Genomic DNA, 461,373 nt, shown 5'->3' on the forward strand with positions numbered 1-461,373 from the left:
CATCGTCACCGATCACGTCATTACCATCGATCTTGTCAATCCCGACTCGCAGTTTAACGAATTTAAACCGGGGTTTAAGTATCCGGATATTGATTTGAGTATCAAATAGCAGCCATTCTACAATTTAACACAACACTATTACCTATGAAAAAGCGACTGTGCCTTTTGCTGGTCATTGTCATCCCTTGGTTTGGAAAGCCGTTGTATTCTCAGGTCTTGAACAATTCAACAAATGTTGACCGGACTGCGATGAGCTTTTTTGATGGCTCTCAAACTTTTAGAGCGCTCGAATACACTATAAATGCTGACCCCAAAAGTGATAAGGTTTATCGCTTGCAGACAAAGCCCGAGAATGGGTTTCCAGCAATAGAATTGCAAGGTATCCACGGTATACAAAGTGTCTATTTTGAAGACAAAGTACCTTACGACAACCAGTTTATAGACAATCAAACACCGCATCTGAGCACGGAGGCAATTCAAACCTTCTATTCATTTCAAAGGGTAATGGCCCTGTTGAACCAACGGTTTGGTTGGAAGGGTATTGATGGTATTGGTCAGAAACCCATCAAAATATATTTGGAGGACTCTGATAAATTTGATCCTAAACCAGCCCACCCATTTGGGCATTACTATTCTGATGCAACCGACGAATATTTTGAATTTTTTAGAAGTCTTACGGATACTGAGCCTTTCAATAATGTCTTAGAGGTCGTAGGACATGAATATGCTCACGCAATATTCCATCAAAAGACCGGCATTAGCTTTCAACTAACAAATCTGTGTAAAGAGGTTCAAGCACTAGACGAGGGAATTGCGGATATACATGGCATTTATCTCAAAAATAAGATTCTGCAAACCCCTCCCCAGAATTTTAATTGGCTATTTCAGGAGCAGATAGAGAACCCAGCGGAGGATTTGAGTAATCCTAAAAGCTTTGGATATCCTGACACTTATCTAGGTCAATTTTATCCCAATACGTGTTATGAAGGTTTCGACACGCACCCCGCTTCATCAGTTGTTGTAAAATGGTTTCAGTTGCTTGCCGAAGGCTTCCAGGGAAATGCGTATAACGACCTCGGTTACGGCTATTCAAACCTAACCGGCATTGGTGTCGAAAAAGCGATTCAGATCGTTTGGGATGCTATTCCCTCCATCAAAATCTACTCGGACTATCCGGCATTCAAGGCATTTACGTTACAAGCCGCCGAGAAACTCTACGGCCTGCATTCCACCGAATACCTGGCCGTCCAAAATGCGTGGTGCGCCGTCGGGGTTTGTGATAATAATCCGGCAGCCTTTTCGATGTACCCGGCTAACGCAACCGGCAATGTCAATCCATGGCCGGCTGTTAAAATTAACCTCACATGGAAAAATAGTGGGGTTACCAAGTGGCTGGTACAAACATCGACCCAATACGACTTTTCCGAAAACGTTCAGGAAACCGACGCAGACAATTTCACGATGGTGGTCGATCCGAACGGTTTGCTAACCTATTCTGCTTCCGTCGACGCATACTATCATCCCGGCGAAAAAGTTTGCGCACGGGCTAAGATCATAGAAGCTGACCCCAATTTTTGCAAAGGGCTTAACCCGCTTTGCGCATTCTACCAGCAATTCGGCCCTACGCACGCATTTACGTTAAAAGATTTACAAGTCAAGTTCTGGCCCTACAATAGTTTATCGATGGTGGTTAACCCGTGGGATAAACCTGAACTCAGATGGAGGTCGATCGATGGTGCCGACCGTTACAGGATTCAGGTCGCTACGGACAACGTCTTTAATAACCTGGTCTACGACGAAGTCGTCGTGCACACAGGTAATTTCACCGAATCCACGGAGATCAATGCGACACTCGAAATGGGCAAGGACTTTTTTGTCCGTGTCAGAGCTGAAAGGCTCGATTTTGTCAAAATCAATAAGAATTACGGCAAATGGTCTGATACCTTCAAGCTTCACACAGCCATTCCGCAAACTTCCATATTACAGGCTTTAAATCAGAAGGCCAATGATCCGCCTCAAACCGTTAGCAGCCTGGGATTTGTGATTGGTTGGTATGTTTATCCGGGAGCAACCAGCTACGTTGTGCAGGTCGCCACTGATGATGCGTTTCTTAACGTTATCCGCTCACAAACCGTGGCAGGCAACTTAAATGGTATTAATTTTTCACTTCCAACCGTCGCCAACCTCACAAACCTCTTTGTGCGTGTATTACCGCAAAGAGGAAATGCATTTGGCTTCGGCAATAATACTTGGCGGGTTAAAACGAATGAAAACTATGGCGTCCCCGCAATGGAAAACCCGGCGAACGGGACTAATTTCCCATTCAGAAACTTTCTTTCTGTGTTTCAATGGAAGGGCGGCACGCTCAATGCAAACCTGGTTGACCATTTTGAAGTGTGGGTAACCGAAAAAACTTTCGGCCTGACTTCCATTTTCAAAACCCAGGGAAAGGCTTTCGATTTTCCTATACAAGATCCTTTCATGTTTGACGACAAAGCGGGAATCCAGGTTAGGGTAGTAGCAGTAGGTGCTCTCGGAGCCAAATCAGGGTTCTCGGCACCGTTCGATTACAATATATGCCCGGATAACCCTGAGATTATTTTCCCAGCTGATTTGATCAGCAAAGTCGACGCCTTCCAGGATTTCCATGTAGAATGGCATGATAGCTTCTGGTTCGATCCGGGAAGCGAATACATGGTCACGATTAGAGACGCGATGACGGATGCGCCGGTCGCCGGATTCAATAATAAGCTCACAACAGCGACATCAATGCTCGTGCCAGCTGGCACGCTCACCAATGGTAAAAACTATACAGTATCGGTAAAAAACTCGTCCACATGTGCGGGGATCATTTTGCCAGCAAATATTTTCTCCGCAGTCGGTGTCGGCGGTTCCAATCAGCCTCAGCCGACTAAGCTTGTCAATTTCACGATCGACCTGCAAGGCTTCCGAAATAATCAGAATGGTCTTGCATGGGAAACTTCCGATTATATACTTGGGTTCGAGTTCATCGATCCGGATGGAAATCTGCTAGCTCTCGTTGATCCCAATGGGAATCAGATCACACAACTACTGGTGGATTCTGAAAACTCCGGGGTGATTTTGAGCGCCAGCAACAAACCCGAGGGGCAATACAAGCTACGATTAAAAATGCTCAACATTTTCAATCCTCTCCTTTACTACCCTTTTGACCAACCGCGGTTTTCCGTATTTCTCAATGGTGATCCGGTAGTCAATCCGCATGTCATCACGGTAAATTTCGCAGATCCCAATTCCCTTTTCAACGAGTGGAAAGTTGGGTTTCAGTTTGCGGATATCATACTGAATGTGAAATAGAATTGGCAAAACAACACTATTAATCATGAAAAAAACACTGCTTACGCTTCTGGGAATTTTTGTGGTAACGCTCCGGCCTGCGGCGTTTTCACAAACTTTGAATAATGCCAAAAATGTCGACCGCACGGCGATGAGTCACTACAACGGGTTAAAAACTTTTCGAGCGCTTGAATATACGATCAGTCCTGACCCTCTGAGCGAGAAAATTTATCGCCTGCAAACATTACCCGAAAACGGTTTCCCTGCCATCCAAATCTACGGAACTGACAACGCCTCCACTGTTTTTTTCGAAGATAAAACCCCATACGACAATGCATTTACCGATAATCCTACTCCGTATCTAAGTACGGAAGCCGTTCAATTGTATTTTGGATTCCAGACTGCGATGAAAATATTCGACCAACGGTTTGGGTGGAAAGGCATGGACGGCACAGACGCAAATTCAGTCAAAATATCCATTGAAAATTCGGATGGCACGTCGAATGATTACAGCTATGCACGCTTTTCGGGCGATATCAGCACCCCCCTCTTCCGTTTTGGCAAAAGTTTCGTTCATAGTACGCCCCTTCCTGCGTCAATCGATATTGTGTCACATGAACTTAGCCACGCGATTATGAAATACAGGAGTAACATTGCCTACCTAAATAGCATATGTTCGGAATACCGGTCCATAGACGAAGGCCTGGCAGATGTATTCGGAATATATGCGAAGAATAAATTTCTGCAATCGACTCCCCAAAATTATAATTGGCTAGTGGCAGAAGAGATTCTATCAAAACCAAAAGATATGTCAAACCCCAAATCGTATGATAGAGCGGATACTTACAAGGGAGAGCATTTCGATAATGGCTGTTCCGATAACTATAATTACGATGCGGGGGCTGGTGTCGTTACCAAATGGTTCTACCTCCTTTCCTCTGGCTTTGCAGGCTCGGCCACTAACGATTTGGGATACCAATACAGTAACCTGACCGGCATTGGCGTAGAAAAAGCAATTCAAATTGTCTGGGACGCCATACCCAAACTAAAAGCCTATTCCGATTATCCTGCATTTAAGGCATTCACACTTGATGCAGTAACACAATTATACGGCTTAAATTCAATGGAATACCAGGCAGTAGAAAAAGCCTGGTGTGCGGTAGGCGTTTGCGACAATAACCTGCCATTCTTTTCTATTTATCCTGCCAATGCATCTTCCAACATCGAGCCATGGCCTGCTGTGAAAGTTAATTTTTCCTGGGACAACGATCCACGCGTTAAGGAAGTGGAAGTCCAAATGGCTTCCGATTACAATTTCACCAATCCGCAGGTATATAAGGTGAGTACCTTCGACACTTTTTTCAAGCCTGGCGGAGGCGTATTTTACAAAGGTAGCGCCAGCGGCTATTTTCGTCCCGATGAGACCGTATACGTGAGGGCAAAAATAACACAAGCCGACGCCAATTTTTGCAAAGGCCTAAACCCGCTTTGCAAATTGTATCAACAATTCGGTCCAACACATGCCGTCAGACTAGATAATAAGAAGGCCGAGTTTTGGCCTGCAAACATCTCTACTACCGTTAAACCCTGGTACGCCGAACTAACCTGGAAATCAGTGAAAGATGCTGAACTTTACCTGATGCAGGTTGCCAGCGACCCTTCCTTTAATTCCATAATCTATGAAGGATTTGCACCGCATACCGGCAACTTCACGGAAACCGGGCTGGTTAATGCGACGCTGGTCATCGGACAAACCTATTATGCACGCGTTGCGGCGAAGAGACTCGATAAGCCAAAGCTGCAGGGAAATTATGGAAGATGGTCCAAACCACTGATAATTAAGACATCTACACCCTCCACATCCGTCATACAAGCCAAAACACAAAAGCTGAACGATCCTCCAACTCCCGTCGGGAGCCTGGGGCGATTAATCAGTTGGGATCCGGTACCGGGAGCAACCGGCTTTGTGGTGGAGGTCGCGAAGGACAACGCTTTCACCAACATCGTTTCGTCCACCGCATTATCCGGAAATTCAGCCAGCACGATTGTACTTTTTCCGCCCTTGCCCAATCTGACCAGTTTGTTTGTTCGGGTACTTCCCAAAAACAACCTCGTCTTCGGCATTTGCAGCAATATCTGGCGGATTATAGTAAATGAAACAGCCGCGCTGCCAGTAATGACAGGTCCGGCCAACGGAACGACCTTTCCATTTAAAGACTTCGCAGGAAAAGTTTTCGAATGGAATAAAGGGACACTTAACTTGAATACAGTCGACCACTTCGAGCTTCATCTCACGAAACCGTCAGGCCCTACCTCTATTTTCTCTACCCAGGGAAAGACTTTCAATTTCTTTGTTCAGGACCCTCTGTTGTTTGACGGCACCGGCTTGCAGGCGAGCGTATTGGCTGTCAATGCGCTGGGTGCTAAAACGGGGTTGTCGCTGCCATTCAATTATCCTATATGCCCCGATCATCCGGCTGTATTCTTCCCAGGTGATTTGGGCAAAGTCGATCCAACCAAGGACTTTAAGGTCGAGTGGTTTCCAAGCCAGTCGTTTCCACCAGGCAGCCAGTTTTTGGTGACCATTAAGGAGAATGGTATAAACGCGGTGCCGGGATTTACCGATAAACCGACCACGGCCAATTTCATGCTTGTCCCCGCGGGTACGCTTGCAAACGGCAAAAACTATACGGTGACTGTTCGGAATTCCTCTTCCTGTCCCGCCTTGCCTGTGCCGGCACCTTTCTTTTCCGCGGTCGGCTCCGGTGGTTCCAATCAACCTCAGCCACCCAAACTTGTCGACTTCACTATTGAGTTAAAAGGTTTTCGAAACGATCTGGACGGCCTCGCCTGGGAAACATCTGACTATACATTCGCCTTTGAGCTTATAGATGAGGGTGGCAACATACTGGCCCTGCTGGATCCCAATATGATGCCGGTCACGCAATTACTTGTCGACTCCGAAAACTCAGGCGTAATCATGGAAGCCAAACAGAAGCCGGAAGGCAAATATAAACTCAGGCTTAAAATGTTCGATATTGTCAATCCACTCGATTATTACCCTTTCGATCAGCCACGCTTCTCCGTTTTGCTTAACGGGCAGCCCGTCGTCAGCAATCATGTGATTACCGTGGATTTCGTAAACCCCAATTCACCTTTCCATGAATGGAAAGTTGGGTTCGAGTGGGAAATAATTCTGGATATAAAATAAGTTTCAAATTTAAACAAACACGCTATGAAGATTCTCCAATTAATGCTCACTACCGGTATCCTTTCGACGTTTGCATTGTCGGCCCATGCGCAGCAGCTCCGGTATAATACGAAAGGATTGACGATAAACCGTAACGGTGATTTTCTCACGGCCATCGATGCTTCCGGCAAGCATGTGGCGAATGTAGACCTTACCAAGCCCGCATGCAAAGGGAAAGTTATTGCGTTTGTCTATTCCAGTAAGAAAAGAGAAGTAAGCAATGAAGTGGCGGAGCCCGTCACGAGTCTCACGATTTTTCCAAACCCTGCATCCAAACAGGTGCAACTCGATTTGAAGGGGGCATGGAAATATCCGGTTGATGTGCAGATATTCGACCGCAGCGGCAACACAATGCAAACCGATCGTTTAGAATCGTCGAAACACACTTTGGATATTGCCTCGCTCCGACAAGGTATTTACATTCTGAAAGCGGAGTCGGGTGAATCCAAAGCCGTGCAGAAATTGGTCGTGGAGTAGCTATATAAATGCGGGATAGATTTTGCTTATATTTAGTTATTAACAACGCTATCCTACCATGAAATATACTGCTTCCGTTGATAGAACCATCACAATCATCACGATTGGATTGACTGCCTTGTTCGTCGGCATCATCGCATTTGAGTTTCTTACCTTTTCCGATGATGCGAAAATTGGGGCATTTGTTTCAACCGCAATTTTGGTGGTTACTTACGGATTTGCCTATGTATACCGTCCCATGAGTTACACGCTGACAGACCAGGATCTCATCATCCATCGGCCTGTCAGCGACGTAACTTATCCGCGAGAAACGCTTGAATCGGTTCAACGGATTCCAAAGGAAACCTTAAAGTTCACGATCCGAACATTCGGCGTGGGCGGGCTCTGGGGCTACTACGGCCAGTTTTACAACTCGGTTTACGGAAAAATGACCTGGTATCTTACCCGTAGAGACCAGCTTGTACTGATCAAGACAACAAATAAAAAGACCATCCTGCTATCCCCTGACGAAATAGACTCATTTCTGAAAGAACTCCAAAGTGCCCAGCCTGCATTGGGGTAACTCGCCGGTCGATTATTTGTTTACCAGGTTTTTCGAAAAAAACGGCAGCATCTTCGTCTCGATCCGCTCGCCTATCTTGTTGATATGGTCGCCCTGGTATTCTTCGTATGCGTGCTCGATTTTATAATTGTCGAGTATCTGGTGCAGGATTTTGATATTGGAAGCAATAGGCTGGTCGCGGTCGCCGGCATCGAAACCAATGCCTCTCATTTGTTTCAGGTTGGTGATGTATTGATCGATGCTGGGAAGCGGCATATTGGCATTCCATTTGACTTCTACGGCGGGGTTCAGCTTTCCATTTTCAACGATCGCATCGGTGAAGAATGGCGGGCGCAAAGGATCAGGCGACCAGGCTGCTGCATAAGCCAGAGCTGCTTTGGTCATAAAATCGGCTTTGGCGATATCCTCCGGCGTTTTCACCGCCTCTATTTTGGCCAGTGCTTCCGACGAACGCGCGTTGCCTGGCGCCAGACAGCAAGGGCTCAGCAAGTAAATGCTTGAAAAGATTTCGGGGTGCCGTTCGCCGATACGGATGGTGCCATAGCCACCCATCGAATGTCCTGCCAGACCGCGGCTTGCCGCTTTGGCAATTGTCCGGTAATGCTGGTCAACGTATGCAACGAGTTCTTTGGAAACAAAATCCTCCCAGTTGCCTGTCGTAATGGAATTGGAATAATAACTGCCGCCGCTACGCGTGAGCGCGTTCGGTGTGACGATGATCATTTCGTGCGCCTGACCGGATGTAAATACCTTATCGACAATCACCGGCAGGTTGATCCAATGCTTTACAAACCCATACCACTGCGCGTCGGTATCGGTGAAGCCATGCAGCAGATATACCACCGAGAACCGACGTTTCGGCTCTTTTTTGTAGCTCGGCGGCAAGTATACCGAAACATCGGGGTCGGCAGGATTACCTTCCAGGTTGCCCTCCAGTGATTTGCCGTGTACTTTAATGCGCTCTACCGATCCTTTCAGCGGCGATTGCCCGAATGCAAAAACGGGTACGAACAGAATTACCAGCAAAAAGGCGGCCAATCTTTCTCTTTTCATTGCAGCTCAGGTTTGAATGAGCCCCAAATTAAGAAAGATTAGCCGCCCGTTAAAGCGTAAGGAATTTTGATTAATAGTTAAAGCGCTGCTCCTCAGGCAAAGTGGAAACATGCCTCATTTTCCCATGGCGGAAATCACTGTAAAGCGCCTTGATTTCCTCCTGATGGTCCGAGATGAACGGACCGTACGACACGATCTGGTCGTACTGCGGCTCGCCCGCGTACAACACCACACGCGCACCCTCGCTGCCCGCGACGACGACCAACTCGCTTGCCTCTCCAATCACACCGCGGCTCAGCCATCCTATCTGATTGACGTCCAAATCACTTCGCTCATCCCCTACCTCTACATTGCCTTCAATGACATACAAAAATGCATTATAGGTGGCTGGCAACGATTCCGCAAGCTTTGCGCCTGGTTTCAGCCGGATGTCGGCTACAATGAGCGGAACATAATTCTTTACTGGTGAGTCCAGGCCTGCAAACGATCCGCTGTATAAAACAGTTTTCACCCCATTCCGTTCAATCGCCGGTGCATTCGCCAATGCGATATCCTGCACCCTCGGTGCTGTCCAACGATCCGCTTTTGGCAAATTCAACCACATCTGCAGCAAACGCATTCTCGATTTTCCTTCGATCGTCTCCGTATGTACAATGCCGCTGCCGGCAGTCATCATCTGAAAATCGCCTTGCTTCATCGTATGCGCTTCGTCGCCGATTTCGCCTTCCAGCAGCAATGAAACGGTTTCAAAGCCCGCGTGCGGATGTGGCCCTCCTACGGGCTCGTCGTCTTTCTTGTCCAGAAAATCGTCCATCAACAGGATAAACGGATCGCTATGCCTGAACTCGTTATAAATCACCGCCCTCGCCGTATGGTCGGGTCCCAGAAACCCAGGTTGGGCAGGCGGTGTTTTGATGCTGATTATATTTCTGACAATGCCTCGGTTTTCCATGATCTGTTTTGCTTTTTGAATTCATGAAGCCACTAGTAAACCTCATTTAGTAAACAAAAACAACGCTCCTACCATCCATCCAACTCGCTATACATTTGGTTAGCGCTACGGCAGCGTGCTCAATTATGGAGTCCTCAAAGACCAGTAAATGACAAAAAAAATTGTCAACAAATGTAAAAATCCCGCAAGTGATCAAATTCTTTCTGTCAACTTTTTGTTAAAATAGGTGACAGGGCTACGACACCCAACTCGTCAGCCCCACGCCATGTACCCATTAAAAATACCTTTCTACGCTTCACAATGCAGTTTTATTCAGAACGTTTACGCTACGAAAAATTCACCCGCGACCATTTCGAAGACTATTTCCGACTTGTCTCGCAGCAAGATGTAATGCTATACATCAGTGGCACTGCGCTCGACGCAGAAGGCGCCCGCAATAGGTTTGAAAGATCACTTCGTGCCGACGGCCAGCAAAGCGACATGGGTTTTGTCGCTGTTTACGAACAAGCCAGCGATTTGTATATTGGTTTAGGCAAAATAGTCCCCTTCGAGGACGGTTTCACGGAGATTGGCTACGCATTGCTACCCGAATTCTGGGGGAAAGGCTACGCATCTGAAATCACCGGTCGGCTCATCGCCTATGCACGCGAATGCGGCAATATCGAATCACTCCTCGCGCTGGTAGAACCGGAAAATCAAGCTTCCATTAACGTGCTCACCAAGCAGCAATTCCGCTTTTTCCGGGAAATAGCCGAAGGTGATGTCGTGCGGCATGATTACATTCTGGATTTGTAGCAAAGCACATGAGTCCCGCACAAAAACCATTCTGCCGGTTGGTAAATAAGAGACGAACGTGCGATAATCAGCCCGCCGCCGGTTGAAAAGTCATGCGCTTTCTGACTTGTGCGAGCACTTAATTCTCGCGAATATGCGTGTACCTTTTAAAAACGCATATGATTAATTATGAAAAAGCTTGCAAGAAATGCCCTGTTATGGTGCGGGAACGACGAAAGTCCCCGGATGCGGATTGCGTGCATAAAGGCGCCTAAGACAGGGCTTTTATCAACACCTTTAAACGCAATAAGTATGAACACACTACTAACCCCTGCCGGCTCGGAAGATCCGGTTTGTATGGCCTACGGCCGCGAAGTGAAAGCGTTGTTGAATGTTAGCGATCCGGTATCGTGGACACAGGACCTTTGGACGATTTATACTGGTTTTATGTTAGCGCAAAAGGAACTCGGCTATGATCCGCACATTGCCGATACCTTTTGCTCATTCAAAGAGCTACTGTTTTTCTTTGAAAGAGTCAAAGAAATCTCCTGACGGTAATTGGAAATGAATTGGTACGGAAAGACGATCATGGAGAGGCAAATACCTCTCCTTTTTTATTCTAATTGGCATAGTTGTTTCTGGTTGCTAATTCAAGTCCAAACCACACTTACCACACATGCGGAGAAATTGACACCAAGCGATTGGACTAGTTTTCTCCCAAAAACTCCTGCACGAGTGTCGCTGTGATCTCAGGCTGCCTGCTACCGGCTTTCGCGGTGCAAATCTCGCCGAGCAATGCACCATGCACTCCCGGCAGTACTACCAGTTCCGCCTTCGGAATCAGCTTGGAGATTTCAACAATGTGCTCGGTTTTAATCACATCTTTGTCGCCAGTCATGATCAACGCGGGTGCTTGTATGCGCTTGAGGTCGCTTTGGGGCCAATCGGCAAAGGTTCGGCGGCGTTCGCGGTCTTTGTTGAACATCGTTTGCAAACCCTTGGGATCCGGATTGACTTTGAGGTAATACTCTTTCAACGGCCCAGGCATATTATCGAGCGAAGCATTGTCCATCATTTCAAAAAAACCGTCGATCATTCCGGCGCGGGTGTAGTTGGAAGCTACGACGATGATCTTGCCAATCAGTTCCGGATGGCGGCCGGCGAGCTGCATGGTGGTACAGCCCCCGTCGCTGAAACCAAGGACATTGGCCTTCTCCACTTTCAAATGCCGGAGCAATGCGGCCACGTCGTCGGCATCCTGTTGAAACGACTCGGGCGCGTCGCGGTCGCTGGTGCGGCCATGCGCTTGCAATTCCACGGCGATGATTTTGCTGAAAGCCGCCAGCTTGGGCAGGATGTTGCCAAAAGTCGTTTCGATCGTCGAACCGCCGCCATGAATGAGTACCAGCGGGATATTACCTTCCCCATAGATCTCATAATACATTTTCAGCCCGTTCACGGGCGCATAACCGGTTGTTTTAGCTTGTTCCATACGAGTTTGCTGTGCTTGAACGGATAAATTCAGCATTGCGCCGAGCAATGCAACGACCAGCGCTTTCATGACTGCCTGACGGCCTTCCTGCCTTCCAGATACACCGAGAGCTTTTCGACATTCTGTTTCAAACCTTCGGCCGCATTGTTCGATTTCACGATGCGGATCAACTGCTCTGCCGATTCAAAAAGCATGTGCCAGCGCAGAAACGTTTCATCGCCCTGTGCTTCAAACTCTACCGTGGTTACGAAGTTGGGTGCAAAATGCTGGTATACAATCCTTTTTAAGGGGATAACTTCCTTGAATATACTCCTGTTCTGGTAATCTTTTCCATCGGGACCGTGCATCACTAGTTCCCAAACACCGCCCGGCACGAGGTCCATTGTCGTGATCGTGTTCGTGAAACCATTTGGCCCCCACCATTTGGCAATATGCTCCGGCTGGGTCCACACCTCCCACACCAGTTCTACCGGTGCATTCAGTTTACGGGTAATGATCAGTTCACGGTCGTGCGTGCTGCTTTTTTCATTTTCCATATCGCTCTTTTTTTAGTTGTTCCAAATAGCTTTCCAATGAATCCAGTTTACTTTCCCAATGCTTTTTGTACTGATCCAGCCAGACAGACACCTCGCTCAGGCTGTCGAGCCGTGCTTCGCAAATGTGGTCCCGGCCTTCTTTCCGGATAAAGATCAGCCCGCAATCGCTCAGGATTTTGACATGCAGCGAAATCGCCTGACGCGTCACATCAAACTGCTCGGCAATGGCATTTACATTCTGGGGTTGCTCGGCCAGCATACCGATAATCGCTCTGCGCGTCGGATCGGCAATGGCCTGGTATACATCTCTTCGTGCTCTCATAACATGCAAGTATTTGCTTGCAAATATATATGCAAGTATTTACTTGCGCAATATTTATTTGTTAATTTTGAAGTCTCGAAAAAAGGGCTTCAATTTGTCGCACCCGCCCCCTGCGAATGTCCTTTTTAGGGAGCATGCATGACGGTGCAAGTCCATACTTTTGCATCAGTCAACAATCTAAAATCAAGTCCAATCACCTTTTAAATCTTTTAGCTATGCCCAAAATCAATCCTTACCTCAACTTCGACGGAACTGCGGAAGAGGCATTCAATTTTTACAAATCCGTTTTCGGCGGCGAATTCCAGGGTGTTCACAGAATGGACGGCGCCCCGGGAACTGAAAATCTGCCAGAAAATGAGCGAAACCGGATCATGCATATCGCATTGCCAGTGGGTGATGAGTTGCTGATGGCGTCCGACATCATGCCTTCCATGGGCCATACCCTTGCCGTAGGTAATAACAACTATGTTTCTATCTTCACCGACAGCCGCGCGCAGGCCGATGAGTACTTCAATGGCCTGTCGGCAGGCGGTACCATCGAAATGCCGATGGAAGACCAGTTCTGGGGCGATTATTTCGGTGCTTTCCGGGATAAGTACGGCGTAAACTGGATGATCAACTTCCCTGCGCAACAAGGCGCATAATGTACAGTTGTAATGACGAAAGGCCGGTCCGAATGTTCGGATCGGCCTTTTTCTATTGAAATCCCCTCCGCTACTTCCCTGGTTTCCCTTTTGGTGTAGTACCGTTGTACAAAAACGATCCAATCGTTCTCGCACGCGGGAATGCGCACGTCAGGCGCGAGGCCTACATTATCGATGCGAAATTAATCCACGCGCTCGCCTGACTATTCTTTGTGCTGTGCAAACATCCATTCCATGATTCCCTCCTTACGCACATTATCCCAGATCCCATGGCCGGCAAACTCGTATTCCGTGTACTTCGGGTTACCGCCGGCTTTGCGGATCGCAGCGATCATATCGCGTGAATGCGATACCGGCGCCAGCTTGTCGCGGGCGCCGTGAAAGGCCCAAATCGGCACATTCACAAGCTTCGGAGCATATTTCGGTTCGCCTCCTCCACAAATAGGCACTGCCGCTGCGAACATTTCGGGATGAGCGCTGATAAAGTGCCACGACCCATAACCACCTCCGGAAACACCGAGGACGCAAATGCGTTTATTGTCAATCGGCAGGCGGCCTTGCAGCTGCCTGATCGTCCGGAAGACCAGCGAATCCACACTTGCGTTACCATAAGCGCCACTGAAACCCATTCCCTGAGGGCATTGCGGCATAAAAATGAAGGCAGGATACCGGGTTCTGTTACCCTCTTCCATCAGAAAAGGGGCAGGATCCGCCGACAGTTGCCGGATGTTGTCCCTGCCATGCGCACCACCGTGATGCAGGCACACGATCAGCGGATATCGCTTGGCCGAATCATAATCGAGCGGTTTGAGTAGGCGATACCCGAGCGAGTCCCCGCTTTTATCTACAAAATGATAGGATTCCATGGCCTTCGAGTGGCGCAATTCGGTAGCCGAAGGTTTGTACGGCATACTATACCTAAATGCTTCCACCGAAAAGTTAAACCCCAAAAACAGCAGCCCGAGGAATGCCGCCAGCTTTATCAATGCGGGAAGGGTTTGGGCGGGCTTGTTATCGCTAACCGTCAATCGCTTGTCTTCCTGGCGAAAATGGACAACAAAGCAAACCGGCGCGAGAATGCCGAAAAGCGCAACCCACCTGCTAGCCTTGTCGAGCAGTAATTTGGTACTACCTTCACCTACCTGAAAGTAGAGAAAGAATATAACCGCCTGCAAAAGCGAGACGAATACCGTCAGGATACCGCCCAGCCGCAACCATCGCTTCTCGCCTGCTTTTGTAAATATCAGGCTTAACCCCCAAAGCGCAGCCGTTCCGAAAAGAGTGAAAGCCACGGCATGGTAATGTTCCTGATAGAACACCCGCAGTTCGCGGTTCAGGATCAATGCATAATGGAAAAACACAGCCAGAACCGAAACCAGGCACGCGACCGCAGCCAGCCGGTAACCATTATGCCGAAGGTAGCGAATCGCCGCCCCATTGGTTACCGCGATCACCCCAAGGGCCAGCCAAATCCAGGTATTGAATGATTCCAGGCCCATCAACGCAGACCCAATAACCAGCAACGCCACGGACTGGATCACCGAAATAATGATCAGAATTGACAGAAAGAAAATAATAAAGGAATAAAAATCCTTACTGAGCGGCTTGGTATTCATCGGAGCAGTCGTTAGGGTGAAGGATTAATTTTAGGTATACCAATAAAGAAAATCTCCTTAAGGATTTCTTACCCTGTTACACAACCGGCCGCGCCTGCTTGTGGATGGCAGTTCGATTAATACAAATAATTAATGGAACGACAACAATTCGCCAATCAATAGCGTAACTTGATTAAATGCTTGTTCTCAAGAAATCCTACATTTAAAACTTGCTGGCGCTATGAAAAACTCCGGTGTTAAAATATTTACATTGATTTTAATAACCACCTATTTCCTGGCTCCGAAAGTCATGTCGCAAGCGGCACCTTCCCGTACACCCATTGATTACTTTACCAATTTCAACAAGTTTACCCAAATCGACCTGAATGAAGACTCAGCGTTATTCTGCATTCAGAAATTAGCCTCGAATAAAAAAGCGATCCAGTCGATGCAAAGTCTGATGCACAATTTCTACGCTCAAATCGTGGTAGACCGCTCGTTTCTTCCGGAAACCGACAGTGCGGTAGTCAAAGAACACCAACGGAAACACGATTTTAATAAAAACCTACTGATCAAGATCATGGAGGATAGCAGCAAGGTGCTGACTCAAACATTTAACACGCTTTATCTGTATTCAAAAATTGAAGATGCCGCAGGAAACAATGCCCAGTTGGCCCGTCTCACGAACCAATTCATTCAAGAAGAATTGTCGGATTCCGATATCTATTCCAACCGCGCCGGGCGATATGGATTGATGATTTATGGAAAGATCAATTCCATACCCGAATTGAAACCGTTATCCGAAAAGCTTTTCCGGGTTTTATACAATTATCTTGAAAAAGGGCAGATACCAGCCTTAGAAAATCCTGACCGGTTTAAGTCAGAGGAGCGGGCATGGTACAGATACCTTTATGCCTATTCCAATTATATCCAGTCGGAAAAGGAAACTGATTTTAACAGCAAGAAAGAATATCTCAAAAAAGCATTCGATTACAGTCCCGACCTGGCCGATGTTAATCATATGTCAGCGTATTTCTATGATATGCATTTTATACTGGAAAAAGAAAAAGGCTCATTCCGCGAGGAATATCTTACATTTCTGACCGACCAGGCTACAAATCAGAATGACGTGCTTTCCATTTTGCTGCAAATCACATTACAGCAGCCGGAATATAAAGAACGACTTAAAACAGCTTATGTTAAAGTAAAAGGCAGCGAAGCAAATTTTGGAAAATACTGGATGCAAAACGTAAATCAGCATGCCAAAGCGGCCCCTCCTATTTCGTTATCGATGCTTGACAAATCGAAATTTTCGAGCAAAGCCGGAGCAGGCAAATGGCTGTTAGTCGATTTTTGGGGAACATGGTGCGGACCGTGCCGGGCAGAGCACCCCGATATGCAGAAATTCTTTGATTCGACCGTCAAAACCAACGCCGATAAAATCACTTTTCTGACCATCGCCTGCCGAGATACCGAGGAAAAAGTAACGGATTACATGGCCGAAAAAAAATTTTCGTTCCCCGTTGCCATGTCGGACAATCAAATCGAAAAAACTTACAAAGTGGCCGGTTACCCGACCAAGCTCCTCGTGACGCCGGAAGGGAACTACCTTATCGTTCCTTTCGGGGCGGATTGGATCAGCTTTGTGAAGCACTACACCGATCTCTGACGGCTCCATAGCCTTATTTCCCAACCTGCTTCTTCGCCTGGGCTTCCAGAATCAGTTGCAGGTCGGCGCTGGCGTCGGTTACGTGGGCGTAGGAGCCCATACCTAGTTCACTCAATTTTTTGAGTTTCTGGCCGGTATGCTCGTTACGCCCGAAGGTAAAAACGCTGAAATACACATCCTGGCGGGCATTTTGGCGGATCATATCCACGACCTCCTCGCTGATGGGAAACTCGCCATCCGTAGCAAGTACAATGCGGTTATTACCTGCCCGGATATATTGTTTGTTGGCCGTTTTGTAGGCAAGTTTAATGCCCTCGTTCCCGTCTGTATCGCCGTCGGATTGCAGCAGGTCGATCATCCTCGAAATTTCGGAAGCTTTGGCACCCGAAGTCGGTTTCAACACCACCCTCGCCTTGCCGGAGTAAAGCACGATGGAAATCATATCCTCGGGCCGCACGAGCGTCAGCAGCGACTTAATGGAGCGTTTCAGCAACGGCAATTTGTAAGGCGAGTTCATCGACGACGATACGTCCAGCAGCAGTACCATATTGTTCGGCGCAAAGCCGTCGAGCGAGCGGGTGATGTTTTGCAGCTGCACATTACGGTCCACGTACACCGTATCCACACGTAGGCGCTCCACGTATACGGTATCACGCTTCTCCGGCGCAGCGGGTGCGCCCTCGTTCGCGAGCGGGCGCGTGTCCTTGCGCGCAGGAGGCTTAGGCGCAGTGGATATCTCGCCATTGTTCGTTTGAACCTGCGCTGTGGTCTCAACCGGCTTCTCCACTTGGGGCTTTTCGACTTTCGGCTCTTCCGGTTTCGCCGGTGGAGCAACCGGTTTCCGGGTAGTAGCTCGCCGGAATGCAAAAACATCCGGCTGATTAATCGTCTTCAATAACCCGGCTTTCGACAGTTCAATGAAGTTATTGTATTCGTAAACCAGCTCATTGTTATAGAAGTAGTAAAACGACTCATACGGATGCGCCGCATAAGCTGATGTGGCCGGCTTGTATTTCCGCACACTCTCGGCAAACTTTCCCGCATTGGCTCCCAGATCCTCGTAGGGTGTGTAGGGACACAAACCGTTGCTGCGACCGTACCGTTGCAATCCCTTCATATTTTTGTACTCATCGGCTATTAACTGACGACTGTCGGCTTCCAGCCGATCGGTTGCCGGGAGCTCAGAAGCCTTGCCTTTCAGATAGTCCCGCATTCCGAACATGACGTCGTGGCCATTGTCCATGGTTTTCAGCATGGCGCTGCCAGCGATGTACCACGAGCTGGTCGGTGTAGCATTAGGATAACTTTCGTGAATGCGGCGGATGTCGTTGTAGAGTTGCTCTTTCTTTTGATCCAGAATATCGAAAAGGACCAGATAACGGTCGAGAATGGCGTCGGAGCGTTTGAGCTGATCTTGCAGGTATTGTTTTTCCGAAGTATAACGGATCAGTTCGATGCTCAGGCCGTCCATTTCCTGTAAAACATGCATCAAAACCTCAGCCTGGCCTGTCACCGATTTTTGGTAAGGCTCCGGAATGGCCGAACTGGCGTTCAGCAGCAAGGAATATTCGGAAGATGGCAGCTTAAAATCTTCGTGCGAATAGCTGAGATTGGCGCGTTTCTGTGCCTTTGCCGGGTCACGATAGTATTCCGCCGAGCTCTGGTAGTTGCGGACGATCATTTGCAGCAAATGCATTTGCCGCAGCGACTCGTTGATCCAGTCCACATATTGATTTAAAGCCTTAACAACCGTCGCACTCGCCGGAGTAGTCGCCTTTTTTACATTCAATGGCTGGAAAGCTTTGTCCTGGAACGGCGGGGTACTTTTGCCGGCAGAAGCTACATCACCCGAGCCTTCCGCCTTCATGACCGGGCTGAAAAACGGACAATTCAGTAACAAATGCCCCGGCTTGCTATACCCGACAAACGCCTTGTAAAATTCCAGCATATCGTGGTTAAACTGCTCCACCAACGACAGATACACCGCATTCCCGTGCTGCGCCGACTGCTGCGCCGCGAAATTATGGTCGTCCAGTGCCCTCCGTTTAATGTCCTGCATCGAAGCCAATGCCGATTTGAAAGTCCCGACCATATCCGACGCCGGATACTCCAACTGCGAAGCTGTATTACCAATCGTCGACAGCGCCTTTTCATCGTCCAGCATACTCTGCCGCACGAGCGCTACCGGCCATTCGGCTTTGCTTTCTTCATTCAAATAATAGGGCAATGCATCCAGCAGGCGCTGCTGAGCGGCAATTACCTCGCCCATGGCTTTCTCTGTTATAATATAGGGATCGGTGGCCGGCCGATTCTGAGTACTTGTATAAACCTGCCTGATTTGCGTGTACAATGCATTTTTATCGTGTGCATAGCGTTCAAAAAGGGACTGTATTTCCGCAATCAGTGCATCGGATTTTTTCAGGTTATCGCGTTCGTAATCTTTCAGCCGCACATAAGTTTCCAGCGTCTTGCAGGTTTCATCCAGCTTGTTAAGCACTTTCCATACGTTTTCCATGCCCGCATTCAGTTGCTCCCGCTTACCGGCGTTGATACCCAAACCATGTATTGCCTTTTTGTAATAATACTCTTCCAATGGCCCCGAGGACGGCAAACGCAAGCCATAATCAGGCTTTTTACGATAACGGGTCACGTCGTCCTGATAGTCACGGAGCATTTTGAACCGGCGAATAACCTGTTCCGACGACTGGCTCAAAAATTCAATATAATGGTTCAATGAGGTCTGCGGCGCTTCCGGCTGCGCGGCAACTGGTCTGGTAACGAGTGCAAAAAGAATAAGCAGGATGGAGAATCGCCTCATACGTAAACTTCTGGAAGTATGTGTGTTATCGAACGCACGAAGGTCGGGATTTTTACCCGAAAATCGACGGGACATATACTTCCGTAAAATAAGTCATTGGTACAAGGCCTCCCGTTTACCGTTGCGAACGAGGCTTTAAATGGACAAATGCGGCGCTTGCTGGCCACCCGATTGCAAATAGCCGGTGAGTTCCGAAATGTCAATTTTGAGCATCCTGCTTTTGAAGAGATCGGCCTTGTATTTAAAAATGAAGTTGCGCAACGACATGCCTGTCTGATTGAGTACACAAAGATTGGCTACATCCTCCGATATATTGAAGCGCATGAGCAACTCGGGCACGCGGATGTTCTTGTTCTGATGTAATTCCTGCCGCAGGTAATCGATAATAGCCCCTGCCATTCGTTGCCGCGAAGTAGCTTCCTCCACCTTTTTACTTTCAAAATTATTCCGTGCGAGAATGGTGACAATCAGGTCGATGCTTCCGCGAATGAGCTTGTTGTGCGACGTGGGTTGTTGAGTGATTTCGAAAAGGATCTGGTTGATCAGGTAGGTGATGGTCTGGGCGTCGCGCTCGTTTTGCAGAGGTCTGCCCTGGGTAAGGCGCACGCCGTCACAAAGGTGCTCGGCTTGTTTGTAAATGTCGGCAAAATCAGGACTGAACTCCTTTTTCTGCAAAAAATCCTCGGAAAGCCAGGTATCGAATGCGATGATGAAAATCTCTGCACTGCTGTCTTCCTGAAAGATCGGATGCTGTCCGGGACAGAGCAAAATGACGCCGCGCTCGGCATAATCATGTAATTTCCCGTCGAGACTGAAATGCCCCTCCCCGCTGCGGATAAATAGGATGCGATAATGCGGGGTCAGATCATTGTGGGTTTCCCAAACACGGGTTTTACTTTGAAGCACATGGTACTTCTTGTGGGCATTAAATTGAATTACTGACATAACACAAACCTCCTGCTGTTTGTACCCAATTTGGTCAAGCCGTACCTGGAATGAAAATGCAAATCGCGGAACGCCCGTTTTCCAGCGCTGAAACGGCAATTTTAAGTGCGGAAGTAAACGCCAGGTTATTTCCCCAGCCAATTTTTGAACTCGGTCATGCGCTCGGAACTCACATAAGTTTCCTGTGCAGCTGCCGGATTTAAATCGATTTTCAGCTTTCCGGCCGACATTGCGTGCATTTCACGGATTGCATGGAGCGATAACAGCATAGTACGGTTAATGCGAAAAAACTCGGCGGGGTCGAGCATTTGTGAAAGCTTCTCCAAACTGTATTCCACCGCAAAATGCCGTCCATCGTACAGCCTGAGAAATGTAGCCCGTTCCTCGATCGTGAAATAGGCGATTTCAGAGGTTTTGAATGTAAACATCCGCGTACCGGCACTGACCAGGAAACGGTCCTTGTATTTCTCCTGCGCATGCATAATCTCTTCCACAGACTGGCCGCCATTGGACCTGATCTTCCTGAACTTGTTCAGTGAGGCCTGCAATTCAAGCGGATTAATGGGTTTCAGCAGGTAATCGATGCTATGCACCTTGAATGCGCGGAGAAGGTAATCGTCGAATGCCGTTGTGAAAATAACCGGGATCATAAGCCCCTGGCTTTCGAGGATTTTGAAACCGTTGTCGTCTTCGAGGTGAATGTCGAGAAATATGAGATCGGGCTGCGTATTAGCCTTGTTTTGTAAATAAGCAATAGTTTCAAAAACCGACGGAATGATGCCCAGCACGCGGATGGATGGATCGATATTGCGGATCAGATTTTGCAGGCGTTCGGCACTCAGTTCCTCGTCCTCGACAATCAGTACGTTCATGATAGCAATGGTATTTTGACGGTAAAATGAGTGGCCGTTTTGTCGATCACCACATCCTTATCCTGCAACAGTTTATAGCGGCTGATAATGTTTTTTAACCCAAGACGCGTAGTAGGCTGGTCTTGTTGCCTCAGTTGCAAAGGATTGCTAACAATCAGCATTTGGTCCACAATTTTTATACTGATTACCAATGGATTAGCCAGCGACATGGTATTATGCTTCACCGCGTTCTCTACCAGTAACTGCAAGGTCAGCGGAATAATGGAATACCGCTCCTCGTCGGCAGGCGTAAGGGCGGAGTCGAGCACGACTTTCTCTTTGAAACGCGTCCGCAGCAGGTACATATAGGTATCCAGAAACTTCATTTCCTCCTTTAAACTAATCTTGTCCAGCTCCGATTGTTCCAGAATGTAGCGGTACGCCGACGACAGCTCCTGTATAAACTCCCCCGATTGCTCCGGCCGCGACTCCACCAACGACGACAACACACTGAGGTTATTGAACAAAAAATGCGGACTAACCTGGTTTTTCAATGCCAGAAAACGCGCGTGCATATTCTCCTTTTCAAGCCGCTCGGAATCGACCAGCAACTTCTTCATCTTTTCCTGCACCTGATTACTCACGCAGAGATAATAGGCGGCGATAAGTGCCAGGATCGTGAGCGCCTGCCCCGCACGCCAGCGCGTATGCATGAGGTCACGCACGCGGAAGTCCGACAACGAGGGCCGGGGCAGCGGGTTCCACAGTTGGCTCATCAGCCCCCAGGTACGCACCAGGATCATATTGAACAAAAATGCCAGCAATACGGCGGGAATGAGGGTAACAAGCTGGTCGCGGATACTGAATGCAGGCGACTTGTCGGTACCGGTGAGCGAGGCCTGTTTTCTCAGGAACCAATCCATCAGGTAAATCCAGGCTGTGTAGAAAATCGTGCTGATCACGATTTCCAACCCGAACAGCGGTAGGTTGCGCGGGATGGTGTGCCAATATTGCTGAGGGACGTTGATGTATGTTCGGAGGGGAATGTAAACCAGTGCAAGGGCGAAACCCAGCAGCCATTTTTGTCCGAAAAGATAAGGCCGCATAGTTAAGAGGTCGGTTAGGATGCTCAAAAATAAGGTAATTTCATGAAAATTTATCAGTATTTTGCAAGACTCAAATCAATCAAAAACACTTAAATCTGCCCCTATGACCCGTTTTTTCGTTACCGCATTCGCTGCGTTGCTTTCCCTTAATACCTACTCCCAGGCACTCAACACCCTCACGGCCTCCGAGAAAAAAGAAGGCTGGAAATTGCTGTTTGACGGCAAAGACCTGAAAGGCTGGCACGCTTACAATGGCAAGGCCCCGGGCTCTGCATGGTTGATCGAGGATGGTGCCATTAAACTGAATGTCCCCGAAAGGGCAGGCAACAAGGCCAAAAACGGCGGCGACATCGTGATCGATGAAGTCGTAAATGGCGATTTCGAATTTAAAGCCGAATGGAAAGTGAGTAAATACGCCAACAGCGGCATTTTCTTTTTTGTGCAGGAATCTCCCACCTATAAAAACATGCACGATACCGGGCTGGAATTACAGGTGATCGACGATAAAATTTATGAAGGAGCCAAAGAAAACACGCACCGCGCGAGTGACTTTTTCGGCGTCGCAAATGCCCGCCTGCGCGAAGGAAATCCGCAGGGAGAATGGAACAAGATCCATTTCATTGTCAAAAAAGGCAAACTGACCGTGTACCAAAACGAATTTATGGTACAGGAGCACGATCTCAACGGCACCGACTGGAAACAGCGCATCGCCAACAGCGGGCTGAAAGCCGCGCCCATCTCCAAGGGCAATTACAACGGTCGTATTGGCTTGCAGGATTGGGGTAGTACGGTTTGGTACCGCAATATCAAGTTAAGAAAACTGTAAGATCCGGGTCATGTCGCATTGTCCCCCTTTCATTGTCCTGTTGGCACCCGCAATCATTGTCAGGGGTCAATTAATTTTGTGATTGTTACACTGATACAACCACCATAATTACTAAGCACAATGGAAAAAGCCGTTTTACACCCGTATCTGATGTTCGAAGGCAACTGCCGCGAAGCGATGGAGTTTTATAAAGGCATTTTCGGCGGCGAGCTGAATATGATGACTTTCGGACAAGTAGATAACAGCTGCCCGGTCGCTATTCGCGACCATATCATGCACGCGTCGCTCATGGGCGGGGAGGTCGATTTCATGGCCAGCGACAGTCCGCAACCAGGTCCGTTGGCCGGCGACAAGATCCAGCTCTCACTCAGCGGTTTTGATGAGGCCAATCTCCGCAAAAAGTTTGAACAGCTCAGCGAAGGCGCCATTACCATCACCGTACCGATGGAGAAGCAGGTATGGGGCGACATTTTCGGCGCATTCAAAGACAAGTACGGGATCGACTGGATGATCGACGTGCGGGCGCAATAGGCCATGCAAAGCATTTCGAAAGCCGGGGTCAACTACGATGCCCGGCTTTTTTATTAACCGTCCTTCAAGAAGCGCTCCTGCAAATACCAGCGTATGCACGAATCGCCGTCCGTCCTGCGGACAAAGCTGAAATACATATCCGACGGGCATCCGTAAGCCCCCACAAACATGACCCCTATTTTCGGGTATTTCCGCACAATACTATCTGGCACCACCAGCTGATTCGACGTCGTGCTCGCATAATAAGGCACGTACGTCTGCGCCCCCGACGTATCCTTCAACGGCGCCAATACCCAATCGAGGGCTATGGAAGAAGGCGTATCGGCTGTCAGCAAAAGCCCGGTGGTACCCGCATAACAATCCGGCGAAACCGTCACCTGCTCCACCGGTACACAGTCGTTACGTTTATCAACCTTCTTTTCGGAACAAGCCAATGCAATAGCCGCCAGGGCAAGGAATTTCTTCATGGGAAACGGGATTTTCAATGTGTGACACAAGGACGTAAGATGTGGTTGCAGGAGTGTACACGGGTTGCTAATTTCGATATTTATCCCTAATTTCGATGAATATGAAACAGGTCAAAACAAAATATCTGAGCTACATCGAGGAAACTCCCAAGCATTATAACGAATTGCGTGACCTGGCTAAAATAGCTACATCAAAGGCAATCACCAATGCTAAGGCCCATAATTTGTCTGTAACTTTTGTTAAAGACGGCTGGATCGTACGTGAAGATCCGAAAGGCAATCAAATCAAGGTGTCCAAAATCGAGAAGCTACCTCGAAAAATCCAACCCGGTGTCAAATTCCAGCTATCTTAAAGGACGACGGCTGCGAGTTTTTGCCGGCCCAAATGGCTCTGGTAAAACTACCATTTTCAGACAAATAGCGGAGAAGTTCGACATTGGCTATTATGTTAATGCGGATGATCTGGAAGTTCAACTGATTAATACTAAAAAGATTGAGCTGACGCCCTTTGGGCTAACAGATTTACAGGAGTACGAATTTGCACACTTTCAAAACAACCACTCCATTCTGCAAACAGCGCGGCAAAGCGGCTTCGAACTGAACCTGACTTATTCAGGTGCTGATAATTCGATAATCGATTCAAACACACAAGGACGTACTTATTCCTATGAAGCCGCGCTGATCGCCGACTTCCTTCGTATTAAGCTGATCGAAAGAGGCAAGAAACTGACTTTTGAAACGGTCATGTCCCATCCATCAAAACTGGACATGTTACAATACGCAATCAGAAACGGATACAAGGTATACTTATACTTTGTCTGTACACAATCGGCGGATATCAATGTTGCCAGGGTTTTGCAACGTGTTGGGCAAGGCGGGCACGATGTATTGGAAGAAAAAATACGCAAACGGTACAAGGCCTCACTGCAACTCCTGAAACCTGCTGTCAAAACCACATTTCGAGCTTTTGTCTGGGATAATTCACAGCAATCTCCGGAGTTGATCCTCGAAGTCGAAAGCGGACAAACTGTTACACAAATAAGCGAAACGCTACCCAACTGGGTCGAAGAGTTTTTGCTCAAATAACGCCCTTCATTCCGCTATTTCTCTTGTGCTTTTCGCCCATATAAGTTATTTTTGAAATCAAATTATTGATATTCAAAATATCAATAAGTAACTCAAACGTTCCTTATGGCTCTCCCGCTCCTGAAAAACGGTATGTTTAACAGGTTGCAAGAAGATATTCTTGCATTACAGGGATTTCGCACGCCCGCCGGGGCCAGGAAGATCGATTTCGGGTTAGGAGTGATGGATACCTCCTTCCCCAATCATACGTTTCCAACCGGGGCTGTGCATGAATTTATCAGTAACAACCCCGAAAGTGCCGCAGCTACGACCGGTTTTATGGCAGCGTTGCTGGGGAAACTGATGGGCGAATATGGCATATGCCTGTGGATCGGTATACGTCCTATTGTATTCGCGACAGCATTGAAAGCATTTGGCGTGGAACCGCACCGCGTGATTTTCATTGACCTCAGCAAAGAGAAAGATGTAATCTGGGCAGTAGAGGAAGCTTTGAAATGTGAATCGCTAGCGGCGGTCGTCGGGGAACTTCGCGAAATTACCTTTACGGAATCGCGGCGGCTGCAACTGGCTGTCGAGCAAAGCCGGGTTACCGGATTTCTGCACCGCTGTAATCCGCGTGCTGTAAATACCCTTGCTTGTGTGTCACGCTGGCAGATAACCCCTATGGCGAGCCAGCTGGAAGAAGGAATGCCCGGTGTCGGCTATCCGTGCTGGCGTGTGCAGTTGCAAAAAATCCGGAATGGCGAGCCGGGAGAATGGGAAATGCAATGGGCAAGCGGGAAATTCGAATACCTCCCCAAAGAGGCTGCAGAAACCCCGCCGGCTTACTTGCGGCAAACCGGCTAACCGGAAACCATAAGCTTTATTTCAATTATTTAATTTTATATATAATTTTATTTTATATTTATGAATTAAAAATTGAATACTAGCCATGACGAGTTATTTATTGCTTCCGCTTGCCTTCGTTTTTCACGCAGCATTGCTGACTTGCGAGAAACCGGCCCCCAATGTTGCCAAAAACAAAGCAATTGACTCAACCGACATCATCATCGAAGAACAATCCATCCCCAAAGGCGAGTTCTATGACGATATGCCCAATGCTTTTGACGGAGAATTGATTATGGTCCCCGAAGACTTCGTGCCTATCGATGTGGATACGCAGCCCCAGTTCCCCGGCGGGCAAGTCGCACTTCAACGATACATTGACAAATACCTCGAAATTCCCCCGGCAGTCCGGCGCCTGAAAGTGAACGGCAAAGTACACACGTCATTCATTATTTCAGAAACGGGTGAAATAAAGGAGGCCTCGGTAATTAAAAGCCTTCAACACAATTGCGACCAGGCTGCATTGACGTTGATCCAATACATGCCTAAATGGAAGCCAGCTATTAAGGACGGCGTACCAGTAAGTGTCCGGCATTATCTCGAAATACCTTTCGATTACCGCGAACATTAGTATTACCACTTATCATTTTATCGCAGCCTTCATACCGAACGATTCGCATTATTGTGCCCACAAGTCTTATCTTAGGACACATTCGATCGCTAATCAATAATCGCCGGTATGAAAGCATCATTACGCCTCCTGATTCCCGCTTTGCTGTTTACTATGAGCATTCAATCGGCTCAATGTCAATCGTCCCGGATTGCCGCAAAAACGGATTCATTATTTACAGAATGGAACAAGCCCGGAATGCCGGGGGCGGCTGTGGGTGTAGTGCATGGCGGCAAGCTGATCTACGCCAAAGGATTCGGCGAGTCGGATGTGGAAACCGGGGCTAAAATAGGCCCTGAAACGATTTTTCACGTAGCGTCAGTCTCCAAACAATTCACTGCCTATGCCATTGTACTCCTGGCCGAACAAGGCAAGCTTTCGCTCGACGATGATATTCGCAAACACATTCCGGAAGTACCTGATTTCGGCAAAACCATCACCATCCGGCACCTGCTCAACCACACCAGCGGCCTCCGCGACCAATGGAACCTGCTGGCCATGGCAGGCTGGCAGCTCGACGATGTCATCACCAAACAGCACGTGATGAACCTCGTTACCCGCCAGAAAGAACTGAATTTCGAACCCGGAAGTACTTTTACCTACTGCAATACCGGCTATACTTTACTAGCCGAAGTCGCCAGCCGCATTACCAAACAGCCTTTTGCTCATTGGATGGAAAGCAATGTATTCAAGCCGCTGGGAATGAAGAACACGCAGTTCTTTGACAATCAGGAAGGTATCGTGAAAGGTCGCGCATACTCGTTTCACCACACGCCGGGCGCCGTCGGACCGACTATGTTCAGCAAAAGCATATTGAGTTACGGCAATGTCGGCGCCACGAGCCTTTTCACGACCATAAACGACCTCGCACTGTGGATCAACAACTTCCGTACCCCGCAAGTAGGCAGCCCGGCGATCATGAAACAAATGCTTGAACGCGGCCGCCTTACCAAAGGCGACACGCTCCCCTATGCATCAGGACTAATTCACGGCAACTACAAAGGCCTCGCCTACTATGGCCACGACGGCGCCGATGCCGGTTTCCGCTCTTCGCTGGTCTATTTTCCAAAAGAAGATTATGGTTTCATTGTCCTGAGCAACCAGGCGGAATTCAACCCGGCCAAAAAGAACCTGGACATGGCCGATTTGTATTTATCCTCTTTCATTAAAGAAAACAAATCCGCCACGGAAACTCCCAAACCAGCCGCATCCGGCGATTACCCTTTTGATTCAACCCTCTTCCGCGCCTATGCCGGCTCCTATTCGTTGGATGAAGCCCCCGGATTTGTACTAAAATTCTGGCGCGACGGCAGCAGCTACTACACCCAGGGTACAGGCCAGCCATCGGCAGCGATATTTCCGTCGTCAGACTCGACGTTCTTCCTCAAAGTCGTGGAGGCATCCGTGGTATTTCACAAAGGAAAAGATGGCAAAGTGAACCGCATTACCCTGAAACAAAACGGAGAGCATCCTGGTACAAGAGTCAATACACAGGAACCCGGTGCCATTGATCCCGCCCAATTCATTGGTCAGTATTACAGCCCCGAGCTCGAAACCATTTACACCATTGCCAAAAAGGACGACGCATTGAAACTCATCCACGTACATCATGGGGAGGCCAATCTGAAAATCGTGGGCAAAGACAAGCTTAATGCGCCCTGGTGGTTTGTGCAAAATATCGAGGTTGTCCGCAATGCTTCTGGCGCTATCACCGGCATCAAAATGTCGAATGGCCGGGTGGTAAATCTATGGTTCAAAAAGCTCCCGGACGACTTTGCAGCAAGCGGCAAATAGTGGCCTCGAGACTACTATTTGGCTATTTGTCGTTTAAAAAATTTCCACGACTCCTCGAACATATCAAAATCCGTCACGAACTCGTGTTTGCCGTTGATTACTTTTAGCAAAGTCACCTCCGGCTTGCCTTTCTTTTGGTAAGTGTACTTCTCCACCGTGATGTTGTTGGAAGTATCGCCATCCGGCATGATGGATTTCACCGGCTCACCAGAATATCCGTCCAGCTTTGCCCAGTACCGGAATGACTGGTCCGTGGACCGCACCGTTCCCAGCGTCACACCCGGCGTTGTTACCTCTCCTCCATTGTAAGGATTGGTCTGGTCCGCCGTTCCATTGGTGATCATCACCGGCAGAGGCACATTCATCGGCGCACAATCCATATTCTCATCGGTAGGCAAGTTGGCTACGATCGCCGAAACCGCCCGAATTTTCCCTGGCATTGTGAGTGCGAGTTTGTATGACATATGCCCGCCACCCGAAAAGCCGGTCGCAAAAACCTGCTTCTTATTGATTTTATATTTTGAAGCAAAAAGATCGATCAATGCATCAAAAAATGCTTCCTCGTTCAGATTCTGCACATTCGCGACCGCCGTAGAGGCCTTGCGGCACTCGTTCCAATACCTTTTATAACCGCCCGGATAAACGACCAACACATTCTCCGACTCCGAAAGCGATTCCAGCTTCGCGCCCCGACGCGCAAAACCCAACGGCTCCCCGCCAGATCCATGCATGACAAACACCAGACTGGCCCCAGGCTTCACCGTAACGGACGGATTATAAGCGTATACCCGGTAATGTCCGTCTACTAACAGTGAATCCAGCACATGCTGGGCGTTAGCGGAAAATGCAAAAAGGATCAGGAATGCGACAAAAAGCTGCTTGAACATGGACGATAAGATTGGATTTTGCCTATGCAAGTTACACAGCGGGCAGGAGATTTCGGGTTAAAAATCTCTCAAATCCTGCTTTCAAACATCCACACATGCCCAAACGGATCAACTACATCGCCCTGCCGGTAGCCGTAGTCATAATCCTGCGCAGGCGAGGTCACTTTTGCACCTGCGGCGACCGCCCTGGTCATGTAGGCATCCACATCGTCCACGAACAACCCGATCGTTACTGTTGATCCCTGGTGACGCTTGGGGCTGAACAATGCCGGGTTTCGTGTTTCCTCATGCAAATGAAAAATAGCGCCGTTAATCGAAAGCTCCGACACATGGATCGTTCCATCGTCGTTACTGAAACGCCGAAGTTCCACGGCACCAAGGCCATTGATATAAAAATCGACGTCTCTCACACCATTCGGAATATAAAGCTCAGGTGCAAAAATTGGCGTAGCTGTGTCCATAGCGATGATTTTACATGGTTATCTCCTACTTATTACTTCTTCAACATTCGATCAATGGCTTTCAAAACTGCCTCCCGGTTTTTGCCAGCTTTGACAAATTGCGGAAGCTTTTCTACCATGGTCGTAACCCGCATAGTCTGCCTTTCGCGCAGCCGTGCAGTCACATAGTTACGGATTTCAAGCAAATGCTCCTTGTTGCTCGCCCAAAGCGTATCGCCTTTTACATTTTCCCGAAACCAAAGCGGCAAGCCAAAGACCGGATCCGTAAGCCTTTCAGAACTATACTTCAACCGATAAGGTACATTATTGGGTTTATACACTTCGGGGACATGACAATGCGGACAAGAATATTTCAACTCTGCCACTTTCTCCCTGTTATTCGGAATACTCACCTCGATCGACTCCCCGCAATGGCCGCAAGCACGACTTACGGTTGCCGTGTACCGCAAACGCTCGTCTGCGGTTTCCGAATGATTGCAATGATGGCACACCAACTTATCGTCGCCAATTCCGACCAGGTCCTTCTTAATCACCCGCGCTACTTTGGCGCATTTCGGGCATTCAACCCAAAATTCCTTCGCATACGCATAGCGCGTCGTGGCCGGGCCAACGTAACGGTCAGTCCCTGTTTCCATATCGCCTATCAGGTTTATTGGTTATCGATACAATGATCATTTTCATGCATGTGTGGATGATGTGCAAAACAAGAATGCAACGTCCGGCTCACTGTCCGAACCGGACTGCAAACTTAGAATGTCATACAGTCAAACGCAATGCACAGCGGGGCACAACTACGCCTCAAAGCCATTGGTTTACAATAATTTGAGTTAACGGCACACTCAAAACACATTACCTCTGCACCTTGGCGAGGTAAGTATCCAATTGACCCCAGGTGCCTTCATAACCCTGGTTCATACTAGCATTAAGGTCTACGAAAGTTTTCTCCTGTTCGGGTGTCGCATTTACCGGCTCGGCGTAAAGCGTGAGCGTAGTAATGTTATTGCTTTCACTCAAAGTAATGCGGTTATGCACTTCCAATGGAAAATCGATCGGGAATGGCGACGAAGTGATATTGCCCTCCGGGTCGGTGAAAGCGCTCAGAAATTCGATGAAGTCCGGCTGTTGGATTTTCTGATAGCGGAAAAGCGCCCACATGAGCAGGCCATTACTATCGAGTTTGTAATGGGTCCTTCCGCCTTCACGAAAGTCAAAACTCAGCACGGTGAGTGTAGATCCCGCCGGCCCCCACCACTCCGCAAAGGCTTCCCTGGAAGCGAAAGCATGGTAAACTAGTGACTTCGGCGCTTTGAACTGACGTACGATTTTTAGTTCCGCTTTTTGATTTACCTGGTTTTCCATATTACTGCTCGGATTGATTGTTGTTTTGAATTCGGTTCAGATAATGATCAAGAGAATCGAACTGCGTATTCCAGAATTGCCGGTACTGCTCGACCCAGGTAGAAACTTCTTTCAAAGCATCCAGCCTTGCTTCGCAATACCGTTCCCGCCCTTCCTGCCTCACCATCACCATCCCACATTCCATTAAAATCTTAATGTGCTGTGAAACGGCCGGTCTGCTGATCGAAAAATTCTCAGCAATGGCATTCAGGTTCATGGATTGATAGGCGATCAGGTTAATGATCTGGCGCCTGGTAGGATCTGCAATCGCCTGAAAAACATCTCTTCTTGCTTCAACGGACATATATGTAAGTATTTGCTTACGTAATATTATATGTAAGCAAATACTTACGCAAATTTTTGAAGCAGAATTTGATCCGGAACTTTCAAAATGATTAAACCGGGCTATTTGAGCCGTTTTCTGGATGACTTATCGAGCTTTCTGATGTTTTCCGCGACCGGAAGATTTTCAGGCATCGTACCGCCCAGCTCCTGAATCGTCTGTCGCACCTTGGCGCCTACTTCGAAATGCGTTTGATTCGCTTTTTCCTTACCAACAATGTTTTCCCGCCTCAGTTTATCGTCGGTCTGTGTGGCTCGGAATACATTGGCAGCTAATTCCGAACTACCCATGTGATCGGGCAGGTTCTGACTCTTTTGCAGACCTTTTTTCTCTCGGATCGCTTTGGCGTCGAGTCCACCATACAATCCCATGTAGCCATGATTCTGGAATATCGCATAGTCGATCGGTTCAATAACGCCGGCGGCCTTTGCAGCATCCGCCAGCAGAAGGTTATTTCTGGTTAACTCCCCTCGGAGGAAAATGCGCTTTTCGTTCTCAGTATTCAACTGATTGTACTCCTCCATTTGCCTGATTTCCTGCAAACGGGTTTGTACAGCGAAGTAAGTCTGTCCCAGAGCGACCACTTCTTTTGCCGGATCAGCATTCTGAACAATCAGGTAGCACGCGTAGCGGGAAAGCTTGGCATCCTCGACAGTACGTTTACCTCCCTTTCCAAGTTCGATCATTCCGAGCATATCCTCGAAATGATCCCTAACATTCTGCCCGCTGTTTGCGCACGCCTCCCTCGCACGCTCAATGGCTGGTTTGAAATGGCGATACTCCGTGTATTCCAGCACTTTGGCCAAATCTCTGGCACTCCAGAACTCGTTACCGTTGTCGTCGGATTTCCTGATTTGCTCGAAGAGCGAAGGAGCTTGTTGTGAAGTCATATGATTCAATTTTTATGTGTGTAAATGATTTTAACAAAGCAAAAAAATTGTTGGCAATTTTCAAAGCATTTTGATATTATTGTAATCTATTTTAAGGTATTGAAAATATCAAAATTACATAATAACTTAATTAACAGCACATTTAAATGCCTACCCGGTTCATTTCCATATGGCTCCCCAACCTGGCCACGGAACAGCAGATCCGCATCAGGCCGGAACTTTATGGGCTCGAATTTGTATTGGCGGCACCCGAACGGGGACGAATGGTTGTTACGGCGGTAAGCGCCGAAGCGGGAGCATTGGGAATTGAAACCAGCATGGTTGTAGCGGACGCACGGGCTATATTACCTTCGCTCGTAGTGCTCGACGATGAGCCGGAAGTTACCCGGCAGGCATTGCAGGCCCTGGCCGAATGGTGCCTCCGTTACACCCCGACGGTCGCACTGAATGCGCCTGACGGCCTTATCCTGGACGTGACCGGGTGCGCGTATCTGTGGGGCGGCGAGCACGCATATATGTATGACCTTACCACAAAACTCGCCCAGGCAGGTTACACGGTACGTTCCGCCATGGCCGAAACAATCGGCGCAGCATGGGCGCATGCGCATTTCGGTAGACAGGACGCCATTATCCCGCCCGGTGAACAGCGTCATGCATTATTGAAACTACCTCCTGCCTCCCTTCGCCTTCCTGTCGAAACCCTGGAAAAAATGCAGAAATTGGGCTTTTATCATATCAACAATTTTATCCAGATACCCGCAAGAATGCTGCGGCGGCGTTTCGGGGAAGAGTTGCTGGAAAAACTGAATAAGGCACTGGGTTATTCTCAGGAATTTATCGAACCAATCCGACAGGCTGTCCCCTACCAGGAGCGGCTCCCATGCCTGGAACCCATTGTAACGGCCACAGGTATTGAAATAGCCTTGCAGAAACTACTGGAAATGCTTTGCGGCCGATTGGCGAAGGAAGGTAAGGGGCTTCGCAAAAGTGTTTTGAGCTGCTTTCGCGTCGATGGTCAAACGCAGCAAATCGATATTGTGACCAACAGGGCTTCCCATCACGTCAAACATCTTTTCAGGCTTTTTGAATTAAAAATCAAAACCATTGCACCAGGTTTTGGTATCGAGCTGTTCCTGCTCGAAGCGCCCGAGGTAGAGGATATGGATGTCACACAGGAAACAATGTGGGACACGACGGGCGGTTTTGAAAATGCAGCCATCACCGAATTACTCGACGCCGTTATAGGCCGAACGGGCGCCGACACCGTTCACCGGTATTTGCCCGACGAGCACCACTGGCCGGAAAGGTCCGTCAAAACAGTGACCTCCCTGCGCGAAAAACCGAAAACAAGCTGGCGTACAGACCGGCAAAGGCCTGTTTTCCTGCTCCCGAAACCAGAAAGTATTGAAGTAACCGCACCGGTCCCCGATTACCCTCCTACGCTTTTCATATACAAGGGTAAGGTACATTATATAGATAAATCGGAAGGGCCCGAGCGCATCGAGCAGGAATGGTGGCTGCAACAGGGCCTTCACCGCGACTATTATACCCTGGAAGACCGGCAAGGACAGCGCTATTGGGTTTTCAGGCTCGGCCCCTACTCCGAAGAAGAGGAGGAAGAACGCCCCGAATGGTTTATTCACGGTTTTTTTGCCTGAGTGACAAGTATTTGCCCGAATTACACTTCATCATCATGAATTATACTGAATTACAGGTCACCACCAATTTCAGCTTCCTCCGGGGCGGGTCGCATCCCGAGGAACTGGTGGCGCATGCGATTGAACTGGGCTACAAAGCCATTGCCATTACCGATCGCAACACGCTCGCGGGCATCGTACGTGCGCATGCGGCCGCGAAGGGAAAGGATTTCCGCGTTATCCCCGCCTGCCGCCTGGACCTGCTCGACGGCCCCAGCCTGCTTGCCTACCCTACCGACCGGGAGGCTTACAGCCGCCTTTCCGCATTGCTCACCGAAGGAAATCTCCGCACCGAAAAAGGCAAATGTGACCTCTACAAGGCCGACGTTTTCCGCAATGCAGCAGGCATCAGGTTTATCGCCGTACCGCCACCCGCGTTAAACGAATCTTTTGCTTTTGCCCCTTCTTTTGCCCGAAACCTGCAAGAATATCGCGCAGCACTTGGCACCAGCCTCTACCTCGGCGCGGTACGCTCCTACCAGGGTGATGATATGAAAAAGCTCTACCGCCTCGACCAGCTTTCCCAGCGATTCAACATTCCCCTGGTAGCCACCAACGACGTGCATTATCACAACCTGCAAAGGCGTGAATTACAGGACGTACTCACGTGCGTTCGCGAAAAATGCACCATTTACAATGCCGGTTTCCGCTTGCATGAAAATGCCGAAAGGTATCTGAAACCGGCGGCCGAAATGCAGCGGCTATTTCTAAAATTCCCGGAGGCCATCGAACGCACACAAGAAATCGCGGACGCCTGCCAGTTTTCGCTGAATAGTTTGAAATATGTGTATCCGGAGGAGTTGACTAGCGAAGGGAGGACGCCCATAGAAGAACTAAAACATTTGACATGGATCGGCGCAAAAAAGCGGTTTCCAAAAGGAATTCGCCCCGATATACATGAGAAGATTCTACACGAATTTAAATTCATTGAAGAAATGAACTACGCCGCCTATTTTTTGACGGTGTACGACATTGTTCGCTTTGCAAATGAACAAAAAATTCTTTGCCAAGGACGCGGTTCAGCGGCCAACTCTGTGATTTGCTATTGCCTCGGCATTACCTCCGTTGACCCTGTTGAAATTGACCTGCTTTTCGAACGCTTTATTTCTTCCTCCCGAAATGAACCACCTGATATCGATGTCGATTTCGAGCATGAACGGCGGGAAGAGGTAATGCAATACATTTATCATAAATACGGCCGTGACCGTGCCGGCATTGTAGCAACTGTTACGCAGGTACATCAAAAAGGTGCCGTTCGCGATGTTGCAAAGGCTATGGGCATGTCTATGGACGCTATAAACCGTCTTTCCAGCTCACTATGGGAATTTACGGATGAATGGTTTGACGGGAAGCTAATTACCGAGCATGGTTTCAATCCTAATGATCCTCACCTCATTAAAATCCTCGACCTGACAAAACAGTACATGGGTTTCCCTCGTCAACTAGGCCAGCACACTGGAGGTTTTGTGATCACACAAGGCAAATTATCCGATCTCTGCCCTATTCTTAATGCGCGGATGGAAGACCGCACCTGCATTGAATGGAATAAGGACGATATTGATACATTGGGCTTCCTCAAAATAGATGTACTGGCATTGGGCATGCTTACGTGCATACGCAAGGCATTTGATTTACTGCAACAACATTATGGTATTGTTCATGATCTTGCAAGCATTCCACCCGATGATAAGGCAGTGTACGATATGATTTGTAAGGCGGACACAATTGGAGTTTTTCAAATCGAAAGTCGTGCGCAACAATCTATGTTACCAAGATTGAAACCGATATGCTTTTATGATCTAGTCATCGAAGTGGCAATTGTACGCCCAGGCCCGATTCAAGGCGACATGGTACATCCATATCTACGCCGGAGAAACGGAGAAGAGGATGTTGAATATCCTAAAAAGGAACTGAAAGACATTCTGAGAAAAACCTTGGGTGTTCCTCTTTTCCAGGAACATGCGATGAAAATTGCAATTGTGGCGGCAGGGTTTACGCCCACCGAAGCGGATGAATTGCGAAGAAGCATGGCCACTTTCAAATCAAAAGGCATTGTTACAAAATTAAAGGACAAGCTGGTCAACGGCATGGTCGGAAACGGCTACGAAAAAGACTTCGCCGAGCGCATCTTCAAACAGCTTGAAGGTTTCGGAAGTTATGGTTTCCCCGAAAGCCATGCGGCCAGTTTTGCATTGCTGGTGTATGTTTCTTCGTGGATCAAATGCCACCATCCCGATGTATTTGCGGCCGCATTGCTCAATAGCCAGCCCATGGGCTTTTACCGCCCGGCTCAGATCGTGATCGATGCGCGGAACCATCAGGTGGAGGTGAGGGAGATCGATATTAACCACTCTTTTTGGGATAATACCCTTGAAAATATCCCCGGTAAACGATGCGCTTTAAGGCTCGGCTTCCGGCAGGTGAAAGGATTAAAGGAAGAAGAAATGCAAATCCTGATCGCAGCACGTACCAAACCATTCACCCACATCCATCAATTGCTTGAAGCTGGCATTTCCCATACCGCATTGGAAAAACTGGCCGATGCCGACGCATTCCGATCCATCGGCTTCGACCGGCGCCAGGCATTCTGGGAAGCCTCCGCATTAGCCGACCGGCCGATTGGTCTCTTCAAAGGCCACCCGACAGCCAGCGAAGCGAATGTTCGGTTACCACAAATGACACTCTCCGAGCACGTTATCCACGATTATGCAGCGACGTCGCTTTCGTTGAAGCAACACCCTGTTAGCTTTGTACGGGATCAACTGAATGCACTGGGTGCGGTAACCAGCAAGGAGCTCGAAAATATCAACGACGGAAAAATAGTGAAAGTGGCCGGACTGGTACTCGTACGGCAACGACCGGGGACGGCCAGCGGCATTTGTTTTATCACCATTGAAGACGAAACGGGTACAGCAAACCTGGTCGTTTTTCAAAACATGTTTGACACCTACCGCAAGGAAGTGCTGCGCTCCAAATTGCTGATGGTCGAGGGTAAAGTGCAAAAGGAGAGCTCCGTTATACATGTGGTAGTGAGCAAATGCATCAATGCATCCGGATTACTGCGAAGTCTTGCAGCGAATGAAGAGCAGGAGCCCGATGTCCTCACATTATCACGCGCCGATGAAAAGGATGAGTACGAGTCACAGGCCAAGGTGCGGAAGTTACAACCCCGGAAGAATGTCCAGGCGGAAATTTTCCCGGCATCCCGGGATTTCAGGTGATCAATGTACCGCCATATCGAGGTCAATAACCTGCATTTTGTAGTTTTCCGGCAGTAGCATATCCCTGAGAAAAGTCCCGACACCCAGTAGCCGGCTGAATTTGTAAACGGGAAGCAACAAATCCACTAGCCAGCCTTGCCCCAGGCCGAGCAATGCTTTCACACGGTTAGGTACGAGCTGCATTTGTACATTTCTTAGCAAATGATACCGGTACCAGCCCAGGTGTTTCCTGTATTGTTTGTAAAGATCAACGGTGAAATGGCTTTTGACCAGGTTTTCCTGCAAATGCTCCACGCGCATCCGCTCCCATGCGCGCAGGTTCGCGGGTAACCCGGGCACGCCCATCCCCTCGCCTACCGCGCGGAAAACGTTGAAAAGCTCCTCTTTTTCTGCAATTGTGAGTTTTCTTTCGAGCAATTCAAATGATCGAATGGAGTAATCGATGAGCATGAAAAGCACGTCGCGATAGGCGCTGTCGGGAATGCGGGCATTGCGGCTTCGCTCTACGCCCTGGTGGATTGAAGCGATTTGCCGGATGGCACGCATCGCATCGTCATACTCCGAGAAAACTATCTGACGCGCATAACCGACGGTCGAAAAAAGCCTTCCAAGCGGATCAGCAGGCAATTTCCCTGTATAATAGAGCCAATCGACGGATTTGTTCAGCGCAAATTCGGCCGAAGCCCCTGCAAAAATGAACAGAATTGTATCAGCCTTTCCCCAAATCTCCCGCACAATCGAACCTTCATCCACAAACCATTTCATACCGCAAACCTTTTGCTAATCACCACTTCCACTGCCGTTACAAACCCAATGCCTAATGTATAAGCAACGATATCCGACCATGAAAAGGTCGTTCCAATGATCGTCCGGGCGACTGCATTACCTTCCAAGCCAAGTATTCTGACGATTTGCAGGTATTGCAGCGTCTCTATTAACCAGGAAAACACCAAAACTGCCAAGGCTGCCGACTGTACATTCAACCGGGTAACGCCTCTTACCAAACAGTAGAGCAACACAACCACCAGCACATCGCCGCCCCACGGCCGGAGGATATCGTCGTGTACATACATCGCAATCAATACTTCTATCACAAAGATCACCATCGCGGCGATCAGATAATTCATTCTGCTCATTTCAATTCAGGATTAACGGTTTAGTCGCGGTCAGTGCTGGGCGGTTGGGTTGTCTTTCATGCCCATTCCGCGTTTTCACCTTCGATAATATGGATTCCAATAACGGAAGCATTGTATTCAAGCCTTCGGTTTTAATGATAAAATTCCAAAGCGGCTCAAACTTCTTCCAGCCGCCCGTATACAAAAAATGCTTGGCAATATGCTTCACCGAGTCGTGCTGAAAGCTTGATTTAAATATATTTTTCCAACTATAAAATGCATCATAAGCCCACCAATAACCCTTTTCCAATGCTTCGGCGCTCAGTCCCATTGTCTGGTACACCACATGCCGGGTGTCGTACCGATCCCAGTTGCGGGTCATGATCCGTCCGGCAGTTTCCATGTTTTTGTACAATTCAGTACCGGGGTAAGGGGTCAATATGTGGTAGGTGGAAGTGGTAATGCCGTGGTTCACGCCCCAGTCGACGGTCCGTTTGAATACGTCATTATCATCCTCATCCAAACCAAATACAAAGCTGCCATTGATCATGATCCCCAGGGAATGCAGCCGGTTTACCGCCTTCGCATAATCCTTTTCCAGGTTTTGCTTTTTGTTACTCTGTTTCAGGTTTTCGGGGGAGAATGTTTCAAAACCCACAAAAAGGCTCCTCAAACCCGCATCGGCAGCTTTTTCGATCAGGTTACCCCTTAATATGGCGTCCACGGTGGAAGCTCCCTGGAATACACGGTTCATTCCCCGCATTCCCTCGAAAAGTGATTCCGCGAACTTCGCATTACCGAGCAGGTGATCATCCAGGAAATACAAATGCCGCCCCGGTAACCGGTCAATTTCCGCGAGCGCATCATCTACGAGCTGTGTGTAAAAAGTCTTCCCTCCTTCAAAAAACGCGTCTTTGTAACAAAAGCTGCAATGGTGCGGGCATCCCCTGGTGACAACAATGGAGTTGGGCACAAGGTACAGGTTGCGTTTGATAAGGTCCCGACGAATAGGCGGTATTCCCGCAAGTGTCCTGACGGTCGATGTGTAAACTTGTTTTGGGACACGATTTTTGAAATCCAGCAAAAACTGCGGAAACGTATCCTCCCCCGGACCAATGAAAATGCTGTCGGCATGTGCCATAGCCTCGTGCGGGAGCGACGTCACGTGCAAGCCGCCCAAAATGACATAACTCCCCTTTTTCCGGTACGCATCCGCGATATCGTACGCCCTGAAAGCATTGGTAATGTAAACCTGAATGACGACCAGGTCCGGCGCATCGTCCAGCCGAAGTTTCTCCACGTGCTGGTCTTGCAGGTCTATTTCATCTTCTGGCGAAAGGTAAGCCGCCAGCGTGGCCAGCCCCAGCGGCGGAAACAGCGAATACTTGATGGGCCTCCACAACGGACTCTCCGCTTCTGTCAGTGCCGGCAGGATCATTTTTACTTTCATAGCGCATGTTTAAAAAGTACTTTGTATTACAAAGTAAATTAATGCTTTTGAATTAAGCAATACGCGCCGGCCCAATCAGGCTAAATAAAAACAGCCTCCGGAAAACCGGAGGCCGTTTTGCGATTCACAAATCTGACTACAACATCATTTTAAATCTTCAAGCCGGTAACCCAGAAAATCGTCAACGACCAGCTTGTAATTCAATTTCTTCCGCGGACTGGCAATATGCACGCTGTAAATCCCTGCGCCGAGTTTCGAAACATCGAACCAACGTCCGTAGCTGGGTTCTTTTACCTGCTCGTGGTAAATCGTCCGCAGTTCGCTGTCGACGATGCGGATATCATACTTTTCCTGCGCCGGATTTTTGAGAATGACTTTCATTTTTCCCTTCTGCACCACGTACACATTCGATGTGGCCGTTTTCAGGTTCACGCTCGGTGCCGACCATTCAGGCTCCGACATACTCCGGTAGTCTGTCCGGCTGTCGGCCACAATATCGTAGGATTTCACTTTTTCGGACAGTAATTCGCGGGCCATCAATTTGGCCAGCAAATCGTCAAACAATTTCACATTCCGCTTTGTGAGCTTCACATACTTGCGTGCCATCGACTCCTGGTACAACAATTGATTGTCGCCATCGAAGAACTGCACCACGGTATTGCGGGAGTTCGGGTCGGTGTGGACCTGCCAGTAACCCTTGTCGGATTCTACATACGGCTGCGTGTTGGCGACCTGAGAGACGGCGGTCTGTGCGGCCGTCGGCGCGAAACTGGCAAGCCAGAGGGCTGGCGCCAGCATAAGGGCAAGGTGGATTCTTTTGGTTTTCATGGCTATCTAAGGGGTGGAATATTTTGAACAACACACAAAATCTGCTCAATGGGAAGTGTTTCCCCATTCTATTCATTCCTTTATTGATGGCCATCAATTTGTTTCAAAGAGGACGTTTTAAATATGAAAGTTGCAGCTAATGTAAATTCTTTTCGAGATTGGGTAACAAAACATAAAAAAGCTATGGTAACGATCACACAATTCGTGTATGTGAAGGCCGGCAAGGAGGAAACTTTCCAGCAGTTCGAATCGCTGGTGCTGCCTTTGATATCCCAATACAACGGAAAACTGCTCCTGAGGCTGCGCACGAGCCAGGAGCAGTTGATCGAAGGCGAACTGGAAGCGCCTTACGAAGTACATTTGGTGAGTTTCGAATCGGAGGCGGACCTGGCTGCCTACATGGGCGACCAGACCCGCGAACAATACCTCTACCTGAAAGAGGAATCCATTCTGAAAGTAATGACCGTAAAACAGTCGTGACGCAACTCAGGGGGCCGGCGGAATGTACGAAGGCACCACGTTTGAAACCGGTTTAATGGATTTCAGATAGGCGAAAATGGCGCGCATATCTTCGTCGGCTATATTAATGTAGTTGAACCACGGCATAGGCGGCATCAGCGGACGGCTATTTTCCAACCCCTTGAACTTCCCTTTGCGCATGGCTGTATTGAACTGCTCGAACGACCAGTTACCGATTCCCGTTTCATCGGGCGTCAGGTTAGCCGCGAACGACATACCCCATGGCCCGGCGAAAGCTGTGCTCTGCCCGTTGAATACCACCCATTCGCCGGTTTTAAGAATGTTTTTGTCGAACGTACCCAACGGCTGGGCACTGTTATGCCCCGACAAAAAGCGGTCCATATCCGGTGCCGGGCCTTGCGCTGTCATTTTCTTGGGTGCGTGACAGTCTGCACAACCCATGATGGTAACCAGGTACTGTCCTCTTTTCACGGCGTCGTCTTTCGACGTCATAACCGCTTTTTCGGACACAGAAACAGCTTCCAAAGGGGTAAGCACAGAATTTGTGGGCGCTTCGGACCGTTTTGTAAAGGCACAAACAGACCATACGGCCGCCGCAGCAGCCAGATAAACAATTTTCATGGTAAATAGATTTAAAGTTAAAACTGATTCAGGCGAACCGCACCTGCTTATCGGGCAACCTGAAATACTGGTATTGATCCTGGAATATATTTGTTGGCACTTCCTGAGTAAATTCTTTAAAATCACGGATAAAATGCGCCTGGTCAGAATAGCCGTAATTGTACGAAATCTCGGCCCAGTTTGGCGCGGACGACATGCCGCAAAACGATTCATAAGCGCTTCTGAACCGTATAATGCGCTGATACATCTTCGGTGTGATGCCGTAATGGTCTTTGAAAATCCTTTCCAGCTGCCGTTTGCCGATGTACAAATTTTCACTCAGCGCGTCGATCGATAACCGGCCTTGGGTTTGGCGGATCAGCCGTGTGGCTTGTGAAATAGGGTGTTCTTTCGAACGGGTGTTTTTCAGCAGTCCCAGCAGGAAGGTCTCCGTAATACGCACCACCTTATCTATGTCCTGTATTCCATATACGTCGTCCACAAGCCGGTTTATTTCGCTTCCAAAAAAGCTTTCGACATCGGTAAACTGGTTAAACAGTGGCGCTATTGGTACCCTGAACAGCTCCATCGCACTTTCAGGCCGCAGCCTTATCCCGAATTTCCGGCACGACCCGACCGTTTTCCATTGTACAGCGTCACGATACAACCCGACCAAAAATGCCGGCGGCAGCATCTTCCACTGCCCGTCGAAAAACGCGTCACATCGGTTATTGTCCAGGTGAAGGATCAATTCCAGCGTACCAAACGGCATGCAGCGCTGCACAGGCGACTCGCGCTCGCCCACCGTTTCGAACCGGTGAAGCCAGTAGCACTCGACATATGGCTGCAATTCGGCAGATGGCTTAAATTCCTGATAACCTGAACTCATCGTTTCTGAAAGAGGCTTTTCGTATTGACGTCACAAAACTACGGTTATTACAAAAGCGTGTATTGTAAAAAAGCGACATCCGGATGCGAAATACCTAAAAACCAACGCATTATTGGGTATTGCAGTTAGTAAGCGGTACCGATATCAACAGGATTCGAGTAATGCAAAGGCAAATTGCACGCGAGGAGATACCCTAAATGCAATAAGTGCCGGAGGCACGGCCGCTTTTTTAACCCGGGCCTTCAGTCCCGGGGCACCGACAAAGCTCATCAAACGCCCCTCACGCCCCCGAAATGCCTGAGTGTAAAACGCGCTTGCACTAACCTACCCGTCGCAGGCTCATTAGTACCAGCCATTTGATATGTTATGGCATTTTAGGCGTGTAGAACAGTTGCAAGCGGCATTTAATGCACATAAGTTTGTGACGCTCAAATCATCATACTGGACTTAGAATTTTATGACATACTGTCTCAGGCATTTTAAATGGCTGCCAGCTTTTTTATCGCACCAAAGAACGGTGTCGTAGTCGTAATGGTTCTGGTCCATTCCTTATGATGAGGTGAGCAACGGCAGGTGCGGCACCGTTCTTTGCTGCGCATAACGATCTTTAACAATCATTATGCAGTATCAACAAACAAAGTCAGCGCAGAGCGCACAGGAAATTATCCATGATTTGTTAAGTAACGATATCGACATGGAGGAAGTGGAAATGCTTTACATCGATATGCTACACCACTACCTCCGACCGACAAGCGACTGGAATCTGGGTTTACAAAATACGACCAACGCGCTTGACAACAGTTTTCTGATGGTACGTTTCCTGCGTATGCTGAAACGCTATCAACGCCAATCTTTACGTCCCAATAAGTGAGCAATACAAACCTGGATGCTTGTAAAGGCCACGGTTTCACGATCGTGGTCCTTTACTTTAATCAACCACATCAAAACCTTTCCCGTGATTCAGTACCACATGCGTACTGACCACTCTCCCTTCCAATTCTATAATGCGGTAACCATAGTACCGGCTGTGGATGATGATTTCCAGCGGATTCTTTTCCATCTGCACCGACGCCGCGGGGGTTACGTATTGGGTAATGTTCTCTTCTTTGGTAAAATCGTCGGTATGATAATGCCCGCAAAAAACCGTGATCTCGCGCCCGCTACGCACGAGCACGCCCTTCACCGCATCGCGGTTCAGCAACGGATATTTGAAATCCACAGCGGTAATAACCTGCAAAACCGGATGGTGAATGAAGATCAGCACGTGTTTGGCGGTAACCAATTCATTTTCCAGCCATTGCAACTGAATTTCACTGATTGAATCGGACGAAGAATCCAGGAAAATATATTTAAAATACTGATCGTCCGTGGAATGGAACATTTCGGCTTTCGTTTTCAGGTACTCCGGAAAATAATGTGGTTTAATGTCCGCAAACCTGTCATGATTGCCCGGGATAACGGTAAAATCGAAATCTTTGAGCAATGCAAAAAAGCGCTGATATGCATCCGAATGCCCGATATCACCCGTAAAAATTACTTTCCTGATCCCGCGTGCGCCTACGTCCTGCAAGATCAGTTTCATATTCGTGTCGGTATCGGCCCCATGCTTCGCCGACCATTCTTCCATCAAATGAATGTCCGTTATCTGCGCAATCCGTTTCATAGCTGTCGGTTTATTTAATTCAAATTTCGTCAGAAATCGCTGCAATAACTGGTCCAATTGAACGATTTGAAATGTGCCAATGCCGGGTGTAGATGTCATGCGGTCAGAAATAGCCAGGTATTGTCAGTTTGTAGTCAAGCCTGTTTCACCATTGTGCAGTTGATGTAATGGTTTTGAGCCGAATATTTGCATTATTCGGCTCAAATTTTAATTATATTTGAGCCGAATAGCATTCCTAATCGGCTCATGGCTTACATCTGGCAACATCCTGAATGGCCTGAATTCCGGTATGAACTTACGGGTATCGAGGACATTTTGTTTTCTTTTGCGGAAGAAACGGGGCATATCAGCGGCATTTTAAAGGGCACTCCCAATGCGTTACAAATTGAAACGCTCATCAATACCCTCGTGGCCGAAGCCATCAAGACGTCGGAAATCGAGGGAGAGTTTCTGAGTCGGCAGGATGTCGTTTCTTCTATCAGGAACAATCTCGGTATTGCCCAGAAACCGGAACCCATCAAAGACCGGAAGGCACAGGGAGCGGCAGAGCTCATAGTAACCGCCCGCAATTCCTACGCGGAGCCGCTTACGGAAGCAATGCTTTTTTCGTGGCACCGGACATTACTTAAAGATAGCAAGGCTGTCAACGCCGGCGCATGGCGGAAGGATTCGGCGCCAATGCAGGTCGTTTCCGGCTCGATCGGCAAGGAAAAAGTCCATTTCGAAGCACCTCCCTCCGAGCGCGTACCTACGGAAATGGCACGATTTATCGAATGGTTCAATGCAACCGCGCCGGGAGGCCCGGAAGAAATTACCAAAGCGCCCGTGCGGTCCGCTATTGCGCATTTGTATTTCGAAACGGTTCACCCTTTCGACGATGGCAATGGGCGGATCGGTCGCGTGATTGCAGAAAAAGCATTGTCGCAAACACTCGGCCGACCAGTGATGTTAAGCCTTTCGCGCAAAATTGAAGCCGAACGCAAAAAGTATTACCAGGCGCTGGAAACTGCCCAAAAGGACAATGATATCACTGCCTGGATCCGCTATTTCGCGCAAACTATTGTGGACGCGCAAATCGAGACGCGGAAAATCCTGGATTTTACTTTGCAAAAAACCCGTTTTCTCGATCGTTTCAAGGAATTGCTGAATGAGCGGGAAACGAAAGTCGTCCGGAAAATGCTCGAACCCGGCCCGGATGGTTTCGAAGGCGGCATGACCGCAAAGAAATACATGTCGATCACCAAAACTTCCAAAGCCACCGCTACCCGCGATTTACAGCATCTGGCAGAAATCCAATGCCTTGTCCCTTCCGGCGGTGGCCGCAGCACCAGTTATCGGCTAAGTATTCCTGAAAATTGATTTTTATCTCTAACTTTCCCACCCTTTAATACCTAAAAAATTTATGAAGAAAGTATTCCAAACCAACCTGTACCGGATCTCCCGGAACTTGATGCTTTCGGCGGGCGCCCTGCTGATGGCAACCTTTTCGACCAAAGCCGACAATGCCCCGCTCGCCTCGCCGCTCGAAGGGCGCTGGGACATTTCCGTAGATGCGAATGGCAAAGTATTACCATCGTGGCTGGAAGTACGTCACTCGGGCACTAAGACACTCGTAGGCCAGTTTACCGGCTTCTCAGGCAGCGCACGGCCTATTTCCGTGGTTAATTTCAAGGATGGCAAATTCGATTTCGCGATCCCGCCACAATGGGAACGCGGAGAAACCGACCTGAAAGTAGAAGGAACCGTTTCAGGCGATGCCATCACCGGATCATTAACCACCCCCGACGGTAAGACTTACAGCTACAAAGGCGTGCGCGCACCGGCGCTGCGCGGAAAAGCCGCACCCGCATGGGGAGCGCCTATCAAATTAACGGCAGGCAATGAAATCAAAGGATGGCACGCGACGGGCGAAAACCAGTGGATTGCTGAAAACGGCATTCTCCGCAGCCCAAAATCCGGTGCTAACCTGGTTACTGACCAGAAATTCAACGATTTCAAACTGCATATCGAGTTCCGCATTCCGAAAGGCAGCAACAGCGGCGTGTACCTCCGTGGCCGCTACGAAGTGCAAATCACCGACGGCAAAGGCATGGAACCTGCGCTCGACCAGATGGGCGCGATCTACGGTTTCATTACACCCAGCGAAATGGTAGCCAAGGAAGCCGGCGAATGGAACACATTTGACATTACATTGATAGGCCGCATGCTTACGCTCGTAGCGAACGGAAAAACCGTAATCAGCAACCAGGAAATCCCCGGCATTACCGGCGGTGCATTGGATAGCAACGAAGGCGAAGCCGGCCCGCTCTACATCCAGGGCGACCACGGCCCGGTTGAATACCGCAATATCGTGATCACACCAGCGAAGTAATCGCCTAGAAAGCCGCTACCCTGCCCTTTTCAAACCCATATAATAGCTGCGCAAAGGTTTATCGAAATGCTCGATCGAATACCGCAGCAGGGTCCGGGGCATGGTAGCGGCATATTTATCCAGAAACTTCTGCAACTGAGGCCGGTTCACTTGGCCGGCGCTTCTGAGCATCCAGCCGGTGGCTTTGTGAATCAGGTCCTCCCGGTCATTCAAAAGCAGTTCTGCAATCCGGAACGTATCTTCAATATCGCCTTTTCGGATAAAATAACCTGTGGCAACAATGGCCGTCCGGCGTTCCCAGATGTTTTCCGAACCAGCCAGTTTGTAAAGCACATCCCTCGGCTCGCCGGAAATGTACAAATACCCACCTACCACATGCGGTGCGCAGATATCCACAAGGTCCCAGTTATTGATCCTGTGCGTATTACGCAAATACAGCTCATATAGTAGCTTCCGCTGATCAAGCGTAGTTTTCCTGCTTCTGGCTTGTTTGTCAATGATACTGAGCGCCCCGGTACGGATTTCGTGCATCGGGTTTTGCAATAGCAGTTCGATTTCTTCCAATCGCATATGCACGTAAGCCTTGGCCATTTCGAAAACTTGCCCCATTCGAATGCCCATAAAAATATCTCCCTCGCCGTATTGCCCTTCGCCCGTTTTAAAATAGCGCATAAGCTTCATCGCCTCCTCTGGTGAACGGAATTTTTCGATGTGCTCCGCAAATTGCAGAGCCGTCGGGTTCTGCGGTTTTTCCCTAATTATTTCAATGGCCGCCATAGAATGGTTACAGAATGCGCTTTTCTCAAATATAGCGATATAAAAATGATCAAATCATAACCCTCGGATAACAACCGGTAGCAATACCGCAGATAATTTTGAAATCCTAAACTCACAGATATTAATGGATTCGAGAAGAGATTTTCTAAAAAAAGCGGCCCTGCTCGCAGGCACGGGCGCGATGGCGAATACACTCCCGCCCGTGATACAAAAAGCCCTGGCGATAGATCCGGCGCCGGGCAGCACGTTTTATGATGCCGAACACATTGTGTTCCTGATGCAGGAAAACCGCTCGTTCGATCATCAGCTAGGCATGTTGCAAGGCGTACGGGGTTTCAACGACCCGCGGGCTATCGACCTGGCCGATAAAAATAAAGTGTGGTTTCAAACCAACAAGGCCGGCGAAACCTACGGGCCTTTCCGTCTCAATGTGAAAGATACCAAAGTGGCCTGGATGGGTTCTATCCCCCACGGCTGGACCGACCAGACCGACGCCATGAACAACGGCAAATACGACCGCTGGCTCGACGTGAAAGCGCCCCGCAACAAGCAATATGCGCACATTCCACTCACGATGGGCTATTGCGACCGCTCGGATTTCCCGTTCTATTACTCTCTGGCCGATGCATTCACCGTTTGCGACCACAATTTCTGTTCGAGTATTACCGGTACCCATCCGAACCGCTATTACTGGATGACGGGTACCGTACGCGAGAAAAATGAACCCGGAGGCATCGCGCATTTGTGGAACATCAGCAACTACGAATACCCCGAACTCGAATGGAAGACCTATCCTGAACGCCTCGAAGAAAACGGTATCAACTGGAAAGTGTACCAAAATGAACTGACTATGGGCTATGGCCTCAAAGGCGAAGAAAGCGCATGGCTTAGCAACTTCGGGACCAATGTTTTGGAATATTTCAAAGCTTACAATGTGCGGTTCCATGAAGGCGGGATTGCCAATCTGGAAAGTAAGCGACAAGCAATCGTTCAGACGATCGCCGATCTCGAAAAAGAATCTGCCACGGATTCACGCGCGGCTACCAGGCTTGCCGCTGCCAAAAGGTTGTTGAAAAACATTGAAACCGCGCAGACCAAATTCAACAAAGACACTTACGCCAGTCTTTCGGATAAGGATAAGGAACTAAACGACAAGGCATTCAGCACCAATATCAAAGATCCGCATTTCCACGAACTGACGTCGATGCAGTACTCCGACAACGGCACCGAAAGGACATTGAACGTACCGAAAGGCGACGTGTTCCATCAGTTCAGGGAGGATGTAAAGAATGGCACCTTGCCAACCGTTTCATGGCTGATGCCACCTGCCCATTTCTCCGACCATCCGGGTGAACCCTGGTTCGGCCCATGGTATGTGAGCGAAGCGATGGAGATTTTACTCCAAAATCCGGAGGTCTGGAAAAAAACCATTTTCATCGTGACTTATGATGAAAACGATGGTTATTTCGATCATTTGCCGCCATTTACAGTCCCAAATCCTTACAAGGAAAATACGGGCAAAGTCTCCGCGGGTATCGATCCGAAAATGGACTTCGCATTAGCCGATCAGCAAACCAATCCTTCGGCCAACCCTGCGAGCATTCGCGAAGGCGCTATCGGCCTCGGTTACCGCGTGCCGATGATCATCGCGTCGCCCTGGTCAAGAGGTGGTTATGTCAATTCCGAAGTATTCGATCATACCTCTTCGCTGCAATTCCTGGAAAACTTCCTGGAAAAGAAATTCAACAAAAAGGTACACGAAGAGAATATCACCCAATGGCGCCGGACTATCTGTGGCGACCTGACATCGGTGTTCCGGCCTTACAATGGCGAGAAAATCGAGAAACCGGCTTTTCTCGAGCAAAAGCAGTTTATAGAGAGCATTCACCAGGCACAATTCAAAGAGGCTCCCAAAAATTTCAAAAAACTAGATACTTCCGAGTTGGCCGAACTGAATAAAGACTCGAAGAAATCGGCGCTCTTTCCGGTTCAGGAAAAAGGCGTGCGCCCCGCTTGCGCGTTGCCGTACGAGCCGTTCGTGAATGCGCAGCTCGGCAAGGCCGCAGATACGTTGCAACTGTCGTTCAAGGCTGGTAACCAGCTTTTAGGCAACAAGGCCAGTGGTATTCCTTATCGGGTATATGCAATGAGCCCTTACCGCAACGAAGAGCTGCGTTCCTGGGATTACAGCGTCGCAGCCGGCGACAAACTTACCGACGACTGGAAACTCAGCGATTTTGAAAACAATGCATACCACCTCCGCGTGTACGGCCCGAATGGTTTCTACCGTGAATTCACTGGTAATGCCGCTAGCCCGAAGTTGAAGGTAAACTGTGAATATGAGGTAAAAACATCCAAGCCTACCGGCAATGTGGTGGTAACCATTGAGAATCTGGATTCGAAACAGCACGCCGTTAGCATTGCAGATAACAGCTATAAAACCGGCGTCAAAAATAAGATATTCGCCGTTGGCGGCAAGGCATCGCTTGTACTGGATTTGGGCAAGTCATTCCATTGGTATGATTTCAGCGTGAAAGTGCAAGGCTATGACGGTTACGAAGAACGTTTCGCAGGACACGTTGAAACCGGCGCCGTCACGAAAACCGATCCTTTGATGGGTGGCATGATATAGTGTATTTGGATTTGTTGTTACATGCCTACGGCATTTTGAAATCGTGTGCCAAATATCTTTGCTACCAATATTGCGTGCCTAACGGCACTGGCGGTTGCCGACTTACACCCAACCGAGCAACTATCTGCCGGATAACCTGTACGATGACAGGATCGGACCGCAAAATCGCGTTAGCGATGGAACATTGGTAGAAAACAAAATGCAAATGCATGTCGCCGAAATGCCATAGGCATGTAACAACAAAACGACCGGAAGCCACTAATGCTCCCGGCCCGATAATTTTTTGTCGATGAAGTGTAATATGACTGCTATTTCTTAAAGGGAATCAACGCCCGTACCCGCTCGTCGCGCAGGTACAAGCCCGCCCATACGAGCACCCCAAACACGGCCGCGAAATACAACGGCTGGCCAGCACGCACCATAACCGCGATCGCGCCGCCGAGGTAACCGGTGATCAGAATAGCACCCATAATGGCTGTACGCGGAATAATGTAAAGGACAGTTGAGATCAGCAACGCGATCCCGATGCTCTGCACCTGGTCGGCAGGCCAGCCGAGCGCCACAGAACCTTCCATATGATGCGACTCCTTGAATACTTTACCCAATGCATCGAAAAGGAGGAACAAAATGCATAATGCACTGATAATCTTGCCGGCGAGTGCGGCTTTGTCGGTGCGACCTTTTACGACCGGGGGAACAAATGCAGCTTCCATGATTTCTTTTGGTTTATACAGGTTTTGTTTGATTGATTGGTTGATACAAAACTAATAGGTACCAAAAGGCCGGGCGCTGTGTAAAAACGGCAGTATTAGGGGGCGTTTGCGCCATGCTCAGAACGTTATAGGCAAAATCCGATACAATGGATATGTTTCTACTGCGTTCTAGGTTACAAAAAGTAGAAATTATTAGTAACTTGCTTATATCTGAAATTCAAACGTAGCCCGCAAAACCTGAAATATGAAAGAACCGATCATGCAGGATCATATCCTCGCAGCAAGCATCCGCAATGGCGACATACCCTCTTTCACAAGGGTTTATGAAACCTACCACGCCTACTTGTTCCGCTTTGCATTACGGTTTTTAAAATCCACGGAACATGCCGAAGAAGCTGTACACGATGTATTCCTGAAACTATGGGAGAATCGCGATGGATTGAGCAACGAGTCCTCGTTAAAATGTTACCTGCTTAAAATTTGCAAAAGCCACATTTTCCACACGCTTACGCGCGCGGGCAAAGAACAGGCTGTACTGCAACTTTGACCATTCCGAACCGGGCCAGATACATGGATAAAGAAATTCATATCAGGAACCTCGTTTACAAATACATCTCAAACCAATGCGATGGCCGCGAGCAGGACGAACTGCTTCGACACCTGCAAACGCCGGCGGGCAAGTGGGTTTTTGATGAAGTAATGACTTCGGAGGCTGGTAAAATCTTTACAAAAAGCGAAGAAATCGAACCGGCCGTATCCAGCCGGCTTTTAGGACGATTGCGGCAAAGTATGGTCGCAGAAGAAACCCTGAACGAACAGCCGCTCCCTTTCTACCGTAAAAGTAGTTTTATTCAAATTGTCATGGCTGCATTGGTACTCCTGGCGGCACTTGCAGTTTACTGGCTTACGGCGTAAGCGAAATCACCGCTACTTTTTGAGATACTCATCCGTAAAATGCGTCCTCGCCTTGGGTTGGGCGAATTTCTCGCTATTGTAGCTCTTTGATTTGCCGCGCGGAATCGAAAGCGACGACCATTTTTCATCCATTGCCATTTTTCCGATAAATACGATCTGCCCGACATGGTAGGGATAATGCGCCAGTTGCCGGTTAATGGCTTCCATAACCGAATGTCCCTGATTTCTAATGTAAACAACAGTATTCCAATTCGACGAATTCAACGAATCCAGCGTATTGAAAAGGCACCCCCAGCCCTCATTCCATTTCGCAAGAAGATCGTCCCGGTCACTGATATCATTCTCGAACTCGGCTTCGCGGTCGCGCCATTCTTTTTCGCCGTCAGTTGTCAGGAAATCAGTCCAGCGGGAGCGCATATTACCCCACAAATGCTTCACAATGCTGGCAATGCTGTTACTTTCTTCATTGTATTTCCAGAAAAGCTGCTCGTCGCCCAGCTGCGCGATCGTCTTTTCACCGAGCATTTTGTAGTATTCAAACTGCTTTCTGACGCTCTCGATATACTCCTGGTTCATGGCTCTGCGATCTGGTTTGATTTGTATTACCTAAATTACAAATTGTTACCCATTCACACGAACCCGAATTACTTCTCCGTAGGCTACTTTAATATCGAAAATATCGGTCAGCGCTATCTTATTAACGATTGAAAGAACGAGCCGGATCACGCCTGCATGCGTCACGATGGCGACTTTCTCATAACCCGATTCCTGTAATTCCTCCCAAAACTCACACACGCGCCCGTACATCTGCATCATGCTCTCGCCCCCGGGGGTATGCACATTTACATAGTCGTCCATCCAAGTCTGCAAAGCCTGCTGATCGACGGTGTCCCAGGTTTTGCCTTCCCAGTCTCCGAAATCGAGCTCCTGTAAACGGTTATCAACCACAAATGCGGCTGAAAGTGATCGCGCTAATTCGGCACATCGAAATGCGGGGCTGGAATAGATTATTTCAAAATCTGTATCCAGTTGTGATCGTACAGCGGCCAGCTCGGATTCAAAATCGGCATGCAGCGAAAGCTCCTTCCGGCCATAAATTAGTCCTGGCTCGAAAACCGGTGTCGTGTGGCGGATCAGGCAAATTTCCATAGCACGACCAGGAAAAAGTAGAATGCGACCTCGCACACCTGCTGGATGGCTCCCAGACAATCTCCCGTGTAGCCGCCGATCCATTTTTTGAAGTAACGTGCCAGCAGGATCGTGATCAGTCCCAAAACCAGGATTACTGCCAAAAGTAGCGGCTGCCCCAGACAAACGACCAATCCAAACAAAGGCAAAATCCCAAAAATGATGGCCGTTACAAGCACTGAAAAAGATGGTTTTTCAGCGACCTGCTTGGCCTTGCTGTCGGTATCGCGCGCGTACGGGAGCATATAAATGACGAAAACCGGCATGAGCCTGCTCAATGCGTGCCCGCTAACCAGCACGCCAATAATGCCGCAGTCCTGACTTGCAACGGATTGCAGCAGCGCGAATTTCAATGCAAGGATCAATATCAAGCCCACGGAAGCATAAGTACCTACGCGGCTGTCCTTCATAATTTCCAGGATCTTTTCGCGCGTCCAACCACCTCCGAATCCGTCGCATACGTCGGCAAAACCGTCTTCATGAAACGCACCCGTTAGCAGAATAGAAACCACCATAGAGCATAGAATGGCTATCGAAGGATTTGTAAGGTAATCCGCCGCGAACCAGACAGCGCCGGCGGTCAGGCCGACGATCCAGCCGACAAATGGCAGGTAGGCTGTCGCCAGACTGAGATTTTCGGCCCGGTAAACCAGCCATTTCGGCGCAGGCAACCGCGTGTAGAATTGCAATGCTGTGAAAAACAGGTCCAGTTGGCGACGAACGTAGGACATCAATTATCGGCTTTCAGTAGGACCATCCGTTTTCTGGCTCACGCCCGCACTTTCAAAACTCGCCATTTCGTTCAGAAACGCGACGGCACTTTGCAACAGCGGATAAGCAAGCGCACAACCGGTCCCCTCGCCCAGGCGCATATCCAGTTTCAGCAATGCGTCGGCTCCCAGCGATTGAAGCAGTAATCGATGGCCTTTTTCATTCGATTGATGACAAAAAACAGCATATCGCTGCACCGACGGATCCATTTTCCAGGCTGACAAATAACTGACGGACGCGATGAAGCCGTCGATCAGCACAAGCATTCCCAATCGCGCCGCTTCCAGCATTGCACCGCACATCATGGCAATTTCAAACCCGCCAAACGCAGCCAGCACCGATTCTGCATCATTGGGTACATTCTGATGATATTCCAATGCGCCGGCAAGTATCGCGATTTTTCTATCCAGCTGCACTTTGTCGAGTCCGGTACCTCTCCCTACGCATTCGGATATCGGTATATCCAACAAGCGGCTCATGATAGCCGACGCCGACGAAGTGTTCCCAATGCCCATTTCACCAAAACCGATCACATTACAACCTGTCTGCTGCACTTTCCGAACCAGTTCGGCCCCGTTTTCCAGGCATTGGCAGCATTCTGCTGCCGTCATTGCAGGTTGCTGTGCAAAGCTTTTGGTACCAAAATTGACCTTCGCATCGATCAACTTGGGATTGGCGCCAAAGTCATAGTCCACGCCTGCATCGACCAGCAGCAAGTTGATATGATGCTGCCGCGTAAAAACATTAATCGCCGCACCACCGCCGATGAAGTTGAGCACCATCTGCGGCGTCACTTCCGACGGATAGGCGCTCACGCCCTCCGACGCTATCCCATGACTCGCCGCAAAAACAATGATATGAGGGTTTACCAGCTCCGGCGACAAGGTGTCCTGCACAGAGGCTATCTGAAATGCCAGTTTTTCAAGGCTTCCCAATGCGCCTATTGGCTTGGTTTTCAAATCAATTTTTGCCTGGATTTCCTGGCTGGTAATAGTTGCGGTATGCATTGTTATTTGATTGATTTTAAGATTAAGGGAAGTCCCGACACCATCATAATTGCCTCCTGCGCCGCACCGGCCACGTACTGATTGGCCCAGCCTTGCAAATCGGTAAATTTCCGGCCTGCTTCCGTTTCCGCATGGACACCCATGCCTATTTCATTGGAAATGATGATTAAAGTGGCGTCAATGGCCGCCAGTGCATCAATTTCTTCCTTAAATGCCGCCAGTGCCTTTTCAATATCATATTCAAATGCGACGAAAAGATTGGTAAGCCATAATGTGACGCAGTCGATCACCACCACTCTTCCGGCTAGCGGAAGCAGATGAATATCCCGTTCGCTTTCCACTGACGTCCATTCCGGTCCCCGCTCGTCCCGGTGCCGTTTCACGCGGCGTGCAAAATCCTCATCCCAGATCCGGGAAGTCGCCACGTACACCGGATTCGCACTTTTTTGCAATGCCAGATCCATTGCAAATCTGCTTTTTCCGCTGCGCACGCCCCCGGTCACATAGATGATCATGACGGCTCAGCGTTTTTGAATCTCTTATACAGAAAAAGCTGCCATTTCTCTTCTGCTACACCCGCCTTGTCCATTTCGGCTCGCGCGAGTGTGAAAAACAGGTCCGAAAGACGGTTGATATACGCCGGAATAGCCTCATGCACCTGATCGGTTTTAGTCAAGGACACCAACCGGCGCTCGCCCCGGCGCATCTGCGTGCGCGCAACGTGGCAAAGGGCCGACACTTCATTCCCCCCCGGCAGCAGAAAATAGTCCGATGGAGAAGTCATAGCCGCTTCCAGCGCATCGATCCACTCCTCACAAAAAGTGGCACCATCCACCGGCATCGGGTTTTTGTTCTCCTTCTTGGCATCCGATGGCCGCGCCAGGTGCGACATCATATCCATCAGGTCCTTTTGGATTTTATGCAAATTAGGCTGCCATTCATGTTCGGTCCCCAGCTTTACGCGCAGCAGGCCAATCGTTGAATTCGCTTCATCGAGCGTTCCAATGCATTCGATCCGGACATCGTCCTTGCTTACCCTGCTTCCGCCAAACAGTCCCGTAGTGCCCTTGTCGCCCTTTTTGGTATATATTTTCATTTAATTAATTGATTTATAATAGATCAACTCGTGATTCGGCAACAACTCGGGATGAATGATATGGATCAGGTCGGCCAGGACGACATGCGGATTTACCGCACCGGATTCCCAGTAATCGTTCGCCCCCTGCGCATTCATCCGGTTGTTATAGCTATAAATGTGATTGGTTTTGAATGACTTGAAATCGGCATGGCGGACGTCACGCGCGAGAACATCCTTCTTTGTCCGCACGTTTCCAATGCTCACATTCAGCCAAAAATCGGCCTGCAATGCGATCGGGTAAACGGTCTCAAAACTCAGCGGCAGGCTTCCAGTTGCCTTCGTACCCGACCAGTGATACGAAGCTCCCGCGTCCTGGAAAAAACGGTTCAAGTAGCTATCTCCATTCGGCACATTCCATGCATCCTTGGAATTCATTCCGGTAATCAGGCTTGGGCGTACTGTAACCTTGCTGGTCAGACGGGCCAGTCGTCTATACTCCTGCTCCACCTTAGCGAACTTCCGGTTTACCTCTCCTTCTTTATTGATCAGCGCAGCCAGCAACTTCACCCATTCGGCCCTGCCTAATGGCGTCGTTTCCACCCATTCCGAATTGACCATAACCGGTATACCCGCCTGATGCAGCGATTCGTACCGGCTGACCTTGGAAACCGGACTGCCGGTAGCCATGATGAGGTCGGGGTGCATGCTCACAAGCAGTTCCTCATTAAGCCCCTGATCCTTCCCAACTTCGGCAATTTTGCCCGCTTTGATCCGGTTCAGCACTTTGGCCGAAGAAACATATTTGAGATTACCCATGCCGGTGAGAATATCCTCACAGCCCAGAAAACCAACCAAGCCGATGTGCAGCGACGACATCGCCACCATGCTCCGCACCGGAATTTCGATTACCTGGCTGTCTTTGTACCCGATTGGTCGCGGCTTACCGCGCTGCACCAGCACATATGTGAGCGTGTCCGTCGATTTTTCGAACGGACTCATGATCTTTACGACCTTGAAATACTTATGATAGGCAATTTTAAAGCCCCTGGCATGAGCCACTTGGGCCTTTTCAGGAAACAGATCGGGACCTGTGTAGTGGGAATCGCCCTTTTCGTAAAGCGACGAAGAAGTGCTGCAACCGGCCAGCAAGCCGCACAGCAGCAGTGCTGCGAGTATTTTTCTGATAATCATGTAGTCACCGGCCTTTCTTCCGAAAGCCATATTAACAATGTTTGCAGGCAGGTCTTCTGACTCGTCCAACCCTTGCGCCTTCCCGGAATAATGAGTGAATTTTGAATGAGTGAATGAGTGAATATTTTCTAGCAACAAAACATTGACTCATTCACTCATTGACTCATCCACTCATTAAAACCAGTGACATCTTACAAGAGCCTCATTATGAACTCACAGCAGCGGAGACTGTTCCGGATTTTCACCGGATTCCCTTTTAATCACGCGTGACACGTGTACCTGGATGACCGCAAAACTAGCAATATTTTATTGCTTATCATTGCAGAGCTTCATTTACACACACCCTTCATGCATCGCGACGACACCCTTTGGAAATCGATCCTGGAAGATATTTTCGAAGATTTCCTGCTGTTCTTCTATCCCGACGCCGGTTCCCTTTTCGATTTTTCCAAAAATTTCGAATACCTGGACAAGGAGCTGGAACAATTATTCCCGCCGGAGGATAATTTGTACCAGACCCGCTTTGTAGACAAACTTGTAAAAGTGTACTGCCAAAACGGCGACAACGAATGGATACTCGTACACATCGAGGTGCAAGGCTACCACGATCCCGATTTCAGCCGGCGAATGTTCACTTATTATTCGCGGATATTGGATAAATATGATAAACCTATTACGGCATTTGCCATTTTCACGGAGCACAATGCGGCATTCAAACCATGCGAGTACCATCGCGAATTCATGGGAACGAGTGTTTTGTATAAGTTCAATACATTCAAAATCCTGGAACAGGAGGAGCAAATGCTGAGGGAGAGTGATAATCCGTTCGCCATCGTGGTTCTCACGGCGTTGGTTGCCCTAAAACGCAAACGCATATCTGAGAATGAATTACTTAAACTAAAAATCGAATTAACCAGAAACCTGATCCATAGAAACTTACCAAAATCGAAAATTAATCGATTACTAGTTTTTTTACGTTGCTACATTCGCTTTGACAATCGCGAAACCGATGTTAAATTTGAGAATGAACTAAGTGAAATCAGACAAACACCAAAAAGTATGGGCATCTTAGAGTTGATGAAAGACGAATTGGAACAGGATGGTTTTTTGGAGCTAGTAAATCAGATTCTGGAAATGCGAGACGCTATGGGCATCGAGGCGTTTATGGCACATTGGGATAGGCAGTTGGAATTAAGAACCGAAGCAAAGACTGCAATTGCCCAAAATCTATTGCGAGAAACCTCGTTTTCAACCGAAGAGATTGCCAGGCTGGTAGAACTGTCACCCGAGCTTGTCCAAAAACTCAAAAACAGCGGGCAACGCCCCAGCACATTAGACTGATAATCAATACCATCACCAAACAGGTCCGCTGATTGATATTTGCCACCGTTGTTATTTCCCGGGATTCAATAGCCCGGTCATTCTCCCCGATATACGGCTTCTCCACCACCTTGCCATGATATACATTCGCCCCGCCGAAACGACAATCTAAAATTCCCGCGAGTGCTGCCTCGGGATATCCCGCGTTCGGGCTCTTATGTTTGTTTCCAAAATGGAAGATAAATAGCAATCCACGCTTGCTTCCAGTCACCAAAACCATCAGCAACGCCGTCAGTCGTGAAGGGACGAAGTTAGCGACATCATCCATCCTCGCCGCAAACTTCCCAAACCATTCATAGCGTTCGGTCCGATAACCCAGCATGGAATCCATGGTATTGATCATCTTATAGGCCATCATTCCGGGGACGCCTGCTATGGCATAGTAAAACAGCGGTGCTATCACTCCATCACTCAGGTTTTCCGACATCGTTTCCAACACGGCGATCCGTATTTGCTGCGTATTCAGCTTCGAGGTATCCCTTCCTACGATCCTCGAAAGCTGCTTCCTGCCCGCTTCCAGACCTTCTTTTTCCAGAACTGAAAATACTGCCGTGCCTTCCGCTATGAGCGAATGGTTGGCCAGACCATAGTAAACCCAAATGCTATTGATTACCAGATACAATGCAGGTGCTTGCAGAAGTAGCGCATTAAGCCCCCTAAAAAAGGAGAACCCCAATACCACAAGAATTATGCTCATCGTGGCTCCTTTCAAAAACCGAAGCCGGCCGCGATTCAACCATTTTTCACCCAGTGCAATGGCGTTACCAAATACCCGAACAGGGTGCGGCCAGTTATCGGGATCGCCAAACCAGAGATCAAGCAGATAACCTGCAACCAATGGACAGATTAATAGTACAGCGTCTGCCATTCTCTCAATGCGTTGATCATCTTGTAATTATCGCCCGAACGCTGGGTAGCGAGCCGGAAATGTTGCCGCGTAAGGCCGCGGAAGTTGCTCGCGTCACGGATGAGCAAGCCGTATCTTTCCATCAGAAAATCTTTCAGCTGAGCGGCATTCCTCACCAAAGTTCTGGCCAAAAAGAAATGCGTTTCGCTTTCCAGCACTTCAATGCATTCCAGCTTCTGTAATTCTTGAACGAACGTTCTTTTATGATCCAGAAGTCCTGAAACCGGCGGCTGAATCCCGTCGAAATGATCGAAAATGTAATGTCCAGCTGCTATGGCCAGCGTATTCACCGTCCAGGGTTGCTTGATATTCATCAACGGTTCTACCACCTCTTCCCGTGCGAGCAAATAACCCAGTCGCAGCCCGGGAATCGCGTAAGTTTTGGTAAGCGAGCGCATAATCAGCAGGTTTGGAAAGCGGGCCATCAGTGTAACAGCGGAAATCGCCCCTTCCGTGAAATCAATAAATGCCTCGTCGACCACAAACAGGCATTGCGGATTTAGTTTAAGCCAATATTGCAAATCATGGAAAATAAGCCCGGTAGGGTTATTCGGACTACAAATGAATACCAGATCGGTTTTCAATCTGGGCAGCTCCAATGCACCCTGCCAACTCAAACTATTCACTTCATGATCGAACGACAGGCAGGCATCTTCATACTCCGCGAATGAGGGAGTGATAATTGTCGTTCGTTTTCCGGAATACAATTGCGCGATCAGGTAGATACTTTCGGTTGTACCGCTGCACACCAGTACTTGCTCCACCGACATTTGATGGTGTTTCGCAATCTTTTCCCGCAAACTCTCTGCAAGAACCTCGGGATAACGGTTTACTTCACTCCACCTTTCAAAGACGTACGCTTTCAGGCCACCCGGTTCCCCTCCGTACCAGACGTTCGTACTGAAATCTGCAATGATCTTACTGCCATACCGGTAGCCATCGTCGCCGTGCCCGTGTAACATATCCTATTCAGCTATGCTTTTGTAAATCAACTCCATATCGATGTGCGCGCGCAGTAAATCCGCCAGTTTATCGTACTGCTGTTCCTTAAAATCCTGATAATCATACTGTACACTTTCCGCATTGGTATAAGGGCTTAAAATATGATCGATGACGACCTGATTGTCCAGAATACCATGCAGATAAGTCCCCCACGTGCGTGCGTTAAGGAAGTAGCCGTCACGACGACCGTCGGAGAATGCTGCAACGGGCTCCCCGGGCTGCAATGCAAAGGTTTCGCCCATGTGGATCTCATAGCCGGAACACTGTTCCTCACTTTGGCGGAAGCGGAAGGTGCATTGCAATGTCGTCTTTTCAGATTGCAGGATAGTTTTCACCGGTAACAACCCCAGCCCGGGCAATTCTTCAATTTCACTTTCTACATGATGCGGATCGAGAATGCTTTCGCCGAGCATCTGATATCCCCCGCAAATGCCAATCACCGTCTTGCCCGCCCTATGTGCGTCATAAATGGCTTTCGCGACGCCGCTATTTTTAACAGCCAGCATATCCCCGATCGTATTCTTGCTGCCCGGAATGATCACCACCGAAGCTTTGGCAATCTCAGAGGGTTCATTGGTATAATACAAATTTACCCTGGGGTCCCTTTCAAGACGGTCCAAGTCCGTAAAATTTGATAACCTTTTCAGCAGGATCACCGCCACATTGACTTTCCCCGCCACTGCCGACCGGTATTTGAGCTCTAACGAAACTGAATCTTCCTGCTCGATGTGAATATCCCTGAAATAAGGCAAAATACCCACAACAGGTAGCCTCGTTAGCTCTTCAAGCATTCTTTTGCCTTCTTCAAACAGCCTCCCATCTCCCCGGAATTTGTTGATAATGATTCCCTTCATACATGCGCGCTCTTCGGGTGTCAGCAAGGCGATGGTGCCATAAACGCTGCCAAAAACTCCTCCTTTATCGATATCCGCAATCAGGTAGGTAGCCGCTCCGGCATGGGCAGCCATTCTTAGATTCGTGATATCCCGGTGTTTCAAATTAAGCTCCGAAATACTCCCCGCGCCCTCCATTACAATCGGAGAATACTTCGCAGCAAGGCGATCGAATGCGTCCTTGACGGCTGAAAATAACTCTTGCCGGTCATTAGCCATGAAATACTCGTAAGCCGACTGATTCCCGACGGGTTTGCCATTCAACACTACCTGCGAAGTCTTGTCATTCGTGGGTTTGAGCAACACGGGATTCATATCCGATTCGCAGGGAATGCGTGCCGCTTCTGCCTGTACAGCCTGCGCACGCCCAAGTTCGAGACCATCCGCTGTCACGAAGCTATTCAGCGACATGTTCTGCGCCTTGAACGGCGCGGGCTGGTAGCCATCCTGTCTGAAAATCCGGCAAAAGCCGGCGGTGATTACACTTTTGCCCACGTCCGAGCCGGTCCCGACAAACATTATCGGGCGCAATTTCCTAGTATTCATTGCATTCAAATATCAATGTGCCCCGCAATAGAGCCTGTGATTTCATTGGCCGAAAGTTCCTGTAAAGACAAATATTCTCCACCCAGTGCCACCGCGAGTTCTTTCGCTTTCCCATAACGGACGTAGCCGCTTTCAGTATCCAGTACCAATGCCGGATACTTCATACGCTCAGCCAGTTGTACTGACTGTCGCCAGGCATCTCCGCCCGCACCCGGCAACGGCACATTAGCCTTTCCGTCACTCAATATCACCAAAAACGGTTCCATACGATCACTTTTCGCCAAAGAGATGAGCATTTTCTCCGCCAGCTGCAATGCGTGCGGCAATGGCGTACGCCCTCCGGTCGGCAACTTTTCCAAGGCCAGCTCGGCGAGTTCCGTACTCCGGGTTGGTTCGAGCAGTACTGTCGCTTCCACACCGCGAAAGGCTATTACCGCCACCATATTCCGTTTCTGGTAAGCATCTTGCAGCAAATTCATCACACTGCCTTTCACCGCCTCCATTCGCTTACCCGCTGCCATTGAGCCCGAGGCATCTACCACGAAAACAACGAGGTGCCCCGTCCTGCCATTCCTGACTTTCTGATGCAGGTCCTGCCTGCCGATATGCAGTTGGTCAGGATCTCGTACCAGGGCATGTATAACGGTATCAGTCAGCGCAATATCGGTGGCAGCCTCATTCTTAACCGCCCTTACCTGCATGCCTTTCTCACTTTGCCTGGCCTTCGCAGACCGACCAGTAACCGAATCGGGTAAGGTAACAGCCTCCATATTCGGCAATTCTGGAATATCCATTCTAAAATCAACACCGGCGACAGTTTCGTTGTCTTTGGATTCACAATTTCCTTCCCCGCATTCACCTTTTTTTTGGTCGTTCGCCGCGGTTTTCGAGTAACCGGAACGCTGTTCATTGCGCTGTTCGGCGCTGCCTTCCCCTGAGTTATCCTGCCCATCGTCCACTGACTGACCGGTTTGCGGCGGCAATACCTTTTTGCCCTTTCGATGGGGCAAAACCAATTCCACTCCCTCCCGTATGTCCTGCGGGGTTACCACTGTCCGCCCGTTCAATGCGGCGATGGTAATCGCTGTTTTGTACAAAACAATGTCGGCCCGCAGGCTGCTTACGTTCCATTCAATGCATAGCTGGCTGATCATTTGAAGCAATCCGTCCGGCATTTGCACAAGCGGGAGCAGATTTCTCGCCCTGCCTATTTCCAGTCTGACCATTTCCTGGCTACCGGTCCAATCACTCACAAACGCAGTCGGATCGCTCTCATACGCGATCCTTCTTCGCACCACTTCTGTCCTCGCCTGCACGTCGGTTTGGGCTCCTACTTCCACCATCAAACCGAAACGGTCCAAAAACTGCGGGCGCAGATTTCCTTCCTCGGGGTTCATCGTACCGATCAGCACAAACCGCGCCGGATGGCTCACCGACAATCCTTCCCGCTGAACCGTATTAACCCCCGACGCCGCAACATCCAGCAGCACATCCACCAGGTGATCGGCAAGGAGATTTACCTCGTCTATATACAAAATCCCCTCGTGCGCGCTCGCGAGCAGGCCGGGGAGCAACTTTTTAGTCTTATTGGAAAGAATCGCTTCGATATCCAGGCTACCCAGTACCCGATCCTCCGAAGCGCCCAATGGCAAATCGACAAACGGTACCGGTTCACCTGTGTGTGCCAACGCGGGCATCACCTCCGCCAGTCCGCGTACGGCGGTACTTTTGGCAGTGCCTTTTTCACCTTTGATCAGCACCCCGCCGATGCCCGGATTAATCGCACACAGCAGCAATGCCTTTTTCAGTTTCTCTTGCCCGACGATCGCGGAAAACGGGTATAAATTCATTTCAGTATTCATTTAACAGGGCATTATTCGCTTCTGGATTCCAGCTGCGCTTCGCTTTTGAGATACAAATCCTTCAACCCTTCCAGCGCTTCGGCCGATGGCTTTTCCCAAAGCCCCCGTTGCGCAGCTTCCAATAGCCGCTCGGCAATAGCGTGAAGTGCCCACGGGCTGTTTTCTTCGAAAAACTGCTGCATGGCAGCATCCAGTGCGTAAGTTTCCGCGACTTTCTCGTACATCCAGTCATCGACGACCCCGGCTGTGGCATCGTAGCCAAAGAGGTAATCGACGGTGGCGGTGAGCTCCAGCGCCCCTTTATAGCCATGCTTTTGAATGCTCTCGATCCACTTTGGATTCACGACGCGCGAGCGGAAAACGCGTAAAGTCTCTTCCTTTAAGTCCCTGACCACCGGCCGCGCAGGGTCCTGGGAATCTCCAAAATAATGCTTGGGCTGCTGGCCCGTCAGGTTACGGATCGTGGCAATCATCCCGCCGTGAAATTGCAGATAATCGTCGCTATCGAACAGGTCGTGCTCGCGGTTGTCCTGGTTATGCAATGCCACTTCCACGCCCGCCAGCCGTCGGGTGAACTCTTTCCGGGCGTCAGTACCCTGCGCATTGCGCGAATAGGCGTAACCTCCCCAATTGATATACGCCTGTGCAAAGTCATCATCGGTTTGCCAGTTCTTTTCATTGATCAAAGGCAATATCCCGGCCCCGTAACTGCCCGGTGCGGCTCCGAAAATACGGTAGGCGGCCCGCTCCTCGGCCTGTTCAATGGATAGTGTATCGTCCTTTTGCAGTTCGGCCAGCTCTTTTAAATAATGTTTTTTTACAAAATTCTCCTCCAATGGCTCATCCGCGGCAATCACCATCTGTACCGCCTCGTCCATCAGTTCGATCAGATGCGGAAATGCGTCCCTGAAAAAGCCGCTGATGCGTGTCGTCACATCGATCCGGGGGCGACCAAGTTCCGCCAACGCAATGATTTCCAACCCATTGATCCGTCTGCTTTCGGCCTGCCAAACGGGCCGTACCCCCAGCAATGCCAGTACTTCGGCCACATCATCGCCGTGCGTACGCATGGCACTCGTGCCCCAGATACTGATGCCGACGCTTTCAGGATACCTCCCGGTTTCTTTCCAATGGCGGTCCAAAACCTCTTTGGCTAACTGCTGCCCCACTTCCCAGGCCGCTTTGGAAGGCAATACCCGTGGGTCGACGGCATAAAAATTCCTTCCCGTGGGCAGGATATGCGCCATCCCGCGTGTGGGCGCACCGCTCGGGCCCGCAGGCACATAACCACCCGAAAGACCATGCAAAAGATTAGTGATTTCCTCATCCGTGCGGGCCAGATTCGCGACCAGCTCTTCCGATATGAAAGTCAATATCTTACGAAGCCCAGCCAACTCCGGCAAATGCGGATTACGCTCGATGGACTCAAATATGACCCGGTCAATCGCCTCACCGTCGAAGCTGTAATGTTCAAACAGCCTCACAATATGCCCCGCCATTTCATCGAGTGCTTCCAGCGCATCGGCCGCAGTTACAATCGGCCGGCCGGCCCATGCCGCCAGGTTATCGGCCGGCACGGGTAATTTTTGTCCTTTTTGTTGATGAAGTGTCTCAATATTAAAACCATATGCATTTGCCAAAACTGCCTGCATTCCCGGCACGGGCCCATTCGGAAGCCGCGTAAGCGCTTGCAGCATATCCAGCAATGCATCGCCTTCGGGCATTTCACCCAGCGTATGCAATCCATTGCGGATTTGCGCGGCACCGAGCTCACATAAATAGCCGTCGATATCCTCGATCAAATGCGCGATATCTTTCCCATCCATTTCTGCGAGGCTAACCGGTACCCCTTCCGGCGTCATATCATCGTCCCAGTCATGTTTGTGGTCACCGTGATCGCGACTGAGCATGGCCGAAAGATCGGCATCAAGATTGGTTTGCTTGATCAGGTCCCAGATTTGCCGCTGCAACAATGGCAATTTGGAAGGATCCAGGCTTTCAACCTGGTAATACTCATCCACCAGCTGCGTGAGCTGCGCCAATTCACCGTAAGTGTCCGCCGAAGTCATCGGGGGTGTCAAATGATCGACGATCACCGCATGTGCGCGTCGTTTCGCCTGCGAACCTTCGCCGGGATCGTTGATAATAAATGGGTAAAACAATGGCAAATCGGCCAGAAATGCATCAGGAAAACAGTTTTCCGACAGCCCTATCCCCTTTCCGGGCAACCATTCCAATGTCCCGTGCTTGCCCACGTGCACAATGGCATCGGCGCCCCACCCGTCCCGCAGCCAGCGGTACAACGCGTAATAATGATGCGTAGGCGCCAAATCAGGCTGGTGATAAATCGCGTCGGGGTCCATACCATAACCACGCGGGGGCTGCAATGCCACAAATGCATTACCCAAATCGAGCCCGGCCAATGCAATATGGCCGTCATGCACGTAGGTTTCGCCGGGTGCCGCCCCCCATTGTTTCAGCATTTTCCGCCGGGCAGCTTCGGGCAACTCTTCAAACCAGCCCGCATATTGCGCAGCAGGAACGCTTGCCGCAGCCCTTGTAAGCTGGCCCGGTGTCAGGAAATCCTCGTCGTACGCGCACAGGTCAATCAACGCGTGAATCAGCCCCGTTCCGGTTTCAGGCAAGTCGGCAATCCGGTAACCTTCGGCCTGCATTGCCCGCAGAATATTCAATAGCGACGCAGGGGCGTCCAAGCCTACCGCATTGCCGATCTGGGAAGCTTTTGTATTGGAATTGGTAAAAATGAATGCGACTTTTTTATCTGCATTCTTCAAATGTCTTAAACGTGCAAAGCGGATAGCCAAACCAGCAACACGATCGATCCGGTTATCCAAAGGTTCATACCCGCGTGCATCTTTCCCTTTTTCCTTAAATGAAACAGGCACAGTAATAATACGCCCGTCGAACTCCGGGATAGCGACATTCATCGCCGTATCGAGCGGATTAAGCCCTCGCGCCGAAGATTCCCACGGCCCGCGGCCCATGCCGCTGGTGATCGCCTGCAAAACCGGCACATTCAAATCCAGCAATGCCCTGGAGGGACCGCTCCCCTGCCCCACCGGCTGAATATCCGTCATGGCGAACGAAATCGTATTAACCAGCACATCGATGCCGATTCCTGCATCCGTTTCAAAAAATTCGAATGCCAGCGGCTTTCCGGTGCCCGTATCGACCGATTTCAGCGACGAAGTAAAGACAGGCAGCACATTCACGCCTCGCTCTTCGAGTGCACGGATCATCGCATCCACGAAGTGGGTATTCCCGCTCAGCCAATGTGCCCTGTAAAAGGTAATGCCCACGGTCGCCAGGGCCGTATTATAGTGTTTCAACCAGTCCGATTTGTCCGCAAACTCGGGCAGATCGGGATGATAAATACCTTGTTCCGGCAAGTTTATTGGCGCTTCGGCCCCGAAACCGGTCATCAGCAGGTGATCCGAAAGGTAGCTTAGAAGTGAAATCAGGTTACTATAACCACCAGCCTGCAAATAGGCCAGCGTCTCATGCAAAATGGCAGGGGAAACCGTCGATACCGCGGCGAATTCAGGGTTCAGCTCTCCTGTACCGCTCACTACAATCAGGTGCTGGCCCCGCTGCCCTGCCAGTTTTACCAACTCATTAAATCCGGGGATACTACTCAGCCGCCCGTGAATGCGGATGATGATCACTTTTGCCTCCGCGATTTCGCGCTGCAACAACTGCTGCATCTGCTCCTCGCTTTTGATCGCCATCAGGCTGATACCCGTCGTTTTGGGAAAGTCATCCGGCAGGAACTGCATCGCACGGTCGAGTGTGAGCAGGTCAGTATCCGCATGCGTGAGGAAAACAATGCCGTCGGTTGGAACGGCTGTCTGCCCTGGTTCTGTCGAAGCCTCAGAGCCTTTCCAGGTATAAAATTGAAATACATATTCGGCCAGGTCCGAAGGCGGCACCAGATACCGGTCGGCTTTGACCATACTTTCGATATAATCAAAAATCGCGATGATCTGCCATTCATAATTGATGGAATGGAACCACACCGAATGCCCGTCGAACAGTAGCGTCACCACATTCGCCAGCGTGCACGGGCCCAGGCAACCGCCTTTGGTCATATGCACCACGTTCCGCAGTTTCCGCCTCAGCCATTCGCTTTTATACAATTCCACGGGAATAGGCGCATACCCGCGATCGACGCGCCCGCAACAGCAAGCATTGTAACAATAGGAAAGATGCCCGCGCCGCTGCACGAGGTTAATGGCCTTCCCGTCGGACCGGGTAACTCGCTGCCGTTTCATGGTTGGTTATCGGCTTTCGGCACTCGGCTTTCGGCCCATTTTAGGGTTTTGTTGATGAGGTGTTGAATGAATTCGGGCTTATCGGCCCAATAGAAATGAGCGTATGTCGCGAAGGTATTTTGTATTCTAAAAAGCTGCGTATCCACCGGAACACCTTTCGCATTGGCCATTTGTGCAAGCGGCGCTTGCACAAATGGCTCCTTCAATGATGAGTAGTGGAATTCATGCCCTTTGACTTCCAATCCATCCCAATGCATAACCCGGTAACCAAGTGTCATTTTCGAATGCCGGATGGTTGTCGACACATCGAGTCCACCAACCATTTTAAATGCATTGCCTTCTCCGTCCGTGAGCTCCTTTCCCAGGTACATCAGCCCGCCGCATTCCGCGTAAGTCAGTCCGCCATTCGCGCAATAGTTCCGGATGCTTTCCAGCATCGAGTGATTGTCCGACAGTTGCTTCGCGAACAACTCGGGATAACCGCCCGGCAGGTACAGCATATCGGTCTCGGGCAATGCCGGATCATGCAAAGGACTGAACCATTGAATTTCTCCGAACGCACGTAAGCATTCTATATTCTGGTAGTACATGAAGGTAAATGCCTCGTCTTTCGCAATCGTAATGCGCAGATTCCGGGAATTATTCGTCAGATATGGCTGATTTTGCCGATTAAAAGCGCTCCCATTTTCGCCGTTGCAATGCACAGCAGTAAGTTTCAGTAACCTGTCCACATTCACCGTTCGCGGGATTATCTCCGCCAGCCTTTGGATAATCTGTTCATAATCGGTCTCGGCTGAAATATGCAGGCCCAGATGCCGGGATGGAATATGCAGCTCTTCATTTTTGGGCAAATACCCCAATGCTTCCACGCCTGCATCCTCACACGCATCCTGCAAAAACCGGTAGTGCGACTCAGTACTCACAAAATTGAATATGGCGCCCACCACGCGGATTCCCGGATAGAAATTCTTCAATCCGTAAATCAACGGCGCAGCCGAATACGCCATCGAGCGCGCATTGATCACCAGCACCACCGGGATATCCAGCAATGCAGCAATCTCCGCGCTACTGCCCTTCATTTTATCGGCCCCGTCGAAAAGCCCCATCACGCCCTCTGTCACGCTCACATCCGCGCACGACGCGTAATGTTCGTACACCTCGCACATATGCTCGGGCGAAGCCATGAAAGTATCCAGGTTCAGCCCCGGTCGACCGGCGGCCGTGGCATGGTGAATCGTATCGATATAATCCGGCCCGCATTTGAACGCCTGCACCCCAAGCCCCCGGTTCCGCAACGCACGCAGCAACCCCAGGGTCAAAGTAGTCTTGCCCGAATTGCTCGATGGAGCGGATATTAGGAAACTGGATTTTTGAACAGACATCTTCAAACCGTCGGTGAATTGGAAATCCTGACAACTTCAAATGCGTCCGACAGTAAAGAGAAATATAGAAAGGCAACACCCGGCAGCGATGCTACCAGGCGATCGTCGGACGCCGATGTGGCGAGAAACCGACGAATATCCAAACCAGACCCTGCTTCATACCGCGAAAGCATTGTCAACAAGGAAAGGACGGGTGCTCTGGCTCAGTTCAATGATTGAATGACTGAATGATTGAATAGTAGATATTCAGTCATTCAGTCATTCGGTCATTCAATCATTAACCTTTACAGTTGCGCGACAGCTCGTGATTCTCACACGATTCCCCCTGGAATGCGTTGATACGCAATCCCTTTTCCTGTTGGAGAAGTATGTTAAAGAACTTTTAATGGCGTAAAGTTAGCGGTATTCGGCTATTTTTCTGGCTTATCTCCAACAAAAACACCTAGCTTTGCATATTCATTGGTTCGCGCCCCTGGCGTGATTAAAAGGGAATCCGGTGTAAATCCGGAGCAGTTCCCGCTGCTGTAAGTTCACAAAACGATGTCCTGGCATTATGTCACTGGGATTGTAATGAGTGAATGTGCGAATGAGTGAATGAGTGAATGCTTTTTCTAATGACAAACATTCACTCATTCACTCATTGACGCATTCTCTCATTCCTCCGGGAAGGCGCCAGCGACTTGAACGAGCCAGAAGACCTGCCGTTGAATAATCCGGTTTTGCTTTCGGGAAGAAAGGCAAGAGGAAATGGCAGGTTGCGTTGCAGCCGCGCTACTCTCTGCATTCTCCCATAAGTTAGGTCTTAATTTATGCGGAAAACCAATGATTCAGTATTTGCTTATCGACTCCCTGCTCCTGGGGGTACAACATTCCTTCGAACCCGATCATATGGCCGCGGTTTCGGTTCTTGCTACGGAAGAAAACAAAAGCCCTGCGCACCGATGGAAGCTCATCTGGCGATCGTCGCATTGGGCCCTGGGGCATTCATTAACGCTGATTTTATTCGCGGTGCTGGTGCTTTTGCTCAAATCTACGATGTCGCTGCATATTGCCGACCGGGTCGAACTGCTGGTCGGTCCGCTGATGGTCTGGCTGGGCATTCTGGCGATCCGGCGGAATTTCAAAACCCAGGCGCTAACGCCGCCGCCCGTTGAACGCAAGGTAAGCCGCTCATTCTGGGTGGGCATGGTGCATGGGCTCGCAGGCACAGGCGGGGCGTGTGCGGTAGCGCTTACGCTTGCCGCACGCGATGCGATGACGGCCGTCTGGATCATTGTACTGCAAAGCATCGGCATTATCCTCTCCATGTCGGCCTACGGCTATTTTTTCGCCTTTTCTGTCGGGCGTTTTGCGGAAAAGCGCGAACGTTTTCTGATGATCGTCAACTACCTGGTCGGTGCATTCTCGATCCTGATCGGGACGATAACACTCTTTGAATCACTTCAATTTTAACAATGCATATTCCATTCTACCTCCCCGTCCGCATTTCCGTCGGCGGACTGATGCTTTCAATCTTAGCCATTACAGCCGCCTCCACCTCGACGGCGTCGGCCCAGGAAAGCAGCACAGATTCATCCGCCAAAAAACTGCTGGATCCAGTCGTGGTAACCGCCACCCGCTTCGAAACCAAAAAAGAAAAAATCGCGCAGAAACTGGATATTATTTCCAAAGAGGACATTCAAATGACGCCGTCCAACGACCTGACTGACATTGTCCGGAAGACGGCGGCGGTGGATGTGATCCAGTACCCCAATTTATCTTCAGGGATTGGTATCAGGGGCTTTCGTCCGCAGTTTTCAGGGTTAAATCAAAGGACCTTGCTGCTCATCGATGGCCGTCCGGCGGGTGCGACCAACCTTTCGCAGATCAATTTGAATGGGGTTGAAAGGATTGAAGTTCTGAAAGGTCCTGCGTCATCGCTGTATGGCTCGCAGGCCATGGGTGGTGTCATCAACGTCATTACCCAACGATCCAAAGGTACGCCCGGTGGCAATGCTTTCCTGGAATATGGTAGTTTCAAAACATTGCAGGCGGGGCTCAATACCGGCGGCAATATCTCCTCCAAACTGGACTACGACCTGTCTTTCAGCTATCTGGAAAGATCAAAAGACTACAAGATCGGTGAAGACAACTGGCTTCGCAATGCATTCGGCTACAAACATGCGCAGAAGAACTACACTGATCGCCCGGTGGCCGAAACCGACGAAACGACCAGCGACGGCAGCAGGCGACCTTTCACCAAACTGCGTTATTTCTCGGGCGCATTGAGACTGGGCTATCAGATCAACGATCGCTGGCGTGTGGATGTACGCGGGGAGCAATTCCAGGCAAGGGATGTGGAATCGCCTGGCGAACTATCCTCAGGAAGCACAGAAGCCAGCACGAAGGACGTCGATCGCCAGGCCCTCGATGTCTCATTGACCGGACAAATCGGGCAACACAGCCCGAGCATGAAAGTGTATACCTCGGAAGAAAACACCAAAAATTACACGCAGAATGTGTCCGGCAAGCCGGTAGTACCGTTCCGTTCCGCGCAGGGGCATAATGCATGGAAAGGCATTCAGGTGAAAGACGTCTGGAAACTAGGCCGCCATTCGGTGATACTGGGCTATGATTATCTCAATGCATCCACCAACAGCCGTCGCTGGACCAACGACACCACCGAACGCGCGCCTACGCAACCTGAATATGCATTGATTTCCAGCGCATTCTTCGGGCAGGCATTATTGAATATTGGAAAACTCACACTGCAACCGGGTATCCGCCTCGACCACATCACCTTCGATGTACGCGAAACGCCGCTATTGCCTACCTACAAGTCCGGCAAAAAATCAACGCCGTTCACCAGCCCCAGCCTGGGTATCACCTACGCGTTGTTGCCGTCGCTCCGCGCGAAAGCCAACATCGGCCGGGCGTTCGTCACGACCGATGCGTACAGCGTCGCCGGATACAATGAAGTCCGTGATTCCAAAGGCCGCATTGCCGTCACCGCGGGCAACCCCGACCTGAAAAACGAAAGCAGCCTGAGTTGGGACCTGGGCCTGGATTTCAACAAACCGCAATCCGGCTTTGCAGCTAATGTGACCTTTTATAGCACAAAAGTCGAAAACCGAATTGCCAAGATCATCAAAGTAGTGAACGAGCCATTGGAAAACGGTGACGTGATCACTTCGCGTGCCACATTTGTCAACGCTGCCGATGCCGAAATCACCGGTCTTGAAACCGAGCTATCTTATGACTTCGGAGCAAAAAGCGACTATCGATACTCATTGAAAGCATTTTGGAACGGCAATTCCATAATCAAGGCTAAGGAACTCATCGTAGGCACCGATGCCTCCGAAATACGCCGCGACATTCAGAATGTAGCCCGGAACACATTCAATTTCGGATTGGCTTATGATAATTTGAAATGGCTGCAATTGAGGCTTACGGGAAGGGCCATCGGAACTAGAAAAGACATCGATTACACCGACCCCATCAATCCGGAAATCGAATACCCGCAATACATGGTACTGGACCTTGCCGCACAATTCAAAATCCCCGGCGGGCACACCATCGCTTTGAAACTAAATAACATTACCGACGAAAACTACTACGAGAAGCGCGGCTACAACCTACCCGGACGGGCGTTATCGGTGCAGTATTTGAAGAGTTTTTAATGTTGTTGCAAAGCCTATTCGGCATTACCGGCTGAATGGGCTTTTTCCTTTTCGATCTCTGCTTTACGAGCAAGAAACCAATTACTCATCCATTGAATGTCCTCCTCTGTCCTGTCGCCTTCCCAATGCATCATGGGTCCTTTGGGATCCTCTCCTTCCCATAAGTCGACCTCCTTCTTTTTTCCCTTTGATATAGATTCCATAACTAAATTTAAACAAATTAGAAGTATAAATCAATAAGTCGTTTTGCGTTGACGGAGTCTATAATCATGCGCAATCCGAATAAATGCCTTGCTCCGAAACGTTCATAGTAAGGGATCAGCCTGTTTTTGGCATCGAAATAAATACACCCGTCCAAACCTTCATCTAGCGAAGCTTTACAGCATAACGCCACCATTGCTTTACCAACTCCGTGGCAGACCGGCTTTCCATGCTTATTGGTATCGCATGTTTCCATATTGGTACATTCGAGCGCACCGGTACTCGGCCTAAAAGCTACCAGCCCCTGGATCGCCCTGTCGTCACCAGCTTGCAACTTATAAATTGTATATTTTTTCGCGAGCGTCAGGAAATTGAACTGAAAGTGGTTTCTTGACCCAACCAATTCGCTTTGCGTCGCAGGTGACGCCACGGCATCTACCTTTTCACCCGTGGCATTGAAAGTAAAAGCTGATGATAGTGTGTATATTTTTGTCATGCGGTAAAAATACTGAAACCGGTCGCAACGAACGGTACTCGTTACGACCGGCTGACCATTAGTATTTATCCCACCAATTCTTCGCTCCCTTACTATTTCTACCTCCCAATTTTTCCAAGGCCGTCCGGTAATGTGCCCCGTTGAGCGAGGCTTCCACGACCGGATAACTCATGCGTTTGGAGACGTCGGTAACATCCGGGTCGAGGGAGCCGTCGGCGGGCAGGGCAAAAATGGCCTTGCCGGTGATCGGGTCCTTGAAATCCAGACGGAGACGTTCAAGCCAGCCCTGAATGCCCTGGGTGTACATGGCAATCCATTTCTGGGAACCGATACTGTCTTTCCATTTGGCAGCATTATAAGGCACTTTTTTAAGATAAGCGGTAATGTTTTCCTCCCGTATACCTGCGAAGCGCATGGATGCCGTGACCCCTTCCTGGTAGTATTGGGCCGCCGTCCCTGTGAGGCCCACTTTCAGCTCCCTTGCCTGAATTTCTGCCAGCATGAATTTCACTTCTGCCAAATCCAGCCAGATCGTCGGGGCAGTGGCGCCTACCGCGTAATTGGATGGCAAACTCACCCGCGTCGGGTCACCGTTGGAACTTGCGTTGCTGCTTCTTAGACCATACACTTCACCCACATAATCATTGGTATTCAAACGAGGTTGGGCGAAAACAGGCAACCGGGGATCGTTGTACAGTTTGAGGTAGTCAATAAACGGCTTGGACATTGAGAAGTCGACGCGCACTTTGAACGACTGGTTCATCGGGTTGTTGTTGGGCGGCGAAGGCAGCCAGCGAAACAACGCACTTTGCTCCTGCGTACTGATAATGCCGCCATTGGCCGGATCGAGCGCTTTTTTAATCGCTTCGGTTGCTTCGGCAGGTTTCACGTCGATCATCCGCAAGGCAATTCGGAGACGAAGCGAGTTGGCGAAACGCTTCCAGGCATGCACATCGCCTCCGTACAAGACATCGCCGGTAGCATAACTCGGCTGGGCAGTGTCCAGGATTTTCACCTGCTCATCAAGAGAGGTCAGCAGGCCAACATAAACCTCCTCGCCGGTATTGTAGACAGGCGTAACATTATCTGCATTCAATGCTTCGGCGTATGGGATGGGACCGCCGTAAATGTCCGTCAGGAAATGGTAGGTATAAGCCTTCACGATTTCGGAAATCGCAATACGGTTTTTGAAACCCGGCCACTGCGATTCCTGCTCCACCTTTTGCGATTCATGTAGCTCATTCAACACGTCGGTGTAAAAAGTGTTCCACATGATCTGGTTGGTGTTCTCGCGGATCTGGTAGCGACTCTCACCGGAATAGTAGGTCGACGACCAGTATTGTGCATAGTACATTCCGAAACGACCGTTGTTCCACTCGTCCGTAATATTGGTGGAAAAATTGTATTGGGCGTTGGTCAGCAGTTGCGCCGAAGTGGCTCGCTCCGCGCGGTTCGGGTCCTTATTCATTTCCTCAAAACCATCGGTGCATGCGAGCACCGAGGTTAGCAGCAAAGCGGTAGTTATTTTCCTGATGTTTTTCATAGCTGTTTTCATTAAAATCCGAAAGAAACGTTCACGCCCATCGAGCGGACAGAGGGCAATGCGCCGCCTTCCAGTCCTTGCCAATTGGAGATCGAGTTGGTGATCGCAGTGGGATCGACATGTTTGGAATTTGATTTGATCAGCCACAGGTTACGACCTGTGAGCGATACGCGCACCTTGCTGAACGGCGTTTTGGATACCCATTCCTTCGGCAGACTGTAACCGAGATTGATCTCACGCAGATAAATGTAGCTGGCGTCGATGACGTCTACCGAATTGATATTATCTCCTCCGTTGCTGAGGAAATGATCCTGTGCCGAGATAACCACGTCGTTGGGCGTGCCATCCTCTTTCACACCTTCGGCAATAATACCGTCCTCACGAATGCTTCCGATTGCGGTTTCTTCGAGGATACCGGTCTCACGGCCAAACATTTGGGTTGTCGAAAAGAAGCTTCCCCCTTTCTGAAAATCGATCAATGCCGAAAGGTTAAAGCCCTTATAACGGAATGCGTTGATTACCCCTCCCGTGAAAGAAGGCAGTACGGAGCCAAGCACTTTCTGGTCGTCGGAGCGCACGTACACACCCTCCTCGTCCACGATCTTCTGGCCTTTTTCATTATATACAAAATCATAGCCTACAATGGAGCCGAACGACTCGCCTTCACGGGCTTCCAGTTGTACCGCGAACGGCGCATTGGCCAGTACCATCGTTTTCTGGTCGGTAGTAAGTCGCACGATCTTATTGTTATTCTTCGCCCAATTGAGGGTAACATCCCATTTGAAATTTTCCGTCGAAACCGGCGAAGCGTTCAGGCTTAACTCGATGCCTTTGTTTTGAAGCAAACCTGCATTCACATATTTATAAGTAGCACCGGTGGCGGCAGACCGGCTCAGCGGAATGATCTGGTTACGGGTGCGGCGGTTGTAGTACGACAAGTTCAGTCCTACCCGATTGTTCAGTACCTTCAATTCAGTCCCAAATTCATATTCCGAGGTGATCTCCGGTTTCAAGTCCGGATTCGGTAATGTATTCGGCACCGAAACGCGCGAATCCGTACCAAATGGCTGATAGAGCAGGTATGCGAGGGTCACATTGTAAGGATCGGTGTCGTTGCCTACCTGCGCGAGCGCCGCACGGAGTTTCAGGAAATTCAACCAGTTGGCATCGATCAGCCCCGACGCGATCCACGACACCGAACCGGAAGGATAGAAATACGAATTGTGCTTCACCGGCAAAGTCGAGGACCAGTCGTTCCGCGCGCCAAGGTCGAGGAACAGCATTTCTTTGTACCCCAGAGAAGAGCTCGCAAATACCGAGTTGATGCGCTTTTTAGTTTTCAGGTCGGTAATGTCCGGTCGTCCCATCGACGCTTCGAGACTGAATACGTCCGAGCTCAGGCCGTCCACGGTTTTGGAAATGAGTGTCGAGCCGGTACGCGTCATGCGGTTCACGCCGACATTCGCATTCCAGGAAAAATCACTGGTAAACAGTTTATTATAAGACAGCAAACCCTGAATGTTGTTTTCCAAATGGCCATATTTGCTCAACCAGTATTGCGGGGTGTACTGCGAACCGATGGCTACCCGCTCTTCCTGTGTTTCAAAATAGGTATCGGTCATGTATTTCAATTCCGCGGTGAGCCCTTCAGCCAGCTTGTAGTTGGCGGCGAGGTTACCAAAAAAGCGTGTACGCCCGTCAGTTTCGTAGTTTTTGTGCCTTACCCAGTACGGGTTGTTCGAATACCGCGGTGTGGGATTGAACCACGACGAACGATTCCATGTGAGTTGCGTGCCATCGGGAAGTTCATATTCCTTCATTTTATTAAAATCGATCTGCCGCTGGCCCCACTGGGTAAACTGCACCATTACATTCGCACCGTCATCGCCGTAACCGGTACCGGGCCTTCCTTTGGCCGAATGCGTCACAAAATTCGCGGCACCCGAAATCGTCAGATTTTTGATGGCTTCGTAACTGGCATTAATGCTCGCGTTATGTCGCACGAGTTTGGAATTGGGCAGAATAAACTTCTGGTCGAAATTGGAATATGAAATCCGGTAGGAACCTTTTTCCGTAGCTCCGTCGAGTGAAATATTGTGGTTGAAGGTGCTTCCCGTTTCAAAAAAGCTTCTGATGTTGTTTGGCTGCGCCTCCCAGGGTACTACTTTTCCGAAGTCCGGGTTCTTGCTATCCTTGTCCCAGCTCCAATATGGCCGGTAAAGCTGCCCCTCAAATTTCGGCCCCCACGATTCGTCGGTCGCATATTGCGGCAGTAAATCATAGCGCCCGCGCCCGTCGTTGTCGTCATAGCTCCCCTTCCGGTCGTCTGGGAATGCCTCGGGGTGCTCATTATAATACAACTTCTGAAAGTCATAGCCCCCGCCGTACTTGTTCTGGTAACGCGGCAGTTTATACACTTTGTCGATATTATAGCCAAACGTATAGCTCAGATTAGGTTTCCGCGACTTGCCGCCCTTTTTCGTTGTGATCACAATTACACCGTTCGAGCCGCGGCTGCCATATAATGCGGTGGCCGCCGCTCCTTTAAGCACGGTCACATTCTCGACGTCGTTCGGGTTCAAATCCTGAATAGAGTTTCCGAAATCGTAGCCGCCCGCACCGCGTTGTTGTTCGAGCGAGTTGGTGTTCCGGTTTTCCATCGGCATTCCATCGACCACAAACAGCGGATTGTTGTTACCATAAATCGAATTGATACCCCGGATATTAATTTTCGCCGAGCCGCCCATCGAGCCTGTATTGCCCGCCACCTGCACACCCGCAAGCTTACCCGAAAGCGAATGTACGAGGTTCGCCTCCCGCACGTTGCTCAGTTCGCCGCCGTCGAGCTTCTGCGCCCCGAAACCAATCGATTTTTCCTCCCGTTTGATCCCCAGTGCGGTTACCACCACTTCGCCCAGCTGCCGCGTGTCCTGCGCCAGTTTGATATCCAGCTTCGAGCGGCTACCTACCTTGACTTCCTGCGTTTCAAATCCAATGTAACTGAAAACGAGCACGGTAGTATCGCTACCTATCTTGATTGCATACTCGCCGTTCCCGTTTGTTTGCGTGCCGACATTCGCATTCCTGATCTTGATATTAACGCCCGCAAGCGCGGTCCCGTCGTCCTGGGCGGTCACCGAGCCGGTCACCGTCCTCTCCTGTGCGATCGCATGCATTGCCGGGAGCAAAAGCATGCACCATAATGAATAGATATTTTTCATGGTATATATGGATTGGTAGAAAATACGCACGTGTTGCCTGCGCGTAGGACGCGGCAAAGGAATGAAGCCATGCGCCAGGCATAATGCTCCTCCGCACCGGCCGAAACGCCGGTGTGAAAATGAATGCGTTAGTTTTTAACGAAACAGGCTAACCTGCTCGGCAACGATCTTCCAGCCCTCCGGCCGGCGCCGCCACACGCGGGTAAAGACCCCCTCCACAGTTTTGTCTCCCTTCACGGCTTTTGCTTTGCCGAAACAATAAGCGAGATCACCTGCTTTGGAAATACCTTGTCCTGACCTGACAAATTGGTATGATTGAATTGGCTGCCGTGCTAATGTACCAAGCGCTTCGGACCTGGTTTTTCCGAATGGCTGGTCGCTTCTCAGCACCACGACTTCCTCCGCCAAAAATTGCCGGTAGGCTTTGTCAGCATCCTTTCCCGCTACCGCCGAAAATGCCTCCTCCGCTTTCCATGGCTGCGGATCGCTGTCATTGACCTTTGGAATGGGTGAAATATAAGCATATGCCGTGTTGCTCTGCGGTTCGGGATCGCGCTGAAATGCTTCCGTGGCGTTGCCGGAGTGGATCACACCGCCGTCGAGCATGACCTTGAATTGTCCCGCCGCATTCTTCTTCCAGACAGAAAAGAAGTAACCCGAACCAACCGCATCCTGCGTCCGATCTGCAAAAAATTGAAACGGACCGGATGTGAAACCCATATCCCCTCCCTGTGAAACGTGGGCTATGATCGGGTACCATTTCAAGAGTTCTTTTCCGCCTTTCGGCACTTTACTGTATCGGGCAACGCCGCTAACTGCCCCTTCCCCATTGAATATCATTCCCGCACTGTCCAGATACGCCAGAAAGGCCGTCGGGACATCGGTTTCCGTCGCTTTCGCTGCGAATGCGCGCTCTTCCCGGATAAGCAAGTCCAGATCCGGGTCTATCTGCTGTGACTGTGCACTATATACGCAATTCAAAAATAAAAAGGCACACATTCCCCAGCGCTGGTAAAAATGCCGGGTATGCAAATGCGGAACATGTACAAGTCGGAACATTTGGAACGATCAGGTTAGGAGTTATAACGCAATGATACAGCATCTTACGGAATAGTAAAAGCAGTGAAAGATCCTGTCGACGAACGACCCCAAGTATCGGCCAAATGCATTTGTAGAATAAAATTGTCGTACAAATACCTCGATATGCCGTTCGTCGGCTTTTTGGTCTATTTAAATAAACAATCCCGCCCCAAGGATCAGGGACGGGACTGCATGTTATAGCCTTGAAAGGATCAGAATACAATCTGTCCGCGGATTTCTCCGCCCGGGTGGAGCACATTGTGGATGTTGAAATAGTATAGCCCGTTGAGCAGCTCCGTTTCCTTGATTTTCACACCGTCCACCAGCACCGAATTGGAATATTCACCCGACAAATCCTTGGGAAAATTCGCGAAAAAGTCGTGTTGAATAGGCGCGTTCGCACCCGGGGTGGCCGTTCCGTGGATATGAGAGCCTGTCGGCGTGGCTTCGAGGTCTTTCCATTTGATGAAATAACTCAGCAACTTAGTCGATTTGTTGTACATCACATCCACCGTTCCCGTTCCGGCTGAAACGACAGGCGGCACCTGCTGCGCCCCTTGAAGCGGCAAACCTTTGGCGATCACGATATTCGGTTGATCGTAAAACTCGATTTGCCCGCGAATCTCACCGCCCGGGTTAGCGGGTGTATGAATGTTGAAATAATAGAGCCCGTTCAGCAGGTCGCTTTCGTTGATACTCGTTCCGTCCACAGTCACAGTAGCCGAGTAGGAGCCGGTTGTGGTCTTTGGAATAGCCGAGAAGAAATCGAATTTGATACTTGCATTTGTTCCCCGCGCCGCTGTACCGTGTATGTGCGCGCCAGTGGGAATTCCCGTCAAATTGACCCAATTGAGCGTAAAAGAGAGCAAGTGAGTCGATTTGTTATACGAAACATCGGCCCAGCCGGTAGCTGCGGTCTTCTTGGCCGGCAGCTCCTGCGAGCCGCTCAACGGCAAGCCGTTCTGCCTGACAACATCCTGAGGGGTATCGTGGTCGTCACATGCCGCAAACAGCGCGACGAGCAGCCATACCAGTCCAAACTTACATAGAACTTTCATCATTTGGTTTTGTTGGGTTGAGTTGAGTTGAAAGATTCATATAAAGTATTCCTTTAAAATTACAATTAAACACCCACAGTTGCAGGCAACCGGGATGAATAAAACGTTAAGAAATAATTTATCAAGCCACAACTACTCAGGCCATTATCCGTGGTATTACCCGAGATAAGGCTTCCCGAAACGGCGCCACCAAAGCAAAGACAGAATGATGGGAAAACAATAGGCCACCCAGAAGAAGCGCCCGTCGGTGTGGGCGGAAAAAAGCGTGTAAAACCATAACAAATACCCTCCTAGCGTACCTACCCATAATGGCAGTTCAACTTTCCAGTCACTTTTTATAGCCCCGCCGAACCTGAATACATAGTAGCAACACAAAGCCCCCGGAATGCCAAAACTCAGGATAGAGCTCAGGTAGGCATGCGAGCGGGTAAAGTTATCGACAATACGCCAGGTAATTGGTTGCCAGAAAAGCATCGGCGTGTTGCCGTGACCGTTGGGAATATATTTTTTCACAAGGCCCCATACCAACAGGTAAAGCAACAACCCGGCAGCCGCAGAATAATACCATCGGGTATTCTTTTGGATAAATGCATATGCCATGGCAACGGGGATCAGCAGTACGATTCCTTCCTTGGCAATAGTTCCCAAAGCTACGGCAAGCAGAAACAGGACATGGTTTTCTTTATAAATGGCATATGTTCCGGCAAATATCATCAACAAAACACCCGAATCGACGTAGCCGATCGTACTGTAATAAAATGTCGGAAAGGAAATGACGAATAAATATAAACCAGCCCAAACAAGCTTGTCGTCCAGCCCGAAATGTTCCAGTAATTTATAAAGGAACCAGATGGCCGTAAGCAGGAAGATAACATTAATGATATTGATAGATGTCATCGGATCGAACGGTAATTGTGAGGCCGCGATCGTCACGAGCAAGCGTTCATTAAATGGGGCCTGCAAGTGAAAGGCAACAGGCGCACCTCGCAGAAACTCCACATTTCCGATATAAAAAGCGGCATCTCCCAACGAGCGTTTTACCAGCAGATCGTTCCGGTTGAATCGCACCGCGACAATAAGAAAAAAGCAAATAAGCAACACGGAAGGGTTTCGCCAGAAATTGGAAGGCATGTGTGTACGTTAAAAAGTAAATACAGGAAAATTAGCGGGTTCTAAATTAGTAAAATTTAAGAAACGCGGTCACCATTACTTTCCTCTACTTTTTTGAGCGTTGGTCGATATAATTTCATCCGCAGCATTCTTTTCCATTCATTTACCACATCATTTCAACACGCGCCTATGGAAACGCACTTCCTGGAAAAGCAAATCCGGTTTCCGCTCTCGAACCGCACAGTAACAGTCAAGTACGCGCTGGTGCATGCCTGTTACTGGGTGCTGGTGACGGGTTTTTTCCTCTACGAAAAGCGCTATCTGATCCACAAGGCAAGCCTCAATTATTTCGCGATCTGCGTGGTCGCCCGTGTAGTCCTTCTGATCGTCATTGCGTATTTGAATCTCCATTACTTTTTGCCTAAATACCTGTTAAGGAAAAGGTATGGTGCATATTTCGGGATGGTACTGCTGTCGATTCTCGGTTACCTGTTCATCCAGTCCTTCTTCGACTATTACCTGTACGGCTATGTCATCGGTCCGATGCGGAACAGTAATATCATGGAAGCGCTTTCCTACAATTTTTTCAGCACACTCTGGTACCTCATGCTGATGGTAGCATTAAAACTGAGCATCGATTGGTATGAGCAACAACGTATCCTGCAAAAGATCGCAGTTGAAAAGCTCAATGCGGAAGTTAATTTCCTCCGCTCACAGGTGAACCCTCATTTTCTTTTCAATATCCTCAACAACCTGTATGCATTGACCTTAAAGAAATCGGACCTGGCGCCGGAAGTGGTATTGAAATTGTCGGAAATGATGGAATACATGCTTTACGACAGTGACGACAGCACGGTTTCGCTCGACAAGGAAATCAGCTATTTGCACAATTACATCGAACTCGAAAGGATCCGCTACGACAACAACCCGGACATTTCGCTGGAAGTAGCCGGTAACCCCGACGGAAAAGAAATCGCCCCGCTACTGCTATTACCATTGGTCGAAAATGCATTCAAGCACGGTGTGAGCCGCAAATCGGATAAGGGCTGGTTGCACGGAAGGATACGCGTCGGAGCCTCTGCGCTCGAAGTGACAATCGAGAATAGCAAGTCTAACACGACGGCGAAAGATAGCAAAGGCGGGATCGGCCTGGCTAACCTCCGCAAACGGCTGGAACTGCTCTATCCGTCGCGCCACAGTCTGCGGATTGATGATCAAAAAGATCGTTTCAGTGTTTTTATGGAAATCAATTTGGTCCACACATAATCAGAACCAGTCATGAAAAAATCCGTTTGGCTTCCGCTTTTCCTGCTCGCTGGCTTGGTTGCTGCGGGCTGGGTCATGCCCGAAAACGTTGTCTCTCCCGAGCCCGAAATATTCGTCGCCGCCACCCCCTGCGACGCTGTTCCGAGGCACCTGCTTGACATCCCCGGCCACCTCGATTGCGAAATGATCAAATGGCGCCTCACCCTGCGCCGTGATCCGCGTAACCTTGGCCGCGACGATTTCAAATTGCAATACACCTACGGCATGACAAAGCCCGGCACGCAAGGCTTCATGGACGATGGGTTCAGCAAGGAAATTTCGGGTAAATGGGTTATCTCGAAGAACCCAGGCAAAACACCGGGCAGGCAGATTCTCACCCTGCTACCTGTTGCGTCCCAAAGTACCATTACCCTGTTGCAAATGAGCGACCGAATGCTGCATTTGATGGATATGCAGGGGAATCTGATGATCGGTAATGCGGGTTTCAGTTATACTTTCAACAAACAGAGCTCCAATCTGTAACAAAATGATCTATTGGCCATGAAAACGTTATTCTTCATTGCTGCCTGCCTCATTACGCTGCAAAATGCGGTCGCGCAATCTGCTTCGCCGGCTAATATCCCTTCCAAAACGACAACCAGGCAGCCCATTGCCGAAGGCGCAAACGTTTGGGGCGTATTTCATGGGCGCGTCCCCTGCCAGACCATGGCGCCGGTCATGCACATCTCCGTCCAGGCCAATTGCGAAAAACTGAAATGGGGATTTACATTCTTTCACGACCCGCAAACCAAACAGCCGACCACCTATGAATGGGGCGGCTCGCTTTTCCGCGACAAACCACGCACAGGCAAATGGGCGCTCATCCGCGGTACCGCCGAAAACCCCGATGCTACCGTCATCCAGCTCGACCCCGACCAGCCCGCAAAATCGATCTTTCTGCTAAAAGGTGATGAAAATGTGTTATTTGTACTCGACGGTTCGAAAAAGCTCATGGTCGGCGGTGATTACCTGAGCTACACTTTCAACCGGGTTACCAACTGATTATTCCGACCAAAAACGCGACGTATGCTGCAATGCGTGATCATCGACGATGAACCTCTTGCGAGGGAAATACTGGAAGAATACCTGCAAAAATCGGGCGTTGCGAGTGCCGTTCAGTTCGGCAACGCCCGCGACGCCCTCGCATACCTGCAAGCGCACGAGCCCGACGTCCTGTTTCTGGACATCGAAATGCCCGAAATGAATGGCATCGACTTTCTGAAATCGCTCCCGCAACCGCCTGTAACCGTTTTCACCACCGCCTACCGCGACTATGCTTTCGAAGGCTACGAGCTCGGCGTGATCGATTTCCTGCTCAAACCTATTTCCTACACCCGCTTCCGGCACGCCTTAGAAAAAGTGGGTGATTTCCTGCAACTCAAAGAACAAAATACCAACCTGGAACAGAACCTCTCGGAGGAAAAGCCCGACTTTATATTCGTCAAAAGCGGTGTCCAGCGCGTCCGTCTGGCCTTCGACGATGTTTCCCATATCCAGGGCCTGAAAGACTACGCCATTATTCACACCGGCTCCGGCAAAGTCGTCATCAAAGGCTCGGTGAAAGCCATGCTGGACATTTTCCCACCGGCCCGCTTCCTGCGCGTGCACAAGTCATTCATCGTGGCCATCGATAAAATCCGGCGTATCGAACGAAACCGGATCATCTGGGGAAGTTACCAGATTCCGATTGGCAGGAATTATAAGGAGGAGGTGATGCGGGTGGTTGGCCGTTAGTGCTATTCTCCGGCGAGGAATAGTATTTGATCGAATACCTTTTGGGAATATCGGAAATTTGTCTGTTGAATCTTTTCCAAAAGCGGCCTTACCGATCCGATCATATTTAATCTTTTGGCCCTAAGAACTACACCAAGCGTTCCGGAGATAGCCAATCCGATTCTTTGCGCAACTTTTCTAGCCTTATAATCATCCAGAATGACAAGAACCGAATCCAGCTCCAAAGCCAATGCGATTGCACTCGCTTCACCTGGATCCAAATCGAAATCATGTCGGAGATTTGAGTTGCTTACCGATCGGACGGTAAACCATTCGGGCAAATCAGATCCGAATTCGCGAACGATTTCATTAGTAATCGTAACGTTACCAAAAATTGATTTCAGAAGGTCGAGCTCACCAATTTTCTCCAAGAGGATAAGGCAGCTGGTGTCGGCGATGATTACTTCATATTCTCTCTGCATCGGCTATCATATCGGAGACTGGATAATTTAGTAATGATACCCCATAGTCTCCCAATAGTTCTGCAAAGGTTCGCTTGGTAAGTCCGGCCATTTCAGCCGCCTGACCCAACGAAAGCTTTCCCGATTCATACAGTTTTGCTGCGATAAACCGAACTGTGTCATTCTGATGTTCCCCGAGGCTGTCGGGTACTTGTAGTGTGATTGTTGTCATAATAGTAAAAATACAAAATCTTTCAAGCTTTGGCAATCGCTTGGTAATTACCGGACGAACTTGGCAGATCACCCATAAATCCTTGGCGATTGCGCAAGGCTTGTGGTCCGTTCTGATGACTTACTGTGGCCTTGTAAGGGAGCTTACCAACTGCAACGCAGTCTCATCATGCGCATTCAGATGCAACACCTTCCTCGCATACAACAACGCTCCATCCCGGTTGTCCATTTTGTAATAGGCCGAAGCAATGCGGTTGAGTACGGAAACGTCCGACGAATCGGCTGGTAATCGCGACCGGAGCGAGACCACTTCGTGTACGAGCGCTCGTACAGGCGTGAGATTTAAACCCGATGTGTTGTTCCCAATCGCGTAGTCGAGATAAGGAATGGCTTTTTCCGGCTCGTCCTGTTTGAGGAACAATACAAAAAGATAGCGGGCTGTTTCGAATGATGGCGCGAGGCCGAATGCCTTTTTAAAACTAAACATTGCACTTCGTTCATCGCCCAGCTGACCGCTCAGCATGGCGGATTTGGAATATAATGCGGCGCCTGTCGGTTGTTCCAGAATCAATGCTTCTACGATTTCCCGCGCGTCGCGATAATTTTGGCCTTCCAAATAATGATTATAGGCCTGATCCATCGCATTTTCCCACGAAATGCGCCGGTAAGCCAGATCGAATGCGACCCGTTCTTCGAAGGTTTCAGTTTTTACGGAATCCCGGTCCAGGACCGCATTAAACGGCCAGCTACTTTTCAGATTGGCCACTTTGTAAACGCCCGCAAGTGAATCGATGGCCGGTACCGGCATGGCCCTTCTGAGTTGGGCGAAAGACATTTCCCTACCAGCCGCCGGATTGAAAAATTTCGCCCTTTTCAACGCCTCGTAAAATACATCCGAAAGCAATGCATACCCTTTCAGATCCGGATGGACATGTTCCAGTACCAGGTCTTTTCCAATGACTCCACCCGGCGACGCTGCTTCGAAAATATGCTTTGCGTCTACCAAATGCGCGTTGGAATGCCTGCCGACGAGGTCACGGAGAATCCTGTTAAACTCTTCCGGCGCCCTGAAACGCAGTCCGTCCAGATCCCGTGCATTACCAAAGTAGGTCCGCGCCTCTTCCATGTTGCCTCGCGCAACTTCGAGCTGCCCCAGATAATAGTTGCAAAGCGCATGCGAGCGGTAGTTTTCAGCAGCTTTTTTGAAGTGACGATATGCCTGCGCACTATCCGCTTTTTGCAGAAAATCCAGCGCCGCCTGATAGTTCTGTGAAAACGATGGAAAACGCGTGTTATCTACCGGAAAACTTACGAAAGGTTTAAGATCACGCTCATTGCTGACGAGATTGCTCACAAAAACAGGCACATTTTGATTGGCGAAAATATCCAGCACTTCGCTCATATTCGCCCGAAACTGCTCCACCCCTCGCTTGTACAACTCCGACTGATACGGAATCTGCTGGTCCGCCACCATGCGTTGCATACGCGTGCCATCATTTTCTATCCTGCGAGTTGAACCCCATGCCAGTACCTTTTGATACAAATCAGCACCCAGCTGCATGATTTTGAAGGAACGCAGTCGCAACACGGCATTCACCAACGCAGGATTGCCTCCAAATTGCTCGGTGGAGCCCACGCCCATAGCACCATAATACTCATTGTGCCCGGTGTAAATCAAAACTGCATCAGGCTGGTAGTCGACCAGCTCGCGCGCAAAGCCCAGCACAGTATAGGAGTTCACGGCCGTCAGGGCCAGATTCACGATTTCAAAATGCTGGTCAGGGAACGTGTGTGCAAGGCGATATTGCAGCCAGCGGTGGAACGAGCCATTGTGAAAATAAGGATAACCAATGGTCGTCGACTCGCCCAAAACGAAAATGCGACGGGTACCGGAAGGTTTTGCCTTCAGAAAAGGTTCCACGTTACCAGTCGTCGCATTCTTCTGATGAACGAAGTATCGTTTGGACGCGTCAGGGTTTAGGTATAGGTAATTTTTGTTGTTTGGATATTCGATAAAAAGGCTCAGGTCGTGGCCGTAATGCAATAGCCTCAGACCGCATTCGAGCAATGCCAAAAGGCAAAAAGGAACCGTAACACTGATGATTTTAAACATCAGTGCGCGGCTTTTGAATAATTTCCCGTCTTTAAATACCATGTGTCGTGCTTGTCACCCTGAGCGGAGTCGAAGGGTATTTGTACGACGTCCTCCACCTATCGGTAAGGACTGTCTTCGACTCCGCTCCTGACTGACATTAATCAATACCCGTCATTCTGTTTCCACTTCGGATTCCGCGCCATTTCATTCACCGGAATCGGTGCCAGGTATTTTTGCGCAAAATTGGTATTGGCCGGGATCGGGTTCTCTTCTGCGCTGCGCTCGGCTACGATCTTGGGCAAAAGCTGCAAACGCACAATATCGAACCAGCGCACGCCAAACTCGCCCGCGAACTCGTACGCACGCTCGTACACGACCGAATCGCGGAATGCATTGGCCGAAAGCCCGGGCGTGAGATTGGGCAGACCGGCACGCTTCCTTACCTCGTTGACCGCCGCATAACTTGCCGCCGTAGGGCCGCCTCCCGACATCGCTGATGCTTCTGCATAAGCCAACAGCACGAGCGGATAGCGGATAATGTCGTATACCTTGTTGGTACTCGGGTTAATCGAATTAATGGCCGTCTCCGTTTCTGAAACCCCGTCGCCATTCAATCCGGCGCGGAATTTCTTGTAGTAAGGGTGCCGCGCATGCGTTTCAGGCGAGTCCCATGATACGAGTTTGAATGTCTTGCCGTCGGGCTGGCGTAGTTTCAAAGTCGTGTAGAAAGTGTCGTCGGTGCGCTTGCATTTCGGGGCCTTTTTGTAAAAATTGATTTCAGGATAATAATCATCCCAGCCGCTCGAACCGTTTGTAGCCACTTCGTCCAAAGGCACGCTGGAAGAACCCGAGCTACGCAATGGCAGCCCGCCATTGACATTGTACTGCAACCCGAAAATAGACTCAGGCCCATTGTTAGTGGTAAATACCTGCGCATAAGGTGTGCTCAAATTAAACTGGCCCGATTTAATCACCGCATCGGCCTCCGCAGCTGCCTGTGCATAGTTGCTGGTTTGGTTCAATGGCCAGCCGGTCATGGTGAGGTACACATCAGCCAGCAGCGAGCGGGCCGCCATTTGATCAGCCTTACCGGGCGCGTTGTCAAATTTGACAGGGAGCAGCTCCTTCGCCTTCTGCAAATCCGCGATAATGGCCTCGTACACTTTCTCGATCGGGTCGCGGTCGGGACGGTCGTCGACGTCGATCGGCGTCAGGATCACCGGCACCGGCCCGAATGTACGTACGAGGTAATAGTAACCTAAGGCACGCAGGAAATAGGCTTGCCCTGCCGACTGGTTTTTCTGCTCTTCGGTCGAATTTACCTTGGCGTAATTCGCAATTACGTTGTTGGCCTGGTAAATACCCTGCCACGGTCCCTGCCATTGCGCAACCATACTCCCGTTACCGCTGCCACCGCTGAGCCGGTCGAAAAGGCGGAAATCCTCTTTGTTCAAACCCGGGTCGGTGGTAAAATCGTCGGAACCGAAATAGGAAGTACTGCGGTTGGTAAAACCCCACGCACCATCACGGGCAAACTGAATGTAAATCGCCGACACCGCGCCATCCAGATCCGACTGCGTTTTGAAATAGGTACCCGGTGTCAAGTTGGCTTTGGGATCCTCGGTCAGGTTCTGGCACCCCGAGTATGCCATCGCGCCCAGCAAAATCGATAGTATTGAATATTTGATTTTCATAATGCTCTTTTTAAATGTCATGAAACCCTTACAATCCCAGCCGCAGCCCCACTGTGTAGGTCTTCGCATTCGGAATCACACCCATTTCCAGACCCTGCGTAATGGCATTGAAACCATTCGAAACTTCCGGATCATAACCTGGGTACTTCGTGATCATAAACAGGTTCTGACCACTCAGGTACACTTCCAGGCTGCGGGTTTTGATTTTATTCAAAACCACTGCCGGCACTTTGTAGGTCAGCGACACGTTTTTCAGCTTGATATAGCTCGCATTGTAAACGTACCGGCTACTGTTGTTGAAATTCTTGCTGGTATTGCTGAATGCGGGGTTATCTGTCTCATTTTGCGGCGTCCAGATGTTGAGTGCGTCCTGCGTGGTAGCATTGCGCTGATCACCCAGACCACCCCAGAGATATGCCAGGGTTTGCGAATAAATCTGATTCCCGTGCGTGCCCTGGAACATGAAACTCAGCGAGAAATCGCCATAACTCACGTCGTTGATAAACCCGAATGAATACTTGGGCGTACCGTTCCCGATCGACATACGGTCGGCAGCGGTGTAGGCATGGTCGCCGTCCACGTCAGTGTATTTGGCATCACCGGGCTTCATACCGTATTTGGTCGCCTCTTCGGCCTCGCTGGTTTTCCAGGTCCCAAGGAACTGGTAGCCGTAGAACTCGCCCAATGGCCGTCCCACGCGCAGGATCGAAGCGCTGTTACCTGCAGAGCCGATCCCGTTCACAATCACATTGTCAAGTCCGCCGAGATCGGTCACTTTGTTGCGGTTGAACGAAATGTTGAAATTGGTTGTCCAGCGCAGTTTTCCGCTGCTCACCGGCGTTCCGCCTACTGAAAACTCGATACCCCGGTTCTCCACGCTGCCAATGTTGCGCAGGTAATCGCCACCGCCCATGTAGAATGGTGCCTGATAGTTATATAGCAGGTCGGAAATGTTCTTTTTGTAGGCATCCGCTGTGAATGTCAGGCGTCCACGCAGGAAAGAAGCATCCAAACCGACGTCGAACTGCTCGGTACGTTCCCATTTGAGGTTTTTGGAAACCGGAGCGCCCAACGGCGTCGACACGCTTGGTGTCGAACCATCATAGTAATACGCCGGTTGCGGGCCGCCGGTGGAGATCTGCGCAATCGTTGCGTAGGCACCCACGGCCTGGTTACCAGTCTGTCCGTAGCTCGCACGCAGTTTCAGATCGGAAAACACACGCGATTCCTTCATGAAATTCTCATTGGCCACATTCCAGCCCAACGCCAACGAAGGGAAAGTGCTGTATTTCTGGGTCAGGTGGGAAGAACCGTCCGTCCGGACCGCTGCGGTGAGCAAATACTTGTCTTTGTACGAATAGTTGACCCGTCCCATGTACGATTGCAATGCATCTTGAGAATAGCCAGAGCTGGTTAGCTGCGTAGCGCCCAGGCTCAGGTTATAATATCCCAAAGCATAGGACGACAGATTGTTGGCACGCGCATTCAGCGAAGTATTATTTCCATTCTGCTGCTCATACAAAGCCGTAAGCGTGATCGAGTGGTCGCCGAAGGTGTTTTTGTAGGTCAAAAAATTACTGTTTTGGAAAAATCCGCCGCGTGACGCATTGCCCTCTGCATACAAAACCCCATTGCTGGTACCCGGCCCGAACAGGTTCTGGGTGAAGCCCGTACGGATTTCGTAGGTATTAATCGTCGTAAACGAAAGCCCTTTCAGAATGCGGTAGGTCAGGATCGCCGTTCCGGTCACATTCGCCTGGCGGTTGTCGAACTGCTGATTGGTAGCTCTCGAAATAGGATTGTATTGGATGGAACCGTAAGGCGCTGTGTAAATAAACTGGCCGGTAGCCGGGTCACGCACGGGCGAGGTCGGGTCCCATTCGGTCGCCTGGGTGAACGGATCCACGAGATCACCGGAATAGCCATTGTTACGGCTTTTCGGCAACATGGCAGCGACGTTGAATTTCAAATCAATTTTGTCGTTCAGTTTCGCATCAATGTTCGCTCGGAGAGTAGTCCTTTTGTAATATTGGTTCAAAATCAAACCCGGCTGGTCGAGATAATTAGCCGAAAACAAGTAGCGGACATTCGAAGAACCACCCGATACATCAAGCTGGTAATTCTGGATCCAGGGCTCCTGGTGCAGCTCGTCCTGCCAGTCGGTACCACCGCTCGCTTTCAATTCAGCCAGCCGCTGGTCGGAGAATGCGGGCGCATTACCGGTAGACGCAAACTGCGCATTTACAGTTCTTGCAAAATCATAGGCATTCATCAGATCCAGCTTTCTGGGGATGCTTGCCTTACTGAACCACGTGCTGAAATTGACGCGCGCCTTCCCTTCCTTGCCCGTTTTGGTCGTGATCAAAACCACCCCGTTCGAACCTCTCGAACCATAAATAGCAGCCGATGAAGCATCTTTCAGAATTTCCAGCGACTCAATATCGTTCGGGTTGATGGATTCGATATTGCCCCCCACAAAACCATCGATCACATACAACGGCTCATTGGAGCCGGTAATGGAGTTGGCTCCGCGGATCCGGACGTTCAGGCCACGGCCGGGCTGCCCGCTCGAACTCGAAACCGTTACACCGGAGGTAGTCCCCTGCAACGCCTGCTCCACACGCACCAGCGGACGCTTGGCGATTTCCCGTGCCGAAACGCTGCTCGATGCCCCTGTAACGTCGCTTTTGCGCTGCTCGCCATACCCCACGACCACGATTTCATCCAACCCGCGCTCGCTTACCTGCATACCTACGTCAATGCTCGTGCGCCCGCCTACGACCACCTCCTGGCTCGCGTAACCCACAAAGCTGTACACGAGCACCGCTCCGGATATCGATTCGTCAGGGATTTCAATCTCATACTGCCCTTCGGCGTTGGTGGTGGTGCCACGTTGCGTGCCTTTGAGCACAATGCTCACGCCTGGCAAAGCGTCGTTCTTCTCGTCGGTCACTCTTCCGCGGACGTTGAGCACCTTCGGAGCATTTTCCGCGCCGATCGTATTTGCACCGGGCTGGGTATGCAGCGACGACTCTGCTCCGGCAGGTACGGTGTTCGCTGGCGGCAGCTGGGTTTGCCTCAGGCTCTGTTTCAGCTCCCGCATCGAATTCGCGTCGGCATCTTTCGGGAAAATGGCGTAAATCTTGCCATGTTTTTTGTATTCCAAACCGTTCGCTTTAAGGATACGGTCGAGGGTTTCCTCTATGCCTTCGCCATTACGGCTCTGGTACTGCACCTGCAATGACTTAATTTTATCATTGTGGTACATAAAATATACGGAATGCCGCTTTTCGAGGTCGCGCAGGACCTGATCGAGGCTTCGGTAGGATGGTTGCTCGCTGCGTTGGGGTTGTGGGACCTGTCCGCGGGCGAAAGTCTGGGCATTGGCCACAGAACCGCCCACGCATAGCATTCCCATCATGAGTAAGTTGATCTTTTTCATGAGCATTGGTTGAAGGTTTCGAAAAAATTTTAGCTGTTAGTTAGGCCGCCCACGGATCGTCACCCGTTGCTCCTGATGTGTAATAGTAATAGGGAGAATGGTTTCCAACGCGCTAAGCAGGTCGCCCATGTTGTCGGTCGGGACCACGCCATTCACGGTTTGTTTTTTCAATGAATCATTTTCAATGATAACGGTCACTCCATACGTCTCCCGGATCAGCACGGCGATTTCGGCTAGTGAGGCGTCATTCAAAGTCCAGCGGTTATTCTTCCAGGAGTACATCGGGCTCGCATCCGGCAGGTGGCGGATATGCAGCCGTTGTTTACTCCTCGAAAAATCGACCAGATCACCCGGCTTCATCTGAATTTCCTTTCCCGGACGGTCGTTCAGGCGCAAGTGCACGAGGCCTTCGCTAAGCACGACCTGCGTCTGGTCCTGGCGGGTATTGACATTGAACTCCGTTCCGCGTACCTCCACATTCAAGTCGTGGGTATGCACGGTAAATTTGACCGCCTGGCCTGCCTTTTTTAGTTTACTTACACTAAAAAAAGCCTCCCCGTCCAGCCAAACTTCCCGCTCGGTACGCCGGCCCCAGCGGTCAGCCACGCGCAGGCTTGAATTCGCATTCAATGTTACCAAGGTACCATCGGGCAGCAACACCCGCCGCGACTCGCCAAATGCCGTGTGAAAAGTGTGGCTCTGACCCTGCCGGTAGAAATAGCCTCCGAATGCGACCAGCAGCAGTATGACCGCCGCCGCTACTTTCAGCCAGATCATCCGGTTTCCGAAAACGATGACTTTACTGTTTTTCCCCTCTTCAATTCCCTGCCAGATGCGATCGACGGTTTCAGAGCTTGGCGTTACCTCTTCATCCGACGAGGCCAGCAGCACCATTTGGCGTGCCAGCTCGATATCCCGGGCTTTGGAAGGATTGTTACGCAGCCAGTCGAGCCAGAAGAGCTCCGTTTCGGGAGTAGGATGAAGCACCCAGCTGCAAAAAAACGCATCGGTTGCAAAATCCTCCGGCTCAAATGACAAATAATTCATGGAAAAATCTGGTTTTTCATCCTCTGATGAACAAATGGGGGAATGCAGTGCAGATTACCCTCTGAGGAGAGATTTTTTTTATAGAAATTCAAAATAGCCCAAACAAAGCTTTCAAATAGCCAGAAACAGAGCCTTCAAATAGCCATAAACAGAGCTCATGATACTTCCTTCCGTCATTTAAAAATGACGGCAATGGATTACAATGGATTAGTCTTTTGCTACTGTTTTCAAACCATGCAATAGACAGATCCTTTGCTATCATTTCAAATCATACATGAGCAAAGAGTAGGATTAATAGGGACAGGATAATTTCAGAATAGCCTGACAACAGCTCTCTTAGTCCCTTCATCGATTTTTGCAGCGTGTTGTGCACCGATTGCAGCGAGATGTTCATAATCTCGGCGATTTGCTGGTGGTTGAACTCGTGGTAATAGCGCAGGTTGACGGCCTCCTGCTGGCGCGGGGGCAGAAGGGTCAGCGCACGCCCAAGCGCACGGGAGCGGCCCAGTTCACTCTCGGTATCGATGAGCTCGCTTTCTGTCGAAACAGAAAAAAACCGGTGCTCGAAGGCGGAAATCTCCGCCCCGGCACCGGCCACGTTTCGGTTTAGCGGGTGCTGCGTGATCTTGCGGCGCAACACCCGGAAAAGATAGTATTTAATGCTGTCGGTCTCCGAAAGCCGTTTACGGCTGTTCCAAAGCTCGATAAACATGTCCTGGATCGAGTCTTCGACCAGCTGCGTGTCGACGGTCAGTTTATGCCCATAACGGTAAAGCATGTCGATATGGGACTTGTAAAGCATTGAAAAGGCCGTTTCATCCCCGTTTCGGAAACTTCTCCACAAGTCTGAATCATTCATAGGAAATGGTGCCGGAAAATTGGTCGATAAGTCCGGCAAACCTAAAATCCCACCCTTAAAAAAAGCTTAACAAAGCATTAACAGGCGCCGTTTTCGGCCATTTTTTTTAACAATTTCAATAAAAAATAGGCCGTTAATACTTAAATACTGGCTATCAGGGCTTTAAAAGTGTCCCATCGTTCTTCCTCACGGTCCACCGAGACTTGGTACCGATCGGATATTTAGCCGCTTCTTTCTCATTAATGTCGATGCCAAGGCCGGGCGTTTCATTCACATAGTAATAACCGTTCTTGATCGTCGGGCAGCCCGGGAAAACTTCCTGTACTTTTTCGCTAAACCGCTGCGACTCCTGAATACCAAAGTTCCATACCGCAATATCGATGTTATTGTTTGCAGCGTGCCCTACCGGCGAGGTATCGCCCGGCCCGTGCCATGCAGTTTTCACATTGAACCACTCGCCCAGGCGCGCCACTTTCATAGCCGGTGTAATGCCGCCCAGCTGCGAGATGTGACAGCGGATATAATCGAAAAGCTGGTGGGCCATCGGTTCGCGGAACTCGTTGATGTTGTTGAAAAGTTCTCCCATTGCAATCGGCACAGTAGTGCTTTGGCGCAGCTGTTTAAACCAACCCATATTCTCGGGCGAGAATGGATCTTCGATGAAATAAGGACGGTATTCTTCCAGTCCCTTGATCATATTGATCGCGTCCATCGGCTCCACCAGCTCGTGCATATCGTGCAGCAACTCAATATCCTCTCCGCATTTCTTCCGAACCATTTCGAACATTTTCGGCACACGTTTGAGGTAGGTACGCTGGTCGGAGAAGTCGTCGGACGCCCGGCCGAAGCCCGCGGTTTTGAAATCAGGCTTGATTTCGTCCATTGCTCCTACCCCGCCGTAGCCGCCCTGCTGAATGCGAATGTGCCGGAAACCTTCCGACATGTATTGCTGCACCTTGTCGGCAATGGCCTCGGGTGTGGGCCCGCTCGCGTGCGTGTAGGTATCCACCGCTATGCGCGCTTTGCCTCCGAGCAACTGGTACACAGGCATTTTGGCACGCTTGCCCTTGATATCCCAAAGCGCCTGGTCGAGGCCCGACAATGCATTGTTCAGCACCGGCCCATTGCGCCAGTAGGAGCTCACATAAGCCGATTGCCACATGTCCTCTATATTATCGACATCCTTGCCTACGCAAAATTCATTCAGGTAAATATTCACGGCAGGGATCACCACCATGGCGCGTTGTGTAAAAGTCGCACAGCCCAGGCCATACAGTCCCGGCTCGGATGTTTCGACCTTCACAATCACCAGGTTAGAACCTCCGGGAGCTGTGGTAATGGCTTTTACGTTGGTGATCGTCACCGGCGCCATTCCCTTGGCATATTGCGGCGTCTCGTAGCGCTCGGCGCGGGCTTTGGGGCTGTCGAACAGAGACAGCAGCCCGGCAGTGGACCCGGCCGCAAGCATTTTCATCGCGTTCCGGCGACTGTTTTCCGTGGGGTTTTCTTTCTTACTCATGATGTACAGGTTTAGTGTTATTTCAATGCAAAAGCGATGTAATTCCCGCCTATTTTCTGCCCGCGGCCGCCACCGGCTGCGATCACGATATATTGCTTGCCATCGATCTGATAGCTGATCGGCGTAGCGAAGCCTCCGGCAGGGAGTTGATATTCCCAAATGGTTTTACCCGTCTTCTTATCGAATGCCCGGATTTTCTCGTCTTTGGTACCGGCGATGAACACCAGCCCACCGGCTGTCACGAGCGGACCGCCATAACTGTCGGTGCCGGTTATCGGAACGCCCTTTTTGGTTAGTTCGGGATATTCACCAAGCGGTACGCGCCAGAGGTATTCGCCCGTGTTCAAATCAATCGCATTCAATGTGCCCCAGGGAGGCTTCACACCCGGATAGCCGTTCTGGTCGGTGAAGCGCTGCCAGGTTTTGCTCACGTACGCGGGCATGTACGGGAAACCATCTTTACTGGCCGGTTTGGCGGCATTAGTCGTTTTGGTCGGCGCTGCATTCTCTTTTTCACGATTCAAAAGAAAATCAATCAATGCATCCTGCTCTTTGTCGGATAAATGCCCGAAAGAAGGCATCCGTCCGCTACCCGTTTTGAGAATGCTTTTGATCTGAACCGGAGTCAGTTTTTTACCAATATCCACCAATGCAGGTAGTTCCGGTCCGCTCCCCTTGCGGTCCTGACCGTGGCAAGCCGCACAATTGGCCAGATACAGCGAGTTACCCAATGTCCTCGGCGCTTCTGATTTCTTCTGTGCAGCATCGACCATAATGAGCTCCCACGGCTCCTCATTCACATTCTGGTAAAAAACGCCCTCCGGATCGACCGCATTACCGCCCCATTCGGCCCCGCCGCTATAACCGAACAACAATGTACCCGTGGTGCTGGGCGGAGCAAATTTGTGGTCTGTTTTAATTTTGAGGTAACGCTCCTTCACATAAGCATGTGCCTCGGGGGAAATATCTGTAATGTCTGCCTCGGTAAATACCTGCCGGGAAAGCGGTGCAGGTTTCAAAGGAAATTTCTGGGTTGGATAAGGATGTTCTCCGGGCAATCCGTTCACCGGTACTTTTCGCTCTTCGACCGGGAAAACGGACGTACCCTTATCCCGGTCGAGGACGTAAACCAGCCCGTCTTTGGTGCTTTGGACTACCACATCTATACGCTTACCGTTGTGCGTAATCGTCGTCAGGTTCGGGGGACTTGGGTGATCGCGGTCCCAGAGGTCGTGATGAATGGTCTGGTAATGCCATTTCCGCTTGCCGGTTTCGGCGTCGAGGGCCATAATGCAATTGGCAAACAGGTTACTTCCTTCACGGGCGCCTCCATAAAAGTCCGACGCCGGTGACCCGGTGCCAAAATACACCACGCCCCGTTTTTCATCGAGACTCATGCCGCTCCAATTGTTGGTAGCGCCGATCATCTTGTAAGCCTCCTTCGGCCACGTATCGTAACCGTACTCGCCGGGTTGTGGTATTGTATGAAAAACCCATTTCAAATCACCCGTCATCACATCGAATGCGCGGATATGCCCGGGAGCGGCATCGCCTGACTCTGAAACTGCGGAGCCTAATATGAACGTATTTTTATAGACAATCCCCGGGCTTGTGGCGTTCACCGAAAGTTTGCTTACATCGTGGTCCAGGCCGGTCTGCAAGCCCGCGTGAATATCCACCCGGCCTTCCTTTCCAAAACTCCTGATGATCTCTCCCGTAACCGCATTGACCGCATACAAACTCGACCCGACCGTGTAAAGTATACGCTTATCATCGCCATGCTCCCAATACACCACACCCCGGTTAGAGTTGAGGCGATCATCCTTGAACGGCTCGAATTTCCAGATTTGCTCACCGGTGCCGGCTTTCAATGCGAAAAGTTTCAGTTCCGGCGTCGTGCCGTATAAGATACCGTTCACCACAATCGGCTGACATTGAATGGCCCGGTTGCGCTGCCTGCCCGGATTAGCCGGATCGGGCTTTTCGGAAGCATCATACATCCAGGCCACCTGCAAGTTTTGAACATTTTCAACATTGACCTGATCCAACGGTGAATAGCGGTTTCCGGCTTTGTTCCCGCCATAGTTGGGCCAATCGGTACCTGGACCCGTCGGTATCTCCCCTGGCAAACCAGTCCCCAGCATCATGGCCACGCACAATGCGCCCACCGACAAGCCCATACCCTGTTTCCAAAGCGCCGATCGCAAAAACTGCTCGCTTCCCATTAATTTCAAAGTTTCGGTTAAAGTTTCAGCTACTGGATCGACAGTTCGTCCAGGGTATATGCCTTATCACGTGATACAGTCTGTTCCCGGATCGTTTTCACGTCAACCGGTCGCACAGGTGGTGAATTGGTAAATTCGTGGCGCACATAACTGAGCACAGAAGCGATCCATTCGTCGTCGTTATCCTTCATGGAAGGCATTTCTGTCGGATAAGTATTACCCTCTATCGGTCCCGACAAGCCGTGCAGCAGGATCCGTACCGATGCCTGGGTATTATTGCGGTTCAACCTCCTCGAACCGGCGAGCGGAGGTGCGGTTTTGCTCGTCAGTCCTTTCCCATCCGCGCCGTGGCAGGTAGCGCACAGCGATTTGTAGATCACCGAGCCATTCATGACCAACGTACGGTCCGGCGCATCGAGCCGCCCGAGTTTCATCCCGAATTTTTTGGCATCCTCATTCTTTTCCACACTTCGCTGGGCCCGCGCAAGCACTTCCGCGCCATTTGCATTCCTGACAATTTCGCCCGCTAATGCCTTGGCTTTCGGCGATTCGCTGTAAGCCAATGAGAATATGAGCTGCATGCGTACATCGGCGACAGGATCGGATTTCAATGCTGCGAGGGTTTCCACCATCGCATCGCTCTTTTTCAGATAAGGCTCCGTCATGCGCACAGCTGCTTTCCGGATTTCGAAGTCGCTGTCTTTCAGTGCGCGTGCAATGCTGTTCTGGTCCAACGCGTTCAGCCCTTCAAGCGTCCACAATGCGTGCAAACGGGCGAGCGCCGACGGCGATTTGATCGCCTCATTGCTTTCACCGGCGGCAATCGCTTTCAGCAACGGTACCACCGACTGGTCGTTGCGCACGACCAGCTCCTTCTGCGCGTTATCGCGCCACCAACCATTGGGATGACCGAGGTAGCCTACCAGTGTTTTCGAACTTTCGTCCAGCATTTTAGGCTTGGGGCGCGGCGCCATACCGTCATGTACGAGGCGGTAAATACGGCCGTGCTGGATGTTTTTGTCCAAACCTAACCGCTTGATCTGTGGACGCAGATAGCTTTTCGGTCCAGTCCAGTTGCCTTCCTGAATGATCCCGCGGTTCATGTCGACAATGTAAAGGCATCCGTCGGGCCCGGTGTACATATTCACTGCGCGGAAATTCATGTCCGTAGAAGCGATGAATTCCTCCTTATCGTAAGCGTTTTCAAGCATGATCTTGCCGTTCCTGTTGATCACTTTTGCTCTGCGAATGAGCCTTCCAACCGGCTCACTGATCAACAGATCACCTTGCAGATCGGCGGGCAACTTGTCGCCACGGAATATCACCTGCCCGCAACTGGCCGTGAAATGGTTCAGCGTTGTGTCGGCTCGCAAGCGTTTCAGACCACCTTCCACATCCGGCGTTTTGATAATCGGCCATACTTCGTTGAATTCCTCCTTGTATTGGTCCGCAAACTCCATCCGGCCATAAACCGGGTTGATCTGAAAGCCCAATGCGGGAGTTTCGCCGCCGGCCGACGAGAAGTACAGTCGTCCGTAGTTGTCATGTGTAAGTCCCCACTGCCCGCTCGAACCGCTGGGAATGGAGTCGGGCTTCAAAACACCTTTTGTATACCGGAAACGTACCGCATCCACAGCCATGTAAATCCAGTTGTCGACGTTCCAGTCGAGGCCGCTGCGCTGGTGTTCGAGGTTGCCGGGCGCCTTTTTATCGGGCGTATAAACCGGACGCTTTTCATCGGCAACACCATCCTTATTATTGTCTTTGTAGCTATAAACATTATAGGTATCTGTCTCATTAACAAGCAATTCGTTACCCACACAGAGCAACATCCTGGGCAGAAGCATTTTATCGATGAACACCGAGCTCTTGTCCATCTTGCCATCGTTGTCCGTGTCTTCGAGGAGCATCACACGGCTCGTAGGCGCATGCTCGTCCGTCCCCTCCACATCCTGCATGTAAGTGTTGAGCTCAGCCACGTACATACGCGCATTACCGTCCCAGGCCACCGCCACCGGCTCATGGATCATCGGCTCGCTGGCCACCAGTTCGAGGTGGTAGCCCTTAGGTAATTTGAATGTCTTGATACTCTGCTCGGGCGTGAGATGCGCAGGTGAAGGGTTGTCCGTGAATGCGGGAACAGCGCTGACCGATGCGTCCGTCGTGCGCAGCATGTCGCTTTGAGCGCTTTTTTGCCTCGATACCTGGCAGGTAACCAGGGTAGCCGCCAGCACTCCGGCGATCCAGATTTTCTTGTTCATGGTGATAGTTTAATAAGGGTTAGGTCAGCGGGTAAATGTGTAAGTCTTTCCTTTCTCGGTTTTGAAATCGTACAACGCCGTTTCCGGTAATTTCGAAGGCGCCATTTTTGCCGCTGGGGAAACTATGGGCTTGGGAATATCCAGTATTTGGTAAAAGGGATTGCTATTAGGGTTGCCATCGGAGGCGAGCGACAGCGCATTGCCTTTCAGTATATTGGGGAGCCTTAAGCGGCAGTTTCCGCCGAGATTTGACTTGATCACCAGTTTGGAGACTTTTCCATCTTTCCATTCCAATGCCACTATTTCAAACCCGCCACGTGCCCGCAAGCCGCTGATCGATCCGTTTTTCCAGCTGTCGGGAATCGCCGGGAGCAAATGAATGGCCCCGTCGTGGCTTTGCATGAGCATTTCGGCGATGCCCGCCGTGCAGCCGAAGTTACCGTCGATCTGGAATGGCGGGTGGGCGTCGAAGAGGTTGGTATAGGTACCTCCGCCGCCCTTCTTACCGGGCGTGGCACCCCCCGGCGCATCGACTGGCGAAAGCTGGTCGGTAATGAGCTTGTAGGCGCGGTTTCCGTCGAGCAAACGCGCCCACCAATTCACTTTCCAACCCATCGACCAACCCGTTGAGACGTCGCCACGGTGTTCGAGCGAGGTCCTGGCGGCGCTGAAAAGCTCAGGCGTGCGGTAGGCCGAAAGCTGGTGCGACGGGTACAGTCCATACAAATGCGAGATGTGGCGGTGCTTGTCCTCCGGACTGTCGAGGTCTTCGAGCCATTCCTGCAACTGTCCAAACTTCCCGACCTGCATTGGAGGCAGCTGTGCGCGTTTGGCCTTTAATATTTTGACAAAATCTGCATCCGTTCCCAGCGCCTCTGCCGCGCGGATCGTAGCCGTAAAAATGTCGTACACGATCTGGTTATCCATGGTATTCCCCGCACCGATCGTCGTTTTCGGACGGATCGACGGGGCATTTTCAGGTGACATACCCGGTACTACTACCAGCCATTTGTGCGTCGGCTCGGAGACCAGGAAATCGACAAAGAACTGCGCGGAACCTTTTATGGCAGGATACACCGACCTGAGGTATTCCCTATCTCCCGAATAGCAATATTTTTCCCACAAATGCGTGCTCAGCCACGCCCCGCCCATCGGCCACATGGCGTAAAAAATCGGGTCTACCGGACCGGTAATGCGCCACAAATCGGTATTATGATGCGCCAGCCAGCCCTCCGCCCCGTACATTACGCGCGCCGTTTCCTGCCCTGTCACCGAAAGCTCCTTCACCATTTGTACCAGCGGCTCGTGCATTTCGGTAAGGTTGGCCACCTCGGCCGGCCAGTAGTTCATTTCGGTATTGATATTGATGGTATACTTGCTGCCCCACGGCGGGTTCATTTCCTGGTTCCAGATGCCTTGCAGGTTGGCAGGCTGTCCCACCGGCATTCCACTACCGCCGGGTTGCGAAGAAGAAATCAGCAAATACCGCCCAAACTGGAAGTACAACGCCACCAGTTGCGGATCATAGCCGGAAGCAAATTTAACAATGCGCTCGTCGGTCGGCCATTTAGCAGCCTCCGACGTTCCCAAATCGAGTTTGACACGGTTGAAATAATGCTGATAGGCAGTAATGTGGCTTTTCAGAATAGTGGTAAAAGGCTTTGCCGCCGCCTTACTCAGGTATTGTTCCGCCTTGGCTTTCGGATCGGCGGTCAGGGTTTTGTAATCCACAAAATTCGTGGCGATGGAGATGTAAATCGTTGCCGCATTCGCCTTGCTGACCGTCAGCGAAGTATCCCCCGCGCTCAGTTGCCCGCCCTCGGGTGCCACCAGCACGTGTGTACGAAACGCAACCTGCCCTTTAATACCTTCCTTGTCCCCACTGACACCGGCAAAAATCAGCCTCCCTCCCTTCTCTATCCTCCTTTCTCCTTTCTGAGGGCTGTTCAGGAACGAAGTGAATGTAAGTTTACCGGGTTTATCGGCCGTTAAACGAATCGCAATCACCTGATCCGGCACCGATGCAATGACTTGCCGGGTGTATTTCACGCCGTCTACGGTGTAGGAAGTGGTTGTTACAGCTTTCTCGATATCCAGCTCGCGATAGTAATCCTTAAAATGCCCGTGGCCGGGGAAATCGAGATTCAGGTTGCCTACGGGTTGGTACATCATCCCGTTTGTCGTTTTCGACTCTATTTTTTCGGCTGCAAGCCTGGCGGCTTCATCATTTTGGCCTTCGAAAATCAGCTTGCGCACTTCGGGTAACGCGGCAAGGGCATTGGGATTGTCGTTACGGTTGGGGCCACCAGCCCACACCGTCGATTCGTTGAGTTTCAGAATTTCTCTTTCAGGGTTGCCATACACCATTGCGCCCAGCCGGCCATTCCCCACGGGCAATGCATCCGTCCAGGTATTTCCTGCGGGCTTTTTGTACCAGAGCTTCCAGGCTCCGGGCGTTTGTGCAAAAATTGGGTTGGTAAAGGCGAAAAGAGTCAGGCTCAGGAATAGGTGTTTCATGCAAAATGTGTTCGTGTCCTTCGCGTTAAGAGGACACAAACGAGAATTTTTAATGCTTTGGATTATTAAAGTTTGGTTAACCAGGCAAATGGATGGGCAAATTAGGTGCGCGGGATTAACAGGGGTATTAATAAAAACTTAATGGGGCGCGGAAATGTGAAAAAGGTTGTCTGAGTAACCAAAAATTGAAGGTCAACAGTGAAATGCAGGAGTTATCTCTTGGAAGTGCTAGCCGCTTTGCCGAAAATATAGCCGAGCGCAGTGCCCGCAAAAGCCAATGCCTTCGAGCCACTTTCAGACCAGAAATGCACCGCATCCGGATTCGCCTTTGCCGTAATAAGGCAGGCCACATAAATTCCTAATCCAAGCAGCACCGACAGGAGCGCGATAAACGTCTGAGTATTCTTTCCATCACCAAAGAATTTACCCAAAACTCCCATCTCCTTCTCCTTCATAACCTGCTCATGATGGTTTCTTTCCCGCGTTAGTTCGAGCTGTAAATTGTGGGCGCTTTTTAAAGTATCGTCAAATTCCGGGTCATCCATCTCCCTTTCGACTATCCCGTCCCGTTTTGCTTTGCGTCGGTCAAGCGCCATATTCGAACGATATGCGATACCGGATCACAGGAACTGAAACGGCGAAAAGTGCCGACAAATGTTCGGGCGAGAGCTCTTTCCAATATTTATCAAGCATGAAACGAGGTACAAGCAAATTAGCAGCAAAAGAGTTAGCTTCCATTTCAATAGGATCATCGCCATTGGCGTCACCTCTTAAAAGAACCTTGTAATCCGAAGATTTTGCCCATTCGGTATGTAGCAGCTTGTGACCAAGTTCATGAGCAATCGTAAAAGTTTGCCGGAGCGGAAACTCGTACTTGTTCACATAAATTGTTTCATCATCAAAATCATAAAATCCGGAAATGGAGTCATACTCTGGTGTAAAGCCTACAAACACTACCCTTACCCCAAGTTGCTGTGCAATGTCAGCCGGATTTACCGGTGGCTCCAATAACCCGAAGTCGTTCAGGATACGGGCAGCTTCGGCCTTCGCCTTGAAATAATCGGGCCTTGATACGGTATTACAGGTTGAAGTTGCCATGGTCGAAAATAATTTGGTGCGTGCAATTCCTTTACCACAACTAAGTTATCACATTTCAAACCAGATATTACATTCAAAACGGCATCAATTTTCAAACGGTAGCCCACTTATCACAACACGCTGATTTGTACTATCAACCAACGATTCGCTCCAAAGTCCTAGCACAGCTTCTTAATCTTTTCCAACAATAATTGTTTGTCCGCGCGCGACTTCGCCAACCCGAGCGCTGTATTGAAATATCCCAGCGCCTTCCCCTCATCAACTCCCAAATACAATTCCCCCAACAGCGAGTGGTATAAATGATTGTCTGCCAGATTAAGTTTTTCGGCTTCGCGTATGGCCTCGGCTTTGGAACGGGCTTTCGCCAGAGCGTAGGTGCGGTTCAGGGCGGCGATGGGGGAATATTCGAGGATAAGCAACTGGTTGTAGTATTGCAGAATGCGCTCCCATTTCTCGGGGGTGTCGGCTTTGATCGTATGCCAATAGCCGATCGCGGCTTCCAGGTGGTAGCGCGAAAGCTGCTCACCAGTCGACGAGCGATTGAGATAATACTCCCCACGACTGATCAGCGCCGAATCCCAGAGGCTATCGTCCTGGTCCTGATACAATACAGTTTCCCCTTCCGGGTTGGTGCGCGCCTCGAAGCGAGACGCGTGGAAGCACATCAGCGCAAGCAATGCATTGACCGGCGGCCTGTCGGTGCCCGGATTTTCAATGAGCATTTTAGTAAGCCACATCGCTTCAATGCAAACCTCTTTTCGCAATGTAATGTCCTTTCCGGCCGAATAGAACCCTTCATTGAATAGCAGGTACAATGTCTTCAAAACTGCATCCAGCCGGGATTCGATGTCGGCTTCGTCGGGAAACTCCATTTTTACCTGCTCGGCACGCAGTTTTTCCCTGGCGCGGTAAAGCCGTTTGTTAATCGTCTCTTTGTTGGTCAGAAATGCGCTGGCAATCTCGTTAATGCCAAACCCACACAAAACATTAAGTGCCAGGCCTATTTGCGATTCGAGCGGCAGGGAAGGATGGCAAATAGCGAACATCATCTGCAACTGACTGTCGGTAATGTTCCGGGCCGATAAATCGATATCGATTTCATCTCCAACCGGACTGTTCCGCACCACCTGGCCGCTGACTTTCTCCTTAAAAAGCTTGTCGCGTCGAAGGTAATCCAGCGTTTTATTCCGCGCTACGGTGTAGAGCCACGCCACCGGATTGTCGGGTGCGCCCTTGATCCCCCACATTTCGGAAGCGAGCAAAAAGGTATCGCTGGCAATGTCCTGCGCGATTTCGATATGTTCCAAACCGAAGGTCTTACCCAATACCGCGGTGATCTTGCGGTATTCGGTCCTGAACAAATGGGGTATCAGTTCCTGGTTTTCCATGGCTTCAAATTAAAAAAGCCTTTGCTGGTTACAAAGGCTTAGGGAACATTTGGGCTACCCGCTACATGCGGTCTATTTCTCGCACTTCGACATTGCCCCCGAATAGCAGGATCGGGCACCCCTTGGCCATTTCGGTCGCTTCGTCCAGCGACTCCGCCCGCACCATCGTATAGCCGCCTACCGACTCTTTCGTTTCGATGTACGGTCCGTCCGTGATCGCCAGCGAGGGTTTTACCACCCTGCCCGCCGGATTCAGCCGGTTGCCGCGGTCGATCAGCTTGCCTTGGGCAGCAATACCACCGATCCAATCCATCCATTTTTGCATGCTCGATTGCATTTCTTCGGGTGAGCGATTGGCCGTAGCTGCGGGATCATTTCTGAAAACAAACATGAAATCTTTCATTGCGATATTAGTTTTAAGTTTTAAAATCTGTTGACGAACGACAGGCACCGGACTGGACAAAAAGCTTAGATTTTTTTAAAAATTCGACGCTTGTAAAATGCCTTTACTGGTTCCTTGTATACAAAAACTAAACGCGGACGATAGGTCTTACTTCGACATTACCGCCCGCTGAGAGAATAGGGCAACCTTTCGCTATTTCTGTCGCCTCGGCCAATGATTCCGTCCGCACCATAATGAAGCCACCGATGGATTCCTTGGTTTCAATGTAAGGACCATCCGTTACCATTCTGGCTGATCTTACAACATTTCCTTCATCGGCCAGCCGGCTTCCGCGGTCCACGAGCTTGCCTTGCGCCGCAATCCCTCCTATCCAGTCCATCCACTTTTGCATACTGGTTTGTAAAACCTCCGGCGACATCCCAGCCATTACCGCAGGATCATTTCTGAAAACGAACATGAAGTCTTTCATTTTGATATAAGGTTTAAGTTTTGAAGCCTGTTGACGAATAGCGGGTAAGAGACTGGACAAAAGTTTAGATTTTTCAAGAAAAAATTCCTGGGCCTGCAAAAGCGTGCTTCTGTGTTGGTACGATTGTTTAAATAAGCGGCATGAAAATTTTTACTGATACCACTATAAAATTGCCCCGAAATGGCCACCACAGGCATGCATTCAAAAAGAAGATGGACCGCCAAAATCCTGATCGGGATATTGATCGCAATTATTGTGATCCGGCTGGTACTGCCTTATGTTGTTCTCCATTTCGCAAATAAAAGCCTGGCTAATATGGACGGCTATTACGGGCATATCCGGGATATCGACCTCGCGATCATCCGCGGGGCCTACAAGATCGACAGCATTTACATTAACAAACAAGACTCCGCCACTCAAAAACAGACCCCCTTTTTTGCTTCGAAGGAAATCGACCTTTCCGTGGAATGGAAAGCACTGTTCAAGGGCTCTGTCGTGGGCGAACTGGTTTTCCGGCGGCCTTACCTGCGCTTTACCAAAGATAAAGTAGAGCCGAAGGAGGTGGTGAAAGACTCCGCCGATTTCCGCAAGATTCTCGACAAGTTTATGCCTCTGAATATCAACCGCTGCGAGTTGCTTGGCGGGGTAATCCAATATCAGGATTTCAGTTCCAAACCGAATGTCGACATTGCTCTGACCGACCTGAATTTACTCGCTCAAAATCTTCGTAACAGTTACGACTCCTCGGCCCTCCTGCCTGCCAGCATTCATGCAACCGCGGATGTGTACGAGGGGAAACTGCGCTTCGACGCCAGGCTCAACCCGCTGGCCAACGCCCCTACTTTCGATATGAGCGCCGAGCTGAATAACACCAATCTGGTGAAAATGAACGACTTCTTCCAGGCGTATGCCAAAGTAGATGTCAACGACGGCCGTTTCGGATTGTATACGGAAGTAGCCGCGAAGGACGCGGAATTTAAGGGATATGTGAAACCGGTGATCAAAAACCTGGACGTTTTGGGTAGGGAAGATCGGAAAGACAACCTGCTGCGTAAACTTTGGGAGGCTATCGCGGGCGGGGCAGGAAAACTGTTTGAAAACAAAAATAAGGACCAGGTCGCTACCAAAGTGCCGTTCCAGGGCCGGATCGACAATCCCAAAACGAATGTCTGGGTGGCCATTACCAACATCCTGCAAAATGCATTCATTCACGCGATTCAGCCATCCATTGACAATGAAATCAGCATCGCGTCGGTGAAAGGAGACAAACAAGAGAAGAAGACCTTTTTCCAAAAGATCTTCTCCAAGGATGACGGCAAAGACAAGAAAAAAAGCAAATAGCTATTCCTGGGAGCCCGTGTCACCCTGTGTCAATCCCGGAAACCCTCCCTTCTTATCCTTATGCAGGCGCTGCGCCGCATCGATCGAATGCGACGTGTGAATATCTCCTTCCGCTTCCTGCATCTCCGCCAGCTTCTGATAAAATTTACGCAATACATCGAGTTCGGATTCACTCAGGTCCTCAATGTCGACCATGCGGTTGCTTGCGAAGCGGCTGGCGGCGATCAGTTCATTCAATTTCAGTTGAATGGCTTTCGAATCTTTGTTCTGTGATTTCTGGATCAGGAAAACCATCAGAAAAGTAACGACCGTCGTACCCGTGTTGATCACCAGCTGCCACGTGTCGGAATATTTGAAGATCGGCCCGGTAATACCCCAAACCAGTATGATGCCAAATGCTACGCCGAATGCCATTGAACTCCCTGTCCAGGCGGTAATGCGGGTAGCCATTTTCTCAAAAAAATTGATTTTCCCTCTTTCCATACATAAACGTTATTGAAAAAAAGCAATCTCCGACCTTTGGAACTGAAAAACTACTTCCTTATCTGATTTTCAAATAAAAAAACACCATTCTTATTGGCGATAACGATGTCCGGCCTGCGATCACCGTTCATATCGTGTACGGTGATGTTCAACCCAGCGCCAGAATCGTTATCGATCATGTGTTCCCTGAAATAAGGCTCCTTCCCGGGGGTGATCTCGAAATACAGCAGAATGGCCGGGTCGCTATCACCCGGGTCGCGCCCGTGATGCGCGAGGAAACGCTTACCGGTAATATATTCTTTCTTACCATCGCCATCGAGGTCGGCCATGATGGACGAATGGGTTTGTGCGGTGGTATTGCTGATCAAATGCGTTTTGAAGTCGATTTTGCTATCCGCTGTTTTGAACTGCTCATGCCACCAAATGCCCAATGCGTGAGCGGACGCACTGATGACGTCATTTTTGCCATCCGCATTGACATCCAGCACCTGCATATGCGAGCAAGGTTCGCCCAGGTTGGCCGGGAAAAAATCCCAGTTGCCCGATTTGTTATCCTTTCTCCCTTTGAACCAGCCCTCCCGCATGACAACATCACCGATGTCGTCGTTGTCGACATCCCCGTAGCCAATGCCGTGGGAAAAGTTCTCGGTACCGGGCACATTCTCTTTGCTCAGCGGAAAGCGCTGCCAGCGGGTTTCACCTTTCTGAACAGGAGCTTTGAGCCAGATAATCTGCTTTTTGGCAGGGTCCCCGCAAAGGATATCGAGCCGTCCATCGCCATCCATATCCACAAAGCCCGGCGATTCGTTGGAAACACCCACGAAATCGGCGATATAATGTTTTTGCCAGGCTCCGGGTTTGTTATGCGGATTCTCGAACCAGAATGCTGCTTTACCCGGAAAATCAATAATTACGACATCGTCCCAGCCGTCAAGATTAACGTCCATGCCCAGATTCAGGAATGAATTGCTGTATTCTTTCCTGGGATCGAATACGCGCGACGGTGCGAGTTCGTGTTTCGTCCAGCCGGGCGCCGCAAACCAGTAATATCCGGCGACGATGTCGGTTTTCCCGTCCTTATTCAGGTCAGCTACCGCGACTCCTTCGGAAATAAAGTCTCCGGTCAGCTTAGTTTTTCTGAAACTATTCTCGGGCTGCGCTGAAACGGATACGCTTCTGAAAACCAGAATCAGCACTATCCAAATATTTATATTTTTCAACAACATGATTATATACTATTTAAAAGTAAAGCACCCATGTTTGACAGAAATACAACTAAAATCAGAAATATGACTTTTGTCATGTTTTTGATTTAATTTATTCGCATATATTTGTAGAAGTACTTCAATATCTTACTCAACGTTATTAAAAAAAGGGCTTCTTCGTGAAGCCCTTTTTATTTTCAGTGGTTCATAGCGGTTCCGGTTGCATGGTCGCCGTGGTTGTGCGGATTTTCGGTTTTACCCACCTTTTGATAATCCTTAAGCACCTTCTTAGATTCCTCATTACCAATAGCCTCCACACGCTGAATCATATAGGGTAGCATCTTTGGAAACTTTGATTTTTCGGCCAGCTGCAATGCCCTTTTCGCGTCGATCGGTGCCAAAGGTTCGGCTGCATACCACTCCATAAGCGGCAGGTTGTGATCGTCCTTGTCTTCGGCCTTCTGCACCAATGCATCCAGCACATCCCAACGTTGCGAAGGGTCGAGGCGCAGCATTCCGGAGGTCAGGTATAGCCTTACCAGCTTGGAGTTATCTTTTTGCGCCATTTCCACAAATTTTTTCAACGTCTCAGGCGAAACCGATTTCCCTTCGGTCAGCAACTGTATCGACCAGCCGCGAATGTATTCACTGTTATTTGAAAGCAAATCGGCGAGCTCTTTTTCCGAGAGCCCTTTCGTTACATGGAGCGTCCATAATGCACGGAGTTTCCTGGTTTCGTCCGGATTCTTCGCAAGTATCTCTTTCAAGGCCTTGTGCACTTTTTTGTTCGGACCTCGTTCCTGCAAAATGGTGCGCGCCTGGCGAACGTACCATTCATTAGAGTTCAGCTGGTGGTTGACGAGCTCCATATCGGACGCTTTGGATAAATCCACTTGTACCCATTTGTCGTTGTCATGGGTTATTTTAAATATGCGGCCCATGGTTTTGTTATGCACGTCAGGATTCGGACTGTGGCACTGGTTTTTGTCATACCAGTCTATCGCCCAAACGGACCCGCTGGCGTCATACTTAAAGTTCAGCCACTGAGACCAGGAATCATTCATGGCCATAAAGTCATTCTTGTGGGTTGCTTCATAACCAGATCCCGACCGGGTGAGATGATCCATATTAAGGCGCGCACCATTGATATTATTCATGAAAATATCGTTGCGGTACTCCTTCGGCCAACTGTTACCGAGGTAAATCATCGCCCCTGCGTGCGCGTGTCCGCCGCCCGCAGATGCCGAGCGAAAGTTGCCGGCGTGCGGCCCGCGCTCACCTACCCAGTGCACATGGTCGGCAATGGTCTTAATGTCGTCGTAAGTGTAGGGGTTGAAATGCTTTCCTGCCTGGCGCTGGTAACGCGCTCCCTGGATCACGTGGTACATGTGCGGGATCACACAAACGGTAATGAACGGATGTCCGTAATCATTAAAATCGATCCCCCACGGATTACTCGACCCTTCTGCAAAAACTTCAAACTTGTGCGAAGTCGGATGATAGCGCCATACACCGGCATTGATTTTGGTCCGTTCCGAATCCGGGGCACCCGGCTTGCCCACATTGGAATGCGTGAACACACCATGTGTGCCGTACAGCCAGCCGTCAGGCCCCCAGCGAAGGTTGTTGAGAACTTCGTGGGTATCTTCCAATCCCCAGCCGTCGAGCAATATCTGCGGTGGCCCGGCGGGTTTGTCATTTTTAAAATCAGCAGGGATAAACAGCAGGTTAGGCGCCGAGCCCAGCCAGACTCCCCCCATTCCAACTTCGATGCCGCTAATGAGGTTCAGGTTTTCTGCAAATACCTTACGCTTATCGAGCGTACCGTCGCCATTGGTGTCTTCAAAAATCAGGATCTTGTCCCTACCCTGCCCTTCCGGGGCGCGTACCGGGTAAGTATGGCCCTCTACGACCCAAAGTCTTCCGCGATAATCGACCGTGAAGCTGATGGGCCTGATAATATCCGGCTCCGCGGCCGCCAGTGTGATTTTGAAGCCCGGCGGCGGGGTCATGGCCTTCGCTGCATCTTTACCTGATAGACCTGCATTCAATACAGGATCCAATGGTGGAAGAATGATAATATCTTTCTGTTTCAGCTCATTTGGAAAATCAGGCCGACTGGGGTAAAACCGAAAATCATCGAAATTGATGTGCGCCCATTTATCGTTGGGAATGTAAGGGATCTGCGAAATGCCCGTCTCATTATCGACGATCCGGATAAATATTTCCTTGTTCAGGTAGGGTTGCAGGTCCACTACCGCGGGCTGCAACGTAGCCCTGCCCTGGCCGGTGATGTGGTATATGACCTTGTTATCTGCCGCTGTCACGATTTCCACGCGCGTATCCTGTAAGGCTCCTCCCGACACCCTGAATGCCGCGAATGGCTGCGTAACCTGAAACGGCACGGAGGTCAGCGTACCGGTTTGCTTGTAATTGAGCGTCCCGCCGCTGCTGAGGAAATATTTCCCTTCATACCCTATATTCATTTCCTTTTCATGAACGGGAGAAGGATCCGAGCTGAAAAGTGCGTTCGTAAATGCGTCGCCCGTCGCCGTCCAGTTTTTCAGGTCACCCGTTTCAAAACCCAGGTTCAGCGGCAGCCCGTCTTTTACAGGGAGCTGACCGGCCACCGTTTCGTTGGAGATAACGCCCTCGACAACCTCGAAGCTGCCCACCATTCCAGCAGCACGGTGCCCGGGCACGGAACAGAAATAGGTGTCGCTCTGCTCGGCTTTGAATGTAAGGCTGGTACTGGTGCCTTTTTCAATAATCACTTTGCTTTTGATACCCAGCTTTTCGAGCGCGATATCGTGCGTCATAAGTTCGCCATTCGTGATGGTGATCCTCACGCGGTCACCTTTGTTGGCCTTCAATGTCGGATTACGAGAGCCGTCCTTGGCGAAAAAGCCAAGCATAGTCGCTTCCAGGGCATAATCCCGATCGAATTTTTCAGTGGGTTGTGTGGTAGTCGGTTTTTGCGCGAGGATGTCCTGCGCGGGGACAGTCACCATGGCCAATGCCAGCGGGACGAGCATGTGTGTCAACCTGATCATACTTAACTGTTTAGGAATTTCGGTTTTAAAAGTTGAGGAATAAAGGAAGGCGACACTATGTTTATACTTATCAGCACAAAATCGAAAAAATTCATTTTTAATTTTGAAAAAATTCCTATTTTTGAGTACTCAATCTCCTTTGTTATGAAAACCGTTGCTCAACCGGGGTCAAATTTGAAATCCAGATTCAAACACATCGACATGGACAGCAATTTTTCGATTGTGCTTTCTGCCCGAAAAGGCCTGCACACCAAAGTTTTCTATGATTTTGCGGAGGCAATCAAAATGCCCGAACGGAGATTGGCGGCCATCATGAACGTTTCTGCTCGCACCATCAGCAACTACAAAGAGGCTCAAAAGCCATTGGAACCACTTTATGGCGAGCATCTTTTGAAGTTGATCGCGCTTTTTGAAAAAGGGGAAGAATTTTTCGGGACCATCGACGAGTTCAACTACTGGCTGCAAAAACCGTTCTGGAACTCGACCGAAAAACCTGCTGACTGGCTGACAACGGGCGGTGGTGTGGATTTTTTGAGCGGGGAGCTCGATAAAATGGCGGAAGGCTATCCGGCGTAAAAGATGCTGACATTCCGGATTGTCCACAAGCTTTATGCCACCTCTTTGTACGCTTCCGGCATGCGCGGCAGGTGGAACAGCGCGGGCAACAAGGTGATTTACACATCTGAAACAGTCACCTTGGCTTTGCTTGAAAACATGGTAAGAAGGCAGGGCGTCGGGTTCAACAGCGATTTCAAAATTATGTTTATTGAAATACCCGACGATGCTGTGATCGAATCAATCAGCGAAAGCGACCTTGAAGCCGGATGGCGCGACCCGAACGATTACTCGCAATGCCAGCCTTTGGGAGACCGGTGGTTCAATGCAGGCCATGCGCTGGCGCTCAAAGTACCATCGGCGGTAATGCCGCTTTCCTACAATTTTGTGATCAACACCGTCCATCCCGACTATGCGCGCGTCACACTCGTCGAGGTGACTGACCTGATGCCGGATCCAAGGATTGAAGATATCCTAAAAAAATACGGCTTAGCAACAGGCACCTAAACCGCCGCCTATTTCTTTGCAAGCGCTTGATTTTCGGCAACCCGCAATTCAGCAATTTTTCTGATCAGGTCGAGCGGCACAGGCTTGTCCAATGGGAAGTGTACCGAGCCTTTTGTTCCCTTATAGCCCGAAAGCTCAGTCGCGAGCGTCGCGGCGATCTTTCCTGTTACAGGGTAAAGTGCCACATGTTTTTTCCATCCGGCAAAATAGAGCAGATATGTCCCGTTTAAATTGAATGTAGGCATATCGTATGAGATGGTCTCCACCGCCTCAGGCGCAACGCTCCTGATCACCCCTCGAATTTCCTGTAATACCCTCTGCACGTCCTCCGGAAAGGCGGCAATGTATTCGTCTATGGAGCTGTGTTTCTTGGCCATGTTCCCGGGTAGTTAGCGATTCGAGAAGATAGCAAATAGGAGATTTTTATCCAACAAATTCCCTTCTGCCGAAAGCGACGTGACAGCCTGATCCAGGATATTAGTTACAAAAGCTGCGATCGACATAAGTTTTGTTGCCATTTGAATTTATATAATAACAACCTCCCCGCGGGCCGCGAATGTATTGCTTGCTCACATGATAGTTTTGTTTGCGTTCGGAAGCTATGTGATCGATAAGTTTTACAGTTCGTTCATCCGATTGGCCAGTCCAGTTGTTTTGAGCGGCATTATTTTGCGGATTGGTATGCTGTTTCAAATTGACGAGTGCTTTGATCAGATCATTAGCCTGCTCTCTCGAACGTTTGATTTCCTGGTCCTTTGCATTCAGTAATTCGTACAAGCGGTTCATATTTTCTTCGCAGTCGGTCATTCTGAAATCTGCGGTGACTTTCACAGGATTATTTTGCTCACGTGTCGATTGTCCGTTTGAAATAAATTGAACGAAAGCGAAGACAACTGCAAGGGCGGAGGCGAGTTTCATATTCATCGGATTTACGTTTTAAGTTTCCTGTTAATACCCCTGCTCGCAGCAGCATTATCACCCAACTGCGAAAAAATTTCTATTTTCGAAAATGACTAAAACCAAACTATTCTTTCTCTTTCTCGCAGTCATGTCGGGTCTGGGCCTTGTTGCCCTTAAAAGCAAGACCAAGTCCGAAGAACTGAAAGAGGCCAAACGCCCCAACATTATTGTGATACTGGCCGATGACATGGGTTATTCGGATATGGGCTGCTACGGCGGCGAAGTGCATACACCTAATCTTGACTACCTCGCCCAGAACGGCCTGCGTTACCGGCAATTTTATAATACTTCGCGCTGCTGCCCTACGCGCGCGTCGCTGCTCACCGGCCTGTATAACCAGCAGGCAGGGATCGGAAAAATGACCGAAGCCGAAAATCAGCCGGGGTACCAGGGGCATATCACGGAAAATACCGTAACGCTGGCAGAAGTCCTGAAAACAGCCGGATACCAGACGGGTATGACCGGTAAATGGCACGTTTCCAACACTTTCACACAAAAGACCCCACAGGAACAGCTCGCCTGGCTGAATCATCAGAAGGAATCGGGCCCATTTTCGCCCATAGAGCAATACCCTACGAGCCGCGGTTTCGATAAGTACTTCGGGACCATCTGGGGTGTCATCGATTTTTTTGATCCATTTAGTCTGGTGAATGGCAAGGAGCCGGTCAAAAGTGTTCCAAAAGATTACTACCATACCGACGCCATCAACGATACGACAGTCGCTTACATTCACGAATTTGCAAAGTCAGACAAGCCATTCTTTCTCTATGTGGCACAAAACGCCCCGCATTGGCCCTTACAGGCTAAGCCGCGGGATATAGAAAAGTACAAGGATACTTACCGGGGCGGCTGGGAGGCAGTCCGCAAGGCGCGATATGAAAGGATGGTCAAAATGGGCCTGATTGACCCGAAAGTAACCCCATTACCGGAAACGCCGGCCGGCGCCATGAAATGGGAAGACAATCCCGACCGCGAATGGGATGCGAGGGCGATGGCGGTCCACGCAGCGATGATTGACCGCATGGACCAGGGAATCGGCCGCATTGTTCAGGCATTGAAACAAACCGGCGAGTTGGATAATACACTGATCCTGTTTTTGACCGACAATGGCGCGAGTCCGGAAAACTGCGCCAAGTACGGCCCGGGTTTCGACCGCCCGAGCGAAACACGCGACGGCCGCAAGATTGTCTACGCTACCGAAAAACAGGTGATGCCGGGGCCTCAAACCTGCTACGCGTCCATCGGAGCGCGCTGGGCGAGCGTAGCCAATACCCCTTTCCGGTATGCAAAAGCCGAATCGTTTGAAGGCGGGGTCAATACGCCGGTGATCGCGTTCTGGCCCAGGGGTATTACAGCCAAAAAAGGAAGTTACAGCGATCATAGAGGCCACGTAATGGACCTGATGGCCACATTCTGTGAACTTTCGGGCGCGAAATACCCCAGGCATTTCAAAAACAACGATATCAAGCCCACTACCGGAATAAGTCTCGTTGGCTCGTTTTCAGGCAAACCTTCCAAAGGCCACTCCGAACTTTTTAACGAGCATTTCGGTGCCCGCTACGCCCGGCAGGGCGACTGGAAACTCGTATCGACCGCCGCCGATTCGACCTGGCAGCTTTACGACCTTTCCACCGATCGCTCGGAAACTAAAAACCTGGCCACCGCGCATCCAGAAAAGGTGAAACACCTGGCCGGTCTTTGGCGCAAATGGGCCGATACCCACCAGGTGTTTCCAAAACCGGGCAAATAAGGCTTCTTAAAATAACGGAGTACCTCCCTCAGAGTCGCGTGCGGCAGACCCGACACGAAAAGTCACTCAAAGCACCAGCTTATACCCTCTCCCCCGGATATTGATAATCTGGATCTTGGGGTCCTCGCGGAGGTGGCGGCGCAGTTTGGTGATGAAGACATCGAGGCTGCGGCCGTTGAAAAACGAGTCATCGCCCCAGAGTTCGGTGAGTACTTCGCTGCGGCCGAGGACTTCGTTGCGTTGCTGGTAAAGGCGGCGAAGGAGTTCGGCCTCCCGGTGGGATAGCGTTACTTCCCGATCGTCGACAGCAAGTTTCTGTTTGGCGGGGTCGAAAATGTAGCGCCCTATGTTGAGCGTTCCGTTCGCGTTCGTGCGCGACGCTCCCGTGCGCAGCAGCGCATTAATGCGCGCGACGAGTTCATCGAGGCTGAATGGCTTTTTGAGATAGTCATTCCCGCCCAATTCAAAGCCGCGGACGACATCCGACGTCTGAGAGCGGGCCGTCAGAAACATGATCGGTGTGTGCGGATCGTCGCGACGAATTTGCTCGGCCATGGTGAAACCATCCATGTCGGGCATCATGATGTCGGCAACCACGATATCGGGCCGGTGCTGGCGGTATTGTTCAAGCCCCTCGGTTCCGTTCGCAGCATACAACACATGGAAACCCCTGTAAACCAGGCTATCTTTTACAATCATTCCCAGCGCGGGCTCGTCCTCGATGAATAGTACCGTAGCCATTTTTCAGAATTTTAAAACAAATGCACTACCCTTTCCCGGTTCACTGGCCAGGCTAATGCTTCCGCCGTGCTTCTCGACGACCTGCCGAACGTAAGCGAGGCCGAGACCGAAGCCTTTCACCTGATGCAGGTCGCCCGTCGGGACCCGGAAAAAGCGATCGAAGACCGAGGCCTGGTAAGCCTTCGGTATACCGATACCGTTGTCGGCGACCGTGAGTTGCCAGCCGTGCGGCTCTTGTTCGTAGTTGAAGGATATGGTCACCCGGTCGTAGGAGTACTTGATCGCATTGTCGATAAGGTTGTTAATCACATTCCCGAAATGCATTCTGTCCACCTGTACCATCGTCCCGAATGGAATATGCATATTAAAAACCACCGTTTTCGCCGCTTTGATGCGATGGCTGGCCGCCAGTTCACACAGGATCTCGGCTAGGCTCACCGGCTCCGTCCGAAATTCGAACTCCTGTTTATCTTCCACAGCCAGGTTCAATACTTTTTCCACCAGATCCGACAGCCTTTGGAGGTTACTCTGTGAAATATGGAGGTACTCTTCCGTTTTACGCGGATCGTTCAATACCCCGAAATTCAATAGTGCATCCACAGCTGCATTGACAGTCGCAATGGGCGTTTTGAGCTCATGGGTCATATTGTTGATAAAGTCGTTCTTGATATCGGAGAGCTTCTTCTGGCGCAGGATCGTCCGCAGCATAAATACGAAACATCCCGTTGTGAGCAGCAAGAGCATCAGGGAGCAGCCCAGCAGCCAGGCCATTCGTCGCAAAAGATATGGAACGGGGGTTTCAAAAGTGGCCTGCACAAACAGATGCCGCACCGGGTTGATGGGTAAAGGCAAAGTACTGAACCGGTGGTTAGTTTGTTTTCTCAACCCATTGAAAATAATCACGTTATTAGCCCCGGCTTTCGGAAGAATATACAACGTATCGAGCAGAAACGAAGCATGAATATCCCTTCTTGCCAATTCGGCCTGATAAGCTGCATAAATCTTCTTCATGTCTACCCGACCGCCTTCCTTCCATTCCTGCATGACAAACCTGGAAATACGTCGCGCCAGCGTGTCGGCCGGTGCGACGATCATGCTGTCGTTGTTGAACTGGTAGTAAAAACGGGACGCTTCGCCGCTGCGGATGCCCAATCGCCGAACCACAACGCGCGCATCGCGGGTTGTACCACCGGGCGCTATTTTAATGCTATTGCCGCGGGAAGGCTCATTGGGAATATCACCGCCTGGGGGCTTTGAGGGCACATTTTGCTCCCGCATCAGAACACGCGCATGGTCAAGCTGCTGCCCCTCGACCACCTGGAACAATGCGTCCTGGACGACATTGGCGAATTGCTGCCGGTTGAGCCGGTAGGTAGTGAAAAGCCAATACCCCTGGAATGCATTGATCGCGACAATGCAGGCGGTCATGAGCCAGAAAATCGATCGGATACGGCGGTTCGTCATACCGCAAAGCTACGCTTTCCGGGCGGATGATTTCCGGCACCTTAACACTATTTAACACAAAATAGCATTGATTAATAAGCTATTTTAACGTAGCAGCGAAATGGCTGGTGTCTCTTTGCGGTGAAAAATCCGAACCCCGTTCAACTCCCTTACCAGTCGGTAATGCCGCCGCACATACTCCCGCACGACCGGCACCTGATCGTGGGGTAAAAAGAGATCTCCACGCTCGGAATAGTCGCGAACCATTGCTTCAATGAAGATTTTTGGCTTGTTTTCTTCCATATCTTCCACAAAATCACGCGTCCAGTTTGGAACGAGCGGAGATTTCATCGAAAAATGGAAGGTATGTACATCCCGGTAACCCATGGGGCGTTGAGCGCTCACCAGCAACCCGTCGCGCCAGCCCCATACCACCACCGGATCCGATGAAAGGCTGTTTCGAACGATATGCCCCACCACCTGCTTATCAATATCGTCCCGCTTGTCGTAAGAAATGTCCCTATCGAGGTACTTGAGGCTCACAGCCGTCTGTACCATGCCGCCGAGCAACAACAAGCCCACCGCGTATTTTCGAACCTCCGGCCGGGTTACTGACAGAAATAATGCATTGAAAATCAACAACGGCACAAACAGAAAGAGTTTGTAATGCTCAAAATTGTTACCCGATTGCAGCACGGCATAAATGCTCAGCAGCAAAAACAAAAAAGTAAAAACGAACGGTATCCAGTTGGTTTTAAACTCCGAACTCCATTTTTTGAACGACAAAACAGGTAGTGCAACAGCCAACGTCGCAAGCGTGAGTACGTAGATGCCCGAGCTTGTGGCATAGAAAATAAACCGCACAATACGGCCCGGACTGAATCGCTCGGCAATGGGCATGGACGAAAACTGCGTCGTAAAGGAATAGTAAAAGTAATTCCAGAAATAGTTGTTCCAGAAAACGTCCAGCTTACCCCGCAGGCCATAAAATACGTTGATCAGAATGGTTGGCAGGAGACAGCCCGCTAATAATGCCGCCATATTCCGCCAATCCTTACGTTGCGCCATGGTGAGCAATAAAAATGCCCCGGTGAGCAATCCCATCGGGGCATTTTGAAATTTGGCATACACAAGACTTCCCAGTAATATGCCTGCAAAAGTGGCCACCGCCGGGCTGTTCCATCGGTGGTATACGTACAGAAAGAACAACGCGACGCCCGCAGTTACCATGAAAATGCTGCTATGCTCTGAATTATAGGCGGCGAAAATATGGCAGATCGTACCTAAAAAAAGCGCGAGGCTCCAGGTCATGACCAAACTAAGGCTTTTTCCCGCAAACAGTTTACATATCTGATACAGAAGCAGTACCGTCCCTGTCCAGAGAAGTAAACCGATGATTTCGGCACTGCTGTAATTGACCGGCATTCCCGCCCATGAACCGGCAAGCAACGGAAATACCGTCAACGGCCGTGCGTCGGTGTAGTTAAGCAATGTCCAGAGCTTATCGGGATAGTGATTGATGGCTATGACCGCGCTGAGCCAGGTACTCGTGTCGATATCATATTCTTTATCACGCAAAAACGGCACTCTCACTGCCCATATCAACAGCAGGATGATAACGATGATCGCCGTAGCGCCTTTTCCGGAAACTTTGCGCTTGGGATCATAGATATATACCTTATAAATCCACAAAGTCGATAGAAAAAAGACAACAAACAGAAACAGTTTGAAGTAGAGGTTGTAAATCATTAGTATACAGAGGGTTGCTTAGGTTGAGTTCGTAAAACCAATATAAGGGCAGTCCCCATATAATACACCATGAAATGTGATTTTTTTTAGTTTTCGGTTGAGAACTAGTATCATGAGCGTTTTTTATTGAACTCTTTCGGGATTCTATCTTAACACTACTTAACATTAAATAGCAGAACCTTACAAACCGTCGCCTGACCTTTGATCCATCCAATCCAAAACAAGGTGACATTATGAAAAAGCTTCTTTCAATCATCGCGCTGCTATTTGCGGCGGCCCCGGACATGCTCGCGCAAACCTCCGGGCAGATCAATTACGAAGTCGTGCGGAAAATCGACCAATCGCGGTTACGCTTCATGGTAAACGGCGAGGAGGTGAAACAAGGCGACCCCAACTTCCCGACAGACGTTCCCGACACCCGGACCATCGGACAAAAAGTGCTTTTCGCCGGAAATTTCGTGCGCGAAAACCGCGACGAGGAAAATATGATGAAGCGGGTGATACAGGAACCCGGTGGCATGCCGCAAGTGACCAACGCAGGGCGCCCATTTGAAGAATATGCGGTGATTGACATTGCAGGGCAGAAAGTACTGACGTTCGTGACCGTTGGCAAAGACAACGAGGCCCGTACTTACAAAACCGAAGCGCCGATCGAAGCGACGGGCGGGTGGCAGCTCACGCAGCAAACCAGGAAAATCGCAGGTTATCTATGCCAGAAAGCGGTGGTCAACTACCACAAAGAGCCATACGCTGTTTGGTTTACCACCGAATTGCCGTTCCGGTACTCACCCGTTCCCAGCCTGACGCCCGAAAAAGGGGTAGTACTGCTGGTCGAAGGAAGCCGCGAGCAGTTCAGGGCCACGAAGGTGAGCCTGGGTAAGGTTGACGACAAAGCCGTGATGCCCGACGCCCAGGCCGAAAATGTCAGCGCGGAACAAATGACAGATATCCGCCAGAAGGCAATAGCTGATTTTCACCAAAAAATGGGACCCGGCGGTGGAGGCATTTAAACTGTTTTGCTGCCTGCTGTTGCTTTCGCTGTCGCCGCTGCTTGCACAAAAAGTCCCGGCGGCAGGCGAAATCAGCGGTACCGTGCTCGACTCGGTTTCGCGTAAACCGCTGAGGATCGCGTCCGTGTCCCTGCTGCACGCACGTGACTCCGCATACGTAACCGCGACGACCACCGGTGGCGACGGCGACTTCCTCTTCCGGAAAGTCGCGCCAGGCCCTTATCGCCTGCTCATCACCTTTATGGGCTACAAAAACATTTCATTACCTGTTACCGTCGTGCGCGACACCCCTTTGAACGTGGGGACGTTACTCATGACCGAACAAGGCACGCAACTGAATGAGGTGGTGATCAAGCAGGAACGTGCCCCCGTGACGATCAAGCAGGATACGATCGAATTCAATGCGGGATCATTTAAGACACAGCCTAATGCACAGGTAGAGGAATTGCTGCGCAAGTTGCCTGGCGTGGAAGTGGCGCGCGACGGCTCCATTAAAGCCAATGGCCAGGCCGTCAACAAAGTGCTTGTAGACGGTAAACCTTTTTTTGGAAATGACCCTAAAATGGCGACCCGAAACCTGCCCGCGGACATTGTCGACAAGGTGCAGATGTACGATCAGTCATCGGATCAATCGCAGTTTTCAGGCGTCGACGACGGCGACCGCGAGCGGACGATCAACATCACTATTAAAAAGGATAAAGGAAAGGGCTATTTCGGGCAAAATGCATTAGGCGCGGGCCCCAAAAGCGGTGAACAGTCGGCCCGGTACGAGGCTAAACTCAATGTGAACCGTTTTAACAACCATAATGGCGGGCCCAACAGGCAGATTTCGGTCATCGGGCAGGCCAACAACCTGAACCAGCAGAACTTCACGATCTCAGAGGGAGGAGGCGGTCCGCAATTTATCGGGCAGCCGGGCAGTGGCGGAGGCGATGGACCGACTGCGCCTTCCAATATCACCAAAGTAGCCGCTTTGGGTGCCAACTACCGGACCGAAAGCAGTGCAGTGAAATGGGGCAAGCGCGCGGAAATGGCCGCCAGCTATTTCGCAAACCGCGCAGTCACGACCACCGACCAGCAAAGCCACCGCGAAAGCATTTTACCCGGACAGTCGTTCCTCACCGACCAAGGCAATTATTCCAAAAACACCCTGCTTACACACCGGATCAACGGCCGCTTCGAACTGCCGATCGACTCGCTGACCAGCCTGCGGCTCACGCCCAATATTAACTTCCAGACGAAAGACTTGCTTAGCAAAAGCAACAGCTATTCCTACCGGTCGTTAACCGATTCCCTGAACAGGGGCCTCACCCATTACGACCTCCACGGAACCGGATTGAATGGTTACAACAACCTGTTGTTGATGCGAAAGTTTGGAAAGGAAGGCCGGTCGCTATCCGCGAACCTGAACACAGTATTGACTACCGGCAATACAACGGCTTACAACCAGTCGGTGAACACTTTCTTCGACACGCTGGCAACCGAGCCGCGACAAAACATCGACCAGCGTAATGCACAAAAGCAATCGGCATTGCAGAACACCATGACCGTTTCTTTTACCGAACCCCTTTCATTTACCAAAAAACTGGAATTCAGGTATGCGTACAGCAACAATTTTGGAAAGCTGTTCCGAAATGTGGCCAGCAAAAGCGGAGAAACCGGCCAATACGATCAACCTGACCCTTCTTTGAGCAGAAATTTTGTAAATACCTTCGAAACCAACCGGCTGGGTGCCACTTTTCAGACACGCCGCTTGCGCTACACGATCGCGCTGGGCGCTGACGCACAGCTGGCGTCCCTCCGGCCCGTCGACCGATCCAGTGATGCTGGCTACCGCTCGCGTTATGGGTACTTCATGCCCAATGCATTATTTTCATACACATTCAGAGGAAACAAAAGCCTCCGGCTACAATACCGGACGCGCGTCGTCTCCCCCGGCATCGCGCAGCTGATCCCGGTTGCAGATAATTCCAATCCACTCAACATCAGTATCGGAAACCCGGCATTAAAACCCGAGTATTACCATAACGTAACGCTCACATTCAGCACTTCATCAAGAGGCGGAACGGATAATTTCTTTGTTTTCAGCAGTTTTAACCAAAGTAACAACCGCATCGGGGTGTCTACCGTTACCAACGAATCGGGCGTACAAGTCACGACGCCGATCAACACGAGAGGGTTTATGTCTGGAAATGGATTTGTTGCATTAAGTAAAAAAATAGAACCGCTGCGGCTATCTGTCAATCTGAGCACGCAGGGAAGCATCGCCCGCAATACCAACATCATCAATGAATCGGACAACGTAACAACTTCGACGTCCATCGGACAGGGTATCCGGTTACAATCTGATTACAACGGCCGGATCGACTATGGTGTGAGCGCCCGCATTACCTATCAGCAAGCGCGGTATTCGCTCTTGTCCCAGCAAAATATGCAATACTGGTCGCAATACGCGACGGGGGATGTGCATTGGCAGCTTCCCGGGAACGTGGCCATTACCTCCGACCTTACCTACACCGGCAACACCGGCCGTGCCGAGGGATACAACCAGCGTTTCCTGCTATGGAACGCATCGGTTTCCAAGCAGTTTTTACGCACCCGGCAGGCCGAGATACGGTTGCAGGTATTCGATCTGCTCAATCAAAACCGCAGCCTCGTGCGGAACGCCGGCGACGCGTACATCGAAGACGTCCGCAGCCGCGTGTTGAAGCGTTACTTTCTGATCAGTCTGGTGTACAATCTCCGGAAATTCGGGGTGTGAGACTATGGTTTCTCCACCACCAGCCGTCCTTTGCGCTCCCCTGCCCCACTACCTGTTAGTGTGTAATAATAGGTACCGGGTGCCAGCCTGGAAATATCCAGCGGCTGGCTGTCGGAGGTAATCCGGCCCGACAACGTAACTTTCCCGTTACAGTCGCTCAGCCGGAATTCGCCACCACCGGCAGCCAGCCCATTCGCCAGCGTCACGTGCCCGATTGACGGATTAGGATATACGAAGAAATCTTTTGGCAGGATCTTCTGCCGGGGAACCTCTATGGACGGGCCGGTTGAGGTGCTGATAAGCCCTTTCTGCGTAGCCACATACAGGCGCCCGTTGGCGTATGCGAGACCGTAAGTGTAATAGCCAGCCAGGGTATCAACTGTCGTCCATGCCTCCGAAAGTGGTGCGGCAATGCGCCGGTTGTAAAGGATGGTATGGTTATCCCCAAAATTCACCGCCGCATAAATGTGCGTGGCAGTGGTCGTAGCCCGTGAAGCGCTTCCGTGCCGCATGCCCGCGGGCACGTATACCCAGGTGACGCCGTTATCTCCGCTCGCGTAGGCCCTGGAATTGGTAAATGCCCAAATATGCTTCCCCGCTTGCACAAAATCGAAGGTAGTCAACCCGGGAAGAATGCGGCCGCCGTGGTAGCGGATATCCCATTGCGCAGTTTTGTCGTCCAAAACGGCGAGCGTACCGTTGGCACCCATTCCGCCGATGAGACAACTGTCGGTGTTAATTATCGCATTGAAACTGTAACTGCTCCTGAAATCAAGACCTTTGTTGCATGTGGCCCATACATTACCAGCCGCATTGAGCTGTTGTATGCCCTGATCGTCGGTGGCAACGTACAATGTACCCTTTCTTTCGGCAAACCGAACAGGCGCTACGCCTGAAAATCCTTGCGAGGCAAATCGCCAGTTTTTTCCATTGTCAGTGCTTTCATAAATGCCTTTTCCATAACCAGTGGCGTACAGCTTGCCTTTGAAACTGATAATGTCATCGATTCCAGCGGGCGCCGGGTTAAATTCGCCGGATGCCGTCCACGAGGTACCCCATCGGTCGGCGACATATACCTGGCTCGTGCCAGCTGCATAGAGCTTTCCGCCCATATTGCGTATCGCGTAAATATCGTCGTTTGGCACCCGCTTCTCCACGCGCCACACGACGCGGCGGGAAGCCGTCACGTCACTCGGTGTCGGCTCTGATTGTGCAAATGCGTATTGAAAAGAAAATAAACTGAGAATAGAGCATATAATTTTCATGGCTGACAAATGTTATTGAAAACATCATGTCGTAAATACCACGAAAATGGTTTGCAAGGATTGAGTGAACGGTCCGGATTACCCTGATAAAAGACAAAAAGCGTGCTATGGCAGCTCCATGACACGCTTCTACACTACTGTTCGTTTATCGGCTTATTATTCTTTCTTGGATCTGGGAAATTAATGCTGTCAGGAGCCCGTTTTTGTCCATTAGATTGATCGTCAGATCACTAACAACTTTCACGTTTTCACACAATGTAAAATTAGTTCTATAATGGAAATAACAAATAATTCCAGCCTATTTTTTTGGAAAAACAGAGGAACCCTCACTTGCAGGCATCGCGGGGGAGGCTCGTCGATTTCGCAGCTATTCGGGGCAGTATCGAGCAGGCAATATTTTTGATGAGCCGCCAAACTAACCAGAAAATTCCGCGCAGCGCCGGTGAGAACACCAACGCTCGCTCCTTTCAATGCACCAATCTGCATCGGCGGCCCGAACGACTCCCTATTAATTCACTGAATGTGAGACCTTTTCTGCTGGAAAATAAATTAAAGAACTTGTTTGGGGCGCAAAGCTACTATTTAATGATAGTTTGCGGCACTAAAACAGGAAAGTTAGTCACTTTAAAAATGGCCAATATGGAAAGACAAGTCGAGATACGGCTCCGGCACTGGGTGTTTGTGGATGAGGTTAAATTTTTCGGTCCCGGGCGTTACGAGCTACTCGAACGTATCGCCGAAACCGGCTCGATCGCGCAGGCCGCCAAAGAGATGGGATTGTCATACAAAAAAGCATGGGCGATGGTCGACGCGCTCAATACGCTCGGCAAAGGAGCTTATGTCGTTACACAGAAAGGCGGTACCAAAGGCGGCGGCACGGTGCTCACCGACACAGCGCGGGATGTGATGGCCGCCTACAAACGCCTCAACGATAAGCTGCTCGCCGCGCTGGCGGAAGAACAGGAGCTTTTGTCACTCATCTGACGCAACTCGTCAATTTTTTCCCGCCCATTGGCAGGGACTCGTTATATTTGCGATATATCCATTCATACATATCGCTTTTCGAATGAGAAAACTGTTACTATCCCTACTCACTCCTCTTACCTTCGCCGCTCTGGCACAGGAAGCCCCCTCTTCAACCGACCGTACTTTTCAGCTGGGTGAAGTCCGCGTATCGGGCATCAGCAACCGCGACAGCATTGGCTCCCGCCTCTCCTACCGGACCATCGAGCAATTCAATCGTAACGACCTTTCCAATGCATTGAATATCCTGCCTGGCGTGAGCATTGCCAACGTAGGGCCCCGGAACGAATCGGTCGTGTACGTGCGCGGCTTCGACCTGCGGCAGGTACCTGTGTACATCGACGGCGTGCCTGTATACGTGCCTTACGACGGCTACGTGGACATGGGCCGCTTCACTACTTTCGATCTGGCCGAAGTAAATGTTTCCAAAGGTTTCGCCTCTATTCTGTACGGTGCCAACACCATGGGCGGGGCGATCAACCTTGTATCACGGAAGCCCGTAAGCAAATTTGAGATCAATGGCCGGGCCGGTATTTTCAGCGGCGATGGCTACCGCTGGAACGTGAATGCAGGTTCGAGACTGGGCAAATTCTTTTACCAGATCGGTGCTTCGCAACTCAAACAAGACACCTACCCGCTTTCCGACGATTTCAAACCCCGCAAATACCAGCAAACACCGGATCGCGAAAATGCTTACCGCGACGATCTGAAATTCAGTGTAAAAGCCGGGTTCACACCCAATGCGACGGACGAATATGTGATTGGATATGTCAACCAGCATGGCGAAAAAGGAACGCCGCCCTATGTCGGGGACGATTCCAAAATTACCACACGCTTCTGGAAATGGCCTAAATGGAACAAGCAAAGCTTGTATTTCATTTCCAATACGGCGGTCGGCGAGAAAAACAAAGTCAAAACGCGGCTGTACTACGATACTTTCGTGAACTCGTTGTTCAGCTACGACGACACTACCTACACGGCCCAGACCAAAGGCTACGCGTTCCAAAGCTTCTACGACGATTACACCCTGGGCGGCAATGCCGAGTTCGAATCGCGTGCATGGGATCATAATGTGTTCAAATTCAATGTCCAGTATAAACGCGATGTCCACCGGGAGCACGACAAGGGCGAGCCGGTGCAGTCGTACATTGACAATACCGTTTCCGCTGGTATCGAAAATACCTATCAGATCATCCCCTCGCTCGCCGTAGTGCCGGGCATCAGTTTCAATGCCCGTAATGCCGGCAAAGCACAGGAATATAATGCTACTACCAAAGAGCTGAGCGATTTTGGCGACAGCAAAAACAATGCGGTGAATGCCCAAATCGGTCTTTTCTGGGACATTACTGCCAGCCATTCACTCCGTGGGACCGTTGCACGCAAAACCCGCTTCGCTACCATCAAGGACCGCTATTCCTACCGCATGGGCCAGGCCATTCCCAACCCCGACCTGCATGCCGAAGTAGCGTTAAATTACGACCTGAGCTATTCCGGAAAAGTAGCCGAAAAACTCGCATTGCAAGCCAGTATTTTCCAAAGCAATATCGACGATATCATCCAGCAAGTGGACAATGTACAGCCCAACCGCTTCCAGTTGCAGAACGCCGGTAAGGCCCGTTTCTATGGCGCAGAAGCAGGTTTTGACTATCAGGTCATCAACGGACTGAAACTCGGTTCGAACTATTCATTTATCAAACGAAAGAACAAGACAAACCCCGCCATCCTGTTCACCAACGTGCCGGAGCACAAAGTATTCACCTACGCCGATTTCTCGTTCCTGAAAGTAGCCAATCTCCTCGCGAGCGTGGAGAATAACAGCAGCCGTTACAGCACCAGTTATGGTACAAAAGCAGGCGCCTACACGCTGGTGAATGCGAAGGCCTCGGTAAAGTTGTACAAATTCATTTCGGCCGAAGCCGGCATCAATAACATTTTCGACAAGAATTACAGTCTCGTGGAAGGCTTTCCCGAAGCAGGGAGGAATTTCTTTGTAAACCTGGTTTTCAATTATTTTTAAACAATGTCGGGACGTCGCAAGATAGTAGCGGGACGCAAATTGGGGGACTCGAGGTCGATTGTTACCATCCTGGCCACTACTTTCTGCGCCTTTGCCGGTATGGTTTCCGTCACACGTCAGGCACCGGTACCCTATGCGCTGAAATACCCGGCCAATTTCGGGTCGCGCTTCACGATACCCACCGACAATCCCACCACCCTGGAAGGTGTCTACCTCGGCAGAATGCTGTTCTACGAGAAAAGGCTTTCGGCCAACGGCAAACTGTCTTGTGAAAGCTGCCACGAGCAAAACCGGGCATTCACCGACGGCCGGCCGGTAAGCATGGGCGTCGACGGCAGTTTCACGCCCCGCAGCTCGATGTCGCTTGCCAATCTGCTTTGGGTACGCAATTTCTTCTGGGATGGCCGCTCACAGAGCCTCGAAGCACAAGCCGCTTTCCCGCTCACCGACCCGCATGAAATGGGGCAAACGCTGGCGGAATCGGTAATAAAGTTGCAAAAAACCGCTCCGTATCCTGTAATTTTCCAAAGCGCGTTCGGAGAGACAGGCATTACCGAGCAAAACATCCTGAAAGCGCTCGCGCAATTTGAAAGGACATTAATTTCTGCCGATGCTCCTTACGACCGCTACCTCGCGGGCCGCTATCAGCCCACAGAAGCAGAATTACGGGGCATGCAGCTTTTCGAAAACGGCCCGGATCCCAAACGCGGCATCCGCGGCGCCAACTGCGGCCACTGCCACGGTGGCCCGAAAATGTTTAAAGAGCTGTTTCACAACAATGGCCTCGACCGCGCATTTGCGGACCCCGGCCGCGAAAAAGTTACCGCTCAATCTATGGACAAGGGCCGTTTCCGCGTACCTACACTGCGCAACATCCTGCTCACCGCGCCGTACATGCACGATGGGCGATTTAAAACGATCGAAGCGGTGCTCGACCATTACAGCGAGCATATTCAGCAAAGCGAAACGCTGAGCAGCTTTTTGCAGGATGTTTCCAATGAAGAAGGTGGGAAAAATCTCAGCCTCGCCCCGCAGGAAAAGAAGGACATCATCGCATTCTTCGGCATGCTTACCGACTCGACATTTGTTACCAATCCCGCATTCTCCAATCCACATTCCATTTCAAAAAACCGATAACATGCAAGGAATCAAGAAATTCAGCAGCAAATTCTTCGTATGCGCGGCGCTCCTGTCCGCGCTCGTCACGCACGGCTACGCGCAAAGCACGGCTACACTCATCGTTTCGGGCGAAGTAGCTACCCCGCTCGAACTCAAAGCGCAGGACCTGGCATCCATGAAGCAGATTAGCCACAAGGTAAAAGACCGCGACGGCAAGGAACACGAGTTTAAAGGCGTAGCGCTCATCGAAATCCTCGAAAAAGCCGGGGTGACAACAGGCGCAAAACTACGGGGCGAAAATCTGGCTAAATATGCATTAATCACCGCTGCCGACGGCTATGAAGTACTTTACGCCCTGGCAGAAATCGATCCGGAGTTTACCGATCAGATGATTTTGCTGGCTACTGAAAAGGATGGTCAACCGCTGCCCTCCGGCGAAGGGCCATTCCGCATAATCAAACCGGGAGACAAAAAGCCCGCGCGCTGGATCCGCGAGGTAAGGAGCATTAAAATCGCTTTTGCCAAAAACTGATTTTCAGGCAAACTTATCAGGAACGCCCGGTCCGGTCAGCGGGCTGGCGTTCTTTCAGTTTTGGCGTAGTTGAAATAGAAATAGTCACCCAGAACAGACATCTCGGCCGACAACTTGTAGGTACCCCATGGATAGACTGCCTCCGTTTTGATGAGTTGCTTTTGGGATGTAGCATTAGTTCTCCGGGACTTTTTCAAAAGCTCGTCAACTGCCCTTCCATCCATTCCGGCCGGCTTAGGCAAGTCATAAAGAGCGAGAACTGTGGGAACGATATCAGCGTTGGAAGTCGGTAACTCAGAGGCCACGCCATTCTTAAAATCCGGCCCGGCAGCGAGTAATGCAATATCGATTTCATACGTGCTCGCGCCACCATGCCCTGCGACACCGCTTGCAAAATCGGTACCCGCATAACCCTTGTCATTTTTTGCGTCATTCCAGTCGGGGGCTACAAGAATGTCGCCCGACCGTTTCGCGTGATTGTAATGAATCAGATCGAAGGAGAGTGTCCCCTTTACTTTCCCGAGTGGGTCTCCCTTTTTCAATCCTTTTGTAAAGACTGCCCCAGCCCACTTTTGCTTGTGCAGAGCAGCTACGATTTCATTAATGGTCTTTTCATCATGATTCTTAACATAAATCGCCCCCTCGGCCACCACAACGTCGTCCGATCCCTTATCCTTTTTGAAACCTTCCCCGATCAAAAAATCAGCCAGCCCCTGCCGGGCAACGTGCGTCACAAAACCGTGATCTGTTGAAATGATGACGTTGTAGCGTTCGTCGACTCCTTTCGTTCGCAGTGCTTCCATGATACGTCCGAATTGTCCGTCGACATATTGAATCGCCTCCACGGCTTGTTCGGAACCGATACCATGTTCGTGCGCCGCGCCATCGGGATCAGAAAACCAGATCGCACTCACCAGTGGGCCGTTTTTTATCAATCCATATTTCAACAATGCATCCGTGATCCATTTGTGGCGTCCCATTTTCTCATCCGTACCCTGACTAACCGCGCCGAGTTCGTCCAGAACCTGCTTTCTGAAAGACTCGGGCAAAATCAAATCCGGATTGACCACCGCTCCATTCACCGTATGGTTCTGTAAAAAAGCCTGCCCGGTCGTTCCCGAACTAAAAACCATCATTTTCTGGCCTGCGTCCGCCAGTACTTCGCCCAGCGATTTCGCGGTGAGTAGCTGCCCGGACGTAGCCGCAGGAATCTGAATCAGCTCATCATAGGTTGTCCCAATGGGCTTGTTGCTAACGACTTCGGGAATGTAAATCGAATTACCCAACAACCCGTGCGTTCCCGGATAGGAGCCTGTCGCATAGGAAGCCGAGTTCACCCTCGTTACCGTCGGGAATACGCTGTGATGCTGCTTGCCCCATGCGGCAGCGTTTTTGAACGCAAACAGGTTGGGCATCTGCGCTTCCGTGATGTAATCCGGACGCAAGCCGTCGAAAAACACGATCAGCGTTTTGACTTCGAAACGACTACCTGCCGTATCCTTTGCGTGTGCCAATGGCAGGAAAATTGTCAGAAAAAAGCAGAACAGATAGCGAAAATGGGGCTTCATGCAGGCATCAGGTTATCGGATTTCAGAAACGGTCACGGTATGCTTGCTGCGTTGAATGCCGTACAGCGAGGTTTTTCCTGCTACCGAGCGGTCAATGGCAATTCCCTGCCCTTCAATCGGCGCTGGCAAAGTGCTGACATGTTGCAAAGTATAGCCCGATTTCGGAAGTTTCAGCACATACACCTCCGCACGGTCGTGGCCGGTGCAGTACAGCAGACCGTCCGCACCCCAAGCGCCTCCGGAGTTGCTTTTTGGCGTAAACAAATCGACCAGATTCTTCGGAAAAACCCATGCCTCTACCTGCCGCCATTCCAGGTCATATTTCACCAGCGACGTCCACCGCACATCCCGCCCTTCGCTCGATTCCTTACCCGCATAATGTGCGAAGCCGATAAACCAGTAACCGTCTTTCTGGTCCAGCCAGGTAAGCGACCCGTGCTGCGCGATCCCGAAACTGTGGGTATCGACGTGCGTCAAGGTTTTTACATCGAATATTTCAACCGAACTCGTCATCGGGATTTCGGGGTAATTGGAATTCGCACAATACAGTTTGCCCCTGATTACGACCCCGCTATTTAAATGGACTATCCCTTCCTTCGTACCGTCCCAGGTCGCAATGAGGCTCCCGTCGGTTTTGGAATGCTTGGTAATGGTGCTGTTATTGATCACATAAAAATACTTTGCGTCGACCGCCACCGCCTGTTTGGCTTCCTTCACGTCAAAGGTCTTAGCCGGGTCCAGCGTCTGCGAAAATGCCGGTTGAAGCATCAGCCAAAACAAAGAAAACATGCAGAATAACAGCGATTTGAAAAGAGTCATAAGGGTACAAATGTTTTCAAATCTTAAAAATAGCGAAAGAGCCCGTTTTCTACTTTACCGGAATATGATCAATGGTTGTTACCGTTTGAACATCGGTAGATGATTTGCTTGGAGTGAGGTTTTAAGGGATTAGTATATTTGTAAAAATCAAAACGTTACTCAAAAATGGAAACGATATCGGCAAGCAAATCGAAGAAGCCTGATAGCAGGGAAGCTCAAAGGATACTTTATCACAGACTCGTGGAAGACCAGCGCCTCGCTGAAAAGTATTTCCGCGGCGAATACACACTACAACAGCTTCATGCAAAAGGAATCAGATTTTTTAAACCCATATGAAGTAGTCACAGACGATCAGGACTGTTATTGGTTCCTGACCGAATCGGGCGTTTGTTATCGCGCCGCATTTATCAAATCGTATGGCTACTTCTATCGCTACCCTCAGTTTGACCATCAAGTAGTCACTTTTTCCTTCAGGCCTTACAAAGAAGATCAACAACCTTTTGAAGGCATTCCCAAAAGCACCAGCTATTCCAGTCAAACAAGAATCAGAGATACAATTATCTGGTTACTTCTTGAATCTTTCCGCCTACACCCTGAAAAATCGATTGTCTTCATTTGCGAATCCTGCGATAAACTTGCCGCATGCCGGCAGCGACTATTCGATAGATGGTTCCGACAAGCCCATCGACTTTTACCTGCACCACACTGTATCTCCAAATATGACACCGACTTCGCCGGTGAAGGATATGGCTCAATTTTCATCTACGACTATAATCCAAACCACGATTTGATCCGTGACGCCTTTCTGGATATTTCCGGCTCCGACAAATAGCCAAACCAATTAGCCTAAAACAGGAAGAAGCGAGTAATGCAAATACAACAACATCGATTCCCATTTGTTATGCTTTCCCCAACCCGCTTCAAGGCGTTTATCACAGCCCTGCTTTTCCTGGCAACTTATTACCATTGCATCGCACAGTCCATCGACCTGAAAAACGCGACGTGGATCATTTCCCCGGGTATTCCCTCCCCCATGAAAGAAACAGCGCCGGCGGTGCTGACGGAGGAAGTAGCGAAACGGACGGGGATAACCCTGAAAAACGCCGTGTCGTGGCCCAAGGGTAATGCGCCCGTCATCGTATGGGCATTGGCGTCGGACAAAACTTTGCTCTCGCGTAATGTGCCCGCGACCAACGGAAACGGTCCCGAATACAAGCCGGAAGGTTACCGCATCGTGACCGAAACAACGGGAGGAAGCAAAACCATCTGGATCATCGGTGCCGATGCGCGGGGCGTACTATTCGGCACAGGATACTTGTTGCGGCATCTGAAAATGAGCAACGCTTCTATGGGTAAACCGCTTCTGGAACTCGCGGGCCCCCTAAACCTGGCCTCCTCTCCCGCCTACCCGATCCGCGGGCACCAGCTCGGCTACCGATCTACCGCCAATACTTACGACGCCTGGACAGTGGCGCAGTTTGACCAATATATTCGTGAACTGGCTATTTTCGGAAGCAATGCCGTGGAAGGCATCCCGTTTCATGAAGACGATAAGCCTAGCCCTCATTTCAAGATTCCAGCCAGGGAAATGCGTATCAAAATGAGCGAAATCTGCCAGAAATACGACATGGATTACTGGGTCTGGACACCTGCGACGTTTGAATTGACCGATAAAACCAAGCGCCAGGCGGAACTGGATTTGCATGAGCAATTCTACAAGGAATGCCCTCGCCTCGACCATATATTCTTCCCCGGCGGCGACCCGGGCGATAACCATCCTTCGGAAGTACTTCCATTCCTGAAAGAGTTGCAAGTAAGGCTCGTGAAGTATCATCCCAAAGCCAAAATGTGGATTTCCCTGCAAGGCTTCGACACCGAGCAAATCGACTATTTTTACAAATACCTGGAAACAGAAAAACCGACCTGGCTACAAGGCGTAGTGTCCGGCCCCGGCAGCCCGCCGATGGCTGAAACCCGCTACCGGCTGCCCAGGCAATACCAGCACCGCCAATACCCCGACATTACGCATTCTGTACGTTGCGAATTCCCGGTCGAGAAGTTCGATCAGGCATTCGCACTGACCCTCGGCAGGGAGTCTGTCAATCCGCGGCCGTTTGCATTTGCCAAAATCCATGCGAAATACGCCCCTTTCACGGATGGCTTTGTTTCCTACTCCGACGGCAGCCACGACGATGTGAACAAGGTATTGTGGAGCATGCGCGCCTGGGACCCGCAGGCGGATGTGCACGGGATTATGGAGGAATATGCTGCTTTCTTCTTCGACCACGCCGTAGCATCAACGATCGCCAGCGGCATAGAAGCGCTGGAACATAATTGGCAGGGACCGTTGGCCGAAAATGGTGGTGTGGAATTGGCTTACCTAAATTGGAGGATTTTCGAAAAGACCAAGGAAAATCTTTCAAACAACTGGCGGTGGCAAATGCTTTTATTGCGCGCGTACTATGATCAATACATCCGCCTGCGTCTTATCCGCGAACAAGAACTTGAAAAGCGAGCCAATGCAATCCTGGCCGTCGCCGATCGAAATACGATTGAGAAATCAATGGACGAGGCACTGGCAATGGTTAATAGCGCAGATCGGGAGCCTATTGCCCGCGATATTTACAAGCATATCGTTGATTTAAGTGATGCCCTCTATGCCTCTATCGGACTCCAAACCAGTACCGAAAAACACAAGCCCCGCAACCCCGAGCGCGGCGTGGTAATGGATTTTGTGAATTATCCCCTTAACAACCGCTGGTGGCTGGCCGATGAGTTTGATAAAATCAAAAAAATGACCAATCCCGACGAGCAATTAGCGAGGCTAAAAACCATCGCATCCTGGGAAAATCCCGGGCCAGGAAGTTACTACGACGACATTTCCAGCGTAGCGAAGGGCCCGCGCGTCAAAACGGTTTCCGAGGATGCGACCGACGTGGCCTGGTGGGATAATGGCATGAGCCGCAAACGACTCTCCACCCAGCTTTTCCAGCGTGAACCGGAACTCGATTACGAAAACCTCGACCCTCGTGCACGCTACATCATACGTGTTGCGGGCGAAGGCGACGCGCTCCTGCGGGTAGACGGGAGAAGACTATCTCCGATCGTTTACAACAAAGAATCCGAAACATTCAAGGAATGGATCGTGCCGCTAAGCCTCACCCAGGACGGCAAAATTTCCGTCACTTTCGACGGCCCGGAGGAATCGCAGCTGAACTGGCGCAAGCAGTCGAAAATTTCGGATGTATGGTTGTTGAAACAGCCTTAATGCGATCAATTATAAACTTTTAAAAAAGCGCTCGCTCGCGCAAATCTCCGGATTTGCACACACTATTCGCAGGCCTCCGGCCGGTCCATACAACAAAAGCGACATCGCGGTATCGACCGGCCGGAGGCCTGCGAATAACAGTCACGAAGGAAAACCTTCGCGCCATTTCGTTGCTACAAACAGAAAGCCACTCCTCCGGCTTAATCATGAATGCCGAGAAAGCGATTCCTGACGAGCAGACAGGCTCCCAGTAAGCCCGCGTCTTCACCCAATTTTGAATGCACAAGCCGTGTATCATTATTAACCAGGCTTAGGGAGTATTTATTAATGGCTGTTTTGATGGGCAGACCAATATAATCGCCCGTCGCAAGCAGGCCGCCTCCAAGAATTACCAGTTCGGGGTTGAAAACGTTGATCAGGGAAGCGATACCGCGGCCAATGTTATCGCCTAATTGCGCAATGAGCTCGATGGCGAGCACATCATCCGCCATGGCTGCTTCGATGATATCATCCATGCCAATGCGGTCCGGGTCGGCTATTTTAGTGGTGATGAGTGATGATGAGCCTTCCCGGATTTTATCGCGGAACATTCTTTCCAATGCCCAGCCAGCCGCTTCGGTTTCCAGACAGCCTTTTTTGCCGCAGCGGCATATGTATTCATTATTGAAAACAGGCATATGCCCGAACTCCCCGGCGTAACCCGATTTGCCATAGTACAACTCTCCACCCATCAGGATTCCGACCGCTATGCCGTAATCCAGGTTCAGGAAAAGCACATCCTTCTCATTTTCAACGGCCCCGAGGCAAAATTCTCCGTAAGCCATTGCCCGTGAATCGTTTTCCAGAAATACGGGAAAGCCTATTTTTTCTTCGACAATCTCGCTCAATGGGCGATCGTCGAAATGGAAATAGCTGTAACTGTGCCCTGTACGATAATTAACCCGTCCCGAGAGGTTGATCCCTACACCTTTAATCCGATCCTTGGGAACGGATAACCCGTTGATAAAATCCAGGATATAACCACACAAGGTATCCCGCGATTCGACCGTATTGGTCAGTTCGTAGTCCATTTTTCCCGAATTCCTGACCAACCTCTTATCCAGATCAAGCAAACCGACCGTGATATGGCTTTGTTTCACATCCACCCCGATAAAATAGGCCGCCTCTGCTGCGACACCGTACAAACTGGGCTTGCGTCCGCCGGAAGAATCTACCTTTCCGTAATCGCTTACCAAGCCCTCGTTCCGCAATTCATTCACCAACACCGTCACCTTTGGGACACTGATATTCAGTCTCTTCCCAAGCTCTGGCAGGGTCATGCTGCCATGATTGGCCAGATACCCAAGGATAATACCAGCGGGGTCTTTGGTTTTGTAGTTGGCCGCAACGCGAAGGGGTCTGCTCATAAAGTGTCGAAAACGAAATGGGGCGGCTAAATTAAGGACATATTTACTTTGTTTTATATCCGTTCAAGCCAAAAAAGAGAATGAAAACATAGCACAGCAGCGGCAGCATGAAAGAGACCTGCCAGTTGAAATGGTCAATCAACACGCCCTGCAAATAGGATACAACCGCCCCGCCGACAATAGCGGTGGACAACCAGCCGGAAGCTCTCGTCGCATGTTCTTCAAGACCGGCTACCGATAACGAAAAGATCGTCGCGAACATAATGGAATTGCACAAACCAACGGCCACTATGGTCCAGGCAGCCAGCATACCCGTGCTCGTTACGGATACGACGATCAATACGACGGCAGCAATGGCACAAATGCTCAGTACCAGCGGCGCCCGTACGATTTTCAGCACACCGGCTCCTATAAAGCGCCCTACCAGCATACTTCCCCAGTATAGCGCTACATAAAAAACCGCCTTATTTTCCACAATGCCGGCCGTATCGGCAATGTAGTTGGTCAGAAAAGAGCCGATGGAAACCTCCGCTCCCACATAGCAGAACAATGCCGCCAATCCGAACCGCAGGTTCCGGAAACCGAAGATTCCTGATGGGCCTTCCCGGCTGCCAGCTGTTTGCGAAACCGGAGAAGGTAATTTTAACTGGCTGATCACAAACGCAATCACGATCACAAGGGCGGTGATGCAAAGATATGGGAGCCGCACGGCCTCACTGGATTGCATTCCATCGCGCATCCCTGAAAGAATATACGATGCACCCAGCAGCGGTGCAACGGTAGTCCCTAACGAACCCAGCGCCTGAATGAGATTGAACCGCGAAGAGGCGGTTTCCGGCGGTCCCAGTAAGGTAATGTAAGGGTTAGCAGCTACCTGCAAGAGCACAATGCCGATTGCTAATATAAAAAGTGCTGCCAGAAACAGGTAATACTGGTGCATCAGCGAGGCCGGAAAAAACAGGAATGTCCCCACCGCTGCGATCGCAAAACCCGCCACCATGCTCTGTTTGAATCCGAATTTACCGACGATGATCCCGGCGGGAATGGACATCACTCCGTAGGTAACAAAGAAGTAAAACTGCACCAGCGCCGATTGGGTGTAGTTCAGTTGGAAACTGCTTTTGAAAAACGGCACAAGGGTATCATTGAGGCAGGTAATGAGCCCCATCATAAAATACAAAACCGCGAGCGTCACCAGCGCCGGCCGGTAACTCTGTCCGCCGGCAATGCCCGCAGGCTGGGTGGTAGCAACTGGAACCTGGGCCATAATCAGACGTTTAAGGACACTTTCGATTGAATCGCTTCCAGCGTTTTCCAGCATTGGTACAATCCGCGGGGCACATGGAAGCAGCCCTTCCATTTACCGCCCTTCAAAGTCAGCAGTGGCTCGCCCTGACGGTTGAGATAGCCGAACCACTCTCCGTATTGAGGGTCAGGGAAATGGCTCCACGTATACGCATGCACGCGCTCGAACCAGTGTGCACAGCGCTCGTCGCCTGTATGCAGGTAGCCTTTCAGAAGCGTAATAAGCGTTTCCATATGCACCCACCAGAGCTTTTGGTCCCATTCCAGCTGTTGTGGAGGGTTACCCTTCACATCCATAAAATAGAAGATCCCGCCATGCTCATGGTCCCAGCCGTACTCAACGAGCTGAATCGCAATATCGACAGCTCGCTGCGCCAGCGGTTCGTCCGATGTGCGGGCAGCCAGATCCATCATAAACCACATCGATTCCAGCCCATGCCCGGGATTCACCAGCCTCCCCTCGAACGAATCCGAGAAAGAACCATCGGGACTTACATTTTCCAGGATCACACCCAGCTCGGGTTTGTAAAACTTGTTCATCACCGTGTCGATACCGCGTTCGATCACTTCATTCACCAATGCCGGTTCCAACAGCGATTCGATTTCCAGTACCAGGTTACACAGGATCATCGGCAGGGCAAAGCTTTCCAGTGGCCGCGCACCGGGTACGGCCTTGCTGTAAATGCCTTTCGGGTTCTCCTGCCTTTTCAAAATGTTGTAAAAAGTATCCGTGGCAATGGTTTTGAACATCTCATTGCCCGTAGCCTTGTACAATTGCCCGAACGCCATGGTAGCAAAGCAATCCGAAAAAATGCTGTGCGGCTGCATGAGCGGATTTCCGTGGCGGTCCAGCGAAAAGTACCAGGCGCCGCCGGCATCCCGCCCATGCTCCCGCAAAAATTTTGCCCCCGAAAGCGCCATGTCCAGCCACTCCTGCCGCTGCTCCACCCGGTTATACAGCATCGCAAAGCACCATACCTGCCGGCATTGGAGCCACAGGAATTTATCGGTGTCGAATACATTCCCCTCACGGTCGAGACAGGTAAAAAAACCTCCCGATTCATGATCGGGGGAGTTTTTCATCCAGAAAGGGATCACATCGTTCAGCAGTGCGTGTCGGTACTGGTCAATATACTTTTCGGGTTGCATGAAAGGTTAGGTTAGGGTTCAGGAATAGTCCTGCATTTTAAAAGGTTAGGGATTAAAATCGTTTTCGAAATACATCCAGTCGATATGGAATAGCGGGCCTTTGGCCTTTTCATTCCTGAAAACCAGGTACAGGTCATGGACGCCCTTGCCGCCGCTTACAGGCAAAAGCACTTCTTTCCAACCCGCTTTGAGATCGTCCAGCCGTCCGCCGGGAACTTCGGTTTTACCCAGCAGCTGGCCCTCGCGGCTCCCCTGCCGTAACTCGATCGTACCCCCGGCACCATGTTCCTGAATGCGCAGACGAATGTTTTTGATATGCGTAAGGTCAATCTGGTTGAACCGCGTATATTTTCCGTTGGTAATGTTCGCGATGTAGGAAACGTAGCCGGTGTTCTGCGTCGCGATCACCACGCCCACGTTTCCTTCCTGGTAATCCTCCATTTGTACCAGCGGATTGCGCAGCACAATGTGGCTGGCCGTCTTCTGCGGGCCGATGCCGTTCGCACCCTTATCGGTATAGGAAGCCTGCAAAACGTAAGCCCCTTCATTGCCCTTGCCGATATGCTCGGTCAGTTTCAGTTGGGCCGAAAGCAGGGTTTGCTCCGCATTTTTACCCAATGAAAGAATATAACCCGCTATTTCTTTCGCATCCTTCTCGGGCAGGTCCGCGTGAGGCGGCATCGGGTAAGAGCCCCAGTTTCCACTGCCGCCGGTGATGATCTTGCGTGCGAGCATATCCGCCGCGCCTGCGTTGCCCGTGTATTTTTTTGAAATATCCTTCAATGCAGGCCCTATCGACTTGGTTTCCAGCGTATGGCAAGCCTTGCAATCCAGCGAAGTGTAGAGCTTTGCCGTCGCCGCATACCGGATATTCTCCCCTTCCGAACCCGACAATGCGCCTGCAAGGTCTTTTCCGAAAGTGAGGTAATTGAAACCTGCATGGATCTTGGCACGCTGGATGTTACCATCTTCCTTATCCGTTACCCGGATATTGTAATCAAACGGGGCATTATCCCAATAAAAACTACGATTCGCTTTCGTTTCGATCTTCACATCGGGCGGTGTGTTCCCGATCTTGAATTCAGTAGTGGCCGTACCCTTTCCACCATGCTGATCGGAGACCGTCAATACGACATTGTACGTACCGGGTTTGGTAAAAGTGTACTTGATTTCCTCTCCCGCCAGCTTTTTCGTCCCGATCTTCCATTCGTAGGTCAGCTTGTCGGTGGCATCGTAATCCTTCGATCCTTTGGCCGAAAGTGTGGCTGTAAATGGGGCCGCTGCGATGGTCTTACCCGTCGTAACGGCGGCTATCGGGTTGCGGTTACCCTCGGCATACTCCACCCGGATGATGCCCGAGTCGGTATTTCGCGCAAACCAGTTGGTACCGTAAGCGAGCAGGTAAATGGCCCCGTCGGGCGCAATCTGCATGTTAATCGGCGCAACGACCTTCAATTGAGGAAGGAAGGGCTCCATACTCACGTAGTTGCCATTCGCATCCATGGTCACGGCCATGATCCATTTCCGTATCCATTCAAAAATGAACAACTTGCCATGGTAGTAGTCCGGAAGTTTGTAAGGCGCATCAGGATATAAATCGCTGTAATACACCGGACCGGCCATCGCGCTGGCACCGCCTTTGCCTACGAGCGGGTATTTCTTCGACGGGCCTTTCCCGTACCAGATGAATGCTGGCTGTGCAGGCGGCAAGTCACGGATTCCCGTGTTGTGAGGCGAATCGTTGACCGGCTTTTGCGGGTCCTTTCCGGGTCCTTCCTTTTTGGTTGCAAAATCATAGTCGGGAAACACCTCGTTGTCACCTAAAAAATAAGGATAGCCGAAAAAGCCGGGCTTGCGCGCCTGGTTGATCTCGTCGTAACTCATTTTGCCTTCGCTACCAGGCACCTCGGTATCAGGGCCTACATCGCCCCAATAGAGGTATTTGGTCTTCGGGTCGACGGAGATGCGGAACGGGTTCCGGACGCCCATCGCATAAATTTCAGGCTTGCCCTGCGAGCCGTCCTTTGGAAAAAGGTTTCCATCCGGAATGGTGTAAGTACCGTCCGGTTCCGGCTTGATTCGCAGGATTTTCCCCCGGTAATCGTTGCTGTTCGCCGTGGCGGCCTGATCGTCCGAAAGCTCGCGCCCGGGGCGCTCGTCGATGGGTGTATGCCCCTCGATTTCCTCCGCATTGGTATTATCACCGATCGAGAGATAGAGCATGTCGTCCGAAAAAGTAAGGTAACCGGCCGAATGGCAGCAGTATTTACGCTGCGTAGGAACTTCCAAAAGTACCTTTTTAGAATCCTGAACGAGGTTCTGTCCTTTCAGCTCGAAGCGCGCCAGGTGACTGACGCTCTTCTCCCCGCCTACGCCGTAATAGAAGTAAATCCAGTTGTTATGCTTGAAATCCGGGTCAACCGCCACACCAAGCAGCCCATCCTCGATACCGCTGAAAACATTGAACTGCGCGATCGTCGAAAGCTCTTTGGTTGCATTATTGAAATAGCGCACGGCTCCCTTCCGTTCGGCCACCACCATGTCGTAGTTCGGGAGGATCGCCATTTCCATCGGCTCGTCCAGGCCCGACACCAGTCGGGTATAAGTAAAACGACTCGAATCCGGCCCTTCCAAAATGCCTGCAATACGAATCGGGGGAGCATGTTCTACATCCCGGAACAACGGCTTATCATTCCGGCTCACCGAAGCCAGGCATAGCGCCCCGGCGAGCAAAAGACCAATGGAAGATTTCAATTTTTTCACCCAATAAACTTAATAAAATGATTTATGAAATAAAGCGATATGTGAAAATTAATTTTGAATGATTGAATGACTGAATGATTGAGTTTTACGCAGATTATTCAATCATTCAGTCATTCAATCATTCAGTCATTAGCACTAATAGTTCGGATTCTGCACAATGGAACCTCCCGAGCGGTCGATTTCAACCTGCGGAATAGGAAATACTTCATTTTTCCCTGCCGTAAAATTCCCGCCTTTGCCATTCGAGAATGGTTTCGCTGCATAGGCTTTCATAGTCGGCACGAGCGTATTCCAGCGCATCAGATCATACAGTCGGTGGTACTCCATCGCCAGTTCCACCCGGCGTTCGTGCCGCACGGCTTTGCGCAAATCATCGCCTGCCTTCACGTCAGACAGCTGCTTTTCAGCTACTTTCAAAACCCTTGATGCCGCTTCCGCATCTTTCCGTGACGAGGTCGAAGCACGTTTACGTACCTGATTAATGTAGTTTGCAGCCTCGGCTTTATCCCCGCCGCTTTCAATCAATGCCTCCGCATACATCAGCAGCACATCGGCATAGCGGATCGGATGATACGTCCACGCATCGTTCCCCCACCCTTGTCCGCGGCGCGATTCGGGCAAATACACTTTCCGGCTGTGGTAACCGGTATTCGGGTAGGTCGAAAAGTCCAGCACTTCTTTTGTACCATTCAACTTAGGGAACTGGTCGCCTGATTGCAGAATTGTGTACAGCAACCTCGGATCACCTTCTTCGAACTCATTAACAAGGTCCTGGGTAGGCAAATCAAAGCCCCAGCCGCCGGTAGCCCCACGCGGCGAGCAGTATACATTAATGGTACTACCATAAATCGGGATTGCAGGATCGTCGCCCATGATAACTGAAAACACGGCCTCTTTGGTCTTGTACCCATTTTCAAGGAATATCTCCTGAAACTGAGGATGCAAAGCGAACGCACCCGAGTCGATCACCTTTTTCGCCGCGTCGCGTGCTTTGGCGAAAAGCGCGGGATCATCTTTGGCAAAAAACAGGTAAGCCCTCGCCAGCAATGCCCAGGTCGCCTCTTTGGTAGCCCGCCCCACTTCCGAGGCCTGCAACTTGGCAGCAGAAAGCATGGCAGGGTCGTTCGCAGCAGCTGTGAGCTCTGCCTCAATAAATTGGAACATTTCCTTGACCGACGCGCGGTTTAGTTTCGTACGGTCGTCAACGGTGAGTGTTTTGGTCACCAGCGGTACCCCGCCAAAAACCTCCGCGAGTTCGAAGTAGAAAAATGCCCGTAGAAACCGGATTTCAGCCAGATAACGACTTTTTTGGACCGGATCAAGCAGTGCACCGCTTGCATCGATGAGATTCGCCTCCGGCAACCGTTCCAATGCCACATTACAGTTACCGATCGCACTGTAACGGGCAGACCAGTAACCCGCAAGCGTTTCATTGGACGAAAGTGCCCTGCCGAAACCGAGGTCGGTCACGAACGGGCGGTCACCGGCATCAGAACCGCCCTTGTCGGCGTCGTCGGTTGCCATATTACCCAGTTCGGCCCGGGCCGCTTCGTAGCCCCAGAAGTTACTCACAAAACCACGGTAACAGGTAACGAGCGATTTAAATCCGGCATCAGGCGATTTGTAAAATGTTTCGTCGGTAAGGTTGCCCGGCGGTGTGCGATCAAGGAACTCTTCGGAACAGGACGTCCCGCCCAGCACCAGGCACGACGCGAGCATTATGATTGATAACTTTTTCATAGTGAATATTTTAGAATTTTGCATTAATACCAAACATCCATGTGCGCGCCTGCGGGAAGTACCCCTGGTCGATCCCCGTTAGTTTGGGATCGGCCGAACCCATTTCAGGATCGAGGCCGCTGTATTTGGTGATCGTGAAGAGGTTTTGCGCGCCTACATACAACCTCACCTGCTTGATTTTCGCCTTTTGCAGCAAACTTCCCGGCAGACTGTACCCCACCTGGATATTCTTCATACGCAAGTACGAGCCGTCCTCTACGAAATATTGGGACACGTTGGTATTCAAACCCGCATTCTGCGAGATTTTGTAATACTGATTGGTGCTACCCGGACCATTCCATGCCTTTTCCAGAAACCCTTTTGGCGCATTGTACCAACCCGTACCCGATTCGGTATCGTAGCGCAGGATATTCATCACATCGTTCCCCTGCGAGCCCTGCACGAATGCGCTGACATCAAATCCTTTGTAGGCGGCATTCACAGTAAGCCCGTAAATGAAGTCCGGCCACGGGTTACCGATTTTCGTACGGTCGTCCGCATTAATCAGCTGATCGCCATTGATGTTTTTGAAACGGATATCCCCGGCAGTCGAGAGGCCTTTCTGGGCACTGGCATTAACCTCATCCGGCGTCTGAAAAATTCCATCCGTCTGCCATCCGAAATAGTAACCCACCGGCATCCCTTCTTCGGTTTTGGTAATGGTTTCACCCAAATGCGCCGTCGAATAGATCGGCTCACCGCCGCCAAGCGTGGTCACCTTGTTGGAGAATGTCGAGAGCGTGGCTTTGATACCATATTGAAAACCAGCCGCCTCATCGTCATACCCGATCGCAAAATCCCAGCCCTTGTTTACCATTTTACCCGCATTTGACCAAGGGAAGTTAGGATATCCCAACGTCGTCGGCAGAGGTACGATCAGCAGCATGTTGTCGACTGCTTTCTTGAAATAATCCGCCGTGAGTGTCAGTTTGTTATTCAAAAACGCGAGATCTACACCAATGTCAGTCTGATTGGAGGTCTCCCATTGCAGCATCGGATTTCCGATACTACCGCGCCCCGCGCCCATGTACCAGGTTTTGTTATCGCCGAAAAGGTAGCGGTTGTTGTTGCCATAGGTCGACAGGTAAGCACCATTTGCGATATTCTGATTGCCGATTTGCCCATAGCTGGCGCGCAGTTTACCTTCCGAAAGCCATTTCAGCCCTGCATCTTTGAAAAACGCCTCATTGGTAAAGTTCCAGGCCGCCGACACGGAAGGAAACGTACCCCAGCGGTAATCCTTGGCAAAGCGGGACGTACCATCACGGCGTACATTGGCCGTCAGCACATATTTCCCTCCGAATGAATAACTCACCCTTCCAAAATAGGAATTCAATGCATTGGAATAAGTATAGCCTGATGCCCCCGGATTGATCGTCGCCGCGTTGATAATCCGCATATCCTCCTCATTATTAACGGCCCCTTGCTTGGAAGCGCCGTATTCCAGTCCTTTGGTAAGCTCTGCCGAAGTTCCCGCAAGTACGTTCAGGCGATGCTGACCCCAGACCTGGTCAAATGCCAGCGTATTCTCCCAGACGAAATAGTTGGACCAATACGAGTAATTGCTGATCGTATTATAAGTCGCGTAATCATACCCGTTGAGGTAATATTGTGGTGTAAAACCCTTGGAAAGGCCCCGGTGAATGTCGAGACCAAAATTACTGCGGAATTTGAGCGGCTCGAAGATCTTAACTTCCAGGTTCGCACCGCCTTTCATGCTGATACCCTCCCAGATACTCTGACGCATCCGTTCGATCTGCCCCACCGGGTTCGGCTTATTGGAATACAACACTCCGGCATAACGCGAAAACGGGTTGCTGGCATCGTAGCCTTGCATGATAGTCTGGTAAAAAGAAGGAATATCGCGCAGGTTGTCGCGGTAAACGGGCGTGATCGGATCGGCAGTCATGGCGCTGAAAATCGTCCCGGAATAAGGGTTATTCTCATCGATATTGCGGCGGCTTTCGTAAACCACGGCAATATTGCTACCCAGGCGTACCCGCTCGTTGATGTCCGCGTTCACATTGTTACGCCATGAAATGCGGCGGTAGTCCGAACCGCGAACAATCCCTTTCTGGTCCATATAGCCCAATGCCGAAGCAAAATCGACTTTTTTGCTACCTCCCGAAACGGTGATATTGTAACTCTGCACCGGCGCATTTTCATGGATGATCTGCTTCCACCAGTCGGTACCATCGGGACCCGTGTTTGCACGCACGAAGTTGAGCGCCTGGGTTTTCATATCCGGAGATATGGGAGGAGTAACGCCCACCGCATTGGCCGCGCGGTTCTTATAATCGATAAACTCCTCCGCATTCAGCATATGCGGACGCTTCCATGGCGATTGCAAGCCGTAGTAACTATCAAACGAAACGCTCATCGCTTCCGATTTGGAGCCTTTTTTGGTCGTAATAATCACCAGACCGTTCGAGGCGCGCGAACCATAAATAGCCGCCGCGGACGCGTCCTTATGAATGTCCATCGTCTCAATATCGTTCGGGTTCAGCCATCCGATACCCGTCTGCGGCAGACCGTCGACGATGTAGAGCGGTTCATTGGAATTATTAATTGAACCGATACCGCGTATACGTACAATACCTCCCGAGCCCGGGCTCCCGCTCGACTGCGTTACCATGACACCCGCAGCCTTGCCTTGCAATGCATCCGTCGCCGAACGCACAGGCATATTCCGAAGTTCGTTACCTCCTACCGAGGCCACAGAGCCGGTCACATCCTTTTTGGAAACGGTACCGTACCCCACGACTACCACTTCCGAAAGCGATTTCGAGTCCGTGGAAAGCTTCATGTCAATCACCGAACGGTTATCCACCGGCGCTTCGGCCGACAGGTAGCCGATAAATGAAAAAACCAGTGTCGCATTCTCTGGCACATTAGGCAACTCATACCGCCCTTCTCCGTTGGTGGTTGTTCCTGTTCCCGAACCCTTTACGATCACACTGGCACCAGGCAACGGCTCACCCGAAACGGCGTCGACCACGACACCTGACACTGTCAGTGCGATATTCGCTACCTTCCGCTCCGCCGCGCCCTTAAGGAGAGAGGCGAGGGTATTCACCGGCTGCGTAGCTGGCAGCTGCCCGGTTGGCTGCGGCTCCAACGATGTTTTCCGCTCCGCATCGGGACGATCGTCTGCTTGTTCGGTAGACTCATCCTTGATGTAAATCACGTAGAAATTGTCGCGCAGTTTCTTGAAAGCCAAATTATTCGGTTCCAGGATTTTACGCAGCGAATGTTCCAGCGAACCGGCCTTCCCCGATTCCTTCACGGTTTTACCGTTGACATACCCCGAATTATACAGGAAGGACACATTGAACTGCTTTTCCAGCTCACGAAGTTTCGATTCCAGGGTTACGGCCTGGCGCGGGCGGGAGTCGCCGCTGCGATCGAGTTTCGGTGGGATCGCCCTGGACGGGGTCGCCCTAGACGGAGTCGCCCTAGACAGCGCGACGTCCTGCGCATGCACCGCAAAAACGGCGCAGCAGCAAATGGCGATCAGGTTAAGAGTAGTGATAAGTCGTTTCATAGGCGAAAGCACTTTAACAGGGTTTGTTTAAATGGCCAAAATCCGAACGCGTACCATATTATTTCGCGGTTCTAAACATAGAGTACCGTTTCATTTGGCTTACCGCCATGCAGGGGGAAACTTTTTTTGTAAAATTTTTAATGCCGGTTGTCAGAAGGCCAGAAAGTAGTCATTTGTTGTCAATTAAAATAATATAATTATATTTTTGATATATTTAATAAATTAAATTATTAATTATTCAAAAAAAATCACGCACGAAGATTTTCCTGATTTCTTGACTTTCCGACTTATTTACCTTTCGGTTCGATTGTTAACTGATCGCCGTCGCGTGTGATGGTTACGGATGATGCCTCGGCGACACCTTGAAGAAGCAGCTCCACGTTGTCCGTAGGAACCGAGCCTGAAATCTGGCGATCGAGTAGTTCGGGCCGGGTGGCTTCTGTTTCCAGCCCATAGGTATCCCGCAATATCCCCGCCACTTCCCGTAGTGAAGTATTTTTGAAAACAAGCTTATGGTCTTTCCATGCAGAGTAAAGACCTTTTTCTACGCGTTCGCGCTGGTAATCCGATGGATTTTTACGAAACTGAACCATCTCGCCGGGCCTTAGGACCAGTGTATCACCTTTTGAATCGCCCAGGTTGCACCGAACCTTTCCCTCGTCGAGGACGATCCGTGTACCGCTCGCGCGTTTGCTGATATTGAACTGGGTACCTAGCACGTCGAGGCTGAAATCAGCACCCGTACGCACGCGGAACTTGCGGTGATCCTTCGTATGGACCACTCTGAAATACCCCTCGCCTTCGAGTCGCACTTCGCGCAATTCCGGCCATTCGGCATCATAGGAAAGCACCGAATTACCATTCAAAGTCACCTCGGAACCGTCGGGAAGTATCAGTACGCGGGTTTCTCCAAAGCCGGTCCGTTCGGTAATGCGGCCGCTTTGCTGCTGAAACATATATATGCCTATTCCCGCGACAACCAGGAACAACACTGCTGCCGCAATTTTACCCCAGGCCAACCAGCTGCGTTTGCTATCCGGCTGCGCTTCCGCCCATTCCTGAGATTCCGCTGTCGCCGTTTGTATCCGCGCAAATATCTTATCTTCCAATGCCGATAAGCCAGCACCCGAAAGCCCATCCGAGAATGCCGGGTGCGCCTCCGCAGAGCGGTACCAGGCTTCCAGTTCCCCGGCCTCCGCGGGCGAGTTTCGTCCGCGCTTGTCATTTTCCAGTAAATACAGTAAGCGATCTTTGTCCATTCGTCGATATACTTCTCCGCTTTTGATATAGTAACATCCCGGCGCGGTTACCGCCACGGCCGGCCCATTTTTTTCTATTGGTACAAATCCCACATTTCCAGCATGATCCACGCCCAGGCAAATTCTTTCAGATTTTCGCGCAGGATTTTCAGCGCACGCCCCATTTGTTTTTCGACCGTGTCCACGGGAATTTGCTCCTGTTCCGCGATCTCCTTATAGGTAAGATGTTCCTTCCTGCTGAGCTGATACACTTTCCGCAATTTCTCCGGCAGGTTTTGAACGCTGGTTTCAAGCGCCCGGGCGAGCTCCTCGTAATGCAGGCGATCTTCGATATAGTTGCTCTGGTCGCCGGGTGCCTGCAGCAAGTGTTCGAGATAAGCCTCCCTGATCTTGCGGGAACGGATGAGGTTAAAAATGCTGTACCGAAGCGCACCGAACAGGTAAGCTTCCAGCGAAACCGATATCAGCAGGGTTTCGCGTTTGGCCCAGAGGTCGACAAAAATCTCCTGGATAATTTCCTCACTTTCTTCGCGTAACAGGATCCGCCGGTACGCCGCATCAAAGAGCCGGCGCCAATATTTACGGTACAGCACGGCAAAAGCCTCACTGTCGCCCGTTTGCATGCGGGCGAGCAAAATATCGTCGGTGCTATTTGGATTTTCGGAAGCGATGGTTGTCAGAAAGGGTTTGGAGCCCGCAAGTTCGCTTATCCGTCGGTTAAAACCGATGGTAGTTCATGAGAATTTTAACATTTTTTAAGACAACAGAATACTTATGTAACCGTTGTTGAAATATTGCAAACCTCAAACAAACCTTTCGAAATGAGAACATTACCTGTACTTTTTCTGATGGTACTGTGCTGCGCCGCGGCCAGTTTTGCGCAAACCTCCGACCAGAAGATCGGCTACGTCGACCAGCAGCACATTCTTGAAAGCATGCCTGAGTTCAAGAAACTCAATGAAGAGATCGTCGTCAAAAGCGATCAGTACGACAAGATTCTGAAAGGGAAATACGAGGAATTCAAACTAAAATCCGATGCGTTCGACAAGCTCGTGGCCAGCAAGGCCGACCAGGCCATCCTGCGCGACAAGGCTATCGAGCTCGAAAACCTGAAAAAATCCTATGAGGATTTCGAAACGAATTCCATGGCCCAGTTGCGCGATTATTATGCCAAAAAGTTTGAGCCCATCAAACAAAAAGTAAATGAGGCCATCATCTTCGCCGGCCGCCAAAAAGGTTATGCATTCCTTCTCCGCATGGACCTCAACCCGAACGGCGGCGACCTGTGGCCGGTAGTTCTCTACGCCCGCGACTCCACCTCCAACCTGACTTCCGACATTATGAAGAACCTTGGTATAAACGCCGCTGCCGCATCGACTCGAAAGATAGGGCTTCCGCAGGTTCTGAAGCGATGATGTCCAGCCTGCTAATATTTTAGAGTGATTACCTAGCCTTCTTTAACGGAAGGCTTTTTAATTGCCCTTTAAATAAATAATTCAACTTTATAGTTTTAATATATAGTAAAAATATATAAATTTGAAACTATAAAATTAAACACACAATACACCACTATGTCAAATCGTCACGAAGTTCAGCGCTTCCTGGACGACTTCTTTGTCAAATACAGGATATTCGATATTCTGTTTACAGAGAGGAAAAATCCCAAGAACGCTCAGGCATTGTTACTCCTCGAAATCTCACCTGCAAAACGGCGGCAACTCATTGAAGCCATAACTGTCGATGAGTACATTGAAGGACCGTTGGCGGACACATTATATCAAATTGGTGACATGTGGGTTTTCGGCAAGGCCTTTAAAGAGCATCAACTCTACATTAAAATTTCAATGGGTCGTCCAAATGCGAATGTACTATGCATATCATTTCACGTTGCCGAACGCCTCATACGCTATCCATTTAAAGAAACATTATGAAAAGTCCGATTACGGGGAAAGAAATGCAGGTACGGCACGAGGTGGCGAGCCTGGCATTCAGGAAAGAAGAATTTGAAGTCGTCACGCATTATTACGAATGTGAGGATTCCGGCGAGCGTTTCAGTGACGACCGGCTGGATGAGTTGAGTATTGTACAGGTACATAACCAATACCGGGAAAAATACGGCATTCCGTTTCCCGACGAGATCAGACGGATCAGGGAAGATTATGGCATTTCAGCAAGCAAGATGTCGGAAATTTTAGGGTTAGGTACCAATTCGTATCGCTTGTATGAAGCAGGTGAAGTGCCTTCCGTAGCTATCGGCAGGCTGATTATGGCCATTCGCAACCCGGCGTCGTTTATTCAGCAAATTACGGCAAGCGCGCATTTTCTTAGCGAAAAAGACGCAAAAAAACTGACACAGGTTGCTGAAAATCAAACCGCGCAGTTTGTTGCCGATAAGGTGTTTCCATCAAAGCATAATGGTTACCGACAACCGGACTTTGCGAAAATTGCAGCAATCATCGCATTCTTTCAGGAATTGAGAAAGATTACATTGTTCAAAACGAAGCTTAACAAACTGCTGTTCTACGCCGATTTCAATGCATACCGGCTCACCGGGTATTCCATCACCGGACTGGAATATAGGGCCATTCAATTCGGACCGGTTCCTTCACAGTTTCAGAAAATGTATGTCAGTCTTTCGGAACAAGGGCAGATCAGTATCGACGAACAATATTTTGGAAATGGCGCTTACGGAGATGAAATTACCGCCAGAGCAATTTTCGATAAGACCCTTTTCTCACAAGACGAATTGAAGGTACTCGAATTTGTTGCTAAGCGCTACGGGAAACTTCCAACCGACGACATTGTAAGGCTCAGCCATGAGGAACCCGGCTGGCACGACAATGCAGAGCAAAAAAACCTGATCGATTATCGGTATGCGTTCGAGCTCAGTCAGGGAATAGCCCACAATTCCTGACCAAAGTCAGTTTTCACCACTCCTTTTCGTCATCCGTTCGGCTGGTCGTATGCTCCAATTTTGGATAAGGTTTAATCCTGACCATGACTATGAGCATATTGACGGCCCCGGAGGCCATTTCCGATACACGGCATGCCTGCTACCATTGCGGCGAAGATTGCCGCGATGAAGTTCTGCACGCCGACGACCACGATTTTTGCTGCGACGGCTGCCTGACCGTTTACAGTGTTTTAAAAGAAAGTGACCTTTGTCAGTATTACGCCATCGAAGGCGCACAGGGCATTTCGCCGGACCCCACGTTTTACAAGGGCAAATACGACCACCTCGATCAGCCGGAAGTACACGACAAGATGATCGAGTTCACGGACGGGCGCCTGACCACTGTTTACTGGTACCTGCCGAAAATGCATTGCAGTTCGTGTATCTGGCTGCTCGAACACCTTTACCGCCTCAACCCGGCGGTGCGAAGCTCGGTGGTGAATTTCCCTGAGAAAAAGGTCAGAATTACATTCGATACGCCGGCATTGCGGTTGAGCGAACTGGCTGCGCTGCTCACGCGCATCGGGTATGAGCCTTACCTGAGCATGGAAGACCTCTCGGGTAAAAAAGCAGGTAAATGGAACCGCACCCGCCTTTATAAAATTGGAATCGCGGGTTTTGCATTCGGCAATATCATGATGCTGAGTTTTCCCGAATATTTCCATTTGGGGCAAAATACTTCGGATCAGAACCTTCGCACGCTTTTCGGTATCCTTAACCTCGCACTGAGCCTGCCGGTGCTGTTTTACTGCGCGGCGGATTTTTATAAATCGGCGTGGTCAGCGCTGAAAGGCCGTTATCTGAACATCGATGCGCCCATCGCCCTTGCATTGAGCTGCGTTTTCCTGATCAGCATTTACCAGCTCGCTACGCAAACCGGGCCCGGATACCTCGACTCATTCGCGGGGGCCGTGTTTTTTATGCTCGTAGGCCGCTATTTTCAGGACAAAACTTACGCCGGCGTTTCTTTTGACCGCGACTATAAATCGTATTTCCCGATTGCGATTTCCGTCGTGAGCGATGGCATTGAAACACGCAAGCCCATCACCGATCTCCAAAAAGGCGACCGGATGCTGGTCAGGAACGAGGAACTGATCCCGGCCGATGCGGTTCTCCAAAGCGCAGTAGCCATGGTCGATTACAGCTTCGTTTCCGGCGAATCACAGCCGGTTGAAAGGCGGAAAGGAGATACCATATACGCAGGCGGCAAGCAAAAAGGTGCAGCCATCGAACTGGAAGTGTTACGAGAAGTTTCCCAAAGCTACCTCACACAACTCTGGAATAATGAAGCGTTTGTCCGCGAGAAGGACGACGCCAACAAATCGCTGGCGGCGCGCATTAACCGCTATTTTTCGTTGGTCGTACTGGGTATTGCGACGATAACTTTTGCCTTCTGGTTTTTTGTTAATAAAAACTCCGAAACCGCGTTTCTTGCATTCACTACTACGCTGCTGGTGGCTTGCCCGTGTGCATTGCTGCTTTCCTCGACATTCACAAACGGGAACCTGCTGAGCGTTTTCAGCCGGAATCGTTTTTACCCTAAAAATGCACATAGTATCGAACGCCTCGCGCAAACTGACGCGGTTGTTTTTGATAAAACAGGTACGATTACCCTCCCGAACGACGCAGAAATCGACTTTACGGGTGACCCGTCAACGCGCGAAGAGCTGGTCATGATTAAGACGTTGGTGGGCCAATCTTCTCACCCGCTGAGCAGGCTCATCGCCAGGCATCTGACCGATGTCCCCGGCAGCCAGCGCGTACTGACTGGCTTTTCGGAGACCAGCGGCAAGGGAATGGCCGCGCAATGGGGCGCGCGAATGGTGAAGGTGGGATCTGCGGGCTGGGTTGGAGCGGTTGGCAATGAGGAAGGTACCGGGCAGTCGAGCCGGGTGTATGTGGCTATCGACGAGGTTGTAAAGGGTTATTTCACGATCCGCAGCAAATACCGGCCCGAACTCCCCGAAACGCTTTCGGCATTGCGCGGGGCGGGTATCCGCACCTATCTCCTCTCAGGTGACCGCCCTACCGACCGCGATTTACTCGCCCCGCTCTTCGGGGAGAATGCAGTGCTTCTGTTTAACCAGAAACCAGACCAGAAACTGGATTTCGTACGTGAATTGCAACGCGAAGGCCGTCATGTGCTCATGGTCGGCGACGGACTGAACGACGCCGGTGCATTGCGCCAGAGCGATGTGGGCTTGGCCGTTTCGGACGATATCAACAACTTCTCCCCTTCCTGCGACGCGATCGTGGAAGGCAACCGGCTCAGCTTACTGCCGGGATACATCTCCCTCGCCCGCAGCGGTCAGCGCATCATCCGTCAGAGCTTCGCTATTTCATTGATATACAATATAGTGGGACTATCCTTTGCGGTAACAGGCCATCTTTCGCCGGTCATCGCGGCGATACTGATGCCCGTCAGTTCCATTACCATCGTGGCTTTCACCACGCTTGCGAGTAATACCGCGGCACGACGGCATCTCAAAAAACTGATTAATGTCATAAACCAGACGTAGCGAGCGTCATCCTTTGCCAGGCGTGCCGCCGGTAGTTTTGACCTATCAAAAACATCTAACCAATCCTCATCATGAGCGCATTGTATCTGCTGATCATCGCCAGTTTGCTCGTGGCGCTGGGATTCCTGGGCGCATTCATCTGGTCGGTGCGGAAGGGCCACTACGACGACGATTATACGCCCTCCGTACGCATCCTGCTCGACGATTCCGAAAAGCCATAACCACCAGAACCTGAACTGATTTTTACCATTTATCACCTCCAAGTTATGTCAAACGTTCCCCATCCCGGCCTCGCCTCCGTTGAGTTGGATGAATTTCAATACGACAACCGCATTGTCCGGGACTTCGCCATCGCCACCATCCTGTTCGGACTCATCGGCATGCTCGTGGGTTTGCTGGCCGCGTTACAGCTGGTTTTCCCCAACCTGAATTTTGATCTGCCATTCCTGACATTCAGCCGCATCCGTCCACTGCACACCAATGCGGTAATTTTCGCATTCGTCGGAAACGGCTTTTTTACGGGACTTTATTATTCCGTTCCGCGCGTATTGCGGACGCCCATATGGAGTCCTGTATTGAGCCGTTTCCATTTCTGGGCGTGGCAGGCCATCATCCTTGGGGCGGCCATTTCGCTGCCCATGGGATTTACTACTTCCAAAGAATACGCTGAACTGGAATGGCCCTTCGACATCGCGATTGCCGTGGTGTGGGTTTCCGCATTGGTGAACATTATCATGACTACCATTAACCGCCGCGTGGAGCATATCTATGCCGCGGTATGGTTCTACATCGCATCCTTTGTAACCGTCGCGATGCTGCACGTGGTGAACAGCGTGGAGCTCCCGATCTCGTTCATGAAAAGCTACTCCGTATATGCAGGCGTTCAGGATGCGCTGGTACAATGGTGGTACGGGCATAATGCGGTCGCATTCTTCCTCACCACGCCTTACCTGGGTCTGATGTACTACTTCCTGCCCAAAGCGGCGAACCGGCCCATTTACTCCTACCGGCTCTCGATCGTACACTTCTGGGCACTGATATTCCTTTACATCTGGGCCGGGCCTCACCATTTGCTCTATACTGCATTGCCCGAATGGGCGCAAACGCTCGGTACGGTGTTCTCCGTAATGCTCATCGCGCCGTCGTGGGGTGGTATGATGAACGGATTGATGACCCTCCGAGGTGCCTGGGACAAAGTTCGTGAAGATGTGGTGCTGAAATTCATGGTAGTGGCGATTACCGCCTATGGCATGGCTACCTTCGAAGGTCCGATGCTGTCTTTGAAAAACGTGAACGCCATCGCCCATTACACCGACTGGATCGTGGCACACGTACACGTAGGTGCGCTCGGATGGAATGGTTTCCTTACTTTCGGTATCCTCTACTGGCTCTTCCCCCGCCTTTATAACCGCCCGTTGTATTCTGCCAAGGCCGCTAACTTCCACTTCTGGATCGGCACGCTGGGGATTATTTTCTATACCATTCCGATGTACTGGGCCGGATGGGTACAGAGCTCGATGTGGAAAGAGTTTACCCAGGAAGGGCTTTTGAAATATCCCAATTTCCTTGAAACGGTAACGGCCCTCAAACCGCTGTATTTCCTTCGCGGCGTAGGCGGCTCATTATACCTGGTAGGTTTTGTAGTGATGATCTATAACCTCTGGATGACCGCGCTGAAAGGCAAACTGGTTGCCACTGAAACCGCCAAAGCCATGCCGTTGAATGCGATCTGGCATGCCGAAAAGAGTGAATACTGGCACCGCCGCTTAATGGAGCGCAAGCCTTTGGCATTAACCATATTCTCCCTGATAGCCGTCGCGATCGGCGGGATGATCGAAATGATCCCAACGTTCCTGGTCGAATCCAACGTACCTACCATTGCGAGTGTAAAACCTTATACGCCACTGGAATTACAAGGCCGCGACATTTACGTCCGCGAGGGTTGCTATGTGTGCCATACGCAAATGATCCGTCCGTTCAGGTCCGAGATCGAACGGTTCGGGGAGTATTCCAAATCCGGAGAATTTGTATATGACCACCCGCACCAATGGGGCTCCAAACGCACCGGCCCGGATTTGCAACGCGTAGGCGGCAAATACCCCGATTCCTGGCATTACAACCACATGGAAGACCCCACATCGATGTCGCCGGGTTCGATTATGCCTCGCTACGGCTGGCTGCTAGAAAACGACCTGGATACGACCACAACCAAAGCCAAGATCAAAGCCATGCAGACGCTGGGTGTGCCTTATGAAAAAGGATACGAAAACCAGGCCAACACCGATCTCGTGAAGCAGGAACAGGCAATCCAGGAGCGCCTGAAACAGAGCGGCATCAAAACCGCAGCCAATAAAGAGATCGTGGCACTGATTGCTTACATGCAGCGGCTTGGAACCGATATTAAAAATGATTGAATGACTGAATGATTGAATGATTGAATAAATACAGCTCATCGATCCATTCAGCATCATCACGACTCACTCATTCGGTCATTCAATATTCATTCGGTCATTCAGTCATTCAATCATTCAAAATTGACTCTCATGAAATTCCGGAATTACCTCGAAACCATAGCGGGCGTGGGCATCTACCCGCTCATATCCCTGCTGATCTTCTTTGTTTTCTTCCTCGGCCTGCTCATTTATGTGTGGGGGCTGGATAAAAGGAAACTCGACAAAATGCGCAGTATTCCGCTAAACGACGGAGTTGCCAAAAAGACATTGCTATCGCTGCTTTTGCTTGTGTGTATTGCATTGCCCGCCTCCGCGCAGGATACGACCGAACCGGTACGTGCCATCACCGGACTCGACCTGATACTATGTGTGGTGCTTGCTGCATTGGTTTTCATCATGATCCAGCTGGCGATCCTGCTGGCATCGGCGATGCGGTTACTTAACAAAACCGCCCACGCGTCCGACAAGGAGCCTACCCACGTGTTCAGCGCGCATTGGTGGAAGAAGTTCAGAGGTATTGGCGTGGCGCTGCATGATGAAAAACAAATCCTGATCGACGGGCATGACTACGACGGCATCCAGGAGCTCGACAACCGGATGCCTCCCTGGCTGCAATTCCTGTTCTATACTACGGTCTTCTTCGCGGTGGTTTATTCTGCCTACTATTTCAGCGGCCTGGGTGACCTGCAAATCGCTGAGCTCGACAAAGAAATAGCCACTGCCGAGGCCGAGAAAAAGGCTTACATGGAAAAAGTAGGCGCCAGCATGGATGAAAACTCCGTTACGCTCCTGACCGACAAGGCCGGTGTGGATGCGGGGATGAAAATCTTCCAGGAAAAATGTACCGCCTGCCATGGAACCGAAGGTGGCGGAGCTGTTGGGCCGAACCTCACGGACGAATACTGGCTACATGGAGGTGGTATTCACAATGTGTTCAAAGTGATCAAATACGGCGTGCCTGAAAAAGGCATGATCTCCTGGGAGAAACAGCTCTCTCCTACCGATATCCAGAAGGTAGCGAGCTTCGTCCTGTCCCTCAAAGGCACCAAACCAGCCAACGCGAAGGAGCCGCAAGGCGAACTGGAAGCAGCTACGGCTGGCGGGGAAGCAACTTCGGCTGACGGCAATCGGCTGTCGGCTGTTGAGTAGTACTTCGGCTGTCGGCAATCAGCTGTCGGCTGTTGAGTAGTACTTGGGTTGTTGGCTGTCAATAAGAAGATTTGTAAAGAAAGTGATTGAAATGGAAAGGATGGAAATGTATAATGCTGGTGGGCAAGTCACGCGTGAAGGCCTACTGCCGAAAGCCGACAGCCGAGGTCTCAAAGCCGAAACACGCCCCCTTTACCCCCAACGCCCGGAAGGCAAATGGCACAACGGCCGTGTGGTGTTCAGTATAGTGATTATCGCATTGCTGTTCGTGACACCGTTCCTCCGGGTCGATGGACAGCCGCTGGTGCTGCTGAATGTGATTGAGCGGAAAATCATTCTCTTCGGCATATTCATCGGGCCGCAGGACTATTGGCTCTTCGGGCTTACGATGCTTTCGTTTTTTGTATTCATCGTATTGTTCACCACCGTTTTCGGGCGGTTGTGGTGTGGCTGGGCTTGTCCGCAGACCGTTTTTATGGAAATGGTTTTCCGTAAAATCGAATATGCTATCGAAGGCGACGCCGGGAAGCAAAAGCTGCTGGATAAGGCGCCCTGGACATCGGAGAAAATTCTGAAAAAGGGGTTGAAATACACCATTTTCCTGATCATCTCCTTTACCATCGCCAACCTGCTCCTGGCCTATGTGCTGGGTACCGACGAGCTGTACAAAATTATTTCCGAGCCCATCGAAGACCATATCGGCCTCTTTTCAGGCATCATCATTTTCACGGCGGTATTCTACTGGAACTTCGCATGGCTGCGCGAGCAGGCCTGCACCGTGGTGTGCCCGTATGGCCGCCTGCAAGGCGTGCTGCTCGACCGCAACTCCATCAACGTCGCTTACGACCACGAACGCGGTGAGCCGAGGGGAAAGTTGCACAAAGGCACCGACCGTACCGAGGGCGATTGTATCAATTGCTTCCAATGCGTTGCCGTGTGCCCGACCGGCATCGATATCCGGAACGGTACTCAAATGGAATGCGTGAACTGCACGGCTTGTATCGATGCCTGCGACGCGATCATGGACAAAGTGGGTTTCGACAGGGGACTTATCCGTTACACTTCCGAGAATGCCATCGCGAAGAAAACCGCCAGGGTGATCACGCCACGGACATGGGGCTATGCGGCAGTGTTGCTACTACTCTGGTCGGCGCTGGGATTCGTAGTCGCTACCCGCACCGACACACAAACCACCCTTTTCCGCGCGCCGGGGAGCCGTTACATCGAAAACAGCGACGGCACGATCAGCAACCTGTACACTTTCAAGATATTCAATAAAACGAACCATATCATCAAACCCTCCCTCCACCTCGACACCCCGCACGGCAAGCTTCTTTTCGCCGGATCACCCGATCTGACGCTCGAAGCTGCGGGGATGTCCGAGGGAACCGTGTTTGTGATTATTCCAAAATCTGAATTGAAGACCCGAAAAACAGTATTAAAACTCTCGGTTTCACAAGGTAACCAGCTGTTGGAAACCTTCGAAACCACATTCATCGCGCCGGAAGAATAATGTATTAACCTATTTTATAAATCACCATGAAAGTTAATTGGAAAGCACTTATTGCCTCGGTTTATATCGGCTTCGTATCGATGATACTGCTGCTGGTAGGCATGAGCGCCGGGCAAAAAATCGATCTCGTCACAGACCATTACTACGAGGAAGAATTGAAATTCCAGGGCAAGATCGACAAGCTGCAACGCGCGGCGGAACTGACCGAGCCCTTATCCTGGCAAATCAAGGATAATGCTTTGCAAATCCGGTACCCGGCAACCTTCGCCGATTCCAGCATTTCGGGCCATATCCGGATGTATTGCCCGTCCGACAACCGCAACGACCGCCAGTTCGCGATCGATTCGAATGGTAACGGGCAGACCCTCGCATTGTCACAAATCCCGGCAGGACGCTACAAAATCCAAGTCGACTGGAAAGGTGGAGACGAAACCTACTGGAGCGAGGGCGTAGTAGTGGTCGATCATCCTAACCATTGACCGATGATTACCGTCCTGCCATACCTCGCCATTTCGATGGGGCTCATCAGCAGCTTCCATTGCGTAGGCATGTGCGGGCCTATCGCGCTCGCATTGCCCGTGCATAAGGGCACGCGTGCGCGCCAGGTCGCGGGCGTGCTGGCGTACAATGCAGGGCGCGCCCTTACGTACGCGATGTTCGGGATTGTTATAGGCACATTAGGCGCTTCATTAGCCTGGCTGGGCGTGCTCCGGTACGCTTCCATTGCGGTCGGGGTAGCGATGCTGGTGTATGTGCTCTGGCCATCGGAGCTGGATCAGCATTTGCATATGCCGCTGTTATGGCAAAAAACAATCAATCGTTTAAAGCAAAAAATGGGCTTTTTTCTCAAAAGGGGCGATTTACCGGGCATGCTGCTACTCGGCATGCTCAACGGCACTATTCCTTGCGGCATGGTCTATATGGCGCTCGTCAGTTCTGTCGCTACGGGCAGCACCTGGGGAGGTGGCGCATTTATGGCACTATTCGGGCTGGGTACCATGCCTGCGATGCTCGCTTTGGGCATTGCCAGGCAACAATTCACACCCGCGCTGAGAACGCGCATCCGTAAACTTACACCGCTGCTGGTGGCCATTGCGGGCATCTGGCTCGTAGCGCGCGGGGTCATGACCTCCTACCCCGATCATTCCAAACCTGCCGCCGGAATCACAATCTGCCGCTGAACTGCTTGAACCAGCGCGCCGGATGACTTACCTTGCCGGCATGAAAACTTACAAGGCCATTATCCAGCTTACCTCGGACGATCCCAAAGTCCATCGCAGTATGATCCGGCAAGTCAGCAACCTGCTTGCGCATTTGGGCGTAACAGTGAATGTTCGTATTGTTTGCCACGGTTCTTCCATGCCGTTTTGCACCGTAGGAAATACATTTGCCGGCGATATTTCAGCATTACTTAATCAGCATGTTACCATCGCTGCCTGCCGCAATATGCTCGTCGCCAACGGGGTGGAAGCAACCGACCTGATAGAGGGCATTGAAGTGATCCCCTCCGGCATTGCCGAACTGGTAGTATTGCAACAGGAAGGTTGGAGCTATATAAAAGCCGGTTAGAAGTCTGTTTTTCGCATGATCAAAATCATGTTTTTCCTCTTCGGTCCTCGGTAGTTTTGATCAATGATCTACATCAAAACTTTGACCAATGGACAAGGACCTGCTCTTTAAATATAACATTCCGGGACCACGCTACACCAGCTACCCGACCGTTCCTTACTGGCAGAAAACACCTCCCTCCGTTAGCAAATGGAAAGAGCTGGTGCAGGATGCATTCTCGGTTTCGAACCGGAAGGAAGGTATCAGCCTGTACATTCACCTGCCATTCTGCGAGAGCCTTTGTACCTATTGCGGCTGCAACACGCGCATCACGATCAATCATGCGGTGGAAAGCAAATATATCCAGGCCGTTTTGAAGGAATGGAAAATGTACTGCGAACTGTTCGGAGCAGAAAAACCGGTGATCCGGGAGTTGCACCTGGGCGGGGGCACGCCTACATTTTTCAGTCCGGCTAACCTGGTGAAGCTGGTGAATGGCCTCCTTGCCAATGCGCTCGTACACGATGATGCCCGGTTTGGTTTCGAGGCGCATCCTGGGAATACTACCGATGCGCATCTGGAAGCTTTGTATTCGGTCGGATTCCGCCGCATCAGCATCGGTGTGCAGGACTTCAATCCGGTGGTACTGGCGATCATCAACCGGCACCAGACTTTTGAACAGGTCAAACACCTCACCCTGAAAGCCCGCGAAATCGGTTACACGTCCGTCAATTACGATATCGTGTACGGTCTGCCCCAGCAAAAAAACTGCTCGATGATGGAGACCATGCTGCGCGTGATCCGGTTAAAACCCGACCGCATTGCGTTTTACAGCTATGCCCACGTCCCCTGGATCAAGCCCGGCCAGCGGAGTTATACTGAAAAAGACCTGCCTGACGCGGACCACAAAATTGCGATTTACGAAACCGGCCGGAATGCGCTGGAATTGGCCGGCTACGAAGACATCGGCATGGACCATTTTGCACTCCGGTCCGACGAACTTTACAAGGCTGCCACCCAGGAACGGCTCCACCGGAACTTCATGGGTTATACCGACACTCGGACTCAATTATTAATCGGCCTCGGTGCGTCGTCTATTTCGGATTCGTGGTGGGGATATGCCCAGAACGAGAAAAAAGTCGAAGATTATTACAAAAAGCTCGCTGCAAACGAGCTGCCTGTATTCCGCGGCCACGAACTGAGCCGTGAAGACCTGATCCTGAGAAAACATATTCTACGGCTGATGACCAGCTTCGAAACTTCCTGGGGCAATACTTCGGAAGTTTGCATGGAGCTATACCAGGCGCTGGAAAGGCTTTCCGAAATGGAGTTCGACGGACTGGTTGAAGTTGAACCTTTCCGACTGAGGATCACTGAGAAAGGCAAGGCCTTCGTGCGTAATGTATGTATGGCTTTTGATGCGCGCCTCTGGGCCGATTTACCCCAAACGACTCTTTTTAGTCAAACAGTTTAATGATGAATTCTTGCGGTGTTCACTTGTGTCCTGTACTTTGGTATGTTTGATACGGATATTTTAATTCATACACAGGTGATGACACGGCACATCGAGATGCTGGATGCGCTGTTCAAACACGCGACCGAAGGGATCGTGGTGGTGGACAAGCAGGCGAATATTGTAATGCTTAATCCCAAGGCCAAAGAGCTTTTTGGCTACTCTGATCGTGAGCTGATCGGCAAGAAAGTCGAGACGCTGATCCCGCAACGGTTCAACAGAAATCATGTGGGCTATCGCGACGAGTACCTCGAAGCCCCTCGTGCCCGTGGTATGGGACATATGATGGATCTTTTCGCCCGGCGCAAGGATGGCAGTGAGTTTCCCGTGGAGGTCAGCCTCAGTCCATTCAAAACCAGCGACGGCGAGTTTGTCGTGAGCTTTGTGATTGACATTACCGAACGCAAAAAGCAGGAAAGCCGCATCATCGAAGCCAATCTTGAAATACAAAAACTGAACGCCGAACTGGAAATCCGCGTGCAGCAGCGCACGGAAGAACTGGCAGCGGCGATCAGGCGCATTGAGCAGTCACAGGAGGAAGTGGTGCGGGCATTGACCAAGGAACGTGAGCTGAATAATATGAAAAGCCAGTTCGTGACTATCGCATCCCACGAGTTCAGGACACCACTCGCGACCATTCTGTCGTCGGCCTCACTCATAGGCAGGTACTCGCGCACCGAGGACGAAGACAAGCGGCAGAAACACGTGCAGCGTATCAAATCGACCGTTACCAACCTGACCGAAATCCTTAACGACTTCCTCTCGATCGGCAAGCTCGAAGAAGGGCGCATTCATTGCATTCCGGTACTCACCGATCTGAGCGCATTTTGTAAAAACCTGATTGAAGAGATCCGGGGGCTCTGCAAGGATGGCCAGGAAATGTATGTGACTTACGACGGGGAAGCCCAGGCATGGCTCGACAAGCAGCTTTTACGCAATGTGCTTTTCAACCTGCTTTCGAATGCGATCAAATACTCTGATTCCGGCAAATCGATCTTTTTGAGGGTCAAAAATTGGAGCGGACTGATCCGCATTGAAGTACAGGATCAGGGAATTGGTATTCCTAAACAGGACCAGGGCCATATTTTTGACCGTTTTTTCCGTGCCAACAATGCCGGCAATGCGCAAGGAACGGGGCTGGGTCTCAACATTGTACAAAATTACATCGAACTCATGGGTGGCACAGTCCGGTTCCAGAGCGAGATCGGCGTAGGCACTACGTTTTTTGTAGAACTGCCTAACCGTGAACCGGCATCCGTTAAAATCGAATCCTGACACAAACAGTATCCAACTTGGAAGCGAGAAAAATACTTTTAATAGAAGATAACCCCGAAATGCGGGAAAATACGGCCGAGATCCTGGAACTCGCCAACTACGAGGTAATCACCGCCCAAAACGGCAAGGAAGGCGTGCAACAGGCAGGGCAGCATCTCCCCGACCTGATCATCTGCGACATTATGATGCCGGAACTCGACGGCTATGGCGTGCTGCACATGCTCGGCAAGGACGAGCGCACGGCGTCCATCCCGTTCATTTTCCTGACCGCCAAAGCCGAGAAGGAAGATTACCGTAAAGGCATGACCATGGGTGCCGACGATTATCTTACCAAACCTTATGACGACGTAGAACTCCTGAATGCGGTCGAAATGCGCCTCAGGAAGAGCGACCGGCTCAAAAAACAGTTCGAGCGCTCGGCCGAAGGTTTCGACCAGTTTATCCGCGAAGCGCAGGCCTTCGACCCGATCGTGAAGCTTGCGGAGGACAAGAAGGTGAAGGTGTTAAGGAAAAAAGAGACGATTTACACCGAAGGCAGCTTCCCATCGCATGTGTTCTTTCTGCAAAAAGGGAAGGTGAAGGCCTATAAGTCCAACGAAAACGGCAAGGAATACATTACCGATTTGCTGAAAGAGGGCGAGTTTTTCGGCTATCTCGATCTGCTGCAAGGTGCGCCTTACGAGGAAACAGCCATTGCTCTGGAGAAATCGGAAGTGGCGATGATCCCGAAGGACGATTTCTTCAACCTGCTTCAAGGTAACCGCGAAGTCGCTTCCAAGTTCATTCGAATGCTTTCCAATGAGATCAAAGAGCGGGAAGAACGCCTTTTGCAACTCGCCTACAATTCGGTGCGGAAGCGCGTGGCACAGGCGCTTGTTATGCTTGTACAACGTTACCAGGAAGATCGCTCGAAGCCATTCTCCATGGCTGTTACCCGGGAGGATATCGCTTCTATGGTAGGAACCGCTACTGAAACCGTCATCCGCACGCTTTCAGATTTCAAGGACGAACGCCTGGTGGATATGAAAGGCAGCCAGATTACAGTTTTGGAGTATGAGAAGCTGGCCCGGATGCGAAACTAGCATCTTTTTCCACCGTTGATAACTCATCGGTTCCGGTCGATCATTCCACCATTTAGGGGCAGAAATAGCTCATTTGCTTTTCCTAGTTTTGACAAGAACTTCATATCAATCTTTCAAACTATGGAACAAACAAAACCTGCGAACGCCCAGGCTTCTGAGGCGGCAACAGCTCACGAAAACCGTCCGGGGCTTGTACTTAATAATCTTGCTGCAAGAATGATGCAATCAAGGAGAGACATAGACGCCTACCGCCGGGGAGAAATGTCACAAGCCGAATTTGACGCACTTGGAATCAAATTTTACTGAAATTTACCCCTATCAGCGTTTGGGTAGCTACTTCCAGTTCACGACGGTGCAAAACATCGTCGTGAAAATAAATCTATCCCAGGATCCGCGATTTTTCCCCGATAATCCGGAAATAGAGGAAGCTTGCAACTTCTTTATCGAAACGGATAAGCACTCCATGGGCCAGGATATCCGGCTCAGGAATACTGTGCTGGATATCCTGGCCAATTTCCTGAAAGAGCATGACCCGATTATCATTTACTATTGTGATCCGCTCGACGGCAGGGGGCATTTGCGATATGCGAAATTCAACAGATGGTTTGGCTTGATCAATGATCCATCCATCGAAAAACATGACCGGGAATTCACCATCATCGATTTGAAGACTGACGAAAACGATAATCTTATCAGATCGGAATATGCAATGTATGCTTCTCTGCTGTTGCGAAAAACACATCTTGATTATGACGCTGTCATTCGTCTCTTCTATTCCGGTGATGCAGACAAGACCGGCAAGCTATGAAAGCCTTCCCTCTATCGCCTCCAACTGCGCCATCATCTCTTTCCGGTAATCCGCAGTTTGATTGGTAATTTCAGGGATCAGTTTTTTGTAGTAGTGAATCCCTTCGAGCAGGTTAGCGCGAAACTTTGAGAAATATTTAGCCTTCTTATCGTTCAGCGCAGCTGCATGCCGCTCGACGTCCTTTTTGAGGTAATCTACATACAGGTTCAGTTCATTGATGAACATATTCGGCCGGAGGTGCTTAGCGAGTAAGTCTATTTTTCCATAGATATGCCCCACCATCTCATCAAGCGAGTAAATTCCCGAGAACCACGCCAGGTTGGGGCCGGGACAAATGGCTACCGCACTGTTCTCGCGAGGTTTGATCAAATGGTTCTTCATGAGAGCGGCCGTACTCAATCCGTCGCAAAGACAGAGTTTCTCCGTCACAGCGTCTATTTGCTTCTGCAAATCTGCCGGTCGAGGCTCAATCGCTTGCAGCTGTTTGATTTTCAGATTTTGATACTCACGCGAAGCGGTGCAGATCGGCTCAGTGGTAAATTCGGTGTTTGAGACAAGGTACCGCTTGTTGCACGGACTACCGGGACGACCTTTCGCAATGCGTTCGAGGCGCTGCTTTTCGGCGGTGCTGTTCTTGAAATTATTAAAAAGTACCCCCAAAGGCGAAGAATCGCTCACATAATACGCATCGCTATCCGCATTGGCCAGCTCATTCAGCGTGGTTTTATCCACATTGGTAACTTCGGGAACCAGCAGGAACGGGCTCCCCCAGCCCGTGGCTTCGATGCCGTAATGTTCCAGCAAAAAGGCATTTTCAGCTGCGGTGCCAATGCCGCCCTGCACAGATATGCGCGTACGAGGCGCGTGTATGAGCGCAATGCCTTTGCTTTCGAGCGCGGGCCCGTACAGCGCAAATAGCTCGGTAAACATTTCATCACGCCGGTTTTTAAATTCTTCCAGGACCGGCCCGAGCAGGTTGCCTTCTGTCGCGAATGCATGTCCACCGCAGTTAAGCCCCGATTCAATCCGAAATTCGGAAACCCAGATACCCTTCTTGGCCAGGAATTTCGCCTGGATCAATGCGGAACGGTAGTCACTCACTTTAAGGATTACTTTTTTCCGAAAATCCCCTTCCTCATCCGGGAAGAAATCCGCAAAAGCTTCGAGATAGCTGTACAAATGCGGGTTCATTCCCGCAGAAAGAATGATCGACGACGACAACCTGCTTAATGCGAAGCCGCGTAATGCGGCCAGCGCGTCGGTGTAGATATCGTCGAGCAGATTCCCCTGGGAATCGGTGTTCATTTTATCCACCTTCGACATAATATTCACATCGATACTGCCCGGTACAATTTGCGCCCGGAGCTCGGATCCTTCCGTATCTTTCTCCACGCCGTCGGGCAAAGCCAACATTGCTTCATACCTGATTTTCAGCTCCGAATCCGCCGGTAGCAGACTAAAATAGCGGTCAATGTCACTACCTGAACCGAAGGGCTGGTTTTTCAGGTTTTCAAATTCCTCCGTCACAATGCGATGCATCAGATCGAGGTAGGTGGTGATCCGGCGGCTGCGGTAATCGGGTTCGGTTTTGGTGATGGGTGTATCATCTTCGCCGCGCTGGCGGGCATAATGCATGCGCATCCGCTCGATCAGTTCGTCGTCGACAATAGAGGCAACAGAGGAAATGCCGTATTTGGCAACCTTAATGGGGGTATCGATGGAGTATCCCAGCCCGAGGACCGGGATATGAAAAGTATGCGGCATCATATCTGGATGAGGTCTTGATAATTCATCCAAAAGTACGCGGCCCCCGCCACCGGAAAACTGACGTCGCTTAGCTGCGATACTGAGAAACGTCAAGCTGGTTCGGCTAGCGTTATTTCTTTTTGGCCTTCTGCGGCTTCGAAGCCTCCGCCAGCTCATTTTCCTTCATTCTATATGCTACAATACGCCTGATGAGGTCGAGCGGCAAAGGGTCCTTATCTGGCAGTTGAAGTGCCGACTTACTCATTTTATACTTCGACAGCTCCGTCTTGAATTCGTCCAGCAGTGCCTGACTGTAAGGATACGACAGCGAGATGTGATTGGTAGCAGCCGAATAATAGATCAGAAACCCGAAATGCTTATAAGCCGGAATCTGGTAACTGATCACTTCCTCGGCATCCGGTGCCGTTTCCCTGATGACTTTACGGATCGCCGCCAGCCGCTCCTTTTTCTCTCCCTGGAACGTGTCGTGGTATTCGTCGACGGATTTAAAATCTGTTTTTGCCATGCCGATTGAGTTTTTGATGAGTGATTCTGCTGGTAAAAAGCGCCAAAACACAGGGATTTAACCAGTGCCGCCATTTTATTCAAGTAACCGAATTAATATTAAAATATATTTTATAAATTTTCCAACAAAACAAGACAGCACGCAGCTATCTGTCAACAAGTTATATGCCATGAAAAAACACTGCCTTTGCCTGCTTGCCTCGGCTATCTGCTTTTTGGTAGCCTGTAAAAAAGAAAAGGATATCGCCCCTCAGGTGGCGTCGCTCGATGACTCCTATTTAAAATCGGTGACGGTGAGCGGTGCCAGGGAAGTACAACTCGACACAGGCAAGCAGATCATACAGGTAATATTACCGGAGACTTTCACGTCTAATGTACTCGATCTGAAATTCGATTTACCTGAAACCAGTGAGCTTGAAGTATCTGACAGTCTGCTGGTTCAGGCCGATCAAATCCGGTTCCCCTATGTCGGAAGCGGGCCATTGACTTTTAAGGTAAGCAAGAAGCAGCAGCAGTACCCAAATGAGAAACGATACACGGTTTTCGTCAAGCATGAAGGACGGCTTACGGCCAGGTTACTGATTGCACCGGTGTTTTATCCCGCGGAGGATGAAATCTCGGTTACCTCCGAGTTTAAATTCTTATCCGGTATTGGTACAATTCCCGAAACCCCCATTTCTCCCTCCAATCCCTCGGTAACCTTGTCCGATCCGGCCAAAGGGCTAAGTAAGGACGGGGAGGCTTCTGCCGAGCTCAACTACATCAGTATTCAGGAATGTGCCCAATTTTTAAGATCCGAAAATCTGAAGTTGAGCATTTCTTACGCCGACAAAAAATTCGACTTCCCCGAAATCAAGCAGATCAGGCGGGCGAGTGTTACCGGACTCCTGGATTGGAACAGAAAGCTTTTCAAAACATTCCCCAAGGGAAAAACCCTGCAAATTCAAGGAGGTCTTTTTCTTCCCGAAAACCGCTACCGGATCGAACTTTCCAATGATCGCATGCCTCAATCGCGAAAACTCGAAGCAACTTTCGTGAATTATAGTTTGCTGACCTTCGCGCTACCCGCCGACCTGCCCGATGACCAATACCTCGCCCAGATTTACGAAGACAACACATTGATTGGGAAATCGGCTGAACCCGTCGCATCAGATTCCATAAAAGCATCGGTTGGCAGCGTGTGGACCGAATCGACAGATTGCCCTACGTTCCAGATTCTCCTGGGCGGTTTTACGAGCAAGATCGTGCTGAGTAAAGGTCAGACATTTTATGCCATGCCTTTCCCTGCCATTATGGATGCGCAGTACGGCAAGCCAATGGACCCAAACAAGCCGCTGCCGACTTTGGAATTGAAATCGGGCAACGAAACGCTCCGTCTGCTGCCCGCTGCGAAAGCAGACTGGTGCTATGGCGATGGTGGCATTTACACCTACTATGGTGCTTTCAAAGTTCCCGCGAATGCTCCTTCCGGCAAATATGACGCACGATTTATTTCAAAGGATAATGCCGCATCTATGCCTTATTGGAACCAGATTGAAATCCGCTAACGCCTAGCTGCCCGGCTTGCTGGCACTGAAAACGCTTCCTAGTACCGACAGAAACTCTTTCTCGGAAAATGGTTTGCCCAATACACCGTTAATGCCCAGATCTGCATAGAAGTCTTTGTCACGGTCGGAGAGATCTCCGGTGAAGCCGATTACGGGTATCGAGGCTTTCAGCGGGTCAGGGTTGGCACGGATCTGGCGGGTAAGCTCTGAACCGTCCATCCCGGGCATATTGATGTCCGTAATTACCAGATCGTAGGGTTGCTTCTCGAACAGTTCGAGCGCATCGTCGCCCGAGCCGACAAGGTCATAGGCAAGTCCGTGTTTTTCGAGCAGCCTGCTCATGAGTACCAGATTTAGTTTGGTATCGTCGGCTACAAGCACTTTTTTGCCCCGCAACTCCGCCTGCGTAACCACCTGGGACCGGCTTTGGAGAGGCTTCTGTTTTGCGGCTACCTGCATCGGGATCGCTATTCTGAATTCCGACCCCTTCCCCAACACGCTTTCAACCGAAATTTTCCCACCATGCAGCTCCACAATCCGCTTACATATCGCCAGGCCGAGCCCGGTTCCCTGCTTGCCTACGGAAGCACCTTCTATCTGGCTGAAATCCTCGAAAATTTCCTTCAAATGCTCCTGTGCAATGCCAATACCCGAATCCTTAACCCTGATTTTGAGATACTTTTTCTGCCCGTCGACACTCTCCAAACCGGCTTCCACCAGTACTTTACCATGTGCCGGCGTAAACTTGACCGCATTGCTCAGCAAATTGATCAGCACCTGTTTGATCCGGAATTCGTCGCCTGAAAGGCATACCGGCTCCCCGATGTTGATTTTAGAGACAATTTCAATATCCTTTTCACCCGCCAGGACGCTCATCAGGGCCACTACCTCATTCACGAGCTCGGCTGGATTAAAGCCCTGATATTGCAGCGTCAGCTTGCCCCTTTCCAGTTTGGAAAAATCAAGCAGATCGTTCACCAGCGTCAACAAAATCCGCGAAGAACTCTGAATAGCATCGACACTCTCCTTCATCTGGCCTTCGAGGCGATCCGAATCCATCAGCTGGGAAAACCCGATGATCGCATTAAGCGGCGTCCTGATTTCATGCGTAACCTGCGCGAGGAACTCTCCTTTGTTTCTCGCCGACTCGGTAGCCAGCGCGGCATATTTAACGATCGTCAGATCATTGCGGTAGAGTTTTATGAGGTTGCGGATAATGATGATCGTCATCAACAACACCACGATAGCTCCGGCCCAGAAAAGGTGATTTACCTCTTCAAACTTGTCGGAAGTTTCGGTCAGCAATAACCCTCTGAATTTCCTGGCCTTTTCCTCTTCGGCTGCTTTCAGCGATTTGAGGGTCAATTGCAGGTTGGCAAACAGCTCCCCATTCAAGAATAATAACCGCTGCTCTGCCTCGTTCAGTTGGTTTTTGACCCGGTTGTACTCGTCGTAACGGCTCAGGTCAAGCTCAAGCGCCGTCGGGTATGGCATGACCAGTGAATCGCGCTGGGTGATCACCTTCGTTTTTTCCTGGACAACCTCATCGCCCCGCTTGTTTGTAATAGCGTCGGCCAATCTTTTAAAAAGCCCCCGTTTTTTCTTTTGCGGGTCAGTCAATACCACCGAGTCGACCTTGGAAGTCTTTTTTACGCGAATGGGCGCCGGTTTAGGCTTGGATTGTTCCTGCTGGATTTGCTCGCTGCGCCGTACCGAAAGTGCGAAAAGGCTATCGACCATAATCTTCATCCGGATAAACTCCTCATTGCTCGCCCGCTTGCTTTCCATCAGTCCCGATAGCGCCGATGGCTGGTGGGCACGCTCGGTTTCAAATTCGTTGAGGATCCGGGAGACCGTCCGAAGTTGCTCCGTAAATGCATGAAGATAGGCGGAGTCTTGTGTAATGATGAAGAGCCGGCTGTTGTTTTCGGCCACATACAGGAGCGAAATGCAGGTATCGACCTTTTGGTAGCCATTCATATCCTTACGGAGTTCCTGAATGTTCTCACGGATCGTCTGCGATTTGCCACGCGTGAGCAACAACATAAAAACGAAGGAGCCCAGTATGACAACCAGCAGGATGGTCCAGACAAAAAAAGCCCTGGATAAGGTGCGGAAAGGGATTTTCATCATGTGTAAGCCTGTCGATTCTTACCTGCTTCCCTGGAAAGCCGATATTTTGAGGGTTGTTTAGGACAAAGGTAAAAAAGCAGACACAAAACACTGCCATCACCCGCCACCTATTATTTAATCTACCAAACCCCTCGAATGAGTTACACCATGGCTATGTTTCAAGCCACGCTTTGAATGCCGGGGCCTTGTCCCGGCTAACGACCACTTCCTGCGCTGTCTGAGGCCGCAGCTCTATTTTCAGCTTGCCATTAAAATAGGTGTGGATTTTGTGGATTGCGTCGATACGGGCAATAAACTGGCGATTGAGCCGAAAAAAATTCAACGGATCTACCAGCGATTCCAGTTCCTCCAGCTTATAATCCACCAGATATTGCCGGCCGTCCGTGGCAACGAGGCATGCCATCTCATTGGTAGTGTAAAAATAGGCGACCTGCTCCTGGTTAATCGGGATCAACTGTTCTCCATTTTTAACCAGGAAACGTGTTTTGAAAGGCCTTTTGGTCATTTCGAGGCTGTCGAGGAGCGTTTCTACTTTTCTCGCATAGGCTTTCGGTGAAAAATCCTCGCGGATATTCTCGTATTTGCGGATCGCCTCCGCCAACTCGGGAGCTTTAATGGGTTTGAGAAGGTAGTCGATACTTTTTACACGAAATGCTTTAATCGCATACTCGTCGTAGGAAGTCGTGAAAATGATAGGGCTATGCGCGGGAAACTCTTCGAATAGCTGGAAACTCAGACCGTCGGCGAGCTGGATATCGGAAAATATAAGGTCCACCTGTTGCCCATTGGCGAACCATTTCCGGCCGGCTTCGACACTTTCCAGCACCGCGCACACCTCCATGCGCGGATCGAGCTTTTTGATCAGCTTCTCCAGCCTCTCCGCGGCCGGGTATTCGTCTTCAATAATCAGTATTTTCATAGCAATCGGGCGGCAGGCGCCCCCGTGTCATCTAATTTATTCCGTCAATTGGCCCAGTAGCGGGATTTTCACGACAAAGCGTGCTTCGTCACGGGTGACTTTCACTTCCCGGTCGGTCAGCAGGCTGTACCGGTTGATAATATTCTGTAACCCAACCCTCGTCGATTTTTCGAGGATGGTCTTCTCCGAAATATTATTCTCAACCACCAGATATTCGTCACCTTCCTCACGGACCACAATATGTAAAGGATTTTCGCGCGAGGCCGCATTGTGTTTAATCGCATTTTCTATCAGCATTTGCAGGCTCAGCGGGGTAATATGCCGTGCCAATGCCGCCGTGGACAGTCGCTTTTCCACCTGCAAATTCTCCCGGAAACGGATTTTATTTAAATACACATAAGCATCCACGAACGCTATTTCCTCGCTCAGCAACACGGTGTTCTTGTTTCGGCTCACGAGCACGTACCTGTACACGTCCGACAGCCTTTCGAGGTAATCCTGCGCGGCGGTGTTCTCATCATCGATCAACGCCGCCAGGGTGTTCATGCTGTTGAACAAAAAATGCGGGTCCAACTGGTTTTTAAGCACTTCCAACTGAGATTGCACGTTCTCGCGCATCAGTGCCTCCGTCTTCCGTACATTCATTTTCCAGGCATCAAAGAAATAAACAGCTTCATAAACCAGGTACACGATCACCGTGGGTATAATGCTGATCCGGAAACTTATGGCTAGCACGCTCACGTGATAAACCGGTTTGTAGTATAGTACATCCAGCACGAGCGATACCAGAAACACATAGCCGACCGCCAGCACAGCCTCCGCAGCGACCCGCCGGCCAGTTTGGCTGTATTCCGGAAAAATGCGGCGCATCCAGATGATAATGCAACGGTTGCCCTCCCAGAAAGTAAGCGTAAGCAACGTGGAAAAAAGCACGCTGAGGAAGAAATGCTGAGTCAGTTTCAGGAACTCTTCAAAGGCGATCATCATGGCAATCACCGTGCCCAAAAGCGGGATGCCTATGATGCGCCATTTCCGGTCATTGAGCGTGTAAGCCTTTTCCTTCATTCCGAGCTGATATTGGCGGGCAAACTACTCCTTTACCCGCCAATATTCAATTAAAATGTGTATCTGAAATACGGCACCGGAAAAAACGGCTGCTGATACTGGTTTACCAGCTCGTTGGTCCGCGGGTTATAGGTTTGCTGGAAGATATTTTTCCGGGCTGTCACATTCTGCAAATCCATCGAGAATTCCATAGTGCTTCGCCGCATTTCCCGACGGTAGGAAAATCGGATGTCGGTTCTGAAATAGGCACTCTGCCGGAGTGAATAAGCACGGTTCTCGTCGTAAACAGCCGCTCCCCGGGCCCGCGACGCCGCCAGGTTCAACGGTGTGACATACTTCCCACCTACAAGCGAGGTCTTGATGTTCGCACTCAGAATGTTGTTACGACCCAGCCGGAATTCTTTTCCGCCGAGCACATTCAACACATATTTGGTATTGAAAGCAGTATTATGCTCCACTTTATCACTGCCTTTGTATTTCGAATCGAACAATGAGGTCGTGAGCAGAAAGTAATAGCCTTTGCTGAAATACCTTTCCAAAGTAAGTTCCACACCCACATTATGGCCCGTGCCGCTATTTACCAGACTGTCACGATCCGACGGGCCGAACGCTGCGCCCATATTCAAAGCGGAATAAGTGGAAGCCCGCCGCTCGACCGACACGTCGAACAGCTGCTGGTAATAGGGCTCGATTTTCAATAACAGGTTTTCCGTCAACCGATTCTGATAGCTCAGCACAAAATGGTGGCTTTTAGTAAAGCCCAGGCCCTTGTTGGTGCGCACCGGCCCCGACTCGCCGGGCGTTTGTACAAAATAGGTGTAAATGTTTTGCGCCTGACTATTCAACCCATATCCAACACTCACCGACTGCCCTTTGCCGAATGCATATTGCAAGCCGGCCCTCGGCTCCACGGCAACATTATTATTTAAGTTATAATGCTGAAAATGGAGCCCTGCCGTAAAGATCAGCTCCTGCGAAATCCTGTATTTCCATTGTGTATAGGCCTGGGTGAGCACTGTTTTTTCTCCGCTCACGTTCGCCCGGACGGTGTCGATCTTCCCACCCTGGTAAATGGAACGGCTGTACAGATCAAAATCGAGCAAATCCACGGTGAACCCGCCATACAGACTACTTTTTGCATTCATTTTATGTCTTACATTCAACACAGCCGAATACTTGGAGGTCTTGTATTTTGCCTCGCCGCTCAGAAAGGCCTCGCGCGCCGGGTTGCTGATCGAATCCCCGCTGAACCGCTCACGCGTGGTGCTCATACCCAAAGTCAGTTTGGCAAAAGTTTTAGGAGTAAGATTGTGTTCATAGGCCAATCCGAAAATGTTGGTCCCATACTTCACACGGGTATTGGTGTTTTCAGTACCATACATGTTTGAAAGCGTCGTGTCCACCTCATTGCCCAAAAAATTCACATCACTGCTTCCTGTTATGCCAAAAAGCGTCAGCTTGCCCTTGTTACCGGTCGGAACGGCCACTTTGAAATTCAAATCCTGGTAATCGGGAATGGCAGTCCCGGTACCAAACTGCAAGCCGAGCGCCTTGAACAGGCCAAGTGTCGAATAGCGGTAGTTCAAAAGAAAGGATGCTTTGGAATTCTTTGCGAACGGCCCTTCGGCACCCAGTTCAAAACCATTGAAACCCACCTGGCCCATCAGTTCATGTTTCTGATTATTGCCTTCGCGAAGTTGCAGGTCAAACACCGCCGCGAGGGCGTTTCCGTATTGGGCGGGAAAAGCGCCGGTAAGAAAGTCGGATTTACCAAGGACATTATTGTTCAGCATACTCACCGGCCCTCCCGTAGCCGCGAAGGAACCAAAATGGTTGGGATTGGGAATATTAAGACCTTCCAATTGCCATAACGTACCTGACGGTGAGTTTCCGCGGACCACGATGTCATTGCGGGAATCATCTCCCGACACCACCCCGGCAAAGTTAGCCGCCATTCTCGACGGGTCGCCCAAAGCGCCCGCATAGCGCTTGGTATCATCCACATTGAATGACCGACCACTTACCAGCGACAGCTCGTTATTCGTTCTGGTTTTATCACTTTTGCGATCCGCAGTAACCACTACCTCGTCCAGATTCTGAACCGCCTCAGTCAGGGTTACATTCAAAACCACCTCTTTACCCGCCGTAACCACGATATTGGACAAGCGCTGCGATTCATACCCTACCATCGTAACCTGAAACGACTGGCGGCCCATCGGCACGCCCGCGATGGCAAAATCGCCCCGTATGTCGGTCACCGCCCCTACCGGACTTGTTCCTCCTTCCCGGATAAGTAATATCGACGCACCGATCACCGGCGATTTGGAGACTTCATCGCGGATTGTCCCGCGGATCGTCTGCATGCCTTCCTGTGCGTATAGGTTGGCAGCAAAAAGAAATGTCATGGCTAATAGTAATGTTTTCATTGGCTAAATTTTATGAATTGATGTGCCGAAATTGAGGATAACACCTTGTGTTTAAAATCCTATGGAAGGCCAACCGTACAGATACGGGGGTGAAGCGATGGCAGGGTTCGGGGAATCGTCGGGGCTATTCCGGCAGTTGGTAACCGCGAAAAAGTTGCGCTGAAAAAGGGACAAAACTGCATCGCGCTCAACTACGGCGACAATGCCCAAACCGGTGAAGTGATCGTCGTCGAAGAAGGGGCCATGGCCAACCTTCCGCCGCTCGTATTGAAGCAGCTCATGCATCAGTTCAATATCTGACCTCGCTCATGACACATTATTACCGGGGTGTTATCCGCTTCGTCATTTTCATGTTCTTTTCTGTTGCTCTGCTGCCCGGTTGTCGAAGGCAATATGACGAGCAAGAGCGTGATAGCCCCAAAAAGAAATACAGCATTTATGCCATGATGAAAGATGGCAGAGAGTATATCCTTCAAATAGATTCTATTTCTTCCGGTGAAACTAACCCTGAAAAATCGGGAGCGCGGGTCATGCAGGCGCCGCTTTATTATGACCTGATCGTCCATGAAGGCCGGTATTGCAGTGTCGATCGCCGGACGGGCTCGTTTGTACGGCACAAAATTGAGGATGGCGAATTTGTGAAGGATACCGCAATTGCCGTTACGGGTTTTTCATCTGTGAAAAACTACAATTGGCTATCACGCGATTCATTGATGATACTCGGTTATGACGACGGCGCCCCTAAAGTTCGTTATGGCAAAATCGATGTCCGGAATCTGAGCATCATCCAAGGGACAGTGCCCATTCCTGCGCCATTCGGCCCCTATAACTGGCTTTCCATCGGCTTTTCGCAGTTCCTGGAAAATAAATTGTATGTCGGCTATTGCTACCACACCTACACACTCGACAACTATACCACGGGCGACACCATTTACACAGCTATTCTGGATTATCCTAAAAAAACGATCACGCATTAAGAATCTCCTCCGGTGTGAGGCCGGTTATTTCAGCGATTGTTTCGATATCAAAGCCCTTGGCTTGCATACTACGCGCTATCGATATTTTACCCTCTTTCATTCCCTCTTTAATCCCCTCCTTCATTCCTTCCTTCATTCCCTCTTTCATTCCCTCTTTCATTCCTTCCTTTATTCCTTCCTTTATCCCCTCCTTCATCCCTTCCTTCATTCCCTCCTTCATCCCTTCCTCCATCCCAACTTTCCTCCCCTCTTTAATTGCTTGCTCCCTGGCATACGCCTCGCAATTCTCGTTGTCCCATTTGGCCTTTAAATATGCATCCCACGCCATTTTCTCTTCTTTGTTTAGATTACAAACTTCTGCGACTCTGAATACTTTTTCAAAAACAGGCTTCGTAAGAGCTTCCGGAATATGATTCAATTTAGTCAAATTTTTGATCAGGTACAGCCACTGGTCCAGCTCCGTAACGAGTTCCGGTTCCGTTTTCATGAAGCCTGGCATCTCGATAAACGTCAGTCCGAAGTTGTTGTAAAACATCTTGCCGTCACTTTTCTTCATAAGTCGGATTTCGTGCAAATAGGTATCGCTCTCCGAATCCTCAAAACAGAAATCCATCAGCCCCACCAGGTATACAGGTTTGAGATCGTATTTCCAATGGGCCGCGCCCGCTCCAACCTGGTCACGGATCAGCGACGCTGCGTAATAAAGACAACGATCCCTGAAATACTCCTGCCTGACGCGCTGCACCTCCACAATAAACTGCTCGCCTTCGGCTCCTGTGCAACATAGATCGAAGATCGCCTTACGAAACCGGGAAAGCTGCGCGTTATTCTCATTTTGATTAAACGTCAAATCTGTGACATGCCTTTCTCCTTCAAAAAGAACATTCAGAAAGTCGATTAATATGTCCTTGTTAGAGTCTGTGCCAAAAATCCTTTTGAAACCAAAATCAGTAAAAGGGTCGATAAATCGCCCGTACGACAGTTCATGCATTTCCATAGTGCGTTCTGAGGAGAGTTAATGCATTCGAATTTACACGAAAGCTCCGTCGCAGCGATGCGCCACCACCGTATATCTGGCTGTTTTTTACCAGGCGGCTTTCGGGAAATGAGCAATTGGGCTACTTATTTTCCAGAGAGACGTACATCGCAATCTCTGACATTGGTGAAATACGTACTGGTAGTAATGAACAACCTAAAAAAATCAACGCCTGGCTACTCCTCTGGCTCGGGCTGGTTTCCGGAATCGTGGTGATTATAGTGGGTTTCACAGGCATCCTGAATGTAGACGCGGCAGATAATGTGACCATGCGAGGAAACTCCAATTTGCGTATCCTCATCAATGGGAAATACTCCGGCCAAATGGCCCGTAATGCGGCAGACGCATTGAATATGATGCCCGCCGGATCGATCAAATCGGTGGAAGTGATCACTAGTCCTTCGGCCCGCTACGATGCGGAAGGAGCGGCCGGCGTAATCAATATCATCACAAAAAAGGAAATCAAAACCTACATGCGGGGGCACGCATGGAAGGCACTTTCCTGGAAGGCGACCAGCGGGATGCCGACGTACATTTTACCAGCAACTTCTGGAATTTCGTCCCCAGCGCGACCATTTTCAAGAAGCTCGATGCCAACAACAATCTTACATTAAGCTACACCAAACGCATTTCACGTCCGTCGATCTGGGACCTTAATCCCAACCGCGACAGTCAGGACCCGAAGAATATCTCGTGGGCGACCCGTCGCTGAAACCGGAGGAAGTGAACCAAATGGAATTCACTTACGCATTGCAAACCAACTCCGACCTGTTTCTGAACATCTCGGCATTTGGCAGAAGAACCAGCAATTCCATCGAAAGCATTGTCACCATGGATGCGGAAGGTGTAGCCACTACCAAGAAGCAAAACCTGGCTTCTAATGCACAATATGGTATCAACTCTTCGACTTCGTTTTCGCCCCTGCCCGACTGGAAAATCAACAGCAACGCCAACGTTCGTCAGGCACGATTCAAAAGTGCTACGCTGGGAATCCATAACAAGGGGGCAGCATGGGGAGTCAATGTCAATACGAGTTTGAAACTGCCCAAAAATTACAGCGTGCAGGCTTACGGAGACTACGATGCACGCAGCATCGAATTACAAGGTTTTGAAGGCGCCTGGTTGTACTACAGCTTTTCCGCCAAAAAGGAGATTCCTGCGCGCAAGCTCTCGATCACACTCACGACAGTAAGCCCCTTTGGCGCCTATCGTCCGCAGAAGGAAGTGGTGAGCTCTCCCGAATTTTATTCGATTACGCGTAACCAGTACCTGATGCGCTCCGTGAAACTCTCGCTCAACTGGGAATTCGGCGGACTGTTTAAGCAAGGTTCGGGGCGCAAGATCAGCAACGACGATCTCAAAAACGTGAAACAAGGCGGTTAATACCTAGGGATCGAGCGGCTCGTCGGCATCGATGTGCAATGCATCCAGCACCGGATAAAACTCGACATCCGTTTCGCTGAGCCGCTTACCCAGTTTATACGGCACATGGTTCATTTCACGCATACAGCGGCTCACAAATGCATCGCTCGAAATAGAATAGCTTTGCGAACGCATAGTCGAAACGAGGCAGGGTTTCTCCACAGGCATGCCATAACGAAATAATAGTCGTACGGCGTTGCGCATATTCGTAGTCGTATGACGTGCGTGCGGGTCCATAATGATGGCATTTTCCGGTACTTTCAAGGTTTCCATCAAATACTTCTTCATTTCAAACGCCTCGCTGTATTTCGTTTTAAAAGGGTGTACACGCCCCCCCGAAACCAGAATGTATGGCGCTAGTCCTTCGAAATACCGCAGCGCAGCCACACGGCAGCGTAATACCCCGCCCTCGCTCAATGCGCGGTCATAAGTATCCGGACCCGCACCAGGGACCAGGATCATTGTATATTGGAATTTGCCCCAGTCAATTTTCTTCACGCGGTCGACTGCCGCTTTATTAACCGTCGAAATCATCGGCTCGTAGTCCGCCGCTTCGTGCCGTTCGTTCACTTCCAGAAATTGGAGCGCATAATGCATGGACGGCCCAAAAAACAGGCTCGCGCCTTTCTTCTCCTGACGAACAACCTCCGTAACATCGTACACCAATACCGGGTAGCTCCTGGCGGTAGTTTTAAATTCGATGGAATCGATAGCCGGATAATTGGGCTTTTTGCCATCGGCATATACTTCTATGGTATGATTAACGCCATTGGCATCCTGCTCCCATGCCTTTCGCAGCAATACTTTGTCGCTTGCTTCCTTTATGAGAATGTAAGTCCCGGAGGGAATCAGGTGCTGCTTTACCAGCCTGCCTAATGCATTGTTCTCGCTGTAAAGCGCTTCCAATCTCGCCCCTATTGTATTGATCTCTTCGGTCGAAAACTTCATTTTGCCTGTGAAGCAAAGAAAATCGCTTTTACATTCCTTTACCGATGTTTCCAGGTTTTTGTATTTCAAATCTGCCATTGCGGCGAGCTCGCTGTCCTTTTCCAACAACGACTTTACTTCGGGAAGCGATTCGAACAGGGTCAGTAAATACCAGTTTTTGGATTGAATAAATGAGTTGCCTGTAATCAGTTGATAGTCCTGCTTCGGAGCGCGGATGGTTTGGGCGAAACCGGTCAGCGTGAGCAGCATGAAGAGCGAAAAGGTCAAAGGTTTAGTCATAGCTATAAAAGGAGTATGAAAAGGCCTGCAAACTAAGCAAATCCGTCTGACGGGATCGTTACCTGAAAGTTAAGAAACAAAAACAGGACGTGCACACGCCTCGGGACGTCAAGCCGTATCCAGGCTTCCCAACCTGGATTTTCCGCCGCTTGCTGGCATACACAAATGAACGTATATAAATATACGCAAATTGATGATCCGAGCCAGCCTAGTCGCCCACCCAACAAACCATTTTGTCGATATTCAGCTACAAAAACATTTCTACTTATTCATCAAAAATGAACCAATTAATTGATTTGACTTGGCGTAATTCCAAACAAAAAAGCCCCAGGCAAAATGCCAGGAGCTTTTCAATTTTTAAGCACCCATTTTACTTATAAAAGTTATCGTTTTCCAGTACAGGCCCGGATCGTTGTTTTCTTAGATAAAAATTGCGTTTTTCAAGTTTAAATCCAAATTAAACAACCTATTCAATGACCGGGAGTACCTGGAAGCAGGAAGTCACCTGTTTAATTCTGTCAAAATCAAACCGTGTAGGGCCGGAATGCCGGCAATCGTTGCAAATGAAGTGTAATAGTGTTTTGTATGAAACAGGGCAGGGTGTCCATTTAACCCTCCTTTAAATCCAATTCCAGTAAGTGTTTTTATCATGGCCAATAGCAACTTTAATTCTTTCACAAAGCGTTCATTCCTTAGCGAGTTTAAAGTAATCCTAAATAGCTGTTGAACTAAAATAATTTCGCCGAATTATGCATTTATTTCGACCAATACCTATATTATTGCAGACGAATGAAATTTAGTACAGTAGTTAAGGTCAGAGTATGTTGTCTCCCGGCAGGTTGCGGTGTATAATAGTAGACGATGAGGCTGATGCACGCCGATTGATTGAAAAATATGTGCAGAAAGTTCCTTTTCTGGAATTGGCCGGCATTGCCGAGACTGCCACAGATGCCCTTTTTCTGATCAGGGACATGAAGCCGGACATAGTGTTTCTGGATATTGAAATGCCCGAAATGACGGGATTTGAGCTATTAAAGCTCCTTCCTGCCACCCGCCCGGCGATGATCATGATTACGGCAGACCCTTCTTATGCACTGGAAGGCTATGAGCATGAGCTCACGGATTACCTTCTTAAACCTGTCTCATTCGAGCGCTTCCTGAAGGCCGTCAACAAGGTCGACGGTGCGCGCTCCCCGAAGCATTCAACGAGCCTGCCAGAGCCTCCTGGCAAAACTCATTCGTCGACGAAAGAACCACAGGAACAGGTGCTGGATACCGAATTCTCCGGTGCGCGAAATGACTTTCTTTTATTGAAAGAGAATAAAAAACTCATTAAGGTTGCCCCCAGTGAAATACACTTCATTGAAGGCATGCGCGATTACCTGAAATTGTATTGGTCGGATCGCGTTGCTGTTATTCATATGACGATGGCCAAAATCGAAGAAGCATTGCCTCCGGCACAATTTCTGAGGGTAAACCGTTCTTACATCGTCAATAAAAAAGTAATACGGGAAATTGAAGGTAACGAAATCACCACGAACAGTGGACGAAAAATTCCCATTGGTGTAACGTATCGCGCCAATGTGCTCGCTGCGTTACAAAGGAACAGAATCTGACAGGTTATGCGTTTCAATCCTATTTCATCTGAAAAAAGGGCAAAAATAACACGGATTATTTATCATATATTGGCATGGATCGCACTCTGGTGCGTCGCACATTATTACAGCATCCCGGCACTCACCAAGGATAACGTGTCGGTAGTATGGCATGCTTCCGCGGCAGTGTTCCTTCAATCCATATCAGTATTCTACCTGCTGGGATATGTGGTCTTTCCGCGGTTTCTATATACCCGAAGAATATTGCCGCTGATTATAAGTCTGGTTATTGTATTCCTCCTGGTACACATCACTAACTATTATGAGTTCAGGTACCTGGCATCCCTCACCAATGGCTCGCGGGAGAACTCTTTTTATGTTACCAAATTGTGGGATTTTTTCCAGGCCCGTGGTCGGTGGATGAGTTGCTTCACCGATTTTGACATTGCGTATACCGACTATGCGTGGAGCCTGTATTATATCACGCCATTGCTCGCGATCAAGGTAATGCGAGACATTATTAATTCCAGGACCAAGAATATGCAACTGGAAATGGAGCGGCTGCAACTCGAAAAAGCAAACCTTAATCTGCAAACACAAAGTTTACAATTACAAAAGAATAACCTGAATCTCGAACTCAGCTTTCTAAAATCGCAGATCAATCCTCATTTTCTATTTAATACCCTCAATGCTATTTACACCAAAACAGTAGATGTCGATGAACAAGCCGCGGACCTTGTTCTTAAATTGTCGGACCTGATGCGGTACAGCCTTTACGAATCCAGCAAAGAAAATGTAGTACTAACCAGCGAAATCAGTTACATTGAAAACTACCTGGATCTGGAACGCGCCCGTTTCTCCGATAAAGTGACTATTGACTACCAATTGACTGGTAATCCGGAAGAATATCTCATCGCCCCGCTCCTGCTGGTTTCATTTGTCGAAAATGCATTTAAACACGGCACCGCCAAGAGTAAATATGCCTCTTATGTGAACATTTCGATCGTGCTGGATCAGAATACATTGTATTTCAAAATCAAGAACAATATCCCTCAGCACGCCCGCCAGAGTCCGCCCAGGCCCAGTGAAGACAAGGTCGGCGGATTTGGGCTAAGCAATACCTCCAAACGACTTCAATTGCTTTACCCCGACAGGCACAAATTGTCGGTGCAGCAGACCGAGTCCGAGTTTAGTGTCGATCTTGAACTGGAACTGGACTCCGCGAACGTGATCCAATATTTCAGCTCCTGACACCTCGCCACTTCCCTCCGTATATATGCGAGCGTCAGGCTCCCCGGGGCCATCCATTTCTCCGAACAAGTTTCTTTTCAATTAGTTGACTGCCGCCGGAGGAATTGTACAAATCGACGACAGAACTACAATTCTTGTCAAATTAATTTATTAGAGATTATTTTACTTTTATTTTCAGATTTTCCTTTTGATATTGAAACATCCGTTGAAAATACGGAATGAAATTACCCCTCAGCTATCCAAAGATTTTTGAAAAGAGCATCGACCATGTTCATACTCAGCTATTCATTCATTCTCTGGACCTTCCGCAAAAAAGTAATTTTTTTGAATTTGAAAATGTCCGGATGAAAAACATTTTAATTGTCGAAGATTATCAGATTATCAGACTTGCAACCAAAATAATCGTTCAGGATTTGTACAAGACCGCGGTCATTCGCGAGGCTACGTCTTTTAGTGAAGCATTATCTGAGCTTTCTATGCAGCCCCAGGACCTTGTCATCCTGGATGTTCAGATTCCTGAGGGACAAGGATTTGAAATGATCGGGGCAATGCGTGCTGTGCAGAAGAATGTGAGTATCCTTATTTTCTCCGCCATTGAGGAAAGAATTTACGGGATCCACTACCTGCGTTCGGGAGCGAATGGCTTTGTGTCCAAAAACTCGGATACGGGGGATATTCGTACGGCAATTCTATCGGTTGCCGAGACAGGCAGATATGTGAGCCCGAGGATCAAGGTTGAGTTGCTGAACCAACTCGACAAACATAATTACCGGGCAGACAATCCCCTTCTGGATCTGTCGGCACGTGAAATAACGATCATGGACATGCTGATCGACGGGTTCTGGATCAAGGAAATAGCGTCGAAGCTGGACCTGACCGAAAGCTCCGTCAGCACTTATAAGGCTCGGCTGTTCGAAAAACTTCAGGTCACTACTCTGATCGAAATGTTCCAGAAAGTAAGCCACTACAAGGATATGGATTGAGGACTTCCCTCGGCTATGAGCTCCTTGTACTGTAATCCCCATTCGTTGATCCGATCGATAATGGGCATGATCGTGCGCCCCAGGTCGGTCAGCGTATATTCGGTATAGAGCGGAAAACCGGCCGACTGGCATTTCTCGACGATCCCGCTCGTTTCCAATTCGCGCAGTTGCATGTCGAGCACGCGTGGGGTTGCACCTTTAATCTCCCGGTGCATTTCGCTCGGCCGACGAAACCCGCGCTGGATGGCGTCGAGCAGGCAAGGCTTCCATTTTGCCCCGAAAACTTTCATGGCAATGGTAATGCCGCATTCGAGGTCTTCCGGTGTTTTCCGCTGGTACATGGTGTTGATGAATGAGTGGATCTGCTATCGTCGTATTCAGCCCAAGTTACTCAATACCGAATAATTTTTCGGTTACCGAATCTTTTTTCGGTAATTGATAGCCGCCCGCGAGCACCCGAATTTTGTGCCCATCAATTCAAAACGAACAGAAAATGGACACAAAACAAATCACCGTAATAGGCCTGGGCCAGATGGGTACGCGCCTTGCCGAGTTGCTGCTCGCACAAGGTTATTCAGTCTCGGTCTGGAACCGCACCCGTTCGAAAGCCGAGGCGATTGCCGGCGTAAAAATATTTGAAAACCTTGAAGAAGCTGTCCGTCAGAGTCCGCTGGTCGTGATATGCGTCCTCGACTACGAAGCTGTGCATCGTATCTTCGACGCTGTCAAGGACAAGTCTATCCTGACCGGCAAAACATTCATCAACTTCACAACCGCGGATCCTCAGGAGGCCGAACAACTGGAAGCAACGCTGGCCCGGCTGAATGCAGGGTATATCAATGGCGCTATTCAGGTTGCACCTGACCAGATGGGCCTGCCCGAAACCACCATCATCGTTTCCGGCAAGCGGGAGCATTTCGAACGTAGCCATGGCACATTGGCCGTCTTCGGAGGGAATATCAAATACCTCGGCGACCGTGCAGCGCTGGCTTCGGCAATGGACCTTGCTACGCTGACCTGGCTGTACGGGTCTTATACCGGCCTGATCCACGGCATAATCCTTTCACAAAAAAACGGCTTGTCGCTCAGTGCATTCAGCGAAATACTGGGGGAGATCACTCCCGGATTTACCGAGTTTTTTAAACATCAGATCGGTGTGGTGGAGAAGGGCGATTTTACGATCAGTCAAAGCCCTCTGTCGATCAGTGTGGCCGCTACGCAACGCATTCACCATGCATTCCGAAATGCGGGCACACAGCCTGCTTTTATAAAAACCATCAGCGACCTGCTGCAAAAAGCGGAATCCGTCGGCCTGGCAGATCAGGAACTTGCCGCATTGGTGAAAGTGGTGGAATAGCCTCGCACCTTGTAAGTTATCCTGCAATACTTCAATTTACCATGATTGATTTCGCACCGTTCGTTGTAAGAACCCGCCGCCGAATAATATCAGATAGCACCAGGCGTCTTTGTGTATGCAATTGGTTACTTTTACATCTGTTAATCAATTCACATGATACACTGCTATGAAATCTCTTTTCCTTGCCACGCTGGTCATCTTTCTTTCCGGAATCCTTTCAGGATCTGCTTGTGCCCAAACCATCCAACGCCTTTTCGGGATGACTTCCGAATCTGGTCGCTTTTACAAAGGTTCCGTTTTCAGTGCCAATTTCAACGGCAGAAATCTCGTCGAGGAATATGGCTTCGACTTGGCACGGCCGGGTGAAAATGGTTGTGATGAGCTGTTCGAATACAATGGTGAGTTCTATGCCACGGCATGGCAGGGAAACTGGGGAGCGATCATCAAATGGAACCCCACGACAAAAGTTTTTACGAAGCTGCACGATTTCGACGAATCATGCTATGGCCCCGAGGGCAACCTGTATTTTCATAACGGCAAACTTTACGGGCTTACGATGTACTCCGGTGATCAGGATGCCGGAATAATCTATGAGCTGGATCTGGCGACGGGCGTATTCACGAAGAAAAAAGAAACAGGAAGCTTACTTAAAGGAACGTTCCTGACAAGTCATGGGCTAAGTTTTATGAATGGGAAGTTTTACGGCGTCGTCATGAACGTCGTGTCGAACTCGGAGAAAACGATATTCTTTGAATGGGACCCCGTTACAAACAATTTTACAAAAACCCTTCAAATACCCGATGGTACCAAGCCCGGGACTTACAGAGCAATGGTCGCCTACAACAACAAGCTGTATGGCATTGGCACATCCCTGACGAATACCAATGGAGTTATCTTCGAATGGGATGTAGCTGCAAATACTTACACAATCAAAAAGCAGTTTGCGCCGGGAAGCGATGGCGCCAGCCCCTTTCACGAACTTGCTTTGAAAGCCAACAAGTTTTATGGCAGCACCTACAAGGGAGGGGCAAACAATTCGGGTGTGCTTTTCGAGTGGGATCCGGCGACAAACGTCTATACCAAGAAGATAGATTTGCCCGCTGACAGTCCCAAATACGGTCTGAATAGCCCGCGCATGACGTTGTTCAACGACAAATTTTTCTCCACGGGCATCGCGGGGCCGAACGGGGAAGGATATATTTATGAATGGGACCCGGCCAGCAACGCATTCAGTATCCGGTATAACTTCGATGCACAAATCGGTAGTCAGCCCAAAACAAGGCTTGTATTATGGAACAACAAATTTTACTCTTCGACCTACGCGGGCGGAAAGCTCTCGGGCGGTATCATGTTTGCCTGGGATCCGGTAACGGGCGCATTCGATAAGCAGTTCGACTTCAATGAAAGCAACGGCACCTCGGCACTGGGCAGCCTTGCGCTTAAGGGGGACAAGCTATACGGAATGACGTCCAAAGGTGGTTCCGAAGGCCAGGGGTTGATATTTGAATTCGATATCAATACGAAAACATACAAGCGTATGCAGGATCTCGATCTTGCTAAGGGCGGCAATCCCGAGAGCGGCCTTACGCTGAAAGACGGGAAGTTCTACGGCATGGCAAAAAACGGAGGCGCCAACAATATGGGCACGTTGTTCGAATGGGATCCCGACAACAATCTTTTTGTCAAAAAACACGACTTCTCGGGCGCCGACGGAGCCATGCCTACGGGTAACCTCACACTTGCAAACGGCAAACTCTACGGAATGACACAGTACGGAGGAGCCAACAATTATGGTGTCATTTTCGAATGGGATCCCGGACTTGACAGCTACACGAAACGCATCGATCTGTCCGAACCCGAAGGCGGCCTTCCCCACGGCGAACTGACAATGCAGAACGGCAAATTTTATGGCATGACGTCCACAGGAGGCGCCAGTCACGAAGGGGTGATCTTCGAATGGGATCCATCTACGAACATGTATACCAAAAAAATAGACTTTGACGCTAGTAGAGGTACCAAACCGATGGGAGGACTGGCCTGGTGGAAAAATAGCTTCCACGGATTTACCTCCAGCGGGGGTAGCAACACTACCGGGACGTTTTTTTCCTGGGACCCGGCTACGAATGTCTTTACTAAAAAGGCGAACATGGAGTTTTCACTCGGCCAGGTGCTCTCCACGCCGGTTGTGAACTACGGAAAGCTGTATTCCCTTGCTTCATTCGGCGGGATTGGAGGGGGCGGCGCCTTATTGGAATGGGAAGAGAGCGGTAACTATTATCAAGCTTCCAGCAGTTTTACGCCAGCTATCGGCCAGAAACCCATGTATACAACGCTTACGGTAGCGAAGGTGGCGGCCAGGATTTCGTCGAGCACACCCGGATGTCTTACCGGCGAGTCGCTTTCTGACGGCACCGATGTTCCGCACACCTGGCGACCAATCGTCGATCAGAATGGAGATATCGTAGCAGAATTGAATGGAAATGAAAATGCTATCCAGTATGCCTTCGCCTACGTTTATTCCTACAATACAAGCGGAGCTCCACTACAAGATCGCAACGGGCTGCTTTACCTGGGCCGGAATATGACCTTGGTTTGGACGGCAACCAACACGATCCCTGGCGCGCCTACCACTGCCAGGTTTTATATCAGAAAGGAGGAAGTCGACGCACTTATCGAAGCGCACAATGCAAAACCGGGCAATATCCCCATTACCGGCATAAACGACCTGAACGTATTCCGCAACAACGTAGGCGATTGTACCCCGCGGATTACAGCCACGGCTTCCCCGATTCCCTCGACCGTCGAGCCTTACCCGGGAGGATATGTATTTACTTTCACCGCGGAAAACCGTTCCACTTTTTATGTCGCCAGCAAAAACATCAGCGCGCTGCCCGTAAAGCTTGCGGATTTTACTGCACAGGAGCAGGAAGGCAATGCGGTCCTGTCATGGAAAACGGTCGAAGAAGTAAATTTCTCCCGCTTCGAAATTCAACGCAGCACCGACGCCAAGAACTTTGTTACGATCGGCAATGTGAAAAGCGAGACCAAAGGTACAGGCGGGAAATACAGGTTTACGGACAAAGATTTATCGATGCAGAGGGGGAGTAACGCCTACTATCGGCTGAAAATGATCGATCTGGATGAAAGTTTCGCCTATTCGAGCGTTGTACAGTTGCCGTTGAAGGGGTTGTCCGCGAGCGTATACCCGAATCCTGCCAACAAAAATGTACAGGTTGATCTTTCCTGGGAAACGCCCACTACGTGGCAAATCCTTGACACGAACGGAAGTACAGTTGCCTTCGGCAGGGCCGCATCCGGCAAATTCGAGGTGGATGTCCGGCAGCTCAATCCAGGCTTTTACATCCTGCAAGTCAATTCAGACCAGTTGCACAACAATTTTAAATTGATTAGAGAATAAGCTTTGACATAAAACAGCAACCCCTCGTCCGTACGTGTCGAATGTCCGTCGAGGGGCTGTGTGCCCCGCTGGCTACTCTACTGATGAAGTGCTTAATGAACTGCAAACTGGCCCGGCTCGTAGCTTCCGGCTTCGGTGCGGAATGCGATGTTGAAGCGGTTATAGGAGTTGATGGTGGTAATGGCGAGGGTCAGGTCGATGATCTCCTCATCGGTAAATTGCTCGGTGACAGCCCCGAATACTTCGTCGGTAACTTCGCGGTCTTTCAGCAAGGTCACCGCTTCCGCGTAGGCCAATGCGGCACGCTCGCGTGCGGAGTAGAAAGGTGCTTCCCGCCATGCGTTCAGCAGGTATAGCCGCTGCTCGGTTTCGCCTTCCACGCGCAAGTCTTTGGAATGCATATCCAGGCAGAATGCGCAGCCGTTGATCTGCGACACGCGGAAGTAGATCAGATTTAAAAGACGTCCCTCTACCTGCGATTTAGCCAGATAACCGCCTATTCCGTACATGGCTTTCAATGCTTTTTGTCCTTTCTCCTGAAAATTGATTCGTTGTTCCATGATACTAATTTAAATGGTTAATGATCGAATGACTGAATGGTCGGTTTTTTGTCAAGAGTTGTCAGGTTTTGTCAGATATTGTTTTGATTGGTAAGGATTTCAGGTACACCGATGACCATTCCTGACCATCAATGACCATACCTGACTAAAACCTGATCATTCGTTGATCGCACCAACGACCCGGTCAAAACTCATGTTAATGACGAACGTCCTTTCCCGGATTGGACAATGCGGTAAAAAAATCTGCGATTTTTTTGGGCGACGTGGCAAGGGTAGAATCGGTTGTTACCACGACTTTACAATTACATAACATTTCAATAATACCCTGGACAAGTAGATCCTCTTCTTTTGCGGCAAAATTTGTTTAACCAACAACATGCTCATGCATAAGAGATTTTTACTTCCTATTATCCTGACATTGCTTTGCTGCTTCGGCAACATCGTGGTGTTGAGGGCTCAAACAACGCAGGCGTCGATCTCCGGTACGGTAACCGACGACCAGAATGCATCACTGGCGGGCGCTACCGTTCAGGTGAAAAACGAATCAACAGGCTTTACGACAGGAACCGTAACCAACGCAAAGGGTGAATACGCCTTTAAAGAACTTCCGTTGGGTGGTCCTTACACAGTTACAGCTACTTACGTCGGTTTTGGAGAGCAAAAACTGACAGGTTATCTCTTGCACCAGGGCGATGCCGTGAAAGTCAGAATGAGTATGAAAGAAGCTGGCCAAACGCTTGAAGTAGTGAGCGTTGTGGCGTCGGGTATCAAGAACAAAATTGAAAACCTGGGTGCTTCCACTGCCATTTCAGCACGCGACATTACCAGGCTGCCGGTAAACGGACGGAACTTTACCTCGCTGATGGACCTCTCCCCATTGAGCCGCGGCGGTAACATTTCCGGTCAATTGGGTTCATCTACGGGCTATACGATCGATGGTATGAGCTCCAAAAACCCGACTTCTGCGGGCGCTACCACCAGCCGAAGCGGTGCCCCTTACTCGATTTCTATCGAAGCTGTACGTGAGTTTCAGGTGGTTACCAACCAATATGACGTTACTTACGGACGCAGCGGCGGTGGTACGATTAGCGCGGTAACTAAATCAGGAACCAACCAGCTGAGCGGTAGCGCATTCAACTATACGCGTGCCGATTGGTTGTCGAGCCCGTACGATATTCGTGGCAACAGAATCAATAACAAATTCGCTACGAACCAGTTTGGTTTCTCGCTGGGCGGACCGATCCTCAAAGACAAGCTGCATTTCTTTGTCGCATGGGATCACCAGCAGGACAGCCGTCCGTTGATCATCGCCGACATCCTCAGCCCGGTGGATGAAAACCGTTTTAATGTAACCCGTGCTACGCTCGACCAATTCGTCAATATCGCCCGCAGCAAGTACGGCATGTCCGATACTCCCCAGTTTGGAACATTCGATAAAAAACGTGGTTCTGACGCGGCTTTCTTACGTCTCGATTGGCAGTTGAACAACAGAAACCTTTTGACCATCCGCAACAACTACACCAACGACCGCAACAAGCTGGGTCTGGCGGATAATACGACGATCAACGCCTACGAATCTTACGGAAACGACTTCAACCAGGACAACAGTTTGCTTGCATCGCTCCGCTCGACTCTCAATTCGAAAGTGACCAATGAGTTGAAAGTGCAGCATTTGTTTGTCAAACAAAAAAGCGCCCCTGGCGACCAGCTTCCGGAAGCCAATATCCCGAGGGCAATCGTAGAGAACGTCAACTCGGTATTGAGCGACGGGAACTCCCGTTCGACCAACATTCAAATGGGTGGCCACCGTTTTGCACAGGAGCGTTTTACCAACCACGTGGTTCAATTGGTGGATAACCTGTATTACAACACCGATAAAGTGGAATATACTTTGGGTGTGGATATGATGATGACCCGTTCGCATTCAACCTACGGCTCTGAGGTAAACGGCCGTTTCCACTACAATGTGGACGCCGCGGCGGGTAAAACGTCCCTCGACCAGTTCAACGACCTGAAACCTTACCGCTACTACCGCGAAGTTCCTTTGATGGACGATTGGTCGGTAAAAGGCACCATCTGGAATGCGGGTATTTATGGCCAGTTAAAAACGAGCCTCGCTACCGGCCTGGACGTGGTTGCCGGTCTGCGTCTCGACTACGCACATTACCCAAGCTCGCCTTTGAACCAGACTTTGTATGACGCCCTGAAAATCCGTACCGACAACAAAATCAAGTCGTTTGTCGTGCAGCCGCGCGTACAGTTCACCTGGGACGTGAACGACAAGCATACCGACATTTTCCGCCTGGGCGCCGGTGTGTTCGCTTCGGATATCAACAACTACGTGGTAATCAACAACCTGACATTCGACGGAAAACACCTTGCGACCGTCGATGTACGCAGCCCGAATATCCCTACCCCCGATTTCGCGGCTTACCACGCCAACTATAACAGCATTCCGACTTTGTCGCAATTCCAGTTGCCGACGATCAATACCAATGCTAAAGATGCCCGCGTGCCTATCATTTACAAGGCCAACATTTCTTACAATAAGTACCTGACGGACAAACTGAAAGTGGGTATCGCGGGTTACATGAGCCTGGGCCGCAACAACTATATGTACGTGGACAGAAACATGGTCGACGAGCCGTTCTTCCGCCTGGCTAACGAAGGTAACCGTGGCGTATTTGTGCCGGGAGGCGACAAAATGCCGACCAACGGTGCCGGTGACTGGTTGCTGGGACGCAAATCGACCCAGTTCGGCCGCGTGCTGGAACTGAACAGCGAAGGCAAAGTGAATGCATTCTCAGTGGTAGCAGATGTGAAATATCAGTACTTCCGCGACGGAGAAATCACTTTGAGCTACACCTATAACGACGTAAAAGACAACACCTCTTTCAACGGTAACGTAGCGAACAGCGCCACCCTTTCACTCCCGGTAAGGGACGACCCGCGCAACCTGAGCCTGATGTCCTATTCTGACAATCAGTTCCGTCACAAAATCGTATTCTACGGCTCGCTGCCCAGCTTCTGGGGAATCAATGTAGGCGTTCGCTACTCAGGTATCGGCGGTACCCGCTACACCTTGCTCTCCGGTGGTAACACTAATGGCGACTTTGTAGGTACCAACGACCTCGCTTTTGTTTTCGACAGGAATGATCCGAGCGTACCTGAAAACGTGCGCACTGGTCTTCAAGCCATTCTCGACAACAAGGACGCAAGTCAGAGCATAAAAGACTACATCATCAAGAATTCAGGTAAAATCGCTGAAAGAAATGGTGGTATCAACGGCTTTTATGGTGTATTCGACGTTCGTGCATCGAAACGTATCAGAATCGCAGGCACGCACGCCATTGAAGTTTCTGCCGATGTCTTCAACTTTGCCAACTTCCTGAACAAGGATTGGGGCCGCAACAAGTCGCTGGGTACGCAAGCACTTTACGCATTGGGTATCCCTGCTGCCAACGGCAAGCCAGCGGTTGCGGCATTCGACAGATCGAAAAATCAGTTTGTATACCGCGTGAATACCGCAGGTGTAGTAACGCCATCTGGTAATCCGTACCAGGTGCAGATTGGCTTGCGGTACAGTTTCTGACATTACCATCTTTACATCGTAGATCCCCTCTTCCATTTGGAGGAGGGGATTTTTATTATTTCATAATTTACTGATAATCGCAGGATTACATATATCTATTAATGGATACTTGTAATTGCGCATACAATCATGGAGCACGAAATAAATTCTCCATTTTTTTAGTGAAAAAGTTACAAATTAGGTGTATCATTGGTAACAAAACGCTGTTTTTCAACACCATACGCTCACCATTTTTAACGTCGCAATGAAATGACTCTACGAAAAACCCTTGCAGGCCTCTCCATGCTGATCATGGCAGTTGCCTTCTCCTGCACGGACCACGTCAATCCAGGAGAGCCCGAACAATCGAATTGTTTACGAGTAAATGGAACTCCAAGGCTCTATCCGTGCGAATTTGAGATTACTCAGATCGATTTCATGAAAGTAAGCTCCAACACCGATGTTTACGCCACATTGACACCCGCCAATCACGATGTACATTTGCTAACCACCATGGCCTTCTCGTATGTCCGGAACAGCACGACTACTGCGACGCTGCAATATAAAATCAGGCTGCATGTAAAACGGATCGCCCCACCGGCCTTTCCTGCCCCAGGTGGTTACTGGATCAGCGAAACAGTCATCGGTGGTGAACCAGACGATCCCAGCTTGCTATGGCCAAACAAGTACTATAATCCCGGGCCTCTCTTGAACATAGCAGTGGGTGAGACAAGTCTCGTGTTTACTCGACTGACCTACTATACGTCGGACGGCTTATTGGATCCCGGACCACAGATGGTATCCATTCAAAATCCCGCTACCTACCAAAAACTTGCGGACCCACCGAACAACTACGCGCTTGTCAGAGACCGCTCGGAGGCTTTCTATTTGCCGATCAACGCTACTTACACCGACGATAGATAGCATGCGAAAATTGTAAACGAAGGCCCGGCCAATGCAGGTTCCCATGCGTTGGCCGGGCCTTCGTTTTTGTTGTAGTTTGTGCGCAGCCGAATTCATGTTTAAAGTATTTAAAATCAAATTTCCTGCAACTAATTGACAGATTTCTGCGAAATGGACGTTAACGGGGAAACAGACCACACCAAATTTGGACCGGTTTAGCCCCTGGTTTGGGCAGTTCATCACATTGGCGTTCTGTTTGTTGAATCTTCAACACTAATTTAGAGCATGTTTCAATCAGTTGGAGGGTACATCCTCCGGAACATTAACTTCATTTAGCCATGAGTACAATTGAAATTGAACAAGAGCAGGAAATCACTCCCATGAACATTATCCGGATCGGAACAGGGTTCTGGTCCGCGAAGCCATTGCTGACGGCTATCAGGCTGGGCCTCTTCACCGAGCTTGCTGCCGGCCCGTTGTTTGTATCCGAAATCCGTCAGAAATTGGGCCTCCAAAGCCACAGTTCCCTCGACTTCCTCGACGCACTCGTAACCTGGGGGCTCATCGAGCGCCACGGAAAAGGGTTCACCGCCATTTACCATAATTCACCCGAAGCCAACACTTTCCTCAACCGCCGTAAACCCGATTACCTTGGTAATTTGCTGGAAATGGTGCATGATGAAAAATCGTCGCTAGCCAACAATCTTAAAAAAGTGGTCAGCGAATCAGGTGCCCGTAACTCCTGGGACCTGAACAGATTGTTCACCATGGTTGCCTGATAATTGACTATACTTATTCTCAGGGAGCGGTTTTTCGCTCCCTGAGTTTACGCAATGCTGCCCTGAACTCCGGCGTCCAGGCTGCGACTAACCGGTCCACCTTCTCTTGTGCCGCTGCCTCAATAGCTGGACGAAACTCCTCCAATTTTTCCGGGGTAAACCAGTCAGGCACATTCCCCTTTTTGTCTCTGATTTTTGTTTCCATTTGAATTTGATTGGATATCTTTAATTAAAACTCTAACCTGTTTTCTTTCAGCGAAATGACAAATTTTTTGTAGTTTTTGTCACTCCGCAAAACTTCTGGATTTTCATTATCAAATCCATATATCACGAGGTAATTGCCAAGATCGGTCATTTCCTTTTTTATCGCGATCTGATAAAGACGTGCCCTGGAGTCACTGCTTGCTTCGATCACTACCTGTGCCTCAATGTGATCACTCAGAAAGAATAGCACTGCCTTGGCAACAGTAGATAAAACCTCCTCAGTATCACCATTATCACTTCTCGCATCTAAGTCGATCGAGCCATCCGGATTCAAGTCTCCCAATGCTATTTCATAAACATCGAATTCTTCGGTCGGCTTGAACAATATCACTTTAATAATCGATTCCTTTCCTGTACTGGTAAACCAAAACATCAGACACTCACTGTACCACTCTGTTTCATAAAATGCTGCATTCATATCGAGAAGAGTTATGTTCCTTCTCAATTTGCATTCATGTAGTTATTACAACAGCATCGGATGTCCAATCGGTAACAGCTGATTATCAAGAGCAATTTCGTGATACCAAATCCGCATTTAAGTTCCCCGTGCCCACCGACTTAATACCTGTAAATGAGTCATTATTCAACTTCCAATTTATCAGGTTGTAACGGCCCACTCGTAATTAAATGTCCAATCGGCGCCAACGAATTATCCAAAACCCGCATTTCATCCTTCCAAACCGGCACCTCGTCAATCCGATTTGTGGATCGCTAATGCCTGATTTACATTCGAGGCATCCAAAACTTCAATCCCACTGCCTATGTCATCCTACAAGCTTTCTGTGAACGGTGAAGCTTATACTGTCGACGCCGATGAGCAAATGCCGCTGCTCTGGGTTATCCGTGACCTGATCGGGCTTACAGGGACAAAATATGGCTGCGGAATTGCACAATGCGGGGCTTGCACGGTGCATTTAAGCGGCGCACCTGTTCGTTCTTGCTCTTTTCCTGTATCAGCGGTGGGCGAGCAACCGGTAATAACTATTGAAGGGCTTTCGGAGGACAATTCTCACCCCGTGCAGCGCGCCTGGATTGCCGAGCAGGTGCCGCAATGCGGCTATTGCCAAAGCGGGCAGATCATGTCCGCCGTAGCATTGCTCGCAAGTAACGCCGACCCTGACGACGAAGCCATTAATGCCGCCATGAATGGCAACATCTGCCGCTGCGGAACGTATCCACGCATTCGCAAGGCGATCAAAACAGCGGCCGGCTATTCGCATTGATCGACGTTATGAAACCGCAGGATATTTCCCGTCGCAATTTCCTTCGTCAGGCCGCCTGTTCGGGTGCGGCGCTGACGCTCGCTGCCTACCTGCCCGCGTACGGGCACACGACTTCGAGAATTATCAATCCCGTTACCGACGGAACCTTACCGGGCACCGAATTACTGTCCTGGATTTCGATCAATCCCGCTGGCAAAGTAACGCTAATGTGCAACCGTTCCGAAATGGGTCAGGGAACCTTTCAGGCATTTCCGCAAATGCTTGCCGAAGAACTGGAAGTATCGCTGGACGATGTCGAGATCGCTTTTGCCCCTGCTAATCCTGAAAAATATGGTCCACAGCCACAAGAGGGCAGTTTTTCTGTCCGCGGATGGGCACCCCGGCTCCTGCATACAGGCGCCTGCGCACGGGAGATGCTGATCGAAGCGGCTGCTGCCGAATGGCATGTTTCGAAAAATGAATGTTATGCCGAAAATGGAACGGTAATTAACCGAAAAACCGAAAAGAGACTGCCCTACGGAGCGCTGGTGGAGAAAGCCGCGAAACTTAAACCACCTGCCGAAGTCAACCTGAAAAAACGGGCCGACTATAAAATCATTGGAAAATCCGCACCACGAAAGGATATCCCGTTGAAAACAAACGGATCTGCGATATTCGGACTGGACAAAAAACTGCCGGGAATGAAATATGCCGTAATCGAGCGCAGCAAGCGGTTCAGGGAAACGGTAAAAAACTTCGATGACTCCGAAACACGAAAAGTGCCGGGTGTTTCGCATGTTTTCAAAGTGAACAGGCCCGTGTTTTCCCAATATTCTGAAGGCGTTGCGGTCGTCGCGGACTCGCTTTGGGCAGCTATGCAGGGCCGAAAGGTACTGAAAGTGGATTGGAATGATCCTGATTCTGACCTTCCTGCCACAGCATCGCTGGAAAAACAAATGCATGAAAACCTGCAAAAGATCGGCCGCCACTCCAAATTCGAAACCGAATACGAGCGTTGCGGGCAAAAACTGGAAGCATCCTATGAAACACCTTACCAGTCACACAGCTGCATGGAACCCCTCAATTGCACGGCCGACGTTCGCGCCGATGCCATCGAGATATGGGGACCGATACAGGAGGCAAACTGGATACAAGCCGATTTAAGCCAACGATTTAACGTCCCCATTGAGCGCGTTGCCGTGCATATGACCTTCCTCGGCGGCGGCTTTGGCAGGAAAGCTTTTCCCGATTACCCCTACGAGGCCGCATTCATTTCCAAAGAAATACAATCACCCGTGCAGGTAGTCTGGACGCGCGAAGACGATATGACCGCCGGTCCTTTCCGCCCCGGCGCGTTTTATACTTTGAAAGGAGGCCTGGATACCCAAGGTCGTATCCATGCTTTTCAGGCCAATACGGCAACCCAATGGATCGGCCAGGAATGGTCGGCGACGCCACCGGGCATTCCGGAAGCGGCAGGCTATAACACAGGCGATTTCGAAGGATTACTACACCCATACCGGAAGGGAATCCCGCATTACAGCTTCGGGGGCGCTGGTACACACTCGCCCATACCCGTAATGTGGTGGCGATCCGTATACGCGTCCACGCACGGGTTCGCATGCGAGAGTTTTATCGATGAATTGGCCCGCCTGGCCGGCAAAGATCCGCTGGCATTCCGACGGGAGCATTTGCCCGACCCACGCTACCAGGCACTGATCGACCGGATGTCGGAATTGACCAACTGGCAATCCCACGGGAAAAACCAGGGCTGGGGTGCCGCATTTACGGAATGCTTCACCGGCATCTGCGGCCACGCGGTGAAAATAACGCGAAATGCGGAAGGGAAAGTCAGGATTGAGAAAGTGATTGCATTGATGGACTGCGGGTGGTACGTCAACCCCGACATTATCCGGGCGCAGGTAGAAGGCAGTATTGTGATGGCGTTAGGTGCTGCTACGCTTCATGCAACAACGTTCGAGGACGGGAAGGCTGTTCAGCAGAATTTCGACACCTACCCTATGCCACGCATTGCCGACATCCCGCCTATTGAAGTACACATTATGGAAAACGACGAGAAACCCGGCGGTGTGGGTGAGCCGGGGCTGCCTCCGTTTGCCCCGGCCCTCGCCAATGCCATTTTCGACCTCACGGGCCGACGCATCCGCCGGCTTCCATTCAGTCTCGATGAAATTTCATAGCACCCGCTATTTCCCCGAAAGGGATTTGATAAACAAAATCACCGATTCGATATCATTATCCGAAAGCACGCCTACAAACGACGGCATTTCTTCATTATAACCTTTGATAATACGTTTCGAAGGCGTCAGGATCGATTCGCGCAAGTACGCCTCGTCGGCAATTACCTTCGTGCCATCGTCAAAAGTCCGCTCCGATTTATACAGGTTTTGGAACGGCGGGCCGTACATTCCCTTGGTGCGGGTACCCTCGGAATGGCATCCGGCGCAGGCCATCTTCTGGAATATCTCCTTACCTTTCTCTGCCGAAGCTGCCGTTTCGGCCACGGCTACCGTTGCTGTTTCGGGGCGTTTTGCATTCAGCAATGCGAGATCGACGCCGTCAAAACCTTTCAAATCCACATCTGTCGATTGGTTTACGGTAAACCAAAACTGGTCGTTCACTTTTTTGCCGTCGGCAGCCTGCAAATGGTAGGATACTTCCATTTGCATGATCTCGGTCATTTCGGGCACAAGTAGTAACACGCTTTTACGATCGGCCGACAGGTAAGAAGCCGCCACATGCATGATTTCCTGCCCTGTTGAGCCGTCGGGCTTGAAATGCCCCGAACCATATTCCTCGGTGCGCTTGTAATTCCACCTCTTAACTTCAAAATTCTTCGGATCGTCCGCAGCAGTTTTATCCAGCGGCGAATCAAAACGCAATACGATGCCTTGCTTACCCGCCCGGAAATGGTTGGGCAAATAGCTCGGCTTGCCGGTATACCGTAGCCGGAGCAACGCACTGATACCGTTTGAACTGGACCCCCAAAGGTTGAAACCAGCCACATACAGCTGCTCATCTACCGGGTTCATCGCCCCTTTCGAAGTAGGCGCCGGATAGTTGGCATTAATGACTGAAACACCGCCTTGAACCACACTGGTAGTACTATCGATCAACACACGGAACAAGCCCGGCCGACCGAACGAGAAGTGGATAAGATCGCCGTTCAACGGGCCCATTTTGGAACTCATAGCCCATACCTGGCTGATCGCCGAACGGTCGACGCTGTGAGGGATCCAGGTCAATGGCGGGGTCACCGCAGGGTTGTCTTTACGGTGCAATGTGGGTTCTACACCGAAATAGTCGCCCTGGTGGATAACGAAAATCGGGGTAGAAGGCACAAAATTCCCCTGCTGGTCGGAGGCGGTGAGGATGCCTTTGGTAGGGTGCATTCCCAAATAGGGGCCGCGTAAACCGGTCGCCACTACTTCGGCGCTGCGCCCGTCCAGCGAAATTCTCATAACAGTCCCGTTCTGGTCCGAACCTGCGCGGAAACCTTTGCCGGTAACTTTGGTCATACCAGGCCCATTGCTCAGACTGCCGCCTTTGGCAATATAAAAACTGCCATCGGGCGCAGTCACGAGGTCCCCCGCCCACTCGCGCGATTCGGCCGATTGTCCCATGACATTCGAAAAGTTCTCATAATAATCGGCTACACCGTCGTTGTTCAGGTCGTGGAAATGCACGATACCGTTTCTGTCAAAAACATAAACATTCTCCTTCACGATCTCGATGCTCATCGGCTCGTGGAGGCCTGAGGCGAAGCGCCGCCATTTCAGGTTCTGGAGGTTTTTATCAATGCCCTCAACCGTCCAGACATCCCCCTCGAAAGTAACAACAGCAGCTCTCCCATCCTTAAAAAAAGCCACATCAGCCACGCGCACATTTCTTTTCCACGGGTTATGCAATGGCAAGGTAAGCTGATCCGTCACGAATGCCGCGGTGTCGGGCGCGAGCTTTCCTTGCGTCACCACCGTTTCCTTCCATAATGCCGGTCCGCCTTTTTTGAAATCCGGCAGTGGTGTATGTTTGGTTTTGACAAACTTTTCAAATGCCTTTTTATCCTTGGATAGCCCTTTCCAGATAGCAACAGTCGCTTCACCGGATGCCGGCACATTCACAGTCAGATATTTTCCTTCTTCCACACCGGGCTGCCAGTTCGATTTGCCTTTGCCCAAAACCGCCACTGCGGTGACGGTATCCTTGCCTGCGCCCTGGTACACGTAAGCAATGCGGCCTTTTACCTCGCTTCCGGTAGCATTATCGATTTCAGCCGCAGTCAGAAACAGGTCAGCCGAAACATCGCTGGCCTGGATGGCGCGGGTAAACGCCACACCGCCCTCAAAATGGACACTTCCCGGCAGCTCGTAAATATGCGCCTTCCCTACCGAATAATCGAGGATGGAACGGTTGCCGTAAACATACACGCCATTATATCGTCCTTTCTCGGCGGGAAGCGGCTTCCAGGTAGGCGGCAGCGATTGGTCGGTGCGGTATTGCGGCTTGCCCGTCGACCAGCCCGCGTAGGCGCCCGTCGCAAGCACGGGCGAGCCGGGCACAGTAGCGATATTGTTATTCTTATTGAAAAAATCCTTGTACGAAACTTGCGCCATCAGCACCATCGGCAAAAACTTACCCGTCCAGGCTACCGACCAGCGTAGCAGATCGGTATCGAAGCAGGCATAGGCGCTGTCGCCGAGCTGCAATGCGAGTGTCCGCGCGGCCTGATTGTCTTTCGGAAAGCCGCCACCCAGTTTACGGGCGTCGACCGAGGTTGAAATGTAAGGGAACCCGGGTTCGACGAACGAAGCCAATTGCAGCGAATCGGGGCGGTCGGAAGCGGTATTGCGGGTATAGGTATAGCCCGTCATCAACACGGACGCCACGGCAATGCCGCTCAGCAGGGCGATGCCCCACCGTTTGCCCTGGTACTTTGGAAAGTTAAGCATGTATGGTTCAGGTGATAAAAGAACAATTTTTAAAGCAATGCAAAATAGCAACTTACTGGATTACTTATGACCAATTTTCGGCCCTGTATCCCTTACAGCCGATGAAAAAGCCTCCCCATTGAATTTAAATCAATATATTTGAAATAAACCTGAACGATATGACCTTATTCTCCGGGCTTCGCAAAGAGCAGATCTCCACCGAAATCCTGGCAGGGATTTCCTCATTCCTGGCAACGGCGTATATCATCGTCGTCAATCCGTCGATCCTCAGCCAAACGGGCATGCCGTTCCCGGCAGTACTCACGGCCACAATTCTGGTGTCATTTTTCAGCAGCCTGATGATGGGCCTGTATGCCAACAACCCTATCCTGGTCGCGCCGGGAATGGGCCTCAATGCATTTTTTACCTACACCGCTGTCCTTACCGACGGGCTCTCCTGGCAAGTGGCGCTCGGAACGGTATTCTGGTCCGGGGTATTCTTTCTGATTTTATCCGCATTCAATATCCGCTCCTACATTGTCAAGGCTATCCCAAAACCGTTGCGTTTCGGCATCGCGGCGGGGATCGGGCTGTTTATCACGCTCATTGGTTTCGCCAATGCCAAATTCATCGTACCTAATCCGGCGACGATGATCAGTCTGGGGAATCTCAATGCGCCGACGCTCACATTCATTGCGGGACTGCTCGTGACGGTCATATTGCTGATCCGCAATGTCAAAGGCAGCATTCTGATCGGCATCGTGGTCACGAGCCTGCTCGCCTGGCCGATCGGCCGGTGGTGGGGCGGACCGGAAACGGTCATTACCATCGATCACATTGCGTCGAAGCCCGATTTCAGCCTGCTTTTTCAGCTCGATTTCGTCAATTCACTGAAATGGAGCCTGGCGCCGATCATTCTTGCATTTGTATTTACCGACATGTTCGACAGCCTTTCCACGTTCGTCGGGCTGGCCGAAGCCTCCAACCTGCTCGATGAAAATGGCGAACCGCGCAATATCCGCCGCTCGCTGATGGTGGACGCCATTTCCACCACCATCGCAGGGCTCACGGGAAGCAGCCCGGGCACCGCCTACATCGAATCGGCCGTAGGCATCGAGCAGGGTGGCAAAACCGGTCTTACCGCCGTTACCGGTGCTATTTTGTTCCTGCCGTTTTTGTTTCTTTCGCCGCTGCTGAGCGCCGTACCTGCCATTGCCACGGCACCTGCATTGGTACTCGTGGGGGTTTTTATGATGAAACCCGTGATCCGCATCAGCTGGAACGACCTTTCGGAGGCCTTTCCGGCATTCCTGGCCATGGTGCTCATTCCATTTACCTACTCCATTACCCAGGGCATTATATGGGGATTTCTCAGTTGGACGGCCCTTAAGTTGCTTACAGGGCGGGCCCGTGACATTAGTTTAGCCCTTATTATCATTGATATTTTCGCCATTCTGGCGCTGATTTTTTAAACTCAACATGAAGAAAAATTCACTACTCACATTCCTCTTTCTACTCCTCGTTTCTTCTGTAAAATCCCAAAGTATTACCGGTATTCTCGGCGCATTTCCGCCTGAACTGGTATTGCTGGAAAGCGAGATGACGCAGAAAAAAGATACTATTATCAGCCAGATCCGGTTCATTACCGGCGAACTCCGCGGCAGACGCGTGGTACTCGCGGAAACGGGCGTCGGGAAGGTGAATGCCGCCATTACGACCGTGATGATGATCCAGCATTTCAAACCGCGCGAGATCGTGTTCTCAGGAATTGCAGGCGGTGTCGACCCCGCATTGGCGCCCGGCGACCTGGTGATCGGGACGCAGGTTGCTTACCACGATTTCGGGCAGGTCGACGATGCCGGAATGCACTACTGGGCTACGAAAAACCCCTTTACCCAAAAAGAGAACCCATTGAAATTCCACTGTGATTCCGCGCTGATCTCCAAAGCGCTTTCGGTTTCTAAAAACCTGAAACTGGCAAAGGTGGAACGCGACAACGGCAGCTTTGTACCGGCTGTAAAAAAAGGCATTATCGTCACGGGCGACCAGTTTGTTTCCTCCCAAAAAACCACGCAGCGGTTACTGAAAGACCTGAATGCGGCCGCTACCGAAATGGAAGGCGCCGCCATCGCACAAACCTGCTACCAGCGGAATACGCCGTTCCTGATCATCCGTAGCCTGAGTGACAAAGCCGACGGCAAAGCCAAAGCAGATATGGACCAGTTTTACAACGTCGCCGCACACAATGCCGCCACGCTGGTTATGGCCGTGATTGAGGAAAAGTAGCCGCGGGGGCAGTAGCACGTTTGACCTGATACGTATAAACCGAATATGGAAAAATCGCTGCGGCCACCCATTTGGAAACGAGGCTTGCGACCACAATCGGGATGAAGAGAATGTAGTTATCCGCCAACGCGCATACGAGAAAAATCGAGGTAAATGGCGCGTGGATACTTCCGCTGAGCACCGCTGCCATGCCTATCAGCACGAAATTGACGGGAATCAGGCCGAGGCCGAAGAAGTGGTTTAATACCACACAGACAATCAACCCCAGGAATGCGCCGATAAAGAGGCTCGGTGCAAAAACACCCCCATCGCCACCTGCGCCAAGTGTTACCGACGTTGCGACCGGCTTCAATAACAATACGGCCAGCAAAGGCAATACCACGGCTAATGTAGGTGCGTCGGCATGCCGGAAAACGTGCTTAATGCCTTCATACCCTTCTCCGTACAGATTGGGCACGAAGAAAATCATTGTGGAAATCAGCAGCGAGCCGCCAATAATACGGATGTAGTCGTTTTGCAGCGAACCAAAGAATTTTTTAAAAAACAGTACGCATTTGGTAAGATAAACCGAATTGAGCCCGGCCAGTACGCCCAGCAAAGCCATGTAAGGCAATGCTTCCGTGCGCCAGTTGGTCACGCTGAAATGGAATACCTGTTTATAAAAGAAGAACCGGGTAATCAGGTAAGATGAGAGAACCGCGGTAATCACGGCTGCTGTATGCAGTTTGCTTTTTCTTCTTGTAAATACTTCAAATGCAAATAGAAAACCTGCCACCGGCGCATTAAAAAGGGCCGTCACGCCCGCGGCCAGGCCCGCGCACACAAGGTCCGTGCGGTACTTGCGCAGGTAGCTCACTTTTCGGCTCGACAATGCGCCGATGGCCGCGGTCGACACGACGGTGGACACCTCTATCCCCGTAGAACCTCCGAAAATTACCGTTAACAGGCCATTGAAATAGTGCGAAGGAATCTTGTAAGCCGGCAAGGTATGGGCATTTTTATTAATCGTGTCCAGCACCTCCTTGATGCCCTTATTCGCTTTATTATGGAAGAGAAAATAGCGTAGTAAATGGATGGTCGTGAGGCCAATCAAGGGAATAATGAATATCAGGTAACGATTATGCCGCAGGTTTTCCAGGAATGCTTCCTCGTAATGCTCTGTGATAACTTTGAGCGTATCGGCCACTAATGCTGAAAAAACGCCGGTTGCCGCAGCCGCGAGTATTACCGCTACTACCCTTTGGGATTTTTTTACTTTATATGAACTCAATTCCATTGTATTACATTGATTCGGAGCACCTTCAACGCCACCTGCAAAGTTAACGCGGATCAAAAGTTTTTTGTCCCTTTTGATAGCAGGTTTTCTCGCACCGCTTCGGTGTGAGCTATCGGTTCTTATCCATTAACCTGCGGTTCACCACCTGCTCGATGACCTGCTCGCGGTAGTTACGGCTGATCGGAATGCGGTGGGTTTGAATAAAGATCTCATTCCCGTCGATCCCTTCAATTTTACCAATCGAGACAATGTAAGACTTGTGAATGCGGATGAAATGCCGGCTATCAAGGTTTTGTTCGAGGTGTTTGAGATTGAGCAGCGTAATGTACTTGCCTTTGCTTGTGTGAATCGTGACGTAGTTCTGCAGACCTTCGATATACAGAATATCGTCGAAGAAAATCTTCTCGTATTTGCTGCCGCATTTGATGAAAAAATAATCCTCACCGGTCTTCGAAGCTGAGGATTGGGTTAGCAGCTTGTGATAATCCCTGGCTTTGCCTGCCGACTTGAAAAATCGCTCGAAAGTGATCGGTTTCAGCAGATAATCCATCACATTGAGCTGAAAACCTTCGAGCGCATAACTTGGATAGGCGGTGGTAATAATGGCCATGGGCGGGTTCTGCACGCTTTTGAGGAAGTCGATACCGCTCATTTTAGGCATTTGAATATCCAGAAAAATCAGATCGACCGGCTCCCGGTCCATCAGGCTCAGAAGCTCGACCGGGTTTTCACAAACACCCGTCAGTTTCAGAAAATCCACTTCCTTCACATAATCCGCCAGTCCTTCCCGCGCCAGCGGCTCATCGTCGATTATCACGCAGTTAATCATCTATCCAACCTGATTTAAAGACATTTGAGACATTTCAGTCATTGCCAGCGTTTCAAGCTCCACCTCAAAACGAACGATAAACCGGTCCGTATCGCGCCAGGTATCCAGCCTGTATTTTCCTGGGTATATCAGGTCCAGCCGCCGCCGCACATTTTTCAAACCAATGCCGCCATAATTAACCACTTCGTCATTTTCCTCTTCGGAAATGCTGTTGCTGAGGTTAAATACCAGCCTCGCAGCATCGAACTGCAATTCGCCTCGGATCCAGTTGGGTGCTTCCCGGTGCCTGGAAACGTGCTTGAATGCGTTCTCCATAAAAGTCATAAGGATAAACGGCGCAATGCCCGGCTGGCCATCAATCTGTTCCTGCACGTCGAAAACGACTTCGAGGTTGTCGTTCTGGCGCAGCTTTTCCAACCCGATGAAATTCTCAAGATAGGCAATTTCCTTGCTCAACGGAATCTGGTGGTCGTTACATTCATATAACTGGTGCCGCAGCAATTCCGAAAACTTTGCCAGCGACGCCGACGCCATGTCGGGGTTTTTATGGATCAGAAAAAAGATCGAGTTGATACTGTTAAAAAGGAAATGCGGGTTAAACTGGTATTTCAAAAAGTTCAGCTCTGTTTCCAGTTTCTCCTTTTCCAGCATTTGCTGCCTCCGCTGCGTTTGGAGCCAGTTTTTGGCTAGTTTGATACTCATCGCAAATGTCATCGCCGCCACCGTCGACGACAACGGGCCGCCAAGCATCATGTGAAAAAACGCATAGTTACCTGGTCCGAAGAACTCCTCCACCGTCTTCCCGGAAGCCCACGCCACAATGTAATAGCCGGGCACGATCAAGGCTGCGGTTGCAAGGATCGTCAGCAACAAGAATACCAGAAATAATACATACCTGCCCTTTTCCAGATAGCGAGGAACGAGGACGTACAGGTTGAAATAAACGGCCAGCGCCTGCCATACCACGTAAAACAGGAATTTGATCACCGAGGCCGTAAACAGCGCTTCCACCACCTTGACGGGATTCCCCAACGCCACCACCCACCATATATAGTGGTAAACGATCCAGAAAGGAATATGATAGAGCTTATACCTGAAAAACCAATGCGCCCTCGCAGGCGAAGAAGCAAAATCCGGATCAGAATGAGGCTGGGCGATCATGCGGGCAACAGGCGATACAACCTACAATTTACGGGAATAAGCGCGAAATGAGAGCCAGATGTACCAAACACCGGAAATAATTGATGAACTGCCGGTACTATGATATGACAAGACCTGGCGGATTCGTCTCTTTCCGCCAGGTCTTTACTGAATGTTTTACCTCTGAATCTACGTCAATGTAACGCCACACGGGCATGCCGAGCTGGCTTTTGCATTGGTATTATACTCCAATTTCAGCTTCTTGCCTTTCTCGTCCGCCTCTTCGAGCAGCTCGAAAGTACGGCGCTCGCCAAGCATCAGAAGCGACTGGAAAAGAACGCCGGCATATTTACTTTCTTCGCTACCCGGGCCCTTTTCCTTGGCGAGATCATTGTAGTGTCCGAAAAGATCTTTTCCTTTTCCCATGATTATATATTTTGCTTTGAATTTCAGAACCTTAGTTTCAATGCACAAAAACACATTGAAATTTACCTTCGCCAATTTAGAAAAATAATCATAAAAAATCTCAAAAAATGTATGCCAAAGTGGGGCGGCTTGCGCCGCACTGACCGCCGACCATGGTCACTAATCGCCCTTCCGCTCCGCTAACACCTTCCGCATATTTTGAAACGTCTCGATCGGTGCCCGGCAAGCGAACATATTGACAACATGGGCAGGTATGTGACCGCCCGGGTCAACCTGCAGCGTGTATTCGACCCGTACCCTGGCATCCGGCAATGGGTGCAGCGTCCAACGATTTATGGAAGTGCTGATGCGCACAATGCCTCCCCGCACCGGCATAACACCCGGTACTGCCGGTGCTTCAATGGTAACGACAGGCGTGTTTTCACCCCTTATCACTCTCAAATGCGTCACAAAATCCCGGTTATCCAACGGCCAGGGTAAACTTACCTCGGTGTGATAAAACAACTCGGTGTCGGAAACTCTTTTGATGAGCCTGCACGATTTAGTGTGGCATACCCATCGCTCGGCGGCCCTGACGTCCAGCAGTAACCCTATTACCTCTTCTAGGCCCGCATCCAGCACACATTCCGCCTTCATCGCTTTGATCTTCGAATCGGGCACTGCTTTGGCGTACACTTTGATCCCGTCACGAGTAGCCACACGCCTCCATTCGGCTTGCGCTAACGAATGCGTAACACACAGTGAAAGAGCCATTAAAACGAGCAGCAAGTACCTCATAGCAGTACAAAATTCTCATTTCAACAGCCATCACCGAAGCCCATTCCTTCCCTGATGCCGGAAAGCATGTTTCAACTGACAGAATGCATGTTTGAACTGATGAAAGTTTGTTTCTGCCGCTCGGTCATTGGATTACGGCAAATCGACTTTCAAGAAATATTATTGAAAATGGAATTCGGCGGTGTGCTGCAAATGCTGGCCGGAAAAGTTGGTAAATTACCAACTTTTGTTTTATTTTGTAACACAAATTACGCGGGGGGTGCAGCTTCGAATAAACACATAGCTGCATCATGACAATTACGCGAAGATTGTTACTAAAACGCTTTGTCCGAAAGCACGCTGATGCAACCAGAAGCATGGCGGTTTGGAAACAAATAGTAAGGGATGCTGAATGGAAGCGAAACGCAGACATACTGTCTGATTTCCCGACAGCCAAATTAATTAAAGGGAACAGGGCCAGATTCAAGATCAGCGGGAATAAATACCGTTTGATAGTTGAAGTTGATTACGAAGATTCGACAGTTGAAGTACGATTCGTTGGAACACATTCAGAGTATGATCATATTAACGCAGAAACAATCTGAGCAATGGAAAAGATACAATGGTATTTGATTGAAACCGAAGAAGAATACGAGAAAGCACTGAGTCGCTACGATGAGGTAAAATATTCCGCAAAAGGCTCTGAGGAGCATAGAGAAAAAATGCTTCTTGTTCATCTAATCAGTCAGTATGAGTCTCTGCATGACTTTGATGTCGAAATCGATCCGGTTGAGGTCATCAAGATAAGAATGGAAGATTTCGGCTACAAGCCGGCCGACCTGGCCCAGGTATATGGTGATAAAGGGACTGTCAGTAAAGTTTTAAATTACAAACAGGCCCTCTCACTATCGATGATCCGGAAATTCAGCCAGTTGTTACGCATTCCCGCCGAATTGTTGATCCGGGAATATTCATTGAAAGGTGTGTAAAAACGTCGCTAAAAATCGACCGAAGCCGACACCTTGTACATATTCTTCATAGCGCTACCCGGATCGGTTGGGATCAGATAGGCGAAATCGAGCGAGTAGTGTTTCAGGAAGCGTACGCCGGCACCGGTCGTGAAGAACTTGCGGTTGCCTTTTTCCTTGTTTTCGGCATGGTAACCGCCCCGGAGCGCGAACCGGTTTCGGTACCAGTATTCCGCCCCCATCGAAACTACAATTTCCTGCATTTCTTCCTTAAAACCACCCGGCGCGTCCGAGAAGGATTGTAAAATGCCTTCCAGATAAGGTTTCTGGTTCACATTCCGGCCCGGCACAGGAGTGGGTACCAGCAGTTTCCCTGCTTCCGCGGTCACGTTCAGCTTGTGTTGCCCATTGGCCGTATACGATAAGCCTCCTCCCAGTCTCAACGTAGTCGGTAAAAAGTACTCATAACCTGCTCCGTAACTCATCTTCGGACCTATATTCACAAGTGTGGCACCCGCCGTCCAAGTCATGTTTTCATGCCCGTCCACATCCGATGAGTGGCTCTTGTAATAAAACCCGATGTCACCTGCCACAGCTCGGGCTGGTTTCAAGGTATTCCCCGATACAATAACATTTCCTCCTAGATTCGACGATACATATTTGAGCGTCACGCCCGCTGAGAAATGGCCTCCCAGTTGTTTGGCATACGATCCGCTGAGTGCGATATCTTCGCCGGAAGATAGTGTAGGCACCGAAATCATCACTGGTTCGTTGAAATATTGGACCGAAGCTCCCACCACCTGCCCCTTCCCCAGCTTCTTATAACCGGTCGCGTAACCCAACCAGACGTTGTTCATAATGTAAGGCATCCACGGCGAATAGGTCGCCGAGGCGCCAAAATTTCCGGGGGCGTCGGTGAGCTTGCCCACGTTCCAGAATGCCGAATTTGCATCGCCGCTGGTAGCTGTTCCCGCATGGCCCATCCCACCCGCCCGGGCATCCGGTGCCCTGACAAGAAACTCGCCGGCCGTCTCGGAAACGCGGTAAATTGTTTGGGTAAATCCATTCGTCATGGCGCACGACAAGCATGCAAGCGTGAGCAGAGTCGCTTTCATAGGGGTTCAGATTTACGTTAAGAAAGTTTGTTAGCGGTTACAAAATCAAAACGCACTCTATTTTAGATTATTACCCGGTTCAGCAACATTATTCCGAGGCTCAATCCCAACGTTTCAGTCCCAGCAGCTTTTGCCCCAGTTCGCTCAATTCTGCCGTTTGATAGCGCGTTTGCTCCCAATTCCTGGGATCGCCCGGAAAGGCATATCCTTGCGGCGCTTCCCGTTCCCGCCAGGATCGGATCCGCCATTGCCGCAATGCCTCGTCGTCTTCCTGAGCCGGCATCATCGCAATGTATTGGGCAAGGCGGACTTTGTCCTTGCTGCGGTTGGCCCGAATGCCGTGCGGCTGGGAGCTGTTGAATATCAGCAGATCGCCGGCATTCATTTTTACCTTCACAATTTCAAACCCGGTCACATCCGGCTGAAAATGGTTCCGATCCCCGGGCTGTGTCAGTTTCCATGTATCATAGGTCCTGAAGAGCTCCGGCACACATTGAAACCCGCCCATATTCTCATCGTCCTGATCGGCCAGGGCCAGCACGCCCTGCACATTCTGCGGTTTGGTTTCGGGGTCATAATCCCAGTGAATGAAACCTTTGTACTCAAATCCGGGCCGGAGCGGCAGGTTTAGGTTAGCACGATCGATGGTTACCCAGAGTTTTTCGGTGCCCCAAATGTCGGTAAATGCCTCATGCACCTTCGGGAACTGGCGGTTATCCCACAGGTACTGATGGTTATATACCTCCACCATCCCCGTATTGGTGAGTTCTTTCATCTTCATCTCGGCCCGGGGAGGCGCGTACCAGGTTTCGGGATCATTCGGGTCCTTTTCCTCAAATTCCCAGAGAAAATCCGCCAGTCTTTTGACCTGCTCTTTCGGAACGGCATCCTTGATGACGATATAGCCATTGGTTATCCAGAAATCCCAATCTTCCTCTGTCAGCAAACGAAGCGGTTTACCATTGCTCCGGTCATTAAGCCTGACATTGCTCGACTTTGCAGTCGAAGGATTTCCCGGAATATCGGTGTGCGCATTGGCAGGTGCCATGGTAGCCATTGTTTTCGTTTCCATATCAATAATATTTTTTCATGATTGAATAAAACAAAACTAATGCACCATCAATACTCTGACTACCGCTGCAATTACCTATTTTTGCTCTGCATTGATAAAATATAGCCTACCAAAGGCGAACCCGGGCAAATCAGGAACAACTATACCCTAGTCCAGATGAAAATCATCCGCGAAGCTATTCAGCCCGATCAGGGAAGTTCATTCAAGATCCTGCTTACACCCGGTCTGAACGACACCTTTCTCTGGCACCTGCACCCCGAATATGAAATTGTGTACGTAGAAGGTTCGGGTGGGACGCGTCACGTGGGGGCGCATACATCGGTGTACGAGGGGAGCGACCTCGTTTTTATCGGCCCGAATATTCCCCACCTCAATTTCGACTACGGCGTGCGTACCCGGTGCGAGCAGGTTATCATCCAAATGCGGGAAGATTTCCTGGGAAAAGACTTCCTGCTCGCGCCCGAGCTGCAAAGCATCCGGCAGCTGTTCGAACAGTCGCATCACGGTCTGTCATTCTCCGGTGACACCAAGCGTGTGGTGGGACAAAAACTGAAACAAATACCCGCGTTACCTCCTTTCGAACAGTTACTGGCTCTTCTAAGCATTCTGAAAATCATGGCAGAGTCGGCCGAAGCCATCGTATTGAATCCCAAACCCGTCGGCAGCAAATCTTTCCATAAGGAGCAAATGCGTATGCAACAGGTATATGCTTATGTGGAAGCCCGCTTCGACCGCACACCCGATGTGAATGAAGTTGCGGCGGCCGTCAACCTGACAACGCCTGCATTCTGCCGGTTTTTCAAAGCCAATGCACGCATGACGTTCACCGATTTCGTGAACCAATACCGGGTCAATCAGGCCAAGAACCTCTTACTGCAGGACCGCTCAGTTTCAGAAACATGCTTCGCTGTCGGGTTCGAAAGCCTCTCCTACTTCAATAAACTTTTCAGGAAAACTGTCGGCGAAAATCCGTCAGAATTCAAGAAACGGCATTTGTAATAAAAATGTTGATATTTTTAAAATCAATAGTTTGGTATTTAAAATATCTTTATTATTTTTACCAATGAAATTTTTAGTACAAAAATTTTATTACACTTCATCAACATGAAATCTATTCACTTCAACAACAACGATTTGAGTACGATCAGGAACATCCGGGAGCATCTCTATGAGTATCTCCTGGTTTTTTCCTGTGATCCGGTAACAGAAGCCGCGATCGGGAGCGTCAAACAGTATTTTCAAAAAGCCTATGGCTGCGAGCAGGCGGCTAATCTCCGCCCTCACCTGACGCTTTTCAACTGCATTATCCACGAATACAAACTCGAACGGGTTGTTCAGGGATTTGAAAAGGTAGCGCGGCACATGGCGCCATTCCGCATCGAACTGGATGGTTTTAATAAATACGAAGGCGGCACCTTTTATGTAGATCTGGAAGAGGACTCATCACAGCGTATCAACGGGCTGGTCAAAACACTTAAAAGCGAAACGTTGGACCACCTTTCCAAATGGGCTTCCGGCGAATTCAGGTTCTGTACGGATCCCCACGTCACAGTCGCCCGTAGAATGACCCCGATGCAGGTAAACAGCGCCGCGAGAGAATGGATGAACAAGAAGTTCCGTTCGTCATTCCGTGTTACCGAAATGATCCTGCTCAAACGATCCCTCATCAGCGGCTCCAAATGCCGGGAAATCGCACGGATGCCGTTACTGGGTTTGCCGGATCAGGCATTTGTACAGGCAACCTTGTTTTGATTGGGTTGAGACGTATAGGGATATCCGACTAACAAAATGATGAGGGGCTACTTTTAAGGTCTGTCTGACGTGGTTATTTCGTATCTTCGGGTATCGGGCTGCGGCATTTCGAAGGAAATGCGATTCGCGATGGACCGATAGCTTGAAATTCCTAACCACGTTTTATGAAACCAAAACTCCTTTTACGCTCAACGCTTGGACTGCTGTTTGGTAGCTTCGCGGCCTTTTCACAGTCTTTCAACAATTTTCCGGTAACCACCCAAAAACCGCCGCTGCATGGCAAGCATTGGATGGGAATTACCGGCAAACCGCTGGCTGCAACAGCGGGGACCATGATTTTCAGCAAAGGTGGTAACGCTGTCGATGCGTCCTGCGCCATGCTCGCGGCCACCTGCACGATGTGGGATGTATTAAGCTGGGGAGGTGAAACGCAGGCATTGATTTATAATCCCAAAACCAAAAAGGTGATCGCTATCAATGCGATGGGCGTCGCCCCGACTGGCGCCACGGCCGATTTTTTCAAGAAGAAGGCCATGAAATACCCGCCCGAATACGGACCGCTGGCTGCTACTACACCAGGAACGCCCGGAGGCCTGATGACCATGCTGGCCGAATACGGTACAATGAGCCTGAAAGAAGTCCTCGCTCCGGCGATGCAAATGGCCGAAGGTTACCCGATCGAAGCGCAAACGGCTAATTCCATCGAAAAGGGTAAAGACCAGATTAAAAAATGGCCTTACTCAACCAAGGTGTTCCTTCCCCACCTGGGCCGGAAACGGGAAGCGCCGGACGCAGGAGAGATATTCGTTCAGAAAGATCTGCTGGCGACATTGCAAAAACTGGTAGATACCGAGCAACTCGCATTGAAAAGCGGTAAAAACCGCAAGGAAGCCATTTATGCGGCCTACGACCGGTTCTACAAGGGGGATATTGCCGGGGAGATCGCCCGCGGCTGCCAGGAGCAGGGCGGCCTTATCACCGAACAGGACATGGCTAACTGGAAGGTCAAGATCGAGGAGCCGCTGATGACAAACTATAAGGGGATCGAAGTATATAAAATGCAGCAATGGACGCAGGGACCGGTTATGTTGCAAGCATTGAATATGCTGGAAAACCTCGATTTGAAAGGCATGGGATACAACTCTTCGCGCTATGTGCATACATTGTACCAGGTCATGAACCTGGCCTTTGCCGACCGCGACTTTTACTATGGTGATCCGGCATTTGCACCGGAAGAGCCGATGAAGGGCTTACTTTCTAAAGAATATGCGAAGGAAAGGTTAAAGCAGATCAATTGGGAACGTAACGATGCAAAAGTATTGCCAGGCGACCCGTATCCTTTTGAAGGCAAAAAGAATCCTTTTGTTGAACAGATCAGGAACTGGGGCAATTTCCAGGCGTCGCTGAACCGCAATGCGAACGGCCTCGACGAAAAATTTATGGAGGAATTTACAGCAGGTACCACGTCTGTTGAGGCGGCTGACGAAGAAGGCTGGGTGGTGAGTATTACGCCGAGCGGCGGTTGGGTGCCCGCATGCATTGCGGGGAACACCGGTGTGGGCCTGAGCCAGCGTATGCAGTCATTCGTGCTCGATCCGCGCGAGAACCCTTTCAATGTGGTAGAACCTGGCAAACGGCCGAGGGTTACCCTCACCCCCAGCCTCGCGATGAAAGACGGCAAACCATTCCTGTCGTTCGCCAAACAGGCCGGCGATGAACAGGACCAGTTACTTCTGCAATTCTTTTTGAATGTCGTAGAATTTGGAATGACGGTGCAGGAAGCAACCGAAGCTCCCAGTTTCAAGACTTTGCAGATGTATGCCAGCTTCGGCGAGCATGAAAAAGACCCGGGAGGACTGATACTCAATCAATCCATGCCTGACTGGACGCGAAAAGAACTCTCCCGGATGGGTTATAAACTCAGCTACCAACCCCGCACCAGCGGCCCGATCAACGCCATTTATTTCGACTGGCAGCACGGCAGCTTTTGGGGAGGATCGAGTAACCATGGGGAAGACTATGGCTTCGGATGGTAGTGACCTGAAATAGGCTTAACCTATCTGAAGGGGTAAGGTTGTTTCAACGCACAACCTTACCCCAATTGCGATCGGTCGATAATGCGGATCATACCGAAGGCCTCGCCAAAGCCTGTTTGCTGGTAAAACGGTGCCAGTCCGTGCCCGGTGAAAAGGCCAACCAAAGCTCCCTGAGGGGCATTTGCATCCAGCCAACGCTTCACCTCTCTCATAACTGCCGAACCGACCTGCTTTCGTTGCCAATCGCGATGGACCATCACGTCTTTGATGTAAAAAAAGCTAAGGCCATCACCCAACACCAGCGCGCAACCGATCGCTTCGCCCGTTTCCGGATTTTCGGCAACTGCTGTAAAAAGTGTAGCGTCGAGCTTCTGCTGAAGTACGTCGTCCGCTTGTGTACCCGACCACCCTACCGATTCGGCAAGTTTGCGGTATTCATCGGTTGTGAGCGCACGCCCCAGAGTCCTTACAGGAGCCGGTAACTGTTGCGACTTATGCTCGCCGGAAGTGGCGGGAGCAGCGAAGGTAATATAGCTGCCATTGAGGTCTTTGACTACATACTCATCAAACCCCCAGGGCTGCTTCTCCAAATGCATGACAATCTCAGCCTTCCGGTCCTGGTGCAATTGGTATAGTTCCCGGATATTTTTAACCCTGATCCACACACACTGTCCACGCATCCTTTCGGCAGCCTCCCTGTCCTGCGAGAATTGAATGAACGTACCGTGCCATGAAACACCCCCGTGATTGGGCGGAGTGCCCCAGGTCCAGTGGCCGGGAAAACCCAGTATTTCATGCCAGTATTTAACGGTCTCCGCTACATCTTTAACCGACAATACCGGTTCGGCATGGGATAGGAACGGCTCGGGCTTGTCATTTTCGGTTTGCATGGGGCGCACGTTATAGTTTTAGCAATTCAAGCGCCTCCTTATGCCCGCGCCTCTCCGCCCACGCATGAGGGCGCGCCCAGGATTTGTCAGTCGGTAAATGCGGATTAGCGCCCTTTTCGAGCAGGAACCGTACCATTTCGGTTTTGCCCGCTCTCGCGGCCCATCCAAGGGGCGTGGTGCAATGCTGCTCGTCGATCGCATCAATATCGGCACCGTGTTCGAGAAACAGCCCGGTGTTGTGGATATCGCCCCGTTCGGCAAACCGGTGCAGGGGCGTAATTCCAAGCCAGTTCCTGGCATTAGGGTTCATGCCGCGCTCAAAGAGGAACTCGGTAAGCTTGCGACTTTTGATCGCATCCTGCGGGCCCTGGCTCCGTACGCCCACGGCAATCTGTTTGGCCAGATCAGGTTGATAATGCAGCATCAGGTGAACAAAATCCTCGTTTCCCTGCCCGGCCGCCGTTTCCAGGGCCGACGCATCGTTCGCAAGCGCAGGGTTAGCCTTCAAAACTGCCGCAGCCGTATGGATATCACCATAATGCGCCAGCAAATCGAGCGACCGCGCTGCTCCATATGAACATAGCAAGTTGATCATCGCTTTATCATCCCGTTCCAAAGCCGCTGTGAGCGAATCCGCAGAACTTTCGACCGGCACATTAGGATATGCACCGTGTTCAAGGAGCAGTTTTACGATTTCGATATGGTTGTACACCACCGCCGAATGTAATGCATGACCCATTGGCGCTATGCCTTCCTCGGGCAAATTGGGATCAGCCCCCCTTTCGAGCAACAGTTTCACGATCGCCATCCGTCCGGCCATGGCAGCGTTTTTCAACGGTGTACCCGAGCCGGCGTAGTAAGTCACATATTCGGAAGGCTTGTTGGCAAGCGACGGATCCAATTCCAACAATGCCCTTACCCTCGCCTCATCGCCCTTCAATGCAGCCATGCAAATGTCCACATATGCCCCCTTGCCTACGAGGTGCTGGTATATATCATTCGGTTTCAATGGCCAATCCTCGGGAACATCACGCCAGCCGCGGTAAGAATAGTCCCCGTTGGTCAGCTGGATCGGGCGCGCACCGTCGGGCCGTTTGGCATTGATATCCGCCCCACGGTCCAGCAATGCGTCGATCATCTCCGGCTGGCGCGACATCGTAGCCCAATGAATGGGCTGGTTCCCTTCGTCATCCGTAGCGTGAATGTATTCTTCGGAGCTGTTCAGTAATGTATTGAAAGCAGTGAAATCGCGGCTTCTGATGACTGCCGCAATTTTTTTACCAGCTTCCGAGCCTTTGTGACGGTTCAACGCCCGTTCCAGCAATCCCTCCATTGCGCCGAACCCGCGGTCACGCGCCATTTGAATAAGCGGATCGCCCGTGCCGGAGTCCACCGGACTTGCACTGTGCCGCAACAGATATTCAGCCACTTTCAGCCGGTCGTTAGCCACTGCGAACGACATCGGTGTTCGGTAGTCGTAAGCGCCGCGCACGAGTGAGGCGTCTTTGGCCAGCAGCTTTTTCACCTTATCCAGGTCGCCGTCGCGGGCAGCACAGAACATTTGCCACACATCGGTTCCGAGTCCTGTCGACCAGAACAATCGTTCTTCTTTTTGCAATGCGGCCGGCTGCGTCATGTTGTTGCGGGTTGGATAAGGCGTATTTTTGTCGGAAGGGCTTGTGTAGTTAGTTATTTTTTGTATTAAATAAAAGAAATGGATTCAATTGAAATTCAAAAAGTTAATGCCGACGATCTGATGGAAATCCGGCATCGGGTACTCTGGCCGGACAAGCCGCGCGAGTTCGTAAAAGTTCCCGAGGATGAAAGCGGTACCCATTTCGGCTTGTATTTTGAGGGTAAACTGGTGTCTGTTATTTCATTGTTTGGGGATGACCAGGGTATCCGATTCCGCAAGTTTGCGACGTTGCCCGGCTTTCAGGGAAAAGGACTGGGTTCCAAACTCCTCCAACATGCGATCAGGTACGCGCAAACACAAGGATACACACGCATGTGGTGTGACGCCCGCACGGACGCGCTCGGCTTTTACGAACGCTTGGGCTTCAAAAAATTCTCTCAACCTTTTTTTAAAGAACACATCGAGTATTACAAAATCGAGCGAATGCTTTGATGGGAGTCTTATTGAAATACCGCATTCTTTTTGCCGATAAACCGTGCATACGCGGCACCAGCTGCTTCCAGAGAATTCTCGGCAGCCGTGGACATTTTGGCTAAACGGGACAGTTCAATATGAACAGCCTCCTTTTTCTCTGTCCGTCGCCAGGCTGCCACGACCTTCCCTTTCACCATGACTACCGGTTTAAAAATGCCGCCTCCCGATTCGGGATTTTGGGCAACCACCTCATCCACAGCCGCGCTACGGTCGGCATAGCTGATTGTAATCTCGTCGAAAGCGGGAATGAGTATTGCTTTCCCGTGTACTTTGGGTTGTTCAGCAATTGCTTTAAAGAGGTATTCACGTCCATCGACATGAGCTGTTTCAAACTCTGCACGGACGGCCTCAAAAGCAAGCCTCGAATCGGTCAATAACAGGCCGCTCCACCACGCGAAATCTTGTACCGTTGCCGGGCCGTGACTTGTGAAATACCGTTTGGCCAACGCCGCCAATGCCTCTTCCCGTTTCAATGGTGCCGAAGCTGGCACCTTTTGATCGAATAATGCATACGTAAACTTCTTCCCGCGCCGCGCGCCATTGCAGATGATCTTATCCAGCTCCGCCTGAAACATAATGTGCGTCGCACGAAGGTTGTCGGTTTCAATACCTGCCTTATTTACCTCCGCAATGACTTCTTCGCGCGTCAGCTCCGCACCGTCGGCCAGCAAATTACCGATCAGGTCGTTGGTAACCCTGAAAACAGCATCGTCCAGTTTCAGCTGACGATACATCGTGCCGGCGAGCTTGTAAACATGCGGCGCGGTCAGGTCCATTATCCAGCGAACGTCTTCTTTGGCCACAAAATGCCAGGTAGGCCTCATGATATGCGTCCGGATAATACTTCCGGTGTCGATCGCCTGCTCCACGCTGGCATCGGTGGCTTTTTTAAGCCGCATGCCCAACGCCCATTTCGCCATCGCAAAGTCCTGCGACTGCACCGCGCCCATCCAGGCGACCAATTCGGCGGGATCGGAGAAACGAGGATTCAAAACGTGTTGGTTAGCAAGGCGTAGTGCGGCGATATCGGCTAAATTCATGGCTGGGTAATGGGTTTCAGGCAAAGATTTGAGTCACCTAAAATGAGGATTTATATACAAAAAAGAAAACCCTGCCACGCGGAATGCGGCAGGGGATCATTTGAACCGGCTTTTATCAGGAAACCGAGATTTGTCTCAGGCCGGCAGATTGCAGGTAGGCCATCCCCGCAACCCAAACCGCTACCGCGCCGATAAACACATAGCCAAGCACGGAAATCGGGAACACCTGGAACGCCACGATGGCCGCGCTACCGATCACCCAAAGCGTGTCCAGCACAATAACCAGCCTTACAGCGCGGGCATTCACCGGATTACCACGGCTTACCGAAAAGACCAGCGCAGCAAATGCGATGAGGAAAATACCGACTTCGATAAAAGGCATAGTGGCCGTGGTCTCGAACAAACCGGCAACTACTTTCGGAAAAACAGCCAGCCCTAAACCTGTTGCACCTGAGCTGATTGCATTGACAAGCATTACATTTTTGAGCGTTTTCATATGTCGATTGTTTGGTTGTTTTTGGATGCAACAAAGGTATTGCACCCTCTCAACCCACGACTTACCCAAACGCGCCAACGCCTTATCATTTCATGACACATTCAAAATTAATTACCGTGTTAGGTATTGTCATGTGTAGTCAGGGTGTAGTCAAGTGTAGTCAGGTGTAGTCAGGTATAGCCAGGTGTAGTCAAGTGTAGTCAGGTGTAGCCAGGTGTAGTCAGGTGTAGTCAAGTGTAGTCAGGTGTAGTCAAGTGTAGTCAGGTGTAGTCAGGTATTGTTATATGCGGTGAGGTATTTGCAAACCAATCGCTGACAAATCCTGACTATACTTGACTACACCTGACAATACATGACTACACCTGACAATACCTGACTCACTGACTTCTAAGCGACAGCCTCATTACTGTGAACTGGTTGCCAGTCGCATTTCGGTGAGTATTTTCCTGAAACCAACCTTTTCATAAGCTGCCACGGCCGGTGCATTGTCGGAATAAACTTGTAAACGAACCTCGTCCAGGCCTTTTTTCCGCGCCCATTCGACCAGTGCATCGATGATCAGTTTATTGATTCCCCGGCCGCGCATATCGGGCTCGGTATACATAAAACCCAGGAATGCGTATCGGTTGAAACTGCTATACGGCTTCCCTTCCAGGATGCGCGCATGCCCGCTGGCGATCAACCGACCGTCCAAAGTGGCTACCAGGACCTCCGCTTCATCGCTGCGAATCATCTTTTCAAGATCGTAATAATGAAATTCCTCACTGATGAGGGTATCGTCAAGCGGACGTTCGGCGGCAATCAGATTCTGCTCGAATTGAAATAGTGTGGGAAGCTCGTCGAGCCGTGCCTGCCTGATCTGAATGTTTTCCATGAAAATGTTGATGTGGTGATTTTACAAATCTACCATTTCGAGGATTGGTACGCCGGATTTCAAGGAAATAAATGACACTAGCGCGTCAACAACCGCCTTTCTGCGGCATGTGGCAGCACATCTTCCAGGATTGCGGCTACCCGCTCCGCCGATCCCGGGACTGTAAACGCCGGCAATGCAACGCTATGAATAACCAATCCCGATTCGTTCAGTTCGGAATTGAGGTGTTCGGCGAAACGCTTGTTGAATGTAAGCAGCGCTTGCTCCCACGCCGGTACCGGGTGCGGGCAATGCCAGAGATCGATCACCTGTGCGTGTGCATGAAGCAGCAGGTTGGGCAACAACTGATGCAGATAGAGGATGCCGCTGGCGTGATTGGTTTTCAGCTTTCTGTCCAGCGTGCGGATATCGTAGTCTTCCAGCCGCTGGTGGAACCCGGTTTCAGCGTAATTAATTAAAAGATCTACTTCAAACCGGTCGTTGATTTTTTCACAGGCCGCGATAATGCTGCCTGTATCGGCGTCATCGGCGACGAGGTAATGCACCAGGATCCGGTGTTTTTGCACTATTTCACGGACCAGCGCTTCCAATGGCGCTTCTTTCGCACCGATCAGGACCAGATGCCGGTTATCGGTCGCCAAAGCTTTGGCAAAGGATTTTCCCCACAGAGTATCAGCCCCCCGGATTACTGAAAAATTCATAGTGTTGATGATTTTAACAAAATAATGACCTCTTACCTTAGGTGATATGCCTCCAAAGTTGTCCTTGCAATGTACCTGCAAAGAAAATCCGGATACTGATGAGAGGAAATACTGATTTATCATTACAAAACACCCCGGAGAAATCGGTGAGGATTGCGCCCGACTACCTGCCGTTGCTCAACAGATATTATGATTTTGATGGTTTTGAACCCGATCGGCTCGATAAGCAGCTGGCGCTCATCCGTGCTATGGCCCAGCTCAGTAGCAGCGGTGTGACCGTCTACGACCTGCAAAAACAGGCACATGTTTACGTTTCGAATAATTTTTACCAGCTGTATGGTTACGATTTCGACACCATGGATTCCTGCATCCCAAACGAATTGTTTGACAGGAAGATCCATCCCGACGACCGCCAGCTACTGGCGCGAAATGGTTACGAGGCGATGAAATTCATGATGGCGCAGCCTTCGCACACACGCAAGCAGTTTAAAATGGTGACAGAGTACCGGATCGTGCCCGATGAGCAGACCATCATCCGTGTCACGGAGCAGCACCAGGTGCTGGAACAGGATGCATCGGGAAATATTTGGCTTTCATTGGGCGTGATCGACATTTCGCCTAATCAATCGCTGACAGAGGTGAAGAGCCAGGTGATCAATTTACACACCGGCGAGCTTATCCAACTTGAAAACAGTGACCTGCCGGCAGGTATCAGGTTAACGTCCCGCGAAAAAGAGATCCTCGGCATGATAGGTAAGGGCAAATTGAGTAAAGAAATTTCCGCATTACTGGATATCAGCGTCCACACTGTCAACACGCACCGGCAACGTATACTTGAAAAACTGCAAGCCGACAATTCGATCGAGGCATTGCAAAGTGCAAAAATGATCGGTTTGATCGCCTGAAAATAAATAAAATAGCCCTCTTGCTAAATGCAATTCATTTTGTGAGATAATTCTACAATCAACTACAAGAAGTTGGTATAGTTTTAATAGTAACGTCGGTTACAATTTTCAACTTATCCGAAAAGTCAAAACTTGATAGCTATGGAAGGCGAAAATGAAAAACAGACGGTAATCACCCTGAACGACGAAAGTTTCAAGCATTACCTGATCGAACGCTACGGCGGCTATGCCAAAAACTCGAACTGGACACGACTTAAAAGCGCCTCACAAGACCTGATCTCGCCCGATACATGGGTGCAATTGTACAACCAGGCCAAACAGGACATCACCCAAAAGGGAGGATCGCTGATCGGCTACGAATTGGTAAACAATATACTGCTGAGCCACGACGGCATCAATTCCCACTGGCCGATGAACTGGATGTGGGTAATGAGGTTCGAACGTAACTAAATTCCCCTTAAAAAGGGAATTTAGTCCTTGGCTTGTCATTTTTTCGGGGCTAACTTTACAAATAGCTAAACTATTCATTGACCCCAGTACCCGAAACCGGCGCGCGGACTAATCCCTTTCTGATGAGCTACTCCAAGACGATTTACCTTGTTGACGACGATCAGGATGACCGATTTTTTATCCGGGAAGCAATTCAGGACTCGGGCATGAACGTCCGCATTACCGAAGTTGAAAATGGTTTCGACCTGCTTACGTTGATGAAGGAAGTGATAGACCCGGAGTCGTCGGTCATTATCATCGATATGAATATGCCCAAAATGAATGGGCTTGAAACGGTGGCGGCCATCCGGACAGACAACCGGTTGGCCGCAATGCCGATTGTCATGCTCTCTACTTCCTCCAACCCCACGCTGATCCGGACAGCCTATTTGTCGGGAGTGACCAGCTTTGTGACCAAACCGAGCACGTTCGACGAGTTCGCGCAACTTGCGCGGGAAATCGGGGAGCGTTTTTTATAGGCTGTCGCTTTTGTTCTATTTTTCGGACGGTGCCTCACCGAAATTTGAAAGAAAAAAAGTTATGACGACGATCAACCTGTTCCTGCTCGCAGCAGCCCTGGCCAGCGGCCTTATTGCCGGATTGTTTTACAGCTATTCGTGCTCGGTGAATCCCGGGCTCGGTGCACTTTCCGACAGCCATTATCTTGCTGCCATGCAATCCATTAATCGCGCTATCCTCAATCCGGTGTTCTTTGCCAGCTTTATGGGTACGCTTTTGCTCCTGCCGCTCAGCACCTATCAGCATTTCGGAACGGGTAACCGCTTTTATTTGCTACTGGGTGCCACGTTGGTCTATTCGATCGGGACATTCGGTGTTACCGTGGCCGGCAATGTGCCTTTGAATGAGGCGTTGGATAAAATTAACCTCACCGGAGCTTCCGCACAGGAGCTGGCCGCGCATCGCCTGCGATTCGAAATCCCATGGAATAGGCTGAACACGATCCGTACCTGTGCGTCCGTACTGTCGTTCGTGCTTGTGCTGCTTGCCTGCCTGACAACTATCGAGAAGCACTGAAAGTCACCGGGTTTATTCTACCCTACCCTTTTCGTCATCGGATGCATTGTTATTATGCCAACGTTTACGGGTGAAGGTTTCCTTGCCGAATTTATAGTTTAAAGCAATGCTGATGCGCTGTGTATCCGTTCTGTTCATCTGGTAGTAATCCGATTGACGAATGCTGAACGACCGGTTATGGTAAACCCAGGAATGGAAGATATCTTCGAAATTCATTGCGAGCGTGCCTTTGCCCTTCCAGATTTTCTTCTGAATACCACCATTTACGCGGAACATACCCGAGGTTTGCGCCTGCCCGTTTACGTCGCGGCTCGCATAATAGCCGCCCAGTTCGGCATTCCAGCCATTACCGAGATTGAAATAATTGCTCAGTTCCAGCCGTGCTACATTAGTTGCATAATTCAACGCTTCGGTGTACAGCGGACCTTTCATGGTAATGCGCGAGAGCCGTAAGGTAGTGTTGTTGTACCACCAGCTCGTGATCCGGCCCGATACGGTTGTATTCAGCAATACCATATAACCCCGCGCGATATTATCAGGGCGGCTGGTGAAACTATCGCCCTGTGCCTGGATGGTCGTAAAAATACCGTTGGTGAAGCGGTTATAGCTCAGGCCCATATTCAGGAAGTTCTTGTGCTGGTATTTCAGCTCGATACGGTCCTGGTACTGCGATATTAAATGGGGATTCCCGGCGCTGTATGTGTATTGATCTTTGTAAAAAACGAAGGGGTTCAACATCTGATAATTCGGGCGGTTGATCCTCCTAACCGCCATCAGTACAAATGCATGCTGGTCGTTTGGTTTGTAGTTAAGGAAAATGCTGGGGAAAAGTTTGGTGTAGTTCTTGGTAAAACGCATAGCCAAAACCGAGTCGTTGCCCAGCTGATTCCCCTTTGCAATGGTATTTTCCAAACGGAGCCCGAGCTGTACTCCAAACCGTTTCCACCGCTTTTCCCCGCTCGCATAGATTGCATTGATATTTTCCCGGTATTGAAAGTGATTTGACCGGCGGTTGTCGATCATCGCATGGCCATCATTGGTATTGAAGTGATTGAAAATAAAATCATTATCCACGTAACTCGATTTGAAACCGCCTTCCAGCCGGGCCTTGTTCTTCAATGGGTGCACATAATCGGCTTTCAAGGTGTAAATATTGATCTCGGAGGGAGTGCGATAGCGGAACAGCTCCCGGCTTTCCATAGCACCGTCCTGGTTAAACAAACGGTTTTCAAGGTCCTGTGTTCCCCGGGTCCGGTAGTTCAGATAGTTCACATCGATAGCCAGTTCACGACCTTTATCATCGAATTTGTGCAACATATTCGTGTTGATGCTGGTGTTGTGACGGGTATCGTTTGAAACCGTGCTACCGGTGCCGGTCCCCCAGCATCGCATTCAATTCATTTCGCTGAGCGCTTTCGTAGCTAAAATCGCCTTTTCGTGACGAGCCGTTCAGGTTAATAATTGCGCCGACAACGGTTTTGGGTGTAGCCGTCACATCCATTCCAAAATTGATATTGTAGCCATTTGAAGCGGCTTGCTGGTTGTTTTTCAGTTCAACCCTCGATTTTAATATTCCTGCCTCATCATAATATCTGCGGGTAAAATCGTCTTCGCTATAAGTCTTCTCGTAGCTGTAACCCAAATTGGCAAACAGGTTCAGTTTCCGCATGTTGTAATTCAGGTTTAGCGCGTCGTTGCTTCGTGCGTACCTGCCCTGGCTTCCGCCCAGCGCAACGCTACCGGTCAGACCGCCTGTGCGCGTCTTTTTTAAACGGATGTCGATCACCGCATTCCCGGCCGCGTCGTATCGGGCAGGTGGGTTATCCATCAGCTCGATCTTGTCGAGCACGCCACCCGGCAGCGACTTCAAATACGCAGCCAGGTCGGCCCCCGACATATACGTACTGCGCCCGTCTATCAGCACCATTACCCCACCTTTTCCATTCAAACTGATTTCCCCGTTCGCATTTACACTTACGCCCGGTGTTTTGCTCAGCACTTCGAGTGTATTGTTGGTTGCACTGCCGATCATCGAGCCCACGTTGACAATCGTGCGGTCTATTTCCTGTTCGATCAACGGCTTTTTGGCCTTTACCACCACCTCGTTGAGCTCTATGCTTTTAGCAGGAAGCATCACAATAACCGGCAGCGAGATAGTAGAATGTGCCGCATCAATCGTTAGAGGCATACTCCTGAAATCCTTCTGCCCCAGGGCGGTAATAGCCAACAGATAGGTATTGTTTTCCAAATTGGCAAAACGGAACATGCCGTTGATATCCGTCAGTTCGCCCGTAATGAGCGTCGAATCGGCAGCTTTAAGAAGCCGCACAGTTGCCCCGGGCAAATTTTCGTTTCCGGAATCTTTAACCTTTCCGGAAATCGTATTACCCGTTTGGCAGAATGTGTTCCAGCTGATCAGGCAGAGTGTAACAATGGTGTAAAACGTTTTCATGGCTGTTATTTCAAATGGTCGAATGATGAGGCAAATATTACCCGCTCCCATAACCCCTTGAAATAAATGTGTTGTAACTTCCCGGAACCGTGACGGAAACCGGTTTAACGCTGACAAACCATTTTGACACGTCCTAACGGCTTTCCATCACGAAATCGGGGCTTTATGACGTGTAAAATCGTATTCCGGAATTAGGAAATGCGTATTTGCGGACGCCATCGAGGCACTAACCGGATGAATCATGAGCAGCATTTTTAACGGCGATAATAAGGAAGCAACCCAAACGGGCATTTATGTGGTGCTTACCGCCGCTACCTCCGTGCCCGTTTTTCTCGGTATAGATACTCACCTTAACACCATAGGAGCCCCGCACGACGAAGCTCTGGCTACTGCGGCGACGCTCGTATTGTTCGGCTGCGTTTACACCGGCCGGCATTTGGCTACGGTATGGTCGGCCAGGCAGCGCGAGATCGCCAGAAACGTGCTCAACGGGCTGGCAATCGCCATTGCATTGTGTTCCGTCTGGCTTTTCATCCATGCCGATTTTCAGTTTCAAGGATTTCCGGGCATTAACCTGTTGTTGTATTGGATCCCTTTCCTAACTATCGGGCTATGTACGGGCGCGCTGATCAAATTATTCAGAATGAGCACCCGGAAAGAGCTCGAAGCCGCCAGGACACAGGCTGCGCAGAGCCAGAGTGAGCTGCATTTGCTGCAATCGCAACTGAGCCCGCATTTTTTGTTCAACACATTGAATAATATGTACGGTCTCTCGATCACGCAGCACGAAAAAATACCGGCGTTGATCCTGAAACTTTCAGACTTACTGAGGTATTCGGTATACGAGGCGAACGAAACTTATGTCCCCTTGAAAGACGAATTGGCTTACATTCACAACTACATCGACTTCGAGCAGCTCCGGATCGGTGACCGGCTGGAATTGAAAACCGATATTGAAAGCCAGGCAAGCAGCGATATCCGGATTGCCCCGATGCTGCTGATTGTGTTCATCGAGAATGCCTTCAAACATTCCAAAAACACTTCGGAACCCATGATATTCATCGAAATACAGCTGAAAGTCTGGGGAAACTCCATTCTTTTTTACCTCAGAAATTCACGCAATCGCACCGACGCCCATGCACAAACGGTTGAAAAACACAGCGGTTTCGGACTGGCGAATGTCAGGAAGCGGCTGCAACTGCTGTATCCGAACCAGCACGACCTTTCCATTGAAAACGAAGAAACCCATTACACCATTAACTTACGCCTGAATCTCCGATAGAATATGACGCCCATCGACTGCCTGATCGTTGACGACGAGCCCATTGCGCGGGACATTATACGTACCTATTGTGCGCACCTCCCCTACCTGCGCGTAGCGGGCATATGCGGGAGCGCGCTCGAGGCCAGAACGGCGCTGATGCAACAAAAGGTCGATATCGTTTTCCTGGACATCAATATGCCTGTCATGGACGGCGTTTCTTTCCTGAAAACGCTCAAAACGCCTCCGCAAATCATATTCACAACCGCCTACAAGGAATATGCCGTCGACGCATTCGACCTCGCCGCCTGCGACTATCTCCTCAAACCCTTTTCACTCGAACGGTTTATCGTCGCGGTGGACAAGGCCATGGAAAAATTACAACCAACCGGTAGAGCATTTGCGGAAGCCGGTGAATCAAAGGAAGACGACTTTCTTTTCCTGAAAGCCGACGGGAGGATTTACAAAGTGATGCACGACGACCTTTTGTACGCCGAAGCGAATGGGAATTACACCAAAGTGCGGACTACGCAGCATACATTACTGCCGGCAATGACTTTTTCGGGTTTTGAGGAGCTGGTCCCGAAATCAAAGTTCCTGCGCATCCACCGGTCGTTTATCATCAATAAATCCAAAATAGACCACATTGAGGGGAATCGCGTATTTATCCAAAATACCGAAATACCGATCGGCAGCAATTACCGCGAGCAGTTTTTAAAACAAATAGGGCTTTCCTCCTGAGAGCAATAAAAAAGCAGGGTTTCCCCTGCCTTCAAAATGCTTTTAAAGAAGTACCTCGCTATTTATGAGCGGGAATCGCGAAGAATAAACTCAGCTGGATCACGCTGTTTTTGAAATCGGGGTTCATCGCTGCATTCTTGTCGAAATCGCCCACTTTGGAAAATCCGGCAATGTAGCGCGCTCCGATACCCAGTCCGAAATTGGCCTGATAGCCCAATCCGACGGCTCCTGCCAGGTCAAGGTTCTTCGCAAAATGGTCGATCGTCTGGTCCGGCACATCCTCCCCCGTTTTAAACGACGCCTGCGGTCCGAGTTCGAAATAGAACCCGCCTTTGGCCCGGAATTTCAACATGACCGGCACTGTCACGTACGATGTTTTGAATTCCCTTTTGCCACCATTGTCGATTTTGGCGCCTTGCGTCGAAAACAACACTTCCGGCTGGATCGAAAATACCTGCCCGATCCCGAAGTTGAGGATCCCGCCCAAATGGAACCCCACCAGCGCATCCGATTCAATATTACTACCGGTGTAATTACTGATGTTGATCCCTGCCTTCGGACCGATAGAAAATGATTGTGCAAACGCCGCACTACTGAACACTGACAGAAGAACGAGCAAAGAGATTTTTCTCATGGTTTTTGAATTTGAAGTGGTTTGAAATGTGGTTTGACATCGAGCGAGCAAAAAGTGTGCCAGGAGTTACATAAGCCCCTGGCGTCTTCATTCTTCACGCATTTATCCAATCGGCCCACCTACTTATTCAAAATGAAACAGTTAGAAATAATCACAATAAAATATCTCAAAATTTCTTGCACTTATCGATATTAACCTTACCTTTGCACCATGAATCGCGCACGGCGAATCAGATAGAGAGATGGCAGAGTGGTCGATTGCGACGGTCTTGAAAACCGTTGACTGTAACAGGTCCGGGGGTTCGAATCCCTCTCTCTCTGCAGGACATGATGTCAAAACATTCAAAAACCCCGTTTAAACGCTTTAAACGGGGTTTTTGCGATTTTGGGACTTTCCAATATTCAAAATTCCCGATAAAAATGTAGCGTTTCGTGGAAGTGGTGAAGTTGAAATGCAGCGGTTTTATAGTAATCAGGATTAGATTCACCTTACGATTGCTGTGTCGCACGTCTAAGGACTCGCTTGGGCCATACTAGGGATAGTATTTACTGGTCAGAAACGATTCAACATTTTGGGATGCCATAATTTCCCAGGCATTATTGTCGCTAATGTTTTTTGGAAGTGCGTACTTTTTGAACGATGCGTAGTCGTCTTTTTCCGGAAGAATACGCTCAGTCATAAAGAAGTCGGTGCCAAACATAATTTTGTCTGTAAATGCGGGATTTTGGAGCTCCTTCCAAAATGCGGGATGCGTTTTGGAGTTTCCTACTGCATATGCAATGTCGGTGTACACGCTCTTAGGATATTTTAGCATGAGATCTTTGATTTGTGCACACCAGTTCGCCGGTATCATACCAAAAATATCGCCCGATGATCGCTCATGATATTCATCCAGAACATGGCTTTCACCTCCAAAATGCGCAAAGCATATTTTCAATGGGCGTTCTTTTTTCGAGTGGTAATCGAGTAGCGTTTTGAAACTGGCTGGTTCCATGAAGTAAGAACAAGTATTCAAATTCCGCATATTTTCCCGCTGGCCCAGAATCCATTTCAATAGTTTCCTGGATTTATCCGGGTGAGGCGGAGGTGTGCCCGCGCCGAAAGTTTCCGAATATTTGACACCCGCATATATATCCAGCGGATTTAAACTATCATTGACATGATTTGTGTCATTAGAATACAAGCCTCCCAGGTAGCTGCAATGCGTGAGCACCGGCACACTCATTTCCGCCGCCCATTCGAAAGTTTCTTTTAATTTCTCATCGAACGCGTAAAAGCCCATACTTGGGTATATTTTCAGTCCCGCAAATGGATATACCGAACGAGTGGCATTTACCTTTATCGGAGTGTTGAAATGGCGCTCTACGGTTTCTCTCAATTCCTGTCCCGAACGCTTCCAACGCGGATCTATCCCCAGGAATACCAGCAGATTGTCGGGATACTCCTTCTTCACTTCCAAAATACCTTCCAGCTGGCCTTCAAAACCCGTTTCAGTGGGTCCCGCTCCGCATTTCTCCATATACATTGTCAATGCCACGATCTTCAAATGCGGATCGTCGTACTGCGATTTCAGGTTCTCAAAAATTTCGCGCTGGTTCCTGCTCTTTCCAACCTGCAAAAAACTGGCATAGCGCTTCCCTCCATTTCCGCCGAGTTTGGAAAGCAAAAAAGCAAATGTAGAAGCACCGACCTCCGTATTAGTCAGCCGATCGATCAGGTTTGCAGCGAAATCGGGGAGATACATATGCAGGAAACGCTTCGGGGCGTTCCGCATATTAAAAATGTGGCTATGAACATTGAAGAACTGCATAATTTCTGATTTTAGATTTTAACAGATGTAGCCTTCCGCAACAAATCAAACCAAAATGGCGCTCCGAAGCTGGCCGCAAACCCCGAAATCAAAACCCCCAAAATCTTCATAAACAGGTTCGGCCTGCTCTCCGGCCATGTTGAAATCACATTGTATTTCCATCCTACCGGAAGCTCCTGGGCCTTTACCAGACTATCAAGTGATTTAACCAGCTGTCCATTCAACAAATTGGCGCTATCCGGCTTTGTCGCCTGTGCGGAAGCCCCTGAGCCCTGTTCGGTCAGGGCCCGCTCCGGATGCTTCTTATAGTATTCAATGACTGCCTCTTTTTTTACCGGATTTTGCGAGAATTGTGAAAAAAGCTGAATGCTGTCTACGTTAATAAACAATGCTATTACTACGCCCAGGTAAAACAGCATTTCTCTCGTCCGTTTCTTGTACCACAGGTTCAGCCTTTGGTTAAACTCGGTAAACCAATTTTCAAAATATCTTACCAGGTGATCGTACAATTCTGACTCATTTACAGCACCTGACAGGTTGCTAGCCGCATTCAGTTCGGCGTAACTCATAGCCTGTCTGAAAAGGGATACCACGTCACTTGAATTCAGAATGAGTGTCCCATACTTATAGTCTTGAAGCAACCTCGACTGGAAATTCGTAACAATCCCGTTTTGCTGAAATTGTGAAATCTGACTTTGCACGATGCGCGAGCTCCCCACCACTTCAATCAGTGTTTTCGCAAATAGCTCAGGGGAAATATCATTGGACGGCTTCTTGGGATCGCGGCTCAATAGATCGACAGCTCCATGTGAATAGACCAGTTCCGCCCAGTTAATGCCATTGACATTATCCATTAATTGTGTGTAAAGGTAGTTTTTCATAAACCGACCTCGTTCCGCCTTAATCTGAGCCCAGGCTTCCAATAGGTAGCTGCAAAACAATGCGAACAGTGCCCAGCTGATAACAATAGCCAGCGCAGTAGTAAGAACAGGGATATCATATATGCTCATCTGACAAATGGTTAAAATGAAACGAATTCAATCACAGTTATTCAGGCAGCTGCTTAAACAGCCATTCAAAATCTGTCTCTTCATAATAAATCCGGATATACTCCATCAATGCACCACATTCCTTTACCGACATTAAATGGAATTGGAAGTGGGCTTTCACCTCTCGTATCGTTATTATTTCGTTGCGGAGATAGTAAATTAACAGGCTGTAAAAATCCAGTAGCTCGTCGAATGAATCCCTGAAATATACTTCGCTGTCTGCGATTACGCTTGTTTTGTGATTCCTTAACAAATACGGCAGGCTAATAAAAGTAAACTCGTCTACCTTTGGCAAGGTTGCTCTAACGACACCTACTATACGACGATCGGCCCTTGGCGGCGTTTGCGATTTCAAACCATCACGTTTGAAGCTCCATGACCGCTTGCCCTTCCTCAGCATCTGCCATTCCGGGGTACTGAGTTTACTGTGGACAATCGTCACCGGCTTCGATAGACTTCGCGGCACCGGGGTATCAGGGGGTACGGATTCAACCCCCTCATAGTACACCACGAGAAAATCATCCAGCACCCTTTTAGCCACATAAAGCTTTTTATCCTTAAACTTATCGATAAGCTCTTCCAGCTTTTTCGCCCTTTGCAGCAGATTGGTTTTCCCAAATTCTGACAGTGCACGATAAATTGTGAGAATAGCAATCAGAAAACCACCAACTTGTAAAAATGAAGTGAGCCCTCCCATGATTATTCTTTTAAGAAGTAAGGTCTAAGACGGTCAAATGTGTGGTCGCTTTTTTTGAACCGATTTGCAACCAGGGTATCGATGTAGTTGAACGATGCTTCCGAAAAATACCAGCCCAGTGGCAGTCGATACCCCTGTTCGGTACTTCTATCCAGTTCGACCTGAATGAATTCACATGACAATGAGTCGCTCCCCTTTTCATCGTAGTATTTAAAAACATTCTCGGTAAGTGCGCTCAGCGTAGGGGTTTTCCGATCGGATGCTTTACTGGCCGCACCAAGCGGAAGAAGCGCTTCACTGAGTACAATGGAATGCGTATTCTTCATATCCATCGTCTTGGTTTCCAAGCTGTTTTTGATAAAAATCACAATTGGCTTGAAGCGAATATTCTCCTTTTGATGGATTTTATGGAGATCCTTAAATACCGGTCTTAGTCTTAATATAAGTTGCCATACTGTTTCCAAGCCCGTATTTTCCTTATAACCGCCATCCACTATTTTTCCTATTCGTCCGCCGCCTTCTCCGCATATTAATCCACCGGACGTGATGTAAGGAAACCGTGAACAAAGCGAAGCGACTGTCTTCACAGGAATGTCTTTATTTATTGCTTCAATTACATCCAGTTCATCTGCAAATACATCCGGTTTAGAAATGGATTTCAATGAATCATTTCTCAGCATTGGGAACGAAACGATTGTTTTCTGACCACTTTCCGCCAAAACACCATTAATAAATAATCTTGGTATCCGCATTTTAGCGTCCGCATACAGTCGCAGAAAACCGCGGTTCATCGTGAAACTGTTGGTGTTGGCAGAAAAGGATTTACTCCATGCGTCTTCCAGCTGCCGTGTGCGGTTAAAACCCTCAATTCCCACCGGGAGAATATTTTGCAAATTGTCCTGAAAAAGAAACCCAGCCAGTAAATCTGAAAGGAAATCGGCCTTCACAGCTTTATGAAAAGCCGCTTCATTGGCGTCAATTTTGCGGTCTCGCTTTAATTGGTCGTATAAGTATGAGATATAGAAGCTCGCGCCAACCCCACCTCCCGACACACCGCTGATACCATAAATGGACTTATACATACCGGGAAAACGTTTTTCCAAGTTTGCCAAAATCAAAGCCGTCCAGATGAGGGCTCTGATTCCTCCTCCCTCCGCAGCCACAAAAATGACCGGAATCTCCCGCACGAAAGACTCATTCACAACAGTTTTCCGGTGGACAAGAATACTATCCTCGCGCAACCGAATTCCCACAATTGCCGAATCCGTTAAATCTACCGGCACGCAGCACGGACGTCCCAGGCGTGGAAAGTAAATTGCCAGCGAGTCTGATTTTACGCTATCCTTCAATTCCAGTTTTTGAGCAGCACCTCGCAATGCGATAAGTTGCTCGGCCCAACTGCGAAAGTCACTTTCCAACGTTAACCTCGTCGATTTCATAGGGAGCGTTCTGATTTTGGTATTGTCGTTAACGATACCACAGACGACAATCAACGCAGCGAAGTAGAGAATGAATGGTCGCCGGCCCGGCAGGTTAAAGTACATTACCAAAGAGAAAATCAGACTCAGAAACGAAAGTCCGAAAATCATAACTGCAAAGGGCCCAACCGTGGTAGCGAAACCCGTCTCCACGGATGTAACCGAAAGAATGAACAACAAAAATATATACCCCAAAAAACCGTAGAACATCGCTCGAAACCCCCTGAAATACAGCAGAGAACCCAGTGTCTTTTTTTCCGGCGATATTTCGTCAAACCACCTGACGTTAATGACCTGTTTTTCAAGTACAACAACCAGTTCCTCCTGAATGATCGCCAAAATGAATACGGTAACAAACAGTATCAGCAAAAACCAGATGCTCGAACCCGAGTAAAGACTGGTTTTAAAAAGCAATGAAACAAATGGAACTATTCCCAGAATGCGGGGAATGGCAACAATCCAGAATTTCACCCCCTCTCTGTAATGTTTGAGAAAGCGCTGGTCGCTCGAAATTTCTTTCAACTGCAACACAAAAAATGAGCAAAACCACAGCGATACTCCGAAAGAAATTAAGGCAAATATTGTCCAGGCCCAGTACTTTTTATTGATCAATACCTCCTCGACAATATCTATCCCCTGCGGATTATTGAACAAAATAAAAAAGTACAACAGAAGAATAACCAGCAGCAGGGATACATGCCGGGCTACCGTCCAAAGCGTTGAAAGTATCTGATCAAGCAAATCAGCACTCACGTTGATCCGTACAGTTCCTAAAATCCTGATCAGGATTTTTTCAAAAAACCATGTCATAGTCGAACAGGGTTGAACAGATTGTACTATTTCCTATATACGTTAAGTTCATCAGAACCTGATTTCACTCCCAATGCTAATCCTGGGAATTATTTTATCGGAAGTATCATAAATCTTCTTCAATGAATGCCGCATAACTACACCACTGATGTCTATGAACAGATTAAGCGGCTTTTTACCGGGATCTGTTGCCAGAACGAACTTCGTCCCGATATTCAGAAAATTCGTAAATCCGTTGGATAATGAAGCTGCATGTTTAATCAGCGGCTCTCGGTTTGTGAGCCCGATCACGTGGTTCAGGTCAGCATAGAAACTGAGCAGATTTTTGAACGGGATAACCTGCACGCCATATTTCAAATGACCAAACGCCGAACTGAATTTGGTTGTATCAGCTACACCGTTGTCGATGGTAACACCATATAAGTTTTTACCCAGGTAATTGGCGCTCACGTAGGCACAAATCCAATGAGATTCTTCCTGCTCATCGCCATTGGCTCTTTTGAAGTTTCGAATCGCAAATTCTGGCAAGTAATTGAAACTCATTGATATTCCATAGGTACTTGTTTCTGTAAAAAACATTTTCGTATAGCTGGTCTGCTTCGCTGACACGCCGGACGTAAATAGTTTTACGTCGCCGTAAATACCGGTTTTTGAATTGAAATTCGTCACGCCGGTTATTTCCATTTTAGGCAGAACAACGTCATCACTTAGCAAGTCGGTAAAAGCAGGTAGGCCGTTAATCTCATTAATTGATGTCGGTTCCGATACATCTGCATTCGACTCAGCCTCCGCGTTGGCCCGCGCGTCCTCCAGTGGGGAAGAACTGGCAGGAGCCGGTACAACTGGAACTGCCGCGACTGCCGCGATTCCCGCCACCTTTAATTGGTTAAGCCTTTTATCAACCTTTTTCTTATACTCTTTTTCATAATACAATTGATTGAATTCCTGCATTTTTTGCCCAAGTACGTTTTTTAGCGAAAAGATCAGTAATGAGAGTAAGATTATAGTTTTCATTGGAGTTGTCGAATAAACTGTGAGTTAAAAATCAGGCAACAGAAGTCACCCGCACCGAACATTGTCCGGTGCTTACTGACAAACTTGGCGTGAAACTGAGGTTAGAGCTCGTCTATTTCCTGTAAAAACCGCATACTTGGAGCGAAGAAATATTCGCCGCCTTTCATTTGGACAAATTGACCGAACGTAGCCGGTCTCATGGAAGTAGGATCACCCCATTTTATCGGATATTCCTGCCCTCCCTGCCCGATAATGAGGTCAAGCCCGGTGTTGGGTTTAGAGAAATTGCTATTATTAGCCCAATTCTTTTGAATGAACTCGAACTGGTCGACAATGCTTGCCTGGTAACTCATAAAAAGCAAGCCAACATCCCCCTCTGGCTTGTTGTCGATCAAGCCATCTTCGGGGTCATCATTTCGGATACCAAACGGGATACCGCGTCTTGCCATTCTTCTTTTTGCCGCTTCTCCTTTTGGCAAATCAGATCGTGGGTTTGTTTTGCGAATATGCGCGTGAAAGGGGCATTTAGATGCATCTTCACTGTCATAGTCAAAATTGTTGAAAACGGCGCTATTGGGCATTTGCCCCTCCTCATGAACAACCTGCACGGGCGAGCCATCTTCAAAGCGTCCGATTACCTGTGCCCCAATTCTTTCCTCCTCCTCACCCTCCAAACCGAGTTGTACAGCCAATGCTGCTTCCGCCAGCTTAAACCCTTTCACATTTTGCTCCAACTTGCGAAAAACAAAGTAGCTTCCCATTGCATTAGGATCGCCGGTTATGAGCGGGTCGGGAACGAGTACCAGTTCCGGTTTGGCACGCGGATCGAAAACGATATCCTTCGATTCGTCAATTATGCTGTTGTTCAGCTTATATTTTTCCCATTCATCCTGAAAGAACAGGGGTTGCGAAACGCCATCCACGTAGCCAAAATGCTCGATACCGGCTCCTTTGCCGTTGAATACGGCATGCCCTTTGACAACGCTCGTAACCTTTGTACAAAACATAATCGACTTTTGAATTTCCACCGTTACAGAGCGTACTCTATCTTCCGAGGTATCAGCCAACAGCAGCATAAAATGCGGTTTTTGTAGTCCCTCATCCCACATAGCCAAAGGCGGATCATTCAAATTAGCGTTAGCCATTCCATCTTTAAATGAGTCATCGCCAAAAAGGTCGGCACGTTCCTGACCAAATAAGTACTTGTATCCCGCCGCACTGATATGAAAGCATCCGAAAGGGCCGCTATCTTCTCCTTCTTTTCTGAACTTTTCAATACTGAGAATTTGCTGTGCACCCGAGGATATAATCGGGTTCTTGCCCTCGGTAAGGCTCCTGATCCAGGCTTTAACTTCCGATTGCTTTTCAGGCTCACCGGTGATAAAAAGATTGGCTGTATGATGTCTTCCATGTGCTTTAAGAATATTTCCCTGAATACCTTTAAGCATCTCGTTTCTCATAGGGTGTTTACTACTAAGCATAGCGAATGTTCGGGTTTAATGATGAATCAAAATTCACTCTAATCATTGTACGGTAAAATCCTTGTTAATTAGGATTTTACATCCTAAAATTTTAGGATATTTACTTTATCAACCCTCTCTAAAGCCTTCTGCCATGCACCAAGTTTTACTGTTGCTATTGCTATCCGCTTTTCATAGCTCCGCCGGAGTAATGGATAAAGAACGCCTAAGCTCCAAATCCCTCCGAATCAAGCTACCTGCAAGTAATACAAGCGACAGCTTGAAATGCCTTGATTTAAAGAACAAAATGAGGCTTTACACGGATAAAAATATCGATTCTGCCTTTGTGTTCGCGGCAAAGTTGATTCAACTTTGTCAGCGCGCAGCTTTGAAAAAAGAATTAGCCTACGCACTACAATATACGGGATATCTGTATCAGGTTCGTGGCGACTATCATCAGAGCATCAGATATTATTTCAAGGCCCTCATTGCAGCCGAAAAGGAAATGCAGTTTGCCAAAATTGCGGGAGCACATCGCGGACTGGCCCACGCCTACACAAGTCTAAAGGAATATAAAAAAGCTGATACTCATTGCCGTTTGGGGCTAAGCGCATTACAGAAAGAACCGGATACGTATATTCACCTGGGTATTTTAAACGTACAAGGCTCTATTTTCAGAGAACAGAGAAAGCTAAAAGATGCATTGAAAGCAAATATTGCAATGTACACACTGGCAAAACAACAGAATGAAGGCTGGTATGAAGCTCAGGGTTTACACGCGGTGGGATGGGTTTACAATGAAATGGGTGACCGGCTAAAAGCACTTGATCATTACCAAAAAGCACTCGTGCGCTCCGAAAAAATCGGCAGTACAGATCTGCAATGCAGCATTCTTCTCAATATATCCGAAACGTACTTTCGGGCGAAGCAAACGCAGTTAGCTTTGGCGAACTGCATACTGGCAAAACAACGTGCGGAAAAAACTAACAACAGCAGCATTATCGCAGAGGCTAACGAAAAGCTTTCAAAAATCTATAAGTCAAATCACCAATATGCAAAGGCGCTTGATGCTTACGCTCGTTTTGTTACATTAAGGGATAGTCTGTCACAAGAGAAAACCGACCATCGTATCGAAAGCTTACAAGCACAATACGATAATGTGAATAAAACCATTGCATACCAACGTCAGCAAGTACGGCTACTCGATGAACAAAACAAGGGCCAGAAACTTGCTCAGGATCGCAATGTGCTGGCAGCCGGAATATTTTTCGTATTACTGGCCGCATTTCTGTTGTTCTGGAATAACAGGAAACTGCAAGCCAAAAACGTCCAGATTAATGCACAACGCCAGTTACTTGAGCATGCTCAGTCACAGCTTTCGGACATGAACAGGACTTTGGAAACCAAGGTTACGGAGCGAACGGAAGCACTATCAAAAGCAAACAAGGAGCTCGTACGGAAGAACAAGGAGATCAGATATGCAATGTTCAAGGGACAAACCATTGAAAGAAAAAGGGTAGCGCTGGAACTGCATGATAATTTAAGCGGCCTATTGAGCGCAGTCAATATGAGTATGCAGGCTATCAATCCAAAAAATCTCACTGATCCCGAACAGAACGTCTATAATAATGTTAGGCAAATGCTCCGAAGCGCCTATACCGAAGTCCGGAATATATCTCATAATATTTTACCTACTGAACTTGAACGAGATGGTTTGGTCATCACCGTTAGCAATCTGATGTCGAAAATAAACCAAAGCAGCAGTCTTCATTTGTCCATGACAGTTGAAAAGCTGGATGTGCGCTTACCCATCGAGATAGAATTCAATCTTTACAGCATTATCTTCGAACTGATCAATAACACGATAAGACACGCAAATGCAACCACTTTTTGCCTTGCTTTGATCAAGACCACATCTGGCGTAGAGCTTACGGTGACAGATGATGGGGTTGGTCTCGATATCGATACGCGGAAGCGTGGTCGAGGGCTCCAAAACATTCACACAAGATTGGAGTCCCTGGGAGGAGTATTTGAACTCGTTACTCCCACTGTCCGGGGCACCTGTATACTCATAAAAATTCCCGTTGATACGTCTATCAACGGGAATCTTGCGACTTAATCGTGCAATTACATTTTCGGTTTAGGAGGCCCCGACGGGTTCATATCTTTATCGGGTATAGTTAATGCTTCCATTTCCTCCCAAGGTTCCAACAGTGGGTCAACAGTTCTCAACGTATGTTCCACTCTCCTAAAACCCGTTTGGTTAAAAGCGGCAATAAGGTGCACGTATCTGAACTTAACAGGATCGGGATTCCCATTTTGATCATTGAGATAAAAGTACAATGGCTCCAAGCCAGGTCTAACTTCAAAGTTTTCGTCGAGGAATCTCATTACAAGGACTTCTTCATTGGGCTCACCAGTGATAGGACCGGTTGGAGAATCCGGCGTACCTTTTTGAAACTCAATTTGCATGCGGCCTTCTATCCGCACATACTTGATTACGTCTGCCATTTTGATTTTGAGGGATTAGAGTTATACATATGATTAAACTAGATTTTTCTGAATGGCATACTTCACCAAACCGACGGTAGTCTGCACAGCAAGTTTTTGCATCAGGTGCTTTCGATGTGTCTCCACAGTAGTTGAGCTGATGAATAGTTTTTCGGCGATCTGCGTTCCGGAATACTCCTGAACAATTAATCTGAGCACGTCAAGCTCTCGAGGAGTCAGTGTATTTTTACCTATGTTGTCAATTTCCGGCTTGAAGTCAATTGAATTATCCTTAGCTAACTGCAACAAGACCGGCTGCGTATAACCCTTATGCCCTCTGTAAATTAATCGAAGCGCCTTCTCCAATTCCTCCCGCTCTGCATTTTTTAAAACGTATCCGTCAGCTCCGGCCCTAATAGCTTCTTTAATTGACTCCGGCTCATCAGCTACCGTCAAGAGACAAATTTTGACATGCGGGAAAAGTCTGCGCACTTGCAACGTTAGTTCGATCCCCCCCATCACCTCCATTTGCAGATCAGACAATACAATATCAACCATCGGATCTAACTCCAGCGCTACTAATACCTCCTTTCCATCATGGTGTTTGGAAACGACTTCAATTCCATCGATACTTTCCAAAAGGAGAGATAAAGCGTCGACAACCATTTTATGATCGTCACATATTACGATGCGCATGTTACCGGATTAATCGTTGCTGAGATTTCGAAAACACGAATTTCAACCATATTTGCCTGGTACAAATTTGGCGCCTGAGGACGGGGATTGAAATACCAGACTTTTATGATTTTATATCCTAGAATTTAAGGATACAAAATCATTATTCGTCACTATTCCCATTCATGTTTTATAACTAAGTCAAAAACTTACTAATCGGTCGAAAACAATACCGATTATAAACGCAGAGAAAGCTATTCAAACTCCGGTCAAGCGATTCTTTTCAGTTCTTCCAATGATTTGTTCACGCGCCGACTTATGACCAATATCATTTTTCCAATCAAATTACCTCACGTTCTTGCACTCGATAGAACTAACCGAATATTAGGATAGAAATTCGTGGAAAATGGTCAGATTCTTAATCTGGCCATTTTTGATTCTTAGCTATTGAGAGAAATCACTAATATGTTTCCTGTGGTAGCAGTTATTTTGAACCGCTCGTCGGCGCGGATTCCTACCACCCAGATAATTTCGCCGTCACCATTGAGCAGCACGGTCGTTTTTTCCTTTTCAAAAAGATCGATTTTGCTGTCGATCAGTAAATCACTTACTTTTTTACGCTTCCCACCCATTCCAAATGGATGAAAGATGTCCCCTTGTTGCCACCTCCTTAGTGTCAGCGGAAAGGTGAGCAAATCCGGATCGACTGCGATCGTCGAGCTGTCGAAACGAATGGGACTTTCGGTCGGCAATAAACGCAGACTCAGCTCCGCCCCATACCAATCCAATGTTACGCCCGGCTTTTCGATGATCAGCATCTCGGAACCTGCACTTTGAATGGATACCTTCACTATGAGGTCCTCTCTGTCAACAAGCAACACGTGTGTTTGGGAAAAAAAACGCTTCCCCGGGGTTCCTTTGAGCGAGGCTACGATATGATGCAGCTGGCTGTATTGAAAACCGAAGTCCTGTAAAATGAACCACAGCCGATAAGTCGGCTCCGCATCGTCCAATATATCGGCAATCCGGATGCGAATAGTGCCGGCTTCATCGCGCACAACTTGCGTCTTCCATTGTTGTAAATGCCTTTCAAGTAGTGCATTCGCAGCCCGGAGCCGCTCGGAAGAAACATTGAAAGTACTTTCGAGCGAGGGGTTCAACTCGGATAGTACAGGGATTACGTGATGACGGATTTTATTCCTGTAATAATCGTCCGTTTCATTGGTCCGGTCTTCACGCCATTGAATGCCGTTTTCCGTTGCATACCGGTCGACTTCTGCACGGTTGGAGCGTATCAGAGGACGGATCAGATGACCATTGACCGGTGCAATGCCTGTCAATCCGGCCAGGCCGGTTCCCCGCACCAGATTAAGGAGCAAAGTTTCCAGTGAATCGTTCGCATGATGCGCGGTAGCGACCCATTGATATCCGGATTCTTTTCTGACTTTTTCGAACCATTCGTATCGCAATTCACGGGCTGCCATCTGGGTAGAAACAGCCGCACTTTTTACGAAACTTTTGACGTCGGGGCGCGTCACAAAAAAAGGAAAATTGTACCTGATGGCAAGTTCACGCACAAATGCCTCGTCGCCATCCGATTCTTCCCCTCTCAATCCGAAATTACAATGCGCAATGGCGGCCGGAAGTCCAAGATTATGAAATAAATGAGCCATTACGACAGAATCGATCCCCCCGCTCACGGCGAGCAAAGTCGGTTGCTGTTTCAGATCCGGCGTGTGTTGGTTAATAAAAGTTAAAAACGAATCCAACATGAACCTGCGAATCGTATTTGGTGTAATTTTGAATAAATGAGAATCGATTTATCTCTTCGTCCGGATGGTAACGGAACGTGATCCAGCCAAAGGTAAGAGAAAGAAAAGCAACATGAGCAAAAAAAATAGTGCAGTAATCTGCAACCCTTTTAAACTTTTCGGCGTCATCAATATCGAAAGAAATATATTTCAACTAACGTTCTTTGCCTTACTGATTTTTTCGCCTTATCTGTTCGCACAGAAAGCATTACCGCAACCACAGCCTCTTCCCAATGAGAACCTGGTCGAGATCCTGAAATCGGACGAGCTGGAAATTATCAATCTGCCTGGCGACGATTCGAGACGGGTCACCAACGGTGTTTTCAGACACAAGGGCGCACTTTTGTACAGCAACCTTGCTATCCAGCACATCAACTCCAATATGATCGAGGCATTTGGCAATGTCAGAATCGTGCAGGGGGACACTATTACCGTGACGGGAGATACGCTCTATTATTATGGCAATACCCGTCTGGCAATCGTGAGTGGAAAGAAAACCGTGCTGAAAGACACCAAAAAAACACTTACAACACGGAAGATTGAATACGACATGGCCAACGGAATGGCTTACTACAAGCTGCCGGGCCGGACTGTTGATGAAGAGAATGTGCTCACCAGCCAGGAGGGGGTCTACAATACGAGCACCAAGGAGTTCACATATTACAAAAACGTGAAGCTGGTGAACAAAAAATACACGCTCACGACCGACACGCTGCTCTACAACTCGCTCACGAAATGGTCATATTTTAATGGCAAGACCAAAATCGTGAACAAGGATGGTACCGTTGTCGGCACCAAGGGACAATACAATACGGAGTCAACCCAGTCAGCATTTCATACGCGTACGACTGTCGACAACGAAACGTATACGCTCACCGCCGATTCGCTGGTGGTCGATGGAAAATCCAATGACGGCAAGGGAAAAGGGAATGTGGTAATCGTCGCCAAAAAAGACAAAACGGTTTTGAATGGGGACGAGGGATATTACTGGAAAACAAAAGGTTATTCCAAAATTTTTGGTCATGCCTATGTAAGAAATGTAGTATCAAACGACACACTCTACATTCGCGCCGACACGCTCTACTCGTTCGAGAACTCACGTGACAGCACGCGAAAACTGATCGGAGACCGTAACGTATTCATCTACAAATCCGATTTCCAGGGAAAATGTGACTCGATCACCTATGACACAGCCGACTCGATCATCCGTTTTTTCCGCAAACCGATTCTCTGGAGTGACCAGCATTACCAGATGGAAGCCGATTCGATCACCGCATTCCTGGTCAGCAATGAGATCAACAGAATGCTCCTTAAGGGGAAGTCTTTCGTCATTACGGAAGACACGCTTGTGAAGCAATTCAACCAGGTGAAAGGACGCACGATCAATGCCTATTTTCAGACAGGGAACAAGTTGAAACAGGTGCTGGTAGACGGCAACGGGGAAAGTGCCTACTATGCGATAGATGATAAGCAGAAAAATATCGGTCTGAACAGGGTCGAATGCGGGAGAATGAACCTGCTTTTCGAGGACAATCGTATCCAGCGGATCGCGTTCATCGGAAAACCGGATGGGAAGTTAATTCCTCCTTCCAAAATAAAACCCGCTGAGAGGCAACTGGACGGCTTTAACTGGCGTATTGCCGAGAAGCCGACGAAAGCCAAGACGACCTGGCAGGAAAAATGAGTTTTATCAGAAATTGTGACGGTATTAGCTGTCGGCACGATTTTTTACCATACAAAAATAAAGTTACCCATTCGCACAATATATTTTGAATATACAATTATTTCTCTATATTTTTGTTGCGTACTTTTCAGCTAAAAACACATAACGCATTAGTAAAAAGTATCCGATTGCAGCTATGAAAAGAACTATACGTTTTATATATATGATTTTAGCCTTGGCCCTGAGTATTCACGGGTTACAGGCCCAAAGCGTGTCGGGGGGGAGCCGCCTGAATATGGTCGGCAAAAAGAAGGCCCCCGCATCCCAGAGCATCAATTTCTCAAACTTTTCAAACGGTGTCAGCTACAAACCGCTGACTTTGCAAAATCCAAAAGCGCTGAATAGATTCTACACTTCGTTTCTTTTTGCATCCACGAGCACTGCAGATAACAATACACTGGCTGTCGAAGTCGCCGAAAAGGGCAGTGAAAAGAAATCTCCCGCTTTGGAAGCGCAGCTAAGAGCAGAAGAACTACTGTTTGTCAATGACAAGATTTCGGTTTCCAATGTATACCCTAACCCTGCGAGCGAATACGCTGAGATAGATTTCACGATCAATCCGGGCCTGCGTGACGCGAAACTGACTTTTTATAACGTACTCGGTTCACAAATCCAGGAGTTCACACTCAACAAGAACGAACGCAAGTTGCGCGTAAATACGAGGGACATGGCTACCGGCCTCTACTTCTATCAGTTGTCGGTCGATGGCAAAAAAGTGGCAACCAAAAAAATGCTCGTTCGCCATCAGCAATAGGCTAATCTTTAACACTATATCAGCTACGCATTCGTTATGGATGGTGTAGCTTTTTTTATTACCTTTGCAGTTAATATGCGAAAAAACAGTCCGGCAAGCTATTTCTTGCTATTCATTGCAATCCTTGTTGTTACTTCCTGCAGTAAGTTCTCCAAGTTACAGAAGACAGGTACAGATCAGCAGAAATACGATGCTGCCATGGCCTATTACAAAAAGGCGGACTATTACCGCGCAGGACTGCTGTTTGAGGAGTTGATCCCTTTGCTCAAAGGAAGTACCGAATCCGAGCTCGCGCAGTTCTATTACGCTTACTCACAATACCACCAGGGCCAGTACAACACCAGCCAGTTTCTCTTTAAGAAATTTTACGATACCTACGCACGTAGCGACTATGCGCAGGAATCGTTGTATATGCATGCATTTTCGTTGTACAAGGATTCTTCGCCGTACAACCTCGATCAGACGAGCACTTTCACGGCCATCTCGGCTATGCAGGACTTCATCAACACCTATCCTGATAGCCCGTTCCGTGAAGAATGTACCCGTTATATCCTTGAACTAAGGTCCAAACTTGAACGAAAAGCTTACGAGCGCGCGAGGCTGTATCACAAGATCAGCGACTTTAACCCGATGTCGCTTAAATCGGCGGTTATTTCAATTGAAAACTTCCGCAAAGACTTCCCCGACTCGCAGTACAACGAAGAGCTGGCGTTCCTGAAAGTAGAATCCCAGTACAACCTGGCTTCTAACAGTTTCAGTGACAAGCAGAAAGAAAGATTCCAGGATGTTGTCAAGTTCTACCAGGAGCTTGTCGACAAATATCCGACCGGCAGGTATAACCGCGACGCCGAAAGGATGTACGATGACAGCCAGAAGCAGATCGAAACGATCGCCAAGGTAGAAGCGGAACGTCAGAAACTCAAAGAAGCTCAACCTGACCCGGCTACCAAACCGGCCAAGGTTACCACGCCGGCTGTTAATACACCGAACGGTCAATAGCAGGCACCATTTATATTGTTTTAAAAATTTAACTATATCAGACCATTATGGCAACGAATCCATCGATCATTACCCGTGATACAGACAAGATAGCGGCGGTAACAGGTAACCTGTATGAATCCGTATCGGTCATTTCCAAAAGGGCTCGCCAGATTTCCAGCAAAATGAAAGAAGAGCTGAACAACAAACTGGCTGAATTTGCTTCCGGCGTTGATAACCTCGAAGAAGTGTTTGAAAACAGAGAGCAAATCGAAATTTCGAAATTCTACGAGCGTATGCCTAAGGCAGGAAGCATTGCAATCGATGAGTTCATCGAAGGCAAAACTTACCACAGCTACCGCGACGCAAGCGAAGAATAATACAATTGCATTTCCCAAAGCCCGCCATGAATCTGATTGATGGCGGGCTTTTTTTTCTGAAAGTCTCTTCTAAACCCGCTTGGACAGAGTAATCCCATGATCTCAGATCGGTCTAAGCCACTTTCTCTTAGAGAAAAATTTTTTCTACGTGCTCCTGGCGACAGCTGTGGGTGCTTAGCGTCTGTTATCAGTTTTGTTAACGGGGTATAGTCCACCAAAAAAAGCCTCGACCTTTCATTGGGACGCTAATATTTTCAATTTCCTGACGCGGTTTTCCAGCCGTTGAATTTCGGCCTTCCGCCTTTCGATCAGGATTTCCGCTCTCATTGCTGGTTCCTTGTAAGGTAATTTATCCCGAAGGATATGGTATGATGCTGTCAGTATGTGGTGGGCAATCGCCATTGCCGCTTTCTTCTTTCCCCGTCTTTGGGTGAGCTTGTGGTATTTGAATGACAGATAGGTGTTCATCGTGTGACTGGCAGCCCAAGATGCTTCGATCAATGTGGTTTTCAAATAAGTGTTACCATGGGTTGTCCTTGCCGATCTTACCTTTCCTGCACTCTCGTTATTGCCCGGGCATACCCCGGCCCAGGAAGCCAGGTGTTTGTCGGAAGTAAACTGGGACATGTCAATACCGATCTCCGAAACGATACCAATAGCCGATTGCCTGGACACACCTGGAATGGTTTGCAATAATGCCAGCTCATCCTGCTTGCCGGTCAGGCAAAGTTCAATCTGCTGGTCGAGTTGGGCGATGAGCTTGTCCAAAGCCCCCATTGTTTCTGTGAGTAACTTTAACATAAAGCGGTGGCGATCAGTGAAGTGCCCATAAAGTGCCTGCTGCAAAGCCTGCTTTTTGTTTACCAGTGAACCTTTGGCCTGATTTGATAGCACGATAGGATCGGTAACACCGTCCAGCAGCAGGTCTATTATCCCCTGACCGGTTTTGGAAAAAACGTCGCTGACCACGCTGCCGAGCTTGATGTTGGCATCCGCTCGGCGGTCCGACTCTAAGATATTTTGTAACCGGTTCTTTTCCCTGCTGCGCTCATTGACCAGCTTTTTACGGTGTCGTAGTAACGTTCTTAACTCCCGTACCCATCCTTCCGGGATAAAACTGTGCCGTAAAAGACCGCTCAAAAGCAGCTTGGCAATCCATTCGGAATCCTTTTTGTCAGTTTTATGACCGGGAACGTTCTTGATGTGACGGGCATTGACCAGGATAATCTCGAAGCCGTTTTCCAAAACGTAATACACCGGCCGCCAATAAACACCTGTGCTCTCCATTGCGATATGCGTAATCTGAACAGATTTAAGCCAGTCAAATAAAGCTTCCAGGTCCTTGGTGAAAGTAGCAAAAGTGCGGGTCTCTTCCTGAATGCCTGTCCCTTTGATCGAAGCAACTACTGTATCTTTGTGTACGTCCAGGCCACAGCCTCGGGCTATGAGCTGGGGGAATTCTATTACTGCCATGTCGTTTGATAGATTGGTCTCTAATTAAAACGACTTTCATGCGCGTGGGTGAATTCCCCCAATTCATAATTGTTTTGTTTTAACTTTACAATCAAATCTTTGTAAAATTGAATCTGAAAGGTAAAAAAATACTGCTGGGCATTTCGGGTAGTATTGCCGCTTACAAATCTGCATTGCTCGTACGACTGCTTGTGAAAGCGGAGGCGGAGGTTCGCGTGGTAATGACCCAATCTGCGACGGCGTTTATCACGCCGCTGACGTTGTCGACCCTTTCCAAAAATCCCGTTCTTACGTCTTTTACCAAAAATGAAACGGGTGAATGGAATAACCACGTCGAACTTGGACTCTGGGCCGACCTGATTGTTATCGCTCCTGCCACAGCAAAAACGCTCTCCAAATGCGCCAGCGGCCATTGCGACGACCTGCTCACGACCATTTACCTTTCGGCCCGGTGCCCTGTGTTCTTTGCCCCTGCCATGGATGTGGACATGTTCAAGCATCCTTCCACCCAGCATAATATTGAAAGGCTGGTCAGTTATGGGAACATATTCATTTCTCCTGAACACGGGGAGCTGGCCAGCGGACTGGTCGGTGACGGACGATTGGCAGAGCCGGAAAATATCATCAAAGTCCTCGACGCGCATTTCTCACAACGGCCTGCTGCCCGCTCCAAACGCGTCCTGATTACCGCCGGCCCGACGGTCGAACCGCTCGATCCGGTACGGTTCATCAGCAACCGCTCGTCGGGCAAAATGGGATACGCCATCGCGGAAGCGTTTGCGGCCGCAGGCGCGTATGTAACGCTTGTAAGCGGGCCCACCCACCTGAAAGCGTCTAATTCCAATATCCGGACAATTCCTGTCGAAACTGCCAGCCAGATGTTCAATGCAGCAAAGGAGAACTTCGAAGCTCATGATCTGATTATTTTCGCCGCGGCAGTAGCCGATTATACACCACGCCATGTCGCAGATCAGAAAATCAAAAAGCAGGGTGATAGTATGACGCTGGACCTGGCCAAAACAACCGATATCGCAGGCACCTTGGGTGCAATGAAACGACCAGGGCAAACGATCATCGGCTTTGCGCTCGAAACAGAGAATGAACTAAACCATGCCGAGGATAAACTTGTGCGAAAAAATTTCGACTACATTGTTTTAAATTCGCTGAAAGATCCCGGGGCCGGTTTTGCACACGATACCAACAAAATAACCGTTATTGACAAGGACAAAAATGTGCAGCAGTTCGACCTTAAATCCAAAGAAGAGGTCGCACAGGACATTCTTAATATCGTACTAGCCAAATGGAGCGAAGCATAAAACTACTGATCCTGACTATCCCACTCCTTTTAGGGGCGCTCGTGCAACGTGCGTATGCGCAGGAATTTCAGTTTACCGTCAATCTCAACTACGAACAACTGGTAGCCCAGCAAAAGACCGACCCGCAATCGATGAGCCAGTTGCAGACCTACATGAATGATTTTCTGAACAACACACGTTGGACCAACGACCAGTTTGCGAAGGAAGAGAAGATCAAATGCAAGCTCAATGTGAACCTCACCCGCTCGCTGGCGCAGGGAAATTACGAGGGCAATGCACAACTGATAGTCTCCCGCCCGGTTTATGGCTCGACCTATGAAACCGTGCTGTTCACCTACGTGGATAAAAATTTCACATTTACCTACCTGCCCAGCACTCAGTTGTATTTTAACGAAAACAGCTATACAGAAGAGCTTCCGTACATTCTGGCATTTTATGCCAACATCGCGCTGATTTTCGACTACGATTCTTTCAGCAAAATGGGCGGGTCACCTTATGTACAGAAGGCCTTCAACCTGGTGAACCTGGCTAGAAACTCCTCCCCCAACAAACGTGGCTGGGACTCGAATGGTGATACTAAAAACCGCTATTGGTTGATCGAGAATCTTCAAAGTCAACAATTTACCCCCTTCCGAGAGGGAATGTACAAATACTATCGCCAGGGCCTCGACGTTGCCACTCAGAATCCGGCTGAGACTCGCGCGAAAGTGCTTGAATTCCTGAACACCATTAAAGAAGTGAACCAACTTCGCCCAGCGAGTGTGGTGGTCAATTCATTTTTTGATGCTAAATCAGACGAGTTGTATAAAATAATGATCGAAGGATTACCGGAACAACGCACACAGGCCTACTCTTTGCTGGTTAATCTCGACCCTTCGAAAACCCAGCTGTACCAGAAGCTATCTATGTAGCAGAACAATTCGATGAGTAAACGATTGATACGGGTTACGCCCGGTGAGATAAAAAGCAAACAGGGCATTTTAGAAAAACAGCCGCTCAATGCCATCCTTTTTAATGGCAATACCATTTTCGGCAGATTAGTATCCGTTGGCGCCTCAGAGCTCGTATTGAAAGATACCCGTGATCACCAGCATCGGATAGCACTTTCCGATTTATACGAGGTGGTTTATGATGACGACCAAGACATTGTACCACCCAGCAGGCACGCTACTTTATAAAATTCGGGCAACTTCCTCTTATATTTCCTAATTGGGAAGATCATGCCTATATTCGTATCGGAGACGACCTTGATCCCCTTCATCATTGCCAGATTGCATCATCTCCGGCAATCTGCTGCCTAAATTAGACATGCTTTCTAATTTACTGATCAAAAACTACGCGCTGATAAAGCACCTAGAAATGTCCCCCGATCCCGGCCTGAACATCATTACAGGCGAAACGGGTGCCGGTAAATCCATTATGCTTGGTGCAATAGGCTTGTTGCTCGGAAACAGGGCGGATGCAAAATCACTGTACGACAGCGCTGAGAAATGTGTGATCGAAGGCACGTTCAACCTGGCGGGTTATGATCTGGCGCCCAACTTCGAAGACGAAAATCTCGACTTTGCGGATGAATGCATCGTACGGCGTGAAATCTCGGCAGCTGGCAAGTCCAGGGCATTCATCAATGATACGCCTGTCAATCTGGAAACCCTGCGCAAAATCGGCATGCAACTGCTCGATGTCCATTCGCAGCATGATTCGATATTGCTTGGCAACAATGAGTTTCAATTGCGTGTGGTAGATTCCTACGCAGAAAATGCGGATCTACTCAAAACATATCAATCCGATTTTAATGCCTACCGCGAAGCTGTAAAAGCTTTTGACGAGCTGAAAAGGCAGGCACACCAGCTCCGCAAGGAATTCGATTATGATCAGTTTCTGTTTCAGGAATTGAATAATGCCGGTTTGAAGGCCGATGAGCAGGAAAAGCTAGAACAGGAGCTAACGATCCTGGAAAATGCCGTGGAGATCAAAGAAAAACTCCAATTGGCGCACGCTTACCTGGATAATCCCGAAAACTCGGCCCTTGATTTGTTGAAAAGTGCGGTGAGCTCGCTCACACAAGCGTCGCGACTTGTCAATGAATATGACATCCTGCGCCAACGTGCCCAAAGCGCACTCATTGAACTCCGCGATCTGGCCGAAGAAATTGATCAGGTGAATGGCAATATAGAGCTTGATTCGGCACGAACCGAGGTGGTTCAGGAACGTCTGGACCTCATTTACTCACTGCTCAAAAAGCACCAGGTATCGGCCATCTCGCAGTTGCTGGACATTGAAGCCGGCTTACAGGGCAAACTGAGCATAGTCATGAACCTGGATGAAGACATCGCTGCCGCTGAAAAGAAAGTCGCGCAGACGCACGACAAGATGCTCGCCGGCGCAAAAGTGCTCTCTGACAGACGTAAAAAAGTAACCAAAGCCATTGAAAAGCTCATCCTTGACAGGCTGTTCGAATTGGGGATCCCTAATGCATCTCTCAGTATTCAGATCAACGAAACCGCACCAACATCGAGCGGAATCGACTCTGCGACGTTCCTTTTCAGCGGTAACAAGGGCATTATTCCGCAAGAATTGAAATTAGTTGCCTCCGGTGGGGAATTTTCCCGGCTGATGATGGTTATTAAGTATATACTCGCCGACAAACGAAAGTTGCCGACCATTATTTTCGACGAAATCGATACCGGGGTTTCCGGCGAGATCGCCAAAAAGATGGGAAAAATGATGCAAAATATGGCTGTAAACCACCAGATTATCGCCATTACCCATTTGCATCAGATTGCCAGCAGCGGCGATGCGCACTATTTCGTCTATAAAGATCACTCCTCCGACAGAACAGTCAGCAGGATTAAAAAACTCACCATCGATGAACGTGTACAGGAGATCGCCCAGATGATCGGCGGGCACAATCCGTCGGAAGCCGTGCTGCATAATGCACGCGAAATGATCCTGAGGGATTGACATACACCTATTCGGTTAAATCCATTTACTATGAAAAACCTTATCCTTCTATCGTTCCTTATTATACTCTGCTTTGCGTGCGGGAAAGACAAAGACCAGGAAAAACTCGCAGGCCTTGAAACCGAAGTGCTGGCCATCCACGATGAAGTAATGCCTCAGCAGGAAGATATCATGAGCCTGAAATCGCAACTTTCTAAAAAAATCCAGGGAATCGACAGTCTTCAGAATGTGGGGGTTAGCAGCAATACCATGGCCGAACAACGCATCAAGGCAGTCGACCTGAATCAAAAACTGGCCGATGCCGACCAACTTATGATGGACTGGATGCATGCTTACCGCGGCGATTCGGCCAAGAAACTGGAACCCAAAGAAGCTCTCCTTTATTTTGAAAAAGAAAAGGAAAGGATATTGCTCGTCAAGCAAGCCACTTTGAAATCGATTCAAGAGGCAAAAACATTTTTAGAATAACCCGTTTATGAATTCGAAAATAAAATCAATCCTTTTCCATTCCCTGTTTATCTCCGGTTCGCTGACGGCCATTATCGGCTGCGGTGATTCGGATAATAAACTGCCGATCCTGGGAGAGCGCGACGTGGTGAAGAAGACTGTGGATGGAAAGGAGGTTATTGACACCATTTATAACAAGATCCCGAAATTCGCATTTGTTAACCAATACGGCGACACCATTACCGAGAAAATTGTCGAGAACAAGATTTACGTAACCGACTTTTTCTTCACTACGTGCCCTACCATTTGCCCGGTTATGAAAAAACAAATGGTAAAGGTTTATGAAGCCTACAAAGGTAATCCGGATGTGATGATCCTCTCCCACTCCATTGATCCCGAACACGACACGCCGGCGGTACTGAATCAGTTTGCCAAGGATTTGGGTGTGGAAGGCCAACAATGGCAGTTTCTGACCGGCGACAAAGCCCGGATTTATGAAATCGGCCAAAAGAACTATATGTCCACCGCCAAAGAAGATACCACCGTGCAGGGCGGGTATATCCACAGCGGCGCGTTCATCCTCGTCGACAAGGAGAAGCACGTGCGGGGTATGTACGACGGCACCACTGAGGAGGGGACAAAGAAACTGCTCAAGGACATGGAACGGTTACTGGCTGAATACAAGAAATGAGATTCCCACAATTGAATCGCGGCGCGACGGTCCACATGCTCACATTACTGATGCTCGGGCTGGCATCATGCCGCAGTTCGGAAGAACTGAAAAGCGAACAGTACTTTGTGACCGGGCAGCAATTGTACATGACGCATTGCGCTAACTGCCATCAAATGGAAGGTAATGGGATGTCGAACCTCTACCCTCCCATTGCCGGCTCTCCAATTCTTTCCGATAAGGCACGCGTAGCCTGCATTATCCAGTATGGTATGAGCGACACCATCGTCGTGAACGGCAAGAAATTCAGCAGGCCAATGCCGCCCAATCCTAAATTAACGGAAATTGAGATTGCGGAAATCGTCAGTTTTATGTCAATGAAATGGGGAAAGGACAGCGTTTACACGCCGATCGAAGTTGTGCACAAGGCATTGGCAGAATGCAAGGCTGATTAGAAGCCATTTGAAATGACTGTACCGGTCATTTTCCGCAGTTTAATCCGCGAAAAGTCCTGCTCCGCGTCCATTCCAACCGCATTGGTCACTTCGGGTGATTGGGTGTTTACGATTTTTAATGGCTTATCCGTAAAAACCTTGCGAGTCCCAGGGCTCCAATTGAGCTCGGTTGTGGTCAGAATTTGATGGTCTTGCAATTTTACGACGCGCACATGTCCCTTTACAATATACACGTCCGCGTTGCGGTCGTACCTGCCTGAATCCGAGCGTAGCGTAGTCACGACCGTTCCCAGCGAATCAAAAAAACTGATATTGACCGAGTCTGGAAAAACCCGGGTTTCATTCTGGTAGGTTAATGATCTGGGTGTTTTAACATACACTTTCATATTGCCCTGTTCGCTGTATTTCACCACCAGGTCGTTGACAATTTCAATCGGCCCATTGTAAACCGCCCCGATTTTATCCGTTTTGGGTTCACAGGCAACGAAAAACAATGCGCAAAGTGCCAGAATACAAAAAGGAGATAAGTAACTATCTCCTTTGGAAAAAAACTTTTGAATGCTTTTGCTAAGCATAGGACTGCCCGTTTAATCGATCCTTCTCTTCTCAAACCATCTTTCCAGGAGCGTCACACCCAGCACTACGCGCCCGTAACGCTCACGAATCGCTCCGCCCGAGTTGGTACCACGCTGCCCTCCTACGAATGCAATCGAAAGGAAGTTGGCAAAACCACGGCCCATCGGGAAAGTAAATCCGAGACTGACATTTGTATCGTTAACTTTCGTATTGCCCACCACATACGGCGTGTTGCCTGTGCTGAAACCGACACGATAACGAACGTTGTTAAAATAATTAAGTGAAGCAAAACGTGGAATATATTCCGCACCAACATGAAGGCGATTCACGTCTCTCAGCGCTTCATTTACATTTCCGAAACCTCTGTACTGAGACCAGGACTGGTGACTGTAATCCACAGAAACAGTCATTTTGAAAGGCCACTCAAGGCTTGCTCCTACCTGATATTGTTCAGGTACTTTCATAGAACCGCCCAGGTTGTTTTCCAGCGTATCCGGTGTTGCAACAGGGAATGAGCCTTGCGTAAGCTCAAATGAAGTCGTTTTGGTAGCATTCAAAGAAGTACTGAAACTATACGCACCGCCAAGGTTCAGGTTCAGCTTGTTCTCTTTTTTGATAGGAATCCTGACCGTACCTCCGGCACGGAAAGCAATATCGGAATAGGTATTGCGCTCATTTAGGCTTACAATATAGTCGGACGGCACACCATTAACATAAAGCATTACGTCCGACGCTCTCCGCACGTTGCCAAAAAAGTAGCTGCTTTCAAGACCCAGACTTACATACCGGCCAATCTGAAATGAGTTGACCAATGAAGCTTTGTTGACGCCTCCTTTCCCCGAAACTGTATATTGCGCAACGCCTGGCGAACCGGCAACAGGACGTGTAAACGTGTTCTCAAAATCGATGAAGCTGTAAGGCTTCAAATTGGCGCCGATTACCCATCTCGGTGTGATTGGAAACGACAACGACAGATATGCCAGGTTCCCCCCTGCATTCCGCTGACTCAGATTCCCGGAAGCAATGTCTTTATATTGCCCGATCAGGCCTACATCCAGGGTAGTGAACCTGTTACGCACCCAGAGTGCCGGGTTCAGGTTGTTGATCTGGAACCCGCTTCCCGTGGCGACGCCGGCTCCACCCATACCAGTATTATCGGAATATGCATCTCCGTAAAACTCCCCCATACCGAGCGATGAATACGGAGAATTGCCCAATCCTTGTGCTTTTGCAAGATTTGTACAACCCCAACCGAGTGTAATGGCAAGCGTGACTATTCCTATTCTACTGTAAAGAGACATTATATGTTAAAATTCTGTTCAATCCTATTAAAACCAGTTCCGGCACCGCAAAGATGGGTGGTTTCAAGCTACTTTCAAAAAAAGCAGCATCCCCACCGCATAATACTACGCGCAAAGTCGGGTAATTGTGTCGGTATCTTTCAATAATTCCTTCGATTTCAGCAAGGGTGCCATTCATCACACCGCTCTGCATGGCCTGACGGGTGCTTTTTCCGATCAAATCAGGCGCTTTTTCAGGCTCGAAAAGTGGAAGTCTTTTAGTAAACGTATGCATCGCATTGAATCGCATTCGCACACCGGGAGAAATTAACCCGCCCTGAAATGCGGCATGACGGTCAATGAGGTCATAGGTAATGCAGGTCCCCATATCGATCACCACGAGATCTTCGTCGGGAAAAAGATAATTCGCGCCCGCGGCGGCGGCGATCCGGTCGGCGCCCAGGGTCTGCGGGGTGTCATAATGCTTGGTAATCGGAAGGGGCGTATCGGGCGTTAATCCTATTACCTGAACCGAAGCCCCCAAAGCCTGCTGAAACTCTTCCTGCGTCCGACCTACCGACGAAAAAAAAAGGTACTCCGGCAGTTCTGCCCTGACGTTCCGGATCAATTCCGGGAATTCCAGGTGCGTCGTATATCGTATAAGTTTTTCCCCCTCGAACCATCCGATCTTCGAAAAGGTATTCCCGGAATCCACAACAATATTCATAGTCCGCAAAATTCCGATTTTCCCGTCACAAAAACTAAGGCTATAAAGAAGTTGCCGTCCGTTAAATCACTGATTTCGACATATTATCTGACATTTTTTGTCATACAAAAACAATAACAACCCGCTTGGCACGGTTTTTAAGCTAAACATTTGGAAATTAAACCATATATGTTTACCTTCGTCCATCCAAGTCAGTATCGACTCGTAAATCCAAATTCCATCTCGCAGTAACTTCGCACCTCAGCGTTATCGAGATTTAAAATCTTGCTGATTTATTGTCAATACTTCCTGTTTGTACCAGTTACAATTTTCAGATTTGATCCATCAAAGTTTTGCAGTTTGTAAAGCCTTTCGCGCGGGCTTTCGCAATAAATGCTTATCAACCTATCAATGACCATCACGTGACTTCAGGGCGCGCAGTCCTGTTTATATCCAATTATATTCACAACCTTATTGTCCAATTGGTAAAGTGACCCTTTACTTTCCATTTTCTGTATGCCTACAATTGATGATTTAAACATTAAGCTTTTATCAGAGCTACGAGAAATAGCGGGTGCTCTGGGAATACCCGATCATGCCAAACTCCCTAAAAAAGAACTGATTAACCGGATTATGTCGCAACAGGAAGCGCCTGCCCCTATTGCCGCGCCAGTTGCGGTGGAAATCCCTGAACTCGAAGCCGCCCCGGCCGAATCCGGTGAACCCAAGAAAAAACGTACGAGGAGGCCTATCGAGCCAACCCCTGTGCCCGTTCCCGTAAAAGGCGGAGGCAACCGTCCTGTGCGGAATAAAAAAGATAACGTTCCCAGCGGCCTTTCTGCTGCGCCATTGTTCGACACTCCTCGTCAGGAGTTCCCGAAACGCCAGGAAGAACGTCCGAAAAATATAGATACATCGCTCGAAATCGACGAGGATAATGATACCCTCAACGACCTTGGCAGAGAAGAAATCCCCGCGGAAATAGAGACAGCGACTGAACCCGAAGTGGCAGTTGCTGAAATTCAGGCTGATATTCAGGAAGAAAAACCCGCTGTAACTGCACAGGAGCCTGCGGCCCAACCACGTGAAGATCGCCAGCAACGCCCTCATCACGAAGGCCAGGAAAGGCATCAGCAACCACAGGCACAACGTGAAGACCCTTCTTCGAAAATCAAGCGCAATTACAATAACTATGTAAGAGAGTTTGATGGCCTGATCGTCAACGAAGGTGTGTTGGAAATCATGCAGGATGGCGGTTACGGCTTCCTTCGCTCTGCGGATTACAACTACCTGGCAAGCCCCGATGATATTTACGTATCGCCTTCGCAAATCAAATTGTTCGGTCTGAAAACCGGTGATACCGTGAAAGGTCAGATCCGTCCGCCGAAAGAAGGAGAAAAATACTTCGCGCTGCTGCGCGTGGAGACGGTTAACGGTAAAACCACCGAGGAAATCCGCGACCGTATACCATTTGAATACCTTACCCCATTGTTCCCGGATGAATGCCTGCGCCTGAGCTCGCGCCCGGAACAATACTCCACCCGTATTCTCGATCTTTTTGCACCGATCGGAAAAGGCCAGCGCGGTATGATCGTGGCGCAGCCGAAAACCGGTAAAACCGTGCTTTTGAAAGAAATCGCGAACGCTATCACCCGCAACCACCCTGAAGTGTTCCTGCTGATCCTCCTTATCGACGAGCGCCCGGAAGAGGTTACCGACATGCAGCGCAGCGTACGTGCGGAGGTAATTGCATCGACATTTGACGAGCAGGCCGACCGCCACGTGAAAGTAGCAAGCATTGTTTTGGAAAAAGCCAAAAGAATGGTGGAATGCGGTCACGACGTAGTGATCCTGCTTGATTCCATCACGCGTCTGGCGCGTGCGTACAACACGGTGGTACCATCGTCCGGTAAAATCCTTTCCGGTGGTGTGGACGCCAATGCATTGCACAAACCGAAACGTTTCTTCGGTGCGGCACGTAATGTTGAAAACGGTGGGTCACTGACCATCATCGCAACCGCCTTGATCGACACCGGTTCCAAAATGGACGAAGTTATCTTCGAGGAATTTAAAGGTACCGGTAACATGGAATTGCAACTCGACCGCAAGCTTTCCAACAAGCGCGTTTTCCCGGCTATCGACGTAATGGCATCCGGCACACGCCGCGAGGACCTGTTGCTCGACAAGGAAACCCTCAAGAAAGTATGGATCCTGCGCAAGCACATGGCCGATATGAATGCCATGGAATCGATGGATTTCCTTTTGGAACATATGAAAGGGACCCGGAACAACGAAGAGTTCTTAATCTCGATGAACCGATAAATAACAAAGCCCGGGCCAACGTCCGGGCTTTATTGTGTTATAGCGCCTCCTGTTGCATATTATTTGACGAAGCCCTATTTTTAGGTAAAACCATACATCCGTCAAACTTCCGTTCCTCATGTTCAATAGCAAGGCGCTCTGGTGGACGTTCCTGGGATTCTGGATAGCAGGTTCTATTTATTGGCATGTTTGCAGAATCAGGCAGTTTTGCGACATGATATTCGGTTCGCAGTCCCTTTTGCCGGAAATGTCCGCGCAGCGAGGGCAGCTCTATTTTTCTCTCCGCTCCCTAGGATTCCCTGCTTATCATGTAGAACTCACGCAGTTCTGGCAACATACCATTATGATCGGGGGCACATTCATTATCGGCTTTATATTGGGCAGGGCTTATGAAACGAAGAAAACAAGGGATTTGCGGTATAAACTGAACCGTATCCATCGCGAGTTGGCCTATTATCAATCGAAACAATGAACGTCCCCGCTATTTCTCTCGACCTGGACAGTCTTCCCGTAGCGGTTGCAGAAATCACCGTGCTGCTGATCGCTGCCACTCTCGCCGGTTGGTTTCTGGCAAAAGTGATTATCAGAAAGAGAATTGATAACTTGCAGCAATTAATAGAGGAAAAGAAATACGAACTTGCTCAATACCGGACTTTAACGAACACCACAGTGGATTACCCTATTGCAACCAACGCTCACAAGACCGTCTATCCCCCCATTAGTCCCGACCACGCGCCCGACGACCTCAAAGTCATTGAAGGAATAGGACCGAAAATCGAGGAGATCTTAAACAAAGAGGGCATTCATACCTATGAGCAACTCATGGAAACATCTCTGCTCCGCATTGCGAGTTTCCTCAAAAAAGCCGGCCCGCGTTACCAGCTCCACGACCCCTCGACCTGGCCGCAACAAGCCGGACTCGCAAAACAACAGAAATGGGAAGAATTGGAAAGATTGAAACTCAAACTGATTTCAGGAAGATCATAAAAACGAAAAGCCGCTTCTTACAGCGGCTTTTCTATTAACTATCGGCTCTCAACTACAAAGTACTGACAGTTCTTTGGATAAACTGGGTCAGATCATTGCCTGAAAGCATTCCTTGCGATAGCAATGCGAGGTCATAAACCTGCTTAGCCAACGATTTTTGCTCGTCTTCATTCTCCGAACCTGCAATTTTACCGATCAGCGGGTGATTAGAATTCAGTGAAACCGTATACATCAAAGGCATGTCACCAAACATTGAGCGCTGGCCCGACGAGGCTTGCATGTCGGTCATACGGCGCATAAATTCAGGGAATGTGATTACCACCGGCAGTTCGTCGACTGGCATCGCCTCTACCTGGATATGTGCCGTTTTGCTTTCCGAAACGCCTTCGAAAACTTTCTTCACTTTCTCCTGGTCGTCGGAAGAAAGAATGCTTTCCAGCTTCACTTCCTTCTCCACCAATTTATCCAATGTATCGGCATCCACACGTTTAATGCTGATCTTTTCCAGCTTCTGCTCCAACGCATTGATGAAATGTGAATCGATCATGCTGTTCAGCACGAGCACGTCATAGCTGCGCTTTTTCGCAGATTGGATAAATGCATCCTGCTTTTTCTCGTCGGTCGTATACAACCATACCAGCGAATCGTTCTTGTCAGTCTGGTTTTCCTTGATGTGCTCGCGGTATTCTTCGAAAGTGAAGTATTTTCCGTCGGTGTTTTTCAGCAGACAGAAATCTTTCGCTTTTTCATAGAACTTATCATCGCTGATAATGCCATATTTTACAAACAAACCAATATCATCGAATTTCTTCTCGAAGCCTTCGCGGTCGTTTTTAAAGATTTCGAGCAATTTATCGGCCACTTTACGGGTAATGTATCCGTTGATTTTCTTCACATTACCATCTGCTTGCAGGTAGCTGCGCGATACGTTCAAAGGAATATCCGGAGAGTCGATCACCCCGTGCAGCAATTGCAGGAAGTCCGGAACGATGTCCTTCACTTCGTCGGTAATGAATACCTGGCGGCTGTAAAGCTGGATTTTTTCACGCTGACCGGAGAAGTCGTTGCGCAGTTTCGGGAAGTACAACACGCCGGTCAGGTTGAACGGGTAATCCACATTCAAATGGATCCAGAAAAGCGGGTCTTCACCAAATGGGTAAAGTTCTTTATAAAATGCCAGGTAATCTTCGTCTTTCAGGTCCGACGGGCTTTTAGTCCAGATCGGGTTTGGGTTATTGATTACTTTGTCCTCGAACTCGATTTCGATTGGCAGGAATTTACCATATTTTTCCAGGATACCACGCAGGCGGTGCGCATCAAGGAACTCTTCCGAATCCTCGGCAACGTGCAGGATAATGTCGGTACCGCGTTCTTCTTTTTCTACAGATGAAATTTCAAACTCTGTCGACCCGTCGCATTCCCAACGAACAGGTTCAGATCCTTCCTTATAAGATTTGGTAATGATCTCCACATTCTGCGCCACCATGTATGCCGAGTAGAAACCCAGACCGAAGTGACCGATAATGCCTTTGTCGCCCTCGCCTTTGTCCTTATATTTTTCTACAAACTCGGTAGCGCCTGAGAATGCGATCTGGTTGATGTATTTTTTGATCTCATCGGCTGTCATACCGATACCGTTGTCACTGATCGTGATCGTTTTGGCATCTTTATCGAGCTTGACAACCACTTTCAGATCGCCCAGCTCCCCATTGTACTCGCCATAGGATGCGAGCTTTTTGATCTTTTGCGATGCGTCTACCGCATTGGAAACGAGTTCTCTAAGAAAGATTTCGTGGTCCGAATAAAGGAATTTCTTGATAATCGGAAAGATATTCTCGGTGTGAATGCTCAAATTCCCTTTTTCCTGAATCACTGATTCCATAGTTATGCTATCGTTTGTTTTATATTTTAAGAATGTAATTTCCCTTTGCAATACGCGCCAGAAATATGCGTTCCAATAACAATCAAAACCCATACCGGCTGACACATTGTCAGTACTCTCCCATCGAGTGGTACGAAAGCGCAATCGGCTGGTATGTGAAAGGCTTTTTTACTAATATTGCGAACGGTAAACAACTCAACTAAAATCACCAAACCAGTTCCGCCGAACACCAATTTCTGACATGAATCTGATTAAAAAACTTTTTGTAGGAGTATTCTTTATCAGCGGGTTCACTGCCTGCACCACAATGAACTCCGTTCCTCTTTCGAATTACACTGTTTTTACCGAAGACCTTCGTCGCGACCTGGAAGCTGCCAATATTTCCCTCACGAAAGTCCAGTTTTTCAATGACAAATCGATCAACATCCGTCGTGAAGTGACAGACCCGAACGATATCAAGGTAAATCCGGAAGGACAGATCACGATGAGCAACGGAAAAAGCATTCAGACGATCAACGTCCTGCCATTTACTCCGGGTGTAGCTTTGAGCACCGGCAATGGTACGATCAACGTTTCGTGGGATGATACCCAGCAGGATACCAAAGGGATGAAGTTCAACCTGAGCGGCCAGAATTACTTCCTCGACGTTCTTCCCAACAACAAATTTGATTACAAAGAGCGCACATTCGATCTGCAGAGCGGCAATGGTGCCCGTCTTTTTGTGAAGAAGGATTTGTTGAAACAGGTTAAAAACCAGAGAGAAACATTGAAAGGACGTAAGGTGAACCAGTAATGTACTGCCATCCATAAAAAATAAAAGGTCGGGAAGCCCCGACCTTTTATTTTTTGAGCGTTCCTTTATCAGTTTAGGTTAAAATATTGGCTTTTATTGCTATTCGTCCGGGGCTTCTGAATGATCTGCGAGTTACGGATCAATACAATGACCACCAGGCCGGTAATAATCGCAAGAGAAATTTGTAGAAAGGAGATAATCCCGAAACTAGCCACATTCACTTTCGAAGCTTTCACCAGATCCTTTCCAATCGTCGATTGAATGCCGGCCAGCTCATTCAGGTTCAAAATGGTACTTTCGAAAGTAGTGCTGCCGGGCGCTGAAAACAATTGCTTCGCCTCGGCAAACGATCCGGCCGCGCATAATGCGAGCACCTGGCTTTCCAATCCGGTGTATTGTACAATTTGATTTTTAAAGCCCTGCAGACTTTTTGCCTCTTCGTCTACCAGGTAGGTTTTTTCAAACAACCGGATCAGCGAATCGATGCTGCGATCGTGCGCGCGTAGCAGCGCCTTCACATGCGCGGGCGATTGCTGCGCTTCCGAGTATAGATAATTTTCAAGTGATAACCGCTTACGGTACAGATTTTCTGTGAGATACAAAATAGTAGTCGCCGGCACCAGCCGATCCTTGTAAATAGATGAAAACGACTCGTCGATTCCTTCCACGTTATAGCGGGAAATTAATGTTCCGCCAACGATCAATGCCATGATCCCTCCCAACAAAATCGCAGCTTTAATCTTCTGCTGAATAACAAATGACCATTTCATGAATTGAAGATTAACTTTCCCAAGGTATCGACGTATTTAGAAAATACAAAAATATCTTTCTATATTAACGAAAAAGTGCGCTGTGTAATATCTGTTTCGCAATGTACACACAAAAAAAGCGCAGAGGCAAAAGCCCCTGCGCTATGGCGACAGCATCGCAAACCTAGTTTTGCTGGCCACCGCCTCCTACAACATCCGTATTGTTAACCGACTTGGTCTTCTTCTTCGGTGCATTAAAGCTCATTTTTCCGATAGAATAGCTGAATGTCACCTTGAAGTTGCGGTTGTAAAGCTGTGTGGCTCCCGTCTGCACAAACTGCGGCGAAGTCAGGTCGGAAGTGAACCTTACGCCCTTGGTCAGGAAATTTTCCGCTCCGAAACCAATGCTGCCTTTCTTGTTGGCAAAATCCTTTTTGAACCCTAACGAATACATGTAGAAGCCGGTACGCGTTCCCTGCAACTGGATCTCTTTGCCCCGGTAAAAACCGAATGCCTGCAATCCCCAGCCATTTTGCAGAGAAATCTGAGACATCAGCCGTCCGCCGTAGTTGAAACCGGAATTACTGATTCCTACTGAAGTACCGTCCAGACCGGTCGTTTGGCCTTCGAGGTAAGAATGTAAAATATCGATGCTTCCGTTCAAAGTCCATTTTGGCGTGAGGTACACATTCGCGAAGATATTCGCGCCATAGGCTCTCTGCTTGCCGATGTTTTCATAAGTGGTAACGATTGCGCCTTGCAGGGTATCCACGGCCATACGCACCTGCGTGATCGAATTATTGGTTTGGCGCGCGAAAACCGATGCATTAATGTAAGTTTTCTTAATGTTGGTGCTTAATCCAAGCTCAAAGTTGTCTGTCAGTTCAGGACTCAATGCCGGATTACCGGTGCTGATGCTCTGCGGGTTCGACAGGTTCACGTTCGGGTTCAGCTGCTGGATACCCGGACGTTGAATGCGTCGGTTATAAGCCGCTTTCAAAGTTGTGCTGCCCGAAAGCGCCTTCGACACGTTGATGCTTGGCACAAGGTTGCCGTAAGCCGGAATGTCGATGGGCTTATTATCCCCCATGTCGGCAGTAATGCCGGTGTATTCGTAACGCGTGCCAAGTTTGAACGTGTATTTGTTTTTGGTTGAAAGCGTGTAGGAAAAGTACCCGGCTGCCACATTCTGTTTGTAGTTCAAAACACCTGACGGATTGGTTGTACTCAACACAAAATCACCCGACTCACCTGCCGTAAGGTATTTAAAATCGCTGTCCACAGTTCTGAAAATACCCTTTGCCCCGAATTCCAGCAACTGGTTTTTACCCAGCGGCGTCTGGTAATCGGTTTGGAGCGTCAGTTCCGAGTTCTGGTTTTTGTTTTCGTTTTTCAGTTTGCTGTCTACCGCACCGGACTCGTTCAGAATATCGGTATTGAAATTGTTGGTCAGGCCAGTGTGGCTGTACAATGTGGAAATGCTCCACTCCTGCTGCGGCTTGAAAGTCCGGATATAGTCAATATTGAAATCGACGGTTCCTGAAAGATCCTTGCGGTCGACCTTACGCAGCGAGCTGTTATTGAGAATGCTGTTTTCGTATTGATTGATGGTCAAATCCTGCTTCTGGATAAAATTCCGCGTTCCATAGCGCAAACCAGCCGATAATGCCTGATTTTTCCCCAAATCATAATCCCAGCCCAGTGAATACTGCCCGAACAAGCCGCGGTCTTTCGCGGTCGAGCTTTGGTTGGTCAGGAATGAATTGCTTCCTGAATACGTCGTCTGGTCGAGCACCGAAGTAGCCTTGTTATAGAATGCACGGCCGAAACCACCCAGCGTGAAACCCATTTTGCCTTTGCGGTAGCTACCGTTCAGGCCCAGGTTCGAACCGCGGTTACCCACACCCGAATCGATGTTCAGCGTCAGGCCTTGCAAGTTATTCTTCTTGGTAATGATGTTAATGATCCCGCCTGAACCTTCGGCGTCGTATTTGGCAGACGGGGAGGTAATCACTTCCACCGATTTGATCATGTCCGCCGGAATCTGCTTCAAGGCATCCGCCACGTTAGCCGCGATGATCGTCGAAGGCTTATTGTTGATCAAAACTTTAATACTCGTGCTGCCACGCAACGACACATTACCATCCAGATCCACCGAAAGCATCGGCACCTTCCGCAGCAGGTCCGAGGCATCGCCCCCTTTGGAGGTAATATCCTTCTCCGCATTGAAAACCATCCTGTCCACCTTCTCTTCTATCAGCGATTTTTCACCGGTAATGGTCACTTCCTGTAAATTCTGCACGCTCGAAGCAAGCTGGATCGACCCCAGCTCCACGTCCTTGCCTTTTTCTACTTTCACGTTCACAGCCTTGTCTTTATAGCCGATGAAGGAGATCATCAGCTTGTACGAACCCGGCGCCACTTTGGAAATGGAGAACTTGCCGCTTTCGTCGGCGGTCGTACCATCAATCGCCTTGTTATCAGCGACACTGAATAATGCAATACTGGCAAACTCCACGCCTTTTGCGGCAGCTGAATCGAGTACAATTCCAGAAATTTTAGAGTTACCCTGTGCAGGCGCCTGCGCGAAGGTCTGGTTGGCCGCAATGGCCAGGAACAAAGTCAAAACGACAAATCTGACGGCTGATAGTAAGGGATTCTTCATGGTTTCCATAAGTAAATCAATGAGGGTGCTTTCGCTGCTGTCCTACTTAAATACAATTCTCAATACAAAGGAAAAACATACTTCATATTTATTATTTGATAATAGATAGCCACCCCAATTTCATCTGCGAATCGGCACTTTCGGGATACCAAACTGAAAAACGTGTATAACTCGTCAGGCCGGTGTGGAGAAAGCCGGATGGTGGTACAATTTTGGTGGAGGAGGCATTCAGTACAACGATCATGCGGATTGCTGCCCCATTTGTGCGTACTTTTGAAACTCGAATGCAAACCGGCGAGGTTCGGTAGGCGCTAACTTACTCTTCTGTTCATGAATGATGTCGTCATAGATTTTAGCAAAGTCCACCAGATAAATCTATTCGGAATAACCATTATGGAGCCCTCGACGGTGCTGTCGAGCCTGATGATGACTGCTGTGTGCATCTACGCTTTCTTTCATCTCAACAAACTCGGGCGTGCGCACCGCATGTACAAGCAAATTCAGTATTTCTTCCTTTTTATGGCTATTGCGACGGCTATCGGCGGGATCCTCGGACATGGCTTTCTGTACCTCACCGGCAAAGTCGGGAAAATACCGGGCTGGTTCGCGAGCATGATCGCCGTTGCATTGTTTGAAAGAGCCGCCATTTGGCATATCAAACCTCTGCTGCATCAGCGCAACGGACTCATTCTGGGATGGTTGAATTACGTGGAACTCGTCATTTTTTTCGTATTGACATTCATCACTCTCGATTTCAGAGTGGTAGAAGTCCACGCATTTTACGGACTGTTCCTGATGCTTTTCATGATCGAGATATATGTTTACAGGAAGAAGCAAGACCCGGGAAGCAAAAACATATTCATAGCTACCTTAATGGGCGCCATTGCTGCCGGTTTCCATGCATTGAAGTTCAGTTTCGGCGATTGGTTCAATTACAACGACATTGCCCACATCCCGATGTCGCTCTCGATCTGGTTCTACTACCAGGGCGCACGGCATATGACGTTTTACGGAGAAGAGAAGATCGTGCCGGAAGAGGTAGTTGCGGGTGAGGGGGATGTTTAAGCGTTGGTCTTTTTGACCGCCGATGACCGCCGATTGATTGTTTTTGTTCGCTGACTCAGTTTAATAAAATACATACAAATAAAAATGGGATGCCTCGACGAGAGACGTCCCATTTTTTGCGATCGGCGGTCGGCCGTCTATGGTCGGCGGCCAAAACACGTTACTTATTCGGCTGCGGCGTGTAGCGCAAATAGGGCTTCACGATGTTCAAACCTTTTGTAAACTTCTTCTGCGCATCTTCGGTGCTTACTGCGGGCACCACGATCACATCTTCACCATCTTTCCAGTCTGCCGGTGTGGCTACGGAATAATTGGCTGTCAATTGGAGCGAATCCACCACGCGGAGGATTTCGTTGAAGTTGCGGCCTGTCGATGCTGGGTAAGTCAGCGTCAGTTTGATCTTCTTGTCCGGACCGATCACGAATACCGAGCGTACAGTTGCTTTTTCGCTTGCATTCGGGTGGATCATGTCGTACAGTTGAGCCACCTGACGACCTTCGTCGGCGATGATCGGGAAGTTTACTTCGGTATCGTTCACTTCATTGATATCCGGGATCCAGCGGTGGTGCGAATCCAGGTCGTCGACGCTCACGGCGAGTACTTTCACATTGCGTTTCTCAAACTCACCTTTCAAAAGGGCTGTTTTACCCAATTCGGTTGTACAAACGGGAGTAAAGTCAGCGGGGTGAGAGAACAACAATCCCCAGCTATCTCCCAGCCATTCGTGGAATTTAATGGGTCCTTGCGTGGTATTTGCTTCAAAGTCCGGTGCGATATCTCCTAATCGAAGTGACATAATGGTGAAGGTTTAAAGAATGAAACATTAATCTACTAACATTGTAGAGTAGAACACAAAATTAAAGAAATAGTTTCATTAAACGGCCCATTTCTTCCATTTATAAATCCTACGGCAAACCGCTTTTACCAAAAAGGGGTTACCGGCTGATAATCTTCGTTTTAACCAATTTTAACCGCATTTTAAGGCTTGTTTAATTGCGTTTTAATTGCTGTTTGGCTCCTTTGAGAAACGAAAACCGAAGATGGCTCCTGCTCTCGGCCGGTCGGTAAAAACACTTCGTAAAACGCGATCAGCCTCAGCACATGACAGCCCGGAACAACTCTTTCGACGAACACGCGGTACTGCATGCGTTGAAGCAGTTTCTGCCGGCATTGTCACCGGGAAGGACATTTACTTACCGGAATCCATTGGAGGCTTTTCAGTCGCTGAACTTTCACGACGCATTGCGGCACGCGTCTGAAATGCTGGGCTACCACACATCGCTTTCGATGGAAGAATACCGTTCGTATTACAATTCCAAAAAAGTAAAGCCCGGAGTCCTGGAAAGAGTGCTTGTGGAAAAGAAAGGCGCCTCAAACACCTTCGAATGGCAGGACAAAGTGCTGATGAAAAAGTTTACGGCAGACGCCGCGCCGCGGATCGGCCGGTTGAGAGCCAACTGGCAAAAGCAATACAATGTTGATCTGGATGCCCGTGTCCATCCGAGATTATTTCGGATTCTCGCCAGCTTCCTCGACCAGGACGTTGCGGACTGGAAATTTCCCGTACGCAGACAGAGTTTTCTCGATTCCATGCGCGAAGTGGAGTCGAACAGCTTTGTGAGCGCATTCAATACGCCCCGGGCACGTAAGCTGCTTTTACAGACCAATCCTTCGATCAATGACCTGCTAGCTATCATTGTCGGCGACGAATCACTTTTCGAACAATACCTGTTCGACCAGCAATTTGCACACCGCGGCTGGTCGGGGCTGGTAGCGACATTGGAAAACGGCGGTAACAGCCTGCCCGGTGGTAGCAGTATTACGCTCCGGGAGTTGATCGTGTTCGAGCTACTCCTGGAAATCGATGTACTGGACGATCGCCTTGGCAAATATTGGAAGCCGCTGGCTTACCGGCTTGCTGTCCGTCCCGGCGATTTATTTGCACCCGTTCCTGCCGATGAAAAGAGCGAGGTACTCGCTATTTGGCAAGACGCCGTAGAATGGAGCTACTTTGAGGAGATATTGGCCGGATTAAGCTGCAATCCGCAAGACTTCCCCAACCAGGCTGCCGGGCAAGGTCCGGAAGCGACTGTCACAAACGCGCCGGATTCCCTTTGCATTATAGGGAGGCTGTCGGCATTCCGGAACCTGCCGACCAGCCACCGCGCGTTTTTGAACAACTACGATTTCTCGCTGGATCCCGACGGCGAAGTGCTTGAAAAGTTGCTCGAAACGGTAATACCTTCTTTGGGTGCTGCCAATCTTGAACATTTCTTCTCCCGGACCGGCCTCGCGGATCCGGATGCCGGCGAAGTGCTGACCGAGCAGATGATCGGGCTTTTCGGGATGGCGGATCTCCGGGGAGATTTAAGAACGGGATTATCCGGGGAGCTTACGCAAAGTCTCGAACCACTGCGCCTGTTATGCGTCGTGGAGCAACTTCCTGAAATGGTCCTAAAAGTGATCGGCAAGCTCAAAGCCTCAAAGTCATGGATTGTGAATGGATGGGTACACCTGGTGGTAGCTGATGCCTTGTCAGGTGAAATGCGGGTCTATAAAAACGGCAAAATGGTTGCTTATAAATCCAACAGACGGACTGTCGAAGAGCCGGTCCATTAAAATATTCGCTATCGGTGGCCGGTGATTGGCGAAGCCGCATTGCTGATTGATATCGGTTGTCGATAGCTTTTTTTGAATGAGTGTATGTTTTGGAGTGATTTCCATTTTGACGGTTTGACGCTGACCTATCTGACGACCGGATTAGCCATAACGCTACTGGCCGTCCGGAATGGGCGCAGGACGTTGCGCGGGCACAAACATTGGACTCGTTTCGTTTGCACCACCGTCCTTTTTTGTACCGGTTACGGGCTAACCATTTTATCCGGTGGTTTGAAAACTTTACTGATGGGTTGGGAGATCATGGGCATTGCCTCATTTCTGCTCATTATCCACCACCGCGATTTTAAAAATCGTGTCGGCATTCCGGCGAAAGCCTTCTTTATATATCGCTTGGGTGATGTGGGCTTGCTCCTTGCCATGTGGGCAAGCCACCACCTCGGGCGGGAGAATGCGACGGTGATCTCGTTGCTATTGCTCGTAACAGCCTCCATGCAATCGTCGCAGTTACCGTTTTCCTCGTGGCTACCACAGGCGCTGCAAAACTCCACGACGGCAAGTGCGCTTCTGCTGGCCACGCTTACGGTACAGTTGGGGGTGTTCCTGTTGCTGCGTTCTTATCCGTTTTGGGAACATCAGCTTTCTGTTCGGGTACTGATTGCATTGCTTGGGTTGGTTGCGGCTGTGACAGCGGTGGGGGTTGCCAGGGTTCAATCATCTGTCAAACGGCGTATTGCCTATGTTTCAATGGCCCATACCGGACTCATTTTTATCGAAGTGGCCGCGGGATTTAAAAGCCTGGCACTCATACATGTCGCAGCAAATGCGTTCCTGGGCGCGTACCGGCTGCTGGTTCCGCCACAGCTTGTCCGTGCGAGCGCGGGAGAGGGAACTCATTATAGCAGGGAAAGGTGGGAAGACCGGCTACCCAAAAAACTGAAATATACCATTTACATGCTATACACAAAGGAATGGGGCTTTTACACTCGTCTTTCGAAGTACCTCAGGCCCTGACACCATTTATGTTAACCCACTAATCAAATCATCAAACTGAATACCGATTTTCATAATTATAGTTAACCTGTTCGTTTAAGTTTCGGAAACCATCTCATGTTTAAAATGAGATGGTTTTTTGTTTATTTTGAACTAACCCTGCCCGTTTTGCTTTTTTAAACAAAAACCAACCTATGCCCTTGAAATTGCCTGTTTACCTGGATCATAACGCGACCACCCCTGTGGACCCGAGGGTTCTGCAGGAGATGCTCCCCTATTTTTCGGACAGGTTCGGCAATGCTGCCAGTCGCACGCATTCCTATGGCTGGGAAGCAGAAGAATCGGTGGACATCGCGCGCGAGCAGATCGCGAACCTCATTGGCGCGCACCCGCAGGAGATCGTTTTCACATCCGGCGCGACGGAGGCGGTTAATCTGGCCATTAAAGGTGTTTTTGAAAATTCGGAACAGCCGGAAAAGCATATTATCACCGTGTGCACCGAGCACAAGGCCGTGCTCGACACTTGTAAACATATCGAACGCCTCGGCGGCAATGTTACCTACCTGCCTGTCGATGCCAATGGGCTGATCAGCCTCACAGATATTGAGAATGCCATCACTGCCCATACCATTCTCATTGCAGTCATGTATGCCAATAACGAGACGGGCGTGATCCAGCCCATTCGGGAAATAGCTGCTATTGCGAAAAAACACCATATTCCATTCCTGTCCGACGCCACGCAGGCTGTCGGTAAAGTACCTGTGAATGTCCAGAACGACGGGATAGACCTGCTGGCATTGAGTGCGCACAAGATCTACGGTCCGAAAGGCGTAGGCGCTTTGTACGTGCGCAAAAAGAACCCGGTCGTAACACTGACAGCCCAGATTGACGGCGGCGGCCATGAAAGGAACATGCGCAGCGGCACCCTGAATGTCCCCGGTATTGTAGGGCTCGGATGGGCCTGTGAGATTGCCGGTGCCGAAATGGCCCGTGAGAGCAAGCGCGTTGCTGCGCTCAGGAATGCATTTGAAGTGGAACTGCTTGTGCTGCAAGACATTGAAATCAACGCAGAGGACGTTCGCAGGCTCCCGCATTGTACCAATATCTCATTTGGGCAGATATATGGCGAAAAATTGATATTCGAAGCGGGCAGCGACCTGGCATTTTCGCGCAGCTCGGCATGCACCTCCGCCACTTTGGAACCCAGCTATGTACTGAAAGCGATGGGATTCTCCGATGAGCGCATTCATAACTCGTTCCGTTTCAGCTTCGGAAGATTCTCTACCGAAGAGCATGTAAACCATGCCGTTTCCGTTATTTCAAAGATTGTAAAACAACATCGCCATGAAAGAGATCACGGACATCATCCGGTCGTATGAGCAGGCATTGATCACCGGTAAGCGCATGGCGCTCGCGACGGTCGTGCACGTGGAGGGCTCCTCGTACAGGCGCCCGGGTGCGCGCATGCTCGTGACCGACGACGGCCAGCTTACCGGAGCGATCAGCGGTGGATGCCTTGAAGGCGACGCATTGCGAAAGGCATTACTGGCCATCTCCCAACAAAAAAACAAGCTGGTAACCTATGACACGACCGACGAAAACGACACAACGCTCGGTGTTCAGCTCGGTTGCAACGGGATTGTCCATATTCTCTTTGAACCCATTCAGACCGACGACGCCGATAATCCGGTGGAGCTGTTGAAAAAAGTGTCTGCCAAAAGACAAAACGCGGTCCTGGTAACCTTGTTCTCGCTGCATTCCCGCACGGGCGCGCAACCGGGTACCTGCTTCCTGCATTTGCAAACCGACAATCAGGTAACTTGCAACTCCACCGGACCGGGGATGCACGACCAGCTATTGTCCGAAACCCATACTGCCTACCAGCGGGGTGATTCGTTTTTCAAGGCATTCGACAGCAAACGGACCGGCTTCGTCGAATATTTCAATACCCCACCTTCCCTCATCATAGCCGGCGCAGGTAATGACACGATTCCGCTCACCGAAATGGCGAATGTGTTGGGATGGGATGTGACCGTCGTCGACGGACGCACCGGCCATGCTACCCGACAGCGGTTTCCCAAAGCCGGAAAAGTACTGGTATCGCGCGCTGAGGATGTTTTGAAGCACATTACCGTCGATGAACGTACATTTGTGCTGCTCATGACGCATAACTACAATTACGATCTCGCGTTATTGAAACAGCTGTTGACGGTTGATGCCTGCCAATATGTAGGCGCATTAGGCCCGAAAAAGAAGCTCGAACGCATGTATTCTGAGCTGGAAAACGAGGGGATGGTGATCACCAACGAGCAAAAGGCTAAGGTATATGGGCCGGTAGGACTTGATATCGGTGCCGAAACTTCCGAAGAAATCGCATTGTCGGTATTGGCAGAAATTAAAGCCGTGCTCGGCAGACGTGCAGGATTTTCCCTCCGCGAAAAACTCGAACCGATTCATAACCGCGCCAATCAACACGTGGACTATACCCGCGATGAAAAGGAAGATTTTCTTTGTGCGGTTCAAACCGCTTCAAACTAATCGCCCATGCCGCACGAAGAATATGGCATTGTCATTCTGGCCGCGGGCAATTCTTCACGGCTCGGCGAGCCCAAGCAGCTGCTGTCATTTCGAGGCAAGAGCCTGATCCGCCACGTTGCCGAAGCGGCGGTGGAAGTGGTGGGGAGCAACGCCATTGTTGTTACGGGTTCTAATCCGGAGTGGATTGAGCAGGCACTCGAAGGTCTGCCTTGTCAGTTCGCATTCAATGCAAATTGGCAGGAAGGTATGTCGGCCTCCATTAAGACGGGGATTAATGCACTGCAATCGCATGTTCCCCACGTTAAAGCCTCCATTCTCGCTGTAAGTGACCAGCCATTTGTCACCGTCGAAACCTTCCGCGCATTAATTCAAGTTTTCGAAGAAACCACAAAAGGTATTGTCGCCTCCCAATACAGCGATTCGCTCGGCACGCCGGCTCTTTTTGCCGCCTCCTACTTCCCTGCCCTACTCCAACTCACCGGCGCCGAAGGAGCGAAAAAGCTCTTCAAACGTTATCCTGACGAGGTTTCCGTCTATCCATTTCCACAAGGAAGCGTCGATATCGACACACAGGAAGACTATAAGCGGTTGATTTCCGGCATTTAGTGTTTTCACCTCCCCCAATACTTTCTCAAAATTATTTTGCGCGCCTTGTTGCGATTGTCAAACGATCAGTTACATTTGCAGTGTACTATTTAACTAATACACTAAAACAATTGAGCCATGATTCACCTTAACCAGGTTTCTTTTGGGTACGGAAAGCGTAAAAAATTGTTTGAAAACCTCGACCTGCATCTCGACGCCGGGCATATCTACGGTTTGCTAGGCAAAAACGGGGCCGGGAAATCGAGTTTGCTGCGCAATATGGTCGGGTTGCTCTTCCCCACCGGAGGACGCATCGAAGTGGGCGGCTACGAGCCGTGCAAACGTCAGCCCGCATTCTTGCAGGACATCTTTTTTCTTCCCGAAGAGATTTACCTTCCCTCCGTAACAGTCGATAAATACCTGAGTCTCATGGCACCTTTTTACCCAAAGTTCGACGAGCAGCTTTTTCGCGCATACATTTCAGAACTCGACATTCCCGAAGGCAACAAGCTCACGGGCATGTCGTACGGACAGAAGAAAAAAGTACTGATCGCATTCGCATTAGCGACCAATACCCGCATGCTCATCATGGACGAGCCGACCAACGGCCTTGATATCCCTTCGAAAAGTCAATTCCGCAGATTGGTATCGTCTGCACTCGATAAAGATCGCCTGATCCTGATTTCCACGCACCAGGTTCGCGACCTCGATAACTTGATCGATGCCATTATCATCCTCGAAGACAGTAAGATCCTTATCAAACACAGCCTCGATACCGTCGCCGAGCGACTCTGCTTCGGCGTGCTGCCGAGCATCGAGTATGACGAGCGCGTGCTGTATTCCGAACCCTCGTTACGCGGGTACAAAGCCGTTTTTGAAAATTCGACGCAGGAAGAAAGCCGCGTAGACCTGGAACATTTGTTCAATGCAGTTATTGAAAATCCCCAGCGGATCAGCCAGATTTTTGCCTGTTAGCCATGAAAATAATCCTTATCCTGTTGCTTGCATTAGCCGGGGCATTGCTCCGATACGTGCTGCCATTCCTCGTCCCAATCCCTTCATCCCCTATTATGATCCTATGAACCAGACATTTGATATTCATCGCTTCGCTTTAATGCTCCGGCTTGAAATCGCTGAAAGAGGGAGGAATTACCTGTTGATGGCCCTCCTGATGGCCTTTGCCATGGTAGTAATGATGACACCCGTAACCCTATCGCATGAATTCAGCGGCTTCCGCGAGGTGCTTCATTATTTTGCATTGTTCCTCATCGTCCTTTTTGGCGGCAGCCTTTTTACCAGCGGTGCGCTCGCCCAATACTCAACTTCCGCAACTGGCATTTCCGCACTGATGGTCCCGGCATCGACGATGGAAAAATTCCTTACTTCCCTGCTTTTCAACCTCATTTTCCTTGTTCCGCTGATCACCTTTTACTGGTGGTTGCACTATTACACGCTTGGATTTGCTAACGGAAACCTTACCAACCAGGCCTCTAAATACCATCCCATGCCAGCGGATATTGTAATCTATACGACATTCGGGTATTTTGGAATACATGCCTGTGTGTTTCTGGGATCTATTTTTTTCAAGAAAAGCGCCTATATCAAAACGGCGGTCGCAGCTGTAAGCATTGCTTTCATAGTGAGTGTTCTCAACACGATGATTGCCATTAAGTTCACAGACAACCCCACCAAGGTGACAGCCATGCCGCTGACCGGTTGGAAGTTATGGTATTACAATGAAGATGGGAGTACGAAATGGCGATTCGCCTCAACTCACTACTACCTTCCATTGTCCGACAATCTGTTACTGACGGCACAACTCGTTACCGGAGCGTTCATCATTCTCCTCTGGATGTGTGCATTTTATCAGTTGAAGGAACGGGAGATTTAACATTCAAATACAATGGAATTTAAAGATAAACAGGCCATTTACCTCCAAATCGCGGATTACATCTGTGAGCAGATCCTGCTGGGCAATTGGCCGCCGGGCGAGCGCATCCCGTCGGTTCGCGATCTCGCGGCAATGATAGAAGTTAACCCAAACACCGTTATGAGAACCTACGAGTTTCTGCAAAGCAAGGAGATCATTTTCAATAAAAGGGGCATCGGATACTCTGCCGACGAAAAGGCGGTGGAAAAGATCGTCGAATACAAAAAGGAGCGCTTCCTCGCGGCAGAACTGCCCGAGTTTTTCAAAAACATCTACCTGTTAGGAATCGATATCAGCGAGCTACGCACGCGATATGAGAAGTTTGTGGAAGAAATGTACCCTTTAACCAAATAGACCATGAAGACCAGCCATATACTTTTCCTCACGACGATAACACTTTTTATCGCATTTACACTGGGGATTAACTGGGTACTAAAAGGTGAGTTCGAAAAAATCGACAAAAACGACCCTTACGTCGGCTTTTCGAGCCATCCGCTGAAACCATTTAAATATGTTAAACTCTACGGCTCGGGCATCGGGCTCACTGAAATCCGGACAGACAGAGCGCCCGAGCTGAAAATGATCATCGAGCCGAGATTCATTGACTGGAAAGTAACCAACGACACATTGACCATCTTCTATAAGAACGACTGGAAACGTAATAACATGGTTATTGCCGGTGATTACGAGGCCAGGCCGTCCATTTACGTATTCACGCCGGAACTAGCCGGTATCACCTCCGACCAGATCAGGACGAGAGTAATGCGCGCTAAAACGCCTCACCTGGACATCCATCAAAACGGCGATGGTATGCTGATCATGCGTTCTGAAATATCAAAAATCAAGGTGGATATCAAACAGAACGGCTACCTGCGATTCCACGCCTCGAATAACCCGCTGGATGCCGACATTTCGGTAGCCGACAGTAGCTCTTTCCACAGCGATAAGAATATTTTCAAGCATCTCAATGTCTCCATCGATAGCATGGCTCATTTGGATGTTCCGGGAAGTGTCATTCAGAAGCTCAAATAGAAAAGGCCTGGAGTGAACTTGCATTGAAGCCGTAGCTTCGCTGGACTGTTCATTCCGGGACCTGTTCTTTCCTTACTTAGCTACACTATTTAATCCCCAACATCAAACTAGTGCTTCCACCCGCATTCGTCGTGGGCAGGATACCGTTCCATTTCGCCACCCACTCCTGCTGAATCAGTAATGGTGTCAGGGTCTTTTGGCGCAGCTGGTTGGCTTCTGCTTCGGCCCGGGCCTTGATCAGCGTTGCCTTCGCTTGCCCTTCCGCACGGGCGATGAGGACTTTCGCTTCGGCTTCCGCTTGTTTCGCCTGGTTTTCGGCCTTCAAGCGGGCTTGGATGGAGGCGTTCTTTTCGTCGATCATCTGGCGGAGCGATGGCGGTGGAGTAATGGCAGACGTGAGCTGGTCGTATACGAAGCCGTCTTTTCCGAGGGTTTTAGTCAGCACATTCTGCACACGGTCTTCAAAAACCTCGCGGTTGGACATCACGCTGTCGGAAGTGAACGAGTTCGCCACAATCCGGTAAGCGTCGTAAATGGTGTTTTTCATAAACCCTTGCTGGATCTCGGCTAACGGTCGTCTGTATTGGCGGTAGATCTGCGGTACTTTGTCGGGGTTGATGTGGTAGTTCAATTTCGGATCGACTTTGAATTCCGCCGCGTCTTTGGTCGTAATCACAAACGATTCGTAATCAACGCTCTGAGTATAAGTAGGAAACTCTACGATTTTGGTCGTCCATGAATTGTACCAGACGCGGCCGGTGACTAGCGTAATGTTATCGACACCCTTTTCGCTTCCATAGAGGTTAATACGTATGCCGACATTCCCCGCATCGATGTTTTCGAACGAAAAAGGTTGTATGGCCAGCGCCATGATCAATACAATAACTGTCAGAATTCCAATAATAATGTTTCGCTTCATATTCGATTACAGTTTAGATTTCAATTGGTTTACAATTTGTCCCAGGACAATATATAGGAAGTAGAGGGACAGCCCGATAATCGCCAGACCGGCAAATACGAGCCAATCGGACTGGGCATTAACCAGCCGCAACGCGTAGGTTACCACGATGACAACCGCCGCGATTTTCAGAATGTGTATCATGTGAGTGAGGTTTGTTCGACGTAAAATTAATACGCTATCGAACGAAGGGCCGTTAGATTTTATCTAATGGCGCTGCGGATTGTTGAGCGCATTAAAAACCCCATAAACAGCACGAAGCGCGCCGACGGATCGACGCGCTTCGCAGCATTTGGAATAGAACAATATACCTGTTAAAGCAGGGCGGCCGCAGCCTCGTCCACAAACCAGTGCAATTGCCCTTTTACAGGCTGAATGATCTGGGAAGGATAGAGGTCTACATTCTTCTCTCCTTTTAAAACCTGTCTTAAAACCTCGGCCTTGCCTGCACCGGCCGCCAGGAACGCCACGCACGCAGCATTGTTCACCACCGGGGCCGTGAGCGTAATGCGGTGCATATCCTGTGCTTTCAGGAAGAACGAAGTCGCGAGCACATGCTGCTCGTGAATCACTTCCGTACCAGGGAAAAGCGACAATGTGTGACCATCATCCCCCATGCCCAGCAATACGAAGTCGAATGTGGTTTCCGAACCTTCGAAATAGGTATTTACGATCTTTTCATATTCAGCAGCCGACTCCTCAGGCGTAATGTCCGTGCGCATGATGTGGATGTTTTCGGCCTTTACGGGCACTTTATCCAGCAATTCATCATAACACATTTTGGCATTATTCCGCGAGTCTTCAAATGGTACTGCACGCTCGTCACCCCAGAAAAAATGGAGCTTTTCCCAGGGAATAGACTCCTTGTAAGGCGATTCGGCCAGCAATGCGTACAATGCTTTCGGCGTGCTTCCTCCCGACAATACGAAAGTGAAACGGTCCTGCTTTGCAAGCACTTGCTGAATGTAATTGTTAATCCATTCAGCAAGGCTGGCACTTAATGCTTTGGTATCCTTCTCGATATGCAACTCCATAGCTTACGGGGTTGGAGGCAGGTTGAGCCACGTATGGCCATCGCGGGCGATGAGTGCATCGGCAGCGTCGGGGCCCCATGAGTCGGGTGCGTAATTCGGGAAGTCTTGTGGCGGGCGGTTTTCCCACGCTTCGAGGATCGGCATGATCACTCTCCACGCAGCGTCCACCTGGTCGTTACGCATGAACAACGTCGCGTCGCCTTCCATGACGTCCAGAAGCAATGTTTCGTATGCTTCCGGTGCGTGTTCGCCTGCTGCATCGTAATCAAAAGTCATATCCACCGGATCGAGCATCATAGTTTGTCCCGGACGTTTGGCCTGGAAGCGGATACTGATGTCCATATTCGGCTGAATGCTGATTGTCAGACGGTTGGAGCGCCATGTTTCAGCAGACTCAGGCGGGAATGCATAATGCGGCGCTTGTTTGAAATGCAATGTAATGTGGGTCGCTTTCTGATTCAGGTATTTACCGGTCCTTACATAGAACGGTACACCCTGCCAGCGCCAGTTGTCGATATAAAACTTCACAGCCGCGAATGTATCGATGTTCGACTGCGGATTCACCCCCTCTTCCTGACGGTAACCGACTACTTTCTCGCCTTTTTTCCAGCCACCCGAATACTGACCGCGAACGGCAAAATCGTGTACCTGTTCTTTACCGATGCGACGGATCGCATTCAGCACATCTACCTTTTTATTACGGATCTCGTTCGCATCGAACGACACCGGCGGTTCCATCGCAATCATACACAGGATTTGCAGAATGTGGTTCTGCACCATATCGCGCAATGCGCCCGCGTGCTCGAAATAGCCTCCACGGCCTTCCAGACCTACCGCCTCGGCAGCCGTGATCTGAATGTGATCGATGTAGTTGCGGTTCCAGAGCGGCTCGAACAATGCATTCGCGAAGCGCAACGCGAGGATATTCTGAACGGTTTCTTTACCCAGGTAGTGGTCGATACGGAAGATCTGCTCCTCGGCGAACATGCTCGAAAGCAGCAAGTTCAGTTCGTGAGCGCTTTCCAGGTCGTGACCGAAAGGTTTTTCAACAACAATACGAGTTGTGCCTTTATCGCCACAGATCTTCAATGCACCCAGTTTCTGGGCGATCGAAGGAACAAGCTGAGGTGCTACCGCGAGGTAGAATATCACATTGGGATGCACACCCCATTCCTCTTCTTTCTCTTTAACGAGGTCGGTGATCTTGTGGTAAGCTTCTGCGTCGTCGCCATCCATTTGCAGGTAGGAAACGTGCTGCGTAAAGTCCGTCCAGTGGCCATTTTGCTTACCCTTGCGGCGCGAGAACTTCGTCACGCCGTCGAGCAAATGCTCATGGTATTTTTCATTGGAATAAGCACTCCGGCCGATACCCGCGATCGCGAACTGATCGGGCATCCAATTGTCCAGAAACAGGTTATAGAGAGCGGGAGTGAGCTTCCGGTAGTTGAGGTCCCCGCTTCCTCCAAAGATGAAGAGTACCGAGGCAGGGGGACGTTTATTGCTTTGCATAAAATTTCTGATTTATTGTTGACCCCATTCTGTGTGGAATGTACCTGGGATATCGGTACGTTGGTACGTATGCGCGCCAAAGTAGTCACGTTGCGCCTGGATCAGGTTCGTCGGCATGTACGCTGTTTTGTATGCGTCGAAGTAAGCCAGCGACGACATCAACGCAGCGGCCGGTATGCCCGACTGGGCGGCAAATGCGATCAGCGAACGTGTGTTACCTTCCACAGACTTAACCAATGCAGCTACCTCTTGGTTCAACAGAATATTGGACAATTCCGGGGTTTGCTTGTAGGCGTTCGTAAACACACCGAGGAGCGATGAACGGATAATGCAACCGCCTCTCCAGACGCTTACCACATCCGTTAAAGGTATCTCCATTTGCAGGTCTTTCGATGCCTGGAACAGCATTGCAAGGCCTTGTGCGTATGCGAGGATGGTGGCAAAATACAATGCATCGTGTACTTGCTGGATCAGCACCTGGGTTTCTTCCGAAATCGCATTGCTTGCACCGTAAAGTTCGGCCGCAACCACTCGCTCATCCTTATAACCCGATAGCGTACGCATGGCCACGGCGGTATCGATCACCGGAACCGCCACGGGTAACTCCATAGAGTCTTGTGAAGTCCATTTACCGGTTCCTTTCGAACCTGCTTTGTCGGAAATCACATCTACCAGGTGCGCGTCGGTCTTGTCGTCTTTTTGCAGGAAAATATCGGCGGTAATTTCCACCAGGAACGATTGCAGGTCGCCCTCGTTCCAGCTTTTGAATACTTCGTGAAGTTGCTGGTTGCTCAAACCCGCCTTTTTCAGGATCGCGTACGATTCGCTGATGAGCTGCATGATCGCATATTCAATACCGTTGTGCACCATTTTCACGTAGTGCCCGGCGCCTTCTTTTCCGAGGTAGGCCACGCAAGGCTCACCGTTTACCTTTGCTGCAATCGCTTCCAGCATCGGTTGCACGTGTGCATAAGCCTCTTTGTCGCCGCCCGGCATAATGCTGGGGCCTGTACGGGCACCTTTTTCACCACCCGAAACGCCGATTCCCATGAAATGAATATCCTTTTCACGGAGGTATTTCACACGGCGAAGGGTATCTGTATAATGGGAGTTTCCTCCATCGATGATAACGTCGCCTTTTTCAAGAAGAGGTAACAGGGATGCAATCACATCGTCGACCGGCTGACCTGCTGGTACCAGCATCATCACTTTGCGGGGGCGTTGCAACAGCTGGATCATCTGGGCAAGTTCCGAAACGCCCTTAACAGTGGTGCCCGGGGTGGCACTGGATTCCAACGCAGAATTTTTGGTTTCGTCCTTATCGAAACCGATAACAGAGAAACCATGATCGGCCATGTTCAGTAACAGGTTTCTTCCCATTACACCGAGTCCGATCATTCCAAAATCGAATAAGTTCTGTGACATAGATTAAACGTCTTGAATTAAGAAGCTGCAATATCAGGGTTTTTCAAAGACCAGCTTACATCTTTGTTGACATTCTATTTAAAATTTAAATTCTTCTCGATATTTTATTAAATTTACCCTCACTATGGTTAATTCATAGTTAGTTAAATAGTTAATATTTACTATACACATTACTATGTACTACAAATTTATCCGGATTGCCCTGCTGGCGATCTTTGCCTCGTGCAATGCGTTTTCGCAAGACTCGCTTGTTATTAAAAACCGCTTCCTGGAAAGAAAATTCACTATCGGTGATAATTCTTTCCACACATCCCGTTTCCAGCATCTTCTGACGAACAAAGATTACAGTCGCCCTGGCTCGGAAGAGTTTTATTTTACAATTAACGGTAAGCCGGTGAGTAGCAACGGCTCGAACGGATTATTTAAATACATCAAACACACCTCCGCCAAAACCGGTGACGGCATTCAGAAAGTGGTGGTACAGCTGGCCGGGAAACCGGGTACCAATGCGGAAAATGTGCTGGTGGATTTAACATACGAAATATACGACGAGCTGCCAGTTGTGCGGAAGCAAATCAGCATTACCAACAACACTACAAAGGCCATTGCCATCGCCGACCTGGAAGTGGAAAGGCTGAACCTCGTTCCGGTTTCGTCCCAACAAAGTGAGTTGTATACCAATTATGGCTCCCGCTTCGCCTGGCGCCCCTACTCCGGCGATCATCACGATGCTGCCATTTTTGTCTATAATAATTATGTAAAAGAGGGATTTATACTGGGTAATGAGGCGCCCAGCATCCTCAAAAAGACGGAAGTATACACCGACCACAACCGTATTTCGATCGGTATGACGAGCCTCACGGATCACTATCCGTTTAAAAAATGGATTGAACCGGGAAAAAAGTTTAACAGCCCCAGAACTTTCATCTGCCTTGTCCAGTCCCAGAAATGGGAAGATGCGTTCGAAGGCCATTTCGCCGACTTCATACGTACACGCATGGGCGTGAAACTTTTCGAGCGTAAGGAAATACCGTTTACATTCTTCAACACCTGGCGACCTTTTTACACCAATATCAATGACACGCTTGTAACCCAGCTCGCCGACGGCCTGGAAGGCACCGGCACCGATCTCTTCATTATGGATGCGGGCTGGGAAAGCAACTACGGCGACTGGGAACCGCATCCGCAGCGTTTCCCTAACGGCCTCAAACCCATCACCGACCATATCCGCAAACGCGGAATGAAAGCCGGCCTCTGGATGAGCCTTGGATCGGTCGATAAAAGCAGCAAGCTATACAAGGAACATCCTGAATGGTCGGTGTACGACAAAAATGGCGAACCCGCGTACCTGCATGAGGAAATGAAAAACCGCGTCACGATGTCCCTGGCATCAGGATATTACGATTATATATTAGAAAAAATAAAACACCACGTGCGGGAGAACGACCTCGCTTACATTAAGCTCGACCTTGCCATCGCCAACTCAGCCTACGTACTCGATTATTCCAAAAAGGGAGATTACAAATCGGAAGGCAAAGGTTATAAAGACCGCGAAAGCTCTTACTATGCCATTTACGAAAAAGCATTGCAGCTCTTCGACGACTTGCACGAGGCATTTCCTGATCTGCTCGTCGACTGTACCTACGAAGTTTGGGGAGAATATTACATCAACGACTACGCATTAATAGAGCATGCCGACTACGACTGGCTCACCAACTACGACGACGATGCGCCCATTGGCCCGATCAATATCCGCCAAATGGCTTTCGATCGCAGCCGCGCCATCCCTACGGCGACCAATCTGATCGGGAATCAGTTTATGGATTCGCCCTATTCCAAATACACATTCCTGTCGTTAGCATCCGTCAAACCAATCCTTGTCGGCGACAGCCGCAAACTTCCCGCCGAGCTGAAACCGTGGTATTTGAAATGGAATACCTGGTTCAAAATGATGGACCAGAAATATCAATTCACACGCTTCTCCTACGTTTCGGACATCTTCCAGCGACCAACCATGAGTAACTGGGACGGCGTTTACAAATTCAATAAAGAAAAGCAAGGCGGCGTGTTGTTCTTTTTCAGAAACGGATCCGTGGAAAGTTCGCGGACATTTGCATTTCCACTTGCTGAGCCTGGCAACAGGTACCGACTCTTTTCTCCGGAAGATGGCGAGGACTTCGGTGTTTTCAGCGGGAAAGAACTTAGTGATAAAGGGATTGAAATTCGAATCGATAAGCAGTTTGACTCGGTGGTATTAGGGATTGAGAAGATCAATTGAACTAATAAGTCTGCATTGGCGCCGCATACTGGCACCAATGCAGCTGTGGGCACCTATTCAAAAAGGATCGCTGGATGGAATGATATAGGGATGAAACAACAATTTGGCTTCCGCTATATCCCGATATAAACTATAATTATATGGGGCCTGGCGTAAAAGCTTCGAAGTTTCTACATTTTGAATAGCGAGGTAGTCTCTGCCTCCATCAATATGATAATTCATATACTTACCGTCGAAAGATGCGCTTCCTGACCAGACGTATGACGTCAAGAAAGCATAAGTATCGCCCACCGGGACATCGATTTTCACTTGTCGGTGGGTATCATCTGCCGGAAGGTTGCCCGAGTATGTCGGAAATTCCACACCATTGGACGTGGCCCGAAAATCCTTGCGAAGAAAATAGGTAGCAGAGTTGGAAGGGGATGGCGCGATCCGTTTGATGGTCACCTTTACTGGAAGCTGGATAAAGTACAATCCGCTGCGAGAACCTACAATCCAGTTGGCAAAACGCGGCTCTTTGATCTGAACATTTGGATTGGCAGACGTCGCGGTAGCATATACCAGCGTATCATTGGGTTTCCAACCATATTCGGCAACCCGATAAAATTCTGCTTTTACAAATTCAAACTCGCAGTCAAATGCGCGAGGAGTACCATCGATCCGGTTGCAGTTCGTAACGGGTTCGGGAATGTGATGATCCTGGCACGAAAACGCCATTGCAGTGAAAAAGACAATTAAGAGTGTAATCAGTCGCAGAAAGGAAAAGTGTTTCATTGAATGTGTTTTAATAGTGCACAAGCAAGGTAATTAAGATACTTTAACGAAGCAACAACTGATACTCCAACGGTTACATTCGGCAATTTACAGGTGCTGCGCTTCCCATGAAGAGAAAGTGGAGTGGCTAAAACATAAAAAAGCCGCTTCCGATATTTCAGAAGCGGCTTTTTGTGGAGAATATCGGATTCGAACCGACGACCTCTTGCATGCCATGCAAGCGCTCTAGCCAACTGAGCTAATCCCCCATTTCAATCATTACCGGTGTCACTTTTGAACGCCCGGCCCTCGTTTGAGGAGTGCAAAGATGAAACGGAGAATTTTCAGATGCAAGCGCCTGCCAGCGTTTTTTTAAGTATTTCTAATATGCATGATACCTACGTGTTACTTCGAGCCACCGCTAAACGCCTTCGCGAGTAGCCAGATCACGATGCCAATAACTCCCACAACGAGAATTACGCCCGTCCAGACGCCCGTTTTAAAAATGTCGCCAATCACCTCGCAACTGGTGAGCGTGAAGGACAAAAGAAGGATTATCAAGAGATTGATGTAAGCTTTCATGAGAAGGAATTATTTAGGTTAGTGATGTTCACACAACCTTCAAAAACCATTCCATGAAAGATCGGGATCGGATTTACTACTGATACAAATCCATTGGGATAAGGTTCTGCTTGTCATTCAGCAGCAGCTTTTCGAAAAGGCGAACCGTCGCTTCGGCATCGCCATGAGCACGGTGGCGATTTTCGATCATGATTTCCAGGCTTTCGCACAGGTTCCCCAGGCTGTATGATTTAAGGCCCGGGAAGATTTTCCGGCTCAGCTGAACAGTGCAAAGCAAATCGCGCTGAAAGTACTCGTCCAACGCCCCAAACTCCCGCTTGATGAATCCATAATCAAATTTCGCGTTATGGGCTACGAACCACGCGTCGCGGGTCATGGCCCTCACGGCATCCTGAACTTCAAAAAAGGTAGGCGCATCTTTCACCATTTCGTTATCGATCCCGGTAAGGCGGGTGATAAATGGCGGAATATACATTTCGGGATTAATCAGCGAGTGAAAAAAATCGACGATCCGGGTACCATCGTGTCTAAAAACTGCAATCTCTGTAATGCGTGAAGTTCCTCCCCCGCCTGTGGTCTCAATATCAACTATCGCATACATTAATTACTCACACTGAAATGGTTGCTCACTAATACCGTCATCGTTCGGACCTGCCGTGGAAAAATTTGAATAGTACAAAAAAACGAAAAAATCCCCGCCGAAGCGAGGATTTTCTTCAATAACAGGGAGGCATCTACGCAAGTGGGCGATGATCAGTCCAGTTGAAATGCGATCGGTAGTGTAAATCTAACCCTTACCGGAACGCCTGCCTGCTTGCCAGGCATCCAGTCTTTCATCATTTTCACCACTCTTACCGCTTCTTCATCGCAACCAAAACCGATGCCCTTCACTGCGGCCGCATTCTCTATTTTTCCATCAGAACCTACTGTAAATTGTACGAATACCTTTCCCTGAATACCCGCTTGTGACGCCGGTCTGGGGTATTTAAGGTTTTTACGCAGGAAAGCCGCCATCGCCTCGTTTCCACCTGCATATTGCGGCGACTGTTCTACAAACGTAAATGTCTCTTCTTTCCTCGCTTCAATGCCGGCAGCTTCCGCTTTGGGAGCTACTGTATTTTCAACCGGCGGAACGATCACATCCAAATCCGCCACTCCATCCACTGTTTCCGTCGAAGGTTGCGCATTGGTAAGGTCCTCTACCACCGGCGGCAATTCTTCAATCTCCACTTTGTCGTCCGGAAGCACCTCCGGCGTTAGCGACTTCACTGTTTTCTGCACAGGAGCCATTTCTTCTTTCACTGGTGGTGGCTTAGGCGGCTCTTCCATTGTAACATTAACAGTCTCCGCTTCTACGAGCCACGCTACGTCGTCCGGTTTGGGATCCGGGATGAGCTTAGCATAAAGCTTCGGAAACATAACGAGCAACAAAAAGAACGCTACACCCATCACAACCGCCCGCTGGACAGTCTGCCCGTAACCTTTTCTCAGATCATACGCGCCGTACGACTTGTTACGGTTCTCGAAGACGATGTCATTGAGGGATTTTTCCATGGCTAATAGATTTTGATGATCAACACTCAGATTCAGGAGGGTTTGCGCATCAGCCGTTTTCACCATATCCTGGTAAATCTGCTCGAATGGCTTGCCATCCCAAAGACTTTCCTCTGCTTCACAAGCCAGGTGATCGAGAATCTCCGGAAGCAATTCCGGATCCAGCTTGCTTGCTTGCAAATACTTGCTTATTTCGTCAATGCGATTTTCCTGAAGGCGTTTCATAGATCGATCTGTTTAGAGATTAGCCATGTACCTATTCTTTATTCTGTTGCCAGGTTTTTAGGGGCCAGCAGCAACCTTACTGCCTCTATAAAACGCTCTAAGTCATTAGTTTTAGTACGAGCGGTTTCATTTCCGCGGTGTGTCAGGGAATAATATTTCCGAAGGCGCCCGTCTACTTCCACCGACTCGGTCAACAGCAACCCCTCCTGCTCCAGTTTATGGAGCACAGGATAGAGCGCACCGAATGTGAGAGCGATAGCTCCGCCTGTTCTGTCTTTTACCTCCTGGGTAATCTCATAACCATACATCCGGTCGTGCTCTGCCAGCAGATTCAAGACAATGGTCTTTAGTGTACCCCGTACATACTCGTTGCTCGTTGTGTTATTCTCCATGAGTGAAATTTTTATACAGCAAATATATATAAGTTTTTTATATATACAATACAAATCTACAAATTTCTTTTAATGAGGTCAAGAGAAATTTACAACTAACTCTCGGCCAATGGAATAGAACGATTGATACGCTCTTCCAGCGAAATAAAGGTCTCTGTTCGCTGGATGCCGTTTACTTTTTGAATCTTGTCATGGAGGATTTCACGGAGGTGCCCGGTGTCCCTGCAAACAATCTTAAGAAAGATACTATAAATTCCCGTGGTATAATGGATATTCACAACTTCAGGTATCCCTTCCAGCTCGGTGGCCACCTGCTCGTACAACGAACTTTTATCGAGGTAGATTCCCAGGAAGGCGCTGATATCCCACCCCAGTTTGGTAGGATCGATCACGAGCTGGGAGCCCTTTACGATGCCCATTTGTTCCAACTTTTTCATCCGCACATGGACAGTGCCACCCGACACAAACACACGCTTCCCGATTTCCGTGTACGGTAACGCCGCGTTCTCGATGAGCAGGGAAAGGATGCGGAGGTCGGTATTATCAATATCTGAATATTTTTGCATTTCGTGTTAAAAGTTTGAATTCTTCGCAACAATCAAGCTCAAATTATGAAAGAATTGTAAATTTTAACAATTTTAAATGAAAATATTTTATAATTCAGATCAGAAGTTTTAGTTTTGCAGAACCAAATTATAAAAAAGCCGGCAGCAACGCCGCTTTGGCTTAGTTTGAAATCACATTGTAGGGTGATGAAATTGGCAGCCATGCCCTCCTGTCTCGGGGGTGGTGAATAAGGGATAAACGCGGCATAATGCCGACGCAAGTCGACTGGGGTGGACCACCAACAGTATTTGTACCGTAGCTAACCGCACCGTGGGTGGTTCGAATCCCCCTCCTACAGCAAAAAAAACTTGACAAGCGATTTTTTTCGTATTAGTTTTATTTGGTTTTTAGTTTGTTGATGAAGTGTAATTTGACACGCGGGTTCATTTTGAAACCTGCGTGTTTTTTTTGCACCCATTTTAAACGGGCGTAGCCATCGTCTCGCAGGTAGCAGCGCATAGCCTGCATGCCTCCGCACAAACACGGCAATGATCCATTCCCATGGCCGCATGTTGCTCACACTCAGCGGCACACGCATTGCAAACATCCGCACACACCCGGCACAGGTGCGCACTGAAATCACTTTCGAGCGTCATTAATTCCACAGCAGCATGGCATATTGCAGCGCATTCCATGTCGAGCTGTATACATTTCCGAAGATGCTCAACATGCTCCTCGCGCAGGCATGCGGTCGCACAATAGGTACACGCCTGCGCGCATGACACACAGGCATCGATACATTCCTGAAATTGGTGACTGGCCATAATTCTCGTCGTTTGGTGAAAAGATTTAAAAAATCTTTCGCCGACATGAAAATCATACCAAAGAGAAGAGCCTAAAATGCAAAAAGCCCAGATCTCTCTGAGCTTTTGCGCGGTCTGGCTGGGCGGCATTCCGCTGGGCCGGCAATCCGGCAGGACTCGAACCGCCCGCGTATTCCCGAAAGTCTCAAAAATGCAAAAAGCCCAGATATCTCTGAGCTTTTGTGCGGTCTGGACGGGACTCGAACCCGCGACCCCATGCGTGACAGGCATGTATTCTAACCAACTGAACTACCAAACCGATTCGTTTCACAAGCGTTTTTGTAAAACGTGGTGCAAAACTACTACTAATATTTACGATTGCAACACCTTACACAGCAATTTAGTTATTTTATTTGTAAATCAATAACTCTTCAACTAAGAATATTCTGAAAATGAAATAGTTGAATCACTGGAAAAATTTATGACTTTCATCAAAGAAATTTTAACCGAACTCGAAAAGCTCGCCCCACTGCCCTACCAGGAAGATTATGACAACGCGGGACTGCTGGTCGGCACACCCGACACGGAAGTTACCGGTATCCTCTTCACGCTCGATATTACGGAGGATATTGTAGACGAGGCCGTCCGCAAGCAATGTAACCTCATCGTCGCTCACCATCCTATTATTTTCAAAGGCCTGAAAAAGCTCAATGGAAAAAACTACGTCGAACGTACCGTCATCAAGGCTATCAAAAACGACATCGCGCTGTATGCCACACATACCAATCTCGACCATGTTGTGGGAGGAGTAAACTGGCAAATCGCCAAAAGGCTCGGCCTTCAAAACATCAGGGTACTGGCCCCTAAAAGGCAAATCCTGTCGAAGCTGGCTTTTTTCTGCCCGGTTGAAAACACACAGCAAATATTGCAAGCGCTCTTTGAAGCCGGCGCCGGCGAAATCGGCGAATACCGGAATTGCAGCTTCCGCGGTGAGGGATTGGGCACATTTCTTCCCAGCAATAATGCCAACCCAGCTATTGGCACGCGTGGCGAGCTGGAAACAGTGAACGAGCATCGTGTGGAAATAATGTTGCCTTCGCATTTACAAGGGCAGGTACTCGGCGCACTCAAGCGCGCGCATCCGTACGAGGAAGTAGCGTATTATATGTCTGCCCTTGAAAACGAGAACCAGGAAGTAGGTGCAGGGGCGATCGGCGAGCTTCCGGAAGCGCTGGACACAATAGCATTCTTAACCCATTTAAAGCATAGTATGGAAGCTTCTGTCATCAAACATACCGACCCTACCGGCAAGGTCATCCGTCGCGTGGCGGTATGCGGAGGAGCGGGCAGCTTTTTGCTCCGTAATGCCATTTCAGCCCAAGCCGATGTGTATGTTACGGCCGATTACAAGTATCACGAATTTTTCGACGCCGAGGGACGCATTATGATCTGTGACTTAGGCCATTATGAAAGCGAAGTATTTACGAAAAATTTATTGCATGACTATATATCAGGAAAATTTAGTAATTTCGCACTCTGTTTGTCAGAAATCAGTACCAATCCGGTGCGGTATTTTTCCTGAAAACCGGTTTTGACAACGAATTCTGCTGATAATCTGTTTAAATTAGGGCTGACTACCTCACATTTCAAGCATTGAAACAAGTCCATAAAAGACATACATGGAAAACACAATCGCACAAAAACTAGATGCTCTCCTGAAACTTCAGGAAATCGATTCAAGCCTTGACGAAATACTAAAAACCCGCGGGGACCTGCCCGAAGAAGTAAGGGACCTCGAAGACGAGATTGCAGGATTCGAAACGCGTTTAGGAAAATTTAAATCTGAAATTGCCAATCTGAACACAGAAATCGACAATTTCAAAAATGCACAGAAAGAAGGGGAAAAGCTGATCAAGAAATACAAAGATCAGCAGATGAACGTCCGCAACAACCGCGAATACGACGCCATCACCAAGGAAATAGAATTGCAAGAACTCGATATGCAACTGGCCGACAAGAAGATCAACGAAGCCAGAGCACGTATCCGCCTCATCGAAGAAGATGCCAACCGCGCGGAATCGATCCTGAATGAAAGAAACGAAGACCTGAAAGTGAAGAAAAACGAACTTTCGGTGATTACCTCGGAAAGCCAGGCCGAAGAACAGGCATTGATTGCTGAAAGAGAGAAACACATTAAGAAAATCGAAGAACGCTTACTGAAATCTTACCAGAAAATCCGCGACAACTCGCTCAACGGTCTGGCCGTTGTGCACGTACAGCGTGGAGCCTGCGGTGGCTGTTTCAGCATCGTTCCTCCTCAGCGCCAGGCTGATATCCGCGAGCGGAAAAAACTGATCGTTTGTGAACACTGCGGACGTATCCTCGCCGACGTGGAAAGCGTTCAGCCTGTTCATCAGCGCCGCTAGGATTTTTAATATTAAATTGAAAGGTTGTCTTATCCGGGCAACCTTTTTTTATGTACATTAATATGAGCAGCAGTTATTCGGAAGGGCTATATCCGGTATTCAGGGGATTGCTGTGCCTGCTCTCACTATTTGTCCATCAGGCTGCATTAGCTACCGAAGAGCAAGCCGACGTCATCTTTTCGCCGAAGCTGCAAAAAGCCTATTTTGAAATACAAAAACTGAGACTACCCGCGGCTCGCGAGCTGATCGACGATGAAAGGGCCGGCAACCCCGACAACCCGTTCATCTCCTATCTCGACAGCTATGCCGACCTGCATTACCTGCTGATCGCCGAGGACCGTTCCCGCTACAAAGTCTTTACCCAGCAACAAGACAAACGGCTCGACCAGGTAGGGAAACTTTCTGAAAAATCTCCATACAAGCAACTTTTCCAGGCCGACATCCGCCTGCATTCCGCATTCGCCAAGCTCAAATTCGGGAATGAAGTGAGCGGCTCTTGGGAGATCATTAAGGCATACCGGCTGCTGGAAGACAACCGCAAGAAATTCCCGGCATTCACCCCCACGCTCAAATCGCTCGGACTGCTCCACGTATTAATTGGCTCCATTCCTGAAAACTTTACCTGGATTGCTAAAATCCTCGGATTAAGAGGCAACATTACTCAGGGGATTCGTGAACTGCGTGAGGTAGTCAAGGAGGAGCCGTTTTTCAGGCAGGAAGCCGAACTGATCGATTTACTATTGCATGCATACACCCTACAACTGAGCCCCGAGCAGCAAAACCGGATCCGACAATGGCCGAAGGAACAACCCGATAACCTGCTGCTGCATTTCTTTGCCACCACAGTTTTAATGAAAGAAAACCGGAGTGAAGAGGCTTCGCATTTCCTCGCAGAGGCCCCCAAAGGGAAGGAATACATGCCCTTTCCCTTCCTGCATTACCTGCGCGGTGAGATTGCGTTGCAAAACGGCGACTATGACGAATCATTTGCCTCATATACGAGGTTCCTGAAACAGTATGCGGGGTTCAATTACATCAAGGACAGTTATTTCAAGATGTTCATGTGCCGTTGGCTGGCCGGACGCGATCAGGAAGCGGCAGGCTACATCCTGAAAGTAGCTCAAACAGGAAGCACCATTGTAGAGGCCGATCAGTTTGCCGAAAGGATTGCGAAGGAATTCAGCGAAGGGAAAATCAATCCGCAACAAAAGATACTCTACAAAGCCAGGTACGCGACAGATGGCGGCTATTTCCAGAGGGCCTGGGAACTGATGAAAACTGTTTCGGAGAAAAGTTTTGCCACAACCTATGAAAAGGCTGAATTCAATTATCGAATGGCGCGAATTCTTCAAAAATCAGGTCGTACCAATGAATGTATGCCATTTTACGAGCGCTCGATCGCGCTCGGACAGGCAGATGCAGCTGCGGGAGGTTTCGCTGCGTCGTCTGCATTACAAATGGGTTATGTTCATCAAAAAAACACTGATAATCAGAAAGCTATATCGTATTTCAAAAAAGCCATGAGCTTCAAAAAACACGAGTATAAGAACAGCATTGATAACAAAGCACGGGCGGCGCTGACCGAGTTGGGACAATAGCATTTGTTACCAAAGCACATTTTCTGCGTATCAAGGATGCAAGTATTAATGCATCCCATTCATATGCCTAGAAAAAAGAGCGACAATCCGAAAGTGATCATCAATTGGCACGATGATGACAAGCCCCGCGAAAAATTCATGAACAAAGGCCGGGCCGCCTGCTCGGATTCCGAGCTAATGGCCATTCTGATCCGCTCCGGAACGAGGGAAATGACCGCCGTAGACCTGGCCAAAGCACTGATGACTTCCGTAGGCAACAATATCAACGAGCTTGCCAAGCTGAACGTCCGGGACCTCACTAAAATCAAAGGAATAGGCGAAGCGAAGGCACTCACCATTCTAGCCGCATTGGAGCTCGGCCGGCGGCGCAAAGACATTATTTCTGATAAAAAGCGTAAGATCATCGGCTCCCAGCCGGTGTATGAGGCTATGCGCCCCTACCTGATGGATAAAACCCATGAAGAGTTCTGGATTCTGCTGCTTAACCGCGGTAACTACGTCATGCGGGCCATACAGGTGAGCGTAGGCGGGATCTCCGGCACAGCTACCGATATTAAGATGATATTCAAAATCGCGCTGGACCATATGGCCAGTTCGCTGATCCTGGTGCACAACCATCCGTCGGGGCAACTCATACCGAGCTTTGCTGATAAGGTGCTCACCGAGCAAATAAAAGAGGCAGGCCGATTGCTCGACCTGCCCGTTCAGGATCATATCATTTTCACCGACGACGGTTATTATAGCTTTAAAGATTCCGGCGAAATGTAATCAGAACACCGCGTCCTTCCTGATAATGCCTTTCAACTCCTCGTAAGGGATCGTAAGTTCGATTGGTCCACGGGCGTAGGCTGCTATTTCATAGGGATTATAGAAGAACAGCACACCCTCCGGCGTAAATACATAATTGGCAGGAATGAAGAACTTGTGGTTCGCGAGAAAGTAACCGGCATCTTCCAGGTCAACCCCCGGAGCCAGCTTTTCCAATTCGCGAAACTTCTTTTCAACAATATTCAGCAAAGCCACCGAATCGGCCACAAAGTGCTTCATTTCGATTTCCTCGCCTGTTTTGCCGTCGAATGCATGATACGAGGTGAAACTGTTAGGATGTGCGCCGCCGGTGAATGCATAATGATCGAGTTGATAGAACATCACTTTCGGAGTCGTCATGACGGTGTCACCGTGCAATTCCACTTCCCAGCAGCCCGGTGAGTCGGGGAATTCCTTTTTGAAATCGTTGTAATTCTTTTCAAAATCCTCGAAGGCTGCTTTCGGGCTTTTAATGGCCTCCAGGCGTGCCAGCGCACTGGCCGGATCACCATAGGAGTTCAACCGCTTGATGGCCTTATCCGTCAGTATCTCCCTGATTTTGCTTGCAACCGCCCCGGAGTCAGTCGGCTCCCAGAGGTTGATCAGCACAGAAACGCCTTTGTTAGCAACCGTATCGCAACCTCCGAACTGCTCCTTTTTCACCTCCCCTGCCTGATAACCGGTTTCAGCGACTGCATTTTCTTTTTTAGACTGCTGGTTACATGCCCAGAACGACAAAGCGCCGAGCATCAGGGCAGCCATTTGCTTCAAACCCATAGTCTTAGATTTTTTACAGTTGGGAAAGCGATTAAAGGCTCATCAGTTCCTTGAAACGAATGGCCTGGCGACGTGAGATCTCGATTTTATCCCCGCCCTGCAAGGTTACCAGCAGCCCGCCGCTGAACCAAGGCTCGATTTTCTCGATCCAATGCAGGTTGATAATATGTTTGCGATTGGCACGGAAGTAAGTGTTCGGATCCAGGCGCTCTTCGAGGTTGTTCAAAGATTTCAGTACCAAAGGTTTCTGGTCGTCGAAATGCAGGCGAACATAGTTCCCCATTGATTCGAAGAGGCGGATTTTACCCAGTTTTACAAACCAGCATTTCTCACCGTCCTTCACAAACACCTGATCGTTTTCACCCAGTACCTTCTCGGCACGCTCATTCGCATGCGCGGGCGCTTCGGGCTGTGCCTGGTTCTCTTCTATGCGGTGAATGGTTTCTTTAAGTCGCTCGGTGTCGATGGGTTTCAGAAGGTAATCCAATGCATTGAACTCGAATGCCTTGATGGCATACTCGTCGAATGCGGTCGTAAAAATCACTTCCGGACTTTTACCTTCGATCGATGAAAGCAGTTCGAAACCGTTCTTACCGGGCATTTGGATATCCAGGAAAAGCAATTCCGGCTGCTGTTCCTCAATCAGCTTCAGCGCCTCCTCTGCATTGGCGGCTTCTCCTACTATTTCAATTTTAGTGTATGGTTCAAGCAATCTCTTCAACTCGTTGCGTGCTAGTCGCTCATCATCTACAATTAAGGTCCTCATGGCGGATGGATCAGTTAGGAATAATAAACAGATAGTATATTGATTTGGTCATTAGTTCTCTTTTTCGGATCCCTCTCCCACCATCATCACGCCCTCCGAAAGCATCGGGATTTTTATTTCCGAACAAACCACGTTCTCTTGCTCCTGGAAAATCCGGAATGTTGCCGCCTTACCGTACAAAATCGACAGGCGCTCGGCAGTATTTTTTAACCCAACCCCTCCGGACTCCGTATTGCCCAGGTTGCCTGCATTCACTTCCGTGTTTCCCAGATTACCCGAGTTATGGATGGTGATCACCAGCAGCTCATTTGCAATTTCCGATTTTAACCCGATAAATCCGCCTCCCATTTGCTTCGCCACGCCATGTTTGATGCCATTTTCGACGAGCGTTTGCAACATCATCGGCGGTACTTGCCAGTAAATGGCCTGAGGGTTGGTCGTAATGCTATAAGAAAGACGGTCTTCATAACGCACTTTTTCCAATTCGAGATAATCTTCTACCGTGCGAAGCTCCTCCTGCAAATCGACTGTTTTACGACGGTCGGCTAACAAAGAGTTCCTTAATATATTGGACAACTGTGTAATGCTTAGCTGCGCACGCTTAGGATCTTCGTACACCAGCGCGCGGATGCTGTTCAGGGCATTGAATGTAAAATGCGGGTTAAGCTGCGAGCGCAACACTTTCGCTTCCGCTTCGCGCATCGACATTTTCAGCATGATTTTTTCATAACTCGCCAGGCGGTTCTGCTCTACATAGTGGTAAACCGTGTAGGAAAGTATCCACGCCAGAAGGATTTTACACCAATTGGTATAATAACCCCAAAAAATCAACGGCTGGTTGAGCATGTTATGTTCCAGCACCTCACGGTCCATCGGCTGGTTAATCATCGTCATAATAAGTCCCAGCCACAATACCGACCCGATCACACGCAATGCGAGCCTGGGCAACGGAAGTGATGACCAGTTCCACCGCCTGATCACCAGGCGGTATACATGGGTAAGGCAAATGCCTAGCAGGATATTTGCCAGTGCAGAATAGAATTCCGTCAGCTTGAAACCGTATTCCAATAGATACGGAATGTATTCGAACATAATGATCAATGTCCAACCCAGTATCTGAAGAGTCCAATAGATGCGTTTTTTGGACATGAGCATACGAACGCTGATAATGTATTGAAAAGCCACAAATGTATTAATGACCCCTCAGGGGAGGTACATTAATACACCAATGGAAACGAATCTACACAAACGGCTGCTATATCGTTTGCGGGATTTCGATGGAAAGAAGGTGTGTGATGTCATTGGACACTTCCAGCTCGAACTGCTGGGTGTCGTAGGAGTAATTGATCTTGTAGAGGCAAAGATTGCTGTGCTCGTAGTCATCCATACGCACCAGCGGCTGGTTGAAAAGCGTAGTCAGCAAAACGCGCATGGCACGGCCGTGCATGGCAATGAGGATGTTTCTTTCATGCGGACGCGAGAGGATGGATTCGATCACCGGAATCTGGCGTTCGCGCACGTCAACGGGGCTTTCCCCGCCTTCCGCGGCAAGGTTTACCTCCCCTGCTTTCCAGGCATTTACCAGCTCACGGTAGTAGTTGTTATCACCCGTGTTCGGTTCGCGGCCTTCGCGGTCTCCCCAGGAGATTTCGTTCAACCCGGAATAGCTTTCATGCGGTATACCGAGCCTGATGAACCCGCGGACGGTTTGATGTGTTCGCTTTAAGTCAGAGGTATAAATTTTGTCAAACGGAACATGTTGGTAAGCATTAAAAAAAGCTTCGGCCTGAGCTTCTCCCCATTCATTCAGCAAGGAATCAACACCACTTCCCTGAACAACTCCCCTGCGGTTAAAATCAGTTTCACCGTGGCGAATGAGGTAAATCGATTTTCTTTTCAAAATAATAGGATAATTTAAATATAAAATTTACAAAAACCTTGTTTTTTATCCGCAAAGCCAATACAAATTTATACATTTTTTAGATATGTTTGCTAAAACCGTCACCGTCGATTCACTACAATCTTTTGGAAAGAACAGCATCGCCCACCACATCGGAATAGAGTTTACGGAAATCGGAAAAGATTATGTGTCAGCCAAAATGCCGGTCGACCAACGTACCCACCAGCCCTTCGGGATTTTGCACGGCGGGGCATCGGTGGTACTGGCCGAAACATTGGGAAGTATTGCTTCCTTTTTGACAATTCCCGAAAACGAGAACAAACACGCCGTGGGGCTGGAAATCAATGCCAACCACCTCAGACCGGTGAAAGAAGGTTATGTGTACGGGACCGTGCGACCGATCCATATCGGCCGTACCACACACATCTGGGACATTCGTATCACCAATGAAGAAAACAAGCTCGTTTGTATCAGCAGACTCACTGTCGCTATTGTGAATGCAGACCGCTAACATTATTTTGCAGAAAATTGACCTAACGGGACACGCCCATTCGTTATAAATGCTATCAGTACAGACCGACACCGGGATTTCGATATTTGAAGGATTACAGATTGAGGAGCTTTGGCGCGCTTCCAAAATGATGGGTTTCCCATCTGCATTATGGCGCCTGCCTCACACGAACGAAATCAAATTACTTATTTCCATTCAGGACGGGAGCCGCAAATGCCTTCCCGAACTTGAAAAAATGAGCCCGGGCTTCGTGATAAGCACATTTTACTGGGAAAACGATCAGGAAGTAATGTTCCTGGAAGGCGATATCATACTCACGTTCTCGGAGGACAACCGGATTACTAAAATTGAAAATCAGCCCGGCGAAGAACATCCCGAAGTAAAAAGACTGGTTCAACTGGCATTGACCGAAAGCAGCGAGGAAAATCAGCAACAGGTACCTGCCAGCCCGCTCCTTCCGCTAAGCGATCACCTCGATGCTAAATCCCGCTTTGAACGGACCGTAGAACTGGCAGTGGCAGCAATTCGTCAGAACCAGTTTAAAAAAGTGGTCCTCTCACGCACCAAAGACCTTCGGTACACCGATGCGTTCCAACCCGCCCAGGCATTTCAGCGACTCGTCAAAGCCTACCCGCACGCATTTGTTTCGCTGGTGAACCTTCCGGAAGAAAACGAAATGTGGCTGGGGGCCAGCCCCGAATTGCTGGTAGAACAAATGTCCGGCGGCACATTTAAAACCATGTCCCTCGCAGGCACACAGGGCGCACGCGACGCGTCGGGCACGCTCATTCCCAAGTACGACATCCGCTGGGGTGAGAAAGAGATTGAAGAGCAAGCGCTTGTGAGCCGCTATATTATTGAATGCTTTAAAAAAATACGCCTGCGCGAATACCTGGAAACGGGACCTAAAACTGTGCTGGCGGGTAACTTGTACCATCTCAGGACTGTTTTTGAGGTTGATACAGTAGCGCTTAACTTCCCTGAGCTCGCTTCGGTCATGCTCAAACTCCTGCATCCGACGTCCGCCATTTGTGGCGTACCAAAGGCGCCGAGCCTCCAATTCATCAATGATGTCGAAGGCTACAACCGCTCCTATTACAGCGGTTTCCTGGGGCCCGCGCAAGTGAGTGGCGATACCCACTTGTTCGTTAACCTCCGCACCGTCCGTTTCAAGGACGGCATTGCGACGTTTTTCGCCGGCGCAGGGATCACGGAAGACTCTGTACCTGAGCAGGAATGGTTTGAAACAGAGTTAAAATGCGATACATTGCTTAAAGTGATCGGGAGTTCCTTATAAAAAAATTAGCTGGCATTAAACTTTTATAGCGGCGAAAAGTCTAATCGGTTCGAGATTAATATCTAATTTTGAACAAACCTCTGAATAGGACGCATTTAGTCCGCCAGACTCCTAAACCAATTTAAGCCCAGGTAACCAACCCTATGAATGTTATCGCCAGATCTGCCCGTGCAGAAAGATTGCCAAACTTAACCAAACCTCTGTCTTCACTTTTCATTGCCGGTTCGCTCTTTATTACGCTTTCGTGCGGAGAAAAAAAGGATACTTTTCAACAAAAAGGCGGTGGAGGCCCCACCATCGTAGATGTGATTGTTGCGAAATCCGAGAAGGTAAGTGACAAGGTGGAGGTGAACGGCACCATCGTGGCCAACGAATTCGCAGAATTACGGCCGGAAGTAAGCGGATTGCTCACCTTCCTCGACGTGCCCGAAGGCAAAACGGTACAAAAAGGCACCGTGATCGCCCGAATCAACAATGCAGATCTCCTTGCCCAGCTCAACCGGTCGAAAATACAACTCGACCTTGCCGAAACAACCGAAAAAAGGCTCAAACAACTGCTCGCCGTCAACGGTATCAACCAGGCAGATTACGACCTGGCGCTGAACAATGTCAATACGCTCAGAGCAGATATGGCCTACACACAGGCCCTGATTGACAAAACGATCATCAAGGCGCCGTTCACAGGTGTGGTAGGTTTGCGCAAGGTGAGCGCAGGCGCGTACGTAACGCCTCAGAGCATTATCGCCACCATGCAGCAGCTCTCCAATCTTCGCATAGACTTCACGGTTCCCGAGAGCTATCAGCAATATGTAAGCAAAGGCGGTACCGTAGAAGTAATGCTCGACCAGGCTTCCGGCAAATATGAAACCGCCCGCATTCTGGCGATTGAACCGCAAGTGAACCAGACCACCCGCAACCTGACTGTCCGTGCGGTGCTCAGCTCAGGGAATACCAGCCCCGGCTCGTTTGCAAAAGTGTATATCACTGCCAGCAATAATAAGAATAGCATACTCATCCCCTCCAATAGCATTATCCCGGAAGCACGCAGCAAGAAAGTCGTGACCGTGAAAGGCGGCAAAGCTGTTTTCGCACAGATCGAAACCGGCGACCGCAGGGAAGATGTAGTGGAAGTGACCAAAGGCCTGAATGTCGGCGATACGGTGGTTGTTTCGGGCGTACTTTTTGCCCGTCCCGATGCTCCTGTGAAAGTGAGAAGTGTTAGAAACCTGAATGTAGCGAGTAAGTAGCAAATGCCTCCGCGGCGCTTGTTGCAGTGACCATTCCTTTGAAACCCGTGCTATGAATATTTCAGAACTATCCCTGAAACGGCCCGTTTTGGCGGTCGTGATGAACCTGCTCATCATCCTTTTTGGTGTGGTAGGATATAACTTTCTTTCCCTTAGGGACTACCCCGCCATTGACCCGCCGATCGTGAACGTGCGAACGAGTTACACCGGTGCCAATGCCGACATTATCGAGAGCCAGATTACCGAGCCCCTCGAAAAAAGTATCAACGGTATCCCCGGTATCAAGAGTATCAGTTCTTCGAGCCAGATCGGTTCCAGCAACATTACCGTCGAATTTAACCTGAAATCCGACCTCGAAGGCGCCGCCAACGACGTACGCGACAAGGTAAGCCAGGCTGTCCGCAACCTTCCGCAGGACATCGACGCGCCGCCCGTTGTAAGCAAGGCCGACGCCAACTCCGATTTCATTCTGCTGCTGGCGGTACAAAGTCCGTCGAAAGGTTTGCTCGAACTGAGTGAATATGCCGAAAACGTGCTTCAACAAAGTCTGCAGACGATCGACGGTGTGAGCGCGATCAACATTTTCGGGCAAAAGCGGTACGCGATGCGCATCTGGCTGGATCCCAACAAGATGGACTCGTATAACATCTCCTTCAACGATATTACCACCACCCTGGCTTCGGAGAATGTCGAATTGCCTGCCGGTAAAATTTACGGCGACAATACGGAATTGACGATCCGAACAATGGGCCGTTTGAAAAGCGAGAAGGAGTTCAACGACCTCGTCATCCGCAACGACAGTTCTGGGATCGTGAGGCTCGGTAATGTTGCCAAAGTCGAGCTGGGGCCAGAAAATGAAGAGCAAAGCTGGAAATACAACGGTATGTACGCGGTAGGTCTGGCGGTAATCCCCCAACCTGGCGCCAACTACGTGCAGATCTCCGACGAGTTCAACAAGCGCCTCGCAGAGATCCAGAAATCAAATAAATCGGACATTACTTTCAACGTCCTCATTGATAATACCCGCTTGGTGCGGCAATCGATCAAAGAGGTAGAAGAAACATTGATTATCGCATTCTCTCTCGTGGTAATCGTGATCCTCTTCTTCTTCCGGAACCTGCTGGTGGCCGTGCGCCCATTGATCGATATTCCGATATCGCTCGTGGCGACGTTCTTCATCATGTACATGTGCGGGTTTTCGATCAATATCCTCACCCTGCTCGGTATCGTGCTTGCGACGGGCCTGGTGGTCGACGATGGTATTGTCGTTACGGAAAACATCTTCCGGAAACTCGAAAGCGGCTTGCCCATCCGGCAGGCAGCCCTGGAAGGAAGCAGGGAAATCTTCTTTGCTGTTATTTCTACCTCGCTGACGCTTGCGGTGGTGTTCCTCCCGGTAATCTTCCTCGAAGGTTTTGTAGGAAGCCTTTTTCGGGAATTCGGGATTGTGGTCGCCTCCGCGGTATTGATATCCGCATTCGTTTCCCTCACAATAACGCCGGTACTGAACGTGGTCCTGAACCGCAAGGACGCAGGCCATGGTTGGTTTTACAATAAAACAGAACCATTCTTCACCGGAATGGAAAACGGCTATAACCGGATGCTCCGCGGATTTATGAAAGCCCGCTGGATTTCGTGGGTGCTGGTCGTTGCCTGCGGTGTGCTGATCTGGTTTACCTACACCCATTTGCAAAGCGAACTCGCGCCAATGGAAGACCGGAACAGTGTCCGATTCAGCCTTTCGGCACCCGAGGGTACCAGCTTTGATCAAATGCAGCAGGTATCCGACCAACTCAGCAATTTCCTGAATGATTCTATTCCGGAAAGAGCATTTACATTCTCGGCTACACCCGGTTTTGGCGGCGGTGGTGTGAACAGTGGAACGGCACGTATCGGTCTGGTTCCCGCCGACCAGCGCAAAAGAAGCCAGAATGATATCGCGCAGGACATCAATAAAAAACTATCGAGATTCAACGACGCCCGGATATTCGCGACGCAGGAACAGACGATTTCCGTGGGTATCGGTTCCAGAGGCTCCCTTCCGGTTCAGTTTGTATTGCAAAACCTCGATTTTGACAAGCTGAGCGAGGTCCTTCCAAAATTCCTCGACGAGGCACGGCAAGATCCAACCTTCCAGAACGTCGACGTTAACCTCAAATTCAACAAACCCGAGGTACGCCTGACCATCGATCGTCTCAAAGCGCGCGACCTGGGCTTATCGACCACCGATGTGGCTGCTACCATTCAGGCCGCATTCAGCGGGCGTCGCCTGGCCTACTTTATCATGAATGGCCAACAATACCAGGTAATCGGTCAGGTCGAACGCTCGGAGCGTAACAAACCTGCGGATATCGACAAGTTATATGTGCGGAACAATCGCGGCGAAAGCATTCCACTTACCGCTGTTGTGCATATGGAGGAGGAAAGCGGCCCACCGACCATTTACCATTATAACCGCTATAAAAGCGCCACTATTTCCGCTTCGCTCGTAGAGGGTAAAACCATCGGCGACGGGGTGGAAGCCATGCGCCGGATCGGGGCCAAATTGCTGGACGAATCCTTCCAGACATCGCTCACGGGTCCTTCCCGCGACTTTGAGGAAAGCTCCTCCAATACCAGCTTTGCATTCGGACTGGCACTTTTGCTGGTGTACCTGGTGCTTGCAGGCCAGTTTGAAAGTTTCACCGATCCGTTCATCATCATGATCACGGTGCCGCTTGCATTGGCAGGTGCATTGTTGAGCCTTTATTTATTTGGATTAACCATTAATATCTTCTCACAAATCGGGATGATCATGCTCATCGGGCTTGTGACGAAGAATGGTATTCTCATTGTGGAATTTGCCAACCAGAAACGGGAACAGGGCATGGGCAGGATGGCGGCAGCCGTCGAATCGGCGACGCAACGTTTGCGTCCGATTCTGATGACAAGTCTGGCCACCGCATTCGGTGCATTACCGATTGCATTGAGCCTCGGTGCGGCGGCCACCAGCCGGGTACCGCTTGGCGTGGTGATAGTAGGTGGTCTGATGTTCTCCCTGATCCTGACATTGTTTGTGATCCCGGCGATTTACACATTCATTTCACCCAAAAAACACAAGGTAACGGAAGAGCAAAAAATGGCAGAGGAGCTTGTGGCTTAATATTCTAGGTATCAATCCTTTTCGAAGGAGATTATTCATACAAAATCAATTATTGTTCTTTACATGGGCTCGCTCACCTTTCTTAAGAAACACAAAAACGCATTCATATTCCTACTGCTTTGCTCCGGTAACGTTTGGGCCGGTGTTCCCGGTGCTGGTCTCACGGGCGCTGGCGCACCCGCCGACACACTCGCGCTCACGCTGGAACAAGCCGTGGCTACCGCGCTCAAAAACAGCTACGAAATCGAGATTGCGAAGAATAACGTAGACGCGAATACCATCCTGAACAATTATGGCGTAGCAGGCGGCTTGCCGACCGTTGCCCTTAACGCTTCCAATACCGAGCAGATCACCCAGGTAAATCAGAAACTGAACACCGGTGTCGAGATCAATCGTAACGCCGCGGCCGGTAACAATACCCAGGCAAACCTTTCGGTGGGCATGCTTCTGTACAATGGAAAGCGTGTGGTAGCTACCAAAAAACGATTGGCTGAACTACAATACCAAAGCTCCGAGGTGCTCAATTCACAAATTCAGAACACGATCGCGCTGGTCATGACGAGCTATTACGATGTGGTGCGGCAGCTGAGCTATATCAATACGATCCGCACATCGATTGTAGCGTCTGAAAAACGCCTCGAAATCCTGCGGGTACGAAAAGAAGCAGGGATGGCCAACAATGCGGATATTTTCCAGGCCGAAATCGATTTGAATACACTCAACCAGATGCTGCTGAACCAGCAAATGGTAGCGCAAGTGGCCAAAACAGAGTTGCTTCGCACTCTCACGCTCGATCCCAAATCGGCGGTGACCATCAAAGATACCATTACGGTAGACAACAATATGCAACTGGCTGCTGTCATGGACAAGCTGGCTGCCAATGCCGACATCAAAGCGGCGGACCATCAGATCAAAATCAACGAATTGATTGTAAGAGAGACTGCTGCACTTCGTTACCCTACGGTCCGTTTCAATGCGGCTTATAATTTTTCGCGTAACCAAACCGCCGCCGGTCTTACCTTGCTCAACCGGGTGGTCGGTCCGCAGGCAGGCCTTACCCTCGCCGTCCCGATTTACAACGGCACGGCGTTCAAACGCCAGAAGCAAGCCGCTGAAATCGACACGAAAACAGCCGAATTGCAGAAAAACACGCTGCTCCGCGATTACAGTGCCAGCGCGGTGAAGATGTACCAGACCTATCAGAGCTCCATCGAGCAGCTCGAAAACCAGAAAAAAAACTACGCGCTCAGCAAACAACTGCTCGATCTGACCCTTCAACGTTTTGAGCTTATCCAGGCGACGATCATCGATGTGCGCGAAGCCCAACGCAGTTTTGAAGAAGCGGGTTACAGGCTAATCAACCTGAATTATGCCGCCAAATCTGCTGAAATTGAACTGAAAAGACTTAGCAATACGCTTCAATAAAGCCACCGCACGTCCCTGGTATCAAAATTTTTCCGGGGACGTGCATTGATTTCCATATCAGTCCTGTCCAAAGTGTAAGAGCCGGAAAGAGCTCTGCTTTGCAATACTGAAATCGGAAATCAATGAAGGTACTGGCTATCCATAATATACTCTGGTCGCACTACAAGGCCAGGATTTTCACCCAACTTCACCAACGATTGTGCGAAGAAGGTAACGACTTCTTTGTGCTGCAACTGGCTTTCAGCGAGCTAAGCCGGCTCGGGCTCAAAACCGATCTGAGCATTCATACTTACCCTTACGAAGTCCTGTTTCCCGACAAGGCTATCGAACACATCGGGCTTCTCCCTAAAACACAAAAGTTGCTCGCCGCGCTTCGTCAACACCAGCCAGCGATTGTGTACCTCAACGGCTACTACGACCCCTCCTATTGGTTTGTATTAGGTTACTGCAAAATCAACAAAATAAAAGTCGTGCTGGATTTCGAAAGCAGTGAAATCAGCAGGCAAAGGGTTTGGTGGAAAGAACAGTTGAAAAAGGTCTTTCTTGGTCAATGCCATGCACTGGTATGCCTCGGACAGAAAGCGGCCGAATACGCGCTGAAACTGGATGTGAGCCGCGAGCGTATTCACAGTACCAAAAATGTGGGGGTAGATAATGATGCCCTGCTTGAAATCTTCAAACGCGAACTCTCATTGCGCGCGCGCAGGAAAGCGGAAGCCGGCCTGCCGCGTTACAACTTCGTGTACGCCGGCCGGTTCGTAGAGCGCAAGAATCTCGATATGTTCATCAGGGCTTTTCATGAAGCCCGGCAACGCGCTGGAAACGGCAGCGAATGGGGGTTGATCTTGAGCGGGGAAGGAAGTCAGAAGCCGCGGCTTCTGGAACTGATACGCTCGCTGGGTTGCGAATCGGTGCATTGGATGGAACCTTGTGAGTGGTATGAGGTACCCATCCGCTATACACTTGCCGACGTTGCCGTACTACCGAGTACGTTCGAACCATTCGGATTTCTGACCAACGAGGCGATGGTATATTCCATGCCGGTGCTTGTATCGGAACGGTGCGGAAGCGCGGCCGACCTCGTCATCGACGGCCTCAATGGCTTCCGTTTCGATCCTTCCAACCAGGACGACTTTACAAACAAACTGCTATGGTTCATGGACCATCCCGAAAAATTCGGGCAGATGGGCGGCAACGGAAAGGCTATCATCGATCAATGGTCACCTGACATTATTACGGAAGAACTTATTCAATCATTTCACAAAGTATCTGCATATGATTAATCAACAAACCAAAACGGTTCTGGTAACAGGCGGCGCGGGTTATATCGGCTCCGAGCTGGTTCGTATATTGTTGGAGGAACAGTTTCGTGTGGTTGTACTTGACAACCTGTCTTTTGGCGGCGAATCGCTGCTGAGTTTCTGGGGCAACCCTGCATTCACCTTCATCAAAGGCGACCTCCGGAACGACGCCGACATCAAAGCAGCATTAAATGGAGTGCATTACGTGTGCCATCTTGCAGCGATCGTCGGTGAGCCTCCCTGCAAGAAATACCCCGACCTGGCATTGGAAGTAAACTGGCACGCGTCCGTGCGCCTGTACGAGCTTTGCGAAGAAGCAGGGGTCGAACGGTTTGTGTTTGCTTCCACTTGCAGTAATTATGGCAAGATGGCCGTCGCCGACGCGCTTCTCGACGAGACTGCCGAGCTGAACCCGATTTCCTTGTATTCCGAGACCAAGGTCAATTTCGAAAAATATCTGCTTAGCCGCGAAAACAGCACTATTACACGCACTATTCTTCGCTTTTCCACGGTTTACGGCATATCACCAAGGCCCCGCTTTGATCTGACTGTCAACGAATTCACACGAGATGCGGCATTGGGAAAACCATTGCTGATCTACGGCGAAAACTTCTGGCGCCCCTATTGCCATGTAAGCGACCTCGCCCGATCCGTGAAAATGGCGCTTACGGCCGATCAGAAAAAAGTAAACGGCGAAGCATTCAACGTAGGCGATACTTCTCAGAACTATACCAAGAAAATGCTGGCAGCCGAGATCAGCAAAGCGATCCCTTCGCTCGAAGTGAACTACCACCCGGTGATCACCGACCCGCGTGACTACAAAGTGAATTGCGACAAAATCAAAACCGTGCTCGGTTTTACGATTACCAAAACTGTCCCGAAAGGTATCCGGGAAATAGCCTCGCTATTTCAAGAACAGGTAATCAGCGAACCAATGCATGCACGCTATGGAAACGTATAAACCCTCCCCTATCCCACTTTGCGAACCCAACCTCGGCGGGCGCGAAAAACAATACATGGCCGAGGCCGTCGACTCGAACTGGCTCTCAGGCGGAAGTTTCCTGCGCCGGTTCGAGCAGCAGTTGGCCGACTACGCGGGCGCGGCGCATGTGATAGGCGTAAGCAACGGCACGAGCGCGTTGCAAGTAGCGCTCGCGCTCGCAGGTGTGGAAAAAGGAGACCTTGTACTGGTACCCAATCTCACATTTGTAGCAACGGCCAATGCGGTCAAATACCTCGGCGCTGATCCGGTAATGGTCGATATCGACGCCCGTACTTGGCTGATGGACCTCGACCTGTTGCAGGATTTCCTGGAAAATCAGACTTTCCGGAACAGCAACGGCTGTTTTCACCGCGAAAGCCACCGGCGTATTAAAGCGGTGGTACCCGTGCACTTACTGGGAAATGTCTGTGAAATGGAGCGGCTGAATGAAATGGCAGATCATTTCGCACTAGCCGTTGTGGAAGATGCCGCCTGTTCGCTGGGCTCGTTTCAGAACGGCTGGCATTCTGGTACGTCCGGCTTACTGGGAACCATGAGTTTTAACAGTAACAAAATCATTACCACCGCCGGCGGAGGAGCAATCCTGACGAACGATGAAGCATTGGCAAAACGTGCCCGCCACCTGATTACGCAATCCAAAAGCCATGCTACCGAATATATTCACGACGAACTGGGCTACAACTTCCGGCTGGTCAATCCGCTCGCGGCCATGGGCTGTGCGCAAATGGAACAACTACCGGGTTTTATCCAAAGAAAAAAGGAGGTCGCCGCCTGGTATCAACGCGAATTGGGGGAATACGATGTGGTATTCCAGCAGCTAACGCCCGGTACGGATTCCAACTATTGGCATTCCGCCGTGCTTGCGGAGGATAGCCGCAACCTTATCGCAGCATTGGCGGCGGACAATATCGAATCGAGACCGCTCTGGACGCCGATTCATGAGCTGCCCGTGTTCACAAACGATTTGTATGTGACGCGCGAAAACGTCTCCTCTGATGTGTCCCGGCAAGGGATCATGCTTCCCTGCTCTACGTCGATAACCGACGAACAATTGAAAAGGGTTACGCAAAGCATCGCAAAGTTTCTGGATGTAAGCATAAAAGTATAAGTCCTATGTACTGGAATTCGGAAATGGACCCGCGGTCCGTCAATGTCGTCATCATGGCCGGAGGCAAAGGTACACGCCTGAAACCGTTGACCGACAATACGCACAAATCCCTCATCCCCGTGGGCGGCAAACCCATCATCCGGCATCTCATTGACCATTTGAGGACATTCGGTTTCAGGGAAATCCACATTTCGGTCGGGCACATGGCCGAACAAATCACCAGTTACCTGGGCGACGGACGTGAAATGGGCGTTATCGTACGGTACTTGCAGGAACACATCCCAATGGGTAGCATCGGCGCCATGACGTTGAAGCGACACTGGCCCCACGAACATTTCCTGGTGATCAATGGGGATGTGTATTCCAATTTCGACATCGGAAATCTCTCCGAGCAATACTTTTCACGGAAGGCAGATATGGCTGTCCTGGCTGCGCCGAATATCGTAAAAGTGCCTTACGGCGTGCTGGAAATAACCTCTGACGGCTACGTCAACAGTCTGGCAGAAAAACCGGACTATGAATTTATGGTCAATGCAGGGGTTTACTTATTTAATAAAAAAGTCCTCAACCTGTTGCCAAAAGGCATTTCCTATGAAGGCTGGCAACTGGTACAATCCGCATTACATACGGGGCTGCATGTTGCCGGAGTAACTCAGACCACTGGATACTGGATCGACATTGGTAGTATGGAAACGTTAGGAAAGGCCCAGGAAATGAGCCAGACGGGTATTGAACAGGAGTAACAGTTCTATTCCAATGGCACCCGCAGCAGTTTCTGGTCGCGGTGTCATACCGGCTGAACTACTCGAAAGGGAGGCAAAATATGGATAAGCAGGTCGAAATGAACGATGAGGGAGTAATTCGGTGTGAAAGCGTTACCTTTGCATCCGAACCTCGTTATTTGAATAATGCTATTTATCGGAAAATACAATTACCTGACCATCGAGCGGGTTACCAGCGTAGGGATGTTCCTGAGCGATGTGGAAGGTGAAGAAGTGCTGCTTCCCAACCAATACATTACGGACGACATGCAAGTCGGCGATCAGATCAAGGTTTTCGTGTACCTCGACTCTGAAGATCGACCCGTAGCGACCACGCAGACGCCCAAGATCATCCGCAACGAATTCGCTTTTCTGGAAGTAACGGATGTCTCCGAATATGGTGCATTCCTCGATTGGGGCCTCATTAAGGACCTTTTCGTACCATTCCGCGAGCAGCCAAAGCCCATGGAGATCGGCGAATGGCACGTCGTGTTCTTGTACCTCGACCAGAAATCGCAACGACTGCTGGCCTCCGCCAAAATCGACAAATTCCTTGAAAGCGAGCGGCTCACCGTAGCGGAAGGCGATGAAGTGGATTTGCTCGTCTGGCAGAAAACCGATCTCGGCTATAATGTAGTCGTGAATCAATACCACAAGGGCCTCATTTACGCCAACGAAGTATTCCAGCCGCTGCAAATCGGTGATTCCCTGAAAGGTTATATCAAAAAAATACGCGAAGAGAATAAGCTGGACATCAGCTTGCAAAAGAGTGGCTATGAAGTAGTAGAGCCAGTAGCGCAGCAAATACTGGAAGAGGTAAAAAACGGCAAAGGCTTTCTGAACCTTTCCGACAGTTCGTCGCCCGAAGACATTTACAACCGGCTAAAAATTAGTAAAAAAGTCTTCAAAAAAGCCATCGGCGGGTTGTATAAGCAGGGGATTATCCGAATCGAAGACAACGGGATTTACTTGGCAGAGAAGCGTTGATTGATCAGATTTTTGTAAATTCAATTTTGAATAAACTGATCAGATATATGAAAACCATTGAAATAGAAATCACTGATGATAAGGCATTGAAGCTTCTATTGGATATGGAAGAAATGCATTTGATCAAAGTGATCCGTAACCAGCGACCGCTTTCTGACTTAAGAAAACAAATCAAGTCGCCAATGACTGATCAGGAAATTGATTCCCGGCTTAACACACTAAGGAATGAAGGAAGAGAGATATCTGATTGATACCAGCGCTGTTATAAAATACTTAAACGGAACACTGTCGCCATCAGGCCTGCTTTTACTGGACAGAATTGTTGATAGCGAAACAATTCTGTCTTTGAATTACAGAAATTGAATTGCGTAACAATTTAATGCTCATCGCCGACAATGATACGGATTTTGCGAAAGTTGAAAAGCTAAAATATCTCAATCCAAATCGTAAAAATTAAAAGGCATCCGTCAGTATTTGCCGGATGCCTTTTTCAATACAGATCTTTTGGCTACTTACTTCTTGCCATATTTCTCCTTATACTTCTCGTAAAGCCTTTTCTGCTTGTCGTCGAGATTAACTTTGCCGCCGCGTATGTATGCCGCCTGGACCATATTGCTGCGCATATCGAGGATATCGCCGTCAGAAACGAGCAATGAGGCCTGTTTCCCCTTTTCAAGCGTCCCGACCTGCTGTCCTGCACCGATAATATCGGCTGCATTCCGCGTAACAAATTGCAATGCTTCCTCGGATGTTACACCACTGAAACCGGATGCGGTACCGGCCAAAAAGCCGAGGTTTCTCGTGCGCCACCATTCATCTGCATAAGTAATGGCAACTTTCACGCCTGCTTTATGAAGTAGTCCGGGCAGTTCGTAGGGAAGGTAAACGTTTTCGTCCACACCATCCGGAAGCCGATGCGTGGTATTGATAATTACGGGAACTCCATTTTCCTTCAAAAACGAGGTCACTTTGTAGGATTCGTTACCGCCTGCAATGACGATCTTTTTTACACCTGCTTCCTGAGCAAAGCGAATGGATTCTATAATGTCCTTCGCGTAGTCCGCACGGATGTAAAGATTGGCCGTGCCTGTAAAAAGTGGCTTCATCGCTTCCAGACGAAGATTTACCGGAGTCGGGTTAGCGACTTCCGCGTAAGCCTTTGCCTCCGAGAATGTCTTTTTAAAGAGGTCTATTACCTCCTGACGCTTGTCGTTTCGTTTAATGGAGTAAGTAAAGGTCTCATTATCGAAATTTCCTGCCAGAAAAGGAGGCCAGCTTAGCCAAATACCGTCGTCCTTTTTCAGAACAGCGTCTTCCCAGTTCCATCCATCGCTGTAAAAAACAGATGATGAACCCGATATCGCACCACCTTGCGGAACAGCCTGCGACAACAGGATGCCATTACCACGCAAAGTCGGAATCACTTCCGAATCGGTGTTGTAGGCAACGAGCGCACGGACGTGAGGATTGATCTCTCCTACTTCCCGATAATCAAGCGTGGCCCTGACCGACGCAATTTCCTGCAATCCGACGGTCGTGTTCAAAGAAATCAAGCCCGGAAAAATATGCTTTCCCTTTACATCTACGGTTTCGGCACCCGAGGGGCTTGTTACCGAAGCTGCCGGTCCTACCTGCGTGATAATGCCTTTATCGAACGCTATGGCGCCATTCTGGATTATCTCGCCGTTGCCGATGTGGATCGTTGCCCCCGTGAGCACTACCGGCCTGGTTTGCGGCTTCGCGGGTGCCGGATTTTGCGCTTGCACTCCGACCGTCAGTCCCAGTAAGAGGCCGGCTATTAGTTTATAGCTTTTCATAAAAATCAATTTGAATGTCCTGAAACAGTTTATTTACCGGCGTGGATATCAACGTGCTCTGCGTGGATTCCCACAACATCTTCGCAATGCCACATATGCGGCTTCGTTGCTTCCGGTTTCTGCGTAGGTTTGCCTTCTGCTTTTTCACCCAGCATTTTCTGGATCAGCCTTTCGCGTTCCACTACGATGGATTTCCGTTTCTCTTCATCCTTTTTACGGTCAAAATAAATAGCGCCTTCAATCATTGTAAAATCAGGTCTTGCATATACCGAAAGCGGGCTCGCATTCCAGAGCACCAGGTCAGCATCCTTACCGGCTTTCACGCTTCCCATCCGGTCGTCCACATGCAACAATTTGGCAGGGTTCAAAGTCACCATTTTCCAGGCTTCCTCTTCCGGAACGCCACCATACTCCACCGTTTTGGCAGCTTCCTGATTCAGACGCCGCGCCATTTCAGCATCGTCGGAGTTGATCGCCACGGTCACGCCTTCGTGGTACATTAATGCCGCATTATAAGGGATCGCTTCTTTCACTTCCATTTTATAGGCCCACCAATCCGCGAACGTCGAGCCGCCGATGCCGCGTTTCTGCATACCATCGGCGAGTTTGTAACCTTCCAGAATATGGGTAAATGTGTTGATCCTGAATTTCAGTGAATCTGCGACGTGCATGAGCATATTGATCTCAGATTGCACATAGGAATGGCAGGTAATAAAGCGCTCGTTGCCTAGAATTTCTGCCAGTGCATCGAGCTCTATATCGCGACGAGGTGCTGCGATATTCGCCTTTTTGGCATTCGCATTGTAGCTCTTCCAACTCGCTGCATATTCTTTTGCACGCAGGAAATGGTCGAAATAGATTTGCTCCACCCCCATACGCGTCTGCGGGAAGCGCACGCGCTGCGTGTCGCCCCAGTTCGACTGTTTCACGTTTTCGCCCAGTGCGAACTTGATCGTTTTCACTTCCGGGATCAGCATTTCGGATTGGCTTGCACCCCATTTCAGCTTGATCATCGCACTTTGCCCGCCGATCGAGTTGGCCGAACCGTGCAGCAAATGCGAAGCCGTAACACCACCCGCCAACTGCCGGTAGATATTGATATCGTCGGGATTGATCACATCGCTCATACGCACCTCCGCCGAGCTGGACTGACCACCCTCATTGATGCTGAAAAGCGCGATATGCGAATGCTCATCGATAATGCCACTCGTAAGGTGCTTGCCGGTTCCATCGATCGTTCTCGCTCCCGACGGTGCTGAGAGGCCCTTCCCTACTTTGGTAATTTTGCCATTCTGAACAATCACATCGGCATTTTGCAGGATGCCCTCTTTTTCATTCGTCCAGATCGTTGCGTTTTTGATCAGGACTGTTTCTTTGGTTGGCAATGTCTCATTTCCATAACCCACAAATGGATACACAATCGGCCCCGTTTCCTTGCTTTTCGGCTTCGTGGTATCGGCGGTAGCGACCGCTGCATTCTTTTCCGTGAGTGCGGCGCTCCAGGGGATGACAGTCCCGTCGGGCAGCACACCTTCTCCGCTGAACCCATTTCCGCTCAACCAACCCGTAAGACGGGTTGTACCACCCACTTTTTTATCCTGCTGGTAACTTAGCGTAAGCAATGCATTCGCCAGGATTGCCTTTGGAGTAATCTTGATCGAATCCTGTACCGTGATCTTGTACTCCGGCTTTTCCGGCGAGCCGGTGATCTGCAACTTCCCGGCGGGCTGGTTGTTCAACGACAGCGAGTAAGTACCCCTGATATCCGGCGCATCCAATGCCGTCAGCACGAATTTCTTGCCCTGGATCCAGTTTTCGTAAATCACATTATCTTTCGAAAACAGGTCACCCGAAGTAATGATGAAGTTAGCGAGCATCCCCGCTTTCAAGCTTCCGATCTTATTATCGGCCTTGATCAGCGAGGCCGGAAGGGTTGTCAGCGCTGCGAGTGCTCTTTCTTTGGGCAGGCCATATTCGATGGCAGTCCGCAGATTTTTCCAGAAATCGGCTTTGTTCCGCAATCCCGAAGTAGTCAATGCAAAAGGGATCTCCGCTTTCGCAACTTCCGAGGCATTACGTGGCGCCAGTTCCCAGTGTTTGAGCTGGCTCATGGTTACCACTTCCGCATCCCATGGGTCGGTCACGTCGTAGGCGTCCGGAAATACCAGCGGTAACACCAGCGTTGCCTTACTGGCTTTAATCTCCTGAATACGCTGATATTCGTCTCCTCCTCCACGAATAATGTATTGTATACCAAATTCATCCCCGATTTTGTCTGCCCGCAGGATACTGTATTTGTCTCCCGTTTCAAAAAAAGAAGGCAGCGTTTTGATCTGGTTGAATGCTTCAAGCGACAGGTTCGTCTCCTTCTTGTTTCCGCCTTTCGCATACCAGTCGGCATCGTAATAATTTTGTCTCAGAAGCGCCACCACGCCCATTCCCGACGACGGGTAGGTCTGCGATGAGCTCCCTTTGCCAAAAGAGAAATGCGCCGACGCTTTTCCGTTAAGCATCGCCTTGTTGGCTGGTTCGTCGGTAAGCGTCACGAGCGCACCGCTTCCTCGCACAATGCCGTCGTGCGAATGCACCAATACCGTGCCGAAACCGATTTTCCGCAAGTCGCCCGCTTTTTTGGAATCGGGTGTGAAAAGAAGGCTGGCATCCGTTTCGGGCTGAATGGCTTGGTTCCAGCCGAATGCACCTTTCTTATTCGATTCCAGCTGCGGGCTTTGACGTCCGCCGCCACCTTGTGCTTTTCTGACTTCCGGCATTCCATAATCCGAATCCAGTTCGATGAGCGACGCGTAAATGAATTTGCCCTTCAGATCGACGGTTACCGTACCGGCGGGAATTTTCACTTGCTTGCCCGTTTCCCGGATAACACCGTCCTCGATCAGCATTGTAGCGTTCTCGATGGTTGTTTTCGGGTCAACAACAATCGTTGCGTTCGTAAAAGCGTAGCGCCCTGGCCTTTCATCATAGGCGCCGTTTCTTGGGAAAGTTTCCTGCGCATGGCAATACACTGCCAGCGTCATGCAGCCTAATATCGTTGATAATTGTTTAAACATATATTGTTGTCTTAATTACAATTGTGCCTTACAATATACAAGTAAAATCGGTAAATAAGGGCCCTGAGGCGTATCTTGCAGCTGTTTTCATCGTTGTTCACCATCTTTCCATCGATCATGACATTCGAACAATTCCAGGAATCGATTTCCGAGCCAGCTCCTCCCAAAGGTCTTTCTGTACTTCTGAAAGCACTTTGGCACGACGCTAACGGCGACTGGGAAGCAGCCCATAATATCGCCCAAAGCCGGGAGGGGACGCAGCCTTACGACCGTTTACACGCCTATCTGCACCGTGTTGAAGGCGATACTTTCAATGCAGGGTACTGGTACAGACGTGCTGGTTCAGAAGTATTTAGGGGAAGCTTGAAAGAAGAGTGGGCCTATCTGGCGAACCTTTTTCTCAAAAAAGCATAAGGTTTTTACCTTATATTCGACCAATATAAGGTTTTTGGCTTATATATTTAAAATATAAGGCTTTTACCTTATATTTGACTATTATAAGTAAAAAACCTTATACTCATGAAAGCGTTCCGGGCGGTCATAACTGCTGATATGGTGAATTCTACGCAGTTTTCGCGCGAAGAATCAACTGCATGGCTGGAAGAATTACTGGTTATTTTGCACCAAAATCAGGTTTTCAAATGGGCACTAAAACCTGAAATATACCGTGGTGATAGCTTCCAGGCTGTTTTGAAGAATCCCGATGAAGTCATGCGCATGGCCATACTCGCACGCGCATGTATGCGTAAGCACGCACCCAATGCCGATATGCGCGTAGCCATCGGCATTGGCCATACCGAGCAACTCACCGACCGCCCAGGCACCTCTGACGGCGAAGCATTCAGGCTTTCGGGGCACCTGGCTGATACAATCCGTCAGCAGAAAGCAAGGATCGGCATAGCGCTTCCCAGGCCATCCGAGCCATTGTCGGCCACACTGGATCTGCTGGAAACAGTCATCGAAAGCTGGACATCCGCTCAAAGCCAGGTAATTGAAGCGCTGCTACAAGGCAAAAATGTGACACAGATAGCCGAAAAGCTGTCCATCAGCCAGCCGGCAGCAAGCCAGCGGGTTGCCTCGGCGAAGTGGTGGGCTATTGATAGTTTTCTTGCTACCTTTCCAAAGCAATTATCACTATACACTAAACGCTAAGTTCCCATGACAGAATTTCTGCTGCTCCTTTTGGCACACGTTCTCGTAGATTTTTACTGGCAGCCTACCCGGTGGGTAACCGACAAAAAGGAGAAAAAATACAAATCCCGGTATTTGTATTTCCACATATTACTCGTCATAATCGTCTCCTACATCGCCCTGCATCAATGGACAAATCCGTTCCCGGCCATCGCATTGGGCTTGGTACACGGCGTGATCGACCTTGTTAAAATATCATTCGATAAAAAGGGGTCCCTTACCTGGTTTATCGCCGACCAGGCTGCACACCTGGTTACGATCGCAATCACCGCACTCATTCTCACCAGCCACATATCAGTTGGTTTTGAAGCGCTCACCGTATGGTTCAACACCCCTAAAACCCTGGCAACCTTATCCGGAGCGCTGCTTTCGCTATCTCCCATCTCGTTTCTGGTAGGCATTCTGACCAAACCGTGGCGCGAGGAACTCAGCAAACTCGCACCAGAGGCAGACGACAACCTCGCCAGCGCGGGCCGTTGGATAGGTATGTCCGAACGGTTGCTCATTTTTGTTTTTGTATTAGTCAATCAATATTCGGCCATTGGCTTCCTCATCGCCGCTAAATCGCTGCTGAGGTATAACGACAAATCAAACGAACCGGGCATTCCACCGGCTTATATCAGCAAGAAATCGGAATATGTACTGGTAGGCACATTAATGAGTTACACCTGTGCCATTGCCGTCGCATTGGCGGTTCAGGTACTCAGTCAAAAATTTAAATAGCCCATTAAACTTGCCGCTCCATTTTACATCTAACCTGGGTATCTAAACTTTTTTGACCATGAGGAAAACATTGTTGGCCATTTTACTGGCATTTGTAAGCTTCACAACCTTCGCGCAACGCGGCGGCAACGCAACGCCTGAGCAACGCGCCGAGAACCAGACTAAAACTCTGACCGAAAACCTCAAACTTTCGGAAGATCAGCAGAAAAAAGTATATGACCTTAGTCTCACCCGCGCCAAGAAAATGCAGGAACTAAGGGATTCTCAAAACATGGACCGCGAACAAATGCGGGCTTCGATGGAAACATTCAACACCGAACTTTCCAAAATCCTGACCGTAGAACAGCAGGAAAAATACAAAACTATGCTCGAAGACCGCCGCAATAACCGCGGTGGCGGAGGTGGCGGAGGCGGCCCCAGGAATTAACTCAATTAATACAAAACAGGCTGCCACATTCACATATGGCAGCCTGTTTTATTTATATAGTCTGGATTTTAAATCACTCCTTCCTCCTTCAAAAGATCATTCAGACAAAACTGATATTGATCAAAAACAGGAACCATTTCATCCCATTCATAAATAGACCATTCACGCGACTGATCCATTACCATGATCTTACGGTTTTCTGTCAAAATCCAAATCACCCGTTCCGTACTGAACTCGATCATCTTTTCGCTTTTACGAGAAAAGTAGTCCTCAGGGCTTGGGAACTGGCCTGCCTCGATTTTCACATCTATCTCGATCGCTATTTTTGGAGGGACATCAGGGTAGCTTTTTGAAAATTTATCCTTGATCAACGCCTTGTCAAAAACAGCAACATCGTTGGCTAAGTTATTTCCATGCGAGACATGCAATCCAGTTTCACCAGATACCACCCAGTACGGCATGCCCTTTAACATTCGGCTGATACAAGTACTAACAATTCTCATAATCAACCCTTGAATAAAACTACAACCCATAACATCCTCCGGAGACAAATTATTTTCCAGTACCTTCTTGTAGCCCTTGCGGTACAAGGGGCGTCCGTCGAGTTCTTCGAAGATCAAGCTAGCAGGAATCGTCTCGGTGAGTATCATGTTTTTTTCAATTGGCCTCTAAACAAATATAGCGAATTTCAACCTAACTCAAAGTCAGCCTCAAAGCGCCATTTCCGTTTTAAACTCCGATGTAAAATGGAAGTGAATGGCCGGATTGTTTTCGCGGTTCATGCGGATCATCCATTCGGATTCGGCGAGGAATACCGGGTTGCGATCCTTATCGTAGGCGATTTGGTTGCCTTTGAGGCGGACAAACTGGTCCATAGCCGGTTTCTCGTTGGCAGTAAGCCAGCAGGCGCGGGAAATGTTCATGGGCACCCAGCGGCATTTTGCGCCATATTCATGTTCGAGGCGATACTGGATTACATCGAATTGAAGTTCTCCAACGGTACCTACGACTTTTCTATTGCCGAGATCCAGCGTGAAGAGCTGCGCCACGCCTTCGTCGGTGAGCTGCTGGATACCCTTTTCCAATTGCTTGGATTTCATCGGGTCCATATTGATCAGCTCCTTAAAGATTTCGGGTGAGAAGCTTGGGATACCAGAGAATTGAAGGTTTTCGCCTTCTGTCAAAGTATCGCCAATTTTGAAGTTTCCGGTGTCATAAAGACCTACCACGTCGCCCGGGAAGCCTTCGTCCATTACACTTTTGTCTGAAGCCATGAAGGTGAATGGGCTCGAAAAACGCACCTCCTTGCCTAGACGTACGTGTTTGTAAAATTTGTTCCGCTCGAATTTCCCCGAACAAATCCGCAGGAACGCAATGCGGTCGCGGTGACGGGGGTCGAGGTTGGCGTGGATTTTAAATACAAAACCGGTGAATTTCGGTTCGGTAGGTTCCACTTCGCGCACGTCTGTAGGGCGCGGCTGCGGAATCGGCGAAATATCACAGAATGTGTCCAGCAATTCTTTGATACCGAAATTATTGATGGCACTTCCAAAGAACACCGGCGCGAGCTGCCCTTTCTGGTAAGCTTCTTCCGAAAATGCATCGTAAACACCTTCCACTAGCTCCACGTCCTCGGTCAACTGGTTAGCATCCCTTTCGCCGAGTAACTCCGTAAGCTTCTCGTCTTCCAGATTTACCTTCGCGACGTCATTCTCGATCTTGGTCTTATTGATTTTGAAGAAATACAGCATTTGCTCGTACAAACTGTAAACGCCCTTGAAATTGGCACCCATATTGATGGGCCATGTAAGCGGGCGAACGCGGATATTCAGCTTGCTTTCCAGCTCGTCGAGCAGTTCAAACGGATTCTGGCCTTCGCGGTCGAGTTTGTTGATGAACACGATCACCGGCGTGTTACGCATGCGGCAAACCTCCATCAAACGCTCGGTTTGCTCTTCGACACCTTTTACACAGTCCACCACCAGGATTACGCTATCCACGGCGGTCAATGTGCGGTAAGTATCTTCGGCAAAGTCCTTGTGACCAGGCGTATCGAGGATATTGATCAGCAGATCCTTATATTCGAAGGTCATTACCGACGTCGCCACCGAGATCCCACGCTGCTTCTCGATCTCCATAAAGTCGGAAGTCGCGGTCTTCTTGATTTTATTGGATTTTACCGCACCCGCTGTCTGGATCGCGCCCCCGAAAAGGAGCAGCTTTTCGGTCAAAGTGGTTTTCCCGGCATCGGGGTGGCTGATGATCGCAAACGTGCGGCGCTTCTTAATTTCTTGTAAATTACTCATATATGCCTGGCAGCGAGTGCCAATGGTTGGTCAAAATTTGCGCAAAGATACGAATTAAAAAAAGCCGCCCCTAGCGGGAGCGGCTCTAAATTCCGTCAGCAGACGTCATGTGCTGCGTCGGCTCAATAATAAGAATGCTTGTAGTCTTCTACCGAAGTAAGAATCACTTCATGCGCCTCATCCTTACCGTAAACATTGGTAATCTCGATATGCGCCTTCTCGCCCGGCAAGTTTTTATAAGTCAGGAAGTAGTGTTTCAAACGCTCCACGATACCGTCCGGCAGCTCGCTCAGGTCGTTGAACTGGCCGTAAACTTCGTCACCTTTCAGAACAGCAATGATTTTATCGTCGGCCTCGCCGCCATCGATCAGACGGATACCGCCGATGGGCTTCGCCTCGCACATAATGTTACCATGCGAAATGATTTTTTCGCACAATACGATGATATCCAGCGGGTCACCATCGCCCTCGGTCACATCGCGACCAGACCGCTCACGTGCCAGCGCCGCAATTTTATCCGCGCAATAAGTTTTGGGAATAAAACCGTACAATGCCGGAACGATGTTCGAGTACTTCTGAGGGCGGTCGATTTTGAGGTAACCGGTGGCCTTGTCAATTTCGTATTTTACGGTATCGGTAGGAACAATCTCAATAAATGCAGTAACTAATTCGGGTGCCTTGTCACCCATTGGAATTCCGTGCCACGGATGTGCTTTGTGTACGTTAGCGATCATTAGTTGTGTAATAGGTAATAACTTTAAACTTAAATTTCGTTGAATACTGATCTTGATTTCTTACAACCCTGCCTTTTCAGCAATAGTGTAATCCCCTGTCTTTGAAACAGATTGCTTCACAAACAATTCACCCAAAAATCCTGCGAGAAATAATTGAGAGCCTACCATAATCGCGACAAGCGCCAGAAAGAACAGCGGGTTCTCTGTAACATTCCGGTAGGGCAATAAATTGTAAATGTTATATATCTTTTTTCCGATAAGCCATACCGCTATAAGGCTTCCAAGAAAAAACATAAGGGTTCCCAGACTCCCAAACAAATGCATGGGCCTTCGTCCAAACTTATTCACAAAGGCGATCGAAAGCAAATCCAGGAAGCCAAAAATGAACCGCTCGAGACCGAATTTTGTGTGACCGTATTTACGCGCACGGTGCTGTACCACCTTCTCCCCGATCTTCGCGAAACCATTCCATTTGGCGATCACCGGAATGTAGCGGTGCATCTCTCCGTAGATAGTGATATTCTTCACAACCTCCCTGCGGTAAGCTTTCAGACCACAGTTAAAATCGTGCAAATAAACACCTGAGATACTGCGGGTAGCGGCATTAAACAGCTTTGTAGGGATCGTTTTGGTGATCGGGTCGTAACGCTTTTTCTTCCAGCCCGAGATCAGGTCATAGCGGTCGTTGACGATCATGCTGTACAACTCCGGGATTTCGTCCGGACTATCCTGCAAATCGGCATCCATAGTGATCACGACATCACCCTTTGCCGCCTGAAAGCCTGTTTGCAAGGCAGCTGTTTTGCCATAATTCCGCACAAAACTCATTCCGCGTATATTGGGATTTTCCTGCGAAAGCCGCTGGATCACCTCCCAGGACCGGTCCTTGCTGCCGTCGTCCATGAAAAGCACCTCGTACGTAAAATGATTTTCGTCCATGACCCTCGCAATCCACTCGCAGAGCTCGGGAAGCGACTCTTCTTCATTATAAAGCGGGATAACAACGGAAATCTGGATAGCTTGGTTGGTCATGTACGGTTTCAGTGACAATGCTTTGCCGGTAATTTGCGGCAAAGTTCGTGTTTTTCCTGATCAAAATTTCAAATAAAAAGCTTTTAGCAATTCCCTGAAACGCGGATCATGGGTAACCCCGTCTGTTTCATAAATGTGCAAATCAGGTTCAACGTGCACATTATGAGCAAATTCAACTCGCTGAAACAGCATCAGCAAACGAAATGCTTTTTTATCTTCCTGGTGAAACAATGTCAGTTTACGGGTGAGTTTCCAGCCGGCTTGTTCGGCTTTCTCCGCAAAACGCTCGCCCTCATCCACCGGGAAAAGAATGTTGAATTTCCCCTCCGGTTTTAAAAGTCGTTCGATGGCAACCAGTAGCTCCTCAAAATCAAGGGATTTGGCATGATGCGCAATATTTTTCTTATCGATCGGCGAAAGCAGGTCCGATTGGAAGAAAGGCGGATTGGTAATGATCACATCATACAAATGGTCCGACACAAATTCCTGGACCGCCGAATGGAACAGCGTAATGCGATCGTGAAAAGGGCTTTGCTCCACGTTTTCTCCGGCCTGGTAAAACGCCTCGGCGTCAATCTCCACCGCGTCGATCATCGCGTACGAGTTGCGCTGCGCCACCATGAGCGACAGCAGGCCCGTTCCGGCACCGATATCGAGGATGCGGTCGGCATCCTCCACATCAGCCCAGGCGCCCAATACACAGGCGTCGGTACATACTTTCATGGCACACTGATCCTGTCGGACAGTGAACTGTTTGAACCGGAAATGGGCGTTACGGGGCATATTATGGTCTATTTTCTTCCAAAATCAGCCGGATTCTCTCCCCAATATTCCGTCTCCCATTTCAATATCCTGTTGGGGTAAGTGTTCGTTGCGAGCCAGCGTTCAGCGCGTTGCAACATTTCAAAAAGGGGCTTGTTCCGTGGGGTCAAAACCAACTTGGTATTCGCATGCTTCTTTTTAATCCACGCCATCGCCGTTTTGGAATCGGTATAGATGGGCAAATCACTCTCCTTCTTTTGCAAGTAGGCCAAAGCGTGCACGATCGCCAGAAACTCGCCGATGTTATTGGTACCGTCTTTAAATGGTCCTTGCAGGAAAATACGGTCGCCTGTGGCGTAATACACGCCCTGGTACTCCATGTCGCCGGTAGCGGTATTCCACGCCGCATCCACGGCAATGCTGTTCTTAATAGGCCTTCCGACATTCGCAGGGGGCTCCTGAACGGCCGGTTTTGAATCCTTTTTGGCCACAAACTCCCAGTAATTCCGCTGAATAGCCGCTTCGGCTTCCTGTAAAGAGTCAAAAGACTTGTAGCGCGCGTCCTCGAAGCCCTTAATCTGCGCTTCGCATTCCTTCCAGTCGGTAAAAACGCCCGTCTTCCGGCCCTGCCACACTACGTAAAACTTGGACTTTTTTGACACGAATGTAATGTTCGATTTTATTAACTACTATGTTTTGTCAGGTGTAGTCAGGAGGTCATTTGTAGTCAATAGAGCAGGCAAGCTTACGACAATAATTGACTACGCCTGACAATAACTGACCATACTTGACTATACTGACCACACCTGACTATTTTTCCGCCCAGACGCCCACCAAATTGACGATTACCTCTACCGCCTTTTCCATATCCTGCACCGACACCCATTCCAGTTTGGAATGAAAAGCGTGTTCACCGGCGAAAATATTCGGACACGGCAGGCCCATGAACGAAAGCCGCGAGCCATCGGTACCGCCTCGGATACTGCGCTGGATTGGGTTCAAGCCCACCCGTTCCATGGCTTTCAATGCGTTTTGGATAACTTCCGGGTGCTGATCGAGTACCTCTTTCATGTTCCGGTATTGCTCGTGCACTTTGAACTCGGCGGAAGAATTGGGATAGTCTTTCAAAACCTCTTCCATAATGCTTTTCAGTAATGCCTCCTTTTCGTGCAGGCCTGCGACGGTAAAATCACGGATGATAAAGCTCAGAGCGGCCTTTTCCTGAATGCCTTCCATCTGCACCGGATGGATAAAACCCTCTTTATCCTGCGTGGTTTCGGGCGAAAGCTTATCCTTCGGCAGCCGCGCGAGTATTTCGGCAGCGATTTTCAGTGCATTTTCCAGCTTCCCGATGGCGTATCCGGGATGCGTGCTCACACCGTGAATGGTAATCCTGACACCGTCCGCTGAAAACGTCTCGTCTTCCAGCGTACCGATCGCCTCGCCGTCGACAGTGTAACCGAAATCAGCACCCAGTTTCTGTAAATCGACTTTTTCCGTACCTCTCCCTACTTCTTCGTCCGGCGTGAAAAGGATTTTGATATCGCCATGTTTAATCTGCGGATTAGCCAACAAATATTCAGCTGCGGCCATGATTTCGGCAACGCCGGCCTTGTTATCGGCTCCCAGCAGCGTGGTGCCGCTGGCAGTAACAATATCATTTCCAATCTGCTGATCGAGATCGTGCAGCTCCCCTATTCGCAAAACTTGCGAATGATCGTCCGGCAGGATAATATCCGAACCGTCCCAGTTCCTGTGAACGATCGGCTTTACATTTTCTCCCGTAACGTCCGGCGAAGTATCTACGTGTGAACAAAAACAAATTACGGGAATATCTTCTCTGTCGGAATTCGATGGGATCGTCGCGTACACATACCCGTGCTCATCCACGTGCGCATCCGCCACGCCCAGCGCGCGAAGCTCCTCGGCGAGCAAGTTGCTCAGGTTACGCTGCTTGGCAGTACTGGGAAAGGTCTCCGAGTTAGGGTCTGACTGCGTGTCGATTTGCACGTAACGCAGGAATCGTTCGAGAACAGAGCTCATAATGAGTCAGGTGAAATCCAAAAATATAAATTAACCGATAATCGACGCCAGGTCGGCAGGAGAGTAATTGATATTTTTCAGGGTTTTGTCGTCTGCGGTACGGTAAACCAGGTATTTGCCATTATCCTCCTTGAAATAACATTCGGTGCCTTTTGCCTGGTAATGCGCCACGGTTGCTTCGGCTTCTTCCACCGAATTGCACGCTTTCGACATATTGGAGCGCTGTACCTCATCGAATAAAGTGCGGAACTTCTCACCCAGACCAAATTCCAGCACGGCGCCGGACAATACATATTGCAAGTCGCAAAGCGCGTCGGCCACTTCTACAATGTCCTTTTCAAGAATCGCAACTTCCAGCTCCTTCAACTCTTCGGCCAGCAATGCCACGCGCAGGCGGCTTCTTTCTTCAGAGGGGATCGTCGGTGTTTCCAGGATCGGATGTTTAAAAGTTCTGTGAAAATCCGCGACTTGATTAAGGCTATCCAGTTGTTGCATTGTTATATGGTTTTAAAAATTTGTCTTGACATAAAAGACGACGCTCAGCACGCCACTTACATCGAAAGGTTGGTTTTGAACAATTTAATGGAAATGGCCAGCAGGATAATACCGAAAACCTTCCGGAGAATATCCGTACCGCCCTGCCCGAGCTTCCGTTCCAGCCAGTTCGACGATTTTAACACGAGGTAAATGAAAAAGAGGTTCAGCACAATACCCACCAGAATATTCTGAATCTGGTAGGTCGAACGAAGCGACAGCAACGTCGTCATGGTAGCTGCCCCGGCGATCATCGGGAATGCGATGGGGACAATGGATGCCACGCCCACGTCGATATTGCCGTGTTTGAAAATATCTCGCCCCAGGATCATTTCCAGCCCGAGCAGGAACAGGATAATGGCCCCGGCGATGGCGAACGATGCGATATCGACCCCAAACAAGCTTAGCAACCTTTCTCCCAAAAACAGGAATATCACCATGATCGCACCGGCCACGATGGTCGTTTTCTCAGACTCGATCTTGCCGAGCTTCCGCCGGAAATCAACGATAATCGGCAATGAACCAAGCACATCGATCACCGAAAAAAGGATCAGCGTGACGGAAATAATTTCCTTGAAATTGAACATGGGCTTACACTTTGGGGCGTTTTGATCCCGCAAAGTTGCTCAAAACCGACTGCTTACACAACCTCTAAAACCGATGATCGTGAAAATAACGGCGGTTACGAAGCACTTCCCGGCAGGAAGTTCAGGAATGTATTAAACTGCTTTTTATACTTCTCCTCGTCGATTTTGTAAAAGTATGCACCCTTTTTGGAATAGCCCTTCTGCTTTTCATCCAGTTTGATCAACAAATTGGTAGACAATAATTTACGGCTAAAATTCCGCTTATCGAGCTCTGTCCCGAAAATCGCCTCATACAATTTCTGCAACTGCGGGATTGTGAATTTTTCCGGTAGCAATTCAAAGCCGATCGGGTGCTGCGAGGCCTTGTAACGCAAATGCTGGATCGCCATATCGACCATCATACCATGGTCAAAAAGCAGTTTGGGCAGTTCCTGCATCGAGAACCATTGTGCTTCGTAATTTTTGGAAATCTTGTGGTCGTAATCTTCCACATTGATCAATGCGAAATAGGCCACCGACACCGTACGCTCAACCGGATCGCGGTGAGGGCTTCCGAAAGTGTATAGTTGTTCGAGGTAAATGTCTGTCAGATTGGTAAGCTCAAAAAGAATGCGGGACGAGGCGCCTTCGAGGCTTTCGTCGGGCTGTACCCAACCGCCCATCAGCGACCAGGTATGATGCTCATCTTCAATGCCCCTTTTGACCAGCAGCAGTTTCAGCTCTTCGCCGTCAAAACCAAAAATAATCGAATCCAGCGCGACCAGACATTTGGTCTGGGCCTGGTATTGCTTTAAAATATCTAATCGCACAATCTAGAAATCCGCGGGTGAGTAGATTTGTTTTTAGTTATAAATACAAGGAAGGCCATTTACTACTCATTTGTCAATTGAGGGCCATTTTCACCAAAAAAGCCTTCAATATCGCTATTTCCTCATCGCTTATTGCTGGGAAGTTGGCAATGCGGAAACTGGTGTCCTTCTCTTTGCCATAGCCGTTGCCGAGCGTAATACCTTCTTTTTGCGCCGCGTTTTTGAGGAATGCAATGCGTTCTTTTTCCGCGCGGACGGCGATGACCGTATCCGACCGGACCGCCGTATTTTCCACCACGAGCTCATACCCGTTTTCCAGCAGGAACGCGTACCAGTCGTGCGCCCGAGCGCGTGTCTGCGCGTCCACCTCCTCGATCGCCGGAACCTGTTGCATTACTTTTCCAAGCAGGTAAATGCCGAGAATATTCGGTGTAAAAGGGGTTTGAAATTTCAGAAAATTGTCGCGAATGAACAACAGGCTGTTGTAATGCTTCCGCTCGCCCACCTGTATCGCGCGCTCGATGGCTTTGGGCGAAACGATCATCACTGCCAGGCCCGCAGGCAGGCCAAAGCATTTCTGTACCGAAGCATACCAGATATCGGCATTCTCCCAGGGCAAAATCACGCCCGCCATCGCCGATGTCGCATCTACCGCAATAAGGTTATCAACCTTTTTACGAATATCGAGCAGGAAGCCTTCCGGGATTTTGGTACCGTTCGAGGTCTCATTATAAGTTACACAGATCAGCTCATTGCGGGAGAACACGGCCGATCGGTCCATCAGCAGCGTTTCGTTCAATCCGAAAGCCGCGTCGGTGGCACGGTGCGAGATGCGGTGGGTATATTCCATCCATTTCTCTCCGAATGCGCCGTTGTAAATATGCAGGCTCGAATCGATCAGCAGCGACTGGGCGATGATTTCCCAGCATTCCGTCGCCGACGATACGAAATAGACCTCATAACCGGCAGGAACATCCAGTTTCGCTTTCAGATCGGCGATCGTCTGTTCCAGCAAGTCCATAAAGCCTTTGCTACGGTGGTTGGAACTGATCAGTCCGCTAGCGAAAGCCTCCGAAATATATTGTTCGACCTGCGGATAAACCTTGCTAGGCCCTGGGTAAAACGTGATCATAGCATTTCGTTTTTGATTTAAAACAAAACATCACAGGCCGGAATTAAATCCCCAAACCTGTGATGCCTGAAATATAATTTTGAAGTCCGAATGTCAATTAAAAAACCTGACTACTCCTGACTACACCTGACCATTCGTGACTACTCCTGACTCATTTTGAATCACATAAATCCCTCGCGGATCATCGCTTTTTCGAGCTTCTCGCCCAGCTCTTTCGAGGCTTTAAGCAATGGCAAACGTACGTCCGAGCTGCAAATACCTTTGATTTCCAAGCATTTCTTGATTCCTACCGGATTCGACTCGATGTACAGCAACGTATCAAATTCCAGGAACGCAAGCTGCAATTTCGCGGCGTCTTTGAAACGGCCTTCCAATGCAGCCCAGGTAAGATCATGGAATTCTTTCGGGAATGCATTGGCAATCACTGAAATAACACCGTGCCAACCTACGCTTACCATGGTAGTGACCAGATTATCATCACCCGAAAGCAGCAAAAAGTCGTCGGGTACGCGTGCAGCGAGTTCCATGCTTTGCTCGATGCTGCCACCTGCGTCCTTGATACCAATGATATTCGGATGCGCAGCGAGCTTCACGATCGTATCCGCCTTCATATTGATTACCGTACGACCAGGTACATTGTACAAGAGGACCGGAACCGGTGAAGCGTCCGCGATAGCAGTGAAATGCGCGATAATGCCTTCCTGTGTTGGTTTATTGTAGTAAGGGCACACCGACAGGATCGCATCCACACCCGTGAAGTCGGTTTCCTTAATCGTATTCAGTACTTCCTGGGTATTATTGCTTCCGATGCCGTAGACGATCGGCAGCTTCTTGTAGTTGTTCTTTATTGTAAATGCCAGGATATCACGCTTTTCCTTGGAACTAACAGTCGGCGACTCGCCAGTTGTTCCTTGTACTACGAGGTAGTCCGTACCACCTTCCGTCACCAGGTCGATCAGTCTTTTCAGACCCGGATAATCAATCTCATTCTGTTCATCAAAAGGTGTGATCAGCGCGGCCCCTACCCCTTTGAAACGTTGGTCCAATGGCATTATTTACTTATATAATTGTTAGATTTTAAAACACAAAGTTAGCCTTCCGGGGCTATTTTCTTTACTTAATTTCCAATCATTGCTAAAAATTCTTCCTCAGAGATGATGGTAACGCCCAGTTTCCGCGCTTTTTCGAGTTTGGAAGGCCCCATATTCGCGCCGGCGAGCAGGTAATTGAGCTTTCCGGACACCCCGCTAAGCACCTTACCACCATTCGCCTCGATCTTCTCTTTCAGCTCGTCGCGTTCGAAATTTTCAAAAACGCCCGAGATCACGAAAGTCTTGCCATCCAGCAGGTCGCTTTCCACCTCAACGGGTTTTTCGTCACTTTCCATTTGCAGGCCTGCCTGTTCCAAACGCTCCACAAGCATTTGATTTTCAGGCACACTGAAAAATGATTCGATACTCAATGCAATGCGCCCGCCGATTTCCGGTACCGCCGTAAGCTGCTCATAACTCGCAGCCCGCAGAGCCCGCATCGATTTGAAATAGGCGGCTAATTTCTCTGCAACCGTTTGTCCTACGAAGCGGATTCCCAATGCAAAAAGCACATTTTTGAAGGGTACGGTTCGCGACAAATCAATGCCTTTGAGGATATTATCCACCGTTTTCTCCCTGAAACTGATCTTTTTAACTTTCCCGGTTTCTTCATTGAGCAGGTTCTTTTCGAGGCCCAGCAGCTTGTCGTAATTCAGGTCGTACAGGTCCGCAGGCGTGCGTACGAGGTCCAGATCGAAAAGAAGCTCAATTTTACCTTCACCCAAACTCTCGATATTCATCGCTTTGCGGTGAATGAAATGCTCAATGCGGCCTTTCAGCTGCGGCGGGCAATGGCTGTCGTTCGGGCAGAAGAATGCAACTTCTCCCTCATTCCGCTGCAATTCGGAATTACACTCCGGGCAATGCGTCGGGAAGACGATCTCCTCGGTCTCGTACTTTTCGCGCTGGGAAACATCCACCCCGGTGATCTTCGGGATAATCTCCCCGCTTTTTTCCACAAAAACAGTGTCCCCAATGCGGATACCAAGCCTTTCCAGTTCGTTCGCATTATGCAAAGTCGCCCGCTTCACGCGCGTACCCGACAAATGCACGCCTTTTACCTGATTGTAAGGCAATGCCCGTTCCGACAAATCGCAAAGGTTAGCAACGGGGGTCACGGCGCCGGTACGGCCTACCTGGTAGGTCACCATTCGCAGTACCGCGGGTTTGTTCTCTGCCTTATATTTATAGGAGATCGCCCAACGCGGGCTTTTGGCCGTGAAACCCAGTTCTTTTTGCTGCTCAAAAGAGTTGATTTTGATCACAATCCCGTCGGTAGCCAGCGGCAAATGCGCCCGCTTCTCTTCCCATTCGTGAATGTATTCGATCACTTCGTCGATATTCGATACTTTTTTCCATCCCGGCGACACATTAAAGCCCCACGATTTCAAGGCCAGCAAGCTTTCCTCGTGGCTTTTGAAAAACGTATCATCTGAAAGAAAAGAGTAAATGTAGCTATCGAGTCCCCGCCGCGCGGCCTCGCCGGAATCCTGCAATTTGAACGACCCGGAAGCCGCATTGCGCGGATTAGCATATTGGTTTTCACCCAAAGTCTCCATTTCTTCATTAAGTTTCTGGAAGGAAGAAATGGGCATAAAACCCTCTCCGCGGATTTCGAAAACAGGCGGAATACCTTCGGCTTTCACCCGTAACGGCAGTGAACGTATCGTTTTAACATTATTAGTGATCTCATCCCCGCGCGTACCATCGCCGCGCGTCACGCCGCGTACGAGGATGCCGTTTTCGTAGGTAAAACTGAGGGAAATCCCGTCGAATTTAAGCTCGCAAATGTATTCGTAAGGCTCCCCTTCGAGCCCGCGACGTACGCGATCATCGAAACTGCGGAGTTCGTCCTCATTGTAGGTGTTGTCCAGCGACAACATCGGATACCGGTGGTACACTGCATTGAACGTCTTGGTAACTGTCCCACCTACCCGCAGCGTAGGCGAATCCTCCTGTCTCAGCTCAGGATATTCACTTTCCAGGGCCTGCAACTCTTTGAGCAGCTGGTCAAATTCATAGTCCGATATTTCCGACACGCTGTCCTGATAATAGCGGTCATTGTAATAATGTAGCTTTTCGGAGAGCTCCTGGATTCGTTGTTCGGGATTCATAGTGGTCACGGCGGCTTGATGATTCGGCCCAAATTTAAGATTTAATTCAAATTTTGGGCATTGGATAATTAACAAGGTGCCGGTTGTACTGTCAAGCGCATATGCCTGTTAAGCATGCATTCAGAACGCCGCATGTTTTTGTAAATTCGTTCAAGGCGGAACGTCGATAAAAAACTGCTTAGCTACTCCATCGAAGTAATCCAAAAGCAGCACTTCCGAAATCAAGGACATTACAAGTAAATTGATAAAAAGCAATTGCGATGAGTTCAGAAGCTGTACAGGGAGCGATTGACAAACAATGTGGTCGTTATGAATGAGAGAACAGAAGCGTACATTCTTACGTGGTTGAATGAGGTAGAACAAATGCTTAAAAGCATTAGCTCAGACTTTTTAGGCTACAAGCCTACCGGGAATTGCATCAACCAGACACCCCAATTCCGCAATGTAACGGTGGGTAAACTTCCATCAGAAATGCAAGTTTTCTATGGCTTCTGCGATGGCGTTGATATGCCCGATGTTCATGTTGGATACTTTATTCACAGCCTAAGCTGGATTGAGAAATCGCATTTGAAGGGTGAACCATTCCGCATCGCCAGCTACCCACATGAGATTGTTGTTTTCGGCTCAGACGGCGGAGGCGGCAGATTCGCTTTGGGTGGTGAGACTAGTCAAGAAATTCTTTATTTGCCATCATCTGGTGGCATTCATAATGGTGTATTTCGTTACCTCTCAAAGAGTGAGGCGCCATATAGGGTAGCAAAAGATTGGATGCAGTTCATGGAGGTGTTACGAAGCGATCTGCGTGCGTTTTTGCTTAGAGATGAGACGTGGAAATTTATGATTGATTAAATCGAAAGTTTGAATGCGCTTATTCAAAAGACAGCCCAGTTTTATGAAAACAATCATCAACGGAAAGATTTACATTAATACCGAATACACGCAGATAATCAATGGCGAGGAGATCGACCTGCCAAGCCCGAAGACCATTCATCAATTAGCTATGGGTAAACTGTTGCTAGTACTTTGCGATCATGTAGACGCCCATCAGCCAGGCGAAATTTATCGTGTTCCTTTTGACGTAATCTTTGAAGAAAACTTCAATGTCCTGCAACCTGACTTCCTCTTTATATCGAGGCAAAATGAAAGTACCGTGCAGGATGTTGTCTGCGGCATACCAGACCTCGTCATCGAAGTCGTCTCACCCGAAATGCTCAATATTGATACGGTAATCAAAAAGGGCATCTACGAGCATTATGGTGTTCCGGAATGCTGGCTGGTATACCCCGAGAAGGTTTGCGTCGAAATTTATACACTTAATAACGGCAAATATTCATTGCAAGCTTCGTTTTCCGGCGACGAGCGCGTGCAATCACACGTACTTGATCAGCTCTCCTTTCCCGTGAATGTCATCGCACAATAACCCGCATTGCCCATAATTCACTAATTTCGGCCTCATTAATCATTACTAGCTTCTGATTTCATGGCTGAAATTGCCCCTTCCATACTGGCCGCGGATTTTGCAAACCTGCAACGCGACGTCGAAATGATCAACAGCAGTTCCGCAGGTTATATTCACGTAGATATTATGGACGGCATGTTCGTCCCCAATATTTCGTTTGGCCTTCCCGTTTGCGAAGCTATTCACAAGCATGCCCAAAAGCCGCTGGACGTACATTTGATGATCGAACAGCCCGACCGCTACCTCGAAGCCTTCCGTAAAGCGGGTGCATCCGGGCTTACCGTGCATTATGAGGCCTGCCCGCATCTGCACCGGACCATACAGCATATCAAGGAGCTTGGTGCGGAACCTGGCGTGGCGCTCAACCCCCATACCCCTGTGGAAGTTCTGAGCGAGATTATGGGCGATGTTTCGCTCATCCTGATCATGTCCGTGAACCCCGGTTTTGGAGGCCAGAAATTCATTGAAAACACCTATCGGAAAATTGCCACGCTCGATAGCTACCGCAAAAAATTCGGTTATAATTTCAAAATTGAGGTCGATGGCGGCGTTAACCTCGACAATGCGCCCCGGCTTGTGCAGGAAGGCGTGGATATCCTTGTAGCAGGTAGCTTTGTATTTAGCTCGCCGAACCCTGCGCAAACGATCGCCGAGCTGGGAAATAGCTAGCATTCATTGAGCTGACACCATGAATATTTCCAAATCGTTGGCCGCCAAACCGTTGGCCGTACTTCTGTTGGCGTGCATGTTTTCGCTGGGATTTGTTTTTCACAAAGAAGACCAGGCCCCGCCCAAATTCCCGTTGAAAATCAGCCCGAACGGCAGGCATATTACGGATAACCACGGAACGCCATTCCTGATGGTGGCCGACGTAGCCTGGCAAATGCTACGGAGGCTGAGCTACCCCGAGGCGGTGCAATATATGGATATCCGCAAGTCCCAGTCGTTTAACACCTTCCTGGTGCATTTACTGCCCGCATTGCCCAACCAGCGGAATTTCAACAAGGTCGCGCCGTTTCTTGACAACAATGATCTGACCAGACCTAACAAAGCCTATTTCGATTATCTGGAAAAAATTGTGATAGCAGCCCGGGAGCGAAATCTCGTGGTGGGGATTGTGGTGTCGCGGCAAAGCTGGAACACGGTTTTCGATGCGCAAAAGGAAGATGTGTGGAAAAGTTACGGAACTTATGTGGGAAAGTATTTTGCCAAATATTCCAATATCATCTGGATTGTCAGCGAAGAAGAGTATCAGAGTGCTTCGCAGTTTAAAGCCATTTCCGAAGGGATCCGGGCCGAATCCGACGGCCAAATCTTGGCGTCACTCAACACCTGTTCACCCACAAGCGTAAACGACAATTCCCCCAACCATTCGGACCTCAAATTCATTATTCCAGATTCCACCGTAACCCCGGCCGAATATGCCGCATTGGCTAATTGGCAGAAAACCTCGGCCGAAGCCGCATTGAGGCCGTTCCTGATTGCCAACTCGGAGTTTCCCAAAGAGATTACCGACCAGTCGACGCTGATCCGCAACCAGGCATATCAATCCATTCTGAGCTCGGCGGCGGGTTTCTGCCACATGAGTACGATTAAGAACTTTAACCCTACCTGGAAGGTCAACATTACCAAGGACGGCGCCGAGTACATTCACCAGTTGGTCAAAATCCTGAAAGGCATCCCATGGGAATATATGCAGCCGGATACGCCCGATTTGCTGGTGGATTCGCTCGATAAGGCCGAAATAGGTATCGTTTCGCTTTCAAACAAAAAGATGGCCATGCTTTACATTCCGACCTCTCGGCCCGTCCGACTGGACCTGAAACATCTGGAAGGCAGTCAATTCGGCGCGGTTTGGTACAGCCCCCGCACGGGTAAAAGGTGGAACGGAAAAGACCTGAAAGTGGACGAAGAAGCGGTCGTCCAGCCGCCGGAGCTGCAACCGGAATGGGACTGGATACTCCTCATTGGTGCCAAGCAGTAAGTTTGGCTTTTTTTTGTATTATTAATATATTACCAGATATAGAATAGCCCGGCCGGTTCCTGATCACCCCATGCGTTTGAGATTTAAGAACACCCTTTTCAGCATATTAATGGCAGTAATGCCGCTTTTCGCGTACTGCCAGGAGGTGTTATGGGCCAGTAAGGTTTTGGGGTATTCTTCCGAGTACAGGCCGTCGCAAATTGGCCATGCGTACCGCTCCAAACAGATCCTGGGTGTCCCCAATAAGCTCCCCGATTTTGGCGACAGCCCCTGTGCCTGGTCACCGGCCGACGCCGACGGACGTAACGAGGAATGGATCAAAGTGGGTTTTGACAAAACCATCCCATTGAAACAGATTGCGATTGCCGAGAATTTCAATCCGGGCTCGGTCGTGCGGGTGTATGCGTACGACGCGAGCGGCAAGGAATACCTCGTTTCGGAAACGCCCGCTGCACAGCAGGCCGTAAGAGGCAGGATGTTCCATATTTTTCCAAAGCAGAGTATTCAGGCCAATGCGGTGAAAATAGTTCTGCAACCGGGTAAGGTTTCGGGCTACAATCAGATCGACGCGATTGGCATTTCATCGGATGCGGCGCCTGTGGAAGCCAAAATCAATTTTGTAGCCTCTCAGCTGAAAGCGCAAAAGGAGAACATGGGTAAGGCGATCAACTCCCCCGGACAGGAAATTGCACCCATTATCGCGCCTGATGGCAAGACGCTTTATTTCACAAGGAATAATTTTGAAGGCAACATAGGCTCTCGTACCCGCCAGGACGTTTGGTATTCGACACTTAATGACCAGGGAAAATGGAGTGACGCAATTAATATCGGACCGCCGATCAACAATGCCGGTGAAAATGCAGCGACCAGTATTTCGGCCGATGGAAAAACACTTTACCTTATCAATGAATACCGTCCCGACGGCAGCATGTACTTTGGATTTTCACATTCATTTAAAACGAAATCAGGCTGGGGATTCCCGCGTCCGTCGCGGATCATGAACCTGATCAAGACTGCTAAGACACTCGAAGTAACGGTCTCTCCGTTTGAGAATGTGCTAATTATGGCGGTTGAGGGGCCAGAATCCGAGGGCGGCAAAGATCTCTACATTTCGTTTTTACAAAAAGACAAGTCATGGTCTGAGCCGCGAAACCTCGGCAATGTGATCAATACCGCGGACAACGAAGGAACGCCTTTCCTGGCATTGGATAACAAGACATTATACTTCTTTTCTTCCGGACACGCAGGTTTTGGACAGGGCGACATTTTCCTAAGCCGCCGCCTCGACGATACCTGGCTCAACTGGTCGACGCCCGAGAATCTGGGCCCGGCAATCAACTCGCCACTGTGGGACGCATTCATCAACATTCCGGCTACCGGAGACTACGCCTATTTCAGCGCCAGCGACAAGGTTGTGGGACAAGAAGACATTTTCCGTATCCGCATGACGCCCGAGATCAAGCCCGACCCTGTGGCCGTCGTAACCGGGAGTGTCCTGGAAGCGGAAACCAACAAACCGGTAAAGTCTGATATTGCAGCCGACATAAAAAGCACAAATGCCTCATTTGCGACGGCCAGCTTCGACCCCGAAACCGGCGAATACCGCCTGATACTTCCGCTGAAAGAAATATACCGCATCACCGCTTCCGGCGAGGGGTTTTTCCCTGTTTCCGAGGAAATGGACCTGAGCGCTGAAACCGGTTTCCGCTCGATCCGGAAGAACATTTACCTGCAACCTATTAAAGCAGGCCAGCAGATCCGGCTGAGCAATACAATGTTTTCCCAAAGTAGTGCGGAAGTGACCCCATCGTCATTCGCCGAGCTTGATAAGGTCGCCGAAACGATGAAAGCCTACCCGACCATGGAAATATTACTGGAAGGGCACACCGACAACCAGGGCGAGGTACAAAAGAATATCAAGCTTTCCTCCGATCGCGTGGAACAGGTCAAAAAATACCTTTTGTCCAAAGGCATCGACGGCAAGCGCATCCAAACCAAAGCCTGGGGGCCGACGCGGCCTATTGCCAGCAATCTTACCGAACAGACGCGCCAAAAGAACCGCAGAGTAGAGTTTACGATTCTTAAAATCTAAAAAATATCCTATAACGGGAAATTTCGTTATTTTCGCGGCGTCCATCAGCGAACGCACTAATGTCTCCCAACCAAACCAAAGAAACCCTGCGGTCAAGGCTCATACTCACCCTCATTCTCGTTGCAGGTCTTGCGTTGCGGCTTCACAACCTCGATCGTTACAGTATTTTCTTTGACGAAGTGAGCACATTGCTCGTCAGCCAGGGCATTGTGTTGGAAGGAGCCAATCAAAAAGAGGCTTTTGCGACTCGTGAGCTGTCCGATTCCCGTTTCTGGACAACACCGGCCCACCCGCAAAAACAGGTACTCCGCTCATTCACGGCCAACGAAATCTATACCCCAAAGGCATTCACGCCTGCCGAATTCTGGGCTCCGAAGTCCATCGAGGACTACTACGAGGCCATGACACGCAGCGATATCGGGAACAGCCCGTTCTACTACGCACTCTTACATCCGTGGATCGACATTTTCGGCTTCTCCGACTACTCGATCCGTCTTTTCTCAGTCATTTTCAGCGTATTGATCATTGGGCTAACCTACCTGTTTGCAAAACGTTTCTTCGGAATCAACACAGCGTTGATAGCAGCCGGTATTACAGCTATCGAACCATTTTTCATCGCATACAGCCACCAGGCGCGCAACTATTCGCTGACATTCTTCCTGACGCTGGCCGCGACGTATTTCTTTTTACAAATAGTAGAAAACAAGGCCAATAAAAACACATTCCGGCTTTACGTTGGCTATGTGCTCTCGGCCGGCCTCGGACTACTCAGTCACTTCCTGGTCATCGCCGTACTGCTTGCGCACGCCTTATATGCATTGTTTTTCCTGAGAACATTTAAAGGCTGGGTACGCATGGCCATTGCAGCAGTGTTTGCGCTCTCCGGTGTGGCCTGGTGGTTAATGTTCGGGGGTGGCGTTTACACATTATCCTCGCTGCAATATCAGGCTGCATTATATAAACGAATGGCAGATACCGGTGGACAAGCATTCGGGAATATCCTCCCGGCAACACCATTGAATGTGTTCAACAAGTCGCTGCCGATTTTCGCCGATCTTGTGATTTTCACCAATGGCCTTACTGATGCCCTGGGAGGTAAAAAGAATGTGGCTGTGGCACTGGCCGTGGCATTGATACTGATCTGCTGGTATCGTTTCAAAGACAAGATTAACACGCCCGCGTGGCTTGCGCCTCGTTTCCCATATTTGCTCGTCATCATCGTCGCGTTTTTTTACAATAATCACAAACTGCAATTCTGTATTCTAAGCGTCAGTTTGTTTGCATTGTCCTTCATTCCCGATCTGCACAAAAATGCAGATCGCCAGCAAAAGGCACGCCTCTGGATGCTTTACATGATGGCGCTTGTGCCGACATTGTTCCTCATCCTGATGTCGTTCAAGAATGGGCACACTTATGGTATTATGCAGCGGTACTCGGGATTTTCATTCCCTTACGTGATCATCTTGCTGAGCTTGTTGCTTCAATATTACACCACACTAAGGCATGAGTTCCGGGTGCTTATTTTCGTATTCCTCGCTGCCCAACTCTATTTTGTAGGATTAAGATTGAAAGAATTCTACGAGGACCGCTCGCCGAAATATGGCTACTTTGCTGTTCCGCGCGTGCCTAACCCATACTGGGAAGCTGCCAAAAAGATAGAAGCGAATTACCAGCCTGGCGACACCATTTTTTATCCCGCACCTCGCTACGAGGTTCTTTCGGAAATGGACCGGACATTCCTGCCCTATTCGATCCACGACGCGCAAATCACCAACCTGTATTTCCCGAAAGACGCCCAGTATGTGCAGGTCATGGATATGGATCAGTCGGAGCGGATCTGGATCAAAAAGCGGGGGCGCTCCGAGCCGCTGGAAATCATGAAACTGACCGGCAAGCGTTACGGTTTTGAGTAAGCGGCAAGGTTGTTTTGGCAGAGCCGTCCAATAACATTTTGTATATTGCGGCCTTAAAACCGGAGATCTGGCCGTTATTTTGCAGGCAATTCCTTACATCGACATACAACATCAGGCATGACAGCAGAAGAGATATTAAAAGACCCTAAACAGTTGAGCGGCGAGCTTCGCCTGAAAATACTGGGCCTTTACCACCAAGCCAATGCAGGCCATATTGGTTGCTCACTCAGCTGCATTGACCTGATGATCGCAGTCCTTTTCCTTCAAAAATCGGTCGATGACACCTTCATTCTTTCCAAGGGCCATGCGGCTGCGGCGCTTTACGCGTGCCTGAATACGCTGGGAGAAATCACCGACGAAGAACTGGATACATTCTACCTTGACGGCACCACGTTGCCCGCTCACCCTGCGCCGCGTCAATACAAAGGCATTCCTTTCGCTACCGGTTCGCTGGGGCACGGCCTACCCATTGCTACGGGCATTGCCCACGCGTCAAAGGTCGCTGACGATGCAACGTATTCTTTTACGCTGTTGTCTGATGGGGAAACCAATGAAGGCACAACCTGGGAAGCTGCCCACTACGCTATCCAGAATCAGCTCGACAACCTCATCATGCTCATCGACAAGAACGGTCTCCAGGGATTCGGATTTACCGATAAAGTTTTGGGAGAAACCGCTTCCGTCGAAAAGTGGAAAGCGATCGGTTTCGAAACGGTGGAAGTGGATGGACACGACATTATGGCCATCAGCGCGGCTATCAGCGAATTGAAAGAACACAAAAACGGGCTCCCGAAAGCGATCATCGCCAATACTGTAAAAGGAAAGGGAGTTTCTTATATGGAAAACAAATTGGAATGGCATTACCTGCCCATGAATAAAGACCAGTATGAGCAAGCTACACTGGAAGTAAAGGAACGTTATCTTAATGAATTGACGAATGCTTGACCATTTACCGGTTTACCGCGATAAAATAGAGAAATTAAAAGGGCCAGTTTTTGTTTTCGGTGCCAGCGGCTTCATTGGCGCCAATCTCTTCAATGATATATTCAAAATCCGGAAGGATTGCTACGCAGTAACGCACGACGCTACCAAAGCATGGCGCCTGAAATTGCTCAATGTCCCGTTTGAAAACATCATTCACTGCGACATTCTTTCCGACAATTCTATTAAGGAGGTATTTGAAAAATACAAACCGCAGACGATTTTCAACCTTGCGGCTTATGGTGCATACAGCAAGCAGAGCAATGTAAACCTGACCTATGAGACGAACGTGCTCGGAACGGTGAACATCCTGCAAAACTGCACGAAGGATATGGTTTACATCCATGCCGGAAGCAGTTCCGAATATGGTTTCAATTGCACGTCGCCGAAAGAAACAGACCGCGTGGAGCCAAACAGTCATTATGCGGTTTCCAAGGTTTCGGCTGCTTATTTGCTGGAATATTATGCCAAAGTTGCAGGGCTGAAAACACTCAACCTGCGCTTGTACTCGATTTACGGTTACTGGGAAGAGCCCGACCGGCTGATCCCGCGCCTGATCGAGAATGCACGGAAGAAAAGTCTGCCTTCGCTGGTATCTCCCGATATCAGCCGCGATTTCGTATTTGTGGAAGATTGCGTGGAGGCATTTCTGGATGCAGCTTTGAAGATCGATGATGAAAAGTCGGGACGCTCCTACAACATCGCCACCGGCCGTAAAACCACCATGGGCGACCTCGTGGACGTAACGCGGCGGGCGTTTTCCATTGCCAAGGAACCGGAATGGGGCAGCATGTCGAACCGCAAATGGGACCTCGCCGAATGGTTTGGCGACCCCTCTGCATTTGAAAACGATTTTGGCTGGAAGGCGAAGACGTCCCTCGAAGACGGGCTGGTCCGTTACAGCCAGTGGCAGGATGCCGTGCAATATGAGTCGAGACTGATCCCGGCTTTTGAAAATCCGAAGCTCAATCCTGTTATCACCGCGATTATCGCGTGCTACAAGGACGCACAGGCGATCCCGTTCATGTACGAAAGGTTGGTAAAGACTTTCAATGAACTGAAAGTCCGTTACGAGATCATTTTTGTCAATGACAACTCGCCGGACAACCAGGAAGAAGTCATCAACGCGATTTGCGACAAAGATCCTAATGTGGTCGGCATCAGCCACTCCCGTAACTTTGGTTCGCAATCGGCATTCCTGAGCGGGATGGAGATCGCAACCGGTGACTGTGTGGTGCTCATGGACGGCGACTTGCAGGACCCGCCTGAAATTATCCCGGCATTTTACGAAAAATGGATGGATGGCTACGATGTCGTGTACGGCGTACGCGTACAGCGCGAGATGAAACCCCATATTCATTTCTTCTATAAGACATTCTATAAGGTATTCCAGGGGCTGAGCTACATCCCGATCCCGCGCGACGCCGGCGATTTCTCGATGATCGACCGCAAGGTGGTGAAGGAGCTGGTAGATCTGCCCGAAACAGAGCAATTCCTGCGCGGCTTGCGTGCGTGGGTGGGTTTCAAACAAACCGGAGTGCCTTATGTACGTCCGGAAAGGATGTTCGGCGTATCGACCAACAACTGGACGAAGAATATCTGGTGGGCCAAAAAGGCGATCTTCTCATTCAGTTTTGCTCCTTTGGAACTGATGAGTTATGCAGGATTCGGACTTACCGCGTTATCCATTCTGGGGATCATCTGGCAGATACTGGCCAAATTCTTTTTCTTCCCGGATACGCCAAGAGGCCTCAGCACCGTCATTATCCTGATCGTGTTTTTCGGCGGGCTTACTATCCTGGGTATTTCTTTTTTGGGAGAATACATTACCAAGATATTCGAAGAGACTAAAAAACGTCCTAAGTATATCCGCACCAGAATACGCCGGGGACCGAAGGCTTACAAAACGGCCGATGAGATCCGGGCTTTGGTGAAACAATTGAGAAAGTAGCTAAATTGCGTGATATCAACCGATTAGGCAACTAATCCATTTAAGTTAAGCAATCAACCGGCCTAGCGCCCACTTAACGATGAGAAAAGAATTTTCAACGGCCATTGAAGAGCTTGCGGTAGAAGACGACTCCGTTATCTTCATCACAGGCGATCTTGGATATAATGCATTGGAAAATTTGCAGGCCAAAATGGGCAAGCGGTTTATCAATGCCGGTGTTGCGGAGCAGAATATGGTAGGTGTAGCCGCCGGCTTTGCGCACAAAGGTTATAAAGTGTTCTGTTACAGCATTGCGCCATTTATCGTGTACCGCTGCCTCGAACAGTTCCGTAACGACGTATGTTTCAACAACTTGCCGGTATTTCTGGTCGGTAACGGTGGCGGATATGGCTACGGCATCATGGGCAGCAGCCACCATACGATCGAAGACCTCGCGTGTTTGAGCGGCCAGCAGAATGCCCAGGTGTGGGTGCCTGCCTTTGCCGACGAAGTAGTTCCGGTTGTGCGGCAGATCGCCGCAGATGCCCGCCCTGCATACCTGCGCCTGGGAGCCGGGAAAACCACGCCGGCGAACAGCTACACTACAGGTTCATTTAAAGTAATTCACCAGCCAGCCCATGCCGAAACAACCGTTTTCGCATTGGGGCCGATTGCCAACAACGTGTTGTCGGCATTGGCATTAGCACCCGAGCTCTCGGAAAAGGTGAATGTAGTGACTGCCCTGCATTTCCCGCTGGAACTAACCGACGAGCTGATAACGCTGGTAAAAAAAGCACCGGCGATCCTCGTTGCGGAAGAACATATCAGCACGGGCGGACTCGCTCAGCAACTTTCCGTTCAGTTACTGGAAAAAGGTATCTTCCCCTCGGTCTTCAAAAGCCTCAAAGCGGAAGGTTATCCCAACAGCCGATACGGCAGCCAGAGCTATCACCAGAAGCTTTCCGGACTTGACGCAGATTCGATCTTGTCGAGCATCAGCCAACTAATGATCCCGGCATGACGAAAAAGGCTTTAACCATTATCCTGAGCCTGATCCTGTTATTACCCGTTGCCATTTATTTCACGGTTTGGGATTACTATGCCATCAATATTCCCAAGTGGGATGACCATGCGCTGAAAAATTTCATCGCCGAATACGCGCAGGCCGGTGACTGGAAGGGTAAAATCCAGGCGCTTTTCAAACAGCATAACGAACATCGCATCGCGCTCACCCGCCTTTTCGCATGGATCGACTACGCCATTTTCGGGCACCTCAACTTCCGGCATTTGATGACCGCGGGCAATTTATTGCTCCTCGCAGTGATCCCGCTCTGGTATGACCTGCTCAAAAAGAATAAAAAGCCGCTTTTTGCATTAGTACCCATTCCATTCCTGTGGATGACGCTGGCATTCTGGGAAAATATGTACTGGGGGATGTCGGCAGTGCAGAATTTCGGCGTGGTAACGCTGGTCCTCTGGACGTTGTATCTCGTCATCAATCCCAAGGTACTGCCCTTCTCCATTGCTATATTGCTCAGTGTAGTAACGGTGCTTACCAGCGGAAACGGCTTGATAGTGCTCCCGCTGGGTGCTGTACTGCTGTTCCTGGCACAGAACCGGAAGCGGTTTGCATTATGGACCATTATCAGCATTGGAGAGATTTTCTGCTATTTTTATTGGTATACCAAACCTGAATCCAATCCCGAATCGAAAGCCGGCATCATTCAGCTAGTGAAGGGCTACATGGCATTCCTGGGTTCATTTGCAGAATGTATTCCCGTATTGGATCACATCAAGGTTTGCATTTTCCTCGGCGTGGTGTTATTCCTTGTGGCTATTTCCATTGGCTCCACGACACTTTTCAGAATTATCCGGAACAAGTATACCAACAAATTTGAACGGACTACCGACCTGTTCTGTCTCGGAGCGATCCTTTTCATCCTGGGTACTGCTGCCATTGTTGTTCACGGCCGCGCCGGATTTGGTTTTGATGTGCTCATTACCAGCAGATATAAAATATACTCTGTCCTCCTGCTGATCGTCGCTTACATCTATGTCGTGGTTCCCATCCGTGGCAGCTTCTTGTCGCCTTACATCACCGCGATCATAGCATTGGCCGTTACTTTCAATGTATTCAGTTATCACTACCATTTGGTGGATGCTTACAATTTCAGAAAGCAAATGGTAACCTGGCAATTCAACTGGACATTCACAGACAAATCCCTAAAATATCCGACGGACACATCGTTCGTGGCGAATATCGTGGAAAAAACACCTGTCATTTACGACAAATGGCTCCCGCTCATCGCTGTTGCCGACCGTCAGAATTATTCGGGAAGTTCACGGGGTATGGTGGATTTATATGATAAAACCACCATTTCTACCGACACAGCGTCCATTAAGGTGAGCAATACCACATTCACCAGCCAGCGGTTGCAGGACAGCGGTGTGTATGTGCTACTGAGCTCGGACAAATGCTACTACATTTTCCCGGCACTGCGTACGCGCAACACGAGCCGCAAGCAGCTTTTCCTGAAACAATATTATTTCGCCCCCGGATTCTATGCCGATATCCCCTTCTCTGAAATGGACAAGGGAACCTATAAAGTGGCACTTATCCGCCAGCAGGGCGACGAGACCGGCATTCTGTTCAAAGACCAGCGTGTAACGGTGAAAGAATCGCATAAAAAAGAAGTGAAAGTTAACTGGTAACCATGCGCACCAATTCGGAAGGACACATTATTCAACTTGACGGCGTGCGCTTTATAGCAGTGGGGCTTGTTCTGCTCGATCACCTCATCGTGGAGATCAATATCATCCCGTTCGGTGCATTGGGGGTAACGATCTTCTTCGTACTCAGCGGCTTCCTGATTTCACGCATTCTCCTGAAAAGCAAGGAAAAAACCTACGGGACGCCGGGAGGCTTCAAGAAATACCTGCGTAAGTTTCTCATCCGCAGAACGATCCGCATTTTCCCGGTTTACTACCTCATTATTGCACTGCTGTTCATCTTCAACGTACCGCCGGTGCGCGATAAGCTGGCATGGCTCGCATTGTACGGAACGAATATTTACATTGCGCTTCATAAAACCTGGATGGGTTCGGTAGACCATTTGTGGTCGCTGGCGGTGGAAGAGCAGGTGTACCTATTTTTCCCATTCCTGATATTCTTCATTCCCAAAAACAAGCTGGTACCTGTTCTGGGCCTGATGGGCATTTTCAGCATTCTGCTGCGTGCCTACATTTTCTATTCGGGCAGAATACCTGGTACCAACTTCGTCACCATGGGCGAATGGACCGTCACCTACGTGTCGACACCCGCGTGTTTCGATTCTTTCGCCTTAGGTGGCCTCATGGCCTGGATGCAGCTCTACAAAAATGATTTGTTTGTTAAATTTTTTAACAAATCGTGGCCGGTATTGCTTGGACTCCTTGGATGGGTGCTGATCCAATGGTGGGCTAAATCGCTCGCCCAGCCGTTCAACTTCCCGTATGTGGTGCTCGATAGAACCTTGTCGTCCATTTTCGGGTTTATGCTCATAGGACGCGCTGTAATGGGCTTTAAGGGCTGGATGGCCGCGTTCCTCGAAAATCCGGTGTGTATTTATCTTGGCAAAATCAGCTATGGCCTGTACCTGTACCACAATTTTGTATACAACCATTTTCACAGTGGCCCTATGCACCCGACGGTCAGGCTTTTCCGGAAAATCTATCAATATATCCCCAGTTTAGAAGGCAACATTGCGTTCGAAGCAACGGTCGTAGTGACGCTCACTGTCTTAGTAGCGTCGGTTTCCTGGCACTTTTTCGAGAAACCGATTAACGCCCTGAAAGACAAGTACGCTTACTAAATAATGAAACCCCATAGCCCGGTTACAGGCTTTATTTATTAATTTCGCGCAACATACCAAATACGCTTTTGCATGTCATATCTTCTGAGTATAGTAATGCCCGCATACAATGAGCAGGATTGTATCGAAAAAGTAGTTTATAATTGGACCTCCTTCCTCAAAACTAAATTCCCCAACGATAACACTACCCTGATCGTCATCAACGACGGATCGAAAGACAATACGAAAGCGTTACTGGATGAGCTGGATAAAAAGGTCGACAACCTGACCGTTGTCCACCAGAAAAACGGAGGACATGGCAATGCCGTCGTAAACGGTTACCGCAAGGCGTTGGAACTGGGTTCGGAATATGTGTTCCAGACTGACAGCGACGACCAGTTCGTTTCCGAAGATTTTGACAAACTCTGGGACAAACGCTCCCAATCCCAATTCATACTCGGCTATCGCCAGGTTCGTCACGACGCCGGCGTACGCCTCTTTATCACGAAATTCCTCCGCGGTACGATCTCGGCTGTTTATGGTACATTCATCATGGACAGCAACATTCCGTTCCGTTTGATTAAAGGAACATTCCTGCAAAAACTGATGAACCAGCTCCCCAACCCGGAACCGTTCGCTCCGAACATCTTCCTGGCTGTGATGGCTAAAAAATCAGGACAGCAGCTGTTCGATATCCCTATCACCCATAAAGACCGGGAAACCGGCACCGTTTCCATCGTGAAATGGAACCTGTGGAAAGTTTGTATCCGAAGCTTTAAAGAACTCTTGCGGTTTCGCCTCGAACTGAATGATAAAGTGAAAGCGATCCGCGCTTAAAAAACAGGCTTGTGTCGAAAAAAAAACTGATTGCTATCCTGCTGATCGTGCTTATCGCATCAGCAGGATATTTCCTGTTCAAATGGTCGAGGGGTTCGTCGGCAGCCTGGCAATTTATCCCGTCCAATGCCGTGGTGGTAATCACCAGCGAGCATTTGCAAGATTCGGCTTACACGGCCACAGAAGCCGCACTCGATCTCAAACGGCTTCCCCTCCTCGATATCGCCAGCGATAACCTGACATTGCTCAACCTGCTGACGAAAGACGCCAAAAAGCTCAAAACATTCCTGAAAGGCAAGGCACTCTCCTACTCGTACCATCCGCGTACCAGCACGGAATGGGGGGTGATCATGTACATTCCCGTCACCGAGGAAGAAACCAAATGGCTCGCCAGCCCGCAACACGCCAACATCCGGCTGTTGCACCACAACTTCCAGGATCACCGCATTACCGACGCCATCGACGCCAACTCGCGGCCGTTGTTTTCGTACCTGGTGAAAGACCATTACCTGATCGTCAGCTATTACGGCGATCTGATCGAAGACGCTGTACGAGCTTCCTCGCTCAATATCAGCTCTTTCAGGCTCCGTTCGCGTTTTTCGAATATCAATGATTCCGATTACGGCACAAGCGTTTACCTCCGGACCGACGCCTGGAAATCGGTGATGTCGATGGAGAATGTGGCTACGCTTGCCGAGTTTGGCAAAAGTTTCCCGGCGCACCAGGATTTTCACATCGACAAAGCAGAGAACAAGGGAAACCTGATGATCAAATCGGATGGAGCGGATGCACCGGATTACTATCTGGCCGAAATTCTGAAAGATAACCCGGGTACGCCGTTTGCCGGGCACAAACATGTGTCGCAGCAGACCTCGTTTCTCTACCGCGCAGCAGCGTCCGACAAGGCGGCATTCAGGGAGGCCTTTGTCAAATGGCATAAAAAATACAAATCAGCGGCCTGGGACAAGCTCAACTATTACATTGCCGGCGAAAGCAATGTACTGATCGATCATCTCGGTTCCGAGCTGGTGCTGTGCCAATTGGAGGAAAATAACAGCATTACCGACGGCAAAATCCTGCTCGCGGAATTCTCCAATTACGACAAGGTGAGGCCCGTGCTGCAAAAGCTCGCGCACCTGGCCAACCAGGAAAGTAATGTTTCGAACGATCAATACCAGGGTTACGATATTTACTCGGTGCCCATTCCCGAACTTCCTACGGGCCTTTACGGGCCGATGTTCACCGGTTTTCCACGCAGCTACATTACTTACATCGCACCATATCTGGTGATCAGCAACAACTCGCAGGTTTTGCAGAACTACATTGTGGACTACGAAAACCAGATCACCTGGAAACAATCGCCGGAATATGACAGCGTGCTCACCAGTGTAAACAACGAGGCGCAGCTTTCGATGATCGTGAACCTGCGAAAAGCGCAGTCGGGCGAAGAGACGCAGGTCAGCAAAAAATACAGCGATCTCACGGCTAAAATAGAGTCCATCACGCTGCAATGCCGTTTCGAAGGCAGCGAGGCATTTCCCGAGCTGACATTCCATCCCAAAAAACGGCAGACTGCCAGCAAGGTACTCAACCGTACTTTCCTGAACATCGACATCGAATGGCCGGATATCTACGATTCGGAACTGGCCGCGTTGCAAAACCCGATCGACGGGAGCTCTGAAATATTGCTGACCGACAAGGAACACAACCTACTCAGAACGAACAACCTGCGCGAGGGAAAAACCGAAACGATCGCCAAACTGAACGGGCCGATCAGCACCGCGGCGTATAAAGTCGACTTCCTGAACATTGGCCGGCAGCAACGCATTTTCGCTACGGGCCGCACCGTGTATGCACTGGATGAAGACGATTCCACCAATGTTTCGACATTCCAGGCGCATTTGCCTACATCCGATGCTATTTCGGCGTTGTACCTCATCGATGGTGGTGAAGACGGCAGTAACCGGTTCATTGTTAAAAGTTCGGCAGAAGAGCTGTTCGTATGGGAGAGTGTGACCCGCCCGCTCAAAAGGCTGAACCATTCGGTACGGTTCGAAAAGATCGTGGGACCGGTGGTTGCGCTGAACCAGATCGGTAACAGGGGTTTTATCGTCACCCAGCAGAACGGAAAGATCTATTTATTGAAAGAAAACGGTACGGTACGCCCCGGCTTCCCAGTCGATATTCTGACAAGGACAGAAAGTCCCTTCACGTGGGCGCAGAACCCGCAGACCGGCCAGCCCGAGCTAGCGGGTGTGAGCGTATCCGGCGAGCTGATCCGCATTAACCTGGACGGGAAAATCACATCGCGGCGGCAACTCCTGCGCCCCGAACCGGGTTCGCGTTTCCGGATCCTTTTCGATCGCAATTCGCTCGATTGGATATTGGTACGCTCGGTTAACTCAAAAACTGCTATTATTACCAAAGATGGCCGTGAGCTGTTTGAAATCAAGGATATTTTACCAAATTCGGTGATCCAGTACCATTTCTTTGGGGTGGATAACCGGTTTATCACGATCAAATCGGGCAGTTATTCCACTGTTTTCGACATGAATGGAAGGCGTCTGGGCGATAAAGCGATCCCGTCCGAAATGCCGGTGCAGCTCACGTATCAGCCAGGTTATTACAAATTATTGATATTCAGCCGATCGGAAAAGAAAATACAGGTCTGGTCGATCAAGTTGAGATAATGCTATGAAAATTTTAAGATATATCGCGCTGGCTACCGGCTGCCTTATCTGGATTGTGGGGCTGAGTCCAACCATTTTACCCTGGCTATGGAAAGAGCAGGTTGTGGAAGATGGCTACCAATATGGTGATTTGTATAAACTCTCCACCTTGTCCGATTTCCGCGATCCGCGTCATCAATGCACCGGTTATGTGCCGCCCGTTCGGCCGCAATCGGCGAAAAAAGTGCATTTGTATATAATCGGAGATAGTTTTACGGAAGAAGGTCGCGTGGGGAAGCAGGATTTCCCGGTGGATGATTATACTTACGTGAAATGGTCGAACTTTCTACATATCAAACTCGATACTACCCAACATAATATCCTTTTGATGGAAAGCGTGGAAAGGCATTTCCGTCAGAAGTTTGCCTCATCAGCCATTACCGTACTCGTTCCCGATTCGGCGACGTTTGTCCAAAATGGCGCTTCGACCAAGTTCATGCATCAGCTCGATGAAGCGTTCAAAGGCTCGCATACCGCCGACAGGCTTGACGGCTTCCTGTTCCAGAACGACTTTGCGTTGCGCATTAAAGAATGGAAATCCGATTTCAACCAACGTTTTTTCAACAGGACCGCTTCGGGTGTGACGCTCGTGAACAACGATCGCGATATTGTGTACTATATGGATACCGACACGCCGGAAGTCACTTCGTCGTTTACGCCCGTGCGCCAGACGGAGCTCGATTCGATGATCGCCAACCTCAATGCGAGCCGCGATTTTGCAGATTCACTGGGTTTCGACAATGTGATTTTCACCATTATCCCCAATAAAACCTCTGTGCTCAGCCCCGACTACGGCGTTTACAATAACCTCATCGAGCGGGTATACAACCATCCAAAGCTCGGCGTTCCGTATATCGATGTGCTTCCCGATTTCCGCCGCATGGGCCGTTCTTCTTACATGAAAGGGGATTCGCACTGGACATGCGACGGACAAACGCTCTGGTTGAACAAAATCAATGCGTTGATCAACCAACTCGTCGCCGGGTCTGCTTCCTAAGTGGCAGCCTCCGCATCGTCGGGCAGACGGTCGGTTAACTTACCAACCGTGAGTCCTTGCACGATAATCGAGAACAACACCACAAAATAGGTAATCGCCAGCAGCAAATCTTTGTTAAGATGCTGATCGATTGACAATGCCAGCGCGATGGAAACACCTCCGCGCAAGCCGCCCCACACCAGTATCGTAATCGATTTCTTTCCGAAACGTGTCTTGAACGGAATAAGTCTGACAGGAATGTAGATCGAAATGAAGCGCGCCGAAAGTACGACCACGATCGCCACCAGTCCCGCCCAGCCATATTGCTTCATATCCGGGATCAACAGCAATTCGAAACCAATGATCAGGAACAGGATCGCATTCAGTATCTCATCGATGAGCTCCCAGAATTTGTCGATATAGTCACGCTCGGTATCAGAAACCGCACCAGGGTTTTTGCCATAATTCCCCACCACCAGCCCGGCCGCCACCATTGCCAGCGGCCCCGACATATGCAGTGCCTGCGCAGCCAGGTGCCCGCCCATCACGATCGCGAGCGTAATGAGCACGTGTACGTTGTAGCCATCTACCCGGTACATCATTTTGGAACCTAAAAAACCGAGCAGCAACCCTAGCAAGATACCGCCCAATGCTTCCTTCACAAAAAGACCGGCAATGCCCGCAAAGGAGGTATTTACTTCCTCTCCCCTCGCCAACGCGAGCATCAGTATGAACACCACAACCGCCATACCGTCGTTGAAAAGCGATTCGCCCGCGATCTTCGTTTCGAGCGACTTCGGAACGCCGGCCTGTTTAAGGATCCCGAGTACTGCAATGGGGTCGGTAGGTGAAATCAATGCGCCGAAAACGAGACATTGAATGAGCGGAATGGTGATGCCGATCAACGGCAGGATGTAGTAAATCAGAAAGCCGATCACAAATGTGGAAATCACAACGCTGACGGTTGAGAAGATAATAACCGGCAGGCGCTGCTCCCGGAGGTCTTCCAAATGCAAATGGATCGCTCCTGCAAATAGCAGAAAGTTGAGCATCGCCCCCATGAGTATTTCGGTGAGGTCGACACTCGCGATCAGCGTGGAAATACGGATGAATGTCCGCGGAAATATGCTATCGGTGGCGATAAGCCCCAACGAAACCATCAATGCGATCACCATGACGCCGATGGATGGAGGCAATTTCAGAAACCGGGAATTGAGGTAAGAAAATATCGCAGAGAGAACGATTAATGCAGAAAAAGAGTAATACAGCTCCATGAAAATATTTTTTAGACTAACCAAAAATAACAAACTTCCTGCTCGCATTCAAGGCGAAACCGGCCGGTTGGCCAAACTCTAATGGTATTCTAATTTGAAAGAACTGTCTGAAAACAGGGGCAAAAAACGATTTGAAAGTACGAAAATCCGGTTGCATCGATTGTTTTCCTACATTAGTAACCCAAAGGTTGCCTTGGTATTCGACGCTCGCTATCACTCATGCAAAAGTCTATGACAAGTTTCAAACCGTGCCTGCTCAGGCACTTTTACCCCGCTGTTGTCTTTATAGTGAGTATACTCGCCGTTCAGCCCGTATTGGCGCAGACCAGCAAGCTGAAACCCGGCTTTGACAAGGCCGAATACCAGGAACTGGTGTATATGCACGCCCTGCTGTACGATACCGCCATGACCAACCGGCAAAAGTTCAAAATACCGCGACCCACCAAGTTCGACTCCGTTTACACTTCTCCGGTGATGGGCCTCGACAACCGCTGGGGGCTTTGGAAAAACAAGGCTTCCGTAGGCGTGATCAATCTCCGGGGCACGACGATGAACGCCGTGGGCTGGCTCGAAAACTTCTATGCGGCCATGGTACCAGCGCACGGGGAGCTCCAAATCGCCAAAGATTATACATTTAAATACCATCTGGCCGACAACCCCAAGGCTGCCGTACACATTGGCTGGCTGGTAGGCACGGCCTATCTCGCGAGGGATATTGTGCCAAAAATCGACTCACTGTATAAAACCGGCGTCAGGGATTTCCTTATTATGGGCCACAGCCAGGGCGGCGCGCTCAGTTACCTGATCACAGCGCATTTGTGTTCGCTCCAAAAACAGGGAACATTGCCCAAAGATATTCGCTTCAAAACCTACGCCAGCGCTGCCCCCAAAGTGGGCAATACCTATTTCGCCTACGAGTACGAGCACCTGGTCGATGGCGGCTGGGGCTATAATGTGATCAACTCAGCCGACTGGGTGCCCGAAGTGCCGTTTTCTGCGCAAACCCTCAGCGATTTCAACAATACGAATCCTTTCAAGAATATAGACGGTATTATCAAAAAGCAAAAGCTCATTGCGCGCATCGGCATGCGGCATGCTTACAAGCGTTTGAAAAAACCAAGCGAGAAGGCGCAGCGCAATTACGAAAAATACCTCGGCAGGTATGCCGGCAAAATCGTCTCCAAAAACCTGCCGGAGTATCAGTCGCCGGCTTTCTATAAAAGCAGCAACTACGTACGCACCGGCCCGACGATCGTACTCTTGGCCACCGATGAGTATTACAGCCTATTTAAGGATTCGGGCCAGAATGTTTTCATCCACCACGGTCTTCACCCCTACCTTCACCTGATCGAACAATACAAATACTGACATTTCACTCCTTTCATGCGCTCTAAACTGACACTGTTACTACTCGGACTCCTTCCGGGTATCCTGCCCGGCCTTGCATTGAATGCATCGGCACAATACCAGACCCGTTTCGAAAAGAGCGGCGGTAAACAAACCCCCACTTATGAGGAAGGCATTGCCTATTACCGGCAGCTTGCGCAAAATTTCCCGCAGGTACGGATGCAGGAAAAAGGCCTTACGGATAGCGGCAGGCCTTTACATTTGATATTATATTCGAAAAACAAGGTATTCGATATCAAAAAGCTGAAAGCACAAGGCAAGGCTATTCTGTTGATCAACAACGCGATCCACCCCGGCGAGCCGGATGGTGTGGACGCTTCGATGATGCTCCTGCGCGACATGCTTGTTCATCCTGCACGGTTTCCCGAGCTGGACAGCATTGTGGTGGCCGTTATCCCTTTCTACAACATCGGCGGCGCATTGAACCGCAACAGTACCACACGTACCAATCAGGCCGGGCCCGAGGAATATGGCTTTCGGGGAAATGCACGGAATTATGACCTTAACCGGGATTTTATCAAAGCTGATACCCGCAATGCGCGGAGTTTCGCCGCTATTTTTCACGAGCTCGACCCCGACCTTTTCGCAGATACACACGTGAGCAACGGCGCCGATTATCAATATGTCATGACACTCGACTATGCCCAGAAAGATAAACTCGGCGGACCGCTCGGCGATTTCAACGACAAGGTTTTTCTGCCTTATATGTACAAGCATCTGAAAGAAGCCGGCTTCGAGGCGACGCCCTATGTGAATGCTTACGGGCAAACACCCGACAAAGGTTTCGTCCAATTCCCCGACTGGCCGCGCTATTCCACAGGGTATGCCGCTTTGTTTCATACCATCGGTGTGATGACCGAGACACATATGCTGAAACCGTACGATCAGCGCGTAAAATCGACCTATGCCTATTTACACGGTAATATCAAATTCCTGGCGGCACATCGTAAAGCTTTACTGAAACTGCGTGAAGAGACGAAAGAGGCCGTTAAAAACCAGGAGAAATTCGCTATTACCTGGCAGGTGGATAAATCCAGACAATCCACCATCGCATTTAAAGGTTATGAACCGGAGTACATTCCCAGTGAAGTGAGCGGACTACCCAGGCTGCACTACGACCGGTCGAAACCGTTTACGAAGAATATTCCTTTTTACGACAATTACGTCCCGCTGGACGAAGTAGTGCGGCCGGAAGCCTACATTATTCCGCAAGGCTGGCACAATGTCGTTAGCCTGCTGCGACTAAACGGTGTACAAATGCAGCCGCTGGAAAAAGACTCGGAAATGAATGTGGAAACGTATTACATCGAAGAGCTCGAAACGCCGAAGCAACCCTTCGAAGGGCATTACTGGCATACTTCGGTGAAGCTGAGGACTGAGAAACAAAAGTTATCTTTCAAAAAAGGAGACTGGTATGTTCCCGTCAATCAGTCCACGAACCGTTACATTGTCGAGACCCTCGAACCGAAAGGAGTGGATTCGTTTTTCAAATGGAATTTCTTTGACACGATTTTGCAGGCCAAGGAGCATTATTCTGGATATGTTTTTGAAGATCTGGCGGCAGATTTGCTCAAAAAATCCCCCGAGCTGAAAGTAAAGCTCGACGAGAAACGCAAAGCCGATCCAGAATTTGCCAAAAGCGGAAATGCCCAGCTGGATTTTATCTACCAAAATTCGGATTACGCGGAAAAGGAATACATGCGCTATCCCGTTTTCCGCGTCGTGAAATGATCAGAACCGGAAGCCGAGGCTGAAATTGAACTCACCGCTGATTCCCATATGTCTGTCGCGATAGATAGTCGACCGGTATTTCTCACGGTCGACGTACCGCGGGCCTACGCCGGCGTTCAAGCCGATCTGAAAATGCTGCGTAATCTGGAAATTGACGTAGTTGTTGATGATCAGCCCCATCCGCAAGCGCTTGCGCTCTTCTTCGTTACTGGTGGTTACGCCGGTCTTCGGATCGTAGTCGTAGGAGTATTCCCATCTGTTCCCGATTCCGGTAAAAAATGTAGGGCCAACCGCATAGGTAACCCGTTTCTGGCCGAATGGGTACACCTTCAGGCTTGGTGAAAAGTAGTACATCTGCTCATCGGAGTCCTCACCGATAATGGGAAGGTAGTAATCCTCAGGAATGGTCATCGTGAACGGCAAAAGCAACCCGAAATGTCCTCGTTTATCGAGAATCCTTTCATAACTGATCCCAAATCCCGGGCCACTGTCCAGTGCCTTGAATGGCGAAATATCTATTTTGTTCTTACCCAATGCTTCATCCTGAACTATCGGCGCATTCCGTTCCCGTGCACTGCCACGCTCCGCACGTTTGTCGAACCAGACCGTCTGACCGTTCCCGAACTCGATCCGCAGCAATTCGTTCTTCCGGACCGCGAAATTAGCCGCATTGGCTTCCTGACTGATCTTGTACAAAACCTTGTCGATACCTACTTCCACCACCTTTCCTTCAATGATAGAACCGTTTTTACGCACCATTACATCCTGTGCGTGAACGGTTGCGAAGATGATCGATAATAAGAAGGTGAGGGTAAAAATCCTGCTCATAGTGCTGCTGTGCTGATGAACGATGATCAAATTTATGCGATTAGTGACTATTTTTGCGAAGTATACTCACTGAACGTTTAAAAACATACTTCTGTTATACACCTGGCCCGTCAGGCCGATTCATATTATGCAGGCTGCGTTTAAAATGGATGATCAACAAGCAGCCATTAAAAAGACCAAATGACATTTCAGGATTTAAAACTCATAGAGCCAATCAAAAGGGCTCTCCAAGAAGAAGGATACACCACTCCCACTCCCATCCAGGCCAAAGCTATTCCGGTTATTCTAGAAAATAAAGATTTGCTGGGCTGTGCACAAACAGGCACCGGTAAAACAGCCGCTTTTGCGATTCCGATGCTGCAACTGCTGCACGAAAATCCGGTTGGGAAATTTGAAAGAAGTCGTATCCGTGCATTGATTTTGACACCTACGCGCGAGCTGGCGATCCAGATCGGCGAGAGCTTCGCTGCGTACGGGCGTCACACGCGTGTGAGACATACCGTTATTTTCGGGGGCGTAGGCCAGAAACCGCAAACCGACGCATTGGCGAAAGGCGTGGATGTACTCATTGCTACGCCGGGCCGCTTGCTGGATTTGATCAACCAGGGGTTCATTAAACTGAACCAGCTGGAATTTTTCGTACTCGACGAAGCCGACCGTATGCTCGACATGGGCTTTGTCCACGACGTGAAGAAAGTGATCAAGTTGTTGCCTAACAAGCGCCAGTCGCTGTTTTTCTCGGCTACCATGCCGCCCGCAATCGTGACTTTGGCCGGTACCATCCTTAGAAACCCGGTGAAAGTAGAAGTTACCCCGGTATCCTCTACGGCTGATACAATTCGCCAATCGGTATTTTTTGTAGATAAATCAGACAAAAACTCTCTGCTGCTTCATATTCTGAAAGACGAATCCATTGCAACGGCGCTGGTTTTCACCCGTACCAAACACGGGGCCGACAAAGTGGTGAAAGTATTGCGCAAGGCAGGTGTTACCTCCGAAGCCATTCACGGTAACAAGTCGCAAACAGCCCGTCAGAATGCGTTGAAGAATTTCAAAAGCCAGACTACGCGCGTCCTCGTTGCGACCGATATCGCCGCACGCGGTATCGATGTGGATGACCTGACGCACGTGATCAACTACGAAATCCCCAATATCCCGGAAACTTACGTTCACCGCATCGGTCGGACCGGCCGCGCGGGTGCGAAGGGCATTGCCATGTCGTTCTGCGACAAGGAAGAAAAGCCGTACCTCAAAGATATTCACAAGCTGATCGCCAAGAATATCCCGGTAGTGAACGACCATCCCTACGCCGTGAGCAGGTAATTGGTAGTATGTCAAAGAAAACCTACTCGGACATTGACCTTCCGCAAGCCCTTGCATTAACCCGGAGCAAGGATGCCGTGCTTGTGGATGTGCGTGAAACCTGGGAGTTTGAGGAGTTCAATGAAGGAGGGATCAATATCCCGCTGGCGGAGATCCGGGAAAAACGGCCGCTGGTGGCGCCTTATCATACTATCGTGGTAATCTGTACCAATGGCGTCCGCAGCAAAGTGGCCGCAATGGATTACTGCCGCGTCCCGGAATGGGCCGACAAGCAGATATTTCATGTGAAGGGCGGTATTATCGAGTCTGAGTAATAGAGTTTAAAGTAAAAAGTTTAAAGTTTAGAGTTAAAAGTAAAAAGCGAAGCCTTGCAACTTAATGATTTACAAGGCTTCGCTTTTCGCTTTTAACTTTTTACTCGCTACTTTAAACTCTCAGCGTACCTTCAAAAACGCGTACTGCGGGGCCTATCAGATAAACGTCCTTAAACTGCCCTTCGCCCGCATCCTGGTATTCGACCGCCAGCGTTCCGCCGATCGTTTCCACTTTTACGGGACCTTCCCAGCCTTCACGTATGTGCGCGGATAATGCGCATGCCGTCACTCCTGTGCCACAGGAATAAGTTTCATCCTCCACACCACGTTCGTAGGTACGCACGCTCAGGTGGTTATTCTCGATTACTTCTACAAAATTCACATTGGTACCTCCTTTGGGGCCGTAAACCGAACCATAGCGGATTTCGCTGCCGATATTCACGACATCGGCCTCGTTAATATCCTCCACGTAGGTTACGTAGTGCGGCGAACCGGTGTTCATGAAATCGTATTCCTCATATTGCTCCACGCCGTTCACATTGGACATTTTGAGGCGGATCGTGTCGCCGGAAACCGTGGCCTCGTGCTCCCCATCGACAGCGATGAATTTGGTACTATCCTTAAACAGGCCGAGATCGTTCGCAAACCGCACCACACACCGGCCACCATTGCCGCACATGCTGCCTTCGCCGCCGTCGGCATTGAAATACACCATGCGAAAGTCATAACCTTCTGCATTTTGGAGCAGGATTAAACCGTCGGACCCAACCCCGAAACGACGGTGGCAGATCGAAGCGATCAATTCTTTGGAAGCCGGGAATTGCAGGTTACGGTCGTCGATCATCACGAAGTCGTTGCCGGTACCCTGGTATTTATAAAATGGGATAGTCATAGTTGTGCCAATTTTGCATTCATTCAATCCAATTCCAGACTATTCAATCAATCTCAAACCTTTTCCGTCAGTTAAAACTGACGGCAAGCGATATATCTTTGTTGTACTGAACTCTTAGAGTCTTGAATTGTTTCATCTAGTTCCGTCAGTTTCAACTGACGGCGATGGCGGCTGCTTTTTGAAAAATCTGTTCTTCCGCCCTTCCAAAAAAACAAAACCCCGCAAGAAAAATTCGCTTGCAGGGTTTTAAAATTTGTTCCCGAAGGTCTTTTGGATTACTTCGTGGTTTTAAGCTCTTTAATACGAGCGGCTTTACCCTGACGGCCACGCAAGAAGAACAGACGTGAACGACGTACCTTACCACGACGAATCAATTCGATTTTCGCGATGCTTGGTGAAAGGATTGGGAAAACACGTTCAACACCGATACCGTTTGAAATTTTACGTACTGTAAAAGTTTCACCGCTTCCGTTTACGTTACGACGCTGCATAACGGTACCCTGGAACTGCTGGATACGCTCTTTGTTACCTTCACGGATTTTCACGTGAACGTTGATCGTGTCGCCTGATTTGAAATCAGGATACTCGGATTTACGATTTTCAATCGTAGCTTCTACGAGTTTAATAAGTTCGCTCATGACGAGTGATTTTATGGATTTAAAATGATAGCTTGCTCCCAGCGGACGGGGTGACGCCCCTTCATTCAAAACAGCTTTTGAGAAAACGAGTGCAAATCTAGCATTATTTGTCGGTAACAAAAAGCTTTTCGCGCGATTATCATGAAGATTTTCAATGTAGAACAGATCCGGGCAATGGACGCCTACACGATCGAACACGAGCCCATTGCATCCATCGATCTCATGGAGCGCGCCTCGCAGGCATTTGTACGCTGCTTTTGTAATCAATATGTCAATACCCGCCCTATTGCCGTCTTTTGTGGTAAGGGGAGCAATGGCGGCGACGGCCTGGCGATCGCGCGCATCCTGACCGGCTGCGGCTATGATGTGCAGGTGTTTATTGTGGAGTATACCCTGAATGCCACGGATGATTTCCGTCTGAACTTCTCCCGGCTGGATAACCACCTGACACCCCATCGCATTTACTCCGAAAATGACCTTCCGCAATTGGGAAGTAAAGTCGTCTGCATAGATGCATTGCTCGGCTCCGGGCTATCGCGACCGGTAGAGGGTTTATTAAGTATTGTGATAAAGTACTTAAATGAGCTGCCCAACAGGATTGTGTCCGTGGATATTGCCAGCGGACTTTACACCGACCGGCCCAATGGGCTCAACGACGTGATCGTCAAGCCGAAGTACACCATCACATTCCAGCTGCCCAAGCTAGCATTCCTGCTTCCGCAGAATGCGGAATACGTTGGCGAATGGCATGTAGTAGACATTGGCCTGAGCACCCGCTACATGGCCGATACCAGCACTCCCTATTATTTCACCGATAAGTTTGAAGCGGAAAAACGCATTAAACCCCGTCAGAAATTTTCACACAAAGGCACTTTTGGCCATGCAGTGATCATCGCCGGGAGCTTTGGGAAGATGGGCGCCGCAGTACTTTCCGGAAAAGCTTGCCTGCGCTCGGGCGTGGGGTTGCTCACGATGCACGTGCCTGCGTGCGGGTACGAGATCGCGCAAATCTCCGTTCCCGAAGCGATGGCAACTGTCGACGATGCAAATAAGTACATCAGCAAAGCTCCGAACCTCGCTTCCGCCACGGCCATAGGCATCGGCCCGGGTATCGGCCAGGATGCCGCAACGGTGAAAGCATTGGAAAAAGTACTGGAACAGGCCAAAGCCCCTGTTATCATTGATGCAGATGCATTGAATATCCTCTCGACCAACCGGCATTTGCTTTACAAACTACCCGCTAATACCATTCTGACACCGCATCCCAAGGAATTTCAGCGGCTTGCAGGGGAAAGTAGCAATGAGTTTGAACGATTAGAGAAGGCGTGTGCATTCGCTTCCAAATACAAAGTAATTATCTGCCTGAAAGGAGCCAATACAGCCGTCATTCTGCCCAATGGCGAGGTACATTTCAACTCGACCGGCAACCCGGGCATGGCCACCGGCGGTACCGGCGACGTGCTCACAGGCATTATCACCAGCCTGCTCGCCCAAAAATACGCACCGGCGGATGCCGCTATTTTGGGTGTTTACCAGCACGGCCTCGCCGGCGACCGTGCCGCCGAAGCCCGCGGACAAACCGCGCTCATCGCATCGGATGTCGTGGAGCATTTGGGTTGGTAACCAGCTTTATTTAAAGTAAATTTGGTTAAATCAATTTCTAAGAGCTATGGAATTCCTGGAAAGAATCACGATTGATCCTGGCATTTGCCACGGTAAACCTTGTATCAGAGGAATGCGCTGGCCGGCGGAAGTAGCCCTGCATTTGCCGGATGTTGGTTGTTGAGATTCTTGAAGATCAAGCATCAAAAAAAGACCTAATTCGGTTACAAAGACCAGAAACGACGAAAACATTAATTGAGCCCTTTGGATACGTTTTTGACTGATAACATTTTATGGAAGGTATAAACTACGTCACGGGCGACGCAACACAGCCCGTAGGTGATGGCAACAGGATCATCGCACACGTATGTAATGACGTTGGCGCCTGGGGAAAGGGTTTCGTTGTCGCCCTCTCCCGTCGGTGGCCAAAACCTGAAAAAGAATTTAAGCAATGGTATAAGTCAAAAGTAAATTTTGCTTTAGGCGAAACCCAATTGGTACAAGTAGAAGAAAACATATGGGTGGCTAATATGATCGGCCAGCGGGATATCAAAACAGGCAGCAGCGGCATACCTCCAATACGTTATGAGGCAATCGCAACTGCACTTTCGAAGGTAGCCGTTTTCGCGGCAGAGAAAAATGCCACTGTGCATATGCCGCGAATTGGATGCGGATTGGCTGGTGGTACGTGGGATAAGATGGAACCGATAATAAAAGCCGAACTTACAAGTAAGAGCATACTTGTAACAGTGTATGATTTTAAATCATAGCAAGAGATAATATTCAATTGAATGGTTAAAAAACAAACCAAGGTGGAGAGCCTTACTTCATCTGAGGACGTACGTTTAAAATAGTGAAAGATGACATTATGCCTAGCATCCCTTCCCTATCAACTCCACATAACCTTAACTCAAAACCTGATAAACCACAAACGCCGAGCCGTACGCCAGTACCATCAAATAGGCCAGCTGAATCATCGGCCATTTCCAGCCGTGGGTCTCACGGTAAACGACGGCGATCGTACTCATACACATCATCGCGAATACGTAGAACATCAGAAGCGAGTAGCAGACGGCCGGCGTGAACATCTGTCCACCTGTTTCGGGGTTCCTTTCCTGAATGAGGCGTTGCTTGACGGTAAGGACATCCTCGGTGTCCCCGCTGATGCTATAAATCGTAGCCATTGTGCCAACAAATACTTCGCGCGCTGCAAAAGATGCCAGTAATGCGATACCGATTTTCCAGTCATACCCCAATGGCCTGATCACCGGCTCGATGAAACGGCCAAACTGACCGGCATAAGAGCTTTCCAGACGGGCAGACGCAACGGCCGCATCAATTTGTTCCTGCGGAGCTGCATTCATCGAAGCGACCACCTGTTTTTCAGCCACATCCATGCTATCGCCCGGACCGTAGGAGGCCAGTACCCAGAGAATAATGGAAATCGCCATGATCACTTTACCGGCTTCGAGTACAAATGATTTGACACTTTCATACATCGTAAACCCGACGTGCCCCCAGCGCGGCAGCTTGTAGGAAGGCATTTCCAGCATAAAATAGCTCGGTTCTCTTCTTGGAATAAACAGAGACAGGAACCACGCCGAGCCCAATGCGCCGAGCAACCCAAGCAGGTACAACCCAAACAATGCAATTCCCTGCATATTGAATATCCCCAGCACCTTCGTTTCCGGGACTACCAGTGCAATTAATATCGTAAAAATGGGCAGACGTGCGGAACAGCTCATCAATGGCGTCACCATGATCGTCAGCAAACGCTCATAGCGGCTGCTGATACTGCGGGTCGTCATAATGGCTGGCACAGCGCAAGCAACACCCGAAATGAGCGGAACTACACTGCGGCCATTGAGCCCGAAACGGCGCATCAGCTTATCCATGATCACCATCACGCGGGCCATATACCCTGACTCTTCGAGGATGGCGACCAACGCGAACAGGATCGCGATTTGCGGGATGAATATGATAATACCGCCGATACCTGCCATGATGCCGTCGGTGATAAGGTCGTTCAGCACACCTGCCGGTAATGCACCTTTTACCCACTCGATGGCGGCGGCAGTGCCGGCGTCGATCATGTCCATCGGGTAGGATGCCCAGGCGAAGATGGCCTGAAACACAACCAGTAATACCAATGCAAATGTAACATACCCCCAAACCCGGTGCAGTAGAATGCTATCCAGCTTGCGCGTCCAGTAAGGCTGCTCGGTGGCGCCTTCGGATTTAACGGCTTTGGAAACGATCGGTTTGATTTTTTCGTAACGTGCTATGGTTTCGTTGGCGAGAAAGTTATTTTCGTCGAAACCATATTTCTCGATCAAAGCGTCGAGTTTGGCACGAACCGGCTGTTCGAGGAAAGAGAAATTGTCGTGCTGGCAAACATATTGAAGTGCCACATAATCATTATCCAGGTGATGAATCTCCTTCACCTCATTGATCAGCCCGATCTCACTGTCTTTCGGCTGGTAGAAATATTGCAGAACAGGTTTTTCCGTGCGCTCCACAACCTGTTTTATCGCCTCTTTCAATCCCTTCATCCCCTCACCCGTACGCGCATTAATGCGCACGACCGGCACATTCAATTGCATCGCAAGCTGTACTGCATTCACTATCATATTCATGCTTTCGGCTACGTCGAGCATATTCAATGCGAGTACCGATGGGATACCCAGATCATTGATTTCGGTAAAAAGCAACAAGTTCCGTTGCAGGTTAGAGGCATCGGCCACAATCACCACCACATCCGGGAAATCAGGGTGCCGGGGGTTGGCCAGGATGTCCATCACCACGGTTTCATCCTTTGATTTGGGATAAATACTATATGTACCCGGCAAATCGACCAACGTCACATGCGCGTCGTCGTGCCCATTGGTACCGGCAATGCGGAACGTCCCGGATTTCTTCTCGACCGTCACCCCCGGGAAATTACCCGTTTTCTGGCGCATTCCGGTGAGTGCATTAAATAGCGTAGACTTGCCGGCATTCGGGTTACCTACCAGCGCAACTTTAATATTTCCCTGTTTCAATGGAGAGACTGTATGCGGAACGTAATCCTTACTCTAATTCAATCACCGCGGCTTCGTTCAAGCGGAGCGACAGGCTGTAATTCCCGCCGACGTTGATGCAGATCGGGTCACCGAAGGGCGCAATCGCATCCAGCCGTACCTCGCAACCCGGCAAACAGCCCATTTCGAGCAGTTTGAGGGACATTGCACGGTCTGTGAATGATTTGATTATGCCTTTTTCACCCTTTTTAAGGTGGGAAACGGTACGAGCCGACATACGTTCCTTATTTAGATTCATTTTATTTAAAGTACAAATAAAGCACTCTCAGACGGTAAATCAAACTTTACTTCTTCTAATGTGCCTACCGTTCGCCAAATCATTCAAAATCCTGACCGTTTTATTATTTCCCTCGGGCTTTGTGTCGTACTTTTGCAGCGCGAAACGAAGTACCGAAGCCCGGAAAACGCGACGCTGGTCACATTGAAACAGCAAACCGAAAGCCGAAAGCCCAAAGCCGACGGCCTGCACCAATCACCTTGAACGAGATTAAGACCCTGATCTGGAAAGAAGTTACACTCGAATGGCGCCAGAAATACGCCCTGAGCGGGATGTTGCTTTATGTGGTCAGCACGGTGTTTGTCTGCTACCTCAGTTTTAATCTCCGCAGAAACCAACTCACGCCCATCGTCTGGAACACGTTGTTCTGGATTATCCTGCTTTTTACGGCCGTAAATGCTATTGCCAAAAGTTTTTCGCAGGAACGGCACGGGCGGTTGCTCTATTATTACAACCTGTGCAGCCCTCAGGCTATTATCATTTCCAAAATCATCTATAACTCGCTGGTCATGGCGGTGTTATCAGCCCTTGGCTTTGTATTCTACGCATTTGTCATGGGTAACCCGGTTCAGGACAACGGCCTGTTTTCGATCTGTATCCTGCTGGCGTCCACTGGTTTTGCTTCCGTTCTCACACTCATCGCGGGCATTGCGTCCAAGGCCGATAACAGCGCTACGCTCATGGCCGTGCTCAGTTTCCCGATCATCCTGCCAATGCTGCTGATGACGATCCGCCTGGCCAAAAACGCTTTGGATGGTCTCGACTGGTCGGTCAGCACGGATGAAATCACCACACTATTATCGATCGATCTGATAGTAATTACGCTCTCCTACCTGCTTTTTCCCTATTTATGGAGAAGCTGAAAAACAGCAGGTTACAGGGCACAACTTTTAAAGTATTAGTCTAAAATGAGAAAGATCTGGTGGAAAATCCTCTGCATTGTGATCATCTTCTATGTGATCATCTGGGGTTTTATCGGTCCCGTCCCACGCCTTCCAATTATTAATGAAAGTATTAGAAACACCTACTTTCACGTAGCGCTATGGTTCGCAATGACCATATTGCTTTTCACATCCATGATATACTCGATTCGCTACCTCAGCAAAGGAAGGATCGGAGATGACGATATTGCCAGCGAGATTGCCAAATCAGGTATCTTCTTCGGTGTGCTGGGGTGTCTTACAGGCTCGGTTTGGGCTAATTTTACCTGGGGGGATCCCTGGCCGAACGATCCAAAGCTGAACGGCGCCGCGGTAGGCATCCTTATTTATATGGCATATCTGTTATTAAGAAGTTCTTTCGAAGACGAGCAACGCCGCGCGCGGATCTCTTCGGTTTACAACATATTCGCCTTCGCAGTCTTCATTCCGATCATCTACATTCTCCCGCGTCTGACGGATTCTTTGCATCCCGGAAGCGGCGGTAACAGCACATTTGGTTCTTACGATATCGACAACGACATACGAAAGGTGTTATACCCTGCCGTAATCGGCTATATTCTCCTCGGCCTTTGGGTTGCCGAGCTGCGAATTCGCATCAAGCGCATCCGACGGTTCCACGAGGAAGAGTCGATCAAAGCAGGCAAATAGGAAGCATTTTGGCCTGATTTGGGCCATTTACAAACGTTTCAAAGTAAAATTTCGTTAAGGTTTAGTCCATTCATATATACAATGAAAAGAATTTCCCTCATCCTCCTGACGTTGCTGGCGATCTCCGGCAACCTGTTCGCGCAGGCGGGCGACACCTCCGTAGCAATGGCCGACAAGCTTCGTGAAGACGGCAAAATCTGGGTCGTAGTGGCCGTAGTAGCCGTTATTTTCTCGGGTATCGCGATCAACATGCTTCGCATTGACTTTAAGTTGAAAAAGATTGAAAAAGACCTCAATATCAAGTAAGCCCCTATGAAAAAGATACAGATATTCGGATTAGTGATCATCGCGGTTGCAATTGGTATTATCGTTTCAACTGCCGGCGATGCAAGTACTTATGTCGATTTTACCAAAGCCAAAGAAATGGCTGCGGATGGCGACAATGAGAGCATTCACGTAGTAGGCAAGCTCAAAAAAGATGCCGCAGGCCAGATCCTGGAAATGGAATACCGCCCGGAAATCGACCCTAACCTGTTCGTTTTCACATTGGTAGACAACAACAATGTGGAACAGAAAGTGGTCTACAAAAACACCAAACCGCAGGATTTCGACAAATCCGAACAAGTCGTAGTAGTCGGCAAAATGCATGACGGCTCGTTTTCGGCCGAAAAAATCCTCATGAAATGCCCGTCGAAATACGAAAACGGTAAAATGGAAACCACGGAACATACTGCAAAACAATCATGATTCACAGTACGATCGGAAGTGCAGGGCACCTGCTGGTTATAGTCGCGTTTGTAACGGCCATTCTGGCGACCTTCGCTTATTTTAAGGCGGGTATCGCGGGCGGTACCGTAGAAGAGACGCAAACCTGGAAACGGTTTGCGCGCGGCGTTTTCTGGGTCCACCTGGCCGCGGTGATCGGTGTGGTGTTCTCGCTTTACTGGATCATTGGTAACCACTATTTCGAATACCATTACGCGTGGAAAAACTCCTCGCTATCCCTCCCGACGGGGTACACGATTTCCAGCTTCTGGCAGGACCAGGAAGGTAGCTTCCTGCTCTGGATCTTCTGGAACGTGGTGCTCGGTGCGACGCTGATCTTCACCAACCGCTCGTGGGAAGCTCCCGTAATGACCGTTTTTGCATTGGTGCAGGCATTCCTCACCTCGATGATCCTCGGTGTGGTAATCCCAGGCCTCGATCTTAAAATCGGTTCAACGCCGTTCCTTTTGCTCAAAGAGGTCATGCCCGATCTGCCGGTGTACAAAATGGATCCGAATTTCATCCCGAAAGACGGTAACGGCCTTAACCCCTTGTTGCAGAACTACTGGATGGTAATCCACCCTCCTACCCTGTTCCTCGGCTTTGCGAGTACACTCATTCCGTTCTCATTTGCGATCGCAGGTCTTTGGACCAAACGCATTCAGGACTGGATACGGCCTGCATTGCCATGGTCGCTGTTCTCAGCGCTGGTTTTGGGTGTGGGTATTCTCATGGGTGCTTACTGGGCTTACGAAACGCTCAACTTCGGTAGCTACTGGAACTGGGACCCTGTTGAAAACTCGTCGTTTGTACCCTGGCTGGTATTAGTCGCGGCCGTGCACGTGATGATCATCGGCAGAAGGAATGCAACCGCATTGAAAACGTCGTTCATTCTCACGATTGCGACCTTCATACTCGTCCTTTATTCGACATTCATGACACGGTCCGGCGTACTGGGGAATGCATCCGTACACTCGTTCACCGACCTGGGCCTTTCCGGTCAGTTGCTGATTTACCTTTTCACTTTTATGATCGTTTCGATCGGCTTGCTGGTTTACCGCTGGAAATCGCTGCCGAGCGACGAAGAAGAGGTTTCGACCTACTCGCAGGAATTCTGGATTTTCATCGGTGCGACGGTACTCTGCCTTTCGGGCTTCCAGATCATCGCTACCACTTCCATTCCGGTTTATAACAAAATCGCCGAAGCATTCGGTACCGTGCTGAACATGGCACTACCTGCCGACCAGGTAGCGCATTACAACAAATTCCAGCTTTGGTTCTTTGCATTAATCATCATTCTAACCGGCGTTGGCCAGTATTTCTGGTGGAAAAAAACCGGCAAAGGCAAATTACAGGCATTGTACAATCCGCTATTGGTCGCATTGCTGATCAGCGCGGCGGTGATTACGTTCAAACAGGTCCGCGACATTCAATACATCGCATTGCTGACAACCTCGATATTCGCGATTGTTGCCAATGGCAATATCCTGTTGAACATTATCCGTGGTAACTACAACCTGTCGGGCGGTGCCATCACGCACATTGGCGTGGCACTGATGCTGATCGGTATTTTGTTCTCGTCGGCCTACACCAAAGTCGTTTCGATCAATAATTCCGGTCTGATGATTTCCCGTAGCGAGGAATTCACAGCTAACGACAATAAGGAGAACAAGGAAAACATTACCCTGTGGCTTAACAAGCCCGAAAAAATGGGCGATTACATGCTCACCTGGCGCGACGTGCGCGTGGAGCCACGCCATATCCCAGGTTACATTCCGAAGAGCTGGGTCGATATTGTGGAAGGTGACTTTCACGCCGTGGCTTTGCGCGATATCGAGGTAAACGGCCAGAAGTACAACAAAAAGGGTGATACTCTTGAAATTTTCCCTGAAAACTTCTATTACGAGATCGAATACCGCGAGCCTTCCGGCAAGATATTCACATTGTTCCCGCGCGTACAGATCAACCCGCGCATGGGCGGAATCGTGTCATCGCCGGACATTCAGCGTAAAGTCGACAAGGATTTGTACACCTACGTATCAATGGTGACCAACCCTACCGCCGAGCCAGTTTGGAGCCAGAGTGAGAATTTTACGATTAACCTCCGCGACACATTCTTCGTGAACGACTACGTGGCCATCCTCGACAACGTCGTGCGTACCGAAGAAGTGGAAGGTATCAAGCTCGGCCCGGGCGATGCGGCGGTGAAAGCGATCATCCGTGTGCTCGATAAAGACAAGGAATTTGTGGTGACGCCGTCCTTCGTGATCCGCGACCGCATGGTGGCACGCAAGCCGGAAGTAAGCGACGAGCTGGGCATGCGCATTCAATTCAACGAAATCAATCCGCAAACGGGCCAGTTCACATTCAGTGTAAACACTACCCAACGTGACTTCATCGTCATGAAAGCGACGGAAAAGCCGTTGATCAATATCCTATGGTTGGGTACGTTCGTGCTGGTAATTGGTTTTGTAATGGCTACTATTCGCCGGTTCAGGGATTTTGTAAAAATGAGAAACAAGGAAAACGCAGCGACGGAGCCTAAGGCGAAAGTGAAGCCCAAAGTACAAACCGCGTAAGCGATTCATTTGAAATACATTACAAACCGGTCCGGGCCATCAAAGCCGGACCGGTTTTCTTTTAATACCAGAAACTAAGTAAACCAGCCTCTCACTAAAGGTTTATTTGAGTTGCGTATATAGGTGAGTAATTTGAGGTACTCAATCGACCTCATTACATCATGGACAAGCCGCAACAGACCTCCCGGCGTGAATTTTTGCGCCAATCCGCCCTGCTCGCAGGTGCCTCTCTCATTTCAACCCGCTCTTTCGGAAACATTTACATTGGCAAACAAACCCGCGTGCTCGTGATCGGCGCCGGTTTTGCCGGCCTGGCCGCTGCTTACGCGCTGAAACAAAGGAATGTGGACGTCATCGTACTCGAAGCCCGCAACCGCATCGGCGGCAGAGTATTCTCCCACACCATTGATCCAAAGGAAAATCTCGTGGTAGAGCTCGGCGCTGAATGGGTAGGCAACTCGCACGAGCGCGTGCGTGCGTTGTGCGACCAGTTTAAAATACCACTGCTGAACAATCAGTTCGACACCCATCTGATTTACCAGAACCAATACACCAAGGCCAATGCGTGGGATTTCTCCGATAACTGGAAAGCCAAAATGAAGACCCTGCTCGAAGGCTATAAAAAACTGGACGAGAAGCAGAAAGTCCAACTCGACAGCATCGATTGGTGGCGCTACCTGGTCAACAATGGCTGTGAAGGCAAAGACCTTGTCTTCCGGGAACTGCTCGACAGCACGGATTTCGGCGAAAGTATCCGGCATGTATCGGCTTACATCGCGTTGGCCACATTCTCGGAAAGCAGCGAAAAGAATGAAATGGACTTGAAAATGCAGGGGGGAAATACCATGCTTGCCAGAAAATTTGCGGAAGGAATCGGCAGCGAACACGTGCTGACCGGCCATGCCGTGAAACGCATTGAACAGAAAGATACGGTGAAAGTAACCTGTGAAAACGGCCAGACTTTCGAAGCCGACAAGCTCATTTGCGCCATTCCGACATTTGCCATCCGGAACATTCAATGGGAACCAGGGTTGCCGTCCGAGAAAGTACAGGCCATAAACGAGCTGCAATATGCCCGGATCAACAAGAATGCGATTTTGTTCAAAAAGCGCTTCTGGAAAGATGAGAGCTTCGACCTCATTACCGACCAGACACCGCACTACTTTTACCACGCCACCAAAAACCAACCGTCGCAAAAGGGCGTACTCATATCCTACTCGATCGGGGAAAAGGCCGAACTGATTTCCGCACAAAACGACGAATGGAAGAAACAAATGCTGGGGCAAACGCTGAACCCGTATTTCCCCAAGGCTCAAAAACTCATCGAATCGCAAGCCAATTATTACTGGGGAACCGATAAGATCTCGCAAGGCGCATACGCAATGTACGGCCTCAACCAATGGTACACCACCCGTCCCGCACTGCAAAAGCCCTTCCTGCATACCTCTTTCGCCGGCGAACACCTCGCCGACTGGCAAGGGTTCATGGAAGGCGCGGTGGTCACCGGCGAAATGGCAGCAGCCGAGATACTGGCGGTTTAGAACCGTAACCCCAGCCGGGTAAAGAAAAACGCCCCGTTACTTCCCATCTGCACAGGGTCCCAGGCCCCGCCCGATTCGGTCAGGGCGGGCTGGAACTTGTTGGGGTAAATGTTCAGGATATTGCTGCCACCGACGGACAACGACACGTTTTTGGTGAATTTGTAATTCAAAGTAAGGTCTGTCTGGATCTTGGGACTGTATGTATCGATCTTATAGTCCCAATTCGCCAGCTTGATTTCTCCGAAACGGATAAACCGCAGCATTGCGCTGAACTTGCTCACGGAGTAGTCGAAGGTAAGATTGATTTTTGAGGGCGGCGCCGATGCGAGCACGAAATGGCGCTCGCGTTCGTCGAAATAAATATCCTCCTTACCGGCCAGTTTGGGCACAGTATTGACCGGCCCCAGTTTCATCCAGTTGAAGTTGGCCGCCACCGTTGTGCTAAGCCTTCCCGCGCCCAGCGCCGCCGAATGTGCCACGATCACGTCCAATCCCTTGGTTGTGGAGTATTCCAATGCATTGGTAAAGAATTGCGCCTTCCCTACCCTCAGCGCCTTCAGCAGATCGCCGATATCCTCATCATCATCGCTGAACTGGCCGGTAAGTACCACGCGGTCTTTAACCTTCACATAATATCCGTCGACAGTTAGCGAAAGCCCTGCTGCCGGCGTGAAGGTGATCCCGAGACTGCCGTTCAGGGATGTTTCCTGTTTCAACTTGGGAATGCCTAATGCCTGCGTTACAGCGCTGTTGTTATTTGCCAGCAGCACTTCCACCGGCTGACCGTTCACGAAATTGGTAAATGTCGAATTGAAATATTTCTGGGCCAGCGACGGCGCACGGAAACCGGTACTCACCGATCCACGCAGCGCAAATGCATCTGTTACTTTGTAGCGCAAGCCCAGCTTGCCATTTAAAGTACTCCCAAAATCACTATATCGTTCGAAACGGCCTGCGACATCCACGAGAAACTGCTTGGTAACATCTCCTTCCAGGTCGACGTACACGCCCACATTCGTACGGCTGCGGTTGGTCACATCGGCCGGGCTGTAACCAGGGAACCCCTGCGAGCCACCTGCGTATTGAGGATCGTAGTTGCGATAGGAAGCCTCTTCTCCCGCGAAGATTTTGTAACGTTCCTTGCGAAACTCCGCACCGAAAGCAACGTTCAGGCCTTGCATGAAGGTTTTATAATACCGGCTGACATTGAGGTTGACCACATTTTGCGCGAGCTGGAAACCGCCCGCGTCAAAAGAAGTCTGCGAGCGCTCTCCGATGGACCTGTTGAGTGAGTTTTTTACGCCAAAATGAAACTTGTTGAAACCATAGGTATTGCTCAAATCAATGTCCCACGATTTCCAGACTCCGCGAATACCCGCTGCTACCGAACGGTCCTTGATCTCGCTGGTAATGATCGGGTCAAAGCCATTCGGGTAAATGGAAGGGATATTCCGGTCGTCGTCCGCGAAACGCGTCCATGCGTACGCGTCGCCCTTGCGCTCGTTGAGCCCACCGAAGCTGTAAACCTGAAAGTTACTGCCCACCGGTATCTTCGCATTGTAGTACACCGCCGCATTGCGGATTTCCGGGTCGCCATACTGGCGCCTGGCGAGGTCCGATTCACTGGTTACGGTGTTGGCACGATTGGTATGGTCTCGGGAATTGTAGTCGGCTGTCACGTTGAGAAATCCCTTTTTCGCGATTTTCACCCCGTAGTTTGCATTGATATTGTAGTTCAACCCATCGAACTTTTTATCATCAAAACGATATTTCGCCTTGAACATCCCCGCATTCGCATTCACCGCCAGCTGGTTGGTCGTTTCCTTCAAAACAATGTTGATCACTCCCGCAATCGCATCCGAGCCGTATTGTGCCGCCGCACCGTCACGCAATATCTCAATACGCTCGATGGCGGCAGCCGGGATTGCATTCAGGTCGGTGCCGGTATTCCCTCTCCCGCGTGACCCGAAAAGGTTCACCAATGCGGATTGATGCCGGCGTTTGCCGTTAATCAGTACCAACGTCTGGTCTGGCCCCAGCCCGCGCAGCGAGGCTGGATCGACGTGGTCGGCTCCGTCGGAGCCCGTCTGGCGGTTGGAGTTAAAAGACGGTGCCGCGAACTGCAAAAGCTGGTTCACATCAAGCTGGCCTTGCTTGGTCGTTACCTCGCGGATGTCGATCACATCCACGGGCGCGGGCGTGTCGGCCGAAGAACGATTCAGGTTCCGTGATCCGACCACCGTCACCTGATTCAGTACCGTAGCGTCGGCAAGCGCAAAATCCTGGTTGGCAGTGCCGTTCAACTCCCTTTCTAATTTGTTGTAACCCACGTAGGTTACTACGAGCGTCGCATTATTATAGCCCACTGTAAGGCTGTATGCGCCGCTTCCGTCGGTAACCGTGCCATTTCCGGTGCCCTTTTCCAGAACGGAAGCGCCAATCAGCGGATCCCCTTTTTCATCGGTAACCTTCCCGGTCACTTTCAGGCCCTGCGCATAACAATAACAGGAGAGGAACACGAAAAGCCATGTTTGGTAGATTAGTTTCATAATATTGAAATAAGGTGCTTATATTAACAATAATGCAATTATTAGCCTTAAAACAAATATTATTCAGAATAAAATTTTATAAAAATATCTTTTTACAAAATTTATTGAAACTATCAGTTACATAAACCCAAAATGTAATATTTCCGGGCAAAAGCTTTTTCGAACTTCCTGCGTTTCAAGGAGCTTGATGTGTATCTTTGCCGATAAATTGTATTTCGCTATTCTGATTTCCTATGGTATCCGAACTGATCAAATCGGCATTAGGCCGCCTGCGCATCATTGCATTTCTTGAAGGCATTTCTTTTATCGTACTCCTGGGCGTCGCAATGCCCCTTAAATACTTTGCGGGAATTCCGCAGGCCGTGCGCGTCGCAGGCATGGCTCACGGTGTCCTCTTCATCCTTTTTGTGCTCCTGCTCATCCAGGTTGCCACAGAAAAAAGCTGGTCGTTCAAAAAGTCCGCTTTGTCGTTTCTTTCTTCGCTGGTACCATTCGGGACATTCTATGCAGACTCCCGCTGGTTCAGAAACTGAGTATCCATGAACCTTTTATATTCCTAAACATCCCTTGACCAAGTGCTACGTACCTTTATCCTAACCCCTTTCATTTTCTGTTTCATCATTTTCCAAAGTATTGCCCAGAAACCGAACGAAAACTACCAATACCACATCCATTCCGCCACTTCACCCATCAAAGTCGATGGTGTAGCGGACGATCCTGCGTGGTCGGCAGCCGAAACTGCCAAAGACTTTTTCATGATCACGCCCATGGACACGAGCTTCTCCAAGGCGCTGACGGACGTGAAACTGTGTTATGACAAACACAACCTCTACATCCTGGTCGTCAACTACAAGCCTGTTAATGGTTCGTTGATCGTCGAGTCGCTCAAACGCGATTTTGCATTCGGAAAGAATGACAACTTCCTGCTTTTCATGGACACGTTTGATGATAAGACCAACGGCTTTTCATTCGGTGCCAATGCGGCAGGCGCGCCCTGGGATGGCCAGCAGGGCGACGGCGGTACCGTCGATCTCAGCTGGGACAATAAGTGGGTCAGTTCGGTGAAGAACGAAGACGACAAATGGGTCTGGGAAGCAGCTATTCCGTTTAAAAGTATCCGTTACAAACCCGGCATTACGCGCTGGGGGATCAATTTCAGCCGCCAGGACCTGACGATCTCCGAAAAATCGTCCTGGGCGCCCGTTCCGCGCCAGTTTCCGTCGGCATCGCTCGCATACACGGGCGTACTCGTGTGGGACACGCCTCCACCTACGCCCGGCCCGAACATTTCGGTGATCCCCTACGCAGCGATGCGCATGACCAAGGACCACCAGAACGACCTCCCTACCAAATACAAGCCTACGATCGGAGGTGATGTGAAGATCGGGCTCACACCGTCGCTCAACCTGGATTTAACCGTTAACCCCGATTTCTCGCAGGTGGATGTGGACGTGCAGCAAACCAATCTCGACCGTTTCGAACTATTCTTCCCCGAGCGCCGGCAATTCTTCCTTGAAAACGCCGACCTTTTCGCCAATTTCGGGTACGCTACCATCCGGCCATTCTTCTCGCGGCGCATTGGTCTGGGCGTACCGATCCAGTTTGGCGCGAGAATGAGCGGGAAAATCAATAAAAACTGGCGTATCGGTGTGCTCGATGTGCAAACCGGCGCGAATGACACACTGACGCCCCACAACAATTATGCGGTGTTCGCATTGCAGCGCCAGTTGCTGGCGCGTTCTAATGTGCGGTTCATATTCGTCAACAAGGACGCTACGAATTACATGCTGGAAAGGCATTCGGCCACAAACCGTTACAATCGGAACATCGGTGCGGAATTTAACCTGGCGAGCGCCAAAAACCTCTGGACCGGAAAAGTAATGTTCCTGAAATCGTTCACGCCGGGTAAATCCTCCGACGATTTCACACATGCCGCCGACCTGAAATTCACCAAAGCGAACCTGATATGGCAGTGGCAGCATGAGTATGTAGGGAAGAATTACAATGCGGAAGTAGGTTATGTGCCCAATGCGGTGCGGATGGGTTATTACAAGATCAGCCCCAATGTCGCCTATTTGTTTTTTATCAAACACAACAAGATCATCAGCCACGGACCTAAACTTGTGGACAATACCTATTGGGACAAAAAGTTCGATATGAGCGACCGCGAGTTCATTTTGTCCTATAATATCAACTTCATCAACCGCGCGACAATCGCCCTGTGGGGTTCCAGCAACTACGTGCGACTGCTTCGCCCGTTCGATCCTACCAACCTGGGTGGCTCAACGCTCGCAACCGGTACCGAACACAACTGGAAAGCCGTTGGTTTTGACATTGTTTCGGGGCCGCAAAACCGCTTTACTTACCTCGCATCGGGTATCCTGGGCGGCTATTACCAGAACGGCAAGCGCAACAACCTCAAAGCCGAACTCGGCTATCGCGTACAGCCCTACGTAGCCATCACCATGGCCGGTAACTATAACGACATCCGGCTTCCGGAACCCTGGAAACGCACGCAGCTCTGGCTTGTGGGCCCGCGCGTAGATGTGACATTTACCAACAGCCTGTTTTTCACGACATTCATGCAATACAACAACCAGGCCGACAATATCAACCTGAATGCCCGTTTGCAGTGGCGCTACAAGCCAGCTTCCGATCTTTTTATCGTGTACACAGACAATTACCTGCCCGAGAATTTCAGGGTCAAGAACCGCGCGATCGTTTTGAAATTCACCTATTGGTGGAATCTTTAATAAAACACCTCGATATTCTTCTTTTTGAGCTGGCTCAACTGCTCGCTGTATTTACGCTCGGCATCCTGTCCTAAAAACGGGTTGCCGCGTAAATGCAGTTTGTCGAGCTTGCGGATTTGCAAAAGCTGTATAGGAAACTCCGGGAAGTTGTTCGCAGAAAGATCCAACTCCTCCAAGTTGGTAAATGATGCGAGTTCCGCCGGGAATGTCGTCAGCCAGTTATAACCCAAATCCACGATACGCAGCTTCTTCATACGCGTAATGCGCTCGGGAAGTTTGCTGAGATGATTATGATGGGCGTAAAGCGTATGCACGCTTTTCATCCTGTCGATGCGGCTCGGTAATGCGGTGATCTGATTATGTGAAACCGCCAGATGCGTTAGCTTTTTCAGCTTCGTAATCGATTTCGGCAGGGTTTCGAGTTTATTATAATACAAATCCAGGACTTCCAACCGGCGCATTTTGCGGATTCCCTTGGGCAGCGCTGCCACTTCACCCTTGTAAAAGTTAAGGTCCTTCACGCTTTTCAATTTACTGAAACTGGCATTTGTCAGATCTGTCAGCTGGTTGTTCCCCAGCCACAATGTTTCCAGTCCTTTGCAATTCCTGGCGGCCCGGGGGATGTCGCGGATCAGGTTCTTTTGCACGTTGAGCAGTTGCAGGGATTTGTTTTTACTAATGGTAATGCCGTTTTCACGCAGCACATTTTTGCTCAGGTCGAGGTGCCGGAGCTTCGGCAGCCGTGACATATCCAAATCGATGGTTTCAATATCATTATCCACCAAAAACAACTGTTCGAGATTTGGAAAGCGATATACCACCTCCGGTATCGCGGTGAGCAGACTCTGGCTTAGTCCCAACGATTTGACTCTCAAAGTATCCTTCGTCGCGAGCGCTTCCTCCATTCCATTCACTACGCTGTCCTTTTTTGCCTGCGGCTCTTTGGGCATTTTCGGTTGAAAACTTACAAAATCCGTAATAATGGCTTTGCTTCCGGCAGTCCTGCGAAAAACAATGCGGGTAAGGAGAGGTGCAATTCTGGATTTAATGATCGCAGAAACCGAATCGGCAAGGGCCGGATTAACCTGTTCACGATCCGCCATCCGGAAATTCACATTGCTCACCTCGAATACGAGATAGTCGATCTTGCCATCGGTGTTGAGGTAAAGGGTATTCCAAAAAGTAAGGTCCTTTAATTTCTCTTCGTCGAGAATCTCCTCGTAAATATCCTGAAAGGCCTTCTGAAGACTGTACGGCGTTTCGAACAGCGTACCATCGGGGCGTTTGTAATCCTCGTCGAGGTTATGCCAGAGCTGCTTTGCATTGGTGTCTTTGCGGCTGAGTACCACAGGCTGGGCCGACAGCCCAAGGCCGGCGGCAAGAAGAAAAATAGTGAGAAATATTTTCATGACAGAAAGCATTAAGTGAGCACACAAACATAACTAAAAAGCTAGTTATATTATTATACTTACTTATATATTTTCTGTCAGAAGTTAATGATTGAATGATTGAATGATTGAATGATTGAATGATTGAATGATTGAATGATTGAAATACAAATACCTGAATCAATAAACTATTCAATCATTCAATCATTCGGTCATTCAAAATTAATTCACTCATTACTTACTCCGCTCAATCGTGTATTGAACCAGCTGTTCCAGCGAACGGCGATGCGGCGAGTCGGCGAATTCGTTCAGTAACGTGAGCGCTTCTTTTACATACCGTTCCATCACTTCCTGCGCGTAACGCAATCCGCCCGATTCTTTCACAAATGCAATTACCTCGCTCACCTTGTTGGGCTTGTGGCTTTCGTTACGGATAATGTTGATAATGCGGCGTTTTTCGAGCCAGGATGCGTGGTTGAGGGCATAAATAAGCGGGAGTGTCATTTTCTTCTCCTTGATGTCGATGCCCAGTGGCTTGCCGATCTCGTCCTCGCCGTAGTCGAAAAGGTCGTCTTTGATCTGAAAAGCCATCCCTACTTTTTCGCCAAAAGCATGCATTTTTTCAACTACTTCCTTTGCTGCCCCTACCGAGCTGGCCCCTACCGCACAGCATGAAGCGATCAGCGAAGCGGTTTTCTGTCGGATAATTTCATAATAAACCTCCTCATTGATGTCCAGCCTGCGCGCCTTTTCGATTTGCAGCAGCTCGCCTTCGCTGAGCTCCCGAACGGCGGTAGAAACAATTTTCAGGATTTTGAACTCTTCGTGGTCGACCGAAAGCAATAACCCGCGTGACAGGAGGTAATCGCCTACCAGTACGGCGATCTTGTTTTTCCATAATGCATTGACAGAGAAGAATCCGCGACGGTAATTCGAATCGTCCACCACGTCATCGTGCACGAGGGTAGCGGTATGCAACAGCTCGATCATGGCACCGCCACGATACGTCGATTCGGCAATATCACCACAAACTCCCGCAGACAGGAACACGAACATCGGGCGCAGCTGTTTGCCCTTCCGCCTCACGATGTAGTTCATGATCTGGTCCAAAAGCATTACTTCGCTTTTCATAAACTGGCGAAACTTCTGCTCGAAAGCTTTCATTTCATCCGCAATAGGAGCCTGGATATCCTTTATTGAAAGGGTCATATTCATGTACGAGGGCTAAAAGGTCCCTCCTGATAATAAAAGGACGCGAACAGGGGCATGAGATTATGAATATGTTCGTTTAACCCTCTGAACTCTGATCTTCAAATTTGGAATAAAATCTTCTGTTTACATCAATTTTAAACCGAAAATGTTTAGAATTGGACAAAGGCAAAGCGGCCTGAAACGCCCGAAAGCCGACGGCGTAAGGCCGAAGTACAAACTAAACCACGTAAACCAGTCGATATGAAAGCACTCGTTCTCGGCGGCGGATCCATGAAAGGAGCATTTCAGGTAGGTGTAATCCAGGCAATCCTGGAAAACGGCTTCGAGCCTGAAATGGTCTACGGAATTTCCGTAGGCTCACTGAACGCCACCTTCCTGGCGAATGAAACCGGCAAGCAAATGGCCGAAAATAAGAAGATAGACTGGCCACTCGCAGGCCGCAAGCTGCTCGAATTCTGGATCAAGAATATCACCCAACCACAGGATATTTCTACGCTGCGCTCCCGGGTCATGCTGGGGATGAACACGCTCATGAGCCGCTTCGATGGCATTGTTGACCCATCGCCACTGCACCAGCTTATCCGTAAGCACCTCAACGACGATTACCTCCGCGATACACCCATTAAAGTAAAGGCCGGGGCCGTGAATATCGAAACCGGGGAAATGAAATACGTTTCTACCCAGGACCCGCATTATGTGGATTTTGTGTATGCCAGTTCGTCGATACCCATGCTGATGCCGGCTGTGGAGATCAACGGCCAGCTTTACCTCGACGGCGGCTTGCGGGAGGTCGCCCCCATACGCGAGGCCATCGAGGACGGCGCGACGGAGATTATCCTCATTGGCTGCCATTCTCCCCTGCTCTACCAGCCGGAAGGCATTAACACGCGCAACCTGATCACTTTGATCGAGCGCGTCAGGGATATTACCGTGAACCAGATCGTGAACAACAATATTCAATGGGCCGAGTCGTACGTCGACCGTTCAAACCTGCGGGGCAAGCCCATGAAACTGACGGTGGTAAGGCCGCTGACACCGCTCTTCCTAGACCTGCAGCACTTCAATTCGGAAGACATTTCCCGGCTGATCATCGAAGGCTACCGCGCAGGTGTGGAATCGATTTTGAAGGCTGAAAAAGGAGGAGATTCCGCCATCACGGATCCGGCTATCAACGGCTCGGCCATTCGCGACGCAGCCGTCCGCGATGCAGCCGTCCGCGACTCGTCCAGGCGGGGCCCCGTCCACACCTAATCAAACCATGTAAATCCATCATGAGAAACCACACACGACAGGTCTTTGCGGCATTGCTGCTGGCCGTACTTTCACAAACTACCTACGGCCAATCGGGAGAATGCCAGTTCAAAGACGCCGATGCGCTGAAAAGTTACCTGAAACCCGGCAAGCGTACCACGCCATTGATTATGGCACATCAGGGCGGCACGGAAGACGGCTACCCGGGCAACAGCATGGCCACCTTCGAGCGGACGTATTCCAAAGTCCCTTGCGTGCTGCTGGAAATCGACGTCCGTGCTACCGCCGACAGCCTGCTGGTGATCTCGCACGACGATGACCTCGCATTAAAAACCAATGGGAAAGGCTTGCTGAGCAAAAAGAAGTGGAAAGAAGTCAGCAAACTGAGGTTAAAAGATCCCTATGGTTCCATGACGGAACACCCCATCCCCACATTTCAGGAGGTATTGAACTGGTCGGCCGGCAAAAATTTCGTGCTGATTATCGATAAAAAGCCTGAAACGAGCATTACCCAAACCATTAAAATGCTGCAAGGAACCGGGAACCTCTACAAATCCGTATTGATCTGCTATTCATTAAAAGAAGCACAGTTGGCGCACCAACTGGCCCCTCAGCTTATGCTCGCGGTCGGATTCAATAGTCCTGACCACATCGATGCCGTCGAACAATCGGGACTACCATTGGAGCAGCTTGTTGCGCTCACCCCTCGGGAATTGCAGGAAGGGGCATTTTACCAACGCATTCACGACCTGAACGTCACCTCTTCGCTCGGCACCAATGGCAATATTGACACGCTGCAAGTCGCAGAATCGAGGCCATTGTATCAAAAGATCCGGGATTCAGGCGGGCCGGATATTATTTGTACTGACAATCCGATCCTTGTGCAGAGCATTTTTTATAAGAAGGATTGAGGATTGAAGGGAGGAAGAGTAAGATGTCAGTCTGAGCGGACGGGGCCGCCCGGCGGTCGAAGACAGTCAGTACGGAGCCGTCCCACATGCCCTTCGACTGCGCTCAGGGTGACATTCTACAAAAAAACGAGCCCGCATTACCGCGGGCTCGTTGCTGTCAGAAGGCTTGCTATTCTTAGTTAAAGATATAACGGATACCCAACTGCGCCTGCCACACGTCGTTAATCGTTCTCGATTTCACGAATGCATCACGCACCAGTATCGTTTCGCCATTCACCACCTGCGTACCCATGCGGTAGGTAGGCACACCTTCTTTGGTTACGCTGGCGAAGTTAAGCGGGTTAGACTGCGTACTGTTGGACGAAGCCGTCACCTGGTTAGCTACACCCCATTTGTCGTTGATCATGTTTCCTACGTTGAAGATATCGGCACGCAGACGGATAATGTTCTTCTTGTCTTTCTTGCCCACCTTCACGTAGAAGTCCTGCTCCACGGTGATATCAAAACGGGTCAACCAAGGATAAGCACCACCATTACGCTCTGCATATTTGCCTTTCCTTTCTTTCAGATAAGGATGGTTGTCGATGTATTTCTGGAATGCCTCTGTCTGCTGCTCTGGTGAGAATGTGTAAGTTTTGCCGTTCGCAGTAGTAGTCAAAGTCTGGAAAGTAATGTCGGTCGCTTTGTTCGGAACAAAGATCAGGTCGTTGTTCTGACCATCGCCATTCATATCCGTAGAGCTGATGTAAGAGATTTTAGTACCGCTTGAAGATACACCACCCAATGTTACCATCGTAGCACCACCGAATTTACCACCATACTCTTTACGGTAAGAAACATAACCTACAAAGCGGTGACGAACGTCGTTACCCGAGTAAGCCAGGTCGAGGTAGTTCAGACCATTAACCCCCGGAACGTTGCCTTCTACGGTAGAAGAAACCGACGCGATGTCCTTAGCCATACCGTAAGTATAACCTACCATTCCACCGAAGCCGCGAGTAGCAGGTTTTTCGAGTTTACCGGTCAAAGAGTAAGAGTAACCTTTGTTGGTGTTGGTCAACACGTACGTGTTTGAAACCTGACTTGAAATCAGACGCGCTGCCGTTGCCGCACCACCGCTAAGACCGGAAGCCGGGAAACGGTCGCGGGTATCAGGACCTGTAAACTGCGCATTCGGTGCTTTCAGGTTTACGTCGATGTAGCGGAGCGAGTTGTAATTTTTGTTAAAAATACCTTCAACAGTAGCTACTATACCCCAGCCCAATTGCTGGTCGATACCGATGTTGCTCTTCCAGATTTGCGGGAATTTCAGGTCTTCATCCGATGCGTTCACCTGGTAGCCACTAAGCGGCTTGGTGTCTTTAGGGTCGGGGTTGTAGCGCGATGGGTCGAGTGTAAAAGGATATGCGGTAGTATTGGCTCCCGCAACCGTTGCGGAGTTCACCCCGTTATTACCCAACTGATTCGAGATCAACACGTAAGGAATTCGGGAAAGGAACAAACCGGTTCCACCGCGTACCTGCGTGGTACGGTCGCCTTTTACATCCCAGTTGAAACCTACGCGTGGAGAAAGGTAAATGCGTGATTTTGGAACATTACCTGTATTCACATTGTAAGGGTCACCATTCGGCGATCTGAACACAATGGTATCCACAACAGGGTTATAATACTGCTTGGATGTATTTGGCATATTAATCAAATCAGCGCGGAGACCAGCGGTAAGCTTGAAGTTAGGCGTAGCCTGGAATTCATCCTGCGCGTACAAGCTGAAAGTCTGTGTTTTGAATGTCTGCCACGGAGCAGCACCGCCCGGAAGCAATGAATAACGGTAGTTGAAACGAACTACGGTATCAGGAGCGGTTGTCAGGTTAGGATTGGCAAGGTATGCATTAGCTGCATTCTTGAAATCCTGGATCGATTTGAACACCCAAACGCCGTTTGAAGTCGGGAAAAACAGGTTGTTCGACTTGAAGTGCTCGTATGACGCACCCACTGTGAAAGTGTGTTTTCCTGCGAAGTAAGTCAGGTTGTCGGTAATGTTGAAAGTCGCGTAATCCAGACGGTTGTTAGGCGTAAATGGATCGGAACCGATGGTAGTATAGGTAGATCCGTCTTTCTGGATTTCGATCGTCGGGAAGATCGGCGCTTTGTATTTACGGTCTTCGATCTGCTTGTTGTAAGTAGCGATCAGGTTGTTGGCAAATTTACCGCCGAAGTTCGAATTCAATTCCGCTACGAATGAACGGGTATTGTCCTGGATAATATAGCCTGTATTCTGGGGAGAGATTGCCAAAGACGAGTTGGTACGGTTACCGAAACCTGCGGTATTAGAGCTGCTGGACTGACTGATCAATACGTCCGAATCCGAATCGTGGTGCGAGTAACGCAATGTCAACTTATGCTTGTCGCTGATGTTGTAGTCGATACGGCCGAGGAATTTCTTGCTGGTGTTCTCGTTGTTGAAGCCGTCCAAGGCACCCACGTCATACTGGAATTTCTCTTTCATGAACGACGCGAGATCCTGCATATCCGCCAATGTAGTACGTGAAATGTTGCCACCGGATCCCTGGCCGCGGTTAAGCACGTAGTCGAGCGCCGGACTGGAACGTTTTACGAATTCACCATTCACAAAGAAGAACAATTTGTTCTTGATGATCGGGCCGCCCAGACGGAAACCAGTTGTTTTTTCATTGAACTTAGCAACTGTAATGTCGCTGCCATCGATTTTCTTTCCTGCCAGGCTCTTGTTTTTGAAGAAATGGAATGCCGAACCTGAGAATTCGTTGGTACCTGAGCGCGTTACCGCGTTGATACCCGCACCCGCGAAGCCCGACTGACGTACGTCGTAAGGGGCGATGTTGATCTGTACTTCTTCGATCGCATCGAGAGAAATCGCCGTAGAGCCCGTACGACCACCCGCTTGCGCCTCGTTACCGAGACCGAAACCGTTGTTGAACACCGAACCGTCGATCGTGAAGTTGTTGTAACGGCTATCCTGCCCGCCGAAAGAGCGGCCGTTGCTGTAAGCATTGTACTTGGTAATGTCGTTCAGCGTACGTCCGAGTGTAGGCAGGCTCGTGATCAGACCTTTGTTGAAAGTGGTAGCGGCACCGGTACGGTCGGAGCTGAAAATATCGCTTCCTGCACCGGTGACAATCACTTCCGCGAGGTCGGTGGAACCGTCTTTCAATTCGAAATTGACGTTGGCCGCCGTACCGAGGTTAGCAAAAATGTTTTCCTGAGATTGTTCATTAAAACCCACGAAAGAAACAGTCACTTTGTAAGGTCCACCGACGCGCACCGCGGGTATCGTGTAAAGCCCCTGCTCGTTGGTTACCGAGCCGTATTTTGTTCCCGATGGTTCGTGTATCGCGACGACCGTGGCGCCCGGAAGCACCTCGCCCTTGCCGTCTGCAACACGTCCCGTAATTGCTGATGAAGTAACCTGAGCTTGCGCCGTCGGTCCAAATAGAGAGAATAGAAATGCGGTAACCGCGAGGCACACCGCCCGGAAGAGTAAACTTTTCCCGTTCATAAATTTGGTGATTTGGTTTGTAAGAATACTAGCGGATTCATTCAAGGAGGATGAATAATTGATGCAAAATAATAGCTTTTTACATTCACAAACAAAAGGCTAAATCCTACTAAAATGCAATACTAGTCTTCGTAACTGACTGATCTATTGAAATAATGCAGATTCGTGCACCAATACTTCAATATTTTTTATTTTATCAAATCATTAACAAATTCCGAGAAGGGCCAAAGGCTTTTGAAGAGCAGATTGGAGGCAGAAAAAAAGATTTTTTATCTATCAGGCCAGCAATTATTGTACCAGGTCGTAACCGGTGTTTAACAAATTGTTAAATTTTAGAAAGCCGGGATTTTTTTCCTTCCCGGAAATACTTACAACCTTTGCGTGGTTATTGGCTTTCGGCAGTCGGCTTTCGGCTTTCGGCTTTCGGCTGGTTGAAATAAATAGCTGACAGCTGACTGCCGACAGCCGAAGTATTACATTGAACTAAACTATGCAACTCAATTTCAAACAAATAGGGGAAACAGGCGAGCCGCTGGTTATCCTTCACGGTGTTTTCGGTTTTCTCGACAACTGGCTTACCATTGGGAAAACGCTTTCGGAACAAGGTTACCGCGTTTACCTGGTCGACCAGCGCAACCACGGACGCTCTCCGCACGAAGGCCCATTGAACTTCCCGACGCTTGCGGCCGACTTGAAGGAGTTTCTGGAACAACAACATATCGAATCCCCGATCCTGATCGGCCATTCGATGGGTGGAAAAACAGTGATGGAGTATGCGGTGACCTATCCGGATACCTTCGAGGCCCTCGTGGTCGTCGACATCGGCCCCAAGGTCTACCCTATTCACCATACTAAAATCCTGAAAGGCCTGAATGCCATTCCCATTGATGAAATAGAAAACCGAAACCAGGCCGATGAACTACTGAGTGAATACGAGCCGCTGCTGGGCGTGCGGCAGTTTTTGCTGAAAAACCTTTACAGAAAGGAAGACGGCGGATTCGCATGGCGCTTCAACCTGCCATTGCTCACAACCGACATGGCCAATGTGGGCGCACAGATTAAATCCGACCATCCGGTCGAAACGCCGACGTTGTTTATGCGGGGAAGCAATTCTAATTATATACTGGATGAAGATCTGGAAGGCATTCTCGACCTATTTCCGAATGCACAACTGAAAACGATCGAGGGAGCAGGGCACTGGGTGCAGGCGGAACAGCCGAAAGCGTTTGTCAGCACCCTGCTGGAATTTCTGAATACGGCTATCTGACGTATTTCATCCTGGGCGAGTTGCACGTAGCTATAATAAGCTGATCATCGCTTATCGATATCTCCCAGGTGGGACAGGTAATGCAGTTCAGCAGTTCGCACTGTGGGTTATTGGGTAACGCAATTTGCGGTTTTACATCGACAAGGGTACCATTGATGATCATCGTGGCAGGTGCGCAGCACCGGGGCGTGCCGTCGGCATTGAGCACCACACCGTCGATACGAAATATCAACGAATCGGATTTGGCTGCGTCAATTGGCTCCCAGGTACTTTTGTTATCGAGCGAAGACCTTTCAACTTCGACAGAATGCCAAATACCTGACACCGTCGCGAATGAATAATTGGGCGAAAGGTCGTTGAAACTATCCTTTTTACAAGACAATAACCACACCAGGACCAAGGGTATGTATAATAGTCTTTTCATACTTATTAAATAATTTTATTTACTCCGTAGATTCACAATCAGGACTTTTGGTTGGAAAGCATTGAAAAAATGAGACACCTATGAACGATTCCGGGATTTCCCTGTACTTAATCCCCACAATACTGGCAGAAGGCACCCAAAACGACGTCCTCTCACCACAGATCAAAGAGGCCGTGCAGCATCTGGATGTTTTCTTCGTGGAGAATATCCGAACGGCCCGGCGCTTCATCAGCAGTCTGAAACTAGGCAAAGTGATCGATGAGCTAACGTTTATCGAGCTGAACAAGGATACGCCCGAAACGGAAACAGTTGCATCGCTGCGAAGCCTTTCAAAAAGTGCCGGCATCATATCGGAAGCGGGTTGCCCCGGCGTCGCCGACCCGGGTGCGGTGGCAGTGCGCATGGCACATGAACTGGGGATACGCGTGGTGCCATTGGTAGGACCATCGTCCATCCTGTTGGCTCTAATGGCCTCCGGAATGAGCGGGCAGTCGTTCGCGTTTCACGGTTACCTGCCGATCGATAAAGTGCAGCGTAAAAAAGCATTGCAAAACCTCGAGAGAAATGCAAGGCAATATCAGCAGACGCAGATATTCATGGAAACGCCTTTCCGTAACAACCAGTTGCTGGAAGCCGTGATAGAAGCATGCTCGCCTGACCTGACATTATGCATTGCCGCTAATGTCACTGCACCAGACGAGCTGATCAAGACCATGCCCGTCAGAAAATGGAAGGCACAAAAGCCTGATTTGCATAAAATTCCGGCTATTTTTCTCGTCGGATAGGCTTTTGGTGAACGCTGTCTTAATTTTACCAGTTACAACGCGGAAAGATATTTCCGGGTCTTTCGTTCTCTTTGCAAACTGTTATCCATTTTGAAAAAATATATTCTGATAACCGTCCTGGCCGCTGCCGGATTGTGGGGCTGTAATGAAGACAGTCTCGACGCGAGCATTACCGTCGACTCCAACTTTCAGACGGGAGATGCGGGCGAGGATGGTTGGATCCCGGGGTATGCAGGATACGCGGCAACCGCCGATTCGAGCCAGCTGGATACCGTCGCCGCTACCGCACTGCTCCCACGCGGCCTCGATACGACACAATATGGTTTCCGAATCCTGTCGAGGTATTCCAAAGGCAATATGTTCAGCTATCTCAAAAAGCGCGTCACCGGATTTAAGCCAGGCAAATCCTATCGAATGACGCTGCAAGTCGATCTGGCATCTAATTACACGGCGGAAGCGGTGGTCGGTAAGGTCGCATTCAAAGCAGGCGTATCCGTGGACGAGCCGTTGACGAAGCTGGTTTCGGGGACCTATACATTCAATCTGGATAAAGGTACCGTGGCGCAACCGGGCAAAGCCGTCCTGCTCAGTGGGAGCATTGCCAGCACCAATTCCAACGCACTATATTACACATTGATAAGCTATTCAAATGACAGCCAACCGATTACCGTAACCGCCAACAGCAACGGCGAGCTATGGTTTTATGCCGGAACCGACTCAGATTATAAGGATACCACCATATTTTACTTCGACCGCATTATAGCACGGTTCAAAGAACTGTAAAGTGTTTTGTAAATTCGCGCCCATTCAATAACCCACATATCCCTACCGGAATGGTACAGGTCCAAACATTTGTATTTAACCCATTTTCTGAAAATACTTATCTCCTATACGACGAGACGGGCGAGGCGATCATCATCGATCCCGGCTGCTACGACCGTTCGGAAGTAAACGAACTCACCGATTTTGTGCAACAACACGGCCTGAAACCTGTGCAGATCGTGAATACCCACGCACACATCGACCACGTATTAGGCGTGGCGGCTCTCAAAAGGAAATATAGCATCCCGTTTGTCCTGCACAAGCTGGATGAACCCCTGTTAAAGGCTGTCAAAACTTATGCCTCCAACTACGGCTTTTCAGCATTTGAAGAGCCCGAGATCGACGGCTTTATCAAAGAGGGCGAAACCATCGAATTTGGCAATACATCCCTGAAAATCATATTCGTGCCTGGCCACGCGCCCGGCCATGTTGCATTGGTCAACGATGCTGCAAAATTCGTCATTGGTGGCGACGTGCTGTTCCGCATGAGCATCGGGCGTACCGACCTCCCTGGTGGTGACCATGCTACATTACTACGGAGCATTCGCGAGCAAATGTTCACCTTGCCGGACGATTATACCGTGTACGCCGGCCATATGGAACCTACCACCATTGGTTTTGAGAAAAGAAACAATCCCTTCTTCCAATAGCTCTTATGATCCGTCGCAACATCCCCAATGCGCTCACCTGCGGCAATTTGCTTTGCGGCTGCATTGGCGTGGTGGAAGCATTCCACAACAACCTGCTGCTTTCCTGTGTGCTCATCGGCGTCGCATTGGTATTCGACTTTCTGGACGGCTTTGTCGCCCGCCTGCTTAAAGTAACCTCCCCTATCGGCCGCGATCTGGATTCACTGGCCGACGTGGTTACCTTCGGCGTACTGCCTTCGATTATCATGTACCAGTTGCTCATGCAAAGTATTCCCGATCTATTCGGCATCTGGAAAGCCTATCCTGCCTTCATCATTGCCATTTTCTCGGCAATCCGCCTGGCCAAGTTTAACAACGACCCGCGGCAATCCGATTCCTTCATAGGCGTACCCACACCCGCGAACGCAATGCTGATCGCATCGTTGCCATTGATTGTTCATACGGAGAGCGAAGTCTGGAAAAACATTATTATTAATACCAATAACTTACTCATCCTGAGCGTAGTAATGTCGTATGCGCTGGTCATGGAGCTCCCGTTGATTGCGCTGAAATTCAAGAATTTCGGATGGCAGGGCAATGAGGCTCGCTTCATCCTGATCGGTGTCACAATCGTTTTGCTTGCAACGTTGAAATTCCTGGCTATCCCGGCAATACTGATCGTTTACGTACTACTTTCCATCGCGGCTAACCTTAGGAAAAAGCAGGCCTAATTGGTACGGAAGACTTTTTTTTGCATTTTTGCAGTCTTTCCGGCAACGTATGTTGCTTATTATTATCATTTTAGCATTAAATACCGTTCTGTTCTGCCTTTAACCCTCAGCAGTTTTTGAACCGTCCCCACTAGCATGGCATTCTCCCGCATTACAGGCTTAGGCTTTTACGTTCCTGACAATATCATCACCAACGACGACCTCACCCAGTGGATGGAAACTTCCGATGAATGGATCCGCGAGCGGACCGGCATTCAGGAACGTCGTTATTTCGAGTACGGGAAAGACACCAATTACAGCATGGCTGCCGCGGCGTCACGGCAAGCGCTCGAAAGGGCCGGTCTTACGCCTGATGACATAGACGTGATCGTGTACGCTACCATTACCCCCGATTACTTTTTCCCGGGCTCCGCATTTCTGATGCAGCGCGAACTGGGCATGGACGGCAAACCGGTGATCGACATCCGCGAGCAATGTTCGGGATTTGTGTATGCGCTTTCCATTGCCGACCAGTTCATCAAATCCGGCATGTACAAGACGGCGCTCGTGGTAGGTTCGGAAATTCAGTCCTCGTGGATCGACAAGAGTACGGCGGGACGTAATACGGCGGTAATTTTTGGGGACGGGGCCGGAGCAGCGGTGGTTTCCGCCACGGACGATCCCCAACATTGTATATTATCTACACACCTCCATGCCGACGGCCGGTTTGCCGAGGAGCTCTTTGTAAAAGATCCGGGCAGCAGCCGCGAAGGTCGTCCGGTGAGCCAGGAGGTGATCGAAGGTGGTGGACACAACGTTTATATGAACGGTAATGCCGTTTTCAAACACGCGATCGTGCGCTTTGGCGAGGTAATCCAGGAGGCCTTGGAGGCTAATGGCTATACGGCAGGTGATATTGATCTGCTCGTTCCGCACCAGGCAAATATCCGGATCAGCGACTACGTCCGGCAGCAGCTCGGCCTCTCCGAATCACAGGTTATCAATAACTTACAACGTTTCGGAAATACCACGGCCGCCTCCATTCCTATCGCTCTGACGGAAGCCTGGGAGACCGGAAAAGTGAAAGAAGGCGACCTGGTTTGTCTTGCAGCGTTCGGAAGTGGATTTACCTGGGCATCAGCGCTGATCAGGTGGTAAGTCGCCAGACTAGAATTGTCCGGTCGACAGCATTACCAAAGTGCATCCCTCTATTGGTATGATATTTTTATCAATTAAAATATCCTTAAATTCAGGATTCTCTGTACCAGGGTTGAAGATAACGCGTTTAGGATTTAGAGAAACGATGTAATCGTAGTATTCAGGTTGGTGGCTCGGATTGATATACAGCGTGACGGTATCTACATCTTTCCAGTCAGTTTTGTCTGTGTTGATTTCCTCTCCTAATGCAAAACCTTTCCTGCGTCCGATGAGTAAAATGGGATGACCATGGTGCCTGAGTTTCTGTGCTGCCAGGTAAGCGTATCTGGAAGGATTGGAAGTCGCTCCTATAATGAGTGTACGTTTCATGCCAAATCAATTTAATAAACAAACAGGGCTGCAAAACGGCATTACCGTCGCGGCATTCGCAGCAGCCACACACACTTTCGAAACACCAAAAGATCGTTCCCGATTCCCGCAAGGGGTTAGGAGGCATGATCAACTGTACAACGTTAAGAAACTATAATAATAGCTTTTATCAAAATGAATGAATCAAATGTAAGCCGGAGCTTCTGGAACGAAAAGTGGGCAAAAATTATATTCGACGAGATCGAGAACGCTCCCCATTACGAAGTATCCAACTATGGCAGATTGAAAAGTTTTCAGAACAACCCTAAGGAAGGTGTTGTAATCAAAGGATCTGTCATTCAAGGATATAGATCATTAAACATCCGCGTAGCAGGCGGCAAGACGATCAACCGCTACGTACACAAGCTTGTAGCTGAGCATTTCGTGGAAAAACCGGACGCGGACCATAACTTCGTGATCCACCTGGATTTCGATAAGCAGAATAACCACTACGAAAATCTGAAATGGGTTACGAAGGCGGAAATGATCGACCATAATCGTGAAAACCCTGCGTTCATTAACCGGGTGATTCCGCGCCGCACCAAAAATTACAAGCTGACGGAAAGCAAAGTGCGAATCATCAAAAAGCTTTTGAAAAACGATAACAACCGTTTGAAAATGATCGCGAAGCAGTTTGGGATTACGCATACCCAGCTCAACCGTATCCGCTCAGGAGAGAACTGGAAGCATGTAACCGTTGAAGATTGATCAAAATACTTATTTGAGTTTTTCAGCGGCAGAAACCGTATAACCGCTGCCGTTCGCCCCCTCCTCAAAGTCGACCGATACGCCGATCACGTACATCAGATGGCGTCTGTCTATGAGTACCTTAATTCCCTCGATAAGGTATGTCTGGTCATGCTCTGTGGCTGTGTCGAACCCAAGCAGAAAAGATCCGCTGCACGCACCCCCTCTTAACCCTACCCGGAGTCCGTAGGTATCCGGAATTTTATTGGCTTCCAGTGTCGTCCTGATTTCCTGCCTTGCTGCTTCGGTTAGTTGAATCGGGTTATCCATTCCTGCTCATTATTCTTGATTGCGATAAACCAGTTAACGCAAACTGCCGCCGTTCCATTCGCGTTTTGAAATAAATATCTGCCAAATGCGGCTAATCCTTTAATTTTGTGCCTCATTTTGGCATAAAATTACAATTTCACAACATGGAATATATCTGGATATTGGCAATTCTGGCACTCGGCGTTATCGTGACATTTGGCATGTACCTCACCATTACGACTGTCGCCAACAAGATATTTGAGAAACAGCGCTGGGATATCCGCAGCAAAAACATCGAAGTCACATTGCCGCTGCGTTTGCAGGCGTATGAGCGTATGTGCCTGTTCCTGGAACGTATTACCCCTAATAACCTGTTACTTCGACTGGTACCTTCGGCGATCAGCGCGCTGGAACTCCAGCAGATCATCCTGCACGAAATCAGAGAGGAATACAACCACAATGTGGCCCAACAGCTCTACGTGAGTACCCATGCCTGGGAACAGATCGTGAACGCGATGAACGAAACTGTGGCGATTGTGAACCAGGCTGCGGCAGAAGTCAGCGCCGACGCCCCGGCCGCAGACCTGGCCAAGAAAGTTTTTTCACACGTAATCGAGAAGGAAGTCCAGCCGTCGACGCATGCGTTGAAGGTGCTTAAAGAGGAGATACGAAACGTGTTTTAGAACAGCAGTCGGCTATCGGCTATCGGCAGTCGGCTGCTTAGAGTTCAAAATTTACATCATTAACAATGCTGACGGCCGATTGCCGGTAGCAGATAACCATTTAATACAGTGCTGACGGCTGATTGCCGGTAGCAGATAACCATTTAATTACAGTGCTGACGGCCGATTGCCGACAGCCGATAGCCATTTAATTACAGTGCTGACGGCCGATTGCCGACAGCCGATAGCCATTAAAAATGCTTTACCCCAATACATTAGAACAAAAACTGGGATTCGACAAGCTGAGGGACCGGTTGAAAGAGCTTTGTATCAGCTCTCTAGGCCAGAACTATGTTGAAAAGATCCGGTTTTCTGAGAATTTCGGCATGGTCGAGAAGCTGGTAAGCCAGACAGCCGAAATGCAGCGCATACTCGAACTGGGCGAGAATTTCCCTTCCCAGAACTACATCGACGCGACCCCTTATTTGAAGCGTGCTGCCATTGAAGGGATGCTACTCACACAGCCCGAGTTTTCGGACTTGAAAGTGTCGTTGCTCACGATCCGGCTTTGCCTGCGCTTTTTCGAAAGCCAGGAGGCCGACGCATTCCCCATTCTGGGCGAGTATGCTAAAACGATCAAGGTAGAAAAGGCCGTTACAGACGCCATCGACCGAATTATCGACGATCGTGGACAGATCCGCGATTCCGCCTCACCGGAATTGTCGCGCATCCGCAAGCGACTGATCTCCGAGCAAGCCGGGATCCGTAAAAAGCTGGATACGATTTTGAAATCGGCCAGAAGCAATGGATGGATCGGCGACGATGTCTCTTTGACCGTCCGCAACGGCCGTATGGTAATTCCCGTTGCCGCCGAGCACAAACGGAAGCTACGCGGGTTTATCCACGACGAATCAGCGACAGGCCAGACCGTTTTTATCGAACCTACGGATGTTTTTGAATCCAATAATGAGATCCGTGAACTCGAATATGAAGAACGCCGCGAAATCAACCGCATTCTGCTTGAATTGACTGCCTATATCCGTCCGTTCGTACCCGATTTGCAGAAGGCCTATGGTTTCCTGGGGTTAATGGACTTTCTGCGTGCCAAAGCAAGATTAGCCGGCGAAATGGGGGCGATTAATCCTCCGTTCGAAAACCGCCAGTTTATCGACTGGCGCGAGGCGCGGCACCCGCTGCTGCATTTGTCGTTCCAGAAGCAGGGCAAGAAGGTAATTCCGCTCAATATCGAATTGCAGGAAAAACAACGCATCCTGATCGTTTCCGGGCCGAATGCGGGTGGTAAATCGGTCGCATTGAAAACTGTGGGATTGATTCAGTATATGTTCCAATGCGGGTTGCTCGTACCCATGCTCGAGGGTTCTTCGATGGGCTTTTTCCAGAATATCTTCATCGATATCGGTGACGAACAGTCGCTGGAAAATGACCTGAGTACGTATAGCTCGCACTTGACCAATATGCGGCATTTCCTTTCCATGGCCAACAAAAGGACGCTGTTCCTGATCGATGAGTTCGGTACTGGTACCGAGCCGGGCCTGGGCGGTGCGATTGCCGAAGCCATTCTAGAAAACCTGACCAAGTCGGGTGCATTCGGGATGATCAATACGCATTATACCAATCTGAAAGTGCTTGCCGACAAGACCGAAGGGTTGGTAAACGGCGCTATGCGTTTCGACGGCGAACACCTGGAACCGCTCTATCAACTGGAAATCGGCAGGCCGGGCAGTTCGTTTGCATTTGAAATTGCTTCGAAAATCGGATTACCGAAGGCGGTGGTCGCTCGTGCCAAGGAAAAGCTGGGAACGCAGCAGGTGAATTTTGAAAAGCTGCTGAAAGAGCTCGATATCGAACGACGCGTGTTTGCGGAAAAAAACATCGAGATCGGTATCAAGGAGCGGAAACTGACCAAGCAGGTCGCCGATTATACCGCATTGAAGGAGAAACTCGAAAACAACGAGAAGAAGATCGTCAATGAGGCTAAGCAGAAAGCCAAGAACCTACTTTCGGATGCGAACCAGTTGATTGAAAATACAATCCGCGAAATCAAGGAGAACAAGGCTGAAAAGGAAAAAACCAAAACGGTAAGGACTACCCTTGAAAACTTTGGTAAAAACAACCTGAAACTGGCCGAAATAACCGAAAAGCAGCCCGAGGAAGAAGAATACGAACCGGAAAGCGGCGACATTACGCCGGGCAGCTATGTACGTATCAGCGGGCAGACGGCCATTGGTGAAGTGCTTTCGATCAAAGGCAAGGACGCCGAAATCCGCATTGGCGATCTGAAATCGAATGTGAAGTTGAACCGTCTCGAAAAAGTCTCGCGTAAAGCCTACCGGGCCGCAACCGGTGAAAAAGGACTGAAAACGACTTCCAAAGGTGTGGACATGAACGAGCGGATGCTCAATTTCAGTTTCAACCTCGATATGCGTGGAAAACGCGGCGAGGAAGCATTGGGGATGGTAGACCAGTTTATGGACAATGCCATCATGCTCGGCTACGACGAGCTCCGCATTGTGCACGGCAAGGGCGACGGCATCCTGCGCACGCTCGTACGCAACCACCTGCGCGGGTACAAGCAGGTAGCGGGCATGTACGACGAGCATGCGGACCGCGGTGGCGCGGGCGTGACGATCGTGAAGCTGAAATAGCAATTTTAAAATACTCCATAATGCAAAAAGGGCGCCGATGAAGCGCCCTTTTTGTTTGATATACCACTTATCAGTGAACTGCTGCCGAAGAAGTAGCTACTGTTTTACGGCCTTTCATCCAGAAATACAGGATAGCGAATGCGACGATCAGCAATGCGGGGAACATCACCATGGTACTTAGCGTCGCCTGCCCGGCTGCCAACTCCATTTCATCGCCTGTAAGACCGGCCGCCAGTTTCTCAGCTTTGGCATCATCCAGCCATTTACCGATTACCGGCTGCCAGATGGCCGTCGAGAACATTCCGATACCACCGACGATCGACATCCCCAATGCACCGCTCAAAGGCACGTTCTGAGCCACGAAACCGATCATGGTTGGCCAGAACAACGCCACACCCATGGCGAAGATCACAGCCGCAGCATATGCCGCAGGGCCAGTTACTGTGCTGAACAGGTAAATACCGGCTGCGGCCAGGATCGAAGAACCCCAAAGAATCCCGGTTTGGCCTAATGCCGCCACGATCGGGTGCGCAAAGAAGCGCGTGATCGCCATCAAACCCGTCACCAACGCCAGGATCAGCATCGGGCTTGCACCGCTCTTACTCATGATCAAACCTGTCCATTGCTGTGGACCAAACTCGCTGATGGCGGTAAATGCCATACAAACGAAGATGAAAATAAACAGCGGCGAAGCCATTGCTTTCAGGTTCTCTCCAATTGAAGTTACACCATCCACGTGTGGTTTAGGGAATGCCTGTCCCCAGAAAAGGAATGCGTAAATAATGGTCGGGATAAGGATCACCCAGATTTGCGCCTGCCAGCCCAGGTTGGCATCGGTCATGAATTTCGAGATCAGGGACCCCACCACGATACCGCCTGGGAACCACATGTGGAAGCGGTTGAGCATTTTGCTCATTTGCAGACCTTCGTAAGAATCCGCAATCATAGGGTTACAAGCAGCCTCAGTACAGCCGTTACCCACGCCGATAAGGAATGTGGAAATCAAAAGACCGGTGTAGCCGCCCGAATAAATCGTCATGATGATACCAATCGCGTGACAAACGAATGCCACCTGCATGATTGTTTTCGGGCCGATGGTGTGGTAAACGAGCCCGCCGATGATCATCGCGAGCGGGAACCCGAAGAACCACATCGAGTTGATAAAGCCCAGTTGCTCGGCCGTGAGGTTAAACTCGGTGCCCAGCTGGGGCAGAATCCCTGCACGGATACTGAATGAGAATGCAGTGGTTATGAGCGCAAAACAACTTGCATTGAAGAGCCTTCCGCTGTTAACTGATTGGGACATGTGACTAAATGGGTTTGATTATTTGAATTAGATGATTGATTTCGGGATACTTTTTTATTCAAAGATTTTCACAAAAAAAACAAACTCCCGGGAATTCTACTGCTTTTCACTATTCCTAAGCAATGTTTTTTATGTCTTAAATTTATATTTGTGAGAAGTAAGAGTCTTCTACGCTACTCTTTCTTATCTGTATAATCTATTTCAAAAACCTTAAACCAACTGGAATGTCAAGAAAGATCAGAATGGGCATGGTAGGCGGGTCCCTGGATGCATTTATTGGTGGGGTCCATCGCCGTGCAGCGATCATGGATGGAGAAATTGAGCTGGTTTGCGGAGTTTTCAGCTCCGATCCTGCCAAGTCTAAGGAAACCGGGAAAGCGCTATATCTGCCTGAAAACAGGGTTTATAACGACTTTGAGGAGATGATCCTGAAAGAAAAGCAACTACCGGAAGGGGAACGCATGGATTTTGTTGCCATCGTTACGCCTAACCACGTACACGCCGCGCCTACCAAGCTTGCCCTGGAAAACGGCTTCCACGTCGTGTGTGATAAACCGATTACATTGAATACCGAAGAAGCTGAAGAAATCGTTTCGGTGGTGGAAAAAACCGGCCTTGTATTCTGCCTCACCCATAACTACACCGGCTACCCTATGGTAAAGGAGGCGCGCCAGATGATCGCCTCGGGCGCCATTGGAGAAGTTAGGAAGGTAATTGTGGAATATCCGCAAGGTTGGCTGGCTACATTGGTGGAGGTTACCGGCAACAAACAGGCCGCATGGCGCACCGATCCGAAGCGATCAGGAGCTGCCGGAGGTCTGGGCGACATCGGTACACACGCCGAAAACCTGGCCGAATACATCACCGGCCTCAAAATCACTCAGATTTGTGCCGACCTTACGATATTTGTAGAAGGCCGTTTGCTGGATGATGACGCCAATATTTTGCTTCGCTTCAACAATGGTGCGAAAGGTATCCTGCAAAACAGCCAGATCGCCAATGGAGAGGAAAACGACCTCAATATCCGCGTGTACGGGGAAACCGGCGGCCTTCAATGGAAGCAAATGGAGCCTAACACGCTGATCCACAAAACCAACCAGGGCACACGCATTATCCGCACAGGCGTGGGCAACCTTTCCAAAGCCGCGCAGGTGCATACCCGCATCCCCGCCGGCCACCCCGAGGGCTATTTCGAGGCCTTCGCCAATCTATACCGCAACTTCGCCATTCACGTGAGGGCTTACTGGGAAGGCAAAAAGGCCGATCCGGTATACGATTTCCCGACTGCACAGGATGGTCTGAGAGGTATGAAGTTCATCGACGCCGTCATTGCTTCCAACAAGACGGAGACGAAATGGACGGATTTCTGATCCTGAATACGCATTTCAATTTACTGTACATCTCAATTTAACCCGCGAAAGCGGACTGTTTTTCACTAATCATTCCATACCCATTTATGAACAAAATCAAAGTTGGCGTTGTCGGAACAGGCTTCATTGGTCCCGCACACATTGAAGCACTGAGACGTCTTCCTAATGTAGAAGTTGCCGCACTTTGCGAAGTGACCGCAGAACTGGCCAAGGAGAAAGCTGATGCGCTTGGCATTGCACGTTCCTACACGTTCGACGAACTGTTGAAACAAGACGACATTCAGGCTGTCCACATTTGTACACCTAACTTTTTGCACTACTCACAGTCGAAAGCGGCATTGCTCGCCGGCAAACACGTGATTTGTGAAAAACCACTAGCGAAAGACCTCGCAGAAGCAGAAGAGCTCGTGGAGCTGGCTGCGAAAACCGGGCTGGTGAATGCAGTTCACTTCAACCTGCGCTATTACCCACTGGCGCGTCAGATGAAATCGATGCGTGAAAAAGGCGAACTGGGCGAGATTTATTCTTTCATCGGTTCTTATCTGCAAGACTGGCTGTTCTACAACACCGACTATAACTGGCGCCTCGAACCGGACAAATCCGGCGATTCACGCGCAATCGCGGACATCGGCTCCCACCTGATGGACATTCTGGAATACATTACCGGCCTGAAAACCGTTGCCGTTCTAGCGGACTTCAACACCGTTCACAAAACCCGCAAAAAGCCTTTGAAAGCCGTTGAGACTTACTCGGGCAAACTGCTGCAACCGGAAGACTACGCCGATGTACCTATTAATACCGAGGACCACGCCAACGTATTGCTCCGTTTCGACAATGGAAACAAAGGGGTAATCACCGTATCGCAGGTTTCGGCTGGCCGTAAAAACCGCATGTCGCTGGAAATCTCCGGTTCTAAAAAGACATTCAGCTGGTGTTCCGAGGCTCCGAACGAAATGTGGATCGGTAACCGCGACAAGGCCAACGAAATCCTCATGCGCGACCCGTCGCTCGTGAATGAAGACGTGCGCTCGACGATCACCTTCCCAGGCGGCCACAATGAAGGCTTCCCGGATACCTCAAAACAAATGTTCAAGGAAGTTTACGCTGCTATTGCAGAAGGTAAGCAGCCCGAAAATCCGACATTCCCAACGTTTGCAGATGGGTACCGCGAATTGCTGATTTGCGAGAGAATCCTGGAAAGTAACAAGAAAGAGGCTTGGGTAACTATTTAATTTTGAATGATTGAATGACTGAATGATTGAATGGGGCGTCTGTGCTCTTTACCTAACACACTATGATATGGCTGTTGATGATAAGAAAGATTTTGTTTCTCTGTTGCAGGACCGCACTAAGCAGTTTGTGCTGAGGAGTATTAAAGTCTTTAAAGCATTACCACCGACGGAGGAGGCACGCGTTGTCGGAAAGCAATTTCTGCGATCGGCGTCGTCCGTAGGAGCCAATTATAGAGCTGTGTGTCGGGCAAGAAGTCAGAATGAGTTCTTTGCGAAGATGAGCATAACGGTTGAAGAAGCGGATGAATCACTCTTCTGGATGGAGATAATGTCCGAAGCAGGTATCCTACCTTCCGAAAAGCTGAAAGCTCTGATGGACGAAGCACAAGAACTCATCAAAATCCTATCCAAAGCCCGCAAAAACGCCAAATAACTACCCACAGTCATTCATTTTTCATTCAGTCATTCAATCATTCAGTCATTCAATCATTAGAAAAACATGAAAACAATAAAAGGCCCCGGTATCTTCCTCGCCCAATTCCTTGGCGACGAAGCGCCATTCAACTCACTGGATACCATTGCCGACTATATGGCCGGCCTCGGCTATAAAGGATTGCAACTCCCTACCTGGGACCCGCGTGTGATCGATGTGAAGCAAGCGGCTGAGTCACAAACTTATGCGGACGAGCTGAAAGGCAAATTGGCCGATAAGGGCCTCGAAATCACTGAACTCGCTTCGCACATCATCGGTCAGCTGGTGGCCTCGCACCCAGTTTATGACGATCTGTTCGATGGCTTTGCCGTACCGGAAGTTCGCAAGAACCCGAAAGCACGTGCAGAATGGGCTACGCAGCATTTGAAATATGTGGCGCAAGCCAGCCGCCGGTTAGGTTTGAAAGCTTCTGCGACCTTCTCAGGCGCATTGGCGTGGCCTTTCCTGTATCCCTGGCCGCAACGCCCCGCCGGATTGGTGGAAACTGCATTCAAAGAACTGGCTACCCGCTGGAAGCCTATTCTGGACGTATATGATGAAAACGGCGTTGACGTAGCCTACGAGCTGCACCCGGGCGAGGATTTGTTCGATGGTGCTACTTTCGAAATGTTTGTAGACTACCTTGATGGCCATACCCGTGCAAACATCAACTACGACCCGAGCCACTTCGTGTTGCAGCAGTTGGATTACCTCCAGTTCATCGACCTCTACCACGACCGTATCAAAGCATTCCACGTGAAAGACGCGGAATTCAATGCGACCGGTAAGCAGGGCGTCTACAGCGGCTTCGCAGGCTGGGCTGATCGCGCCGGACGTTTCCGCTCGCTGGGCGACGGCCAGGTTGATTTCGGCGGTATCTTCTCCAAACTGTCACAATACGACTACGACAGCTGGGCGGTTCTCGAATGGGAATGTTGCATTAAGTCGCCCGTACAAGGCGCGGCAGAGGGTGCGCCGTTCATCGAAAGCCACATCATCGAAGTGACTACCAAAGCATTCGATGATTTCGCGGGAACCGGTGCAGATGAGGCGTTTAACCGCAAGGTGCTGGGTCTATAATTGTCGATCCTACAAGTATATTGAAAACCTATCTTCCTTATGGGAAGGTAGGTTTTTTCTACGTTAACCAATACCCAATCAATCTAATGAATGAATCCCCTTTTCAAAAAGTTTTAAAACGTTTCAGGATCGCCGGCGTGACGGCCCTGGCATGTTGCAGTCTGGTAGCTACGGCCCAGACCGTGACGCCGGAGAAGCGCGTGCTGGTATTCTCGAAAACAGCCGGATTCCGGCACTCCTCGATCCCCGCAGGAAAAACTGCCATTTTAAAATTGGGTAAAGAGACCGGCTTCTCGGTGGATACTACCGAAAATGCAGCTGTTTTCACGAACAAAAATCTGCAAAAATACAGCGCCGTTATATTCCTGAACACCACCGGTAATGTACTGAACGACAATCAACAGGACGCATTCGAACGCTACATCCAGGCGGGCGGCGGCTACGTAGGTATCCACGCGGCAACCGACACCGAATATGACTGGCAATGGTACAACAAGCTGGCAGGCGCGCAGTTCCTCAGCCACCCGGGCAACCCGAATGTACAGGAAGGCGAAGTATTTGTTGTAAACGACCAGCATCCTTCGATGGACGGTTTTCCAAAAAAATGGAAGATCAAGGACGAGTTCTACGATTTCAAGAACTTCAATGAGAAGGTAAATGTCCTGGTAAAGATCGATGAGAAGACTTACAAGGATGGCAAAATGGGCGATAACCACCCGATGTCGTGGTACCACGAGTTCGATGGCGGTCGTGCATTCTATACCAACTTCGGGCATGAAGATGCGACCTATACCAATCCTGTTTTTGTAAAACACCTCACCGGGGGCCTCAACTGGGCAATGGCATCGAAACTGGATTACGCCAAATCCCGCCCCGAAGAAAACCGTTTCACCAAAAAAGTGCTGGCTTCCAAACTGGATGAGCCAACAGAATTGGTCGTTCTGGATGACCAACGTGTACTTTTCACCGAAAGAAAGGGCAAGGTGAAGCTTTATAATCCTAAAACCGGCCAGATTAAACTCGTTGGCGAAGTGCCCGTTTATACCAAACAGGAATACGGGCTCATGGGCTTGAACATCGACCCTAACTTCAAAACCAACAAACTGATTTACATGTACTATTCGCCGCCATCGACGGAAAAGGATACCGCACAGCATTTGTCGAGATTCAAATACGACGATGTGAAGGATACCGTGCTCCTCAGCACAGAAGAAGTACTGTTAACTGTACCCGTGAAGCGCACCGACTGCTGTCACACCGGTGGCTCTATCGCTTGGGATGCGAAAGGGAACCTCTATCTCTCGACTGGCGACGACGTGAATCCGTTCCAGTCCAATGGATACGGCCCTATCGACGAACGTCCGGGACGCGAGGGCTGGGACGGTCAGCATACCTCTTCCAACACCAATTCATTGCGTGGAAAAGTATTGCGCATTAAACCGCGCTACGGCGACCGCCGCGCGAATATGCCGGGCGGTACGAATCTATACGACATTCCCGAAGGCAATCTCTTCCCTCCCGGAACCGATAAGACGCGCCCGGAGATTTATGTCATGGGTACCCGTAACCCCTACCGGATTTCAGTAGACCAGCATACCGGCTATTTGTATTGGGGTGATGTAGGCCCGGATGCTTCCAACGACGATCCCAAACGTGGTCCGAGAGGATATGACGAAGTGAATCAGGCGAGAAAGGCAGGGTATTTCGGCTATCCCCTGTTCATTGGTAACAACCGGCCATATATTGATTTCAACTTCGCAGACAGCAGTTCCGGCAAGCCATTCGATCCGTTAAAACCGATCAATAACTCACCGCACAATACTGGTTTGCAGGAACTACCGCCTGCTCAGCCCGCATTCATTTACTACCCATATGCCGATTCACCGGAATTCGGGGCGATCGTTGGTAAGGGTGGACGAAATGCCATGGCCGGACCGGTATACTATGCCGCTGATTTTCAAGACAGCAAGGTTAAATTCCCTTCCTATTACAATGGGAAGTTTTTTGCCTACGACTGGATCCGCGATTATATCAACATCGTGACCATGAACGAGAAGGGCGATCTGCAAAGCATCGAGCGTTTTATGCCGGGCACGAAGTTCAGCCATCCGATCGACATGCAATTCGCGAAAGATGGTTCGCTGTACACATTGGAATACGGCCCTAACTGGTTTGCTCAAAACGATGAAGCCAGTCTTTCGCATATTACGTTTAATGCGGGTAATCGCGTGCCAGTGGCCGTCGCGAGCGCTACCAACACTACTGGCGCAACGCCTTTGAAAGTAAACTTCTCTTCCAAAGGCTCACTGGATTACGATGGTGACCCCATCAAGTATGAATGGTCTTTCGGAAAAGGTTTGCCAAAAAGTACGTTGGCTAACCCAAGTTTCACGTACGCTAAGCCAGGTGAATACACTGCCACTTTAAAAGTGACCGACAATGCCGGTAACTCAAACATCTCGGAGGTAATCGTGCGCGTGGGCAATGCCATTCCGAAAGTGGACGTCGCCATTAAAGGCAATAAGACTTTTTATTGGAATGATAAGCCTGTGAACTACGAAGTTTCTGTTTCGGACAAGGAAGATGGTAGCCTGGCTAACAAAAAGATCCCGGAAGACGAAGTCACACTGACCATTAACTACCTGGAAGGTTTTGACAAAACACAACTCGCGCAGGGCCATCAGGCTAACACCGGTTTCGAAACCGGCAAACGCATGATCGAACTGAGCGATTGCAAGGCCTGCCACTCGATCGATAAAAAGTCTATCGGTCCAGCCTACCGCGAAGTGGCGAAGAAATATGCCAGAGAACGCAACTCTTTGAAAACGTTGACCGATAAGGTTCTGAAAGGAGGAAGCGGTGTTTGGGGAGAGCAGGCAATGCCCGGCCACCCGCAGCACAAGCCAGAGGAAATCGAGGAAATGGTGAAGTATATTCTCGACCTCAACAATGTAAAAGCTGTGGAAAAGAAGCCATTGAAGAGCTCCTATGTAACTCAGGCCAAGAAAAAAGAGGGTTCATACATCTTCACAGCCAGCTACACTGACAAGGGTAACGGCAACATGGGCCCACTGACCGGTTCCAAAACCGTAGCATTGCGTCCTTCGACCGTAATGGCCAACATGGCGGACACCACCAAAAACACCTTCAAATACAAAGGCGACAATGGCAATGAAATGGTGATCGGCATGAAAGATGGCGGCTTCATCGCTTTCGACGACATCGACCTAACAGAGATTTCGAAACTGGCCGTTTCAGTTGGGAGCAGTGCAGGCCGCTCTGCTGGCGGAACGCTCGAAGTTCGTCTCGACGGCGTTGCAGGAGCCAAAATCGGCGAAGGCAAGGTCGATAAGACTGAAACCATCAGCGTTCCTGTGAAGGCACCAGCCGACGGCAAGTTGCACAAGGTGTATTTTGTATTTAAAAATGCAGAAGCAGGTAACAAGCCATTGTTCTCGATTGAATCGGTACGATTCGAGAACGCGGCATTGTAAAACTGATTTTCAATAAAAATGATAAAAGCGGGCTTCCTTACGGGGCCCGCTTTTGCATTGAAACAACTGACGATTTCTTACTTTTGAACCACCATTTTCTTCACGCCGTTGCTTTTTCCATCCGTTACCAGATCATACAAAAAAACGCCATTCTGAAAATCCCCTGCCGAAATCATCAGTTGCCCTTCTCCCCGCTCCTTCACCACATAGGTACTTACTTTCACGCCGTTTACGGCATATACATCCACTCGCGCCTCGTTAACAGACTGAGGAATGAAATATTTAATTACCGAACTTCCTGAAAATCCGTTCGGTATATTTTGTTCAAGTACCACTCCATTCGCATTCGGTTCAAAACGCGCGGCACTGCCAGTTAGCGGCTGTGCAGTACTGGAAGCCGCAATCCGCTCCAACTGTTCCAGTCGCTTTGACAAGTCAGCTACCTGTGCATTCACTTCTTTCAATTCCGCATCTTTCTGCTCAATAACCCTCTGCTGCTCTTTCACAGAGTTGATCAAAATGTAGGTCACCGCATTCGCATCATAGTCCAGGTATTCGGTTTTATTTCCCAATGAATCCTGGTGTGTAAATGTACCAATGGTGTACGGTGCTATTTTCTCCATTTCCTGCGCGACGATACCTACAAACTTCTTCTCACCGGTTTCAATGCCTGCCTGGCCATTGTATTGGAACCAAATCGGGCGGATTTGTTTGAGCAGGTCAAGGCCGTCCGTGAAGTCGGTGATGTCTTTTTTGAGGCGGGCGTCGGAAGCGACAGTCCAAGTTGGCGAGCCGGCTTTGGCAGCGGCATCGGTGCTCAATTGCAGCTGGAATGCAGGAGCGGAGACGCCTATACCGACATTAGCATTTTTTCCCAAGACAATACTGTTGCTTGCTGTGACCTTTGCTTCTGAACCTATTGCTGCTGCATTTTCCAGAGTTGGATTACCCGTAGCACCATAGCCGAGATAGGTGTTTCTCTGCCCGGTTGTATTATGATATCCGGCGCCATAACCCAGGAAAACATTCTGATGGCCATTCGTGTTGGAATAACCTGACTTATTTCCCAGGAATACGTTGCCGACCCCGGTTTGGCTTGAATAACCGGATTGAGCGCCCAGGAAAACGTTGAAGAACCCTTCCTTGTTGGAGTAACCAGCTTTAGAACCAAAAAACGAGTTTTCATTTCCTTTATTTGATTGACCCGTTTTCTCTCCGACAAAGACATTTAATCCTCCTACATTGCTTGTTCCAGATTCACTACCCACAAAAGTGTTATCCCCTCCCATATTGGAGAATCCCGTCTTATATCCTAAAAATGTATTTGAATTGCCTTCACTTTCCTTACCAGCTCTGGCGCCCACAAATGTACAGAAGTCACTAACCCAAGACTGAGACCCAGCTAGTATCCCTACGTATGTACACTCATCCCCGTACGTATTGTTTAACCCTGCTTGATGCCCCAGGAAGGTGTTGTCCGCGCCGTCATTCATGTGTCCAGCCTGTGTTCCAAAAAATGCATGGTTGTTTCCCACCGTCCCAACCGCAGCTCCATAATGCGTCTGCGCATTCACTTGTGTCATGGCGCATACGCCCAATAGCAACGCCCCCGTCGTTTTGTACCACTTGTTCATAATAATAATGTGTTTGAATGAAGAGGATTTACCTCGATTGATTTGTAACGGGTACAAATCTGACAAAGGACATCCGAATTGAGCGGAACTATTGAAGCAAAGAGCATCTCCGGTTATTTACCGGGGATGCATTATACGTTTCACCAAGAAGGGACTATTCAACCAACATCTTTCTGCTGCCGATGACCTTACCGTCGATGACTAAATCATAAATGTGTATACCACTTCCATAGTTTCCCGCCGATAGCTGTAATTCACCAGCACCGCACTCGGTAATCTTGTGGGTACTTACCTTTCCGCCACTGCTGTTGTAAATATTAATCGCAGCTTCTTTGGCCGGGGAAGGCACGAAATATTTAATGGTAGTTTGTCCGGTGAAGCCATTGGGTACATTTTGTTCGAGATACGGTAAGTCCCCATCCTGACCTGCTTTTCGAAAGTTTGCCGCTCCCGAGGATCGGTTTTCTTCGAGCGTTTCCAGGCGGGCTATCAACTCATGTTGGTTCTTTTCCAATGCAGTAATTCGAGCATCTTTTTCCTCAATCACCCTTTGCTGCTCCTTCACGGAATTGATCAGAATGTAAGTCACCGCATTCGCATCATAGTCCAGGTATTCGGTTTTATTTCCCAATGAATCCTGATGTATAAATGTACCGATGGTGTACGGCGCTATTTTCTCCATTTCCTGCGCGACGATGCCTACGAATTTCTTATCGCCTGTTTCGATGCCTGCCTGGCCGTTGTATTGGAACCAAACTGGACGGATTTGTTTGAGCAAGTCGAGGCCGTCGGTAAAGTTGGTGATGTTTCTTTTGAGGCGACTGTCGGAGGCTACCGTCCAGTCCGGCGAGCCAGCTTTGGCTGCTGCGTCGGTGCTGAGGTGGAGTTGGAAAGACGGTGCGGATACGCCGATGCCGACATTGGCCTTATGACCGAGGATAAGGCTATTACTTGAAGTTACTTTTGCATTCGCTCCAATTGCTGTGGAATTTTGGATATCCTCTGCTCCGTCGGTCTTGTATCCCACATAAGTGTTATTATTACCGGTATAGTTGGTTTTCCCGCTTTGCGATCCTAGAAAGATATTATAATTCCCAGGCCCGTTTTTAGCACCGGTGGTGTATCCGACAAACACATTTTCGCTTCCGGAATTAAATCCGGTAGCAGCTACCTGAGTACCCAGAAACGTATTGTAGTTTCCTCCCCAGTTCTGAAACCCTGTCTTGTAACCTGCAAATAAATTCCCGGTGCTGATGCTCGCTTCATATCCACATTCCGCACCCAGGAAAGTATTGTATCCGCCAATAAAGACGTTTTCACCGCACCCACTACCAACAAAAACATTTCCACTGGTGTTAGTACCGCTCCCTGCATATGCTCCAATAAAAACGTTATCAACCCCTGTAACGTTAGAAGATCCGGCCAGTTGTCCAAAAAAACTATTGCTATACGCATTGGCGGAATTCTTTTCGCCCGCTTGCTTGCCAAAGAAAGAATGACCGTCTCCCTGCGTCCCTGTCCCTATGCCATAGTGCGTCTGCGCATTCACCTGTGTCATCGCGCATAATCCTAATAATAGCGCTCCCGTTGTTTTATGCCATTTGTTCATAATAATAATGTGTTTAAATGAGAGGATTTACCTCGATTGATTTGTGACTGATACAAATCTGACAAGGATGCCAGTAATGGAGCAAAAGAACTGAAGCAAAGCGCCTCCCCGGTTATTTGCCGGGGAGGCGCTATACGTTTTACGAATGAGGAATTATTCAACTAACATCTTCCTACTACCGACAACCTTGCCATCAATAACCAGGTCGTAAACATGCAAGCCGCTTCGGTAACTTTCTGCCGATAGTTGTAATTCACCGGCTCCGCGTTCAATAAGCCGATGGCTACCGACCTTTCTGGCACTCTTGTCATAAATGTTTATCACGGCGTCCTTTGCCGAAGAGGGCACGAAGTATTTGATGGAAGTCTGCCCAGTAAAACCATTAGGTGCATTTTGTTCGAGATAGGGAGTCTCCTGACTTTCATCGGCTTTCTGAAAACCCACCGCCGAAGATCTATTTTGTTCAAGCGCTTCCAAACGGGCCATCAGTGCGTATTGACTCTTTTCCAAAGCAGCTACCTGCGCATTCATTTCTTTCAATTCCGCATCCTTCTGCTCAATGACCCGCTGCTGCTCCTTCACCGAGTTGATCAGAATGTAGGTTACCGCATTGGCATCATAATCCAGGTATTCGGTTTTGTTACCCAATGAATCCTGGTGTGTAAATGTACCAATGGTGTACGGCGCTATTTTCTCCATTTCCTGCGCGACGATGCCTACGAACTTCTTGTCGCCTGTTTCGATGCCTGCCTGGCCGTTGTACTGGAACCAAACTGGACGGATTTGTTTGAGCAAGTCGAGGCCGTCGGTAAAGTTGGTGATGTTTCTTTTGAGGCGACTGTCGGAGGCTACTGTCCAGTCCGGCGAGCCAGCTTTGGCTGCTGCGTCGGTGCTGAGGTGGAGTTGGAAAGACGGTGCGGATACGCCGATGCCGACATTGGCCTTGTAACCCAGGACGAGGCTGTTGTCCATAGTGACTTTTGCGTTTGCTCCGATAGCCGTAGCATTTTGTATGAACGTTGTCCCGTCAGCCTGATAACCAATGTACGTATTACTACTTCCACTGACGTTACTCTTTCCACTCTTTACCCCCAGGAATACATTAAAATTGCCGCTCGAGTTGTTATTTCCAGAGGTGTACCCGACAAACACATTCTCCTGCCCGGTTTTATTTTCAATAGCAGTTTGCGCCCCTAGGAAGGTATTGTAACTGCCGGTCGTATTCTGATATCCAGTTGAATAACCGCCAAAGAAGTTTGCGCCTCCATTGAGATTGTTTTGACCAGCATACCCACCCACGAACGTGTTAAACGGACCTGAAACACTTTGAAAACCAGACTTATAACCCACAAAGACATTTCCCACGCTATTATTAAAATAACCCGCCTGAGAACCTACAAAAACATTATGGACGCCATCCAGATTAGAGAATCCAGATTGATGACCAAAAAAACTGTTGTCCAGACCATTTGCGGTATTCGAAGCACCTGCCTGGGTACCAAAGAAAGCGTGTCCAGGCCCAAGAGTCCCTGCTCCTGCCCCATAATGGGTCTGTGCATTCACCTGTGTCATCGCGCATACTCCCAACAGCAGCGCCCCTGTAACTTTGTACCATTTGTTCATGATGATAATGTGTTTAGATGGAGGATTTACCTCGATTGATTTGTGACTGATACAAATCTGACAAAGATGCCAGTAATGGAGCAAAAGAACTGAAGCAAAGCGCCTCCCCGGTTATTTGCCGGGGAGGCACTATACGTTTTACGAATGAGGAATTATTCAACTAACATCTTCCTACTGCCCATGCTTTTCCCGTCGACTACGAGGTCATAGACATGCACACCATTCTTGTAGCGATCAGCCGATAGCAGCAACTCGCCCGGGCCTGGTTCGGTAATTCGGTGGGAGCTAACCTGGGTGCCGCTGCTATTGTAAATATTGATTACGGCCTCTTTCGCAGAGTGCGGAATGAAGTATTTGATGGAAGTTTGCTCCGAAAAGCCATTGGGAACATTCTGTTCCAATCCGGCATTTTCACCGTTTTTCTGGAAACTACCGGAAGCAGCGAGTGACCTCTCCAATTTTTCAAGACGGGCTGTCAGGTCAATTATTTTTTCTTCCGACAGTTGTGCCTGGTGTTCCAGGCTAACAATCTTCGCATCCTTCTCTTCGATTGTACGTTGCTGTTCTTTCACGGAATTGATCAGAATGTAAGTCACCGCATTCGCATCATAGTCCAGGTATTCGGTTTTATTTCCCAATGAATCCTGGTATGTAAACTTACCGATGGTGTAAGGTGCTATTTTCTCCATTTCCTGCGCGACGATGCCTACAAACTTCTTCTCACCGGTTTCAATGCCTGCCTGGCCATTGTATTGGAACCAGACGGGACGGATTTGTTTCAACAAATCGAGGCCGTCGGTGAAGTCGGAAATGTTCTTTTTGAGACGGCTATCGGAGGCGACGATCCAATCGGGCGAACCGGCTTTGGCGGCGGCATCGGTGCTGAGGTGGAGCTGAAATGCGGGTGCCGAAATGCCGATGCCTACATTTGCCTTATTACCCAAGACAATGCAGTTGTTTGCAGTGACTTTTGCTTCTGAACCTATTGCCGCCGCATTTTCCAGAGTTGGATTACCGGTAGCGCCGTAACCAAGATAGGTGTTTCTCTGCCCGGTTGTATTATGGAAACCGGCGCCGTAACCCAGGAAAACATTCTGATGGCCATTTATATTAGAGTAACCTGACTTATTTCCCAGGAATACGTTGCCGACACCGGTTTGGCTGGAATAACCGGATTGAGAGCCCAAGAATATATTGAAGAAACCTTCCTTGTTGGAATAGCCCGATTCACGTCCAACAAAAGTGTTTTCATTTCCCTTGTTTGACCTACCGGATTGCGTGCCTAGAAATACATTGGAATTTCCTGTGCTTTGCGAACCGGCATCTATACCTAAGATGCAATTATTATCCCCTTCACCAAAGTCAAAAGCTCCGGGGCCAAGTACTGCATTAAATGAGGCATTAACTGAATGTTCACCTGCATGTGCCCCAACAAATACATTGCTTTGCCCATTCATATTATCAAAGCCTGCATATGCTCCAAGGTAAGTATTATTAGAGGCTGAACTGGAAAAGCCGGCAGCAGCCCCTAAAAATGTATTATTCATACCTCCTTTGCTCTCCTTGCCAGCATGTTGGCCAACCATCGTGTGATTGATACCATTCGGATTTTCGTAACCGGCTTGTTTACCAACATATGTATTGGCGTTCCCTCCGATGTTCGAGAAGCCCGCTTCATGGCCTAAAAATGTGTTATCCGCTCCGATGTTAACTTTTCCGGCGTCAGTCCCGAAAAATGCATGGGCAATTCCGACTGTCCCGGCCCCTTGACCATAGTGCGTCTGTGCATGCACTTGGGTCAATGCGAAAACTCCTAGCAGCAGCGCCCTTGTTTTCTTGTACAATTTGTTCATCTTAACAATATGTCTGAATGAGAGGATTACTTCAATTGATTTTTTACAGCGGGTTCACGAAAATTATCGAAAGCCGCGAACTGCCTTTCCAGTTTTTCAAGCCGTGTGGCCAGGTCGCTTAGTTTCACTTCCGACCGTTCAGTCTGGCGTTCCAAGGCGACGATTTTTTCCTCGTTCTCTTCGATTCTCAGCTGCTGCTCTTTCACCGAGTTAATCAGGATATACGTCATTGCATTGGCATCATAACCCAGGTATTGAGCCTTGTTACCCAATAAATCCTGGTGCATGAATGTACCAATAGTGTAAGGCACGATCTTCTGCATTTCCTGCGCGATGATTCCTACAAACCTCCTGTCGCCAGTTTCAATGCCAGCCTGACCATTGTACTGAAACCACACCGGCTTGATTTGTTTGAGTAATGTCAAGCCATCGGTGAAGCTGGTGACGTTCTTTTTGAGGCGGCTGTCGGAGGCGACTGTCCAGGTCGGCGAGCCGGCTTTTGCTGCGGCGCCAGTGCTGAGATGGAGTTGGAACGATGGTGCGGATACGCCTATTCCGACGTTCGCATTATTTCCCAGGACAAAGCTATTGCTCACTGTGACCTTAGCCTCTGAACCAATAGCTGTTGCATTTTCCAATCCAGGATTTCCGGTAACGCCGTATCCGAGGTAAGTATTTCTTTGACCTATTGTATTATGATAACCAGCCCCATATCCGAGAAAGACGTTACTGTGACCGTTTGTATTGGAATAGCCTGATTTGTTGCCTAGAAAGACATTTGCTACGCCTGTTTGACTGGAATAACCTGATTGGGCACCTAAAAAAGTATTGAAGAATCCTTCCTTATTGACCTTACCGGCATTGTATCCAATGAAGGTATTTTCGTTTCCTTTGTTCCAGAATCCTGCCTGTGAACCCAAAAAAACATTAAAACTCCCCTTATTTTGGGATCCAGATAGGCGACCTACGATACAGTTGTTATCGCCTTCACCATAGTCGAAAGCGCCAAACCCGAGGATCGAATTAAAAGAAGTGGTAGAATTTCCCCCTGCATATGTTCCCAGGAAAACATTGCTTTCTCCATAATGATTATCAAAGCCAGCATATGCTCCGAGGTAAGTATTATAGGACTTGGAACTCGAAAAGCCTGAAACAGCCCCTAAAAATGTGTTATCGTCATCAGGAACGCCTTCCTTGCCGGCATGCTGCCCCACCATAGTGTTGTTGAAACCAAGAATAGATACATACCCCGCATGTTTACCCACAAAGGTATAAGCATCTCCGAAGAGGTTGTACATACCTGCTTCATGCCCTAAAAACGTATTGTCTGCCCCAGAGTTTACTATTCCGGTATTCGTGCCAAAAAATGCACGAGCGGTTCCGAATGTCCCTGCACCAGAACCATACTCCGTCTGAGCAGTGACCTTCATAGTTGCGAGCATCCCGATTATTAGCGTCGCTATTTTATACCATTTCTTCATAGTCAATAATATATAATTGAGTAATGCTTGTATTAATCGATTTCTGATGGTTAAACAAAAAGAGGGCTTCGTTACCAAAGCTCTCTCGAATTCTATTAATCATAACCCCTACTCTACCACCATCTTCTTCGCCCCCATACTCTTACCATCCATAACCAAATCATAAACATGCACCCCACTCCGGTATTTATCCGCTGAAATCACCAATTCACCTGCACCACGCTCCGATATAGGATGCGAACTGACCTTCACGCCCGCTACTGTATAGATATCGATCACCGCAGTTTTCACGGATTGAGGGATATAGTATTTAATGGAGGTCTTATCCGAAAAGCCGTTGGGAACATTTTGCTCCAAACTGCCAGCCTCTTTTCCAGCACTGTTGAAAACCCCTGGCGTAGCGCTCATTAAGCGCTCCAACTTTTCCAACCGGCTTTCCAACTCCTGAATTTTTGCTTCCTTATCTTCGATTACTCGTTGCTGCTCCTTCACCGAATTGATCAGAATGTAGGTCACCGCATTCGCGTCATAATCCAGGTATTCGGTTTTATTTCCCAGTGAATCCTGGTGCATGAATGTGCCAATGGTGTATGGCGCGATCTTCTGCATTTCCTGGGCCACGATTCCCACAAACTTCTTATCTCCGGTTTGTATTCCCGCCTGTCCGTTGTATTGGAACCACACGGGTTTGATTTGTTTCAAAACATCCAATCCTTCCTTAAATTCGGATATGTTCCTTTTTAGCCGCCGATCCGACATGACTGCCCAACTGGCCGAACCAGGTTTCGCGGCCGTCTCAGCACTTAATTGAAGCTGGTAAACGGGTGCGGACACACCGATCCCCACGTTGGCATTGCTACCCAACACCAGGCAGTTACTCGCGGTTACCTTGGCAGAAGCACCGATAGCAGTCGCATTGACAATGTCTGCCTTTCCACTTGAACCATAACCCAGATAAGTGTTTTTCTCGCCCGTGGTGTTGCTATAACCCGCTCCATAGCCGAGAAATGTGTTCAGGCTCCCGGTCTTATTGGAGTATCCTGTTTTATTGCCCAAAAACGCATTGCCAGTGCCGCTGTCATTGTTGTATCCCGAACCCGTGCCCATCAGTGTGTTTTCAGTGCCGGTAGTGTTCAGGTGACCGGATTCTTTACCGATGAAGTTGTTGTTACTCCCGGCGTTGTTGTATCCCGCTGCTTTTCCGATCATTACATTGTTGTGCCCATTGCTATATGTTCCGGCCCCATATCCAAAAATTACATTGTAATCTCCTTTGGCATCTGTGGCCGTACTTGCTCCCACAAAGGAGTTTCCATATCCTTTGGCCCTTGCGCCGGAACCCGCGCCAATAAAAGTACTTAGATCAGTACCTTCCACACCCTGACCTTCATTTTCGCCAGCAGAATGTCCAACAAAAGTGTTAAACACTCCATTGACGTTGAATCCTGATTTCGTGCCTACATAGGTGTTAGAACCACCAGAATTATTAGCCCGCCCCGATTTCCAACCCACAAAAACATTATCGTTCGTCTTGTTATTGTATCCAGACTCAACGCCGATGAAAACATTATGATGATTTTTGTTTTCAAAACCAGCCATTGCTCCTAAAAACACATTATCGCTGCCATCCGAATTGAAATTCCCCACTCTGAAGCCCATAAAAACGTTGTTAGAGCCCGTACTTGCAACTCCCGCCTGGTCACCCACGTAAGAATTCTGGCTACCAGCAGACAACTTTCCTGCACGAGCTCCAACAAAGGTCCCCTGCACATAGTCACCATTGTTCTCACCGGCTTGAAAACCTATGAAAGTATTGGATTGCCCGCCTGTATTCTGGACTCCGGCCGAATTACCCACAAAAGTGTTTTGTTGCCCGTAAGCATTCTTCCCCGCAAAATGGCCTAAATAAGTGTTATAAGCCCCAACAGTTCCGTTCGTGCCGTTTGCCTTGCCGGCGTCTGTACCAAAAAAGGCATGTTCGGGCCCCAATGTCCCCGCGCCGGCGCCATAATGTGTCTGAGCATTACCTGGATGCCCCACGCCTCCAAGTAATACTAGTACAGCTAAAATTGGTTTGAAAAAATGTTTCATATCGGTATTGTTTGATATAAATGAATGCCTCGACACTCGTCAGGATCTATCCTAAGTTGAGCTATCAGATACAACAAACAACCTTAAAATGACCGATTGGCGGTAATGGATTCTTCAAAGGAAGCCAAGCAGACCGCAGTAGGAGTATATTGGCAAAATGCAAAAAGGAAATTCGGTAGAAAGCCACCAGTTCTTCCGGCAGCATAACCATAACTAATCCGCAATCGTCACAACTTACTTTTACTTGTATTAAAAGCTAACTCGCAAAGCCTTCAATCCCCAATCCAAACAGAGCAAAATCATACTTCACAGGATCATTCGGATCGAGCAGGCGCAATGAAGCTGTCAGCTCACTTGCGGTTTGCCAGTCGGTAACAGGCCGTTTGATGAGGCCCAGCACCCGCGCGACGCGGTCGACGTGGACGTCGCAGGGGCAGATGAGCTGGGAAGGAAGGATGGTGTTCCAGATGCCGAAATCGACACCGTTATTGTCCTGTCGTACCATCCAGCGCAGGAACATGTTCAGGCGCTTGCAGGAAGACTTACGCGCAGGTGTAGCAATGTGCTTGCGTGTGCGTGCGGGGAAGTTTTCGGAGTTCGAAAATAAGTCGTGGAAGCCGATGAGGGCATTTTCGATCGTGACATCGGAAGGCCTCATGTGACTACTGAATGCGAATTCCAGGGAATCGTGGATCTTGTAGTATTCCTGAAAGAAATGCAGAAAATAGAGTGTATCGGTAGCGTTAAAAGTTCGGTGCTTGAAATGCAGGAACGGTTTCAGGTCGCTTTCGTGATGATTGCGCACAAAGTCGTAAGGCGCATTGTCCATTAATGCGGCCAGTTCGAGGCATTTGTTAATAATGGTTTTGCGCTGGCCCCAGGCAAGCACCGCAGCCCAGAATCCCATGATTTCAATATCCTGCTTCACCGAAAACCGGTGTGGAATACTGATCGGGTCAAAAGGAATGAAGTCCGGCCGATTGTATTGCGCCACCTTCTCATCGAGCAATTCGGCCACGAACGATGGCGGATAGGCCGTTTGGCTAGCGTCGGGCATGGCTACCTCCAAACAGGTAAGCCAGCACACGGGAAATACCTGAGAAAATCATCACGATCCCCGAAAAAAGGAATGTAAAAATGGCGATAAACGGGTACAACAGTGTGAACATCACACTCCAAACCTTGTAGCCTGGCGTATTTTTAAGCGCTTCCCGCTCTTCCTCTCTTTTGGAACGAAACTGTGGTGCGTGTTTCATAATATCTTCTTCGGTAGTTATTCAAGGTAACTCACTACCGCCCTGAATCGTTTGCTGTTAGGAGAAACTTTTTCAAATGCGCGCGACGACAACTTGATGACAATGTCGTCATTTACGCTCGTGTCGGGAATGCGACCGATAATGCGGACGATGATTTTTTCCTGGTTATATTCGTTCAGAACTTCTACCAGCGAGCCGATCGGCGCGGTACGGTGCAATCCGAGGAATTTGCTGGTACTTTCATCCGTCTCAATCACCTCCGCGAGCCCTGATTCCGATTTCTTCTTGCTTTTCACCACTTTTGGCGGAGCAACTTCTTCCACCGGCTTCACCACTTTTTCCGGAACGACCGTCTTTGCTTTGACAGAATCCTTTACAACCGTGGTAGCGACTTTCGCAGGAGGCGGAGTTGCGGCAGGCGCCGCAGCTTTTTCCGCCCCTTTTTCACTTACGATCAGTTCCTGCCCATCTTTAAGATTATCGTCGGTAAGATTGTTCCATTTACGCAGGTCAGCCATCAGTACACCGTATTTCACGGCTACTCGATACAAGGTCTGTCCGGGCTCTACTTTATGAATGCCGTTTGCAGGAAGCGCTGCGGTCGAAGATGCCGACGGCGCAGAAGTGCTGGTAGCTACCGAAGGTGTGTCAGCAACAGGCTTGGTTTCCTTCACCTCCGCTTTCACCAATTCCTTTTTCTCTTCTTTCTTATCCTCCTTTTTGGCTTCTTTCTTGGTCACTTTTGGTGTGTAGGGCACCCGGATCGTCTGTCCTGACTGGATCTGATCGCTCATGCCGGGGTTGGCTTCGCGCAATGCATGGATGGTCGTTCCGTACTGGCGCACGACAGCGAACATCGTTTGCCCCTGGTTAACCTTATGTATAATGAAGATCTTTCCTCCTACCTTCTCAACCCCCACAGAGTCAACAGCATTCAATCCCTTAGCCCGGGCACTCGTCAAACCTGTCATCAATCCTGCCAAAAGGGCCAGGCAAAAAATGTATTTCATTTATTATGAAAGCGTTAAACTCGAAAACTCGTTGCTATTTTTCAGATAAACCAATGTGGACGCTTTCAGCATCATCGTCGAGCGGCCTGTTCCTTCCCGCTCTTCCGATAGTTTCTCGTGTAAAACCTGTTGCTTCTGATCGGTTACTATGAGGAGGTATTGCACTGTTTTATCTTGCTCGTAAATATAATAAGAAAAGATTATATAGGGTCTTTTCTCCAAATAATCAATGGCTGCCGGGTTGTGACCGCCGGTTGCGTTGCTAATAAATTGCGCAAGTTGCCCGAAGTACCTGTTCCCTTCGTTGTAACGAACGGGCTCCGTTAAAATTATTTCTTCGCCCGGTTCGGTCGGTGCCGCAATCAATGGTTGCACCTTGCCGGTCGCGGCGTTACAATGCAGGTGTGAAAATGTCTCTCCCCGCTTGGTAGCTATTTCCAGCAGGCCATTTCCTGCATTGCTGACCAGTAAGTGGTTCGGCAAAATCCATGATAGCAATCCTGTTTCCGCATTAACGGCAAGCAGATCCGTCGGCTCAGGGACCTCAGGGTAGCGGTAATTGTGCAAAAAAATGTGGTGGTCTGAAAAAGCAGTCAGGGATGTCCACCAATCCGTACCTTCCACATGCCGCTGCCATTTTACAGTGAGGTCGGCGGTATCGATCATAGCAAACGACACTTCACGGCTTTCCGGGTTACGTAACTCAATGGCCCACAGCGAACTGTCTGGATCGGCATCGGGCAATACACGCCAGATGTTTTCCGAAAACCGGAACGAAAAAAGATTTTGCAATTTTTTACCTTTATTTTGAATTCGAATTTAACTGACAACGACCTCGTGCGCATTCTAGGAATAATACCGGCCCGTTACGCTTCTACCCGCTTCCCCGCCAAGGCTTTGGTGGATATCGGTGGAAAAAGCATGATCCAGCGGGTCTACGAACAAGCATCCAAAGCTACTCAACTCGATCAGGTTATCGTAGCAACAGACGATGAAAGGATATTGAACCACGTCCGCGAATTCGGCGGAACGGCTGTAATGACCTCGCAAGATCACCAAAGCGGTACCGACCGCTGCTTTGAAGCATTGAGCAAAACCGATGGCCAATACGATTATATCATTAACATTCAGGGCGACGAACCCTTCATCAGCCCGGAACCGATCGACCACCTGGCCTCCGTCTTGAACGGTGACACCGAGCTGGCCACGCTAGTCAAAGTCATCGACAACGACGACATTCTCTTCAACGTGAATGTGCCCAAGGCAGTTCTGAACAAGCGAAATGAAGTCATGTATTTCAGCCGACAGACGATCCCCTACCTGCGTAATGCGCAGAGCCAGGAAGAGTTTCTGAAATCACATGTTTTTTACAAACACATCGGCATTTACGGATACCGGTCCGACGTTCTGGCCGAGATCACCAAACTTCCCGTTTCATCATTGGAGAAAGCCGAAGCACTGGAACAACTGCGCTGGCTTGAAAACGGTTACGCGATTCAGGCGGTAGTTACCTCGGATGATTCGCACGGTGTGGACACGCCCGACGATCTGGACCGGGTCACCAGAAAATTTTTGCCCTAACAGCCCTTTGTGGAATACATTTTTTACAAGGAAGGTTAACGTATAAGGATTAGCCGTATATTTCTTAAAAAACGTTAAAACCGTTTTACGTATACGACCAGCTTCTTCCGATGCGTTAGCCTTTTATTGTTTTAAACTAATTACCACTTGAAAAAAGAGCCTTATGCAATATAACATCCTTTGGGCCGATGACGAAATAGATCTTCTCAAACCGCATATCATGTTTCTCACCAATAAAGGTTACAACGTTACGCCCGTAAACAGCGGTGCGGATGCGCTGGACCGCATTGAGAATGACCGGTTTGACATTGTTTTCCTCGATGAAATGATGCCGGGTATGACCGGCCTTGAAACGCTCGCGCAGATCAAACAACAGCAGCCGAACCTGCCTGTGGTGATGATCACCAAAAGCGAGGAGGAACATATTATGGAGGATGCCATCGGTTCCAAAATCGATGATTACCTCATCAAACCGCTGAACCCCAATCAGATATTACTTTCTGTTAAGAAGATACTGGACAACAAACGCCTCGTAACCGAAAAGACGACCCTCAGCTACCAGCAGGAATTCCGCAGTCTGGCCATGCAATACCAGGACCGCATTGGGCACGAGGAATGGGCGGATATTTACAAGAAACTCATTTACTGGGAGCTGGAACTCGAAAGCTCCGACGACCAGGGAATGGCCGAAGTTTTCAGCATGCAGAAAAGCGAGGCAAATGCCAATTTTTGCAAATTCATTGAAGATGAATATGAAGAATGGTTGAACGACCCCCGCTCTGACAAACCCATCCTTTCGCACCAGTTGATGAAACAGAAGGTTTTCCCGCATTTGAAAGGATCGAGCGAGCCGCTGTTTTTCCTGTTGATCGACAACTTCCGCTATGACCAGTGGAAAATGATCCAGCCAATTTTGCAGGAGTTTTTCAATATCGAAGAAGAATCGTCGTACTATTCCATTTTACCAACCACAACCGGTTACGCACGTAATGCGATCTTCTCCGGCCTCATGCCGAGCGAGATGGAACGCAAGCATCCTCAGTGGTGGGTTAGTGACGAGAATACTCCGGAAGGCGAAGAAGGCCTGAACAACCACGAGCAGGACTTCCTTCAAAAGCAGCTGGAAATGAACCACTTAAATATCAAGTTTTCATACAACAAGATATTGAATACCAACCAGGGCAAGGCATTGGTGGATACATTCAACAACCTGCTGACGAACCAGTTGAATGTAATTGTCTACAACTTTGTGGATATGCTTTCCCACGCACGTACGGATGTGCAGATGATCAAGGAGCTGGCCCCGGACGAAGCGGCTTACCGCTCGATCACACGGTCATGGTTCCAGCACTCTCCGCTGCTCGATTTCATCCGCAAAGTCGCGGAAAAGAAAGGCCGGCTTATCCTTACAACCGACCACGGAATGATCCGCGTGCAGAAACCGGTGAAAATCATCGGCTACCGCGAAACGAATACAAACCTCCGTTATAAGCATGGCAAAAACCTCGGTTTCGACGACAACCACTTGATGGTGTGCCGCAAGCCGGAGCGCATTTTCCTACCCAAACCGCACGTTTCGACGTCGTATGTATTCACAAAAGAGGATTACTTCTTCGCCTACCCGAACAACTACAACCAGTACGTGAACCTCTACCGCGACACCTTCCAGCACGGCGGCGTGTCGCTTGAAGAGATGATCATCCCGGTGATCGATATGAAAGCGAAATAGGGTAGCACATTAATATACAAAAAGGGCATCTGATCGACTCAGATGCCCTTTTTGTATGACTCAAAACCGGGTTATTCACTCACCGTAATACCGCCATTCTCGCATTTGATCACGCGTGCGGGGAAGCGTTTGAGGAAATCGTGGTTGTGGGTTGCCATTAATATCGCAGTACCGGCATTGTTAATCGTGCGGAAAACCTGCATGATCTGGTCGCCTACCTCCGGATCGAGGTTACCCGTAGGTTCATCGGCAATCAGGATCTGAGGTTCGTTGAGCATTGCCCGGGCTATTACCACGCGCTGCTGTTCACCGCCTGAAAGCTGGTGTGGCATTCTTTTCTGGGCAGTTCCCAAGCCTACTTGCATAAGCACTTCGGCAATGCGTTTTGAGATTTTACCCTTGTCTTCCCAGCCCGTCGCACGTAGCACGAATGCGAGGTTATCCTCGACAGAACGGTCGGAAAGCAGTTGAAAGTCCTGAAATACAATGCCTATGCGGCGACGGAGAAAGGGAATATCGGCCCTTTTGATGTTGTGAAGCTCATATCCGGCCACTTTGGCAGAACCGGTATGCAGCCATAAATCGGCGTATAGTGTTTTCAAAAGCGAGCTTTTACCACTACCGGTCCGGCCGATAAGGTAAACAAATTCGCCCTTGTTGATCTCAAAATGAACGTCGTTCAAAACAGGCCTCTCACCCTGATAAATATCTGCCCTTTCCAGTCTGATTATTGGCTCCGTCGAATCGGTGGTCATAATGTGTTAAATGTAATGATTGGATTGTCGTCGACAATTATCGCGATGCAACAAATCTACAAATCTTGCGGTGCTCTGCACCTCTCTTGTTGAGGTGCAGAGCACCGCAAGATTTGTAGATGATAATAACCGTGATTAAGCGTTACCCTTTTTGTAGTCAGAAAGGAATTTCTCGAGACCGATATCAGTCAATGGGTGTTTCAGCAATGCTTCGATAGCGCTCAATGGGCCTGTCATAACATCCGAACCTACCTCAGCGCACTGGATAATGTGCATTGGGTGACGAACTGAGGCTGCCAATACTTGCGTATCGAAACCGTAGTTTCTGTAAATAGTCAAGATTTGCTCGATGAGGCCGATACCGTCTGTTGAGATATCGTCCAGGCGGCCTACGAAAGGAGAAACGTATGTTGCACCCGCTTTCGCAGCTACCAGCGCCTGTCCTGCCGAGAAGATCAGCGTACAGTTGGTACGGATGCCTTTGGAAGAGAAATATTTCAGTGCTTTGATACCTTCTTTGATCATCGGGATTTTCACCACGATTTTCTCGTCGATCTCTACCAGTTCTTCGCCTTCGCGAACCATTCCTTCGAAATCAACCGAGATTACTTCCGCACTTACATCACCATCCACGATATCGCAGATAGCCTTGTAGTGACGCATTATATTATCCTTACCTGTAATTCCTTCTTTCGCCATCAAAGATGGGTTGGTGGTCACACCGTCCAAAACACCAAGTGCCTGCGCTTCCCGAATTTCGTTCAGGTTCGCAGTATCAATGAAAAATTTCATATTGAAAATTTATTGGTTAGAATATTCCACAAAAGTAGGAAACCCTGAACAAAAGCAAAAAGAAAGAAAGATGGAAAAACCTGAGGCGAAGAAATAAAAAAAGGCAAACCGAGAATCTCACCGCATCGACCACCTACCCTTGCTTCCGTCAGGACCTGGGGGATTCGGAAGGAGCTGGTAGTTCCGATTTGCCGGGTGCAAAGATAAGGACATTTTATTCACAAAAAGAAAACATTCGTGTAACGTTTCCCCTTACTTTTGTGCGAATCAACTAGAAATGAACCAGTATGCCTCGATTATTTTTTTTATTTTTTCTGATTTTCCTCTACTCCTGCTCCCAATCCTCTGACGCATTTCTCCAAAAAGGCAAAGAGCTCATGCAACAGGGCAAGACGCGTGAAGCCATTGAATTCATCAACAAAGCGATCGAAAAAAATACTACCAACGCCGACGCGTTCAATGTCCGCGGCGTGGCTTACTACGAATTGAAGGAGTACGACAACGCGTTACTGGACTTCGCCCAGGCCATTAAACTACAACCCGGCTCTTACCGCCCCTATTTCAACCGCGCATTGCTCTACACGGACGAAAACAAACTGGATTCCGCATTTGCCGACTATAACAAATCGGCCGAGCTCGCGCCTGACACCGCCGACGTTTTTCTGAACCGCGGACAGCTGCTCGTACTCATGGACAAAACACCCGACGCGGTTAAAGACTTTGAAAAAGCGACCCAGCTGGACGCAAATAACAAACAAGCCTGGTACAACCTCGGCAATACCTATTACCGGACGCAGGACTTCAAAAAAGCGACGCTGGCTTTCCGCCAGACTGTGAAACTCGACGGGCAATACGGTAAGGCATTCTACGGCCTCGGCCTTGCGCAGTACAACGACGGCGAAAAAGATCTCGGATGTACCAGCCTGAAACAGGCTCTGAACCTGGGATATAGCGACGCAGCGAACGCATTGGCGCAATTTTGTCAGTAAAAGATGTGTTAAAAGGGTAGCACCGACGGTTAATAAGTGAGCGGTGACGCCTTTGTAACATATTCTTTAATCATCATATTCTTAACCCACTTTGTCATGAGACTTTTAAAGATATTTTTCGGGATCATTTTCGTGGTCTTTGCCTATTTGCAGCTCAACGACCCCGATTCGGGTACCTGGATCGCTATTTACAGCTTTGCCGCGCTCGCCTGCTTCATGAGTATCCGGGGGCTTTGGCCTTCGTGGGTGTTTTATGTGCTTGCCGCAGGATACCTGGTGGGCGCCATCCTGCAATGGCCGCCAGAATTTGAAGGTATTTTCTTTGGTGAAACTGCGATGAGAAGCCTCAACATCGAGCTGGCGCGTGAGTCGCTCGGATTGGGCATTTGCGCGGTGGTGATGGCCGTAATCGGCAAATGGGGCTGATCAATCCCTAAACCATTCGATCTCCTTCAAACCGAATTCGAGTTCTTCCGGCTCGGTAGCTAATTTGACCCGCAACTTCCCAAGCTCGGTCACATTAGTTACCGAGCCGCTTGTTATACTTCCCTTATATAAAAATTTTACATCCTGCTGATAACCATAGAGATGACTAAGATATTCGGCACGAATCGCCTCTTGCTGGTTTCCTGACCTGAGCCGGACATAGTAGGCATCCAGGCATTTGAGCAGCTTGTGAAACTCCTCTGTCAGCGCATATGTCGACCCGGTTTCACGAAATAACGAAGTGGCGTAACTATTCTCGAATTGCGACTGATTGATATTGACGCCGATACCTACAATCGAATGCGCATACCTGGTTCCCTGCAGCGAATTTTCGATCAATACGCCGCAGGACTTGCGGTTATTCATGTAAATATCATTCGGCCATTTCACTTTCGTGTCAGGCACATAGGCGCCCAGGTATGCACGTATTCCGAGGGCCGTGATCTGGCTCACCAAAAATTGGTCCTGAATGCGCAGAAATGTAGGTTTGAGTATGACTGAAAATGTGAGATTTTCACCCGCATTGGCGTTCCAGACGGTCCCGCGCTGACCTCTTCCTTTCACCTGATTATCGGTAATGACAACCGTTCCTTCCTCAAACAGCCCCGCATGTACTATTTCAGCCGCTATGTCGTTGGTGGAATGACAAGTTGGCAGATATATAACTTTTTTACCAATTATTAGCGTGTCCTGTGTAGAGTTGTACAATTTTTTTGTTTTACTTTAGGGTTTTAGAAAAGGAAATAACAACGCATGAAAGAACGCAAAAATAAAGAACTATCCTCAAAAGATCTCACCGAACTGGTTGTGAAGGGCATGACAGAAAAGAAGGGTTTGGACATTGCCATATTAGACCTCAGAAAAGTAAAAAATTCAATCACTGACTTTTTCGTGATTTGCTCGGGGAACTCCGACACCCAAATAGATGCTTTGGCCAACTCGGTCGAAGAAGAAGTTTATAAAATATCCAAAACAGAACCCTGGCAAAAAGAAGGAAAGGCGAATGGAGAATGGATTTTGATTGACTATGTCGACGTGGTCGCACATATTTTCAACAAAGAACGCCGCAAACATTACGATCTGGAAGAACTTTGGGGAGATGCAGAGGTGACATACCTGGAAGACTCCATGGTATAAAGGCCCGCCGGGCGAACATTAGCCCTGCCGGGATTGTTGTTTAATATATTTCCTCTTAATTAAAACGAACGAATGTCTGAAAACGATAACAAAAGGGGGCCACTCAACCCTAAAAGTCCTCAAAAAGGATATCAAGGTTGGATAATAGCCGCTCTGATCGCTACTATACTAGGAATCACGTACCTTAACCGCACATCGACAATCCGCGAAACCACTCAGAAGCGTTTCGAAAAAATGATGGCCGACAAGGAGGTGGAGCGCGTAACCATTGTGAATGACAAATCGGTGGAGGTTACGCTCAAACCCGAGGCGCTCAAACTCGACAAATACAGGGTTGTTGCAAAGGAAAATAACTATTTCGGCGGGGAAAGTGCTTCCCACTACCAGTTTCAGGTAACATCGGCGGAAACCTTCAAGAAGGATTTTGATAAGATGCAGGAAGGCGTTCCCGACGATGACAAGGTGCCTTTCGTGGTAGATACCCGCAACGACTGGACCAGTTTCCTCGGAACCTGGGGCTTTTTCATTGTTATGATCCTGGTGATGTACTTCATCCTCGGCAGAATGTCCGGCGGTGTTGGTCCCGGTGGCCAGATTTTCAACATCGGCCGCTCCCGCGCGACGCTTTTCGATGCGGAAAACAAAGTTAAAATCACATTTAACGACGTAGCGGGCCTCGATGAAGCGAAAGAAGAGATCAAGGAAATTGTAGAATACCTCCAAAGCCCCGACAAATTCAAGAAACTCGGGGCCAAAATTCCGAAAGGTGCATTGCTTGTAGGCCCTCCGGGAACGGGTAAAACGTTGCTCGCGAAAGCAGTAGCCGGTGAAGCAGGCGTACCATTCTTCTCACTTTCAGGTTCCGACTTTGTGGAAATGTTCGTGGGTGTGGGTGCGGCGCGTGTGCGCGACCTCTTCAAACAAGCGAAAGAAAAAGCGCCTTGTATCATCTTCATCGATGAGATCGACGCTGTAGGCCGCTCGCGTGGCCGTGGTGCCATGCCCGGTTCCAACGACGAACGCGAAAATACATTGAACTCCCTGCTCGTGGAAATGGACGGTTTCGCAACCGACTCCGGTATCATTATCGTAGCAGCTACCAACCGCCCCGACGTCCTCGACCCTGCGTTGCTGCGTCCGGGACGTTTTGACCGCCAGATTTCTGTTGATAAGCCGGATGTGATCGGTCGTGAGGCGATTTTCAAAGTGCATTTGAAGCCATTGAAACTGGCTACCGATGTTAATATCCAGAAATTATCTTCTCAAACCCCTGGCTTTGCCGGTGCGGAAATCGCGAACGTTTGTAATGAGGCCGCATTGATCGCCGCCCGTCGCAACCGCGAGGAAGTGACCATGCAGGATTTCCAGGATGCGATGGACCGTGTAATTGGTGGTTTGGAAAAGAAAAACAAACTGATTTCACCGGAAGAGAAACAAATCGTGGCATACCACGAGGCAGGTCACGCAGTGGCCGGCTGGTTCCTCGAACACGCCGATCCTTTGGTGAAAGTGTCGATCGTACCGCGTGGTGTGGCGGCATTGGGTTACGCACAATATCTCCCGCGTGAGCAGTATCTGTACCGTACCGAGCAGCTGTTCGATGAAATGTGTATGACATTGGGCGGCCGTGCGGCGGAAGATGTAGTATTCGGTAAGATTTCAACCGGCGCATTGAGCGATCTGGAACGCGTAACGAAAGTAGCGTACAGCATGGTGACCATGTACGGTATGAATGAGCGTATCGGGAACATTTCATTCTATGATTCGAAACAGACCGACTATGCGTTCACCAAACCATATTCAGAATCAACTTCACAGGCGATCGACGAAGAGGTAAGAAAGCTGGTTGATCAGGCTTATCAGTTCGTTAAGAACCTGTTGGTTGAAAAACGCGACGCATTGGAAGTACTTGCGAAAGAGCTTCTTGAAAAAGAGATCCTTTTCCAGGCCGACCTCGAAAAGCTGATCGGCAAACGCCCTTACGAGAAGGAAACCAGCTACCAGGCTTATATTAACCGTCGTTCGAACGAAGAAGCGGCGATCCACGAAGAAGTGGTGAAACAGACGCTCGAAAAAGATCGGAAAGAAGAAGAAATGGCAGAAGCCGAAAAAAGCGCCGACAACGAATAGGCACTTTTGATTGAATAAAATAGGGATAGCCGGACAATTCAACCTGTCCGGCTATTATTTTTACAGCATATAGTAAATCGTTTGACCCTAAACCTTCAAAGCATATGCCTTTTGAAATATTCAAACAGCAGTTCGGTGACCTTACCGAATATGTGATACATGAAACCACTACTGAAAACCGCTGCGTAGTCATTCCGGAGCTGGGAGGCATCGTCCGGCAGCTTTCCCTTCGCAAAGGCCTGACGCTCTTCTCGGTTTTGAAAACACCGCCTACCCCGGCAGGACTTGTAGCCGACACCAAAAGCGCCAGCGAACTTCTGTTTCCGTTTGCCAGCCGCATTCCGGAAGGGAAATACAAGTTTTTAGGTAAAGAATACCAGCTGCATAAGAACGAGGACGGTGGCCTGAACGCGATCCACGGGCTGGTGCGTAAAAACCATTTTCACCTCGACGAGCAAGCCATTCATGAGGATAATGCGTCTATTCAGCTATCCTATACGATTGACAACCCAGAGGGTTATCCTTTCCAGGTCCATTTCTCTGTCCGCTATACGCTACATGCAGATGGTCGTTTCGAATTGAAGTATGAGGCTAAAAACAATGGTCAATCGCCTTGCCCGGCGATGTTTGGCTGGCACCCCTACTGGATGCTTGGCAACGAAGACGTGGAGGCATGGAAGATCAATATCCCATCAAAACGCCTGGTAACCTTTAATGAAAACCTGATCCCCATCGGTACCGAGCCGTTTGAGATGGCCATGCCCGCATTACTGCACAGGAAAGAGTTCGACAACTGCTTCATTGTAGAAGCTAACGGTCCGCATGCGGTGACGGAGCTGATCTCTAAAAATCAGAATGTTACCCTGCGAATTGAGCAGGAAACCGGAGAAGGGAAATTCAACTACCTCGTCGTATACACGCCGCCGGCGCGTGATTGCGTCGCCATCGAGGCATTGACGGCCAATGTAGATGCATTCAACACCGGCGAAGGGTTAAATATTCTCGCGCCCGGACACAGCGTTGACGGCGCGATCACGGTCAGACTCACCTGAGGGCCTGTTTTTGTACCAGCTGATTTTATGCCACAGCAGCTTCCAGTGAGTTAGGTACTCAATATGTGCCGCGACAATGGAGAGTTTATCCGACCATTTGTCGCGGTATTTTAGATTATATAGAAAAATCCGCCAGGTTTTGGTCTTCAACGACGGTCGCTCATTCTCCCAGTGGGTTAATATGTCTTTCAAAAAGCCCTCCGAAGGGTAGCTTTCCGCGGCCTTCGTATATTTAACATAGTCCCGGCCACTGAGATAGCCGGCGACGCCCAATGATTCCAGCAACAGTTTATGGAAGCCTTTCGCTTTGGTTACTTTATTAATATATGCCCAATCCATCGAGTCCGCCGACTTGTCGAGTAATCTCAGCAAATCCGCCATATATTTCAGCTTGTCCCATTGTTCGACACCGCCGTGGTGGATCACCATCATGATCAGCTGGATTTCCATGCCTGGCACCCATACAGGTTTCCCCATCATATTAAACGGAACCAGGTTCCGGGCCAATTCATCCCACGTGAAATTGTAGCAATAGCGCGGGTAGGTACAGTTCCATTGTATTTCCAATGATTGCAACAAGTGCTCTTGTACCGGCGTGAGCGGAAGCTGGTAATCGGTATTCAGGTAGTCTTCAACAGCATTCTTCTCTTTCAGCAGGTAATGGCGGTAACGGTCGGCGGCAAAACCCTCTCTAAGGAGAATGTCCAGGCTTTTGGAAACATCTTCTTTCCCGATAAAATAATCAATATCTCCAAACTCCCTCGACACAGGCTTGTCATAAAGCATCCAGGCCCACAATGCCCCTTTCATGGGGAAAGCGTGTACCTGATTATCAATTAACCGATTATACAAACGGACACAAATCCCAAGAAAAGCCATATTCGTAACGGCCTGCCCGAGCGTGAATTCCCGCAGCATCCTGAGCACATGATCCGGAAGTGCCAGTGACTTAGCCTGCACATATTCAAAGGCCAGCGGTCTGATCTGATGCCAGTTGACAAGCGCTGAAAATCTTTGCGGATCAAAGGGTTTATCGTCGATTTCGAAGGACTGATGCCCCAATGGCAACACTGCCGCCTCGATCAGATATGCCAGTTCACGGGAAACTCTGAGCCGTTGCATCCTATTCCGCGATTAATTGTTCACGGATACTTGCTTCCACCCACTTTTCCAGGTTATCGAAACCCTCTGGTCTCCTTCTGCGAAGCAACTCGGCGGACCTGGCGCACTGAATGCTTTGAACAAAGTGCTTTTTGAGGTTATCACCGCTCATAAGCTCCGTAGCCAGGGGAAAGTTGCGCAACATTTCGCCAGGTATTTCGGCCAAATTCATCTGCTGAATCGCAGGTTTATTTCGGGCCTTATGTAGAAAAAATACCTTTTTCAAAGGAACCGGCCGGGTCGGGAACTGCTCCCGGGGATGGTAAGCGAACTTCCTGACACCTTCACTAACCGGTTCAAGGTCTGATTGGTCGTAATGCAGACCACTGACAGTCTTTTCCCATATTTTGAGCTGCGGGTAGGCCGGAACAATCACCGGCTTTCCGGTTTCATCAAACGTAATCGCTGTAAGATCGTCACTTAGCAACCTGCAACCCGCTTTAATAAATGCTGCCGCCGTGCTCGACTTCCCGGCCCCCGGCATGCCCATGAAGCACCAGGCCTCATCGCCCACCTCTACCGAACTCGCGTGAAGCAGAAAGTACTCTTTTTGAAACAAAATAAGGCCTAATGCTTCGCTTACCGTAAACAGGCTGATAACATTAGCCTCCGAAGCAAGGGGAGAAACTACCAGCTCATTACCGCCGGAAGCCTTGAACGACGCTATACCCGCCCAATCCAGATACAATGCATTTTGTTCGTCCTGGCCAAAAAACGCCCTGATTCCTCGTCTGTAAATGGTCGTTGGGCGCATGGCCGGGAGCTCTACGGCACCCTGGCGAATATAAACGTCACTTGTGGAATGCGGATCGCCGTCGGCCAGTTCGGGCAGGGAGATTTCTGAGTGAATATGAAGCCCGAAGGCTGTGTAATGATACATGTGTGTAAAGTACAAATTAAATCATTCCCAAACCCAGAGCCGTTTGTAGGAAACAGTATCCGGCCATCGCCCGATGATAATGTTGCCATTTTGCTCCACCCAGGCATGTGCTTCGAATTGCTTGGTGGGATTAATCTCTATTCCTATTTCCAGGGTCAATGCGGGGGAATTGCGAAGCAGATATTTGGTGGCAAGGGCGCGCGGCAGGCACAAAAGTTCAAATGGCAGCAAATTTGCCGCGGTATCCACCGCCCAAACAGTCCGCTCCATGGTTTCCGGCGCAGTCTCCTGAACGCGGCTCGGGCGGCTCAGCCGGTGGTACCATTTTCTGAATAGCGAAAAAGGAAGTAAAAGAAGCCCGGCCTTGATCCACAGCAGGCACCAGACAGCCCGCAGGAATATCCATTTCTCCGGCCCGGACAAGCTCCGCCATTTCCCTATCAGCTTACCGATTTTGCCCAAAATCTATTTGATTATTTCAACCAGTCTCTCCGAAATCAAATCCTTCAACAACCCGTCGATATCACGTTTGCAGGTGTCGGCATCGACGTCATACTCGCTAGTCACCACGTCACACAAAGCTTCGATCGTGTGCGGTCCTTTCTCTAATGTATCCCAGATCAGCACACCCACTTCATCCAGACCGTAATAAGCTCCTTTGCTGTGGTTTAGAATAACAGTTTCCCCTGCAACTTTGGAAGATATCTGTTCTGATGTAAGCTGGTATTTCATTCTGAAAAATTAAATCTGAAAGTATAATGTGCAACCGAATTGTACAAAGTTAGGCATTTTAATCACTCAATCTCAAACTTTATTCCCTGCGCCAACGGCAACGCGGTGCCGTAGTTGATCGTATTAGTTTGACGTCGCATATAGGCTTTCCAGGCATCCGAGCCCGATTCACGTCCACCACCTGTTTCTTTTTCACCACCGAACGCGCCACCGATCTCCGCGCCCGAAGTACCGATGTTTACATTGGCAATGCCGCAATCGGAACCTTCGAAGGACAAGAACCGCTCGGCATCCCGCAGGTCGTTCGTAAAAATCGCGGATGAAAGGCCTTGCGGCACATCATTTTGCAATGCGATGGCTTCCTCGGGATCGCTGTAACGGATCAGGTACAGGATCGGTGCGAATGTTTCGTGCTGGACGATCGCCCAATGATTTTCCACCTCAGCAATACAAGGCGAAACGTAACAACCTGAGGCATACTGGCCTCCCTCCGGCAAGCCGGGTTCCACCACAAATGTACCTCCGGCCTGTCTGATCAATTCCACGGCATTCTGGTAGTGCTCCACTGCCTGTTTATCGATCAAAGGTCCTACGTGAATCCCCGGGTCCAGCGGGTTTCCGATTTTCAATTGACCATAGGCCTTTGCCAGCCGGCCTTTTACCTCTTCCAATATCGATTCATGCACGATCAGCCGACGGGTCGAGGTGCACCGCTGGCCTGCCGTTCCCACTGCGCCGAAAACGATCGCCGGGATCGCTACCTTTAAATCCGCGGTCGGCGTAACGATAATTGCATTGTTACCACCGAGTTCGAGCAGGCTTTTACCCAATCTCCGCGCCACAGCCTCCCCTACCGAGCGGCCCATTGGAATGCTGCCGGTAGCAGATACCAATGCAACCCGCGGATCCTGCGCCAGCCATTCACCCACTGCACGCCCGCCTGAAACAATGCACGATACACCTTCCGGCACATTGTTATCTTTTAAAACATCCTGAATAATATGCTGGCAGGCAATGGCTGTAAGAGGTGTTTTTTCCGAAGGCTTCCACACGCACACATTCCCGCATACCCACGCGACCATCGAATTCCACGACCATACCGCCACCGGAAAATTGAATGCCGAAATAATCCCTACCACGCCCAGTGGATGCCATTGCTCGTACATACGGTGCTGCGGGCGCTCGCTGTGCATGGTAAGGCCGTACAACTGGCGGGAAAGCCCTGTCGCAAAGTCGCAGATATCGATCATCTCCTGGACCTCCCCGAGCCCCTCTTGCAAGCTTTTGCCCATTTCATAACTAACGAGCGTGCCGAGTTCCTGTTTGTACTCTCGCAGCTTCGCGCCCATTTGCCTTACGATTTCGCCGCGTTTGGGTGCCGGTATACTTCGCCAGGTTTTGAATGCCAACGACGCCGCTTCCAGCGCACGATCATAGTCTGCCCGTGCGCTATGTGTTACCGCTCCGATTCTTTTTCCATCCACCGGAGAAAACGATTCCAGCAACTCTCCGCCACCTTGCCAGCCCAACTGCCCGGTAGTTACGCCATTATTGACGCCGGCAATGCCCAGCTTTTCAAGAATTATATCAATCCCTTTCATACAAACTCAACCTATATTCTGAAAAAACTGGCCATTCATCGTCTTAAAAAAATCATCCAGCACGATGTCTTCCTGCCGGATAAACCCGGTTCCGGGCAGCACGCCGTCGGCCACCATTTCCACAACTGCCGCAATAGATGCCGCCGTAGTCCATGATATGGCCCGCCAATGCTGGCCGTCTATCCGAATGGGATGATAGGCTTGATAAAACTCCTCTCTTTCCAGGTGGCTACCTTTCCAGCCTTCCACCACGGCATATACATACACCACATCCTGCTGCACCGGCGGCTTGGCTTCCGTCAGGATTTCCTCCACCAGCGCCCGCTTGTCTTTCAGGCACAGTTCGTATAGCACAAAACGCATCAAGTTGCAGTGCCCCGGATAACGAATGGTTTTGTAGTTCAATGTATCCACCTTTCCTTCGAGGGTTTCGCACATGGTGGCAAGGCCCCCGGAAGTACTGAATGCCTCGAATTCCTGCCCTTCGATATTGATCATTTCAATGCCTTCCAGCGAGGGTACCATCTTGCGTACTCCATTGTGGATCACCTCGGCATCGTTCAGGTACTCGTTCACCACGCCTGCGGGCGACCACGTGAACGAGTAGCCCATTTGCCCGTTCGGGTAGCGTGGCAATGCGCCTACGCGTAGCTCGATGTCCCTGATTTTGGTAAAACGTTTGGCTAAATCCATTCCTACAATACCTATAAAGCCCGGGGCCAGGCCGCATTGCGGTGCGAGCACGCTACGGCTGTCTTTGGCCATTTCGCGGATCGCGGAAGTAGTGGGAACGTCCTCGGTGAGGTCGAAGTAATGGATGCCTGCCTTGTGCGCACGTTGCGCGATAGGCAGATTGAGGTTATAGGGCATACAGGACACCACCGCGTCGAAACCGGCTAATGCCTGGTCCAGAAATGCACCGTCATTCACGTCCCCGGTCAGCACCTCGAAAGGTAATTGCACAGCTGGTTGCGCTTTATCGACCCCGGTTACCCGAAAACGTTTGCTCAGCAAGGTCGCTACAAGTGAGCCCACTTTTCCCAATCCGATCACAAGTACTTTTTGCATGTATAGTTAAAAATGGTTTTAGTTGAAATTTTTGAAGCTATTTTGAAAGATAGAAAAAGAAATTGCAGTTTTTAAAACTTGCATGTCATTTTTGTAGGACAAAACAGGCATTATGACAATTACCATTGTGGGCGGTGGCGCCTCAGGGTTTATGGCGGCGATTACGGCCGCGGAGACGTTTCCGGACGCTCGCATTACCATTCTTGAAAAGAGCAGAACAGTCCTCAACAAGGTCCGTATTTCGGGCGGCGGCAGGTGTAATGTCACGCACCGGCCCCATGAGCTGCGCCATTTCATCAAAAATTACCCAAGAGGTGAAAAGCTCCTTCGCAGGCTCCTGCCCCATTTCGATGCCGATTCGACGGTCGAATGGTTTGAAAAAAGAGGAATTCAATTAAAAACAGAAGCCGACGGACGCATGTTTCCGGTCTCGGATTCTTCCCATACCATTATTGAATGCCTCGTAAAAGCCGCCCGGAACCTGAACATTGAAATCAAGACGAGCGTGCATGTGGATTCCTTTGAGAAGACGGGCGATACATTCCATTTGAAGGTAATCAATGGAGAACCCATCCTGACCGATCGGCTATTGATTGCCACCGGCGGCTATCCGAGAGCGGAAAGTTTTGAGTGGTTGGAGGAACACCGGCATGGGATTGTACCGCCGCTGCCGTCCCTGTTTACCTTCAATACACCGGAAAACTATCTGCTGCCGCTGGCGGGTGTTTCTGTAAAAGATGCTTTGGTTAAAATAGCGGGCACCAAGCATGAATGGCGTGGGCCATTACTGATTACGCATTGGGGTTTCAGCGGGCCGGCAGTACTGAAACTCTCGGCCTGGGGCGCGCGTGACCTGGCCGAAAATAATTATCATTTCACCTGCCGCATCAACTGGCTGCCGGAAATGAAAGAACAGGAAGTCCGGGACTTTTTGCTTAGCGAGAAAACCAATACTTCGAAACAGCAAATCGCTTCGCATACCCGGTTCGGGTTACCGTCGCGGCTTTGGAAGGCATTTACCGAGAAAGCGGAAATTCCCGACACATTGCGCTGGGGCGATGCCAGCCACAAGGTCCTTAACCGGATGACCGAGTTGCTTACCAACAGCCAATATGAGGTCAAAGGCAAAACTACCTTTAAAGAAGAGTTCGTTACCTGCGGCGGCATTGCATTATCCGACATCGACCCGGACACATTGCAAAGCCGCTCGCTTTCGGGCCTTTTCTTTGCGGGAGAAGTCATGGATGTCGACGGCATTACGGGTGGATTTAATTTCCAGAATGCCTGGACAACGGGCTACATTGTCGGGAAAAATATCGGTCTTTAATCGCCAGCCATGGTGTCGAAATAGGCCCTTACCTTTTTCGCCCGGTCGAGGCCGATAAGGTCCGTGAGCGTTTCGACCGAGCTTTCGCGTATGGCGCGTACCGAGCCGAAATGCTTCAAAAGCTTCGTAGCGGTCACTTTTCCGACGCCCACTACACCTTCCAGCTCGCTTACCAGGCTAGCCTTACTGCGCTTATCGCGGTGGAAAGTGATCGCAAACCGGTGTGCTTCGTCGCGGATCTGCTGGATCAGTTTCAGCGATTCGGACCGCTTATCAATGTATAGCGGCAGTGGATCTTCCGGAAAATAGATTTCCTCCAACCTTTTGGCAATACCTATTATAGGTACCTGTCCATAAATCCCCAGGCTTTTCAATGCATCGCAAGCCGCACCCAACTGCCCTTTGCCCCCGTCGATCACGATCAGGTCGGGTAACGGTTGCTCTTCGGCTATCAGGCGCAGGTACCGCCGGGAAACGATCTCGTTCATGGAAGCGAAGTCGTTCGGGCCGATTACTGTTTTGATATTGAAATGGCGGTAATCTTTCTTCGACGGTTTTCCATCCTTGAAACACACCATCGACGCCACCGGATTGGTACCCTGTATGTTGGAGTTATCGAAACATTCGATGTGCCTCGGCAACGTTTTAATCTGCAAATCGGCTTTGAGACGGATCAATACCCGGTCCTTTTTGGAAGTTGTGGCAGATGCTTCTACCTCACGACGCTCCGTTCTTTCCCTTCTGAAATACATCACGTTCTTCATCGACATATCCAGGAGCTTCTTCTTATCACCGATTTGGGGAACGGTCACTTCGAGCCGCATATCGAGGTCCGGTTTCAGATTTGAAACAAGTTCTTTCGCCTCCGAACCGTATGTAGAGCGCATTTCCACGATCATCATGGCGAGGATTTCCCTGTCGCTTTCGTCGAGCTTTTTCTTGACTTCCAGCGTCTGCGTCGCCACCATGTAGCCCTCCTTGATCTTCATAAAGTTCAGATAGGCGGCTTCCTCGTCGGACACGATCGTAAGCACATCGATATTACCAATGCGCGGGTTAATCACGGTCGCTTTACTCTGGAAATTCGATAAATGCTCGATTTTTGTTTTCCAGGAATGGGCTTTCTCGAATGCCATTTGTTCTGCGGCTTCGAGCATTTTCTCCTTGAAATACTGTTGTGGCAACGACAGGTTTCCTTTCAATATATTATGTACCTGCTCGATCTCCGTATCGTACTCCTCTTCGGCCTGCAAGCCCTCACAAGGCCCTTTGCAGTTGCCAATGTGGTATTCCAGGCATACTTTGAATTTTTTGGCCTCGATGTTCGCCTTCGTTAGCGGCAACTGGCATGAGCGGATCTGGTATAATGCCTTGAACATGTCGAGCAGCGTATGCATCGACCGGAGGTTGGCGAACGGACCGTAAAAAGTGCCTTTGGTACGATCCATATTCCGCGTCGGGAATACGCGGGGGAACGGCTCGTCGGTAACGCAAATGAATGGGTAGGTCTTATCGTCTTTAAGCAGAATATTGAACTTGGGCTGCAATTGCTTGATCAGCTGGTTTTCCAGCAGCAATGCGTCCCATTCACTCAAAACGATAGTAAATTCGATCCGACGGATCTGGCTCACGAGCCGTTTCGTTTTACGGTCGTGTTGATTATTCTTCAAAAAATAGCTCGAAACCCGGTTGCGCAGGCTTTTCGCTTTTCCTACATATATCACCTCGCCGGTTTCATCGAAATACCGGTACACACCGGGATCGAGAGGAATTTTGGCGAGTTCTTCTTTATAATTGAATTCAGACATTGATTGAGATTTAGGACTAAACGGCGCCCCTGTTGAAGAAAAACAACCGCGTCAATTGAAAAGTTGCGTCGCTCACAAGCTGGAATGCCTCAGTTTGTGCGGCATTCAGGTCCATCGGCCGGTTCAAAACCGAAACGGCATAGGTAATACCCACTGCCCGGGCCTGTTCCGGGGTAATCTGCAAAGTACCACAAACAACGGCCAGCGGCACATGATGGCTTTTACAAAGCCCTGCCAGCCCCTTCACGACTTTGCCGGCCAACGTCTGCTCGTCGACTTTCCCTTCTCCCGTGACCACCAAATCCGCTTGGGCTACCAGAGAGGCAATGTTGCATTGCTCCATCACAATACTGATCCCATCTTTCAGCTCCGCATTCAAAAACCACATGCATCCCGCACCAAGACCTCCCGCTGCGCCCGCACCAGGCACCAGACTCACGTCCCGCCTGAATGCGCGCGTAGCTACCTGTGCCAGATTTTCCAGTCCGTGATCGAGCAGCACCACCATGTCGGGGTCGGCGCCTTTCTGCGGGCCGTATACAAATGCCGCACCTTCCTGACCAAACAACGGGTTCGTCACATCGCAAGCGACTATTACGGAAACCAACGCCAGCCGCGAATCAGCATTATGTGTATCGATCGATGCAATTTTCGCGAGCGACTCGCCGTTTGGCAGCAATGTATGCCCCTCCGCGTCTTTGAATGCATAACCCAGCGCCTCCGCCATTCCGATACCACCATCAGTGGTGGCACTTCCGCCGATTCCCAGAATGATCTTTTTCACTCCCCGGTCCAACGCATCGGCGATAAGTTGCCCAGTACCAAATGTGCTCGTCCGAAGCGGATTGCGTTCCTCTGTTTTAAGAAGTCCAAGCCCCGAAGCCGCGGCCATTTCGATGAATGCCACCTGGTGGTCTTCTGAAAGCCCGTAGGTTGCTTTGATCGGCCGGTTCAACGGGTCCATAACAGTTACCGTCACTTCCGAGCCATTGGCCTGCCGGGTTAATATCTTCGAGGTACCTTCGCCGCCGTCAGCCAACGGGATCGCAGTCACTTTTGCGTGGGGGTATGCCTTTTTGACGCCATCAATAACGGCATCGCATACTTCCGCAGCTTCCAGCGAACCGCGAAACTTGTCAGGGGCAACGAGAATATTCACGGGCAAAGGGATAATATTAAATGGGTCAGAATAGCACGCCTTCGTCGTCGGACCTTGATGGCGGAATATAAGTATCGGTACTATCCGTCGCTACGCCTCCGCACTCACGAACGTAATTTTCAGGTTTGGTAAATGGCATTTTGCGGTACTGCACCAGGGTTGGATCAGCGTATACCTTTTGCATAAACAGCCCCCACGCCGGCATCGCAATACGGCCGCCTTGCCCATAGGCAATGGTGCGGAAGTGGATGCTGCGGTCTTCGCCGCCCACCCAGATACCCGACACCAGATTTTGTGTCATACCCATAAACCAACCATCCGAGTAATTCGAAGTGGTACCCGTTTTGGCTGCGATCTCATTCCCTTCGGTCACGCCGTACTGACGTAAACGGCCGGCTGTTCCTCCCGGATCTTCCACCGCGCCACGCATCAGGTACAACATATTATAGGCCATATTGGCACTGATTTCCTGGTTCTGTTTCTGGAAGAATTCCTGCAATACATTCCCGTAACGGTCTTCAATGCGCAGGATTGTCATCGGCTCCGTCCGGTGGCCTCCATTGGCAAATGCGCAATAGGCACCCACCATTTCATACACCGAAACATCGCTGATACCCAAACAAAGCGATGGCACCTCCTGCAATTTGGAAGTAATACCCAGCTTATGTGCATATTCCACAACCGCCTTTGGCCGTACCATTTTCATCAGGTAAGCACTCACGGTATTCACCGATTTACCCAATGCCTGCCGCAACGACAGTGACTGATAGGAATACTTGTTATTGGAGTTTTTCGGTGACCATCCGCCCGGTACGCCATCGGAGAGCCCGAAGTAAACCGGCTGGTCGGTCACATGATCACAAGGAGTGAGGAAATTTTTATCCAATGCCGAAACATACACGAACGGCTTGAAAGTAGAGCCCGGTTGCCGGGATCCCTGTTTTACGTGATCGTATTTGAAATATTTGAAATTAATACCTCCTACCCACGCCTTCACGTGCCCGTTACGCGGGTCCATGGACATCATACCCGCGCGCAGGAAGCGCTTGTAGTACGCTATGGAATCCAAAGGACTCATGGTCACTTCCTTCTCGCCATTCCAGGTAAAAACCTTCATTTTGTAAGGTTTCTTCATGATCTTCCAGGCTTCTTCCTCGCCCAGGTCTCTTTTCAGGGAAATAAAATGCGGGGAGCGCTTTGCGGCAGTGGTGATGAAACCTGGGATTTCCTTGCCATTGTCGAAAGTCCATGGGTTACGGCCTTTCCAGTGCTCGTCGAACAGCTTTTGCTGCGCTTTCATATGCTCGGTCAATGCCGCCTCCTGATAGCGCTGCATACGCGAGTCGATGGTCGTATAAATGCGCAAACCGCTTGTATACAGGTCCAGATCGGTATCATTTTCTTCATTGTAGAGTTTCACCCAACTTTTGAGATAACCGCGCATCGACTCGCGGAAATAGGGCGCCAGACCGGTGTTATGGCTATCGACCGTAAAATTCAGGCCGAGCGACTTCTCTTTATATTTTTCAAAATCCTCCTCGCGGATGTAATCGTACTTATACATTTGCGCGAGCACTGTATTCCTCCGGTTCAATGCATTGGTCGGGAAGCGCAGCGGGTTAAACAACGTCGGGTTTTGCAGCATACCCACGAGCAAAGCCGCTTCGGTGACATTCAGGTCCCAGGGCTCCTTATCGAAATAGGTCTTGGAAGCGACTTTGATACCATAGGTATTATTCCCAAAAGAAACCGTGTTGAGATACATCTGCATGATCTCCTGCTTGGTATACTTTCTTTCCAATACCACTGCGAGCACCCATTCCTTGGTTTTGGCAATCACAATGCGTACTACCGGAATTTTACCAAGCAGTCCTTCATATTCTTCCGAACGGGTATTGAAAAGGTTTTTGGCCACCTGCTGCGTAAGTGTACTACCACCCCCGGAGCTTGAACTCCCGGAAACGACGCCTTTAAAAACCCTTAACAAGCTGCGGGGATCGATACCGGAGTGGTTGACAAAACGGGCATCTTCCGTCGCAACAAGCGCGTCGATCAGGTTAGGGGAAATCTGCGCGATATCGATCGGCGTCCTGTTTTCGAAGAAATATTTACCCAGCGATTTGCCGTCCTCGCTGATAAGCTCCGATGCCAGCTCGCTCTTCGGGTTTTCGAGCGTTTTCAGATCCGGCATGCTACCGAACAACCACAAAAAGTTAAAACTGACGGCAACAATGTAGAATATGATCAGACCCAGTCCCAGGCCAACGAACCGCCAGAGGCGGACAATGGTACGCCGATACTTTCCGGGTTGCAATTCAATCATAGATGTGGGGTGATAGGTTACTGGAAAAGGCAAATATACGATTTCAGCCTATTATCTCTTGCCCATGGACAGGGAATTGAATTCCTGCATTTCTTTCAGACGTGGCAGGTAAATACTGGTAGGATACAGCCGCATAAACTCGGTAATCGCTTGCGCATAAGCCTCCTTACCCCTCACTTTCCCGATCAGGAATACGCGCAGCAATGCGAATTTGTCTTCCAAAGAACTGCCTTTGTAGGACGGCAGGTTTTTCTCGATATCTTCCAGCGCTTTGGTGTAGTTGCCGTCCGCGTACAGTTTGTACATGGCCTCATACTCTTTCGTCGCATTCCCGGATGTACCGCCGGTATCGGTGGATTTATTGACGAGCCGGGCGTAAGTCGACGTCGGGTATTCGCTCAGGAGTTTTGATTTCCAGGATTCCTTCTGCGCAGTATTTTCCTCATTACTCAGGAAAAGCAGGTAATAGATTTCATCCTTATACTGCGTTTCAGGATACTCCGACAGCACGCGTTCGAACGCCGCAATGGCGCGATTGGATTCCTTAAGATCGAACCGGTAGATTTTCCCAAGGTTATAAAGTGCATCCTCTTTCTTCTTCTGGGATACCGCGAATGCCGTATCCGACAGCGGAACATCTTTTTTAAGCAATGCATGCACCTGGTCCCATTCCGGTGTCCCTTTTTTCAAACCTGTATTTTCCTTCTGTGCCTGCGCGACACCGGTGCTGTCGGTACCAGCTCCCGCATTATTCCCTGCAAGGGTCCGCAGCGGGCGGCTGCTTCGACGCCAATCATCTTCCAACGGGCGGTTACCCCAGGTTCTTTTAAAATCTATTTTGCCTTTGTTAACCAATGCGGGGTCAAACAGCTCGAAGCGACGCTCTCCGCCAGTCACCAGCGGGTTTCCTCCACCTTGCTGCATACTGGCATTCTGTGCAGCGATTTGCGCCTTTCTGATCTTCTCCTCCTCTTCAATGCGTTTTTTCTCCTTCGCTTCGATGATCTGGTCGATCTTATTATCGAGTTGCGCGGGGTTCATTTTCGCCAGCCGCTGGAGGCTGTCTTCGGTTGAAACTACAGTGTATTGCGTCACAAAATTGTCCAGTGCCCGTTTTCTGTCCGCTACGAGGCGATATTCAGGCGCTTCCTGCGGCAGAATGGCCAATGCGCTGTCGTAATAGGCTTTGGACATTTCAAAATTTTCCAGCGCTTCGTATTCTATCCTGGCCAGTTGCAGATAGGTGTAAGCCTTTTGCTGCATATTCCCTTTGGACGCCGCCGCCGCTTTTTGCAAGTAGCTTACCGCTTCCGGGATCTGCTTTTTGTGTTCCGCCAGCAAGCCCATCGTGAAATACACATGGTCTTTCAGGTCATCGTTTTTACGGTCACGAAGCATTTTGTCAAAACCCACATTGGAAAGGTCGCGCTTCGGATCCAGTACCACCTCGTTTTGCAGCGAATTCATGTTTGAATAAAAACCGAGGTCGTAGTTGGGTTTGTTCTTGTTGACGCTTTTGTAATGCCGGTTAGCCAGCGCATATTGTCCAAGGCGGTCGTACATCTGCGCTGCCGCGAAATGAATGCGGGCCGTCTCGGTCGACTTTTTCAACAGCGGGAACGTCTCTTCCAGAATGGCAACCGATGTAAGGTACTCGCCGTTTTGCTGGTGCAGATAGGCCTTGGTCAAATAGAAATCACGTTGTGAAGCTTTGCTCAGCGGCTGCTGGCTCAGGTATTCGGCCACACCCAACGCATTGGAATAGTCCTTATGCTCGATATACGCCCGCATCAGTAGGATCAGGGCATTATTTTTGTCGTTCTCATCGCGCCCGTTGGCATATACGTAACGTAATGCTTCCAGGCCATCCGCCCATTGTCCAAGGTACAGCCTCGACTTACCCAAAAGGATATAGCTGTTATCGATCCATTTACTGTTCTGATGCTTTTCAGCCACGATGGAAGCCTTTTTGATCGCATCCTGCAACTTGGGTTTTACTGCCTGAGCGAGGACCGAATCCATAGGAAGCAATATCGGGAGCAACTGGTTATAGTTCTCTTTGTATGCCTTCTTCATTTCGAACTCCGCCTCCGCCATATCCTGCTCGGCCATAAAATAAGCATTATACCGCGCTGCTATGTTATGAAAAGTGATGGCACCCGGTCGAGAACTGTACTGCGAACAGGCAGCCGCGACGATAATCAGGACAAGTAGCGGTAATGTGCGTCGGATATGGGAGGTAAAACGGTCGATCACGAAATTGACTTTATGGGGTGTTCGTCTTTGTGTCAGGTTGCAAACCTAAAACGGCATTTTCAATAAATACGTATCGAAGATAATGCCATTTGCAAAAATTGAAGCAATTTTACCACGATATTCTACCATTGTTTTCCAACCGGGTTTGTAACCGGGTTTTCAACCGAAACGAGGAACTGCTGAATTATGGAAGATCCGAAAAAGCTTCTGGACAAAGGTCAGTCATCGCGCTTCCTGAAATACTCGGGAATGGCGACACAAATGCTGGGTACTATTCTGGTGTTTACCTACGGCGGTTACAGGCTTGACGAATGGCAGCAGAATAAAGTGCCTGTATGGACATTGGTGCTGTCGCTGACCTCCATTGCCGCATCGCTTTACCTGTTGATAAGAAGTTTTACCAAACAATAACTCCTCCCTGCCGACGCACGCGTATGCTACGTACCCTGATCGCAACTATTTTGCTCGGAATTGTATTTTTCCTTGCTCAAAGATTTCACGCCGATTCTTTCCTGCATCCTTATATATGGTACATTCTCGTATTCTTTTTCGGGCTCGCTTTTCTCGTCCATCGGCTCATGGAGTTCGGAATGCGGAACAAGCGTGAGAAATTTGTCACATTTTACATTTCAAGCATCGTTGCGAGGATCATTCTGAGCATCATTTTCATTGCCTTATTTTTGTATAGAGGGCTAACTGATTCATTCCTATTTGTTATCAACTTTTTTGTACTCTATTTATTTTATACATGCTTTGAAATATATGGTTTGTATCGTAACTTGCGCCGCGATTGACAAAGCATAGTATTTCAAGCATTTATGTATACCCATCTGAGACGGTTTTTTACTATCGCCCTTGTAGCGGCAACATGCGTTTTTAACCTCCCGGCCCGCGCCGACGAACCTGCTCAGCACGAGACTGACAAGGTCGCTCAGGCTGTAAACGAGGAAGAGCATAAAATTGAACATAAGCTTGAAGAGCACGAAGCGAAGTTCAACATCGGTGAGATGATCATGCACCACATTGCCGACTCTCACGAGTGGGAGTTCTCGCACGGTGTCGCTATCCCGCTTCCTGTAATTCTTTATTCGGAAGATCGTGGTTTAGAGGTTTTCCTTTCTTCCAACTTCCACAACGAGCACCACGAATACAACGGATACCACCTGGTACACGGTGAATCGGAGCAAATCGTGCCGGTTGACGAGGCTCGTAAAATCTACGACTTCTCGATCACCAAGAACGTAGCTTCGATGCTGATCAGCGCATTGATCCTGATCCTCGTTTTCACAGGCGTTGCCAGCTGGTACAAAAACAGCAAAGGCAAAGCGCCAAAAGGTTTCGCATCTGCGATGGAGGTGATCATCCTCTTCATCCGCGACGAGGTGGTAAAACCAAACGTAGGACCGAAATACGAAAAATACCTGCCATACCTGCTCACGTTGTTCTTCTTCATCCTGATCAACAACATCATGGGTCTGCTTCCGGGATCGGCTAACCTTACCGGTAACATCGCCGTAACCATGACATTGGCAGTGCTGACATTCATCATCGTTCACCTGAATGCGAACGGCAACTATTACAAGCACCTTTTGAGCCCTCCGGGAGTACCTGCTCCGCTCTTGCTGATCATGATCCCGGTAGAGATCGTAGGTGTGTTCATGAAGCCATTCTCGCTAATGGTCCGGTTGTTCGCCAACATTACGGCAGGTCACATCATCCTTTTGAGCCTTTTCGGTCTGATCTTTATTTTCCAAAGCATCGTGATCGCACCGGTAATCTCCCTGTTCGCATTGTTCCTGAACTTCATCGAGATCATGGTAGCGTTCATCCAGGCATTCATCTTCACACTATTGACGTCCATGTACATCGGCACCGCTATCGAAGAGCATAGCCACGATCACGGACACCACTGATTCTGAATCTCTTTTTTATTAATTATATTTTAAAACAACAACAATTATGTTCGCTCAAATTTTGCTTCAAGCTGCTGAACAAGGTGGTGCAGGTCTTGCAGTTTTCGGTGCTGCTATCGGCGCAGGTCTTGCTGCTATCGGTGCAGGTCTTGGTATTGGTAAAATCGGTGGTAGCGCTGTTGAAGGTATCGCCCGTCAACCAGAAGCTGCTGGTGCAATCCAAACTGCTATGTTGATCATCGCGGCTCTTATCGAAGCGGTAGCACTTTTCGCAGCGGTAATCTGTCTGCTTATCTCTTTCAAGCTTTAATAGAGCTTCCCGAAAGGGGAACGCTGCCCCGGCGCGCTAGGCCCGGATGCGGTGCAAAAACATTCTCGTGGGAGCATTAGGCTTCCACGAAATTTTAATAAGAAGAGAGAAGATTTTAGATCGTTCTTACACTCAAAAACTCATTTAACTATGTCATTGCTTACTCCAAACCCAGGCCTTATTTTCTGGATGCTGGTAGTATTTTTGCTGGTAGTGTTCATCCTGTCCAAATTTGCCTGGAAGCCTATCCTCAAAGGTTTGAAAGACCGCGAAAATGAAATTCAGGGCGCACTCGACCTGGCAGAAAAAACCCGTGCTGAAATGGCACAATTGAAGTCGGACAACGAAAAACTGATCGCAGAAGCCAATGCTATCCGTGACCAGATCCTTCGTGACGCGAAAGATGCTGCTGACAGGACCATCGCAGAGTCTAAAGATAAGGCGGCTATTGAAGGTCAAAAAATCATCGAAAGCGCACGCGAAACGATCCGCAACGAACAAGCGGTAGCTGTGAGCAAAATCAAGAAAGAAGTTGCTACACTTTCATTGGAAATCGCTGAAAAAGTATTGCACCGTGAATTGGAAGACAAAGGAGCTCAGGAGAAACTGATCGCTGACCTTGCTTCATCTGCGCGTCTTAACTAATCAGCATTTAAAATCTAATTTCCGATGTCAGTAAGTATTGTAGCATCCAGATATGCAAAATCGCTGATCGAGCTGGCGAAAGAAAAGAACGTGCTCGACACGGTTTATCAGGATATGCTGCTGTTCAAAGAAACAGCAGACCAGAACCGCGGCCTGATGCTTGCATTGAAAAGCCCGGTAGTACGTCACGAAAAGAAATCGGGCATCTTGAAAGGCCTTTTCAAAGAACGTGTAAGCCCGGTATCATTTGCAATATTCGATATTATCACCAAGAAAAACCGGGAATCTATTCTCGACGAAATCGCGGTGGAATTCATCAAAGCCTATAATAGCTATAAGGGAATCGAAAAAGCGACGGTGGTAACTCCTACCCCGCTGACCGACGAGCTTCGTAAGCAATTCACCGATATTGTTGCCAAAGCAACCGGAAAAACGGTTCAGCTTGCCGAGAAAGTAGACAATGCTCTGATCGGCGGATATGTGTTGACAGTGGGTGACCGCCAGATCGACGCTTCATTGCGCAGCCGTTTGAACGAACTCAAATTACAGTTAGTAAACTGAAATTTTTATCTGCATAATTTGGAAGACCCGGCTGCTATGCGGCCGGGTCTTTTTTTTGCTAGACTTTCATCTTCACGACGTTCTTGAAGCTGGTTTCGATAGCCTGCACCGGCGGCACCTTCGCTACATCCTGCTCCACGAAGAAATGGGTCATGCCTGCGAGTTTGCGGTTTGCAAATATTTTAGCGAAATCGATCGAACCGGTTCCTACCTCGGCAAATGAGCCATCTTTCTTATCAATATCCTTCACGTGCCACAGCGGGAAACGGCCCGGATATCTCTTGAACAATGCCACCGGATCAATGCCCGCTTTGACAGCCCAGTACAAATCCAGTTCGAGCTTCACGAGTTTCGGGTCAGTTTTGCCTGCAATGTAATCGTAAGGCAGCTCGCTACCGATTTTCTTGAATTCGAAATCGTGGTTGTGGTAACCGAATTGAAGGCCCGCCTTCTTCGCTACTTCACCGGATTTGTTGAACAGGTCCACGTAGCTCTTGTACTGATCGATCGTCTTGCGCTCCGATTCGGTCAGGTAAGCACAGTTTACATATTTCTGGCCCAGTTCTGCCGCGTCTTCGACTGCTTTCTGCCAGCTATTGCTCAATGTACCTTTGGCGGTCTTGTTCTCCACCCCGGCGCCATAATGGCCGCTTACAGGATTCAGGCCCAGGTCGCCCAGGATCTTCTTGAATTCCTTAGGCGTTTTGCCGAAGAATTTGCCATCAGAATAGCCGTAAAGCTCCACTTCCTTATAACCGATAGCGGCTACTTTTTTCAATGTGCCCAGCAGGTCTTTCGATATTTCGTTACGAAGCGTGTACAGTTGCAATCCTATTGGCGAAGGGGCTTTTACATCCAGGCTCAGCTTCGAGAGCATAGGCGTGGCCAGCATAAATGCACTGGCTTTGAGGAACGATTTCCGGGAAATCTTTTCGTTGTAATCCATTGGTTAAGATTCGAAAAATTAAAAAATAAAACTACGGGGTAATATCAACGGCGCCAGACGCCGAAAGCTTGCGCTTCGTATCGTCGTCCAGTTTCCATTCCTGCGTGAAATAATTATCGATCAGCAGGTTGGCAGCTGAATCTTTGAAAAAAATAATGTCTTTGAATTCAGGAAGCTTGCGGTGTATAACCGAGACAAACGGAAATCCCTCGTCCTTCACCCCAGTCCACCACTGCAAACCCGAGCTGATAGCCACATAATGCCCGTCCATTGGCAGAACATAAAAGAGTCCATGGGTTGTGTCCCCCTTCTTCAGATGCACGGGAAGCATATCGGCGTGCTTTGCGATCAGCGCATTGGTTTCTTTTGTGCCAAACAATATAAGGTTGGAGCTTTCAATATCGCTCGGGCGCACTTCCTTATCGGCCAGCACGCGCGGGAAGAACATGATCCGCCCGAGAAACTCACCCCGGTACTGTGACCAGCTTGCAGCCTGCGTAGCAATATCTACACGCTTTTTCAGCTCCTCAGGCGAAGGGTTATCCGCCGTCCCGTACACATACACATGACGTGAAGCGAATGCGGCATAAATCGGCCCCTCAGCGCCTTTTTTCTTGCCTGTGTAAATAGACATGATCGCGGCGCCTTCCACGTTCCATTTACCCGCCGCCGACTCTCGAAATAGCGTCACCATGCTATCCGTCTTTGCATTCACATTCGAGCCGTCAATTTTCAATGTTAATGCAGCACCCGGCTTGAATTTCGGATGATCTTTCAGGTTCAGGGTAAACTTTTCCAGGTTTTGTGTTTTGATATCCAATGCGTTCTCCTTCGTAAACTTCGCATCGATTTCAGCCAGTTTTCCAGCCGCGATTCTGTTGAACGTTACCCAAAATGCCTTATCATACTTGTATTGCTTACTCACAAACCGAACGCGGTCTGGATGCGGGTTGCGTTTAAAATCGTCGAACCACTGGAAAATGTATTCGCTGTCGTATGCATTCACCCAGCTGTCGTGTTTCACATCGACAAACTCCTTGTAACTCACTTCTGCGCCCAGGTCCTGCAAAGTCGCTACCCATTTCTGGGTACCTGCCACCGGTACTACGGGGTCGGCATCGCCGTGGAAGAAATGGATCGGAAAGTTGGTCGCATTAGGCGCGAGGTCGAACGTACCTGCGGGTGGCGCGGGACACACGGGCGCGATCGCCGCCCATATGTCTGGACGCGTGAGGCCGATCCACAACGTTCCGCCCCCGCCCATTGACAAGCCGGTGAGGTAAGTACGGTCTTCGTCTATTTTGAATCGCCTTTTGACATCAGCCAGCACATCGTACACATCCTGTTCTGGAATGCCCTGGTAACCGGCTGTTCCTCGTGCGTACGGCGAGGCCACAATGTATTCGACATTATCCCATTTCGGAAAGTAGCGGGTAGCTTCTACGTCGGTTTCACCTTCCGCATTACTTTTACCAAATACGCGGCGCAATGCAAGCCGATGATTAGAACCAGCACCGTGCAACATGATCACGAGCGGATACTTTTTGTTTTCGTCGAAGTTTTCGGGGAGATAGAGGCCGTAGGGCTGCTCGGTATCGTCGGCGTCGGAGAAAAATGTGAGGACCTGAGGGCCGGATGGCAATTTTTGTGCAAGAACGTCGGCATGAATGGCTGCAAGACTGAGCGTTAGGCTCAGTACAGCGTTTTTCCAGTTAGATCCCATTAGTTATACGAATTTTCGATGGCTAAATATAAATAAAAAGGCAGGTCTTTCGACCTGCCTTTTTAGCTACTTGTGCTTTCGGAGCATTACAAATCTAGTTTGCGAGCTCTTCTTCCTTCTTGCGAACACTAATAACGAGTTGTTCACTCTTTTCTTCATGATCGGCCACCAATACATCGCCTTCGCGCAGGTCGCCTTTCAATATTTCTTCTGCTACGGGATCTTCCAGGTATTTCTGGATCGCCCGGTTCAAAGGACGTGCTCCGTATTGCGGATCGTAGCCTTTATCGGACAGGAAGTCTTTCGCAGCGATTGTCAATTCTATTTCGTAACCCAGACCTTTCACGCGGCTGAACAGTTTGCCCAGTGAAATGTCGATGATGCGGTGCAAATCTTCGCGTTGCAGCGAGTTGAACACGATGACATCGTCGAGACGATTCAGGAACTCCGGAGAGAATGCTTTACGCAATGCGCTCTGGATGGTACCTTTCATAATGTCGTCCTGGTTCTCAGCCCTTGCTTTGGTAGAGAAACCGATTCCTGTTCCGAAATCTTTCAAATCACGCGCTCCGATGTTCGAAGTCATGATGATGATCGTGTTACGGAAATCGACTCTTCTGCCTAAACCGTCGGTCAAAATACCGTCGTCGAGGACTTGCAGCAGGATGTTGAACACATCCGGGTGTGCTTTTTCGATCTCGTCGAGCAATACAACACTGTACGGTTTGCGACGGATCTTCTCAGTCAGCTGGCCGCCTTCTTCGTAGCCCACATATCCCGGAGGCGCTCCTACCAGACGCGATACGCTGAATTTCTCCATGTATTCGCTCATATCGATGCGCACCAGCGAATCGTCTTTATCAAACAGGTAAGTCGACAGCACTTTTGCAAGCTCAGTTTTACCTACACCGGTTGGTCCAAGGAAAATAAATGAACCAATTGGTTTCTTAGGATCTTTCAAGCCCACGCGTGTACGCTGGATTGCTTTCACGAGTTTCTCGATCGGCGGGTCCTGACCGATTACCTTGCTTTTCAATTCGTCGGCCATGTTCAGCAATTTCTTGCCTTCGTCCATCGATACATTCGTCACGGGAATACCGGTCATCATCGCAACCACCTCGGCTACATTGTGCTCGGTTACCGTATACCGTTTCTGTTTTGTCTCCTCTTCCCAAGCCAGTTTAGCTCTTTCCAGTTGATCGATCAGTTTTTTCTCTCGATCTCTCAACTGTGCAGCTTCTTCGTATTTCTGGCTTTTTACCACCCGGTTTTTCTCCTGCTTGATATTCTCGATCTGTTCTTCCAGCATCAGAATATCCTCAGGAACCGTAATGTTGCTGATATGTACGCGAGCACCTACTTCATCGAGCACGTCGATGGCCTTGTCCGGCAGGAACCGGTCGGTAATATATCTTTCCGACAGTTTCACCGCCGTGCTGATCGCCTCAGGCGTGTAGTTTACGTGGTGGTGATCTTCGTATTTGTCCTTGATGTTGGTCAGGATCTGGATCGTTTCTTCGATCGAGGTCGCATCCACCATCACCATCTGGAAACGACGGGCCAATGCGCCGTCTTTCTCGATGTACTGGCGGTACTCGTCCAGCGTGGTGGCTCCGATACATTGGATTTCCCCGCGTGACAATGCCGGCTTGAACATGTTCGAAGCGTCCAGCGAGCCTGATGCACCGCCTGCGCCCACAATCGTGTGAAGCTCATCGATAAACAGGATCACATCCGGTGATTTTTCCAGCTCGTTCATGACCGCCTTCATTCTTTCTTCAAACTGGCCGCGGTATTTAGTACCGGCTACTAGCGAAGCAAGGTCGAGCGTCACAACACGCTTGCCGAAAAGCACACGGGATACCTTTTTCTGAACGATCCGCAATGCAAGGCCTTCCGCGATGGCTGTTTTACCAACGCCCGGCTCACCGATCAGGATCGGGTTATTCTTTTTACGGCGGCTGAGGATCTGGGCTACGCGCTCGATCTCTTTCTCACGTCCAACGATCGGGTCGAGCTTGCCTACTTCCGCCATTTTAGTTAAATCCCTTCCAAAGTTATCCAGGACAGGTGTACGGGATTTTTCAGCACCTTTGGATTCTTTACCGGAAGAAGAGCCACTTCCACCTCCAAACATTCCGCCTCTGGCTTCATCATCCCCGTCTTCGGTCTCCGGCCCCATATGAGGTCTGGATCCGGATGATTGATATTCTAACATTTCCTTGATGACTTCGTAGTTAACATTGAACTTATGCAATATCTGGGTCCCTACATTGTCTTCGTCACGCAATATCGAAAGAAGCAAATGCTCGGTGCCGATGAGCGTGCTTTTGAAAATTTTAGCTTCCAGATATGTAATCTTCAATACCTTCTCCGACTGCCTCGTCAGAGGGATATTTTGTAAATTTTTAACGTTGTTTGTGGCTGCACCTTTCGTTGCCTGCTCGATCGTCTGGCGAACGTCGTCCAGCGATACGCCGAGTTTTTTAAGCAACCCTATGGCTACACCATCACCCTCACGGATCATTCCTAATAACAAGTGTTCTGCACCAATGTAATCGTGACCCAGGCGGAGGGCTTCTTCCCGGCTCATTGAGATTACCTCTTTCACTCTATTCGAAAATTTTGCTTCCATTGTGTAGCAATAAAAAGTGTTTATGTATTCTAAACGCTACTTGATCCCCGTTTGTTCAAAATAGCTTTTATTGAGACTTACAGGATCTTAACAAAACACTTTTTGCTTCCGGCCCCATATTAAACAGTAAATCAACAATACTTAAATTCCCCACAAAATCATTCCCGAAGGTCTGGTAGTACGGCGTTGGGTTGTAATATTTATGCAAATCCGGCTGTTTTCGGTTGTTAATTAGGGATATAGCGTTTAAAGCGCCTTTTTCACTAATTTTCTCTCCTGACAAATTGTACTGAATGTCCTTTTTAATACCAGTCAATCTAAGACAAATTGTCAACAATTCATAGTTCAGATCGACCAGATATGCCAGCTTCTTTTCGTAAACACGCTTGAACTCGTGGGCGTAATACTCGTAAAAAGGGGATTTTCCGTACGCTGACTGCAGGCAACCCAGATGGCGCCTCGTCCAATCCTGGTTATAGTCGATCAAAATATCTTTCGTGGAGCTCGCTGCCTCATATCCTTTCACGGGGATCGTCAGCGTATCTATTTTATTGGTAGTGAGTACATTGCAGCGATTTCTGTAAGTCTGCTTCACATACATCTCCTCAACGTCAATGTAGACCCGGTCGTACTGTAATATACAAGTAAAATACTCTAAACAAGGCAGATACTGCAATTCAATCCGTACTTCCGTGGACTGATCCTCTTTAACTAAAAAATCCGACACTATCAAATATGGTAAAGGCTTATGATATTATCAAAAAATTTATAATAATTATTTTGCACAGTCAACAATGTTCAACAGCAACTTAAATCATTACAATTTTTGATCTCACAGAAAGATACTTACGTCGCCCAAGCCCTCCCGAATGATCTCAAAATCATCGCCGTCGGCCTTCACAATCGTGGATGCCACATTGCCTCCATATCCTCCGTCCACCACCATATCCACCAGGTGCTGAAACTTCTCAAAAATCAGTTCCGGATCGGTCGAATACTCGATGATCTCGTCGTCGTCGCGGATGGATGTCGTCACAATCGGGTTCCCCAACTCTTTTACGATCAAACGGGGAATAAGGTTGTCTGGCACCCTGATTCCGACCGTTTTTTTATTGGTATTCAAAAGCTTGGGTACGTTGCTCGTCGCTTCCAGGATGAACGTATACGGCCCGGGAAGCACCCTTTTCATAGTTTTGAAAGCGGTATTGCCCACTTTCGCGAAATCCGAAATGTGGCTTAGGTCGTAGCAGATAAATGAAAAGTCGTTTTTCTGGGGCTTGATGCCCTTGATACGCGCTATTTTCTCGACTGCACGTGTGTTGTAGATATCACAGCCAAGACCGTACACTGTATCGGTCGGGTAAATCACCAAACCTCCATCTCGAAGGCAGTCCACTACCTGACGGATTCGACGCTCGTCAGGGTTTTGGGGATAAATTTTGACAAACTCAGCAGGCATAAGGGAAATTTTACTTTTTGACCTAACAAAATCAAAATGCAAATCCTTCCTGCGGCGTCATTTTTTTTAAGTTTTCGATGTAGAACCTATAAGCGAAATTCACCGGAAAATGCAGCCTGCACATGAGTACGATCAACTCTGTCTGCAAACCCGGATTCTCGATATAGTTCAATAACCGGCGAAACCGCACAGCCAGTTCGAACTCCTGTGCATACAGACATTTTCGGATAAATGTACGTATGCGCGCAGCCAAAAGATCGAATTCTTTCTGATCGCGGTTGAGATCATAGGCCTTGTTGCATACAGCATAATAGGACTGCAACATTCCACTTCCCTTTTTGTAAACACCTGTTGAAAGCGATGTTTTCAATACCCGTTTTTTGGTCAGGATTTCGTCCAGATAGAAGTACTTGAAACGGACCGACGACCGCACCCAGAAATCAAAATCCTCGAATGCCAGCGTCTCATCATAACCGCCCAGCTGTTGTAATGCGGCCGTGCGCATCATCATCGTAGGCGTGCAGATGAAATACCGTTCCAGAATATTCTTATAAACATCCCCCGACGGCACCTTACAGGCGGCCTTTCCCCGGTTATCTGTTTCATAGTGATAATGCAACTGCTGACCGCTCTTTCCGATATACCGCGCATTCGTAAATACCACTGCATAATCGTCTGCAAGTGCTTCAAAAGCTTCTACCTGCTTTTCAATCCGGTCGGCGATCATCACGTCGTCGCCCGAAAGGTCGATTACGTATTTGCCTTGCGCGATGGTTAAGCCCTGGTTGAATGCCCTGCAGAGGCCCAGATTATGGCGATTGCGGATTACCTGAAAAGCGGGTGCCTTTCCTTTGAAACTTTCGATTACCCCCAGCGTATTGTCCTTACTGGCATTGTCGATGACAATTAGCTGGATGTATGGATAAGTCTGGTAAAAAACGGAAGTCAAAGCTTCCTCAATGTACTTCTCCTGATTGTATGCCGTCAGGATAACTGTAACGAGTGGTTTTTCCAAGTTTGTCATGTCGTGCGCTCCACGCGGTCCCTTCATTTACGGTGTGTATTCGGAGGGGATAAGGGCACCGCACCACAAAATTACCAACAACAAACCGGAGATGCCGATAATGTTATTATCCGGCAAATCACCGCTTTACAGTGCGCTTGGAAGTAAGCCGCCCGCGCGCCCGGTTAATACTCGCATTGATTTCAAAACCCAGAATAATCACAAATGCAAGCAGATAAATCCAGATCATGAGCGCGATCATCGTACCGATCGAACCGTAGAGTTTGTTGTAGGAGCTAAAACGCGAAAGGTAAAAGGAAAAACCATAGGTAGCCGCCAGGATCAGAATGGAAGCGATAACCGATCCTGCATTCACGAACGTGAACTGGCGCCCGTGCGAGGGCGCAAACCGGTAGATGATCGAGATCGTCAGCATCAGCGAGCCGAAACTGATCACATAGCGCAGGATATTCAGCAAGGCAATGAGCCAGTTATCGCGGATAATGTGCCAGTCGCCTATGATATTCATCACGGCATCTCCGACGATCAACAAAACGACCGAAAGAAAAAGTACCGCGATCAGCAGCAGCGTAAGCATCATGGCAATGCCCCGAATGGCCAGAAAACCACGCGTTTCTGTATCATCATACACCATATCGAACGCCCGCATGAGCGACATCATGCCGTTGGTGGAGGCAATCATCGCGAAAATAAAACCGAGCGAGAGCACACCGGAACGCGGCCGGCTCACAATGTCCAGGATCGTCTGGTCCGCAGCCTCGAACGTCCCCCGCGGCATATTGTCACGGAGCAATGCGAAGATCATCTGATCGAGGTTCTCGATCGGGATGTAAGGAATAAGCGTAAAGAGGAAGATTATACCCGGAAACGCGGCCAAGGTGAGGCTATACGCCACTGCCGATGCCCGCTGGTCGATCTCGTGTTTCTTGTTGCTATTGACCAGGTTCAGGAGTATATCGTACAACGACACCGTCCCCCGGAAGAGCATCGTTTGCTGCAACCAGATAATAATGCGCTTGATGTGGCGGTTTATCAGCAGTTTTTCAAGCATAACCGGCCGCGTGTTATCCCTTGTGTTCAAAATAGGGTTTCAGCTTTTCCAGCAGTTTATCGGGTGCCGGGCATAATTTACCGGTATCCATCCGCTGAAAAACCAATGTGGTATCCCCGGTATTGAGCAAAACACGTTCCTGATTACGAATTTCGTACGCAAACCGGATCCTTACACCAGGCAACTCTTCAATTTTGACCAGAATGTTCAACTCGTCGTCATACCGGGCTGGTTTCAGGTATTTGTAATGACATTCATAAACCGGCATCATCACGCCGGAATCTTCCATGGCCTTGTAATGGAAATCCAGGCTACGCAATGCTTCTACCCTGCCGATCTCATAATACCGCGCATAATTTCCGTAATACACATATCCCATCTGGTCGGTATCGGCGTACCGCACCCTGATGCCCTTAACTTCGTGAACAAACATTCTTACTTCATGATTTTCAACCGGTTCAACTCAGCCTGATAGAGGCGTGCATTGTTGAGGTGGTCGGCGTAATTGGCAGCAAAAGCGTGGTACCCTGAAAGGTCGGCTTTGGCACACATATAAGTATAATCGTGTTTTTCGTAATTCAACACAGCATCCAGCGAATTGAAATCCGCGACACGGATCGGGCCCGGAGGCAAGCCAGTGTTAATGTAGGTATTATAAGGCGATTTGATCATCAACTGCTGATTGAGAATGCGCTTGATCGCGAAATCCTGCAATGCAAATTTGATGGTCGGGTCGGCTTGCAATGGCATATTGGCGTGCAAGCGATTGATATACAAACCAGCCACACGCGGGCGTTCATCCACCTTGCGTGCCTGTTCTTCCTCTACAATCGAAGCCAGAATCGAAACCTGAACGGGCGTCAAACCAATTTCTTTGGCTTTTGCGATCTTTTCGTCGGTCCAGAACTTCTTGTACTCGCTGTGCATGCGGTCGAGGAACTTTTCCGTACCGGTAGTCCAGTAGATTTCATAGGTATTAGGCAGGAACATCGAGACGATCGTCAGGGTATCCAGGCCATATTTGTTGCAAACCGCCGGGTCGTTCAGTGCCTTGCGGAAATTATCCTCTCCAAATTCAAAACGAGCACCGATGCGTTTGATCAGATCCTCTTTCAGGCGGATATTGTTGAATGTCAGCTTCACCGCATCCTGATTACCCGACGAAAGCTTTTTAATGACCTCATAGTTGTTGCTTTCCGGTTTGATCACATACCGGCCCGGCTTCACTTTTTCCGTGTATTTCAAAAATTTGGCCAGAAACTGGAACGAAATATGGTCGTTGATCACCTCATACCGGTTCAATGAGTCCAGCACCGTTTTATAGGTTGCGTTCTCAGGCACGAGCAACACGAAGCTCGATTTCTTATCGACCTGCAAATTCGGCGTCCGGAAGATCTGCCAGAAATAGAAAGAGAAGGTGGTAATGAGGATCGCGATCGTGATGAACAATCCTATTCTAAAATTGCGCGACATATGTTTTAGCTGTCAGCCGTCGGCGGTCGGCCGTCAGCTTTTTTGTTTTTCTTTTTTTACAAGTTGATTTCAAATGGTATGCCGAAACGCTTCGCCAGCTCATCGAGTGACAAAACTACCGGTTCGAGCAGTTTGATACCATTCACGCTGCGTTCAGCTTCCATTTCACGTTCGGGATCGCCGGGAATAAGCACCTTTTCACCTTCCACAGCCCGCGCATGACGGAATGCCCCGATCCATTTGTCCATATCTGCCTTAAACTCATCGGCCGGGCGGAAGCCATCCACACGCATGGCGCCCACAAAATGCCCGGTACCAAGGCCCACGCTCTGCTGCACGCCCATGAAGCCGGCAGTAGCGAACGGCGGCACCCACGGCCCAAAGTTAGCACCTGAAAGCACTCCGGAAAAAATATCCACTATAGCCCCGAGTCCATATCCTTTATGACTACCATGTTCACGGTCGGAACCCAACGGCAGCAATCCACCGCCGCTTTTCACTGCATTGGAATCCGTCGTAGGGTTGCCATCGGCGTCCTGTGCCCATCCCAGCGGTGCAGGAAGGCCTTTTCTTTGCAATATTTCAAATTTCCCATAGGCCACTGCCGTCGAAGCAAAGTCTGCCACAAAGGCAGGTTCCGTCAATGCGGGTACTGCAACCGCAATCGGGTTTGTGCCTAGTAATTTATCCAGCGAAAAAGTTGGGGTGACAAGCGGCGCAGCGTTGGTCATCGTCCAGCCGATCATATCTTTTTCCAACGCCAGCATGGCATGATAACCGGCGATTCCGAAATGGTTCGAATTCCGGACCGATACCCAGCCGGAACCCACTTTCTCCGCCTTTTCCATCGCTATTTCCATAGCCTTCGGCGCCACTACCAGCCCTAAGCCACGGTCGCCGTCGACGACAGCGGTACTGGGCGTTTCATAAGCGATGGTCACATTCGGCTTCGGGTTCAGACGCCCGTGATCGTAAAGTCTTACATAACCTGCCAGACGCGCAATCCCGTGGGAATCCACGCCGCGCAAATCCGCGCTGACCAACACTTCGGAAGCCAGTCGGGCCTCCTCCTGAGAGCACCCTATTGCCAGAAAAACCTGCTCAGTAAAATGTTTTAAATAACTGGCCTGATACATATACGTCAAATAATGAACTTCTTGCTAATTTTGCCGGTACCGCCAACCAGCGCGCCCGGCGTGCAAATATGGAAATTAAAAACTCATTCCTCAAACGCATCATCAGCTACTTCATCCGGGGGCTTGTGCTGGTGGCGCCGTTATATGCGACAGCCCTGATTATCTGGTCGGGCGTCGAATACCTCGACAATATCCTTCCCATCGAAATCCCGATCTCGAACCAGCAGATGGTGTATTTGCCCGGCCTGGGCGTGCTGATTATCATTTTCGGCATTATCCTGCTCGGTTTCCTCTTCTCGACGATCGTCCCCCAGTCGTTTTTCAAATTCACCGAAAGCATTATGCGCCGTATTCCGCTGGTGAGTTTGATATACTACTCCATCAAGGACCTGATTCTGGCATTTGTCGGCGATAAAAAGAAGTTCAACCAGCCGGTGCTGGTGACGATGTACAAGGACACGGATATTAAAAAGATCGGTTTCATTACGCAAACCGACCTCAGCCACCTCAAAATCGCCGACCATGTGGCAGTGTACATGCCACTCTCCTATTCGCTTTCGGGCGAACTTTTCATCGTTCCTTCCGAGCATGTAACACCTGTCGACGCCAAGGCGACGGATGTGATGAAGATGCTTGTGTCCGGAGGGGTATCTGTAAAGGTTTCAAAGGAAGAAACGGCTGAGGACGACTAGTTTAACCCGTTTTTAATGAGCAACAATGCAACAGTTGTGCCCGTTTAAGAGAATGATTCCCTATATTTGAACCATTCTTTTAGTACTATGAGACAACTCCTTCCCATTGTCGTTTTGCTGTTCCTGGGGAATATCAAAGCATGGTCGCAAGACCATTATGACCCTAAAAAAACCCTTTCCAGCGAAGAACTCTTTCTGAAACAGGGCAGCAGCAGCCGGGTAATCGCCACGCCGGGACAAAAATATCTGGTACTCGACGCTTCACCCGTTATCGGCGGTTTCCACCGGTACCGCTTCTTTCCGGGGGACAATATCAAATTCCGGATGAAGAATGAAACGATACGCTTCAACGAAACAATAGCTTCCGTAGACGACTCGGCATTTACCATCGGGGTAGTCAATGAAGCTGTTGGCCGGATGGATTACCAGCGCATATTGCTCGAAGACATTCGCCTGATGAAGGTTTCCAGAAGGATCCCCTTCGTTTCACAGGCAGCTCCATTGCTTCCACTGGCCGGTTTGATCTTCATCGGGGCCGATTTCTTCAACAAGGGCATGGATAACAAACGTTACACGACCGACACCTCCACGCTCGTCATAGGCGGTTCGCTGATGGCTGCGGGGTATATTTGTTATAAATTCACATTCGCTTCCCTGAAAATTAATTCGAGGAATAAGCTGAAAGTGCTTGAAACTTATTAATTGCTGAAATAACACCTGAATATTCAAAAGTGAAATCCATTCTCGTTCATCCCCCCCAACAACCCATACGTGCTGAAATACAGCTTGCCGCATCCAAAAGTGAATGTAACCGCGCGCTGATCATCAATGCGCTCACCGGCTTCCAGTCCGAGCTAACTAATATTTCAGAAGCCCGCGATTCGCAGACCATGCTCCGCCTGCTCAATTCCAGCGATGCTGTCGCTGACGTGATCGACGCAGGAACGACCATGCGTTTTCTGACAGCCTATTTTTCAGTTACGGGCCAAAAGAAAACCATGACCGGCACGCCACGCATGTGTGAGCGCCCGATCGGGATACTCGTGGACGCGTTGCGCAAGCTCGGGGCGGATATCACCTATGAGAAAGTGGAAGGCTACCCGCCGCTTCAACTGAATGGTTTCACCTATTCGGGGAACAATGAACTGACGATGCGTGGCGACGTAAGCAGCCAGTACATTTCGGCTTTGCTGATGATCGCGCCACAGCTGCCGGCCGGTTTGAAAATCAAACTGGAAGGTGAAGTAGGCTCTCGTCCCTACATTGAAATGACTTTGAACCAGATGGCCCATTTTGGAATCGAATACATCGCCGACTGGGAGCACAATACATTAACTATCCCCGCATTCAAATACCAACCCAAGCCTTACGCGATCGAATCCGACTGGTCGGGTGCGAGCTACTGGTACAGCATTGTGGCATTGGCCGAAGATGCTGAAGTGGAATTGCTGGGATTGAAGAAAAACTCGTTGCAAGGCGACAGCGCCATTGTCGACATTATGCGTCACCTGGGCGTGGAAAGTGTTTTCACCGACCGCGGTGTGCTTTTGAGCAAAATACCAGCGAAAGCCTCGTTAGGCTGGGATTTCACCAACTGCCCTGATTTGGCCCAGACCGTAGCCGTTGTTTGCGCTGTCAAAAAGATCCGTTTGTCGCTGACGGGTGTCGAAAGCCTTAAAATCAAAGAAACCGACCGCATCTTCGCATTGCAGCAGGAACTTAAAAAGCTGGGCGCCGAATTGAATGAGGTTGAAAAAGACCATCTGTACGAAGTTACGACCCTCACCGACGTCCCTACCGATCCGGCACCGTCGATTCATACCTACGACGACCACCGTATGGCGATGGCGTTCGCGCCCGTAGGCATGGTCAGCGATGTCCTGATCGAAGAACCCGGCGTGGTCGTGAAATCCTACCCTGGTTACTGGAAAGACCTCGCGAAGGTTACTACCTGGGAAGAAATTTAGAATATTCACCATCTGGAATTGTTTATGGAAACTGTCTGGTCGTTCCTGGCATCGGTGCCTGTGTGGCTTTATATCATTCTGGCTATTGCCGTCATTATCGCCCTCAGGGATGTATTGCAAAAGAGGCACACCATTCAGCATAACTTTCCATTGGTGGGGCATTTCCGCTATATGATCGAAACGATCGGGCCGGAACTGCGCCAGTACATTGTCGCCAACAACCGGGAGGAGCTGCCCTTCAACCGCCGGCAGCGCTCCTGGATCTACGCTTCCTCCAAAAAGGAGAACAACTACCAGGGCTTCGGTACCGACCAGAATATGCAGGAGGCGGGTTATGTGCTCATCAAGCCCTCCATGCTACCATTCCGCGTGGATTCTACGCACAGCCACCACGTCAAAAATGGTAACGATCCCCATCATTACACCATTCCGAGTGCCAAAGTCATTGGCGAATACCACAAGCGCAAGCGCCCGTACCGCCCCCGCTCGGTCGTGAACGTGAGCGCCATGAGCTACGGATCACTTTCCGCACGCGCCATTGAGTCATTAAATAAAGGCTCGTTCAAATTCGGGAACTACCATAATACCGGCGAAGGCGGGCTTTCTCCGTATCACAAATATGGTGCGGATGTGGTTTTCAATATGGGTACCTCCTATTTCGGCGTACGCGACGATGACGGGAATTTTGTGATGGAAAAGCTGGTGAAACTGATGCGGGAGAATCCGACCGTACGCATGATCGAGCTGAAACTATCGCAAGGCGCCAAACCAGGTAAAGGAGGCGTACTGCCGGCCAGCAAAATCACCGCAGAAATCGCTGAAATCCGCGGCGTACCGATCGGCAAAGATGTCGTTTCGCCTCCCTACCACAGTGCATTCTCGAATGTCCGCGAAATGATCGATTTCATTGAAGCAATGGCCGCGGAAACCGGACTGCCGGTGGGTATCAAATCAGCTGTGGGCAAAACGGAAATGTGGGAAGAGCTGGCCGACCTGATGGTAGAAACCGGCAAAGGGCCCGACTTCATCACCATTGACGGCGGCGAAGGTGGCACAGGCGCAGCGCCTCCTTCATTTGCAGACCACGTGTCGCTGCCGCTCGTGTTCGCATTCAGCACTGTTTACAAAATTTTCCAGAAACATAACCTGAACGATAAGATCACCTTCATTGCCTCCGGTAAGCTAGGGCTGCCCGCGCAGGCTGTAATGGCATTCGCCATGGGGGCCGATATTATCAATGTGGCGCGCGAGGCCATGCTTTCCATCGGCTGCATTCAAGCGCAGAGCTGCCATACTAACCGCTGTCCTACCGGCATTGCTACCAATAACAAATGGCTGGAATCCGGCATTGATCCCGCATTGAAAAGCGAGCGTTTCAGCAACTACATGACCACGCTGGCGAAAGAAATCATCGAAATCACGCATGCCTCGGGCTATGAGCACCCCTGCCAGTTTGGAATGAAGGATATAGATATTTCGATGGGCGACAACAACCGCACCATTACCCTGGCCGATAATTATGGTTACCTTAAAACCGTAGTCCCCTATCCCGGCATCAAAGCATTGCTGGAATGCGACCACCTGGGAGGCCGCGACATACCGGGAGAAAAGGTAGTGTAACCGAAGGATAATCTCCACACTTTTGGCTTTGGAGAAGTATATGGAAAAAGAAGCAATGAGCGTTGCTTTCAAAAAACCGCGTCCATGAAAAAAACTTTACTGCTTACTGCATTTTCATTCGTTCTCGCTCAGGCAACCGCTTTTGCACAGAGTAACCCAAGGTACCTGGTGCTGTTTAAAGACAAAGCCAATAGCACCTATTCCGTCGATAAGCCGACTGAATTCCTATCCCAAAGATCCGTCGACCGACGTAAAAAGCAGAATATCGCTATTACTGAAAACGATCTTCCCGTCAACCAAGGTTATCTGTTTGCCATTAACCAAACTGGCGCGAAGGTAATTTACCCAAGCCGCTGGTTTAATGGCGCATTGGTGGAGGCCTCCGATGCGCAGCTCACGCAGATCAAGACGCTGCCATTTTACAAAGGCATTGAGCTGAACCTGCCGGTGGCTAATATCACTTCCAAATCGCCCGGCATTGCCCGCACCGCAGCCACGCACCAGAAGCTCGGCACAACCGCCGATATCGATTACGGTAAAATGAATAACCAGCTCGCCCTCATGGAAGTGGCTGATATGCATAAAAAAGGCTTTCAGGGGGAAAACATGCTCATAGCTATTCTCGACAATGGTTTTGCCAAAGGGGATGAAGTAGCCTATTTCAAACAGCTGCGCGATGAAAAACGCATTGTCGACACCCACGATTTCGTCGCGCGCGACAACAATATCTACAATGACGGCTTCCACGGCCTGAATGTGATGTCGACCATCGCCGCTTATCTGCCTGGTACATTGGTTGGTACGGCATTCAAAGCATCTTTCGCGTTGTATGTTACTGAAAACAACCTGGGAGAATCACCGTATGAAGAAATCACCTGGCTTATGGCTGCCGAACGCGCCGACAGCCTGGGAGTGGACGTGATCAACTCTTCGCTCGGCTATACCACATTCGAGGATGAATTCGACTCCCCTGCCTACAACCATACCTACAAGGATATGGACGGTAAAACGACCATCGTGAGCCGCGCTGCGCGCTACGCAACACGCAAGGGGATCCTGGTTGTAAATTCGGCGGGTAACGACGGGAACGACAGCTGGCACTACATAGGTGCACCGGCTGATGTGGATTCGGTACTGACGGTTGGGGCGACCAACTACGATCGTAGCTACGCCTCGTTGAGTTCGGTGGGGCCTAACTCCGCAGGCGTCCGGAAACCGGACGTCTCGGCGGTAGGCGCCGGAGCCATCATCGGCGACCTGAGCGGCGGCGCATCCAGCGGTTACGGCACCTCATTTTCAGCCCCGCAAATCGCTGGTGTGGCAACGATACTCTGGCAGGCATTTCCGAATTTGACCGCACAGCAAGTAATTTATGTATTGAAAAAGTCGGGGCACCTGGCTGCAACGCCCGACAACTTGCTCGGCTATGGCGTCCCCAATCTGATTAAAGCACAGGAAATCGCTCAAAACGAGTTTGCCCCGCTGGGTACCGAAGGCGAGTTCCTGGCTTCTGTTATTCTTTCGCCCAACCCGGCGCAGGATGAAGTGACGCTGAGCATTCCCCAAACGCTCATCGGAAAAACAGCCAACCTCAGCCTATACGCGGCAAACGGTGCAACGATGCACTCGGCAAACACACGACTGGCTGCCAAACATACCATTGCAACCAGCCGGTTGGCATCCGGGCTCTATCTGGTCCGACTCAAAGTGGATAACCAGGAAAGAACGTTGAAATTTATAAAGCGCTAGTCTTTCTGACCATCCGCATAATCGACTCGGAGTCGTTCGAATGCTGAACCTGGGAGATAGGCACCCATTGCACGTCTTTCGATTCGCTGTTCAATACGATTTCCTGCCCCTCGGTGGCTTTGAATGCAAAACGTACGTCGTAATGGTAATGCTCGGGAACTTCCTTGTTGGCGGGAATTAAATGTACGTCGACATCGAAAATCCCGTCTTTCAATGCTTGCAGGTCGGTGATACCGGTTTCCTCCATTACTTCTTTCATTGCCACTTCCCGTACATCCGGATCGCCATCGCAATGGCCGCCAGGCTGGAACCAACGATCGAGCTTGCGGTGGTGCATGAGGAGTACCTCGTTTTTATCCGGCGAAAGCACCCATCCGGAGGCCGTAATATGCCCTTTCAACAGGCTGCGTTCGAAACACTCGGGGTGCTGTTTCACAAAATCGACCGTATCATGATGCATTTCAGCCTCTAAGCCTTGCTCTGGTTCGTAGGAGGCGAGCAATGCGAGCAAACTGTCCCTATTCATTTAGACTATCTGGTTTTTTCGTTCTAATTTCACCACAAGTTTAACAACTGAAAGTAATAAACCACCTTATTCAAGCGATGAAAAAGTATCTATTATCCATGTCCCTCGCTGCCCTATTGGCGACCAGCACAATGGCACAGCGCGTGCCTGCACCCAGCCCCGCAGCCACAGTAATGCAGACCGTAGGTGTAACCGATTTCACTGTCAAATATTCCCGCCCCTTCATCAAAGGCCGCAAGGTATTCGCCGATGGCTCCGCACTCGCTCCGTATGACCAGATCTGGCGTACCGGCGCGAATATGGCCACCGTTTTCGAAGCCAGCACCGAATTCACATTCGGCGGAAAAAAAGTACCTGCCGGAAAATATGCATTGTTTTCGATCCCGAATGGCACTGCCTGGACGGTTATTTTGAATAAAAACTATGAGCAGGGCGGTACCGACGCGTATAAAGAATCGGAGGACGTTGCGCGTACAATGGTAGTCCCTACATCCAGCGAATATACAGAAGCATTCAAAATCGAAATCGAGCCGGTAACCGACAGCACTGCGTTCCTGAACCTCTCCTGGTCATCGGTAAATATCCCCGTTCCCCTTGCCGTGAGCACGGAGTCACTTACAATGACAGCTTTGAATAAAGCCGTGGCCGAGAAACCGGAGGACGTAGCCACATTGCAAAGCACAGCTGCTTATATGCTTTCAAAAGGCAAAGATTTACAGGTAGCATTGTCGTTGGCTGATAAGGCCATCGGTTTGAAAGAATCATTCGGCGCGTTGTGGACTAAAGCGCAGATTTTGAATAAACTGGGCAAAACCGCAGAAGCGATCCCCGTAGCGCAAAAAGCATTGACAGTAGGTGCAGCCGCTCCCGACGGTGCTTACAACTTCTACAAGCCGCAAGTTGAAAAAACCATCGCCGAAATGCAGGCCAAAGCCGCACCGGTGAAAGAGGCTGTTTCGACCGTTAAAAAGAAGAAGAAATAATATTGAGAGAATGATGTGATTAGATTGTCAGCCTGAGCGTAGTCGAAGGCCGTTGCGGTACCGCGCTTCGACTCCGCTCAGCGTGACATTCAAATTTTTTACCTGAAAAACCGGGGAACACTCCATCCATTACGCACTGCCAGAATGCGGAGCACGATGATGACAATAGCCGAAATAATGAATGTCGTATTCCGCTCGACACCTAGCTTGTCCAGGATCAGGTACACGCACGCGCCCGTAAAGCACGCGGTCGCGTAA

405 protein-coding genes, 3 tRNA genes, 1 pseudogene and 3 riboswitches (1 of these 412 only partly in view) are annotated in these 461,373 nt (G+C 49.4%); of the genes and pseudogenes, 199 read left to right on the plus strand and 210 right to left on the minus strand.

Annotation, left to right across the window (positions count from 1 at the left end; translation table 11 throughout):
- Positions 1 to 504: 504 nt before the first annotated feature.
- Genes J7619_RS12005 through J7619_RS12020 form a run of 4 tightly spaced genes read left to right on the plus strand, consistent with a single transcriptional unit; the run spans position 505 to position 7,604 of the window.
- Positions 505 to 3,336: a M4 family metallopeptidase gene (locus J7619_RS12005; RefSeq protein ID WP_291200330.1), complete on the plus strand. Its 2,832-nt coding sequence runs from the start codon at positions 505 to 507 to the stop codon at positions 3,334 to 3,336.
- Positions 3,337 to 3,361: 25 nt separating this feature from the next.
- Positions 3,362 to 6,526 (plus strand): M4 family metallopeptidase, encoded by a 3,165-nt coding sequence (locus tag J7619_RS12010; RefSeq protein WP_291198315.1) that lies wholly within the window; start codon positions 3,362 to 3,364, stop codon positions 6,524 to 6,526.
- Positions 6,527 to 6,550: 24 nt separating this feature from the next.
- Positions 6,551 to 7,042: a T9SS type A sorting domain-containing protein gene (locus tag J7619_RS12015; RefSeq protein ID WP_291198317.1), complete on the plus strand. Its 492-nt coding sequence runs from the start codon at positions 6,551 to 6,553 to the stop codon at positions 7,040 to 7,042.
- A gap of 58 nt (positions 7,043 to 7,100) precedes the next feature.
- Positions 7,101 to 7,604 (plus strand): PH domain-containing protein, encoded by a 504-nt coding sequence (locus J7619_RS12020; protein WP_291198319.1) that lies wholly within the window; start codon positions 7,101 to 7,103, stop codon positions 7,602 to 7,604.
- A 12-nt stretch (positions 7,605 to 7,616) separates the two neighbouring features.
- Here J7619_RS12020 and J7619_RS12025 read toward each other — a convergent pair whose 3' ends face one another.
- Together J7619_RS12025 and J7619_RS12030 are read right to left on the minus strand one after the other, a co-directional pair.
- A complete protein-coding gene (locus J7619_RS12025) occupies positions 7,617 to 8,657 on the minus strand; it encodes an alpha/beta hydrolase family protein (RefSeq protein WP_291198321.1) in 1,041 nt (346 codons plus the stop codon).
- Positions 8,658 to 8,727: 70 nt separating this feature from the next.
- Positions 8,728 to 9,609 (minus strand): pirin family protein, encoded by an 882-nt coding sequence (locus J7619_RS12030; protein ID WP_291198323.1) that lies wholly within the window; start codon positions 9,607 to 9,609, stop codon positions 8,728 to 8,730.
- Positions 9,610 to 9,909: 300 nt separating this feature from the next.
- Between J7619_RS12030 and J7619_RS12035 the strand changes: the two genes are divergently transcribed.
- Positions 9,910 to 10,404, plus strand: a complete 495-nt coding sequence (locus J7619_RS12035; protein WP_291198325.1) for a GNAT family N-acetyltransferase — start codon at positions 9,910 to 9,912, stop codon at positions 10,402 to 10,404.
- A 291-nt stretch (positions 10,405 to 10,695) separates the two neighbouring features.
- A complete protein-coding gene (locus tag J7619_RS12040) occupies positions 10,696 to 10,935 on the plus strand; it encodes a hypothetical protein (RefSeq protein ID WP_291198327.1) in 240 nt (79 codons plus the stop codon).
- A gap of 154 nt (positions 10,936 to 11,089) precedes the next feature.
- Here the strand turns inward: J7619_RS12040 and J7619_RS12045 are convergent, their stop codons facing one another.
- The 3 genes from J7619_RS12045 to J7619_RS12055 all read right to left on the minus strand — a co-directional run bounded on the left by J7619_RS12045 (position 11,090) and on the right by J7619_RS12055 (position 12,733).
- Positions 11,090 to 11,875, minus strand: coding sequence for an alpha/beta fold hydrolase (locus J7619_RS12045; protein ID WP_291198329.1), 786 nt, complete (start codon positions 11,873 to 11,875; stop codon positions 11,090 to 11,092).
- 65 nt (positions 11,876 to 11,940) lie between these two features.
- Positions 11,941 to 12,411 (minus strand): SRPBCC family protein, encoded by a 471-nt coding sequence (locus J7619_RS12050; RefSeq protein ID WP_291198331.1) that lies wholly within the window; start codon positions 12,409 to 12,411, stop codon positions 11,941 to 11,943.
- Positions 12,401 to 12,733 (minus strand): helix-turn-helix transcriptional regulator, encoded by a 333-nt coding sequence (locus J7619_RS12055; RefSeq protein WP_291198333.1) that lies wholly within the window; start codon positions 12,731 to 12,733, stop codon positions 12,401 to 12,403. The genes J7619_RS12050 and J7619_RS12055 overlap by 11 nt, the downstream gene beginning before the upstream one ends.
- Before the next feature lie 215 nt (positions 12,734 to 12,948).
- Here J7619_RS12055 and J7619_RS12060 point away from each other — a divergent pair, with 215 nt between their 5' ends.
- Complete coding sequence (locus J7619_RS12060; protein WP_291198336.1) at positions 12,949 to 13,377, plus strand: VOC family protein; 429 nt, start codon at positions 12,949 to 12,951, stop codon at positions 13,375 to 13,377.
- A 203-nt stretch (positions 13,378 to 13,580) separates the two neighbouring features.
- On the opposite strand, the gene J7619_RS12065 is transcribed toward J7619_RS12060, so the two are convergent.
- The gene (locus tag J7619_RS12065) at positions 13,581 to 14,993 is read right to left on the minus strand and encodes a dienelactone hydrolase family protein (protein WP_291198339.1); all 1,413 of its coding nucleotides are present in this window, start codon (positions 14,991 to 14,993) and stop codon (positions 13,581 to 13,583) included.
- Positions 14,994 to 15,213: 220 nt separating this feature from the next.
- On the opposite strand from J7619_RS12065, the gene J7619_RS12070 reads away from it, so the two are divergent.
- A complete protein-coding gene (locus J7619_RS12070) occupies positions 15,214 to 16,641 on the plus strand; it encodes a TlpA disulfide reductase family protein (RefSeq protein WP_291198342.1) in 1,428 nt (475 codons plus the stop codon).
- A gap of 13 nt (positions 16,642 to 16,654) precedes the next feature.
- On the opposite strand, the gene J7619_RS12075 is transcribed toward J7619_RS12070, so the two are convergent.
- From J7619_RS12075 to J7619_RS12090, 4 genes are all read right to left on the minus strand, one after another.
- On the minus strand, positions 16,655 to 19,534 hold the full coding sequence (locus J7619_RS12075) for a VWA domain-containing protein (RefSeq protein ID WP_291198345.1): 2,880 nt from the start codon (positions 19,532 to 19,534) through the stop codon (positions 16,655 to 16,657).
- A 60-nt stretch (positions 19,535 to 19,594) separates the two neighbouring features.
- On the minus strand, positions 19,595 to 20,404 hold the full coding sequence (locus tag J7619_RS12080; RefSeq protein ID WP_291198348.1) for a hypothetical protein: 810 nt from the start codon (positions 20,402 to 20,404) through the stop codon (positions 19,595 to 19,597).
- 125 nt (positions 20,405 to 20,529) lie between these two features.
- Positions 20,530 to 21,276: a LytTR family DNA-binding domain-containing protein gene (locus J7619_RS12085; RefSeq protein ID WP_291198351.1), complete on the minus strand. Its 747-nt coding sequence runs from the start codon at positions 21,274 to 21,276 to the stop codon at positions 20,530 to 20,532.
- The gene (locus J7619_RS12090) at positions 21,273 to 22,361 is read right to left on the minus strand and encodes a sensor histidine kinase (RefSeq protein WP_291198354.1); all 1,089 of its coding nucleotides are present in this window, start codon (positions 22,359 to 22,361) and stop codon (positions 21,273 to 21,275) included. Before J7619_RS12090 ends, J7619_RS12085 begins: the two co-directional genes overlap by 4 nt.
- A gap of 103 nt (positions 22,362 to 22,464) precedes the next feature.
- Here J7619_RS12090 and J7619_RS12095 point away from each other — a divergent pair, with 103 nt between their 5' ends.
- Both J7619_RS12095 and J7619_RS12100 read left to right on the plus strand, forming a co-directional pair.
- On the plus strand, positions 22,465 to 23,187 hold the full coding sequence (locus tag J7619_RS12095) for a DUF1080 domain-containing protein (protein ID WP_291198357.1): 723 nt from the start codon (positions 22,465 to 22,467) through the stop codon (positions 23,185 to 23,187).
- A gap of 120 nt (positions 23,188 to 23,307) precedes the next feature.
- Entirely contained in the window at positions 23,308 to 23,718 is a 411-nt protein-coding gene (locus J7619_RS12100) for a VOC family protein (protein WP_291198360.1), read from the plus strand.
- 53 nt (positions 23,719 to 23,771) lie between these two features.
- Here the strand turns inward: J7619_RS12100 and J7619_RS12105 are convergent, their stop codons facing one another.
- Positions 23,772 to 24,185: a hypothetical protein gene (locus J7619_RS12105; protein WP_291198362.1), complete on the minus strand. Its 414-nt coding sequence runs from the start codon at positions 24,183 to 24,185 to the stop codon at positions 23,772 to 23,774.
- Positions 24,186 to 24,286: 101 nt separating this feature from the next.
- On the opposite strand from J7619_RS12105, the gene J7619_RS12110 reads away from it, so the two are divergent.
- The 5 genes from J7619_RS12110 (at position 24,287) to J7619_RS12130 (ending at position 28,560) form a co-directional block, all read left to right on the plus strand.
- Entirely contained in the window at positions 24,287 to 24,538 is a 252-nt protein-coding gene (locus J7619_RS12110) for a hypothetical protein (RefSeq protein ID WP_291198365.1), read from the plus strand.
- A complete protein-coding gene (locus tag J7619_RS12115; RefSeq protein ID WP_291198368.1) occupies positions 24,516 to 25,271 on the plus strand; it encodes a zeta toxin family protein in 756 nt (251 codons plus the stop codon). Before J7619_RS12110 ends, J7619_RS12115 begins: the two co-directional genes overlap by 23 nt.
- Positions 25,272 to 25,376: 105 nt before the next feature.
- Entirely contained in the window at positions 25,377 to 26,117 is a 741-nt protein-coding gene (locus J7619_RS12120; protein ID WP_291198371.1) for an ImuA family protein, read from the plus strand.
- Between the two features lie 85 nt (positions 26,118 to 26,202).
- Positions 26,203 to 26,727: an energy transducer TonB gene (locus J7619_RS12125; RefSeq protein ID WP_291198374.1), complete on the plus strand. Its 525-nt coding sequence runs from the start codon at positions 26,203 to 26,205 to the stop codon at positions 26,725 to 26,727.
- Positions 26,728 to 26,835: 108 nt separating this feature from the next.
- On the plus strand, positions 26,836 to 28,560 hold the full coding sequence (locus J7619_RS12130; protein WP_291198377.1) for a serine hydrolase: 1,725 nt from the start codon (positions 26,836 to 26,838) through the stop codon (positions 28,558 to 28,560).
- A gap of 14 nt (positions 28,561 to 28,574) precedes the next feature.
- Here the strand turns inward: J7619_RS12130 and J7619_RS12135 are convergent, their stop codons facing one another.
- The 6 genes from J7619_RS12135 to dinD all read right to left on the minus strand — a co-directional run bounded on the left by J7619_RS12135 (position 28,575) and on the right by dinD (position 32,539).
- Entirely contained in the window at positions 28,575 to 29,447 is an 873-nt protein-coding gene (locus J7619_RS12135) for a PHB depolymerase family esterase (RefSeq protein ID WP_291198380.1), read from the minus strand.
- Between the two features lie 68 nt (positions 29,448 to 29,515).
- Positions 29,516 to 29,908, minus strand: a complete 393-nt coding sequence (locus J7619_RS12140) for a VOC family protein (RefSeq protein WP_291198383.1) — start codon at positions 29,906 to 29,908, stop codon at positions 29,516 to 29,518.
- A 32-nt stretch (positions 29,909 to 29,940) separates the two neighbouring features.
- Complete coding sequence (locus J7619_RS12145) at positions 29,941 to 30,543, minus strand: hypothetical protein (RefSeq protein WP_291198386.1); 603 nt, start codon at positions 30,541 to 30,543, stop codon at positions 29,941 to 29,943.
- 214 nt (positions 30,544 to 30,757) lie between these two features.
- Positions 30,758 to 31,267 (minus strand): SRPBCC domain-containing protein, encoded by a 510-nt coding sequence (locus J7619_RS12150; RefSeq protein ID WP_291198389.1) that lies wholly within the window; start codon positions 31,265 to 31,267, stop codon positions 30,758 to 30,760.
- A 1-nt stretch (position 31,268) separates the two neighbouring features.
- Positions 31,269 to 31,610: a helix-turn-helix transcriptional regulator gene (locus J7619_RS12155; RefSeq protein ID WP_291198393.1), complete on the minus strand. Its 342-nt coding sequence runs from the start codon at positions 31,608 to 31,610 to the stop codon at positions 31,269 to 31,271.
- A gap of 101 nt (positions 31,611 to 31,711) precedes the next feature.
- Positions 31,712 to 32,539, minus strand: coding sequence for a DNA damage-inducible protein D (gene dinD, locus J7619_RS12160; RefSeq protein ID WP_291198396.1), 828 nt, complete (start codon positions 32,537 to 32,539; stop codon positions 31,712 to 31,714).
- A gap of 146 nt (positions 32,540 to 32,685) precedes the next feature.
- On the opposite strand from dinD, the gene J7619_RS12165 reads away from it, so the two are divergent.
- Together J7619_RS12165 and J7619_RS12170 are read left to right on the plus strand one after the other, a co-directional pair.
- Positions 32,686 to 34,197 carry a DNA polymerase Y family protein gene (locus J7619_RS12165; protein WP_291198399.1) on the plus strand — a complete coding sequence of 504 codons (1,512 nt, stop codon included), beginning with the start codon at positions 32,686 to 32,688 and terminating at the stop codon, positions 34,195 to 34,197.
- Between the two features lie 35 nt (positions 34,198 to 34,232).
- A complete protein-coding gene (locus J7619_RS12170) occupies positions 34,233 to 37,457 on the plus strand; it encodes an error-prone DNA polymerase (protein ID WP_291198402.1) in 3,225 nt (1,074 codons plus the stop codon).
- On the opposite strand, the gene J7619_RS12175 is transcribed toward J7619_RS12170, so the two are convergent.
- The 4 genes from J7619_RS12175 to J7619_RS12190 form a co-directional block, all read right to left on the minus strand.
- The gene (locus J7619_RS12175) at positions 37,458 to 38,222 is read right to left on the minus strand and encodes an oxygenase MpaB family protein (protein ID WP_291198405.1); all 765 of its coding nucleotides are present in this window, start codon (positions 38,220 to 38,222) and stop codon (positions 37,458 to 37,460) included.
- On the minus strand, positions 38,219 to 38,593 hold the full coding sequence (locus J7619_RS12180; protein WP_291198408.1) for a DUF2809 domain-containing protein: 375 nt from the start codon (positions 38,591 to 38,593) through the stop codon (positions 38,219 to 38,221). The genes J7619_RS12175 and J7619_RS12180 overlap by 4 nt, the downstream gene beginning before the upstream one ends.
- Before the next feature lies 1 nt (position 38,594).
- On the minus strand, positions 38,595 to 40,022 hold the full coding sequence (locus J7619_RS12185; RefSeq protein WP_291198410.1) for a B12-binding domain-containing radical SAM protein: 1,428 nt from the start codon (positions 40,020 to 40,022) through the stop codon (positions 38,595 to 38,597).
- A 144-nt stretch (positions 40,023 to 40,166) separates the two neighbouring features.
- Complete coding sequence (locus J7619_RS12190) at positions 40,167 to 40,850, minus strand: hypothetical protein (protein WP_291198413.1); 684 nt, start codon at positions 40,848 to 40,850, stop codon at positions 40,167 to 40,169.
- A 183-nt stretch (positions 40,851 to 41,033) separates the two neighbouring features.
- Between J7619_RS12190 and J7619_RS12195 the strand changes: the two genes are divergently transcribed.
- Entirely contained in the window at positions 41,034 to 41,330 is a 297-nt protein-coding gene (locus J7619_RS12195) for a DUF1330 domain-containing protein (RefSeq protein ID WP_291198416.1), read from the plus strand.
- A 6-nt stretch (positions 41,331 to 41,336) separates the two neighbouring features.
- Here J7619_RS12195 and J7619_RS12200 read toward each other — a convergent pair whose 3' ends face one another.
- Positions 41,337 to 41,951 carry a c-type cytochrome gene (locus J7619_RS12200; protein ID WP_291198419.1) on the minus strand — a complete coding sequence of 205 codons (615 nt, stop codon included), beginning with the start codon at positions 41,949 to 41,951 and terminating at the stop codon, positions 41,337 to 41,339.
- Between the two features lie 28 nt (positions 41,952 to 41,979).
- Complete coding sequence (locus J7619_RS12205; RefSeq protein WP_291198422.1) at positions 41,980 to 42,819, minus strand: AraC family transcriptional regulator; 840 nt, start codon at positions 42,817 to 42,819, stop codon at positions 41,980 to 41,982.
- Between the two features lie 619 nt (positions 42,820 to 43,438).
- Here J7619_RS12205 and J7619_RS12210 point away from each other — a divergent pair.
- Positions 43,439 to 43,690, plus strand: coding sequence for a hypothetical protein (locus J7619_RS12210; RefSeq protein WP_291198425.1), 252 nt, complete (start codon positions 43,439 to 43,441; stop codon positions 43,688 to 43,690).
- 57 nt (positions 43,691 to 43,747) lie between these two features.
- On the opposite strand, the gene J7619_RS12215 is transcribed toward J7619_RS12210, so the two are convergent.
- Positions 43,748 to 44,482: a metallophosphoesterase gene (locus J7619_RS12215; protein WP_291198428.1), complete on the minus strand. Its 735-nt coding sequence runs from the start codon at positions 44,480 to 44,482 to the stop codon at positions 43,748 to 43,750.
- Positions 44,483 to 44,728: 246 nt separating this feature from the next.
- Between J7619_RS12215 and J7619_RS12220 the strand changes: the two genes are divergently transcribed.
- Positions 44,729 to 45,841, plus strand: a complete 1,113-nt coding sequence (locus J7619_RS12220; RefSeq protein WP_291198431.1) for a Fic family protein — start codon at positions 44,729 to 44,731, stop codon at positions 45,839 to 45,841.
- Between the two features lie 43 nt (positions 45,842 to 45,884).
- Positions 45,885 to 46,853: a DUF1080 domain-containing protein gene (locus J7619_RS12225; protein WP_291198434.1), complete on the plus strand. Its 969-nt coding sequence runs from the start codon at positions 45,885 to 45,887 to the stop codon at positions 46,851 to 46,853.
- A 15-nt stretch (positions 46,854 to 46,868) separates the two neighbouring features.
- Here J7619_RS12225 and J7619_RS12230 read toward each other — a convergent pair whose 3' ends face one another.
- Positions 46,869 to 47,630 carry a DNA alkylation repair protein gene (locus J7619_RS12230; RefSeq protein WP_291198437.1) on the minus strand — a complete coding sequence of 254 codons (762 nt, stop codon included), beginning with the start codon at positions 47,628 to 47,630 and terminating at the stop codon, positions 46,869 to 46,871.
- Between the two features lie 124 nt (positions 47,631 to 47,754).
- On the opposite strand from J7619_RS12230, the gene J7619_RS12235 reads away from it, so the two are divergent.
- Positions 47,755 to 50,262, plus strand: coding sequence for a phosphocholine-specific phospholipase C (locus J7619_RS12235; RefSeq protein WP_291198440.1), 2,508 nt, complete (start codon positions 47,755 to 47,757; stop codon positions 50,260 to 50,262).
- Positions 50,263 to 50,570: 308 nt separating this feature from the next.
- Here J7619_RS12235 and J7619_RS12240 read toward each other — a convergent pair whose 3' ends face one another.
- A complete protein-coding gene (locus tag J7619_RS12240) occupies positions 50,571 to 50,975 on the minus strand; it encodes a DoxX family protein (protein WP_291198443.1) in 405 nt (134 codons plus the stop codon).
- A gap of 244 nt (positions 50,976 to 51,219) precedes the next feature.
- Here J7619_RS12240 and J7619_RS12245 point away from each other — a divergent pair, with 244 nt between their 5' ends.
- Positions 51,220 to 51,522 carry an RNA polymerase sigma factor gene (locus tag J7619_RS12245; protein WP_291198446.1) on the plus strand — a complete coding sequence of 101 codons (303 nt, stop codon included), beginning with the start codon at positions 51,220 to 51,222 and terminating at the stop codon, positions 51,520 to 51,522.
- Between the two features lie 23 nt (positions 51,523 to 51,545).
- A complete protein-coding gene (locus J7619_RS12250) occupies positions 51,546 to 51,890 on the plus strand; it encodes a hypothetical protein (protein WP_291198449.1) in 345 nt (114 codons plus the stop codon).
- Positions 51,891 to 51,902: 12 nt separating this feature from the next.
- Here J7619_RS12250 and J7619_RS12255 read toward each other — a convergent pair whose 3' ends face one another.
- From J7619_RS12255 to J7619_RS12285, 7 genes are all read right to left on the minus strand, one after another.
- Positions 51,903 to 52,466: a DUF1572 domain-containing protein gene (locus J7619_RS12255; RefSeq protein ID WP_291198453.1), complete on the minus strand. Its 564-nt coding sequence runs from the start codon at positions 52,464 to 52,466 to the stop codon at positions 51,903 to 51,905.
- A 45-nt stretch (positions 52,467 to 52,511) separates the two neighbouring features.
- Positions 52,512 to 53,039 (minus strand): alpha-ribazole phosphatase, encoded by a 528-nt coding sequence (gene cobC / locus J7619_RS12260; protein ID WP_291198456.1) that lies wholly within the window; start codon positions 53,037 to 53,039, stop codon positions 52,512 to 52,514.
- Positions 53,024 to 53,809 carry an adenosylcobinamide-GDP ribazoletransferase gene (locus tag J7619_RS12265; protein ID WP_291198459.1) on the minus strand — a complete coding sequence of 262 codons (786 nt, stop codon included), beginning with the start codon at positions 53,807 to 53,809 and terminating at the stop codon, positions 53,024 to 53,026. The genes cobC and J7619_RS12265 overlap by 16 nt, the downstream gene beginning before the upstream one ends.
- A 3-nt stretch (positions 53,810 to 53,812) precedes the next feature.
- Entirely contained in the window at positions 53,813 to 54,856 is a 1,044-nt protein-coding gene (gene cobT, locus J7619_RS12270; protein WP_291198462.1) for a nicotinate-nucleotide--dimethylbenzimidazole phosphoribosyltransferase, read from the minus strand.
- A gap of 2 nt (positions 54,857 to 54,858) precedes the next feature.
- On the minus strand, positions 54,859 to 55,371 hold the full coding sequence (locus J7619_RS12275) for a bifunctional adenosylcobinamide kinase/adenosylcobinamide-phosphate guanylyltransferase (RefSeq protein WP_291198465.1): 513 nt from the start codon (positions 55,369 to 55,371) through the stop codon (positions 54,859 to 54,861).
- The gene (locus J7619_RS12280; protein WP_291198468.1) at positions 55,368 to 55,952 is read right to left on the minus strand and encodes a cob(I)yrinic acid a,c-diamide adenosyltransferase; all 585 of its coding nucleotides are present in this window, start codon (positions 55,950 to 55,952) and stop codon (positions 55,368 to 55,370) included. Before J7619_RS12280 ends, J7619_RS12275 begins: the two co-directional genes overlap by 4 nt.
- Entirely contained in the window at positions 55,953 to 57,155 is a 1,203-nt protein-coding gene (locus J7619_RS12285; RefSeq protein ID WP_291198471.1) for an ABC transporter substrate-binding protein, read from the minus strand.
- Positions 57,154 to 57,423, minus strand: a riboswitch (cobalamin riboswitch). It overlaps the preceding gene by 2 nt.
- Before the next feature lie 50 nt (positions 57,424 to 57,473).
- Between J7619_RS12285 and J7619_RS12290 the strand changes: the two genes are divergently transcribed.
- On the plus strand, positions 57,474 to 58,466 hold the full coding sequence (locus J7619_RS12290) for a hypothetical protein (RefSeq protein WP_291198474.1): 993 nt from the start codon (positions 57,474 to 57,476) through the stop codon (positions 58,464 to 58,466).
- On the opposite strand, the gene cbiB is transcribed toward J7619_RS12290, so the two are convergent.
- Genes cbiB through J7619_RS12320 form a run of 6 tightly spaced genes read right to left on the minus strand, consistent with a single transcriptional unit; the run spans position 58,429 to position 69,389 of the window.
- A complete protein-coding gene (gene cbiB / locus J7619_RS12295; RefSeq protein WP_291198477.1) occupies positions 58,429 to 59,373 on the minus strand; it encodes an adenosylcobinamide-phosphate synthase CbiB in 945 nt (314 codons plus the stop codon). The two genes, J7619_RS12290 and cbiB, sit on opposite strands and share 38 nt — an antisense overlap.
- Entirely contained in the window at positions 59,352 to 60,374 is a 1,023-nt protein-coding gene (locus J7619_RS12300) for a histidinol-phosphate transaminase (RefSeq protein WP_291198480.1), read from the minus strand. The genes cbiB and J7619_RS12300 overlap by 22 nt, the downstream gene beginning before the upstream one ends.
- A gap of 3 nt (positions 60,375 to 60,377) precedes the next feature.
- The gene (locus J7619_RS12305; RefSeq protein WP_291198484.1) at positions 60,378 to 61,826 is read right to left on the minus strand and encodes a cobyric acid synthase; all 1,449 of its coding nucleotides are present in this window, start codon (positions 61,824 to 61,826) and stop codon (positions 60,378 to 60,380) included.
- Between the two features lie 32 nt (positions 61,827 to 61,858).
- The gene (locus J7619_RS12310) at positions 61,859 to 63,703 is read right to left on the minus strand and encodes a magnesium chelatase subunit D family protein (protein WP_291198487.1); all 1,845 of its coding nucleotides are present in this window, start codon (positions 63,701 to 63,703) and stop codon (positions 61,859 to 61,861) included.
- Positions 63,704 to 63,726: 23 nt separating this feature from the next.
- The gene (gene cobN / locus J7619_RS12315) at positions 63,727 to 68,007 is read right to left on the minus strand and encodes a cobaltochelatase subunit CobN (protein WP_291198490.1); all 4,281 of its coding nucleotides are present in this window, start codon (positions 68,005 to 68,007) and stop codon (positions 63,727 to 63,729) included.
- Entirely contained in the window at positions 68,004 to 69,389 is a 1,386-nt protein-coding gene (locus J7619_RS12320) for a cobyrinate a,c-diamide synthase (protein ID WP_291198493.1), read from the minus strand. The genes cobN and J7619_RS12320 overlap by 4 nt, the downstream gene beginning before the upstream one ends.
- A gap of 170 nt (positions 69,390 to 69,559) precedes the next feature.
- A riboswitch (cobalamin riboswitch) is annotated at positions 69,560 to 69,755 on the minus strand.
- Between the two features lie 77 nt (positions 69,756 to 69,832).
- Positions 69,833 to 70,110: riboswitch (cobalamin riboswitch) on the plus strand.
- A gap of 101 nt (positions 70,111 to 70,211) precedes the next feature.
- On the opposite strand from J7619_RS12320, the gene J7619_RS12325 reads away from it, so the two are divergent.
- Both J7619_RS12325 and J7619_RS12330 read left to right on the plus strand, forming a co-directional pair.
- Positions 70,212 to 70,841: a hypothetical protein gene (locus J7619_RS12325; RefSeq protein WP_291198495.1), complete on the plus strand. Its 630-nt coding sequence runs from the start codon at positions 70,212 to 70,214 to the stop codon at positions 70,839 to 70,841.
- Between the two features lie 2 nt (positions 70,842 to 70,843).
- Complete coding sequence (locus J7619_RS12330) at positions 70,844 to 73,048, plus strand: TonB-dependent siderophore receptor (RefSeq protein WP_291198498.1); 2,205 nt, start codon at positions 70,844 to 70,846, stop codon at positions 73,046 to 73,048.
- Between the two features lie 14 nt (positions 73,049 to 73,062).
- Here the strand turns inward: J7619_RS12330 and J7619_RS12335 are convergent, their stop codons facing one another.
- The 7 genes from J7619_RS12335 to J7619_RS12365 all read right to left on the minus strand — a co-directional run bounded on the left by J7619_RS12335 (position 73,063) and on the right by J7619_RS12365 (position 81,778).
- Positions 73,063 to 73,251, minus strand: a complete 189-nt coding sequence (locus tag J7619_RS12335) for a hypothetical protein (RefSeq protein WP_291198501.1) — start codon at positions 73,249 to 73,251, stop codon at positions 73,063 to 73,065.
- A 17-nt stretch (positions 73,252 to 73,268) separates the two neighbouring features.
- The gene (locus J7619_RS12340; protein ID WP_291198504.1) at positions 73,269 to 73,745 is read right to left on the minus strand and encodes a GNAT family N-acetyltransferase; all 477 of its coding nucleotides are present in this window, start codon (positions 73,743 to 73,745) and stop codon (positions 73,269 to 73,271) included.
- Positions 73,746 to 73,803: 58 nt separating this feature from the next.
- On the minus strand, positions 73,804 to 75,288 hold the full coding sequence (locus tag J7619_RS12345; protein WP_291198507.1) for a SusD/RagB family nutrient-binding outer membrane lipoprotein: 1,485 nt from the start codon (positions 75,286 to 75,288) through the stop codon (positions 73,804 to 73,806).
- A gap of 11 nt (positions 75,289 to 75,299) precedes the next feature.
- Positions 75,300 to 78,509, minus strand: a complete 3,210-nt coding sequence (locus J7619_RS12350) for a SusC/RagA family TonB-linked outer membrane protein (RefSeq protein WP_291198510.1) — start codon at positions 78,507 to 78,509, stop codon at positions 75,300 to 75,302.
- A gap of 135 nt (positions 78,510 to 78,644) precedes the next feature.
- Positions 78,645 to 79,568 carry a nuclear transport factor 2 family protein gene (locus J7619_RS12355; protein ID WP_291198513.1) on the minus strand — a complete coding sequence of 308 codons (924 nt, stop codon included), beginning with the start codon at positions 79,566 to 79,568 and terminating at the stop codon, positions 78,645 to 78,647.
- 233 nt (positions 79,569 to 79,801) lie between these two features.
- Positions 79,802 to 80,650, minus strand: a complete 849-nt coding sequence (locus tag J7619_RS12360) for a CHRD domain-containing protein (RefSeq protein ID WP_291198516.1) — start codon at positions 80,648 to 80,650, stop codon at positions 79,802 to 79,804.
- Positions 80,651 to 80,803: 153 nt separating this feature from the next.
- Positions 80,804 to 81,778, minus strand: coding sequence for a hypothetical protein (locus tag J7619_RS12365; protein WP_291198519.1), 975 nt, complete (start codon positions 81,776 to 81,778; stop codon positions 80,804 to 80,806).
- Positions 81,779 to 81,946: 168 nt separating this feature from the next.
- Here J7619_RS12365 and J7619_RS12370 point away from each other — a divergent pair, with 168 nt between their 5' ends.
- The 4 genes from J7619_RS12370 to J7619_RS12385 are packed head-to-tail and all read left to right on the plus strand — an operon-like array spanning position 81,947 to position 84,796.
- Positions 81,947 to 83,023, plus strand: coding sequence for a sensor histidine kinase (locus J7619_RS12370; RefSeq protein WP_291198522.1), 1,077 nt, complete (start codon positions 81,947 to 81,949; stop codon positions 83,021 to 83,023).
- Between the two features lie 12 nt (positions 83,024 to 83,035).
- Positions 83,036 to 83,545, plus strand: coding sequence for a hypothetical protein (locus J7619_RS12375; RefSeq protein ID WP_291198525.1), 510 nt, complete (start codon positions 83,036 to 83,038; stop codon positions 83,543 to 83,545).
- Positions 83,546 to 83,563: 18 nt separating this feature from the next.
- Complete coding sequence (locus J7619_RS12380; protein WP_291198528.1) at positions 83,564 to 84,064, plus strand: hypothetical protein; 501 nt, start codon at positions 83,564 to 83,566, stop codon at positions 84,062 to 84,064.
- A 24-nt stretch (positions 84,065 to 84,088) separates the two neighbouring features.
- A complete protein-coding gene (locus J7619_RS12385) occupies positions 84,089 to 84,796 on the plus strand; it encodes a LytTR family DNA-binding domain-containing protein (protein ID WP_291198531.1) in 708 nt (235 codons plus the stop codon).
- Between the two features lie 2 nt (positions 84,797 to 84,798).
- On the opposite strand, the gene J7619_RS12390 is transcribed toward J7619_RS12385, so the two are convergent.
- From J7619_RS12390 to J7619_RS12465, 16 genes are all read right to left on the minus strand, one after another.
- Complete coding sequence (locus tag J7619_RS12390) at positions 84,799 to 85,257, minus strand: DUF3368 domain-containing protein (RefSeq protein ID WP_291198534.1); 459 nt, start codon at positions 85,255 to 85,257, stop codon at positions 84,799 to 84,801.
- Entirely contained in the window at positions 85,241 to 85,468 is a 228-nt protein-coding gene (locus J7619_RS12395) for a UPF0175 family protein (protein ID WP_291200333.1), read from the minus strand. Before J7619_RS12395 ends, J7619_RS12390 begins: the two co-directional genes overlap by 17 nt.
- A 120-nt stretch (positions 85,469 to 85,588) precedes the next feature.
- Complete coding sequence (locus J7619_RS12400) at positions 85,589 to 87,580, minus strand: GDSL-type esterase/lipase family protein (RefSeq protein WP_291198537.1); 1,992 nt, start codon at positions 87,578 to 87,580, stop codon at positions 85,589 to 85,591.
- A 143-nt stretch (positions 87,581 to 87,723) separates the two neighbouring features.
- The gene (locus tag J7619_RS12405; RefSeq protein WP_291198540.1) at positions 87,724 to 89,256 is read right to left on the minus strand and encodes a RagB/SusD family nutrient uptake outer membrane protein; all 1,533 of its coding nucleotides are present in this window, start codon (positions 89,254 to 89,256) and stop codon (positions 87,724 to 87,726) included.
- Between the two features lie 28 nt (positions 89,257 to 89,284).
- Positions 89,285 to 92,698: a SusC/RagA family TonB-linked outer membrane protein gene (locus J7619_RS12410; protein WP_291198543.1), complete on the minus strand. Its 3,414-nt coding sequence runs from the start codon at positions 92,696 to 92,698 to the stop codon at positions 89,285 to 89,287.
- Positions 92,699 to 92,734: 36 nt separating this feature from the next.
- Positions 92,735 to 93,745 (minus strand): FecR family protein, encoded by a 1,011-nt coding sequence (locus J7619_RS12415; protein WP_291198546.1) that lies wholly within the window; start codon positions 93,743 to 93,745, stop codon positions 92,735 to 92,737.
- Between the two features lie 268 nt (positions 93,746 to 94,013).
- Positions 94,014 to 94,547, minus strand: a complete 534-nt coding sequence (locus J7619_RS12420; protein ID WP_291198549.1) for an RNA polymerase sigma factor — start codon at positions 94,545 to 94,547, stop codon at positions 94,014 to 94,016.
- A gap of 211 nt (positions 94,548 to 94,758) precedes the next feature.
- The gene (locus J7619_RS12425) at positions 94,759 to 96,123 is read right to left on the minus strand and encodes an enolase C-terminal domain-like protein (RefSeq protein ID WP_291198552.1); all 1,365 of its coding nucleotides are present in this window, start codon (positions 96,121 to 96,123) and stop codon (positions 94,759 to 94,761) included.
- A gap of 17 nt (positions 96,124 to 96,140) precedes the next feature.
- Positions 96,141 to 98,348, minus strand: coding sequence for a PQQ-binding-like beta-propeller repeat protein (locus tag J7619_RS12430; protein WP_291198555.1), 2,208 nt, complete (start codon positions 98,346 to 98,348; stop codon positions 96,141 to 96,143).
- A 29-nt stretch (positions 98,349 to 98,377) separates the two neighbouring features.
- Positions 98,378 to 100,609 carry a c-type cytochrome gene (locus J7619_RS12435; RefSeq protein ID WP_291198558.1) on the minus strand — a complete coding sequence of 744 codons (2,232 nt, stop codon included), beginning with the start codon at positions 100,607 to 100,609 and terminating at the stop codon, positions 98,378 to 98,380.
- Positions 100,610 to 100,633: 24 nt separating this feature from the next.
- Complete coding sequence (locus J7619_RS12440; RefSeq protein ID WP_291198561.1) at positions 100,634 to 103,126, minus strand: glycoside hydrolase family 95 protein; 2,493 nt, start codon at positions 103,124 to 103,126, stop codon at positions 100,634 to 100,636.
- Between the two features lie 212 nt (positions 103,127 to 103,338).
- Positions 103,339 to 103,722, minus strand: a complete 384-nt coding sequence (locus J7619_RS12445; RefSeq protein ID WP_291198564.1) for a hypothetical protein — start codon at positions 103,720 to 103,722, stop codon at positions 103,339 to 103,341.
- On the minus strand, positions 103,712 to 104,224 hold the full coding sequence (locus J7619_RS12450; RefSeq protein WP_291198567.1) for an ImmA/IrrE family metallo-endopeptidase: 513 nt from the start codon (positions 104,222 to 104,224) through the stop codon (positions 103,712 to 103,714). The genes J7619_RS12445 and J7619_RS12450 overlap by 11 nt, the downstream gene beginning before the upstream one ends.
- Positions 104,225 to 104,382: 158 nt before the next feature.
- The gene (locus J7619_RS12455) at positions 104,383 to 105,612 is read right to left on the minus strand and encodes an RNA polymerase sigma factor (RefSeq protein WP_291198570.1); all 1,230 of its coding nucleotides are present in this window, start codon (positions 105,610 to 105,612) and stop codon (positions 104,383 to 104,385) included.
- Positions 105,613 to 105,673: 61 nt separating this feature from the next.
- Positions 105,674 to 106,015 carry a YciI family protein gene (locus J7619_RS12460; RefSeq protein WP_291198573.1) on the minus strand — a complete coding sequence of 114 codons (342 nt, stop codon included), beginning with the start codon at positions 106,013 to 106,015 and terminating at the stop codon, positions 105,674 to 105,676.
- A gap of 127 nt (positions 106,016 to 106,142) precedes the next feature.
- Entirely contained in the window at positions 106,143 to 106,484 is a 342-nt protein-coding gene (locus J7619_RS12465) for a YciI family protein (protein ID WP_291198577.1), read from the minus strand.
- 180 nt (positions 106,485 to 106,664) lie between these two features.
- Here J7619_RS12465 and J7619_RS12470 point away from each other — a divergent pair, with 180 nt between their 5' ends.
- Positions 106,665 to 107,825 (plus strand): DUF748 domain-containing protein, encoded by a 1,161-nt coding sequence (locus tag J7619_RS12470; protein WP_291198580.1) that lies wholly within the window; start codon positions 106,665 to 106,667, stop codon positions 107,823 to 107,825.
- Here J7619_RS12470 and J7619_RS12475 read toward each other — a convergent pair whose 3' ends face one another.
- The 3 genes from J7619_RS12475 to J7619_RS12485 form a co-directional block, all read right to left on the minus strand.
- Entirely contained in the window at positions 107,826 to 108,308 is a 483-nt protein-coding gene (locus J7619_RS12475) for a low affinity iron permease family protein (RefSeq protein WP_291198583.1), read from the minus strand.
- A gap of 50 nt (positions 108,309 to 108,358) precedes the next feature.
- Positions 108,359 to 109,504 (minus strand): VCBS repeat-containing protein, encoded by a 1,146-nt coding sequence (locus J7619_RS12480; RefSeq protein ID WP_291198586.1) that lies wholly within the window; start codon positions 109,502 to 109,504, stop codon positions 108,359 to 108,361.
- 206 nt (positions 109,505 to 109,710) lie between these two features.
- Entirely contained in the window at positions 109,711 to 112,524 is a 2,814-nt protein-coding gene (locus J7619_RS12485) for a PVC-type heme-binding CxxCH protein (protein WP_291200336.1), read from the minus strand.
- A gap of 216 nt (positions 112,525 to 112,740) precedes the next feature.
- Here J7619_RS12485 and J7619_RS12490 point away from each other — a divergent pair, with 216 nt between their 5' ends.
- Positions 112,741 to 113,142, plus strand: a complete 402-nt coding sequence (locus J7619_RS12490) for an antitoxin Xre-like helix-turn-helix domain-containing protein (RefSeq protein ID WP_291198588.1) — start codon at positions 112,741 to 112,743, stop codon at positions 113,140 to 113,142.
- A gap of 3 nt (positions 113,143 to 113,145) precedes the next feature.
- Positions 113,146 to 113,628: an RES family NAD+ phosphorylase gene (locus J7619_RS12495; RefSeq protein ID WP_291198592.1), complete on the plus strand. Its 483-nt coding sequence runs from the start codon at positions 113,146 to 113,148 to the stop codon at positions 113,626 to 113,628.
- 8 nt (positions 113,629 to 113,636) lie between these two features.
- Here the strand turns inward: J7619_RS12495 and J7619_RS12500 are convergent, their stop codons facing one another.
- Complete coding sequence (locus J7619_RS12500) at positions 113,637 to 114,005, minus strand: iron chaperone (protein ID WP_291198595.1); 369 nt, start codon at positions 114,003 to 114,005, stop codon at positions 113,637 to 113,639.
- 100 nt (positions 114,006 to 114,105) lie between these two features.
- A complete protein-coding gene (locus J7619_RS12505; RefSeq protein ID WP_291198598.1) occupies positions 114,106 to 114,546 on the minus strand; it encodes a hypothetical protein in 441 nt (146 codons plus the stop codon).
- A 91-nt stretch (positions 114,547 to 114,637) separates the two neighbouring features.
- Between J7619_RS12505 and J7619_RS12510 the strand changes: the two genes are divergently transcribed.
- Entirely contained in the window at positions 114,638 to 116,338 is a 1,701-nt protein-coding gene (locus J7619_RS12510) for an arylsulfatase (RefSeq protein WP_291198601.1), read from the plus strand.
- A 66-nt stretch (positions 116,339 to 116,404) separates the two neighbouring features.
- On the opposite strand, the gene J7619_RS12515 is transcribed toward J7619_RS12510, so the two are convergent.
- The 3 genes from J7619_RS12515 to J7619_RS12525 all read right to left on the minus strand — a co-directional run bounded on the left by J7619_RS12515 (position 116,405) and on the right by J7619_RS12525 (position 120,271).
- The gene (locus J7619_RS12515; protein WP_291198604.1) at positions 116,405 to 117,079 is read right to left on the minus strand and encodes a response regulator transcription factor; all 675 of its coding nucleotides are present in this window, start codon (positions 117,077 to 117,079) and stop codon (positions 116,405 to 116,407) included.
- Between the two features lie 3 nt (positions 117,080 to 117,082).
- Positions 117,083 to 118,543, minus strand: a complete 1,461-nt coding sequence (locus J7619_RS12520; protein WP_291198607.1) for a sensor histidine kinase KdpD — start codon at positions 118,541 to 118,543, stop codon at positions 117,083 to 117,085.
- A gap of 84 nt (positions 118,544 to 118,627) precedes the next feature.
- Positions 118,628 to 120,271 (minus strand): hypothetical protein, encoded by a 1,644-nt coding sequence (locus J7619_RS12525; RefSeq protein WP_291198610.1) that lies wholly within the window; start codon positions 120,269 to 120,271, stop codon positions 118,628 to 118,630.
- A 233-nt stretch (positions 120,272 to 120,504) separates the two neighbouring features.
- On the opposite strand from J7619_RS12525, the gene J7619_RS12530 reads away from it, so the two are divergent.
- Both J7619_RS12530 and J7619_RS12535 read left to right on the plus strand, forming a co-directional pair.
- The gene (locus J7619_RS12530) at positions 120,505 to 121,281 is read left to right on the plus strand and encodes a GLPGLI family protein (RefSeq protein WP_291198613.1); all 777 of its coding nucleotides are present in this window, start codon (positions 120,505 to 120,507) and stop codon (positions 121,279 to 121,281) included.
- Entirely contained in the window at positions 121,268 to 124,042 is a 2,775-nt protein-coding gene (locus tag J7619_RS12535) for a TonB-dependent receptor (protein WP_291198615.1), read from the plus strand. Before J7619_RS12530 ends, J7619_RS12535 begins: the two co-directional genes overlap by 14 nt.
- Before the next feature lie 2 nt (positions 124,043 to 124,044).
- Here the strand turns inward: J7619_RS12535 and J7619_RS12540 are convergent, their stop codons facing one another.
- The gene (locus J7619_RS12540) at positions 124,045 to 125,307 is read right to left on the minus strand and encodes a T9SS type A sorting domain-containing protein (protein WP_291198618.1); all 1,263 of its coding nucleotides are present in this window, start codon (positions 125,305 to 125,307) and stop codon (positions 124,045 to 124,047) included.
- A gap of 639 nt (positions 125,308 to 125,946) precedes the next feature.
- Here J7619_RS12540 and J7619_RS12545 point away from each other — a divergent pair.
- The 4 genes from J7619_RS12545 to J7619_RS12560 all read left to right on the plus strand — a co-directional run bounded on the left by J7619_RS12545 (position 125,947) and on the right by J7619_RS12560 (position 129,998).
- Complete coding sequence (locus tag J7619_RS12545; protein ID WP_291198621.1) at positions 125,947 to 126,291, plus strand: winged helix-turn-helix domain-containing protein; 345 nt, start codon at positions 125,947 to 125,949, stop codon at positions 126,289 to 126,291.
- A gap of 82 nt (positions 126,292 to 126,373) precedes the next feature.
- On the plus strand, positions 126,374 to 128,347 hold the full coding sequence (locus tag J7619_RS12550; protein ID WP_291198624.1) for a TonB-dependent siderophore receptor: 1,974 nt from the start codon (positions 126,374 to 126,376) through the stop codon (positions 128,345 to 128,347).
- Positions 128,348 to 128,350: 3 nt separating this feature from the next.
- Positions 128,351 to 129,484, plus strand: coding sequence for a cytochrome-c peroxidase (locus tag J7619_RS12555; protein WP_291198627.1), 1,134 nt, complete (start codon positions 128,351 to 128,353; stop codon positions 129,482 to 129,484).
- A gap of 1 nt (position 129,485) precedes the next feature.
- On the plus strand, positions 129,486 to 129,998 hold the full coding sequence (locus tag J7619_RS12560) for a molybdopterin-dependent oxidoreductase (RefSeq protein WP_291198630.1): 513 nt from the start codon (positions 129,486 to 129,488) through the stop codon (positions 129,996 to 129,998).
- A 35-nt stretch (positions 129,999 to 130,033) separates the two neighbouring features.
- Here J7619_RS12560 and J7619_RS12565 read toward each other — a convergent pair whose 3' ends face one another.
- Together J7619_RS12565 and J7619_RS12570 are read right to left on the minus strand one after the other, a co-directional pair.
- Positions 130,034 to 131,566 (minus strand): alkaline phosphatase family protein, encoded by a 1,533-nt coding sequence (locus J7619_RS12565; RefSeq protein WP_291198633.1) that lies wholly within the window; start codon positions 131,564 to 131,566, stop codon positions 130,034 to 130,036.
- A gap of 12 nt (positions 131,567 to 131,578) precedes the next feature.
- Positions 131,579 to 132,355, minus strand: a complete 777-nt coding sequence (locus J7619_RS12570; protein ID WP_291198636.1) for a hypothetical protein — start codon at positions 132,353 to 132,355, stop codon at positions 131,579 to 131,581.
- Between the two features lie 331 nt (positions 132,356 to 132,686).
- Here J7619_RS12570 and J7619_RS12575 point away from each other — a divergent pair, with 331 nt between their 5' ends.
- Together J7619_RS12575 and J7619_RS12580 are read left to right on the plus strand one after the other, a co-directional pair.
- Complete coding sequence (locus J7619_RS12575) at positions 132,687 to 133,217, plus strand: DUF6169 family protein (RefSeq protein WP_291198639.1); 531 nt, start codon at positions 132,687 to 132,689, stop codon at positions 133,215 to 133,217.
- Between the two features lie 69 nt (positions 133,218 to 133,286).
- On the plus strand, positions 133,287 to 135,653 hold the full coding sequence (locus J7619_RS12580) for a hypothetical protein (RefSeq protein WP_409012725.1): 2,367 nt from the start codon (positions 133,287 to 133,289) through the stop codon (positions 135,651 to 135,653).
- A 200-nt stretch (positions 135,654 to 135,853) separates the two neighbouring features.
- Here J7619_RS12580 and J7619_RS12585 read toward each other — a convergent pair whose 3' ends face one another.
- The 8 genes from J7619_RS12585 to J7619_RS12620 all read right to left on the minus strand — a co-directional run bounded on the left by J7619_RS12585 (position 135,854) and on the right by J7619_RS12620 (position 149,481).
- Positions 135,854 to 137,059, minus strand: coding sequence for an ROK family transcriptional regulator (locus J7619_RS12585; protein ID WP_291198642.1), 1,206 nt, complete (start codon positions 137,057 to 137,059; stop codon positions 135,854 to 135,856).
- 43 nt (positions 137,060 to 137,102) lie between these two features.
- The gene (locus J7619_RS12590; protein WP_291198645.1) at positions 137,103 to 138,326 is read right to left on the minus strand and encodes a sugar MFS transporter; all 1,224 of its coding nucleotides are present in this window, start codon (positions 138,324 to 138,326) and stop codon (positions 137,103 to 137,105) included.
- A gap of 2 nt (positions 138,327 to 138,328) precedes the next feature.
- A complete protein-coding gene (locus J7619_RS12595) occupies positions 138,329 to 139,513 on the minus strand; it encodes an AGE family epimerase/isomerase (RefSeq protein WP_291198648.1) in 1,185 nt (394 codons plus the stop codon).
- 45 nt (positions 139,514 to 139,558) lie between these two features.
- Positions 139,559 to 142,267, minus strand: coding sequence for a PQQ-dependent sugar dehydrogenase (locus J7619_RS12600; protein ID WP_291198651.1), 2,709 nt, complete (start codon positions 142,265 to 142,267; stop codon positions 139,559 to 139,561).
- Between the two features lie 144 nt (positions 142,268 to 142,411).
- Positions 142,412 to 144,016 (minus strand): RagB/SusD family nutrient uptake outer membrane protein, encoded by a 1,605-nt coding sequence (locus J7619_RS12605; protein WP_291198654.1) that lies wholly within the window; start codon positions 144,014 to 144,016, stop codon positions 142,412 to 142,414.
- 10 nt (positions 144,017 to 144,026) lie between these two features.
- Positions 144,027 to 147,599 (minus strand): TonB-dependent receptor, encoded by a 3,573-nt coding sequence (locus J7619_RS12610; protein ID WP_291198656.1) that lies wholly within the window; start codon positions 147,597 to 147,599, stop codon positions 144,027 to 144,029.
- A 287-nt stretch (positions 147,600 to 147,886) separates the two neighbouring features.
- Positions 147,887 to 148,858, minus strand: coding sequence for a FecR family protein (locus J7619_RS12615; RefSeq protein WP_291198658.1), 972 nt, complete (start codon positions 148,856 to 148,858; stop codon positions 147,887 to 147,889).
- A 74-nt stretch (positions 148,859 to 148,932) separates the two neighbouring features.
- Positions 148,933 to 149,481, minus strand: coding sequence for an RNA polymerase sigma-70 factor (locus J7619_RS12620; protein WP_291198661.1), 549 nt, complete (start codon positions 149,479 to 149,481; stop codon positions 148,933 to 148,935).
- A 198-nt stretch (positions 149,482 to 149,679) separates the two neighbouring features.
- Here J7619_RS12620 and J7619_RS12625 point away from each other — a divergent pair, with 198 nt between their 5' ends.
- The 16 genes from J7619_RS12625 (at position 149,680) to J7619_RS12700 (ending at position 165,671) form a co-directional block, all read left to right on the plus strand.
- Complete coding sequence (locus tag J7619_RS12625) at positions 149,680 to 150,273, plus strand: OmpH family outer membrane protein (protein ID WP_291198664.1); 594 nt, start codon at positions 149,680 to 149,682, stop codon at positions 150,271 to 150,273.
- Between the two features lie 156 nt (positions 150,274 to 150,429).
- A complete protein-coding gene (locus J7619_RS12630; protein WP_291198667.1) occupies positions 150,430 to 150,789 on the plus strand; it encodes a hypothetical protein in 360 nt (119 codons plus the stop codon).
- Positions 150,786 to 151,772: a type II toxin-antitoxin system antitoxin SocA domain-containing protein gene (locus J7619_RS12635; protein WP_291198669.1), complete on the plus strand. Its 987-nt coding sequence runs from the start codon at positions 150,786 to 150,788 to the stop codon at positions 151,770 to 151,772. The genes J7619_RS12630 and J7619_RS12635 overlap by 4 nt, the downstream gene beginning before the upstream one ends.
- An 89-nt stretch (positions 151,773 to 151,861) precedes the next feature.
- Entirely contained in the window at positions 151,862 to 154,330 is a 2,469-nt protein-coding gene (locus tag J7619_RS12640) for a heavy metal translocating P-type ATPase metal-binding domain-containing protein (RefSeq protein WP_291198672.1), read from the plus strand.
- 71 nt (positions 154,331 to 154,401) lie between these two features.
- On the plus strand, positions 154,402 to 154,551 hold the full coding sequence (gene ccoS / locus J7619_RS12645) for a cbb3-type cytochrome oxidase assembly protein CcoS (RefSeq protein WP_106596734.1): 150 nt from the start codon (positions 154,402 to 154,404) through the stop codon (positions 154,549 to 154,551).
- Positions 154,552 to 154,596: 45 nt separating this feature from the next.
- On the plus strand, positions 154,597 to 156,744 hold the full coding sequence (ccoN, locus tag J7619_RS12650) for a cytochrome-c oxidase, cbb3-type subunit I (RefSeq protein ID WP_291198680.1): 2,148 nt from the start codon (positions 154,597 to 154,599) through the stop codon (positions 156,742 to 156,744).
- Positions 156,745 to 156,873: 129 nt separating this feature from the next.
- A complete protein-coding gene (locus J7619_RS12655; RefSeq protein ID WP_291198683.1) occupies positions 156,874 to 157,932 on the plus strand; it encodes a cbb3-type cytochrome c oxidase N-terminal domain-containing protein in 1,059 nt (352 codons plus the stop codon).
- Between the two features lie 91 nt (positions 157,933 to 158,023).
- A complete protein-coding gene (gene ccoG / locus J7619_RS12660) occupies positions 158,024 to 159,445 on the plus strand; it encodes a cytochrome c oxidase accessory protein CcoG (RefSeq protein ID WP_291198686.1) in 1,422 nt (473 codons plus the stop codon).
- Positions 159,446 to 159,471: 26 nt separating this feature from the next.
- Positions 159,472 to 159,924, plus strand: coding sequence for a FixH family protein (locus J7619_RS12665; protein ID WP_291198689.1), 453 nt, complete (start codon positions 159,472 to 159,474; stop codon positions 159,922 to 159,924).
- A gap of 3 nt (positions 159,925 to 159,927) precedes the next feature.
- Complete coding sequence (locus J7619_RS12670; RefSeq protein ID WP_291198692.1) at positions 159,928 to 160,626, plus strand: sulfite exporter TauE/SafE family protein; 699 nt, start codon at positions 159,928 to 159,930, stop codon at positions 160,624 to 160,626.
- A 22-nt stretch (positions 160,627 to 160,648) separates the two neighbouring features.
- Positions 160,649 to 161,014: a DsrE family protein gene (locus J7619_RS12675; RefSeq protein WP_291198696.1), complete on the plus strand. Its 366-nt coding sequence runs from the start codon at positions 160,649 to 160,651 to the stop codon at positions 161,012 to 161,014.
- An 88-nt stretch (positions 161,015 to 161,102) separates the two neighbouring features.
- Positions 161,103 to 162,467, plus strand: coding sequence for an oxygen-independent coproporphyrinogen III oxidase (hemN, locus tag J7619_RS12680; RefSeq protein WP_291198699.1), 1,365 nt, complete (start codon positions 161,103 to 161,105; stop codon positions 162,465 to 162,467).
- Between the two features lie 78 nt (positions 162,468 to 162,545).
- Complete coding sequence (locus tag J7619_RS12685; RefSeq protein WP_291198702.1) at positions 162,546 to 163,781, plus strand: PAS domain-containing sensor histidine kinase; 1,236 nt, start codon at positions 162,546 to 162,548, stop codon at positions 163,779 to 163,781.
- Between the two features lie 17 nt (positions 163,782 to 163,798).
- Complete coding sequence (locus J7619_RS12690; RefSeq protein ID WP_291198705.1) at positions 163,799 to 164,863, plus strand: response regulator; 1,065 nt, start codon at positions 163,799 to 163,801, stop codon at positions 164,861 to 164,863.
- A 120-nt stretch (positions 164,864 to 164,983) separates the two neighbouring features.
- Entirely contained in the window at positions 164,984 to 165,169 is a 186-nt protein-coding gene (locus J7619_RS12695) for a hypothetical protein (protein WP_291198708.1), read from the plus strand.
- Entirely contained in the window at positions 165,150 to 165,671 is a 522-nt protein-coding gene (locus J7619_RS12700) for a DUF6169 family protein (protein WP_291198711.1), read from the plus strand. Before J7619_RS12695 ends, J7619_RS12700 begins: the two co-directional genes overlap by 20 nt.
- On the opposite strand, the gene J7619_RS12705 is transcribed toward J7619_RS12700, so the two are convergent.
- Both J7619_RS12705 and J7619_RS12710 read right to left on the minus strand, forming a co-directional pair.
- Complete coding sequence (locus J7619_RS12705; protein ID WP_291198713.1) at positions 165,666 to 167,438, minus strand: hypothetical protein; 1,773 nt, start codon at positions 167,436 to 167,438, stop codon at positions 165,666 to 165,668. The two genes, J7619_RS12700 and J7619_RS12705, sit on opposite strands and share 6 nt — an antisense overlap.
- A 109-nt stretch (positions 167,439 to 167,547) precedes the next feature.
- Positions 167,548 to 167,943 (minus strand): iron chaperone, encoded by a 396-nt coding sequence (locus J7619_RS12710; protein ID WP_291198715.1) that lies wholly within the window; start codon positions 167,941 to 167,943, stop codon positions 167,548 to 167,550.
- Positions 167,944 to 168,112: 169 nt separating this feature from the next.
- Here J7619_RS12710 and J7619_RS12715 point away from each other — a divergent pair, with 169 nt between their 5' ends.
- On the plus strand, positions 168,113 to 169,489 hold the full coding sequence (locus J7619_RS12715) for a hypothetical protein (RefSeq protein ID WP_291198717.1): 1,377 nt from the start codon (positions 168,113 to 168,115) through the stop codon (positions 169,487 to 169,489).
- 3 nt (positions 169,490 to 169,492) lie between these two features.
- Here the strand turns inward: J7619_RS12715 and J7619_RS12720 are convergent, their stop codons facing one another.
- From J7619_RS12720 to J7619_RS12740, 5 genes are all read right to left on the minus strand, one after another.
- On the minus strand, positions 169,493 to 171,622 hold the full coding sequence (locus J7619_RS12720; protein WP_291198719.1) for an ATP-binding protein: 2,130 nt from the start codon (positions 171,620 to 171,622) through the stop codon (positions 169,493 to 169,495).
- Between the two features lie 151 nt (positions 171,623 to 171,773).
- Positions 171,774 to 172,541, minus strand: coding sequence for a LytTR family DNA-binding domain-containing protein (locus tag J7619_RS12725; RefSeq protein ID WP_291198721.1), 768 nt, complete (start codon positions 172,539 to 172,541; stop codon positions 171,774 to 171,776).
- A 36-nt stretch (positions 172,542 to 172,577) separates the two neighbouring features.
- Entirely contained in the window at positions 172,578 to 173,606 is a 1,029-nt protein-coding gene (locus J7619_RS12730) for a sensor histidine kinase (RefSeq protein ID WP_291198723.1), read from the minus strand.
- Positions 173,607 to 173,656: 50 nt separating this feature from the next.
- A complete protein-coding gene (locus tag J7619_RS12735; RefSeq protein WP_291198725.1) occupies positions 173,657 to 176,032 on the minus strand; it encodes a TonB-dependent receptor in 2,376 nt (791 codons plus the stop codon).
- 51 nt (positions 176,033 to 176,083) lie between these two features.
- Positions 176,084 to 176,317: a hypothetical protein gene (locus J7619_RS12740; protein ID WP_291198727.1), complete on the minus strand. Its 234-nt coding sequence runs from the start codon at positions 176,315 to 176,317 to the stop codon at positions 176,084 to 176,086.
- A gap of 23 nt (positions 176,318 to 176,340) precedes the next feature.
- On the opposite strand from J7619_RS12740, the gene J7619_RS12745 reads away from it, so the two are divergent.
- Positions 176,341 to 177,009 carry a hypothetical protein gene (locus tag J7619_RS12745; protein WP_291198729.1) on the plus strand — a complete coding sequence of 223 codons (669 nt, stop codon included), beginning with the start codon at positions 176,341 to 176,343 and terminating at the stop codon, positions 177,007 to 177,009.
- On the opposite strand, the gene J7619_RS12750 is transcribed toward J7619_RS12745, so the two are convergent.
- Positions 176,999 to 178,000 carry an Rpn family recombination-promoting nuclease/putative transposase gene (locus J7619_RS12750; RefSeq protein ID WP_291198731.1) on the minus strand — a complete coding sequence of 334 codons (1,002 nt, stop codon included), beginning with the start codon at positions 177,998 to 178,000 and terminating at the stop codon, positions 176,999 to 177,001. The two genes, J7619_RS12745 and J7619_RS12750, sit on opposite strands and share 11 nt — an antisense overlap.
- Positions 178,001 to 178,314: 314 nt before the next feature.
- Here J7619_RS12750 and J7619_RS12755 point away from each other — a divergent pair, with 314 nt between their 5' ends.
- On the plus strand, positions 178,315 to 178,659 hold the full coding sequence (locus tag J7619_RS12755; protein ID WP_291200343.1) for a TonB-dependent receptor plug domain-containing protein: 345 nt from the start codon (positions 178,315 to 178,317) through the stop codon (positions 178,657 to 178,659).
- Positions 178,545 to 179,428: pseudogene (locus tag J7619_RS12760) on the plus strand (outer membrane beta-barrel family protein); the annotation flags it as partial. The gene J7619_RS12755 and the pseudogene J7619_RS12760, both read left to right, overlap by 115 nt.
- A 3-nt stretch (positions 179,429 to 179,431) precedes the next feature.
- Here J7619_RS12760 and J7619_RS12765 read toward each other — a convergent pair.
- On the minus strand, positions 179,432 to 180,694 hold the full coding sequence (locus J7619_RS12765) for a YdcF family protein (protein WP_291198733.1): 1,263 nt from the start codon (positions 180,692 to 180,694) through the stop codon (positions 179,432 to 179,434).
- 896 nt (positions 180,695 to 181,590) lie between these two features.
- On the opposite strand from J7619_RS12765, the gene J7619_RS12770 reads away from it, so the two are divergent.
- From J7619_RS12770 to J7619_RS12780, 3 genes are all read left to right on the plus strand, one after another.
- Positions 181,591 to 182,310 (plus strand): LytR/AlgR family response regulator transcription factor, encoded by a 720-nt coding sequence (locus J7619_RS12770; protein ID WP_409012726.1) that lies wholly within the window; start codon positions 181,591 to 181,593, stop codon positions 182,308 to 182,310.
- A gap of 69 nt (positions 182,311 to 182,379) precedes the next feature.
- Positions 182,380 to 183,540, plus strand: a complete 1,161-nt coding sequence (locus tag J7619_RS12775) for a sensor histidine kinase (RefSeq protein WP_291198737.1) — start codon at positions 182,380 to 182,382, stop codon at positions 183,538 to 183,540.
- Between the two features lie 344 nt (positions 183,541 to 183,884).
- Complete coding sequence (locus tag J7619_RS12780) at positions 183,885 to 184,523, plus strand: response regulator transcription factor (protein ID WP_291198739.1); 639 nt, start codon at positions 183,885 to 183,887, stop codon at positions 184,521 to 184,523.
- Here J7619_RS12780 and J7619_RS12785 read toward each other — a convergent pair.
- The gene (locus tag J7619_RS12785; protein WP_291198741.1) at positions 184,505 to 184,864 is read right to left on the minus strand and encodes a helix-turn-helix domain-containing protein; all 360 of its coding nucleotides are present in this window, start codon (positions 184,862 to 184,864) and stop codon (positions 184,505 to 184,507) included. The genes J7619_RS12780 and J7619_RS12785 overlap by 19 nt on opposite strands.
- Before the next feature lie 152 nt (positions 184,865 to 185,016).
- Between J7619_RS12785 and J7619_RS12790 the strand changes: the two genes are divergently transcribed.
- Together J7619_RS12790 and J7619_RS12795 are read left to right on the plus strand one after the other, a co-directional pair.
- Entirely contained in the window at positions 185,017 to 185,880 is an 864-nt protein-coding gene (locus tag J7619_RS12790; protein WP_291198743.1) for an NAD(P)-dependent oxidoreductase, read from the plus strand.
- 166 nt (positions 185,881 to 186,046) lie between these two features.
- Complete coding sequence (locus J7619_RS12795; RefSeq protein ID WP_291198745.1) at positions 186,047 to 189,298, plus strand: choice-of-anchor tandem repeat GloVer-containing protein; 3,252 nt, start codon at positions 186,047 to 186,049, stop codon at positions 189,296 to 189,298.
- Positions 189,299 to 189,390: 92 nt separating this feature from the next.
- On the opposite strand, the gene J7619_RS12800 is transcribed toward J7619_RS12795, so the two are convergent.
- Positions 189,391 to 189,858 carry a carboxymuconolactone decarboxylase family protein gene (locus J7619_RS12800; RefSeq protein ID WP_291198747.1) on the minus strand — a complete coding sequence of 156 codons (468 nt, stop codon included), beginning with the start codon at positions 189,856 to 189,858 and terminating at the stop codon, positions 189,391 to 189,393.
- A gap of 376 nt (positions 189,859 to 190,234) precedes the next feature.
- Here J7619_RS12800 and J7619_RS12805 point away from each other — a divergent pair, with 376 nt between their 5' ends.
- The 3 genes from J7619_RS12805 (at position 190,235) to J7619_RS12815 (ending at position 195,111) form a co-directional block, all read left to right on the plus strand.
- Complete coding sequence (locus J7619_RS12805; RefSeq protein ID WP_291198749.1) at positions 190,235 to 193,450, plus strand: TonB-dependent receptor; 3,216 nt, start codon at positions 190,235 to 190,237, stop codon at positions 193,448 to 193,450.
- 249 nt (positions 193,451 to 193,699) lie between these two features.
- Entirely contained in the window at positions 193,700 to 194,353 is a 654-nt protein-coding gene (locus J7619_RS12810; protein ID WP_291198751.1) for a hypothetical protein, read from the plus strand.
- 317 nt (positions 194,354 to 194,670) lie between these two features.
- Complete coding sequence (locus J7619_RS12815) at positions 194,671 to 195,111, plus strand: methyltransferase dimerization domain-containing protein (protein ID WP_291198753.1); 441 nt, start codon at positions 194,671 to 194,673, stop codon at positions 195,109 to 195,111.
- Between the two features lie 19 nt (positions 195,112 to 195,130).
- Here the strand turns inward: J7619_RS12815 and J7619_RS12820 are convergent, their stop codons facing one another.
- Entirely contained in the window at positions 195,131 to 195,316 is a 186-nt protein-coding gene (locus J7619_RS12820; protein ID WP_291198755.1) for a hypothetical protein, read from the minus strand.
- A 24-nt stretch (positions 195,317 to 195,340) separates the two neighbouring features.
- Complete coding sequence (locus J7619_RS12825) at positions 195,341 to 195,793, minus strand: DUF6934 family protein (protein WP_291198757.1); 453 nt, start codon at positions 195,791 to 195,793, stop codon at positions 195,341 to 195,343.
- Between the two features lie 343 nt (positions 195,794 to 196,136).
- On the opposite strand from J7619_RS12825, the gene J7619_RS12830 reads away from it, so the two are divergent.
- Positions 196,137 to 196,598: a (2Fe-2S)-binding protein gene (locus J7619_RS12830; protein ID WP_291198759.1), complete on the plus strand. Its 462-nt coding sequence runs from the start codon at positions 196,137 to 196,139 to the stop codon at positions 196,596 to 196,598.
- Between the two features lie 8 nt (positions 196,599 to 196,606).
- A complete protein-coding gene (locus tag J7619_RS12835) occupies positions 196,607 to 198,778 on the plus strand; it encodes a molybdopterin cofactor-binding domain-containing protein (RefSeq protein WP_291198761.1) in 2,172 nt (723 codons plus the stop codon).
- A 6-nt stretch (positions 198,779 to 198,784) separates the two neighbouring features.
- On the opposite strand, the gene J7619_RS12840 is transcribed toward J7619_RS12835, so the two are convergent.
- Positions 198,785 to 201,547: a DUF6797 domain-containing protein gene (locus tag J7619_RS12840; protein ID WP_291198763.1), complete on the minus strand. Its 2,763-nt coding sequence runs from the start codon at positions 201,545 to 201,547 to the stop codon at positions 198,785 to 198,787.
- 158 nt (positions 201,548 to 201,705) lie between these two features.
- Between J7619_RS12840 and J7619_RS12845 the strand changes: the two genes are divergently transcribed.
- A complete protein-coding gene (locus tag J7619_RS12845) occupies positions 201,706 to 202,998 on the plus strand; it encodes an NCS2 family permease (RefSeq protein WP_291198765.1) in 1,293 nt (430 codons plus the stop codon).
- 7 nt (positions 202,999 to 203,005) lie between these two features.
- Positions 203,006 to 203,812, plus strand: a complete 807-nt coding sequence (locus J7619_RS12850; protein WP_291198767.1) for a 5'-methylthioadenosine/adenosylhomocysteine nucleosidase — start codon at positions 203,006 to 203,008, stop codon at positions 203,810 to 203,812.
- Here J7619_RS12850 and J7619_RS12855 read toward each other — a convergent pair.
- The 5 genes from J7619_RS12855 to J7619_RS12875 form a co-directional block, all read right to left on the minus strand.
- Positions 203,787 to 205,088 carry a chloride channel protein gene (locus J7619_RS12855; RefSeq protein WP_291198769.1) on the minus strand — a complete coding sequence of 434 codons (1,302 nt, stop codon included), beginning with the start codon at positions 205,086 to 205,088 and terminating at the stop codon, positions 203,787 to 203,789. The two genes, J7619_RS12850 and J7619_RS12855, sit on opposite strands and share 26 nt — an antisense overlap.
- 109 nt (positions 205,089 to 205,197) lie before the next feature.
- Positions 205,198 to 205,917 carry a LytTR family DNA-binding domain-containing protein gene (locus tag J7619_RS12860; protein WP_291198771.1) on the minus strand — a complete coding sequence of 240 codons (720 nt, stop codon included), beginning with the start codon at positions 205,915 to 205,917 and terminating at the stop codon, positions 205,198 to 205,200.
- Positions 205,918 to 207,078: a sensor histidine kinase gene (locus tag J7619_RS12865; RefSeq protein WP_291198773.1), complete on the minus strand. Its 1,161-nt coding sequence runs from the start codon at positions 207,076 to 207,078 to the stop codon at positions 205,918 to 205,920.
- 168 nt (positions 207,079 to 207,246) lie between these two features.
- A complete protein-coding gene (locus J7619_RS12870; RefSeq protein WP_291198774.1) occupies positions 207,247 to 207,483 on the minus strand; it encodes a hypothetical protein in 237 nt (78 codons plus the stop codon).
- Positions 207,484 to 207,642: 159 nt separating this feature from the next.
- Positions 207,643 to 208,260, minus strand: a complete 618-nt coding sequence (locus tag J7619_RS12875) for an START domain-containing protein (RefSeq protein ID WP_291198776.1) — start codon at positions 208,258 to 208,260, stop codon at positions 207,643 to 207,645.
- Positions 208,261 to 208,347: 87 nt separating this feature from the next.
- Here J7619_RS12875 and J7619_RS12880 point away from each other — a divergent pair, with 87 nt between their 5' ends.
- From J7619_RS12880 to J7619_RS12890, 3 genes are all read left to right on the plus strand, one after another.
- Complete coding sequence (locus J7619_RS12880) at positions 208,348 to 208,554, plus strand: hypothetical protein (protein ID WP_291198778.1); 207 nt, start codon at positions 208,348 to 208,350, stop codon at positions 208,552 to 208,554.
- Positions 208,555 to 208,616: 62 nt separating this feature from the next.
- On the plus strand, positions 208,617 to 208,844 hold the full coding sequence (locus J7619_RS12885; protein ID WP_291200346.1) for a type II toxin-antitoxin system HigB family toxin: 228 nt from the start codon (positions 208,617 to 208,619) through the stop codon (positions 208,842 to 208,844).
- Between the two features lie 3 nt (positions 208,845 to 208,847).
- Positions 208,848 to 209,228 carry a type II toxin-antitoxin system HigA family antitoxin gene (locus J7619_RS12890; protein WP_291198780.1) on the plus strand — a complete coding sequence of 127 codons (381 nt, stop codon included), beginning with the start codon at positions 208,848 to 208,850 and terminating at the stop codon, positions 209,226 to 209,228.
- 8 nt (positions 209,229 to 209,236) lie between these two features.
- On the opposite strand, the gene porV is transcribed toward J7619_RS12890, so the two are convergent.
- Both porV and J7619_RS12900 read right to left on the minus strand, forming a co-directional pair.
- The gene (gene porV / locus J7619_RS12895) at positions 209,237 to 210,322 is read right to left on the minus strand and encodes a type IX secretion system outer membrane channel protein PorV (protein WP_291198782.1); all 1,086 of its coding nucleotides are present in this window, start codon (positions 210,320 to 210,322) and stop codon (positions 209,237 to 209,239) included.
- A 100-nt stretch (positions 210,323 to 210,422) separates the two neighbouring features.
- Positions 210,423 to 211,394, minus strand: coding sequence for a phytanoyl-CoA dioxygenase family protein (locus J7619_RS12900; protein WP_291198784.1), 972 nt, complete (start codon positions 211,392 to 211,394; stop codon positions 210,423 to 210,425).
- Between the two features lie 156 nt (positions 211,395 to 211,550).
- Here J7619_RS12900 and J7619_RS12905 point away from each other — a divergent pair, with 156 nt between their 5' ends.
- From J7619_RS12905 to J7619_RS12915, 3 genes are all read left to right on the plus strand, one after another.
- Entirely contained in the window at positions 211,551 to 212,393 is an 843-nt protein-coding gene (locus J7619_RS12905) for an AraC family transcriptional regulator (protein WP_291198786.1), read from the plus strand.
- Positions 212,394 to 212,498: 105 nt separating this feature from the next.
- Positions 212,499 to 213,146, plus strand: a complete 648-nt coding sequence (locus J7619_RS12910) for a 2'-5' RNA ligase family protein (RefSeq protein ID WP_291198788.1) — start codon at positions 212,499 to 212,501, stop codon at positions 213,144 to 213,146.
- 164 nt (positions 213,147 to 213,310) lie between these two features.
- Positions 213,311 to 215,182 (plus strand): gamma-glutamyltransferase family protein, encoded by a 1,872-nt coding sequence (locus tag J7619_RS12915; RefSeq protein ID WP_291198790.1) that lies wholly within the window; start codon positions 213,311 to 213,313, stop codon positions 215,180 to 215,182.
- A gap of 56 nt (positions 215,183 to 215,238) precedes the next feature.
- On the opposite strand, the gene J7619_RS12920 is transcribed toward J7619_RS12915, so the two are convergent.
- Together J7619_RS12920 and J7619_RS12925 are read right to left on the minus strand one after the other, a co-directional pair.
- Positions 215,239 to 216,072, minus strand: a complete 834-nt coding sequence (locus J7619_RS12920) for a GNAT family N-acetyltransferase (RefSeq protein ID WP_291198792.1) — start codon at positions 216,070 to 216,072, stop codon at positions 215,239 to 215,241.
- Between the two features lie 10 nt (positions 216,073 to 216,082).
- Entirely contained in the window at positions 216,083 to 217,708 is a 1,626-nt protein-coding gene (locus J7619_RS12925; protein ID WP_291198794.1) for an ankyrin repeat domain-containing protein, read from the minus strand.
- Positions 217,709 to 217,786: 78 nt separating this feature from the next.
- Here J7619_RS12925 and J7619_RS12930 point away from each other — a divergent pair, with 78 nt between their 5' ends.
- Positions 217,787 to 218,200: a GNAT family N-acetyltransferase gene (locus J7619_RS12930; protein ID WP_291198796.1), complete on the plus strand. Its 414-nt coding sequence runs from the start codon at positions 217,787 to 217,789 to the stop codon at positions 218,198 to 218,200.
- Between the two features lie 8 nt (positions 218,201 to 218,208).
- On the opposite strand, the gene J7619_RS12935 is transcribed toward J7619_RS12930, so the two are convergent.
- From J7619_RS12935 to J7619_RS12950, 4 genes are all read right to left on the minus strand, one after another.
- Entirely contained in the window at positions 218,209 to 219,282 is a 1,074-nt protein-coding gene (locus J7619_RS12935) for a winged helix DNA-binding domain-containing protein (protein ID WP_291198798.1), read from the minus strand.
- Positions 219,283 to 219,397: 115 nt separating this feature from the next.
- On the minus strand, positions 219,398 to 219,778 hold the full coding sequence (locus J7619_RS12940) for a hypothetical protein (protein ID WP_291198800.1): 381 nt from the start codon (positions 219,776 to 219,778) through the stop codon (positions 219,398 to 219,400).
- A 403-nt stretch (positions 219,779 to 220,181) separates the two neighbouring features.
- The gene (locus J7619_RS12945; RefSeq protein WP_291198802.1) at positions 220,182 to 220,652 is read right to left on the minus strand and encodes a GNAT family N-acetyltransferase; all 471 of its coding nucleotides are present in this window, start codon (positions 220,650 to 220,652) and stop codon (positions 220,182 to 220,184) included.
- Positions 220,653 to 220,729: 77 nt separating this feature from the next.
- A complete protein-coding gene (locus J7619_RS12950) occupies positions 220,730 to 221,353 on the minus strand; it encodes an SDR family NAD(P)-dependent oxidoreductase (protein WP_291198804.1) in 624 nt (207 codons plus the stop codon).
- Positions 221,354 to 221,451: 98 nt separating this feature from the next.
- Between J7619_RS12950 and J7619_RS12955 the strand changes: the two genes are divergently transcribed.
- The 4 genes from J7619_RS12955 (at position 221,452) to J7619_RS12970 (ending at position 223,782) form a co-directional block, all read left to right on the plus strand.
- A complete protein-coding gene (locus tag J7619_RS12955) occupies positions 221,452 to 222,258 on the plus strand; it encodes a LuxR C-terminal-related transcriptional regulator (RefSeq protein WP_291198806.1) in 807 nt (268 codons plus the stop codon).
- Between the two features lie 141 nt (positions 222,259 to 222,399).
- A complete protein-coding gene (locus tag J7619_RS12960; RefSeq protein WP_291198807.1) occupies positions 222,400 to 222,708 on the plus strand; it encodes a hypothetical protein in 309 nt (102 codons plus the stop codon).
- Between the two features lie 122 nt (positions 222,709 to 222,830).
- Positions 222,831 to 223,226: a response regulator gene (locus J7619_RS12965; protein ID WP_291198809.1), complete on the plus strand. Its 396-nt coding sequence runs from the start codon at positions 222,831 to 222,833 to the stop codon at positions 223,224 to 223,226.
- A gap of 61 nt (positions 223,227 to 223,287) precedes the next feature.
- Positions 223,288 to 223,782: a DUF1772 domain-containing protein gene (locus J7619_RS12970; RefSeq protein ID WP_291198811.1), complete on the plus strand. Its 495-nt coding sequence runs from the start codon at positions 223,288 to 223,290 to the stop codon at positions 223,780 to 223,782.
- 12 nt (positions 223,783 to 223,794) lie between these two features.
- Here J7619_RS12970 and J7619_RS12975 read toward each other — a convergent pair whose 3' ends face one another.
- Together J7619_RS12975 and J7619_RS12980 are read right to left on the minus strand one after the other, a co-directional pair.
- Positions 223,795 to 225,099, minus strand: a complete 1,305-nt coding sequence (locus J7619_RS12975; RefSeq protein WP_291198813.1) for an outer membrane beta-barrel family protein — start codon at positions 225,097 to 225,099, stop codon at positions 223,795 to 223,797.
- Between the two features lie 46 nt (positions 225,100 to 225,145).
- Positions 225,146 to 226,234: a carboxypeptidase-like regulatory domain-containing protein gene (locus tag J7619_RS12980; protein WP_291198815.1), complete on the minus strand. Its 1,089-nt coding sequence runs from the start codon at positions 226,232 to 226,234 to the stop codon at positions 225,146 to 225,148.
- A gap of 241 nt (positions 226,235 to 226,475) precedes the next feature.
- Here J7619_RS12980 and J7619_RS12985 point away from each other — a divergent pair, with 241 nt between their 5' ends.
- Both J7619_RS12985 and J7619_RS12990 read left to right on the plus strand, forming a co-directional pair.
- A complete protein-coding gene (locus J7619_RS12985; RefSeq protein WP_291198817.1) occupies positions 226,476 to 227,516 on the plus strand; it encodes a sensor histidine kinase in 1,041 nt (346 codons plus the stop codon).
- A 3-nt stretch (positions 227,517 to 227,519) separates the two neighbouring features.
- Positions 227,520 to 228,236: a LytTR family DNA-binding domain-containing protein gene (locus J7619_RS12990; RefSeq protein WP_291198819.1), complete on the plus strand. Its 717-nt coding sequence runs from the start codon at positions 227,520 to 227,522 to the stop codon at positions 228,234 to 228,236.
- A gap of 58 nt (positions 228,237 to 228,294) precedes the next feature.
- Here J7619_RS12990 and J7619_RS12995 read toward each other — a convergent pair whose 3' ends face one another.
- Complete coding sequence (locus J7619_RS12995; protein ID WP_291198821.1) at positions 228,295 to 228,870, minus strand: porin family protein; 576 nt, start codon at positions 228,868 to 228,870, stop codon at positions 228,295 to 228,297.
- A 235-nt stretch (positions 228,871 to 229,105) separates the two neighbouring features.
- Between J7619_RS12995 and J7619_RS13000 the strand changes: the two genes are divergently transcribed.
- Positions 229,106 to 229,190 (plus strand) — tRNA-Ser (locus J7619_RS13000).
- Between the two features lie 212 nt (positions 229,191 to 229,402).
- On the opposite strand, the gene J7619_RS13005 is transcribed toward J7619_RS13000, so the two are convergent.
- The 6 genes from J7619_RS13005 to J7619_RS13030 all read right to left on the minus strand — a co-directional run bounded on the left by J7619_RS13005 (position 229,403) and on the right by J7619_RS13030 (position 237,188).
- The gene (locus tag J7619_RS13005) at positions 229,403 to 230,680 is read right to left on the minus strand and encodes an amidohydrolase family protein (protein WP_291198823.1); all 1,278 of its coding nucleotides are present in this window, start codon (positions 230,678 to 230,680) and stop codon (positions 229,403 to 229,405) included.
- Between the two features lie 11 nt (positions 230,681 to 230,691).
- Entirely contained in the window at positions 230,692 to 231,690 is a 999-nt protein-coding gene (locus tag J7619_RS13010) for a hypothetical protein (RefSeq protein ID WP_291198826.1), read from the minus strand.
- A gap of 37 nt (positions 231,691 to 231,727) precedes the next feature.
- Positions 231,728 to 232,426, minus strand: a complete 699-nt coding sequence (locus J7619_RS13015; protein ID WP_291198828.1) for a hypothetical protein — start codon at positions 232,424 to 232,426, stop codon at positions 231,728 to 231,730.
- A 2-nt stretch (positions 232,427 to 232,428) separates the two neighbouring features.
- Positions 232,429 to 234,645, minus strand: a complete 2,217-nt coding sequence (locus tag J7619_RS13020; protein WP_291198830.1) for a hypothetical protein — start codon at positions 234,643 to 234,645, stop codon at positions 232,429 to 232,431.
- Between the two features lie 120 nt (positions 234,646 to 234,765).
- The gene (locus J7619_RS13025) at positions 234,766 to 235,647 is read right to left on the minus strand and encodes a hypothetical protein (RefSeq protein WP_291198832.1); all 882 of its coding nucleotides are present in this window, start codon (positions 235,645 to 235,647) and stop codon (positions 234,766 to 234,768) included.
- A 182-nt stretch (positions 235,648 to 235,829) separates the two neighbouring features.
- Positions 235,830 to 237,188, minus strand: a complete 1,359-nt coding sequence (locus J7619_RS13030; RefSeq protein ID WP_291198834.1) for a Dyp-type peroxidase — start codon at positions 237,186 to 237,188, stop codon at positions 235,830 to 235,832.
- Positions 237,189 to 237,342: 154 nt separating this feature from the next.
- Between J7619_RS13030 and J7619_RS13035 the strand changes: the two genes are divergently transcribed.
- Positions 237,343 to 239,307 carry a histidine kinase gene (locus tag J7619_RS13035; protein WP_291198837.1) on the plus strand — a complete coding sequence of 655 codons (1,965 nt, stop codon included), beginning with the start codon at positions 237,343 to 237,345 and terminating at the stop codon, positions 239,305 to 239,307.
- 8 nt (positions 239,308 to 239,315) lie between these two features.
- Here the strand turns inward: J7619_RS13035 and J7619_RS13040 are convergent, their stop codons facing one another.
- From J7619_RS13040 to tilS, 3 genes are all read right to left on the minus strand, one after another.
- Positions 239,316 to 239,699 (minus strand): hypothetical protein, encoded by a 384-nt coding sequence (locus tag J7619_RS13040; protein ID WP_291198839.1) that lies wholly within the window; start codon positions 239,697 to 239,699, stop codon positions 239,316 to 239,318.
- A gap of 33 nt (positions 239,700 to 239,732) precedes the next feature.
- Complete coding sequence (locus tag J7619_RS13045; protein ID WP_291198841.1) at positions 239,733 to 240,374, minus strand: response regulator transcription factor; 642 nt, start codon at positions 240,372 to 240,374, stop codon at positions 239,733 to 239,735.
- 419 nt (positions 240,375 to 240,793) lie between these two features.
- On the minus strand, positions 240,794 to 242,125 hold the full coding sequence (gene tilS, locus J7619_RS13050; protein WP_291198843.1) for a tRNA lysidine(34) synthetase TilS: 1,332 nt from the start codon (positions 242,123 to 242,125) through the stop codon (positions 240,794 to 240,796).
- A 112-nt stretch (positions 242,126 to 242,237) separates the two neighbouring features.
- Between tilS and J7619_RS13055 the strand changes: the two genes are divergently transcribed.
- From J7619_RS13055 to J7619_RS13070, 4 genes are all read left to right on the plus strand, one after another.
- Positions 242,238 to 243,848, plus strand: a complete 1,611-nt coding sequence (locus J7619_RS13055) for an OstA-like protein (protein ID WP_291198846.1) — start codon at positions 242,238 to 242,240, stop codon at positions 243,846 to 243,848.
- A 202-nt stretch (positions 243,849 to 244,050) separates the two neighbouring features.
- The gene (locus tag J7619_RS13060) at positions 244,051 to 244,641 is read left to right on the plus strand and encodes a T9SS type A sorting domain-containing protein (protein ID WP_291198848.1); all 591 of its coding nucleotides are present in this window, start codon (positions 244,051 to 244,053) and stop codon (positions 244,639 to 244,641) included.
- Positions 244,642 to 244,716: 75 nt separating this feature from the next.
- Entirely contained in the window at positions 244,717 to 245,640 is a 924-nt protein-coding gene (locus tag J7619_RS13065) for an outer membrane protein assembly factor BamD (protein ID WP_291198850.1), read from the plus strand.
- Positions 245,641 to 245,687: 47 nt separating this feature from the next.
- A complete protein-coding gene (locus J7619_RS13070; RefSeq protein ID WP_015814652.1) occupies positions 245,688 to 245,999 on the plus strand; it encodes a DNA-directed RNA polymerase subunit omega in 312 nt (103 codons plus the stop codon).
- Positions 246,000 to 246,233: 234 nt separating this feature from the next.
- Here the strand turns inward: J7619_RS13070 and J7619_RS13075 are convergent, their stop codons facing one another.
- A complete protein-coding gene (locus J7619_RS13075) occupies positions 246,234 to 247,472 on the minus strand; it encodes an IS110 family transposase (protein ID WP_291198856.1) in 1,239 nt (412 codons plus the stop codon).
- 107 nt (positions 247,473 to 247,579) lie between these two features.
- Here J7619_RS13075 and coaBC point away from each other — a divergent pair, with 107 nt between their 5' ends.
- The 6 genes from coaBC (at position 247,580) to J7619_RS13105 (ending at position 253,324) form a co-directional block, all read left to right on the plus strand.
- Positions 247,580 to 248,788, plus strand: a complete 1,209-nt coding sequence (gene coaBC / locus J7619_RS13080) for a bifunctional phosphopantothenoylcysteine decarboxylase/phosphopantothenate--cysteine ligase CoaBC (RefSeq protein ID WP_291198858.1) — start codon at positions 247,580 to 247,582, stop codon at positions 248,786 to 248,788.
- Positions 248,773 to 249,699: a DUF4835 family protein gene (locus tag J7619_RS13085; protein WP_291198860.1), complete on the plus strand. Its 927-nt coding sequence runs from the start codon at positions 248,773 to 248,775 to the stop codon at positions 249,697 to 249,699. Before coaBC ends, J7619_RS13085 begins: the two co-directional genes overlap by 16 nt.
- 397 nt (positions 249,700 to 250,096) lie before the next feature.
- Positions 250,097 to 251,752: a DNA repair protein RecN gene (gene recN, locus J7619_RS13090; RefSeq protein ID WP_291198862.1), complete on the plus strand. Its 1,656-nt coding sequence runs from the start codon at positions 250,097 to 250,099 to the stop codon at positions 251,750 to 251,752.
- A 30-nt stretch (positions 251,753 to 251,782) separates the two neighbouring features.
- Positions 251,783 to 252,220, plus strand: a complete 438-nt coding sequence (locus J7619_RS13095) for a viral A-type inclusion protein (RefSeq protein WP_291198864.1) — start codon at positions 251,783 to 251,785, stop codon at positions 252,218 to 252,220.
- 7 nt (positions 252,221 to 252,227) lie between these two features.
- Entirely contained in the window at positions 252,228 to 252,890 is a 663-nt protein-coding gene (locus tag J7619_RS13100) for an SCO family protein (RefSeq protein WP_291198866.1), read from the plus strand.
- Entirely contained in the window at positions 252,887 to 253,324 is a 438-nt protein-coding gene (locus J7619_RS13105; RefSeq protein ID WP_291198868.1) for a cytochrome c, read from the plus strand. The genes J7619_RS13100 and J7619_RS13105 overlap by 4 nt, the downstream gene beginning before the upstream one ends.
- Here J7619_RS13105 and lptC read toward each other — a convergent pair.
- The 3 genes from lptC to J7619_RS13120 are packed head-to-tail and all read right to left on the minus strand — an operon-like array spanning position 253,321 to position 255,907.
- On the minus strand, positions 253,321 to 253,899 hold the full coding sequence (gene lptC, locus J7619_RS13110) for an LPS export ABC transporter periplasmic protein LptC (protein ID WP_291198870.1): 579 nt from the start codon (positions 253,897 to 253,899) through the stop codon (positions 253,321 to 253,323). The two genes, J7619_RS13105 and lptC, sit on opposite strands and share 4 nt — an antisense overlap.
- A 12-nt stretch (positions 253,900 to 253,911) precedes the next feature.
- The gene (locus tag J7619_RS13115; protein ID WP_291198872.1) at positions 253,912 to 255,201 is read right to left on the minus strand and encodes a hypothetical protein; all 1,290 of its coding nucleotides are present in this window, start codon (positions 255,199 to 255,201) and stop codon (positions 253,912 to 253,914) included.
- Entirely contained in the window at positions 255,185 to 255,907 is a 723-nt protein-coding gene (locus J7619_RS13120) for a type III pantothenate kinase (RefSeq protein ID WP_291198874.1), read from the minus strand. Before J7619_RS13120 ends, J7619_RS13115 begins: the two co-directional genes overlap by 17 nt.
- Positions 255,908 to 256,402: 495 nt before the next feature.
- Between J7619_RS13120 and rho the strand changes: the two genes are divergently transcribed.
- From rho to J7619_RS13135, 3 genes are all read left to right on the plus strand, one after another.
- Positions 256,403 to 258,208 (plus strand): transcription termination factor Rho, encoded by a 1,806-nt coding sequence (gene rho / locus J7619_RS13125; RefSeq protein WP_291198876.1) that lies wholly within the window; start codon positions 256,403 to 256,405, stop codon positions 258,206 to 258,208.
- Positions 258,209 to 258,326: 118 nt separating this feature from the next.
- Positions 258,327 to 258,680 carry a hypothetical protein gene (locus J7619_RS13130; protein ID WP_291198878.1) on the plus strand — a complete coding sequence of 118 codons (354 nt, stop codon included), beginning with the start codon at positions 258,327 to 258,329 and terminating at the stop codon, positions 258,678 to 258,680.
- The gene (locus J7619_RS13135) at positions 258,677 to 259,195 is read left to right on the plus strand and encodes a hypothetical protein (RefSeq protein WP_291198880.1); all 519 of its coding nucleotides are present in this window, start codon (positions 258,677 to 258,679) and stop codon (positions 259,193 to 259,195) included. The genes J7619_RS13130 and J7619_RS13135 overlap by 4 nt, the downstream gene beginning before the upstream one ends.
- Before the next feature lie 52 nt (positions 259,196 to 259,247).
- Here the strand turns inward: J7619_RS13135 and htpG are convergent, their stop codons facing one another.
- Positions 259,248 to 261,077, minus strand: coding sequence for a molecular chaperone HtpG (htpG, locus tag J7619_RS13140; protein WP_291198882.1), 1,830 nt, complete (start codon positions 261,075 to 261,077; stop codon positions 259,248 to 259,250).
- Between the two features lie 241 nt (positions 261,078 to 261,318).
- On the opposite strand from htpG, the gene J7619_RS13145 reads away from it, so the two are divergent.
- Positions 261,319 to 261,870, plus strand: coding sequence for a hypothetical protein (locus tag J7619_RS13145; RefSeq protein ID WP_291198884.1), 552 nt, complete (start codon positions 261,319 to 261,321; stop codon positions 261,868 to 261,870).
- A gap of 68 nt (positions 261,871 to 261,938) precedes the next feature.
- Here J7619_RS13145 and J7619_RS13150 read toward each other — a convergent pair whose 3' ends face one another.
- Together J7619_RS13150 and J7619_RS13155 are read right to left on the minus strand one after the other, a co-directional pair.
- Positions 261,939 to 262,640: an MCP four helix bundle domain-containing protein gene (locus J7619_RS13150; protein WP_291198886.1), complete on the minus strand. Its 702-nt coding sequence runs from the start codon at positions 262,638 to 262,640 to the stop codon at positions 261,939 to 261,941.
- A 163-nt stretch (positions 262,641 to 262,803) separates the two neighbouring features.
- Positions 262,804 to 265,293: a TonB-dependent receptor domain-containing protein gene (locus J7619_RS13155; protein ID WP_291198888.1), complete on the minus strand. Its 2,490-nt coding sequence runs from the start codon at positions 265,291 to 265,293 to the stop codon at positions 262,804 to 262,806.
- Between the two features lie 384 nt (positions 265,294 to 265,677).
- On the opposite strand from J7619_RS13155, the gene J7619_RS13160 reads away from it, so the two are divergent.
- Positions 265,678 to 266,349 carry a DUF6962 family protein gene (locus tag J7619_RS13160; protein WP_291198890.1) on the plus strand — a complete coding sequence of 224 codons (672 nt, stop codon included), beginning with the start codon at positions 265,678 to 265,680 and terminating at the stop codon, positions 266,347 to 266,349.
- Positions 266,350 to 266,509: 160 nt separating this feature from the next.
- Here J7619_RS13160 and J7619_RS13165 read toward each other — a convergent pair whose 3' ends face one another.
- A complete protein-coding gene (locus J7619_RS13165; RefSeq protein WP_106599327.1) occupies positions 266,510 to 267,145 on the minus strand; it encodes a peroxiredoxin in 636 nt (211 codons plus the stop codon).
- A 305-nt stretch (positions 267,146 to 267,450) separates the two neighbouring features.
- On the opposite strand from J7619_RS13165, the gene J7619_RS13170 reads away from it, so the two are divergent.
- The 9 genes from J7619_RS13170 (at position 267,451) to J7619_RS13210 (ending at position 276,043) form a co-directional block, all read left to right on the plus strand.
- Positions 267,451 to 268,968 carry a putative inorganic carbon transporter subunit DabA gene (locus J7619_RS13170; protein WP_291198893.1) on the plus strand — a complete coding sequence of 506 codons (1,518 nt, stop codon included), beginning with the start codon at positions 267,451 to 267,453 and terminating at the stop codon, positions 268,966 to 268,968.
- Between the two features lie 270 nt (positions 268,969 to 269,238).
- Positions 269,239 to 269,979 (plus strand): proton-conducting transporter membrane subunit, encoded by a 741-nt coding sequence (locus J7619_RS13175; RefSeq protein WP_291198895.1) that lies wholly within the window; start codon positions 269,239 to 269,241, stop codon positions 269,977 to 269,979.
- A 179-nt stretch (positions 269,980 to 270,158) separates the two neighbouring features.
- Positions 270,159 to 271,337 carry a cysteine desulfurase family protein gene (locus J7619_RS13180; RefSeq protein ID WP_291200349.1) on the plus strand — a complete coding sequence of 393 codons (1,179 nt, stop codon included), beginning with the start codon at positions 270,159 to 270,161 and terminating at the stop codon, positions 271,335 to 271,337.
- The gene (locus J7619_RS13185) at positions 271,303 to 272,496 is read left to right on the plus strand and encodes an XdhC family protein (protein WP_291198897.1); all 1,194 of its coding nucleotides are present in this window, start codon (positions 271,303 to 271,305) and stop codon (positions 272,494 to 272,496) included. Before J7619_RS13180 ends, J7619_RS13185 begins: the two co-directional genes overlap by 35 nt.
- A 6-nt stretch (positions 272,497 to 272,502) precedes the next feature.
- Positions 272,503 to 273,102 carry a nucleotidyltransferase family protein gene (locus J7619_RS13190; protein ID WP_291198899.1) on the plus strand — a complete coding sequence of 200 codons (600 nt, stop codon included), beginning with the start codon at positions 272,503 to 272,505 and terminating at the stop codon, positions 273,100 to 273,102.
- Positions 273,103 to 273,219: 117 nt separating this feature from the next.
- Positions 273,220 to 274,056, plus strand: coding sequence for an ATP-binding cassette domain-containing protein (locus J7619_RS13195; protein ID WP_291198901.1), 837 nt, complete (start codon positions 273,220 to 273,222; stop codon positions 274,054 to 274,056).
- Between the two features lie 103 nt (positions 274,057 to 274,159).
- A complete protein-coding gene (locus tag J7619_RS13200; RefSeq protein WP_291198903.1) occupies positions 274,160 to 274,972 on the plus strand; it encodes a hypothetical protein in 813 nt (270 codons plus the stop codon).
- A gap of 12 nt (positions 274,973 to 274,984) precedes the next feature.
- Positions 274,985 to 275,365: a GntR family transcriptional regulator gene (locus J7619_RS13205; protein WP_291198905.1), complete on the plus strand. Its 381-nt coding sequence runs from the start codon at positions 274,985 to 274,987 to the stop codon at positions 275,363 to 275,365.
- A gap of 3 nt (positions 275,366 to 275,368) precedes the next feature.
- Positions 275,369 to 276,043 carry a GIN domain-containing protein gene (locus tag J7619_RS13210; RefSeq protein WP_291198907.1) on the plus strand — a complete coding sequence of 225 codons (675 nt, stop codon included), beginning with the start codon at positions 275,369 to 275,371 and terminating at the stop codon, positions 276,041 to 276,043.
- Between the two features lie 85 nt (positions 276,044 to 276,128).
- On the opposite strand, the gene J7619_RS13215 is transcribed toward J7619_RS13210, so the two are convergent.
- From J7619_RS13215 to gndA, 5 genes are all read right to left on the minus strand, one after another.
- Positions 276,129 to 276,962, minus strand: a complete 834-nt coding sequence (locus J7619_RS13215) for an SPFH domain-containing protein (RefSeq protein ID WP_291198909.1) — start codon at positions 276,960 to 276,962, stop codon at positions 276,129 to 276,131.
- A gap of 6 nt (positions 276,963 to 276,968) precedes the next feature.
- On the minus strand, positions 276,969 to 277,145 hold the full coding sequence (locus tag J7619_RS13220; RefSeq protein ID WP_291198911.1) for a hypothetical protein: 177 nt from the start codon (positions 277,143 to 277,145) through the stop codon (positions 276,969 to 276,971).
- Between the two features lie 170 nt (positions 277,146 to 277,315).
- Positions 277,316 to 278,035, minus strand: a complete 720-nt coding sequence (gene pgl, locus J7619_RS13225; RefSeq protein WP_291198913.1) for a 6-phosphogluconolactonase — start codon at positions 278,033 to 278,035, stop codon at positions 277,316 to 277,318.
- A gap of 3 nt (positions 278,036 to 278,038) precedes the next feature.
- Positions 278,039 to 279,544, minus strand: a complete 1,506-nt coding sequence (zwf, locus tag J7619_RS13230) for a glucose-6-phosphate dehydrogenase (RefSeq protein ID WP_291198915.1) — start codon at positions 279,542 to 279,544, stop codon at positions 278,039 to 278,041.
- Positions 279,545 to 279,556: 12 nt separating this feature from the next.
- The gene (gndA, locus tag J7619_RS13235; RefSeq protein WP_291198917.1) at positions 279,557 to 280,969 is read right to left on the minus strand and encodes an NADP-dependent phosphogluconate dehydrogenase; all 1,413 of its coding nucleotides are present in this window, start codon (positions 280,967 to 280,969) and stop codon (positions 279,557 to 279,559) included.
- A gap of 175 nt (positions 280,970 to 281,144) precedes the next feature.
- Between gndA and J7619_RS13240 the strand changes: the two genes are divergently transcribed.
- Positions 281,145 to 283,247: an alpha-galactosidase gene (locus J7619_RS13240; protein ID WP_291198919.1), complete on the plus strand. Its 2,103-nt coding sequence runs from the start codon at positions 281,145 to 281,147 to the stop codon at positions 283,245 to 283,247.
- A gap of 57 nt (positions 283,248 to 283,304) precedes the next feature.
- Here the strand turns inward: J7619_RS13240 and J7619_RS13245 are convergent, their stop codons facing one another.
- From J7619_RS13245 to J7619_RS13280, 8 genes are all read right to left on the minus strand, one after another.
- Entirely contained in the window at positions 283,305 to 284,021 is a 717-nt protein-coding gene (locus J7619_RS13245) for a hypothetical protein (RefSeq protein ID WP_291198921.1), read from the minus strand.
- 174 nt (positions 284,022 to 284,195) lie between these two features.
- Positions 284,196 to 284,269 (minus strand) — tRNA-Ala (locus J7619_RS13250).
- 136 nt (positions 284,270 to 284,405) lie between these two features.
- Positions 284,406 to 284,582 (minus strand): hypothetical protein, encoded by a 177-nt coding sequence (locus J7619_RS13255; RefSeq protein WP_291198923.1) that lies wholly within the window; start codon positions 284,580 to 284,582, stop codon positions 284,406 to 284,408.
- A 76-nt stretch (positions 284,583 to 284,658) separates the two neighbouring features.
- Entirely contained in the window at positions 284,659 to 285,183 is a 525-nt protein-coding gene (locus tag J7619_RS13260) for a PolC-type DNA polymerase III (protein ID WP_291198925.1), read from the minus strand.
- Between the two features lie 152 nt (positions 285,184 to 285,335).
- Entirely contained in the window at positions 285,336 to 286,361 is a 1,026-nt protein-coding gene (locus J7619_RS13265; protein WP_291198927.1) for an energy transducer TonB, read from the minus strand.
- A gap of 38 nt (positions 286,362 to 286,399) precedes the next feature.
- Positions 286,400 to 286,753, minus strand: coding sequence for a PadR family transcriptional regulator (locus J7619_RS13270; protein ID WP_015814590.1), 354 nt, complete (start codon positions 286,751 to 286,753; stop codon positions 286,400 to 286,402).
- 95 nt (positions 286,754 to 286,848) lie between these two features.
- Positions 286,849 to 287,319 carry an Lrp/AsnC ligand binding domain-containing protein gene (locus tag J7619_RS13275; RefSeq protein WP_015814589.1) on the minus strand — a complete coding sequence of 157 codons (471 nt, stop codon included), beginning with the start codon at positions 287,317 to 287,319 and terminating at the stop codon, positions 286,849 to 286,851.
- A gap of 1,028 nt (positions 287,320 to 288,347) precedes the next feature.
- A tRNA-Asp gene (locus J7619_RS13280) sits at positions 288,348 to 288,421 on the minus strand.
- Positions 288,422 to 288,583: 162 nt separating this feature from the next.
- Here J7619_RS13280 and J7619_RS13285 point away from each other — a divergent pair.
- The 4 genes from J7619_RS13285 (at position 288,584) to radC (ending at position 292,894) form a co-directional block, all read left to right on the plus strand.
- On the plus strand, positions 288,584 to 289,684 hold the full coding sequence (locus J7619_RS13285; protein WP_291198931.1) for a Nif3-like dinuclear metal center hexameric protein: 1,101 nt from the start codon (positions 288,584 to 288,586) through the stop codon (positions 289,682 to 289,684).
- Between the two features lie 97 nt (positions 289,685 to 289,781).
- The gene (locus J7619_RS13290; protein ID WP_106595892.1) at positions 289,782 to 290,528 is read left to right on the plus strand and encodes a zinc ribbon domain-containing protein; all 747 of its coding nucleotides are present in this window, start codon (positions 289,782 to 289,784) and stop codon (positions 290,526 to 290,528) included.
- Positions 290,529 to 290,578: 50 nt separating this feature from the next.
- Positions 290,579 to 292,126 carry a tetratricopeptide repeat protein gene (locus tag J7619_RS13295; protein ID WP_291198934.1) on the plus strand — a complete coding sequence of 516 codons (1,548 nt, stop codon included), beginning with the start codon at positions 290,579 to 290,581 and terminating at the stop codon, positions 292,124 to 292,126.
- 63 nt (positions 292,127 to 292,189) lie between these two features.
- The gene (radC, locus tag J7619_RS13300; RefSeq protein WP_291198936.1) at positions 292,190 to 292,894 is read left to right on the plus strand and encodes a RadC family protein; all 705 of its coding nucleotides are present in this window, start codon (positions 292,190 to 292,192) and stop codon (positions 292,892 to 292,894) included.
- On the opposite strand, the gene J7619_RS13305 is transcribed toward radC, so the two are convergent.
- The 4 genes from J7619_RS13305 to J7619_RS13320 form a co-directional block, all read right to left on the minus strand.
- Entirely contained in the window at positions 292,895 to 293,710 is an 816-nt protein-coding gene (locus tag J7619_RS13305) for a DUF3298 and DUF4163 domain-containing protein (RefSeq protein ID WP_291198938.1), read from the minus strand.
- Positions 293,711 to 293,741: 31 nt separating this feature from the next.
- On the minus strand, positions 293,742 to 294,476 hold the full coding sequence (locus J7619_RS13310) for a LytTR family DNA-binding domain-containing protein (RefSeq protein ID WP_291198940.1): 735 nt from the start codon (positions 294,474 to 294,476) through the stop codon (positions 293,742 to 293,744).
- A gap of 51 nt (positions 294,477 to 294,527) precedes the next feature.
- On the minus strand, positions 294,528 to 295,625 hold the full coding sequence (locus J7619_RS13315) for a sensor histidine kinase (RefSeq protein ID WP_291198941.1): 1,098 nt from the start codon (positions 295,623 to 295,625) through the stop codon (positions 294,528 to 294,530).
- A gap of 106 nt (positions 295,626 to 295,731) precedes the next feature.
- Complete coding sequence (locus J7619_RS13320) at positions 295,732 to 296,376, minus strand: histidine phosphatase family protein (protein WP_291198943.1); 645 nt, start codon at positions 296,374 to 296,376, stop codon at positions 295,732 to 295,734.
- Positions 296,377 to 296,461: 85 nt separating this feature from the next.
- Here J7619_RS13320 and J7619_RS13325 point away from each other — a divergent pair, with 85 nt between their 5' ends.
- The 11 genes from J7619_RS13325 (at position 296,462) to J7619_RS13375 (ending at position 309,409) form a co-directional block, all read left to right on the plus strand.
- Positions 296,462 to 296,887 carry a hotdog fold thioesterase gene (locus tag J7619_RS13325; protein ID WP_291198945.1) on the plus strand — a complete coding sequence of 142 codons (426 nt, stop codon included), beginning with the start codon at positions 296,462 to 296,464 and terminating at the stop codon, positions 296,885 to 296,887.
- 49 nt (positions 296,888 to 296,936) lie between these two features.
- Entirely contained in the window at positions 296,937 to 298,184 is a 1,248-nt protein-coding gene (locus J7619_RS13330) for a chorismate-binding protein (RefSeq protein WP_291198947.1), read from the plus strand.
- 143 nt (positions 298,185 to 298,327) lie between these two features.
- Positions 298,328 to 299,431: an efflux RND transporter periplasmic adaptor subunit gene (locus J7619_RS13335; RefSeq protein WP_291198949.1), complete on the plus strand. Its 1,104-nt coding sequence runs from the start codon at positions 298,328 to 298,330 to the stop codon at positions 299,429 to 299,431.
- 52 nt (positions 299,432 to 299,483) lie between these two features.
- Positions 299,484 to 302,573: an efflux RND transporter permease subunit gene (locus tag J7619_RS13340; protein ID WP_291198951.1), complete on the plus strand. Its 3,090-nt coding sequence runs from the start codon at positions 299,484 to 299,486 to the stop codon at positions 302,571 to 302,573.
- Positions 302,574 to 302,636: 63 nt separating this feature from the next.
- A complete protein-coding gene (locus tag J7619_RS13345) occupies positions 302,637 to 303,998 on the plus strand; it encodes a TolC family protein (protein ID WP_291198953.1) in 1,362 nt (453 codons plus the stop codon).
- A gap of 122 nt (positions 303,999 to 304,120) precedes the next feature.
- A complete protein-coding gene (locus J7619_RS13350) occupies positions 304,121 to 305,281 on the plus strand; it encodes a glycosyltransferase family 4 protein (protein WP_291198955.1) in 1,161 nt (386 codons plus the stop codon).
- Positions 305,274 to 306,260, plus strand: coding sequence for an NAD(P)-dependent oxidoreductase (locus tag J7619_RS13355; protein WP_291198957.1), 987 nt, complete (start codon positions 305,274 to 305,276; stop codon positions 306,258 to 306,260). Before J7619_RS13350 ends, J7619_RS13355 begins: the two co-directional genes overlap by 8 nt.
- Positions 306,247 to 307,410: a LegC family aminotransferase gene (locus J7619_RS13360; protein ID WP_291198959.1), complete on the plus strand. Its 1,164-nt coding sequence runs from the start codon at positions 306,247 to 306,249 to the stop codon at positions 307,408 to 307,410. Before J7619_RS13355 ends, J7619_RS13360 begins: the two co-directional genes overlap by 14 nt.
- Positions 307,411 to 307,415: 5 nt before the next feature.
- Positions 307,416 to 308,153: a sugar phosphate nucleotidyltransferase gene (locus J7619_RS13365; protein ID WP_291198961.1), complete on the plus strand. Its 738-nt coding sequence runs from the start codon at positions 307,416 to 307,418 to the stop codon at positions 308,151 to 308,153.
- Positions 308,154 to 308,318: 165 nt separating this feature from the next.
- Positions 308,319 to 309,158 carry a S1 RNA-binding domain-containing protein gene (locus J7619_RS13370; protein WP_291198962.1) on the plus strand — a complete coding sequence of 280 codons (840 nt, stop codon included), beginning with the start codon at positions 308,319 to 308,321 and terminating at the stop codon, positions 309,156 to 309,158.
- A gap of 47 nt (positions 309,159 to 309,205) precedes the next feature.
- On the plus strand, positions 309,206 to 309,409 hold the full coding sequence (locus tag J7619_RS13375; protein ID WP_291198964.1) for a hypothetical protein: 204 nt from the start codon (positions 309,206 to 309,208) through the stop codon (positions 309,407 to 309,409).
- Positions 309,410 to 309,670: 261 nt separating this feature from the next.
- On the opposite strand, the gene J7619_RS13380 is transcribed toward J7619_RS13375, so the two are convergent.
- Positions 309,671 to 310,975: an amidohydrolase family protein gene (locus J7619_RS13380; protein WP_291198966.1), complete on the minus strand. Its 1,305-nt coding sequence runs from the start codon at positions 310,973 to 310,975 to the stop codon at positions 309,671 to 309,673.
- A 29-nt stretch (positions 310,976 to 311,004) separates the two neighbouring features.
- Positions 311,005 to 314,043: an amidohydrolase family protein gene (locus J7619_RS13385; protein WP_291198968.1), complete on the minus strand. Its 3,039-nt coding sequence runs from the start codon at positions 314,041 to 314,043 to the stop codon at positions 311,005 to 311,007.
- Between the two features lie 117 nt (positions 314,044 to 314,160).
- Here J7619_RS13385 and J7619_RS13390 point away from each other — a divergent pair, with 117 nt between their 5' ends.
- The 4 genes from J7619_RS13390 to J7619_RS13405 all read left to right on the plus strand — a co-directional run bounded on the left by J7619_RS13390 (position 314,161) and on the right by J7619_RS13405 (position 316,384).
- Positions 314,161 to 314,457: a hypothetical protein gene (locus J7619_RS13390; RefSeq protein ID WP_291198970.1), complete on the plus strand. Its 297-nt coding sequence runs from the start codon at positions 314,161 to 314,163 to the stop codon at positions 314,455 to 314,457.
- A 105-nt stretch (positions 314,458 to 314,562) separates the two neighbouring features.
- Complete coding sequence (locus J7619_RS13395; protein WP_291198972.1) at positions 314,563 to 315,195, plus strand: SatD family protein; 633 nt, start codon at positions 314,563 to 314,565, stop codon at positions 315,193 to 315,195.
- A 6-nt stretch (positions 315,196 to 315,201) separates the two neighbouring features.
- Positions 315,202 to 315,957 (plus strand): DUF3307 domain-containing protein, encoded by a 756-nt coding sequence (locus J7619_RS13400; RefSeq protein ID WP_291198974.1) that lies wholly within the window; start codon positions 315,202 to 315,204, stop codon positions 315,955 to 315,957.
- Between the two features lie 58 nt (positions 315,958 to 316,015).
- Positions 316,016 to 316,384 (plus strand): hypothetical protein, encoded by a 369-nt coding sequence (locus J7619_RS13405; RefSeq protein ID WP_291198976.1) that lies wholly within the window; start codon positions 316,016 to 316,018, stop codon positions 316,382 to 316,384.
- Positions 316,385 to 316,452: 68 nt separating this feature from the next.
- Here the strand turns inward: J7619_RS13405 and J7619_RS13410 are convergent, their stop codons facing one another.
- From J7619_RS13410 to ligA, 13 genes are all read right to left on the minus strand, one after another.
- Positions 316,453 to 317,034 carry a Uma2 family endonuclease gene (locus J7619_RS13410; RefSeq protein WP_291198978.1) on the minus strand — a complete coding sequence of 194 codons (582 nt, stop codon included), beginning with the start codon at positions 317,032 to 317,034 and terminating at the stop codon, positions 316,453 to 316,455.
- Between the two features lie 60 nt (positions 317,035 to 317,094).
- Positions 317,095 to 318,690 carry a peptide chain release factor 3 gene (locus J7619_RS13415; RefSeq protein WP_291198980.1) on the minus strand — a complete coding sequence of 532 codons (1,596 nt, stop codon included), beginning with the start codon at positions 318,688 to 318,690 and terminating at the stop codon, positions 317,095 to 317,097.
- Between the two features lie 122 nt (positions 318,691 to 318,812).
- The gene (locus tag J7619_RS13420) at positions 318,813 to 319,424 is read right to left on the minus strand and encodes an inorganic pyrophosphatase (RefSeq protein WP_229225596.1); all 612 of its coding nucleotides are present in this window, start codon (positions 319,422 to 319,424) and stop codon (positions 318,813 to 318,815) included.
- Positions 319,425 to 319,484: 60 nt separating this feature from the next.
- Positions 319,485 to 320,456, minus strand: a complete 972-nt coding sequence (locus J7619_RS13425; protein WP_291198982.1) for a glycosyltransferase family 2 protein — start codon at positions 320,454 to 320,456, stop codon at positions 319,485 to 319,487.
- Positions 320,457 to 320,516: 60 nt separating this feature from the next.
- Positions 320,517 to 321,239: a tRNA1(Val) (adenine(37)-N6)-methyltransferase gene (locus J7619_RS13430; protein ID WP_291198984.1), complete on the minus strand. Its 723-nt coding sequence runs from the start codon at positions 321,237 to 321,239 to the stop codon at positions 320,517 to 320,519.
- An 8-nt stretch (positions 321,240 to 321,247) separates the two neighbouring features.
- On the minus strand, positions 321,248 to 321,880 hold the full coding sequence (locus tag J7619_RS13435; protein ID WP_291198986.1) for a ribonuclease H family protein: 633 nt from the start codon (positions 321,878 to 321,880) through the stop codon (positions 321,248 to 321,250).
- 148 nt (positions 321,881 to 322,028) lie between these two features.
- Positions 322,029 to 323,261, minus strand: a complete 1,233-nt coding sequence (gene pepT, locus J7619_RS13440; protein ID WP_291198988.1) for a peptidase T — start codon at positions 323,259 to 323,261, stop codon at positions 322,029 to 322,031.
- A gap of 30 nt (positions 323,262 to 323,291) precedes the next feature.
- The gene (locus J7619_RS13445; protein WP_223410450.1) at positions 323,292 to 323,756 is read right to left on the minus strand and encodes a nucleoside triphosphate pyrophosphohydrolase family protein; all 465 of its coding nucleotides are present in this window, start codon (positions 323,754 to 323,756) and stop codon (positions 323,292 to 323,294) included.
- A 56-nt stretch (positions 323,757 to 323,812) separates the two neighbouring features.
- Complete coding sequence (locus tag J7619_RS13450) at positions 323,813 to 324,382, minus strand: MarC family protein (protein WP_015814556.1); 570 nt, start codon at positions 324,380 to 324,382, stop codon at positions 323,813 to 323,815.
- A 95-nt stretch (positions 324,383 to 324,477) separates the two neighbouring features.
- Positions 324,478 to 325,191 carry an NrtR DNA-binding winged helix domain-containing protein gene (locus J7619_RS13455; protein WP_291198992.1) on the minus strand — a complete coding sequence of 238 codons (714 nt, stop codon included), beginning with the start codon at positions 325,189 to 325,191 and terminating at the stop codon, positions 324,478 to 324,480.
- A gap of 73 nt (positions 325,192 to 325,264) precedes the next feature.
- The gene (locus J7619_RS13460) at positions 325,265 to 326,323 is read right to left on the minus strand and encodes an aminotransferase class V-fold PLP-dependent enzyme (RefSeq protein WP_291198994.1); all 1,059 of its coding nucleotides are present in this window, start codon (positions 326,321 to 326,323) and stop codon (positions 325,265 to 325,267) included.
- A gap of 161 nt (positions 326,324 to 326,484) precedes the next feature.
- Complete coding sequence (gene dapA / locus J7619_RS13465) at positions 326,485 to 327,375, minus strand: 4-hydroxy-tetrahydrodipicolinate synthase (RefSeq protein ID WP_291198996.1); 891 nt, start codon at positions 327,373 to 327,375, stop codon at positions 326,485 to 326,487.
- 65 nt (positions 327,376 to 327,440) lie between these two features.
- Positions 327,441 to 329,528 carry an NAD-dependent DNA ligase LigA gene (gene ligA / locus J7619_RS13470; protein ID WP_291198998.1) on the minus strand — a complete coding sequence of 696 codons (2,088 nt, stop codon included), beginning with the start codon at positions 329,526 to 329,528 and terminating at the stop codon, positions 327,441 to 327,443.
- 309 nt (positions 329,529 to 329,837) lie between these two features.
- Between ligA and J7619_RS13475 the strand changes: the two genes are divergently transcribed.
- From J7619_RS13475 to J7619_RS13540, 14 genes are all read left to right on the plus strand, one after another.
- Entirely contained in the window at positions 329,838 to 330,377 is a 540-nt protein-coding gene (locus J7619_RS13475) for a hypothetical protein (protein WP_291199000.1), read from the plus strand.
- A 43-nt stretch (positions 330,378 to 330,420) separates the two neighbouring features.
- Positions 330,421 to 330,948 carry a Uma2 family endonuclease gene (locus J7619_RS13480; RefSeq protein ID WP_291199002.1) on the plus strand — a complete coding sequence of 176 codons (528 nt, stop codon included), beginning with the start codon at positions 330,421 to 330,423 and terminating at the stop codon, positions 330,946 to 330,948.
- A gap of 60 nt (positions 330,949 to 331,008) precedes the next feature.
- Positions 331,009 to 331,656, plus strand: a complete 648-nt coding sequence (gene rpe / locus J7619_RS13485) for a ribulose-phosphate 3-epimerase (protein ID WP_291199004.1) — start codon at positions 331,009 to 331,011, stop codon at positions 331,654 to 331,656.
- Between the two features lie 19 nt (positions 331,657 to 331,675).
- The gene (locus J7619_RS13490; protein WP_291199006.1) at positions 331,676 to 332,971 is read left to right on the plus strand and encodes a DUF4038 domain-containing protein; all 1,296 of its coding nucleotides are present in this window, start codon (positions 331,676 to 331,678) and stop codon (positions 332,969 to 332,971) included.
- A 70-nt stretch (positions 332,972 to 333,041) separates the two neighbouring features.
- Positions 333,042 to 335,063: an OmpA family protein gene (locus J7619_RS13495; RefSeq protein WP_291199008.1), complete on the plus strand. Its 2,022-nt coding sequence runs from the start codon at positions 333,042 to 333,044 to the stop codon at positions 335,061 to 335,063.
- A 59-nt stretch (positions 335,064 to 335,122) separates the two neighbouring features.
- Positions 335,123 to 336,976 (plus strand): glycosyltransferase family 39 protein, encoded by a 1,854-nt coding sequence (locus tag J7619_RS13500; protein ID WP_291199010.1) that lies wholly within the window; start codon positions 335,123 to 335,125, stop codon positions 336,974 to 336,976.
- Between the two features lie 117 nt (positions 336,977 to 337,093).
- Entirely contained in the window at positions 337,094 to 337,921 is an 828-nt protein-coding gene (locus tag J7619_RS13505) for a transketolase (RefSeq protein WP_291199012.1), read from the plus strand.
- Complete coding sequence (locus tag J7619_RS13510) at positions 337,914 to 339,908, plus strand: NAD-dependent epimerase/dehydratase family protein (protein ID WP_291199014.1); 1,995 nt, start codon at positions 337,914 to 337,916, stop codon at positions 339,906 to 339,908. The genes J7619_RS13505 and J7619_RS13510 overlap by 8 nt, the downstream gene beginning before the upstream one ends.
- Positions 339,909 to 339,987: 79 nt before the next feature.
- Positions 339,988 to 340,908 (plus strand): transketolase family protein, encoded by a 921-nt coding sequence (locus J7619_RS13515; RefSeq protein WP_291199016.1) that lies wholly within the window; start codon positions 339,988 to 339,990, stop codon positions 340,906 to 340,908.
- Positions 340,905 to 342,599: a hypothetical protein gene (locus tag J7619_RS13520; protein WP_291199018.1), complete on the plus strand. Its 1,695-nt coding sequence runs from the start codon at positions 340,905 to 340,907 to the stop codon at positions 342,597 to 342,599. Before J7619_RS13515 ends, J7619_RS13520 begins: the two co-directional genes overlap by 4 nt.
- Before the next feature lie 2 nt (positions 342,600 to 342,601).
- Complete coding sequence (locus tag J7619_RS13525) at positions 342,602 to 343,738, plus strand: acyltransferase (RefSeq protein ID WP_291199020.1); 1,137 nt, start codon at positions 342,602 to 342,604, stop codon at positions 343,736 to 343,738.
- 72 nt (positions 343,739 to 343,810) lie between these two features.
- Positions 343,811 to 344,554, plus strand: coding sequence for a glycosyltransferase family 2 protein (locus tag J7619_RS13530; RefSeq protein ID WP_291199022.1), 744 nt, complete (start codon positions 343,811 to 343,813; stop codon positions 344,552 to 344,554).
- A gap of 11 nt (positions 344,555 to 344,565) precedes the next feature.
- Entirely contained in the window at positions 344,566 to 347,244 is a 2,679-nt protein-coding gene (locus tag J7619_RS13535; protein ID WP_291199024.1) for a DUF3352 domain-containing protein, read from the plus strand.
- 4 nt (positions 347,245 to 347,248) lie between these two features.
- A complete protein-coding gene (locus J7619_RS13540) occupies positions 347,249 to 348,280 on the plus strand; it encodes a hypothetical protein (RefSeq protein ID WP_291199026.1) in 1,032 nt (343 codons plus the stop codon).
- Here the strand turns inward: J7619_RS13540 and J7619_RS13545 are convergent.
- Positions 348,277 to 349,533, minus strand: a complete 1,257-nt coding sequence (locus J7619_RS13545; RefSeq protein ID WP_291199028.1) for a sodium:proton antiporter — start codon at positions 349,531 to 349,533, stop codon at positions 348,277 to 348,279. The two genes, J7619_RS13540 and J7619_RS13545, sit on opposite strands and share 4 nt — an antisense overlap.
- 231 nt (positions 349,534 to 349,764) lie before the next feature.
- Between J7619_RS13545 and J7619_RS13550 the strand changes: the two genes are divergently transcribed.
- Entirely contained in the window at positions 349,765 to 350,901 is a 1,137-nt protein-coding gene (locus J7619_RS13550; protein WP_291199030.1) for a lipase family protein, read from the plus strand.
- A 15-nt stretch (positions 350,902 to 350,916) separates the two neighbouring features.
- Positions 350,917 to 352,671 carry a M14 family metallopeptidase gene (locus J7619_RS13555; protein ID WP_291199032.1) on the plus strand — a complete coding sequence of 585 codons (1,755 nt, stop codon included), beginning with the start codon at positions 350,917 to 350,919 and terminating at the stop codon, positions 352,669 to 352,671.
- Here J7619_RS13555 and J7619_RS13560 read toward each other — a convergent pair whose 3' ends face one another.
- Complete coding sequence (locus tag J7619_RS13560; protein ID WP_291199034.1) at positions 352,672 to 353,499, minus strand: hypothetical protein; 828 nt, start codon at positions 353,497 to 353,499, stop codon at positions 352,672 to 352,674.
- A gap of 180 nt (positions 353,500 to 353,679) precedes the next feature.
- On the opposite strand from J7619_RS13560, the gene J7619_RS13565 reads away from it, so the two are divergent.
- Both J7619_RS13565 and J7619_RS13570 read left to right on the plus strand, forming a co-directional pair.
- Positions 353,680 to 354,822 carry a DEAD/DEAH box helicase gene (locus tag J7619_RS13565; protein WP_291199036.1) on the plus strand — a complete coding sequence of 381 codons (1,143 nt, stop codon included), beginning with the start codon at positions 353,680 to 353,682 and terminating at the stop codon, positions 354,820 to 354,822.
- Positions 354,823 to 354,830: 8 nt separating this feature from the next.
- Positions 354,831 to 355,136 (plus strand): rhodanese-like domain-containing protein, encoded by a 306-nt coding sequence (locus J7619_RS13570; RefSeq protein WP_291199038.1) that lies wholly within the window; start codon positions 354,831 to 354,833, stop codon positions 355,134 to 355,136.
- Positions 355,137 to 355,248: 112 nt separating this feature from the next.
- Here J7619_RS13570 and dapF read toward each other — a convergent pair whose 3' ends face one another.
- Both dapF and rplS read right to left on the minus strand, forming a co-directional pair.
- Positions 355,249 to 356,028: a diaminopimelate epimerase gene (gene dapF / locus J7619_RS13575; RefSeq protein ID WP_291199040.1), complete on the minus strand. Its 780-nt coding sequence runs from the start codon at positions 356,026 to 356,028 to the stop codon at positions 355,249 to 355,251.
- 275 nt (positions 356,029 to 356,303) lie between these two features.
- A complete protein-coding gene (rplS, locus tag J7619_RS13580; RefSeq protein ID WP_291199042.1) occupies positions 356,304 to 356,666 on the minus strand; it encodes a 50S ribosomal protein L19 in 363 nt (120 codons plus the stop codon).
- A 141-nt stretch (positions 356,667 to 356,807) separates the two neighbouring features.
- Between rplS and J7619_RS13585 the strand changes: the two genes are divergently transcribed.
- From J7619_RS13585 to J7619_RS13595, 3 genes are all read left to right on the plus strand, one after another.
- A complete protein-coding gene (locus J7619_RS13585; protein ID WP_291199044.1) occupies positions 356,808 to 358,289 on the plus strand; it encodes an NAD(P)H-hydrate dehydratase in 1,482 nt (493 codons plus the stop codon).
- Between the two features lie 46 nt (positions 358,290 to 358,335).
- Positions 358,336 to 358,452 (plus strand): DUF433 domain-containing protein, encoded by a 117-nt coding sequence (locus tag J7619_RS13590; RefSeq protein WP_291199046.1) that lies wholly within the window; start codon positions 358,336 to 358,338, stop codon positions 358,450 to 358,452.
- A gap of 109 nt (positions 358,453 to 358,561) precedes the next feature.
- Positions 358,562 to 359,038 carry a macro domain-containing protein gene (locus J7619_RS13595; RefSeq protein ID WP_291199048.1) on the plus strand — a complete coding sequence of 159 codons (477 nt, stop codon included), beginning with the start codon at positions 358,562 to 358,564 and terminating at the stop codon, positions 359,036 to 359,038.
- A gap of 135 nt (positions 359,039 to 359,173) precedes the next feature.
- On the opposite strand, the gene feoB is transcribed toward J7619_RS13595, so the two are convergent.
- Entirely contained in the window at positions 359,174 to 361,309 is a 2,136-nt protein-coding gene (feoB, locus tag J7619_RS13600; protein ID WP_291199050.1) for a ferrous iron transport protein B, read from the minus strand.
- Between the two features lie 28 nt (positions 361,310 to 361,337).
- Positions 361,338 to 361,565 (minus strand): FeoA family protein, encoded by a 228-nt coding sequence (locus J7619_RS13605; protein WP_041735487.1) that lies wholly within the window; start codon positions 361,563 to 361,565, stop codon positions 361,338 to 361,340.
- A gap of 81 nt (positions 361,566 to 361,646) precedes the next feature.
- Here J7619_RS13605 and J7619_RS13610 point away from each other — a divergent pair, with 81 nt between their 5' ends.
- From J7619_RS13610 to J7619_RS13640, 7 genes are all read left to right on the plus strand, one after another.
- On the plus strand, positions 361,647 to 361,829 hold the full coding sequence (locus J7619_RS13610; RefSeq protein WP_291199053.1) for a hypothetical protein: 183 nt from the start codon (positions 361,647 to 361,649) through the stop codon (positions 361,827 to 361,829).
- Positions 361,826 to 362,488, plus strand: coding sequence for a heme exporter protein CcmB (locus tag J7619_RS13615; RefSeq protein ID WP_291199055.1), 663 nt, complete (start codon positions 361,826 to 361,828; stop codon positions 362,486 to 362,488). The genes J7619_RS13610 and J7619_RS13615 overlap by 4 nt, the downstream gene beginning before the upstream one ends.
- A gap of 45 nt (positions 362,489 to 362,533) precedes the next feature.
- The gene (ccsA, locus tag J7619_RS13620; protein ID WP_291199057.1) at positions 362,534 to 363,214 is read left to right on the plus strand and encodes a cytochrome c biogenesis protein CcsA; all 681 of its coding nucleotides are present in this window, start codon (positions 362,534 to 362,536) and stop codon (positions 363,212 to 363,214) included.
- An 81-nt stretch (positions 363,215 to 363,295) separates the two neighbouring features.
- On the plus strand, positions 363,296 to 363,520 hold the full coding sequence (locus J7619_RS13625; RefSeq protein WP_291199059.1) for a CcmD family protein: 225 nt from the start codon (positions 363,296 to 363,298) through the stop codon (positions 363,518 to 363,520).
- 6 nt (positions 363,521 to 363,526) lie between these two features.
- The gene (locus J7619_RS13630; protein ID WP_291199061.1) at positions 363,527 to 363,961 is read left to right on the plus strand and encodes a cytochrome c maturation protein CcmE; all 435 of its coding nucleotides are present in this window, start codon (positions 363,527 to 363,529) and stop codon (positions 363,959 to 363,961) included.
- Complete coding sequence (gene ccsA, locus J7619_RS13635) at positions 363,958 to 366,558, plus strand: cytochrome c biogenesis protein CcsA (protein ID WP_291199063.1); 2,601 nt, start codon at positions 363,958 to 363,960, stop codon at positions 366,556 to 366,558. The genes J7619_RS13630 and ccsA (J7619_RS13635) overlap by 4 nt, the downstream gene beginning before the upstream one ends.
- A 161-nt stretch (positions 366,559 to 366,719) precedes the next feature.
- Complete coding sequence (locus J7619_RS13640; protein ID WP_291199065.1) at positions 366,720 to 368,099, plus strand: NAD(P)/FAD-dependent oxidoreductase; 1,380 nt, start codon at positions 366,720 to 366,722, stop codon at positions 368,097 to 368,099.
- Here the strand turns inward: J7619_RS13640 and J7619_RS13645 are convergent.
- Positions 368,096 to 370,648, minus strand: a complete 2,553-nt coding sequence (locus J7619_RS13645; protein WP_291199067.1) for a TonB-dependent receptor — start codon at positions 370,646 to 370,648, stop codon at positions 368,096 to 368,098. The two genes, J7619_RS13640 and J7619_RS13645, sit on opposite strands and share 4 nt — an antisense overlap.
- 233 nt (positions 370,649 to 370,881) lie before the next feature.
- Here J7619_RS13645 and J7619_RS13650 point away from each other — a divergent pair, with 233 nt between their 5' ends.
- Both J7619_RS13650 and J7619_RS13655 read left to right on the plus strand, forming a co-directional pair.
- Positions 370,882 to 371,181, plus strand: coding sequence for a DUF3817 domain-containing protein (locus J7619_RS13650; protein ID WP_291199069.1), 300 nt, complete (start codon positions 370,882 to 370,884; stop codon positions 371,179 to 371,181).
- A gap of 42 nt (positions 371,182 to 371,223) precedes the next feature.
- A complete protein-coding gene (locus tag J7619_RS13655; protein ID WP_291199071.1) occupies positions 371,224 to 373,401 on the plus strand; it encodes a DUF5916 domain-containing protein in 2,178 nt (725 codons plus the stop codon).
- Here J7619_RS13655 and J7619_RS13660 read toward each other — a convergent pair.
- Together J7619_RS13660 and J7619_RS13665 are read right to left on the minus strand one after the other, a co-directional pair.
- Positions 373,398 to 374,810, minus strand: coding sequence for a leucine-rich repeat domain-containing protein (locus J7619_RS13660; RefSeq protein WP_291199073.1), 1,413 nt, complete (start codon positions 374,808 to 374,810; stop codon positions 373,398 to 373,400). The genes J7619_RS13655 and J7619_RS13660 overlap by 4 nt on opposite strands.
- Before the next feature lie 213 nt (positions 374,811 to 375,023).
- The gene (locus J7619_RS13665) at positions 375,024 to 375,998 is read right to left on the minus strand and encodes a polyprenyl synthetase family protein (protein ID WP_291199075.1); all 975 of its coding nucleotides are present in this window, start codon (positions 375,996 to 375,998) and stop codon (positions 375,024 to 375,026) included.
- Positions 375,999 to 376,241: 243 nt separating this feature from the next.
- On the opposite strand from J7619_RS13665, the gene J7619_RS13670 reads away from it, so the two are divergent.
- Together J7619_RS13670 and J7619_RS13675 are read left to right on the plus strand one after the other, a co-directional pair.
- Positions 376,242 to 377,252: a patatin-like phospholipase family protein gene (locus J7619_RS13670; RefSeq protein ID WP_291199077.1), complete on the plus strand. Its 1,011-nt coding sequence runs from the start codon at positions 376,242 to 376,244 to the stop codon at positions 377,250 to 377,252.
- 20 nt (positions 377,253 to 377,272) lie between these two features.
- Complete coding sequence (locus tag J7619_RS13675) at positions 377,273 to 378,163, plus strand: glycerophosphodiester phosphodiesterase family protein (RefSeq protein WP_291199079.1); 891 nt, start codon at positions 377,273 to 377,275, stop codon at positions 378,161 to 378,163.
- Between the two features lie 175 nt (positions 378,164 to 378,338).
- On the opposite strand, the gene J7619_RS13680 is transcribed toward J7619_RS13675, so the two are convergent.
- Entirely contained in the window at positions 378,339 to 381,698 is a 3,360-nt protein-coding gene (locus J7619_RS13680; protein ID WP_291199081.1) for a carboxypeptidase regulatory-like domain-containing protein, read from the minus strand.
- A gap of 490 nt (positions 381,699 to 382,188) precedes the next feature.
- On the opposite strand from J7619_RS13680, the gene J7619_RS13685 reads away from it, so the two are divergent.
- Positions 382,189 to 382,965: an alpha/beta fold hydrolase gene (locus J7619_RS13685; protein ID WP_291199082.1), complete on the plus strand. Its 777-nt coding sequence runs from the start codon at positions 382,189 to 382,191 to the stop codon at positions 382,963 to 382,965.
- On the opposite strand, the gene J7619_RS13690 is transcribed toward J7619_RS13685, so the two are convergent.
- Complete coding sequence (locus J7619_RS13690) at positions 382,958 to 383,389, minus strand: hypothetical protein (RefSeq protein WP_291199084.1); 432 nt, start codon at positions 383,387 to 383,389, stop codon at positions 382,958 to 382,960. The two genes, J7619_RS13685 and J7619_RS13690, sit on opposite strands and share 8 nt — an antisense overlap.
- 80 nt (positions 383,390 to 383,469) lie before the next feature.
- Here J7619_RS13690 and J7619_RS13695 point away from each other — a divergent pair, with 80 nt between their 5' ends.
- The 5 genes from J7619_RS13695 (at position 383,470) to J7619_RS13715 (ending at position 387,493) form a co-directional block, all read left to right on the plus strand.
- Positions 383,470 to 384,174, plus strand: coding sequence for an SAM-dependent methyltransferase (locus J7619_RS13695; protein WP_291199086.1), 705 nt, complete (start codon positions 383,470 to 383,472; stop codon positions 384,172 to 384,174).
- 90 nt (positions 384,175 to 384,264) lie between these two features.
- A complete protein-coding gene (locus J7619_RS13700) occupies positions 384,265 to 384,957 on the plus strand; it encodes a hypothetical protein (RefSeq protein ID WP_291199088.1) in 693 nt (230 codons plus the stop codon).
- A 50-nt stretch (positions 384,958 to 385,007) separates the two neighbouring features.
- Positions 385,008 to 385,646 carry an MBL fold metallo-hydrolase gene (locus J7619_RS13705; protein WP_291199090.1) on the plus strand — a complete coding sequence of 213 codons (639 nt, stop codon included), beginning with the start codon at positions 385,008 to 385,010 and terminating at the stop codon, positions 385,644 to 385,646.
- A gap of 5 nt (positions 385,647 to 385,651) precedes the next feature.
- Positions 385,652 to 386,356: a CDP-diacylglycerol--serine O-phosphatidyltransferase gene (pssA, locus tag J7619_RS13710; RefSeq protein WP_291199092.1), complete on the plus strand. Its 705-nt coding sequence runs from the start codon at positions 385,652 to 385,654 to the stop codon at positions 386,354 to 386,356.
- Between the two features lie 135 nt (positions 386,357 to 386,491).
- Positions 386,492 to 387,493 (plus strand): 3-oxoacyl-ACP synthase III family protein, encoded by a 1,002-nt coding sequence (locus J7619_RS13715; protein WP_291199095.1) that lies wholly within the window; start codon positions 386,492 to 386,494, stop codon positions 387,491 to 387,493.
- A 9-nt stretch (positions 387,494 to 387,502) separates the two neighbouring features.
- Here the strand turns inward: J7619_RS13715 and J7619_RS13720 are convergent, their stop codons facing one another.
- The gene (locus J7619_RS13720; RefSeq protein ID WP_291199097.1) at positions 387,503 to 387,862 is read right to left on the minus strand and encodes a CoA-binding protein; all 360 of its coding nucleotides are present in this window, start codon (positions 387,860 to 387,862) and stop codon (positions 387,503 to 387,505) included.
- A 174-nt stretch (positions 387,863 to 388,036) separates the two neighbouring features.
- On the opposite strand from J7619_RS13720, the gene J7619_RS13725 reads away from it, so the two are divergent.
- Positions 388,037 to 388,609 (plus strand): NUMOD4 domain-containing protein, encoded by a 573-nt coding sequence (locus J7619_RS13725; RefSeq protein WP_291199099.1) that lies wholly within the window; start codon positions 388,037 to 388,039, stop codon positions 388,607 to 388,609.
- A gap of 9 nt (positions 388,610 to 388,618) precedes the next feature.
- Here J7619_RS13725 and J7619_RS13730 read toward each other — a convergent pair whose 3' ends face one another.
- Positions 388,619 to 388,918: an iron-sulfur cluster assembly accessory protein gene (locus J7619_RS13730; protein WP_291199101.1), complete on the minus strand. Its 300-nt coding sequence runs from the start codon at positions 388,916 to 388,918 to the stop codon at positions 388,619 to 388,621.
- Positions 388,919 to 389,061: 143 nt separating this feature from the next.
- Between J7619_RS13730 and J7619_RS13735 the strand changes: the two genes are divergently transcribed.
- Both J7619_RS13735 and J7619_RS13740 read left to right on the plus strand, forming a co-directional pair.
- The gene (locus tag J7619_RS13735) at positions 389,062 to 389,580 is read left to right on the plus strand and encodes a hypothetical protein (RefSeq protein WP_291199103.1); all 519 of its coding nucleotides are present in this window, start codon (positions 389,062 to 389,064) and stop codon (positions 389,578 to 389,580) included.
- 236 nt (positions 389,581 to 389,816) lie between these two features.
- A complete protein-coding gene (locus J7619_RS13740) occupies positions 389,817 to 392,225 on the plus strand; it encodes an endonuclease MutS2 (protein ID WP_291199105.1) in 2,409 nt (802 codons plus the stop codon).
- A gap of 70 nt (positions 392,226 to 392,295) precedes the next feature.
- Here J7619_RS13740 and J7619_RS13745 read toward each other — a convergent pair whose 3' ends face one another.
- A complete protein-coding gene (locus J7619_RS13745) occupies positions 392,296 to 393,531 on the minus strand; it encodes a sugar MFS transporter (protein WP_291199107.1) in 1,236 nt (411 codons plus the stop codon).
- A 242-nt stretch (positions 393,532 to 393,773) separates the two neighbouring features.
- Here J7619_RS13745 and J7619_RS13750 point away from each other — a divergent pair, with 242 nt between their 5' ends.
- The 5 genes from J7619_RS13750 to J7619_RS13770 all read left to right on the plus strand — a co-directional run bounded on the left by J7619_RS13750 (position 393,774) and on the right by J7619_RS13770 (position 401,179).
- Complete coding sequence (locus J7619_RS13750; protein ID WP_291200353.1) at positions 393,774 to 394,901, plus strand: Gfo/Idh/MocA family protein; 1,128 nt, start codon at positions 393,774 to 393,776, stop codon at positions 394,899 to 394,901.
- Positions 394,902 to 394,987: 86 nt separating this feature from the next.
- Complete coding sequence (locus tag J7619_RS13755) at positions 394,988 to 396,133, plus strand: Gfo/Idh/MocA family protein (protein ID WP_291199109.1); 1,146 nt, start codon at positions 394,988 to 394,990, stop codon at positions 396,131 to 396,133.
- Between the two features lie 67 nt (positions 396,134 to 396,200).
- Complete coding sequence (locus J7619_RS13760) at positions 396,201 to 396,566, plus strand: four helix bundle protein (RefSeq protein WP_291199111.1); 366 nt, start codon at positions 396,201 to 396,203, stop codon at positions 396,564 to 396,566.
- Positions 396,567 to 396,632: 66 nt separating this feature from the next.
- Positions 396,633 to 397,685: a sugar phosphate isomerase/epimerase gene (locus J7619_RS13765; RefSeq protein ID WP_291199113.1), complete on the plus strand. Its 1,053-nt coding sequence runs from the start codon at positions 396,633 to 396,635 to the stop codon at positions 397,683 to 397,685.
- 86 nt (positions 397,686 to 397,771) lie between these two features.
- Positions 397,772 to 401,179 (plus strand): ThuA domain-containing protein, encoded by a 3,408-nt coding sequence (locus J7619_RS13770; protein ID WP_291199115.1) that lies wholly within the window; start codon positions 397,772 to 397,774, stop codon positions 401,177 to 401,179.
- A gap of 77 nt (positions 401,180 to 401,256) precedes the next feature.
- On the opposite strand, the gene J7619_RS13775 is transcribed toward J7619_RS13770, so the two are convergent.
- The 10 genes from J7619_RS13775 to J7619_RS13820 all read right to left on the minus strand — a co-directional run bounded on the left by J7619_RS13775 (position 401,257) and on the right by J7619_RS13820 (position 414,528).
- On the minus strand, positions 401,257 to 402,813 hold the full coding sequence (locus tag J7619_RS13775; protein ID WP_291199117.1) for a tail fiber domain-containing protein: 1,557 nt from the start codon (positions 402,811 to 402,813) through the stop codon (positions 401,257 to 401,259).
- Positions 402,814 to 402,967: 154 nt separating this feature from the next.
- Positions 402,968 to 404,422: a tail fiber domain-containing protein gene (locus J7619_RS13780; protein WP_291199119.1), complete on the minus strand. Its 1,455-nt coding sequence runs from the start codon at positions 404,420 to 404,422 to the stop codon at positions 402,968 to 402,970.
- 153 nt (positions 404,423 to 404,575) lie between these two features.
- Entirely contained in the window at positions 404,576 to 406,045 is a 1,470-nt protein-coding gene (locus J7619_RS13785; RefSeq protein ID WP_291199121.1) for a tail fiber domain-containing protein, read from the minus strand.
- Positions 406,046 to 406,197: 152 nt separating this feature from the next.
- Positions 406,198 to 407,898: a tail fiber domain-containing protein gene (locus J7619_RS13790; protein ID WP_291199123.1), complete on the minus strand. Its 1,701-nt coding sequence runs from the start codon at positions 407,896 to 407,898 to the stop codon at positions 406,198 to 406,200.
- A 26-nt stretch (positions 407,899 to 407,924) separates the two neighbouring features.
- A complete protein-coding gene (locus J7619_RS13795; RefSeq protein WP_291199124.1) occupies positions 407,925 to 409,379 on the minus strand; it encodes a tail fiber domain-containing protein in 1,455 nt (484 codons plus the stop codon).
- A gap of 108 nt (positions 409,380 to 409,487) precedes the next feature.
- A complete protein-coding gene (locus tag J7619_RS13800; protein ID WP_291199143.1) occupies positions 409,488 to 411,470 on the minus strand; it encodes a tail fiber domain-containing protein in 1,983 nt (660 codons plus the stop codon).
- A gap of 256 nt (positions 411,471 to 411,726) precedes the next feature.
- Positions 411,727 to 412,527, minus strand: coding sequence for a TIGR02757 family protein (locus J7619_RS13805; protein WP_291199145.1), 801 nt, complete (start codon positions 412,525 to 412,527; stop codon positions 411,727 to 411,729).
- On the minus strand, positions 412,514 to 412,726 hold the full coding sequence (locus J7619_RS13810; protein ID WP_291199147.1) for a hypothetical protein: 213 nt from the start codon (positions 412,724 to 412,726) through the stop codon (positions 412,514 to 412,516). The genes J7619_RS13805 and J7619_RS13810 overlap by 14 nt, the downstream gene beginning before the upstream one ends.
- A gap of 17 nt (positions 412,727 to 412,743) precedes the next feature.
- Positions 412,744 to 413,736: a LysM peptidoglycan-binding domain-containing protein gene (locus tag J7619_RS13815; RefSeq protein WP_291199149.1), complete on the minus strand. Its 993-nt coding sequence runs from the start codon at positions 413,734 to 413,736 to the stop codon at positions 412,744 to 412,746.
- A 3-nt stretch (positions 413,737 to 413,739) separates the two neighbouring features.
- Positions 413,740 to 414,528 (minus strand): DUF4905 domain-containing protein, encoded by a 789-nt coding sequence (locus J7619_RS13820; protein ID WP_291199151.1) that lies wholly within the window; start codon positions 414,526 to 414,528, stop codon positions 413,740 to 413,742.
- A gap of 45 nt (positions 414,529 to 414,573) precedes the next feature.
- Between J7619_RS13820 and kdsB the strand changes: the two genes are divergently transcribed.
- Both kdsB and J7619_RS13830 read left to right on the plus strand, forming a co-directional pair.
- The gene (kdsB, locus tag J7619_RS13825; RefSeq protein ID WP_291200356.1) at positions 414,574 to 415,317 is read left to right on the plus strand and encodes a 3-deoxy-manno-octulosonate cytidylyltransferase; all 744 of its coding nucleotides are present in this window, start codon (positions 414,574 to 414,576) and stop codon (positions 415,315 to 415,317) included.
- 163 nt (positions 415,318 to 415,480) lie between these two features.
- The gene (locus J7619_RS13830) at positions 415,481 to 417,046 is read left to right on the plus strand and encodes a bifunctional response regulator/alkaline phosphatase family protein (RefSeq protein ID WP_291199153.1); all 1,566 of its coding nucleotides are present in this window, start codon (positions 415,481 to 415,483) and stop codon (positions 417,044 to 417,046) included.
- Between the two features lie 71 nt (positions 417,047 to 417,117).
- On the opposite strand, the gene J7619_RS13835 is transcribed toward J7619_RS13830, so the two are convergent.
- Both J7619_RS13835 and fsa read right to left on the minus strand, forming a co-directional pair.
- A complete protein-coding gene (locus J7619_RS13835) occupies positions 417,118 to 417,801 on the minus strand; it encodes a cell division ATP-binding protein FtsE (RefSeq protein WP_291199155.1) in 684 nt (227 codons plus the stop codon).
- Positions 417,802 to 417,936: 135 nt separating this feature from the next.
- Positions 417,937 to 418,593 carry a fructose-6-phosphate aldolase gene (gene fsa, locus J7619_RS13840; protein WP_106595983.1) on the minus strand — a complete coding sequence of 219 codons (657 nt, stop codon included), beginning with the start codon at positions 418,591 to 418,593 and terminating at the stop codon, positions 417,937 to 417,939.
- A gap of 287 nt (positions 418,594 to 418,880) precedes the next feature.
- On the opposite strand from fsa, the gene J7619_RS13845 reads away from it, so the two are divergent.
- Positions 418,881 to 419,582 carry a tetratricopeptide repeat protein gene (locus J7619_RS13845; protein ID WP_291199158.1) on the plus strand — a complete coding sequence of 234 codons (702 nt, stop codon included), beginning with the start codon at positions 418,881 to 418,883 and terminating at the stop codon, positions 419,580 to 419,582.
- Positions 419,583 to 419,678: 96 nt separating this feature from the next.
- Complete coding sequence (locus tag J7619_RS13850) at positions 419,679 to 420,008, plus strand: transmembrane 220 family protein (RefSeq protein WP_291199159.1); 330 nt, start codon at positions 419,679 to 419,681, stop codon at positions 420,006 to 420,008.
- Here the strand turns inward: J7619_RS13850 and J7619_RS13855 are convergent, their stop codons facing one another.
- Positions 420,009 to 420,776: a biotin--[acetyl-CoA-carboxylase] ligase gene (locus tag J7619_RS13855; RefSeq protein ID WP_291199161.1), complete on the minus strand. Its 768-nt coding sequence runs from the start codon at positions 420,774 to 420,776 to the stop codon at positions 420,009 to 420,011.
- Positions 420,777 to 420,821: 45 nt separating this feature from the next.
- On the opposite strand from J7619_RS13855, the gene rsfS reads away from it, so the two are divergent.
- The 3 genes from rsfS to J7619_RS13870 all read left to right on the plus strand — a co-directional run bounded on the left by rsfS (position 420,822) and on the right by J7619_RS13870 (position 424,387).
- The gene (gene rsfS, locus J7619_RS13860; protein ID WP_015814482.1) at positions 420,822 to 421,205 is read left to right on the plus strand and encodes a ribosome silencing factor; all 384 of its coding nucleotides are present in this window, start codon (positions 420,822 to 420,824) and stop codon (positions 421,203 to 421,205) included.
- A 72-nt stretch (positions 421,206 to 421,277) separates the two neighbouring features.
- Positions 421,278 to 423,335 (plus strand): ATP-dependent zinc metalloprotease FtsH, encoded by a 2,058-nt coding sequence (gene ftsH, locus J7619_RS13865; RefSeq protein WP_223401324.1) that lies wholly within the window; start codon positions 421,278 to 421,280, stop codon positions 423,333 to 423,335.
- 104 nt (positions 423,336 to 423,439) lie between these two features.
- Positions 423,440 to 424,387 (plus strand): aldose 1-epimerase, encoded by a 948-nt coding sequence (locus tag J7619_RS13870; protein WP_291199167.1) that lies wholly within the window; start codon positions 423,440 to 423,442, stop codon positions 424,385 to 424,387.
- On the opposite strand, the gene J7619_RS13875 is transcribed toward J7619_RS13870, so the two are convergent.
- From J7619_RS13875 to J7619_RS13900, 6 genes are all read right to left on the minus strand, one after another.
- Positions 424,328 to 425,509: a nucleotidyltransferase family protein gene (locus J7619_RS13875; protein ID WP_291199169.1), complete on the minus strand. Its 1,182-nt coding sequence runs from the start codon at positions 425,507 to 425,509 to the stop codon at positions 424,328 to 424,330. The genes J7619_RS13870 and J7619_RS13875 overlap by 60 nt on opposite strands.
- Position 425,510: 1 nt before the next feature.
- A complete protein-coding gene (locus J7619_RS13880; RefSeq protein ID WP_291199171.1) occupies positions 425,511 to 426,428 on the minus strand; it encodes a serine kinase in 918 nt (305 codons plus the stop codon).
- 21 nt (positions 426,429 to 426,449) lie between these two features.
- On the minus strand, positions 426,450 to 426,890 hold the full coding sequence (locus tag J7619_RS13885) for a lasso peptide biosynthesis B2 protein (protein ID WP_291199174.1): 441 nt from the start codon (positions 426,888 to 426,890) through the stop codon (positions 426,450 to 426,452).
- 3 nt (positions 426,891 to 426,893) lie between these two features.
- Positions 426,894 to 427,160 carry a PqqD family protein gene (locus J7619_RS13890; RefSeq protein ID WP_291199176.1) on the minus strand — a complete coding sequence of 89 codons (267 nt, stop codon included), beginning with the start codon at positions 427,158 to 427,160 and terminating at the stop codon, positions 426,894 to 426,896.
- Between the two features lie 62 nt (positions 427,161 to 427,222).
- Complete coding sequence (locus J7619_RS13895; protein ID WP_291199178.1) at positions 427,223 to 428,761, minus strand: aldehyde dehydrogenase family protein; 1,539 nt, start codon at positions 428,759 to 428,761, stop codon at positions 427,223 to 427,225.
- 6 nt (positions 428,762 to 428,767) lie between these two features.
- On the minus strand, positions 428,768 to 429,829 hold the full coding sequence (locus tag J7619_RS13900; protein WP_291199181.1) for a saccharopine dehydrogenase family protein: 1,062 nt from the start codon (positions 429,827 to 429,829) through the stop codon (positions 428,768 to 428,770).
- A gap of 112 nt (positions 429,830 to 429,941) precedes the next feature.
- Here J7619_RS13900 and J7619_RS13905 point away from each other — a divergent pair, with 112 nt between their 5' ends.
- Complete coding sequence (locus J7619_RS13905) at positions 429,942 to 431,156, plus strand: NAD(P)/FAD-dependent oxidoreductase (RefSeq protein WP_291199183.1); 1,215 nt, start codon at positions 429,942 to 429,944, stop codon at positions 431,154 to 431,156.
- On the opposite strand, the gene uvrC is transcribed toward J7619_RS13905, so the two are convergent.
- From uvrC to J7619_RS13925, 4 genes are read right to left on the minus strand one after another with little or no spacing between them, the layout of a single operon-like run.
- Complete coding sequence (uvrC, locus tag J7619_RS13910) at positions 431,153 to 432,964, minus strand: excinuclease ABC subunit UvrC (protein ID WP_291199185.1); 1,812 nt, start codon at positions 432,962 to 432,964, stop codon at positions 431,153 to 431,155. The genes J7619_RS13905 and uvrC overlap by 4 nt on opposite strands.
- A gap of 16 nt (positions 432,965 to 432,980) precedes the next feature.
- The gene (locus J7619_RS13915; protein ID WP_291199187.1) at positions 432,981 to 434,123 is read right to left on the minus strand and encodes a glycerate kinase; all 1,143 of its coding nucleotides are present in this window, start codon (positions 434,121 to 434,123) and stop codon (positions 432,981 to 432,983) included.
- A 25-nt stretch (positions 434,124 to 434,148) separates the two neighbouring features.
- Complete coding sequence (locus J7619_RS13920; RefSeq protein WP_291199189.1) at positions 434,149 to 436,446, minus strand: transglycosylase domain-containing protein; 2,298 nt, start codon at positions 436,444 to 436,446, stop codon at positions 434,149 to 434,151.
- Between the two features lie 51 nt (positions 436,447 to 436,497).
- Positions 436,498 to 438,702 carry a tetratricopeptide repeat protein gene (locus tag J7619_RS13925; RefSeq protein ID WP_291199191.1) on the minus strand — a complete coding sequence of 735 codons (2,205 nt, stop codon included), beginning with the start codon at positions 438,700 to 438,702 and terminating at the stop codon, positions 436,498 to 436,500.
- Positions 438,703 to 438,888: 186 nt separating this feature from the next.
- Here J7619_RS13925 and J7619_RS13930 point away from each other — a divergent pair, with 186 nt between their 5' ends.
- Entirely contained in the window at positions 438,889 to 439,113 is a 225-nt protein-coding gene (locus tag J7619_RS13930; RefSeq protein ID WP_291199193.1) for an AtpZ/AtpI family protein, read from the plus strand.
- A gap of 26 nt (positions 439,114 to 439,139) precedes the next feature.
- On the opposite strand, the gene J7619_RS13935 is transcribed toward J7619_RS13930, so the two are convergent.
- Positions 439,140 to 439,274: a hypothetical protein gene (locus J7619_RS13935; protein WP_291199195.1), complete on the minus strand. Its 135-nt coding sequence runs from the start codon at positions 439,272 to 439,274 to the stop codon at positions 439,140 to 439,142.
- Between the two features lie 246 nt (positions 439,275 to 439,520).
- Here J7619_RS13935 and atpB point away from each other — a divergent pair, with 246 nt between their 5' ends.
- The 4 genes from atpB (at position 439,521) to atpH (ending at position 442,131) form a co-directional block, all read left to right on the plus strand.
- Complete coding sequence (gene atpB, locus J7619_RS13940) at positions 439,521 to 440,615, plus strand: F0F1 ATP synthase subunit A (RefSeq protein WP_291199197.1); 1,095 nt, start codon at positions 439,521 to 439,523, stop codon at positions 440,613 to 440,615.
- Positions 440,616 to 440,661: 46 nt separating this feature from the next.
- Positions 440,662 to 440,925 (plus strand): ATP synthase F0 subunit C, encoded by a 264-nt coding sequence (gene atpE / locus J7619_RS13945; RefSeq protein WP_090150806.1) that lies wholly within the window; start codon positions 440,662 to 440,664, stop codon positions 440,923 to 440,925.
- 150 nt (positions 440,926 to 441,075) lie between these two features.
- Positions 441,076 to 441,570 (plus strand): F0F1 ATP synthase subunit B, encoded by a 495-nt coding sequence (atpF, locus tag J7619_RS13950; protein WP_291199201.1) that lies wholly within the window; start codon positions 441,076 to 441,078, stop codon positions 441,568 to 441,570.
- A 24-nt stretch (positions 441,571 to 441,594) separates the two neighbouring features.
- Positions 441,595 to 442,131: an ATP synthase F1 subunit delta gene (atpH, locus tag J7619_RS13955; protein WP_291199203.1), complete on the plus strand. Its 537-nt coding sequence runs from the start codon at positions 441,595 to 441,597 to the stop codon at positions 442,129 to 442,131.
- A gap of 58 nt (positions 442,132 to 442,189) precedes the next feature.
- Here the strand turns inward: atpH and J7619_RS13960 are convergent, their stop codons facing one another.
- The 10 genes from J7619_RS13960 to J7619_RS14005 form a co-directional block, all read right to left on the minus strand.
- Entirely contained in the window at positions 442,190 to 443,077 is an 888-nt protein-coding gene (locus J7619_RS13960; RefSeq protein ID WP_291199205.1) for a sugar phosphate isomerase/epimerase, read from the minus strand.
- Between the two features lie 31 nt (positions 443,078 to 443,108).
- A complete protein-coding gene (locus tag J7619_RS13965) occupies positions 443,109 to 444,800 on the minus strand; it encodes an alpha/beta hydrolase-fold protein (RefSeq protein ID WP_291199207.1) in 1,692 nt (563 codons plus the stop codon).
- A 94-nt stretch (positions 444,801 to 444,894) separates the two neighbouring features.
- A complete protein-coding gene (locus J7619_RS13970) occupies positions 444,895 to 447,435 on the minus strand; it encodes an ATP-dependent Clp protease ATP-binding subunit (RefSeq protein WP_291199209.1) in 2,541 nt (846 codons plus the stop codon).
- Positions 447,436 to 447,502: 67 nt separating this feature from the next.
- Positions 447,503 to 448,162: a WbqC family protein gene (locus tag J7619_RS13975; protein ID WP_291199211.1), complete on the minus strand. Its 660-nt coding sequence runs from the start codon at positions 448,160 to 448,162 to the stop codon at positions 447,503 to 447,505.
- Positions 448,163 to 448,267: 105 nt separating this feature from the next.
- Complete coding sequence (locus J7619_RS13980) at positions 448,268 to 448,894, minus strand: L-threonylcarbamoyladenylate synthase (RefSeq protein WP_291199213.1); 627 nt, start codon at positions 448,892 to 448,894, stop codon at positions 448,268 to 448,270.
- A 31-nt stretch (positions 448,895 to 448,925) separates the two neighbouring features.
- Complete coding sequence (locus J7619_RS13985; protein ID WP_291200359.1) at positions 448,926 to 449,918, minus strand: glycosyltransferase; 993 nt, start codon at positions 449,916 to 449,918, stop codon at positions 448,926 to 448,928.
- Between the two features lie 118 nt (positions 449,919 to 450,036).
- The gene (locus tag J7619_RS13990; protein ID WP_291199215.1) at positions 450,037 to 450,969 is read right to left on the minus strand and encodes a YihY/virulence factor BrkB family protein; all 933 of its coding nucleotides are present in this window, start codon (positions 450,967 to 450,969) and stop codon (positions 450,037 to 450,039) included.
- Between the two features lie 13 nt (positions 450,970 to 450,982).
- Complete coding sequence (locus J7619_RS13995) at positions 450,983 to 451,402, minus strand: thioesterase family protein (protein WP_291199217.1); 420 nt, start codon at positions 451,400 to 451,402, stop codon at positions 450,983 to 450,985.
- Between the two features lie 2 nt (positions 451,403 to 451,404).
- Positions 451,405 to 452,442 (minus strand): endolytic transglycosylase MltG, encoded by a 1,038-nt coding sequence (gene mltG / locus J7619_RS14000; protein ID WP_291199219.1) that lies wholly within the window; start codon positions 452,440 to 452,442, stop codon positions 451,405 to 451,407.
- A gap of 56 nt (positions 452,443 to 452,498) precedes the next feature.
- Positions 452,499 to 453,578 (minus strand): Ldh family oxidoreductase, encoded by a 1,080-nt coding sequence (locus tag J7619_RS14005; protein WP_291199221.1) that lies wholly within the window; start codon positions 453,576 to 453,578, stop codon positions 452,499 to 452,501.
- Between the two features lie 68 nt (positions 453,579 to 453,646).
- Between J7619_RS14005 and J7619_RS14010 the strand changes: the two genes are divergently transcribed.
- From J7619_RS14010 to J7619_RS14030, 5 genes are all read left to right on the plus strand, one after another.
- The gene (locus tag J7619_RS14010; RefSeq protein ID WP_291199222.1) at positions 453,647 to 454,270 is read left to right on the plus strand and encodes a DUF502 domain-containing protein; all 624 of its coding nucleotides are present in this window, start codon (positions 453,647 to 453,649) and stop codon (positions 454,268 to 454,270) included.
- A gap of 87 nt (positions 454,271 to 454,357) precedes the next feature.
- The gene (locus tag J7619_RS14015) at positions 454,358 to 454,972 is read left to right on the plus strand and encodes a hypothetical protein (protein WP_291199223.1); all 615 of its coding nucleotides are present in this window, start codon (positions 454,358 to 454,360) and stop codon (positions 454,970 to 454,972) included.
- A gap of 29 nt (positions 454,973 to 455,001) precedes the next feature.
- Positions 455,002 to 456,237 carry a 3-phosphoshikimate 1-carboxyvinyltransferase gene (locus J7619_RS14020; RefSeq protein ID WP_291199225.1) on the plus strand — a complete coding sequence of 412 codons (1,236 nt, stop codon included), beginning with the start codon at positions 455,002 to 455,004 and terminating at the stop codon, positions 456,235 to 456,237.
- 24 nt (positions 456,238 to 456,261) lie between these two features.
- A complete protein-coding gene (locus tag J7619_RS14025) occupies positions 456,262 to 457,857 on the plus strand; it encodes an FMN-binding glutamate synthase family protein (RefSeq protein WP_291199227.1) in 1,596 nt (531 codons plus the stop codon).
- Positions 457,858 to 457,941: 84 nt separating this feature from the next.
- Positions 457,942 to 459,606, plus strand: a complete 1,665-nt coding sequence (locus tag J7619_RS14030; protein ID WP_291199229.1) for a S8 family peptidase — start codon at positions 457,942 to 457,944, stop codon at positions 459,604 to 459,606.
- On the opposite strand, the gene J7619_RS14035 is transcribed toward J7619_RS14030, so the two are convergent.
- Entirely contained in the window at positions 459,593 to 460,132 is a 540-nt protein-coding gene (locus J7619_RS14035) for an NUDIX hydrolase (RefSeq protein ID WP_291199231.1), read from the minus strand. The genes J7619_RS14030 and J7619_RS14035 overlap by 14 nt on opposite strands.
- 77 nt (positions 460,133 to 460,209) lie before the next feature.
- On the opposite strand from J7619_RS14035, the gene J7619_RS14040 reads away from it, so the two are divergent.
- The gene (locus J7619_RS14040; RefSeq protein ID WP_291199233.1) at positions 460,210 to 461,115 is read left to right on the plus strand and encodes a DUF2911 domain-containing protein; all 906 of its coding nucleotides are present in this window, start codon (positions 460,210 to 460,212) and stop codon (positions 461,113 to 461,115) included.
- A 98-nt stretch (positions 461,116 to 461,213) separates the two neighbouring features.
- Here the strand turns inward: J7619_RS14040 and J7619_RS14045 are convergent, their stop codons facing one another.
- Positions 461,214 to 461,373, minus strand: the end of a protein-coding gene (locus J7619_RS14045) for a trimeric intracellular cation channel family protein (protein WP_291199235.1). 449 nt of this gene lie beyond the right edge of the window; the window shows 160 of its 609 coding nt (coding positions 450-609); its start codon lies off the right edge, out of view; its stop codon occupies positions 461,214 to 461,216.

It is taken from the genome of Dyadobacter sp., from assembly GCF_017744695.1.
Lineage (GTDB): Bacteria > Bacteroidota > Bacteroidia > Cytophagales > Spirosomataceae > Dyadobacter.

What these genes read in the sequence shown, in the direction of transcription:
- J7619_RS12005 (WP_291200330.1), top strand. Translation starts at nt 505, where the DNA reads ATGGCCCTGTTGAACCAACGGTTTGGTTGGAAGGGTATTGATGGTATT.
- J7619_RS12010 (WP_291198315.1), top strand. Translation starts at nt 3,362, where the DNA reads ATGAAAAAAACACTGCTTACGCTTCTGGGAATTTTTGTGGTAACGCTC.
- J7619_RS12015 (WP_291198317.1), top strand. Translation starts at nt 6,551, where the DNA reads ATGAAGATTCTCCAATTAATGCTCACTACCGGTATCCTTTCGACGTTT.
- J7619_RS12020 (WP_291198319.1), top strand. Translation starts at nt 7,101, where the DNA reads ATGAAATATACTGCTTCCGTTGATAGAACCATCACAATCATCACGATT.
- J7619_RS12025 (WP_291198321.1), bottom strand. Translation starts at nt 8,657, where the DNA reads ATGAAAAGAGAAAGATTGGCCGCCTTTTTGCTGGTAATTCTGTTCGTA.
- J7619_RS12030 (WP_291198323.1), bottom strand. Translation starts at nt 9,609, where the DNA reads ATGGAAAACCGAGGCATTGTCAGAAATATAATCAGCATCAAAACACCG.
- J7619_RS12035 (WP_291198325.1), top strand. Translation starts at nt 9,910, where the DNA reads ATGCAGTTTTATTCAGAACGTTTACGCTACGAAAAATTCACCCGCGAC.
- J7619_RS12040 (WP_291198327.1), top strand. Translation starts at nt 10,696, where the DNA reads ATGAACACACTACTAACCCCTGCCGGCTCGGAAGATCCGGTTTGTATG.
- J7619_RS12045 (WP_291198329.1), bottom strand. Translation starts at nt 11,875, where the DNA reads ATGGAACAAGCTAAAACAACCGGTTATGCGCCCGTGAACGGGCTGAAA.
- J7619_RS12050 (WP_291198331.1), bottom strand. Translation starts at nt 12,411, where the DNA reads ATGGAAAATGAAAAAAGCAGCACGCACGACCGTGAACTGATCATTACC.
- J7619_RS12055 (WP_291198333.1), bottom strand. Translation starts at nt 12,733, where the DNA reads ATGAGAGCACGAAGAGATGTATACCAGGCCATTGCCGATCCGACGCGC.
- J7619_RS12060 (WP_291198336.1), top strand. Translation starts at nt 12,949, where the DNA reads ATGCCCAAAATCAATCCTTACCTCAACTTCGACGGAACTGCGGAAGAG.
- J7619_RS12065 (WP_291198339.1), bottom strand. Translation starts at nt 14,993, where the DNA reads ATGAATACCAAGCCGCTCAGTAAGGATTTTTATTCCTTTATTATTTTC.
- J7619_RS12070 (WP_291198342.1), top strand. Translation starts at nt 15,214, where the DNA reads ATGAAAAACTCCGGTGTTAAAATATTTACATTGATTTTAATAACCACC.
- J7619_RS12075 (WP_291198345.1), bottom strand. Translation starts at nt 19,534, where the DNA reads ATGTCCCGTCGATTTTCGGGTAAAAATCCCGACCTTCGTGCGTTCGAT.
- J7619_RS12080 (WP_291198348.1), bottom strand. Translation starts at nt 20,404, where the DNA reads ATGTCAGTAATTCAATTTAATGCCCACAAGAAGTACCATGTGCTTCAA.
- J7619_RS12085 (WP_291198351.1), bottom strand. Translation starts at nt 21,276, where the DNA reads ATGAACGTACTGATTGTCGAGGACGAGGAACTGAGTGCCGAACGCCTG.
- J7619_RS12090 (WP_291198354.1), bottom strand. Translation starts at nt 22,361, where the DNA reads ATGCGGCCTTATCTTTTCGGACAAAAATGGCTGCTGGGTTTCGCCCTT.
- J7619_RS12095 (WP_291198357.1), top strand. Translation starts at nt 22,465, where the DNA reads ATGACCCGTTTTTTCGTTACCGCATTCGCTGCGTTGCTTTCCCTTAAT.
- J7619_RS12100 (WP_291198360.1), top strand. Translation starts at nt 23,308, where the DNA reads ATGGAAAAAGCCGTTTTACACCCGTATCTGATGTTCGAAGGCAACTGC.
- J7619_RS12105 (WP_291198362.1), bottom strand. Translation starts at nt 24,185, where the DNA reads ATGAAGAAATTCCTTGCCCTGGCGGCTATTGCATTGGCTTGTTCCGAA.
- J7619_RS12110 (WP_291198365.1), top strand. Translation starts at nt 24,287, where the DNA reads ATGAAACAGGTCAAAACAAAATATCTGAGCTACATCGAGGAAACTCCC.
- J7619_RS12120 (WP_291198371.1), top strand. Translation starts at nt 25,377, where the DNA reads ATGGCTCTCCCGCTCCTGAAAAACGGTATGTTTAACAGGTTGCAAGAA.
- J7619_RS12125 (WP_291198374.1), top strand. Translation starts at nt 26,203, where the DNA reads ATGACGAGTTATTTATTGCTTCCGCTTGCCTTCGTTTTTCACGCAGCA.
- J7619_RS12130 (WP_291198377.1), top strand. Translation starts at nt 26,836, where the DNA reads ATGAAAGCATCATTACGCCTCCTGATTCCCGCTTTGCTGTTTACTATG.
- J7619_RS12135 (WP_291198380.1), bottom strand. Translation starts at nt 29,447, where the DNA reads ATGTTCAAGCAGCTTTTTGTCGCATTCCTGATCCTTTTTGCATTTTCC.
- J7619_RS12140 (WP_291198383.1), bottom strand. Translation starts at nt 29,908, where the DNA reads ATGGACACAGCTACGCCAATTTTTGCACCTGAGCTTTATATTCCGAAT.
- J7619_RS12145 (WP_291198386.1), bottom strand. Translation starts at nt 30,543, where the DNA reads ATGGAAACAGGGACTGACCGTTACGTTGGCCCGGCCACGACGCGCTAT.
- J7619_RS12150 (WP_291198389.1), bottom strand. Translation starts at nt 31,267, where the DNA reads ATGGAAAACCAGGTAAATCAAAAAGCGGAACTAAAAATCGTACGTCAG.
- J7619_RS12155 (WP_291198393.1), bottom strand. Translation starts at nt 31,610, where the DNA reads ATGTCCGTTGAAGCAAGAAGAGATGTTTTTCAGGCGATTGCAGATCCT.
- dinD (WP_291198396.1), bottom strand. Translation starts at nt 32,539, where the DNA reads ATGACTTCACAACAAGCTCCTTCGCTCTTCGAGCAAATCAGGAAATCC.
- J7619_RS12165 (WP_291198399.1), top strand. Translation starts at nt 32,686, where the DNA reads ATGCCTACCCGGTTCATTTCCATATGGCTCCCCAACCTGGCCACGGAA.
- J7619_RS12170 (WP_291198402.1), top strand. Translation starts at nt 34,233, where the DNA reads ATGAATTATACTGAATTACAGGTCACCACCAATTTCAGCTTCCTCCGG.
- J7619_RS12175 (WP_291198405.1), bottom strand. Translation starts at nt 38,222, where the DNA reads ATGAAATGGTTTGTGGATGAAGGTTCGATTGTGCGGGAGATTTGGGGA.
- J7619_RS12180 (WP_291198408.1), bottom strand. Translation starts at nt 38,593, where the DNA reads ATGAGCAGAATGAATTATCTGATCGCCGCGATGGTGATCTTTGTGATA.
- J7619_RS12185 (WP_291198410.1), bottom strand. Translation starts at nt 40,022, where the DNA reads ATGAAAGTAAAAATGATCCTGCCGGCACTGACAGAAGCGGAGAGTCCG.
- J7619_RS12190 (WP_291198413.1), bottom strand. Translation starts at nt 40,850, where the DNA reads ATGAAAACCAAAAGAATCCACCTTGCCCTTATGCTGGCGCCAGCCCTC.
- J7619_RS12195 (WP_291198416.1), top strand. Translation starts at nt 41,034, where the DNA reads ATGGTAACGATCACACAATTCGTGTATGTGAAGGCCGGCAAGGAGGAA.
- J7619_RS12200 (WP_291198419.1), bottom strand. Translation starts at nt 41,951, where the DNA reads ATGAAAATTGTTTATCTGGCTGCTGCGGCGGCCGTATGGTCTGTTTGT.
- J7619_RS12205 (WP_291198422.1), bottom strand. Translation starts at nt 42,819, where the DNA reads ATGAGTTCAGGTTATCAGGAATTTAAGCCATCTGCCGAATTGCAGCCA.
- J7619_RS12210 (WP_291198425.1), top strand. Translation starts at nt 43,439, where the DNA reads ATGCAGTATCAACAAACAAAGTCAGCGCAGAGCGCACAGGAAATTATC.
- J7619_RS12215 (WP_291198428.1), bottom strand. Translation starts at nt 44,482, where the DNA reads ATGAAACGGATTGCGCAGATAACGGACATTCATTTGATGGAAGAATGG.
- J7619_RS12220 (WP_291198431.1), top strand. Translation starts at nt 44,729, where the DNA reads ATGGCTTACATCTGGCAACATCCTGAATGGCCTGAATTCCGGTATGAA.
- J7619_RS12225 (WP_291198434.1), top strand. Translation starts at nt 45,885, where the DNA reads ATGAAGAAAGTATTCCAAACCAACCTGTACCGGATCTCCCGGAACTTG.
- J7619_RS12230 (WP_291198437.1), bottom strand. Translation starts at nt 47,630, where the DNA reads ATGGCGGCCATTGAAATAATTAGGGAAAAACCGCAGAACCCGACGGCT.
- J7619_RS12235 (WP_291198440.1), top strand. Translation starts at nt 47,755, where the DNA reads ATGGATTCGAGAAGAGATTTTCTAAAAAAAGCGGCCCTGCTCGCAGGC.
- J7619_RS12240 (WP_291198443.1), bottom strand. Translation starts at nt 50,975, where the DNA reads ATGGAAGCTGCATTTGTTCCCCCGGTCGTAAAAGGTCGCACCGACAAA.
- J7619_RS12245 (WP_291198446.1), top strand. Translation starts at nt 51,220, where the DNA reads ATGAAAGAACCGATCATGCAGGATCATATCCTCGCAGCAAGCATCCGC.
- J7619_RS12250 (WP_291198449.1), top strand. Translation starts at nt 51,546, where the DNA reads ATGGATAAAGAAATTCATATCAGGAACCTCGTTTACAAATACATCTCA.
- J7619_RS12255 (WP_291198453.1), bottom strand. Translation starts at nt 52,466, where the DNA reads ATGAACCAGGAGTATATCGAGAGCGTCAGAAAGCAGTTTGAATACTAC.
- cobC (WP_291198456.1), bottom strand. Translation starts at nt 53,039, where the DNA reads ATGGAAATTTGCCTGATCCGCCACACGACACCGGTTTTCGAGCCAGGA.
- J7619_RS12265 (WP_291198459.1), bottom strand. Translation starts at nt 53,809, where the DNA reads ATGTCCTACGTTCGTCGCCAACTGGACCTGTTTTTCACAGCATTGCAA.
- cobT (WP_291198462.1), bottom strand. Translation starts at nt 54,856, where the DNA reads ATGCATACCGCAACTATTACCAGCCAGGAAATCCAGGCAAAAATTGAT.
- J7619_RS12275 (WP_291198465.1), bottom strand. Translation starts at nt 55,371, where the DNA reads ATGATCATCTATGTGACCGGGGGCGTGCGCAGCGGAAAAAGCAGATTT.
- J7619_RS12280 (WP_291198468.1), bottom strand. Translation starts at nt 55,952, where the DNA reads ATGAAAATATATACCAAAAAGGGCGACAAGGGCACTACGGGACTGTTT.
- J7619_RS12285 (WP_291198471.1), bottom strand. Translation starts at nt 57,155, where the DNA reads ATGGCTTTCGGAAGAAAGGCCGGTGACTACATGATTATCAGAAAAATA.
- J7619_RS12290 (WP_291198474.1), top strand. Translation starts at nt 57,474, where the DNA reads ATGCATCGCGACGACACCCTTTGGAAATCGATCCTGGAAGATATTTTC.
- cbiB (WP_291198477.1), bottom strand. Translation starts at nt 59,373, where the DNA reads ATGGCAGACGCTGTACTATTAATCTGTCCATTGGTTGCAGGTTATCTG.
- J7619_RS12300 (WP_291198480.1), bottom strand. Translation starts at nt 60,374, where the DNA reads ATGTTACACGGGCACGGCGACGATGGCTACCGGTATGGCAGTAAGATC.
- J7619_RS12305 (WP_291198484.1), bottom strand. Translation starts at nt 61,826, where the DNA reads ATGTTTGTCGGGACCGGCTCGGACGTGGGCAAAAGTGTAATCACCGCC.
- J7619_RS12310 (WP_291198487.1), bottom strand. Translation starts at nt 63,703, where the DNA reads ATGAATTTATACCCGTTTTCCGCGATCGTCGGGCAAGAGAAACTGAAA.
- cobN (WP_291198490.1), bottom strand. Translation starts at nt 68,007, where the DNA reads ATGAAACGGCAGCGAGTTACCCGGTCCGACGGGAAGGCCATTAACCTC.
- J7619_RS12320 (WP_291198493.1), bottom strand. Translation starts at nt 69,389, where the DNA reads ATGTCTGTTCAAAAATCCAGTTTCCTAATATCCGCTCCATCGAGCAAT.
- J7619_RS12325 (WP_291198495.1), top strand. Translation starts at nt 70,212, where the DNA reads ATGATTCAGTATTTGCTTATCGACTCCCTGCTCCTGGGGGTACAACAT.
- J7619_RS12330 (WP_291198498.1), top strand. Translation starts at nt 70,844, where the DNA reads ATGCATATTCCATTCTACCTCCCCGTCCGCATTTCCGTCGGCGGACTG.
- J7619_RS12335 (WP_291198501.1), bottom strand. Translation starts at nt 73,251, where the DNA reads ATGGAATCTATATCAAAGGGAAAAAAGAAGGAGGTCGACTTATGGGAA.
- J7619_RS12340 (WP_291198504.1), bottom strand. Translation starts at nt 73,745, where the DNA reads ATGACAAAAATATACACACTATCATCAGCTTTTACTTTCAATGCCACG.
- J7619_RS12345 (WP_291198507.1), bottom strand. Translation starts at nt 75,288, where the DNA reads ATGAAAAACATCAGGAAAATAACTACCGCTTTGCTGCTAACCTCGGTG.
- J7619_RS12350 (WP_291198510.1), bottom strand. Translation starts at nt 78,509, where the DNA reads ATGAAAAATATCTATTCATTATGGTGCATGCTTTTGCTCCCGGCAATG.
- J7619_RS12355 (WP_291198513.1), bottom strand. Translation starts at nt 79,568, where the DNA reads ATGTTCCGACTTGTACATGTTCCGCATTTGCATACCCGGCATTTTTAC.
- J7619_RS12360 (WP_291198516.1), bottom strand. Translation starts at nt 80,650, where the DNA reads ATGATGAAAGTTCTATGTAAGTTTGGACTGGTATGGCTGCTCGTCGCG.
- J7619_RS12365 (WP_291198519.1), bottom strand. Translation starts at nt 81,778, where the DNA reads ATGCCTTCCAATTTCTGGCGAAACCCTTCCGTGTTGCTTATTTGCTTT.
- J7619_RS12370 (WP_291198522.1), top strand. Translation starts at nt 81,947, where the DNA reads ATGGAAACGCACTTCCTGGAAAAGCAAATCCGGTTTCCGCTCTCGAAC.
- J7619_RS12375 (WP_291198525.1), top strand. Translation starts at nt 83,036, where the DNA reads ATGAAAAAATCCGTTTGGCTTCCGCTTTTCCTGCTCGCTGGCTTGGTT.
- J7619_RS12380 (WP_291198528.1), top strand. Translation starts at nt 83,564, where the DNA reads ATGAAAACGTTATTCTTCATTGCTGCCTGCCTCATTACGCTGCAAAAT.
- J7619_RS12385 (WP_291198531.1), top strand. Translation starts at nt 84,089, where the DNA reads ATGCTGCAATGCGTGATCATCGACGATGAACCTCTTGCGAGGGAAATA.
- J7619_RS12390 (WP_291198534.1), bottom strand. Translation starts at nt 85,257, where the DNA reads ATGCAGAGAGAATATGAAGTAATCATCGCCGACACCAGCTGCCTTATC.
- J7619_RS12395 (WP_291200333.1), bottom strand. Translation starts at nt 85,468, where the DNA reads ATGACAACAATCACACTACAAGTACCCGACAGCCTCGGGGAACATCAG.
- J7619_RS12400 (WP_291198537.1), bottom strand. Translation starts at nt 87,580, where the DNA reads ATGTTTAAAATCATCAGTGTTACGGTTCCTTTTTGCCTTTTGGCATTG.
- J7619_RS12405 (WP_291198540.1), bottom strand. Translation starts at nt 89,256, where the DNA reads ATGAAAATCAAATATTCAATACTATCGATTTTGCTGGGCGCGATGGCA.
- J7619_RS12410 (WP_291198543.1), bottom strand. Translation starts at nt 92,698, where the DNA reads ATGAAAAAGATCAACTTACTCATGATGGGAATGCTATGCGTGGGCGGT.
- J7619_RS12415 (WP_291198546.1), bottom strand. Translation starts at nt 93,745, where the DNA reads ATGAATTATTTGTCATTTGAGCCGGAGGATTTTGCAACCGATGCGTTT.
- J7619_RS12420 (WP_291198549.1), bottom strand. Translation starts at nt 94,547, where the DNA reads ATGCTTTACAAGTCCCATATCGACATGCTTTACCGTTATGGGCATAAA.
- J7619_RS12425 (WP_291198552.1), bottom strand. Translation starts at nt 96,123, where the DNA reads ATGAGTAAGAAAGAAAACCCCACGGAAAACAGTCGCCGGAACGCGATG.
- J7619_RS12430 (WP_291198555.1), bottom strand. Translation starts at nt 98,348, where the DNA reads ATGGGAAGCGAGCAGTTTTTGCGATCGGCGCTTTGGAAACAGGGTATG.
- J7619_RS12435 (WP_291198558.1), bottom strand. Translation starts at nt 100,609, where the DNA reads ATGAACAAGAAAATCTGGATCGCCGGAGTGCTGGCGGCTACCCTGGTT.
- J7619_RS12440 (WP_291198561.1), bottom strand. Translation starts at nt 103,126, where the DNA reads ATGAAACACCTATTCCTGAGCCTGACTCTTTTCGCCTTTACCAACCCA.
- J7619_RS12445 (WP_291198564.1), bottom strand. Translation starts at nt 103,722, where the DNA reads ATGGCGCTTGACCGACGCAAAGCAAAACGGGACGGGATAGTCGAAAGG.
- J7619_RS12450 (WP_291198567.1), bottom strand. Translation starts at nt 104,224, where the DNA reads ATGGCAACTTCAACCTGTAATACCGTATCAAGGCCCGATTATTTCAAG.
- J7619_RS12455 (WP_291198570.1), bottom strand. Translation starts at nt 105,612, where the DNA reads ATGGAAAACCAGGAACTGATACCCCATTTGTTCAGGACCGAATACCGC.
- J7619_RS12460 (WP_291198573.1), bottom strand. Translation starts at nt 106,015, where the DNA reads ATGAAAGATTTCATGTTTGTTTTCAGAAATGATCCCGCAGCTACGGCC.
- J7619_RS12465 (WP_291198577.1), bottom strand. Translation starts at nt 106,484, where the DNA reads ATGAAAGACTTCATGTTCGTTTTCAGAAATGATCCTGCGGTAATGGCT.
- J7619_RS12470 (WP_291198580.1), top strand. Translation starts at nt 106,665, where the DNA reads ATGGCCACCACAGGCATGCATTCAAAAAGAAGATGGACCGCCAAAATC.
- J7619_RS12475 (WP_291198583.1), bottom strand. Translation starts at nt 108,308, where the DNA reads ATGGAAAGAGGGAAAATCAATTTTTTTGAGAAAATGGCTACCCGCATT.
- J7619_RS12485 (WP_291200336.1), bottom strand. Translation starts at nt 112,524, where the DNA reads ATGGTGACTGTCCCCGCGCAGGACATCCTCGCGCAAAAACCGACTACC.
- J7619_RS12495 (WP_291198592.1), top strand. Translation starts at nt 113,146, where the DNA reads ATGCTGACATTCCGGATTGTCCACAAGCTTTATGCCACCTCTTTGTAC.
- J7619_RS12500 (WP_291198595.1), bottom strand. Translation starts at nt 114,005, where the DNA reads ATGGCCAAGAAACACAGCTCCATAGACGAATACATTGCCGCCTTTCCG.
- J7619_RS12505 (WP_291198598.1), bottom strand. Translation starts at nt 114,546, where the DNA reads ATGAAACTCGCCTCCGCCCTTGCAGTTGTCTTCGCTTTCGTTCAATTT.
- J7619_RS12510 (WP_291198601.1), top strand. Translation starts at nt 114,638, where the DNA reads ATGACTAAAACCAAACTATTCTTTCTCTTTCTCGCAGTCATGTCGGGT.
- J7619_RS12515 (WP_291198604.1), bottom strand. Translation starts at nt 117,079, where the DNA reads ATGGCTACGGTACTATTCATCGAGGACGAGCCCGCGCTGGGAATGATT.
- J7619_RS12520 (WP_291198607.1), bottom strand. Translation starts at nt 118,543, where the DNA reads ATGACGAACCGCCGTATCCGATCGATTTTCTGGCTCATGACCGCCTGC.
- J7619_RS12525 (WP_291198610.1), bottom strand. Translation starts at nt 120,271, where the DNA reads ATGATTTACAACCTCTACTTCAAACTGTTTCTGTTTGTTGTCTTTTTT.
- J7619_RS12530 (WP_291198613.1), top strand. Translation starts at nt 120,505, where the DNA reads ATGAAAAAGCTTCTTTCAATCATCGCGCTGCTATTTGCGGCGGCCCCG.
- J7619_RS12540 (WP_291198618.1), bottom strand. Translation starts at nt 125,307, where the DNA reads ATGAAAATTATATGCTCTATTCTCAGTTTATTTTCTTTTCAATACGCA.
- J7619_RS12545 (WP_291198621.1), top strand. Translation starts at nt 125,947, where the DNA reads ATGGAAAGACAAGTCGAGATACGGCTCCGGCACTGGGTGTTTGTGGAT.
- J7619_RS12550 (WP_291198624.1), top strand. Translation starts at nt 126,374, where the DNA reads ATGAGAAAACTGTTACTATCCCTACTCACTCCTCTTACCTTCGCCGCT.
- J7619_RS12555 (WP_291198627.1), top strand. Translation starts at nt 128,351, where the DNA reads ATGTCGGGACGTCGCAAGATAGTAGCGGGACGCAAATTGGGGGACTCG.
- J7619_RS12560 (WP_291198630.1), top strand. Translation starts at nt 129,486, where the DNA reads ATGCAAGGAATCAAGAAATTCAGCAGCAAATTCTTCGTATGCGCGGCG.
- J7619_RS12565 (WP_291198633.1), bottom strand. Translation starts at nt 131,566, where the DNA reads ATGAAGCCCCATTTTCGCTATCTGTTCTGCTTTTTTCTGACAATTTTC.
- J7619_RS12570 (WP_291198636.1), bottom strand. Translation starts at nt 132,355, where the DNA reads ATGTTTTCTTTGTTTTGGCTGATGCTTCAACCGGCATTTTCGCAGACG.
- J7619_RS12575 (WP_291198639.1), top strand. Translation starts at nt 132,687, where the DNA reads ATGCAAAAGGAATCAGATTTTTTAAACCCATATGAAGTAGTCACAGAC.
- J7619_RS12580 (WP_409012725.1), top strand. Translation starts at nt 133,287, where the DNA reads ATGCTTTCCCCAACCCGCTTCAAGGCGTTTATCACAGCCCTGCTTTTC.
- J7619_RS12585 (WP_291198642.1), bottom strand. Translation starts at nt 137,059, where the DNA reads ATGAGCAGACCCCTTCGCGTTGCGGCCAACTACAAAACCAAAGACCCC.
- J7619_RS12590 (WP_291198645.1), bottom strand. Translation starts at nt 138,326, where the DNA reads ATGGCCCAGGTTCCAGTTGCTACCACCCAGCCTGCGGGCATTGCCGGC.
- J7619_RS12595 (WP_291198648.1), bottom strand. Translation starts at nt 139,513, where the DNA reads ATGCAACCCGAAAAGTATATTGACCAGTACCGACACGCACTGCTGAAC.
- J7619_RS12605 (WP_291198654.1), bottom strand. Translation starts at nt 144,016, where the DNA reads ATGAAAAAGTTATCAATCATAATGCTCGCGTCGTGCCTGGTGCTGGGC.
- J7619_RS12610 (WP_291198656.1), bottom strand. Translation starts at nt 147,599, where the DNA reads ATGAAACGACTTATCACTACTCTTAACCTGATCGCCATTTGCTGCTGC.
- J7619_RS12615 (WP_291198658.1), bottom strand. Translation starts at nt 148,858, where the DNA reads ATGGACAAAGATCGCTTACTGTATTTACTGGAAAATGACAAGCGCGGA.
- J7619_RS12620 (WP_291198661.1), bottom strand. Translation starts at nt 149,481, where the DNA reads ATGCAAACGGGCGACAGTGAGGCTTTTGCCGTGCTGTACCGTAAATAT.
- J7619_RS12625 (WP_291198664.1), top strand. Translation starts at nt 149,680, where the DNA reads ATGAGAACATTACCTGTACTTTTTCTGATGGTACTGTGCTGCGCCGCG.
- J7619_RS12630 (WP_291198667.1), top strand. Translation starts at nt 150,430, where the DNA reads ATGTCAAATCGTCACGAAGTTCAGCGCTTCCTGGACGACTTCTTTGTC.
- J7619_RS12635 (WP_291198669.1), top strand. Translation starts at nt 150,786, where the DNA reads ATGAAAAGTCCGATTACGGGGAAAGAAATGCAGGTACGGCACGAGGTG.
- J7619_RS12640 (WP_291198672.1), top strand. Translation starts at nt 151,862, where the DNA reads ATGAGCATATTGACGGCCCCGGAGGCCATTTCCGATACACGGCATGCC.
- ccoS (WP_106596734.1), top strand. Translation starts at nt 154,402, where the DNA reads ATGAGCGCATTGTATCTGCTGATCATCGCCAGTTTGCTCGTGGCGCTG.
- ccoN (WP_291198680.1), top strand. Translation starts at nt 154,597, where the DNA reads ATGTCAAACGTTCCCCATCCCGGCCTCGCCTCCGTTGAGTTGGATGAA.
- J7619_RS12655 (WP_291198683.1), top strand. Translation starts at nt 156,874, where the DNA reads ATGAAATTCCGGAATTACCTCGAAACCATAGCGGGCGTGGGCATCTAC.
- ccoG (WP_291198686.1), top strand. Translation starts at nt 158,024, where the DNA reads ATGGAAAGGATGGAAATGTATAATGCTGGTGGGCAAGTCACGCGTGAA.
- J7619_RS12665 (WP_291198689.1), top strand. Translation starts at nt 159,472, where the DNA reads ATGAAAGTTAATTGGAAAGCACTTATTGCCTCGGTTTATATCGGCTTC.
- J7619_RS12670 (WP_291198692.1), top strand. Translation starts at nt 159,928, where the DNA reads ATGATTACCGTCCTGCCATACCTCGCCATTTCGATGGGGCTCATCAGC.
- J7619_RS12675 (WP_291198696.1), top strand. Translation starts at nt 160,649, where the DNA reads ATGACTTACCTTGCCGGCATGAAAACTTACAAGGCCATTATCCAGCTT.
- hemN (WP_291198699.1), top strand. Translation starts at nt 161,103, where the DNA reads ATGGACAAGGACCTGCTCTTTAAATATAACATTCCGGGACCACGCTAC.
- J7619_RS12685 (WP_291198702.1), top strand. Translation starts at nt 162,546, where the DNA reads ATGACACGGCACATCGAGATGCTGGATGCGCTGTTCAAACACGCGACC.
- J7619_RS12695 (WP_291198708.1), top strand. Translation starts at nt 164,984, where the DNA reads ATGGAACAAACAAAACCTGCGAACGCCCAGGCTTCTGAGGCGGCAACA.
- J7619_RS12705 (WP_291198713.1), bottom strand. Translation starts at nt 167,438, where the DNA reads ATGATGCCGCATACTTTTCATATCCCGGTCCTCGGGCTGGGATACTCC.
- J7619_RS12710 (WP_291198715.1), bottom strand. Translation starts at nt 167,943, where the DNA reads ATGGCAAAAACAGATTTTAAATCCGTCGACGAATACCACGACACGTTC.
- J7619_RS12715 (WP_291198717.1), top strand. Translation starts at nt 168,113, where the DNA reads ATGAAAAAACACTGCCTTTGCCTGCTTGCCTCGGCTATCTGCTTTTTG.
- J7619_RS12720 (WP_291198719.1), bottom strand. Translation starts at nt 171,622, where the DNA reads ATGATGAAAATCCCTTTCCGCACCTTATCCAGGGCTTTTTTTGTCTGG.
- J7619_RS12725 (WP_291198721.1), bottom strand. Translation starts at nt 172,541, where the DNA reads ATGAAAATACTGATTATTGAAGACGAATACCCGGCCGCGGAGAGGCTG.
- J7619_RS12730 (WP_291198723.1), bottom strand. Translation starts at nt 173,606, where the DNA reads ATGAAGGAAAAGGCTTACACGCTCAATGACCGGAAATGGCGCATCATA.
- J7619_RS12735 (WP_291198725.1), bottom strand. Translation starts at nt 176,032, where the DNA reads ATGAAAACATTACTATTAGCCATGACATTTCTTTTTGCTGCCAACCTA.
- J7619_RS12740 (WP_291198727.1), bottom strand. Translation starts at nt 176,317, where the DNA reads ATGCATGAGCTGCTTCAATACGAGCGGCGGAAGGTTGGCCATGGCCCC.
- J7619_RS12745 (WP_291198729.1), top strand. Translation starts at nt 176,341, where the DNA reads ATGACACATTATTACCGGGGTGTTATCCGCTTCGTCATTTTCATGTTC.
- J7619_RS12750 (WP_291198731.1), bottom strand. Translation starts at nt 178,000, where the DNA reads ATGCATGAACTGTCGTACGGGCGATTTATCGACCCTTTTACTGATTTT.
- J7619_RS12755 (WP_291200343.1), top strand. Translation starts at nt 178,315, where the DNA reads ATGCGAGGAAACTCCAATTTGCGTATCCTCATCAATGGGAAATACTCC.
- J7619_RS12765 (WP_291198733.1), bottom strand. Translation starts at nt 180,694, where the DNA reads ATGACTAAACCTTTGACCTTTTCGCTCTTCATGCTGCTCACGCTGACC.
- J7619_RS12780 (WP_291198739.1), top strand. Translation starts at nt 183,885, where the DNA reads ATGAAAAACATTTTAATTGTCGAAGATTATCAGATTATCAGACTTGCA.
- J7619_RS12785 (WP_291198741.1), bottom strand. Translation starts at nt 184,864, where the DNA reads ATGTACCAGCGGAAAACACCGGAAGACCTCGAATGCGGCATTACCATT.
- J7619_RS12790 (WP_291198743.1), top strand. Translation starts at nt 185,017, where the DNA reads ATGGACACAAAACAAATCACCGTAATAGGCCTGGGCCAGATGGGTACG.
- J7619_RS12795 (WP_291198745.1), top strand. Translation starts at nt 186,047, where the DNA reads ATGAAATCTCTTTTCCTTGCCACGCTGGTCATCTTTCTTTCCGGAATC.
- J7619_RS12800 (WP_291198747.1), bottom strand. Translation starts at nt 189,858, where the DNA reads ATGGAACAACGAATCAATTTTCAGGAGAAAGGACAAAAAGCATTGAAA.
- J7619_RS12805 (WP_291198749.1), top strand. Translation starts at nt 190,235, where the DNA reads ATGCTCATGCATAAGAGATTTTTACTTCCTATTATCCTGACATTGCTT.
- J7619_RS12810 (WP_291198751.1), top strand. Translation starts at nt 193,700, where the DNA reads ATGACTCTACGAAAAACCCTTGCAGGCCTCTCCATGCTGATCATGGCA.
- J7619_RS12815 (WP_291198753.1), top strand. Translation starts at nt 194,671, where the DNA reads ATGAGTACAATTGAAATTGAACAAGAGCAGGAAATCACTCCCATGAAC.
- J7619_RS12820 (WP_291198755.1), bottom strand. Translation starts at nt 195,316, where the DNA reads ATGGAAACAAAAATCAGAGACAAAAAGGGGAATGTGCCTGACTGGTTT.
- J7619_RS12825 (WP_291198757.1), bottom strand. Translation starts at nt 195,793, where the DNA reads ATGAATGCAGCATTTTATGAAACAGAGTGGTACAGTGAGTGTCTGATG.
- J7619_RS12830 (WP_291198759.1), top strand. Translation starts at nt 196,137, where the DNA reads ATGTCATCCTACAAGCTTTCTGTGAACGGTGAAGCTTATACTGTCGAC.
- J7619_RS12835 (WP_291198761.1), top strand. Translation starts at nt 196,607, where the DNA reads ATGAAACCGCAGGATATTTCCCGTCGCAATTTCCTTCGTCAGGCCGCC.
- J7619_RS12840 (WP_291198763.1), bottom strand. Translation starts at nt 201,547, where the DNA reads ATGCTTAACTTTCCAAAGTACCAGGGCAAACGGTGGGGCATCGCCCTG.
- J7619_RS12845 (WP_291198765.1), top strand. Translation starts at nt 201,706, where the DNA reads ATGACCTTATTCTCCGGGCTTCGCAAAGAGCAGATCTCCACCGAAATC.
- J7619_RS12850 (WP_291198767.1), top strand. Translation starts at nt 203,006, where the DNA reads ATGAAGAAAAATTCACTACTCACATTCCTCTTTCTACTCCTCGTTTCT.
- J7619_RS12855 (WP_291198769.1), bottom strand. Translation starts at nt 205,088, where the DNA reads ATGGAATTGAGTTCATATAAAGTAAAAAAATCCCAAAGGGTAGTAGCG.
- J7619_RS12860 (WP_291198771.1), bottom strand. Translation starts at nt 205,917, where the DNA reads ATGATTAACTGCGTGATAATCGACGATGAGCCGCTGGCGCGGGAAGGA.
- J7619_RS12865 (WP_291198773.1), bottom strand. Translation starts at nt 207,078, where the DNA reads ATGATCGCCCAGCCTCATTCTGATCCGGATTTTGCTTCTTCGCCTGCG.
- J7619_RS12870 (WP_291198774.1), bottom strand. Translation starts at nt 207,483, where the DNA reads ATGGGAAAAGGAAAAGATCTTTTCGGACACTACAATGATCTCGCCAAG.
- J7619_RS12875 (WP_291198776.1), bottom strand. Translation starts at nt 208,260, where the DNA reads ATGAGGTACTTGCTGCTCGTTTTAATGGCTCTTTCACTGTGTGTTACG.
- J7619_RS12880 (WP_291198778.1), top strand. Translation starts at nt 208,348, where the DNA reads ATGTTTGAACTGATGAAAGTTTGTTTCTGCCGCTCGGTCATTGGATTA.
- J7619_RS12885 (WP_291200346.1), top strand. Translation starts at nt 208,617, where the DNA reads ATGGCGGTTTGGAAACAAATAGTAAGGGATGCTGAATGGAAGCGAAAC.
- J7619_RS12890 (WP_291198780.1), top strand. Translation starts at nt 208,848, where the DNA reads ATGGAAAAGATACAATGGTATTTGATTGAAACCGAAGAAGAATACGAG.
- porV (WP_291198782.1), bottom strand. Translation starts at nt 210,322, where the DNA reads ATGAAAGCGACTCTGCTCACGCTTGCATGCTTGTCGTGCGCCATGACG.
- J7619_RS12900 (WP_291198784.1), bottom strand. Translation starts at nt 211,394, where the DNA reads ATGGAAACGAAAACAATGGCTACCATGGCACCTGCCAATGCGCACACC.
- J7619_RS12905 (WP_291198786.1), top strand. Translation starts at nt 211,551, where the DNA reads ATGAAAATCATCCGCGAAGCTATTCAGCCCGATCAGGGAAGTTCATTC.
- J7619_RS12910 (WP_291198788.1), top strand. Translation starts at nt 212,499, where the DNA reads ATGAAATCTATTCACTTCAACAACAACGATTTGAGTACGATCAGGAAC.
- J7619_RS12915 (WP_291198790.1), top strand. Translation starts at nt 213,311, where the DNA reads ATGAAACCAAAACTCCTTTTACGCTCAACGCTTGGACTGCTGTTTGGT.
- J7619_RS12920 (WP_291198792.1), bottom strand. Translation starts at nt 216,072, where the DNA reads ATGCAAACCGAAAATGACAAGCCCGAGCCGTTCCTATCCCATGCCGAA.
- J7619_RS12925 (WP_291198794.1), bottom strand. Translation starts at nt 217,708, where the DNA reads ATGACGCAGCCGGCCGCATTGCAAAAAGAAGAACGATTGTTCTGGTCG.
- J7619_RS12930 (WP_291198796.1), top strand. Translation starts at nt 217,787, where the DNA reads ATGGATTCAATTGAAATTCAAAAAGTTAATGCCGACGATCTGATGGAA.
- J7619_RS12935 (WP_291198798.1), bottom strand. Translation starts at nt 219,282, where the DNA reads ATGAATTTAGCCGATATCGCCGCACTACGCCTTGCTAACCAACACGTT.
- J7619_RS12940 (WP_291198800.1), bottom strand. Translation starts at nt 219,778, where the DNA reads ATGAAAACGCTCAAAAATGTAATGCTTGTCAATGCAATCAGCTCAGGT.
- J7619_RS12945 (WP_291198802.1), bottom strand. Translation starts at nt 220,652, where the DNA reads ATGGAAAACATTCAGATCAGGCAGGCACGGCTCGACGAGCTTCCCACA.
- J7619_RS12950 (WP_291198804.1), bottom strand. Translation starts at nt 221,353, where the DNA reads ATGAATTTTTCAGTAATCCGGGGGGCTGATACTCTGTGGGGAAAATCC.
- J7619_RS12955 (WP_291198806.1), top strand. Translation starts at nt 221,452, where the DNA reads ATGAGAGGAAATACTGATTTATCATTACAAAACACCCCGGAGAAATCG.
- J7619_RS12960 (WP_291198807.1), top strand. Translation starts at nt 222,400, where the DNA reads ATGGAAGGCGAAAATGAAAAACAGACGGTAATCACCCTGAACGACGAA.
- J7619_RS12965 (WP_291198809.1), top strand. Translation starts at nt 222,831, where the DNA reads ATGAGCTACTCCAAGACGATTTACCTTGTTGACGACGATCAGGATGAC.
- J7619_RS12970 (WP_291198811.1), top strand. Translation starts at nt 223,288, where the DNA reads ATGACGACGATCAACCTGTTCCTGCTCGCAGCAGCCCTGGCCAGCGGC.
- J7619_RS12975 (WP_291198813.1), bottom strand. Translation starts at nt 225,099, where the DNA reads ATGTTGCACAAATTCGATGATAAAGGTCGTGAACTGGCTATCGATGTG.
- J7619_RS12980 (WP_291198815.1), bottom strand. Translation starts at nt 226,234, where the DNA reads ATGAAAACGTTTTACACCATTGTTACACTCTGCCTGATCAGCTGGAAC.
- J7619_RS12985 (WP_291198817.1), top strand. Translation starts at nt 226,476, where the DNA reads ATGAGCAGCATTTTTAACGGCGATAATAAGGAAGCAACCCAAACGGGC.
- J7619_RS12990 (WP_291198819.1), top strand. Translation starts at nt 227,520, where the DNA reads ATGACGCCCATCGACTGCCTGATCGTTGACGACGAGCCCATTGCGCGG.
- J7619_RS12995 (WP_291198821.1), bottom strand. Translation starts at nt 228,870, where the DNA reads ATGAGAAAAATCTCTTTGCTCGTTCTTCTGTCAGTGTTCAGTAGTGCG.
- J7619_RS13005 (WP_291198823.1), bottom strand. Translation starts at nt 230,680, where the DNA reads ATGCAGTTCTTCAATGTTCATAGCCACATTTTTAATATGCGGAACGCC.
- J7619_RS13010 (WP_291198826.1), bottom strand. Translation starts at nt 231,690, where the DNA reads ATGAGCATATATGATATCCCTGTTCTTACTACTGCGCTGGCTATTGTT.
- J7619_RS13015 (WP_291198828.1), bottom strand. Translation starts at nt 232,426, where the DNA reads ATGGGAGGGCTCACTTCATTTTTACAAGTTGGTGGTTTTCTGATTGCT.
- J7619_RS13030 (WP_291198834.1), bottom strand. Translation starts at nt 237,188, where the DNA reads ATGAGAAACGAGATGCTTAAAGGTATTCAGGGAAATATTCTTAAAGCA.
- J7619_RS13035 (WP_291198837.1), top strand. Translation starts at nt 237,343, where the DNA reads ATGCACCAAGTTTTACTGTTGCTATTGCTATCCGCTTTTCATAGCTCC.
- J7619_RS13040 (WP_291198839.1), bottom strand. Translation starts at nt 239,699, where the DNA reads ATGGCAGACGTAATCAAGTATGTGCGGATAGAAGGCCGCATGCAAATT.
- J7619_RS13045 (WP_291198841.1), bottom strand. Translation starts at nt 240,374, where the DNA reads ATGCGCATCGTAATATGTGACGATCATAAAATGGTTGTCGACGCTTTA.
- tilS (WP_291198843.1), bottom strand. Translation starts at nt 242,125, where the DNA reads ATGTTGGATTCGTTTTTAACTTTTATTAACCAACACACGCCGGATCTG.
- J7619_RS13055 (WP_291198846.1), top strand. Translation starts at nt 242,238, where the DNA reads ATGAGCAAAAAAAATAGTGCAGTAATCTGCAACCCTTTTAAACTTTTC.
- J7619_RS13060 (WP_291198848.1), top strand. Translation starts at nt 244,051, where the DNA reads ATGATTTTAGCCTTGGCCCTGAGTATTCACGGGTTACAGGCCCAAAGC.
- J7619_RS13065 (WP_291198850.1), top strand. Translation starts at nt 244,717, where the DNA reads ATGCGAAAAAACAGTCCGGCAAGCTATTTCTTGCTATTCATTGCAATC.
- J7619_RS13070 (WP_015814652.1), top strand. Translation starts at nt 245,688, where the DNA reads ATGGCAACGAATCCATCGATCATTACCCGTGATACAGACAAGATAGCG.
- J7619_RS13075 (WP_291198856.1), bottom strand. Translation starts at nt 247,472, where the DNA reads ATGGCAGTAATAGAATTCCCCCAGCTCATAGCCCGAGGCTGTGGCCTG.
- J7619_RS13085 (WP_291198860.1), top strand. Translation starts at nt 248,773, where the DNA reads ATGGAGCGAAGCATAAAACTACTGATCCTGACTATCCCACTCCTTTTA.
- recN (WP_291198862.1), top strand. Translation starts at nt 250,097, where the DNA reads ATGCTTTCTAATTTACTGATCAAAAACTACGCGCTGATAAAGCACCTA.
- J7619_RS13095 (WP_291198864.1), top strand. Translation starts at nt 251,783, where the DNA reads ATGAAAAACCTTATCCTTCTATCGTTCCTTATTATACTCTGCTTTGCG.
- J7619_RS13100 (WP_291198866.1), top strand. Translation starts at nt 252,228, where the DNA reads ATGAATTCGAAAATAAAATCAATCCTTTTCCATTCCCTGTTTATCTCC.
- J7619_RS13105 (WP_291198868.1), top strand. Translation starts at nt 252,887, where the DNA reads ATGAGATTCCCACAATTGAATCGCGGCGCGACGGTCCACATGCTCACA.
- lptC (WP_291198870.1), bottom strand. Translation starts at nt 253,899, where the DNA reads ATGCTTAGCAAAAGCATTCAAAAGTTTTTTTCCAAAGGAGATAGTTAC.
- J7619_RS13115 (WP_291198872.1), bottom strand. Translation starts at nt 255,201, where the DNA reads ATGTCTCTTTACAGTAGAATAGGAATAGTCACGCTTGCCATTACACTC.
- J7619_RS13120 (WP_291198874.1), bottom strand. Translation starts at nt 255,907, where the DNA reads ATGAATATTGTTGTGGATTCCGGGAATACCTTTTCGAAGATCGGATGG.
- rho (WP_291198876.1), top strand. Translation starts at nt 256,403, where the DNA reads ATGCCTACAATTGATGATTTAAACATTAAGCTTTTATCAGAGCTACGA.
- J7619_RS13130 (WP_291198878.1), top strand. Translation starts at nt 258,327, where the DNA reads ATGTTCAATAGCAAGGCGCTCTGGTGGACGTTCCTGGGATTCTGGATA.
- J7619_RS13135 (WP_291198880.1), top strand. Translation starts at nt 258,677, where the DNA reads ATGAACGTCCCCGCTATTTCTCTCGACCTGGACAGTCTTCCCGTAGCG.
- htpG (WP_291198882.1), bottom strand. Translation starts at nt 261,077, where the DNA reads ATGGAATCAGTGATTCAGGAAAAAGGGAATTTGAGCATTCACACCGAG.
- J7619_RS13145 (WP_291198884.1), top strand. Translation starts at nt 261,319, where the DNA reads ATGAATCTGATTAAAAAACTTTTTGTAGGAGTATTCTTTATCAGCGGG.
- J7619_RS13150 (WP_291198886.1), bottom strand. Translation starts at nt 262,640, where the DNA reads ATGAAATGGTCATTTGTTATTCAGCAGAAGATTAAAGCTGCGATTTTG.
- J7619_RS13155 (WP_291198888.1), bottom strand. Translation starts at nt 265,293, where the DNA reads ATGGAAACCATGAAGAATCCCTTACTATCAGCCGTCAGATTTGTCGTT.
- J7619_RS13160 (WP_291198890.1), top strand. Translation starts at nt 265,678, where the DNA reads ATGGAGCCCTCGACGGTGCTGTCGAGCCTGATGATGACTGCTGTGTGC.
- J7619_RS13165 (WP_106599327.1), bottom strand. Translation starts at nt 267,145, where the DNA reads ATGTCACTTCGATTAGGAGATATCGCACCGGACTTTGAAGCAAATACC.
- J7619_RS13170 (WP_291198893.1), top strand. Translation starts at nt 267,451, where the DNA reads ATGACAGCCCGGAACAACTCTTTCGACGAACACGCGGTACTGCATGCG.
- J7619_RS13185 (WP_291198897.1), top strand. Translation starts at nt 271,303, where the DNA reads ATGAAAGAGATCACGGACATCATCCGGTCGTATGAGCAGGCATTGATC.
- J7619_RS13190 (WP_291198899.1), top strand. Translation starts at nt 272,503, where the DNA reads ATGCCGCACGAAGAATATGGCATTGTCATTCTGGCCGCGGGCAATTCT.
- J7619_RS13195 (WP_291198901.1), top strand. Translation starts at nt 273,220, where the DNA reads ATGATTCACCTTAACCAGGTTTCTTTTGGGTACGGAAAGCGTAAAAAA.
- J7619_RS13200 (WP_291198903.1), top strand. Translation starts at nt 274,160, where the DNA reads ATGAACCAGACATTTGATATTCATCGCTTCGCTTTAATGCTCCGGCTT.
- J7619_RS13205 (WP_291198905.1), top strand. Translation starts at nt 274,985, where the DNA reads ATGGAATTTAAAGATAAACAGGCCATTTACCTCCAAATCGCGGATTAC.
- J7619_RS13210 (WP_291198907.1), top strand. Translation starts at nt 275,369, where the DNA reads ATGAAGACCAGCCATATACTTTTCCTCACGACGATAACACTTTTTATC.
- J7619_RS13215 (WP_291198909.1), bottom strand. Translation starts at nt 276,962, where the DNA reads ATGAAGCGAAACATTATTATTGGAATTCTGACAGTTATTGTATTGATC.
- J7619_RS13220 (WP_291198911.1), bottom strand. Translation starts at nt 277,145, where the DNA reads ATGATACACATTCTGAAAATCGCGGCGGTTGTCATCGTGGTAACCTAC.
- pgl (WP_291198913.1), bottom strand. Translation starts at nt 278,035, where the DNA reads ATGGAGTTGCATATCGAGAAGGATACCAAAGCATTAAGTGCCAGCCTT.
- zwf (WP_291198915.1), bottom strand. Translation starts at nt 279,544, where the DNA reads ATGCAAAGCAATAAACGTCCCCCTGCCTCGGTACTCTTCATCTTTGGA.
- gndA (WP_291198917.1), bottom strand. Translation starts at nt 280,969, where the DNA reads ATGTCACAGAACTTATTCGATTTTGGAATGATCGGACTCGGTGTAATG.
- J7619_RS13240 (WP_291198919.1), top strand. Translation starts at nt 281,145, where the DNA reads ATGTACTACAAATTTATCCGGATTGCCCTGCTGGCGATCTTTGCCTCG.
- J7619_RS13245 (WP_291198921.1), bottom strand. Translation starts at nt 284,021, where the DNA reads ATGAAACACTTTTCCTTTCTGCGACTGATTACACTCTTAATTGTCTTT.
- J7619_RS13255 (WP_291198923.1), bottom strand. Translation starts at nt 284,582, where the DNA reads ATGAAAGCTTACATCAATCTCTTGATAATCCTTCTTTTGTCCTTCACG.
- J7619_RS13260 (WP_291198925.1), bottom strand. Translation starts at nt 285,183, where the DNA reads ATGTATGCGATAGTTGATATTGAGACCACAGGCGGGGGAGGAACTTCA.
- J7619_RS13265 (WP_291198927.1), bottom strand. Translation starts at nt 286,361, where the DNA reads ATGAAACGCCTTCAGGAAAATCGCATTGACGAAATAAGCAAGTATTTG.
- J7619_RS13270 (WP_015814590.1), bottom strand. Translation starts at nt 286,753, where the DNA reads ATGGAGAATAACACAACGAGCAACGAGTATGTACGGGGTACACTAAAG.
- J7619_RS13275 (WP_015814589.1), bottom strand. Translation starts at nt 287,319, where the DNA reads ATGCAAAAATATTCAGATATTGATAATACCGACCTCCGCATCCTTTCC.
- J7619_RS13285 (WP_291198931.1), top strand. Translation starts at nt 288,584, where the DNA reads ATGACTTTCATCAAAGAAATTTTAACCGAACTCGAAAAGCTCGCCCCA.
- J7619_RS13290 (WP_106595892.1), top strand. Translation starts at nt 289,782, where the DNA reads ATGGAAAACACAATCGCACAAAAACTAGATGCTCTCCTGAAACTTCAG.
- J7619_RS13295 (WP_291198934.1), top strand. Translation starts at nt 290,579, where the DNA reads ATGTACATTAATATGAGCAGCAGTTATTCGGAAGGGCTATATCCGGTA.
- radC (WP_291198936.1), top strand. Translation starts at nt 292,190, where the DNA reads ATGCCTAGAAAAAAGAGCGACAATCCGAAAGTGATCATCAATTGGCAC.
- J7619_RS13305 (WP_291198938.1), bottom strand. Translation starts at nt 293,710, where the DNA reads ATGGGTTTGAAGCAAATGGCTGCCCTGATGCTCGGCGCTTTGTCGTTC.
- J7619_RS13310 (WP_291198940.1), bottom strand. Translation starts at nt 294,476, where the DNA reads ATGAGGACCTTAATTGTAGATGATGAGCGACTAGCACGCAACGAGTTG.
- J7619_RS13315 (WP_291198941.1), bottom strand. Translation starts at nt 295,625, where the DNA reads ATGTCCAAAAAACGCATCTATTGGACTCTTCAGATACTGGGTTGGACA.
- J7619_RS13325 (WP_291198945.1), top strand. Translation starts at nt 296,462, where the DNA reads ATGTTTGCTAAAACCGTCACCGTCGATTCACTACAATCTTTTGGAAAG.
- J7619_RS13330 (WP_291198947.1), top strand. Translation starts at nt 296,937, where the DNA reads ATGCTATCAGTACAGACCGACACCGGGATTTCGATATTTGAAGGATTA.
- J7619_RS13335 (WP_291198949.1), top strand. Translation starts at nt 298,328, where the DNA reads ATGAATGTTATCGCCAGATCTGCCCGTGCAGAAAGATTGCCAAACTTA.
- J7619_RS13340 (WP_291198951.1), top strand. Translation starts at nt 299,484, where the DNA reads ATGAATATTTCAGAACTATCCCTGAAACGGCCCGTTTTGGCGGTCGTG.
- J7619_RS13345 (WP_291198953.1), top strand. Translation starts at nt 302,637, where the DNA reads ATGGGCTCGCTCACCTTTCTTAAGAAACACAAAAACGCATTCATATTC.
- J7619_RS13350 (WP_291198955.1), top strand. Translation starts at nt 304,121, where the DNA reads ATGAAGGTACTGGCTATCCATAATATACTCTGGTCGCACTACAAGGCC.
- J7619_RS13355 (WP_291198957.1), top strand. Translation starts at nt 305,274, where the DNA reads ATGATTAATCAACAAACCAAAACGGTTCTGGTAACAGGCGGCGCGGGT.
- J7619_RS13360 (WP_291198959.1), top strand. Translation starts at nt 306,247, where the DNA reads ATGGAAACGTATAAACCCTCCCCTATCCCACTTTGCGAACCCAACCTC.
- J7619_RS13365 (WP_291198961.1), top strand. Translation starts at nt 307,416, where the DNA reads ATGTACTGGAATTCGGAAATGGACCCGCGGTCCGTCAATGTCGTCATC.
- J7619_RS13370 (WP_291198962.1), top strand. Translation starts at nt 308,319, where the DNA reads ATGCTATTTATCGGAAAATACAATTACCTGACCATCGAGCGGGTTACC.
- J7619_RS13375 (WP_291198964.1), top strand. Translation starts at nt 309,206, where the DNA reads ATGAAAACCATTGAAATAGAAATCACTGATGATAAGGCATTGAAGCTT.
- J7619_RS13380 (WP_291198966.1), bottom strand. Translation starts at nt 310,975, where the DNA reads ATGAAAAGCTATAAACTAATAGCCGGCCTCTTACTGGGACTGACGGTC.
- J7619_RS13385 (WP_291198968.1), bottom strand. Translation starts at nt 314,043, where the DNA reads ATGTTTAAACAATTATCAACGATATTAGGCTGCATGACGCTGGCAGTG.
- J7619_RS13390 (WP_291198970.1), top strand. Translation starts at nt 314,161, where the DNA reads ATGACATTCGAACAATTCCAGGAATCGATTTCCGAGCCAGCTCCTCCC.
- J7619_RS13395 (WP_291198972.1), top strand. Translation starts at nt 314,563, where the DNA reads ATGAAAGCGTTCCGGGCGGTCATAACTGCTGATATGGTGAATTCTACG.
- J7619_RS13400 (WP_291198974.1), top strand. Translation starts at nt 315,202, where the DNA reads ATGACAGAATTTCTGCTGCTCCTTTTGGCACACGTTCTCGTAGATTTT.
- J7619_RS13405 (WP_291198976.1), top strand. Translation starts at nt 316,016, where the DNA reads ATGAGGAAAACATTGTTGGCCATTTTACTGGCATTTGTAAGCTTCACA.
- J7619_RS13410 (WP_291198978.1), bottom strand. Translation starts at nt 317,034, where the DNA reads ATGATACTCACCGAGACGATTCCTGCTAGCTTGATCTTCGAAGAACTC.
- J7619_RS13415 (WP_291198980.1), bottom strand. Translation starts at nt 318,690, where the DNA reads ATGAGTAATTTACAAGAAATTAAGAAGCGCCGCACGTTTGCGATCATC.
- J7619_RS13420 (WP_229225596.1), bottom strand. Translation starts at nt 319,424, where the DNA reads ATGATCGCTAACGTACACAAAGCACATCCGTGGCACGGAATTCCAATG.
- J7619_RS13425 (WP_291198982.1), bottom strand. Translation starts at nt 320,456, where the DNA reads ATGACCAACCAAGCTATCCAGATTTCCGTTGTTATCCCGCTTTATAAT.
- J7619_RS13430 (WP_291198984.1), bottom strand. Translation starts at nt 321,239, where the DNA reads ATGCCCCGTAACGCCCATTTCCGGTTCAAACAGTTCACTGTCCGACAG.
- pepT (WP_291198988.1), bottom strand. Translation starts at nt 323,261, where the DNA reads ATGAGCTCTGTTCTCGAACGATTCCTGCGTTACGTGCAAATCGACACG.
- J7619_RS13445 (WP_223410450.1), bottom strand. Translation starts at nt 323,756, where the DNA reads ATGCAACAACTGGATAGCCTTAATCAAGTCGCGGATTTTCACAGAACT.
- J7619_RS13450 (WP_015814556.1), bottom strand. Translation starts at nt 324,382, where the DNA reads ATGTTCAATTTCAAGGAAATTATTTCCGTCACGCTGATCCTTTTTTCG.
- J7619_RS13460 (WP_291198994.1), bottom strand. Translation starts at nt 326,323, where the DNA reads ATGATCACGTTTTACCCAGGGCCTAGCAAGGTTTATCCGCAGGTCGAA.
- dapA (WP_291198996.1), bottom strand. Translation starts at nt 327,375, where the DNA reads ATGCCATTGGACCAACGTTTCAAAGGGGTAGGGGCCGCGCTGATCACA.
- ligA (WP_291198998.1), bottom strand. Translation starts at nt 329,528, where the DNA reads ATGAATCCCGAACAACGAATCCAGGAGCTCTCCGAAAAGCTACATTAT.
- J7619_RS13475 (WP_291199000.1), top strand. Translation starts at nt 329,838, where the DNA reads ATGAATGAGAGAACAGAAGCGTACATTCTTACGTGGTTGAATGAGGTA.
- J7619_RS13480 (WP_291199002.1), top strand. Translation starts at nt 330,421, where the DNA reads ATGAAAACAATCATCAACGGAAAGATTTACATTAATACCGAATACACG.
- rpe (WP_291199004.1), top strand. Translation starts at nt 331,009, where the DNA reads ATGGCTGAAATTGCCCCTTCCATACTGGCCGCGGATTTTGCAAACCTG.
- J7619_RS13490 (WP_291199006.1), top strand. Translation starts at nt 331,676, where the DNA reads ATGAATATTTCCAAATCGTTGGCCGCCAAACCGTTGGCCGTACTTCTG.
- J7619_RS13495 (WP_291199008.1), top strand. Translation starts at nt 333,042, where the DNA reads ATGCGTTTGAGATTTAAGAACACCCTTTTCAGCATATTAATGGCAGTA.
- J7619_RS13500 (WP_291199010.1), top strand. Translation starts at nt 335,123, where the DNA reads ATGTCTCCCAACCAAACCAAAGAAACCCTGCGGTCAAGGCTCATACTC.
- J7619_RS13505 (WP_291199012.1), top strand. Translation starts at nt 337,094, where the DNA reads ATGACAGCAGAAGAGATATTAAAAGACCCTAAACAGTTGAGCGGCGAG.
- J7619_RS13510 (WP_291199014.1), top strand. Translation starts at nt 337,914, where the DNA reads ATGCTTGACCATTTACCGGTTTACCGCGATAAAATAGAGAAATTAAAA.
- J7619_RS13515 (WP_291199016.1), top strand. Translation starts at nt 339,988, where the DNA reads ATGAGAAAAGAATTTTCAACGGCCATTGAAGAGCTTGCGGTAGAAGAC.
- J7619_RS13520 (WP_291199018.1), top strand. Translation starts at nt 340,905, where the DNA reads ATGACGAAAAAGGCTTTAACCATTATCCTGAGCCTGATCCTGTTATTA.
- J7619_RS13525 (WP_291199020.1), top strand. Translation starts at nt 342,602, where the DNA reads ATGCGCACCAATTCGGAAGGACACATTATTCAACTTGACGGCGTGCGC.
- J7619_RS13530 (WP_291199022.1), top strand. Translation starts at nt 343,811, where the DNA reads ATGTCATATCTTCTGAGTATAGTAATGCCCGCATACAATGAGCAGGAT.
- J7619_RS13540 (WP_291199026.1), top strand. Translation starts at nt 347,249, where the DNA reads ATGAAAATTTTAAGATATATCGCGCTGGCTACCGGCTGCCTTATCTGG.
- J7619_RS13545 (WP_291199028.1), bottom strand. Translation starts at nt 349,533, where the DNA reads ATGGAGCTGTATTACTCTTTTTCTGCATTAATCGTTCTCTCTGCGATA.
- J7619_RS13550 (WP_291199030.1), top strand. Translation starts at nt 349,765, where the DNA reads ATGACAAGTTTCAAACCGTGCCTGCTCAGGCACTTTTACCCCGCTGTT.
- J7619_RS13555 (WP_291199032.1), top strand. Translation starts at nt 350,917, where the DNA reads ATGCGCTCTAAACTGACACTGTTACTACTCGGACTCCTTCCGGGTATC.
- J7619_RS13560 (WP_291199034.1), bottom strand. Translation starts at nt 353,499, where the DNA reads ATGAGCAGGATTTTTACCCTCACCTTCTTATTATCGATCATCTTCGCA.
- J7619_RS13565 (WP_291199036.1), top strand. Translation starts at nt 353,680, where the DNA reads ATGACATTTCAGGATTTAAAACTCATAGAGCCAATCAAAAGGGCTCTC.
- J7619_RS13570 (WP_291199038.1), top strand. Translation starts at nt 354,831, where the DNA reads ATGTCAAAGAAAACCTACTCGGACATTGACCTTCCGCAAGCCCTTGCA.
- dapF (WP_291199040.1), bottom strand. Translation starts at nt 356,028, where the DNA reads ATGACTATCCCATTTTATAAATACCAGGGTACCGGCAACGACTTCGTG.
- rplS (WP_291199042.1), bottom strand. Translation starts at nt 356,666, where the DNA reads ATGAGCGAACTTATTAAACTCGTAGAAGCTACGATTGAAAATCGTAAA.
- J7619_RS13585 (WP_291199044.1), top strand. Translation starts at nt 356,808, where the DNA reads ATGAAGATTTTCAATGTAGAACAGATCCGGGCAATGGACGCCTACACG.
- J7619_RS13590 (WP_291199046.1), top strand. Translation starts at nt 358,336, where the DNA reads ATGGAATTCCTGGAAAGAATCACGATTGATCCTGGCATTTGCCACGGT.
- J7619_RS13595 (WP_291199048.1), top strand. Translation starts at nt 358,562, where the DNA reads ATGGAAGGTATAAACTACGTCACGGGCGACGCAACACAGCCCGTAGGT.
- J7619_RS13605 (WP_041735487.1), bottom strand. Translation starts at nt 361,565, where the DNA reads ATGTCGGCTCGTACCGTTTCCCACCTTAAAAAGGGTGAAAAAGGCATA.
- ccsA (WP_291199057.1), top strand. Translation starts at nt 362,534, where the DNA reads ATGAGAAAGATCTGGTGGAAAATCCTCTGCATTGTGATCATCTTCTAT.
- J7619_RS13625 (WP_291199059.1), top strand. Translation starts at nt 363,296, where the DNA reads ATGAAAAGAATTTCCCTCATCCTCCTGACGTTGCTGGCGATCTCCGGC.
- J7619_RS13630 (WP_291199061.1), top strand. Translation starts at nt 363,527, where the DNA reads ATGAAAAAGATACAGATATTCGGATTAGTGATCATCGCGGTTGCAATT.
- ccsA (WP_291199063.1), top strand. Translation starts at nt 363,958, where the DNA reads ATGATTCACAGTACGATCGGAAGTGCAGGGCACCTGCTGGTTATAGTC.
- J7619_RS13640 (WP_291199065.1), top strand. Translation starts at nt 366,720, where the DNA reads ATGGACAAGCCGCAACAGACCTCCCGGCGTGAATTTTTGCGCCAATCC.
- J7619_RS13645 (WP_291199067.1), bottom strand. Translation starts at nt 370,648, where the DNA reads ATGAAACTAATCTACCAAACATGGCTTTTCGTGTTCCTCTCCTGTTAT.
- J7619_RS13650 (WP_291199069.1), top strand. Translation starts at nt 370,882, where the DNA reads ATGGTATCCGAACTGATCAAATCGGCATTAGGCCGCCTGCGCATCATT.
- J7619_RS13660 (WP_291199073.1), bottom strand. Translation starts at nt 374,810, where the DNA reads ATGAAAATATTTCTCACTATTTTTCTTCTTGCCGCCGGCCTTGGGCTG.
- J7619_RS13665 (WP_291199075.1), bottom strand. Translation starts at nt 375,998, where the DNA reads ATGACCCTTTCAATAAAGGATATCCAGGCTCCTATTGCGGATGAAATG.
- J7619_RS13670 (WP_291199077.1), top strand. Translation starts at nt 376,242, where the DNA reads ATGAAAGCACTCGTTCTCGGCGGCGGATCCATGAAAGGAGCATTTCAG.
- J7619_RS13675 (WP_291199079.1), top strand. Translation starts at nt 377,273, where the DNA reads ATGAGAAACCACACACGACAGGTCTTTGCGGCATTGCTGCTGGCCGTA.
- J7619_RS13680 (WP_291199081.1), bottom strand. Translation starts at nt 381,698, where the DNA reads ATGAACGGGAAAAGTTTACTCTTCCGGGCGGTGTGCCTCGCGGTTACC.
- J7619_RS13685 (WP_291199082.1), top strand. Translation starts at nt 382,189, where the DNA reads ATGCAACTCAATTTCAAACAAATAGGGGAAACAGGCGAGCCGCTGGTT.
- J7619_RS13690 (WP_291199084.1), bottom strand. Translation starts at nt 383,389, where the DNA reads ATGAAAAGACTATTATACATACCCTTGGTCCTGGTGTGGTTATTGTCT.
- J7619_RS13695 (WP_291199086.1), top strand. Translation starts at nt 383,470, where the DNA reads ATGAACGATTCCGGGATTTCCCTGTACTTAATCCCCACAATACTGGCA.
- J7619_RS13705 (WP_291199090.1), top strand. Translation starts at nt 385,008, where the DNA reads ATGGTACAGGTCCAAACATTTGTATTTAACCCATTTTCTGAAAATACT.
- pssA (WP_291199092.1), top strand. Translation starts at nt 385,652, where the DNA reads ATGATCCGTCGCAACATCCCCAATGCGCTCACCTGCGGCAATTTGCTT.
- J7619_RS13715 (WP_291199095.1), top strand. Translation starts at nt 386,492, where the DNA reads ATGGCATTCTCCCGCATTACAGGCTTAGGCTTTTACGTTCCTGACAAT.
- J7619_RS13720 (WP_291199097.1), bottom strand. Translation starts at nt 387,862, where the DNA reads ATGAAACGTACACTCATTATAGGAGCGACTTCCAATCCTTCCAGATAC.
- J7619_RS13725 (WP_291199099.1), top strand. Translation starts at nt 388,037, where the DNA reads ATGAATGAATCAAATGTAAGCCGGAGCTTCTGGAACGAAAAGTGGGCA.
- J7619_RS13730 (WP_291199101.1), bottom strand. Translation starts at nt 388,918, where the DNA reads ATGGATAACCCGATTCAACTAACCGAAGCAGCAAGGCAGGAAATCAGG.
- J7619_RS13735 (WP_291199103.1), top strand. Translation starts at nt 389,062, where the DNA reads ATGGAATATATCTGGATATTGGCAATTCTGGCACTCGGCGTTATCGTG.
- J7619_RS13740 (WP_291199105.1), top strand. Translation starts at nt 389,817, where the DNA reads ATGCTTTACCCCAATACATTAGAACAAAAACTGGGATTCGACAAGCTG.
- J7619_RS13745 (WP_291199107.1), bottom strand. Translation starts at nt 393,531, where the DNA reads ATGTCCCAATCAGTTAACAGCGGAAGGCTCTTCAATGCAAGTTGTTTT.
- J7619_RS13750 (WP_291200353.1), top strand. Translation starts at nt 393,774, where the DNA reads ATGGGCATGGTAGGCGGGTCCCTGGATGCATTTATTGGTGGGGTCCAT.
- J7619_RS13755 (WP_291199109.1), top strand. Translation starts at nt 394,988, where the DNA reads ATGAACAAAATCAAAGTTGGCGTTGTCGGAACAGGCTTCATTGGTCCC.
- J7619_RS13760 (WP_291199111.1), top strand. Translation starts at nt 396,201, where the DNA reads ATGGCTGTTGATGATAAGAAAGATTTTGTTTCTCTGTTGCAGGACCGC.
- J7619_RS13765 (WP_291199113.1), top strand. Translation starts at nt 396,633, where the DNA reads ATGAAAACAATAAAAGGCCCCGGTATCTTCCTCGCCCAATTCCTTGGC.
- J7619_RS13770 (WP_291199115.1), top strand. Translation starts at nt 397,772, where the DNA reads ATGAATGAATCCCCTTTTCAAAAAGTTTTAAAACGTTTCAGGATCGCC.
- J7619_RS13775 (WP_291199117.1), bottom strand. Translation starts at nt 402,813, where the DNA reads ATGAACAAGTGGTACAAAACGACGGGGGCGTTGCTATTGGGCGTATGC.
- J7619_RS13780 (WP_291199119.1), bottom strand. Translation starts at nt 404,422, where the DNA reads ATGAACAAATGGCATAAAACAACGGGAGCGCTATTATTAGGATTATGC.
- J7619_RS13785 (WP_291199121.1), bottom strand. Translation starts at nt 406,045, where the DNA reads ATGAACAAATGGTACAAAGTTACAGGGGCGCTGCTGTTGGGAGTATGC.
- J7619_RS13790 (WP_291199123.1), bottom strand. Translation starts at nt 407,898, where the DNA reads ATGAACAAATTGTACAAGAAAACAAGGGCGCTGCTGCTAGGAGTTTTC.
- J7619_RS13795 (WP_291199124.1), bottom strand. Translation starts at nt 409,379, where the DNA reads ATGAAGAAATGGTATAAAATAGCGACGCTAATAATCGGGATGCTCGCA.
- J7619_RS13800 (WP_291199143.1), bottom strand. Translation starts at nt 411,470, where the DNA reads ATGAAACATTTTTTCAAACCAATTTTAGCTGTACTAGTATTACTTGGA.
- J7619_RS13805 (WP_291199145.1), bottom strand. Translation starts at nt 412,527, where the DNA reads ATGCCCGACGCTAGCCAAACGGCCTATCCGCCATCGTTCGTGGCCGAA.
- J7619_RS13810 (WP_291199147.1), bottom strand. Translation starts at nt 412,726, where the DNA reads ATGAAACACGCACCACAGTTTCGTTCCAAAAGAGAGGAAGAGCGGGAA.
- J7619_RS13815 (WP_291199149.1), bottom strand. Translation starts at nt 413,736, where the DNA reads ATGAAATACATTTTTTGCCTGGCCCTTTTGGCAGGATTGATGACAGGT.
- J7619_RS13830 (WP_291199153.1), top strand. Translation starts at nt 415,481, where the DNA reads ATGCAATATAACATCCTTTGGGCCGATGACGAAATAGATCTTCTCAAA.
- J7619_RS13835 (WP_291199155.1), bottom strand. Translation starts at nt 417,801, where the DNA reads ATGACCACCGATTCGACGGAGCCAATAATCAGACTGGAAAGGGCAGAT.
- fsa (WP_106595983.1), bottom strand. Translation starts at nt 418,593, where the DNA reads ATGAAATTTTTCATTGATACTGCGAACCTGAACGAAATTCGGGAAGCG.
- J7619_RS13845 (WP_291199158.1), top strand. Translation starts at nt 418,881, where the DNA reads ATGCCTCGATTATTTTTTTTATTTTTTCTGATTTTCCTCTACTCCTGC.
- J7619_RS13850 (WP_291199159.1), top strand. Translation starts at nt 419,679, where the DNA reads ATGAGACTTTTAAAGATATTTTTCGGGATCATTTTCGTGGTCTTTGCC.
- rsfS (WP_015814482.1), top strand. Translation starts at nt 420,822, where the DNA reads ATGAAAGAACGCAAAAATAAAGAACTATCCTCAAAAGATCTCACCGAA.
- ftsH (WP_223401324.1), top strand. Translation starts at nt 421,278, where the DNA reads ATGTCTGAAAACGATAACAAAAGGGGGCCACTCAACCCTAAAAGTCCT.
- J7619_RS13870 (WP_291199167.1), top strand. Translation starts at nt 423,440, where the DNA reads ATGCCTTTTGAAATATTCAAACAGCAGTTCGGTGACCTTACCGAATAT.
- J7619_RS13875 (WP_291199169.1), bottom strand. Translation starts at nt 425,509, where the DNA reads ATGCAACGGCTCAGAGTTTCCCGTGAACTGGCATATCTGATCGAGGCG.
- J7619_RS13880 (WP_291199171.1), bottom strand. Translation starts at nt 426,428, where the DNA reads ATGTATCATTACACAGCCTTCGGGCTTCATATTCACTCAGAAATCTCC.
- J7619_RS13890 (WP_291199176.1), bottom strand. Translation starts at nt 427,160, where the DNA reads ATGAAATACCAGCTTACATCAGAACAGATATCTTCCAAAGTTGCAGGG.
- J7619_RS13895 (WP_291199178.1), bottom strand. Translation starts at nt 428,761, where the DNA reads ATGAAAGGGATTGATATAATTCTTGAAAAGCTGGGCATTGCCGGCGTC.
- J7619_RS13900 (WP_291199181.1), bottom strand. Translation starts at nt 429,829, where the DNA reads ATGCAAAAAGTACTTGTGATCGGATTGGGAAAAGTGGGCTCACTTGTA.
- J7619_RS13905 (WP_291199183.1), top strand. Translation starts at nt 429,942, where the DNA reads ATGACAATTACCATTGTGGGCGGTGGCGCCTCAGGGTTTATGGCGGCG.
- uvrC (WP_291199185.1), bottom strand. Translation starts at nt 432,964, where the DNA reads ATGTCTGAATTCAATTATAAAGAAGAACTCGCCAAAATTCCTCTCGAT.
- J7619_RS13920 (WP_291199189.1), bottom strand. Translation starts at nt 436,446, where the DNA reads ATGATTGAATTGCAACCCGGAAAGTATCGGCGTACCATTGTCCGCCTC.
- J7619_RS13930 (WP_291199193.1), top strand. Translation starts at nt 438,889, where the DNA reads ATGGAAGATCCGAAAAAGCTTCTGGACAAAGGTCAGTCATCGCGCTTC.
- J7619_RS13935 (WP_291199195.1), bottom strand. Translation starts at nt 439,274, where the DNA reads ATGGACGAGAAAAGCGAGCCCGAAAAAGAATACGAGAATGTACCATAT.
- atpB (WP_291199197.1), top strand. Translation starts at nt 439,521, where the DNA reads ATGTATACCCATCTGAGACGGTTTTTTACTATCGCCCTTGTAGCGGCA.
- atpE (WP_090150806.1), top strand. Translation starts at nt 440,662, where the DNA reads ATGTTCGCTCAAATTTTGCTTCAAGCTGCTGAACAAGGTGGTGCAGGT.
- atpF (WP_291199201.1), top strand. Translation starts at nt 441,076, where the DNA reads ATGTCATTGCTTACTCCAAACCCAGGCCTTATTTTCTGGATGCTGGTA.
- atpH (WP_291199203.1), top strand. Translation starts at nt 441,595, where the DNA reads ATGTCAGTAAGTATTGTAGCATCCAGATATGCAAAATCGCTGATCGAG.
- J7619_RS13960 (WP_291199205.1), bottom strand. Translation starts at nt 443,077, where the DNA reads ATGGATTACAACGAAAAGATTTCCCGGAAATCGTTCCTCAAAGCCAGT.
- J7619_RS13965 (WP_291199207.1), bottom strand. Translation starts at nt 444,800, where the DNA reads ATGGGATCTAACTGGAAAAACGCTGTACTGAGCCTAACGCTCAGTCTT.
- J7619_RS13970 (WP_291199209.1), bottom strand. Translation starts at nt 447,435, where the DNA reads ATGGAAGCAAAATTTTCGAATAGAGTGAAAGAGGTAATCTCAATGAGC.
- J7619_RS13980 (WP_291199213.1), bottom strand. Translation starts at nt 448,894, where the DNA reads ATGCCTGCTGAGTTTGTCAAAATTTATCCCCAAAACCCTGACGAGCGT.
- J7619_RS13985 (WP_291200359.1), bottom strand. Translation starts at nt 449,918, where the DNA reads ATGACAAACTTGGAAAAACCACTCGTTACAGTTATCCTGACGGCATAC.
- J7619_RS13990 (WP_291199215.1), bottom strand. Translation starts at nt 450,969, where the DNA reads ATGCTTGAAAAACTGCTGATAAACCGCCACATCAAGCGCATTATTATC.
- J7619_RS13995 (WP_291199217.1), bottom strand. Translation starts at nt 451,402, where the DNA reads ATGTTTGTTCACGAAGTTAAGGGCATCAGGGTGCGGTACGCCGATACC.
- mltG (WP_291199219.1), bottom strand. Translation starts at nt 452,442, where the DNA reads ATGTCGCGCAATTTTAGAATAGGATTGTTCATCACGATCGCGATCCTC.
- J7619_RS14005 (WP_291199221.1), bottom strand. Translation starts at nt 453,578, where the DNA reads ATGTATCAGGCCAGTTATTTAAAACATTTTACTGAGCAGGTTTTTCTG.
- J7619_RS14010 (WP_291199222.1), top strand. Translation starts at nt 453,647, where the DNA reads ATGGAAATTAAAAACTCATTCCTCAAACGCATCATCAGCTACTTCATC.
- J7619_RS14015 (WP_291199223.1), top strand. Translation starts at nt 454,358, where the DNA reads ATGAGACAACTCCTTCCCATTGTCGTTTTGCTGTTCCTGGGGAATATC.
- J7619_RS14025 (WP_291199227.1), top strand. Translation starts at nt 456,262, where the DNA reads ATGGAAACTGTCTGGTCGTTCCTGGCATCGGTGCCTGTGTGGCTTTAT.
- J7619_RS14030 (WP_291199229.1), top strand. Translation starts at nt 457,942, where the DNA reads ATGAAAAAAACTTTACTGCTTACTGCATTTTCATTCGTTCTCGCTCAG.
- J7619_RS14035 (WP_291199231.1), bottom strand. Translation starts at nt 460,132, where the DNA reads ATGAATAGGGACAGTTTGCTCGCATTGCTCGCCTCCTACGAACCAGAG.
- J7619_RS14040 (WP_291199233.1), top strand. Translation starts at nt 460,210, where the DNA reads ATGAAAAAGTATCTATTATCCATGTCCCTCGCTGCCCTATTGGCGACC.